At 60.6% G+C, this 461,373-nt stretch carries 385 protein-coding genes, 4 tRNA genes, 3 pseudogenes and 1 riboswitch (2 of these 393 only partly in view); of the genes and pseudogenes, 194 read left to right on the forward strand and 198 right to left on the reverse strand.

Features of this window, described 5'->3' with window-relative positions; all coding sequences use genetic code 11:
- Positions 1 to 74, reverse strand: partial view of a LysR family transcriptional regulator gene (locus IH404_RS02025; RefSeq protein ID WP_122734802.1) — the start only. It extends 871 nt beyond the left edge of the window; the window shows 74 of its 945 coding nt (coding positions 1-74); the start codon lies at positions 72 to 74; the stop codon falls past the left edge of the window.
- Between the two features lie 155 nt (positions 75 to 229).
- On the opposite strand from IH404_RS02025, the gene IH404_RS02030 reads away from it, so the two are divergent.
- On the forward strand, positions 230 to 2,545 hold the full coding sequence (locus tag IH404_RS02030) for a TonB-dependent receptor (protein WP_005783739.1): 2,316 nt from the start codon (positions 230 to 232) through the stop codon (positions 2,543 to 2,545).
- Here IH404_RS02030 and IH404_RS02035 read toward each other — a convergent pair.
- Positions 2,516 to 3,703: a CynX/NimT family MFS transporter gene (locus IH404_RS02035; RefSeq protein WP_194439778.1), complete on the reverse strand. Its 1,188-nt coding sequence runs from the start codon at positions 3,701 to 3,703 to the stop codon at positions 2,516 to 2,518. The genes IH404_RS02030 and IH404_RS02035 overlap by 30 nt on opposite strands.
- The gene (locus IH404_RS02040; protein WP_194439780.1) at positions 3,690 to 4,151 is read right to left on the reverse strand and encodes a nucleoside deaminase; all 462 of its coding nucleotides are present in this window, start codon (positions 4,149 to 4,151) and stop codon (positions 3,690 to 3,692) included. The genes IH404_RS02035 and IH404_RS02040 overlap by 14 nt, the downstream gene beginning before the upstream one ends.
- A gap of 104 nt (positions 4,152 to 4,255) precedes the next feature.
- On the opposite strand from IH404_RS02040, the gene IH404_RS02045 reads away from it, so the two are divergent.
- The 12 genes from IH404_RS02045 to IH404_RS02100 all read left to right on the forward strand — a co-directional run bounded on the left by IH404_RS02045 (position 4,256) and on the right by IH404_RS02100 (position 16,352).
- Positions 4,256 to 5,107, forward strand: coding sequence for a LysR substrate-binding domain-containing protein (locus tag IH404_RS02045; protein ID WP_005783745.1), 852 nt, complete (start codon positions 4,256 to 4,258; stop codon positions 5,105 to 5,107).
- Between the two features lie 234 nt (positions 5,108 to 5,341).
- Positions 5,342 to 6,154 carry an energy transducer TonB gene (locus tag IH404_RS02050; RefSeq protein ID WP_194439782.1) on the forward strand — a complete coding sequence of 271 codons (813 nt, stop codon included), beginning with the start codon at positions 5,342 to 5,344 and terminating at the stop codon, positions 6,152 to 6,154.
- 49 nt (positions 6,155 to 6,203) lie between these two features.
- On the forward strand, positions 6,204 to 6,926 hold the full coding sequence (locus tag IH404_RS02055; protein ID WP_087945271.1) for a MotA/TolQ/ExbB proton channel family protein: 723 nt from the start codon (positions 6,204 to 6,206) through the stop codon (positions 6,924 to 6,926).
- 1 nt (position 6,927) lies between these two features.
- On the forward strand, positions 6,928 to 7,329 hold the full coding sequence (locus tag IH404_RS02060) for a biopolymer transporter ExbD (RefSeq protein ID WP_005783751.1): 402 nt from the start codon (positions 6,928 to 6,930) through the stop codon (positions 7,327 to 7,329).
- Between the two features lie 187 nt (positions 7,330 to 7,516).
- The gene (locus tag IH404_RS02065; protein ID WP_005783753.1) at positions 7,517 to 10,405 is read left to right on the forward strand and encodes a DUF6543 domain-containing protein; all 2,889 of its coding nucleotides are present in this window, start codon (positions 7,517 to 7,519) and stop codon (positions 10,403 to 10,405) included.
- Between the two features lie 257 nt (positions 10,406 to 10,662).
- Positions 10,663 to 11,244: an alpha/beta hydrolase gene (locus IH404_RS02070; protein WP_194439784.1), complete on the forward strand. Its 582-nt coding sequence runs from the start codon at positions 10,663 to 10,665 to the stop codon at positions 11,242 to 11,244.
- 48 nt (positions 11,245 to 11,292) lie between these two features.
- Complete coding sequence (locus IH404_RS02075) at positions 11,293 to 12,219, forward strand: sigma 54-interacting transcriptional regulator (protein ID WP_005783756.1); 927 nt, start codon at positions 11,293 to 11,295, stop codon at positions 12,217 to 12,219.
- Positions 12,220 to 12,328: 109 nt separating this feature from the next.
- On the forward strand, positions 12,329 to 13,111 hold the full coding sequence (locus IH404_RS02080) for a MetQ/NlpA family ABC transporter substrate-binding protein (protein ID WP_005783758.1): 783 nt from the start codon (positions 12,329 to 12,331) through the stop codon (positions 13,109 to 13,111).
- 317 nt (positions 13,112 to 13,428) lie between these two features.
- Positions 13,429 to 14,094 (forward strand): amino acid ABC transporter permease, encoded by a 666-nt coding sequence (locus IH404_RS02085; RefSeq protein ID WP_005783759.1) that lies wholly within the window; start codon positions 13,429 to 13,431, stop codon positions 14,092 to 14,094.
- Positions 14,075 to 14,734: an amino acid ABC transporter permease gene (locus tag IH404_RS02090; RefSeq protein ID WP_005783761.1), complete on the forward strand. Its 660-nt coding sequence runs from the start codon at positions 14,075 to 14,077 to the stop codon at positions 14,732 to 14,734. The genes IH404_RS02085 and IH404_RS02090 overlap by 20 nt, the downstream gene beginning before the upstream one ends.
- Positions 14,731 to 15,507 carry an amino acid ABC transporter ATP-binding protein gene (locus IH404_RS02095; RefSeq protein ID WP_005783763.1) on the forward strand — a complete coding sequence of 259 codons (777 nt, stop codon included), beginning with the start codon at positions 14,731 to 14,733 and terminating at the stop codon, positions 15,505 to 15,507. The genes IH404_RS02090 and IH404_RS02095 overlap by 4 nt, the downstream gene beginning before the upstream one ends.
- Positions 15,504 to 16,352 (forward strand): transporter substrate-binding domain-containing protein, encoded by an 849-nt coding sequence (locus tag IH404_RS02100; protein WP_194439786.1) that lies wholly within the window; start codon positions 15,504 to 15,506, stop codon positions 16,350 to 16,352. The genes IH404_RS02095 and IH404_RS02100 overlap by 4 nt, the downstream gene beginning before the upstream one ends.
- A 73-nt stretch (positions 16,353 to 16,425) precedes the next feature.
- Here the strand turns inward: IH404_RS02100 and IH404_RS02105 are convergent, their stop codons facing one another.
- Positions 16,426 to 17,586, reverse strand: coding sequence for an AAA family ATPase (locus IH404_RS02105; RefSeq protein ID WP_005783766.1), 1,161 nt, complete (start codon positions 17,584 to 17,586; stop codon positions 16,426 to 16,428).
- A gap of 120 nt (positions 17,587 to 17,706) precedes the next feature.
- On the opposite strand from IH404_RS02105, the gene IH404_RS02110 reads away from it, so the two are divergent.
- The 4 genes from IH404_RS02110 to IH404_RS02125 all read left to right on the forward strand — a co-directional run bounded on the left by IH404_RS02110 (position 17,707) and on the right by IH404_RS02125 (position 25,272).
- Positions 17,707 to 18,789 carry an efflux RND transporter periplasmic adaptor subunit gene (locus IH404_RS02110; protein WP_122734778.1) on the forward strand — a complete coding sequence of 361 codons (1,083 nt, stop codon included), beginning with the start codon at positions 17,707 to 17,709 and terminating at the stop codon, positions 18,787 to 18,789.
- Complete coding sequence (locus IH404_RS02115; RefSeq protein WP_005783770.1) at positions 18,786 to 19,856, forward strand: efflux RND transporter periplasmic adaptor subunit; 1,071 nt, start codon at positions 18,786 to 18,788, stop codon at positions 19,854 to 19,856. The genes IH404_RS02110 and IH404_RS02115 overlap by 4 nt, the downstream gene beginning before the upstream one ends.
- Positions 19,853 to 22,918: an efflux RND transporter permease subunit gene (locus IH404_RS02120; RefSeq protein ID WP_005783771.1), complete on the forward strand. Its 3,066-nt coding sequence runs from the start codon at positions 19,853 to 19,855 to the stop codon at positions 22,916 to 22,918. The genes IH404_RS02115 and IH404_RS02120 overlap by 4 nt, the downstream gene beginning before the upstream one ends.
- Positions 22,919 to 23,082: 164 nt before the next feature.
- Positions 23,083 to 25,272 (forward strand): glycoside hydrolase, encoded by a 2,190-nt coding sequence (locus IH404_RS02125; protein WP_194439788.1) that lies wholly within the window; start codon positions 23,083 to 23,085, stop codon positions 25,270 to 25,272.
- A 109-nt stretch (positions 25,273 to 25,381) separates the two neighbouring features.
- Here IH404_RS02125 and IH404_RS02130 read toward each other — a convergent pair whose 3' ends face one another.
- Positions 25,382 to 26,008 carry a class I SAM-dependent methyltransferase gene (locus IH404_RS02130; RefSeq protein ID WP_005783774.1) on the reverse strand — a complete coding sequence of 209 codons (627 nt, stop codon included), beginning with the start codon at positions 26,006 to 26,008 and terminating at the stop codon, positions 25,382 to 25,384.
- A gap of 179 nt (positions 26,009 to 26,187) precedes the next feature.
- On the opposite strand from IH404_RS02130, the gene IH404_RS02135 reads away from it, so the two are divergent.
- A complete protein-coding gene (locus tag IH404_RS02135) occupies positions 26,188 to 27,291 on the forward strand; it encodes a hypothetical protein (RefSeq protein ID WP_194439790.1) in 1,104 nt (367 codons plus the stop codon).
- A gap of 2 nt (positions 27,292 to 27,293) precedes the next feature.
- On the opposite strand, the gene IH404_RS02140 is transcribed toward IH404_RS02135, so the two are convergent.
- From IH404_RS02140 to IH404_RS02190, 11 genes are all read right to left on the reverse strand, one after another.
- Positions 27,294 to 27,938, reverse strand: a complete 645-nt coding sequence (locus IH404_RS02140) for a methionine ABC transporter permease (protein ID WP_003187635.1) — start codon at positions 27,936 to 27,938, stop codon at positions 27,294 to 27,296.
- Positions 27,928 to 29,043: an ATP-binding cassette domain-containing protein gene (locus IH404_RS02145; protein WP_194439793.1), complete on the reverse strand. Its 1,116-nt coding sequence runs from the start codon at positions 29,041 to 29,043 to the stop codon at positions 27,928 to 27,930. The genes IH404_RS02140 and IH404_RS02145 overlap by 11 nt, the downstream gene beginning before the upstream one ends.
- On the reverse strand, positions 29,040 to 29,855 hold the full coding sequence (locus IH404_RS02150; protein ID WP_194439795.1) for a MetQ/NlpA family ABC transporter substrate-binding protein: 816 nt from the start codon (positions 29,853 to 29,855) through the stop codon (positions 29,040 to 29,042). Before IH404_RS02150 ends, IH404_RS02145 begins: the two co-directional genes overlap by 4 nt.
- A gap of 83 nt (positions 29,856 to 29,938) precedes the next feature.
- The gene (locus IH404_RS02155; RefSeq protein WP_005783782.1) at positions 29,939 to 31,291 is read right to left on the reverse strand and encodes an LLM class flavin-dependent oxidoreductase; all 1,353 of its coding nucleotides are present in this window, start codon (positions 31,289 to 31,291) and stop codon (positions 29,939 to 29,941) included.
- A complete protein-coding gene (locus tag IH404_RS02160) occupies positions 31,291 to 32,484 on the reverse strand; it encodes an SfnB family sulfur acquisition oxidoreductase (RefSeq protein WP_005783783.1) in 1,194 nt (397 codons plus the stop codon). Before IH404_RS02160 ends, IH404_RS02155 begins: the two co-directional genes overlap by 1 nt.
- Positions 32,485 to 32,524: 40 nt before the next feature.
- Positions 32,525 to 33,766: an SfnB family sulfur acquisition oxidoreductase gene (locus IH404_RS02165; protein WP_032803216.1), complete on the reverse strand. Its 1,242-nt coding sequence runs from the start codon at positions 33,764 to 33,766 to the stop codon at positions 32,525 to 32,527.
- A 187-nt stretch (positions 33,767 to 33,953) separates the two neighbouring features.
- The gene (locus IH404_RS02170; RefSeq protein ID WP_122734761.1) at positions 33,954 to 34,748 is read right to left on the reverse strand and encodes a hypothetical protein; all 795 of its coding nucleotides are present in this window, start codon (positions 34,746 to 34,748) and stop codon (positions 33,954 to 33,956) included.
- Between the two features lie 370 nt (positions 34,749 to 35,118).
- The gene (gene tcyN / locus IH404_RS02175; RefSeq protein WP_005783788.1) at positions 35,119 to 35,865 is read right to left on the reverse strand and encodes an L-cystine ABC transporter ATP-binding protein TcyN; all 747 of its coding nucleotides are present in this window, start codon (positions 35,863 to 35,865) and stop codon (positions 35,119 to 35,121) included.
- Positions 35,866 to 35,868: 3 nt separating this feature from the next.
- A complete protein-coding gene (gene tcyL, locus IH404_RS02180; protein WP_003187646.1) occupies positions 35,869 to 36,534 on the reverse strand; it encodes a cystine ABC transporter permease in 666 nt (221 codons plus the stop codon).
- Positions 36,534 to 37,328, reverse strand: a complete 795-nt coding sequence (gene tcyJ, locus IH404_RS02185; protein ID WP_194439797.1) for a cystine ABC transporter substrate-binding protein — start codon at positions 37,326 to 37,328, stop codon at positions 36,534 to 36,536. Before tcyJ ends, tcyL begins: the two co-directional genes overlap by 1 nt.
- Before the next feature lie 172 nt (positions 37,329 to 37,500).
- On the reverse strand, positions 37,501 to 38,496 hold the full coding sequence (locus tag IH404_RS02190) for a D-cysteine desulfhydrase (RefSeq protein ID WP_078820029.1): 996 nt from the start codon (positions 38,494 to 38,496) through the stop codon (positions 37,501 to 37,503).
- A gap of 167 nt (positions 38,497 to 38,663) precedes the next feature.
- On the opposite strand from IH404_RS02190, the gene epsC reads away from it, so the two are divergent.
- From epsC to mgrA, 3 genes are all read left to right on the forward strand, one after another.
- Complete coding sequence (gene epsC / locus IH404_RS02195) at positions 38,664 to 39,590, forward strand: serine O-acetyltransferase EpsC (RefSeq protein ID WP_005783794.1); 927 nt, start codon at positions 38,664 to 38,666, stop codon at positions 39,588 to 39,590.
- A 308-nt stretch (positions 39,591 to 39,898) separates the two neighbouring features.
- Complete coding sequence (gene betT, locus IH404_RS02200) at positions 39,899 to 41,860, forward strand: choline transporter BetT (RefSeq protein WP_164366000.1); 1,962 nt, start codon at positions 39,899 to 39,901, stop codon at positions 41,858 to 41,860.
- A 126-nt stretch (positions 41,861 to 41,986) separates the two neighbouring features.
- Positions 41,987 to 43,024 (forward strand): L-glyceraldehyde 3-phosphate reductase, encoded by a 1,038-nt coding sequence (gene mgrA / locus IH404_RS02205; RefSeq protein ID WP_194439799.1) that lies wholly within the window; start codon positions 41,987 to 41,989, stop codon positions 43,022 to 43,024.
- A 43-nt stretch (positions 43,025 to 43,067) separates the two neighbouring features.
- Here the strand turns inward: mgrA and tauD are convergent, their stop codons facing one another.
- The 7 genes from tauD to IH404_RS02240 form a co-directional block, all read right to left on the reverse strand.
- Positions 43,068 to 43,904 carry a taurine dioxygenase gene (gene tauD, locus IH404_RS02210; RefSeq protein ID WP_194439801.1) on the reverse strand — a complete coding sequence of 279 codons (837 nt, stop codon included), beginning with the start codon at positions 43,902 to 43,904 and terminating at the stop codon, positions 43,068 to 43,070.
- Positions 43,905 to 43,918: 14 nt separating this feature from the next.
- The gene (tauC, locus tag IH404_RS02215) at positions 43,919 to 44,755 is read right to left on the reverse strand and encodes a taurine ABC transporter permease TauC (RefSeq protein WP_005783800.1); all 837 of its coding nucleotides are present in this window, start codon (positions 44,753 to 44,755) and stop codon (positions 43,919 to 43,921) included.
- On the reverse strand, positions 44,752 to 45,531 hold the full coding sequence (tauB, locus tag IH404_RS02220; RefSeq protein ID WP_032878412.1) for a taurine ABC transporter ATP-binding subunit: 780 nt from the start codon (positions 45,529 to 45,531) through the stop codon (positions 44,752 to 44,754). Before tauB ends, tauC begins: the two co-directional genes overlap by 4 nt.
- 18 nt (positions 45,532 to 45,549) lie before the next feature.
- Positions 45,550 to 46,527 (reverse strand): taurine ABC transporter substrate-binding protein, encoded by a 978-nt coding sequence (gene tauA / locus IH404_RS02225; RefSeq protein ID WP_005783803.1) that lies wholly within the window; start codon positions 46,525 to 46,527, stop codon positions 45,550 to 45,552.
- A 252-nt stretch (positions 46,528 to 46,779) separates the two neighbouring features.
- Positions 46,780 to 48,363 (reverse strand): glutamate--cysteine ligase, encoded by a 1,584-nt coding sequence (gene gshA / locus IH404_RS02230; protein ID WP_005783805.1) that lies wholly within the window; start codon positions 48,361 to 48,363, stop codon positions 46,780 to 46,782.
- Between the two features lie 214 nt (positions 48,364 to 48,577).
- Positions 48,578 to 48,961: a PaaI family thioesterase gene (locus tag IH404_RS02235; protein ID WP_005783806.1), complete on the reverse strand. Its 384-nt coding sequence runs from the start codon at positions 48,959 to 48,961 to the stop codon at positions 48,578 to 48,580.
- Positions 48,961 to 51,285, reverse strand: a complete 2,325-nt coding sequence (locus IH404_RS02240; RefSeq protein ID WP_005783808.1) for a Tex family protein — start codon at positions 51,283 to 51,285, stop codon at positions 48,961 to 48,963. Before IH404_RS02240 ends, IH404_RS02235 begins: the two co-directional genes overlap by 1 nt.
- Positions 51,286 to 51,641: 356 nt before the next feature.
- Here IH404_RS02240 and ompR point away from each other — a divergent pair, with 356 nt between their 5' ends.
- Positions 51,642 to 52,382, forward strand: coding sequence for a two-component system response regulator OmpR (gene ompR / locus IH404_RS02245; protein WP_003187669.1), 741 nt, complete (start codon positions 51,642 to 51,644; stop codon positions 52,380 to 52,382).
- A 116-nt stretch (positions 52,383 to 52,498) separates the two neighbouring features.
- Entirely contained in the window at positions 52,499 to 53,812 is a 1,314-nt protein-coding gene (locus IH404_RS02250; RefSeq protein WP_005783812.1) for an ATP-binding protein, read from the forward strand.
- 140 nt (positions 53,813 to 53,952) lie between these two features.
- Here the strand turns inward: IH404_RS02250 and rimK are convergent, their stop codons facing one another.
- From rimK to IH404_RS02265, 3 genes are read right to left on the reverse strand one after another with little or no spacing between them, the layout of a single operon-like run.
- Positions 53,953 to 54,858 carry a 30S ribosomal protein S6--L-glutamate ligase gene (rimK, locus tag IH404_RS02255; protein ID WP_003187674.1) on the reverse strand — a complete coding sequence of 302 codons (906 nt, stop codon included), beginning with the start codon at positions 54,856 to 54,858 and terminating at the stop codon, positions 53,953 to 53,955.
- On the reverse strand, positions 54,855 to 55,319 hold the full coding sequence (locus IH404_RS02260) for an ATP-dependent zinc protease (RefSeq protein ID WP_169986753.1): 465 nt from the start codon (positions 55,317 to 55,319) through the stop codon (positions 54,855 to 54,857). The genes rimK and IH404_RS02260 overlap by 4 nt, the downstream gene beginning before the upstream one ends.
- Positions 55,320 to 55,349: 30 nt before the next feature.
- On the reverse strand, positions 55,350 to 56,129 hold the full coding sequence (locus IH404_RS02265) for an EAL domain-containing protein (RefSeq protein ID WP_194439803.1): 780 nt from the start codon (positions 56,127 to 56,129) through the stop codon (positions 55,350 to 55,352).
- A gap of 116 nt (positions 56,130 to 56,245) precedes the next feature.
- Between IH404_RS02265 and IH404_RS02270 the strand changes: the two genes are divergently transcribed.
- A complete protein-coding gene (locus tag IH404_RS02270; protein WP_005783819.1) occupies positions 56,246 to 56,653 on the forward strand; it encodes a S4 domain-containing protein in 408 nt (135 codons plus the stop codon).
- A 135-nt stretch (positions 56,654 to 56,788) separates the two neighbouring features.
- On the opposite strand, the gene IH404_RS02275 is transcribed toward IH404_RS02270, so the two are convergent.
- Complete coding sequence (locus tag IH404_RS02275; RefSeq protein WP_194439805.1) at positions 56,789 to 57,592, reverse strand: phosphatase PAP2 family protein; 804 nt, start codon at positions 57,590 to 57,592, stop codon at positions 56,789 to 56,791.
- A gap of 124 nt (positions 57,593 to 57,716) precedes the next feature.
- Here IH404_RS02275 and hslO point away from each other — a divergent pair, with 124 nt between their 5' ends.
- Positions 57,717 to 58,619, forward strand: a complete 903-nt coding sequence (gene hslO / locus IH404_RS02280; RefSeq protein WP_005783822.1) for an Hsp33 family molecular chaperone HslO — start codon at positions 57,717 to 57,719, stop codon at positions 58,617 to 58,619.
- Positions 58,620 to 58,798: 179 nt separating this feature from the next.
- Positions 58,799 to 60,340 (forward strand): phosphoenolpyruvate carboxykinase, encoded by a 1,542-nt coding sequence (locus tag IH404_RS02285; RefSeq protein WP_005783824.1) that lies wholly within the window; start codon positions 58,799 to 58,801, stop codon positions 60,338 to 60,340.
- 57 nt (positions 60,341 to 60,397) lie between these two features.
- Here IH404_RS02285 and IH404_RS02290 read toward each other — a convergent pair whose 3' ends face one another.
- From IH404_RS02290 to IH404_RS02315, 6 genes are all read right to left on the reverse strand, one after another.
- Positions 60,398 to 61,249 carry an EamA family transporter gene (locus tag IH404_RS02290; RefSeq protein ID WP_032803218.1) on the reverse strand — a complete coding sequence of 284 codons (852 nt, stop codon included), beginning with the start codon at positions 61,247 to 61,249 and terminating at the stop codon, positions 60,398 to 60,400.
- A 107-nt stretch (positions 61,250 to 61,356) separates the two neighbouring features.
- Complete coding sequence (locus tag IH404_RS02295; protein ID WP_148853143.1) at positions 61,357 to 61,713, reverse strand: DUF1493 family protein; 357 nt, start codon at positions 61,711 to 61,713, stop codon at positions 61,357 to 61,359.
- Complete coding sequence (locus IH404_RS02300) at positions 61,710 to 62,342, reverse strand: DUF1493 family protein (protein ID WP_242462638.1); 633 nt, start codon at positions 62,340 to 62,342, stop codon at positions 61,710 to 61,712. Before IH404_RS02300 ends, IH404_RS02295 begins: the two co-directional genes overlap by 4 nt.
- A 16-nt stretch (positions 62,343 to 62,358) precedes the next feature.
- Complete coding sequence (locus tag IH404_RS02305; protein ID WP_194439809.1) at positions 62,359 to 62,841, reverse strand: hypothetical protein; 483 nt, start codon at positions 62,839 to 62,841, stop codon at positions 62,359 to 62,361.
- Between the two features lie 261 nt (positions 62,842 to 63,102).
- The gene (locus IH404_RS02310) at positions 63,103 to 63,702 is read right to left on the reverse strand and encodes a Fic family protein (protein WP_194439811.1); all 600 of its coding nucleotides are present in this window, start codon (positions 63,700 to 63,702) and stop codon (positions 63,103 to 63,105) included.
- Positions 63,702 to 63,872 carry a YhfG family protein gene (locus tag IH404_RS02315; RefSeq protein WP_005783831.1) on the reverse strand — a complete coding sequence of 57 codons (171 nt, stop codon included), beginning with the start codon at positions 63,870 to 63,872 and terminating at the stop codon, positions 63,702 to 63,704. The genes IH404_RS02310 and IH404_RS02315 overlap by 1 nt, the downstream gene beginning before the upstream one ends.
- A gap of 267 nt (positions 63,873 to 64,139) precedes the next feature.
- On the opposite strand from IH404_RS02315, the gene IH404_RS02320 reads away from it, so the two are divergent.
- The gene (locus tag IH404_RS02320) at positions 64,140 to 66,077 is read left to right on the forward strand and encodes a RecQ family ATP-dependent DNA helicase (protein ID WP_194439831.1); all 1,938 of its coding nucleotides are present in this window, start codon (positions 64,140 to 64,142) and stop codon (positions 66,075 to 66,077) included.
- 12 nt (positions 66,078 to 66,089) lie between these two features.
- The gene (locus IH404_RS02325) at positions 66,090 to 66,521 is read left to right on the forward strand and encodes a thioesterase family protein (RefSeq protein ID WP_194439833.1); all 432 of its coding nucleotides are present in this window, start codon (positions 66,090 to 66,092) and stop codon (positions 66,519 to 66,521) included.
- Between the two features lie 67 nt (positions 66,522 to 66,588).
- Here the strand turns inward: IH404_RS02325 and IH404_RS02330 are convergent, their stop codons facing one another.
- The 3 genes from IH404_RS02330 to fdhD form a co-directional block, all read right to left on the reverse strand.
- Complete coding sequence (locus IH404_RS02330; RefSeq protein ID WP_005783837.1) at positions 66,589 to 67,074, reverse strand: glycine zipper domain-containing protein; 486 nt, start codon at positions 67,072 to 67,074, stop codon at positions 66,589 to 66,591.
- Between the two features lie 349 nt (positions 67,075 to 67,423).
- Positions 67,424 to 69,772 (reverse strand): FdhF/YdeP family oxidoreductase, encoded by a 2,349-nt coding sequence (locus IH404_RS02335; protein WP_194439835.1) that lies wholly within the window; start codon positions 69,770 to 69,772, stop codon positions 67,424 to 67,426.
- Positions 69,769 to 70,608 carry a formate dehydrogenase accessory sulfurtransferase FdhD gene (gene fdhD / locus IH404_RS02340; RefSeq protein WP_005783839.1) on the reverse strand — a complete coding sequence of 280 codons (840 nt, stop codon included), beginning with the start codon at positions 70,606 to 70,608 and terminating at the stop codon, positions 69,769 to 69,771. Before fdhD ends, IH404_RS02335 begins: the two co-directional genes overlap by 4 nt.
- Positions 70,609 to 70,851: 243 nt before the next feature.
- Here fdhD and lysM point away from each other — a divergent pair, with 243 nt between their 5' ends.
- A complete protein-coding gene (gene lysM / locus IH404_RS02345; protein WP_005783841.1) occupies positions 70,852 to 71,292 on the forward strand; it encodes a peptidoglycan-binding protein LysM in 441 nt (146 codons plus the stop codon).
- Positions 71,293 to 71,400: 108 nt separating this feature from the next.
- On the opposite strand, the gene yrfG is transcribed toward lysM, so the two are convergent.
- Positions 71,401 to 72,063, reverse strand: a complete 663-nt coding sequence (yrfG, locus tag IH404_RS02350) for a GMP/IMP nucleotidase (protein ID WP_032878397.1) — start codon at positions 72,061 to 72,063, stop codon at positions 71,401 to 71,403.
- An 87-nt stretch (positions 72,064 to 72,150) separates the two neighbouring features.
- On the opposite strand from yrfG, the gene nudE reads away from it, so the two are divergent.
- Together nudE and cysQ are read left to right on the forward strand one after the other, a co-directional pair.
- The gene (nudE, locus tag IH404_RS02355; RefSeq protein WP_005783845.1) at positions 72,151 to 72,717 is read left to right on the forward strand and encodes an ADP compounds hydrolase NudE; all 567 of its coding nucleotides are present in this window, start codon (positions 72,151 to 72,153) and stop codon (positions 72,715 to 72,717) included.
- Positions 72,714 to 73,550 (forward strand): 3'(2'),5'-bisphosphate nucleotidase CysQ, encoded by an 837-nt coding sequence (cysQ, locus tag IH404_RS02360; protein ID WP_194439837.1) that lies wholly within the window; start codon positions 72,714 to 72,716, stop codon positions 73,548 to 73,550. Before nudE ends, cysQ begins: the two co-directional genes overlap by 4 nt.
- 127 nt (positions 73,551 to 73,677) lie before the next feature.
- Here the strand turns inward: cysQ and IH404_RS02365 are convergent, their stop codons facing one another.
- Genes IH404_RS02365 through rfbB form a run of 7 tightly spaced genes read right to left on the reverse strand, consistent with a single transcriptional unit; the run spans position 73,678 to position 80,748 of the window.
- Complete coding sequence (locus tag IH404_RS02365; RefSeq protein WP_032878395.1) at positions 73,678 to 74,133, reverse strand: thioesterase domain-containing protein; 456 nt, start codon at positions 74,131 to 74,133, stop codon at positions 73,678 to 73,680.
- Positions 74,134 to 74,158: 25 nt separating this feature from the next.
- The gene (locus IH404_RS02370) at positions 74,159 to 75,544 is read right to left on the reverse strand and encodes a sigma-54 dependent transcriptional regulator (RefSeq protein ID WP_032878393.1); all 1,386 of its coding nucleotides are present in this window, start codon (positions 75,542 to 75,544) and stop codon (positions 74,159 to 74,161) included.
- Positions 75,541 to 77,349: an ATP-binding protein gene (locus IH404_RS02375; protein ID WP_005783854.1), complete on the reverse strand. Its 1,809-nt coding sequence runs from the start codon at positions 77,347 to 77,349 to the stop codon at positions 75,541 to 75,543. Before IH404_RS02375 ends, IH404_RS02370 begins: the two co-directional genes overlap by 4 nt.
- Before the next feature lie 36 nt (positions 77,350 to 77,385).
- A complete protein-coding gene (rfbD, locus tag IH404_RS02380; protein WP_005783856.1) occupies positions 77,386 to 78,255 on the reverse strand; it encodes a dTDP-4-dehydrorhamnose reductase in 870 nt (289 codons plus the stop codon).
- Positions 78,252 to 78,797, reverse strand: coding sequence for a dTDP-4-dehydrorhamnose 3,5-epimerase (gene rfbC / locus IH404_RS02385; RefSeq protein ID WP_194439839.1), 546 nt, complete (start codon positions 78,795 to 78,797; stop codon positions 78,252 to 78,254). Before rfbC ends, rfbD begins: the two co-directional genes overlap by 4 nt.
- Positions 78,794 to 79,669: a glucose-1-phosphate thymidylyltransferase RfbA gene (rfbA, locus tag IH404_RS02390; RefSeq protein WP_005783860.1), complete on the reverse strand. Its 876-nt coding sequence runs from the start codon at positions 79,667 to 79,669 to the stop codon at positions 78,794 to 78,796. The genes rfbC and rfbA overlap by 4 nt, the downstream gene beginning before the upstream one ends.
- Positions 79,666 to 80,748: a dTDP-glucose 4,6-dehydratase gene (rfbB, locus tag IH404_RS02395; RefSeq protein WP_078820047.1), complete on the reverse strand. Its 1,083-nt coding sequence runs from the start codon at positions 80,746 to 80,748 to the stop codon at positions 79,666 to 79,668. The genes rfbA and rfbB overlap by 4 nt, the downstream gene beginning before the upstream one ends.
- A gap of 153 nt (positions 80,749 to 80,901) precedes the next feature.
- On the opposite strand from rfbB, the gene IH404_RS02400 reads away from it, so the two are divergent.
- The 3 genes from IH404_RS02400 (at position 80,902) to IH404_RS02410 (ending at position 85,488) form a co-directional block, all read left to right on the forward strand.
- Positions 80,902 to 83,811: an aminotransferase gene (locus tag IH404_RS02400; protein ID WP_194439841.1), complete on the forward strand. Its 2,910-nt coding sequence runs from the start codon at positions 80,902 to 80,904 to the stop codon at positions 83,809 to 83,811.
- Between the two features lie 120 nt (positions 83,812 to 83,931).
- The gene (gene aguA, locus IH404_RS02405) at positions 83,932 to 85,038 is read left to right on the forward strand and encodes an agmatine deiminase (RefSeq protein ID WP_005783865.1); all 1,107 of its coding nucleotides are present in this window, start codon (positions 83,932 to 83,934) and stop codon (positions 85,036 to 85,038) included.
- Between the two features lie 234 nt (positions 85,039 to 85,272).
- Positions 85,273 to 85,488 (forward strand): hypothetical protein, encoded by a 216-nt coding sequence (locus tag IH404_RS02410; RefSeq protein ID WP_078820050.1) that lies wholly within the window; start codon positions 85,273 to 85,275, stop codon positions 85,486 to 85,488.
- Positions 85,489 to 85,521: 33 nt separating this feature from the next.
- Here IH404_RS02410 and IH404_RS02415 read toward each other — a convergent pair whose 3' ends face one another.
- Entirely contained in the window at positions 85,522 to 87,597 is a 2,076-nt protein-coding gene (locus IH404_RS02415) for a TonB-dependent siderophore receptor (protein WP_194439843.1), read from the reverse strand.
- 406 nt (positions 87,598 to 88,003) lie between these two features.
- Between IH404_RS02415 and IH404_RS02420 the strand changes: the two genes are divergently transcribed.
- Positions 88,004 to 89,290: an OprD family porin gene (locus IH404_RS02420; protein WP_005783872.1), complete on the forward strand. Its 1,287-nt coding sequence runs from the start codon at positions 88,004 to 88,006 to the stop codon at positions 89,288 to 89,290.
- 85 nt (positions 89,291 to 89,375) lie between these two features.
- On the opposite strand, the gene IH404_RS02425 is transcribed toward IH404_RS02420, so the two are convergent.
- The 4 genes from IH404_RS02425 to IH404_RS02440 all read right to left on the reverse strand — a co-directional run bounded on the left by IH404_RS02425 (position 89,376) and on the right by IH404_RS02440 (position 93,196).
- Positions 89,376 to 90,953, reverse strand: coding sequence for a M48 family metallopeptidase (locus tag IH404_RS02425; RefSeq protein WP_194439845.1), 1,578 nt, complete (start codon positions 90,951 to 90,953; stop codon positions 89,376 to 89,378).
- Between the two features lie 13 nt (positions 90,954 to 90,966).
- Positions 90,967 to 91,332 (reverse strand): hypothetical protein, encoded by a 366-nt coding sequence (locus IH404_RS02430; RefSeq protein WP_032878382.1) that lies wholly within the window; start codon positions 91,330 to 91,332, stop codon positions 90,967 to 90,969.
- Between the two features lie 37 nt (positions 91,333 to 91,369).
- Positions 91,370 to 92,713 carry a CHASE2 domain-containing protein gene (locus IH404_RS02435; RefSeq protein WP_194439847.1) on the reverse strand — a complete coding sequence of 448 codons (1,344 nt, stop codon included), beginning with the start codon at positions 92,711 to 92,713 and terminating at the stop codon, positions 91,370 to 91,372.
- Between the two features lie 198 nt (positions 92,714 to 92,911).
- Entirely contained in the window at positions 92,912 to 93,196 is a 285-nt protein-coding gene (locus tag IH404_RS02440) for a DUF3077 domain-containing protein (RefSeq protein WP_194439849.1), read from the reverse strand.
- Positions 93,197 to 93,496: 300 nt separating this feature from the next.
- On the opposite strand from IH404_RS02440, the pseudogene IH404_RS02445 reads away from it, so the two are divergent.
- A pseudogene (locus IH404_RS02445) lies at positions 93,497 to 93,880 on the forward strand (hypothetical protein); the annotation flags it as partial.
- Between the two features lie 189 nt (positions 93,881 to 94,069).
- On the opposite strand, the gene IH404_RS02450 reads toward IH404_RS02445, so the two are convergent.
- The 6 genes from IH404_RS02450 to IH404_RS02475 form a co-directional block, all read right to left on the reverse strand.
- Positions 94,070 to 94,145: transfer RNA gene (locus tag IH404_RS02450), tRNA-Thr, on the reverse strand.
- A 465-nt stretch (positions 94,146 to 94,610) separates the two neighbouring features.
- Complete coding sequence (locus IH404_RS02455; protein WP_194439850.1) at positions 94,611 to 95,798, reverse strand: methyltransferase; 1,188 nt, start codon at positions 95,796 to 95,798, stop codon at positions 94,611 to 94,613.
- Positions 95,779 to 96,468 (reverse strand): ABC transporter permease, encoded by a 690-nt coding sequence (locus tag IH404_RS02460; RefSeq protein ID WP_032803763.1) that lies wholly within the window; start codon positions 96,466 to 96,468, stop codon positions 95,779 to 95,781. The genes IH404_RS02455 and IH404_RS02460 overlap by 20 nt, the downstream gene beginning before the upstream one ends.
- Before the next feature lie 38 nt (positions 96,469 to 96,506).
- Positions 96,507 to 97,202, reverse strand: coding sequence for an ABC transporter permease (locus tag IH404_RS02465; protein WP_005783890.1), 696 nt, complete (start codon positions 97,200 to 97,202; stop codon positions 96,507 to 96,509).
- 74 nt (positions 97,203 to 97,276) lie between these two features.
- Positions 97,277 to 98,029 (reverse strand): ABC transporter substrate-binding protein, encoded by a 753-nt coding sequence (locus tag IH404_RS02470; protein WP_005783892.1) that lies wholly within the window; start codon positions 98,027 to 98,029, stop codon positions 97,277 to 97,279.
- A gap of 13 nt (positions 98,030 to 98,042) precedes the next feature.
- The gene (locus IH404_RS02475) at positions 98,043 to 98,816 is read right to left on the reverse strand and encodes an ABC transporter ATP-binding protein (protein ID WP_003187760.1); all 774 of its coding nucleotides are present in this window, start codon (positions 98,814 to 98,816) and stop codon (positions 98,043 to 98,045) included.
- 556 nt (positions 98,817 to 99,372) lie between these two features.
- On the opposite strand from IH404_RS02475, the gene gabP reads away from it, so the two are divergent.
- A complete protein-coding gene (gabP, locus tag IH404_RS02480; RefSeq protein WP_005783895.1) occupies positions 99,373 to 100,764 on the forward strand; it encodes a GABA permease in 1,392 nt (463 codons plus the stop codon).
- Positions 100,765 to 100,881: 117 nt separating this feature from the next.
- Here the strand turns inward: gabP and IH404_RS02485 are convergent, their stop codons facing one another.
- Positions 100,882 to 101,295 (reverse strand): hypothetical protein, encoded by a 414-nt coding sequence (locus IH404_RS02485; protein WP_005783897.1) that lies wholly within the window; start codon positions 101,293 to 101,295, stop codon positions 100,882 to 100,884.
- A gap of 158 nt (positions 101,296 to 101,453) precedes the next feature.
- On the opposite strand from IH404_RS02485, the gene IH404_RS02490 reads away from it, so the two are divergent.
- Positions 101,454 to 102,419, forward strand: coding sequence for an arsenic resistance protein (locus IH404_RS02490; protein WP_194439851.1), 966 nt, complete (start codon positions 101,454 to 101,456; stop codon positions 102,417 to 102,419).
- Between the two features lie 87 nt (positions 102,420 to 102,506).
- A complete protein-coding gene (locus IH404_RS02495) occupies positions 102,507 to 104,114 on the forward strand; it encodes a glycosyltransferase family 39 protein (protein WP_194439852.1) in 1,608 nt (535 codons plus the stop codon).
- Between the two features lie 36 nt (positions 104,115 to 104,150).
- On the opposite strand, the gene IH404_RS02500 is transcribed toward IH404_RS02495, so the two are convergent.
- From IH404_RS02500 to IH404_RS02525, 6 genes are all read right to left on the reverse strand, one after another.
- On the reverse strand, positions 104,151 to 104,822 hold the full coding sequence (locus IH404_RS02500) for a hypothetical protein (protein ID WP_005783902.1): 672 nt from the start codon (positions 104,820 to 104,822) through the stop codon (positions 104,151 to 104,153).
- 86 nt (positions 104,823 to 104,908) lie between these two features.
- Positions 104,909 to 105,307 carry a TonB family protein gene (locus tag IH404_RS02505; RefSeq protein WP_232289402.1) on the reverse strand — a complete coding sequence of 133 codons (399 nt, stop codon included), beginning with the start codon at positions 105,305 to 105,307 and terminating at the stop codon, positions 104,909 to 104,911.
- A gap of 228 nt (positions 105,308 to 105,535) precedes the next feature.
- A tRNA-Phe gene (locus IH404_RS02510) sits at positions 105,536 to 105,611 on the reverse strand.
- A gap of 103 nt (positions 105,612 to 105,714) precedes the next feature.
- Positions 105,715 to 105,987, reverse strand: coding sequence for an oxidative damage protection protein (locus IH404_RS02515; protein WP_056782654.1), 273 nt, complete (start codon positions 105,985 to 105,987; stop codon positions 105,715 to 105,717).
- Entirely contained in the window at positions 105,984 to 107,051 is a 1,068-nt protein-coding gene (mutY, locus tag IH404_RS02520; RefSeq protein ID WP_194439853.1) for an A/G-specific adenine glycosylase, read from the reverse strand. The genes IH404_RS02515 and mutY overlap by 4 nt, the downstream gene beginning before the upstream one ends.
- Complete coding sequence (locus IH404_RS02525; protein ID WP_194439854.1) at positions 107,048 to 109,264, reverse strand: AsmA family protein; 2,217 nt, start codon at positions 109,262 to 109,264, stop codon at positions 107,048 to 107,050. The genes mutY and IH404_RS02525 overlap by 4 nt, the downstream gene beginning before the upstream one ends.
- Positions 109,265 to 109,589: 325 nt before the next feature.
- Between IH404_RS02525 and IH404_RS02530 the strand changes: the two genes are divergently transcribed.
- The 7 genes from IH404_RS02530 to IH404_RS02560 all read left to right on the forward strand — a co-directional run bounded on the left by IH404_RS02530 (position 109,590) and on the right by IH404_RS02560 (position 115,348).
- Complete coding sequence (locus tag IH404_RS02530) at positions 109,590 to 111,251, forward strand: OFA family MFS transporter (RefSeq protein WP_005783912.1); 1,662 nt, start codon at positions 109,590 to 109,592, stop codon at positions 111,249 to 111,251.
- A 225-nt stretch (positions 111,252 to 111,476) separates the two neighbouring features.
- Positions 111,477 to 112,073, forward strand: a complete 597-nt coding sequence (gene hisB / locus IH404_RS02535) for an imidazoleglycerol-phosphate dehydratase HisB (RefSeq protein ID WP_003187781.1) — start codon at positions 111,477 to 111,479, stop codon at positions 112,071 to 112,073.
- Complete coding sequence (hisH, locus tag IH404_RS02540) at positions 112,073 to 112,711, forward strand: imidazole glycerol phosphate synthase subunit HisH (RefSeq protein WP_005783914.1); 639 nt, start codon at positions 112,073 to 112,075, stop codon at positions 112,709 to 112,711. The genes hisB and hisH overlap by 1 nt, the downstream gene beginning before the upstream one ends.
- Entirely contained in the window at positions 112,712 to 112,969 is a 258-nt protein-coding gene (locus IH404_RS02545; protein ID WP_005783916.1) for a DUF2164 domain-containing protein, read from the forward strand.
- 39 nt (positions 112,970 to 113,008) lie between these two features.
- Positions 113,009 to 113,746, forward strand: coding sequence for a 1-(5-phosphoribosyl)-5-[(5-phosphoribosylamino)methylideneamino]imidazole-4-carboxamide isomerase (gene hisA / locus IH404_RS02550; protein WP_003187784.1), 738 nt, complete (start codon positions 113,009 to 113,011; stop codon positions 113,744 to 113,746).
- A 9-nt stretch (positions 113,747 to 113,755) separates the two neighbouring features.
- Positions 113,756 to 114,526: an imidazole glycerol phosphate synthase subunit HisF gene (gene hisF / locus IH404_RS02555; protein WP_003171107.1), complete on the forward strand. Its 771-nt coding sequence runs from the start codon at positions 113,756 to 113,758 to the stop codon at positions 114,524 to 114,526.
- Positions 114,527 to 114,592: 66 nt separating this feature from the next.
- Complete coding sequence (locus IH404_RS02560) at positions 114,593 to 115,348, forward strand: ABC transporter substrate-binding protein (protein WP_194439856.1); 756 nt, start codon at positions 114,593 to 114,595, stop codon at positions 115,346 to 115,348.
- 144 nt (positions 115,349 to 115,492) lie between these two features.
- Here IH404_RS02560 and IH404_RS02565 read toward each other — a convergent pair whose 3' ends face one another.
- From IH404_RS02565 to gpmI, 4 genes are all read right to left on the reverse strand, one after another.
- Entirely contained in the window at positions 115,493 to 116,266 is a 774-nt protein-coding gene (locus tag IH404_RS02565; protein ID WP_194439858.1) for a divergent polysaccharide deacetylase family protein, read from the reverse strand.
- Between the two features lie 2 nt (positions 116,267 to 116,268).
- Positions 116,269 to 117,576, reverse strand: coding sequence for a S41 family peptidase (locus IH404_RS02570; protein ID WP_005783925.1), 1,308 nt, complete (start codon positions 117,574 to 117,576; stop codon positions 116,269 to 116,271).
- A gap of 30 nt (positions 117,577 to 117,606) precedes the next feature.
- Positions 117,607 to 118,902: a murein hydrolase activator EnvC gene (locus IH404_RS02575; RefSeq protein WP_005783927.1), complete on the reverse strand. Its 1,296-nt coding sequence runs from the start codon at positions 118,900 to 118,902 to the stop codon at positions 117,607 to 117,609.
- 258 nt (positions 118,903 to 119,160) lie between these two features.
- Positions 119,161 to 120,687 (reverse strand): 2,3-bisphosphoglycerate-independent phosphoglycerate mutase, encoded by a 1,527-nt coding sequence (gpmI, locus tag IH404_RS02580; protein WP_005783929.1) that lies wholly within the window; start codon positions 120,685 to 120,687, stop codon positions 119,161 to 119,163.
- Between the two features lie 151 nt (positions 120,688 to 120,838).
- On the opposite strand from gpmI, the gene IH404_RS02585 reads away from it, so the two are divergent.
- From IH404_RS02585 to secB, 3 genes are read left to right on the forward strand one after another with little or no spacing between them, the layout of a single operon-like run.
- Positions 120,839 to 121,252: a rhodanese-like domain-containing protein gene (locus IH404_RS02585; RefSeq protein ID WP_003187796.1), complete on the forward strand. Its 414-nt coding sequence runs from the start codon at positions 120,839 to 120,841 to the stop codon at positions 121,250 to 121,252.
- Position 121,253: 1 nt separating this feature from the next.
- The gene (grxC, locus tag IH404_RS02590) at positions 121,254 to 121,508 is read left to right on the forward strand and encodes a glutaredoxin 3 (protein WP_005783931.1); all 255 of its coding nucleotides are present in this window, start codon (positions 121,254 to 121,256) and stop codon (positions 121,506 to 121,508) included.
- A 42-nt stretch (positions 121,509 to 121,550) separates the two neighbouring features.
- Positions 121,551 to 122,030 carry a protein-export chaperone SecB gene (gene secB, locus IH404_RS02595; protein WP_194439860.1) on the forward strand — a complete coding sequence of 160 codons (480 nt, stop codon included), beginning with the start codon at positions 121,551 to 121,553 and terminating at the stop codon, positions 122,028 to 122,030.
- 120 nt (positions 122,031 to 122,150) lie between these two features.
- Here secB and IH404_RS02600 read toward each other — a convergent pair whose 3' ends face one another.
- On the reverse strand, positions 122,151 to 122,606 hold the full coding sequence (locus tag IH404_RS02600) for a tRNA (cytidine(34)-2'-O)-methyltransferase (RefSeq protein WP_003171120.1): 456 nt from the start codon (positions 122,604 to 122,606) through the stop codon (positions 122,151 to 122,153).
- Between IH404_RS02600 and IH404_RS02605 the strand changes: the two genes are divergently transcribed.
- The gene (locus IH404_RS02605) at positions 122,605 to 123,045 is read left to right on the forward strand and encodes a hypothetical protein (protein WP_194439862.1); all 441 of its coding nucleotides are present in this window, start codon (positions 122,605 to 122,607) and stop codon (positions 123,043 to 123,045) included. The genes IH404_RS02600 and IH404_RS02605 overlap by 2 nt on opposite strands.
- 448 nt (positions 123,046 to 123,493) lie before the next feature.
- Here IH404_RS02605 and ntrC read toward each other — a convergent pair whose 3' ends face one another.
- The 4 genes from ntrC to glnA all read right to left on the reverse strand — a co-directional run bounded on the left by ntrC (position 123,494) and on the right by glnA (position 128,483).
- Positions 123,494 to 124,930, reverse strand: coding sequence for a nitrogen regulation protein NR(I) (gene ntrC / locus IH404_RS02610; protein ID WP_194439864.1), 1,437 nt, complete (start codon positions 124,928 to 124,930; stop codon positions 123,494 to 123,496).
- Positions 124,927 to 126,012: a nitrogen regulation protein NR(II) gene (gene glnL, locus IH404_RS02615; RefSeq protein WP_005783937.1), complete on the reverse strand. Its 1,086-nt coding sequence runs from the start codon at positions 126,010 to 126,012 to the stop codon at positions 124,927 to 124,929. Before glnL ends, ntrC begins: the two co-directional genes overlap by 4 nt.
- Before the next feature lie 320 nt (positions 126,013 to 126,332).
- Complete coding sequence (locus IH404_RS02620) at positions 126,333 to 126,869, reverse strand: chorismate mutase (RefSeq protein WP_194439866.1); 537 nt, start codon at positions 126,867 to 126,869, stop codon at positions 126,333 to 126,335.
- Between the two features lie 207 nt (positions 126,870 to 127,076).
- The gene (glnA, locus tag IH404_RS02625; protein ID WP_005783941.1) at positions 127,077 to 128,483 is read right to left on the reverse strand and encodes a type I glutamate--ammonia ligase; all 1,407 of its coding nucleotides are present in this window, start codon (positions 128,481 to 128,483) and stop codon (positions 127,077 to 127,079) included.
- Between the two features lie 334 nt (positions 128,484 to 128,817).
- Here glnA and thiI point away from each other — a divergent pair, with 334 nt between their 5' ends.
- Together thiI and typA are read left to right on the forward strand one after the other, a co-directional pair.
- Positions 128,818 to 130,272, forward strand: coding sequence for a tRNA uracil 4-sulfurtransferase ThiI (gene thiI / locus IH404_RS02630; protein ID WP_194439868.1), 1,455 nt, complete (start codon positions 128,818 to 128,820; stop codon positions 130,270 to 130,272).
- Positions 130,273 to 130,411: 139 nt separating this feature from the next.
- Positions 130,412 to 132,232: a translational GTPase TypA gene (gene typA / locus IH404_RS02635; protein WP_005783945.1), complete on the forward strand. Its 1,821-nt coding sequence runs from the start codon at positions 130,412 to 130,414 to the stop codon at positions 132,230 to 132,232.
- Between the two features lie 193 nt (positions 132,233 to 132,425).
- On the opposite strand, the gene IH404_RS02640 is transcribed toward typA, so the two are convergent.
- Positions 132,426 to 132,860, reverse strand: coding sequence for a YkgJ family cysteine cluster protein (locus IH404_RS02640; protein WP_003187815.1), 435 nt, complete (start codon positions 132,858 to 132,860; stop codon positions 132,426 to 132,428).
- 237 nt (positions 132,861 to 133,097) lie between these two features.
- Here IH404_RS02640 and IH404_RS02645 point away from each other — a divergent pair, with 237 nt between their 5' ends.
- From IH404_RS02645 to IH404_RS02660, 4 genes are all read left to right on the forward strand, one after another.
- Complete coding sequence (locus IH404_RS02645) at positions 133,098 to 135,548, forward strand: glycogen/starch/alpha-glucan phosphorylase (RefSeq protein WP_078820070.1); 2,451 nt, start codon at positions 133,098 to 133,100, stop codon at positions 135,546 to 135,548.
- A 183-nt stretch (positions 135,549 to 135,731) separates the two neighbouring features.
- Entirely contained in the window at positions 135,732 to 136,742 is a 1,011-nt protein-coding gene (locus tag IH404_RS02650; protein ID WP_194439871.1) for a class 1 fructose-bisphosphatase, read from the forward strand.
- Positions 136,743 to 136,918: 176 nt separating this feature from the next.
- On the forward strand, positions 136,919 to 137,173 hold the full coding sequence (locus tag IH404_RS02655) for a hypothetical protein (protein WP_005783949.1): 255 nt from the start codon (positions 136,919 to 136,921) through the stop codon (positions 137,171 to 137,173).
- A gap of 30 nt (positions 137,174 to 137,203) precedes the next feature.
- Entirely contained in the window at positions 137,204 to 137,773 is a 570-nt protein-coding gene (locus IH404_RS02660; protein WP_005783950.1) for a lipocalin family protein, read from the forward strand.
- A gap of 126 nt (positions 137,774 to 137,899) precedes the next feature.
- On the opposite strand, the gene IH404_RS02665 is transcribed toward IH404_RS02660, so the two are convergent.
- Complete coding sequence (locus tag IH404_RS02665) at positions 137,900 to 139,264, reverse strand: formimidoylglutamate deiminase (protein WP_005783951.1); 1,365 nt, start codon at positions 139,262 to 139,264, stop codon at positions 137,900 to 137,902.
- Between the two features lie 78 nt (positions 139,265 to 139,342).
- Here IH404_RS02665 and hutC point away from each other — a divergent pair, with 78 nt between their 5' ends.
- The 22 genes from hutC to IH404_RS02775 all read left to right on the forward strand — a co-directional run bounded on the left by hutC (position 139,343) and on the right by IH404_RS02775 (position 165,929).
- On the forward strand, positions 139,343 to 140,122 hold the full coding sequence (hutC, locus tag IH404_RS02670; RefSeq protein WP_194439873.1) for a histidine utilization repressor: 780 nt from the start codon (positions 139,343 to 139,345) through the stop codon (positions 140,120 to 140,122).
- Entirely contained in the window at positions 140,119 to 140,679 is a 561-nt protein-coding gene (locus tag IH404_RS02675; protein WP_194439875.1) for a HutD family protein, read from the forward strand. The genes hutC and IH404_RS02675 overlap by 4 nt, the downstream gene beginning before the upstream one ends.
- Before the next feature lie 406 nt (positions 140,680 to 141,085).
- Complete coding sequence (gene hutU, locus IH404_RS02680; RefSeq protein WP_005783954.1) at positions 141,086 to 142,756, forward strand: urocanate hydratase; 1,671 nt, start codon at positions 141,086 to 141,088, stop codon at positions 142,754 to 142,756.
- Between the two features lie 140 nt (positions 142,757 to 142,896).
- Positions 142,897 to 144,342: a cytosine permease gene (locus IH404_RS02685; protein WP_103733952.1), complete on the forward strand. Its 1,446-nt coding sequence runs from the start codon at positions 142,897 to 142,899 to the stop codon at positions 144,340 to 144,342.
- Positions 144,343 to 144,411: 69 nt separating this feature from the next.
- Positions 144,412 to 145,377 carry an ABC transporter substrate-binding protein gene (locus tag IH404_RS02690; RefSeq protein WP_194439877.1) on the forward strand — a complete coding sequence of 322 codons (966 nt, stop codon included), beginning with the start codon at positions 144,412 to 144,414 and terminating at the stop codon, positions 145,375 to 145,377.
- Positions 145,378 to 145,448: 71 nt separating this feature from the next.
- The gene (locus IH404_RS02695; RefSeq protein ID WP_032878340.1) at positions 145,449 to 146,300 is read left to right on the forward strand and encodes a proline/glycine betaine ABC transporter permease; all 852 of its coding nucleotides are present in this window, start codon (positions 145,449 to 145,451) and stop codon (positions 146,298 to 146,300) included.
- Positions 146,297 to 147,121, forward strand: a complete 825-nt coding sequence (locus IH404_RS02700) for a glycine betaine/L-proline ABC transporter ATP-binding protein (RefSeq protein WP_005783958.1) — start codon at positions 146,297 to 146,299, stop codon at positions 147,119 to 147,121. The genes IH404_RS02695 and IH404_RS02700 overlap by 4 nt, the downstream gene beginning before the upstream one ends.
- 121 nt (positions 147,122 to 147,242) lie before the next feature.
- On the forward strand, positions 147,243 to 148,751 hold the full coding sequence (gene hutH, locus IH404_RS02705; RefSeq protein WP_194439879.1) for a histidine ammonia-lyase: 1,509 nt from the start codon (positions 147,243 to 147,245) through the stop codon (positions 148,749 to 148,751).
- Positions 148,752 to 148,783: 32 nt separating this feature from the next.
- Positions 148,784 to 150,316 carry a histidine ammonia-lyase gene (hutH, locus tag IH404_RS02710; RefSeq protein WP_005783960.1) on the forward strand — a complete coding sequence of 511 codons (1,533 nt, stop codon included), beginning with the start codon at positions 148,784 to 148,786 and terminating at the stop codon, positions 150,314 to 150,316.
- 158 nt (positions 150,317 to 150,474) lie between these two features.
- Complete coding sequence (locus IH404_RS02715; protein WP_032878336.1) at positions 150,475 to 151,884, forward strand: amino acid permease; 1,410 nt, start codon at positions 150,475 to 150,477, stop codon at positions 151,882 to 151,884.
- Between the two features lie 15 nt (positions 151,885 to 151,899).
- A complete protein-coding gene (hutI, locus tag IH404_RS02720) occupies positions 151,900 to 153,105 on the forward strand; it encodes an imidazolonepropionase (protein ID WP_194439881.1) in 1,206 nt (401 codons plus the stop codon).
- A gap of 12 nt (positions 153,106 to 153,117) precedes the next feature.
- On the forward strand, positions 153,118 to 153,918 hold the full coding sequence (gene hutG / locus IH404_RS02725) for an N-formylglutamate deformylase (protein WP_194439882.1): 801 nt from the start codon (positions 153,118 to 153,120) through the stop codon (positions 153,916 to 153,918).
- A 216-nt stretch (positions 153,919 to 154,134) separates the two neighbouring features.
- Positions 154,135 to 155,070: a choline ABC transporter substrate-binding protein gene (locus IH404_RS02730; RefSeq protein WP_005783966.1), complete on the forward strand. Its 936-nt coding sequence runs from the start codon at positions 154,135 to 154,137 to the stop codon at positions 155,068 to 155,070.
- Between the two features lie 35 nt (positions 155,071 to 155,105).
- The gene (locus IH404_RS02735) at positions 155,106 to 156,035 is read left to right on the forward strand and encodes an alpha/beta hydrolase (protein ID WP_194439883.1); all 930 of its coding nucleotides are present in this window, start codon (positions 155,106 to 155,108) and stop codon (positions 156,033 to 156,035) included.
- Between the two features lie 103 nt (positions 156,036 to 156,138).
- Complete coding sequence (gene pip / locus IH404_RS02740; protein ID WP_005783969.1) at positions 156,139 to 157,110, forward strand: prolyl aminopeptidase; 972 nt, start codon at positions 156,139 to 156,141, stop codon at positions 157,108 to 157,110.
- Entirely contained in the window at positions 157,107 to 157,544 is a 438-nt protein-coding gene (dtd, locus tag IH404_RS02745) for a D-aminoacyl-tRNA deacylase (RefSeq protein WP_194439884.1), read from the forward strand. The genes pip and dtd overlap by 4 nt, the downstream gene beginning before the upstream one ends.
- 266 nt (positions 157,545 to 157,810) lie before the next feature.
- Positions 157,811 to 159,547 carry a glucan biosynthesis protein G gene (locus tag IH404_RS02750; protein ID WP_005783973.1) on the forward strand — a complete coding sequence of 579 codons (1,737 nt, stop codon included), beginning with the start codon at positions 157,811 to 157,813 and terminating at the stop codon, positions 159,545 to 159,547.
- A complete protein-coding gene (gene mdoH, locus IH404_RS02755; RefSeq protein ID WP_194439885.1) occupies positions 159,540 to 162,110 on the forward strand; it encodes a glucans biosynthesis glucosyltransferase MdoH in 2,571 nt (856 codons plus the stop codon). The genes IH404_RS02750 and mdoH overlap by 8 nt, the downstream gene beginning before the upstream one ends.
- Positions 162,111 to 162,296: 186 nt before the next feature.
- Positions 162,297 to 163,097 carry a transporter substrate-binding domain-containing protein gene (locus tag IH404_RS02760; protein WP_194439886.1) on the forward strand — a complete coding sequence of 267 codons (801 nt, stop codon included), beginning with the start codon at positions 162,297 to 162,299 and terminating at the stop codon, positions 163,095 to 163,097.
- 219 nt (positions 163,098 to 163,316) lie between these two features.
- On the forward strand, positions 163,317 to 164,114 hold the full coding sequence (locus tag IH404_RS02765) for a transporter substrate-binding domain-containing protein (RefSeq protein ID WP_005783978.1): 798 nt from the start codon (positions 163,317 to 163,319) through the stop codon (positions 164,112 to 164,114).
- A gap of 128 nt (positions 164,115 to 164,242) precedes the next feature.
- Positions 164,243 to 165,202 (forward strand): amino acid ABC transporter permease, encoded by a 960-nt coding sequence (locus tag IH404_RS02770; RefSeq protein WP_005783980.1) that lies wholly within the window; start codon positions 164,243 to 164,245, stop codon positions 165,200 to 165,202.
- Positions 165,195 to 165,929: an amino acid ABC transporter ATP-binding protein gene (locus IH404_RS02775; protein ID WP_005783982.1), complete on the forward strand. Its 735-nt coding sequence runs from the start codon at positions 165,195 to 165,197 to the stop codon at positions 165,927 to 165,929. Before IH404_RS02770 ends, IH404_RS02775 begins: the two co-directional genes overlap by 8 nt.
- A gap of 4 nt (positions 165,930 to 165,933) precedes the next feature.
- Here IH404_RS02775 and IH404_RS02780 read toward each other — a convergent pair whose 3' ends face one another.
- From IH404_RS02780 to ubiE, 11 genes are all read right to left on the reverse strand, one after another.
- On the reverse strand, positions 165,934 to 167,841 hold the full coding sequence (locus IH404_RS02780) for a methyl-accepting chemotaxis protein (RefSeq protein ID WP_005783984.1): 1,908 nt from the start codon (positions 167,839 to 167,841) through the stop codon (positions 165,934 to 165,936).
- Between the two features lie 177 nt (positions 167,842 to 168,018).
- Entirely contained in the window at positions 168,019 to 169,935 is a 1,917-nt protein-coding gene (locus IH404_RS02785) for a methyl-accepting chemotaxis protein (RefSeq protein ID WP_194439887.1), read from the reverse strand.
- Between the two features lie 725 nt (positions 169,936 to 170,660).
- Positions 170,661 to 171,368 (reverse strand): 16S rRNA (uracil(1498)-N(3))-methyltransferase, encoded by a 708-nt coding sequence (locus tag IH404_RS02790; RefSeq protein WP_005783988.1) that lies wholly within the window; start codon positions 171,366 to 171,368, stop codon positions 170,661 to 170,663.
- Entirely contained in the window at positions 171,365 to 172,156 is a 792-nt protein-coding gene (gene tatC / locus IH404_RS02795) for a twin-arginine translocase subunit TatC (protein ID WP_005783990.1), read from the reverse strand. Before tatC ends, IH404_RS02790 begins: the two co-directional genes overlap by 4 nt.
- Positions 172,153 to 172,551, reverse strand: a complete 399-nt coding sequence (tatB, locus tag IH404_RS02800) for a Sec-independent protein translocase protein TatB (RefSeq protein WP_005783991.1) — start codon at positions 172,549 to 172,551, stop codon at positions 172,153 to 172,155. Before tatB ends, tatC begins: the two co-directional genes overlap by 4 nt.
- A gap of 10 nt (positions 172,552 to 172,561) precedes the next feature.
- On the reverse strand, positions 172,562 to 172,840 hold the full coding sequence (locus IH404_RS02805; RefSeq protein ID WP_005783993.1) for a twin-arginine translocase TatA/TatE family subunit: 279 nt from the start codon (positions 172,838 to 172,840) through the stop codon (positions 172,562 to 172,564).
- Between the two features lie 26 nt (positions 172,841 to 172,866).
- The gene (locus IH404_RS02810) at positions 172,867 to 173,199 is read right to left on the reverse strand and encodes a phosphoribosyl-ATP diphosphatase (protein WP_003187881.1); all 333 of its coding nucleotides are present in this window, start codon (positions 173,197 to 173,199) and stop codon (positions 172,867 to 172,869) included.
- A gap of 2 nt (positions 173,200 to 173,201) precedes the next feature.
- Positions 173,202 to 173,594, reverse strand: coding sequence for a phosphoribosyl-AMP cyclohydrolase (gene hisI, locus IH404_RS02815; protein WP_005783996.1), 393 nt, complete (start codon positions 173,592 to 173,594; stop codon positions 173,202 to 173,204).
- A 41-nt stretch (positions 173,595 to 173,635) separates the two neighbouring features.
- Positions 173,636 to 175,240, reverse strand: coding sequence for a ubiquinone biosynthesis regulatory protein kinase UbiB (ubiB, locus tag IH404_RS02820; protein WP_005783998.1), 1,605 nt, complete (start codon positions 175,238 to 175,240; stop codon positions 173,636 to 173,638).
- On the reverse strand, positions 175,237 to 175,860 hold the full coding sequence (locus IH404_RS02825) for an SCP2 domain-containing protein (protein ID WP_005784000.1): 624 nt from the start codon (positions 175,858 to 175,860) through the stop codon (positions 175,237 to 175,239). Before IH404_RS02825 ends, ubiB begins: the two co-directional genes overlap by 4 nt.
- Complete coding sequence (gene ubiE / locus IH404_RS02830) at positions 175,860 to 176,630, reverse strand: bifunctional demethylmenaquinone methyltransferase/2-methoxy-6-polyprenyl-1,4-benzoquinol methylase UbiE (protein ID WP_003171186.1); 771 nt, start codon at positions 176,628 to 176,630, stop codon at positions 175,860 to 175,862. The genes IH404_RS02825 and ubiE overlap by 1 nt, the downstream gene beginning before the upstream one ends.
- A 145-nt stretch (positions 176,631 to 176,775) precedes the next feature.
- Between ubiE and IH404_RS02835 the strand changes: the two genes are divergently transcribed.
- From IH404_RS02835 to IH404_RS02845, 3 genes are all read left to right on the forward strand, one after another.
- Positions 176,776 to 177,051: a polyhydroxyalkanoic acid system family protein gene (locus IH404_RS02835; RefSeq protein ID WP_005784005.1), complete on the forward strand. Its 276-nt coding sequence runs from the start codon at positions 176,776 to 176,778 to the stop codon at positions 177,049 to 177,051.
- Between the two features lie 93 nt (positions 177,052 to 177,144).
- Entirely contained in the window at positions 177,145 to 177,567 is a 423-nt protein-coding gene (locus IH404_RS02840) for a phasin family protein (RefSeq protein WP_122732485.1), read from the forward strand.
- Positions 177,568 to 177,579: 12 nt separating this feature from the next.
- Positions 177,580 to 178,527 (forward strand): phasin family protein, encoded by a 948-nt coding sequence (locus tag IH404_RS02845; protein WP_194439889.1) that lies wholly within the window; start codon positions 177,580 to 177,582, stop codon positions 178,525 to 178,527.
- Positions 178,528 to 178,700: 173 nt separating this feature from the next.
- On the opposite strand, the gene IH404_RS02850 is transcribed toward IH404_RS02845, so the two are convergent.
- From IH404_RS02850 to IH404_RS02895, 10 genes are all read right to left on the reverse strand, one after another.
- Positions 178,701 to 179,321: a TetR/AcrR family transcriptional regulator gene (locus tag IH404_RS02850; RefSeq protein WP_194439891.1), complete on the reverse strand. Its 621-nt coding sequence runs from the start codon at positions 179,319 to 179,321 to the stop codon at positions 178,701 to 178,703.
- A gap of 27 nt (positions 179,322 to 179,348) precedes the next feature.
- Positions 179,349 to 181,031: a class II poly(R)-hydroxyalkanoic acid synthase gene (gene phaC, locus IH404_RS02855; protein WP_194439893.1), complete on the reverse strand. Its 1,683-nt coding sequence runs from the start codon at positions 181,029 to 181,031 to the stop codon at positions 179,349 to 179,351.
- A 90-nt stretch (positions 181,032 to 181,121) separates the two neighbouring features.
- Positions 181,122 to 181,967: a poly(3-hydroxyalkanoate) depolymerase gene (phaZ, locus tag IH404_RS02860; RefSeq protein ID WP_194439895.1), complete on the reverse strand. Its 846-nt coding sequence runs from the start codon at positions 181,965 to 181,967 to the stop codon at positions 181,122 to 181,124.
- Positions 181,968 to 182,132: 165 nt separating this feature from the next.
- On the reverse strand, positions 182,133 to 183,812 hold the full coding sequence (gene phaC, locus IH404_RS02865; protein ID WP_194439897.1) for a class II poly(R)-hydroxyalkanoic acid synthase: 1,680 nt from the start codon (positions 183,810 to 183,812) through the stop codon (positions 182,133 to 182,135).
- A gap of 249 nt (positions 183,813 to 184,061) precedes the next feature.
- Positions 184,062 to 184,439, reverse strand: a complete 378-nt coding sequence (locus IH404_RS02870) for a DUF971 domain-containing protein (RefSeq protein ID WP_005784019.1) — start codon at positions 184,437 to 184,439, stop codon at positions 184,062 to 184,064.
- Between the two features lie 160 nt (positions 184,440 to 184,599).
- Entirely contained in the window at positions 184,600 to 185,937 is a 1,338-nt protein-coding gene (gene hslU / locus IH404_RS02875) for an ATP-dependent protease ATPase subunit HslU (RefSeq protein WP_003171208.1), read from the reverse strand.
- Positions 185,938 to 185,974: 37 nt separating this feature from the next.
- The gene (gene hslV, locus IH404_RS02880) at positions 185,975 to 186,505 is read right to left on the reverse strand and encodes an ATP-dependent protease subunit HslV (protein ID WP_003171209.1); all 531 of its coding nucleotides are present in this window, start codon (positions 186,503 to 186,505) and stop codon (positions 185,975 to 185,977) included.
- A 259-nt stretch (positions 186,506 to 186,764) separates the two neighbouring features.
- Positions 186,765 to 187,466: an SPOR domain-containing protein gene (locus IH404_RS02885; protein WP_005784023.1), complete on the reverse strand. Its 702-nt coding sequence runs from the start codon at positions 187,464 to 187,466 to the stop codon at positions 186,765 to 186,767.
- A 1-nt stretch (position 187,467) separates the two neighbouring features.
- On the reverse strand, positions 187,468 to 189,204 hold the full coding sequence (gene argS / locus IH404_RS02890; RefSeq protein ID WP_005784024.1) for an arginine--tRNA ligase: 1,737 nt from the start codon (positions 189,202 to 189,204) through the stop codon (positions 187,468 to 187,470).
- Positions 189,205 to 189,391: 187 nt separating this feature from the next.
- Positions 189,392 to 191,611: a primosomal protein N' gene (locus IH404_RS02895; RefSeq protein WP_005784027.1), complete on the reverse strand. Its 2,220-nt coding sequence runs from the start codon at positions 191,609 to 191,611 to the stop codon at positions 189,392 to 189,394.
- A 215-nt stretch (positions 191,612 to 191,826) separates the two neighbouring features.
- On the opposite strand from IH404_RS02895, the gene rpmE reads away from it, so the two are divergent.
- From rpmE to IH404_RS02910, 3 genes are all read left to right on the forward strand, one after another.
- Complete coding sequence (gene rpmE / locus IH404_RS02900) at positions 191,827 to 192,060, forward strand: 50S ribosomal protein L31 (RefSeq protein ID WP_005784030.1); 234 nt, start codon at positions 191,827 to 191,829, stop codon at positions 192,058 to 192,060.
- Between the two features lie 14 nt (positions 192,061 to 192,074).
- A complete protein-coding gene (locus IH404_RS02905; RefSeq protein WP_194439899.1) occupies positions 192,075 to 192,881 on the forward strand; it encodes a thermonuclease family protein in 807 nt (268 codons plus the stop codon).
- Positions 192,882 to 193,063: 182 nt separating this feature from the next.
- Positions 193,064 to 194,332, forward strand: a complete 1,269-nt coding sequence (locus tag IH404_RS02910) for a malic enzyme-like NAD(P)-binding protein (RefSeq protein ID WP_005784034.1) — start codon at positions 193,064 to 193,066, stop codon at positions 194,330 to 194,332.
- Between the two features lie 209 nt (positions 194,333 to 194,541).
- Here the strand turns inward: IH404_RS02910 and IH404_RS02915 are convergent, their stop codons facing one another.
- Entirely contained in the window at positions 194,542 to 197,007 is a 2,466-nt protein-coding gene (locus IH404_RS02915) for a penicillin-binding protein 1A (RefSeq protein ID WP_005784035.1), read from the reverse strand.
- 230 nt (positions 197,008 to 197,237) lie between these two features.
- Here IH404_RS02915 and pilM point away from each other — a divergent pair, with 230 nt between their 5' ends.
- From pilM to hemE, 10 genes are all read left to right on the forward strand, one after another.
- Positions 197,238 to 197,894: a type IV pilus assembly protein PilM gene (pilM, locus tag IH404_RS02920; RefSeq protein ID WP_194439901.1), complete on the forward strand. Its 657-nt coding sequence runs from the start codon at positions 197,238 to 197,240 to the stop codon at positions 197,892 to 197,894.
- The gene (locus IH404_RS02925) at positions 197,891 to 198,445 is read left to right on the forward strand and encodes a PilN domain-containing protein (protein ID WP_194439904.1); all 555 of its coding nucleotides are present in this window, start codon (positions 197,891 to 197,893) and stop codon (positions 198,443 to 198,445) included. Before pilM ends, IH404_RS02925 begins: the two co-directional genes overlap by 4 nt.
- Positions 198,442 to 199,413 (forward strand): pilus assembly protein PilP, encoded by a 972-nt coding sequence (locus IH404_RS02930; protein WP_005784039.1) that lies wholly within the window; start codon positions 198,442 to 198,444, stop codon positions 199,411 to 199,413. The genes IH404_RS02925 and IH404_RS02930 overlap by 4 nt, the downstream gene beginning before the upstream one ends.
- Positions 199,414 to 199,482: 69 nt before the next feature.
- A complete protein-coding gene (locus IH404_RS02935; RefSeq protein WP_194440640.1) occupies positions 199,483 to 200,808 on the forward strand; it encodes a type IV pilus secretin PilQ family protein in 1,326 nt (441 codons plus the stop codon).
- Between the two features lie 4 nt (positions 200,809 to 200,812).
- Complete coding sequence (gene aroK, locus IH404_RS02940; RefSeq protein ID WP_005784043.1) at positions 200,813 to 201,331, forward strand: shikimate kinase AroK; 519 nt, start codon at positions 200,813 to 200,815, stop codon at positions 201,329 to 201,331.
- A gap of 125 nt (positions 201,332 to 201,456) precedes the next feature.
- Positions 201,457 to 202,557 carry a 3-dehydroquinate synthase gene (gene aroB, locus IH404_RS02945; RefSeq protein ID WP_005784045.1) on the forward strand — a complete coding sequence of 367 codons (1,101 nt, stop codon included), beginning with the start codon at positions 201,457 to 201,459 and terminating at the stop codon, positions 202,555 to 202,557.
- A 10-nt stretch (positions 202,558 to 202,567) separates the two neighbouring features.
- Positions 202,568 to 204,139 (forward strand): AAA family ATPase, encoded by a 1,572-nt coding sequence (locus tag IH404_RS02950; RefSeq protein ID WP_005784047.1) that lies wholly within the window; start codon positions 202,568 to 202,570, stop codon positions 204,137 to 204,139.
- 355 nt (positions 204,140 to 204,494) lie between these two features.
- A complete protein-coding gene (gene gltB, locus IH404_RS02955) occupies positions 204,495 to 208,940 on the forward strand; it encodes a glutamate synthase large subunit (RefSeq protein ID WP_194439906.1) in 4,446 nt (1,481 codons plus the stop codon).
- A 32-nt stretch (positions 208,941 to 208,972) separates the two neighbouring features.
- Complete coding sequence (locus IH404_RS02960; protein ID WP_003187920.1) at positions 208,973 to 210,391, forward strand: FAD-dependent oxidoreductase; 1,419 nt, start codon at positions 208,973 to 208,975, stop codon at positions 210,389 to 210,391.
- A gap of 238 nt (positions 210,392 to 210,629) precedes the next feature.
- Positions 210,630 to 211,697 carry a uroporphyrinogen decarboxylase gene (hemE, locus tag IH404_RS02965; RefSeq protein WP_046070564.1) on the forward strand — a complete coding sequence of 356 codons (1,068 nt, stop codon included), beginning with the start codon at positions 210,630 to 210,632 and terminating at the stop codon, positions 211,695 to 211,697.
- Positions 211,698 to 211,812: 115 nt separating this feature from the next.
- Here the strand turns inward: hemE and IH404_RS02970 are convergent, their stop codons facing one another.
- Entirely contained in the window at positions 211,813 to 213,087 is a 1,275-nt protein-coding gene (locus tag IH404_RS02970; protein WP_194439908.1) for an MFS transporter, read from the reverse strand.
- Positions 213,088 to 213,211: 124 nt separating this feature from the next.
- Here IH404_RS02970 and IH404_RS02975 point away from each other — a divergent pair, with 124 nt between their 5' ends.
- Positions 213,212 to 214,105 carry a LysR family transcriptional regulator gene (locus IH404_RS02975; RefSeq protein ID WP_005784056.1) on the forward strand — a complete coding sequence of 298 codons (894 nt, stop codon included), beginning with the start codon at positions 213,212 to 213,214 and terminating at the stop codon, positions 214,103 to 214,105.
- 304 nt (positions 214,106 to 214,409) lie between these two features.
- On the opposite strand, the gene IH404_RS02980 is transcribed toward IH404_RS02975, so the two are convergent.
- The 20 genes from IH404_RS02980 to IH404_RS03075 are packed head-to-tail and all read right to left on the reverse strand — an operon-like array spanning position 214,410 to position 231,736.
- Entirely contained in the window at positions 214,410 to 214,805 is a 396-nt protein-coding gene (locus IH404_RS02980; RefSeq protein ID WP_005784058.1) for a hypothetical protein, read from the reverse strand.
- A 26-nt stretch (positions 214,806 to 214,831) separates the two neighbouring features.
- Positions 214,832 to 216,058, reverse strand: a complete 1,227-nt coding sequence (locus IH404_RS02985) for a beta-ketoacyl-ACP synthase (RefSeq protein WP_194439910.1) — start codon at positions 216,056 to 216,058, stop codon at positions 214,832 to 214,834.
- Positions 216,058 to 216,786, reverse strand: coding sequence for a 3-oxoacyl-ACP reductase FabG (fabG, locus tag IH404_RS02990; protein WP_005784062.1), 729 nt, complete (start codon positions 216,784 to 216,786; stop codon positions 216,058 to 216,060). Before fabG ends, IH404_RS02985 begins: the two co-directional genes overlap by 1 nt.
- A complete protein-coding gene (locus IH404_RS02995) occupies positions 216,783 to 217,244 on the reverse strand; it encodes a hotdog family protein (protein WP_194439912.1) in 462 nt (153 codons plus the stop codon). Before IH404_RS02995 ends, fabG begins: the two co-directional genes overlap by 4 nt.
- Positions 217,241 to 218,407: a beta-ketoacyl-[acyl-carrier-protein] synthase family protein gene (locus IH404_RS03000; RefSeq protein WP_194439914.1), complete on the reverse strand. Its 1,167-nt coding sequence runs from the start codon at positions 218,405 to 218,407 to the stop codon at positions 217,241 to 217,243. The genes IH404_RS02995 and IH404_RS03000 overlap by 4 nt, the downstream gene beginning before the upstream one ends.
- A complete protein-coding gene (locus IH404_RS03005; RefSeq protein ID WP_005784068.1) occupies positions 218,404 to 218,886 on the reverse strand; it encodes a DUF3261 domain-containing protein in 483 nt (160 codons plus the stop codon). The genes IH404_RS03000 and IH404_RS03005 overlap by 4 nt, the downstream gene beginning before the upstream one ends.
- Entirely contained in the window at positions 218,883 to 219,632 is a 750-nt protein-coding gene (locus IH404_RS03010; RefSeq protein ID WP_005784070.1) for a class I SAM-dependent methyltransferase, read from the reverse strand. Before IH404_RS03010 ends, IH404_RS03005 begins: the two co-directional genes overlap by 4 nt.
- Complete coding sequence (locus IH404_RS03015; RefSeq protein WP_194439915.1) at positions 219,629 to 220,876, reverse strand: NAD(P)/FAD-dependent oxidoreductase; 1,248 nt, start codon at positions 220,874 to 220,876, stop codon at positions 219,629 to 219,631. Before IH404_RS03015 ends, IH404_RS03010 begins: the two co-directional genes overlap by 4 nt.
- A gap of 33 nt (positions 220,877 to 220,909) precedes the next feature.
- Entirely contained in the window at positions 220,910 to 223,222 is a 2,313-nt protein-coding gene (locus tag IH404_RS03020; RefSeq protein ID WP_194439916.1) for an MMPL family transporter, read from the reverse strand.
- Positions 223,212 to 223,874: an outer membrane lipoprotein carrier protein LolA gene (locus IH404_RS03025; protein WP_194440641.1), complete on the reverse strand. Its 663-nt coding sequence runs from the start codon at positions 223,872 to 223,874 to the stop codon at positions 223,212 to 223,214. Before IH404_RS03025 ends, IH404_RS03020 begins: the two co-directional genes overlap by 11 nt.
- A 26-nt stretch (positions 223,875 to 223,900) precedes the next feature.
- The gene (locus IH404_RS03030; RefSeq protein ID WP_194439917.1) at positions 223,901 to 224,329 is read right to left on the reverse strand and encodes an acyl-CoA thioesterase; all 429 of its coding nucleotides are present in this window, start codon (positions 224,327 to 224,329) and stop codon (positions 223,901 to 223,903) included.
- Positions 224,322 to 225,863 (reverse strand): aromatic amino acid ammonia-lyase, encoded by a 1,542-nt coding sequence (locus tag IH404_RS03035; RefSeq protein ID WP_194439918.1) that lies wholly within the window; start codon positions 225,861 to 225,863, stop codon positions 224,322 to 224,324. The genes IH404_RS03030 and IH404_RS03035 overlap by 8 nt, the downstream gene beginning before the upstream one ends.
- On the reverse strand, positions 225,847 to 226,782 hold the full coding sequence (locus tag IH404_RS03040) for a glycosyl transferase (protein WP_194439919.1): 936 nt from the start codon (positions 226,780 to 226,782) through the stop codon (positions 225,847 to 225,849). The genes IH404_RS03035 and IH404_RS03040 overlap by 17 nt, the downstream gene beginning before the upstream one ends.
- Complete coding sequence (locus IH404_RS03045; protein WP_194439920.1) at positions 226,779 to 227,513, reverse strand: glycosyltransferase family 2 protein; 735 nt, start codon at positions 227,511 to 227,513, stop codon at positions 226,779 to 226,781. Before IH404_RS03045 ends, IH404_RS03040 begins: the two co-directional genes overlap by 4 nt.
- Positions 227,506 to 229,176 carry an acyl-CoA synthetase family protein gene (locus tag IH404_RS03050; RefSeq protein ID WP_194439921.1) on the reverse strand — a complete coding sequence of 557 codons (1,671 nt, stop codon included), beginning with the start codon at positions 229,174 to 229,176 and terminating at the stop codon, positions 227,506 to 227,508. The genes IH404_RS03045 and IH404_RS03050 overlap by 8 nt, the downstream gene beginning before the upstream one ends.
- A complete protein-coding gene (locus IH404_RS03055) occupies positions 229,173 to 229,718 on the reverse strand; it encodes a hypothetical protein (protein ID WP_194439922.1) in 546 nt (181 codons plus the stop codon). The genes IH404_RS03050 and IH404_RS03055 overlap by 4 nt, the downstream gene beginning before the upstream one ends.
- Complete coding sequence (locus tag IH404_RS03060) at positions 229,715 to 229,969, reverse strand: acyl carrier protein (RefSeq protein ID WP_003187949.1); 255 nt, start codon at positions 229,967 to 229,969, stop codon at positions 229,715 to 229,717. The genes IH404_RS03055 and IH404_RS03060 overlap by 4 nt, the downstream gene beginning before the upstream one ends.
- A 9-nt stretch (positions 229,970 to 229,978) precedes the next feature.
- On the reverse strand, positions 229,979 to 230,248 hold the full coding sequence (locus IH404_RS03065) for a phosphopantetheine-binding protein (RefSeq protein WP_010563239.1): 270 nt from the start codon (positions 230,246 to 230,248) through the stop codon (positions 229,979 to 229,981).
- Positions 230,226 to 231,038: a lysophospholipid acyltransferase family protein gene (locus IH404_RS03070; RefSeq protein WP_194439924.1), complete on the reverse strand. Its 813-nt coding sequence runs from the start codon at positions 231,036 to 231,038 to the stop codon at positions 230,226 to 230,228. Before IH404_RS03070 ends, IH404_RS03065 begins: the two co-directional genes overlap by 23 nt.
- On the reverse strand, positions 231,014 to 231,736 hold the full coding sequence (locus tag IH404_RS03075) for a beta-ketoacyl synthase chain length factor (protein WP_078820110.1): 723 nt from the start codon (positions 231,734 to 231,736) through the stop codon (positions 231,014 to 231,016). Before IH404_RS03075 ends, IH404_RS03070 begins: the two co-directional genes overlap by 25 nt.
- 315 nt (positions 231,737 to 232,051) lie before the next feature.
- Between IH404_RS03075 and IH404_RS03080 the strand changes: the two genes are divergently transcribed.
- Together IH404_RS03080 and IH404_RS03085 are read left to right on the forward strand one after the other, a co-directional pair.
- On the forward strand, positions 232,052 to 232,822 hold the full coding sequence (locus IH404_RS03080; protein WP_032878281.1) for a ParA family protein: 771 nt from the start codon (positions 232,052 to 232,054) through the stop codon (positions 232,820 to 232,822).
- 372 nt (positions 232,823 to 233,194) lie between these two features.
- A complete protein-coding gene (locus tag IH404_RS03085; RefSeq protein WP_116666217.1) occupies positions 233,195 to 233,410 on the forward strand; it encodes a DUF6124 family protein in 216 nt (71 codons plus the stop codon).
- 130 nt (positions 233,411 to 233,540) lie between these two features.
- Here the strand turns inward: IH404_RS03085 and trxC are convergent, their stop codons facing one another.
- Positions 233,541 to 233,975, reverse strand: a complete 435-nt coding sequence (gene trxC, locus IH404_RS03090; protein ID WP_122732443.1) for a thioredoxin TrxC — start codon at positions 233,973 to 233,975, stop codon at positions 233,541 to 233,543.
- Between the two features lie 82 nt (positions 233,976 to 234,057).
- Between trxC and IH404_RS03095 the strand changes: the two genes are divergently transcribed.
- Positions 234,058 to 234,282, forward strand: coding sequence for a hypothetical protein (locus tag IH404_RS03095; RefSeq protein WP_005784102.1), 225 nt, complete (start codon positions 234,058 to 234,060; stop codon positions 234,280 to 234,282).
- A 41-nt stretch (positions 234,283 to 234,323) separates the two neighbouring features.
- Here the strand turns inward: IH404_RS03095 and selO are convergent, their stop codons facing one another.
- The 4 genes from selO to IH404_RS03115 all read right to left on the reverse strand — a co-directional run bounded on the left by selO (position 234,324) and on the right by IH404_RS03115 (position 242,877).
- Positions 234,324 to 235,787, reverse strand: coding sequence for a protein adenylyltransferase SelO (gene selO / locus IH404_RS03100; RefSeq protein WP_122732442.1), 1,464 nt, complete (start codon positions 235,785 to 235,787; stop codon positions 234,324 to 234,326).
- Positions 235,788 to 235,835: 48 nt separating this feature from the next.
- Positions 235,836 to 239,219, reverse strand: a complete 3,384-nt coding sequence (gene mscK / locus IH404_RS03105) for a mechanosensitive channel MscK (RefSeq protein ID WP_194439927.1) — start codon at positions 239,217 to 239,219, stop codon at positions 235,836 to 235,838.
- Between the two features lie 49 nt (positions 239,220 to 239,268).
- Positions 239,269 to 241,011, reverse strand: coding sequence for a potassium/proton antiporter (locus IH404_RS03110; protein ID WP_005784108.1), 1,743 nt, complete (start codon positions 241,009 to 241,011; stop codon positions 239,269 to 239,271).
- A gap of 240 nt (positions 241,012 to 241,251) precedes the next feature.
- On the reverse strand, positions 241,252 to 242,877 hold the full coding sequence (locus tag IH404_RS03115; protein ID WP_005784110.1) for a methyl-accepting chemotaxis protein: 1,626 nt from the start codon (positions 242,875 to 242,877) through the stop codon (positions 241,252 to 241,254).
- A 277-nt stretch (positions 242,878 to 243,154) separates the two neighbouring features.
- Here IH404_RS03115 and IH404_RS03120 point away from each other — a divergent pair, with 277 nt between their 5' ends.
- Entirely contained in the window at positions 243,155 to 243,385 is a 231-nt protein-coding gene (locus IH404_RS03120; RefSeq protein WP_003187970.1) for a hypothetical protein, read from the forward strand.
- Positions 243,382 to 243,672 carry a cell division protein ZapA gene (locus IH404_RS03125; RefSeq protein ID WP_005784113.1) on the forward strand — a complete coding sequence of 97 codons (291 nt, stop codon included), beginning with the start codon at positions 243,382 to 243,384 and terminating at the stop codon, positions 243,670 to 243,672. The genes IH404_RS03120 and IH404_RS03125 overlap by 4 nt, the downstream gene beginning before the upstream one ends.
- Here IH404_RS03125 and IH404_RS03130 read toward each other — a convergent pair.
- Positions 243,669 to 245,471 (reverse strand): acyl-CoA dehydrogenase, encoded by a 1,803-nt coding sequence (locus tag IH404_RS03130; protein ID WP_194439929.1) that lies wholly within the window; start codon positions 245,469 to 245,471, stop codon positions 243,669 to 243,671. The genes IH404_RS03125 and IH404_RS03130 overlap by 4 nt on opposite strands.
- 226 nt (positions 245,472 to 245,697) lie before the next feature.
- Complete coding sequence (putA, locus tag IH404_RS03135; RefSeq protein WP_194439931.1) at positions 245,698 to 249,651, reverse strand: trifunctional transcriptional regulator/proline dehydrogenase/L-glutamate gamma-semialdehyde dehydrogenase; 3,954 nt, start codon at positions 249,649 to 249,651, stop codon at positions 245,698 to 245,700.
- Between the two features lie 461 nt (positions 249,652 to 250,112).
- Between putA and putP the strand changes: the two genes are divergently transcribed.
- From putP to rlmJ, 4 genes are all read left to right on the forward strand, one after another.
- A complete protein-coding gene (putP, locus tag IH404_RS03140) occupies positions 250,113 to 251,597 on the forward strand; it encodes a sodium/proline symporter PutP (RefSeq protein ID WP_005784119.1) in 1,485 nt (494 codons plus the stop codon).
- Between the two features lie 214 nt (positions 251,598 to 251,811).
- Positions 251,812 to 253,833: a type VI secretion system tip protein VgrG gene (locus IH404_RS03145; protein ID WP_194439932.1), complete on the forward strand. Its 2,022-nt coding sequence runs from the start codon at positions 251,812 to 251,814 to the stop codon at positions 253,831 to 253,833.
- Positions 253,833 to 254,558, forward strand: coding sequence for a DUF4123 domain-containing protein (locus tag IH404_RS03150; RefSeq protein WP_194439933.1), 726 nt, complete (start codon positions 253,833 to 253,835; stop codon positions 254,556 to 254,558). Before IH404_RS03145 ends, IH404_RS03150 begins: the two co-directional genes overlap by 1 nt.
- A gap of 97 nt (positions 254,559 to 254,655) precedes the next feature.
- A complete protein-coding gene (rlmJ, locus tag IH404_RS03155; protein ID WP_005784124.1) occupies positions 254,656 to 255,492 on the forward strand; it encodes a 23S rRNA (adenine(2030)-N(6))-methyltransferase RlmJ in 837 nt (278 codons plus the stop codon).
- Positions 255,493 to 255,658: 166 nt separating this feature from the next.
- Here rlmJ and msrA read toward each other — a convergent pair whose 3' ends face one another.
- The 4 genes from msrA to aceE form a co-directional block, all read right to left on the reverse strand.
- A complete protein-coding gene (msrA, locus tag IH404_RS03160; protein WP_194439934.1) occupies positions 255,659 to 256,306 on the reverse strand; it encodes a peptide-methionine (S)-S-oxide reductase MsrA in 648 nt (215 codons plus the stop codon).
- Positions 256,307 to 256,378: 72 nt separating this feature from the next.
- A complete protein-coding gene (locus IH404_RS03165) occupies positions 256,379 to 259,072 on the reverse strand; it encodes a GGDEF and EAL domain-containing protein (protein ID WP_194439935.1) in 2,694 nt (897 codons plus the stop codon).
- A gap of 303 nt (positions 259,073 to 259,375) precedes the next feature.
- A complete protein-coding gene (aceF, locus tag IH404_RS03170) occupies positions 259,376 to 261,016 on the reverse strand; it encodes a dihydrolipoyllysine-residue acetyltransferase (protein WP_103733920.1) in 1,641 nt (546 codons plus the stop codon).
- An 11-nt stretch (positions 261,017 to 261,027) separates the two neighbouring features.
- Complete coding sequence (gene aceE, locus IH404_RS03175) at positions 261,028 to 263,673, reverse strand: pyruvate dehydrogenase (acetyl-transferring), homodimeric type (protein WP_034117391.1); 2,646 nt, start codon at positions 263,671 to 263,673, stop codon at positions 261,028 to 261,030.
- A gap of 383 nt (positions 263,674 to 264,056) precedes the next feature.
- Here aceE and glnE point away from each other — a divergent pair, with 383 nt between their 5' ends.
- From glnE to IH404_RS03215, 8 genes are all read left to right on the forward strand, one after another.
- A complete protein-coding gene (gene glnE, locus IH404_RS03180) occupies positions 264,057 to 266,996 on the forward strand; it encodes a bifunctional [glutamate--ammonia ligase]-adenylyl-L-tyrosine phosphorylase/[glutamate--ammonia-ligase] adenylyltransferase (protein WP_194439938.1) in 2,940 nt (979 codons plus the stop codon).
- Between the two features lie 222 nt (positions 266,997 to 267,218).
- Complete coding sequence (gene waaF, locus IH404_RS03185; protein ID WP_032878265.1) at positions 267,219 to 268,253, forward strand: lipopolysaccharide heptosyltransferase II; 1,035 nt, start codon at positions 267,219 to 267,221, stop codon at positions 268,251 to 268,253.
- 1 nt (position 268,254) lies between these two features.
- On the forward strand, positions 268,255 to 269,316 hold the full coding sequence (waaC, locus tag IH404_RS03190) for a lipopolysaccharide heptosyltransferase I (RefSeq protein WP_005784134.1): 1,062 nt from the start codon (positions 268,255 to 268,257) through the stop codon (positions 269,314 to 269,316).
- Positions 269,316 to 270,440: a glycosyltransferase family 4 protein gene (locus IH404_RS03195; protein ID WP_005784135.1), complete on the forward strand. Its 1,125-nt coding sequence runs from the start codon at positions 269,316 to 269,318 to the stop codon at positions 270,438 to 270,440. Before waaC ends, IH404_RS03195 begins: the two co-directional genes overlap by 1 nt.
- On the forward strand, positions 270,437 to 271,243 hold the full coding sequence (gene rfaP, locus IH404_RS03200) for a lipopolysaccharide core heptose(I) kinase RfaP (protein ID WP_194439939.1): 807 nt from the start codon (positions 270,437 to 270,439) through the stop codon (positions 271,241 to 271,243). Before IH404_RS03195 ends, rfaP begins: the two co-directional genes overlap by 4 nt.
- Entirely contained in the window at positions 271,243 to 271,977 is a 735-nt protein-coding gene (locus IH404_RS03205) for a lipopolysaccharide kinase InaA family protein (protein ID WP_005784139.1), read from the forward strand. The genes rfaP and IH404_RS03205 overlap by 1 nt, the downstream gene beginning before the upstream one ends.
- Positions 271,974 to 272,726 carry a lipopolysaccharide kinase InaA family protein gene (locus IH404_RS03210; RefSeq protein ID WP_194439940.1) on the forward strand — a complete coding sequence of 251 codons (753 nt, stop codon included), beginning with the start codon at positions 271,974 to 271,976 and terminating at the stop codon, positions 272,724 to 272,726. Before IH404_RS03205 ends, IH404_RS03210 begins: the two co-directional genes overlap by 4 nt.
- Entirely contained in the window at positions 272,726 to 274,171 is a 1,446-nt protein-coding gene (locus IH404_RS03215; protein WP_194439941.1) for a lipopolysaccharide kinase InaA family protein, read from the forward strand. The genes IH404_RS03210 and IH404_RS03215 overlap by 1 nt, the downstream gene beginning before the upstream one ends.
- Before the next feature lie 48 nt (positions 274,172 to 274,219).
- On the opposite strand, the gene IH404_RS03220 is transcribed toward IH404_RS03215, so the two are convergent.
- A complete protein-coding gene (locus IH404_RS03220; protein WP_194439942.1) occupies positions 274,220 to 276,298 on the reverse strand; it encodes a TonB-dependent receptor in 2,079 nt (692 codons plus the stop codon).
- Positions 276,299 to 276,503: 205 nt separating this feature from the next.
- On the opposite strand from IH404_RS03220, the gene IH404_RS03225 reads away from it, so the two are divergent.
- The 6 genes from IH404_RS03225 to IH404_RS03250 all read left to right on the forward strand — a co-directional run bounded on the left by IH404_RS03225 (position 276,504) and on the right by IH404_RS03250 (position 283,128).
- The gene (locus IH404_RS03225) at positions 276,504 to 276,839 is read left to right on the forward strand and encodes a YceK/YidQ family lipoprotein (protein ID WP_005784146.1); all 336 of its coding nucleotides are present in this window, start codon (positions 276,504 to 276,506) and stop codon (positions 276,837 to 276,839) included.
- Between the two features lie 119 nt (positions 276,840 to 276,958).
- Positions 276,959 to 278,716, forward strand: a complete 1,758-nt coding sequence (locus IH404_RS03230) for a carbamoyltransferase (RefSeq protein ID WP_005784149.1) — start codon at positions 276,959 to 276,961, stop codon at positions 278,714 to 278,716.
- Positions 278,717 to 279,613, forward strand: coding sequence for a GNAT family N-acetyltransferase (locus IH404_RS03235; RefSeq protein WP_194439943.1), 897 nt, complete (start codon positions 278,717 to 278,719; stop codon positions 279,611 to 279,613).
- Positions 279,610 to 281,016, forward strand: coding sequence for a PIG-L family deacetylase (locus IH404_RS03240; RefSeq protein ID WP_194439944.1), 1,407 nt, complete (start codon positions 279,610 to 279,612; stop codon positions 281,014 to 281,016). Before IH404_RS03235 ends, IH404_RS03240 begins: the two co-directional genes overlap by 4 nt.
- Before the next feature lie 85 nt (positions 281,017 to 281,101).
- Positions 281,102 to 282,250: a glycosyltransferase family 4 protein gene (locus tag IH404_RS03245; RefSeq protein WP_194439945.1), complete on the forward strand. Its 1,149-nt coding sequence runs from the start codon at positions 281,102 to 281,104 to the stop codon at positions 282,248 to 282,250.
- On the forward strand, positions 282,247 to 283,128 hold the full coding sequence (locus IH404_RS03250; protein ID WP_194439946.1) for a glycosyltransferase: 882 nt from the start codon (positions 282,247 to 282,249) through the stop codon (positions 283,126 to 283,128). Before IH404_RS03245 ends, IH404_RS03250 begins: the two co-directional genes overlap by 4 nt.
- Before the next feature lie 19 nt (positions 283,129 to 283,147).
- Here the strand turns inward: IH404_RS03250 and IH404_RS03255 are convergent, their stop codons facing one another.
- On the reverse strand, positions 283,148 to 284,989 hold the full coding sequence (locus tag IH404_RS03255; RefSeq protein WP_005784156.1) for a bifunctional O-antigen ligase/aminoglycoside phosphotransferase family protein: 1,842 nt from the start codon (positions 284,987 to 284,989) through the stop codon (positions 283,148 to 283,150).
- 157 nt (positions 284,990 to 285,146) lie between these two features.
- Between IH404_RS03255 and msbA the strand changes: the two genes are divergently transcribed.
- The 3 genes from msbA (at position 285,147) to IH404_RS03270 (ending at position 289,497) form a co-directional block, all read left to right on the forward strand.
- A complete protein-coding gene (gene msbA / locus IH404_RS03260) occupies positions 285,147 to 286,952 on the forward strand; it encodes a lipid A export permease/ATP-binding protein MsbA (protein ID WP_005784157.1) in 1,806 nt (601 codons plus the stop codon).
- A gap of 192 nt (positions 286,953 to 287,144) precedes the next feature.
- Entirely contained in the window at positions 287,145 to 288,569 is a 1,425-nt protein-coding gene (gene hldE / locus IH404_RS03265; protein ID WP_005784159.1) for a bifunctional D-glycero-beta-D-manno-heptose-7-phosphate kinase/D-glycero-beta-D-manno-heptose 1-phosphate adenylyltransferase HldE, read from the forward strand.
- Complete coding sequence (locus IH404_RS03270; protein WP_005784161.1) at positions 288,562 to 289,497, forward strand: NAD-dependent epimerase/dehydratase family protein; 936 nt, start codon at positions 288,562 to 288,564, stop codon at positions 289,495 to 289,497. Before hldE ends, IH404_RS03270 begins: the two co-directional genes overlap by 8 nt.
- 68 nt (positions 289,498 to 289,565) lie before the next feature.
- Here IH404_RS03270 and IH404_RS03275 read toward each other — a convergent pair whose 3' ends face one another.
- From IH404_RS03275 to IH404_RS03290, 4 genes are read right to left on the reverse strand one after another with little or no spacing between them, the layout of a single operon-like run.
- Positions 289,566 to 290,534 (reverse strand): hypothetical protein, encoded by a 969-nt coding sequence (locus IH404_RS03275; protein WP_005784162.1) that lies wholly within the window; start codon positions 290,532 to 290,534, stop codon positions 289,566 to 289,568.
- Positions 290,535 to 290,575: 41 nt separating this feature from the next.
- Complete coding sequence (locus tag IH404_RS03280; protein ID WP_194439947.1) at positions 290,576 to 291,388, reverse strand: aldo/keto reductase; 813 nt, start codon at positions 291,386 to 291,388, stop codon at positions 290,576 to 290,578.
- Complete coding sequence (locus tag IH404_RS03285) at positions 291,385 to 292,560, reverse strand: FAD-dependent oxidoreductase (protein ID WP_032878248.1); 1,176 nt, start codon at positions 292,558 to 292,560, stop codon at positions 291,385 to 291,387. The genes IH404_RS03280 and IH404_RS03285 overlap by 4 nt, the downstream gene beginning before the upstream one ends.
- A 55-nt stretch (positions 292,561 to 292,615) precedes the next feature.
- Positions 292,616 to 292,951 (reverse strand): multidrug efflux SMR transporter, encoded by a 336-nt coding sequence (locus tag IH404_RS03290; protein ID WP_005784167.1) that lies wholly within the window; start codon positions 292,949 to 292,951, stop codon positions 292,616 to 292,618.
- Between the two features lie 103 nt (positions 292,952 to 293,054).
- On the opposite strand from IH404_RS03290, the gene IH404_RS03295 reads away from it, so the two are divergent.
- Together IH404_RS03295 and waaA are read left to right on the forward strand one after the other, a co-directional pair.
- Entirely contained in the window at positions 293,055 to 293,945 is an 891-nt protein-coding gene (locus IH404_RS03295; protein ID WP_032878246.1) for a LysR family transcriptional regulator, read from the forward strand.
- 23 nt (positions 293,946 to 293,968) lie between these two features.
- Positions 293,969 to 295,246, forward strand: coding sequence for a lipid IV(A) 3-deoxy-D-manno-octulosonic acid transferase (gene waaA, locus IH404_RS03300; protein ID WP_005784171.1), 1,278 nt, complete (start codon positions 293,969 to 293,971; stop codon positions 295,244 to 295,246).
- 123 nt (positions 295,247 to 295,369) lie between these two features.
- On the opposite strand, the gene IH404_RS03305 is transcribed toward waaA, so the two are convergent.
- Positions 295,370 to 296,809, reverse strand: coding sequence for a TolC family outer membrane protein (locus tag IH404_RS03305; protein ID WP_005784173.1), 1,440 nt, complete (start codon positions 296,807 to 296,809; stop codon positions 295,370 to 295,372).
- Between the two features lie 196 nt (positions 296,810 to 297,005).
- Positions 297,006 to 297,111, forward strand: a riboswitch (TPP riboswitch).
- Positions 297,112 to 297,260: 149 nt separating this feature from the next.
- On the opposite strand from IH404_RS03305, the gene thiC reads away from it, so the two are divergent.
- Together thiC and IH404_RS03315 are read left to right on the forward strand one after the other, a co-directional pair.
- Positions 297,261 to 299,165: a phosphomethylpyrimidine synthase ThiC gene (gene thiC, locus IH404_RS03310; protein ID WP_005784175.1), complete on the forward strand. Its 1,905-nt coding sequence runs from the start codon at positions 297,261 to 297,263 to the stop codon at positions 299,163 to 299,165.
- Between the two features lie 226 nt (positions 299,166 to 299,391).
- Positions 299,392 to 299,895: pseudogene (locus IH404_RS03315) on the forward strand (hypothetical protein); the annotation flags it as partial.
- Here IH404_RS03315 and IH404_RS03320 read toward each other — a convergent pair.
- Positions 299,864 to 300,610 (reverse strand): RsiV family protein, encoded by a 747-nt coding sequence (locus IH404_RS03320; RefSeq protein WP_005784179.1) that lies wholly within the window; start codon positions 300,608 to 300,610, stop codon positions 299,864 to 299,866. The pseudogene IH404_RS03315 and the gene IH404_RS03320 overlap by 32 nt on opposite strands.
- Positions 300,611 to 300,816: 206 nt before the next feature.
- On the opposite strand from IH404_RS03320, the gene IH404_RS03325 reads away from it, so the two are divergent.
- The 8 genes from IH404_RS03325 (at position 300,817) to IH404_RS03360 (ending at position 309,682) form a co-directional block, all read left to right on the forward strand.
- Complete coding sequence (locus IH404_RS03325; RefSeq protein ID WP_005784181.1) at positions 300,817 to 301,434, forward strand: NUDIX domain-containing protein; 618 nt, start codon at positions 300,817 to 300,819, stop codon at positions 301,432 to 301,434.
- On the forward strand, positions 301,425 to 301,874 hold the full coding sequence (locus IH404_RS03330; protein ID WP_003209507.1) for a DUF1249 domain-containing protein: 450 nt from the start codon (positions 301,425 to 301,427) through the stop codon (positions 301,872 to 301,874). Before IH404_RS03325 ends, IH404_RS03330 begins: the two co-directional genes overlap by 10 nt.
- Positions 301,875 to 301,972: 98 nt before the next feature.
- Entirely contained in the window at positions 301,973 to 302,788 is an 816-nt protein-coding gene (cpdA, locus tag IH404_RS03335) for a 3',5'-cyclic-AMP phosphodiesterase (RefSeq protein WP_194439948.1), read from the forward strand.
- A 114-nt stretch (positions 302,789 to 302,902) separates the two neighbouring features.
- Positions 302,903 to 303,511: a YqiA/YcfP family alpha/beta fold hydrolase gene (locus IH404_RS03340; RefSeq protein WP_078820136.1), complete on the forward strand. Its 609-nt coding sequence runs from the start codon at positions 302,903 to 302,905 to the stop codon at positions 303,509 to 303,511.
- A gap of 46 nt (positions 303,512 to 303,557) precedes the next feature.
- On the forward strand, positions 303,558 to 305,462 hold the full coding sequence (parE, locus tag IH404_RS03345; protein WP_005784190.1) for a DNA topoisomerase IV subunit B: 1,905 nt from the start codon (positions 303,558 to 303,560) through the stop codon (positions 305,460 to 305,462).
- Positions 305,462 to 306,457 carry an esterase-like activity of phytase family protein gene (locus IH404_RS03350; protein ID WP_194439949.1) on the forward strand — a complete coding sequence of 332 codons (996 nt, stop codon included), beginning with the start codon at positions 305,462 to 305,464 and terminating at the stop codon, positions 306,455 to 306,457. The genes parE and IH404_RS03350 overlap by 1 nt, the downstream gene beginning before the upstream one ends.
- 73 nt (positions 306,458 to 306,530) lie before the next feature.
- Positions 306,531 to 308,795, forward strand: a complete 2,265-nt coding sequence (gene parC, locus IH404_RS03355; protein ID WP_032878231.1) for a DNA topoisomerase IV subunit A — start codon at positions 306,531 to 306,533, stop codon at positions 308,793 to 308,795.
- Positions 308,796 to 308,968: 173 nt separating this feature from the next.
- Complete coding sequence (locus tag IH404_RS03360; protein WP_194439950.1) at positions 308,969 to 309,682, forward strand: PqiC family protein; 714 nt, start codon at positions 308,969 to 308,971, stop codon at positions 309,680 to 309,682.
- A gap of 194 nt (positions 309,683 to 309,876) precedes the next feature.
- Here IH404_RS03360 and IH404_RS03365 read toward each other — a convergent pair whose 3' ends face one another.
- Positions 309,877 to 311,412 (reverse strand): HAMP domain-containing protein, encoded by a 1,536-nt coding sequence (locus IH404_RS03365; RefSeq protein ID WP_005784198.1) that lies wholly within the window; start codon positions 311,410 to 311,412, stop codon positions 309,877 to 309,879.
- A 133-nt stretch (positions 311,413 to 311,545) separates the two neighbouring features.
- Here IH404_RS03365 and serB point away from each other — a divergent pair, with 133 nt between their 5' ends.
- Entirely contained in the window at positions 311,546 to 312,760 is a 1,215-nt protein-coding gene (gene serB, locus IH404_RS03370; RefSeq protein WP_057702577.1) for a phosphoserine phosphatase SerB, read from the forward strand.
- A gap of 80 nt (positions 312,761 to 312,840) precedes the next feature.
- Here serB and asd read toward each other — a convergent pair whose 3' ends face one another.
- The 3 genes from asd to IH404_RS03385 are packed head-to-tail and all read right to left on the reverse strand — an operon-like array spanning position 312,841 to position 316,125.
- A complete protein-coding gene (asd, locus tag IH404_RS03375; protein ID WP_005784202.1) occupies positions 312,841 to 313,701 on the reverse strand; it encodes an archaetidylserine decarboxylase in 861 nt (286 codons plus the stop codon).
- Positions 313,702 to 313,716: 15 nt separating this feature from the next.
- Positions 313,717 to 314,532, reverse strand: coding sequence for a thiosulfate sulfurtransferase (gene rhdA / locus IH404_RS03380; protein ID WP_005784204.1), 816 nt, complete (start codon positions 314,530 to 314,532; stop codon positions 313,717 to 313,719).
- A gap of 57 nt (positions 314,533 to 314,589) precedes the next feature.
- Positions 314,590 to 316,125 (reverse strand): HDOD domain-containing protein, encoded by a 1,536-nt coding sequence (locus IH404_RS03385; protein WP_194439951.1) that lies wholly within the window; start codon positions 316,123 to 316,125, stop codon positions 314,590 to 314,592.
- A gap of 166 nt (positions 316,126 to 316,291) precedes the next feature.
- Here IH404_RS03385 and motA point away from each other — a divergent pair, with 166 nt between their 5' ends.
- Entirely contained in the window at positions 316,292 to 317,143 is an 852-nt protein-coding gene (gene motA, locus IH404_RS03390) for a flagellar motor stator protein MotA (protein ID WP_005784209.1), read from the forward strand.
- A gap of 3 nt (positions 317,144 to 317,146) precedes the next feature.
- Positions 317,147 to 318,166, forward strand: coding sequence for a flagellar motor protein MotB (gene motB, locus IH404_RS03395; protein ID WP_005784211.1), 1,020 nt, complete (start codon positions 317,147 to 317,149; stop codon positions 318,164 to 318,166).
- Between the two features lie 61 nt (positions 318,167 to 318,227).
- Here motB and IH404_RS03400 read toward each other — a convergent pair whose 3' ends face one another.
- Positions 318,228 to 318,623 (reverse strand): type II toxin-antitoxin system PemK/MazF family toxin, encoded by a 396-nt coding sequence (locus IH404_RS03400; protein ID WP_005784213.1) that lies wholly within the window; start codon positions 318,621 to 318,623, stop codon positions 318,228 to 318,230.
- Between the two features lie 286 nt (positions 318,624 to 318,909).
- Positions 318,910 to 319,941, reverse strand: coding sequence for a small ribosomal subunit biogenesis GTPase RsgA (gene rsgA / locus IH404_RS03405; RefSeq protein WP_034117434.1), 1,032 nt, complete (start codon positions 319,939 to 319,941; stop codon positions 318,910 to 318,912).
- A gap of 108 nt (positions 319,942 to 320,049) precedes the next feature.
- Between rsgA and orn the strand changes: the two genes are divergently transcribed.
- Both orn and IH404_RS03415 read left to right on the forward strand, forming a co-directional pair.
- Positions 320,050 to 320,592: an oligoribonuclease gene (gene orn / locus IH404_RS03410; protein ID WP_005784217.1), complete on the forward strand. Its 543-nt coding sequence runs from the start codon at positions 320,050 to 320,052 to the stop codon at positions 320,590 to 320,592.
- A 182-nt stretch (positions 320,593 to 320,774) separates the two neighbouring features.
- Positions 320,775 to 321,392 (forward strand): trimeric intracellular cation channel family protein, encoded by a 618-nt coding sequence (locus tag IH404_RS03415; protein WP_172833454.1) that lies wholly within the window; start codon positions 320,775 to 320,777, stop codon positions 321,390 to 321,392.
- On the opposite strand, the gene queG is transcribed toward IH404_RS03415, so the two are convergent.
- Entirely contained in the window at positions 321,389 to 322,453 is a 1,065-nt protein-coding gene (gene queG / locus IH404_RS03420) for a tRNA epoxyqueuosine(34) reductase QueG (RefSeq protein WP_005784221.1), read from the reverse strand. The two genes, IH404_RS03415 and queG, sit on opposite strands and share 4 nt — an antisense overlap.
- A 63-nt stretch (positions 322,454 to 322,516) precedes the next feature.
- Between queG and IH404_RS03425 the strand changes: the two genes are divergently transcribed.
- From IH404_RS03425 to IH404_RS03480, 12 genes are all read left to right on the forward strand, one after another.
- Positions 322,517 to 323,377, forward strand: coding sequence for an NAD(P)H-hydrate dehydratase (locus IH404_RS03425; RefSeq protein WP_194439952.1), 861 nt, complete (start codon positions 322,517 to 322,519; stop codon positions 323,375 to 323,377).
- A complete protein-coding gene (gene tsaE, locus IH404_RS03430; RefSeq protein WP_005784225.1) occupies positions 323,365 to 323,835 on the forward strand; it encodes a tRNA (adenosine(37)-N6)-threonylcarbamoyltransferase complex ATPase subunit type 1 TsaE in 471 nt (156 codons plus the stop codon). The genes IH404_RS03425 and tsaE overlap by 13 nt, the downstream gene beginning before the upstream one ends.
- A 17-nt stretch (positions 323,836 to 323,852) precedes the next feature.
- Positions 323,853 to 325,274, forward strand: coding sequence for an N-acetylmuramoyl-L-alanine amidase (locus tag IH404_RS03435; RefSeq protein WP_005784227.1), 1,422 nt, complete (start codon positions 323,853 to 323,855; stop codon positions 325,272 to 325,274).
- Positions 325,275 to 325,288: 14 nt separating this feature from the next.
- Entirely contained in the window at positions 325,289 to 327,190 is a 1,902-nt protein-coding gene (gene mutL, locus IH404_RS03440) for a DNA mismatch repair endonuclease MutL (RefSeq protein WP_194440643.1), read from the forward strand.
- A complete protein-coding gene (gene miaA / locus IH404_RS03445; protein ID WP_005784231.1) occupies positions 327,190 to 328,161 on the forward strand; it encodes a tRNA (adenosine(37)-N6)-dimethylallyltransferase MiaA in 972 nt (323 codons plus the stop codon). The genes mutL and miaA overlap by 1 nt, the downstream gene beginning before the upstream one ends.
- A gap of 94 nt (positions 328,162 to 328,255) precedes the next feature.
- Positions 328,256 to 328,516, forward strand: a complete 261-nt coding sequence (hfq, locus tag IH404_RS03450; protein WP_003188059.1) for an RNA chaperone Hfq — start codon at positions 328,256 to 328,258, stop codon at positions 328,514 to 328,516.
- A 12-nt stretch (positions 328,517 to 328,528) separates the two neighbouring features.
- Complete coding sequence (gene hflX / locus IH404_RS03455; protein ID WP_003188061.1) at positions 328,529 to 329,830, forward strand: ribosome rescue GTPase HflX; 1,302 nt, start codon at positions 328,529 to 328,531, stop codon at positions 329,828 to 329,830.
- 96 nt (positions 329,831 to 329,926) lie between these two features.
- Complete coding sequence (hflK, locus tag IH404_RS03460) at positions 329,927 to 331,102, forward strand: FtsH protease activity modulator HflK (RefSeq protein WP_005784234.1); 1,176 nt, start codon at positions 329,927 to 329,929, stop codon at positions 331,100 to 331,102.
- Positions 331,102 to 331,968, forward strand: a complete 867-nt coding sequence (hflC, locus tag IH404_RS03465) for a protease modulator HflC (protein ID WP_003188064.1) — start codon at positions 331,102 to 331,104, stop codon at positions 331,966 to 331,968. The genes hflK and hflC overlap by 1 nt, the downstream gene beginning before the upstream one ends.
- Before the next feature lie 293 nt (positions 331,969 to 332,261).
- A complete protein-coding gene (locus IH404_RS03470) occupies positions 332,262 to 333,449 on the forward strand; it encodes an ATP phosphoribosyltransferase regulatory subunit (RefSeq protein WP_005784236.1) in 1,188 nt (395 codons plus the stop codon).
- A 54-nt stretch (positions 333,450 to 333,503) separates the two neighbouring features.
- Positions 333,504 to 334,793 carry an adenylosuccinate synthase gene (locus IH404_RS03475; protein WP_005784238.1) on the forward strand — a complete coding sequence of 430 codons (1,290 nt, stop codon included), beginning with the start codon at positions 333,504 to 333,506 and terminating at the stop codon, positions 334,791 to 334,793.
- A gap of 139 nt (positions 334,794 to 334,932) precedes the next feature.
- Positions 334,933 to 336,867 (forward strand): methyl-accepting chemotaxis protein, encoded by a 1,935-nt coding sequence (locus tag IH404_RS03480; protein WP_005784240.1) that lies wholly within the window; start codon positions 334,933 to 334,935, stop codon positions 336,865 to 336,867.
- A 90-nt stretch (positions 336,868 to 336,957) separates the two neighbouring features.
- Here IH404_RS03480 and IH404_RS03485 read toward each other — a convergent pair whose 3' ends face one another.
- The 4 genes from IH404_RS03485 to IH404_RS03500 form a co-directional block, all read right to left on the reverse strand.
- On the reverse strand, positions 336,958 to 338,511 hold the full coding sequence (locus IH404_RS03485; protein WP_194439953.1) for an iron ABC transporter permease: 1,554 nt from the start codon (positions 338,509 to 338,511) through the stop codon (positions 336,958 to 336,960).
- Positions 338,511 to 339,536, reverse strand: a complete 1,026-nt coding sequence (locus IH404_RS03490; protein WP_194439954.1) for an iron ABC transporter substrate-binding protein — start codon at positions 339,534 to 339,536, stop codon at positions 338,511 to 338,513. The genes IH404_RS03485 and IH404_RS03490 overlap by 1 nt, the downstream gene beginning before the upstream one ends.
- 143 nt (positions 339,537 to 339,679) lie before the next feature.
- Positions 339,680 to 339,766, reverse strand: a tRNA-Leu gene (locus IH404_RS03495).
- A gap of 154 nt (positions 339,767 to 339,920) precedes the next feature.
- Positions 339,921 to 340,007 (reverse strand) — tRNA-Leu (locus tag IH404_RS03500).
- 225 nt (positions 340,008 to 340,232) lie between these two features.
- On the opposite strand from IH404_RS03500, the gene rnr reads away from it, so the two are divergent.
- The 7 genes from rnr to dnaB all read left to right on the forward strand — a co-directional run bounded on the left by rnr (position 340,233) and on the right by dnaB (position 347,506).
- Entirely contained in the window at positions 340,233 to 342,863 is a 2,631-nt protein-coding gene (rnr, locus tag IH404_RS03505; protein ID WP_194439955.1) for a ribonuclease R, read from the forward strand.
- Positions 342,860 to 343,615, forward strand: coding sequence for a 23S rRNA (guanosine(2251)-2'-O)-methyltransferase RlmB (rlmB, locus tag IH404_RS03510; protein WP_153838740.1), 756 nt, complete (start codon positions 342,860 to 342,862; stop codon positions 343,613 to 343,615). Before rnr ends, rlmB begins: the two co-directional genes overlap by 4 nt.
- Before the next feature lie 310 nt (positions 343,616 to 343,925).
- A complete protein-coding gene (rpsF, locus tag IH404_RS03515; protein WP_005784250.1) occupies positions 343,926 to 344,342 on the forward strand; it encodes a 30S ribosomal protein S6 in 417 nt (138 codons plus the stop codon).
- Between the two features lie 29 nt (positions 344,343 to 344,371).
- Positions 344,372 to 344,602: a 30S ribosomal protein S18 gene (gene rpsR / locus IH404_RS03520; protein WP_002551829.1), complete on the forward strand. Its 231-nt coding sequence runs from the start codon at positions 344,372 to 344,374 to the stop codon at positions 344,600 to 344,602.
- 36 nt (positions 344,603 to 344,638) lie between these two features.
- Positions 344,639 to 345,532: a hypothetical protein gene (locus IH404_RS03525; RefSeq protein ID WP_005784252.1), complete on the forward strand. Its 894-nt coding sequence runs from the start codon at positions 344,639 to 344,641 to the stop codon at positions 345,530 to 345,532.
- 18 nt (positions 345,533 to 345,550) lie between these two features.
- Entirely contained in the window at positions 345,551 to 345,997 is a 447-nt protein-coding gene (gene rplI / locus IH404_RS03530) for a 50S ribosomal protein L9 (protein ID WP_003171376.1), read from the forward strand.
- Positions 345,998 to 346,108: 111 nt separating this feature from the next.
- Entirely contained in the window at positions 346,109 to 347,506 is a 1,398-nt protein-coding gene (gene dnaB / locus IH404_RS03535) for a replicative DNA helicase (protein ID WP_003188079.1), read from the forward strand.
- Between the two features lie 4 nt (positions 347,507 to 347,510).
- Here the strand turns inward: dnaB and IH404_RS03540 are convergent, their stop codons facing one another.
- A complete protein-coding gene (locus tag IH404_RS03540; RefSeq protein WP_207301755.1) occupies positions 347,511 to 353,255 on the reverse strand; it encodes a leucine-rich repeat domain-containing protein in 5,745 nt (1,914 codons plus the stop codon).
- 63 nt (positions 353,256 to 353,318) lie between these two features.
- On the opposite strand from IH404_RS03540, the gene IH404_RS27735 reads away from it, so the two are divergent.
- The 8 genes and pseudogenes from IH404_RS27735 to IH404_RS03570 all read left to right on the forward strand — a co-directional run bounded on the left by IH404_RS27735 (position 353,319) and on the right by IH404_RS03570 (position 365,260).
- A complete protein-coding gene (locus IH404_RS27735) occupies positions 353,319 to 353,762 on the forward strand; it encodes a hypothetical protein (RefSeq protein ID WP_157264109.1) in 444 nt (147 codons plus the stop codon).
- A 351-nt stretch (positions 353,763 to 354,113) separates the two neighbouring features.
- Entirely contained in the window at positions 354,114 to 356,417 is a 2,304-nt protein-coding gene (locus tag IH404_RS03545) for a YgiQ family radical SAM protein (RefSeq protein WP_005784258.1), read from the forward strand.
- Positions 356,418 to 356,616: 199 nt separating this feature from the next.
- Positions 356,617 to 357,537 (forward strand): hypothetical protein, encoded by a 921-nt coding sequence (locus tag IH404_RS03550; RefSeq protein ID WP_005784259.1) that lies wholly within the window; start codon positions 356,617 to 356,619, stop codon positions 357,535 to 357,537.
- On the forward strand, positions 357,534 to 357,992 hold the full coding sequence (locus tag IH404_RS03555) for a hypothetical protein (RefSeq protein WP_005784261.1): 459 nt from the start codon (positions 357,534 to 357,536) through the stop codon (positions 357,990 to 357,992). Before IH404_RS03550 ends, IH404_RS03555 begins: the two co-directional genes overlap by 4 nt.
- Before the next feature lie 50 nt (positions 357,993 to 358,042).
- Positions 358,043 to 358,247: pseudogene (locus tag IH404_RS27745) on the forward strand (hypothetical protein).
- Between the two features lie 187 nt (positions 358,248 to 358,434).
- Complete coding sequence (locus IH404_RS03560; RefSeq protein WP_194439957.1) at positions 358,435 to 361,725, forward strand: transglutaminase family protein; 3,291 nt, start codon at positions 358,435 to 358,437, stop codon at positions 361,723 to 361,725.
- A 158-nt stretch (positions 361,726 to 361,883) separates the two neighbouring features.
- Positions 361,884 to 364,370, forward strand: a complete 2,487-nt coding sequence (locus IH404_RS03565) for a circularly permuted type 2 ATP-grasp protein (protein WP_005784267.1) — start codon at positions 361,884 to 361,886, stop codon at positions 364,368 to 364,370.
- The gene (locus IH404_RS03570; protein WP_005784269.1) at positions 364,370 to 365,260 is read left to right on the forward strand and encodes a transglutaminase family protein; all 891 of its coding nucleotides are present in this window, start codon (positions 364,370 to 364,372) and stop codon (positions 365,258 to 365,260) included. The genes IH404_RS03565 and IH404_RS03570 overlap by 1 nt, the downstream gene beginning before the upstream one ends.
- A gap of 46 nt (positions 365,261 to 365,306) precedes the next feature.
- On the opposite strand, the gene IH404_RS03575 is transcribed toward IH404_RS03570, so the two are convergent.
- Positions 365,307 to 365,489: a hypothetical protein gene (locus IH404_RS03575; RefSeq protein ID WP_005784271.1), complete on the reverse strand. Its 183-nt coding sequence runs from the start codon at positions 365,487 to 365,489 to the stop codon at positions 365,307 to 365,309.
- A 332-nt stretch (positions 365,490 to 365,821) separates the two neighbouring features.
- On the opposite strand from IH404_RS03575, the gene azu reads away from it, so the two are divergent.
- Positions 365,822 to 366,268, forward strand: a complete 447-nt coding sequence (azu, locus tag IH404_RS03580) for an azurin (RefSeq protein WP_003188091.1) — start codon at positions 365,822 to 365,824, stop codon at positions 366,266 to 366,268.
- Positions 366,269 to 366,377: 109 nt separating this feature from the next.
- Here the strand turns inward: azu and nadE are convergent, their stop codons facing one another.
- From nadE to IH404_RS03595, 3 genes are all read right to left on the reverse strand, one after another.
- Entirely contained in the window at positions 366,378 to 367,205 is an 828-nt protein-coding gene (nadE, locus tag IH404_RS03585; protein WP_005784273.1) for an ammonia-dependent NAD(+) synthetase, read from the reverse strand.
- Between the two features lie 3 nt (positions 367,206 to 367,208).
- On the reverse strand, positions 367,209 to 368,423 hold the full coding sequence (gene pncB / locus IH404_RS03590; protein WP_005784275.1) for a nicotinate phosphoribosyltransferase: 1,215 nt from the start codon (positions 368,421 to 368,423) through the stop codon (positions 367,209 to 367,211).
- A gap of 207 nt (positions 368,424 to 368,630) precedes the next feature.
- Positions 368,631 to 369,521, reverse strand: coding sequence for a LysR family transcriptional regulator (locus IH404_RS03595; RefSeq protein ID WP_005784277.1), 891 nt, complete (start codon positions 369,519 to 369,521; stop codon positions 368,631 to 368,633).
- 153 nt (positions 369,522 to 369,674) lie between these two features.
- On the opposite strand from IH404_RS03595, the gene IH404_RS03600 reads away from it, so the two are divergent.
- The 9 genes from IH404_RS03600 to IH404_RS03640 all read left to right on the forward strand — a co-directional run bounded on the left by IH404_RS03600 (position 369,675) and on the right by IH404_RS03640 (position 380,742).
- Positions 369,675 to 371,165, forward strand: coding sequence for an aldehyde dehydrogenase family protein (locus tag IH404_RS03600; RefSeq protein WP_032878171.1), 1,491 nt, complete (start codon positions 369,675 to 369,677; stop codon positions 371,163 to 371,165).
- Between the two features lie 172 nt (positions 371,166 to 371,337).
- On the forward strand, positions 371,338 to 372,621 hold the full coding sequence (locus IH404_RS03605) for an FAD-binding oxidoreductase (protein ID WP_194439958.1): 1,284 nt from the start codon (positions 371,338 to 371,340) through the stop codon (positions 372,619 to 372,621).
- A 374-nt stretch (positions 372,622 to 372,995) separates the two neighbouring features.
- The gene (locus tag IH404_RS03610; protein WP_194439959.1) at positions 372,996 to 374,132 is read left to right on the forward strand and encodes a branched-chain amino acid ABC transporter substrate-binding protein; all 1,137 of its coding nucleotides are present in this window, start codon (positions 372,996 to 372,998) and stop codon (positions 374,130 to 374,132) included.
- A 220-nt stretch (positions 374,133 to 374,352) separates the two neighbouring features.
- Positions 374,353 to 375,267, forward strand: a complete 915-nt coding sequence (locus IH404_RS03615) for a branched-chain amino acid ABC transporter permease (RefSeq protein WP_003188099.1) — start codon at positions 374,353 to 374,355, stop codon at positions 375,265 to 375,267.
- Between the two features lie 2 nt (positions 375,268 to 375,269).
- Positions 375,270 to 376,547 (forward strand): high-affinity branched-chain amino acid ABC transporter permease LivM, encoded by a 1,278-nt coding sequence (gene livM / locus IH404_RS03620; RefSeq protein ID WP_005784284.1) that lies wholly within the window; start codon positions 375,270 to 375,272, stop codon positions 376,545 to 376,547.
- Positions 376,544 to 377,419, forward strand: coding sequence for an ATP-binding cassette domain-containing protein (locus IH404_RS03625; protein ID WP_005784285.1), 876 nt, complete (start codon positions 376,544 to 376,546; stop codon positions 377,417 to 377,419). The genes livM and IH404_RS03625 overlap by 4 nt, the downstream gene beginning before the upstream one ends.
- Complete coding sequence (locus IH404_RS03630) at positions 377,416 to 378,132, forward strand: ABC transporter ATP-binding protein (protein ID WP_005784287.1); 717 nt, start codon at positions 377,416 to 377,418, stop codon at positions 378,130 to 378,132. The genes IH404_RS03625 and IH404_RS03630 overlap by 4 nt, the downstream gene beginning before the upstream one ends.
- A gap of 780 nt (positions 378,133 to 378,912) precedes the next feature.
- The gene (locus tag IH404_RS03635) at positions 378,913 to 379,680 is read left to right on the forward strand and encodes an SDR family oxidoreductase (RefSeq protein WP_005784288.1); all 768 of its coding nucleotides are present in this window, start codon (positions 378,913 to 378,915) and stop codon (positions 379,678 to 379,680) included.
- Between the two features lie 156 nt (positions 379,681 to 379,836).
- Entirely contained in the window at positions 379,837 to 380,742 is a 906-nt protein-coding gene (locus tag IH404_RS03640) for a cation diffusion facilitator family transporter (RefSeq protein WP_005784289.1), read from the forward strand.
- 91 nt (positions 380,743 to 380,833) lie between these two features.
- Here IH404_RS03640 and IH404_RS03645 read toward each other — a convergent pair whose 3' ends face one another.
- The 5 genes from IH404_RS03645 to ureE form a co-directional block, all read right to left on the reverse strand.
- Positions 380,834 to 381,943, reverse strand: coding sequence for an AGE family epimerase/isomerase (locus tag IH404_RS03645; protein WP_194439960.1), 1,110 nt, complete (start codon positions 381,941 to 381,943; stop codon positions 380,834 to 380,836).
- 173 nt (positions 381,944 to 382,116) lie between these two features.
- A complete protein-coding gene (locus tag IH404_RS03650) occupies positions 382,117 to 382,689 on the reverse strand; it encodes a HupE/UreJ family protein (protein ID WP_005784293.1) in 573 nt (190 codons plus the stop codon).
- 22 nt (positions 382,690 to 382,711) lie between these two features.
- Entirely contained in the window at positions 382,712 to 383,326 is a 615-nt protein-coding gene (ureG, locus tag IH404_RS03655; protein WP_005784294.1) for an urease accessory protein UreG, read from the reverse strand.
- Between the two features lie 24 nt (positions 383,327 to 383,350).
- Entirely contained in the window at positions 383,351 to 384,025 is a 675-nt protein-coding gene (locus tag IH404_RS03660) for an urease accessory protein UreF (protein ID WP_005784296.1), read from the reverse strand.
- Positions 384,022 to 384,522, reverse strand: coding sequence for an urease accessory protein UreE (gene ureE, locus IH404_RS03665; protein ID WP_005784297.1), 501 nt, complete (start codon positions 384,520 to 384,522; stop codon positions 384,022 to 384,024). The genes IH404_RS03660 and ureE overlap by 4 nt, the downstream gene beginning before the upstream one ends.
- 337 nt (positions 384,523 to 384,859) lie before the next feature.
- On the opposite strand from ureE, the gene IH404_RS03670 reads away from it, so the two are divergent.
- Positions 384,860 to 385,357 (forward strand): C40 family peptidase, encoded by a 498-nt coding sequence (locus IH404_RS03670; RefSeq protein WP_005784298.1) that lies wholly within the window; start codon positions 384,860 to 384,862, stop codon positions 385,355 to 385,357.
- Between the two features lie 4 nt (positions 385,358 to 385,361).
- Here IH404_RS03670 and IH404_RS03675 read toward each other — a convergent pair whose 3' ends face one another.
- Together IH404_RS03675 and IH404_RS03680 are read right to left on the reverse strand one after the other, a co-directional pair.
- The gene (locus IH404_RS03675) at positions 385,362 to 385,994 is read right to left on the reverse strand and encodes a TetR family transcriptional regulator (protein WP_005784300.1); all 633 of its coding nucleotides are present in this window, start codon (positions 385,992 to 385,994) and stop codon (positions 385,362 to 385,364) included.
- A gap of 151 nt (positions 385,995 to 386,145) precedes the next feature.
- Positions 386,146 to 386,466 (reverse strand): hypothetical protein, encoded by a 321-nt coding sequence (locus tag IH404_RS03680; RefSeq protein ID WP_005784302.1) that lies wholly within the window; start codon positions 386,464 to 386,466, stop codon positions 386,146 to 386,148.
- Between the two features lie 357 nt (positions 386,467 to 386,823).
- Here IH404_RS03680 and IH404_RS03685 point away from each other — a divergent pair, with 357 nt between their 5' ends.
- The gene (locus tag IH404_RS03685; RefSeq protein WP_194439961.1) at positions 386,824 to 388,890 is read left to right on the forward strand and encodes an AsmA family protein; all 2,067 of its coding nucleotides are present in this window, start codon (positions 386,824 to 386,826) and stop codon (positions 388,888 to 388,890) included.
- Between the two features lie 71 nt (positions 388,891 to 388,961).
- On the opposite strand, the gene IH404_RS03690 is transcribed toward IH404_RS03685, so the two are convergent.
- Both IH404_RS03690 and IH404_RS03695 read right to left on the reverse strand, forming a co-directional pair.
- Complete coding sequence (locus tag IH404_RS03690) at positions 388,962 to 389,492, reverse strand: ferritin-like domain-containing protein (RefSeq protein WP_005784304.1); 531 nt, start codon at positions 389,490 to 389,492, stop codon at positions 388,962 to 388,964.
- Between the two features lie 97 nt (positions 389,493 to 389,589).
- Positions 389,590 to 390,480 carry a DMT family transporter gene (locus tag IH404_RS03695; RefSeq protein WP_005784306.1) on the reverse strand — a complete coding sequence of 297 codons (891 nt, stop codon included), beginning with the start codon at positions 390,478 to 390,480 and terminating at the stop codon, positions 389,590 to 389,592.
- A 97-nt stretch (positions 390,481 to 390,577) separates the two neighbouring features.
- On the opposite strand from IH404_RS03695, the gene IH404_RS03700 reads away from it, so the two are divergent.
- The 3 genes from IH404_RS03700 (at position 390,578) to IH404_RS03710 (ending at position 392,960) form a co-directional block, all read left to right on the forward strand.
- Positions 390,578 to 391,366: a helix-turn-helix transcriptional regulator gene (locus IH404_RS03700; protein WP_005784308.1), complete on the forward strand. Its 789-nt coding sequence runs from the start codon at positions 390,578 to 390,580 to the stop codon at positions 391,364 to 391,366.
- 71 nt (positions 391,367 to 391,437) lie between these two features.
- Positions 391,438 to 391,737 (forward strand): PsiF family protein, encoded by a 300-nt coding sequence (locus tag IH404_RS03705; RefSeq protein WP_005784310.1) that lies wholly within the window; start codon positions 391,438 to 391,440, stop codon positions 391,735 to 391,737.
- Positions 391,738 to 391,946: 209 nt separating this feature from the next.
- Positions 391,947 to 392,960: an AI-2E family transporter gene (locus IH404_RS03710; RefSeq protein WP_005784311.1), complete on the forward strand. Its 1,014-nt coding sequence runs from the start codon at positions 391,947 to 391,949 to the stop codon at positions 392,958 to 392,960.
- An 83-nt stretch (positions 392,961 to 393,043) separates the two neighbouring features.
- Here IH404_RS03710 and IH404_RS03715 read toward each other — a convergent pair whose 3' ends face one another.
- A complete protein-coding gene (locus IH404_RS03715; RefSeq protein ID WP_005784313.1) occupies positions 393,044 to 394,312 on the reverse strand; it encodes an Hsp70 family protein in 1,269 nt (422 codons plus the stop codon).
- A gap of 238 nt (positions 394,313 to 394,550) precedes the next feature.
- Between IH404_RS03715 and IH404_RS03720 the strand changes: the two genes are divergently transcribed.
- Positions 394,551 to 395,489 carry a DnaJ C-terminal domain-containing protein gene (locus tag IH404_RS03720; protein WP_194439962.1) on the forward strand — a complete coding sequence of 313 codons (939 nt, stop codon included), beginning with the start codon at positions 394,551 to 394,553 and terminating at the stop codon, positions 395,487 to 395,489.
- Between the two features lie 83 nt (positions 395,490 to 395,572).
- Entirely contained in the window at positions 395,573 to 401,563 is a 5,991-nt protein-coding gene (locus tag IH404_RS03725) for a DUF6543 domain-containing protein (RefSeq protein WP_194439963.1), read from the forward strand.
- On the opposite strand, the gene ureC is transcribed toward IH404_RS03725, so the two are convergent.
- The 11 genes from ureC to urtA form a co-directional block, all read right to left on the reverse strand.
- Entirely contained in the window at positions 401,560 to 403,260 is a 1,701-nt protein-coding gene (gene ureC / locus IH404_RS03730; RefSeq protein WP_194439964.1) for an urease subunit alpha, read from the reverse strand. The two genes, IH404_RS03725 and ureC, sit on opposite strands and share 4 nt — an antisense overlap.
- A gap of 118 nt (positions 403,261 to 403,378) precedes the next feature.
- Positions 403,379 to 403,684: an urease subunit beta gene (locus IH404_RS03735; protein ID WP_005784320.1), complete on the reverse strand. Its 306-nt coding sequence runs from the start codon at positions 403,682 to 403,684 to the stop codon at positions 403,379 to 403,381.
- On the reverse strand, positions 403,681 to 404,214 hold the full coding sequence (locus IH404_RS03740) for a GNAT family N-acetyltransferase (RefSeq protein WP_005784322.1): 534 nt from the start codon (positions 404,212 to 404,214) through the stop codon (positions 403,681 to 403,683). The genes IH404_RS03735 and IH404_RS03740 overlap by 4 nt, the downstream gene beginning before the upstream one ends.
- Positions 404,215 to 404,219: 5 nt before the next feature.
- Positions 404,220 to 404,732, reverse strand: a complete 513-nt coding sequence (locus tag IH404_RS03745) for a GNAT family N-acetyltransferase (protein WP_005784324.1) — start codon at positions 404,730 to 404,732, stop codon at positions 404,220 to 404,222.
- Positions 404,733 to 404,741: 9 nt separating this feature from the next.
- On the reverse strand, positions 404,742 to 405,044 hold the full coding sequence (gene ureA / locus IH404_RS03750; RefSeq protein ID WP_003171437.1) for an urease subunit gamma: 303 nt from the start codon (positions 405,042 to 405,044) through the stop codon (positions 404,742 to 404,744).
- Positions 405,045 to 405,070: 26 nt separating this feature from the next.
- A complete protein-coding gene (locus tag IH404_RS03755; protein WP_005784327.1) occupies positions 405,071 to 405,910 on the reverse strand; it encodes an urease accessory protein UreD in 840 nt (279 codons plus the stop codon).
- Between the two features lie 31 nt (positions 405,911 to 405,941).
- Positions 405,942 to 406,640: an urea ABC transporter ATP-binding subunit UrtE gene (urtE, locus tag IH404_RS03760; RefSeq protein ID WP_005784329.1), complete on the reverse strand. Its 699-nt coding sequence runs from the start codon at positions 406,638 to 406,640 to the stop codon at positions 405,942 to 405,944.
- A gap of 12 nt (positions 406,641 to 406,652) precedes the next feature.
- Entirely contained in the window at positions 406,653 to 407,486 is an 834-nt protein-coding gene (gene urtD / locus IH404_RS03765; protein ID WP_087149500.1) for an urea ABC transporter ATP-binding protein UrtD, read from the reverse strand.
- Positions 407,483 to 408,550 (reverse strand): urea ABC transporter permease subunit UrtC, encoded by a 1,068-nt coding sequence (gene urtC / locus IH404_RS03770; protein WP_005784333.1) that lies wholly within the window; start codon positions 408,548 to 408,550, stop codon positions 407,483 to 407,485. The genes urtD and urtC overlap by 4 nt, the downstream gene beginning before the upstream one ends.
- Positions 408,550 to 410,052, reverse strand: a complete 1,503-nt coding sequence (urtB, locus tag IH404_RS03775) for an urea ABC transporter permease subunit UrtB (RefSeq protein WP_194439965.1) — start codon at positions 410,050 to 410,052, stop codon at positions 408,550 to 408,552. Before urtB ends, urtC begins: the two co-directional genes overlap by 1 nt.
- 166 nt (positions 410,053 to 410,218) lie before the next feature.
- The gene (urtA, locus tag IH404_RS03780) at positions 410,219 to 411,484 is read right to left on the reverse strand and encodes an urea ABC transporter substrate-binding protein (RefSeq protein ID WP_005784337.1); all 1,266 of its coding nucleotides are present in this window, start codon (positions 411,482 to 411,484) and stop codon (positions 410,219 to 410,221) included.
- A 282-nt stretch (positions 411,485 to 411,766) separates the two neighbouring features.
- Here urtA and IH404_RS03785 point away from each other — a divergent pair, with 282 nt between their 5' ends.
- From IH404_RS03785 to IH404_RS03800, 4 genes are all read left to right on the forward strand, one after another.
- Positions 411,767 to 416,353, forward strand: a complete 4,587-nt coding sequence (locus tag IH404_RS03785) for a DUF4329 domain-containing protein (RefSeq protein ID WP_194439966.1) — start codon at positions 411,767 to 411,769, stop codon at positions 416,351 to 416,353.
- A 168-nt stretch (positions 416,354 to 416,521) separates the two neighbouring features.
- A complete protein-coding gene (locus tag IH404_RS03790) occupies positions 416,522 to 417,094 on the forward strand; it encodes a DUF4329 domain-containing protein (RefSeq protein WP_194439967.1) in 573 nt (190 codons plus the stop codon).
- A 76-nt stretch (positions 417,095 to 417,170) separates the two neighbouring features.
- Entirely contained in the window at positions 417,171 to 417,815 is a 645-nt protein-coding gene (locus IH404_RS03795) for a hypothetical protein (RefSeq protein WP_194439968.1), read from the forward strand.
- A 281-nt stretch (positions 417,816 to 418,096) separates the two neighbouring features.
- Positions 418,097 to 424,000, forward strand: coding sequence for a DUF4329 domain-containing protein (locus tag IH404_RS03800; RefSeq protein ID WP_194439969.1), 5,904 nt, complete (start codon positions 418,097 to 418,099; stop codon positions 423,998 to 424,000).
- Between the two features lie 2 nt (positions 424,001 to 424,002).
- Here IH404_RS03800 and IH404_RS03805 read toward each other — a convergent pair whose 3' ends face one another.
- The 13 genes from IH404_RS03805 to cbiE all read right to left on the reverse strand — a co-directional run bounded on the left by IH404_RS03805 (position 424,003) and on the right by cbiE (position 436,946).
- On the reverse strand, positions 424,003 to 425,013 hold the full coding sequence (locus IH404_RS03805; protein WP_194439970.1) for an iron ABC transporter permease: 1,011 nt from the start codon (positions 425,011 to 425,013) through the stop codon (positions 424,003 to 424,005).
- Positions 425,010 to 425,960 (reverse strand): ABC transporter substrate-binding protein, encoded by a 951-nt coding sequence (locus tag IH404_RS03810; RefSeq protein WP_194439971.1) that lies wholly within the window; start codon positions 425,958 to 425,960, stop codon positions 425,010 to 425,012. Before IH404_RS03810 ends, IH404_RS03805 begins: the two co-directional genes overlap by 4 nt.
- Positions 425,957 to 426,745 carry an ABC transporter ATP-binding protein gene (locus tag IH404_RS03815; protein WP_194439972.1) on the reverse strand — a complete coding sequence of 263 codons (789 nt, stop codon included), beginning with the start codon at positions 426,743 to 426,745 and terminating at the stop codon, positions 425,957 to 425,959. The genes IH404_RS03810 and IH404_RS03815 overlap by 4 nt, the downstream gene beginning before the upstream one ends.
- The gene (locus tag IH404_RS03820; RefSeq protein WP_194439973.1) at positions 426,745 to 428,853 is read right to left on the reverse strand and encodes a TonB-dependent receptor; all 2,109 of its coding nucleotides are present in this window, start codon (positions 428,851 to 428,853) and stop codon (positions 426,745 to 426,747) included. The genes IH404_RS03815 and IH404_RS03820 overlap by 1 nt, the downstream gene beginning before the upstream one ends.
- Before the next feature lie 151 nt (positions 428,854 to 429,004).
- Positions 429,005 to 430,387 (reverse strand): PepSY domain-containing protein, encoded by a 1,383-nt coding sequence (locus tag IH404_RS03825; protein ID WP_194439974.1) that lies wholly within the window; start codon positions 430,385 to 430,387, stop codon positions 429,005 to 429,007.
- A gap of 118 nt (positions 430,388 to 430,505) precedes the next feature.
- Complete coding sequence (locus IH404_RS03830; protein WP_005784358.1) at positions 430,506 to 432,566, reverse strand: TonB-dependent copper receptor; 2,061 nt, start codon at positions 432,564 to 432,566, stop codon at positions 430,506 to 430,508.
- A gap of 93 nt (positions 432,567 to 432,659) precedes the next feature.
- Positions 432,660 to 433,049 carry a DUF2946 domain-containing protein gene (locus tag IH404_RS03835; RefSeq protein WP_032803236.1) on the reverse strand — a complete coding sequence of 130 codons (390 nt, stop codon included), beginning with the start codon at positions 433,047 to 433,049 and terminating at the stop codon, positions 432,660 to 432,662.
- Positions 433,050 to 433,058: 9 nt separating this feature from the next.
- A complete protein-coding gene (locus tag IH404_RS03840; protein WP_005784362.1) occupies positions 433,059 to 433,541 on the reverse strand; it encodes a copper chaperone PCu(A)C in 483 nt (160 codons plus the stop codon).
- Positions 433,542 to 433,588: 47 nt separating this feature from the next.
- Entirely contained in the window at positions 433,589 to 433,981 is a 393-nt protein-coding gene (locus IH404_RS03845) for a DUF2946 domain-containing protein (protein ID WP_005784364.1), read from the reverse strand.
- A gap of 96 nt (positions 433,982 to 434,077) precedes the next feature.
- A complete protein-coding gene (locus IH404_RS03850) occupies positions 434,078 to 434,365 on the reverse strand; it encodes an addiction module antidote protein (protein ID WP_005784366.1) in 288 nt (95 codons plus the stop codon).
- A gap of 3 nt (positions 434,366 to 434,368) precedes the next feature.
- The gene (locus tag IH404_RS03855; RefSeq protein ID WP_005784367.1) at positions 434,369 to 434,668 is read right to left on the reverse strand and encodes a type II toxin-antitoxin system RelE/ParE family toxin; all 300 of its coding nucleotides are present in this window, start codon (positions 434,666 to 434,668) and stop codon (positions 434,369 to 434,371) included.
- Between the two features lie 347 nt (positions 434,669 to 435,015).
- Positions 435,016 to 435,744 carry a cobalt-precorrin-6A reductase gene (locus IH404_RS03860; RefSeq protein ID WP_005784369.1) on the reverse strand — a complete coding sequence of 243 codons (729 nt, stop codon included), beginning with the start codon at positions 435,742 to 435,744 and terminating at the stop codon, positions 435,016 to 435,018.
- Positions 435,741 to 436,946: a precorrin-6y C5,15-methyltransferase (decarboxylating) subunit CbiE gene (gene cbiE / locus IH404_RS03865; RefSeq protein ID WP_194439975.1), complete on the reverse strand. Its 1,206-nt coding sequence runs from the start codon at positions 436,944 to 436,946 to the stop codon at positions 435,741 to 435,743. Before cbiE ends, IH404_RS03860 begins: the two co-directional genes overlap by 4 nt.
- 38 nt (positions 436,947 to 436,984) lie before the next feature.
- Between cbiE and cobG the strand changes: the two genes are divergently transcribed.
- The 5 genes from cobG to IH404_RS03890 all read left to right on the forward strand — a co-directional run bounded on the left by cobG (position 436,985) and on the right by IH404_RS03890 (position 442,335).
- Positions 436,985 to 438,331: a precorrin-3B synthase gene (cobG, locus tag IH404_RS03870; protein WP_194439976.1), complete on the forward strand. Its 1,347-nt coding sequence runs from the start codon at positions 436,985 to 436,987 to the stop codon at positions 438,329 to 438,331.
- Positions 438,324 to 438,950, forward strand: a complete 627-nt coding sequence (locus tag IH404_RS03875) for a precorrin-8X methylmutase (protein ID WP_005784376.1) — start codon at positions 438,324 to 438,326, stop codon at positions 438,948 to 438,950. Before cobG ends, IH404_RS03875 begins: the two co-directional genes overlap by 8 nt.
- Positions 438,950 to 439,681 (forward strand): precorrin-2 C(20)-methyltransferase, encoded by a 732-nt coding sequence (locus tag IH404_RS03880; RefSeq protein ID WP_005784378.1) that lies wholly within the window; start codon positions 438,950 to 438,952, stop codon positions 439,679 to 439,681. Before IH404_RS03875 ends, IH404_RS03880 begins: the two co-directional genes overlap by 1 nt.
- The gene (gene cobJ, locus IH404_RS03885; protein ID WP_005784380.1) at positions 439,681 to 441,318 is read left to right on the forward strand and encodes a precorrin-3B C(17)-methyltransferase; all 1,638 of its coding nucleotides are present in this window, start codon (positions 439,681 to 439,683) and stop codon (positions 441,316 to 441,318) included. Before IH404_RS03880 ends, cobJ begins: the two co-directional genes overlap by 1 nt.
- A 237-nt stretch (positions 441,319 to 441,555) precedes the next feature.
- Positions 441,556 to 442,335, forward strand: coding sequence for a hypothetical protein (locus IH404_RS03890; protein ID WP_194439977.1), 780 nt, complete (start codon positions 441,556 to 441,558; stop codon positions 442,333 to 442,335).
- Here IH404_RS03890 and IH404_RS03895 read toward each other — a convergent pair.
- The 13 genes from IH404_RS03895 to IH404_RS03955 all read right to left on the reverse strand — a co-directional run bounded on the left by IH404_RS03895 (position 442,332) and on the right by IH404_RS03955 (position 459,267).
- Positions 442,332 to 442,928: a MarC family protein gene (locus IH404_RS03895; protein ID WP_003171467.1), complete on the reverse strand. Its 597-nt coding sequence runs from the start codon at positions 442,926 to 442,928 to the stop codon at positions 442,332 to 442,334. The two genes, IH404_RS03890 and IH404_RS03895, sit on opposite strands and share 4 nt — an antisense overlap.
- 96 nt (positions 442,929 to 443,024) lie before the next feature.
- The gene (locus IH404_RS03900) at positions 443,025 to 445,799 is read right to left on the reverse strand and encodes a hybrid sensor histidine kinase/response regulator (protein WP_194439978.1); all 2,775 of its coding nucleotides are present in this window, start codon (positions 445,797 to 445,799) and stop codon (positions 443,025 to 443,027) included.
- 115 nt (positions 445,800 to 445,914) lie between these two features.
- Positions 445,915 to 447,207, reverse strand: coding sequence for a phosphoribosylamine--glycine ligase (gene purD / locus IH404_RS03905; protein ID WP_103733880.1), 1,293 nt, complete (start codon positions 447,205 to 447,207; stop codon positions 445,915 to 445,917).
- 170 nt (positions 447,208 to 447,377) lie between these two features.
- Entirely contained in the window at positions 447,378 to 448,985 is a 1,608-nt protein-coding gene (purH, locus tag IH404_RS03910; protein WP_005784388.1) for a bifunctional phosphoribosylaminoimidazolecarboxamide formyltransferase/IMP cyclohydrolase, read from the reverse strand.
- An 81-nt stretch (positions 448,986 to 449,066) separates the two neighbouring features.
- Complete coding sequence (gene fis / locus IH404_RS03915; protein ID WP_002555375.1) at positions 449,067 to 449,387, reverse strand: DNA-binding transcriptional regulator Fis; 321 nt, start codon at positions 449,385 to 449,387, stop codon at positions 449,067 to 449,069.
- Complete coding sequence (dusB, locus tag IH404_RS03920; protein ID WP_032878112.1) at positions 449,384 to 450,397, reverse strand: tRNA dihydrouridine synthase DusB; 1,014 nt, start codon at positions 450,395 to 450,397, stop codon at positions 449,384 to 449,386. Before dusB ends, fis begins: the two co-directional genes overlap by 4 nt.
- A 185-nt stretch (positions 450,398 to 450,582) precedes the next feature.
- On the reverse strand, positions 450,583 to 451,809 hold the full coding sequence (locus IH404_RS03925; protein WP_194439979.1) for a DUF3426 domain-containing protein: 1,227 nt from the start codon (positions 451,807 to 451,809) through the stop codon (positions 450,583 to 450,585).
- Positions 451,810 to 451,839: 30 nt separating this feature from the next.
- Positions 451,840 to 452,718, reverse strand: a complete 879-nt coding sequence (gene prmA, locus IH404_RS03930) for a 50S ribosomal protein L11 methyltransferase (protein WP_005784395.1) — start codon at positions 452,716 to 452,718, stop codon at positions 451,840 to 451,842.
- A 276-nt stretch (positions 452,719 to 452,994) separates the two neighbouring features.
- Entirely contained in the window at positions 452,995 to 454,356 is a 1,362-nt protein-coding gene (gene accC / locus IH404_RS03935; RefSeq protein ID WP_003188188.1) for an acetyl-CoA carboxylase biotin carboxylase subunit, read from the reverse strand.
- Between the two features lie 17 nt (positions 454,357 to 454,373).
- Positions 454,374 to 454,838: an acetyl-CoA carboxylase biotin carboxyl carrier protein gene (accB, locus tag IH404_RS03940; RefSeq protein ID WP_005784398.1), complete on the reverse strand. Its 465-nt coding sequence runs from the start codon at positions 454,836 to 454,838 to the stop codon at positions 454,374 to 454,376.
- A gap of 24 nt (positions 454,839 to 454,862) precedes the next feature.
- A complete protein-coding gene (gene aroQ / locus IH404_RS03945; RefSeq protein ID WP_005784399.1) occupies positions 454,863 to 455,318 on the reverse strand; it encodes a type II 3-dehydroquinate dehydratase in 456 nt (151 codons plus the stop codon).
- 263 nt (positions 455,319 to 455,581) lie between these two features.
- On the reverse strand, positions 455,582 to 457,543 hold the full coding sequence (locus IH404_RS03950; RefSeq protein ID WP_005784401.1) for a methyl-accepting chemotaxis protein: 1,962 nt from the start codon (positions 457,541 to 457,543) through the stop codon (positions 455,582 to 455,584).
- A 53-nt stretch (positions 457,544 to 457,596) separates the two neighbouring features.
- Positions 457,597 to 459,267, reverse strand: coding sequence for a PleD family two-component system response regulator (locus tag IH404_RS03955; RefSeq protein WP_005784403.1), 1,671 nt, complete (start codon positions 459,265 to 459,267; stop codon positions 457,597 to 457,599).
- 298 nt (positions 459,268 to 459,565) lie between these two features.
- On the opposite strand from IH404_RS03955, the gene IH404_RS03960 reads away from it, so the two are divergent.
- The 3 genes from IH404_RS03960 to IH404_RS03970 all read left to right on the forward strand — a co-directional run.
- Entirely contained in the window at positions 459,566 to 460,633 is a 1,068-nt protein-coding gene (locus IH404_RS03960; RefSeq protein WP_003188197.1) for a DUF2333 family protein, read from the forward strand.
- 2 nt (positions 460,634 to 460,635) lie between these two features.
- Entirely contained in the window at positions 460,636 to 461,172 is a 537-nt protein-coding gene (locus tag IH404_RS03965) for an NUDIX hydrolase (RefSeq protein WP_194439980.1), read from the forward strand.
- Positions 461,173 to 461,354: 182 nt separating this feature from the next.
- Positions 461,355 to 461,373: the 5' end (the start) of a translation initiation factor Sui1 gene (locus IH404_RS03970; RefSeq protein WP_005784408.1), read on the forward strand. 353 nt of this gene lie beyond the right edge of the window; 19 of the gene's 372 nt are visible here — the first part of the coding sequence; its start codon is at positions 461,355 to 461,357; its stop codon lies beyond the right edge, outside the window.

A 461,373-nucleotide genomic window follows, 5' to 3' on the forward strand; every position in this document is an offset into this window, starting at 1 on the left:
AAGGCTGCCGCGACAAAACTGCGTTGCTCGGCGAGGGCGATGAAGTGGCGAAGCTGGCGCAGATCGATATGCATTTTTCACATCAAAAATATCCGGGAAATGCATTGGCTATGCATTAGGTCGACTCCTTATAAAGGCTATCTCTTATGCAGTAAATGTTCGTAAAAACATAAATAAATAACCTTTAGGAATATCTGGCGACGGATATCTCCGGGTTCTGGAGCCGCTTATGAGTCTGTTCAAGTCCTTGCCGCTGGCGATGCTGGTGGCCGGTAGCAGCAGTTGGTCGCCTTCCCAGGCCGCTGAAACACCCGCGCCTGCCGGCAAGGGCGAAAGCGCCAGTGGCCAACTGGAAACCGTCACCGTGACCGCCCGGCGGCGTACCGAAAGTGCCCAGGCCGTGCCGACGCCCATGAGCGTGGTCGGTGGGCAGGCGCTGGAAACCCAGCGGGTGTACCGCATCCAGGATTTGCAGCAACTGGTGCCCAGCGTCAACGTCGCCTACATGCACGCGCGCCAGTCCAGCGTGTCGATTCGCGGCCTGGGCAACAACCCGGCCAGCGATGGCCTGGAAGGCAGCGTGGGGTTGTATATCGACAACGTCTACCTCGGGCGCCCGGGCATGGCGGTGTTCGACCTGATGGACATCGAGCAGCTTGAAGTACTGCGTGGCCCGCAAGGGACGTTGTTCGGCAAGAACACCACCGCCGGGGTCATCAACATCAGTACTCGCGCACCGAGCTTTACCCCGGAGCGCAGCATCGAAACCTCTCTGGGCGAGGACGGTTATTTCCAGACCAAGGGCACGATCTCCGGCCCACTCACCGAGGACCTGGCAGGACGCTTCTCGGCCTATCGCACCCGCAGCGACGGCGACATCAAGAACGAGCACGACGGCCATGAGCTTAACGGCGGTTCGCGCCAGGGCTTTCGCGGGCAACTGTTGTACAAGCCCAACGAGGCGTTCAACCTGCGCTGGATCGGTGACTACAACGAAGAAGATTCCAGCGCCGGCACCCGCGTGTTGTACAGCACCGGGCCGACCATCAATGGCACCAACCTGTATCAATCCCGGGCCAACGCAGCGGGGGCGACCCTGGTGGATGGCACCCATCGCAAGGTCAACCTGGACAACGACCAGCATGTCACCGTGTTCCAGGGTGGTACCTCGCTGGAGGCCAACTGGACGCTGCCAAGCGACTTCACCCTGACGTCGGTGAGTGCCTATCGGTGGTGGAATTTCACCCCACGCAATGATGACGGCCTCAACGTACCGGCGTCGTATAACGCCGGGGTTTCGGTGGAAGATAAACAGTGGTCCCAGGAGTTCCGCCTGGCATCGCCTACCGGCGGCTTCTTCGATTACGTGCTCGGCGCCTATTACTTCGGCTCCGACCTGGACAACAAATCCTTCGCTTATTACGGCCCCAAGGCCGATATCTGGAACGGCACGCCAGCCGGCGCTTTGAGCAATGTGAGCAGCGTCGGCAACGGGCATATCCGCACCGATAGTTTTGCGTTGTTCGCCCAAGGCACCTGGCACCTCACCGAGCGTCTGGATTTCACTGCCGGCCTGCGCGGCACCTACGAAGAAAAAAGCGCCTGGGTCACGCGCAATGCCCCGCTGGGCGGCGCTGCGGTGAGCGGTGCGGCTGCCACTGCACGGCGTGGGCGCACCGGGGCGTATGACTCGGGCGACCTGACGCAGTACAGCGCCACCCCTTCGGGGCTGCTCAACCTCAGTTATCACTTCAATGACAACCTGCTGGGCTACGCGACGCTGTCCCACGGCGAGAAGTCTGGTGGGGTCAACCTGGCAGTGGGGTCTGCGCCAACGGCCGGGGCCGACTCGTTACTGATCGGCACCGAGCGCGCCAACAACGCCGAGCTGGGTTTCAAGAGCACGTTGTGGGACCGCCGCCTGCAACTCAACGCCAACCTGTTCTGGACCCAGGTCAACGGCTACCAGACCAACGCCTACGACCAGGACAACCGCGTGCAGTACCTGACCAACGCCGGTTCCGTGCGTTCGCGGGGCGTGGAAGTGGAAAGCACCCTGGTGCCGATCAAGGGCCTGACCCTGAATATCAACGGCTCGTTCAACGATGTGAGCTACCTGTCGTACAAGGATGCGCCGTGCCCACCCGAAACCAGCTTGCGCCCTGGTGCACCGGCGTCCTGCGACCTCACGGGCCATCAAGTAGTGGGCGCGTCCAAGTGGATCGCCAACGCCAACGGCGAATACAAATGGAACCTGGCTAACGGTTTGGAACCCTACGTCACCGGCAGCTACGCGTTCCGTTCCAAGGCGGTGGGCACGGTGGAAGATTCCGACTATGGGCAGATCCCGGCGTACGCGGTGGTCAACCTGTCGACCGGCCTGCGCGGCAATTATGACCAAGGGCAGTGGGACGTGTCGCTGTGGCTGAAAAACGCCTTCGACAAAACCTACTACACCACCCTGTGGACCGGCGGAAACGGCGGTTACGAGGGCCTGTTGGGCACGCCGCGCACCCTAGGCGTGACTGGGCGCTACGACTTCTAGGTCAGTGCGATAGGTGGCCGGGCTGAACACCCGCGTCACCAGCAGCATCGCTACCACGGTCACCGTCAGCACCACCCAGGCGCTGACGAAGTTGCCGGTGAGTTCGCGCAACCAGCCGGTCAGCCACGGCGAAAGTGCATTGATCAGAAACCCCACGCCTTGCACGAACGCCGCCAGCTGCCCGGCTTGGCGTGGGTCGCGGTGGTGGTCGAGGGTCAGCAGCAGGCTCAGGGCGAAACATGCGCCCAGGCCGAAGCCGATCAGCGCCACCCACAGGTGCGGGAATTGCTGTGGCGCCATCAGCAGGCCGAGGTAGCCGACCGTTTGCGCCAGCAGGCTGATGCTCAGCAACGGGCGCCGGTCAATGCCGCGCTGTGCCAGCACCGGCATCAGCAATGCGGCGATCACCTGGAAGATGGTCATGAACGCCAGCAACGACCCGCTGGGCAGCACGCCCCAACCCAGTTGTTGATAGTAGGCGGGCAGCCACGCGACCATGCTCATGTAGCCACAATTGACCAGGCCGAAATACAGCGCCAGCAGCCAGGCACGCTGGTTGCGCAACCCTTTGAACGCAGGTGCCTGTTGTGGATTTCGCGCGGCACCCAGCGGCAGCCAGGCCCATAGCAGCAATGCCCCCAGCGCCGGCAACAACCACACCCCCAGGCCCGCCTGCCATTGCTGGAAATGCATGGCCACCACAGGGCTAAGCAGCGCCGCCAGCCCACCACCGGCCATCAGCGAGGCCGAATACACGCCCATCGCCACCGGCACGCGGTGATGAAATTCGCGCTTGATCATCGCTGGCACCAGCGCCTGGATCAACGCCACGCCCGCGCCACCGAGCAGTGCGGTAACCAGCAGCGCCGAAGCCTGGCCCATCAACCAGCGCGTCAGGCACGCCAGCAAAATCATCAACAAGCCCAGGGCGATGCCGCGACGTTCACCCAAGCGCGCTTCCACGCGCACGCCGACCAGTGCCACCAGCCCCATGCAGATCACCGGCAGGCTGGTGAGCAAGGCGCTGCTCTGGAAGCTCAGCCCGGTGGCCTGGCGAATCTCGCCGAGCAGCGGGCTGATGGAGCTGAGGATCGGGCGCAGGTTCAGGCCGAGCACCACCAGCAGGCCCCAGCCAGCGAGGGATTTATTCAGGGTCATGCAGGGTTTTCCACTGGTGATACAACGCTGTCATTGCGCTGTCGGGCAGGTACTGGATGGGCAGGCGTTGCGCACCGATGGGCAAGCCAACCTGTTGGCTGATGGCTGCGGTCGACAGGCCGAACGGCTCGGCCATTTCGTTACTGGCGGCAAACACCACCCGTTCTACACCGCACAGGTACATGGCGCTCAGGCACATCGGGCAAGGCTGGCCGCTGGCGTAGATCACGCAGCCGTCCAGGCGTGCACCCAGTTGGCGGCTCGCTGCACGGATCGCCAGCAGCTCGGCGTGGGCGGTGGGGTCCTGGGTCAGGTGGATCTCATTCACGGCTTCCACCAGCACTTCACCGCTGCGCGTCAGCACCGCGCCGAAGGGTCGGCCGCCTTGGACGACGTTGGCGCGGGCCAAGGCGATAGCGCGTTGCAGGTGTGGTTGATCGTTGGTCATACAAGCCCCCGGGCGCGATGAAAGGTGAAGTATGGTCAGGCAGCGGGGTATGCTGAAATTAAATATAAACATGCCAATCAGTGGCAAACGCAATGGTGATGACGTTGTTCGATCCCGTGTTGTTGCGCAGTTTTGTCGCCGTGGTGGACTGCGGCAATTTCACCCGCGCCGCCGAGCGCCTGCATTTGACCCAGTCCACTGTCAGCCAGCAGATCCGCCGGCTTGAAGACGCAGTGGCTTGTCAGTTACTGGACCGCGACCAGCGCCGCGTGGTGGCTACCGCCGAGGGTGAGCGTCTGCTCGCGTATGCGCGCCGCATTCTCGCACTGCACGAAGAAGCCGCCGACGTGCTGATCAACCAGCAGAGCGACGGTGTGTTGCGCCTTGGCGTGCCGGAGGACTTTGCCGCCGAGCGCCTGATGCCGCTGCTTTCAGCGTTTGTCGTGGCCTATCCACGGGTGCGGCTGGAAGTCACCAGCGGTCTGGGCCCTGAATTGCAGCGCCAGTACCGGGGCGGTGAATTCGATGTGTTGCTGGTCAAGCAGATGGGCGACAGCGACGACTGTGTAGCGTCGTGGCCGGAGCCCTTGTATTGGGTCGACAGCCTGAGCACCCCGGCGCTGGGCCGCGATCCGCTGCCGCTGGTGGCTTTCCCGGTGGGCGGCTTGTACCGCAACGACATGCTTCACCATCTTGAGCGGGCCGGCTGGCGTTGGCGCATCGGCTACTCCAGTGCCAGCCTGGCCAGCGTGTGTTCAGCGGTGGCGGCAGGCTTGGGCATCAGCCTGTTGCCGGAGCGGGTGTTGCAACCGGGCCATCGCATACTCGGCCCGGAGAGTGGCTTGCCGCCTGTTCATGGCGTGCGATTGGCCCTGTATGGCCGCAGTGGTTTGGGGGCAGCGGGCCAGAGTTTGCTGGGAGAATTGCTGGCGTTGTGCAGTGGAAACCCGCACTGAGCCATACCTTTGCTGAATATTTTGTATGCCTTTAAAGCATTGAAAAACAAGGGTTTGGCGCCAGGCCCCGAGCCACGTGGCTTTGACGTCAGCGACTGTTGTATTTATGCGATTTTGTTCTATCTATAACTTTAAAGATTACTTTAAGAGATAAGTGTCTGGCCCCGATGATTCAGCCCTCGACGGGGCTGCACGCTGGCCCGTCGGTTTTTCAAAACCGTAGGGAGTGAATCAATGGGCAATGTCCAGACCGCCGCCAGTGCACCCGAGGCGCAATGGCGCCAGGCACCGAGTGGTGAGTTGGTCGACCTTGGCCGGCCGCATCGCGCGCCGTTGGGGCAATTGCGCCTGCAGAAGACCCCGAAGCGTTTTTCCAGCCACCGCGAAGGTATTTTGCTCGGGTTGCTGGTGTTGGCGCTGCACGGCGCAGTGATCTATTGGGTGAGCCAGAAACCCACGCCGGTGCTGCCGATTGTGCCGCCGGAAATTCCGCCGATGACCATCGAATTTTCCCAGCCGGCGCCGCCGGTGGTTGAACCGCCACCACCTGTACCGCCACCACCGCCGCCACCTGTAGTCGAGCCACCGCCGCCGGTGGTGGATGAGTTAGCGGCCAAGCCGGCGCCGCCCAAACCCATTGCGAAACCCAAACCCAAGCCCGCGCCGAAACCTGAGCCCAAGCCGGCCCCCAAAGCCGTCGAGCAGCCGCCTGCGCCACCGACGCCAGCCCCACCTGCTCCGCCCGCACCTGCGGCGCCAGCGCCGGTGACGCCGGCTTCGGCCAACGCCGCGTACCTGAAAAACCCGGCACCGGAGTACCCGTCACTGGCTCAGCGTCGCGGTTGGGAAGGCACGGTGCTGTTGCGGGTGCATGTGCTGGCCAGCGGTAAGCCGGGTGAGATTCAGGTGCAGAAAAGCAGCGGGCGCCAGCAACTCGATGACGCCGCACTGGCCGCCGTAAAGCGCTGGAGCTTCGTACCGGCCAAGCAGGGTGATGTGGCTCAGGACGGCTGGGTCAGCGTACCGATCGACTTCAAGATTCATTAATTATTCGGTCGCGGTGTGCACACGCCGCGACCTGCACAAGAGGGAAAACATCATGGCATTAGCGTCTCCACTTGAATCCATCGAAAGCGCGGTGATCTGGCTGCTGGTGATCTTTTCGGTCGCCACCTGGGGCCTGGCCTTGCTCAAGGGCGTGCAGTTCGGTCGCCTCAAGGCTCAGGATCGCAAGTTTCACAAACAGTTCTGGGCGGCATCGAGCCTCGATTCAGCCGCCGAACTCGCCGAAACCCAGCCCGGCGCCGCCGCGCGCGTGGCCCAGGCCGGCTATGCCGCAATCCAGGTTGGCGATACCCCTCACGCTGCGGATCTAAGCCAGGCGATCAATCATCAGGACCGCCTCGAACGCGCCCTGCGCCAGCAAATCGTGCGCGAGCGCCGCTCCCTGGAGACCGGCCTGGCTGTGGTCGCCAGTATCGGCAGCACCTCGCCGTTTATCGGCCTGTTCGGCACCGTGTGGGGCATCATGGAAGCGCTGAAGGGGATCAGCGCCGCCGGGTCCGCCAGCCTGGAAACCGTGGCGGGGCCGATTGGTGCGGCGTTGGTCGCGACCGGTGTGGGGATCGCCGTCGCGGTGCCTGCGGTGCTTGTCTACAACTACTTCCTGCGCCGCTTGAAACTGACGGCGGCGGACCTGGACGACTTTGCCCACGACTTCTACAGCCTGGCGCAGAAAAATTCGTTCCGTGTGCTGCTGCACCCAACACTGGCCAAGGCCAGCGTCGGCAGCCCGCAGAAAGTGAAGGAGGCGTCCTGACATGGCCTTCTCCACGCAAGACAGTGACGAGGTGCTGAGCGAGATCAACGTCACGCCGTTGGTGGACGTGATGCTGGTGCTGCTGGTGGTGTTTATCGTCACCGCGCCGCTGTTGACCAACTCGATCCCGATCAACCTGCCCAAGACCCAGGCCGTGGCACCGGTTGAGCAGAAGGATCCATTGGTGGTGAGCATCGACGGTGCCGGCAAACTGTTTATCAACAAGGACGAAATCCAGCCGGACCTGCTGGAATTCAACCTGCAGTCGGCCAAGGCCAAGGACCCCGATGTGCGTGTGCAACTGCAGGCTGACGATGGAGTGAACTACGGCGAGGTGGCGCGAGCCATGGCGTCGATCGAGCGTGCGGGCATAACCAAGTTGTCGGTGATCACCGCACGTTAGTTTCAAAAAGTCTCCACAGTTTTTGGGCCGCTTTCCTTGGCAGGGTGCGGCCTTTTTTTATTTAAGCGTTATGACGTTTATAGGAGAAAAGAATTTACACGTTTTTGAATGTTTCCAGGCGTGCAATTCGCAACGGTATGATTATTCTGGTCGGTGCACGGAGTAATTTAATTAAAGGAGCAGTTGCATGAACGTACGTTTTCCTATTCATTCAGTAAGTGCATTCGTGAACCCGCAAGTAACGACCCCTCAACCTGAAGAAAAAAACCCCGTCGGGGTTTTTTCACGGCCTGATAGACCCGGTCCGCAACACCCTTTAGCGCAACGATCGTCAAGTCATGTCGGCTCTCGGGAAAGTACCACTTCAAAAGTGCTCAAGCCTAATCCTGAAATAGATGCTTATATCAGCACGCACGCATCCGATTTCATTTCGCCTGAAAAAGAAATTTCGACTATTTTGTCCGCCAAGATAAAGCAGCATTGGGGGGTGGATATTGATCCTGACACCACGTATCTGGTTACGTTTAAACCTAATGGTACTGATGAAAAGGATGTTGTAGAGAAAGTAACGCTGACCCAGGCGGCTTTGAAAAATAGGCAAGATGTAAAAATTGAAGATGATGAGGGGTGGTTTCGAAAAATCGCCAAGTTTTTTTCACCGGCAGTTTATATAACCAATAAGATTGAAGGCTGGGTGGAGGAAGCACACAGCCGACAAGGTATTTATCGGCAGCCAGGTTCTCCAGGTGCTGCGCTCTATAGCGCGGCCACTCAAGTGGCCATTCCTGTTGAGGACTTCAAAGCCTTGGTCTGGGATACAGACCGAACCCAACTTTACAAGAATACGCTGGACGGGTTTTGGGACAAGCACAGCGGTTCATACGCTTCATTGAGTAAAATATCCTATCTTAAAGCGATCCATCTACAGCGCTTGGAAGGGACGCTTGGCCCTGTCGAGGCGGCACTTGCCCAGCGGGCGTTAGGGCCTATTGCGCAAAAGGAATGGTCGGAGCTGACGGTGCAGGATTTTTCAGCGCCTCGCATAAAGGATCCTAATGTGGATATTGGGTTGCTGAGCATCAATGGCTTGCAGTCAACCGACTTGATGTGTGTGACCGATCGCAGAACCCAACTGACGTTGCTGTACATCCCTGGTAACTCCTCGCCGATACATCGTTTCGATAACCCTCAGAAAATGAAAACCTGGTTGGCTGAGCAGGCCACCGATCCAGTAAAGCGCGCCTCACTGCTAACCCATTTCTCTCTCAAGGACCAAGCCGACAAGTCGTTTTCAGATGGTGTGCGTCAATCCCTGGAAGGGATGGCAAATTGGTCCAATGCGCAGGCGTCAGGGAGCGCTTTCCTTTCAGGGCTCAATGGCTGGGTACCTGATCGCTTTATCACGGTTGACCCTTTGCGCAACGATCCTTTTGAAGCGGTCAAGGTTCGACAAAAGGCGCGGTCATATTCGGATGCGGAAAACGCGATCGTCAGCGATGGCGACTACACCAAGAACAAAGTGTTGCAAGGCGTGGAAGAGGCCACGAAGGTCGCGATGTTCATGACGCCTCTCGCGTTGGTCATGCCGGAAGTCGCGATAGGCCTGGATGTTTTCTTCATGGCTGCCGGGGCCACTCAAACAGGTATCGGTATTGATGATGCCGTCAAAGGTAAAGCGACGGCCTCTGACCGGATCGTTTTCGGGGTATTGAATGCTGTACCGCCCTTAGCCACCCATGCGGGGGCTCCACTGGCGAAAGTGATGACAGGGAGAGTGTCCAGCGAGGGCATTGCAGCCGGGGTTGATGCTACAACTCGGGTGCCCGCTCAAGTGCCTGAACAAGGGCGTCCATTCTTCAATCCGCCACGACGAGTCAATGGCCATATCGGCTACCCGATGGGGCCTGTTTCACCGCCGGTGATCCGCGAAGAGTTCACGATACCCATGGACGGTGTGCAATCAGCGTTCAAGGGATGGAATATGATTTATTTTAACGAATACCTTGTTCCAGTTACGTATGACGTAGGGGCAGGCCTCTGGCGTGGGCTTACCGATGACGGTGAGGCGGCGGCAGACATATTTTATTGGCGTAATAGTCAAGGGGAATGGCTGAGTGGTACCGAGTCTGAAGCGCTTGCAGGTAGTAAAAGCTCACCTGCTTCGGTTATCAATAAAACGCTGACGCTGCCGAAGTTACCGCCGCTACCGTCGGGTGCTACGCCGGTACCTAAAGTTATTCACTATTTTTGGGCCGGCAACGAGATGCCAGAACACTTGATCGAAAATATTGCGGAAAACTCCAGAAACAGTCCAGGATACAAGTCCATTGTTCATGTGGATGCAAATAACGCGAATGCTTTTCAGAAAATAAAGTCTGCGCTGGATCACAAAGTGGGTGGGCTGGAAGTGCATGATCTAAAAGAGGATGAGGCTTTTCGAGAACTGAACGATAGTAAATATGGAGAAATGTATCAGTACTTTCGCTCAGGCCAGGGGCAGAATTTGGCAGCCTCATCGGACGTGATGCGCGTGGCATTGATAAAAAAGTACGGTGGAATATATCTGGATACAGATGATGCGCTGACGTTTAACGTGGGGGAGGTCACGCTGAACGCTACGCAACATGATGTATTGATGAGCTCGCCCGTCACGTATGCAGGTGCGGATTTCAGCGGGTTCAATACAAGTAATTTTGCAAGTCATCCAGGTAATCCGTTATTCGATAAGATTCTGGAGGAGTCGTATCAGCGATACAAAGCCAACGAACCGTGGTTTAACACCCATCGTCCTTTCCAGCACGACAGCTCGACTGATATAGAACGGCAAGCCTATAAAGAGTACGAAACGAAAATTTTCGAGGTGACCGGGCCGAGAATGTTTGGTGATGTAATGGTGCAAGAAGATTATGGTTTTTTTCCGATGATTGATGAAGTTAACGAGCTAATTGGTACGCGTTTTGTACTTCCCGAAGGCTATAGAAATACATACGCAGAAGCACAGAGTTTTTATATGCCAATGCACAGTAAGTTTGGGGTAACTATCGGCTCAGAGCACTCTATGCATCACTCTCGTTGAATCGGCAAAGCGGTCGTCGTCGTTGTTGAGAGCTGGGTTATACAACTCAACGACTGACGGCATTACAGCCATCGCCCCCTGACGCCTTGGTGTTGGGGGGCCAATGGTTTGGGTTGCATGAATGACGGAGGAGCAGGTTTCGAAAAAAGTAACGTTATGAGTTTTTGGTTATTAATAAATTCCTTTTTATTCCTTATTTGATTGTTTTGACGCCTCTATACTGACCAGAACGTTAAACGCTGCAGGAGGGCACACCCATGCACAGCGAGTCGATTCGTTATCTGATCGTGCCGGGCTGGCAAGGATCGCCAGAAGATCATTGGCAAACCCATTGGCAGCACAGCTTGCCCAACAGCGCTCGCGTGGAGCAGGCCGATTGGCTGACGCCGCGTCGCGAGGATTGGGTAGCCGCACTGGCCGAGGCCATTGCTGCCGACAGCACGCCGGTCATCCTGATCGCCCATAGCCTGGGTTGCATCACCGTGGCCCATTGGGCCGCCACCGCCCCCGTGCATTTCTTGCGACAGGTACGCGGTGCGTTGCTGGTGGCTCCGGCAGATGTCGAACGCGTGGCGTGTGCACCGGCACTGCGCAATTTCGCACCGATTCCTGCCGATTTGTTGCCATTCCCCAGCCAAGTGGTCAGCTCCGACAACGACAGTGCCGTCAGCGCCTCCAGGGCTTTGGAGTTGGCGCGTCAATGGGGCGCCGAGGCCGGCATCCTCTCGGGTGCCGGGCATATCAATGTGAAGTCCGGCCACCGGCGCTGGGAACAAGGTTTTGCTTACCTTTATCGCCTGCAACATCGCCTCGAGCACCATGCTCGGCGTAGCGCCTAATATTTTTTCAACGCCCCGTCCCTGAGTGGATTGGGGCGGGAGCCTGCCATGAGTCTGCATGAAACCTACGGCCAGCCTTTGCTGACCTTTCCCGATGCCGAAAAGAGCCCACTGAGCATCCGCGCCAAGGCGTTGGTGTTCGTCGACCCACGCTCACGCCAACTGCGTGAAGAATTGGAAAGCCTTGCGCCGCGCGCCTTACCCGTATTGATCCGCGGTGAAACCGGCAGTGGTAAAGAACTGCTGGCGCGACACATCCACCGTGGCAGTGACCGTACTGGCCTGTTTGTTTCGGTCAACTGTGGTGCCATCAGCCCCACCTATGCGGATGCCGAGTTGTTTGGCTATGCCGCCGGCAGCCACAGCGGCGCAGCGAGCAGTCGGGCTGGCTGGTTTGGCTCCGCCAACGGCGGCACCTTGTACCTGGACGAGATTGGTGACTTGCCGCTGCCGATCCAGGTGAAATTGCTCTCGGCCCTTGAAAATCATGAGGTCACCCGCGTCGGTGCCCATCAGCCCAGCCCGGTAGACGTACGTCTGGTCGCCGCTACCAGCATCGACCTGGCCCAGGCCGTGGCCGTGGGCAAGTTTCACGAGCGCCTGTTTCATTACTTGAGCGAAGGCCGGCTGGACCTGCCGGCGTTGCGCGAGCGGGTAGGGGATATTTTGTCCTTGGCCGAGTATTTCCTCGGCATCTACAGCCAGCGCCTGGACCTGCCGGTGCCACTTATCAGCGACGCCGCTCAACAGGTACTGGAGCGTCACACCTGGCCGGGCAATACCCGCGAACTGGAAAACGTCATTCACTTTGCCTTGCTGGTGAGCAGTGGCGATGAAATCTTGCCCGAGCATTTGAACCTGCCGGTGGCCGGCTCGCCGCTGGAGCAAGTACGACGAATTTTTGCCAGCGCCAGCGCGTCCGAGCGCGAATCGCTGCGTACCTTCCTGTATGAACAAAATGGAATATCAACGTGAATAAAAGATATTGTTCGGGAATAAAAAATCTAGGTATTGTCCTTCCTACGCCGCGATAGCATTTCGCTGGCACCTCACATAAAAAATGGTCGTTAGAAAAGGACACTGCATGAAAAAGGTTCTGTTGTTTACCGCCCTGGCGGCTGCCCTGACTGCCGGCTTCGCCCAGGCCAACGAAAAGCTGGTGGTCGCGGCCACGCCGATTCCGCACGCTGAGATCCTGGAGTTGATCAAGCCGACCCTGGCCAAGGAAGGCGTGGACCTGCAGATCAAAGTCTTCACCGATTACGTGCAGCCAAACGTGCAAGTCGCTGAGAAGCGCCTGGACGCCAACTACTTCCAGACCCTGCCGTACCTGGAAAACTTCAACAAAGGCAAGGGCACCAACCTGGTCACGGTAGTCGGTGTGCATGTTGAACCCATCGGCGGCTACTCGAAAAAGATCAAGAAAATTGAAGATCTGAAAGACGGCGCGACCGTGGCCATCCCGAACGAAGGCTCCAACAGTGGACGCGCTCTGTTGCTACTGCAGAAGAGCGGGCTGATCACCCTGAAAGACCCGACCAACGCGTTGTCTACGCCAAAAGACATCAAGGACAACCCGAAAAACCTCAAATTCAAAGAGCTGGAATCGGCCCTGCTGCCACGTGTGCTGGATCAGGTTGATCTGGATGTGATCAACACCAACTACGCCCTCGAAGCCGGCCTGAACCCGGCCAAGGACGCGTTGATCATCGAAGATGCCAAATCCCCTTACGTGAACTTCCTGGTAGCGCGCCCGGACAACAAGGACAGCGACGCTATCCAGAAACTGTCCAAGGCCCTGACCAGCCCGGAAGTCAAAGCTTTCATCGAGAAGAAGTACAACGGCGCAGTCGTGCCGGCGTTCTGATGTAACTCAAAACCCCCTTCAAGGTTTCAACGCCGACGGCTACTACAGCGTCGGCGTTTTTTTATCTGAAATACGGTCAAAACTGTGGGAGCTGGCTTGCCTGCGATAGCGGTGGGTCAGTATCACTGCTGTATCTGACAGACCGCTATCGCACGCAAGCCAGCTCCCACAGAGGTTAGTTTTTTGGGTGATATCAATATGCTATTTCGGTATTTAAATTTTGCTTTTTATACCTTTAAAGTTCGCGCTACCCGACGTTATCCACGCCGGAACGGATTGCGCTCGCAGCATTACCCATGCGGCGATATGGACTGCACATGACCTTCGATTTCGCTTTTATCCTCAGCACCTTGCCGGCGTTCCTGCAAGCGGTGGGCGTAACCCTGCAAGTGGGCCTGATCGCCATCGGCACCTCCTTGCTGGTGGCGCTGATCAATGCAGCCTTGTTGGTGTTTCGCACGCCGTACCTGTCACGGCTGGTAGCGCTGTATGTGGAGCTGGCGCGGAACACGCCGCTGTTGATCCAACTGTTTTTCGTCTACTTCGCACTGCCGGCCCTGGGTTTGAATATCTCCGGGTTCTGGGCGGCAATCATCACCATGACCTTTCTCGGCGGCGCCTACCTCACTGAAGTGTTGCGCGCCGGTGTGGAAGCGGTGCCGCTGGCGCAGATCGAGTCGGGCAAGTCCATTGGCCTGTCCGACTGGCAGTTGCTGCGCCATGTGATTCTGCCCCAGGCCGGCATCCTCAGCCTGCCGGCGCTGTTCGCCAATTTCATCTTTCTGCTCAAGGAAACCACGGTGGTTTCCGCAGTGGCGGTGCCGGAGATTCTCTACACCACCAAGAGCTACATCGCCCTCTACTACAAGACCTACGAGATGCTCGCCGTGCTGACGCTGATTTGCGTGCTGCTGTTTTTGCCGTTGTCGTTGCTGCTCAGCCGTTTGGAAAGGAGGCTCCAGCATGGCCAGTTCGGGTCTTGAGTTGCTGTGGGTGTCGTTGCCACAACTGGGCAAAGGCGCTGCGCAAACCCTGTCGATTTCGTTTTTGAGCATCGCTTTCAGTACGGTCGGCGGCGTGCTGTATGGCGTGCTGCGCACCTTGAATAACAAGGTGATCGACGGCGTGCTGCGCATCTACCTGGAGCTGTTCCGGGCGATTCCGGTGCTGGTGTGGTTGTACCTGCTGTTTTTCGGCCTGCCGATTTTCTTTGGTGTGAGCCTGCCGAGCTTCTGGTGCGCAGTACTGGTGTTGTCGCTATGGGGCGCCAGCGAAGTCGGCGAGGTGGTGCGCGGTGCATTGCATTCTCTGCCGCGTGGCCAGCGTGAAGCGGGCTTGTCGATTGGCCTGTCCGACCCGCAGTTGTACGGCTACGTGCTGCTGCCCCAGGCCCTTAAACGCATGACGCCGCCGACCATCAACGTCTACACGCGCATCATCAAGACCAGTTCCCTTGCGGTGCTGATCGGCGTGGTGGATGTGATCAAGGTCGGCCAGCAAATCATCGAGCGTACCTACGAGTCGGTATTGATCTACGGCGCGCTGTTCCTGTTTTTCTTCTTTATCTGCTACCCGTTGTCGGCCGCCTCCAAGGTGCTGGAACGGCGCTGGGCCCAAGCATGAGTGCATTGATCGAGTTCCAGGGTTTCAACAAATTCTTTGGCCAGGCGCAGGTGCTCAAGGGTATCGACCTGAGCGTGCAAAGCGGCGAAGTGGTGGTGATCCTCGGCCCCAGCGGCTGTGGCAAAAGCACCTTGCTGCGCTGCCTCAATGGGCTGGAAGTCGCGCACAGCGGCAGCCTGCGGTTTGCAGGCGTTGAGCTGCTGGATAAAAACACCGACTGGCGCCAGGTGCGCCAGGACATCGGCATGGTGTTCCAGAGCTACCACCTGTTCCCGCACATGAGCGTGCTCGACAACATCCTGCTCGGCCCGCTGAAAGTGCAAAAACGTGACCCCCGCGAGGCCCGTGAGCAGGCGCAAAAACTGCTGGAGCGCGTGGGCCTGGCCGACAAGCGCGACGCGTTCCCGCGCCAGCTCTCCGGCGGCCAGCAGCAACGCATCGCCATCGTGCGTTCGTTGTGCATGAACCCCCAGGTCATGCTCTTTGATGAGGTCACGGCGGCCCTTGACCCGGAGATGGTCAAGGAAGTGCTGGAAGTGATCCAGGGCCTGGCCCGCGATGGCATGACCCTGCTGATCGTCACCCACGAGATGGCCTTCGCCCGCGCCGTCGCTGACCGCGTGGTGTTCATGGAGGCCGGTCGCATCCTCGAACACAACACCCCCGAGGCATTCTTTACGAACCCGCAGACCGCACGCGCGCAGCAGTTCCTGGAGAAGTTCTCCTTCGTTTCAACACTGCCCAAAAAGATCAAGGAACTGGAGCTGATATGAAAAAACTACTGCTGCCACTGTTTGCCGTCGCCTTGCTGGCCGGTTGCGATAAAAAGGCCGAAGAGCCTGTAAAACCCGCGGCTGTCAGCTACATCGACAAAATAAAAGCGCGGGACAAGCTGATCGTTGGCGTCTTCACCGACAAGCCACCGTTTGGCTTTGTCGACGAGGCTGGCCGCTACGTCGGCTTCGATACCGACATTGGCCGTCAATTCGCCAAGGACCTGCTGGGCGACGAAAACAAGGTGGAGTTTGTCGCCGTTGAGCCCGCCAGCCGCATTCCGTTCCTGCAAAGCGACAAGGTCGACCTGATCCTCGCCAACATGACGGTGACGCCTGAGCGCAAGGAAGCGGTGGACTTCACCAACCCCAACCTGAAAGTCGCGGTGCAGGCCCTTGTACCGAATGACAGCACGGTAAAAAGCCTGGATGACCTGGCCACTCGCACCACCATTGTCACCACCGGCACCACCGCCGACATCTGGCTGACCAAAAACCACCCTGACTGGAAGCTGCTCAAGTTCGAGAAAAACTCCGAGTCGCTGCAAGCGCTGTCGGCCGGGCGTGGCGATGCTTATGCCCAGGACAACCTGGTGCTGTTCAGCTGGGCCAAGCAGAACCCGGGCTACCGTGTGCTGGCAGAAAAGCTGGGTGATGAAGCACCGATTGCCCCGGCGGTGAAGAAGGGCAATACCGAACTGCGTGACTGGGTGAATGCCGAGCTGGCAAAGCTGGGCGAGGAGAAGTTCCTGCTCAAGCTCTATGACCAATATGTGCGCAAAGAACTGAGCGATGACACCAAGCCTGAAAGTGTGATTGTTGAAGGCGGGAAGTGGCAGGGCTGAAACCTGACTTTTTGTGTTGGCTGCACCGGCCTCATCGGGGGCTTGCTCCCGATGAGGCCGGTACAGTCACCACCTACTCCGGCCAATGCCAGGCCGGCCCATCCAGAATCCCTTGCCCCACGATCCGCGTTTCCCCCAACACCTTCTCCAGCACAATCGAATTGCACCCCTCATCCTGCTGCAACGCCGCAATCAAGCGGCTGGCATGGGACACCACCCACACCTGACATTGCTTCGACGCCTGGATAATCAAGCGCGCCAATGCCGGCAACAGGTCCGGGTGCAGGCTGGTCTCAGGTTCGTTCAGCACCATCATGGTTGGCGGCCGTGGCGTCAGCAGTGCGGCGATCAACAACAAGTAGCGCAAGGTCCCGTCCGACAGCTCCGCCGCCGACAACGGCCGCAGCAAGCCTTCCTGATAGAACTCAATGGCAAAGCGTCCGCCTTGCAACGGTTCAATGTTCAGGCGCGCACCCGGGAATGCATCGCTGACTGCACGTTGCAACGCCTCGGGGTCGCCGATCTCGCGGATGGTCTGCAACGCGGCCGCCAGATCGCGGCCATCGTGATGCAACACCGGCGTACGCGTGCCCAACTGGGGCTGGCGCACTGGCGCGTCCACGTCGCTGCGAAAGTGATCATAAAAGCGCCAGCCACGAATGCTTTCACGCAACAGCAGCACTTCCGGCGAGCCGCGCAGGCTGCCGACCTGATCGAACAGGCTGTGGTAGTTGGGTGTGTGCTGCGCCAGTACATCCCAGGCACGGCCTTCGCGGGCACGCACCATGGCACCTGAGCGCTGCACCAACAGGCTGGCCGGGCGGTAGATGTGGCCGGCCCAGATGCATTCCTTCTTCACTTCGGGGTCGAGGCTGAAGAACGACGAGGTTTTTTCCGGCAATCCCAGAGAGATTGCGTAGCTGAAATCTTCGGCGGCAAACCCCAGGCGCAGGCGTTTGACGCCTTGGCGCACATTGGATTCGATCGGTACTTCACCAGTGCGCATACGCCGGCTGATGGTTTCCGGCCCGGCCCAGAAGCTCGAGTCCAGCCCGCCTTCACGGGCCAGGGCATTGATCACTCCGCCCTGGGCGGTTTCTGCCAGCAGGCGCAGGGCCCGGTACAAGTTGGACTTGCCGCTGCCATTGGGCCCGGTGATCAGGTTCAAGCGGTCCAGCGGCACTACCAATTTATTGATCGAGCGGTAATTGGCCACCGCGAGGGTTTTGAGCATATGCATTTAATCGGCTGGGGAACCATTGGAGTATGGGATCCTCCATGCAGATAAGGAACCCTGATCTAAGCTCACAGTCGCATACACACTTGTACCTTGCGTCACGCAAAAGGAGCCTGCATGGGCGGTCGCACTTCGACATTTATTTTCAGCCTTGGCCTCCTGGCGCTGCTGAGCGGCTGTGGCCAAGACAAAGCCGAGCCCAAGCAGCATTCACGGGTATTTGTGCAAACCGTGCAGCCGGCGGATTTTGCCGCGGCGGTCACGCTGACGGGCGATATCCAGGCGCGGGTGCAGACCGATTTGTCCTTTCGCGTGGGTGGCAAGATCATTCAGCGCATGGTGGACGTGGGCGACCGAGTAACGGCCAAGCAAGTACTGGCCAAGCTTGACCCCAAGGACCTGCAAACCAACGTCGATTCCGCCCAGGCCCAGGTTGTGGCCGAACAGGCGCGGGTCAAGCAGACCGCCGCCGCCTTCGTGCGCCAGGAAAAACTCTTGCCCAAGGGCTACACCAGTCGCAGCGAATACGACGCTGCTCAGGCCGCATTGCGCAGCAGCCAAAGTGCCCTGGCCGCCGCGCAGGCGCAATTGGCCAACGCCCGTGAGCAACTTGGCTACACGGCGCTGGTCGCCGATGCACCGGGGATCATCACGGCGCGCCAGGCCGAAGTCGGCCAAGTGGTTCAAGCCACCGTACCGATCTTCAGCCTGGCCCGTGATGGCGAACGTGACGCGGTGTTCAATGTGTATGAATCCCTGCTGGTGGAGCCGCCGCCGGATGCGCCGATTACCGTCAGCCTGCTGGAAAACCCGAACATCAAAGCCGTGGGCAAGGTGCGTGAAGTGACCCCGGCAGTGGCGGCCAATACCGGCACCATACAAGTGAAGATCGCCCTGCAAAACCTGCCCAAAGGCATGGAGCTGGGCTCGGTGGTGAGCGCCACCGCCAACGGCCCGGCCAAGGCCAGCATCGAATTACCCTGGGCGGCCTTGACCAAAGACCTCAGCGAGCCCGCCGTATGGCTGGTGGATGCCGACGGCAAGGCGCAGTTGCACAAGGTCAAGGTGGCCCGTTACCTCACCGGCAAGGTGATTATTGGCGAGGGCCTTAAAGGCGGCGAAAAAGTCGTAGTGGCCGGTGGGCAATTGCTGCACCCCGGCATGGTGGTCGAGATCGCCCGGCAAGGAGCCCAGCCATGAAGCAACTGACGGTTATCGTCGCCGCCAGCCTGTTGCTGATGGCTTGCTCCAAGGAAGAGGCGCCGCCTGAGCCTGTGCGCCCGGTGTTGTCCATGCAAGTGAAGGCTGAAGATCAGGAAAACCTCGGCCGCTTCGCCGGCACTATCCAGGCCCGCTATGAAAGCAACCTGGGTTTCCGGGTGCCGGGCCGCATCGCCCGTCGCGCCGTCGACGTGGGCGCCGAGGTGGAGAAGGGCGCCTTGCTTGCCGTGCTCGACCCCACCGACCAGCAGAACCAACTGCGTGCCGCCCAGGGCGACCTCGCCCGCGTGCAGGCACAGTTCATCAATGCCCAGGCCAATGCCCGTCGCCAGCAGGAGCTGTTCAACCGGGGCGTCGGCGCCCAGGCTCAGTTGGATGTGGCGCAGACTGACCTGAAAACCACCCAGGCCACCCTTGATCAGGCCCGCGCCTCGGTCAATCAGGCCAAGGACCAACTCAATTACGCCGAACTGCACACCGACCACGCCGGTATCGTCACCGCCTGGAATGCCGAGGCTGGCCAGGTAGTCAGCGCGGGGCAGCAGGTGGTGACCCTGGCTCGCCCGGACATCAAGGAGGCAGTGATCGACCTGCCTGCCGGCCTGGCCGAGCGCCTGCCGACGGATGTGGTGTTTCTGGTCGCCGGGCAACTGGACCCCAGCGTGCATACCACCGCCGTCGTGCGCGAGATCGAACCCCAGGCCCAAAGCGCCACGCGCACCCGCCGCGCACGCCTGAGCCTGACCGACACCCCCGCTGCGTTCCGCCTGGGCACCGCCATCAGCGTGACCTTGAGCAGCGCCATTACGCCGCGTATCGAATTGCCCTTGAGCGCCTTGCAGGAAGTCGACGGCAAGACGCGCATCTGGCTGCTTGATACCCAGAGCCAGACTGTGCAGCCACGCGACGTCAGTGTGGTCAGCCGGGATGCTGACAGCGCCTTGGTCAATGGCGGCATCAAAGCCGGTGAACGCATCGTCACCGCCGGCGTGAACAGCCTGAAACCCGGGCAAAAAGTCAAAATCGACGAGGACAGCCCACGATGAAAGGGAGCTTCAACTTATCCGACTGGGCCCTCAAGCATCAGTCCTTCGTCTGGTACCTCATGTTCGTCGCGCTGCTGATGGGCGTGTTCTCGTATATGAACCTGGGGCGCGAGGAAGACCCCTCGTTCACCATCAAGACCATGGTGATCCAGACCCGCTGGCCGGGTGCTACCCAGGAGGAAACCCTCAAGCAGGTCACCGATCGCATCGAGAAAAAACTCGAAGAGCTCGACTCCCTCGATTACGTGAAAAGTTATACGCGGCCGGGTGAGTCCACGGTGTTCGTGTTCCTCAAGGACACCACCAGCGCCAAGGCCATTCCGGAGATCTGGTATCAGGTTCGCAAGAAGATCGATGATATTCGCGGCACCTTCCCCCAGGGCTTGCAGGGGCCGTCGTTCAACGATGAATTCGGTGATGTGTTCGGCTCGGTGTACGCCTTTACTGGCGACGGCTTGTCGATGCGCCAGTTGCGCGACTACGTGGAGCAGGTGCGCGCCGAAATCCGCTCGGTGCCGGGGCTGGGCAAGGTCGAGATGATCGGCCAGCAGGACGAAGTGATCTACCTGAACTTCTCCACGCGCAAACTCGCGGCGTTGGGCATTGATCAGCGCCAGGTCGTGCAAAGCCTGCAATCGCAGAATGCGGTGACGCCCGCCGGGGTGATCGAGGCCGGGCCGGAGCGGATTTCGGTGCGCACCTCCGGGCAGTTCGCTTCGGAGAAAGACCTGGCCAACGTCAACCTGCGCCTCAATGACCGCTTCTATCGGCTGGCGGATATCGCCGACATCAGTCGCGGTTACGTCGACCCGGCAAGGCCGATGTTCCGTTTCAATGGCAAGCCGGCGATTGGCTTGGCGATCGCTATGCAAAAGGGCGGCAATATCCAGTCGTTCGGCAAGGCGCTGCACGGGCGCATGGATGAGCTGACTGCCGATCTGCCGGTGGGCGTCGGTGTGCACAAGGTGTCCGACCAGGCCGAAGTGGTGGAAGAGGCCGTCGGCGGCTTTACCAGCGCGTTGTTCGAAGCCGTGATCATCGTGCTGGTGGTGAGCTTTATCAGCCTCGGTATGCGCGCCGGGCTGGTGGTGGCGTGCTCGATTCCATTGGTGCTGGCGCTGGTGTTCGTGTTTATGGAATACAGCGGTATCACCATGCAGCGGGTCTCGTTGGGCGCCTTGATCATTGCCCTCGGCCTGTTGGTGGACGATGCGATGATCACCGTGGAGATGATGATCACGCGCCTGGAAAAAGGCGAAACCAAGGAGCAGGCCGCCACCTACGCCTACACCTCAACAGCGTTCCCGATGCTCACCGGTACGCTGGTGACCGTGGCCGGTTTCGTGCCGATTGGCCTCAATGCCAGCTCGGCGGGCGAGTACACCTTTACTCTGTTCGCGGTGATCGCCGTGGCGATGCTGGTGTCGTGGGTGGTGGCGGTACTGTTTGCGCCGGTGATCGGTGTGCATATTCTCAGCGCCAATGTGAAACCGCATAACGCCGAGCCTGGGCGCATCGGCCGCGCGTTCAATGGCGGTATGCTCTGGGCCATGCGCAACCGCTGGTGGGCCATCGGTATCACCGTGGCGCTGTTTGTGGCCTCGGTGTTTTCCATGCAGTTTGTGCAGAACCAGTTTTTCCCGTCATCGGATCGCCCGGAAATCCTGGTTGATCTGAACCTGCCGCAGAACGCCTCGATCAACGAGACGCGCAAGGCGGTTGACCGCCTCGAAGCGATCATCAAGGACGACCCGGACATCGCTCGCTGGAGCACCTACATCGGCCAGGGCGCGATCCGCTTCTACTTGCCGTTGGACCAACAACTGGAGAACCCGTACTACGCGCAGTTGGTGATCGTCAGCAAGGGCCTGGAAGAGCGCAGCGCCTTGATTGCGCGATTGCAGAAACGCCTGCGCGATGATTTTGTCGGTATCGGCAGCTATGTGCAGCCGCTGGAAATGGGCCCGCCGGTCGGGCGGCCGATCCAGTACCGCGTGTCCGGCAAAGACACCGACCAGGTGCGCAAGCACGCCATCGAACTGGCGACCTTGCTGGACCAGAACACCCACCTGGGCGAGATCATCTACGACTGGAACGAACCGGGCAAAGTGCTGCGCGTTGATATCGCCCAGGACAAGGCGCGGCAACTGGGGCTGTCGTCGGAAGACGTGGCGCAGTTGATGAACAGCGTGGTCAGCGGCGCGGCGGTGACCCAGGTGCACGACGATATCTACCTGATCAATGTGGTCGGTCGCGCCGAAGATGCCGAGCGCGGTACGCCGGAAACCTTGCAGAACCTGCAGATCGTTACGCCCAACGGCACCTCGATCCCGTTGCTCGCATTTGCCACGGTGCGTTACGAGTTGGAGCAGCCGCTGGTGTGGCGTCGTGACCGCAAGCCGACGATTACCATCAAGGCCGCGGTGCGCGATGAGATGCAGCCGACCGACCTGGTCAAGCAACTGGCGCCGACCATCCAGAAATTCAGTGACGGCTTGCCGGTGGGCTACAAAGTCGCTACCGGCGGTACCGTGGAGGAAAGCGGCAAGGCCCAGGGGCCGATTGCGAGTGTGGTGCCATTGATGCTGTTCCTGATGGCCACGTTCCTGATGATCCAGTTGCACAGCGTGCAGAAAATGTTCCTGGTGGCCAGCGTTGCACCGCTGGGGTTGATCGGCGTGGTGCTGGCGTTGATCCCCACCGGTACGCCGATGGGCTTCGTAGCGATCCTGGGGATCCTGGCGCTGATCGGCATCATCATTCGTAACTCGGTGATTTTGGTGACGCAGATTCATGAGTATGAAGTGGCCGGCTACACACCGTGGGATGCGGTGGTGGAAGCCACCGAGCATCGACGTCGGCCGATTCTGCTTACGGCGGCAGCGGCGAGCCTGGGCATGATCCCGATTGCCCGGGAAGTGTTCTGGGGGCCGATGGCCTACGCGATGATTGGCGGGATTATCATCGCCACGTTGCTGACGCTTTTGTTCCTGCCGGCGCTGTATGTGGCCTGGTACAAAATCCGCGAACCCAAACAAGAGCATCAGGAACAACGCGGTTAAAAATGTGGGAGGGAGCAAGTCGAATCGTCGCACCGCCCCTCCCACATTTGGATCTTCATCTCGCTTGAGGCTGTGGGAAGCTTCCGAAAGATCCACTTGTTGCCCCGGCCACTGTCTGCATGTTTTACCCTCTCGACCTAACTTCTCCGTCCAGGTCGATTCCCATGCAGTGCCTGCGCCTCATCTTTGTGCTCTGTGCGCTTGTTCTTGCGCCCTCAGTCTTTGCCTCCACCGTGCTGGAAAACGCCCTGTGGCGCGTTGACCTCGACCCTGCAACCCTGGCGCTGCGTGTCACGCCAGCGGGGGAGGCCCCGGTACAAGCCTCCAGCGGTGTCGCCGTGCACGCTGTCAGTGCGTTGCAAGCTGATGCCGCACAGGTCTCCTGGCAATGGGACAGCGGCGCCTACCGCCTGACGGCCCGGCTTGAACAGCGCGAACTGTCCCTGTCTATCAGTGCCCGCGAGCCGGGTGAATTGGCCCTGCTGCGCCAGCCGGCCGCGGCCATGGGCCAGGCGCTGATCTGGCCGTTGGCTGAAGGGCATTATGTGCCCTTTGATAACCCCGTGTGGAAGGCGTTCCTGTTTGAGCACGGCGAAGTCAATACCACCCAGGACCTGAGCTTGCCCTTGTGGGGCCTGGATCACGGGCGCTTCACGCTTAACTGGCTGCTGACCAACCCCTACAACAATCGCCTTGAATGGCAAGCGGACGGCCAGGGCCTGGCGCTGTCAGCGGTCCATGAATTCACCACCCTTGCCCCCGATGCGCCGATGACGCTACGCCTGTACCTGGGCGATGCCGACCCATTGGCCGGCGCCAAGCGTTATCGCCAATGGTTGGTGGAGCAGGGCCTTTACGAGCCGCTGGCGGACAAGCTGCGGCAAACCCCTGAGGCGGTAAAATTGCTCGGCGCCAGTCACGTTTACCTCTGGGGCAACGGCTTGCTGACGCTGGATGATGTCCGTGATTGGCCAACGTTGATCAAACGGCTGCGCACCCATGAGCTTGGCAGGCTGCTGGACAAAGAGTCTGCGAAGGTGCTCGCACAGACAACCGCATTGAATCGTTATGAGCAAGCCGTGCTGCTGCGTGGTCTCAATGCGGCCATCAATCAGAAGGCCCGGCAAGCCTGGCAAGTGGAAGAGCCTGACATGAGTCGCCTTGCCACTCGCTACGGCGAGTTGCGTAGCGAGCTGGCCGTGGATTTTGCCTCAGCCTTGAGTGATCGCCCCGAAACCTGGGGGCATTCGACTATCCAAGCCTTGCGTGACGCGGGGCTCTCGCGTCTGCTGTTGACCCTGGGTGATGGCTGGGAAGGCGGGCTCTGGCATCCCGAAAAGATTCGCGCAGGCTTGGATGCCGGGTACCTGATGGCGCCTTACGATTCGTATGAAACGGCGCTGTCGGCCGGCGAAAATCCGGATTGGGCCACCGCCCACCTGGGCGGCAAGGCGTACCGCGACTGCGCAATCATATTGAAGAACGGCCAGCCGAAAACCGGCTTCCAGCAATCCGGCCACTACACTGACCCGCGCTGTGTGCGACCGTTGCTGGAAGCACGGGTAAAAGCGGTGCAGGCCGCAGCCGGTTTCAATGCCTGGTTCCTCGATGCGTACGCCACCAGCATGGTCTTTGACAGCTACCGCGACGGCGCCTCCATGAGTCAGGTGCAGAATGCCCAGGGCAATATCGACGCCTCGCGCTGGCTCAACACTTCGCTAAAACTGCCCGCAGGCTCCGAAGACGGCAACGCCATCACCGCTCAAGGCATCATGTTTGCCCATGGTATGCAAACTCCGGTGATCGGCTGGGGTGACCGGGAAATGACCCGCGACCGGCAGTCGTCCTATTACGTCGGCAACTGGTACCCGGCGGAGCAGCCGTCGGTGTTCTTCAAGCCTGTGCCGTTGAAAGCGTCGCTGCGCACGGTGTATTTCGACCCGACGATGCGGCTGCCGTTGTATCAGGCGGTGTTCCATGGCTCGGTGATTACCACTCATCACTGGCTGTTCGACAACCTCAAGCTGAGCAATGTACGGGCTGAAAATGAACTGGCCCAACTGCTCTACAACGTACCGCCGCTGTATCACCTGAGCGCGGCGACACTCAAGGACAGGCTGCCGGTGATTCAGCGCCAGGACCGGTTCTTTCGGCCACTGCATCAACGGTTGGGGACTCAGGCAATGACTGAGTTTCGCTGGCTGACAGCGGACAAACTGTTGCAGCAAACCACCTTCGCCGATGGGACGCGGTTGGTGGCGAATTTTTCGGACGCGCAGAAAGATGGGTATGCCGGGCGCAGTGTGACGGCGCTGGTGGAGGGGGAGGAGCCGGAGGTGTATCAGGTGAAATAACGCTGCCCGTTACGGCGCCATCGCGGGCAAGCCCGGCTCCCACAGTGAAATGCATTCCGAATGTGGGAGCTGGCTTGCCTTCGATGAGGTCGGTACAGGCAATGCGGCACTAAATTTTACGCCACACACTCGCCAACCAAGGCTGCTGTTCCCGCGGCAACCCGGCCGGCCGGTAGTAGTGCTCCAGCTCTTCAAATCCGGCCTCGGTCAGCAAGCCCCGCCACGCCTCCAGGTCGTGATAAGAGCCATACCGCGGCCCATTCCAACCCTCCTGGTTCTCACCCCGTGGGTTGGAGCTGAACAGCACGCCTCCAGGCTTCAACGTGCCATGCAGCTGCTTGAGAACCCGCGGCAATTCCTGCTTGGGAATATGAAACAGCACCGCATTGGCAAACACGCCATCGAAGCGCTCGGGTGGCAGGTCCAGCTTGAGAAAATCCTGTTGCAACACCTCACAGCCGCTGTCGTCCCGCGCCATCTGCGCAAACCGCTCGGAGCCATCCAGCCCCACGGCTATATGCCCCATGCGCGTAAAAGTCTGCAAATCCCGCCCCGGCCCACAGCCGAAATCCAGCACGGTAAACGGCGCGGGGCCCTGGATATGCCGCAGCAGCGCGTCGATGTTCTGGCTCACATCGTGATCGCGTGTGCCTTCACGAAAGTCTTCGGCCACCTTGTTGTAATGGCCCAGGGTGGTGGAGGTGATCTGGTTGAGGTCGTCGGGGGCGAGTTTCATGGCGTGGCGCACTGCTGCGGTTGAGGTCGTTGGACTATACCCCAGGACGCGTCCGATGCAGTTGAAAGACGTTTGCCTGCTGTAGGACGGTTCGCGGTGTTTGTGCTGTCAGCATCTGACATACCGCACGGCAGGATTCTGGTTAACATCGGGCTTTACTTGAAGAGGCTTGTACATCCATGGAACCGGAAAAACGTCCAACCACTGGTGAAAAAACCACTCGTAACAAAGTCGACCAATACGCCACGAAACTCAGCAGCGGCCTGTTCTGGCTCAATGAACGCGCCTGGCCGCTGACGGTGGGGATCCTGTCGGTGGCAGGCTTGTATTTGTACCAGTACATCCAGGTGGAAAAGGTACCCCTGAGCATTCTGTCGGCCGCCGCATTCACTGCGCTGCCGGCGATGTTCGCCATGCTGGTGTTTGTGATCGGCATGATGGGCGCGTCGATCCTGGTGCCCACGTTAATCTTGTTCACGCGGCTGAACGGCACGGGTGTGCGCCTGAGTGATCAGCTCAATCTCAGCCCGGCATCGCCGCAGGTGACGGCGCAACATCGCCGTTTGTTGCTGCACTGGGCCGCCAGTCTGGTCGTCATGGGTATCTTTTGGATGTCCGCTGTTTACCTGTCCGTGAATGCCCAGAGCGGGCCTCTACTGACCATCAGCTGGATAGTGGCGGTCGTGCTGGCGGTTGTGGTCTACGTTGGCATCATCCTTCGTGCCCGTCCCGCCCATATTGCACTGCGTGACCTGTCCGGCGAATTCTGGCTGGCCAGTGTCGGTGCAGGTGCCGTTCAAATGCTGGTAATCCTCATGGTGACGGTGCCGGTCTCCCGGGCCTTTCGCGAGTATTCCGACAGTGCGGTGCTTTTTGCGCCGTTCATGTTTGCCGAACTGGTGGTGCTGTTCCTGGTCCAGGGATGTGCCGCTTGTCTTGTGGTGTGCATGAGGGATCATAAAAACCCGGTGGCATTCGCCTCAATGGCGGCCTTTGCGCTCATCGTCTTCCTCGGGCTGATCCCGGCAAGCGGGTCGAAGCTGGGTGGGTTGCCATTGCAAGGCTCCGCCTCCGGAGGGCGCGTGTGTACGCTGATGACCTGGTCGGACGACGCCAAGGTTCTTCGCGTGCTGGTAGACGCCGACAACCCGCAGCGCAGCGTGAAACTGCGGGTAATGGCAGACTCGGACGGCAGCTACATCGTGCGCCCCTGGCAGGCCAAGGAAAAAACCGTCAGCTTCGTGCCCCATGCCAGCGTCGCGCAGTTGGACGAATGCCCGTGAGTTCAGCGTTTGTTCAATACCCGCGCCAAGCGATCCCCACTCAGTTGAATTACCGCCACCAGCACCACCAACAACACAATCACCGTCAGCATGATCTGGGTGTCAAAGCGCTGATAGCCATAGCGGTAGGCAATGTCGCCCAGGCCACCGGCGCCAATCGCCCCGGCCATGGCCGATGAGTTGATCATGGTGACCAGCGTGATGGTGAACCCGCCGACGATCCCCGGCAGGGCTTCCGGCAGCAGCACATGCCAGATGATGTGCCAGCGGCGGCAACCCATGGCCTGCGCGGCTTCGATCAGGCCATGATCGACCTCGCGCAGGCTGACTTCAGCGATGCGTGCAAAGAACGGTGTGGCGGCGATGGTCAGCGGCACCACGGCCGCCCATACGCCATAGGTGGTGCCGACAATCAGCCGAGTAAACGGGATCAACGCCACCATCAGGATCAGGAACGGAATGGAGCGGAACAAATTCACAAACGCCCCCAGCACGCGGTTAAGCGCCGGCGCCTGGTAGATACCGCCCTTGTCGCTGGTGACCAGGAACACCGCCAGCGGAATGCCCACCAGTAATGCAATCAGCGACGACACACCGACCATCAACAAGGTGTCGATAGCGCCCTGTACTAAACGATCAAACCACATAGCCCAGCACCTCCACCCGTTGTGCCCAATTGCCGGCGCGGTTACGCAGCTCTTCGGCATTGTGCGGCGAGCCATTCACCGCCAGCAGTAATTGCCCCAAAGCGTGCCCCTGGATACGTTCCACACCGCCTTGCAGCAAACGCACGCGGCCGCCGAGGGCGCTGAACAGTGCGGCCAGGTCCGGCTCATCGGTATCGCTGCCGGTGAACTGCAAGCGCAGCACCAGCGCCGCATCAGCCGAGGTTTGTGTCGGTTGCAGGCGGTTTTGCAATTCGGGCGGCAGGCCGTGTTGCAGCGGTGCGAGCAGGGTTTTGCTGACCTCATGCTGCGGGTTGCCGAACACTTGCCACACCGGGCCTTGCTCGACGATGCGCCCGTGTTCCAGCATCACCACGCGGTCGCAGATTTCGCGGATCACCGCCATCTCATGGGTGATCAATACGATGGTCAGGCCCAGGTGTTGGTTGATCTCACGCAGCAGGCCGAGGATCGACTGGGTGGTCTCCGGATCGAGGGCCGAGGTGGCCTCGTCGCACAGCAGAATCTCGGGGTCGTGCACCAGCGCGCGGGCGATGCCGACGCGCTGTTTCTGCCCTCCGGAAAGCTGCGCCGGATACGCCTTGTGTTTGTCTTGCAGACCTACCAGCTCCAGCAGTTCATGCACCTTACGCACGCGTTGTGCCTGGGTCACGCCGGCGACCTTGAGAGGCAGTTCGACGTTCTGCCACACGGTCTTGGCCGACATCAGGTTGAAGTGCTGGAAGATCATGCCGATGCGCCGGCGCAGCGCTACCAGGTGGTCTTCATCGAAGCCGCCGATATCCACCTGATCGATCAGCACGCGCCCGCTGCTGGGTTGTTCCAGGCGGTTGATGGTGCGGATCAGCGACGACTTGCCGGCGCCGCTGCGGCCGATGATGCCGAACACTTCGCCACGCTGGATCGCCAGGTCGATGCCTTGCAGGGCGTGCACGGTGCCGTCATAGGTTTTGCCCAGGTTGATAAAACGCACGTGGGCGCGATTGAGGTCCGGGTGCAGTTCAGTCTGCTCGGCGTCCCTGGGTGCATGGTCCAGGCCGCTAAGTTGGGCGTTGGCGGCGGTCATTTTTTATCTTCCCAACCCACTTGATAGAGCTTGCCCAGGGATTTATCCAATGCGGCACGTACCACCGGCGAGTGCTGGTAGATGTCGACGAACTTGATCACTCGTGGGTCGGTCTTGCTCTTGGGCTGAATCACGAACTGAATCACGTACTCCGGGTGGTCGAGGCCATCGAACAGCAGCGCCGATTGCGCATCGAAGGTCTTGGACAGGCGGATATACGCCGGGTAGCCCTGCACCAGGTCGGCGTCGTCGTAGGCGCGTACCAGTTGCACGGCTTCCACCTGCAGGATCTTGAGCTTTTTGGGGTTGCTGACGATGTCTTCTTCGGTGGCCTTGTAGCCCACGCCCGGCTTGAGGGTAATCAACCCGGCCTTGGCCAGCAGTTGCAGGCCGCGCCCGCTGTTGATCGGGTCGTTGGCAATGGCCACGCTGGCGCCTTCGGGCAGGTCGTTGAAGCTTTTGTATTGCTTCGAATACAGGCCGACGTTGTTGATGATGCCCGGTGCGTAAGACACCAGGTCAAACCCGGCGGCGGCCTTGGCGTTTTCCAGGAAGGGAATGTGCTGGAAGTAGTTCACGTCGATATCGCCGGCGGCGAGGCTGACGTTGGGGGCGATCCAGTCGCTGAACTCGACCAGTTCGACTTTCAGGCCCTGTTTGCCGGCCTCTTCAACGGCCGCTTCCAGCGCAATGGCGAAGGCGGCGGTGGTGCCGATTTTCAGTGGTGGGTCGGCGGCGAAGACCGCTGTGCTGAATAAGCCGAAGGCCAGGGCCAGTGCTTTGACTGGGTAGGTGAGCAGGGTCTTTTTCATCATCAATTTCCAGTCATAAGGTATAGGCACAAACAATGGAGATCCAATGTGGGAGGGAGCAAGCCCCCCTCCCACATTCCTGATCAGTGTCGGTAGCTGGAGCCGGTGTGTTGTTCGGGTAAGCGAGCGGTGCCGCGGAAAACTTTTTCCCGCAACGTGCCCTGCTCATAGGCGGTCTTGTACGACCCACGTCGTTGTAGTTCCGGTATCACCAGGTCAATGAAATCCACATAGCTCTCCGGCGTCACAATGCGCGTCAGGTTGAAACCATCCAGCCCGGTTTCGCTGATCCAGGATTCCAATTCGTCGGCAACCTGTTCAGGCGAGCCCACCAGGGTGATATAGCGTCCGCCCAGGGCGTGCTGTTCGAGCAATTTGCGCCGGGTCCAGTCGTTGTTTTGCAGGTTCTTGGTGGCCGACTGGATCGCGTTGCTCTTCACGTACTGGATCGGTTCGTCCAGTTCGTAGGCAGAAAAATCAATCGCCGTGGACGCCGAAAAGTGCGCCACGCCGGCTTCCGCACTGGCATAGCTCAGGTACTCGGCGTGCTTGGCCCATGCAAGCTCCTCGGTGGCGCCCACGATCACGTTGAGGCCCATGAACACCTTGATGTCATCCGGGTTGCGCCCAGCCTCCACTGCGCTGGCGCGTACCTTGTCCACCTGTAGCCTGGTCGCGGCCTTGTTCTGCCCGCTGATGAACACGCACTCGGCGTGGCGCCCGGCGAACAGCAGCCCGCGCTCGGAACTGCCGGCCTGGAACAGCACTGGCGTACGCTGCGGCGATGGCTCGCACAGGTGATAACCCTCTACCTGATAAAACTCACCGTGGTGCTCCACCTTGTGCACTTTGCCCGGTTGCGCATACACACGAGTTTGCGGGTCGTTGAGCACCGCGTCGTCTTCCCAGCTGCCTTCCCAGAGTTTGTACAACACCTCCAGGTATTCATCGGCCTGGTCGTAGCGCCGGTCATGTTCGACCTGTTCGGTGAGGCCCATGGCTTTGGCGGCGCTGTCGAGATAGCCGGTGACGATGTTCCAGCCGACGCGGCCACGGCTCAGGTGATCGAGCGTGGACATGCGCCGGGCGAACAGATAGGGCGGCTCGTAGGTCAGGTTGGCGGTAAGGCCGAAGCCAAGGTGCCGGGTGACGGCGGCCATGGCCGAGACCAGCAGCAACGGGTCGTTGACCGGTAGTTGGATGGACTCCTTGAGCGGCACGTCAATCGAGTTCTGGTACACGTCATAGACGCCGACGATATCGGCGATAAACAAACCATCGAACAACCCGCGCTCAAGAATCTGCGCCAGTTCGGTCCAGTATTCGAGGCTCTTGTACTCGGTCGAGTTGTCCCGTGGGTGAGTCCACAAACCGTGGTTGATATGCCCGATGCAGTTCATGTTGAAGGCATTGAGCAGGATCTTTTTCTTGCTCATCAGATGGTCCCCCGCAGCGGCGGGTTTTCATCGTTGAGGTAATAGTTGCCTACCGCATGGTATTTCCAGCGCACCGGATCATGCAGGGTGTGCACCCGGGCGTTGCGCCAATGGCGGTCCAGGCCATGCTCGGCCAAAGTCGCCTGGCTGCCGGCCAGTTCGAACAAGGTGCTGCCCGCCGCGAGGGAAATCTCGGTGCTCAGGGCGCGCACTTCGGCCACGGCGATGGACGCGGCGGCGACGGTCTGGGCATTGCTGTCGGCCTGGGCGCGGTCGAGGAATTCGCCGGAGCGCTCCAGCAACGCCTCGGCGGCGTGCAAGCGAATGCTCAGGTGGCCGAAGCTCTTTAGAGTCAGCGGGTCTTCGGTGGCCTTGTCGTTGCCGGAATCGATCCACGGGCGGGTCTTGGTGCGCACAAAATGCAACGCATCTTCAAAGGCTGCGCGGGCGATGCCGGTGTCGATGGCGGCGTGAAGGATCTGCGCCAAAGGCCCCACGGTGGTCGGGCGTTCGAAGGCGCTCTGGAATGGGATCACGTCCTGCGCTGCGACCCACACGTTATCGAACACCACCGAGCCGCTGCCGGTGGTGCGCTGGCCGAAGCCGCTCCAGTCGTCGATGACCGTCAGGCCCTCGCTGTCACGGGGTACGAACGCCAGTTGCTGGATGCCGTTTTCATCCACCACCGAGGTGGGAATGCGTTGGGCATAGATCGCGCCGGTGGCGTAGAACTTGCGCCCGTTGATGCGAAAACCGTCGCCGTCGCGGGTGAGGCTGGTCACGCGGTCATGGGCGGTCTTGGTGCCCAGTTCCGCCAACGCGTTACCAAAGCGCTGGCCGGCCAGCACCTCGGCGTACAGGCGCTTTTGCTGCTCGGGGTTGCCGTTTACGCGCAGCACTTCAAGGGCATAAAAATGATTTTGCGGGATCTGACCCAAGGAGCCATCGGCCTGGGAAATCAGTGCAATCACCTTGGCCAGGGTGACGTTGGACACGCCCGCGCCACCGAATGCCTTAGGCACCGTGATACCCCACAGGCCGGAGCGCGAAAACACGTCCAGCTCGGGCCACGGCAGGCGGCGTTCGCGGTCGCGCTGGGCGCTGTCGCGGCGCAAATCTTCAGCGAGGTCGCTGGCGACAATAAGGGCTTGCTCATCGCTGGTGATAACCGCGACGTGGTGAGAAAGGGTCATGAGTTTCTCCAGAAGCTCGTGGAAAAAGTGTTCTGGTCGGTTAAATCCAGGAATGACGAGCAGGTAAGGTGCCGTTCAGTCGATAGGCGCCGATGGCGTGATACTTCCAGCGCACCGGATCGTGCAGGGTATGCACCCGCGCGTTGCGCCAGTGACGGTCAAGGTTGAATTCGGCGAGGGTGGCGCGGCTGCCGGCCAGTTCGAAGAGCTTTTCGGTGACCTGCAATGCCACTTCGGTGGTGAGCACCTTGGCCTCGGCCACGGCAATCGAGGCGCGCGCGGCGGACTGCGCGGTGATCGGTGCCGCGCTGACCTGGTCCAGTACCTGACCGGCCTTGCGCAACAGTGCCTCGGCAGCGTGCAGTTCGATCTTCAACTTGCCGATATCGGCGATCACATACAGGTCATCGCTGGCCCGCTCGACCTTGGCGTCGATCCAGGGGCGTGAACGCTCGCGTACAAAGGCGATAGTGTCGTCGAGGGCGCCACGGGCGATGCCGGCGTCAATGGCTGCCTGGATCAGTTGCGACACGGCACCCTGGATATTCGGGCTTTCGCCCAGGCGCCAGTTGTCGATGACCAACTCCGGGTCTACCGCCACCCGGTCAAGCAGCACGGTGCCGCTGGCGGTGGTGCGTTGGCCAAAACCGGACCAGTCATCGACGATGCGCAACCCCTCGCTGCCGCGCCGCACAAAGGCCATGACTTGCTTGCCGTCATCGTTCAACGCCTTTATCGCGACCCAGTGGGCAAACAATGCGCCGGTGGAGTAGAACTTCTGGCCGCTGACCACGAACCCATCGCCTTCGGCCGTGAGGCGTGCCTTGAGTTCCAGCGTGTTTTTGGTACCGCGTTCCGGGCCGCCGTTGCCGATGCGCCACCCGTCGAGCACGCTTTGGAACAGCTGCTTTTTCTGGCGCTCGGTCGCGGTGCCCTGCAACACGTGCAGGATGCCGAAATGGTTCTGCGGGATCTGCCCGAGGGCCGGGTCGGCTGCGCTGATGATCGCGAAGACTTCGGCCAGGGTCACAAACGACACCTGTGGGCCGCCGTATTCGCGGGGAATGGAAATACTGCCCAGGCCGCTGCGGGTGAATTGTTCGAGTTGCGCCCACGGCAGTTTGCGCTGCTGGTCGCGCGTAGCGGCCTGCAGGCGCGCAGCCTGGGCCAGCTCATGAGCCGCACTCAGTGCCTGGGCGTCGTTGCGCAGCACCGTGGCGGGCAACAACAGGGGGGCTACGTCCAGATCACTCTGGGGGGGTGTTAGAGCCAAGTTAGACATCAGCGCCGCTCCTTGGCTGCACGCAATGCCCTGGCGTTATGCACCGGGGTAATTCTGACCATACCGACCTCGCATTCAATGAAATAAAAACAGAAAAATCAGGAATGTCCGGTGGTCCGGTGCATATACCCTAAGCGTGTTAATTCTTTAAATAAACTAACTTTTAGGAATATGCATAGAAGGGCTGTCACCCCGGTTCACAGGGTGAGCCGAAGCGACGCGGTTGATAGCCCGGCGCGGGCGAGGCAGGCGGGGTTGGCAAGACTGGCGTGCAGGCGGCGATACGTAGCGTGCGGGCCGGTGCCCAGCGTGAATTATTGCCAACGCGATCGAGAATGCAGTACGTGACTTCCAATCGGCAGTCGTCGCCCGCTTCGACAATGATCTGGGACGGTACCCACACCTGCACTGCCAGGCCAACGTTTTTGGCCTGGATTTTCGGCAGGTCCAGGCGCACATCACCCCAGCGCAGGGTGATGGCATCCCCGGCACTCATGTTCAAGTAAGGTTCGATCGTCAGCGGAATGCCGCGCCGAACCTGGTTGGTGTTGACGCCATAGCGGCGGATCGTCTCGGGCAAGCCCACGGGGGCGAGATTCTGGTTTTCATCACTTTCGTGGTTGAGGCATGGCGCAGGCTGGCCTCCGGGGTAGTTGGTCTTGACCCGCACCAGGGCGACGGCCGAGCGCATCGGGCCATGGCCGATTTGCAGGACCTGGTAGTGGACGCGTGCCGGCCCGTCCTGCACGAAGCTTTCCGGTACCCACAGATGAGTGAAGGTGCCGATCTTGCACGCCGTCACCTTGCGCGAGGCGGCAAAGCAGTTGTTCCAGAACAGTTCGATCAGGTCGCCTTCCTCCATGCCCGAGTAGGGGGATATGTCGACCTGCAGATGGGTAGAGGCCAGGGCGCTGATGCCGTTTCCTACCGCCTGGGGCAGCTTCGGGGCAGGCAGCATGGCCAGGGTTTGAGTGTGTGTCATAAGTAATCTCCTTGTTGCAGCCAGCAGTCATCGTTCCGAACCTTCGGCGCATAGGCACAGGGCGATTCGAAAGGAACGATTCAGTCAGTAGCCGGGATGGGATCCAATCCTCAAGGCGCTAGATAAGAGGGTTGGCCGGGGAGCGTCAATGGAGGCAAAGGGCTAAACGGCGGGTTTGAGGATATTCAGAAGGGTCTGACGGGGAGGGGGATTTTAAGGGAGGTACGGCGGGGTATTTTATGCGCTGAAATGGTAACCCGTTGTAGGAGCGAGCTTGCTCGCGAAGAACGTAAACGGTAACGCGGTGATTCAGATCGACCGAGTTGCCTGGGCGTTTTTCGCGAGCAAGCTCGCTCCTGTGGAGGGTGGGTCAGTGGGCGAGGAATTTGCTCAGAAACTGCCGGGTGCGTTCTTCCCTGGGGTTGGCGAACAACGCTTTGGCTTCACCCTGTTCAACGATCACGCCCTTGTCGAAAAAGATCACCCGGTTGGCCACGTCCCGCGCAAAGCTCATTTCGTGGGTCACGATGACCATGGTGCGGTTTTCTTCGGCCAGGCTGCGAATGGTCGCCAGCACTTCGCCCACCAGTTCCGGGTCGAGAGCCGAGGTGGGTTCGTCGAACAGAATCACCTCCGGCTCCATGGCCAACGCACGGGCAATCGCCACACGCTGTTGCTGGCCGCCGGACAGCCGCCTCGGGTAGGACGCCTCCTTGCCCGCCAGGCCGACCCTGGCCAACAGCTTGCGCCCCAGTTCGGTGGCCGCTTCCCGTGGCATCTTCTTGACCACAATCGGGCCTTCGATGACGTTTTCCAGCGCAGTGCGGTGGGGGAACAGGTTGAAGTTCTGGAACACAAAGCCCACGTGCTGGCGCAGACGCCGCACCAGCCCCTGTTGCTGGTTGAGCGGCTTGCTGCCGTCGATCTGGATATCCCCCACCTTGATGCGGCCGCTGGTGGGTTCTTCGAGAAAATTCAGGCAGCGCAGGAAGGTGGTCTTGCCGGAACCGCTGGGGCCGATGATGGCGACCACTTCGCCTTCCTTGACCTCAAGGTCGATGCCGTCAAGCACCACTTGACCGTTGAATTGTTTGGTCAGTTTTTCAACCACGATCATGCTTCAGGACTCCAGGTCATGCCGGTTGACCCGGTCTTCCAGACGATTCTGCAGATGCGCCAGGATGCTCGCCAGGATCCAGTAGATCAGGGCTGCGGACAGATACATGGTGAAAATTTCGAAGGTACGCGCCGATACCAGTTGGGCCTGACGGAACAGCTCGGGCACCTGGATGGTGGCGGCCAGCGCGGTGTCCTTGACCAGCGAAATGAAGCTGTTGCCCAGGGGCGGCAATGCCGTGCGCATCGCTTGCGGCAGAATGGCCCGGCGCAGGGTTTGCGCACGGGTCATGCCAATACTGGCGGCGGCTTCCCACTGGCCACGCTCGATGGAGGCGATGGCGGCCCGCAGGATTTCACACGCATAAGCGGCCATGTTCAGCGAAAAACCGATCATGGCCGCCGGGATCGGATCCAGCTCGATGCCCACTTGCGGCAAGCCGTAGTAGATCAGGAACAGCTGCACCAGCAACGGCGTACCGCGAAAGAACGATACGTAGACCCGGGCCGTCCAGCTCAGCAACTTGAAGCGCGACAGGCGCATCAAGGCCAGGCCGAAGCCCAGCAGCAAGCCGAAAAACATCCCGCCCAGGCTAAGGATTACCGTGTAGTACGCGCCCTTGAGCAGAAAGGGCGCGGAGTCCAGCGCGAGTTGAAAACCTGCTTCCATTATTGAGTGACGTCAGCGTTGAAGTACTTCTCGGACAGCTTCTTCAAGGTGCCGTCGGCGCGCAGTTTGTCGAGGGCCGTGTTGACCGCGTCGAGCAATTCAGGCTCGCCTTTGCGCAGGGCGATACCGGCTTCCTGACGGGAGAAGGCGTCGCCGGCAGCGGCAGTGTCGGGGGCTTTCTTGGCGTATTCGAGGGCGGCCAGGCGGTCGATCAGGATCGCGTCGATACGGCCGATGCGCAGGTCCTGGAACTTGGTTGGGTCGTCGTTGTAGGTCTTGATAATGGCTTTGGGTTGATTGTCCTTGAGCCATTGTTCGTAGTTGGTGCCCAGGCCCACGCCGACTTTTTTACCGGCCAGGTCGTCGGCATTCGTGATCGAGTCGACGTTCTTTTTCAGCACCAGTGCTTGGATGCCGGACACGGTGTAGGGCTTGGAGAAATCGTACTTTTTCTTACGTTCTTCAGAGATGGTCACCTGGTTGACCACGGCGTCCAGGCGCTTGGATTCCAGCGCGGCGAGAATGCCGTCCCACGGAGTAGCTTGCAGCTTGACCTTGACGCCCAGCTCCTTGGCCAGTGCTTCGGACAGTTCCACTTCGAAACCGCTGAGCTTGCCGCTTTCGTCGACGAAGCTGAACGGTGGGTAGGTGCCTTCCAGACCGATCTTGATCTCGCCGGCCTTCTTGATGGTGTTCAACTGCTCGCCGGCAACCGCCAGGCCCAGCCAACCGGCGCCAAGCGCCAGGCCCAAAGTGCTGACCAGCAGCGTGCGACGCAATACAGAAATAGTCATGAAGAGCCCCTGTGTTTTTATGGTGAGCGAAGCAGGTGACGCAGTAGTCGTATCCTGCCTTAAAGCGCGAAGCGCGTCTTCGCCTTCGGCGCGATGATAAAGCGGGTTTTTAAGACTTGAAAATAATAAAAAAACAATTTCATATTTCTTTTAAGAATATATGGGTATTCAATCAATTGAATACTGAGTCATAGGCAAACAATGCCGGCGCCCCACCGGTATGCAGGAAAATGATCGGCCCCTCTTCAAACCGCTGGCGCCCGATGCCGTCCAGCAAACCGGCCATGGCCTTGCCGGTATAGACCGGGTCCAGCAGCAGACCTTCCTGGCTGGCCAAAAGTTTGATCGCGGAAAGGGTGCCGGCATTCGGTTCGCCATAACGGGGGCCGAAATACTCGTCCCACAGGATCACTTTAAAGGCGTCGGGAATAGCCACTCCAAGCAACTCGGCAGTGCGTTCTGCCAGGCTTTGCACTTTGGGCAACTGCGCTTGCTCGGTGCGCGACACGGTGATGCCGATCACCGGCAACTGCGGCAGTACTTCGCTCAAGGCCAGGGCCAGGCCGCTGTGCGTGCCGGCACTGCCTGAGGCGAGCACCACGGCGGCAAACTCAATCCCGCTGTCTTCAATCTGCGCGGCCAGTTCCAGCCCTGCGCGCACGTAACCCAAAGCGCCGAGTGCATTGGAGCCGCCGATAGGCACCAGGTAGGGTTTCTTGCCATTGCTGCGCAGGCGGTCGGCGAGGGCGGCGAGTTGGGCATCGGCGTTGTCGAGGTTTTCCACCAGCTCCACTTTGGCGTCAAACAACTCCAGCAGCAGGCGGTTGCCATTGGCCAGGTAGTTGGCGTCTTCGGTGCCAGTAGGGTTTTCCAGCAGAGCAACGCAGCCCAGGCCGAGTTTGGCGGCCAGTGCGGCGGTCTGGCGGACGTGGTTGGACTGGATCGCGCCGGCGGTGACCAAGGTGTCGGCGCCCTGGGCAATGGCGTCGGCCGCCAGGTATTCGAGTTTGCGCAGCTTGTTGCCACCCATGGCCAGGGGCGTGGTGTCGTCGCGCTTGACGTAAATGTCCCTGCCCAGCCAGGCCGACAGCCGTTCAAGTTTTTCCAGAGCGGTGGCACCGCCCAGTAGTTCCAGACGGTTAAAGCGCTCGAGCTGTTGTTTGATCATGGCTACGCACGGTGACTGAATGATGGGGAGGACTATAGGCAGGCACTTTTCATCGGGCAACCGTCAATCGCTTATGAACAATAGTTCTTACGACCACACCATTGGTTCTTAAGAGCTGCCAGGGTGCATACCGTAAAGTGATGGCCATTTCGTCAGGAGTGAATACCGTGAGTGAGCGTTCCAGTCATTGGCAATTGCAGACCATCGTCAGCCAGCTGCGCGGCGCGCGGGACCAGTGGCGAACGCGCAATGGTCGCTTGAGCGGCGAGCACGGTGGCCGTGAATTGCCGTCCCGCGAGGCGGTGGCGCAGATCCTCGAAGCCTTGTGCGGTGCGCTATTCCCCATGCGCCTGGGCCCGGTGGACCTGCGTGAAGAAAGCGAAGACTTCTACGTGGGGCATACCCTCGACGTAGCGCTCAACGCCTTGCTCGCCCAGGCGCGCCTGGAGTTGCGCTACGCCGCACGCCAGGGCGGCGAAGATGACAGCGGTGTGGATGCCCATGCCATTCGGCTGATCCAGGATTTTGCGCTGGCATTGCCAGCCCTGCGCAGCCTCTTGGATACCGACGTACTGGCCGCCTACCACGGCGACCCGGCTGCACGCAGTGTGGATGAAGTGCTGCTGTGCTACCCGGGCATCCTGGCGGTGATCCACCATCGCCTGGCCCACCACCTGTACCGCGCAGGCTTGCCGCTGTTGGCGCGCATCAGTGCGGAAATCGCCCACTCGGCCACTGGCATCGATATCCACCCCGGCGCGCAGATCGGCCCGAGTTTCTTCATCGACCACGGGACTGGCGTAGTGATTGGCGAGACGGCGATCATCGGCGAGCGCGTGCGTATCTACCAGGCGGTGACACTGGGCGCCAAGCGCTTCCCAGCCGATGAGGACGGGCAGTTGCAAAAAGGCCATCCGCGGCACCCCATTGTTGAGAATGATGTGGTGATCTACGCCGGGGCGACGATTTTGGGGCGGATCACCATCGGCCAGGGTTCGACCATTGGCGGCAATGTGTGGCTGACCCGCAGCGTGCCGGCGGGGGCGAATATCACCCAGGCGAACTTGCAGCATGACGATGGGGCGCAAAAGTAATACCTGAGCCAGCTCCCACATTTCGTATGTATTTCAACGTGGGGTCGCTGAACGATTTGCCTTCTTCATCCGTCATACCAATCCTTGAGCTAGTGTAGGAATCATCTACCACTCAGCCCTGCGATTAGTCCCAGACCGCCTATTCATGTTTAACTTGAACGTTCGTTCAAGTTAAACCCGGTGGTTCGCTGCCCGCTCACAACAGGAGGCTTACCTTTGCTGAGTCCGTTATTTACAGCCATATCCCGCAACCTTGAGGTGCATCGTTCATGAGTGCATCGTCCACCCCTTCCAGCGGCATGGTGCGCATGAATGCGCCCGTTTTCTACTTTGCCGCCACCTTCATCCTGCTGTTTGGCATCACGGTCATCGCTATCCCGCAACAGGCCGGAGCCTGGCTGCTGGCGGCGCAAAACTGGGCGGCCAATACGGTCGGCTGGTACTACATGCTGGCGATGACCCTGTATCTGGTCTTCGTGGTGGTCACCGCGCTATCGGGCTACGGCAAGATAAAACTCGGTGCCGACCACGACGAGCCCGAATTCAGCTACCTGTCATGGGCCGGCATGTTGTTCGCCGCCGGAATCAGCATCACGCTGTTCTTCTTCTGCGTCTCGGAGCCGTTGACGCACCTGGTGCAGCCGCCCCAGGGCGAAGCGATGAACGCCGATGCAGCGCGCCAGGCCATGCAGGTGCTGTTCCTGCACTGGGGCCTGCATGGCTGGGGTGTGTTCGCGTTCGTGGGCATGGCCCTGGCGTATTTCGCCTACCGGCATAACCTGCCGCTGGCATTGCGTTCGGCGCTGTACCCGCTGATCGGCAAGCGCATCAATGGCCCTATCGGTTATGCGGTGGATGGCTTCGGTATCATCGCGACGGTGTTCGGCCTTGGCGCTGACATGGGTTTTGGCGTGTTGCACCTCAATTCCGGCCTGGACTACCTGTTTGGCATTGCTCACACCCAGTGGATCCAGGTGGGCCTGATCACGTTGATGATGGGCGCGGCGATCATTGTTGCGGTAGCCGGCGTCGACAAAGGCGTACGGGTGATGTCCGACATCAACATGCTGCTGGCCTGTGCGCTGTTGCTGTTTGTGTTATTCGCCGGGCCTACCCAGCACTTGCTCAACACCTTGATCCAGAACATCGGTGACTACCTGGGCGCGCTGCCGACCAAGAGTTTCGATGTGTACGCCTACGACAAGCCAAGCGACTGGCTGGGCGGCTGGACAGTGTTCTACTGGGCCTGGTGGATCGCATGGTCGCCGTTTGTAGGTCTGTTTATTGCGCGTATCTCCCGTGGCCGCACCATCCGCGAATTCGTGTTTGGCGTGCTGTTGATTCCGCTGGGCTTTACCCTGGCGTGGATGTCGATCTTCGGTAACAGTGCCATCGACCAAGTGCTCAACCATGGCATGGCTGCGCTGGGCCAGTCGGCCATCGATGACCCGTCGATGAGCCTCTACCTCCTGCTGGAAACCTACCCGTGGAGCAAGACGGTGATTGCGGTCACGGTGTTTATCAGCTTTGTGTTCTTTGTGACCTCGGCGGACTCAGGCACAGTGGTGCTGTCCACTTTGTCATCCAAAGGCGGCAACGCTGATGAAGACGGGCCGAAGTGGCTGCGGGTGTTCTGGGGTGCGATGACAGCGCTGGTGACCAGTGCCCTGCTGTTCGCCGGCAGTATCGACTCGCTCAAATCAGCGGTGGTGCTGACCTCGCTGCCGTTCTCGCTGATTCTGCTGCTGATGATGTGGGGGCTGCACAAGGCGTTTTACCTGGAGTCGCAAAAGCAGATCGCGCAATTGCATTCCCTGGCGCCAATATCGGCTTCACGCAAAGGCCGTGGCGGCTGGCGCCAGCGCTTGAGCCAGGCCGTGCATTTCCCGTCACGTGATGAGGTGTATCGCTTCCTGGAATCGACGGTGCGCCCGGCGATCGAAGAAGTGACGGCGGTGTTTGTCGAGAAGGGCCTGAATGTAGTCACTCAGCCGGACCCGTCCAACGACAGCGTCAGCCTGGAAATCGGCCATGGCGAGGAGCACCCGTTCATCTACCAGGTGCAGATGCGCGGCTATTTCACGCCGTCGTTTGCCCGCGGTGGCATGGGTTCCAAAGAGATCAACAACCGCCGTTACTATCGTGCGGAGGTGCACTTGAGTGAGGGTAGCCAGGACTATGACCTGGTGGGCTATACCAAGGAGCAGATCATCAACGACATCCTCGACCAGTACGAGCGCCATCTGCAGTTCCTGCATTTGGTGCGCTGATACCGTTCCTCTCAAGTAGGTCTTTGCTGTAAAAGGAAGAGGCAGACTTAAGCGATTCAGCGGGTTAAAAGGCTTGGGAATAACCTTATTCCCGAGCCTTTCAACCCTCAGTCCAGAGAGGATTCGATGACGTACATTGCTGCCGAAAACCGCTATGAATCTATTCCCTATCGCCGCGTAGGCCGCAGTGGGTTGGTGCTGCCGGCACTGTCCCTGGGGCTGTGGCACAACTTTGGCGACAGCACCCCGATCGACACCCAGCGCGCTTTGCTGCGCACGGCGTTCGACCTGGGTATCAATCACTTCGACCTGGCCAACAACTACGGCCCGCCCTATGGCAGCGCCGAGATCAACTTCGGTCGGTTGCTGCGTGAAGACTTCAAGCACTACCGCGACGAATTGATCATTTCCAGCAAAGCCGGTTGGGACATGTGGCCCGGCCCCTACGGCCAGGGCGGTGGCTCGCGCAAATACATCCTGGCGAGCCTGGACCAGAGCCTGCAACGCCTGGGCGTCGACTACGTGGATATTTTCTACTCCCACCGTTTTGACCCCGACACGCCCCTGGAAGAAACCGCCAGCGCCCTCGCCACTGCCGTGCAACAAGGCAAGGCGTTGTACATCGGTATCTCGTCCTATTCCGGGGTGAAAACCCGCGAAATCGCAGCCTTGCTCAAAGATTGGAAAGTGCCGCTGTTGATTCACCAACCGGCTTACAACCTGCTCAACCGCTGGGTGGAAAAGGACCTGCTCGACACCACCGAAGAACTTGGCGCTGGGGTGATCGCCTTCACGCCGCTGGCCCAGGGTTTGCTCACCGACAAGTACCTCAATGGCATACCGGCCGATGCACGGGTCAATCGTCCGGGTGGTGGTTCGTTGCAGGCCCAACACCTGTCCGAAGCCAACATCGCTCATGTGCGCGGCCTGAATGAAATCGCCCAGCGTCGCGGCCAGAGCCTGGCGCAATTAGCGCTGGCCTGGACCCTGCGTGATCCACGGGTCACCAGTGCGCTGATCGGTGCGAGCCGGCCGGAGCAGATTATCGAGAACGTTGGGGCGTTGAAGAACTTGAGCTTCAGCGCTGAAGAACTGGCGCAGATTGATCGGTTTGCGCAGGAGGGTGGGATCAACTTGTGGGAAAAGCCATCCACTGCTGAATAACTGACACAACTGGGTCAAAAATGTGGGAGGGGCGGTGTGGCGACTAGAACGGCACATCCCCAAGAATCGTCGCCCGGTGCATCACCCGCCGCTGTGGCCGGTAGTCATCCACGGCGTAATGCTGGGTCACTCGGTTATCCCAGAACGCCACGTCATTTTCCTGCCAGCGCCAGCGGATGGTGAATTCCGGGCGCGTTGCATGCGCGAACAGCAGTTTGAGAATCGCCTCGCTTTCGGCCGGCTCCAGTTCGTTGATTCTGGTGGTGAAGCCGTCGCTGACGAACAGCGATTTACGCCCACTGACGGGATGGGTACGCACCACCGGATGCGACAACGGTGGGTTCTTGCGGCGGGTTTGCTCCCAGCGCAGCAAGTCTTCGGCGGTATTGCCAAAACGCTCCAAAGGAAAAGATTTGGTGAAATCGTGGGTGGCGGTGAGCCCGTTGAGCAATACCTTCAACGGTTCGGAAAGCGCCTCATACGCCGCAATACCACTGGCCCACAGCGTATCGCCGCCAAACGCCGGCAGCAGCTTGGCGCTGAGCACCGCGCCCAGAGCAGGCGTGGGCAGAAAGGTCACGTCGGTATGCCACACCGCGTTGTCACGCACATCGGTGACCGCGGTGTCGAGGATCAGCACTTCGGGCTGTTCCGGCACGTTGGGGTAGATCGGGTGGATGTGCAGGTCGCCAAAATTGGCCGCGAACCGTGCCTGTTGTTGCGGGGTGATTGGCTGATCACGGAAGAACAGCACCGAATAGTCGAGCAACGCCTGTTCAATGGCGTCGCGCTGTTCAGGGGCCAGCGGCTGAGTAATGTCGACGCCACTGATCTGGGCGCCCAGGGCGGTACTTAATGGGGTAACGGTCAGGCTGCTCATTGTAGATTCTTCACTCAGTGTGCCTGGCCATGCCAGGGCACTAATTTACGCTGCAGGGCGCGCAGGCCCATTTCCATGGCGAAGGCGATCAGGGCGATCACCAGGATCCCCAGCACCACCACATCGGTGACCAGAAACTGCGCCGCCGACTGCACCATGAAGCCCAGGCCACTGGTGGCGGCAATCAACTCGGCGGCGACCAGGGTCGACCAGCCCACGCCCAGGCCGATACGCACACCGGTGAGGATATCGGGCAGGGCGCTGGGCAGGATCACATGGCGAATCAGTTGCGCACGGGTGGCGCCCAACGACTGCGCAGCCCGCAGCTTGGCCGGGTCGACGGTGCGCACCCCGGTTGCGGTGGCGATGGCGATCGGGGCGAAAATCGCCAGGTAAATCAGTAGCACCTTGGACAGCTCGCCAATGCCGCACCAGATCACGATCAGCGGCAGGTAGGCCAGCGGCGGAATCGGCCGGTAGAACTCGATCAACGGATCGAAAATGCCTCGGGCAATGCGGTTGGCACCGATGGCAATCCCCACCGGCACGGCGGTCAGCACCGCAAAACCCAGGCCCAAGCCGATGCGGCTCAGGCTCGCGCCCAGGTGCTGCCACAAGGTGGAATCCATGTAGCCGGTGGTCGCCAGCAGCCAGCCTTTTTGCAACACGGCGGACGGTGGTGGCAGGAACAAAGGTTCGATCAAACCGGTGGCGGTCACCGCCCACCACAGGGCAAGCAGAGCGACCAGGGTCAGTACGCTGATCCAGCGCGTGCTCAGGCTGCGGCGTACCGGGATAACGGCAGGTGCCACCGGCTTGCTGGCCGTGGCGGGAAGTTCGTAGCTGCTCATGCGTACACCTGCCGTTGGGAGAACACTTTGCCCAGCACGTGCTCGCGGGTTTCGATAAAGCGCGGGTCGGACTTGATTGCGCGGGCTGATTCACCGGCAGCGTAACGTTGGCCGAAATCCAGCTGCAGGCGTTCGACGATCTGGCCGGGGTTGGGCGCCAGCAGGATCAGGTCCGTGGCCAGGAACACCGCTTCTTCAATGTCATGGGTAATCAGGAACACCGGCTTGGCCGTGCGCCGCCACACTTGCAGCAGCAACTCCTGCATTTGTTCGCGGGTGAAGGCATCCAGCGCACCGAAGGGTTCGTCCATCAGTAATACGCGAGGGTCGGCCGCCAGGGCGCGGGCGAGGCCAACGCGTTGCTTCTGGCCGCCGGAGAGTTGCCAGATGCGCCGGCTGTCGAAACCGGCCAGGTCCACCAGAGCGAGCATTTCGCGGGCGCGTACTTCGCGCTGCGCCTTGGGCACGCCGGCCAGTTCCAGGCCGAAGGCGACGTTGGCCAGCACGTCCTGCCAGGGCAGCAGGGCGTCGTCCTGGAACACCACACCGCGTTCGGCGCTGGGCCCTTTGACCGGCACACCGTCGAGGGTGATACGCCCGGCAGAAGGCTCGACGAAACCGGCAATCAGGTTCAACAGCGATGTCTTGCCACTGCCGGAGGGGCCCAGGGCGACCAGCAATTGCTGGGGCCCAAGGTCCAGTGAAATATCGGACAGTACCGGTTCCGGGGCGCCTGGGTACTGTGCGCTGATGCGCTCCAGCTGTAGCAAGGCCATCGCGATGAACTCCTTGGATCAGTTAGAAATGAACTTGGCGCTGACGTAAGGGGCGTAGTCGGGCAGTACGGCATCGACCTTGCCTTGTTCCTTGAGGAACACAGCAGTGTCGGTGACTGCCTTGGTGGTCGGCGCGCCCAGCAGGGTCACCTGGTCAGCGGCCAGCGGGTAGACGTTGCCTTGCAGCAGCAAGGGAATATCGCTGGCCTTGGCGCCGGAGAGTTTCACCAGCTTGTCGACGTTGCCGGTGTCGGCGAGCCAGGCTTGTGGGTCTTTGCGGTAGGCGGCGTAGGCATCCAGGGTGACCTTGGCGAAGGCGGTAACGATGTCCGGGTGCTTCTCGGCAAAATCCTTGCGCACGATCCAGGCATCGAATGTTGGCGCGCCGAACTTGGCCAGTTCGCCGGAGGTGATCAACACCTTGCCGTTTTCCTTGGCTACACCCAGAGCCGGGTCCCACACGTAGGTGGCATCGATATCACCGCGCTTCCACGCGGCGATGATGGCCGGAGGCGCCAGGTTGAGGATGGTGACTTTGGCCGGGTCGATGTTCCAGTGTTTCAGCGCGGCAAGCAGGCTGTAGTGGCCGGTGGAGACGAAGGGTACGGCGATTTTTTTGCCGACCAGGTCCTGCGGGCTGTTGATCCCCGACCCATTGCGCGCCACCAGGGCTTCAGCCCCGCCGATCTGGGTGGCAACGAGGAAGGTTTCTACTGGGACTTTGCGGGTTACCGCAGCGGTCAGCGGGCTGGAACCGAGGTAGCCGATCTGCACGTCGCCGGAGGCAATGGCGGCGATGATGTCGGCGCCATTGTCGAATTTGCGCCAGTCGATTTTGGCGTTGGTAGCTTTTTCATAGGCCCCGTCAGCCTGGGCGACTTTGGCCGGGTCGACGGTGGTCTGATAAGCGATAGTCACGTCCGCCGCCTGGGCAAACAGACTGGCACCGGCCAGGGACAACGCGGCCAGCAAGCGCAGAGGGGTCAGCAGTTTCAAGGGGAAGCTCCTCAATCAGGCGGCCGAGAGTCGGCGTGTGAGGAGACTAAATGATCTAAGAACTCGAAAATAAATAACCTTTTCGAATTAGCTTATGAGTAGAAAGGTTGAAGCAAATCTTTGTACCGGTGATGACCAAATGTGGGAGGGGGCTTGCTCCCGATTGCTGAGTGTCAGCCACTGCATCGGTTGGCTGACCCACTGCTATCGGGAGCAAGCCCCCTCCCACATTTGAACTAAGTAGAGCTCCGGTTAGTTGCTGATGGCCAGGATGCTTGCCTGGTACGACCCGACAAACACATCGAAATCGCCCACTTCGTTCTGCTCCAGCTCCACCTGTTGCGCCAGCGAAGCACGCGCCAGTTCTTCGAAGTGCGCTTGTTCTTCAGCAGCCAGGGGCTGTTTGCGGAAGTACTCGGCATGGACCTCGCTCTGATGCAGGGAGAACTGCGCGAAGCTCTCCTTGCGTTCAGCCATGGCCGCCAACACCTGGGCCGACGGCGTCAGGGACGGGTCCTTGACCTTGGCCAGTTGGGCATCCAGCGCTTCACTGTGTTCGGTAATACCTTGGCTCTCGTCGAGCAAGGCAGCCAATGGTGCAATCTTCTCCAGCAACTGCGCAGCCCATTCCTTCATGTCCACCGGCTGGCCGTCACGCTGCAATTGCAGGCCCGGACGCCGACCTTCCTTGACCACGCTGAGGAAGTTGGAGGTGGCGTTGCCGCACTCGTTGTTGGCGAACAGCGGGCTGTCGTTCAGCGCGCAATACAGCAGGAATGCGTCGAGGAATCGCGACTCCGGCAAGTCGATCCCCATCGGCAGGAACGGGTTGATGTCCAGGCAACGCACTTCGATGTACTGGATGCCACGGGCCATCAGCGCCTGGATCGGCCGCTCGCCGGTGTAGGTCACACGCTTGGGGCGGATATTGGAGTAGTACTCGTTTTCGATCTGCAGGATGTTGGTGTTGAGCTGCACCCACTCACCATCCTTGTGCGTGCCGACTTCAACATACGGTGCGTAGGGCGTTGCCACCGCTTCGCGCAGGCTGTCGGTGTAGCTGGCCAGGTCGTTGTAGCAAGGCGTCAGGCCAGCCTGGGCGTTGCTTTGGTAACCCAGGTCGCTCATGCGCAGGCTCGTGGCGTAGGGCAGGTACAGGGTGTCGGCATCCAGGGCTTCAAGCTGGTGCGAGCGGCCGCGCAGGAAACCGGCGTCCAGGGCTGGCGAGGCACCAAAGAGGTACATCAACAGCCAGCTGTAGCGACGGAAATTACGGATCAGCGCGATATAGGCCGTGGACTGATAGTCACGGTCGGTACCGACAAAGCCTTCGGCTTCCTTGAGCAACGGCCACAGCTGTTCCGGCAGCGAAAAGTTGTAGTGGATGCCGGCGATGCACTGCATGGTCTTGCCGTAGCGCAGGGCCAGGCCCTTGCGGTACACATACTTGAGCTGGCCGATATTGGAGGTGCCGTAGTAGGCGATCGGAATATCTTCCTCGGCCGGTAACGGGCACGGCATCGAGGGGCTCCACAGGTATTCGCTGCCCAGCTTGGAGTAGGCAAAGCGATGGATCTTGTCCAGGCTGCCCAGGGTCTCGGCCGGGTTGGGCAGGGCTGGGGTGATGAACTCCAGCAGCGATTCCGAATAGTCAGTGGTGATCTGTTCGTTGGTCAACGCAGCGCCCAGGGCTTCAGGGTGCGGCGTTTGCGCCAGGCGACCCTCGCTGGTGACGCGCAGGCATTCGCGCTCGATGCCGTGCAAGCACTGCTCTAGCAGGGAGAGGTGTTCGCGCTTGCCGAGCAGGGCCAGGCGGCGGTTGAGAAGTTCGCTCAAGTTGGATTCCTTCACGCGTCAGTCGCCCCAATATGGGGGTGGGCAGGACGGTCTACAAGGGTGAAGTGGAAACTGGCGTGATCGCCTGGTTCTGAGTCGATTTGACCCGCTCTGAATTTGCCGACTTCACTCCATGAATTGGGCTACAGCGCAGCGAGAAAATTCCGACGCTGTTATCGCAGCGCCGAAATTAACTCAAATTGAGGGTGGGGAGCTATAGGGCAGCGAACGTGCCCTGCGCTTTTGCGACAAGTCTTTCGCCCTGGTACACGTCGGCTTCGACCACCAACGTGCGCCGGCCGGCGTGGATTACCCGGCTGGTGCACAGCACGTCACCGTCTTCGACGGCGCGAATATAGTTGATCTTGCATTCGATGGTGGCGCTCTGCTGGTCGAAACCATGGGCGCTGGAACAGGCCAGGCCCATCGTGATGTCCACCAGGCTGAAAATCGCCCCGCCATGGAGCTTGCCTGCACGGTTGCGCAGGTGCGGCTCCAGGGTCAGGGCCACCTCGGCAACGCCTTCATCCAGGCGCTGCAGGCGGCAGCCGATCAGCTCGCTGAACGCGCTCTGGGTCAAGCCAGCCGGGATCTCCATCAACGCTTCTTCAACTGTTTGGCATTGGCGAACAGCGATGCCATGGCGTTGTTGCTCGGCGCGGCAGTCGTAGCTTCCTTGCGCGGCGCGGTGTTCTGCGACTGGCGCGGTGCCGAACCTGGGCGAGCGCCACGAGCACCGTCGATCTTCTCGCCCGGGGTATCGCTCATGCGCATCGACAGGCCCACGCGTTTACGCGGGATATCGACTTCCATGACCTTGACCTTGACCACGTCACCGGCTTTGACCGCTTCACGCGGGTCCTTGATGAACTTCTCCGAAAGCGCGGAGATATGCACCAAACCGTCCTGATGCACGCCAATATCCACGAAGGCGCCAAAGTTGGTCACGTTGGTCACTACACCTTCGAGGATCATGCCCGGTTGCAGATCCTTGAGGTCTTCGACGCCGTCCTGGAACTCGGCGGTCTTGAACTCGGGACGTGGGTCGCGGCCAGGTTTTTCCAGCTCTTGCAGGATGTCGGTGATGGTCGGCACACCGAAGGTTTCGTCGGTGTACTTCTTTGGATCCAGACGCTTGAGGAAGGCGGCGTCGCCGATCAGCGAGCGGATATCACGGTCGGTCTCGGCGGCAATGCGTTGCACCAGCGGGTAGGCTTCCGGGTGAACCGCCGAGGCGTCGAGCGGGTTATCGCCATTCATCACGCGTAGGAAGCCGGCCGCTTGTTCAAAGGTTTTTTCACCCAGGCGTGCGACTTTTTTCAGCGCAGCACGGGTTTTGAACGCACCATTTTCGTCGCGATGGCTGACGATGTTCTGCGCCAGGGTCGCGTTGAGGCCCGAGATTCGCGCCAGCAGTGCCACCGAAGCGGTATTCACGTCTACGCCTACGGCGTTTACGCAATCTTCCACCACCGCATCCAGGCCGCGTGCCAGTTTAAGCTGCGATACGTCGTGCTGGTATTGGCCGACGCCGATGGACTTAGGATCGATCTTCACCAGCTCGGCCAGCGGATCTTGCAGGCGACGGGCGATGGAAACGGCGCCACGGATCGACACGTCGAGGTCCGGGAACTCCTTGGACGCCAGCTCCGAAGCCGAGTACACCGAAGCACCCGCCTCGGAGACCATGACCTTGGTCATCTTCATGGCCGGGTATTTTTTGATCAGCTCGGCGGCCAGCTTATCGGTTTCGCGGCTGGCAGTGCCGTTGCCGATGGCGATCAGGTCTACCGCGTGCTTGGCGCACAGGGCGGCAAGGATCGCCAGGGTCTGGTCCCATTTGTTGTGCGGCACGTGCGGGTACACGGTGGCGTGGTCCAGCAGCTTGCCGGTGGCGTCGACCACCGCGACCTTGCAACCGGTGCGCAGGCCCGGGTCGAGGCCCAGGGTGGCACGCGGGCCGGCCGGTGCGGCCAGCAGCAGGTCGTGCAGGTTGTGGGCGAACACGTTGATCGCCTCGGTTTCGGCGCCGTCGCGCAACTCGCCCAGCAGGTCGGTTTCCAGATGGGTGTAGAGCTTGACCTTCCAGGTCCAGCGCACGACTTCACCGAGCCACTTGTCCGCAGGGCGATTCTGATTCTGGATGCCGAATTGTTGACCGATCATGCCTTCGCACGGGTGCATGGTGCCCGGCAGCTCGTCGCCGACCTTCAGCGCGGAGCTGAGAATGCCTTCGTTGCGGCCACGGAAAATCGCCAGGGCGCGGTGGGACGGCATGCTTTTGAGCGGCTCGTCGTGTTCGAAGTAGTCGCGGAATTTGGCGCCTTCCTCCTCTTTGCCGGCGATGACGCGGGCGCTGAGGATGGCCTCCTGCTTCAAGTAGGTGCGCAGTTTTTCCAGGAGGCTGGCGTTTTCGGCGAAGCGCTCCATCAGGATGTACTTGGCGCCTTCGAGGGCAGCCTTGACGTCGGCGACGCCTTTTTCAGCATCGATGAAACGGGCGGCCTCGGTTTCCGGCGTCAACGACGGGTCGTTGAACAGGCCATCGGCCAAATCGCCCAGGCCGGCTTCCAGGGCGATCTGGCCCTTTGTACGACGTTTCTGTTTGTACGGCAGGTAAAGGTCTTCGAGGCGGGTCTTGGTGTCCGCGAGTTTGATGTCGCGCTCCAGTTGAGGGGTCAACTTGCCCTGTTCCTCGATGCTGGCGAGGATGCTGATACGCCGTTCGTCGAGTTCTCGCAGGTAGCGCAGGCGCTCTTCCAGGTGACGCAGTTGAGTGTCGTCGAGGCTGCCGGTCACTTCTTTTCGGTAACGGGCGATGAAAGGCACCGTGGAGCCTTCATCCAGTAGAGCGACGGCCGCTTCGACCTGTTGTGGGCGTACACCGAGTTCCTCGGCGATGCGGCTGTTGATGCTGTCCATAAAACCACCTGAAATTCTTAAAATCAGCGCGCCGGCCCGTAAAAACAAGGCCCGGCGAGGCTGGTTGAGCGGCCCGACTGGCGCCGCTGCCTGGGTCAAGAGGCTGCCTATTGACCCTCGAAATCGAAAAATTCACGACAAGCGGGTAAAAAAGCCCGGCAGCAAACGGTAACGATCTGACGTTGCCCTGCACGGAGGCGCCGCATTATAACCAGCGTTCTGCTATTGGGGGGTACTGCGCCGGAGGTTGTAGGGCGTGGGTTCGCTGGCAGTAGATGAAAAATCTGCTAACAATGCACACGGTGCGTATAACGGCAGCTACGCCATAATGCGCGCCGAGATAAGAGGAGCATCCAATGAGCAGCACCGCACAAACTGCTGAAGGCGAAAAAATTCTCATCGTTGATGACGATCCGGGGCTGAGCAGCCTGCTGGAGCGTTTTTTCAACTCCAAGGGCTACCGTGCCCGCGCGGTGCCGAACACCGAGCAAATGGACCGCCTGTTGGGGCGTGAAGTGTTCAACCTGGTCGTGCTCGATCTGATGCTGCCCGGCGAAGACGGCCTTACCGCCTGCAAGCGCCTGCGTGGTGCCAACAACCAGATTCCAATCATCATGCTCACCGCCAAGGGCGATGAGCTGAGCCGCATCAAGGGCCTTGAACTGGGCGCTGATGACTACCTGGCCAAGCCGTTCAACCCTGATGAGCTGATGGCGCGGGTCAAGGCCGTATTGCGTCGCCAGGCACCGGCCGTGCCGGGCGCACCGGGCAGCGAAGACGAAAGCGTCACCTTTGGCGACTACGAACTGTCGTTGGCCACCCGTGAGCTCAAGCGTGGCGAAGAAGTGCACATGCTTACCACCGGCGAATTCGCGGTGCTCAAGGCTCTGGTGATGAACGCCCGTCAGCCGCTGACCCGTGACAAGCTGATGAACCTGGCCCGTGGCCGTGAATGGGACGCCCTGGAGCGCTCCATCGACGTGCAGATTTCCCGACTGCGCCGGATGATTGAGCCGGACCCCTCCAAGCCGCGGTATATCCAGACGGTGTGGGGCGTGGGTTATGTGTTTGTGCCGGATGGCACCGCAACCAAGTGACCGATGATTTGCAGGGGCGGGTATCCGGCGTTTGACTCCATGAGAGTCGACGGGATGCCCGGCGTCTGCAATTCTGCGAGCACCGCTCGTTCCTGCAAGGTGTGCAGCTTTCATCTATGAAAACCCCGCTGTGGTTCCCACAAAGTTTCTTCTCTCGCACCCTTTGGCTGGTGCTTATTGTCGTTCTGTTTTCCAAGGCGCTCACGCTGGTTTATCTGTTGATGAACGAAGACGTGCTGGTGGATCGGCAGTACAGCCACGGTGTGGCCCTGACGTTGCGGGGCTATTGGGCCGTAGACCCTGAGAACCGAGAAAAGGTGGCCAAGGCGTCGACCTTGACTCGGGTTGATGGGGCCGGCGTGCCTGAAGGCGAGCAGCATTGGCCTTACAGCGAGATCTATCAGCGCCAGATGCAGGCCGAACTGGGCGCCGACACCGAGGTGAGGCTGCGCATGCATGTTTCACCGGCGTTATGGGTGCGGGCACCTAGCCTGGGCGATGCCTGGATCAAGGTGCCGCTTTATCCGCACCCGCTGCGCGGGCAGAAAATCTGGAACGTGCTGGGCTGGTTCCTGGCCATCGGCTTGCTTTCAACGGCCTCCGCGTGGATCTTCGTCCGTCAGCTCAACCAACCACTCAAGCGCCTGGTATTTGCCGCTCGCCAATTGGGCCAGGGGCGCAGTGTGCGCCTGCCGGTCAGCGACACGCCCAGTGAGATGACCGAGGTGTACGGCGCGTTCAACCAGATGGCGGAAGACGTCGAGCAGGCCGGGCGCGAGCGCGAGCTGATGCTGGCAGGCGTGTCCCATGACTTGCGCACACCGTTGACGCGATTGCGCCTGTCCCTGGAGCTGATGGGGGACCATACCGACCTCACCGATGACATGGTGCGCGATATCGAGGACATGGACGCTATCCTGGACCAGTTCCTGGCCTTCATCCGCGACGGGCGTGATGAAGTGGTTGAGGAGGTGGACCTCACGGACCTCGTGCGTGAGGTGGTTGCGCCCTATAACCAGAACGGTGAGCAGGTGCGCATGCGCCTGGAGCCGATCCAGCCGTTTGCATTGCGCCGGGTCTCGATGAAGCGCCTGCTGAACAACCTGATCGGCAACGCCTTGCATCATGCCGGTTCCGATGTGGAGGTGGCGGCGTATGTCTCCGGTGACAGTGCCGCGCCTTACGTGGTGCTGAGCGTGATGGACCGTGGCACGGGGATCGACCCTGCCGAGCTTGAGGGTATCTTCAACCCGTTCACCCGTGGCGACCGAGCCCGAGGTGGCAAGGGCACCGGGTTGGGGTTGGCGATCGTGCGACGAATCGCCTCGATGCATGGCGGAAATGTCGAGTTGCGTAACCGGGAAGAAGGCGGGTTGGAGGCGCGGGTGCGCTTGCCGCTTGGGTTGATGCTGCCTAGAGATGCGGTCTGACAAACAACAAATATCAAAAATGTGGGAGGGGGCTTGCTCCCGATGGCGGTCTTTCAGTCAAGAAGTTCAGTGACTGTGACACCGCTATCGGGAGCAAGCCCCCTCCCACATTGGTTTCATGTCGGGATTAAAATAGGCTTTTAGCCTTTGCCCTTGGTCCGAGTCATATTCGGCCCACCATTCTTTTCCAGATGCTGAATGATGATCCCCGCCACGTCCTTGCCGGTGGTGGTCTCGATCCCTTCCAGGCCCGGCGATGAGTTCACTTCCATCACCAGCGGCCCATGATTGGAGCGCAGGATATCCACGCCTGCCACGCTCAAGCCCATCACCTTGGCTGCCCGCAGTGCGGTCATGCGTTCTTCCGGTGTGATCTTGATCAGGCTGGCGCTGCCGCCACGGTGCAGGTTGGAGCGGAACTCACCGGGCTTGGCCTGGCGCTTCATCGCCGCGATCACTTTGTCGCCCACCACGAAGCAGCGAATATCCGCGCCGCCGGCTTCCTTGATGTACTCCTGCACCATGATGTTCTGCTTGAGGCCCATGAACGCCTCGATCACCGATTCAGCTGCCGTCGCCGTTTCACACAGCACCACACCGATGCCTTGGGTGCCTTCCAGTACCTTGATCACCAGCGGTGCACCATTGACCATCTCGATCAGGTCAGGGATGTCATCCGGGGAGTGTGCAAAGCCTGTGACCGGCAAGCCGATACCCCGGCGTGACAGCAACTGCAGCGAACGCAGTTTGTCCCGCGAGCGGGCAATGGCCACGGATTCGTTGAGAGGAAACACCCCCATCATTTCAAACTGACGCAACACCGCGCAGCCATAAAACGTCACCGAAGCGCCGATACGCGGGATCACCGCATCAAAGCCTTCCAAGGGTTTGCCCCGGTAGTGAATCTGCGGCTTGTGGCTGGCAATGTTCATGTAGGCACGCAACGTGTCGATCACCACCATTTCATGGCCACGTTCAGTGCCGGCCTCGACCAGGCGGCGGGTGGAATACAGACGCGGGTTTCGCGACAGCACAGCAATCTTCATGCAGCACCTGGGGCAGAAATAGTGGAGACCGGGAACACCGGCTTGTCTTGAACGTACTTGACGCCTGGATTGACGACCAACTGGCCGTCAATCAACGCCTTGGAGCCCAGTAACAGGCGGTAACGCATGGCTTTGCGACAGGCGAGGGTGAATTCCACCCGCCATACCCGGTCACCCAGCGCCAGGGTGGTGCTGATCACGTAGCGCACCTGCGCATGGCCATTGGAGCTCTTGATGGTTTTCATCGTCACCAGGGGCGCTTCGCAGCGACGGTGACGCAGTTGCACCACGCTGCCCAGGTGCGCGGTAAAGCGCACCCACTTTTCACCGTCGCGCTCAAACGGCTCGATATCGGTGGCGTGCAGGCTTGAGGTGCTGGCACCGGTGTCGATCTTCGCGCGCAGGCCCGCCACTCCCAGGTCGGGAAGTGCCACCCATTCACGCAGACCCACAACGGTCAAATGGTCAAATGTCTTCAATATGGGTACCGGTCAATTTGCCCAGGCTTGAGGAGAAACCTTGGCCAGGGCATTGAATGCAGGTTTGGCGAACCAAAAACCCTGCATCAGAAATATTCCACAGTCGGAGAGGAAATCCCGCTCGCCAGCACTTTCGATGCCTTCGGCGATGACAGTAACTCCCAACTGCTCACAGATTGTGACAATCCCCCGGACGATCACCTGACGGACACGGTCTTGATCGACATCGCGAATCAACGCCATGTCGAGTTTGATCAGGTCGGGTTGGAAATCGGCCAGCAGGTTCAGCCCCGAATAACCCGCACCGAAGTCGTCGATGGCGGTCTTGAAGCCGAATTCGCGATATTCACGCAGAATATTCGTCAAATGGCGATAGTTATCTACATGCTCGCTTTCCAGCGTCTCGAAAATCAGCCGGTCCAGCGGGAAATTGTGCGCCCGGGCGGCCTCCAGGGTGCTGCGAATACACAGTTCCGGGCGATATACGGCATTGGGCATGAAATTGATGGAAAGGTGAGTCTGCATGCCCAGCGCTGCGGCACCGGCGATGGCCTTGGTTCGGCAGCGCTGGTCGAAGTGGTAGCGATTGGTTTCGTTGACCTGGGCCAGCACCGACAGCGCGCCTTCTCCCTGGGTACCGCGCACCAAGGCTTCATTGGCGAATATCGAGTGGTCACGCAGGTCTACGATAGGCTGGTAGGCGAACGCAAAGTCGAACCCCAGAGGCTCGCTTTGCTGGCAACCCACGCACCGCTGGTTGGGCGAGGTGAGTGAAAGGGGGAAGTCGGTCACAGCGTATCCTCGCGAAAACAGGGTGCTACCTGGCGTATCTTAGGTGAGCCTTGGGGTTTATGCGTCGAAGGGTTTCAACGGTAAGGTTGCGACATTTTTCAGAGCGAGGAATTCAAGTGGGTCAAAAACAGGAAGAGGAAGAAAAGGTCCGACTGGACAAGTGGTTGTGGGCCGCGCGGTTCTACAAAACCCGTGCCCTGGCCAAGGCCGCAATCGAAAGCGGGAAGGTTCATCATCGCGGCGAGCGCTGCAAACCGGGCAAAGAGCCACGTATCGGTGATGAGTTTCAGATTCGTACAGGATTTGATGAAAAGACCGTCGTGGTGCAGGCGCTTTCTGTCGTGCGCCGCGGGGCACCCGAAGCGCAGGCGCTGTACACCGAGACCGAAGCGAGTATCGCCAAGCGCGAAAACGCAGCGGCCATGCGCAAGGCCGGAGCGACCGGCATGACCACCGATGGCAAGCCAAGCAAGAAGCAGCGCCGCGATCTATTCAAGTTCCGCGGCAGCGGCAACGACGATTGATTACGAATCTCCTGCCGGCAGCAGATCAAAATGTGGGAGGGGGCTTGCTCCCGATAGCAGAGTGTCAGCCAATACACTTGTGACTGAGCCACTGCAAATCGGGAGCAAGCCCCCTCCCACATTTAACCCGCGCATTTAAGGAGCGGTGCGTATGACGCTCAATCGCCCGATCACCGGCAGTTTTCCAAGCAACCCGAACACCGGCGCGGTTACCCGCAACAGGAACCCCGACACCTTCGCCGCAAACGGCGTGTAATACCCCCACCCCAGCGCCAACAGCGCCAGCAGTACGCCACCTATGTAATCGTCCTGACCCCAGTGCGCGCCCGCAACCAGGCGCGGCATCATGAACAGCAGCGCCAGGCCCCAGATCACCAGCACCTGGCCGATGCGCTTGGCAAATACGGTCATGAACATTCCCCAGATCAACAGCACCGAGGCATGGTCGCCCGGGAAGCTCTGGCTGGAACGGTCCTTCAACTCCCAGGTTTTCTCCAGCCCCGGGAAAAAATCACTCATCTGAATCGCGCCGCCGATCACCATGGACGGGCTGCTGTGCTGCCAGCCCATATGCGCCGCGAGTTTGGAGAACAACATTCGAATAAACAGCAACAGCAGCAGAATGCCGAGAAAACCAAAAAACGCCTGGCGCACCTGCACGGCCTTGAACACCCAGTCACCGCGGATCAGCAGCGTCAGCAAAATAACGCCGACCACTGCATCAAACGGCCGCAGACTGGCCACGGCCCACACATGCAGCCAGGTCGAATGGGTGGCCAGCGGGCCATTGAGCAGATGAAACAGCCACTCGTCGAAAATCACACACAGCATCTGGCCCGTGGGCCACAGCCAAAAACACAGCAGTCCGATAGCGAGTAGATTGCAAAGAGCCCATCGCCGGAGGTTCCAGTTGGCTTGGAACAAACCCGGATTGTTCATAAACTGTCCCTCATCGCTCTATTCAGCTCCTTGAATTCAGGAGAAGTCGCACCAAGATGGTGCTAAAGCGTTTAATTTTATAAACCTTGTAATCATTTTGTCATCACTTCAGATACCCAGACCTATGACTGATCTACCGGATACCGACTTCACCCAACGCTTCATCTTCGATGAGAGCGATGCCCGCGGCGAGATGGTGTCGTTGGAGCTCAGCTATGCCGAAGTCCTTGCCAAACACGCCTATCCGGAGCCGGTCGCGCAATTGCTCGGCGAGCTGATGGCCGCCGCGGCGCTGCTGGTTGGCACCATGAAGTTCGACGGGTTGCTGATCTTGCAGGCCCGTTCTGAAGGGCCGGTGCCCATGTTGATGATCGAGTGCTCCAGCGAGCGCGAAATCCGTGGCCTGGCCCGTTATGAAGCCGACCAGATCGCCGCGGACGCCACCTTGGCCGACCTGATGCCCAATGGCGTCCTGGCACTCACCGTCGACCCGACCGAAGGCCAACGCTACCAGGGCATTGTCGACCTCGATGGCCAAACCCTGTCGGAGTGCTTCACCAACTACTTCGTAATGTCCCAGCAGGTGGGCACCAAGTTCTGGCTTAACGCCGACGGCAAACGTGCCCGTGGTTTGCTGGTGCAACAATTGCCGGCCGATCGCATCAAGGATGAGGATGATCGTGCCGAAAGCTGGCGGCATATCATCGCCTTGGCTGACACGTTGAAGGCCGAAGAACTGCTGGGCCTGGACAACGAAACCATCCTGCACCGCCTTTACCATGAAGAGGCTGTGCGGCTGTTTGACTCTCAAGCCTTGCACTTTCATTGCAGCTGTTCGCGCGAGCGTTCGGGCAACGCCTTGGTCAGCCTGGGCCTGGAAGATGCGCAAAATCTGGTGGTGGAACACGGCGGCCATATCGAGATCGATTGCCAGTTCTGCAACCAGCGCTACCTGTTCGATGCCGCTGATGTAGCCCAATTGTTCGCCGGAGCGGGCATCGACACCCCTTCCGACACCCGCCACTAAAACGTTTAAGCACAGGTAAATCACCTGACAAACGCCGGATTAGAGGTGTTCTGACGGGAGGGCCCTACTCTTTTTGGGCTTTTCTGGCATAATCCGGCCCACTTTTTTCGCGGTAGTAGTGCGCAACTTTCTACTACAAAACGTTTGGAGCACTCGGCCATAGGCCGACGGGGAACCTCATGACGCAAGCCAATAACGCCGTATACACCGATCTGAGTGTTGACGATCTGGTCAAAGAAGCCCTGCAGCGCGGTGAAGGCGTGCTTGCCGATACTGGTGCGCTGGTTGTCGAAACCGGTCACCGCACCGGTCGTTCGCCGGTCGACCGTTTTATCGTTGAAGAGCCTTCCACCCAGGACGCCATTGCCTGGGGCCCAATCAACCGCAAGTTCCCGGCCGACAAGTTTGATGCCCTGTGGGCTCGCGTCGAGGCGTTCAACAACGCGCAAGAGCATTTCGTTTCCCATGTTCACGTAGGGGCCGCAGAAGACCACTACCTGGCCGTGAAAATGACCACCCAGACTGCCTGGCAGAACCTGTTCGGTCGTTGCCTGTTCATCAACCCGGCCCAGTACAACCCGGCCGGTCGTGAAGAGTGGCAAGTGCTCAACGTGGCCAACTTCGAGTGCGTGCCAGAGCGTGACGGCACCAACTCCGACGGTTGCGTGATCCTCAACTTCGCACAGAAAAAAGTGCTGATCGCCGGTATGCGTTACGCCGGTGAAATGAAAAAAGCCATGTTCTCGGTGCAGAACTTCCTGCTGCCGGCCGCCGACGTACTGCCGATGCACTGCGCCGCCAACATTGGCGAAGCGGGCGACGTGACCCTGTTCTTCGGCCTGTCCGGCACCGGCAAGACCACCCTGTCGGCCGACGAAAGCCGTTACCTGATCGGTGACGACGAACACGGCTGGGGCGAAGGCGTGGTGTTCAACATCGAAGGCGGTTGCTATGCCAAGTGCATCGACCTATCGGAGAAGAACGAGCCGGTTATCTGGAAAGCCATCAAGCACGGCGCCGTGCTGGAAAACGTCGTGATCGACGAGGCCAAGCACGCCGACTACGCTGATGTCAGCCTGACCCAGAACAGCCGTGCCGCCTACCCGCTGGAGCACGTTGCCAAGCGTTCCGAGAAAAACCTGGGCGGCGAGCCAAACGCAGTGATCTTCCTGACCTGCGACCTGACCGGCGTACTGCCGCCCGTGTCGATCCTCAGCGAAGAACAAGCGGCCTACCACTTCCTGTCCGGCTACACCGCGTTGGTGGGCTCGACTGAAATGGGTTCCGGCAGCGGTATCAAGTCGACCTTCTCCACCTGCTTCGGCGCGCCGTTCTTCCCGCGTCCGGCCGGCGAATACGCTGAGCTTTTGATCAAGCGCATCCGTGGTTTCGGCTCCAAGGTCTACCTGGTCAACACCGGCTGGACCGGTGGCGGCTACGGCGTTGGCAAGCGCTTCAACATCCCGACTACTCGCGGCGTGATCGCCGCGATCCAGAGCGGCGCGTTGATCGGTGCGCAAACTGAACACCTCGACACTATCAACCTCGACGTGCCATTGGCCGTACCGGGCGTTGAGACCGGCCTGTTGAACCCACGTAACACCTGGGCTGACAAAGCCGCCTACGACGAAGCTGCGAAAGCGCTGGCGGGCCTGTTCATCGAGAACTTCAAGAAGTTTGAAGTGAGCGATGCGATCAAGGCTGCGGGTCCTAAGTTGTAAGACTCAGCTGTTGTGAAAAAGCCGCCTCCTGTAGGCGGCTTTTTTGTGCGCGCAGGGTTAGTGGGCGATGTGCAGCAGCACCGCGCCGACCAGCACCAGCACAACCCCGAGCACCTGTACCGCCGACAAGCGCTCCTTGAAAAACACAAACCCCAGGATCGCCGCAATACCGCCCGATAGCGTACTGATCACCGTCACCACCGATACCGACCCTGCCATCGCACCCCACGAAAACGCCGAGAACCCGCCGAGGTTCATCAGGCTCGCACCGGTCAACGTCGCGCAATTTTTCAGCGGTGGGATCTTCAGGCCGTCCTTGATCTTCAGCACCATCACCACCAGCACGCACAGGCCCACCAGGTACCCCAACCACAACATGGTGATCGGCCCCAGTGCCGGCAGGGTGTAGCGACCTTGCAGCCAGAAACTGGTGCCGTACAGCGTTGCTGCGAGCATGGCGTAGGCGATGGACAGACGCGGGTTGTTGTGGGGCGTGCCGTTGTCCTTGTGGATGCTGGACAGGATCACGCCGATCACGCACAGGGCGATGCAGCCCAGTTGTATCAGGCTGATGTGCTCACCGCTGGCCCAGGACAGCAGGGTGGTCACCACGCCATAGGACGTGACCAATGGCGCGACGATGGCGGCTTTGCCCAGGGCGAAAGCCTTGGACAGCGCGAGGGCGCCAGAGACGGTCAGCAGGGCCGCTGCGATGCCCAGGAGCCAGACGCTCAAGGGCGCATCGATGGATTTGAACAGGAAGGCCGGGAAAATGACCAGCAGCAGAGTCATGATCAGAAAGCCAAGGGCCTGGCCAAAATACACCGCGCGTTTAACGCCAACGGCGCGAGCGTTGAGGCCCACCAGAAAGTCCGTGCCACCCCAGAGCAGGGCGGCCAGCAGGCCCATTAGTACGTCCATGTAAGATCCCTGTTATGTATACCGCTCGCCAGATTAGCGCAGAACCAATGTGGGAGGGGGCTTGCTCCCTCATTGGTATCTCAGTGCTCTTGGGATCAGCTCAGGTTTTCCAAGGTCTGCGTGTCCCACCTTTGGGTCTTGATCGCCAGGTAGAGCATACCGATGGTCAGCGGTATTTTGTCGCCACGGCCTTTGGCGCGCCGCTTCAAGAATAAGTCGAACATCGGCGGCTGAAAGTAACGATAAGCGTCGTAGTCGCTTAGGTCGACCCCAAAATCCTGTTCCAGCGCCTCCATGAATTGCTTGGCCTCAACACCATCGCAAGCAAGGTCGAAGTTGAGCGAGGTTTGCAGGCTAATGGTCTTGTGTTTCGGCAAGCCGATTTCTTCATGCAGCAATTGCAGGAGCTGCTGCATGACGGGGTCTTCGGGGAAGTGGGGGGCCAGGTTCATGGCTCATGGCACCTCTTCGCTTCGAGTGTCTGGGTATCCCAGTGCTTGGCTTTGACAGCCTGATAGAGCATGTCGATGGTAAGTGGGAGCTTTTCCTCACTGCCTCTTTCTACATATCGCAAATGTGCGTCAAAGCTGCGGTGTTTGAAGTAGCGGCTGTTTTTGTAGTCGCCTGATCTCAGGCCAAATTCTTGCTTCAGTACCCTCATTAATTGCTTGGCTTCGGTACTGCTACAGCCAAGATCATGATTGACCGATGTGTCGAGGGTGATCGCCTTGTGCTTGGGCAGGCCGATACCTTCGTGCAGGACTTGCAGAAGGTGAAGCATGATCGGGTCGTCAGGGAAGTCAGGCGCAAGGTTCAAGATTGGGGCAATCAACAAAGGGTGAGTGGTTTTTACTCTGCGATAGATATTCGGGGTGCTCAGCAACCCGATGCCTGTCACGAAGGCGACTATCGGCAGGCTTTCAAGCTGTGCCCCTATGGTCCAAGAAGTGGCATACAACAGAACTGTTGGGCCTGTTATCAATAGACAGAGCCCAAGCCATTTTCTGAGTACGGGCAACTTTATTGTCCTATCAATAACGGCGGCCAGTACTAGGAAGAGAAGCAGATTGATCCACTGCATGTGTTCATTCACCGCACTAGCCACCTTGGAACTGCCGAACCATTGCCGACAATGATCGCTGAGGACCAATTCCGCCGTTGACCTGTGCGTCGACGCCGATAACAACGTCACCGGCGTGATAGCTGCGAATGATGCCTTTAATCGTCAGGCTAAGAGCTGTTCCGGTAGCGAGCCCAATTGCAGGCGATACCAGGCTCATTGGCGCTGATACTGCGCCGCCGATGAGTCCTGCAACGATTTCCCCGCGAACGTTGAGCAAGTCAGCTTGTTGCCGGGTCAGCGGTTTGGAGATAGCAACAGTCATCTTGCAAGGCAAATCACGGGCAAGCATTTTTTCGTAGAGATCGACTAGTCGATGACGCACCTCGTTTGCGCTGGAGCCAGCTTCTAATAAACACAGCTTTGCCAGCACGTGTCGGTGGGTTGGTAAAATCGTAAGGCGAATCACCGTGAAAGTGATGCCATAGTGGCCGATATATTGAGTCCTTTCGATTTCCACAAATTGATGCCGACAGAGCTTGGAGAGGGCTCTAGTTTCGCTCAGGCGAAAGGCATTTCCGTAGAGGGCGAGCGATTGTTTGAAGCAGTTTGGGAAGCGGACGACGCGCCATTTGGTGGTTTCTTACAGTGGTTTCCTGGGTTTACGGCTTGATACCGATTTGGCAGGCTGAACTGGCAAAAAGTGGGAGCCGGGCTTGCCCGCGATGGCGGTGCGTCAGGTTTAAAAAATATAGCCTGATACGCCGCCTTCGCGGTTCGATCAGGTACTGGGAGGCTTACTGATACACCGCTCAAAAATCGCCTCCAGTCCCCGATAGTCACACGCCACCGCATCAATATTCGCCGGTATCCATGCCGCGTGTTTCACCAGCCACCAATTCACCGAAAACCCCGCATTCACGATGATCTGTTCAAAGAGGATCCGCTGTGCCCGTCCATTGCCTTCGCGGAAGGGATGGATGACATTCAGATCGCCATAAGCTTCAGCGATGTGGTGAACGAGATCGGCCTGGGACGCGCCGGTATACCAATTGGCTTCCTGCATATGCCGAATGATCTTCGCCGCTTCCGGCGGGATGCGCTCCGGGGTGCAGAACAGCGTGTCACCTTTCTGGATGTTGACGCTGCGCAGTTCACCGGCCCAATCGTAGATGTCACCGAACAGGATGCGGTGGATGTGTTGCAGACGTTCGAGGTCGTAGGGCGGCGGAAACAGCGGAAGATTGCCTACTGCAATCTCGGATAACTCCCGCTCTGCCTCGTGCAGGCGGTGTTCATCGAGCAAATCGAGGCGGTTGCGCAGGACGCTGCTACCGGGGTAGCAGTGCGGGTCCTGGCCCACCCCGTATTTGTCGAGCATCAGCGCGAGGTGTTGCGGTACTTGGCAAGGACGGCTTCGCGGGTCGGCAGGGGCTTGTCGACATCGGCCGGTTGGGTATCGAACCCTTCCAGGCGCAGGCTGGCCAGATAATTGGAGCGGCGGATCTTGTGATAGTGATCCTGTTTTTGCTCAAACGTCAGTTCGCTCATTGCAGCGTACTCCTGGTTAGCAAGGCTTTGATTGTAGCGCAATGCATCAGGGGGAAGGCAGGATAAAAACCAAGTCGTAACCTGTATCAAAAACCCGCAGAAGATCTTAATTCAATGTGAGCTTTCGCAATATTCCCCTTCGGCCCTGGGCCATCCTTCGCCTGTGTATCATCCTGTCTCTTATTTCCTTGCGACCTTTCTCGATTCGCCGAACTTACTGGGCTACGTTTTTAAGCCACGTTCAGCGGTCAATGGAGTGACAGCCTTATGCACGACACCCTCCAGCAGGTCTTTGGTTATCCACAGTTTCGCCTCGGCCAGGAAGAGACGGTCAGCGCCGTCTTGGCCGGACGTTCGGCAGCGGCAATTTTCCCTACGGGGTCGGGTAAATCTTTGTGCTACCAGCTGTCGGCGGTGTTGCTGCCGCACCTGACGCTGGTGGTGTCGCCTTTACTGGCGTTGATGCAGGATCAATTGGGGTTTCTGCAGCGCCATGGCATTTCGGCGGGCAGTATCGATTCGGCCCAGAGCCGCGATGACGCCAATGATGTGATGGCTCGTGCGCGTTCGGGCGAGCTGAAAATCCTGATGATTTCGGTGGAACGCTTGAAGAACGAGCGTTTTCGTAACTTCCTGCACAGCGTGCAGATTTCGCTGTTGGTGGTGGATGAGGCGCACTGCATCTCCGAGTGGGGCCACAACTTCCGCCCCGACTATTTGAAGCTGCCGGACTACCAGCGCCAGTTCAATATCCCGCAAGCGTTGCTGCTGACCGCGACGGCCACACCCAAGGTAATCGCCGACATGCAGGCCAAGTTCGCGATTGCTCCGGGTGACGTGGTTACCACAGGCTTCTACCGGCCCAACCTCAACCTGCTGGTGGAGCCGGTCAGCGGCCAGGACAAACGTCGCCGGCTGGTGGAGTGGATGAGAGAGCGGCCCAACCAGCCGAGCATTGTCTACGTCACCTTGCAGAAAACCGCCGAGCAGATTGCCGAGCACCTGAACCGCCACGGTATCCAGGCCGAGGCCTATCACGCGGGTTTGCCCCACGATAAGCGCGAGGGCATCCAACAGCGTTTCATGGGCGGACGTTCCAATTGCATTGTCGCGACGATCGCGTTTGGCATGGGCATCGACAAGAGTGATATCCGCAACGTGGTGCACTTCGACCTGCCCAAGTCCATCGAGAACTACAGTCAGGAAATCGGCCGTGCAGGGCGTGATGGGCAACCGTCGGATTGCCTGGTGTTGGCCAATCGCGACAGCCTCAATGTGCTGGAAAATTTCGTCTACGGCGACACGCCGGAGCAAGAGGGCATTGGCCGTGTCCTCGAGGAGTTGCAGGCCGCACGCAGTGAAGGGCAGTGGGAGTTCCTGCTCAGGTCGTTGTCCGATCACAGCAATATTCGCGAGCTGCCACTCAAGACGCTGCTGGTGCAGTTGGAACTCAAGGGTGTGATCGCGCCGCGCTACGCGTTTTATGCCGAATACCGTTTCAAGTACCTGGTCGAGCCCGACGCTTTGCTCGCACGTTTTTCCGGCGAGCGGCAGCAGTTCGTCGCGGCGATCATCCAGGTGTGCAAGCGTGCGAAAACCTGGGCAACGGTGGATTTCGACGCGCTGTATCAACAGCACAATGCCGAGCGCAGCCGGGTGGTCAAGGCGCTGGATTACTTCCAGGAGCAGGGCCTGATCGAGCTGGAAAGCAGACAGATGACCGAGGTCTACAGTTTGCTCGACACCGATTTCGAACCACAAACCTTGAGCGCTGAGTTATACACAGGCTTCAAGCAACACGAGGTGACGGAGGTAGCGCGGATTCACGCCATGCTCGACCTGTTCGCCACCGAGCACTGCCTGGGGCAGCGCCTGGCGCAGTACTTTGGTGATGAAAACGCTCCCCAGCGTTGTGGACATTGTTCGGTGTGCCACGGCCATGTCGCGTATCTGCCGCCTCCGCCAAGCCTGCCGCCGCTTGTGGATAAAAGCTTCATGGGGCTGTGCGGCGATTTTATCCACAGGCATCATGAGCACACTGGCGAGCTACCCAGTGCCGAGCGGCTGACGCGGTTTCTTGGCGGTATCAGCGTGCCGTTGTTTACCAAGTTGAAGGCGCGGGGCATTCCCGGTTTCGCCGCGCTGGAGGACTACCCCTACGCCGAAGTGCGCGACTGGGCCCGCGCTCAATTAGACCTACTCTGAAGAGACTTGCCGATGCCTGACTCAACGCCCTTGCGCGCCGATTACCGCTATTTCCAGCCGATCACCACACGCTGGCACGACAACGATGCCTACGGCCATGTGAACAACGTCACCTACTACAGCTTTTTCGATACGGCGGTGAATACCTACCTGATCGAACAGGGCGGGTTGGATATTCATGACGGTGAGGTGGTGGGGTTTGTGGTGAGTTCGGCCTGTGACTATTTTGCCTCGATCGCTTTTCCCGAACGCATTGAAGTCGGGCTACGGGTGGGCAAGTTGGGCAACAGTTCGGTGCAGTATGAGCTGGCGGTGTTCAAGGCAGGCGAAGAAGAGGCCTGTGCGGCGGGGCGCTTTGTGCATGTGTTTGTGGATCGGGCCTCGAACCAGCCTGTGCCGATACCGGGGATGTTGCGCGAGGCGTTGCAGCGACTGGTGGTCTGACCTTGCGGCACCCCATGTGGGAGGGGGCTTGCTCCTCCCACATTACTACTGCGGTGCTCTTCAGAGCTTACCGATGACGGTAGTGGTGCTTGTTCTTGCGATGCCCATAGGCATGACCACGGCCCGGATGGCCATCGCGGTAGTAGCGACGGTCGTCACGGTCGCGGTCGCGATAACGGCGGTCGTCGCGGTCACTTTCGTTACCCATGTAGTTGCCCAGTGCACCGCCCGCGCCACCGCCGGCCGCCGAGCCGATCAGTGCGCCGGTACTGCCGCCGACACTGCGGCCCACGACGTTGCCGCCGGCTGCGCCCAGTGCGCCGCCAATGGCGGCTTCGCCACGGCTGCGCTTGTCGGCGCCGACCGCACTACCACCCGCGCCGCCCAGGGCCGCGCCGATGGTCGAACCGGTATTGCCGCCCAGCTGCTGGCCGACAACAGAACCTAGAACCCCGCCCAATGCGCCGCCTACACCGGCTTCGGTGGTGCCACCGGCCATGGCTGCGCCACTGACCAGGCCAAGGGACAACAAGAGAATCGAGGAGAACTTCATTCAGGGAAACCTCAAGGGGATGACGGCGCGATCCTGAGGTTGTATCGGGTCGCTGACAATCGAAATCCGACCGGCGGCAGAGGTTGTATACAATTTGCTAAGTTGCTGTTTTGTATGGGGAACTTAAGTTGTTTTTACAGGTCTTTAGTTACTTCGGAACGGCCGCTTTTATGCAAAAGCGGCCTTTTTTGTGCCTGTAGAATGTGCGGTGCTTGTGCTGGCCTCTTCGCGGGCAAGCCCGCTCCCACATTAGATCGGTCCACACAGTCTCAATGGTGAACCCATCCCAGTGTGGGAGCGGGCTTGCCCGGGAAAGCAGTAGTTCAAGCAACACATATCTCGGATCAAGTCAGGCCGAGCGCGCCATGATCAACCCACTGTCACTCGCCGCTTCCAAGCGAATCGCAACAAACTTCGATGTTGGCGTGTGGCTACCGTCGCCAGTGCTTTCCAATGGCACCAATGGGTTCACTTCCGGGTAGTAAGCCGCCGCCTGCCCCGCCGGAATATCGAATGCCAGCAGCGTAAAGCCCTTCACACGGCGCTCACGGCCGTCTTCCCACAGCGACACAATGTCGGCCTTCTGCCCCGGTTTGAAGCCCAGGCGGATAATGTCGGCTTCATTGACGAACAGCACGTCACGCTGGCCTTTGACCCCGCGATAACGGTCGTCCAGGCCATAGATGGTGGTGTTGTACTGATCATGGGAGCGCATCGACTGCATGATCAGGTCCGGCACCCGGCCCGTGGCGTGGGTGCGTTCGTGGATCAGGTCCTTGGGCAAGATGTTCGGGCGGAAGTTGGCGCGGCCCGACGGTGTGTTCCAACGGCGTGCGCCGGCGGAGTTGCCCAGGTAAAACCCACCTGGATGTTTGATCTTCTCGTTGAAGTCCTTGAAACCAGGGATGGTGTCGGCGATCAGGTCGCGGATGCGTCCGTAGTCGGCCACCAGCCAGTTCCAATCCACGGGCGTGCTGCCCAAAGTGGCGGCAGCAATGCCTGCCAGGATCGCCGGCTCGGACTTCATCAGTTTCGACAGCGGCTGCAGTTGGCCATTGGAGCCATGGACCATGCTGAACGAATCTTCCACCGTCACCGCTTGCGGGCCGTCGGCCTGGATGTCGATATCAGTACGGCCCAGGCACGGCAGGATCAGTGCGTCTTTACCGTGCATCAGGTGGCTGCGGTTGAGCTTGGTGCTGATTTGCACGGTGAGGTCGCAATTGCGCAGGGCTTCGAAGGTACGCGGGCTGTCTGGCGTGGCTTGGGCGAAGTTGCCGCCCAGGCCGATAAACACCTTGGAGCGGCCTTCGAGCATGGCGTGAATCGCTTCCACCACGTTGTGACCATTGTCTCGCGGCACCTGAAACTGGAATCGACGCTCCAGCGCGTCAAGGAACGCCACCGGTGGGCGCTCGTTGATGCCCATGGTTCGATCGCCCTGCACGTTGCTGTGACCGCGCACGGGGCACAGGCCGGCACCAGGGCGGCCGATATTGCCACGCAACAGCATCAGGTTGGCGATTTCCTGGATGGTCGGCACCGAGTGACGGTGCTGGGTAATCCCCATTGCCCAGCACATGATCACGTTTTTGCCTTTGGCGTACATGCGCGCCGCTTGCTCGATCTCGACCAGGGTCAGGCCGGATTGCTCGACGATTTCTTCCCATGAGGTGTCGTCGATCTGGCCCAGATACTCCAGTACGTTGGCGGTGTGCTCATTGAGAAAGTCATGGTCGAACACCGCTTCCTTGCCTTCGGCCAGCGCTTGGCGTTCCCACAGCAGCAGGAACTTGGCCATGCCGCGCAGAATCGCCATGTCGCCGCCCAGGGCCGGGCGGAAGTAGGCAGTGTTGGTCGGCTTGTCGCCGTTAGTGAGCATTTCCAGCGGATGTTGCGGGTGCTGGAAGCGCTCCAGGCCGCGCTCTTTCAGGGGGTTGATGCACACCACCTGGGCGCCGCGCTTCACCGCTTCGCGCAACGGTTCAAGCATGCGCGGGTGGTTGGTGCCGGGGTTCTGGCCCCAGACGAAAATAGCGTCGGCATGTTCGAAGTCGTCAAAGGTCACGGTGCCTTTGCCCACGCCCACACTCTGCGCCAGGGCTACGCCGCTGGCCTCGTGGCACATGTTCGAGCAGTCCGGGAAATTGTTGGTGCCGTAGGCGCGCACAAACAGCTGATACAGGTAGGCGGCTTCGTTGCTGGCGCGACCCGAGGTATAGAACTCGGCCATGTTCGGGCTGGGCAACGCGTTGAGGTGCTTGCCGACCAGGTCAAATGCCGCATCCCAGCTGATGGGGGTGTAGCGGTCGGTTTCGGCGTCATAGCGCATCGGCTCAGTCAGGCGGCCCTGGTATTCCAGCCAATAGTCGCTTTGCTCCAGCAATGCCGTGACGCTGTGCTTGGCGAAGAAGGCTGCATCGACGCGGCGCTTGGTGGCTTCCCAGTTGACCGCCTTGGCGCCGTTTTCGCAGAACTTGACCATGCCGCTTTCCGGCGAGTCGCCCCAGGCGCAGCCCGGGCAGTCGAAGCCGCCGTTCTGGTTGGTCTTGAGCATCATGCGCAGGTTTTTAAGCGCGTTATCGCTGGTCAGCCAGGCTTGCGCCACGCTGATCAGCGCGCCCCAGCCGCCGGCCGGGCCTTTATAAGGCTTGTAGCGCGGAGTCGGGGTTTGGTCGGCTTGGTGGTGAAGGCTCATGGCTGGTGCTCCATCGCTGGGCTGTAGACCCGTGGCGCGCTTTTCTGCGGCAGGTGGATGAGATTGAGGTTGTGCCGGCGCGCCCATTGCAAGGCCAGGCCGGTGGGCGACGACAGGCTGACCAGGGTTTGGATGCCTGCACGCAAGACTTTCTGGATCAATTCAAGGCTGCAGCGGCTGGTAACAATCGCCAGGCCGCCGTCGGTCGGAATCTTTTGGCGGATCAAAGCGCCGATCAATTTATCCAAGGCGTTATGCCGGCCGATGTCTTCACGGCCCAACAGCAATTCGCCTTGATCGTTCATAAACACCGCCGCGTGCACTGCGCCGCTGTACTGGCCCAACGGTTGGAACGCACTGATGCGCTGGCGCAGGCCATCGAGCCATTGCGCGGGCGGCAAGGGCGCGCCGGGCAGCACTTGAAGGTCGGGCAGGGCCTGTTCAACCGCTTCTACACCGCACAGGCCGCAGCCGCTGGTGCCCGCCAATTGGCGGCGCTGCTGCTTGAGGTTCCAGAAGGCGCGGCTGGAAATCTGTACCTGAGCATACTGAGCGGAGCCCGCGCCGCTGATTTTGAGATCATAAATGTCGCTAACGTCGGCAATAATCCCGCTGCCGAGGCTGAAGCCGACGATAAAATCTTCCAGGTCGGTTGGTGTGACCAGCATGACCGCCTGACTGATGTCGTTATAGGCAATGGCCAACGCCACCTCTTCGGCCAACGCAGTGCTGCCGACTTCAGTGTGTTCAAGATTGCAGTATTGGTAGCTCTGGCTGGCGGCGGGCGCGGGCGTTTCAAGGGCGGGCGCCGCGCAGGTTGGGCGCTTGGCGTTCATGGGGCAGTACCACCGACGGATTGATCAGTGTTCAGACTAGGCGCGACAAAGGGTCGCGTCTAATTGCCAGTATTGATGTATTGATAGATGGCGTCGATCAAGGTTCCCGCCCATTTCGCCGGGGGCTTATTCCAGGGACGGCGGATCTGGATACTTTTGAGTCTTTAGCCGGTTTGGAACCCAAGTCTGCTGGACTGGTCTAGTCTTGGGCATCTGGAAATTAAATCCCAAGGAGAGCGCACCATGAGTATTTTTAGCTTTATCAAAGAAGCCGGCGAAAAGATTGTCGACCTGTTGACGCCGGGTAATGCGAATGCCAGTGAGCAGCTGAAGGAACATGTGAGCAAGGTGGGCCTGGGTAATCCAAACGTGCAGACCACGGTGGACGGCGACAAGGTCACTGTGACTGGTGAAGTGGCGAGCCAGGAAGAGAAAGAAAAGATCCTTTTGGCGCTGGGTAACATTGCCGGCGTGGCAAGCGTAGACGACCAGATCACTGTAACCGGTCCAACCGTGGCCGCTGCTCGCTTCGTTGTGGTGAAAAAGGGCGACACACTCAGCGCGATTTCTCTCGCGGTGTACGGTAACGCCAACCAGTACAACAAGATTTTCGAGGCCAACAAGCCGCTGCTGTCGCACCCGGACAAAATCTATCCAGGCCAGACACTGCGTATCCCTGAGTAATACGCAGGACAAAATGTGGGAGGGGGCTTGCTCCCGATGGCGGTGGTTCAGTCACCTGATACTTGGCTGATACACCGCCATCGGGAGCAAGCCCCCTCCCACATAGGTTCAGAGCCCGACAATGAGATCGCGGTAATCCTCTACTGCCGCGAACTCTGCGGTGTCCTTCGGGCCTTTCTTGCTATCCGGCTCTTTCACCGCCAGCAAATGCCCCACGCCGAAATCCCTGGCACTGCGCAGGATCGGCAAGGTGTCATCGATAAACAGACTACGGGCCGGGTCAAAGTGGATATCGGCTTGCAACGCTTCCCAGAACTGTGGGTTTTCCTTGGGAAAACCGTAGTCATGGGAGCTGATCAATCGCTCGAAATACGGCGCCAGTTCAATGCGTTCCAACTTCAATGACAGCGAATCACGATGAGCGTTGGTGATCATGATCACGCGCTTGCCGGCCTGTTTGATCGCCTTCAGAAAAGTATCGGCATCCGGGCGCAGGGCGATCAGGTGGGCGGTTTCCAACTTGAGTTCGCGCACCGGGATCGCCAGTTCAGTGCTCCAGAAATCCAGGCAATACCATTGCAACTGTCCGGCGTTACGCTCAAACAAAGGCTGCAACTCCATTTCGGCCATGGCCCGGCTCACGCCGTGCAGTTCGGCGTAGCGGTGGGGCAGGTGTTCCATCCAGAAATGGTTGTCGTAATGCAGGTCGAGCAGGGTGCCGTCCATGTCCAGCAGGACGGTGTCGATGGCGTGCCAGGGCAAAGAGGGCATGGTGCGTTCTCATGTAAGTAAAGATATCCGACACAGACAATCGGAAAAGCCACGGTATAGTAACCCGATCACGCCAAGGAGCCGCTTATGCGCCAGAAACCCACCGTCCTCGCCCGCGAAATAGTCGCCAGTAGCCGTTTGTTCCGCGTGGAGGAAGTGCAGTTGCGCTTTTCCAATGGCGTTGAACGGACCTACGAGCGCCTGGTGGGGCGCGGCGCGGGCTACGGCGCGGTGATGATTGTGGCGATGATCGACGAGGATCATGCATTGCTGGTCGAAGAGTACTGCGGTGGCACTGACGAATATGAATTGTCCTTGCCCAAAGGCTTGATCGAGCCCGGCGAGGACGTGCTGGCGGCGGCGGACCGCGAGCTCAAGGAAGAAGCTGGCTATGGCGCACGGCAGTTGGAGCACATCACCGAGCTGTCGTTATCGCCGGGCTATATGAGCCAGAAAATTCAGGTAGTACTGGCCACCGACCTTTACGAAGAGCGCCTGGAGGGCGATGAGCCTGAGCCGATGCGCGTGGACAGGGTCAACCTGCGGGAGCTTTCGGCGCTTGCGCAAAACGAGCAATTCAGCGAGGGCCGAGCGCTTGCCGCGCTGTACCTGGTACGCGATCTGTTGACCCAGCGTGGAGCGTTCAACGCATGAGCGAACTGTTTTTAGGCCACCCGTTTATCGCCCCCGTGATCGAGCTGGCACGCCAGGCCGGCGAAGCTATCCTGCCCTACTGGCGCGCCAATGTAGCCGTGACCTCCAAAGCGGATGATTCGCCGGTAACGGCTGCCGATCTGGCCGCTCACCATCTGATTCTCGCGGGCCTGACCGCGCTCGATCCGAGTATTCCGGTACTGTCCGAAGAAGACGCCGATATCGATCTGAGCGTGCGTGCCCAGTGGCAGCGCTGGTGGCTGGTGGACCCATTGGATGGCACCAAGGAATTCATTTCCGGCAGCGAAGAATTCACTGTCAATATTGCCTTGATCGAACAGGGCCGCGTGGTGTTCGGCGTAGTGTCGATGCCGACCACTGGCCGTTGCTACTTCGGTGGCGCGGGCCTTGGGGCATGGCGTTCAGATGTGAAGGCCGCACCCAAGCAGATCCAGGTACGCCAGACTCCGGCCGTGGGCGAAGCCTTTACTGTGGTCGCTAGTCGTCGGCATACCAGCCCTGAGCAGGAACGCCTGCTGGATGGCTTGAGCGAAGGTTTGGGCGCGCTGAAGCTGGCGAATATCGGCAGCTCGTTGAAGTTTTGCCTGCTGGCCGAAGGCAGTGCTGACTGCTATCCGCGCCTGGCACCGACCTCACAGTGGGATACCGCTGCGGCACAGGGCGTACTGGAAGGCGCGGGAGGTGAAGTGTTGGAGTTGAACGGTCAGCCGTTCAGCTACCCGGCGCGGGAATCGCTATTGAACCCGTTCTTTCTGGCGCTGCCAGCCAAGGCCGCATGGCGTGAGTGCCTGTTGACCCTGGCCAGATCTTAAGATCACTGCAGAGCAAAATGTGGGAGCGGGCTTGCCCGCGATGACGGAGTGTCAGTCATACAGGTATTGGCTGATCCACCGCTATCGCAGGCAAGCCAGCTCCCACTTTTATTTTATGTAATGGCTGCTAGCGGTGCAGGACGTACTGGCCGGTAAAGGCCACTGCACGCTCCTCACTGCCTTCATTCACAATCCATGTCTCCAGCGCCAACCGCGCCCGTCCATAACGCTTGTACGTCGCCAGGAAACGCTTCCACACTTTTTCTTCCGGCGCCGCGCAAATGGCCGTTGCATCCTGCGTCACCGGCAGCGGATAGCTGATCTGCCCTTCCTGAATCACGATATGACCGTCTTCTATTCCCGCTTCGCGCAGCTTCAGGTGCAGCCAACCCCAGCCTGCCAGTACGGCGCCACAGTAGAGGCTGCCACCGAACATGGTGCTTTTGTGGTTGATATTGGCTTGCAAGGGCAGGTGCAGCTGCAGTTGGTCGTGTCGCCAGTCGAGCACCTTGAGACCCATCTCCCGGGTGAGGGGAATGTCGTGGTGAAGGACGGCTTCCAGGTAACGGCTGTCGCGGCTCATAGCGGTCTCTTGGTGGTAGGCGGGTTCATTCGTCGTCGGCGCTGTGGCTGGTGCTGTCGGCGAAGTTCAGACCGTGTTTGCGTAACTTGTCGTGCAAGGTCTTGCGCGGCACGCCCAACGCTTCGGCGAGGCTGCGCACGGAGCTGTGAGGGCGGGTGAGTTCGGCGGCGATCAGGCTTTTTTCGAACTGCTCGACTTGCTCGCTCAAGCCCCCGGGCGTGGACGTCAGCACGCCGGCGGCGGGATTGTCCTGGGCGCTATCGAGCGCCAACTCCAGGCCCAGGGCGAAACGCTCGGCGGCGTTTTGCAGTTCCCGCACATTGCCCGGCCAGCTGTGGCGCAATAACAGCGCGCGTTGGCCCGGTTGCAGCTCATGCAGGGGCAGGCCGTGGCGGCTGCTGGCCTCGTCGGCGAAGTGCTGGAACAGCATCAATGCATCTTCACCACGCTCGCGCAGGGGCGGGATGCGTAGCGGTGCGACGTTGAGGCGGTAATACAAGTCGGCACGGAAACGGCCCTGGTCGGCGGCTTGGCGCAGGTCTTCCTTGGTGGCGGCGATAATGCGGATATCCAGCGGGATCAGCTGATTGCCACCCAAGCGCTCCACCACGCGCTCCTGCAACAGGCGCAGCAACTTGACCTGCACATCCAGGCTCATGCTTTCGATTTCATCGAGAAACAGCGTGCCGCCATTGGCGAACTCGAACTTGCCGATGCGGCGTTTCTGCGCGCCGGTGAACGCCCCCGGCTCATGGCCGAACAGTTCGCTTTCTACCACCGATTCGGCCAGCGCCCCGGCGTTGATCGCCACAAATGGGCCACTGCGGCGACTTGAAAGGTCATGCAGGGCGCGGGCGACGACTTCTTTGCCAGCACCGGTTTCGCCCAGGATCAGCACATCGGCCTTGGTCGCGGCCAAGGCGCCAATCTGCTCGCGCAGGCGCAACATTTGCGGGGAGTGCCCCACCAGGCGCGTGCTCAGTTGCTGACGATCGCTGAGGGCCAGGCGCAGGCTGCGGTTGTCCAGCACCAGGCGACGCAAGGCCAGGGCGCGGCGCACGCTGTCGAGCAGTGCGTCGCTGGCGAAGGGTTTTTCGAGGAAGTCATACGCGCCGGCACGCATGGCCTGTACCGCCAACGGCACGTCGCCGTGGCCGGTGATCAGCAGCACCGGCAGGTCCGGGTCCTGGCCATGCAGTTCGGCCAGCAGCTCCAGGCCGTCCATGCCGGGCATACGGATGTCGCTGACCACCACGCCAGGCCAGTCGCGGGACAGGCGTGCGGTGAGGCCGGTGGCTTCGCCCAGGGGCAGGACTTTGAGTCCGGCCAGGTCCAGGGTTTGGCACAGGGCTTGGCGCAGGTGTGGATCGTCGTCGATCAACACCACCTGAATCTGGTTGTCGATGCTCATACACTGCGGTCCTCGGACGGTTGCAGACTGACGCCCGGCGAGCCGGCACGCAATTTCAAGGTTAACAGCGCGCCGCCTTCCTTGTGGTTGGCGAACAACAGTTCGCCACCAAAGGCGCGCATCAGGGTGTCGCAGATTGCCAGGCCCAGGCCCAGGCCCTGGGTGCGCGTCTTGGTGGTGTAGAACGGCTCGCTGGCGCGGCCCAGGGCTTCCATGCAAAAGCCTGGGCCGTTGTCGCGAATGTACAGGTTGACGCCCTGGGGCGTGGTTTCGGCACTCAGCCAGAGTTTGCGCGGCGGGCCTTTTTCGGTGAGGGCGTCCAGGGCGTTGGCCAGCAAGTTACCCAGTACCTGGCGCAGACGGGTTTCGCCGGCCTGCACCCACAGGGTTGCCTCCGGCAGGTCGCGGATCAATTCCACTTCCATCGAGCGCCGCCGTTTGGCCAGCAACGCCAGGGCGTCATCCAGGGCCGGTTGCAAGGCTACGCTCTCCGGCGCGTGACGATCACGGCGAGCGAATGCACGCAAATGGGCGATGATCGAGGCCATGCGCCCGGTCAGCTCGCTGATCAGTTTGAGGTTGCCGCGGGCATCGCTGGTGCGCTCATGGTCGAGGAGGATTTCGGCGTTTTCTGCATAGCTGCGAATCGCCGCCAACGGTTGGTTCAGCTCATGGCTGATACTCGCTGACATGGTGCCCAAGGCGGAGAGTTTACCGGCCTGGACCAGGTCGTCCTGGGCGCGCACCAGTTCCTGCTGGGCGTGTTCGCGCTCCAACACTTCCTGTTTCAGGCGCCGGTTCAGGCCCTCCAGGTCGCTGGTACGCTCGGCCACGCGCATTTCCAGCTCACGGCGGGCCTTGGCTTCGAAGGCGATGCGTTCCAGATAGTGCCGACGGCGCTGCATCAGCAATCCCAGCAACAGCATCAGCACCAACAACGTGGCACCGCCCACGGCGACAACCGTGCGCACCGGACGGTTGATCAGCGAGCGTGGCGCCAGGATTTCCACATTCCAGCCGGTTTCGGCGATGGCCGTGGATTGGCGCAGCCAGGCGCTGCTGCTCAGGCTCAGCGGCTGCGGGTCGCGGGTGGGGTAGGGCTGGATGGCGATGATGGCCTGGCGTTCTTCGGCGGTCAGTGGCCGTGTGGCGCGGAATCGCCATTGCGGGCGCGAGGTGAGGATCACCACGCCGTTGTGGTCGGTGACCAGCAGTTGTTCCGGGGTATTGCCCCACAGGCTTTCGGTGTGATCAAGGTCGACCTTGACCACCAGCACGCCGATGATGGTGTCGCCGTCACGCACCGCGGCGGCGAAGAAGTATCCGCGCTTGGCTGAGGTGGTGCCCAGGCCGAAAAACCGACCCAGGCGCCCGGCCATGGCTTCGCTGAAATAGGGGCGAAAGGAGAAATTGCGCCCGACGAAGCTGTCTTGTTTGTCCCAGTTGGAAGCGGCAAGGGTCTTGCCGGTGGTGTCCATCAGGTACATCACTTCTACGCCCGCCTGGTCGGCGACATCCTTGAGCAACAGGTTGGCATTGGCCAGGTTGGTACTGACGTGAGGTGCGTCCAGGGCGATGCGCAGGGCCGGCAAATCGCCGAGGATTTGCGGCAACACTTCGTAGCGGTGCAGGGTGCCCAACAGGTTGGCGACATACAGGTCGAGAGTCTGGCGGTTTTGCCCGGCCAATTCGCTGCGATAGTAGCGCTCGGCCAAATGCTCCAGCGGCCATAACAGCGGTGCCAAGCACAATGCCAGCAGGGCGAGGCTGCGCCAGCGGGGTCTTCGCGGAAGGGGTGGAGTCATGGGGAGTGTGCGCCTGTGGGTACAGGCGCATTATGCCTAGTGCTGCCTGGCAAGACACTCGTGCAATGCATCTTGCCAATGGGGCTGGCTGACGTGCCATTGCTGTTGCAGACGCGAGCAATCCAGGCGCGAGTTCAGCGGGCGCTTGGCGGGGGTGGGGTAGGCACTGGAAGGGATCGGCTCCAGTTCGGCGCAGGCTTTGCCTTCGATCCGCAATTGCTCGCCAATGGCTTGGGCAAAGCCGAACCACGAGGTCTCACCTTGTGCGGTGAGGTGGTAAACGCCCCAGTCCCCGGCCTTGCCAGCCTGCCACTGCTGAATCAGCGCGCGGGTGCTGCTGGCGATGGTCCCGGCCCAGGTCGGCGCACCGATCTGGTCGGCGACGATGCGCATCTGCGGTTTTTCCTGCAGCAGGCGCTGCATGGTCAGCAGGAAATTCTTGCCATGGCTCGAGTACACCCAACTGGTGCGCAAGATCAGGTGTTCGCCACCTACGGCAGCAATCGCCTGTTCACCCGCCAGTTTGCTCTGACCATAGACACCCAAAGGGTTGGGTGTGTCGCTTTCGATGTAAGGGGCAGGTTTGCTGCCATCGAACACGTAGTCGGTCGAGTAATGAATCAGCGGGATGCCCAGTGCCTTGGCTTCCTCGGCGAGGATGCCGGGGGCGATGGCGTTGATCGCAAAGGCTGCGTCCGGTTCGCTCTCGGCCAGATCGACGGCAGTGTGGGCTGCCGCGTTGATGATCAGGCCAGGGCGGTGGGCGCGTACCTGTTGGCGGATGAGGTCAGCGTCGGCCAGGTCAAGCTGGTCGCGGCCCAGGATGACGAGTTCGCCAAGACCCTGGAGCCGCTGTTGCAGCTCCAGGGAGACTTGGCCGTGTTGGCCGGTGATTAATATTTTCATGGGAACAGGTCGGCTTCCATCAGCAGTTTTCCGACCTGGTCTTTGGCAGACAGTTGCGGCGGCTCGACCAGCTCCCAGTCGATAGCCAGCGTTGGGTCATTCCAGAGAATGCTGCGCTCGGCGCTTGGCTGGTAGTAATCGGTGGTTTTGTACAGGAACTCTGCGTGGTCGCTCAACACCACGAAACCATGTGCAAAACCTTCTGGCACCCACAATTGACGATGGTTCTGTGCCGACAGGCGTACACCCACCCAGTTTCCGAAGTTTGGGGAGCTGCGACGGATGTCGACGGCTACATCCAGCACTTCGCCGTGAGTGACACGCACCAGCTTGCCTTGAGTGTGCTCAAGCTGATAGTGCAAGCCCCGTAGTACGCCTTTTTGCGAGCGCGAGTGGTTGTCCTGCACAAAATCACGCTTGAGCCCGGTAGCTGCTTCAAAAGCGCGGGCGTTGAAGCTTTCGTAGAAGAAACCGCGCTCGTCACCGAATACCTTTGGCTCAAGGATCAGCACGCCGGGTAGTGTGGTTTCAACTACGTTCACTGGGTCTCTCCGGCGAGGGAATACAGGTACTGGCCATAGCCGGTCTTGCCGAAGTATTTGGCGCGTTCCAGCAGATAGTCGCGGTCGATCCAGCCGTTTTCGTAGGCGATCTCTTCCAGGCAAGCCACTTTCAAGCCCTGGCGGTGCTCGATGGTCTGCACGTAAGTCGAGGCCTCCAGCAGGCTGTCATGGGTGCCGGTGTCGAGCCAGGCAAAGCCGCGACCGAAGCGTTCTACATGCAGGTCGCCGCGCTGAAGATAGGCGTTGTTGACGTCGGTGATTTCCAACTCGCCGCGCGGCGAAGGCTTGACGGCCTTGGCGATCTTGATCACGTCGTTATCGTAGAAATACAGGCCGGTGACGGCATAGGGTGACTTGGGCTTCGCCGGTTTTTCTTCAATGGACAGGGCGCGGCCCTCTTTATCGAAATCAATCACACCGAAGCGCTCCGGGTCTTTTACCCAGTAGCCGAATACCGTAGCGCCCGATGAACGCTCGGCTGCAGTGCGTAATTGATCACTAAAATGTTGGCCGTGGAAGATGTTGTCCCCCAGAATCAGGCACACGGCGTCATCACCGATGAACTCTTCGCCAATGATAAATGCTTGAGCCAACCCGTCTGGAGACGGCTGTTCGGCATAGGTGAAATGCACGCCAAACTGGCTGCCATCTCCCAGCAGGTTTCGGTACTGTGGCAAGTCTACCGGCGTGGAGATCACCAGGATGTCCTTGATCCCGGCAAGCATCAGCACGGATATCGGGTAGTAGATCATGGGTTTGTCGTACACCGGCAACAGCTGTTTGGACACTCCCAGAGTAATGGGGTGCAAGCGGGTGCCGGAGCCGCCAGCCAATACGATGCCCTTCATCATGCGATTAGATCCTTCAAGTCGGTGTTGCCCAATCGTTCGCCCTGATAACTACCGTCCTGGACCCTGCGGCACCATTCCAGGTTATCGAGGTACCACTGCACGGTTTTGCGCAGTCCTGTCTCAAAGGTTTCTTCCGGGACCCAGCCCAGTTCGCGTTCGATCTTGCTGGCGTCGATGGCGTAGCGCTGGTCGTGGCCAGGGCGATCCTTGACGAAGGTGATCAGGTCAGTGAATTTTGCCACGCCGGCGGGGCGCTGCGGCGCCAGCTCTTCCAGCAGGCCGCAAATGCCACGTACCACGTCGATGTTCTTCTGCTCGTTATGACCACCGATGTTGTAGGTCTCGCCCACCACCCCAGTGGTGACCACTTTGAGCAGTGCACGGGCATGATCCTCGACGAACAGCCAGTCACGTACCTGCAAACCATCGCCGTAGACAGGCAGTGGCTTGCCCGCCAAGGCGTTGAGAATAACCAGCGGGATCAATTTTTCGGGGAAGTGGAATGGCCCGTAGTTGTTCGAGCAATTGGTCAGCAGTATCGGCAGGCCGTATGTACGCTGCCAGGCGCGTACCAGATGGTCGGATGCCGCCTTGCTCGCGGAGTAGGGAGAGCTGGGCGCGTAAGGGGTGGTTTCGGTGAAGAGGTCGTCTACGCCGTGCAGGTCGCCATACACCTCGTCAGTGGAAATGTGGTGGAAGCGGAACGCGCTTTTGGCCGGTTCTGCCAGCTTCTGCCAGTAAGCCCGTGTGGCTTCCAGCAGGCTGTAGGTGCCGACGATGTTGGTCTGGATAAAATCCGACGGACCGTCAATGGAGCGGTCAACGTGGGACTCGGCCGCCAAGTGCATGATCGCATCAGGTTCAAAGCGTGCGAGTACGGCGCTGACGGCGGCCTGGTCGATGATATCGGCCTGGACAAACTCATAGCGGCTGTTGGACGCGATGCTGGTCAGCGACTCCAGGTTGCCGGCATAGGTGAGCTTGTCCAGATTGAGCACTTCATGTTCGGTATCTTGAATCAAATAGCGGATCAGGGCTGAGCCGATAAAGCCAGCGCCGCCAGTAACGAGAATGCGCATATCGGAGGGCCCTTTCCTTAGATGGACATTAAGCGAATGAAGCATAGCTTGAGTTGTGAGGGCCGGGTGGTGCAAGTCCGGCGTTTACTGGGGGTTGCCTTGTGACCCGGAACAATGGCGATATAGACGACTGAAAAAACAAAGGTCGTCACAATGTCGTTAGCCACATTGACCCACCGCGCCAGTTTACCTTGCCCACAAGTAAGCCCCGACCAGGCGGCAAGCCTGCTCGAGCGGCATTATGGGATGAGCGGTGTGCTGCAAGCGTTGGGCAGTCAACAAGACCTCAACTACAAGATTGACAACGCCCAGGGCCGTTTTGTTCTCAAAATCTGCCGCGGTGACTACGCCGCCGTTGAACTCGAGGCCCAGCACGCGGCCCTCAATAGTCTGCAAGCACATGTCCATCTGCGCGTGCCCAAGGTGATTCAAGCGTTGGATGGTAGTGAGCTGCTGACGGTAGACGTGGACGGGCACACCCTGCACCTGCGGCTACTGGAGTACATCGACGGCCAGCCCCTCACGCATTTACCGCACCTGGGCCGCGAGGTGATCGCAAGCTTCGGTGAACTGTGCGCGCAGATGAGCCTCGCGCTGCAAGGTTTCGAGCATCCGGGCCTTGCGCGCACCCTGCAGTGGGATCCGCGCCATGCGCAGGCGTTGATCACTCATCTGCTGGCAACCTTGCCTGACCTGCCGCAACGCGCCGTATTGGAGCACGTAGCCACGCAGGTCGAGGCGTATGTCCAACCGTTGGCACCACGCCTGCCGTGGCAAGCGGTGCACCTGGACATCACCGATGACAATGTGGTGTGCCAGCGTGATGCCCAGCGGCGCTGGCGTATTCACGGCGTGATTGATTTCGGCGATCTGGTGCGCACCTGGCGGATTGCCGACCTGTCGGTAACCTGCGCGTCCCTGTTGCACCACGCCCACGGTGACCCGTTTGCGATTCTGCCGGCAATCCAGGCCTGTCACGCGGTGATGCCGTTACAGCGCGAAGAGTTGGAGGTGTTGTGGCCGCTGATCGTCGCCCGCGCGGCGGTGCTGGTGCTCAGCAGTGAACAGCAGCAACGCCTGGACCCGGATAACGCGTATTTAAAGAAAAATGCTGAGCACGAGTGGGAAATTTTTCATGTTGCGACGGCGGTGCCGTTTGCGCTGATGCAAGCGGCGATTCTCACTGGCGTTGGCGAGACGTTGCCACCGGTTGCCAGCCATGACTTTGCACCCTTGTTGCCGGGCCTGGTGGGCCGCGAGTTCGCGCTGATCGACCTGGGCGTACTCAGCCCGCATTGGGAGGCCGGTAATTGGGAAACCCCGGAAATGGATCGGCGGTTGCTGGCTGAAGCAGCGGCAGTACATGGGCTGGCGGCCAGCCGGTATGGGCAATACCGCTTGTCGCGTACCTGTGCCGACAGCGCGGTAGAGCCGCAGACCTTCCCCCTCCATGTCGAACTGCATCTGCCCCACGGCAGCGTGCTGCAAGCCCCCTTTGCAGGCACGCTGCGTGAAGGCGCCGATGGCTTGCTGTGCTTGCACGACCCTAGGCTGAGCCTGCGTGTGTGGGGCTTAAAAACGTCACTCACGCCTGGAGCGTTGGTGGTGAAAGGGCAAGTAATGGGTGAGGTTCACGCGCCGTTGATTGTGCAGTTATGCAGCGCCGACCTTGAGCCGCCACTGTTCTGCACGCCCTCCCGAGCCTCGGCCTGGCAGGCGTTGTGCCCGTCACCGGCGGCGCTGTTGGGGCTGGCCTGCGATGCCGAGCCGGAACTGGACCCGCAGGCCCTGCTGGCCCGGCGTGATGCCAGCTTCGCCCGCTCCCAGAAGCATTACTACGTGGACCCGCCACGTATCGAGCGAGGCTGGCGCAACCACCTGATCGACATGCAGGGCCGATCCTACCTGGACATGCTCAACAACGTAGCCGTGCTGGGCCATGGTCACCCGCGCATGGCCGCGGTAGCAGCGCGGCAGTGGTCGCTGCTCAACACCAACTCGCGGTTTCACTATGCCGCGATTGCCGAGTTTTCCGAACGGTTGCTGGCGCTGGCGCCCAAGGGCATGGACCGCGTGTTCCTGGTCAACAGCGGCACCGAAGCCAATGACCTGGCGATTCGCCTGGCCTGGGCCTACAGCGGCGGGCGCGACATGCTCAGCGTGCTGGAGGCGTACCACGGCTGGTCGGTGGCGGCAGACGCCGTATCCACATCAATTGCCGATAACCCCCAGGCATTGAGCAGCCGCCCGGACTGGGTGCACCCGGTGACAGCACCCAATACCTACCGCGGCGAATTCCGCGGGCCGGACAGCGCACCGGACTACGTGCGAAGCGTGGAACACAACCTGGCGAAAATTGCCGCAAGCCAGCGCCAGTTGGCCGGATTTATCTGTGAGCCGGTATACGGCAATGCCGGGGGCATCTCTCTGCCGCCGGGTTATTTACAGCAGGTGTATGGCTTGGTCCGTGCCCAGGGGGGCGTGTGCATCGCCGATGAGGTGCAGGTAGGTTACGGCCGCATGGGCCACTTCTTCTGGGGCTTTGAAGAGCAGGGTGTGGTGCCCGACATCATCACCATGGCCAAAGGCATGGGCAACGGCCAGCCTTTGGGGGCGGTGATCACCCGTCGAGAAATTGCCGAGGCGCTGGAGGCCGAAGGGTATTTCTTCTCGTCATCGGGGGGCAGCCCGGTCAGTTGTCAAATCGGCATGGCGGTGCTGGACGTGATGGAAGAAGAGAAACTCTGGGAAAACGCCCAGGTGGTTGGGGGGCATTTCAAGGCTCGGCTGCAAGCGCTGATCGACCGCCATCCGCTGGTCGGAGCGGTACACGGTTCGGGCTTCTATCTGGGCCTGGAACTGGTGCGCGACCGACACACCCTGGAGCCAGCGACGCAAGAGACGGCGCTGTTATGTGATCGTCTTCGGGAATTAGGGATTTTCATGCAGCCTACGGGTGACTACCTGAATATTCTCAAGATCAAACCGCCGATGGTGACCACCCGGCAAAGCGTGGACTTCTTTGTCGACATGTTGTCGAAAGTACTGGATGAGCAGCTGTGATAGATCGATTGTTATCGGCTATTTTGTGTAATATTCGGGATCTGTAATCGTTAAGCGCTTCCAAAGCCGATTTTTATCCATATCAAGTCGGTCTTCACCCCATTCGGAGTTTTGAACGCCATGACCACCCTGCACAGCACACCTCGCGCCGATGGCTTCCATATGCCTGCCGAATGGGCGCCACAAACCCAAACCTGGATGATCTGGCCCGAGCGCCCCGACAACTGGCGTCTGGGCGGTAAGCCTGCGCAGGCCGCCCACGTGGCTGTGGCCAAGGCCATCGCCCGCTTTGAGCCCGTGACCGTTGCGGTTTCCGCCGGCCAGTACGAGAACGCCCGTGCGCGCCTGGATGTACCCAATATTCGCTTGGTGGAAATGTCTTCCGACGATGCCTGGGTCCGCGATACGGGCCCCACGTTCGTGATCAACGACAGCGGCGAGGTGCGGGGCGTGAATTGGGATTTCAATGCCTGGGGTGGTTTTGACGGCGGCCTGTATGCACCATGGAACCGTGACTCCCAGGTAGGCGGCAAGATCCTCGAGATCGAGCGCGCGCCGCGCTATCGCACCCAAGGCTTCGTGCTTGAAGGGGGTTCGATCCATGTGGATGGCGAAGGCACCCTGATCACCACCGAAGAGTGCCTGTTGAACCGCAATCGCAACCCGCACCTGGATCGTGCGGCCATTGAAGCTGTACTGGCTGATCACCTCGCGGTGGATAAGATCATCTGGTTGCCGGATGGCCTGTTCAACGACGAAACCGATGGCCATGTGGATAACTTCTGCTGCTATGTGCGCCCGGGCGAAGTGTTGCTGGCCTGGACCGATGACCCGCAAGATCCGAACTACCCACGCTGCCACGCAGCCATGGATGTGCTGCAAAACAGCACCGACGCCAAGGGACGCGCGTTCATCGTGCATAAAATGCCGATCCCGGGACCGCTGTATGCCACCGAGGAAGAATGCGCCGGTGTCGACCCGGTGGACGGCAGCCAGGAACGTAACCCGAGCGTGCGGTTGGCCGGGTCCTACGTCAACTTCCTGATCGTCAACGGCGGCATCATCGCGCCGAGTTTCGATGACCCGCTGGACCACCAGGCCAAACAAATCCTGCAGAGCCTGTTCCCGCAGCACGAAGTAGTGATGGTGCCGGGCCGCGAACTGTTACTGGGGGGAGGCAATATTCATTGCCTGACCCAACAGCAGCCCGCACCGCACAGAAATTGAGTGTAGTTGTAACGGTGCTTTGAGGGCGCGTGGGCGCTGCGCAACCGCAGTGTTCCAGCCAAGCCCGCGACCCAGCCAGGTCGCGGGCTTTTTTGTATCTGAATGCCAAGGCGGACGGCACATTGGCATAGCTCTTGTATCGCTGTCGGCACAGTGAATCTGTGCGATGACTGCGCAGTTCTGTCACAAACCTTGAGTAAGTTAGCCGCTCACGCAGCAGGAGAGAGCGCTGAAATGAATGCCGATATCGACCTGATGAACACGCGCACGTTTCACCCCTTGCGAGTCAACGGCGATGCGATCCATGCGTTGGCGCTGTGGTTGAAGGCAAACGGCTCGCGACAGGTCAGGCAGGTGCCTGACTTGCGCAGCGTGATGAGAGAACGCTACCCGGTGGGGTTGTTCACGGAGGATGAAGTGCAGGCGTTATGCGAGTTGATGAGTAAGTGAAGGCACACTGCAGTCAGTGTGCCAGATGAAATATTAGAAACTGTAGGTACCGGTGACCACCAGGCTACGCGGCTCTCCTGGTTGAATCTGCGCCGCACTGGTCGCCGAGGCGTAGTAATTTTTGTCGGCAATATTGTTCAGCGCCGCTCTCACGTCCCACTCTTTCTGACGGAACCCGGCCAGCGCGTCCCAGCGCCCGTATCCCGGCAGTACCACGGTGTTGAGGCTGTCGGCGTAGCGATCACCCACCAGGGTCAAACCGGTTTCGGCGTACCAGCCCATTTCCGGTTTCCAGGTGATGAACACGCTGGCATTGCGCTTGGCCACGTCGCTGATACGTTTGCCTTCAAAGCCGTTGTTGTCCTTCTCCACCTTGGCGTCCTGCAGGCCTACACCGCCGCGTACGTACCAGTTGTCGATGATCTTGCCGGTGGCCGTCAGCTCCACGCCGCGTGAGCGTTGCTCGCCGGTGAGCAGGGTGATGGTGCGGTCCAGCGGGTCGCTGGTGCGGCGGTTGTAGAGTTCCAGCTCGTACACGGCGAGCGTGGTGCTCAGGCGGTCGTCGAACCAGTCGCTCTTCACGCCGATTTCCTTCTGCTTGGTCAGCTCCGGGCTAAGGTCGTTGACGTTCCCGGCGGCGTTCGGCGTGATACCGATCAGGCCGCCGCCCGCTGGCGAGAAGGTCTTGCTCCACGAGGCATAGAACGAATGATGCTCCAGCGGCGTCCACACCAGGCCGACGCGCGGGCTGGTGCTGTGGCTCTTCACGTTCTCCTGGGTGTTGAGCACCTTGCTGGTGGTATCCACTTCAAAGCGGTCATAACGCAGCCCGCCCAAAAGTTGCCACTGGTCGTTCAGGCGCAGTTGATCCTGCACATACAGCGCGCTGCTTTCGACTTCAGTGTGGTTGTAACTCGACAGTCGCATGCTCCCTGTGTGGCTCAGGCGGCGATTGGGTTGGTTGAGGTCCAGGCTGGGGACCGTCCTGGCATCCCGAGCCGAGTACAGCTTCGGATCGCGGCGCTGGCTGCCCAGCTCGATACCGGTGAGCAGGCGATGCTCCAGGCCAAATGTGTCGAAACCACCCTCCAGCTCAAGGTTGTTGAAAACATTGCGGGTGGTCAGGTCTTGCTGCCAGTGTTGGCGGCTGACGCTGTTGGTTTTCGCGTCGTAGCCGGTCTGGTAAGTGTTGTCGAAATCGCTGTCGAGCTTGAACACCCCGAGGGTGTGGCGCAGTTGCCAGTTGGCGTTGAGCTCATAGGCGAGCTTGGAGCGCAGTGACTGGGATTTATCGTCGATGTAGTCGCCGTGATCGAAATAAGTGGTGCTGCGGCTCACATCAGCCGGGCGCCCGTTGACCCCGGGAATGCCACGGTCCGGCGTGCGGTTGTAGCGGCTGTATTCGTATTGCACCAGCCAGTTCAGGTCGGGCGTGAGCTGCCAGCTCATCGACGGCGCAAACAACTGGCGGTTGCCGCTGACGCCATCGCGAAAGCTGTTGTTGTCCTGGTTGCCCATGTTCAGGCGCAGGCTGATGGTGTCGCTCGGGTCGGCGCTCAGGTCGGCATACAGGCTGCGCAAATCGTTGCTGCCACCTTGGGCTTCGATACTCGACTTATGGCCCGGCGTGGGCAATTTGCTTACGCGGTTGACGATACCGCCCTGGCCACCTCGCCCGTACAGCACGGCGGCCGGGCCCTTGAGCACTTCGATACGCTCGATGTTGTGCAGGTCGCGCACGTATTGGCTGTCGTCGCGAATGCCGTCCAGATAGAAGTCATTGCTGGCGTCGAAACCGCGTATGCGCAGGCTGTCGAAGCGTGTGTCGGCGCCGCTGCTGACGTTGGGAATACCGCTTAACGCCTGGCCCAGGTCGTTGGTGCCGTAGGAGCGCAGATTGTCGGTTTTTACCGAGTCGATCGCCTGGGGCACATAGCGTACGGAGGTCGCGGTGCGGGTGGCGGTGTTGGTCTCTTTGACCCGTGGGTCGTCTTCATCCGCTTCGGCATTGATCGAGGTCTCGGGCAATACGGTAGTCGCGCAGGCAAAACCGGCAGACAGCAGCATGGAGAGCCCAAGGGCGATGGGCGTCAGGCAAGGGGTGGGCATGGGTGTATCCAACAGGTTGGGCAGGAAATTTGCGCGAATGGTAATGCTTTGCATTTGCGCGTGTTATCTATTCCCTGTCGTGTCGCTGGCATATTTGTTACTTGATGTGTTTTTTACCGGTGGCGTAGGTCATTCAATCGTTTTCAGCGTAGTGCTTTAGCTCGCCCCTTAGACGAATATCGCCTAAATACAGACGATTCACGAAATTGACACATAGTTCAACGCCCGCATAGGATTGCGCCCAACGCCTGTGGCTCACCGCCATGACTTACTCCAATAAAAAAAGGCCCGCGGCAGTTCAGTCGTCCGCGGGCTTTCTTTTTGCGGCAAAGGTCGACACCAGAAATAGCAACATGGAGCCTGGTGTCACAGCGCGTACTCAACCCGTAATAAGGAATATAAGAATATGTTGAAGCAACGGATGAGTCTGATCGCTCTGGGGATTTTGAGCGCATCGACAGCAATGGCAAACGACCAGGAGCAATCCAAGGGGTTTGTTGAAGATAGCCACCTGAACATCGCCGCACGTAACGCCTACATCAGCCGTGACTACAAAAACGGCAAGCAGGACAAAGCTGAATGGGGCCAAGGCTTCATCGGCAAGTTCGAGTCCGGCTTCACCCAAGGCACCGTAGGTGTGGGTGTGGATGTGATTGGCCAATACGCTATCCGTCTGGACGGTGGTAAAGGCCGCAGCGGCGCTGGCGGTATCGACTTCTTCAAGCAAGGTGACAGCGGTGAAGCCGCCAACGACCTGGCCAAAGGTGGCGCGGCCGTGAAGGCGCGTATCTCCAACACCGTGATCAAATACGGTCAGCAAATGCCGGCCGTACCGGTCCTGCAGTACGATAACTCGCGCTTGCTGTCGGAAACCTACGAGGGCACCTCGATTGTTTCCAAAGAGATCGCCGGCCTGCAACTGGACGCCGGTCACTTCACCAAGGAAGCTCGCAAGAGCGCCGAGGGCAGCGACAGCGGCCGCTTGAAGAGCATCAACTACATCGGCGGTAGCTACAAATTCACCGAAAGCCTGTCGGCTGCCCTGTATGCCTCCGACATGCAGGACGTGCTGAAAAAGCAATACGTCAACGTCAACTACGTGCTGGCCCTGCCAGAGAAGCAATCGCTGACGTTTGACTTCAACGGCTACAAAACCAAGCTTGATCGCAGTTTCGCCCTGGAAAACCAAGGTGATGCGGACGCGCGCGACAACAAGATCTGGAGCCTGGGCGCGACCTGGGCCGTTGGTGCGCACAGCTTCACCCTCGCTCACCAGCGCAGCACCGGCGACACTGGCTACCTGTACGGCGGCTACCGCAACGCTGGCGGCATCGGCGACGGCGGCAATACCATCTTGCTGGCCAACTCCTACTGGTCCGACTTCAACGGCAAGGACGAGCGTTCCTGGCAAGCAGGTTACGGCATCGATTTCGCCACCTTCGGCGTACCGGGCCTGACCTACAACATTGCCTACGTGCGTGGCACCAACATTGACGACGGCAGCGGCCGTGGCGATGGCACCGAGCGTGAAATCTGGAACCAGTTCAAGTACGTCGTACAGAGCGGCCCAGCCAAAGACCTGAGCCTGCGTGCTCGCGCCTCGTGGCTGCGCGTTTCCAACAACGCCAGCAACTACAACGTAGGCGGTAACGAAATCCGTCTGTTCGCCGACTACCCGATCAACGTTTTCTAATTGATCGAGCGTCGTGCCTGATGCCAGGCAATAAAAAACCCCGACTGGTTCGGGGTTTTTTTATTCCAGGTGCGAATGTTGCCGCCTAGGCCTTGGCCGGTGCGAGCTTCTTGCAGTTTTCCTTGCGTGTCGGGTACTGCTCGCACTTGCGCAACACCGTTTGCACCTGCTGCACATTCTGCAGTTGCTGGTTGGCCAACAGCTTTTCGGTGATGAACAGCTCCTCCGAGCCCAGATTGCGTTCAGCCTTGTCGATCATCGCCAGGGCCGATTGCCCATCACCCCGCTTGAGGTGATAGCTGATCATCAAGTCATAGGTGGAGGGGCCGGCCAGGGACCAGTCCTTGATCGCCTGCAACTCTTTCACCGCTTCGCTGTTTTTGCCCTGGGCCAGGCGCACGGTATAGGCCGTGCGCCGAATGCTCGGCTGGTCCTTGACCGGTGACGCCAGGGCCTTGCGGATAAACCCTTCAGCATCCGGCACTTTGTTTTTCTCCAGGGCATCGATGGCGAAGTACGCGTCTTTATAACCCTGTAAGGCCTTCGCCACTTGCGGCGTAGTCTTCATCTTCGACCAGCTTTGTGGGTTGACCCGAGCGCGGCGTTCCTGGCGATATTCGCGTTGCAAGTACTGGCGCAGCTCGGTGTCACGGTCCATCGCCGACATGTGCGAGCGGTTGAAGTATTGCGTGGTTGCGGTGATGCCGGTGGTCAAGCCGTCCTTGACCAGCACGTCCAGCTCTTTGGTGAACTGGTTGAGATTGAACTGCTGCAACGAATCCTGCATGGCATTCTTGCGCGCCGTGAGGAAGCCCGTGAGCAAGGGTTTCTGCTTGCCCTGGAAGTCGTTGAGGCGCTCCAGACTATGGGTGGCGGCACGCGGTGCGTAACCGGCGCGGATCATCAAGTCAGTGCCCAGCAAGTCGGCCTGGTCTTCCTGGCTGCGGCCCCAGGCGGTGCTCCATACCTGATCGGAAAAGGTATTGGCCAGTGCGGTGTACAGCACGGTGTTACCGATGGTCTTTTGCGTGCCGGCCGGGTCTTTACTGAACAGTTTCATCGTCCCGGAGCTGCGGTCGACGCCCGTATCGGCAGCCATGGTGGCCAAGGCGACCGTGGAGGCGACGGTGGTGAACATGTCTTTCTGCTGCTGGAAGGCAGCCATGCGGTCGTGGTGATGCAGCAGCACGTGGCTCATTTCATGGCCAAGCATCGCCGCGATTTCGTCTTCGCTGGCGACGTTGTCCAGCATACCCAGCGGTACGAACAGGTTGCCGTAAGGGTCTGCCGATGGCCCGAAACCATAACTGTCGGTGATCTTCACCTGCAGCGGCGGCAACTCCCCCGGCCAGCCCTTGGACAAGCGCATGACAATGCCCTGCAAGTAGCCTTGCAGCATCGGGATATCCACCAGGTTCTGCTGGCGCGCCTCGGCAGCCGGCACCGCCCGCCCGTCGTAGCTCAGGCGCTGTTGGCTCTGGCGCTGTGGGTCGAGCTTGTAGTACTGGCGCACGTCGGTGTTGTCCACGTAGTGGCCCTGGACCCGAGATTGGGTCGAGGGCCCCACCAGGTTCAGGAACGCCTGGTCTGCGCCCTTCAAGGTCGCGCAACCACTGAGCACGGAACAGGCCAATAGGCTGGCTGCCACTCGATATCCCTTCACCGCAACGCTCCTTTTATTGATTGCAACCGGCACCAAAACCGATGGTGGAATTATTGCGGCTGTCCTTGGCCTGGCTTTTGGTCAGGCCCTGGCAAGGCAGGTCGACGACGTTCAGCGGCGGTTCGATGCGCAGGTCCATGGTGTCCAGCCAGACCTTCTGGCCTGCCAGCTCGACCTGCACCAGGTCCAGCGCCTGGTTGTACTGCAACACCGGTACGGGCTGGGTGGGCGCATCCTTTTTCGCCAACTCACGTTGTTGCTTGCCTTGCTCGTCCAGTACGGTCACTGGGTCGGCCAGGAACGCTTTGATACTGTGAGTTTCCGCCCAGGCACCCTGGGTGAAGAGGGCAGTGAGCAAAACGATGAGACTTCTGTTCATCCTTGAATTCCTTGAGTCAAATGACAAAACGGCACACTCAGCGGTCGCGGTCGAAGAAGGCTTCGATCCGCTCGCTGAACAACACCAACGACAGCAAAACAATACCCAGCACGTTGACCGGGGTGATGTCATTGAGGCTCAGCAACACACTGACCGCCGCCAACATCGACATCACCAACAGCCACGACGGGCACGGCGAAGTAAAAAACCAGATTTCCTGGCGCCGCCACCGGCTCCAGGTGCGCTGGCCCGCCAGGCGACGTGCGTGCAGCGCCTTGAGCACGGCAATCAACGCCAGCAGCCCGAGCTCCAGCAGGTCCAGCCAATTGAAGGGCAAGCGGGGAAAGTCGGCCGGTTCATGGTCGTAGTCCATGCCAGAATTGATCAGGTTATCCAGGGCCATGGCGTGCAAGTACACGCCGGGGAGTTGGCCATGTACCGGCGACTCCACCAGATCCCCCGTGGACGCGATATTGGCGCCCACCAGCACCAGGCGGTCGCGCAGCAACTCTGCGATCAGTGCCTGATCATCGGGGTCGCTGACCTCCAGGTCACTGGCCGACAACGTCAGCGTATAAGGGCACCGCGCCTGGGCCGAGTCATCGAGCTTCCAGAACACGGCCTGAAAGAACTGCGCCACCCCATCCAGCAAAAAATGCCGCGCGGGCGCGCAGTGGCGGATATCAGCAATCCGCGCCTGTTCCGCCGCCAGCTTCAGCCCCCATTGCACAGCGATGGGCTGGCGCTGCGCAGCGGTTTGCGCATCCACCGGCGGCTGTTTGCAATGTTGCTTGGCACAAAACTCGCGGTACAGCGCCATCGCTGGGGTTTCCAAAAGCCCCGCCTGTGTGTGCATGGCCAGCGGGTACTTGTCGTCCACCCCTTCCCATACCACCAGCGCTGTGCGGCTGACCTGCATAAGAGGCGCCAGCGTATTGGCCTGGCCCGCCTCCGCACGCGTCAACCCGGTATTGGCCAACCACAGTGGGATGCCCTGGCGTTGATAACGCTCAAACACATTCGCCAGCAACTGGCTGCTTCGCGCCGGGTCGCCCAACGAGTGCTCATGGCTGTACAGCAAATCCACAAACACCGCCCCAGGCTTGTACGCCAGCAAGCGCTTGAACAACTTGCTCTGCTCGCCATAGGGCATTGGCCAAGAGGTGTCGTTGCGCATCAGGTAGGCATCATCAATCAACACCACCGCCACCCGCTGCTGCCCAAGGCTCGGGTAGTGGCTGGCGAACATACGATTGAGCCACTGCGCCGACGCCTTGTCGCTGGAACTGGCCAAGCCGAAAGGATCAAGAATCGCCAGCAACACGATGATGACCGCCAGCCAATAGCGGCGGTATTTGAACAGCGGGGGGTTGGACAACATCCATGTCTCGATAAAAGCGCAAGCAAGGCGGGGTTTTTAAAGGAGTGGGGAGGGGGTGTCAATCGAATAAGTGGCTAAGTGCCATATTGCCTTTGGCTCGTCTTTCGCAAAAAGCCCCGACCTATTCAGGCCAGAGCTTTCCTCTGTGGGAGCCGGGCTTGCCCGCGATGACGTCAGCCCGCGAACCACACGACTTCTTTATTGCTCAACATTCCCTGGCGACTCCAACACCTTCACCACATCATCAATCACCGCCTTGCTCATCTCCTGCAAATAATGCGACGCCCAGGCATAACGGTCCGTGTCTTTCGTCATCGCCGCGTCTTCCGCGAGCAGCTTGGCGAGGTGGAGCAAGTCGGAAACGTGATGCAAGGCTTCATGCAGGGAAACACCGCTGTTGACGCGGAACAGAGGTTGGTCGGAGTGAAAGGAAAAGGGGGTGACGCCGAGGGTGGTTAACGCGGATGGATTTGGAGCGGTCATTGGTAGAACTCCCGTATCGAGTGAGAGCTACCACGTCGTTATTTCAACGAATGCGTGGCGCTAAGGCGCCTGCATCAAGTCGGGTTCTCAGGCCCGGTCGCTGAATTGGCAGCGACGGGGAGGAGGGTAGCGTGGTGGGGCGTGGGGAGCAATCAGGAAAATAGATCTGTCGCGTTGGAAGTCAAACCTGGGCAGCGAGCACTGGTTGCTGATGCGATTATCTGTTTTATGGATTCGCCATAATTATTGGCCAGCCATAATTTCATATAAAAAGTGGGATGCCCGAAAGGACATCTCGAAGTGGACTTAGCTGTGCTGGTCAAGATCAGCCAGCACGCCGGCCTGCGCTTTCGCGTCCCGGATCGGCCTTAAGCTGGCGTCAAGGCGCCTTTTTTCTACAGCCTGGAAGTTGGCTACCAAGCCATGGACAGCCTGGCCCCGGTTTTCAGCATTCCCGACTTCATCTGGCAGCAGCAGGGTGACGGGGAAGTATTCGTGCGCAGTCGGGCCGACAGCTTCTTTGGCGTTCGCTCGCCGCTACACGTGCCGGTGGAGCTGTTCGATGACTACCAGGGTCATCAAAGCGCGAAGATTGCGGCCCTTCCCGGATTGCGGCCAGATGCAACAATCAACCACGGAGAGCGCATCACGCGGGAAAAGGGGGCGGGTTTATTTTCACTCTAAGCACAATGCCGTGGGGGGGGGCAGATCTGGCCGCTGCATCGTAAAAATCGAAATCGGGTCTGAGGCAAGCAGCCCTCGATTTTAAGTGTGGACACTTTTTGGGCATTTCAGCCAAAAGGGCGATTCAAATTTCTATAGTTTCCTAAACCCCAGAAACCACAAAGCCCCGCATTGCGGGGCTTTGAGATATGGTGCCGGCACCAGGAGTCGAACCCGGGACCTACTGATTACAAGTCAGTTGCTCTACCAACTGAGCTATACCGGCGTGTTAGGGCGACGATTATAGCGATTGGAAAGGTTCTGTAAACCCCTGAATTCTGACTATTTTTGCAAAAACCAAGGTTTCTTGCGATTAGCGTGTTTTCCACACGGCGTGGCAGCGTAAAAAGCCGTCACTTCGGCGTCAGGCCAGGTACCCCGCGTACCTGAGCGATCCGGCGCCCAACGAGGTTCTCCGCCCGCTGAAACCGCCAAAAACCACCCTACCAAAGTCCGCTTTATACGTTTAACGTCTGATGCTTATGCACAATCGGTTGGTAACAGCTGTCACGAAACGGCCATTTTGTGCAGCCGTTCTCAACACGCTGCAACTGCCTGTTTTGCGTGCGTTTTATTTTGTGAACAAAAAATGACCAGCCTCGCTTTTGGCGTTCAATGCCGATTGCTACAGCCTCTGCAAAGATTCCATCAACAGAGTTATCCACAGGGCGCGTGTTGGAAATTTTGCACCTTATTCGCGCTGGGCCAGCACCATCAGGTTGCGTGGGGTGAGTGTTGGTTCGCAGAAGGTGCCGACCTCGACGTTGTAGCCCTGTTCGCTCAAAAACAGGGCGCGGTCCAGCACCAGCCACATTTCCAGTGGGCGTCGAAACAAACCCCTTACCAACTCCAGGTTTCGCACTTCGGCCAGGCGCTGCCAGCCGTGGGCTTCGAGCGCCGGCCAGTCTTGTTCACCTGTGGATAAATTCTTGAGGTTTGCCAGCTCGCGGCAGTAGTCGGCGAAGGATTTATCCAGCCAACTGGCGGGCAGGGAGGGCGTCGGCAGGTAGTCGTTGCAGCCGCGCAGTTGCCGCTGTAGTCGATCAAAGCCCAGGCGCCGCGCCATGGAGGTGTCCCGTTGCTGGCGCACGCGGTTGCCGGCGGTGACGGTTTCGCTCAGGGGCAATCCCAGATCGTCGATCGACAGGGTTAGCAGGGAGGCGCGCCCGGCGCCGGACAGTGCCTGGTAGCGCTCGGCATTGATGCGGTTGTAGCAGCAGGGCGCCAGCGCCAATTGTTTGCAGCCAGCGGCGCTGGCCAGTTGCAGCAGGCGCACGTGCAGGTCGCCGCAGGCGTGCAGGGCCACAGGTGTGTGTTCGGGGTCGATCGCTACATCGGCCATCACGTCTTGCAGGCAATGGGCAGCGGGCAAGCCGTGGTGATCGCTCAGGGTTTGGCCGGACGCAATCAGGGCCGGGTCATATTCCAGGCAAGTCAACCGTTGGCCGGGTTGCAGCAGGCGGCGGCCAAGATGGCCTTTGCCGGCGCACCAGTCCAGCCAGTGGGCAGGCGTCTGGGCAAAAGTCAGTGCGGCGCCGAAGGCTTCGATCTGTTGCCACTTGCGCCCGGGCACATCCACATTCAAACGATGGCGAGCAGGCTCAAGGGTGTGCGTGGGTAACTTATCCACAGTGCTGAGGCGCAGCGCGTGAGCGGCCAGCTGTGGAAAAGGTGCGGGCGCGGGCAGGTCGTAAGGTTGGTTGTGACTGGCTTCCGCTTCGGCCAACGAACGCCGACGCAGCCACTGGGATAACTCGGGATGCTCGGTTTCCCAGGGCAGCTGCAACTGAGTAAAGGGCCGTGGTCGCCACAGCCCTTGGTACTCGATCAGGAATGCATCCAGTGCCTGGAAGCGTGCCTCAACGTCCTTGGCACGCATCGACGCGCAGCCACTTTTCCAGCAGTTTGAAACCGCGCACCAGCACGTAAGCCATCAGCAGGTAGAACAAACCCGCGGCGAAGAAAATCTCTACCGGCAGGTAAGTGCGGGCAATGATGGTGCGGGCCATGCCGGTCAGTTCCAGCAGGGTCACGGTACTCGCCAGGGCACTGGCCTTGAGCATCAGGATCACTTCGTTGCTGTAGGCCGGCAGGCCGATGCGCGAGGCGCGTGGCAGGATGATGTAGAACAGCGTTTTCGGTTTGGACATGCCCAATGCCCGCGCTGCTTCGATCTCGCCCGGCGGAATGGCCTGGATTGCACCGCGCAGGATCTCGGCGATATAGGCCGCGGTGTGCAAGGTCATGGTGGCCGTGGCGCACCAGAACGGATCGCGCAGGTACGGCCACATGAAGCTGTTGCGCACGGCATCGAACTGCGCCAGGCCGTAATAGACCAGGAACAACTGCACCAGCAACGGCGTGCCACGGAAGAAGAAGATGTAGCCATAGGGCAGGGCGCTCACGTACCAGCGGCGCGAAGAGCGCGCGATACCCAGTGGAATCGCCAGCAGCAGGCCGGCGATCACGGCGATTGCCACCAGCTCCAGGGTCAGGGTGGCGCCCTGAGCCAACTTCGGCAGCCACTTGATGATCACGGCCCAGTTCAGGCCCAGGTCAAAGTGCGATAGCCAGCTGTAGTCGCCGCTCATTGGGTGCTCCTTGCAAAGCCGCGGGCGGCGCGTTTTTCCAGGAAGTGCATGCTGGTCATCGCCAGTACGGTCAGGCCCAGGTACATGAACGCCGCAACCATGAAGAAGGTGAATGGTTGCTTGGTGACGGTCACGCCGATCTGCGCGTGGCGCATGATTTCTTCAAGGCCGATCACCGACACCAGGGCGGTGTCCTTCATCAGGATCATGAACAGGTTGCCCAGGCCCGGCAGGGCGATACGCCACATCTGCGGCATGATCAACCGGGTGAAAATCCGAAATTTCGACAGCCCCAATGCCACACCGGCTTCGCGGTGACCCTTGGGAATGGCGAGGATCGCGCCGCGAAACACTTCGGTGGCGTAGGCGCCGAAGCACAGGCCCAGGGCGATGACGCCGGCGGCGAAGGCACTCAGCGACAGGTCGGGGTTGCCAAAAAACTCACCCAGGGCACGCATCAGGTTGACGGTGCCGAAGTAAATCAGCAGCACCCACAGTAATTCGGGAATACCGCGAACGATGGTCGAATACGCACCGCCCAGCCATTGCAGCGGCTTGTACGGCGAAGTCTTGGCCAAGGCGCCGGCAAGGCCGAGCACCAGCCCCAGGCACAGGGCCGTGAGCGCCAGTTTGACGGTCATCAGCGCGCCGGCGGCGAGGGCCGGGCCGAATCCGTAGAGATCGAAATTCATGGTGTTTTCATATCGCGGCAGGCATTGCTAAAAGCCGGCGCGCCCACAGGAGCGCGCCGGGCAGGTCGTTCAGATCATTCGATGCTGAACGGGAAGTACTTGTCGTTGATCTTCTTGTAGGTGCCGTCTGCCTTGATCTCTGCCAGGGCTTTGTTCAGGCGCTCGCGCAATGGGTCGCCCTTGCGCACGGCGATACCGATCTTGTCGCTTTCCACCACCGGGTCGCCTTTGAACTCATAGGCCGAACCGTCTTTGCTCTTGAGCCACTCGTACTGCACGTACTTGTCGGCGAGGATGCCGTCGAGGCGACCGGAGGTCAGGTCGAGGTAGGCGTTTTCCTGAGTGTCGTAGAGCTTGGCTTCGGTGTCCGGCAGCTTGTCTTCCAGGTAGGTACCGGCCAGCGTTGCACGCTGTGCACCGATCACCTTGCCCTTCAGGTAAGCGGCGTCAGTCTTGAAGTCTGCCGTGGCTTTTGGCGCAATGAACTGCAGCTTGTTCGAGTAGTACGGGTCGGTGAAGTCAACCGCTTGCTTGCGCTCATCGGTGATCGACAGCGAAGACACCAGGAAGTCGAACTTCTTGGCGTTCAAGGCCGGGATGATGCCGTCCCAGTCGGACACATACACTTCGCACTTCTCGACTTTCATCTTGGCGCACAAGGCGTCGCCGATGTCCTTGTCGAAGCCCACTACGTTGCCGCTGGCGTCTTTATTGTTGAAGGGCGGGTAAGCCGCTTCGATCCCCATTTTCAAGGTTTCTGCCATGGCTGTGGCGCTGAACGCCATCGAGACGGCCGCGGCCAGAAGGAATTTCTTATAGGTCTGCATGCATGTTGCTCCGTTAGCGGTTGCTGGACATGAATTGTTTGCAGCGCGCCGAAAGCGGGTTTTCAAACACCTGCTGTGGCGATCCTTGCTCTTCGACCAGGCCCTGGTGCAAAAACACCACTTCGCTGGATACCTGGCGGGCGAAGCCCATTTCGTGGGTGACCAGCAGCATGGTGCGGCCTTCTTCGGCCAGTGCGCGGATCACATTAAGTACTTCCTGAACCATTTCCGGGTCAAGCGCCGACGTGGGTTCATCGAACAGGATGACCTTGGGTTGCATCGCCAGGGTGCGCGCAATCGCCGCCCGTTGTTGCTGGCCGCCGGAGAGTTGTGCAGGGTACGCGTGGCGCTTGTCGGCAATACCGACCTTGGCCAGCAAGGCCTCGGCCACTTCTATTGCTTCAGCCTTGCTTTGGCCGAGCACGCGACGAGGGGCCTCGATGATGTTGTCGAGGATGCTCATGTGCGGCCACAGGTTAAAGTTTTGAAACACAAAACCAATTTCGCTGCGCAGGCGGTTGATCTGCTTGCCGTCGGCGGCCATCAGCTCGCCGTTTTTTGCGGCTTTGAGCTTGAGCTCTTCGCCAGCTACCAGGATCTGGCCCTGATGCGGGTTTTCCAGCAGGTTGATGCAACGCAGGAAGGTGGACTTGCCGGAACCGGAGGAACCCAGGATCGAGATCACATCGCCGTCGCGAGCGGTCAGCGAGATACCCTTGAGTACCTCAAGCTCACCATAGCGTTTGTGCAAGTTGCGGATTTCAAGCGCGGGCGTGGCCTGGGCCATGTGCGGTCCTCATTGTGTTCGTTGCGATCTTCGCTGTTGGGCCGCCTTCCTGGCGAGGCGCCAAGCTAGCATAGCGTTTGGATGACAGCCAACAGCGCTGCGGACGGTTAACTGGTGGTCTGCGGCAGTGTGTCGCATCGGCGCAGTAGCGTGTCGCGCCATCAACAACCTACAGACGTTTGAACCGGAAAGATCCACAGGCTTCGCGTAAAAAAGGGCGCGATGGTGCCAGCTTTGGCCGGGTGTTGGAAGGGTTAACCGGGCAAACGGTCCATATCAGCCCGTTTATGGGGCGTCACGTACTTTTTGTGTGTGTTTTTGGTGCGTCTGATTGGCTTGAAGGTGAGTCGCACGGTAACGCTATAGCGGAATGCCATGATTCTCAAAGACTTGCGAGCGCCGATGAATTGTCCTACAACCCGCGTCAATGGCGGCTCTGTTACATTTTGGCGCAAATCTTGCGTAAAAAATAAAGAACGCCCTGTTGGATTCTTTTCACGAGAAAGGCTGCAGGCCGGGCGAACCCGTTTTCGCAATTCCTCGCAAAGGTGTGTCAATGAGTAGTACTCAAAGCTCCAATGACCTCGAACAGGGGCTCAAGCCGCGGCATGTCACCATGCTGTCGATTGCCGGCGTAATCGGCGCAGGTTTGTTTGTAGGCTCTGGCCATGCGATTGCTGCCGCCGGCCCCGCCGTGCTGCTGGCCTACGCGGCCGCCGGTACGTTGGTGGTGCTGGTGATGCGGATGCTGGCCGAGATGGCTGTGGCGTCACCCGATACCGGTTCGTTCTCTACCTATGCCGACCGCGCAATTGGTCACTGGGCTGGGTTTACCATTGGTTGGTTGTACTGGTGGTTCTGGGTGCTGGTGATTCCGTTGGAAGCCAACGCGGCGGCGACTATCCTGCACGCCTGGTTCCCCGACGTGGCGATTTGGGTGTTTACCCTGGTCATTACGTTGTTGCTGACTGCAACCAACCTGTTCAGCGTGAAGAACTACGGTGAGTTCGAGTTCTGGTTTGCGTTGATTAAAGTCGTGGCCATCGTCGGCTTTGTAATCCTCGGCCTGGCCGCGATCTTCGGCTTTTTGCCCACCAGCCAGGTCAGCGGTGTTTCGCACCTGTTCGATACCCAGGGCTTTATGCCTAATGGGATGGGCGCGGTTCTGGCAGCGATCCTGACCACCATGTTCTCGTTCATGGGCACTGAGATCGTCACCATCGCTGCAGCGGAATCCAAGAACCCCGGCCAGCAAATCACCAAGGCCACCAACTCGGTCATCTGGCGGATTGGTTTGTTTTACCTGCTGTCGATCTTCATTGTCGTGTCGCTGGTGCCTTGGAACGATCCGACCCTGGCCGCCGTAGGTTCCTACCAGACGGTACTTGAGCGCATGGGCATCCCGAATGCCAAGCTGATCGTCGACCTGGTGGTGCTGGTGGCTGTTACCAGTTGCCTCAACTCGGCGCTCTACACCGCCTCGCGTATGTTGTTCTCCCTCGGGCGTCGCGGTGATGCACCAGCGGTGGCCAAGCGCACCAACAAAAGTGGTACACCTTATTGGGCGGTGTTGCTGTCCACCGGTGCGGCGTTCCTGGCGGTATTTGCCAACTACGTGGCCCCGGCGGCCGTGTTCGAATTCCTGCTGGCCAGCTCCGGCGCCATTGCGTTGCTGGTGTATCTGGTGATTGCCGTGTCGCAACTGCGCATGCGTCAAAAGCGTGCGGCGGCGGGCGAGAAGATCGTGTTCAAAATGTGGCTGTTTCCTGGCCTGACGTACGCCGTGATGGTGTTTATCGTCGGTACGTTGACCATCATGCTGTTCCAGGAAGCGCACCGGGTCGAGATCATCGCGACGGGAGTGTTGAGCTTGCTGGTGGTGCTGGCTGGGTTGTTCGTGGCGAGCCGCCGCAAGGCCCAGAAGGTAGGCGCAGCAGTGCTCAACTGACGGAATGTGACGCAAATGTGGGAGGGGGCTTGCCCCCGATGGCGGTGTGTCAGTCACTTGGATGTTGACTGAGACTCTGCCATCGGGAGCGAGCCCCCTCCCACATTTTGATATGTGTCAGTCTGTTGAGGCTGTCAGCGCCTGGGATGCTGCTACATAGTCCGCCTGGAATTGCGGCGATTCGATCCACGCCAACGCAGCGGCCTCGTCATCGCTGTCAGTGGCCCACTGCCGATATTCAATCAGCGCCGCCAGGATAAAGTCGGTCGCTTCCTCTTCGCCTTCCTGCTCCAGCACCAACGCCAACAGCGGGTGCGCCAGGAATACCGCGCACAGTGCCTGCTGGCTGATCTCGCCTGCGGTGCGCATCTCGACGAACAGTTCGGTCAAGTCCACCGATTCAAGATCGATGCGGCTGTCGTCGCCGGCGAACGCATCCGGCTTGGCCGCGACGGCGCGCTGGGTGCGGTTTTGCTTGGCCTTGGTCTTTGCCCGCTGGGCGCGTTTTTGCTGCTTGTTCGGCGAGGCCATGGGCTCAACATCCTTGGGTTCTGGATCGGGGTGGAGTATTGAAGCGCAGGTTGGGGCAAATCCCAAGGAAATCCGGGCGGGGTTTGGTCGTTCATCGCGCTCGACCACCAGGCCATAGATCAATAGGCTACGCCTTTGTCATCTGCCAGAGCGTCTTCATGACCCGCGATGCCCTTGAGCATAACCAGATCCCGTTCTATTTTGTCGCCATCCTGCTGGCCGTTGCCTGTGGAATGTTCGCGCCTCTAGTGGCTCACGGTTTGAGCGTATTGATCACGCCTGCCATCGCGGTATTGATGTACGCGATGTTCCTGCAGATTCCTTTCCTCGATCTGCGCCAGGGTTTGGGCAATATCCGCTTTGTCTCGGCGTTGTTGCTGGCCAACTTTGTTCTGGTGCCATTGCTGGTGTGGGCGCTGACCCGTGGCCTGCTGGGGCATCCCGCGCTGTTGGTGGGGGCATTACTGGTGTTGTTGACGCCCTGTATTGATTACGTGGTGGTGTTCACCCACATCGGCAAGGGCGATTCGCGGTTGATGCTGGCGGCCACACCGTTGCTGTTGCTGCTGCAGTTGGCACTGCTGCCGGTGTACCTGGGTTTTATGCTGGACGCACACTCGGGTGTGGTGGTTGAGATCGGCCCGTTTATCGAGGCATTCCTGTTGTTGATCGTGGTGCCGATGCTGCTGGCTGTGCTGACGGCCTACCTGGCGCGACGATCAAGGCTGGTCGACAAATGGAGCAGTGCGTGGGCGTGGTTGCCGGTGCCGGCGATGGCCCTGGTGCTGTTCGTGGTGATCGGGTCGCAAATCACATCGGTGATGCGCGACATCGACCTGCTGCTGCCGGTGCTTGCGATCTACCTGGGCTTCGTACTGCTGGCACCGCTGATGGGGATCCTGGCTGCGCGACTGTTTGCGCTGCCTGCGCCAAGCGCACGGGCGGTGACGTTCAGTGCTTCGACGCGCAACTCGCTGGTGGTATTGCCATTGGCGCTGGCTTTGCCGGAGGACATGCGCGGGTTGGCTGCCGCAGCGGTGATCCTGCAAACCTTGGTCGAGTTGGTGGCCGAGTTGGTCTACGTTCGCCTGATCCCGGCAGTGGTGTGGCCCGCAAGTCGATAAAAGCGTGAATGTTCAGGTTTGTTCAGGCGCTATTCAGGGCAGTGCTCGGCACCATACGCCAGCGCTTCCCACCTGACAGGTCACCCGATGGATCATCGCAACCGTTTTCGCCTGGAGTCCTTGGGCCTCTTTCTGATCGCCCTGTTGTTGTTCACGTTGGGGATCTGGGATCAGCAGCCTCAGGGTTTTGATGGGCGCTGGGCGCTGTTCATGCAGGAAATGTTTCGCCACGGCGCAAGCTTTTTCCCCACTACTTACGGTCAGCCTTACGCGGACTACCCAGGCACCGCGACCTTCTTCAGTTTTGTATTCGCCCGCTGGTTTGATGCGCCGAACCATCTGGCGAATGTGCTGCCCACCGCGCTTGCATCGGCCGGTGTGATCGCGCTGATGTACCGCCTGCTGGCGCCGTTCAGTCGCCCATGGGCATTTTTGACGGTGCTGCTGACGCTGCTCACCACCCAGTTGCTCGAAAAATCGCGTTCGGTCTGCCTGGACCAGATGATTGCGCTGCTGTGTGTCGGCAGCTTATATCTGCTGCACAGTGGTGAGCGCCTGGGGTCGACGCTGAGGCAACTGGCGGTGTTCCCGTTGTTCGTCCTGGCCTTTGCCATTCGTGGCCCGCTGGGGTTGATCGAGGTGTGTGGAGTGGTGTGCGTGTATTGGGCGCTGGGCAGGCCGGGCGAACGCGTCCGGCAAGTCATGATCCACGGGGTTATCGGCCTGGTGCTGCTCGCGGTGTGCTGGTGGCTGCTGATAAAGCTTGCGCGATTGAGTGGCGGTGATGCCTTTGCTGATGAGGTGTTCAGGATGCAGGTCGGCGGGCGCCTGGATGAGTCCGGTGAGCCGTTCTATTTCTATTTCCAGCTGAGTTTGTACCGTTACTTCCCGGTGGTGCCGCTGGCGTTAGCCACTCTGGTCGCGCTACGCGATCGCTGGCCTGAGCGCTGGGTCGACGGGCAGCTGCAACTGCTAGTGCGCCTCGGGGCGTGTGGCTTGATGATTCTGCTCGGGTTGTCAGTGCCGCACTTCAAGCGCGCTTATTACATCTTGCCGATGGTGCCGATGTTTGCGGCTGTTGCGGCCTATGGGCTGCTCCAGGCGCAAGGTTGGCTGTTGGGCGTGCGCCGTTGTTACGAAGGGCTTGTCGCAGCGTTACCGGTGTTGTGCGTGGTTGTGTTGTTTGTGTGTCGGAACGCCTGGCACAAGCAGGGCTATTGGCCGGATATTTCCCTGCCGCTGATGATTGGTGTGTTGGCGGTGTTGCAACTCGCGGCGTTGATTGCCTGGCGCCGGCCGTTGCGTTTGGTATGGCTCAGCGTGATCGCACTGGCGGCGCAATGGTTGTTGCTGGTAGCGGTGATAGAACCGGCCAAGGACCTGCAATTCGACACCCGACGGTTTGTCAGCCAGGTGGAGGCGCTGCGGGAATCACAGCCGGGCCCTTTGGTATTTGTCGACCTGGCCCGAGACACCTGGGCGGTGCGCTACATGATGAATCTGGATCACGATGAGCAGCCACTGTTTGTCGGGCGTCACCAGCTTGAGAAACTGAGTGAGCTGCCGCGACCATGCTGGGTGATTGTGCCGCGCAAGGAGACTGCGCTGTTGAAAGGCTCGCCGGTGGAGCAATTGGCGCCAAGCTTTGCGGGGCGGTTGAATGACAATCCGTTGATGGTGTTTTTGCTCAGGTGAAGAGGCCCTCGCACAGAGGGCCTATTGAGCGGCTGACTATTTGCAGCGATACCCCTCAGGCATCGTCACCGTGTAATTGCGCTGCACGCGGTCCTGGAAGTTCAGGTTCTGCAGGCCCTGCTGCACCAGGAAGGCTTCGACCTTGGCCGCCTGGCAATCGTCGTTATAGGACGATACTCGAAGCACATACACGGCGCGCCTGCTCGCCTCGTCCCGCGCGGTAGCCCGGAAGGTGGTGAGGGTGGTGTAACCGGTGCGTTCCGATGTGCCTACCGGGCCATAGGAGGTGTTCGGGGTGCTGGTGCAGGTCAGTTGATCGGTCTTTTTCTTGTTCTTCTTGCACTGCGTGGTGGTGCTGTTTGCCACCTGGCCATACTCGGTAGCGGTGTAGCGGTAAGTGACCTGCTTGCTTTCGACGTCAAGGGTGATGGTCATTTTGATCGGTGCATGGTTCTTGGGAAGCGTGGTGTCGGTAAAGACATTGCGAAAGCCCTGGTCCTTCATGGCGCTGACCATGTCGCGCAGGTAGTAGCGGGCATTGAGTGCGTTTTCGTCGCTGCCCCCGACAGACGTCACCAGTACGGTTGCCTGGCGGTCGAAGTGATAGTCCGGATCGGGTGTCGCGTTGATCGCTACGTCCATTTGCGTGGCGCATCCACTGAGTAGTGCAGTCAGCAGTAATAGCGAGCAGAGCAAGAGGCGTGTCATGAAAGAAACCTTACAGCTGTGAATTGGGTAAAGGGTGAACGATTGACGCCAGTGAAAAACAAGCCTCAATCGCTCTGGGGCTTAGCTTAGCCTGCGCAGGATAGGGTCAGGCAAAACACAAAGGGTGCGCGCACCTCGACTTCACCATCCTTGAGAACTGACGCAGGCGGAGCAGGCATTGGCGATGCGGCTGGAAGAGAGGCCTGCACGGCAGCAACAAAAAGCTCAGAGCCTGAGTGACTGATCACGCGCTGACGCAACAAATTGCCGTGGGCATCGATGATGAATTCAATATTGACCTGGCCTTCCAGCCCCTGCGCCTGAGCGTTTGCCGGGTAAAATTTGAACAGTTGTATATGGCTTATCAACTGTTGTTCCCATAGCTGCTGTTCTGCCAGTTGCTCTGGGGAAGGGGTTCTTGCGCAGGCGCCAAGCAGCAGGGCAAGTGCGATCCAGCAATACTTCATACATATTTCCTTGAGCATTTTTTGCGTCCGTACTATCTGGTGCCAGGGAGTATTTCAAATCCAGGCGATTGGAAGGCTCACTCCCTCGACGGCTTTGCCGATTGACTTGATCGGTGCCGGTATCCTGATTGCCTGAGTCAAAGCGCTCCTGCTCGGCATCCGGGTCCAGGGTGATCCAGGGCCCATTAAATCGCAGGCAATAAAAAACCCCAAGGACACATTGTTCCTTGGGGTTTCTCGGTATTTTGGTGCCCAGAGACGGAATCGAACCGCCGACACGGGGATTTTCAATCCCCTGCTCTACCGACTGAGCTATCTGGGCAACGGGGCGCATTAAACGGGTTTTTCAGGGGGTCGTCAAGCAAGTTTTCAAAAAATATTTAATTATTACCGTCGCTTACGTGCAGACCCCGGTTTTTGATCAATTATTGAGCAGGCGGCACGTAGCCGTCGGCCTTGGCGTATTCCTCGCCGGAAAAGAACTTGTCCATTTCGCCGGCCAGGTATTTGCGGTCTTCGGCGTTCATCATGTTCAGGCGTTTTTCGTTGATCAGCAGGGTCTGGTGTTTCAGCCAGTCACCCCAGGCTTTGGCGGAGACGTGGTCGTAAATGTCCTGGCCCTTGGCACCTGGGTACGGAGGGCGCTCCAGGGCTGGCAGTTCTTCTTTGTACTTGCGGCAGATAACGGTGCGGGTCATGACGAAACTCCTGCGTTCAATGCTTGCGCCGCGTGCTTCAGCAGTTTTTTCACCGGGGCGGCAAGGCCCAGGCGCGGCGGGGTGGCGAGGTTATACCAGAGCCAGTCGGCCTCGGCCACGTGATGGGCGGATTCCTCGACCTGGACCAGCCAGGGTTCGATAGCCAGCTGGAAGTGGCTGAAGGTGTGGATCAACCCCGGCAGTTCCTGATGCTTGCCCAGTGCGAGTGCGTGCTGGTTGGCCAGGTGGTCGAGGTCGCTCAGGTCATCCAGCTCGGGCAAGCTCCACAAACCGCCCCACAGGCCCGTGGAGGGGCGACGGTAAAGCAGGATCGCGCCCTCGGCGTTCGCCAGCATGGGCATCAGCGTGCGCTTTTGCGGGATGGTCTTGCGCGGTTTGGGGATCGGGTAACGCGTCTCCAGGCCGAGCATGTGGGCTTCGCAGCCTTTTTCCAGCGGACACAGCAGGCAGCTGGGTTTGCTGCGGGTGCAAAGCGTGGCGCCCATGTCCATCATCGCCTGGGTGTAGGCGTTGACGCGGGTATGGGGGGTAAAGCGCTCTGCGGTGGCCCACAGCTGCTTGGCCACCTTGGGCTCGCCCGGGTAACCCTCTTGGGCGGTAAAGCGCGCCAGCACGCGCTTGACGTTGCCGTCGAGGATCGGCGCGCGCAGGCCCATGCTCAGGCTGGCAATCGCGCCAGCGGTGGACAGGCCGATGCCGGGCAGCTCGGTGAGTTTTTCCACATCGCGGGGAAACTCGCCGCCGTACTCGTTCACCACGATCCTGGCGGTCTTTTGCAGGTTGCGCGCCCGGGTGTAGTAGCCCAGGCCGGTCCACAGGTGCAGCACTTCGTCTTCCGGCGCGGCGGCCAGGGCTTCGACCGTCGGCAGGGACGCCATGAACCGGTCGAAGTAATTGAGCACCGTGCTGACCTGGGTCTGTTGCAGCATGATCTCCGACACCCACACCCGGTACGGGGTGATGCCCTGTTGCCAGGGCAGGTCATGGCGGCCGTGACGGTCGTACCAATCCAGCACCGCCTCTGAAAACTGCTCGTTTCTCATCGGTTGAACAGGCCTTTCAATGCGTCTTTGAGCTTGGGATTAACCTTGTCGAGCTTCTCTTCCAGCTTCTCGTTCAGGCGATTGCCGGCAGCCTTGAGGGCGACCTGGCCCAGGCCGTCCTTGTCCAGGCGGCAGGCCTTGGCGCCCAGCTCCAGCGGGCCACGGCAGCGCAATGGCACCTCAATGCCCTGGAAGTTGGCGCCGACCTGGCAGGCCGGGTCCGGCACCTCGCGCTTGTCGCCTTCGACAATGATGCCGACGCGGTAGTCCATGCCCAGCACGCGCAAGTCGACATCGCCGTTGCCATTGACCGTCAGCCCTGGGATACGCACTTTCAGGTCAGGGTTGCTGGCCACGCCGTTACGCAACGTCAGGTTGCCGCGCAGTTCCTGGAAGGGGGTGTCCTTGCCCGGTGGCGTGCTGGCCAGGGTCTTGCGGTTGAGCAGGGCGATACCGGTGCAGACTTGTTGCTCGATATTGGCGTTGAGCAACACGCCGTTATTGATCACAAAGCTGGCGGTGCCGTTGAGGCTGTCGATCAACGCCTTCTGGCTGTTGCCACGCCCGGTCAGGTTGCTGTCCAGGGTGACCAGGCCTTTGACCGGCGGGTTTTTCCCCTGGGCCTGCAGGATCTTCTCAACCGGTACTTGCTTGATATGGGTTTGCATGGCCAGAAGCGGGAGGTCCTGGCGCACATCGAGCGTGCCGTTGGCCTGGAAGGTGCCGTTGTAGAGCCCACCGCTCAGGGTGTCGAGCTTGAGCTGGCCGTCGATGCCGGAGGCTTTCAGCGCCGCGTTCTGGATCGGCAGCTGGCTCAGGGTCAATTGGCCGAACGCAAGGTCGGCGTCGATATCCAGGCTGCGCAGGCGGGTCAGCGGCAGCAGCTTGTCGGTACTCCAGGCGCCTTTGGTCGGGGCGTCCGGCAGTGGCGTGTTGCCGCCGGCTGCCATCGCACCAGCCTCGCTGTTCTGCACTTCGGCCTGGCGAGCGGCGGTTGCGCCTTTGGCTGCTTCTGATTTGGCCGGCAAGTAGTTGTCGGCATTGAAGATATCGGCCTTGAGCTGTACGCGCAGGGACTGCTTGGCGAAATCATCGACAGCGACACGGCCGCTGAAGGTGCTTTCGTCGAGTTTCAGGTTCAGGTTTTCCAGGGCGACGCTGGTAGGCGTGCCCTTGAGACGGCTCACCAGCTCGACCTTGCTCAGGCTACCTGGGGCCATGGCCGGCAGCGGGTGGCCAACGCTCTCAAGGAACCTGGCCAGATCGAACTGGGCCACAGACAACGCACCACTGACCTGCGGGGTCTTGTCCAGGTCGTTGACCTTCAGTTCGCCCAAGGCGCGCAACTGGTTGGCCGACAGTTTCAGGTTGGTCCATTCGGCGACGTTGGCCGCCAGATCCACCAACAATTGGCCCTGGGTGGAGAAGCTGACGGTCTTGCCTTGCAGCGGTTCGCCGGTGGCTTCGCCGCTCAGGCGCATGTCTTCGAACTGGTAGCGCTTGAGGGCACGCTGGATGCGCAAGTTGCCGTTCAGCTCGGTCTTGACGCGCATCAACGGCTGGTTACTGCCCAGGAACGCGGTGAGTTTGAGCGGAATGCTGGCGCCTTCGTGGATGGCACCGGCGCTCAACTGGATGCTCTCGGCACTCAATTGCTTGCCGGTCTGCTCATCGGTGTATTCCACGCGAGCGTTGTTGATGGTCAGGCTGTCGATGTCCAGGCGGATCGGCTGCGGGGGTTTTTCCGGCTTGGTTTCAGCCACCGTTTCGACGGGGGCCGGCGCGGGGGCGTCCGTGGTTTCGTCGGGCAGGTTCTTGCCGATGTCTTCCCAGTTGCCATGGCCCTGCTTGTCGCGGTTCAGGCGCAGGTTCAGGCCCTCGACACGTACATCGCTCATCTGCACTTCACGGCGCAGCAGCGGCAGTACGCGTACCGACAGGCCGAGCATCTGCAAGTCGGCGAAAGGTTGAGTCGGTGCGGTCAGGGTCGCGACGCTGGCCTCGTGCAACTCCAGGCCCAGCCAGGGGAACAGGCTCCAGCCGATATCGCCATTGAGCGTCAGCTCGATGTGGGCCTTGTCGCGGGCTATCTGGCGAATTTCTTCTTTGTAGTCGTTGGGATCGAAGAGGTGGGTCAGGGCAAAGCCGAGCGCCACAATGATCAGCAACAGCCCGAGAAGTACCAGACCCAGGATTTTGCCGAACGCTTTCATGGGCGAGTCCTTGTATGTCGATTTCAAAATTTAGCCGAAGAGTATAACGCCCGACGGCCTGCGTCAGTTCACGGATCGTTACATTGTATCCACGGGGGCCGAAATGAGATTTTGACGTCAAAAAAGTACAGATAATCCTAAAAAGGTAGTGGCAGTTTGATTTTTCTGTCATCCACTGGTGCTAATCTCTGCACGTTCGTCCGCCTTCTGCGACTTAACGTCGCGCCTAAATGGAGCTTCACTCAAAAAAACGGCCACGCTTTGCGTGCAAGGCCGAGGAGGAGAGCGCCTGACGGACGCATACCAATAACTGGGGGAAACACCAATGAGCACTAGCACTGTGGCCGGCACCGCCGCCGCACAGCCTGCGTTCCTGTCCAAGGAGCGCATTATCGCCAAGCCCGGGTTCAACCGCTGGCTGGTTCCACCGGCCGCCCTGGCCATCCACCTGTGCATCGGCATGGCCTACGGCTTCTCGGTGTTTTGGCTGCCGTTGTCCAAAGCGCTGGGTATCACCGCACCGGTCGCCTGCGCGCCAGACATGAGCTTTATCGCCCAAGTCTTCTCGTCCCAATGCGACTGGCCCATCTCCATGCTGGGTTGGATCTACACCCTGTTCTTCATCTTCCTGGGCTGCTCGGCCGCGATCTGGGGCGGCTGGCTGGAACATGCCGGGCCACGCAAGGCCGGTGTCGTCTCGGCGTTGTGCTGGTGCGGTGGCCTGCTGATCTCGGCGCTGGGCATCTATACCCACCAGATCTGGCTGATGTGGATCGGCTCCGGGGTCATTGGCGGTATCGGCCTGGGTCTGGGCTATATCTCGCCCGTTTCGACCTTGATCAAGTGGTTCCCGGACAAGCGCGGCATGGCTACCGGCATGGCGATCATGGGCTTCGGCGGCGGCGCGATGGTGGGTGCGCCCCTGGCTGCGGCACTGATGGGGCATTTCTCTTCGCCGACCAGCGTGGGTGTATGGCAGAGCTTTGTGGTCATGGCGGCGATTTACTTCGTGTTCATGATCGGTGGCGCACTGCTGTATCGCGTGCCGCCGACCGGCTGGAAGCCTGAGGGCTGGACCGCGCCGGCGAAAAAAGCCAGCAACGCGATGATCACTCACCGCCACGTGCATGTGAATGTCGCGTGGAAAACCCCGCAATTCCGCCTGGTATGGCTGGTGTTGTGCCTGAACGTATCGGCCGGTATCGGCATCCTCGGCATGGCCTCGCCACTGTTGCAGGAAGTGTTCGGCGGCAAGTTGCTGGGTGTTGATGTGCCATTTGGCCAGCTGGATGCGGGTCAGCTTGCCTCCATTGCAGCCATTGCCGCTGGTTTTACCGGCCTGTTGAGCCTGTTCAACATTGGTGGCCGGTTCTTCTGGGCGTCGTTCTCCGACTATCTGGGACGTAAGAATACCTACTTCGTGTTCTTCGCCTTGGGCTTTGCCCTGTACGCGCTGATCCCGAACCTGGGGCATCTGGGCAACGTGGCGCTGTTCGTGGCGGCGTTCTGCATCATCCTGTCGATGTACGGCGGTGGTTTTGCGACGGTCCCGGCTTACCTGGCCGACTTGTTCGGTACCCAGATGGTCGGTGCTATTCACGGTCGCCTGCTGACCGCCTGGGCTGCTGCGGGCGTGTTGGGGCCGGTACTGGTGAACTACCTGCGTGAGTACCAGTTGAGCATCGGCGTTGAACGCGCCGCGGCGTATGACATCACGTTGTACATCCTTGCCGGCCTGCTGGTGCTGGGTTTCATCTGCAACCTGCTGGTGCGCCCGGTGGCCGACAAGTACTTCATGACCGATGCCGAACTGGCCGCCGAACAGGCGCTCGGGCATGACAAGGGGGCCGATGCGTCCACCGTGCTGGAGTGGAAGGCCTCCGCCGCCAGCAAGCCGTTGGCGATCGCTGCCTGGCTGGTGGTAGGTATTCCGTTGGCGTGGGGTGTGTGGGTGACCCTGCAGAAAACCGCAGTACTGTTCCACTGATACCAAGTGTGGGAGAGGGCTTGCTCCCGATGGCGGCGCATCAGTCAGTGCATTGTTGACTGATCTACCGCTATCGGGAGCAAGCCCCCTCCCACATTGGTTATGCATGTACGCACATGTCTATCTCCGACACGCCGTCAGTCTTATCCCCTTCGATGTTTCTGTTTGGCGCCCGCGCCCCTATAATGGCTGCCTTTTTCGCCCAATGATTTTGCGGAGCTGGTGATGGCCGAACGTAAGGCGTCTGTCGAGCGCGACACTCTGGAAACCCAGATCAAAGCCTCGATCAACCTGGATGGCACCGGAAAGGCCCGATTTGATATCGGTGTCCCTTTTCTTGAGCACATGCTGGACCAGATCGCCCGTCATGGGCTGATCGACCTGGATATCGTCGGCAAGGGCGACCTGCACATCGACGACCACCACATGGTGGAAGACGTGGGCATCACCCTCGGCCAGGCATTTGCCAAGGCTATCGGCGACAAGAAAGGCATCCGTCGCTACGGTCATGCCTATGTTCCGCTGGATGAAGCGCTGTCGCGTGTGGTGATCGACTTCTCCGGCCGCCCAGGCCTGCAGATGCACGTGCCCTACACCCGCGCCAACGTGGGCCGTGGCTTTGATGTGGACCTGTTCCAGGAATTCTTCCAGGGCTTCGTCAACCACGCACTGGTCAGCCTGCATATCGACAACCTGCGCGGCACCAACACCCACCACCAGATCGAAACCGTGTTCAAGGCTTTCGGCCGCGCACTGCGCATGGCTGTGGAAGTCGATGAGCGCATGGGCGGGCAAATGCCGTCGACCAAGGGCGTCCTGTAATGCAGACGGTCGCGGTTATCGACTACGGCATGGGCAACCTGCACTCGGTGGCCAAGGCCCTCGAACACGTAGGCGCCGGCAAGGTGCTGATCACCAGCGATGCCAACGTGATTCGCGAAGCCGACAGAGTGGTGTTCCCAGGCGTCGGTGCGATTCGTGATTGCATGGCCGAAATCCGCCGCCTGGGCTTTGACAGCCTGGTGCGCGAGGTCAGCCAGGATCGTCCATTCCTCGGTATCTGCGTCGGCATGCAAGCCTTGCTCGACAGCAGTGAGGAGAACGGCGGCGTCGATTGCATCGGTATGTTTCCCGGCCAGGTGAAGTTCTTCGGCAAAGACTTGCATGAAGACGGCGAGCATTTGAAGGTCCCGCACATGGGCTGGAACGAGGTGCGCCGCACTGTCGACCACCCGCTGTGGCACGAAATCCCGGACATGGCGCGTTTCTACTTCGTGCACAGTTACTACATCGCTGCCGGTAACCCGCGCCAGGTGGTGGGTGGTGGGCACTACGGTGTCGACTTCGCCGCAGCGCTGGCCGAGGGTTCGCGTTTTGCCGTGCAATTCCACCCGGAAAAGAGCCATACCCATGGCCTGCAATTGCTGCAGAACTTCGCCGCGTGGGATGGTCGCTGGTAAATGGCCAAGAAACCGAAGCCGCCGATCTTGAACCTCACGCCCGAGCAAGAGCGTGAGGCAACCGACAAGATCAAGCGTTTCATGGAAGACCGCTTCGAGCTCAAGCTGGGCTCGTTCGAGGTCGCCGAGATTCTTGAGCTGTTCACCACCGAAGTGGCACCGCACTATTACAACAGGGCGATTTTCGACACGCAGACGCTCCTTAAGGAAAGGTTCGAAAGCATCGAAAGCGACTTGTGGTCGCTTGAGAAACCCTGATTTCCCAAGCATTGCTGAATATCGAATAAGGTTTGCCAGATGCTGATTATCCCCGCTATCGATCTCAAGGACGGCGCTTGTGTACGCCTGCGCCAGGGCCGCATGGAAGATTCCACGGTGTTCTCCGACGACCCGGTGAGCATGGCCGCCAAATGGGTGGAAGGTGGCTGCCGTCGTTTGCATCTGGTGGACTTGAACGGTGCCTTCGAAGGCCAGCCGGTCAATGGTGAGGTGGTCACCGCGATTGCCAAGCGCTACCCGAACCTGCCGATCCAGATCGGCGGCGGCATTCGCTCCCTGGAAACCATCGAGCATTACGTCAAAGCTGGCGTGAGCTACGTGATCATCGGCACCAAGGCCGTGAAAGACCCGGCCTTCGTCGCCGAAGCCTGCCGTGCGTTCCCAGGCAAGGTCATCGTCGGACTGGATGCCAAAGACGGCTTCGTGGCTACCGACGGCTGGGCTGAGATCAGCACCGTGCAGGTGATCGACCTGGCCAAGCAGTTCGAAGCCGACGGCGTGTCCGCCATCGTTTATACCGATATCGCCAAAGACGGCATGATGCAGGGCTGCAATGTGCCGTTCACCGCAGCCTTGGCAGCGGCCACGAAGATTCCGGTGATCGCTTCCGGCGGCATTCACAACCTGGGCGATATCAAGTCGCTGCTGGACGCCAAGGCGCCTGGCATCATCGGCGCCATCACTGGCCGTGCGATTTACGAAGGTACCCTGGACGTTGCCGAAGCCCAGGCTTACTGCGACGCCTACAACGGCTGAGGACTGACCATGGCGCTGGCCAAACGCATCATCCCTTGCCTGGACGTCGACAACGGTCGGGTGGTCAAGGGCGTCAAGTTCGAGAATATCCGCGATGCCGGCGACCCGGTGGAAATCGCCCGTCGTTACGATGAGCAGGGTGCCGACGAGATTACCTTTCTCGACATCACCGCCAGCGTCGATGGCCGCGACACCACATTGCATACCGTCGAGCGCATGGCCAGCCAGGTGTTCATCCCGTTGACCGTGGGCGGTGGCGTGCGCACTGTGCAAGACATCCGCAACCTGCTCAATGCCGGCGCGGACAAGGTCTCGATCAATACTGCCGCGGTATTCAACCCCGAGTTCGTCGGTGAAGCTGCGCAACACTTCGGCTCGCAGTGCATCGTGGTCGCGATCGATGCCAAGAAGGTCTCCGGCCCGGGCGAAACCCCGCGCTGGGAGATCTTCACCCACGGCGGGCGCAAACCTACCGGGCTGGACGCGGTGGAGTGGGCGATGAAGATGGAAGGCTTGGGCGCCGGTGAAATCCTGCTGACCAGCATGGACCAGGACGGCATGAAAAACGGCTTCGACCTGGGCGTGACCCGCGCTATCAGCGATGCACTGGGTATCCCGGTGATCGCCTCCGGTGGCGTCGGTAACCTGCAGCATTTGGCCGACGGTGTTATCGAAGGCCATGCCAGCGCAGTGCTGGCGGCGAGTATTTTCCACTTTGGTGAATACACCGTACCTGAGGCCAAGGCCTACATGGCAGCGCGCGGTATCGTCGTTCGCTAAACGCTGCTGGACACCATGGCAGGCTCGCGGCACTCTCTGCGCTTGCCATGGATTCCGGTAGCCTTCATGTTCAAACACCTGCTGCTCGCCCTCGCCAGTACCTCCATGCTCATGGCCGGTACGGCCCAAGCCGAAGAGCCGTCTGACGCCTCCCTGGTGCTGCTGACGGAAAATTTCCCGCCCTACAACATGGCGAAAAACGGCAAGAACTTCGCCAAGGACGAGAACATCGAAGGCATCGCCGTGGACATTGTGCGCGAAACCTTCCAGCGCGCCGGCATTTCCTACAACCTTACGTTGCGTTTTCCTTGGGAGCGAATCTACAAACTCGCCCTGGAAAAGCCTGGCTACGGTGTATTTGTGATGGCGCGGCTGCCGGACCGTGAAGCCTTGTTCAAATGGGTCGGCCCCATCGGCCCGGACGATTGGGTGCTGCTGGCCAAGGCTGACAGCAATATCCAGCTCGACGATCTTGAGCACGCCCGCCGCTACAGGATCGGCGCTTACAAGGGCGACGCGATTGCCGAAACCTTGGGAAAACAGGGGCTCAATCCGATTGTCGCTCTGCGCGATCAGGACAATGCGCAAAAGCTCATGGATGGCCAGATCGACCTGTGGGCCACTGGCGATCCCGCCGGGCGTTATCTAGCGCGCCAGGTGGGTGTGAGCGGGCTCAAGACGGTGTTGCGGTTCAACAGTGCGCAGCTTTATTTGGCGTTGAACAGGGAAGTGCCTGATGAGGTGGTCGCCAAGCTCCAGGCTGCGCTGGATGAGTTACGCAAGAGCGGTCGTGTAGACGAAATCATGGCGCGTTACCTCTGAAGTTGGCAGTTGCGCAGAATAAACGCGGTCAAAATGTGGGAGGGGGCTTGCCCCCGATAGCAGTAGATCAGCCAATACATTTTCAGCTGACACACCGCCATCGGGGGCAAGCCCCCTCCCACATTGGATCTTCGCTGCCTTCATTTAGCGGTAAATGCCGTTTTTGCCGTGGGCACTCATGGCCTGGTTACTGCGCACGCTGATCATCAACTTGATATTGATCCACTCCACGCCCTGGGCCTTGAGCTTGGGCAGCTCGCGCTCCAGCACCGCCAGGGTCTGTGGGTAAGGGTGCCCGATCATCACCGCCGAACCCTGCTTATGCGCCAGCTTGATTGCGGTTTGCAGTTGGGTGGTAATCGCCGCCTCGGTGCGTTCGTCATCGAGGAACACATCCCGCGATACATGCGCCAGCCCGATCTTCTGCGCCTCGGCGGCGGCGACGGTCTGCGCGCTGGTGCGGCTGTCCACAAAGAACTTGTGGCGCCGTTGCAGCTCGGCCATCAACCACGTCATGGCCTGCGGCTGCGCGGTCATGCGGCTGCCCATATGGTTGTTGATACCGGCAGTGTAGGGCACGGCTTCAAACGCGGCGTCCAGGCGCTTGCCGAGTTCTTCCACCGGCAGCTCGGGGTGCCAGGCGAAGGGGCCGGTGGCCGGGTCCATGGGCATGTGCAGGATCACGATCTTGCCGGCCTTGTGCGCCTCGCGGGCGAATTCGGCGGCATGGGGCGTGTCGGGCATGATCGCGGCGGTCACCGGGCCGGGCAGCGCAAGTACACGGCGATCGCGCGGCAGGTTTTGCCCCAGGTCGTCGATGATGAGGGTCAGGTAGGCTTTGTGGGGTTCGCCGGCAGGGGCCGCGTGAGCGACACCTGCCAGGCTGCACAGCACAGCGATGATCAGGGCAAAACGCATGATCAACGGCTGCGCGTGATGCTCAGGCCCTTGAGCAGGCTCAGCGCCTGGGCCAGTTGGTAGTCATCGTCCTGCGGCATCGGTTTGGCCTTGGCGCCGCTACCGGTAGGCTGGTCGGCACCGCCGTTGCCATTGCCCAAGTGACCCTGCAGGTCGGCCTCCTTGTAGTACTCGCCGTCGATCTCGTTGGTGATCTTGGCCCTGCGCACTTCGATGTCCGGCACGATGCCTTGGGCCTGGATCGAGCGGCCGTTCGGTGTGTAATACAGCGCTGTGGTGATTTTCAATGCGCGTTCGTTGTTCAACGGTAACACCGTCTGCACCGAGCCTTTGCCGAAACTGGTGGTGCCCATCAGCACGCCGCGCTTGAGGTCTTGCAGGGCGCCGGCGACGATTTCCGACGCCGAGGCACTGCCGCCGTTGATCAGCACCGCCAACGGCACGTTTTCGCTCAGGTCGTTGCCGGTGGCCGAGAAGCGCAGTTCGGAGTTGGCGATACGGCCTTTGGTATAAACGATCAGGCCCTTGGTGACAAAGTGGTCGACCACCTCAACTGCCGACTGCAACACGCCGCCGGGGTTGTTGCGCAGGTCGAGCACGATGCCGTTGAGTTTCTTGCCATTGTCTTTGCGCAGCTTGGCCAGGGCCTTGGCCACTTCGTCGCCGGTCTTGACCTGGAACTGGGTGATACGGATGTAGCCGTAGCCCGACTCCAGCAACTGGCTCTTCACGCTCTTGACCGTGATGGTCGCGCGGGCCAGGGTCACGTCAAACGGGTTGCCGCCGTCGCGTACCAGGGTCAGGGTGATTTTCTGGCCGAGCTTGCCGCGCATCTTGTCGACGGCCTCGGTCATGCTCTGGCCACGGGTCGGCTGGCCGTTGATCTTCACGATCAGGTCGCCGGCCTGGATACCGGCCTTGGATGCAGGGGTATCGTCGATGGGCGAGACCACTTTGATCTGGCCGTCTTCGGAGCCCACTTCGATGCCCAGGCCACCGAACTCGCCGCTGGTGCTTTCCTGCAGCTCGGCGAAATCTTCAGGGCCCAGGTAGGCGGAGTGCGGGTCGAGGTTGCTGAGCATGCCCTTGATGGCATTTTCCAGCAGGGCCTTGTCGTCTACGGGTTCGACATACGCTGCCTTGATCCGGTCCATGACCTCGGCAAAGGTGCGCAGCTCATCCAGCGGCAACGGCGCCTTGGTGGTCGCGGCCATTGCAGCGGGTGCAGCCTGGTCGGCAAAAGCCAGAGGCGCGCCGATCACCAGGGCGATCGTCAGGGCCAGCGAAGTGAGGCGGGACAAATGCAGCATGTCGAACGAACTCCTAATGTAGATGCGGCCCTATCCTTGGGAACGGCACCATTGTGCGGGATCGCTCGGGCGACCCTGCTGACGAATAGCGAAGTACAGCGCCGGGGTGTCCTGGCCGCCACTGTTACCGACAGTGGAGATGGATTCACCGGCTTTTACAACATCACCTGCCGACTTGAGTAATGTCTGATTGTGGCCGTAAAGGCTCAAATAGCCATTTCCATGGTCGAGAATCACCAGTAAACCGGCGCCCCGCAGCCAATCGGCAAACACCACGCGCCCACCGTGAACGGCATGGACCTGGCTGCCGGCTGAGGCGCTGATCATCACCCCATCCCACTTGGCGCGGGTGTCATCGCCACGGGTTTCCCCAAAGCGTGCCAATAGTCGACCATCAACCGGCCATGGAAGTTTGCCCCGCGCTGAAGCAAAAGGGCCGCCGAACGACTCGCCGCTGCTGGAAACCAGCGGGCCGGGGCTGGCGCGCGCGGGTTTGCGCGGTGCCGGCGCGTCGCTGGTGGCAGCCAGTTCGGCCTCACGCTGACGCTTTTTTTCCGCTTCCTGCTGGGCGATCAGCGCTTTTTGCCGCGCTTCTTCGGCCTCGCGTGCCTGGCGGGCCAGGGTTTCTTCGATGGTCTTGAGCACTTTGGCCAGGTCGGCCTGATCCTGCTCGCGGGCCTGGAGCTTGGCGTCGCGGGCTTTTACATCGCTGTTGAGCTTGGCCAGGGCCTGCTGGCGCTCCTTGCGTACCTTGTCCAACTGGTCGCGCTGAACGTCGAGGGCGCTTTTCTGGTCGAGCAGTTGCGACTGCTGGTCGGCAATTTCCTGCTCGACATTGGCCAATTGGCGCAGGGTTTCATTGAAACCCTTCAATTGCGCCAGGCGCGCCTGGCTCAGGTAATCGTAATAGGTGAGGGTGCGGGCGAATTTTTCCGGGTTCTGCTGGTTGAGCAGCAGCTTGAGGTATTCCTGGCGGCCGCTCTGGTAGGCGGCGCGGGCCTGGATCGCGATCAGGCGTTGCTGTTCAACGCGTGCGCTCTGGAGTTTTTTTTTCTCAGCGTCGAGTCGCTCCAGTTCCGACTCGCTCTTCTTTAGTTCTTTTTGCAACTCCTGGACCTGCTTCTCAAGCTTGCCCATTTCGGTTTCCGTGCCGCGCAGGTCTTTTTGCACCCCGGATTTTTCTTCCTGGAGCTTGCCGAGCAGCTTTTTCAGCTCGGTAATGTCCTGACGCGTAGCGTCCAACTGTTGTTGGGTTTGTGCGCGCTCATCGGCAAACGCCGGTTGGAGCAGGCAGACAAGAGCAAGGGTTATCAAGGCGCGAAGCATAGAGGCGGGCGACACCAGGGGAAAAGGACGGCCTAGTATGCCCGCCAAGCGCTGCAAAAAAAACGCCCAATTGGGGCTTGCGGGCAAGATAGGTGCCGAGTGGCGGTGGTATGGCAAAAAGATATCTACCAAACGCCACAAAACCAATGTGGGAGCGGGCTTGCCCGCGATTGCGGTGGGTCAGCGACATAGATGTCGACTGATTAGCCGCTATCGCGGGCAAGCCCGCTCCCACACTGTTTTGTGGCGTACTTTGGATCAGACCAGGATGGAGGTCCCGGTCATCTCCTTCGGTTGCTCCAGCCCCATCAGCATCAGCATGGTCGGCGCCACATCCGCCAGTACGCCTCCATTACGCACTTTGAAGTCGCGCTTGCCAACGTAGATGAACGGCACCGGCTCGGTGGTGTGGGCGGTATGCGCCTGACCGGTGGACTCGTCGGACATCTGCTCGCAGTTGCCATGGTCTGCGGTGATCAGCGCTTCGCCGCCGACTTTTTCTAGGGCGTCGACAATGCGGCCAACGCACAGGTCCAGGCATTCAACGGCCTTTACCGCCGCTTCCAGGTTGCCACTATGGCCGACCATGTCGCCGTTGGCGTAGTTGACGACGATCACGTCGTAACGCTGGTTGTCGATGGCATCGACGATCTTATCGGTCACTTCCGGCGCACTCATTTCCGGCTGCAGGTCGTAGGTGGCGACTTTTGGCGATGGGATCAGGATGCGCTCTTCGCCCGGGAACGGTTCTTCGCGGCCGCCGGAGAAGAAGAACGTCACGTGGGCGTACTTCTCGGTCTCGGCGATGCGCAGCTGGGTCTTGCCGTTTTTCGCCAAGTAATCACCCAGCACGTTTTCCAGGCTGCCCGGGGCGAACGCCGACGGGGCCGGGATGTTGGCGGCGTATTGGGTGAGCATGACGAACTCGACTTTCGGCTGGCGTGCGCGCTCGAAGTCCTTGAAACCTTCATCGACGAACACATGGCTCAACTCGCGGGCACGGTCGGCGCGGAAGTTCATGAATACTACGGCGTCGCCGTCTTCGACCTTCACCGGCTCGCCGATGGTGGTGGCTTTGACGAACTCATCGCTCTCGCCACGGGCGTAGGCCGCTTCCAGGCCTTCCTGGGCCGTGGCGGCATTGAATTCGGCCTGGCCGTCGACGATCAGGTTGTAGGCCTGGGACACGCGGTCCCAGCGGTTGTCGCGGTCCATGGCAAAGTAACGGCCCACCAGGCTGGCGATGCGGCCCTTGCCGAGGGCGGCGAAGGTGGTGTCGAGCAGTTCGATGGACGATTGCGCGCTTTTCGGCGGGGTGTCGCGGCCGTCGAGGAAGGCGTGCAGGTAGATCTTGTCGGCGCCGCGCTTGAAGGCCAGTTCGGCCATTGCCACCAGATGGTCCTGATGGCTGTGTACGCCGCCGTCCGACAGCAGGCCCATGAAATGCACGGCCTTGCCGGCGGCCACGGCTTTATCGACCGCGGCGCAGATGGTCGGGTTCTCGAAGAACTCGCCATCGCGGATCGCTTTGGTGACGCGGGTGAAGTCCTGGTATACCACTCGTCCGGCGCCGAGGTTCATGTGGCCGACTTCCGAGTTGCCCATCTGGCCGTCCGGCAGGCCCACGTCCATGCCGGAACCGGAGATCAATCCGTTGGGGACGGTAGCGCTCAGGCGGTCCAGCACGGGCTTGTTGGCCGAGTACACGGCGTTGTCGTGGTGGCTTTCACTGTGTCCGAAGCCATCGAGAATTATCAGGACCAAAGGTTTAGGCGTGGTAGTCATAGATCCTCTCGCGGCGGTAATAAAGGAAGACAATGGAAAAGGGAGTGGCAGTTTAAAGCGAAGTTCCGAGCGCGTCACCGCTTTACGGGGGTTGGCCCTCCTTGGCGGCTGTGTATACTTACCGCCATTTTAACGCCCTGGAACCTCCTTGATGGTTGATCACCTGATTGCATTTGCCACTGCCCACTACCTGCTCGTGGGTGCCTTCGTCATCCTGCTGGCGTTGCTGATCGCACATGAACTGAGCCGCGGTGGTCGCAGCCTGAGCACGTCGGAGCTGACCGCGCTGGTCAACAAGGATGAGGCCGTTGTCGTCGATATTCGCCCGGCCAAGGATTATGCCGCCGGCCATATCGTTGGCGCCCTGAACATTCCCCAGGACAAGCTGATCGCACGCTTGGCCGAGCTGGAAAAATACAAGGCCAAGACCATCATCCTGGTCGACGCCCAAGGCCAGCACTCCGGCACCCACGCCCGCGAGATGCTCAAGACCGGCTTCACCGCCGCCAAGCTGTCGGGTGGTATCAGCAGCTGGCGTGGCGATAACCTGCCGTTGGTGAAGTGATATGAGCCAGGTTGTCGTGTATTCCAGCGATTGGTGCCCTTACTGCATGCGGGCCAAGGCCCTGCTTGAGAAAAAGGGTGTTGCCTTCGAAGAGATCAAGGTCGATGGCAAGCCCCAGGTGCGTGCCGAAATGGCCCAGAAGGCCGGCCGCACGTCGGTCCCGCAGATCTGGATCGGCGCCAAGCACATCGGTGGTTGCGATGACCTGTTCGCTCTGGAGCGCGCCGGTAAACTTGATGCGCTGCTGTCCGTCTGACTGCTAACCCCTTAAGAACCCCAAGATAAAGAAGGATCTGCGATGACTGATCAACAGAACACCGAAGCAGCGCAAGACCAAGGCCCACAGTTTTCGCTGCAGCGCATCTACGTGCGTGACCTGTCGTTCGAAGCGCCGAAAAGCCCGACGATCTTCCGTCAGGAATGGACCCCAAGCGTTGCGCTGGACCTGAACACCCGTCAGAAAGCCCTGGAAGGCGACTTCCACGAAGTGGTGCTGACCCTGTCGGTCACCGTCAAGAACGGCGAAGAAGTGGCCTTCATCGCTGAAGTGCAACAGGCCGGCATCTTCCTGATCCAGGGCCTGGACGAAGCGTCCATGAGCCACACCCTGGGCGCGTTCTGCCCGAACATCCTGTTCCCGTATGCCCGTGAGACCCTGGACAGCCTGGTCACCCGTGGCTCGTTCCCGGCACTGATGCTGGCTCCGGTGAACTTCGATGCCCTGTACGCCCAAGAGCTGCAGCGCATGCAACAGGAAGGCGCGCCGACCGTTCAGTAAGTCGATGCGATAAAAAATGTGGGAGGGGGCTTGCCCCCGATAGCGGTGGACCAGTCACTTAGATGTTGACTGACACTCCGTCATCGGGGGCAAGCCCCCTCCCACATTTGTTATGCGGTGTTACTTAAAGCCAAGCTGGCGCCAGCCTTCGTAGACGGCCACTGCGACGGTGTTGGACAGGTTCAGGCTGCGGCAGCCCTCGCGCATCGGCAAACGCAGGCGGTGGCCATCGGGCAATGCGTCGAGCACCTCGGCCGGCAGGCCACGGCTTTCCGGGCCGAACAGGAAGGCATCGCCCTCGGCAAAGCTGGCATCGTGAAACGGGCGCGAACCCTTGGTGGTGAACGCGAACAGGCGCGGATGGCCCAGGCTTTCCAGGCAACTGGCCAGGTCGGCGTGACGCTTGAGGGTGGCGTACTCGTGGTAGTCCAGCCCGGCGCGGCGCAGGCGCTTGTCGTCCATGTCGAAGCCCAACGGCTCGATCAAATGCAGGTGGCAGCCACTGTTGGCGCACAGCCTGATAACGTTGCCGGTATTCGGCGGAATTTCTGGTTGAAAAAGGATGACGTGAAACATGCACGGCTCCGAAGGCAAAGATGCGCTGCATTCTACCCCTGAAGAAGACCCGAGGCCGAAGCTATTGCCGAGGGTCATGGGTTCATTGGCGATTGTCGGCCTCATGGTAGGCCTGATGATCGGCCGCCTCACCACCCCGGATCCGGTTGAGCTGCAACAGGTCGAAACCGCGGCGGACGGCGTGGTGGTGTGGTTCAACAGCGAACCCAAGCTGCACGGCGAGCATATCGAGGGCACCGTGGCGCTGCTGTTTGACGCCCAGGGCAAGGCGGCCAGCGGGCAGCTCAAGGTCAACGACAAGGATGTGAACTGGCGCGTGCGCAAGACCGATGGCGGTTTGCTGCTGAACCTGGTGGCGGCGCGGCCGTTGCGTGGGGAGTGGACAGGCGAAGCGGTCAACGACCGCTGGCGGTTGGAGATCCATCTCCAGGAGCAATAAAAGAGGGAGTTCCCGGCCTGCCTGTACCAGGGCTCCCAAAACGGATGAAGCCAAGGGCTTCGGTGTTAAAGAGGGGATTCTCGGCCTGCCTGTACCAAGGTCCCCGAAACTGGGTTGTACGAGGGTTGTTGCAGGGCGCGTGCCAGAGTTTGCAATTTCACCCATAAAATTTTTCCAAAAAGCGCAAAGCCCCGTAATCCGGGGCTTTGGTGGTTTCAGCTTGCGAGAGTTGTTCCGCGATAACGGTCTTCCACGTATCCGGCCCGTGCCCGATGCCGGTTCATGGTGCATTGAAGCGGTGCACAGTCGTGGAATTGCAGAGATCCAAATGTGGGAGGGGGCTTGCTCCCGATAGCGGTGGGTCAGACACAGATGTGGTGACTGAACTACTGCTATCGGGAGCAAGCCCCCTCCCACATAAGACTTTCAGTGGATCTGGGAGGTGTGATCAGGCCTCATCACCCTCATCATCATCCCCACCATCTACCTTCATCCCCAATTCCTTGATCTTGCGCGTCAGGGTATTGCGCCCCCAACCCAGCAGCACGGCCGCATCGCGACGGCGGCCGGCGGTATGCTTCAACGCGGTCTCAATCATGATCCGCTCGAATGCCGGCACGGTGCTGTCCAGCAGGTTCGACTGGCCGCGCGCCAACGCCTGGTCGGCCCATTGGCGCAGCGCTTGTTCCCAGTTGGTTACCGGTGCCGAATCCTGCGGCAGGCTCAGCAGCTCAGGCGGCAGGTCGCTGATATGCACTTCACGCCCGGAGGCCATTACGGTGATCCAGCGGCAGGTGTTCTCCAGCTGGCGCACGTTGCCGGGCCACGGCAGGTTCTTGAGGTATTCCTCGGTCTCGCTTTTGAGCAGCTTGGGCTCCACCGCCAGCTCCAGGGCGGCGCGGCTGAGGAAGTGGCGGGCGAGAGTCGGAATGTCTTCGCGGCGGTCCGACATGCGCGGGATATGGATGCGGATCACATTGAGGCGGTGGAACAAGTCCTCACGGAATTTGCCCGCGTGTACCAGGGTTTCGAGGTTCTGGTGGGTGGCCGCAATGATGCGCACATCGACCTTGACCGGTGTGTGCCCGCCGACACGATAGAACTCACCGTCCGCCAACACCCGTAGCAAGCGGGTCTGGGTATCGGCCGGCATGTCGCCGATCTCATCGAGAAACAGCGTGCCGCCGTCGGCCTGTTCAAAGCGCCCGCGCCGCAGGTTGGCCGCACCGGTGAACGCGCCTTTCTCATGGCCGAACAGCTCGGACTCCATCAGGTCCTTGGGGATCGCCGCCATGTTCAGCGCGATAAACGGCGAAGCCGCCCGTGGGCTGTGACGGTGCAGGGCATGGGCCACCAGCTCTTTACCGGTGCCCGACTCGCCATTGATCAGCACAGTGATGTTGGAGTGGCTCAAGCGCCCGATGGCGCGAAACACTTCCTGCATCGCCGGCGCTTCACCGATGATTTCCGGGGTGCGGGTCAGGGTTGGCGGGGCTTCCTGGTTCTGTTGTTCCTGGGCGTGCTGGTTGGCGCGCTTGACCAGCGCCACCGCCTCATCCACGTCGAATGGCTTGGGCAGGTATTCAAAGGCGCCGCCCTGGTAGGACGCGACAGCGCTGTCCAGGTCCGAGTGCGCAGTCATGATGATCACCGGCAAGCGCGGGTGCTGCTCGCGGATGCGCGCCAGCAAGTCCAGGCCGCTTGCGCCGGGCATACGAATGTCGGAGATGATCACGTCCGGCTGCTGGCGTGCCAGGCGGCTCATCACTCCGTCGGCGCTGTCGAAGCTTTGGGTGGTCATGCCTTCCTGTTGCAAGGCTTTTTCCAGGACCCAACGGATAGAACGGTCGTCATCGACGATCCAGACAGTTTCACTACGGCTCATGTCGTGGGGGCTCCTTGTTCCAATGGCAGGAAGATCGAGAACGTGGTGTGGCCGGGATGGCTCTCACATTCGATCAGGCCCTGGTGCTGGCTGATGATGTTCTGGGTAATGGCCAGGCCCAGCCCGGTACCGTCCGGGCGGCCACTGACCATGGGGAAGAAGATGGTTTCCTGCAGTTCGGCGGGAATGCCCGGACCGTTGTCGATGATTTCGACCTTGGTCACCAGGCGATGGCGTACATGGCCGATGGTGAACTGGCGCAGGGCGCGCGTGCGCAGGCTGATGCGTCCCAGGCGCAGCTCGTTCTGGCTGCTGATGGCCTGCATGGCGTTGCGCACGATATTGAGCACCGCCTGGATCATCTGCTCGCGGTCGATCAATACATCAGGAATGCTCGGGTCATAGTCGCGTACCAGGGTGATGCAGCCCTGGCTTTCGGCCTCGACCAGTTGGCAGACGCGCTCCAGCACCTCATGCACGTTGGTCATCGCCAATGACGGCAACTTGTTGGAGCCGAGCATCCGGTCCACCAGGTTACGCAGGCGGTCGGCTTCTTCGATGATGACGTTGGTGTAGTCCTTGAGATGCTCCTCGGGCAGCTCGCGGGCCAGCAGCTGCGCGGCACCGCGAATCCCGCCGAGCGGGTTCTTGATCTCGTGAGCCAGGCCGCGCACCAGCATCTTGCTGGTTTCCTGCTTGGACAGCTGCGCCTCTTCCTTGGTGATGCGCAGCAGGCGGTCGCGGGGGTGTACTTCGAGCAATAGCAGCGTGGCGCCATTGCTCAGAATGGGGGTTACCGCGTAATCGACCGTCAGTGTCTGGCCGGTGAGGGCGGTGAGCATCGCTTCGCGCTTGGTGAACGGATGTGCCTGCTCCACGGCCTGGCGCAACGAGCTCAAGGCTTCGGCCGACTCGGTGAACAGCTCGCTGATGAACTGCCCATGGCTGCGCTGGCCGCTGATGGCCAGGAGCATCTCCGCCGCCGGGTTCATGTACTCAAGGCGCAGATCGGCATTGAGCAGGATGGTCGCGGTGGTCAGGTTGTCGAGTAACAAACGGTGCAGTGCATCACTGATGGTCATCGGGACCTCTTTTGGAGCAAGGCGCAGGCTTGAGGCACACGCTGATACAAGGAAAATGCAAAAACCAAACCAAGGCTCCGAAAAGAAGCGTTAAAGCCCTGAAATAGGCGTTTGTGGCGCGAAACTGTGGCGTTCTGCCAGTTTGATCGGGAAGATTCGAACCAAAATGGGCTGTGGCTGGAGTGAGGGTGCAACCTATCGCACCAATATAGTGCGGTTTTGCGAAGGTTGTTCAGGAAGCTGCCAGAGATGGCCCTGAATGCATACAGTCCAAATGTGGGAGGGGGCTTGCTTCCACATTTTTACCGGGTTTGCAGTCATTAACCTTTGTAGATGCAGAGTTCGGCGGTGGCGCGGATCATTGCCAGTTGGCGCAGCGGATCATTCAGCGGCTCATGCACGGCGGTGGCCAGCCATTGGGGGCACTGTGGATCGGCACGGTGCGGGGTGAAGTCGGCCAGTTGTTGCAGCAGGCGTTTTTGCAGCTCATCCAGCTGCGGGCGAATCTGCTTGATCAGGTCCGGGCGCGGCTCGTCTGGGGCTTTGCCCTGGAACTGCCAGTCGGACAGGTGGGTGTATTGCACCAGTTTGTTCGCCTCGATCTGCGCGGAGAAAAACTGCTCGGCGGCGGCGGGCTCAAGCTTGTAGCTCGAGGCCTGAGCGACGACGCTGGCGATCACTTCCTGCTCGCGGTTTTTGTCTTCGACGGGCTTGTGGCTGTCCCATTTGCTCAAGGCCACCTGGTCGGCAATCTCCAGGCGTTCGGCGATGCTGTTGAGCAGGGGTTCGAGCGTAGGCGGCGCAGCGCTCGCACTGGCACTGATGAACAGCAGGGCAAATACAAGTCGATGCCTCAAAGGTGATCTCCTGTGGGAGCGGGCTTGCCCGCGATGGCGGTATGTCAGTGATACAGCAGGTGGCCGGTAGTGCGCTATCGCAGGCAAGCCAGCTCCCACACTTTGATTGGGTTTGCAGAGCTGGCGTAGCGTAACGCCCAGGCAAAAAAAGACCTCCCGGGGGAGGTCTTTTTCGTCACGCCGCTCTTAAGAAGCCGCGCTACCGGATCAGCAGCTGTAGTACAGCTCGTATTCCAGTGGGTGTACGAAGGTGCGCACCTTGATTTCTTCTTCGCTTTTCAGGGCGATGTAAGCGTCGATGAAGTCGTCGCTGAACACGCCGCCTTTGGTCAGGAACGCACGGCCCTTATCCAGCTCTTCCAGGGCTTCTTTCAGGCTGCCGCACACTTGTGGGATCTCTTTGGCCTCTTCAGGCGGCAGGTCGTACAAGTTTTTGTCGGCGGCGTCGCCAGGGTGGATCTTGTTCTGGATACCGTCCAGGCCAGCCATGACCAGTGCAGCGAAGGCCAGGTATGGGTTGGCTGCCGGGTCCGGGAAGCGAGCTTCGATACGGCGAGCGCGAGGGCTGGACACGTAAGGAATACGGATCGAGGCAGAGCGGTTACGCGCCGAGTAGGCCAGCATTACCGGAGCTTCGAAACCTGGGACCAGACGCTTGTAGGAGTTGGTCGACGGGTTGGTGAAGCCGTTCAGGGCCTTACCGTGCTTGATGATGCCGCCGATGAAGTACAGGGCGGTGTCGGACAGGCCGGCATAACCTTCACCTGCGAAGGTGTTCTTGCCTTCTTTGGCGATGGACAGGTGAACGTGCATACCCGAACCGTTATCGCCGTACAGAGGCTTGGGCATGAAGGTAGCGGTACGGCCGTAAGCGACGGCAGTGTTGTGTACGCAGTACTTCAGGGTCTGAACTTCGTCAGCCTTGGCCACCAGGGTGTTGAACTTCACACCGATTTCGTTCTGGCCGGCAGTCGCCACTTCGTGGTGATGCACTTCGATGACCAGGCCCATGTCTTCCATGGCGTTGCACATGGAGGTACGGATTTCGTGGTCGTGGTCGAACGGTGGAACCGGGAAGTAGCCGCCTTTGATGCCTGGACGGTGGCCATGGTTGCCGCCTTCCACGTCCTGGTCGGACATCCACGAACCTTGTTCGGAGTAGATCTTGAACATGGAGCCAGAGATGTCGGACTTGAACTTAACCTGGTCGAAGATGAAGAACTCTGGCTCCGGGCCCACGAATACAGTGTCACCAATACCGGTGGACTTCAGGTATTCCTCGGCACGCTTGGCGATCGCACGTGGGTCGCGGTCGTAGCCTTGCATGGTCGACGGCTCGATCACGTCGCAGACCAGGATCAGGGTCGGCTCTTCGGTGAACGGGTCCAGCACGGCAGTGCTGTCGTCCGGCATCAGGATCATGTCGGAAGCTTCAATGCCTTTCCAGCCGGCGATGGAGGAACCGTCGAACATTTTGCCTTCTTCGAAGAAAGCATCATCCAGCGCGTCGCGAGCCGGCATGGTCACGTGGTGCTGAGTGCCTTTTGTGTCCGTGAAGCGCAGATCAATCCATTTAACGTCATGATCTTTGATGAGTTGAACCGACTTCGACATGGTGTCCTCCGGGTGGCTTCGGGCTTGGGTAGTGGAGTTAGCCCTTAGAATGTGGGTGATGCCGGCGCGGATACTCCGCCAAGGCAACCTGCCTCACAAGAGAGCAAATTACATGCCAGTGCGCCAACATGGTCTTTTTGCCTCAAAATGGCCCCTAAAGCGGTGCAATAGGCCAAAGCGCGAGAAATAGCGCACTGCAATGTAGCGTTTATTTGTGTAAATGACCTGTTTTGGTGCGTTGCACGTTCGATGCATATTAACTGGTTAAACCTTGAGCGATTTCCGCTATAATCCGCGCCCCCCTTTTTCAGCAGGCCCGGCGCGCGCTGTTTCCATGAAATTAATCGTTAAAGTCTTCCCCGAGATCACCATCAAAAGCCGACCGGTACGGACGCGTTTCATCCGTCAGTTGGCCAAGAACATCCGTGCCGTGCTCCGTGACCTGGACCCGGCTGTGGTGGTGAACGGCGTGTGGGACAACCTCGAGCTGGAAACCCGCATTACCGACGCCAAAGCCTTGAAGGACATGACCGAGCGCCTGAGCTGCATGCCGGGCATCGCGCATTTCCTGCAGGTGGATGAGTACCCGCTGGGCGACTTCGATGACATCACCGAAAAGTGCAAGCAGCACTACGGCAGTGCGCTTGAAGGGAAGATTTTTTCGGTGCGCTGCAAGCGTGCCGGCAAGCACACCTTCAGCTCCATGGATGTCGAGAAATACGTCGGCAGCAAGCTGCGTCGCGAGTGCGGCGCCGCTGGAATTTCCCTTAAAGCGCCGCAAATTGAAGTGCGCATGGAAATTCGCGACCAACGGTTGTTTGTGATCCACAGCCAGCACAACAGCATCGGCGGCTACCCGCTGGGCGCCCTGGAACAGACCCTGGTATTGATGTCCGGCGGTTTCGATTCCACGGTGGCGGCCTACCAGATCATGCGCCGCGGCCTGATGAGCCACTTCTGCTTCTTTAACCTGGGCGGGCGTGCCCATGAATTGGGCGTGATGGAAGTTGCGCACTTTATCTGGAAGAAGTACGGCAGCTCCCAGCGCGTGCTATTTGTAAGCGTGCCGTTCGAGGAAGTGCTGGGCGAAATTCTCGGCAAAGTCGATAACAGTCATATGGGCGTGGTATTGAAGCGTATGATGTTGCGCGCCGCTTCTCGAGTCGCCGATCAATTGCAGATTGACGCGCTGGTGACCGGCGAGGCGATTTCCCAGGTGTCCAGCCAGACGCTGCCGAACCTGTCGATCATCGACTGCGTCACCGAGAAGCTGGTGTTGCGCCCGCTGATCGCCAGCCACAAGCAGGACATCATCGACCTGGCAGAGCAAATTGGCACCGCCGACTTTGCCAAGCACATGCCCGAGTACTGCGGGGTCATTTCGGTGAACCCAAAGACCCACGCCAAGCGTCACCGCGTGGAGCATGAAGAGAAAGAATTCGACATGGCGATTCTGGAGCGTGCGCTCGAGAACGCCAAGCTGGTCCCAATCGATCGGGTGATCGACGAGTTGGGTCAGGATGTAAAAATCGAAGAAGTCAGCGAAGCCCTGGCCGGCCAGATCGTCATCGACATCCGTCACCCGGATGCCGCTGAGGATGAGCCGCTGGAAATCGCCGGCATCGACGTGCAAACGCTGCCGTTCTACGCACTGAACGCGCGTTTCAAGGAACTGGATAACAGCCGTCAGTACCTGTTGTATTGCGACAAAGGCGTGATGAGTCGCCTGCATGCCCACCATTTGCTCAGTGAGGGGCATGCCAATGTGCGCGTTTATCGACCGAGCTAAGAGCCCGGGGCTGTTTGCCTGTGGCCTGCGTCACCGGCCCCCCGACTCTGCCGTCAAGCTGTAACGGCAAGGCCTGACTCTACTGTTAATCGCTGCCACGACCTGTCAGCACACCGAATCCTCTGATCGAGATACACAAGTGATCGAAAATCTACGTAACATCGCCATCATTGCTCACGTTGACCATGGTAAAACCACCCTGGTAGACAAACTCCTGCGTCAATCCGGCACCCTGGAGCGCAACGAGCTCAACGACGAGCGCGTGATGGACTCCAACGACCAGGAAAAAGAGCGCGGTATTACCATCCTGGCAAAAAACACCGCCATCAACTGGAACGGCTACCACATCAACATCGTGGATACCCCGGGCCACGCCGACTTCGGCGGCGAAGTAGAACGCGTAATGTCGATGGTTGACTCCGTTCTGCTGCTGGTTGACGCTCAAGACGGCCCTATGCCGCAAACTCGTTTCGTGACCAAGAAGGCTTTCGAAGCCGGCCTGCGTCCGATCGTGTGCATCAACAAGGTTGACCGTCCAGGCGCGCGTCCGGACTGGGTTCTGGACCAGATCTTCGACCTGTTCGACAACCTGGGTGCTACCGAAGAACAGCTGGACTTCCAGGTCATCTACGCCTCGGCCCTGAACGGTATTGCTGGTCTTGACCACACCGACATGGCTGAAGACATGACCCCGCTGTACCAGTCGATCGTCGACAACGTACCCGCGCCGAAAGTTGACCGTGACGGCCCGTTCCAGATGCAAATCTCGGCACTGGACTACAACAGCTTCCTGGGTGTTATCGGCGTGGGCCGTATCGCTCGTGGTAGCGTCAAGCCGAACACCCCGGTTGTGGCTATCGGCGCCGACGGCAAGAAGCGTAACGGTCGTATCCTGAAGCTGATGGGTCACCACGGTCTGCACCGTATCGACGTTGAAGAAGCTTTCGCTGGCGACATCGTATGCGTAAGCGGCATGGACTCGCTGTTCATCTCCGACACCCTGTGCCAGCCGGACAACGTTGAGGCGATGAAGCCTCTGACCGTTGACGAGCCAACCGTTTCCATGACCTTCCAGGTAAACGACTCGCCGTTCTGCGGTAAAGAAGGCAAGTTCGTGACCTCCCGTAACATCAAGGAGCGTCTGGACAAGGAGCTGCTGTACAACGTTGCTCTGCGCGTTGAAGAAGGCGACTCGGCTGACAAGTTCAAGGTCTCCGGCCGTGGTGAGCTGCACCTCTCGGTACTGATCGAAACCATGCGTCGCGAAGGCTTCGAAATGGGTGTTGGTCGTCCGGAAGTGATCATCCGTACTGTTGACGGCGTGAAGCAGGAACCGTTCGAAAACGTCACCATCGACACCCCTGAAGAATCCCAGGGCAAGGTCATGGAAGAGATGGGTCTGCGTAAGGGCGACCTGACCAACATGGTGCCGGATGGCAAAGGCCGTGTACGTCTGGAATACAACATCCCTGCTCGCGGTCTGATCGGTTTCCGTAACCAGTTCCTGACCCTGACCAACGGTGCTGGCATCCTGACCTCGATCTTCGATCGCTACGACACCATGAAGTCCGGCGACATGTCCGGCCGTCAGAACGGTGTTCTGGTATCGGTAGAAACCGGCAAGGCGCTGACCTACTCCCTGGAAACCCTCCAGGCGCGTGGCAAGCTGTTCGTTGAACACGGTCAAGAGATCTACAACGGCCAGATCGTTGGTCTGAACAGCCGTGACAACGACATGGGCGTCAACCCAACCAAAGGCAAGAAGCTCGACAACATGCGTGCTTCGGGCAAAGACGAAACCATCGCTCTGGTTCCACCTGTTCGCTTCACCCTGGAACAGGCCCTGGAATTCATCCAGGACGACGAGCTGTGCGAAGTCACGCCTAAGTCGATCCGCCTGCGTAAGAAGATCCTGGACGAAGGCGAGCGTACCCGCGCTGCCAAGAAAGCCAAGAACTGAGTTAACTCAGGCTGAATGAAAAACGCCCCCGGTCGAAAGGCCGGGGGCGTTTTTTTGTGCCTGCTGTTTGTGTGTTGTCTTTACTGGCCCCATCGCAGGCAAGCCAGCTCCCACAGTTGAATGTGTTCCCAAATCAAAGTGTGGGAGGGGGCTTGCCCCCGATGAGGCCCTTCAGAACACTACAAAACCCGAGTCAGAATTTATCGAGAGTCTTGAAGTTGGTCTCGCGCACCACTTCTTTCGGCTTATACGCGCAATACCCCGGCCGCGGCCCGATTTTCGGGTGGTTGCGGCAGGTATCCGGGCGCTTGTCATAAATAGTGCAGAAGCGCGTCTTACGATCTAGATACAGGCAGTCGTTGTTGCTCATGCGCTGTAGGGTAAAAATCTCGGATTTGTTGTTGTAGCGCTCGACGATGCCTTCTTTCTGCAAACGCTTGGCGATGTTCTTCGGCGGGTCGCCACGCTCGAACTCGTCGACGATGCCAATGCGGATCAGGTCCTTGATCTTCACCTCAACCGGCAGGGTGCAACAGCTGGACACGCAGCCGCCGCACATGTGGGCGGAATATTTCTGCCAGGTCTCTAGACGGTCGAGTTCCGCGGCGGCGATCAGTTGAGGCTTCATCAGGGTTCCAGGGTGGGGCGGTATACGGGCGCGGGATCATACCGGGATTGGTGGTTTTTTGAACAATATTTTGCAGGTTTCAGCTCAAAGGCTTCGCCGCGGGCTGATCGGGCACGACCCCTGCATCAAATTCAGCCAATGGTGAATGAGTTAAAAAACTGCCGAACCAGCACGTCTACCGTCTGTCAGACCGACTAGGCTCTAGCAACTCCTTCAATCTCGCCCGAGGTCGCACCGATGTCTCAGGAACCGCTTGCACGAGAAGCAGAGGTAGCCGCATTCCGCGATGCTGTCTTGACCAAACTCACCTACGCGGTGGGCAAAGACCCGGATCACGCCTTTGACCATGACTGGTTCGAAGCCATTGCCCTGGCCGCCCGCGACCAGATGGTCGATCACTGGATGGACCACACGCGGCGTATTTATCGCAAAGGCCAGAAGCGCGTTTATTACCTCTCGCTGGAATTTCTCATTGGCCGTCTGTTGTACGACAGCCTGAGCAATCTGGGCGTGTTGGAGATCGCCCGTGAAGCGCTGTCGGAGTTGGGAGTCGATCTGGAGCGCATCCGCCTGCTGGAGCCCGACGCGGCTCTCGGCAATGGTGGCCTGGGCCGTCTGGCGGCGTGCTTTATGGAAAGCATGTCGACCCTGGGGATTGCCGGCCATGGCTATGGCATTCGCTATGAACACGGCTTGTTCCGCCAGGCCATCGTTGATGGCTGGCAGCAGGAGCAGACCGAACGCTGGCTGGATTTTGGTAACCCTTGGGAATTCGAACGCGCCGAAGTGATTTACCCGATCGGCTTTGGCGGCAGCGTCGAAACCCTGGCGGACGCCTCCGGCAAGATGATCCAGGTGTGGTCGCCCAACGAAACTGTCAGGGCTGTTGCCTATGACACCCCGGTAGTCGGCTGGCGTGGCGCGAGCGTCAACACCCTGCGCCTTTGGCGTGCACGGGCAGTGGAAGACTTGCACCTGGAGCGCTTCAATGCCGGTGACCACTTGGGCGCCGTCGCCGAAGTAGCCCGTGCCGAAAGCATCTCTCGCGTGCTTTACCCGGCCGACAGCACCGAAGCGGGGCAGGAACTGCGCCTGCGCCAGGAGTACTTCTTCGTTTCGGCGTCCTTGCAGGATTTGCTGCGCCGCCACAAGAACATGCACGGTTCGGTACTGAGCCTGGGCGAACACGCCGCGATCCAGCTCAACGACACCCATCCGTCCATCGCCGTGGCCGAGCTGATGCGCCAACTGGTCGACCTGCATGATGTGCCGTGGGAAGCCGCGTGGGATGTCACCGTCGAAACCCTGTCGTACACCAACCACACCCTGCTGCCCGAGGCGCTGGAAACCTGGCCCGTAGGTCTGATGGAGCGCATGTTGCCCCGGCACATGCAGATCATCTACCTGATCAACGCCCAGCACATCGACTCGTTGCGCGCCAAGGGCATCCACGACTTCGACGTACTGCGCGCCGTCTCGCTGATCGAAGAAGACAACGGCCGCCGCGTGCGCATGGGCAACCTGGCATTCCTCGGCTCCCATAGCGTCAACGGTGTATCGGGCCTGCATACTCAGCTGATGCGCAGCACGGTGTTCTCCGAGCTGCACAAGCTGTATCCCGAACGCATCAACAACAAAACCAACGGCATCACCTTCCGCCGCTGGTTGTACCAGGCCAACCCCAAGCTGACCGATATGCTGGTGGAAGCCCTGGGGCCGGATATTCTCGACCAGCCCGAGCAGCGTTTGATCGAATTGGAGCCGTTCGCCGAGAAGCAGGCTTTCCGCAAGTCTTTCGCTGAACAGCGCCTGCACAGCAAGCGAGCACTGGCCCAGATCATTCATGAGCGCCTGGGTATCGCGATCAACCCGGCGGCAATGTTCGATGTGCAGGTCAAGCGCATCCACGAATACAAGCGCCAACTGCTCAACCTGCTGCACACCGTGGCGCTGTACCAGGCGATCCGCGCCGAGCCGGGCACCGACTGGGTGCCGCGGGTGAAAATCTTCGCCGGCAAGGCTGCAGCCAGCTACCACCAGGCCAAGCTGATCATCAAGTTGACCAACGACATCGCCCGCACCGTCAACAACGACCCGACCGTGCGCGGTTTGCTCAAAGTGGTGTTCCTGCCCAACTACAACGTCAGCCTGGCGGAGAGCATCATTCCGGCGGCGGACTTGTCGGAGCAGATTTCCACTGCCGGCTTCGAGGCCTCGGGTACCAGCAACATGAAGTTCGGCCTCAACGGCGCGCTGACCATCGGCACCATGGACGGCGCCAACGTGGAAATGCACGAGCGGGTCGGCGCCGAGCACATGTTTATCTTCGGCCTCAGTGCCCAGCAGGTGGAAGCCCGCAAGCACGCCGGTGAGTTCAACGCCGGGCCGGACATCGCCGCGTCCCATCGCTTGAACGACGTGTTGCAAGCGATCCGTGGCGGGGTGTTCTCGCCGGATGATCCGGGGCGCTATGTGGGCTTGATCGATGGGCTGATCGACTACGACCGTTTCCTGGTGTGTGCCGACTTTGACTCTTACTGGGACGCCCAGGCGCGGGTCGAAGCCCACTGGCACGATTCCAAGGAATGGTGGCGTTCGGCGGTGCTCAATACCGCGCGCATGGGCTGGTTCAGCTCGGACCGGACCATCCGCGAGTACGCCACCGAGATCTGGAAAGCCCTCGACTGACCACTGCGGTTAAAAAATGTGGGAGGGGGCAAGCCCCTTCCTACATGGGTTCTGGGATGTTGGAGAGGGTCGTGGTGCCAGGTCGTGAACTCTATTGGCGTTAAATCCTCTGATTAGAGGAAATAACCCTCGACTCGCGTTAAACTGCGCGGGTTTTCAGCCCCCCATTCTCCGGAGCCTTCCATGTCCCGCGTTACCCTGAGTCGCTATTTGATCGAGCAGACCCGCAGCAACAACACGCCTGCCGATCTGCGCTTCCTTATCGAAGTGGTGGCGCGTGCTTGCAAGGAAATCAGCCACGCCGTTTCCAAAGGCGCACTGGGCGGTGTCCTGGGCAGCATGGGCACTGAAAACGTCCAAGGCGAAGTGCAGAAGAAGCTCGACGTACTCTCCAACGAAATCCTGCTTGAAGCCAACGAGTGGGGCGGTCACCTGGCCGGCATGGCGTCCGAAGAAATGGACAATGCCTACCAGATCCCTGGAAAGTACCCGAAAGGCGCTTACCTGCTGGTATTCGACCCACTGGACGGTTCGTCCAACATCGACATCAACGCACCGGTCGGCACCATCTTCTCGGTACTGCGTTGCCCGAATGAATACCTGAGCCAGAACGAAGCCCTGAACGAAAAGGCCTTCCTGCAGCCGGGCACCGAGCAGGTCGCTGCCGGTTATGCCATCTACGGTCCACAGACCATGCTGGTGCTGACCCTGGGCGATGGCGTCAAAGGCTTCACCCTGGACCGCGAAATGGGCAGCTTCGTGCTGACCCACGAAGACATTTCGATTCCTGCTTCTACCCAGGAATTCGCCATCAACATGTCTAACCAGCGTCACTGGGAAGAACCGGTGAAACGCTACGTCAACGAGTTGATGGAAGGCGAAGAAGGCCCGTTGAAAAAGAACTTCAACATGCGCTGGGTCGCTGCGATGGTTGCCGATGTGCACCGCATCCTGACCCGTGGTGGCTTGTTCATGTACCCACGCGACGGCCGCGAGCTGTCCAAGCCGGGCAAACTGCGCCTGATGTACGAAGCCAACCCGATGTCGTTCCTGGTTGAGCAGGCAGGTGGTGCGTCCACCGATGGCCACCAGCGCATCCTCGACATCCAGCCTGAAGGTTTGCACCAGCGTGTGGCGGTGTTCCTGGGGTCCAAGGAAGAAGTTGAGCGTGTGACCAGCTACCACAAGAAGTAATACACGGCGATAAGTTATCCACTGTGTTGTGAGGCCGTTCACCCTTGAAGAAGCCCCGAAACGTTTCAGCGTTTTCGGGGCTTTTTTGTTTTCGCTCGTCGGGAACCAGACACCCCTTTTCCCTTCTAAGCTTCTGGCAGATACCCCAGCTGCTTTGTCTCTCCAGGAGCTTTTCCATGTCTTTACGCCGTCTCGCCCTGCTGACTTTTTGCGTGCTGTTAGCCGCTTGCAGCAAGGTCACTCAAGAAAACTACCAGAAACTGTCGGCTGGCATGGCCAAGGCCGAGGTGGAGTCGTTGCTGGGTAAGCCGACCGATTGTTCCGGTGCGCTGGGCATGTCCAGCTGCACCTGGGGCGATAAAAACAGCTTTATCAGCGTGCAGTACGCCGGTGACAAAGTTCTGATGTTTTCCGGGCAAGGCCTGAAGTAAACCGGGGCGCGAGCCTGCGGGAGAAGAAGAATGATGCGTTTTGTTTTGTTCCTTTGCGCCAGCCTGTTTTTGGCGGGCTGCGCCAGCCATTCTGGCGATGATCTGCAACCCAAGACGGCAACCAACGTCAACCTCAAGCGTTACCAGGGCACCTGGTATGAGTTGGCCCGATTGCCGATGTACTTCCAGCGCAACTGCGCGCAGTCCGAGGCGCGTTACACCTTGCTGCCGGATGGCGACATGTCGGTGTTCAACCGCTGCCTGACGCCTGAATGGAAGTGGCAAGAAGCCAAAGGCACAGCCACGCCGCAGGTGCCTGGTAAAACCGACAAGCTCTGGGTGGAATTCAATAACTGGTTTACGTCACTGTTGCCGGGCGTTGCCAAGGGCGATTACTGGGTGCTGTATGTCAGCGATGACTACAAGACCGCCATCGTCGGCAGCCCGAGCCGGCGCTATATGTGGATCCTGTCGCGCACGCCGACGGTGAGTGCCGAGACGCGTGAAGACCTGTTGAGCAGGGCGCGACAGCAGGGGTATGACACTACGCGGTTGATCTGGCGTACGTCGGACAAGCAGATGGCGAAGACGTCCCAATAATTCGCAGCACCCCCAATCAAATGTGGGAGCTGGCTTGCCTGCGATAGCATCAACCCGGTGTAACTGATGCACCGAGGTGTCTGTATCGCAGGCAAGCCAGCTCCCACATTTGTTATGGGTTGGCCGTTAGTCCAGCAAGTCTTTCAAGACCTGGGTGAATGCCCGGTTGCTGTCTTCTTCGCCGGCATGATGCCCCTCCCGCACCACCCACTTGCCATTGACCAGCACATCGCGCACTTGGCGATCGCCACCTGCAAACAGCCAGCGATTGAGAATCCCATCCTCACTGGCGGTCGCCAGGTACGGATCGTTGCCGTCCAGCACGATCCAATCCGCCCGCTTACCGACTTCCAGGCGTCCAATCGGCTGGCCAAGCGCCTGTGCGCCACCGTCCAGCGCAGCATCGAACAGCGTGCGGCCAACCATTGGCTGATCACTGCGATACAGGCGATTACGCCGTTGATCGCGCAGACGCTGGCCGTATTCCAGCCAACGTAATTCCTCCACCACGCTCAGTGAAACATGGCTGTCGGAGCCGATACCCATGCGTCCGCCCTGGGCAAGGAAATCCACCGCCGGGAAAATCCCATCGCCCAGGTTGGCTTCGGTGGTCAGGCACAAACCGGCAATGGCTCGGCTGTTGGCCATGCGCGTCACTTCGTCAGCATCGGCATGGGTGGCGTGCACCAGGCACCAGCGCTCGTCCACTTCAACGTTGTCATACAGCCATTGCAGCGGGCGTTTGCCGCTCCAGGCCAAGCAATCGTCGACTTCTTTTTGCTGCTCGGCGATATGGATATGCACCGGGCAGGTCTTGTCACTGGCCGCCAGCACTTGCTGGATCTGTTCGGGGGTGACCGCACGCAGGGAGTGAAAACACAGGCCCAGTTGCTGCGCAGGTTGTGCCGCCAGGATCGGCTGCAAACGCGCTTGCAGGTCCAGGTAGTGCTCGGTGCTGTTGATAAACCGGCGCTGCCCTTCATTCGGCGCCTGGCCACCGAAACCTGCGTGGGTATAGAGCACCGGCAGCAAGGTCAGGCCGATCCCGCTGCTGGCGGCTGCCAGGCTGATCTGGCGTGACAGTTCCGTACGGTCGGCATAAGGCTGGCCATTGGTATCGTGATGCACATAATGAAACTCGGCCACCGAGGTGTACCCAGCCTTGAGCATTTCGATATACAGCTGGCGGGCGATGACCTGTAACTGCTCGGGGTTGATCTTGCCGACCATGCGGTACATCAAATCGCGCCAGGTCCAGAAGCTGTCATTGGGGTTGCCGGCCACTTCGGCCAACCCCGCCATGGCACGTTGGAACGCATGGGAGTGCAGGTTCGGCATACCCGCCAATACTGGGCCGCCGAGCCGTTCGGCGCCGTCTGCGCTGGCATTGGCCGCAACCTTTGTCAGCAGGCCATCAGCGCTGACTTCAAGACGTACATCGTTGGCCCATCCATTAGGCAGCAGCGCGCGTTCGGCAAAGAAAGCGGACATGATCAAGGCACCCCGGTCGTGTGTTTATTTGTATATACATATACAGACGTTTGCCTGCTCGGTAAACTCCGGCAATCTATGCATCTTTTTCCCCTGCAAGGATTCCTCGTGCCGACTCCGCCTGCCAAGTCTTCGCTGGCTGCCCACATGGACGAAAGTCCGGCGCCCTTGTATGCCCGCGTCAAACAGATGATCAGCCAGCAGATCCTCAACGGCAACTGGCCGCCCCATTACCGCGTGCCGTCGGAAAGCGAACTGGTCAGCCTGCTGGGTTTCAGCCGCATGACCATTAACCGCGCCCTGCGCGAGCTCACCGCCGAAGGGCTGCTGGTGCGCATGCAAGGCGTGGGTACGTTCGTGGCCGAGCCGAAGAGCCAGTCGGCGCTGTTTGAAGTGCACAACATTGCCGATGAAATCGCTTCCCGCGGGCATCGGCACACGTGCCAGGTCATCACCCTGGGCGAAGAGGCCGCGGGTTCCGAACGCGCCGTCGCCCTGGAAATGCGTGAAGGTGGGCGAGTGTTCCACTCGTTGATCGTGCATTACGAGAACGATATTCCCGTGCAAATCGAAGATCGTTTCGTCAACGCCCTGGTTGCGCCGCAATATTTGCAGCAGGACTTCACCCAGCAAACCCCCTATGCCTATCTGAACCAGGTCGCGCCGTTGACCGAGGGTGAGCATGTGGTCGAAGCGATCCTTGCCGACGCAGCCGAGTGCAAGCTGTTGCAGATCGAGCCGAGTGAGCCGTGCCTGTTGATTCGCCGTCGCACCTGGTCGGGTCGCCAGCCGGTTACCGCTGCGCGATTGATCCACCCCGGTTCCCGTCACAGCCTGGAAGGACGTTTCAGCAAATGAGTACAGTGAAGGTCTGGCGCGCCGCCGACTACGTGCGCATGCCGTGGAAAAACGGTGGTGGCAGCACCGAAGAAATCAGCCGCGACGCCGGCACGGGCCTGGATGGATTTGGCTGGCGTTTGTCGATTGCCGATATCGCCGAGTCGGGTGGTTTTTCCACCTTCGCCGGTTACCAGCGCGTGATCACGGTGATCAAGGGCGCGGGCATGGTGTTGACCGTGGACGGCGAGGAACAGCGCGGCTTGTTACCGTTGCAGCCGTTCGCGTTCCAGGGTGAAAGCCAGGTTTCCTGCCGCTTGATCACCGGGCCGATCCGCGACTTCAACCTGATCTACTCGCCCGAGCGTTACCATGCGCGCTTGCAGTGGGTGGACGGTGTGCAGCAGTTTTTCAGCACGGCCCAGACGGTGTTGGTGTTCAGCGTGGCGGATGAAGTGAAGGTGCTGGGCGAGAAGCTCGGCCATCACGATTGCCTGCAAGTGGACGGTAACACTGGCTTGCTGGAAATATCGGTCACAGGCCGCTGCTGCCTGATCGAACTGACCGCACTCGGTTAAAAACTGTGGGAGCTGGCTTGCCTGCGATAGCGGTGTATCAGCCTAGGATGTGCTGACTGACACACTGTTATCGCAGGCAAGCCAGCTCCCACATTTGTTTTTGCATTGTTCACAAAATCTGTTTCCAGCCCGCGCACCAATTTGTTACCGAATGCCCCAGCGTGACGCAAAGCTGCGCCGACGTGCCCCATCCTCCTGTCCGCAAAACATCTCTGTAAGAAATTTCATCAAGCTTCCAGGCCTTTATTTTCAAGGCTTTTGCTCATCTTCGAAAAAAATCTGCAGGGCTCACTCAGAAAGTTGGCCGCTCGATTGCATATGCTTGTACATACAAGTAAAGATGTGTGCGTAAGAGCTTCCTTCGCACCATCCATGTTCGCGCATCGATCGCCGAGGAGTCCTAGCAGTGACCAAGTCTACAAAATACCGTGACGTCGAAATCCGCGCCGCCCGCGGTAACAAGCTCACCGCCAAAAGCTGGCTGACCGAAGCGCCGCTGCGCATGTTGATGAACAACCTCGACCCACAAGTGGCCGAGAACCCCAAGGAACTCGTGGTTTACGGCGGTATTGGCCGTGCGGCGCGTAACTGGGAATGTTACGACCAGATCGTCGAGAGCCTCACCAACCTGAATGACGACGAAACCCTGCTGGTGCAGTCCGGCAAGCCGGTCGGCGTGTTCAAGACCCACAGCAACGCCCCGCGCGTACTGATCGCCAACTCCAACCTGGTACCGCACTGGGCCAGTTGGGAGCACTTCAACGAACTGGATGCCAAGGGCCTGGCCATGTACGGCCAGATGACCGCCGGCAGCTGGATCTACATCGGTAGCCAAGGCATCGTCCAGGGCACCTATGAAACCTTCGTCGAAGCTGGCCGTCAGCACTACGATTCAAATCTTCAGGGCCGTTGGGTCCTCACTGCTGGTCTCGGCGGCATGGGCGGCGCGCAACCGTTGGCCGCGACCCTGGCCGGCGCCTGCTCGCTGAATATCGAGTGCCAACAGGTCAGCATCGACTTCCGCCTGGCCAGCCGCTATGTCGACGAACAAGCCACCGACCTCGATGACGCCCTGGCGCGCATCGCCAAGTACACCAAGGAAGGCAAGGCCATTTCCATCGCCCTGCTGGGCAACGCCGCCGAAATTCTGCCAGAGCTGGTCAAGCGTGGCGTGCGCCCGGACATGGTCACCGACCAGACCAGCGCCCACGACCCGCTCAACGGCTACCTGCCGGCCGGCTGGACCTGGGACGAATACCGCGCCCGCGCCAAAACCGAGCCGGCTGCCGTGATCAAGGCGGCCAAGCAGTCGATGGCTGTGCACGTCAAAGCCATGCTGGAATTCCAGAAGCAGGGCATCCCGACCTTTGACTACGGCAACAACATCCGCCAGATGGCCCAGGAAGAGGGCGTGGAAAATGCCTTCGACTTCCCGGGTTTCGTACCGGCCTACATCCGCCCGCTGTTCTGCCGTGGCATCGGCCCGTTCCGCTGGGCGGCGCTGTCTGGCGACCCGCAAGACATCTACAAGACCGACGCCAAAGTCAAAGAGCTGATCCCGGACGACGCCCACCTGCACAACTGGCTGGACATGGCCCGCGAGCGCATCAGCTTCCAGGGCCTGCCGGCACGTATCTGCTGGGTCGGCCTGGGCCAGCGCGCCAAACTCGGCCTGGCCTTCAACGAAATGGTACGCAGCGGCGAGCTGTCCGCCCCTGTGGTGATCGGTCGTGACCACCTGGACTCGGGCTCTGTCGCCAGCCCTAACCGCGAAACCGAAGCCATGCAGGATGGTTCCGATGCCGTGTCCGACTGGCCACTGCTCAACGCCTTGCTCAACACCGCCAGCGGCGCGACCTGGGTCTCGCTGCACCACGGTGGTGGCGTGGGCATGGGCTTCTCTCAGCACTCAGGCATGGTGATCGTCTGCGACGGTACCGATGAAGCGGCCGAGCGGATTGCGCGGGTGCTGCATAACGACCCGGCGACCGGGGTGATGCGTCATGCCGATGCCGGTTATCAGATTGCTATCGATTGCGCCAAAGAGCAGGGCCTCAACCTGCCGATGATCAAGTGACCCATGTGGGAGGGGGCTTGCCCCCGATAGCGGCGGGTCAGTCATCTGATCTGTTGGCTGATACACCGCAATCGGGGGCAAGCCCCCTCCCACATTGGATCGGCGGCAACCCCAAGACAATCCATCAGAGGTTGAACAACATGGCTGCAAACGACACCACCCCGTTGATCGAAAGGCGTTCGATCGACTACATCCCGGAAGCGGAAAGACACGGTCGTCTATTGAGCCAGTTCACCCTATGGATGGGTGCCAACCTGCAGATCACCGCGATTGTCACCGGGGCCCTGGCCGTGGTGCTGGGTGGTGATGTGTTCTGGTCGTTGATCGGCCTGCTGGTCGGTCAACTGATCGGTGGCGGGGTCATGGCGCTGCATGCGGCGCAAGGCCCCAAGCTTGGTTTGCCGCAGATGATCTCCAGCCGTGTGCAGTTCGGCGTGTATGGCGCGGCCATCCCGATCGTGCTGGTGTGCTTGATGTACCTGGGTTTCACCGCGACCGGCACCGTGCTGTCGGGGCAGGCGCTGGGCCAGTTGTTCGGGGTCAGCGACAGCGTCGGTATCCTGATTTTCGCCAGTGTCATTGTGCTGGTCACCGTGCTGGGTTATCGGGTGATCCATTTCATCGGCCGTGTCGCCAGCGTCATTGGCGTGATTGCCTTTGTGTACCTGTTCAGTCGGTTGATGAGCCAGACCGACGTTGGCGCGCTCCTGCAAATCCGTCATTTCAGCTGGAGCAGTTTTCTGTTGGCCGTGTCGCTTGCGGCCTCCTGGCAGATCGCTTTCGGCCCCTATGTGGCGGACTATTCGCGTTACCTGCCGAGCAACACGTCGTCGGTGAAAACCTTTCTCGCCGCCGGCGCGGGTTCGGTCATCGGCGCGCAGGTGGCAATGGTGCTCGGCGTGTTCGCCGCGGCCATGTCCAATGGCCAATTTGCCGGGCATGAAGTGGCCTACATCGTTGGCTTGAGCGGCACAGGGGCCACTGCTGCATTGCTGTACTTCAGCATCGCGTTCGGCAAGGTCACCATTTCCACGCTCAACTCCTACGGCAGCTTTATGTGCATTGCGACCATCATCAGCGGCTTTCGCGGTCGTCTGGAAGTCACGCGTGTTCAACGCCTGGTGTTCGTGCTCGCCATCGTCGGTACGGCAACCCTGATCGCCTTGCTCGGCCAGCACTCGTTCCTCGGTGCGTTCAAGTCGTTCATCCTGTTCCTGCTGGCGTTTTTCACGCCCTGGAGCGCGATCAACCTGGTGGATTACTACTGCATCACCCGCGAGCGCTATGACGTGCCGGCACTGGCCGACCCGAACGGTCGCTATGGCCGCTGGAACCTGTTGGGTATCAGTGTCTATGTCTTCGGCGTGTTGGTGCAGTTGCCGTTCATCTCGACCAAGTTCTACACCGGCCCTTTGGTAGCCGCGCTGGGTAACGTGGACATCTCCTGGATCATCGGCCTGGTACTGCCGGCGGCCCTGTATTACGTGTGTGCGAAAAAATGGCACGGCACGGTACCCGATCACCTGATCCTGCCGACAGAGCAGGGCGCTTTACCCACAACAAACGGGCTGGCTGCACAAGCCTGATGGGACGTGGACAGGGCAGGACGCCTACTGACTGCCGTAATCCATTTCATGATTGGGAGCGTCACAACAATGACTATGAATAAGACCTTGCTGGCTACCTTGTTCTCAGCGGGCTTGCTGGCAAGCGCCGGCGCCCAGGCGGCCGGCTGGTGCGAGTCCGGCAAGCCGGTGAAATTCGCCGGCCTGAACTGGGAAAGCGGCATGTTGCTCACCGACATCCTGCAAGCCGTGCTGGAAAAAGGCTACGACTGCAAAACCGACAGCCTGCCAGGCAACTCCATCACCATGGAAAACGCCTTGGGTAGCAACGACATCCAGGTCTTCGCCGAAGAGTGGGTAGGCCGCAGCGAAGTCTGGAACAAGGCCGAGAAGGCCGGCAAAGTCGTCGGTGTAGGTGCCCCGGTGGTCGGCGCGGTGGAAGGCTGGTACGTGCCGCGTTATGTGATCGAGGGCGACGCCAAGCGCAAGCTGGAAGCCAAGGCCCCGGACCTGAAAAGCATCGCCGACCTGGCCAAATACGCCTCGGTGTTCAAGGACCAGGAAGAGCCCTCCAAGGGCCGTTTCTACAACTGCCCGGCCGGCTGGACCTGTGAGCTGGACAACAGCGAAATGCTCAAGAGCTACGGCCTGGAAAGCACCTACACCAACTTCCGCCCAGGCACCGGCCCGGCGCTGGATGCGGCGGTGCTGTCGAGCTACAAGCGCGGCGAGCCGATCCTGTTCTACTACTGGTCACCGACACCGCTGATGGGCCAGGTCGACCTGGTCAAGCTGGAAGAGAAGCCCGGCGTGGATAAGAGCGTAAGCATCAAGGTCGGCCTGTCCAAGACCTTTCACGAACAAGCGCCAGAACTGGTGGCCGTGCTGGAAAAGGTCAACCTGCCTATCGACCTGCTCAACCAGAACCTCGGCCGCATGGCCAAGGAGCGCATCGAGTCGCCAAAACTGGCGAAAATTTTCCTCAAGGAACATCCTGAAGTCTGGCACGCCTGGGTGAGCGACGACGCAGCCAAGAAAATCGAAGCGGCCTTGTAGGTCAAGTGTGCACGGCTACCCTCAGGGGTGGCCGGGCGGCTGGCCACAACCCACTGGATCGAGAGCACGATATGTTTCCTGAGAGTTTTACGTTTTCCATCGCCGACTGGGTCAACGGTTGGGTGGACTCGCTGGTCACCAACTACGGCGATGTGTTCCGGCACATCTCCGATACGCTGCTGTGGGCCATCGTCAACCTGGAAGGCCTGCTGCGCATGGCGCCCTGGTGGCTGATGCTGGCCATTGTCGGGGGCATCGCCTGGCACGCCACGCGCAAGCTGGTGACCACGGCGGTGATCGTCGGTTTGCTGTTCCTGGTGGGTGCCGTTGGCCTGTGGGACAAGCTGATGCAAACCCTGGCACTGATGATGGTCGCCACGGTGATCTCGGTGCTGATCGGCATTCCCCTGGGCATCCTGTCGGCGCGCAGCAATCGCCTGCGTTCGGTGCTGATGCCGCTGCTGGACATCATGCAGACCATGCCCAGCTTCGTGTACCTGATCCCGGTGCTGATGTTGTTCGGCCTGGGCAAGGTGCCGGCGATTTTCGCCACGGTGATCTACGCCGCGCCGCCGCTGATTCGCCTGACGGACCTGGGCATTCGCCAGGTCGATGGCGAAGTCATGGAAGCCATCAACGCCTTTGGCGCCAACCGCTGGCAGCAACTGTTCGGCGTGCAATTGCCGCTGGCGCTGCCGAGCATCATGGCCGGGATCAACCAGACCACCATGATGGCGCTGTCGATGGTGGTGATCGCCTCGATGATCGGCGCCCGTGGCTTGGGTGAAGACGTGCTCGTCGGCATCCAGACCCTCAACGTCGGCCGTGGCCTGGAAGCCGGGCTGGCGATCGTGATTCTCGCAGTGGTCATCGACCGCATTACCCAGGCTTATGGCCGCCCACGGCATGAGGCGAGCAAATGACGACTGTCAGCAAAATCGAAGTCAAAAACGTCTTCAAGATCTTCGGCGCCCGTTCCAAGGACGCCCTGGCGATGGTCGGCCAGGGCAAGACCAAGGATCAGGTACTGGCCGAGACCGGCTGCGTGGTCGGCGTGAACGATCTGTCCTTGAGCATCGGCACGGGTGAGATCTTCGTGATCATGGGCCTGTCGGGCTCCGGCAAATCCACTTTGGTGCGCCACTTCAATCGCCTGATCGATCCCACCAGCGGCGCGATCCTGGTGGACGGCGAAGACATCCTGCAACTGGACATGGAAGCCCTGCGCCAATTCCGTCGCCACAAGATCAGCATGGTGTTCCAGAGCTTCGGCCTGTTGCCCCACAAGAGCGTGCTCGACAACGTCGCCTACGGCCTCAAAGTGCGCGGCGAAACCAAGCAGGTATGCGCTGAGCGCGCCCTGCACTGGATCGAAACCGTGGGGCTCAAGGGCTACGAAAACAAATACCCACACCAGCTTTCCGGCGGTATGCGCCAGCGTGTGGGCCTGGCCCGCGCCTTGGCCGCAGACACCGACATCATCCTGATGGACGAAGCCTTCAGCGCCCTCGACCCGCTGATCCGCGCCGAAATGCAGGACCAGTTGCTCGAACTGCAAAAGACCCTGCACAAGACCATCGTGTTTATCACCCATGACCTCGACGAAGCCGTGCGCATTGGTAATCGCATTGCGATCCTCAAGGACGGCAAGTTGATTCAGGTCGGCACGCCCCGGGAGATTTTGCATTCGCCGGCGGACGAGTATGTGGATCGGTTTGTTCAGCGCCGGGCGGCGGTGGTCTGACGGACGCCATCGCAGGCAAGCCAGCCCCCACATTTGATTGGGTTCACACAGTTCAAATGTGGGAGCCGGGCTTGCCCGCGATGAGGCCGCCAAAGGTTTAGAGAATATGAAGAGGTCAACGATGTCCCAGGCAACCAAAATCATCATCGCCGACGCCCCGATGCGCTGGCAGGACGTCGCCGCCGTTGCTCGCCACGGCGCAGTGCTCGAACTCTCGGGTCACGCCTGGGCGCGCATCGACAATGCCCAGGCCATCGTGCAGCGCATCGTCGCCAGCGGCGAGCGCGCCTATGGTGTGAACACCGGACTGGGCGCGTTGTGCAATGTGTCGCTTGAGGGCGAGCAACTGAGCCAACTGTCGCGCAATACGCTGCTCAGCCATGCCTGCGGCGTCGGCCCGGTGCTCAGCGACGAGCAGACTCGCGCGATCATGTGCGCGGCAATCATCAACTACAGCCACGGTAAATCCGGCCTGCACCCGCAGGTGGTGCACGCGTTGCTGGCGCTGCTCAATCACGACATCACGCCGCAAGTGCCATCCCAGGGTTCGGTGGGGTATTTGACCCACATGGCCCATGTCGGCGTGGCCTTGCTCGGCATCGGCAATGTGAGCTACCGCGGCCGGATCGTCACGGCGCAATACGCGTTGCAGGCTGAAGGCTTGCAGCCCGTGGTACTCGGTGCCAAGGATGGCCTGTGCCTGGTCAACGGCACGCCGTGCATGACCGGCCTGAGTTGCCTGGCCCTGGCCGACGCGCACCACCTGTTGCAATGGGCCGACGTGATCGGCGCCATGAGTTTCGAAGCCCAGCGCGGCCAGATCGATGCCTTCGACGAAGAAATCATCGCCCTCAAGCCGCACCCGGGTATGCAGCAAGTGGGCAGCAACCTGCGTGCGTTGCTCGACGGCAGTGAGGTGATCGCCAGCAGCAAAGGTATCCGCACCCAGGACGCCTTGAGCCTTCGCTCGATCCCGCAGATCCACGGCGCGGCCCGCGATCAGGTGGAGCACGCCACGCGCCAGATCGAGACCGAACTCAACAGCGCCACCGACAACCCTTTGGTGCTCGGCACGCCGGTCAGCTACCGCGTGGTGTCCCAGGCCAACCCCCACGGCCAGTCCGTGGCGCTGGCGGCCGACATGCTCGCCATCGCCATGGCCGAAATCGGCTCGGTGGCCGAGCGCCGCCTGGATCGCCTGATCAATCCGCACGTCAGCGGCTTGCCGGCCTTTCTGGTCAGCAACCCCGGGGTCAACTCCGGGATGATGATCGTGCAGTACGTCGCCGCGTCCTTGTGCGGGCAAAACCGCCAGTTGGCGCAACCGGCGGTGCTCGACAACTTCGTCACCTCGGGCCTGCAGGAAGACCACCTGAGCATGGGCACCAACGCCGCGCTCAAGCTGCACCAGGTATTGGCCAACGTCACCCAGATTCTTGCCATCGAATACTTGCTGGCGGCCCAGGCGTTCGAGTTCCTCAAGGACCAGCGCTTGGGCGCCGGTACCGACCACGCCTGGCGCTTGCTGCGCGAAGTGGTCCCCGCTTACGAGCAGGACCGCTGGCTGGCGCCGGATATTGCCGCCGCTGCCCAGTTGCTTAAAGACACTGCGTTACCGAATTTGCACTGAACACTTAAGAATAATTCACAAGGAGAACGAATGTGACTGCGCTAAACCTGATTCCAGGCCAACTGAGCCTCGCCCAACTGCGTGCCATCTACCAGCAGCCGGTAACCCTCAGCCTGGATGACAGCGCCTCGGCCCAGATCGAAGCCAGCGTTGCCTGCGTGGAGCAGATCCTCGCCGAGAACCGCACCGCCTATGGCATCAACACCGGTTTTGGCCTGCTGGCCTCGACCCGTATCGCCAGTGAAGACCTGGAAAACCTCCAGCGTTCACTGGTGCTGTCTCATGCTGCCGGCGTCGGTGAGCCGATCAGCGATGCGCTGGTGCGGCTGGTCATGGTGCTCAAGGTCAACAGCCTGAGCCGTGGTTTCTCCGGGATCCGTCGCCAGGTGATCGACGCGCTGATCGCGCTGATCAACGCCCAGGTGTACCCGCACATTCCGCTCAAGGGGTCGGTCGGTGCATCCGGTGACCTGGCGCCATTGGCGCATATGTCCCTGGTGCTGCTCGGCGAAGGCAAGGCGCGCTACAAAGGCGAATGGCTGGACGCGACCGCAGCGCTGAAAGTGGCTGGCCTCACACCGCTGACCCTGGCCGCCAAAGAGGGCCTGGCCCTGCTCAACGGTACCCAGGTGTCCACCGCTTATGCGTTGCGCGGCCTGTTCGAAGGCGAAGACCTGTTCGCCGGTGCCCTTGCCTGCGGCGGCCTCACCGTAGAAGCCGTACTGGGTTCGCGCTCGCCGTTCGATGCGCGTATTCATGCCGCGCGTGGCCAGCGTGGGCAGATCGATGCGGCTGCGGCCTATCGTGACCTGCTGGGGGAAAGCAGCCAGGTCTCGCAGTCGCACCAGAACTGCGACAAGGTGCAAGACCCTTACTCCCTGCGTTGCCAGCCACAGGTCATGGGCGCCTGCCTGACCCAGTTCCGCCAGGCTGCCGAAGTGCTGGTGGTGGAAGCCAACGCGGTGTCGGATAACCCACTGGTATTTGCCGCCGAAGGCGATGTGATTTCCGGTGGCAACTTCCACGCCGAACCGGTGGCCATGGCCGCTGACAACATGGCCCTGGCGATTGCCGAAATAGGCTCCCTGAGCGAGCGGCGCATCTCGCTGATGATGGACAAGCACATGTCGCAACTGCCGCCGTTCCTGGTAGGCAATGGTGGGGTGAACTCCGGTTTTATGATCGCCCAGGTCACTGCCGCTGCGCTCGCCAGTGAGAACAAGGCACTGGCCCATCCCCATAGCGTCGACAGCCTGCCGACTTCGGCCAACCAGGAAGACCACGTGTCCATGGCCCCGGCTGCGGGCAAGCGCCTGTGGGAAATGGCCGAGAACACCCGTGGCATCCTCGCGGTGGAATGGCTGGCAGCGTGCCAGGGCCTGGATTTGCGCGACGGCCTGAAGACCTCGCCGAAACTTGAAAAAGCCCGCGGCATCCTGCGCGATAAGGTGGCGTTCTATGACAAGGATCGCTTCTTCGCCCCGGACATCAACGCTGCCAGCGAACTGCTCGCTACCCGCTGCCTGAATGAGCTGGTACCGGCCAAGTTGCTGCCGAGCCTTTAAGCTCACCGGTACCCAATGTGGGAGCTGGCTTGCCTGCGATAGCGGTGTGTCTGCGCCAGATGGGCTGGCTGGAAGTCCGCCATCGCAGGCAAGCCAGCTCCCACATTGATTTTCGCCAGATTCAGATTTTCTCGGGATAAGAATAATAGGGAAGAGAAATGCACCAGCCAGAAAAAGGTTTGAAACGCGGGCTCAACGCCCGACATATTCGCTTCATGGCACTCGGTTCCGCGATCGGCACCGGGCTGTTCTATGGTTCGGCCTCCGCTATCCAGATGGCCGGCCCCGCCGTGCTGCTGGCTTACCTCATCGGCGGCGCCGCCGTGTTCATGGTGATGCGCGCCCTCGGTGAAATGGCCGTGCACAACCCGGTGTCCGGCTCGTTCGGCCACTACGCCAGTACCTACCTGGGGCCCATGGCGGGGTTTATCCTCGGCTGGACCTACGCCTTTGAAATGATCATCGTCTGCCTGGCCGACGTTACCGCGTTCGGCATCTACATGGGCTTCTGGTTTCCCGAGGTAGCCCGTTGGGTCTGGGTGCTGGGCATCGTGTTTTTGATCGGCGGCCTGAACCTGTGCAACGTCAAGGTCTTTGGCGAAATGGAGTTCTGGCTGTCGTTGCTCAAGGTCGGCGCCATCGTGGCGATGATCCTCGGCGGTTTCGGCATCATGCTGTTCGGCATTCACTCGGCGGGTGAAACCCAGGCTAGCGGCCTGAGCAACCTGTGGGCGCACGGCGGCTTCATGCCCAACGGCATTGGCGGCTTGATCGCCTCGTTTGCGGTGGTGATGTTTGCCTTCGGCGGTATCGAAATCATCGGCATCACTGCCGGTGAAGCCAAGGACCCGCAGCGCGTGATCCCCAAGGCGATCAACGCGGTGCCGCTGCGTATCCTGTTGTTCTACGTGCTGACCCTGTTCGTGCTGATGGCGATCTACCCGTGGCCGCAAATTGGCAGCCAGGGCAGCCCGTTCGTGCAGATCTTCAGTAACCTGGGGATAGGCTCGGCGGCGACCATCCTCAATATCGTGGTGATCTCGGCGGCGGTCTCGGCCATCAACAGCGATATCTTCGGCGCCGGTCGCATGATGTACGGCCTGGCCCAGCAAGGGCAGGCGCCCAAGGGCTTCGCGCAGTTGTCCAAACAAGGCGTGCCGTGGATGACCGTGGTGGTCATGGGCGCCGCGTTGCTCGGCGGCGTGGTGCTCAACTACCTGATCCCGGAAAACGTCTTCCTGCTGATCGCTTCGATCGCCACCTTCGCCACCGTGTGGGTCTGGCTGATGATCCTGTTTACCCAGGTCGCCATGCGTCGCTCGATGACCAGGGAGCAGGTCGCCGAACTGAAATTCCCGGTGCCGTTCTGGCCCTATGCGCCGGCAGCGGCCATTGTGTTCATGCTGTTTGTGTTTGGCGTGCTCGGTTACTTCCCGGACACCCAGGCGGCCTTGATGGTCGGCGCTGTGTGGATCGTGCTGCTGATCGTCGCGTACCTGCTGTGGGTCAAGCCCGCCGCCGGGCAAGCGGCCAAGGTCCATTACGAACAGGCTTTGTCTCATCGATAACTTAGGGAGGCGTTGATGAAAACCCTTTGGCAACACTGCCACGTCGCAACCATGGCCCAAGGCAAATACTCGATTATCGAGGATGCCGCCATGGTGACAGCGGGCGCGCTGATCGAGTGGATCGGCCCGCGCAGCCAGGCACCTACGGTCGATTACGCCCAGGTGCATGACCTGCAAGGCGCGTGGGTCACCCCCGGGCTGATCGACTGCCACACCCATACCGTGTTTGGTGGCAATCGCAGCGGCGAATTCGAGCAGCGCCTCGAAGGCGTCAGCTACGCCGACATCGCGGCCAAGGGCGGCGGGATTGCCAGTACCGTGCGTGCCACGCGTGCAGCCACGGAAGATCAATTGTTCCTGAGCGCTGAAAAACGTCTGCGCAGCCTTTTGCGTGACGGCGTGACTACCGTGGAGATCAAGTCCGGCTACGGCCTGGATCTGCCCAACGAGCGCAAGATGCTGCGCGTGGCCCGGCGCCTGGGTGAAACGCTGCCGGTCAGCGTGCGCGCCACATGCCTGGCCGCTCACGCGCTGCCGCCGGAGTACAAGGACCGCGCCGATGATTACATTGAGCACATCTGCAATGAGATGCTGCCGGCGCTGGCCGCAGAAGGCCTGGTGGATGCGGTGGATGCCTTCTGTGAATACCTGGCGTTTTCCCCCGAACAGGTCGAGCGCGTGTTCAAGGTTGCCCAGCAACTCGGCTTGCCGGTAAAGCTGCACGCCGAGCAACTCTCATCGCTGCACGGTTCCAGCCTGGCGGCGCGCTATCACGCGTTGTCGGCCGACCATCTTGAGTTCATGACCGAAGAAGACGCCATCGCCATGGCTGCTGCCGGCACGGTCGCCGTGTTGCTGCCGGGCGCTTTCTACTTCCTGCGCGAAACCCAGTTGCCGCCGATGGAGGCCCTGCGCAAGCACGGCGTGAAGATCGCCATCGCCAGCGACCTCAACCCCGGCACTTCCCCGGCGTTGTCGGTGCGCCTGATGCTGAACATGGCCTGCACCCTGTTCCGCATGACGCCCGAAGAAGCCTTGGCCGGTGCCACGCAACACGCCGCCACCGCGTTGGGCATGGGCGACACCCATGGCTCACTGGAAGCGGGCAAGGTCGCTGACTTTGTCGCCTGGCAGATCGATCGCCCCGCCGACCTGGCCTACTGGCTGGGTGGCGAACTGGATAAACGCGTCGTGCGCCACGGCGTCGACGTCACTGTTTGAGAGGATGCAGTTGTGGATAAGGTTCTGACATTCAAACAAGGCCGCGTACCGCTGCTGATCAGCATGCCCCACGCCGGCCTGCGCCTCACCCCTGCGGTGGAGGCTGGGTTGATCCCCGAGGCGCAAAGCCTGCCGGATACCGACTGGCATATCCCCCTGTTGTATGACTTTGCTGAAGAACTGGGCGCCAGCACCCTGGCTGCGGAGTACTCGCGGTTTGTCATCGACCTCAACCGGCCCTCCGACAACACGCCGCTGTATGCCGGAGCTACCACTGGCCTGTACCCCGAGACGCTGTTCGATGGCGTGCCGTTGTTCCGTGAAGGGCAAACGCCCTCCGAGGAGGAGCGGGCCAACTACCTGCAAAAAATCTGGGGGCCGTACCACCGCCAATTGCAAGAAGAACTGGCACGCCTCAAGGCCGAGTTCGGCTATGCGTTGCTGTTCGATGCGCACTCGATCCGCTCGGTAATCGCGCACCTGTTCGACGGCAAATTGCCGGACTTCAACCTGGGTACTTTCAACGGCGCTGCATGCGACCCGCAGCTGGCCAGCCAACTGGAAGCGATTTGCGCCCAGCACCCGCAGTACACCCATGTGTTGAATGGGCGCTTCAAAGGCGGCCATATCACCCGTCACTATGGCAACCCGGCGCAGGATATCCACGCGGTGCAGCTGGAGTTGTGCCAGAGCACCTATATGGAGGAGTTCGAACCGTTCCGTTATCGCCAGGATTTGGCCGAGCCGACTCGGGTGGTGTTGAGGCAGTTGCTGGAAGGGCTGTTGGCCTGGGGACAAAAGCGCTACGGCTGAAGTCGCTATCGCAGGCAAGCCAGCTCCCACACTTGAATGGGTTCACAGATCAACATGTGGGAGCTGGCTTGCCTGCGATGACGGCCCAACAGTCGCCCCTGTACAACTGCCGGTCGCCACAGGTCGAGTTCATCAGGGTTTTGCTGGGTAAGGTTGTGAGTAGGGCGCATCAGACGCCATCCCCACAATAAAAAACTGCCGAGTGAGACCACTTCCATGAAACGACTGTTGTTGACCCTCATGCTCAGTGGCTATGTGAGCAGCCATGCCATGGCCGCCGAACCGGCTTCCTGCAAAACCATCCGCATGGGCGTGGTCAGTTGGACCGATGTGGTTGCCACCTCTGGCATGGCGGACGTGCTGCTCAGTGGCCTGGGCTACGACAGCAAACAGACCAGCGCCGTGCAGCAGATCATCTTTGCCGGTATCCGTGACAAGCGCCTGGATATCTTCCTCGGTTACTGGAAACCGGCGATGGACAACAACATCGCCCCGTTCCTGGCGGCCGGGCAGGTCAAGGTGCTCGACACGCCGAGCCTGGCCGATGCCCAGGCCACCCTGGCGGTGCCGCAATACGTGGCCGATGCCGGCTTGAAGACCTTTGCCGACATTGCCCGCTTCAAGGACAAACTCGGCGGCAAGATCTACGGCATCGAGCCGGGCAGCGGTGCCAATACCGATATCCAGAAGATGATCGACACCAACCGCTTTGGCCTGGGCGGCTTCAAGCTGGTCGCGTCCGGTGAAGCGGGGATGCTCGCTGCGGTGCAACGTGCGGTGAATCGCAAAGAGTTCGTGGTGTTCGTCGGCTGGACTCCGCACCCGATGAACCTGAACATGCAAATGGCCTACCTCACCGGCAGTGAAGATGTGTTCGGCCCCAACGAAGGTCGCGCCACGGTGTCTACGGTGACAGCGCCGGATTTTGCCGAGCGCTGCCCGAACGCCAACCGGCTGCTCACCAACCTGACCTTCACCGCCGCCCAGGAAAGCCAGTGGATGGTGCCGATCATGGCGCGCCAGTCGCCCCAGGAAGTGGCGAAAAAATGGCTGCGCGAGCATCCCGAGGATCTACAGCGCTGGTTGGCCGGGGTGGCAGCCTTTGATGGTAGCGATGGTGTTGCTGCCGTCCAGGCCAGCCTTAAACCCTAGAGACACCATCGGACCAGTGTGAATAAGGTGTGCACATGTACCCTATTTCTTCGCAGATGCGCGCCTTTGTCGCGAAGACCGAAGCTTTTACCAGCGATGACTCATCGCTGGCTGGCCTGCGCCAAACCTACAACCGCATGTGCCAGGCATTTACCCCGCCCGTACCCGCGGAGCTGCACATCGCAGATTTTTCTGTAGGAAGTGTCAGCGTGCGCAGCTATCGGCCCGAGGCGCCTGATCCAGCAGAAGGCTGGCCCTGCCTCCTCTATATGCACGGTGGCGGTTGGGTCGTTGGCGGGCTGGACTCCCACGATTTCATCTGCTTTGAACTGGCCGCCACGCTGCAAGTGTTGGTGATCGCCATCGACTACCGCTTGGCCCCTGAGCATCCTTACCCCGCGGCCTACAACGATTGCCGGGCGGTATGGCAGGCGATCCAGGCAGGCGAGGGGCTGCCTGCCATCAACCTCGAACGGCTGGTGGTGATGGGCGACAGCGCCGGTGGCAACCTGGCGGCGGCGTTGTGCCTGGGGCTGCGCGATGACCGGCAAGCAATGCCCCGCGCCCAGGTGCTGGTTTACCCAGGCTTGGGTGGCCCCGCCGACTTGCCCTCGCGGGCTGATTGCTGGGATGCACCGTTGCTCAGCCGTGCCGACACTGAGGACTACTTGGCGTTGTACCTGGGTGACACGCGCATACCCTCGCCCTACGCCATGCCACTGCTGGCCGAGGCGTTCGACGGGCTACCCAAGGCGCTGATCGCCGTAGCCCAGTTCGACCCGCTGCGCGATGACGGCCGGCTGTACGCCGAGCGCCTGCAAGCTGCAGGCGTGGAAACCGTGCTGTATCCCGGCAAAGGGCTGGTCCACGGTTGTTTGCGTGCACGCGGCCAGGTGCCGGAGGTGGATCGGCTGTATGACTATCTGCTCGGTTACCTGAGGCGCGAACTGCTGACACAGGTCTAAGCGCTCAATGACATGCTCATTGCACAATTCGGGTTTATGATGCGAGACGGCAAAATAATAGACGTCCCCCCAGGGATGAACCCGACACCCTACGGAGCGCGCAATGCAGACTTGGTACCCGCAGATCAAACCCTACGCCCGGCATGATCTGGCAGTCGATGACACCCACACGCTGTATGTCGATGAAAGTGGCTCTCCCGAGGGCTTGCCCGTCGTGTTCATCCACGGGGGGCCAGGTGCCGGTTGCGACGCCCAGAGCCGCTGCTACTTCGATCCGAACCTCTACCACATCGTCACCTTCGACCAGCGTGGCTGCGGGCGCTCCACCCCTCGCGCCAACCTTGAGAACAACACCACCTGGGATCTGGTCGCCGACCTTGAGCGCATCCGCGAGCACCTGGGCATCGACAAATGGGTGCTGTTCGGCGGCTCCTGGGGTTCAACCCTGGCCCTGGCCTACGCACAAACCCATCCAGAGCGTGTGCTTGGCCTGATCGTGCGCGGCATCTTCCTGGCCCGCCCGCAGGATATTCACTGGTTCTACCAAGAGGGCGCGAGCCGCCTGTTCCCGGATTACTGGCAGGACTACCTGGCGCCGATCCCGGTGGAAGAGCGCCACGACATGATCGCCGCCTACCATAAGCGCCTGACCGGCAACGACCAGATCGCCCAGATGCATGCGGCCAAGGCTTGGTCCGGTTGGGAAGGGCGCATGTTGGGGCTGTGCCCGAGCCCCCAGCATGTGGAGCGTTTTTCCGAGCCGCAACGCGCACTGTCCATTGCGCGCATCGAGTGCCATTACTTCACCAACAACTCCTTCCTGGAGCCCAACCAGCTGATTCGCGATATGCACAAGATCGCCCATCTGCCGGGCATCATCATCCATGGTCGCTACGACATGATCTGCCCGCTGGATAACGCCTGGGAGCTGCATCAGGCCTGGCCCAACAGTGAATTGCAGGTGATTCGCGAGGCGGGTCACGCCGCGTCCGAGCCGGGCATCACCGACGCGCTGGTGCGCGCCACCGGCGAGATGGCACGGCGCCTGCTTGATCTGCCGCCTGAAGAAGCATGAAGGGCCTGTTGCAGCGGGTGCGTGGCGCCCGCGTCGAAGTGGCCGGTGAGGTCGTGGGGGCGATTGACCAAGGTTTGCTGGTGCTGGTCGCCGTAGAACCTACAGATACGCCCGAGAGCGCCGACAAACTGTTGCACAAGCTGCTTAACTACCGGGTGTTCAGTGACGCCGAGGGCAAGATGAACCTCTCGCTCAAGGATATCGGCGGCGGGTTGCTGCTGGTGTCGCAGTTCACCCTGGCGGCGGATACAAAGAGCGGGCTGCGGCCAAGCTTCTCCACCGCGGCCCCTCCGGCCCTGGGAGCGGAGCTTTTTGAGCACTTGTTGTTACAAGCGCAACAATTGCATGGCAAGGTGGCGTCAGGGCGTTTTGGCGCTGATATGCAGGTGCATTTGGTCAATGATGGCCCTGTGACCTTCCTCTTACAGACATGAATGTATGAAAAACGACTTTAATGCCTAAAAACGCAGGTTTTCGCTACAAATACTTCGCTGTCCCTGATGCGTTGTCTCGCGGGCTACTAGATAATCGCGCGCTACGGGGATCAGCGTTGTTTGGTCCATTTTTGACTTAGGTAGAGCCTTGTCCGATAGCCTTTGGGGAATCATTTTGCCTTGGGGGAGTCGGAACATTGCTCGCCAACCTGGCATATAGATAGCTGGCCGTTGGTTTTTTGATCTGTTTTCGGCGAGGGTTGCTCGTGATTGTTAGTCCCTGTAATGCACCAAAATTGTCTGCCAAACGGTTACGAAACGCACTGGTAACGGGCTCTGCCCTGTTTTGCCTGTTCGGCGCGGGTCAACTGTGGGCATTCAGTCTGGATGATGTGTCGGCCAAGGCAAAAGAGCTGGCCGGGCAGAAATACGAAGCTCCGCGCAGCAATCTGCCGAACGAATTCCGCGAAATGAAATTCGCTGACTACCAGAAGATTCGTTTCCGCAACGAAAAAGCCGAGTGGGCCGATCAGAACACCCCGTTCAAGCTGTCCTTCTATCACCAGGGTATGCATTTCGATACGCCGGTGAAAATCAATGAAGTCACCGCTGACAGCGTGCATGAAATCAAGTACGACCCGACTCGCTTCGATTTCGGTGACGTGAAATTTGATCCCAAAGCTACCGAGCAACTGGGTTATGCCGGTTTCCGTGTGCTTTTCCCGATCAACAAGGCCGACAAGCAAGACGAAATCATGACCATGCTCGGCGCGAGCTATTTCCGCGTCGTCGGCAAGGACCAGGTGTATGGCCTGTCTGCCCGTGGCATGGCTATCGATACCGCGCTGCCGTCCGGTGAAGAGTTCCCGCGGTTCACCGAGTTCTGGATCGAGCGTCCAAAGCCGGGCGACAAGCACCTGGTGATCTTCGCCCTGCTGGACTCGCCGCGCGCTACCGGTGCCTATCGTCTGATCCTGCGGCCCGGCACTGACACCGTGGTCGATGTGAAGTCCCAGATGTTTCTGCGCGACAAGGTCAGCAAGCTGGGGGTTGCCCCGTTGACCTCGATGTTCCTGTTCGGCGCCAACCAGCCTTCCAAGGTGCTTAACTACCGTCGCGAGCTCCACGATTCCAGCGGCCTGTCGATCCACGCCGGCAATGGCGAATGGATCTGGCGCCCGTTGAACAACCCTAAACACCTGTCGGTCAGCAACTTCAGCGTCGAGAACCCGCGTGGGTTCGGCCTGCTGCAACGTGGCCGCAACTTCAGCCACTACGAAGACCTGGACGACAACTACGACAAGCGCCCAAGCGCCTGGATCGAACCTGAAGGCGATTGGGGCAAAGGCTCCGTTGACCTGGTAGAGATCCCGACTGCCGATGAAACCAACGACAACATCGTGGCGTTCTGGAGCCCGGCCGAACTGCCGGAAGTCGGCAAGCCGCTGGACATCGCCTACCGTCTGCACTGGACCCTGGACGACGCTGCATTCCATTCGCCGGACAGCGCCTGGGTCAAGCAGACCCTGCGTTCTACCGGTGACGTGAAGCAATCCAACCTGATCCGTCAGCCCGATGGCAGCGTGGCCTACCTGGTGGACTTCGAGGGCCCGGCCCTGAAGAAACTGCTGCCGGACGCCCCGGTGCGCAGCCAGGTGAGCGTGGGCGACAACGCCGAACTGGTTGAAAACAGTGTGCGCTACAACGAACACACCAAAGGCTGGCGCCTGACCCTGCGCATGAAGATCAAGGACGCAGGCAAACCGACCGAAATGCGTGCGGCACTGGTGCAGGATGTGGTGCAACCAGCGCCTGAGCCGGTTTCCAATCACGTGTTGAAGGCTGACAAAGTCCTGGCCAAGCAGCACGAGAAACAGGCCAGGAAAGACGCAAAAGACAAGCAAGACCCGCAGCCAGAAGCTGCCCCAGCCACACCGGAGCCGGCCAAGACCGAACAAGTCCTGACCGAAACCTGGAGCTATCAGTTGCCTGCCGATGAGTAATTCAAATGTCCGGCCAGAGACTCTGAGCGAGTATCTGGCGCACCTCCCGTTGACCGCTGAGCAGCGCGCCGAGCTGGCGGGCTGCAACTCGTTCAGCGAATTGCACGAACGCTTGTCGTCGTCGACTTTCGACGCACCGACTGAGGCCGCCCAGGCTTCGGTCGGCCGTCGCTTGACCCTCAACAGCGCCGAAGAGCTGCAAGACGCCGAGATGCTGGCGCTCGACGCCAGCGGTCGCGTGTGCCTTAAAGCCACGCCGCCGATCCGCCGGACCAAAGTGGTGCCCGAGCCTTGGCGCACCAACATCCTGGTGCGCGGCTGGCGCCGGATGACGGGTCGCACCAACCCGCCCAAGCCACCCAAGGATGAGCGCGTACTGCCCGCTGCCCGCTGGCGTACCGTGGGTTCGATCCGTCGCTATATCCTGTTGGTGTTGATGCTGGGCCAGACCATTGTCGCCGGCTGGTACATGAAAGGCATCATGCCGTACCAGGGCTGGTCGCTGGTCGACTTCGATGAGATCCGCAACCAGACCCTGCTGCAAACCGCCACTCAGGTAATGCCTTACGCGCTGCAAACCAGCATCCTGATCATGTTCGGGATTCTGTTCTGCTGGGTCTCGGCCGGTTTCTGGACCGCACTCATGGGCTTCCTGGAACTGCTGACCGGTCACGATAAATACCGCATCTCCGGTAAAAGTGCCGGTAACGAGCCAATTCCGAAGGATGCGCGCACTGCACTGGTGATGCCGATCTGCAACGAAGACGTGCCGCGGGTATTTGCAGGTTTGCGTGCCACGTTCGAATCGGTAGCCGCCACCGGTGACCTGGATCGCTTCGATTTCTTTGTGCTCAGCGACAGTAATGACGCCGACATCTGCATCGCCGAACAGCAAGCCTGGCTCGACGTGTGCCGCGAAGCTGGCGGCTTTGGCAAGATCTTCTATCGCCGCCGCCGCCGTCGTGTAAAGCGCAAGAGCGGCAACCTCGACGACTTCTGCCGTCGCTGGGGTGGCGACTACAAATACATGGTCGTTCTCGACGCTGACTCCGTGATGAGCGGCGAATGCCTGACTAGCCTGGTACGCCTGATGGAAGCCACGCCGGATGCGGGGATTATCCAGACCGCGCCGCGGGCGTCGGGCATGGACACCCTGTATGCGCGTATGCAGCAGTTCGCTACCCGCGTATACGGCCCATTGTTTACCGCCGGCCTGCACTTCTGGCAGTTGGGTGAATCCCACTACTGGGGTCACAACGCCATTATCCGCATGAAGCCGTTTATCGAGCACTGCGCCCTGGCGCCGTTGCCAGGTAAGGGCGCATTCGCTGGTGCAATCCTCTCCCACGACTTCGTTGAAGCCGCGCTGATGCGCCGTGCCGGCTGGGGCGTGTGGATTGCCTACGACTTGCCGGGCAGTTACGAAGAACTGCCGCCGAACCTGCTGGACGAACTCAAGCGTGACCGTCGCTGGTGCCACGGTAACCTGATGAACTTCCGTCTGTTCCTGGTTAAAGGCATGCACCCGGTGCACCGTGCGGTGTTCCTGACCGGCGTGATGTCCTACCTGTCGGCGCCGTTGTGGTTCTTCTTCCTGGTGTTGTCCACGGCGTTGCTGGCGGTGAACACCCTGATGGAGCCGCAGTACTTCATGGCGCCGCGCCAGTTGTACCCGCTGTGGCCACAATGGCACCCGGACAAGGCGGTGGCGCTGTTCTCCACCACCATCGTGCTGTTGTTCCTGCCCAAGCTGCTCAGCATCATTCTGATCTGGGCCAAGGGTGCCAAGGAGTTCGGCGGCAAGTTCAAGGTGACCTTGTCGATGCTGCTGGAGATGCTGTTCTCCATGCTGCTGGCGCCGGTGCGGATGATTTTCCACACCCGTTTCGTCCTCGCCGCTTTCCTCGGTTGGGCTGCCACCTGGAACTCGCCGCAGCGTGACGACGACTCCACGCCTTGGAGTGAAGCGGTCAAGCGTCACGGCCCGCAAACCATTCTCGGCTTCCTGTGGGCGCTGTTGGTGGTGTGGTTGAACCCAAGTTTCCTGTGGTGGCTGGTGCCGATTGTCGGCTCGCTGATGCTGTCGATTCCGGTGTCGGTGATTTCCAGCCGGGTCAAGCTGGGCCTCAAGTCCCGTGACGAGAGCCTGTTCCTGATCCCCGAGGAATACAATCCGCCGCAAGCGCTGCTGTCGACCGAGAAGTACACCCACGAAAACCGTTGGCACGCCCTCAATGACGGTTTCGTGCGTTCGGTGGTCGACCCGCAGCAGAACGCCCTGGCCTGTGCCTTGGCGACCTCGCGTCACCGTGAGGCCGAGCCGATCGAGTACCTGCGCATTGAGCGCGTTCGCCATGCGTTGAAAGTCGGCCCTGCCGGCCTCAACAACAGCGAACGCCTGGCCCTGCTCAGCGACCCGGTAGCCCTGGCTCGCCTGCATGAGCAGGTCTGGAACGAAGGTCATGCCGAGTGGCTCGGTGCCTGGCGTGCTTCGATCAAGGCTGATCCGCACGCGCCATTGCTGCCTCTGCAACCGCAGTCGCCGCAGGCCCAACCGGCCTGATTCAGACGCCCCCGAGGGTTCGCCTCGGGGGCGCTGCAGACGCTGGTCCTACAGCGTTTACAGTCGCTTCCTTTTATCCCTAACTCCTTGTTATTTCGAAACAAAAGACCTTTGATCGAGGCGTATTGTGGTGCCTGTCGCTGGGTTAGCATCGCCCCCAAAATTTGACTCGCCACGGGGGCATTCATGATCAAAAGGTATTGTTCGGTATTGCTGGTTAGCGTTTTCCTATGGGCTTACGCGGGTCTGCTGAGTGCGGGCGCCCTGGACGATGCTGTTCGTCGCGGCGTGTTGAAGGTGGGGACCACGCCCAATTACGTGCCCTTCGAGATGCTCGATAAGCAGGGGCGCATCGTCGGTTTTGAAATTGACTTGCTGCGCGCCATGAGCCGTGCGCTAGGCGTGGAGCTTGAGCTGATTGCAGTGCCGTATACGGATTTGGTCCCGGGGTTGATGGCGAAGAAATTCGACCTGATTGGCAGTGGCATGACCGTCACCCAAGAGCGCAACCTGAAGCTCAACTTCAGCGACTCTTTCATTGTGGTGGGTCAGACCGTGCTGCTGCACCCCCGCCTGGCCGGCATCGTTTCCAGCATCGAAGAGCTGGACGACGCCAGCTACCGGGTGGTGACTATCCAGGGCACGACCGGAGAGGCAGCAGCCCAGCGTTTTCTGGGGGCTGCTCAACTGGGCACGGTGACGACCCCGGAAGACGGTGTGCGGCAGGTCGTGGAAGGCAAGTTCGATGCGTTTATCCATGATGCGCCCTACAACCTGATCGCGATGAGCCGGCCGCAGAACAGCGCCTTGTTGACACTGGAACAACCCTTCACCTTTGAGCCCCTGGCGTTTGGTTTGAAAAAGGGTGATTACGACAGCCTCAACTGGATCAATCACTTTCTCAATCAGATCGCTCAGGATGGCTCCTACGATCGCCTGCATGACAAGTGGTTCAGGGACACGGCCTGGATGGCAGAGATTGAGTGATCGTCATAACTACTTACACATCAATCAATTGTCGAGGGGCTACGTAAACGCATCTACCCCTGCGCTTGACTGCACCGCCGTAGGACTTTTACGACATACGCCGACAACATTTACCGGTGAAACCTTTGTGACGGACAACGAGTGGGTTAGGATCGCATCCCGAAATGGCGCAGCCCTTTTGTGCGCCGACCTTATAAGAATCGTTCAGGGGTCTTGATGATGAAAAAGTATCTTTCGATGCTGATGCTCGGCGTCACCGCGATGGTCGCTGCCACTGCGGCCCAGGCTGGTGCCATCGACGATGCGGTCAAGCGCGGCACGTTGAAAGTCGGCATGGACCCGACCTACATGCCGTTCGAAATGACTGACAAGCGCGGTGAAATCATCGGCTTCGAAGTCGACATCCTCAAGGCCATGGCCAAGTCCATGGGGGTCAAGCTGGAGCTGGTGTCCACCGGTTATGACGGCATCATCCCGGCCTTCCTGACCGGCAAGTTCGACATGATCGGCAGCGGCATGACCCTGACCCAGGAGCGCAACCTGCGCCTGAACTTCAGCGAACCCTTCATCGTGGTCGGCCAGACCCTGCTGATCCGCAAGGACCTGGAAGGCACCATCAAGTCCTACAAAGACCTGAACGATGAGAAATACCGTCTGACCTCCAAGCTCGGCACCACCGGTGAGATGGTCGCCAAAAAGCTGATTTCCAAGGCCAAGTACCACGGCTACGACAACGAGCAGGAAGGCGTGCTGGATGTGGTCAACGGCAAGGCTGATGCCTTTGTGTATGACGCGCCGTACAACGTAGTAGCCGAGAAGAAAGTCGGCAACGGCAAGCTGGTGTTCCTGGAAGAACCCTTCACCTTTGAACCCCTGGCGTTCGGTTTGAAGAAAGGCGATTACGACAGCATCAACTTCATCAACAACTTCCTGCACCAGATCCGTAACGACGGCACCTACGATCGCATCCATGACAAGTGGTTCAAGAGCTCCGAGTGGCTCAAGGACATGGAATAAGGCCTGACACCGAGTTGCCTGCATCGCAGGCACGCCAGCTCCCACATTTGACTGTATTTACACATCAAATGTGGGAGGGGGCTTGCCCCGATGGCGGCCTATCAGGCAACACATATCCGGAAAGTGAAATGAAACAGAAAAAAGCCCAATGGCCCTGGCACCTGCTGACGGTGGTCGTGCTGGTCGGCCTGGCTGGCGCCTTGTACTACGCCACCTCGTTGATGTCCTACGAATGGCGCTGGAACCGCGTACCGCAATACTTCGCCTATCAAGCCGAAACCTCCCAGCGCGCCGCGGATATTTCCACCGTGGTCGAGTTGGTGCGTAAAGGCGATGTGGCCGAAGTCACCCTGCGCAACGACGCGGGGGCCGAGCAAAAGCTCACAGTTGCCGACAACAGCCTGCAAGTGGCGCGCGGTGATGATGTGGCTGAAGGCGATGTGGTCGGCGTGACCCGCCAGTGGGCGCTGGGGCCGTTGATGTGGGGCTTGTGGACCACGTTGTGGCTGTCAGTGGTGTCCGGCATCTTGGGCTTGGCGATAGGTTTGGCGACCGGTTTGTGCCGGCTCTCCAAAAACCCGACCCTGCGGGATTTGTCGACGATCTACGTCGAACTGGTGCGCGGTACGCCGCTGCTGGTGCAGATTTTCATTTTCTATTTCTTCATCGGCACGGTGCTCAACCTGTCCCGGGAGTTTGCCGGGATCGCCGCGCTATCGTTGTTCACCGGCGCCTACGTGGCCGAAATCGTCCGCGCCGGCGTGCAGTCCATCACCCGTGGCCAGGATGAAGCGGCGCGTTCCTTGGGCTTGAGCGCCAGCCAGTCGATGCGCCATGTGGTGTTGCCGCAAGCCTTCAAGCGCGTGCTGCCACCCCTGGCCGGGCAATTTATCAGCCTGGTCAAGGACACGTCCCTGGTGTCGGTGATTGCGATTACCGAATTGCTCAAGAGTGGCCGCGAAGTGATCACCACCTCGTTTTCGCCATTCGAGATCCTGTTCTGTGTGGCAGGCCTGTACCTGCTGATCAACCTGCCGCTGTCGAAAATGGCCAGCCGGCTTGAGCGGAGGCTCGCCCAAAGTGATTGAAGTGCGCGATCTGGTAAAAGTCTTCGACACCCGTGGGCATGTGGTACGCGCGGTTGATCACGTCACCACCCAGGTGGCCAAGGGCGAAGTGCTGGTGGTCATTGGCCCGTCCGGTTCCGGCAAGTCCACCTTCCTGCGCTGCCTCAATGGGTTGGAGGCGTTCGACTCGGGCTCGGTGAGCATTGATGGCCTGCAATTGGCCGATCCTAAAACCGATGTGAACGCCTATCGCCGTGAAGTCGGCATGGTGTTTCAGCATTTCAACCTGTTCCCCCACATGACCGTGCTGGAAAACCTGTGCCTGGCGCAAAAGGTCGTGCGTAAGCGCGGCAAGCAAGAGCGCGAGGCCAAGGCGCTGGCTCTGTTGGAAAAGGTGGGCATCGCGCAGAAGGCCCATGAGTTTCCATCGCGCCTGTCTGGCGGCCAACAGCAGCGGGTTGCGATTGCCCGGGCGCTGGCCATGGAGCCCAAGGTGATGCTGTTTGACGAGCCCACTTCGGCGCTCGACCCGGAAATGGTTGGCGAAGTCCTCGACGTCATGAAGACCCTGGCCCTGGAAGGCATGACCATGGTCTGCGTGACCCACGAGATGGGCTTTGCTCGCGAAGTGGCGGACCGGGTGCTGTTCTTCGACCATGGCAAACTGTTGGAGGACGCAGCACCCGCCGAATTCTTCGCAGCGCCGAAAGACCCGCGCGCCCAAGCCTTCCTGCGCCAGGTGTTGTAACTGCTCAGACCTTGAACCGGCCTACCGAGCGCGCCAGGTCTGTGCCCAGGCGCGCTAGCTCAATGCTGGCCGCCGCCGTCTGCTCACTGGCGGTCGAAGTTTGTTCCGACGCATCCTTGACCTTCAGTACGCTGCGGTTGATCTCTTCGGCTACCGCGCTTTGCTCCTCGGCTGCTGCGGCAATCTGCGGGTTCATCTCCTGAATCACCGATACCGTACGGGTGATGTTGGCAAGGGCTGCGCCTGCGCGGCGCGTCAGCTCCACGCTGTTGTCGGTCAGGCTGAGGCTGTTGTCCAGGATATCGGCGGTGTGTTGCGTGCCACGCTGCAAACCCTCGATCAATACCTCGATTTCCTCGGCTGATTGCTGTGTGCGCTGGGCCAGGGTGCGTACTTCGTCGGCCACTACGGCGAAACCACGACCTGCCTCACCCGCGCGTGCCGCTTCGATAGCGGCGTTAAGGGCCAGCAGGTTGGTTTGCTCGGACACCGATTTGATCACCTCCAGCACGCTGCCGATCTTCTGGCTTTCCTGTTGCAAGCCTTGCATCGCCAGGCTCGAGCGGTTCATCTGCTCGGCCAGATGTTCGATATGGGTAATCGCTTCGCCCACCACCTGGTCGCCCACACCCGCTTGTTGATCAGCCTCAGTGGCGGCAATCGAGGCTTGCTCTGCATGACGAGCGACCTCTTGGGAGGTAGCGAGCATTTCGTTCATAGCGGTGGCAACTTGCTCGGTTTCCAGTTTCTGGCCATTGACCCCGGCGCGGGTTTGCTCGGTGACGGCGGACAGTTGCTCGGCGGCGCTTGCGATCTGGCGGGCGCTGTCGTTGATACCGCCGATCAGGGCGCGCAGGTTGAGCGTCATCTGGCCGATGCTGCGTTGCAATTGGCCCAGTTCGTCGCGCCGCGAGGTAGTGATATCGTGACTCAGGTCGCCCTCGGCGATGCGGTTGGCTGTCAGCAGCGCCTGGCGCAACGGCCGCACGATCTGGCCGGCGATCAGCCAGGCGGCGAGGGCCCCGAGCAGCAGCGCTGCGCCTGTCACGTAGAGCAACATCAGGCGAGCCAAGTCTGCTTCTTTGTCGCGTTGCAGGGTCTGTTCCTCGCTCAGGCGGTCGCTTTGCGAGAGTAACTGGTCCAGCCACTGCTCCAGTTGATTCTGGGTGTTTTCAACAGTGACCTGCGCGTCCTTGACGCGGTTGAGTTGGGCGCGATAGTCGAGCAGGGCGCTGTTCAGAGCGGTGCTGTCGACCGCTAAAGCCGTCACGGCAGACTGAGCACCGTCGAGGGCCTTGAGCGCGTCGTCCACGCCTTGGGTGTAAATCTGCAGTGTGTCTGCGGCCCATGCCGGTGTCTTGGCGCGGTCTTCGGCTTTTTCCAAGGCCAGGCGCAGGTTTTCCACGCTATCCAAGGCTTTCTCATCGTTCTGGTCGGGCAAGTCACTGGAAAATTGTCCAAGGGTGTCGCTGGCCGCCACAGAACTGCTGGTGAGCCCCTTCTGCGCTTGCTCACGTTGTTGCATCAAGGTGGGTAGCCCGCCCAGTGCGGTCTTGAAGCGCGCGCTGAGGCGACTGGAGTCTTGGACTTGCTGCAGATGTGCCTGGATTTTCAGGCGATCCGCCAACTCGACCAGGTAACCGTCGATTTTTTCCATGTGCCGGCCGATCTTGTCGAAGTTCGTCGGTTCATTGAGGGTGCGGTACACAATCCGTTCGGCGCGTAGTTCTTCACCGGTCACGGCCAATCGAGAAAGGGTGGTCAAGGTTTGTGCACGAAAGAGCGAGTCGTTCAGTGCCTGCCATCCCGTCAGGGCGACAGCAATGCACAGTGCCAGCACCAGGCCGAAGCCAAGGATAAGCTTGAGGGTGACGCTGGTATTGCCCAATACGCGGGTCAGTGGTCGAAACATGATGCACCTCCATCAGCAAAGAGAAAGCGTCTCGCAGTCCGACTGACGCAGGTCAGGAGGAGTGGGAACGCTAAATCTTTTCGGCACGGGGCGCGTAAGTGTTGACCTGAAAGACGTGTAGGAAATTTCACAAGTTGCAGGGAGCACCCAGCAGGGTCACTCCCTGGTGTGAGCGTGTCAGACCCTGAAGCGGCCGACCAATGCTTGCAGATGAATGCCCAGGCGCGCCAGTTCTGCACTCGACGCAGCGGTTTCTTCGCTGGCCGAGGACGTCTGTTCGGATACGTCACGCACATTCAACACGCTGCGGTTGATCTCTTCGGCTACGGCGCTCTGTTGCTCGGCGGCGGTGGCGATTTGTGAGTTCATCGCCTGGATGGTTGAAACCGTGCGGGTGATATTCGCCAATGCGCTGCCGGCGCGACGAGTCAGTTCAACGCTGCTGTCGGTCAGCCCACGGCTGTTGTCCATGATGGAGGCCACCTGCTGGGTACCGTTTTGCAGGCCGACGATCAGCTCTTCAATCTCTTCGGTGGACTTCTGTGTGCGCTGGGCCAGGCTGCGCACTTCATCGGCCACCACCGCGAAGCCACGCCCGGCCTCCCCGGCACGCGCCGCTTCAATGGCCGCATTCAGCGCCAGCAGGTTGGTTTGCTGGGCGACGGATTTGATCACGTCAAGCACGCTGCCGATCTTGTCGCTTTCGCGCTTCAGGTCGCCCATGGCGAGGGTGGAGTTGCCGACTTCGGTCGCCAGACGTTCGATCTGGGCGATGGCTTCGCCGACCACCTTGTCACCTTCACGGGCCTGTTGGTCGGCGGCCACAGCAGCTTCCGAGGCTTGCTCGGCATTGCGTGCAACTTCCTGCACGGTGGCGGCCATTTCGTTCATGGCGGTGGCGACCTGATCGGTCTCGACCTTTTGGCTGTTGACCCCCGCGCTGGTCTGTTCAGTCACGGCCGACAACTGCTCGGCCGCGCTGGCGATCTGGGTGACGCCGTCGCTGATACCACCGATCAACGCGCGCAGGCCCACGGTCATGCTCTGCATGGCGCGTTGCAACTGGCCCAGCTCATCCTGGCGGCCAGAGTCCAGGTTGTGGCTCAGGTCGCCGGAGGCCACGCGCTCGGCGACCTTGAGGGTCTGGTTCAGCGGGATGACGATCTGGCGGGTGATGGCCCAGGCTGCGAACAGGCCGAAGACCATCGCCAGTACGGTGGCGAGCAGCAACAGATACTTGGCCTGGGCCACATCGTGGTCGCGCACTGCGGTTTGCGACGTGGTGAGTTTCTCGCTATGGCCCAGCAGAATATCGCCCTGGGCGCTCATGATTTTAAGTGCGGCGGCACTGGCCACCTGGGAGTCGCGATATTGGCTGACGGCGGCGCGATAGGCTTGCAGTGAGACACCAGCCTCTTGCAGGTTGGCCTGGTAGGGCGCTGGCAGTTGGCTTTGCAGTTCGGTGATTTTCTTCAGGGCATTGTCGATGGCATCAAGGGCCGGTTGCTCGGCCTCGACTTTGCCGCTGTAGGTGTAGCCGCGTACCTGGAAGCGCGCTTGCTGGATCAGCTTGGCCAGGTCAACCACGCTGTTGAACTGGGTGACGCTGTCGCCTTGCAGGAGGCTTTTTTCAATCTCGTTGGTTTTGGCCACGGCATTGTCGGCGGTGTCGCCGAGCTTGCTGCGCGCGCCCTCACGCTTGAGGCCCGCCTGGACCATGGCCGCGAAGGCTTTTTTGTATTGGCTCAACGCTTCCTGTTGTTGTTCGACGAGGGCCTTGTCATTGGGCTGTTCGATTAACTGCGCGGCGGTTTCAAGGCCATTGTCCAACTGAGTAATCAGGCCGGTGACCGCGTCGGTGCCTTGTTCGCCGCGGCGCATATCAAAGTCCAGGCGCGCCAGGCGCAGGTCTTTGGTCAGGCCATTGAGGCTGGAGATAAAACCCAGCTTATCGCCGCGATTGATCACGTCGCCCAGGCCGGTCCAGCCGGTAAAGGTGATCAACAGCGTCAGGATCAACACCAGGCCAAAGCCGACGCTCAGCTTTCGGTTGACGCTTACATTCCCCAGTTTCTCGGCTAACCAACGATACATGCTGCGAACTCCCCTGGAACAAGGCTTGGACTTATTCAGAGGCTATCGGCATGGGCATAGGATTCTGTAGCGCCACAGATCCAATGTGAGAGGGGGCTTGCCCCGATGGCCATAGGTATCTACACAACTTTGTAGTCGCCAATGGTAACCACGATGCGAAGCGAGCCGCTCTTGATCTTGATCTGCTTTTGATCTCAGGCGCCCCGTCAAACCACGCTGGCCGGAATTCGACAGGGATTTGGGGGGTAAACCGGCAGGGATGCCGGTTTAGCCGCCCCGCGCCATGGATGGCGCGTGGCGGCGGCCCCCCAAATCACTGGCGGATTACGGGCACACCGAGCCTGGGCGAGGTGCCGAGTGGTGGGGCAAGAGCGTTTTGCTTACTTTTGCGCTTTTCAAAAGTGAGCCGCCGTCAGGGCGGAACCCCAAGTGGCCGTTACCGCAGGAATGGATATGTACTCGGTATAACTGTGTCGGCTGTCAGGCCGCCTTCGCGAGCAAGCCAGCACTCACAGTTTGATCGTAGGATGTCAGGTAGATAAGCGTCGGCTGTCCGTCACCACGGGAGCAAGCTCCCTCGCCACAGGTTCGGCGCAATGCCCAAAGTTGTGTAGATACCTATGCCTCGATGGCAGAGTGTCAGCCACCACATTCAGTGATTCATACACCGCTATCGGGGGCAAGCCCCCTCCCACATTTAGGTTGCGGTGTTTTTGGATTTGATATCAGAACAGTCGGGCGAGCAGGGCCGTCACGGCGGTTTCAACCCGTAGGATGCGCGCACCAAGCTGCACCGGTTGCAAACCGGCCTTGGTCAGCAGCTCGACTTCATAGGGAATCCAGCCGCCTTCCGGGCCAATTGCCAGTGTTACCGGCTCATCCAGCCCCCGAGGGCACGCAGGGTAATCACCGGGATGACCGATCAGGCCCAGGGTGCCGGCAGTCATGGCCGGCAGGCGATCTTCGACAAACGGCTTGAAGCGCTTTTCGATAATGATCTCGGGCAGCACCGTGTCCCGCGCCTGTTCCAGGCCGAGGATCAGTTGCTCGCGAACCGCCTCGGGCTCCAGGAATGGGGTCTGCCAGAAGCTTTTTTCCACGCGGTAGCTGTTGACCAGCACGACCTTGGGCACGCCCATGGCCGCCACGGTTTGCAGCACCCGGCGCAGCATCTTCGGGCGGGGCAGGGCCAGCAGCAGTGTCAGGGGCAGCTTTGGCGGCGGCGGTTGGTCGAAGCTGACTTGCAGCTCGGCTTCGCCTGCGTCCAGGCGCAGCAGTTGGGCATTGCCCATCAGCCCGCCAATGCGGCCCACGCGCAGGTTGTCGCCTACAGCGGCGCGGTGGACTTCCTGCATATGCACCAGGCGCCGATCACGCAGCACCACGCGGTCGGCCGCGATGAAGTCGGCGTCTTCCAGCAGCAGCAGGTTCACGGCTGGGTCGCTGGCGGCTGGTCGTCGTCGGCAGGCTGGTCGTCCGGGTGTTCGCCGCGCTTGCTGATCAAGCCGCTGAACAGGATGCCCACTTCAAACAGCATCCACATCGGCACGGCCAGCAAGGTCTGGGAGAAGATGTCCGGCGGCGTGAGGATCATGCCGACCACGAAGCAGCCGATGATCACGTACGGGCGGATCTTCTTCAGGTACTTGACGTCGACCACTCCGATCCACACCAGCAACACCACCGCCACCGGGATTTCGAAGGCCACGCCAAAGGCGAAGAACAGCGTCATCACGAAGTCGAGGTAGCTGGTGATATCGGTCATCATCTCCACGCCGGCCGGGGTGGCGGCGGCGAAGAACTTGAAGATCAGCGGGAACACCAGGAAGTAGGCGAAGGCCATGCCGGTATAGAACAGCAGGATGCTCGACACCAGCAACGGCACTGCGATGCGCTTCTCGTGCTTGTACAGGCCCGGCGCAATAAAGCCCCAGATCTGATGCAGGATCACCGGGATCGCCAGGAACAGCGAAACCATCATGGTCAGCTTCAATGGCGTCAGGAACGGCGACGACACGTCGGTGGCAATCATCGTCGCGCCGACAGGCAGGTACTGGCGCAACGGTGTGGAAACGAAGGTGTAGATCTGCTGGGTGAAGGCAAACAGCCCGGCAAAGATGATGAAGATGGCCGCTACGCAACGCAGCAGGCGGGTACGCAACTCGGTGAGGTGCGAGACCAGCGGCATGTGCTGGTCGTTTTCCGGTTTATCAGCGCTCATGGGGCTCGCGGCGGCAATGTAGGGTCATGGGGCGCGGGCGACGTAACGGGTGTCGGCGCGGGCTCTGTGGGGGCGGGCACGGGTTCTGCAGCGGGGACCGGCGCGATGCTCTGCTCGGCCACCGGAGTGACCGGCTTGGCCGGCTCCTGCACCGGGGAAAGAATCTTGCGCGCCTCCTGCTCCAACGACAGGATATGTTCGTTGTGCAATTGCCGGCGGATCTCGTCGGCACCGATTTCCCGTTCAACTTCCTGTTTGATCGCGTTGAAACTGCGTTTCAGGCGCCCGATCCACAGGCCGGCGGTGCGTGCGGCACCGGGCAGGCGTTCCGGCCCCAGTACCAGCAGGGCCACCAGGCCGACGAGCAGCAGTTCAGAGAAGCTGATACCAAACATTAGTCAGTGCTCACGAGTCTTTGCGGGTCGGCTCTTGGACTTTTTCAGCCTGCACGTCGAAGGTACGACGCTCGGTGATCGGCTGGGCGGCCTGCGGGTGCACAGGCTGTGCCGGTGGCACCGGGTTTGCGCTTGGCTCGGCGGGTTTCTCGTCGTCGTTCATGGCTTTACGAAAGCCCTTGATCGACTCGCCGACGTCGGTGCCGAGGTTTTTCAGTTTCTTGGTGCCGAACACCAGAACAACCACCACCAGAATGACGATCCAGTGTTTCCAGTCAAAAATGCCCATGCTGCAAATCCTCAAGTCTTGGTTAATCAGGCGGACGGGCGCGAGGCCTTTTCGGCGTGCCCGGACAAGCCGAAGCGACGGTCCAGTTCATCCAGCACGGCCTGTGGATGCTGCCCCAGTTGGGCAAGCATGACCAGGCTATGGAACCACAAGTCGGCGGTCTCATAGATTACATCGCTGTAATCACCGCTGATTTGCGCGTCCTTGGCCGCAATGATGGTCTCGACGGATTCTTCGCCGAGTTTTTCCAGAATCTTGTTCAGACCCTTGTGGTAAAGGCTAGCGACATAAGAGCTGTCGGCATCCGCGCCTTTGCGGTCTTCCAGCACCTGGGCCACACGGTTCAGGGTATCGCTCATGTTCAGTGTCCTGCCGAATAAATGGCGTGCGGGTCTTTAAGCACTGGGTCCACTGTCTTCCATTCGCCGTCTTCGAAGACGCGATAGAAACAGCTGTGGCGCCCGGTATGGCAGGCGATGTCGCCGATCTGGTCGACCATCAGGATCACCACGTCGGCGTCGCAGTCCAGGCGCATTTCATGCAGCACCTGCACGTGCCCGGATTCTTCGCCCTTGCGCCACAGTCTGCCACGCGAACGTGACCAGTAGATGGCGCGCTGCTCAGTGGCAGTAAGGCTCAGCGCTTCGCGGTTCATCCAGGCCATCATCAATACGCGCCCGGTCTTGTAGTCCTGGGCAATGGCCGGCACCAGGCCGTCACTGTCCCACTTGATCTCGTCCAGCCAGTTTTTCATGTTCGGCTCCGGCAATTTGCGACAGTGTATAACCGGATTGGCTATCGACGCACGATCAGATAAACACCCACCGCCACCATGATTCCGGCTGGCCAGTGACCGAGTTGATTCAGCGGCCCGCCGATCACCAGCATCACACCGCCCACCAGGTGCGCGGCGCCGAGCAGGCGCAGGAACCAGTCGTCCTTGCGCTTGCGCCAAGGCGGCTCGGGGTCTTTGGCGTGGGGCTGGGACATGCGCTCCAGTAGGTCGCGGGTCATGTTGGCCAGGTGCGGCAGTTGTTCGAACTGGCTGTGCAGGTTGCCCAACATGGTCTTCGGGCTCATCCGCTCACGCATCCAGCGCTCCAGGAACGGTTGCGCGGTGTTCCATAGATCAAGGTCCGGATACAACTGGCGGCCCAGGCCTTCGATGTTGAGCAAGGTTTTTTGCAGCAGCACCAACTGCGGTTGTACTTCCATATTGAAGCGCCGCGCCGTCTGGAACAGGCGCATCAGCACCTGACCGAAGGAAATATCTTTTAACGGTTTTTCAAAGATCGGTTCGCATACGGTACGGATCGCCGCTTCGAATTCGTTGAGCTTGGTTTCCGCCGGCACCCAACCCGAATCGATGTGCAACTGCGCCACGCGGCGGTAGTCGCGCTTGAAGAACGCAAACAGGTTGCGCGCCAGGTAGTCCTGGTCTTCCGGGGTCAGGCTGCCAACGATGCCACAGTCGATCGCGATGTACTGCGGGCTCCACGGATTGACGGTGCTGACGAAGATGTTGCCGGGGTGCATGTCGGCATGGAAGAAACTGTCGCGAAATACTTGGGTAAAGAAGATCTCCACCCCGCGTTCGGCGAGCATCTTCATGTCGGTGCGCTGGTCGGCGAGGGTGGCCAGGTCGGTGACCTGCACGCCGTAGATGCGCTCCATCACCAGCACTTTCGGCCGGCACCAGTCCCAATACACTTGTGGCACGTACAGCAGTTGCGAGCCTTCGAAGTTGCGTCGCAATTGGCTGGCGTTGGCCGCTTCGCGCAGCAGGTCGAGCTCGTCGTAGATGGTTTTTTCGTAGTCGGCGACCACATCCACCGGGTGCAGCAGGCGCGCGTCGGCAGAAAAACGTTCGGCCGCCCGAGCCAGGATAAACAGCCACGCCAGGTCCTGGCCGATGATTGGCTTGAGGCCCGGGCGAATGACTTTTACCACCACCTCTTCGCCGGTCTTGAGCTGTGCGGCGTGGACCTGCGCGACCGAGGCCGAGGCCAGGGGCTCGACATCGAAGCGGCTGAACACCTCGCTGATCTTCTGGCCCAGTTGTTCTTCGATCAGCGCCATCGACTGCTGCGAATCGAAAGGCGGCACACGATCCTGCAACAGCATCAGTTCGTCGGCGATGTCTTCAGGCAGCAGGTCGCGGCGGGTGGAGAGGATCTGCCCGAACTTGATAAAGATCGGCCCCAGATCCTGCAACGCCAGGCGCAGGCACGCGCCTCGGCTGAGCTCCAGCTGTTTGCGCGGGAACCAGCGCCACGGCAGCACATAACGCACCGCCAGCAGGAACCAGGGCAGGGGCAGGGCAAACAGCAGGTCATCGAGGCGGTAACGGATTACGACGCGCTGGATACGAAACAAACGGCGGACGGCGAGCAGCTTCATGCGTTATCGCTTGGATCAAGGGAGCGGCTCAGGCGTTCGAAGCGGGCCTCGAGGCGTTCCAGGTCGATTTTGGCCTTGTCGAGCTCACGAAAGCGCGCTTGCGCTTCCCGTTGCCCAACCAGGGTGCGCGATTCTTCGCTCAGGTATTCGGCGAGGTTCTGGTTCAGGCTGGCGAACCCTTGCTGGTACCAGCGCGAGCGGCTGCGCAGGTGCCCGCTGAGCAACTGGGTGGCGACCGGGCCGATCCAGCGCGAGAGTTCGTATTCCCAATCCAGCTCCAGGTCCTGCAGCACGGCGGCCAGGTCCATCAGCACCGCACTGTCGCCTTCCAGCTCCACCTCGGGGCTGTGCAGGATGGCGGTCTTGTTGCGGCTCAGGGCCAGGTGCAACAGGCTGGAGGCCGGTGCACGCAAGGTGCAGTCGGCGTCGGCGGCCCATTGAGTGGCGAGCAGCAAGCCTTCATCGCTGGGCAGGATAAACAGCTGCACAGCGGGGCTGCGGCAGTCGACGGCAATGACTTTGCCGTTCAAGTGCGCGAGCCGTGCCAGGGCGGTGCTGTCCAGGCGCAGAACACGGTTGAGGCCATGTTCGACGCTTGCGAGAAGGCCTGCGAGCAGCATCAGGGTTTGATACCTCGGTGCAAGGCAACGATGCCGGAGGTCATGTTGTGATAGGTCACGCGGTCGAAACCGGCCTCCACCATCATTGACTTCAGGGTTTCCTGGTCGGGGTGCATGCGGATGGATTCGGCCAGGTAGCGGTAGCTCTCGGCGTCATTGGTGATCAACTTGCCCATCAGCGGCATGAAGGCGAACGAGTAAGTGTCGTAGACCTTGGACATCAGCGCGTTGGTCGGTTTGGAGAATTCCAGCACCAGCAGGCGGCCACCCGGCTTGAGGACACGCAGCATCGAGCGGATCGCGTCCTCCTTGTGAGTGACGTTGCGCAGACCGAAGGCGATGGTCACGCAGTCGAAATGGTTGTCGGGGAACGGCAGCTTCTCGGCGTCGGCCTGGACGAACTCGATATTGCCGGCCACACCTTTGTCGAGCAGGCGATCGCGGCCGACCTTGAGCATCGAACCGTTGATATCGGCCAAAACCACCTGACCGGTGGGGCCGACCAGTTTGGAGAACTTGGCGGCCAGGTCGCCCGTGCCGCCGGCGATATCCAGTACCCGGTTGCCGGTGCGTACGCCCGACAACTCGATAGTGAAGCGCTTCCACAGACGGTGCATGCCGCCGGAAAGCACGTCGTTCATCAGGTCGTACTTGGCCGCCACGGAGTGAAACACCTCAGCGACTTTTTCCGCCTTTTGGCTTTCCGGGACGTTCTTGAAGCCGAAGTGAGTGGTGGGTTCGGCATCGCTGCCTTTGCGCTGATCAGTCATATCGCTGTCACCAAAAGAGAATGCGGGACATGATAATCCCCAAGGCCTACTTTGTCTTGGCAAGGCTGCAGGTAAGATAGAGGCTCACCGAGGCCATTTGCCGCATGGCGGGTGTTCCGAGTCGTTATAAAGAGGAGTCATTGCAATGGCCCGTATTACCGTTGAGCGTGAACATACCCTGGGAAAAGAACAGGCGCGGGCCAAGGCTGAGCAATTGGCGCGCAAACTCGAGGATAAATATGGTGTGGAGTCTTCATGGGCCGGCGATACCCTGAAGCTGAAACGTTCCGGGGTTAAGGGCACGGTCGCGGTGGCCGATGACTCGCTGCGCATCGAGGTAGAACTCGGCCTGTTGATGTCGGCCATGAGTGGCACGATCAAGTCCGAAATCGAAAAAGCCTTGGATAAGGCGTTGGCCTGACTTAGGGTGCCGATTCTAATTTTAACCCCTACTTTGTGCCCAAGCCCTCAACTCCTGCGGGCCGTCCTCCACCCTTTTTGCGTGAGGTGCACCATGGCCAAAGTTATTTTGAAGAAAAAAATCGACGTTCAAACCACCCCCCTGAGTGAGGTTAAAAGCTATGCCCGCAAGATCTGGCTGGCGGGCCTTGGTGCCTATGCAAAGGTCGGCAACGAGGGCGGCGAATACTTCAAAGAGCTGGTCAAGAGCGGCCAACGCGTTGAAAGCAAAGGTAAAAAAGTTGTAGTTGAACAACTTGATGCCGCCAACAGTCAGATTGATCAAGTAAAGAGTAACGTCTCCGGCGTCAGGGGCTTGGTTGAAGTTCAGCTGGATAAAGTTGAAAAAGCTTTTGACACGCGTGTTGCAAGTGCCTTGAATCGAATCGGCATTGCGTCTAAACATGACGTGGAGACACTCTCTGCTAAGCTCGAAGAGCTGACGGCATTGCTCGAACGTGTCGCGCGTAAACACTAAGGAGACATCGGGATGGCTGTTAAAAAGACTACTCAGAAAGAAGGCAGCTCGTGGGTCGGGGAAGTTGAAAAATATTCCCGCAAAATCTGGCTTGCTGGTTTAGGCGTGTACTCGAAGGTTAGCAGTGACGGCGGTAAATACTTCGAGACTCTGGTCAAGGACGGCGAGAAGGCCGAGAAGTTGACCAAGAGCACAGTCGGTAAAAAAGTGGACGCGGCCAAGGCAACCGCCGGTTCCGCCAAGTCGAGCATTTCTGACACTTGGGGCAAGTTGGAAGAAACCTTCGACAAGCGCCTCAATAGTGCAATTTCGCGACTGGGCGTACCCAGCAAGGCTGAATTGAAGACGCTGCACAGCAAGGTCGATACCTTGACCAAGCAAATTGAAAAACTGACCGGCGCCAAAGCGGCTCCTGCCAAGACCGCCGCGGCCAAGCCTGCAGCAAAACCGGCTGCCAAACCTGCGGCTAAAACAGCCGCTGCAAAACCCGCCGCGAAAACTGCCGCCAAGCCTCTGGTTAAAGCCGCCGCCAAGCCGGCTGCAAAACCCGCTGCCAAGGCACCAGCCAAAGCCGCTGCGAAACCTGCGTCCAAGCCAGCGGCTAAAACCGCTGCCGCCAAACCGGCCACCAAGCCTGCCGCTAAGCCAGTGGCCGCTAAAGCCGCCGCGAAACCTGCGGCTAAACCGGCTGCCAAACCTGCGGCTAAAACCGCTGCTGCCAAACCTGCTGCCAAGCCCGCTGCTGCGAAACCAGCAGCCAAGCCTGCGGCCAAACCTGCAGCGGCCAAAAAGCCTGCGGTAGCGAAAAAACCGGCAGCAGCAAAGCCTGCCGCAGCGGCCAAGCCGGCAGCGGCGCCAGCACCGGCCGCTTCTACCGCCAACTCGGTGTCCGCACCGACGCATACGGCTGCTACCCCGACTGCAACGCCGGTCACCCCGACGCCATCCAGTCAGTCCTGATTTTTCCGGGACACAAAAAAACGCCCGGTCTGCGAAGACCGGGCGTTTTTTATGCAAGCCTAAAAAACGCTGCATTTCCAATGTGGGAGCGGGCTTGCCCGCGATGGCGGAGTGTCAGTCATACAGGCATTGGCTGATCCAACGCTATCGCGGGCAAGCCCGCTCCCACATGTTTAATCAGTGTCATCCAGATATTTCAAGGCGAACTTCTCAGTCGCCTTCCGCGCCGTCGGTAACAGATGGGGGGCCACCAGCATCATGATCTGGTACACCACCACTCGCACCTCACCCTCACGGTCCAGAATCCGTTGGTAATCCAGGGAAAACAGCAGGGTCAGGGTGATCTGTTCCACCAGCTGTCCCAGTGCCTGGGTGTCACTGACCAATTGCCCCGAGGCTTTCAACCGCGCTAACAATGAGGCCAGGGTGCGCTTGAGCGCCGTGAGCAGGTTGCGAATGCCCTTGGCCAGCTTCGGCAGGCGCCCGGCCAGGTTCGACAGGTCCTGGAACAGGAAGCGGTAGTGGGCCATGCGCTCGACAATCAGGTGCAGGAACAGCCAGTAATCCTCGGCCTCCAGTTGCGCATTGGCGGGAGGATCGAGCAATGGTGCCAACTCGCATTGAAAGCGCTCGAACAGCCCCAGCACCAACGGCTCCTTGCCGTGGAAGTGGTAGTAGAGGTTGCCGGGGCTGATCCCCATTTCATTGGCCACCTCCATGGTCGAGACGTTCGGTTCGCCCTTGTGGTTGAACAACTGCAAGGCACATTCAAGGATACGGTCGCGGGTCTTCATCCAGTCTTCTTAATGTGATCGTTGAGCTCAACGCACCCGCACATAAGTGCCTGGCGCTGCTTCCATCGGTGGGTAGTTCTGGTTGCCCAGGGCGGTAAGCGTTTCGCGTTGTACCCCGGAGCGTTGTTGTATCCATTCCAGCCACTGCGGCCACCAGCTGCCTTCGACATGCCGGGCGTCGTAGTACCAGGCACGCGGGTCACTGCTCAGCTTGAGGTTCTCGACGTAGTTGGCCTTGGGGTTGCCCGGCGGGTTGAGGATGCTCTGGATATGCCCGCTGTTGGACAGCACAAAGCGCCGCTCGCCGCCCAGCAGTTGGGTGGAGCGATACACCGCGTCCCACGGTGTGATGTGGTCGTTGATCCCGGCCACGCTGAAGCTGTCCACCGTGACCTTGCGCAAGTCGATGGGCGTGCCGCACACCTCCAGGCCGCCAGGATGGCTCAGGGGGTTGTGCTTGAAGAAGTCCAGCAGGTCGCCGTGCAAGGCGGCGGGCAGGCGCGTGTTGTCGTTGTTCCAGTACAGGATGTCGAAGGCCGGCGGCTCCTTGCCCAGCAGGTAATTGTTGATCCAGTAGTTCCAGATCAGGTCGTTGGGGCGCATCCAGGCAAACACCTTGGCCATGTCACGGCCGTCCAGCACGCCCTCCTGGTAGGAGCGACGCTTGGCGGCTTCCAGGGTTTGTTCGTCAGCGAACAAGGTTGCGGGGCTGTCGATCTGGCTGTCGAGCAGGCTCACCAGGTAACTGGCGCTGGAGATGCGCCGCAGCTGACGCTTGGCTTGCAGGTGGCCTTGCAGGGCGGCGATGGTCAGGCCACCGGCGCAGGCGCCCATCAGGTTGACCTCGCGGGCGCCGGTGATGGCCCGGCAGACATTCAGTGCCTCCTCCATCGCCGCCACGTAGGTGGACAGGCCCCATTCGCGATGGCGCACGTCCGGGTTGCGCCAACTGATCATGAAGGTTTGCAGGCCATTTTTAAGGGCATATTGCACAAAGCTGTTGGCCGGGCTGAGGTCGAAGATGTAGTACTTGTTGATTTGCGGCGGCACCACCAGCAGCGGCTTGGCGTACTGTTTTTCGCTCATGGGCTTGTACTGGATCAGCTCCAGCAGTTCGTTGCGAAACACTACCGAACCGGGCGTGGTCGCCACCGTCTTGCCGACTTCGAAGGCGTGTTTGCTGACCTGGCGGGGCAAACCGTTGTTGTGCAGCAGGTCTTCGAACAGGTTACTCACGCCGCGCACCACGCTGTTGCCGCCGGAGTTGAGCAACTCCTTGATCGCCAGCGGGTTGAGCAGGGTGTTGGAAGGGGAGACGGCGTCGTTGAGCAGGGCGAAGGCGAACTGCGCGCGCGCGCGATCATCGTCACTGAGGGTGCTGTCATCGATCCACTGCCGCGTCTGTTTCTGCCAGCTCAGATAGGCTTGCAAGCTGCGCCGGTACAGCGGGTTGAGCGTCCAGGTGGGGTCGCTGAAGCGATTGTCCCTTGGGTTGGGCTCGTGCACGGTCTCACCCAGCAGCACACGGCCCAGTTGGCCGCCCAGGGCCAGGGCGTGGCGGGCGGTGTGCACCGGGTTGCGCAGCCCGTGCGCGGCGACGGTGCGCAGGGTTGACAGCAGGTCGCGGCCGCGCAGGCCGGTGATCGCATTTTGTGCGTTGATGAACGCTGCGGGGGTGGGCGCCGGGTTCGTCACGGGTCTTTCTCGCATGAGCCAACACTCCTTCGTCAAGACATCAAGCAGGCACGCCAATCCAGAACCATAGTCGGTTCCTGGCAACTTGCGCGGTGGTGTGGTCCTTCACACCGCCGGTCGCGGATGTATCACTGCACGCAAGCGCTCCTCTTCGAGAAACTTCATGATGATCGGCGCCACCGCTTCAGCCCGGGTGATCAGGAACAGGTGGCCGTCATCGATGATGTGCAACTGCGCATTGGGGATGCGCCAGGCGAGCATGCGCATGTTGACCAGCGGGATCAGCGGGTCATCGTCCCCGGCCAGCACCAGGGTGGGCTGGCGAATCTTGTGCAGCCAATGAATGCTGGTCCAGCCCAGCCCGGCGAACAATTGCCAGTAGTAACCCAGCTTGCCAGCCGAGCGTACTTTGCTGGCATGTTCGGCGGCCAGGTTCAAATCGCGGCGGAACGAGCCGCCATAAATCATCGGCGCGATGCGCACCACATGGGAGGGTTGGATATAACGCCGGGGGCTGGCCATCAGCCACAGCACTTTGGGTTTGCCCGGCACCATAAAGGCCCCGGCAGCTGTGGCCGCCAGGATCAGCTTCTTGCAGCGTTCCGGGTAGTCATAGGCGAACTGCTGCGCCAGCGCGCCACCCCAGGACACGCCCACGGCGTTCACCTGGCCGTAGTCGAGGTAATCGAGCATACGCGCAGTGAGTTTGGCCAGGCCCGGGAAGCGATAAGGCCGCTTCGGCGTCGAGGAACCGCCAACGCCGGGCACATCGAACGCAATCACTTCCAGGTCCGGGTCCAGGGCCTGGACGAACGGGAACACCAGCTCAAGGTTGGCGCCGATGCCGTTGAAGATCAGCAGCGGGGTCAAGTGCGGCTTGCCCGGGCGTACCGCCGTGCGGATGGTCTGGCCATCCAGGTCGATGGTACGGAAGATGAACGGTTGCGCCATGCTCAAGCCCTGTGAAGTGGTGCTATTGGTCTGTAGGAACCCGTTCAGTGTGGGAGCTGGCTTGCCTGCGATGGCATTCTTTCAGGCAGCGATTAGTGAGCAGGCCCATCGCTATCGCAGGCAAGCCAGCTCCCACATCTGATCTCATTTCAATCACAAGAATGCCTAGCGTTCATGTACATAGGTACCTGGCGCCGCTTCGGCGGCGGCATAGGTTTTACTGCCTAATGTCGCCGGGGCTTTTTTCAACTTCCCCGCCCGTTCCGCCTGCCACACCTGCCAGTGCAGCCACCACGAATCGGTGTGCTTGGTGGCGTTCTCCTGCCACTGCAACGCACTGCCCGACAAGCCCTCGCTGGTCTGGTAGCGCGCCTTGGGGTTGCCCGGCGGGTTGAGGATGCTCTGGATGTGCCCACTGCTGGAGAGCACGAACTCGACCTTGCCGCCGAACAACTGCGCCGACTTGTAGCACGACTGCCACGGCGTGATGTGGTCGTTGGTGCCGGCCAGGGAGTAGATGTCGGCAGTGACCTGCTTGAGGTCAATGGGCGTGCCGCACACTTCCAGGGCGTTGGCGCGTACCAGTGGGTTGTTCTTGAACAGTTCGATCAGGTCGCCATGGAAAGCGGCCGGCAAGCGGGTGGTGTCGTTGTTCCAGAACAGGATGTCGAACACCGGCGGTTCGTTGCCCAGCAGGTAGTTATTGACCCAGTAGTTCCAGATCAGGTCGTTGGGGCGCATCCATGCAAACACCTTGGCCATGTCGCGGCCTTCCAGCACGCCGGCCTGATAGGAATGGCGCTTGGCTGTTTCCAGGGTTTGCTCGTCGACAAACAGCGCCACTTGGGTGTCCAGGGTGGTGTCCAGCACGCTCACCAACAGGGTCAGGGCGTTGACCTTCTTCTCGCCCAGCGCCGCGTAGTGGCCCAGCAGTGCGGTGCAGGTGATGCCACCGGAGCAGGCGCCGAGCATATTCACGTCCTTGCTGCCGGTAATTGCCGTGACCACATCGACCGCTTCCTTGAGCGCCTCGATATAAGTAGAGAGCCCCCACTCGCGCTGGGCCTTGGTGGGGTTGCGCCAACTGACGATAAAGGTCTGTTGCCCATTGCGCAGGCAGAAACGCGCCAGGCTTTTTTCCGGGCACAGGTCGAATACGTAGAATTTGTTGATCTGCGGCGGCACCACCAGCAGTGGGCGCTCGTGTACCTGCTCGGTGATGGGCTTGTACTGGATCAGCTCCAGCACATCGTTGCGAAACACCACCGCGCCTTCGCTGGTGCCCAGGGTCTTGCCGACCTCAAAAGCGCCCATGTTGACCTGGCTCGGCATACCGCCGTTGTGCACCATGTCCTTGGCCAGGTGGGACAAACCGTCGAGCAGGCTTTTGCCGCCGGTTTCAAAGAAGCGCTTGACCGCCGCCGGGTTGGCCGCACTGTTGGTGGGGGCCATGGCTTCGGTCATCAGGTTGATCACGAAGTGGCCACGGCTGATGTCTTGTGCCGGCAGGTTGCTGTCGTCGATCCAGTCGTGGAGTTCCTTGCGCCACGCCAGGTAAGTCTGCAAATAACGTTTGTAGAGCGGGTTCTGGCTCCAGGCCGGGTCGTTGAAGCGACGGTCATCGCCTTCAGGCACCAGTTGGGATTTGCCGAACATCACATTCTTCAACTCGACGCCAAAGTGGGCGACGTGCTTGACGCTGTGCAACGGCTGCTTGATGGCTTGGGTCAGCACCATCTTGGCCGAGGCCAATAAATCCTTTTTGCGTAACGCGATGATCGGGTTCAGCCCCAGGGTGTTTTCCGAGGCCTGGCGTTTCAAGTCATCGTTATTCTTGTTACTCATCTACGACGCTCCATTGTCCGAAAGACGAGTACCGGCGATTGCTGCGCACCCAATTTCGATACACGACACCAGCCTGGTACTGCGACCCGGGTGACCGTTGATACCGCATCGTCAAATGCAGGGAACTTGCCAGCTCCATTGGTTACCCGAGTTTATTTTTTTTCGCAAGCGGGCCGATCATTGGCCACGCGACAGGGCATTCAAGCAGATGAAATTAGAAAATGCGCTCTAAAGACCAAGATGCCTGTGCTAGAGCATCAGCCGCACGACCGACTCACTCGGGTCGCGGGTTTTTCCGGCCGCTTTGAGCTCGGCCAGGTAGTCGGCCCATAGCGCGTCCTGACGTACGGCCAACTGGTAGAGGTAGTCCCAAGTGAACAGTCCGCTGTCATGGCCGTCATCGAAGGTCAATTTCAGTGCGTACTGGCCGGCCGGTTCGACCTGGGTCAACCTGACATTGAGCTTGCCGAATTGCAGGATGGGCTTGCCGTGGCCCTGGACCTCGGCCGAAGGCGAGTGAACCCGCAGGAATTCGGCGGGCAGTTGGTAGGTTTCACCCGGCCCGTAAGTCAGGCCAAGGGTATTGGAGGTTTTGTGCAGGTTTACTGCGGTAGGAAATTTCGACATTGGAGATAACCCTGAAGGAACCGGCCCAAAATGTGGGAGGGACCAATGTGGGAGCCGGGCTTGCCCGCGATGCAGGCACCTCGGTGTTTCAGGAACACTGAGGTGATGCTATCGCAGGCAAGCCAGCTCCCACACAAGCCACTCCCACATTGAGTGAGGCTTACAGGATATAACGAGACAAGTCTTCGTTCTGCGCCAATTCGCCCAAGTGGCTGTTGACGTAGTCAGCATCGATCTTGATCGCTTCACCATTCTGCGCACCCGCCATGTCGCCGGCACTGAACGACACTTCCTCAAGCAAGCGCTCAAGCAAGGTATGCAGGCGTCGGGCACCGATGTTCTCGGTCTTCTCGTTGACCTGCCAGGCGATTTCCGCCAAACGCTTGATACCGTCCGCCTGGAACTCGATACCCAGGCCCTCGGTTTTCAGCAACTCACGGTACTGCTCGGTGAGCGAGGCGTGGGGTTCGCTGAGGATGCGCTCGAAGTCGCCAGGGGTCAGTGCCTTGAGTTCCACGCGAATCGGCAGGCGGCCTTGCAGCTCGGGCACCAGGTCGCTTGGCTTGCTCAGGTGGAACGCACCGGAAGCGATAAACAGAATGTGGTCAGTCTTGACCATGCCCAGCTTGGTGTTGACTGTGCAGCCTTCGATCAGCGGCAACAGGTCACGCTGCACACCTTCGCGGGATACATCGACGCCACCGGAGTTGCCACGCTTGGCCACTTTGTCGATCTCATCGATAAACACGATGCCGTGCTGCTCGACCGCTTCCAGGGCCTTGGCCTTGAGTTCTTCCTCATTGACCAGGCGCCCGGCTTCTTCGTCGCGCACCAGCTTCAGTGCTTCTTTCACCTTGAGCTTGCGGCTTTTCTTCTTGCCCTTGCCCATGTTGGCGAACAGGTTCTGCAACTGGCTGGTCATTTCTTCCATGCCAGGCGGGGCAGAAATATCCACGCCGGACACTTCAGCCACTTCGATCTCGATTTCCTTGTCATCCAGCTGGCCTTCACGCAGGCGCTTGCGGAACAGCTGGCGAGTATTGGAATCCGACGACGGTGCGGCGTCTTCGTTGAAACCCATGCGGGCCGGTGGCAGCAGGGCGTCGAGGATGCGCTCTTCCGCTGCGTCTTCAGCACGGTGGCTGACCTTGGTCACTTCCTGTTCGCGCAGCATCTTCAGGGCGGCATCGGCCAGGTCGCGGATGATCGACTCGACATCACGGCCCACGTAGCCAACTTCGGTGAACTTGGTAGCTTCGACCTTGATGAACGGGGCGTTCGCCAATTTGGCCAGGCGCCGGGCGATTTCGGTTTTACCGACACCGGTCGGGCCGATCATCAGGATGTTCTTGGGGGTTACTTCAACACGCAGTTCTTCGGGCAGTTGCATCCGGCGCCAGCGGTTACGCAGCGCAATGGCAACGGCGCGCTTGGCATCGTCCTGGCCGATGATATGGCGATTGAGTTCATGGACGATTTCGCGGGGGGTCATGGACATAGTGTCTGGCGGCCTCAAGCGGGAATAAGCCTACGGCTTACTCGGCGAGGTCCTGCTCCTCAATGGTCTGGTTGTGGTTGGTGAACACGCAGATATCGCCGGCGATACCCAGAGCGGTCTCGACGATCTCACGGGCCGACAGGTCGGTTTTCTTCAGCAGCGCGCTGGCTGCCGCCTGGGCATAGCCACCGCCGGAACCCATGGCGATCAGGCCATGTTCGGGTTCAACCACGTCGCCGTTACCGGTGATGATCAGCGAAGCATCTTTGTTCGCGACAGCGAGCATGGCTTCCAGGCGGCTGAGGGAGCGGTCGGTGCGCCATTCTTTGGCAAGTTCGACAGCGGCGCGCACCAGGTGGCCCTGATGTTTCTCAAGCTGGCCTTCGAAGCGTTCGAAGAGGGTAAAGGCGTCGGCGGTAGCGCCTGCGAAACCGGCAAGTACCTGGCCGTGGTACAGGCGACGCACTTTTTTCGCGTTGCCTTTCATCACGGTGTTGCCCAGGGAAACCTGGCCGTCGCCGCCCATGACGACTTTGCCGTGGCGACGTACTGAAACGATGGTGGTCAAGGGGAGAGTCTCCACGCAGCGGGGCGAAAATGCCCTGATGAGAACTCATATGGGGGTGGCGGGGGGGATTTCAACCGTAGGACGGGTGCGCGGACGAGTGGTGTTTATTGATCCGACACCTATTCAAGAACACCGCAAAACCAAATGTGGGAAGGGGGCTTGCTCCCGATCGCGGTGTGTCAGTCGCTGAATATATTGACTGATATACCGCCATCGGGGGCAAGCCCCCTCCCACATTAGCTCTGCTATGTCTTCGAAATCAGCGGCTCTGGCGTTGTTGTAACAACAGGTTGCTAAACCCGGCCCCGGCCAATTGTTTCTGCGCCACGGTCAGTTGTTCGCGGTTGCTGAACGGCCCTACCAATACGCGATACCAGGTCGCGTCCTTCACCGTGCCGGACTCAACCGATACCGATTGGCCCAACAGAATGATCTGCGCACGCACACGATCGGCATCCGCCTGTTTCGGGAACGAGCCGGCCTGCAGGAAGAACTTGGTCACAGGCGCGGCCTTGGTCGCTGCCACTGGCGGTGCTGGCGGCGGAGTGATGCCGGCCAGTGCAGCCTGGGCGCGAGCCGTGTCGATTTTCGCCGCTTCCGCTGGGGTTACTGGCGTGGTCGGCACTTGCGGGGTCGGCAGGGTTTTCTCCGGCACGGCGTCGGGCGGCACGATCACTTCCGATTCCGGCAGCAGCGTGTAGAAGTCGTATTTCGGCTTCACCGGTGCGGTCGGGCTTGGCGCAGTCTTGTTGGCCTCGGCAATTTTCGTGGCCTTCTGCTGCTCCTGTTTGACGCGCTTGACGTCATCGCCCTGGCCAGGCTCCAGCTTCATCAGAAACACAACGAAGGCACCGACCGTCAGGCCGATGGCCATCCACAGCCAGCCCGGGATCGGCTGCTTCGCCGGGGCCTGATAACGGCTGGCGCCGCGTTTGGGTGCAGGTTTTTTCTTGGCAGCCAACTTACATACGCTCCAGAGTTTCCAGGCCCAAGAGTTCCAGGCCTTGCTTGAGGGTGCGTCCAGCCAATGCGGCAAGGCGCAGGCGACTTTGTTTCTGGGCTTCGTCGTCGGCGGTCAGGATCGGGCAGTTCTCGTAGAAGCTGGAGAACAGGCCGGCCACTTCGTACAAATAGGTGCACAGGATGTGCGGCGTGCCTTTTTCGCCAACGCTGTTGAGCACTTCGCTAAATTGCGCGAGCTTGGCCGCCAGTTCCTGTTCATGGGCGGCGTCCAGCACGATCTGGCCTTCGACTTCGCTGAAGTCCTTGCCCAGCTTGCGGAACACGCCGGCCACGCGGGTGTAGGCGTACAGCAGGTACGGCGCGGTGTTGCCTTCGAAGTTGAGCATCAGGTCGAAGTTGAAGCTGTAGTCGCTGGTGCGGTGCTTGGACAGGTCGGCGTATTTCACTGCGCCAATGCCCACCACGCGGGCGATGTTGCGCAGGTCGGCCTCGGCCAGCTCCGGGTTCTTTTCCTTCACCAGGTTGTAGGCGCGCTCCTGGGCTTCGGTCAGCAGGTCGATCAGCTTGACGGTGCCGCCGTCGCGGGTCTTGAACGGGCGGCCATCGGCGCCGTTCATGGTGCCGAAACCCATGTGTTCCATGTGCATCGGGTGGGTGACGAAACCGGCGCGACGGGCCACTTCAAACACTTGCTGGAAGTGCAGGGCCTGGCGCTGGTCGACGAAGTACAGCGCCCGGTCGGCCTTGAGCACGCCGCTGCGATAGCGCACGGCAGCCAGGTCGGTGGTGGCGTAGAGATAGCCGCCATCGGCCTTGACGATGATCACCGGCAGGGGTTCGCCGTCGGCGGTCTTGAATTCTTCGAGGAACACGCACTGCGCGCCGTTGCTCTCGACCAGCAGGCCCTTGGCCTTGAGGTCGTTGACCACGTTGATCAGGTCGTCGTTGTAGGCGCTTTCGCCCATCACGTCGGCCATGGTCAGTTTCACGTTGAGCAGTTCGTAGATTTCCTGGCAGTGGGACAGGGAAATCTCACGGAAGCGGTTCCACAGCGCCAGGCATTCCTGGTCGCCGGCTTGCAGTTTGACCACCAGGCCACGGGCGCGGTCGGCGAATTCTTCGGATTCGTCGAAGCGTTTCTTGGCGGCGCGGTAGAAGTTTTCCAGGTCGGCCAGCTCGTTGCTGGTGATCGGGTTTTCCTGCAGGTAGGCCATCAACATGCCGAACTGGGTACCCCAGTCGCCGACGTGGTTCTGGCGGATCACGGTGTCGCCGAGGAACTCCAGCACCCGCGCCACACCGTCGCCGATGATGGTGGAGCGCAGGTGACCGACGTGCATCTCTTTGGCCAGGTTCGGCGCCGACAGGTCGATGACCACGCGTTGGGTGTCGCCAGCCTTGTGTGCGCCGATTTTGGCATCGGCCAGGGCTGCGTCCAGGCGCGAAGCCAAGGCCTGGGTGTTCTGGAAGAAGTTGATAAAGCCCGGGCCTGCGATTTCGGCCTTGGTGACACTGGCGTCAGCCGGCAGTGCAGCGATGATTTTTTCCGCCAGGTCGCGCGGTTTCATGCCGGCCGGCTTGGACAGCATCATCGCGATGTTGCTGGCGAAGTCGCCGTGGGTCTTGTCGCGGGTGTTCTCCACCTGGATCGCCGGCGACAGGCCTTCAGGCAACACACCTTCGTTGACGAGTTGGGTGAGGGCTTGTTGGATCAGCTGGCGAATGGTGTCTTTCATGGTGTTCTCTTTCGACCGCAAGCGGCGGCGCGCGATGCGCAGGTGGAAAAGCTGGGCATTATCCGTGGCGAGGGCGGGCTTGCCAACCGTTCAGACTAGATGGCGGACCTGCGGGCCTCATCGCGGGCAAGCCCCCTCCCACATTTGAAGGTGTTCACATTTCAAAATGTGGATGGTGGCTTGCCTGTCAATACAAATCTACCGGGTCTACATCCAGTGACCATCGCACTTGTCGGCCGCTGGGTATTTGCTCCAGCTCAAGCATCCAGCTACTTAACAGTCGATGCAGCGGTGCGCGGGAGGTTGCCTGCAAGAGTAGCTGAGCCCGATAACGCCCGGCACGCCTCTCCATGGGCGCAGGCACAGGGCCGAGCAATTCGATGCCGGTCAGGCCCAACTCGCCCAGCAAACGTTCGGCCACGCTGCAGGCTTGATCGAGGAAACCTTCGGCCTGGCCGGGTTTGTGGGCTTCGGCACGCAGCAACGCCAAGTGCGCAAAGGGTGGCAAGCCGGCAGCGCGACGTTCGCTCAATGCCTGCTCGGCGAAGGCAAAATAGCCTTGTTCCGTCAGTTGAATCAGCAGCGGGTGGTCGGCCAGGTGCGTCTGGATAATCACCTTGCCCGGCTCTTCGGCCCGTCCTGCGCGCCCTGCCACCTGCACGATCAACTGCGCCATGCGTTCGCTGGCGCGGAAATCCCCGGAGAACAAACCTCCGTCGGCATCCAGGATCGACACCAGGGTCACCCGTGGGAAGTGGTGCCCTTTGGCGAGCATCTGCGTGCCGATCAGAATGCACGGTTGGCCTTTCTGAATGGTGGCAAACAACTGGTTCATTGCATCTTTGCGCGACGTGCTGTCGCGGTCGACCCGCAGCACCGGGTAATCCGGGAACAGAATGCCCAGGCGCTCTTCGGCGCGCTCGGTGCCGGCCCCTACCGGGCGCAGGTCGACCTTGCCGCACTGCGGGCAATGGCGTGGCACCCGCTCTACATGGCCGCAGTGATGGCAACGCAATTCGCCGTGGCGCTGGTGCACGGTCATGCGCGCATCGCAGCGCTCGCACTCGGACATCCAGCCGCAGTCATGGCACAGCAGTGTCGGCGCAAAGCCGCGACGGTTAAGAAACACCAATACTTGCTGGCCCGCGGCGAGGGTCTGGCCGATGGCCTGTTGCATCGGACCGGAAATACCGCTGTCCAGCGGGCGGCTTTTCACGTCCAGGCGCAGGAAGCGCGGTTGTTTGGCGCCGCCGGCGCGCTCGTTCATGCGTAGCAGGCCATAACGGCCGGTGTAGGCGTTATGCAGGCTTTCCAGGGACGGCGTGGCCGAACCCAGCACGATCGGGATGTCTTCCTGGCGTGCGCGTACCAGCGCCAGGTCGCGGGCGTGGTAACGCAGGCCTTCCTGCTGTTTATAGGAGCCGTCGTGCTCCTCGTCGATGATGATCAGCCCGGGGTTTTTCATCGGGGTGAACAGCGCCGAACGGGTGCCGATAATGATGTCTGCCTCGCCGTCCCGCGCTGCCAGCCACGACTCCAGGCGCTCACGGTCATTGACCGCCGAGTGCACCAGGGCGATGCGCGCGTTGAAGCGCTGCTCGAAACGCGCCAGGGTCTGTGGGCCCAGGTTGATCTCCGGGATCAGCACCAGTGCCTGCTTGCCGGCCTGCAGGGTTTCGCGGATCAGTTGCAAATACACTTCGGTCTTGCCGCTGCCGGTGACGCCGGCCAGCAGGAACGCATGGAAACTGTCGAACCCTGCGCGAATCGCCTCATACGCGGCGCGTTGCTCGGGGTTGAGCGGCAATTCCGGTTGGGCCAGCCAGTGTTCGTGGCGTGGGTCCGGGGCGTGCTTGCGGATTTCCACCTGCACCAGTCCCTTGGCCAACAGCAGGTCGAGGCTGTCTTTGCTCAGCATCAGCTTGCTTAACAGCTGATGGGCGACGCCATGGGGATGCTGGGCCAGTGTGGCCAGGGCTTCACGCTGGCGCGGGGCGCGGGCGATACGCGGGTCGTCGAGGCGTGCACCGGGCGCCATCGACCAGAAACGTTCCTGGCGCGCTTCGGCCAGTTCGCCCTGGCGCAGCAGCACTGGCAGCGCCCAGCTCAAGGTATCGCCCAGGCTGTGCTGGTAATACTGCGCAGTCCACAGGCACAGCTTGAACAGTGCCGGCGGCAGTGGCGGTGTGGCGTCGAGGATGGCCAGGGCCGGCTTGAGCTTTTCCGCCGGGACCTCGCTGTGATCCGCGACCTCCACCAGGATGCCGATCATTTCCCTGCGCCCAAACGGCACACGCACGCGCATCCCTGGCTGCAACTGCGCCCGCAGCACGCCGGCCGGGGCCCGGTAATCGAACAGGCGGCGCAGGGGGGAGGGCAGGGCTAGGCGCAAAATGGCGTCGGGCACGCGGGGCATCTCATATAAAGGCAGGCAGTGGGGCAGGGGCGCGAGCCTAGCAGAGCGGGGAGGGCTTGGGTATGCCACGGTTTTCTGATGAAAGGAGGTTTTTGGCCAGTAGCGCCGCTTGCGCGTTTAAAAAGGTCTGGTAGAATCCGCGGCCTAATTACGTGCGGTATTCGACAATAGTGTCGAGTGGCGGCACGCTAGCCCGAGGAAGTGCCATGAAAGCCGATATCCATCCAGCGTACGAAACCATCGAAGTTACCTGCAGCTGCGGCAACAAGTTCGAAACTCGTTCGAACCTGTGCAAGCCACTGGGTACTGACGTATGCAACGAGTGCCACCCGTTCTACACCGGTAAGCAGAAAACTCTGGACACCGGCGGCCGTGTACAGCGCTTCGCAGATCGCTTTGGTGCTTTCGGCAAGAAGCCTGCTGCTACTCCAGCAGAGTAAGGCTCAAAAGCCTTATGGGCTTTTGCCAGCTGTTGAAAAAGGCGTCCCTTGCGGGCGCCTTTTTTGTGCCCGGGATTTGGCTGGCAACCGCCCAGGCCGCGGTGTTCTGCCCGGCACCCGCTTCCGTGGCGCGGGTAGAAGTGCAGCGCGTGGTGGACGGCGACACCGTACGCCTCAAGGATGGCCGCAGCGTGCGGATGATCGGCCTCAATGCGCCGGAAACCGGCAAGAAGGGCCGTACTGACGAGCTGTTTGCCGTCGCCGCCCGCCAGCGTCTACAAGCATTGGTGCAGGCCAGTGATGGGCGTGTCGGTTTGGTGTCTGGCCGCGAGGGCAAGGATCATTACGGCCGCACCCTGGCCCACCTCTACGGCGCCAATGGCGAGAACCTGGAAGCGCAATTGCTCGCCGAGGGCTTGGGCTTCCAGGTGGGGGTGGCGCCGAATGTAGACCTCGCCACCTGCCAGCAGGCGGCGGAAAACAGCGCCCGCCAGGCGCGCCTGGGGCTGTGGCGCCAATCGCCGGTGCAAACGGTGGCGCAACTCAAGCGCTCCGGGTTTGCGCTGGTAACTGGCCGGGTCAGCAAGATCGAGCGCAATCGCGGTGGCATCTGGATTGAAATCCAGGGGGCACTGGTATTACGTATTGCCCCCGAACTGATCAGTCAGTTCGATCCGGCCATGCTCAATGGTCTGCAAGGTCGCACTATTGAAGCGCGCGGCTGGGTGCAGGATCGCTCCCGCCGCGGGGGTTTGAAAAGAGGTCAATTACGCTGGCTTCTGCCAATAACCGACCCAGGCATGCTGAAATCGACGCATTGAATAAAAAATTGTAGACATTTTTTATTTCGATTGTGAACAGTTGAGCCCTTGTATCCCGTGGCTCTTGGCCAAAAGTCGTAGCCCAGGGCCCTTGACACCTGTGACTGCCCAGTCTTGTAGGGACTTTGCGACACGCGTATCCTCGGCGGTCCGTCGACCAACAGTAAAAGCGGAATGCCGATATGTCTGATTTGAAAACTGCCGCTCTCGAATACCATGCCCATCCTCGTCCAGGAAAGCTGAGTGTAGAGCTCACCAAAGCCACTGCCACTGCTCGCGACCTGTCGCTGGCCTACAGCCCTGGTGTTGCCGAGCCCGTACGTGAAATCGCCCGTGACCCAGAACTGGCGTACAAGTACACCGGCAAGGGCAACCTGGTTGCAGTGATTTCCGATGGCACCGCGATCCTTGGCCTGGGTAACCTCGGCCCATTGGCTTCCAAGCCAGTCATGGAAGGTAAAGGCGTGCTGTTCAAGCGCTTTGCCGGCATCGACGTTTTCGACATCGAAGTCGATTCCGAGAGCCCGCAGGCTTTCATCGACACGGTCAAGCGCATTTCCATCACCTTCGGTGGCATCAACCTGGAAGACATCAAGGCACCTGAGTGCTTCGAGATCGAAAAGGCCCTGATCGAACAGTGCGACATCCCGGTATTCCACGATGACCAGCACGGCACCGCGATCGTTACTGCGGCGGGCATGATCAACGCCCTGGAAATCGCCGGCAAAACCCTGGGTGAGGCGAAGATCGTCTGCCTGGGCGCCGGTGCTGCGGCCATTTCCTGCATGAAGCTGATCATCAGCATGGGCGCCAAGCTGGAAAACATCTACATGGTCGACAGCAAGGGCGTGATCCAGTCCGAGCGTACCGACCTGAACCAGTACAAGGCGATGTTCGCCCACCCGTCCTCCAAGCGCACCCTGGCTGACGCCCTCGATGGTGCCGACGTGTTCGTCGGCCTGTCCGGCCCGAACCTGCTGAGCGCCGAAGGCCTGAAATCCATGGCGCCGAACCCGATCGTGTTCGCCTGTTCCAACCCGGATCCGGAAATCTCGCCTGAGCTGGCTCACGCCACTCGCAGCGACGTGATCATGGCTACCGGCCGTTCGGACTACCCGAACCAGGTCAACAACGTACTGGGCTTCCCGTTCATCTTCCGTGGTGCCCTGGACGTTCGCGCCAAGCGCATCAACGAAGAAATGAAAGTAGCGGCTGCCAACGCCCTGCGTGAACTGGCCAAGCTGCCGGTGCCTCAGGATGTGTGCGACGCCTACGGTGGTGCCAAGCTGGAATTTGGTCGTGAGTACATCATTCCAAAACCAATGGATAAGCGCCTGATCACCCTGATCTCCGATGCCGTGGCCAAGGCCGCGATCGAGACCGGTGTAGCAACCCTGCCGTATCCAAAGAACTACCCGCTGCAAAGCGTGGATGATGTGTTCAACGGCTAAGCCGTTATAGCGCACCAACAAAAAGCCCCGTCTCTCGCGAGTCGGGGCTTTTTGCTGCGTGACAATTATCTAAAGATTTGTGAAGGCCAAATGTGGGAGGGGGCTTGCTCCCGATGGCGGGCTGTCAGCCAATGAATAGTTGACTGATACACCGCCATCGGGAGCAAGCCCCCTCCCACATTTGGATCTATGTTGCGTCTTGGATCGGGTCAGAACAAATCGATCGGCGCGCCTTCGTCCGCCGGCAGCGGGCTGCCTGGTACAACCCCGTTGCCCAGCTCGTTGACCGACGGCGGCGTGTCCTCGCTCTTGAACAGCTCGAAGTAAGCATTCGGCGTACTCGGCGAAGCCGCACGTCCACTGATCGGATCGATGCGCAGGCTGAGGATGCCTTCCGGTTCCGGTTGGGTGTGCAAAGGCTTGTCCTTCAAGGCCGCGCCCATGTAGCTCATCCAGATCGGCAGGGCGACGGTGCCGCCAAACTCGCGGCGGCCCAGACTTTCAGGCTGGTCGTAGCCGGTCCACACAGTGGTCACGTAGTCGCCGTTATAGCCAGAGAACCAGGCGTCCTTGGATTCGTTGGTAGTACCGGTCTTGCCGGCAATATCTGCGCGGCCCAGGGCCAGTGCGCGGCGGCCGGTGCCCTTCTTGATCACGTCCTGCAGGATGCTGTTGAGAATATAGGTGGTACGGCCATCCACGATGCGCTCGGCAACTGCCGGGGCTTGCGGTTCGGTGGTCGCGGGGGCGGTTGCCGCAGGCGCTGTGCCTGGCGTGGGCTCGATGGTAATGCCGCCATTACCCGGTGCTGCGAGACCATCGGTTGCCGCCACACCATTGACCACATCACCGGGCACCCGTGGCGGGTTGGCGGTGAACAGGGTGTCGCCATTGCGGCTTTCGATCTTGTCGATCAGGTACGGCGCGATCTTGTAGCCGCCGTTGGCAAAGGTGCTCCAGCCGGTGGCGATTTCCATCGGCGTAAGGGTTGCGGTACCCAGCGCCAGGGACAGGTTGGGCGGCAAGTCCGACTTGGCGAAGCCGAAGCGCGTCATGTAGTCGATGGTCTTGCCCACGCCCATGGCCTGCAGCAGGCGGATCGACACCAGGTTGCGAGACTTGTACAACGCCTCGCGAATGCGGATCGGGCCGAGGAAGGTGTTGGTGTCGTTCTTCGGCCGCCAGACCTTGTCCAGGTATTCATCGACAAACACGATCGGTGCGTCGTTTACCAGGCTGGCGGCGGTGTAGCCGTTGTCCAGTGCGGCGCTGTAGACGAATGGCTTGAAACTTGAACCCGGCTGGCGCTTGGCCTGTATCGCACGGTTGTAGTTGCTCTGCTCAAAGGCGAAACCGCCGACCAGCGCGCGGATTGCGCCGTTCTGCGGATCAAGGGATACCAGGGCGCCTTGGGCGACCGGCACCTGGCTGAACTTGAGGCTGTCATCCTTCTGGCGTTGCACGCGGATCAAATCACCCACCTTGGCCACGTCGGACGGCTGCTTGGGCATCGGCCCCATGCTGTTGGTGTTCAGGAACGGGCGCGCCCATTTCATGCTGTCCCACGCAACGTGGGCTTCACCGGCGCGGGTCAGCACTTGAATGCCGTCTTTGGTCACCTCGGTGACGATGGCCGGCTCCAGGCCGCTGATCGAGCGCTGTTTGCCCAGTTCGGTGGTCCAGGCACTCAGGGTCTTGCCCGGCAGGCGCGACTCGGGGCCGCGGTAGCCGTGACGCTGATCATAGGTGATCAAGCCTTCGTGTACGGAGTTGTTGGCGATTTCCTGCAAGTTGCTCGGAACCGTCGTGGTCACGCGAAAGCCTTCGGTGTAGGCATCGCTGCCATAACGGCCAACCATTTCGGCGCGGGCCATTTCGGCGATGTACGGTGCATTCACTTCCGGCGTCGGCACGTGATAGCTGGCGTTCAGGGGCTCGGCCACGGCGCTTTCATAAGCGGCCTGGTCGATCTTGCCCAGCTTGTACATGCGCCCCAGGATCCAGTCGCGACGTTCTTTACTGCGCGCCGGGTTGGCCAGTGGGTTGAAGCGCGACGGCGCCTTGGGCAGGCCGGCGATCATGGCCATCTGCGCCAGGCTGGCGTCACGAATCGATTTGCCATAGTAGACCTGGGAGGCGGCCTCAATGCCGTAGGCGCGGTTGCCCAGGTAGATCTTGTTGACGTACAGCTCGAGGATTTCGTCCTTGGTCAGTTGGCGTTCAATCTGTAGCGCCAGCAGGATCTCGGTGGCTTTGCGCGAAAAGCTGCGCTCGCTGGTGAGGAAGAAGTTCTTCGCCACCTGCATGGTGATGGTGCTGCCGCCGGATTGAATGTGTCCGCTCTTTACCAACTGAGTGGCCGCACGCACCAGGCTGCTGGGGTCGACACCGTAGTGGTTGGCGAAATTGTCATCTTCTGCCGACAGCAATGCACTGATGAAATTGGGTGGAATGTCGGCGAAACGGATCGGTGTGCGGCGCATTTCGCCGAACTCCGCGATCAGTTTTTCGTCGCTGCTGTAGACCCGCAAAGGAATCTGCAACTGGATACTTCTGAGGGCCTCTACGGAGGGCAAACCCGGACTAAGGTAGAGGTAGGCCCCGCTGAGTACGAGCAGCAGCCCGCAGACGATCGCGACTATGGAGTACCCGAAAAACTTCAGCAGACGAATCAAGGCTTTTGGATTTCCAGAGAAAAGAATGAGTTACGCGTCGGGGATGCATGGCAAACGATGGATCGACCCGGGCAGCAGATAAAAAAGCGGGAAAAAACGCTGGGCATTAAAGCATTTTTCAGCTTGGGGCGTCATTCGCGTGCCTCGAACAAGCCGACCGAATGCAGGGTGCCTGGCGGCAATCAAGCGAGATGACAGCCGGTATGACAGGGAAAGTTTTGGGGAGTTTTATGGGAAAGGGATTTTTCAGGCGAAAAGCCGACATCATCTTGGGTGTCGACATCAATGACAGCGGTATCAAGCTGATCGAACTGAGCCGTTCATCGGGTGGTTTCAGTGTCCAGGGCTATGCCACCCAGGCGCTGCCCGCCCATGCGGTCGTCGATGGCGCGTTGCTGGACGTCGAGGGCGTGGGGCGAGCCTTGCAACAAGCGTTATCCTGCCTGCGCACTTCGGCTCGACACGCCGCTGTGGCAGTGGCGGGCCCTTCGGTGATCACGCGGTTGATCGAGATGGATGCGGGCCTGCGCGACGAAGAAATGGCCTGGAAGATCCAGATGGAAGCTGACCAGTTCATTCCTTATCCATTGGATGAGGTTGCGATCGACTTTCAGATCCAGGGCCCATCGGCCCAAGGGCCGCAGTGGGTTGAAGTCATGTTGGCGGCCTGTCTGCGCGAGCAGGTCCAGGCGCGAGTGGCGGTTTTAGCCCTGGCGGGGCTGGTGCCGCGGGTGGTCGATGTCGAAGGGTTTGCATTGGAGCGCGCTTGCCGTCAGGATTTTGCCAGCTTCACGCCGGGTCATCGAGTCGATGGTGCACAATGGGCCGTGGATGCCCAAGGGATGGGAGTGGCTTGCGGGTTGGCCCTGAGGAGTTTCGCTGGATGACACGAATCAATCTTTTGCCTTGGCGTCAGGCGCTGGCAGAGCGCAAGCGCAGGTATTTCATGGTGCTATTGCTGGCATTTGCCTGCCTGGCGATGGCGGCCGTGTGGCTGGCTGACCAGGTGATCGACCAGGCGATAGATCGGCAAGTGAGCCGCAATAGCCGCTTGGGTGAGGAGGTGGCTACCCAGGATTCGCGGATCAGGACCATCGACGACCTGCAGGAGCGAAGCCAGCAACTGGCCGAACGCATGAAGGTGGTGCAGGATCTGCACGACGCCCGCTCTTCCGGCGCCCGACTGTTCGAGCAATTGGCTCGTGCAATGCCTGAAGGTGTCCATCTGCATGAGGTGGTCGCAAACGGTGACACCATCAGCATTCGCGGCACGGCTGAAAGCAACCAGGATATCGCCCGGTTGATGCAGCAGCTCAAGCAGTCATCCCAAGGCTCCAGCTCGACTCGTCTGCAGCGTGTGCAGGCCGATGGAGCACGCGGCGAAAGTGAATTTCAGCTGATGGTGCGCCAGGGAGAATCCAGCGAGGCGCAACCATGAGCCTGCCCAGGCTCGATTTTCCCACGCTCTTCTACAACGCTGCTAAATGGCCCTTGTCTGGCAAGGTCCTGCTTGGCTGTGGGCTGGCCGGTCTGGTGCTGCTGATAGGAGAGGTTGCCTACCTGAGCTCGTCACGTGAGCGATTGCACGGGTTTGAGGCGCGGGAGCAAACGCTACAGCAGCAGTTGGCGGAAAAAACTGAACTGGCCTCCAGCCTTGAGGCGCGCACCGATCAGTTCAGGGCAATGGAGGACAAGGTCACAGGCCTTCTACGTCAATTGCCCGGCCAGTCAGAGGTGCCGGCCTTGCTTGAAGACATCGCCCGATTGGCGGTTGCCAATGGAGTATGGGTCGAGGGCATCACGGTGTTGGATGAAGAGCCTCGTCAGCTCTATATCGAGCAACCCATGCAAATCGGCGCCACCGGGGCGTATCACGACCTGGCGGCATTCATCGGTGCCCTGGGTGGGTTGCCGCGCGTCGTCACCGTGCAGGATGTTGCACTGGGGCATGACGGCGCCTTGCTGCGTCTGAACATGCTGGCAAAGACCTATCGGCGTACCACGCAAAGCGCCAAGGCCCGCGAAGCGTTCGACCCGGCTCAGCCATTGGTCTACACCCCATCGTTTGTGCGCGACCCGTTTCAGCCGCCCGGTTTGCAAGTAACTCGCGTGCCGGGGCGACCGGCCCTTGCGCCGGATCTCGCTCGGCCACGGGGGCTGCTGGAAGGCATGAACATCGATCAGTTCGAAATGGTCGGCACGCTGTCGTTGGGGGCGCAGGCTTTTGCCCTGCTGCGTGCCGGATCCAGGGTGCACCGGCTGACGATTGGTGATTACCTGGGGCCGGATCATGGCCAGGTCACGGCCATTCAAGAGGGGTCTATCCACTTGGTCGAACGGTTTCCCGATGAACAGGGCGGCTGGCTCGAACGCCCGCGAACCCTTGTGTTGAACGTCAACTCATAACGGAATCAAACAATGAAAAGGACTTTCTCGTCCTTCGGTGTGGCGCTATGGATAGCGTTCACGGCACCGATGGCTGCTGCTGTGCCCAATCGCCTGGACCTGATCCACCTGCCGCCGCCCGACAGTGCAGCGTCGGTCAGCTATACAGGCACCCGGCTGAATCTGAATTTCCAGGACATCGACCTGCGGGCGGTCTTGCAGCAAATCGCCGATGTCGCCGGGCTCAACCTGGTGACCAGTGATGAAGTGCAGGGCTCAATTACCCTGCGGCTCAAGGATGTGCCTTGGGATCAGGCGCTGGATCTGGTGCTGCAAACCAAAGGTCTGGATAAGCGCGTGAAAGCCGGTGTGTTGCTGGTGGCACCTGCGGATGAGTTGGCCGCTCGCGAACTGCTGGCGCTGGAGTCGCGCAAGCAGATGGCGGAACTCGCACCGCTGCGTCGGGAGCTGCTGCAGGTCAACTATGCCAAGGCGGCGGACCTGGCCAAGCTGTTTCAGTCGGTCACAGGTTTTGAAGGCGTCACGGATGAGCGCGGCTCGGTGGCGGTGGATGATCGCACCAACAACATCATCGCCTACCAGACCGGCGAACGGCTCGAAGAGCTGCGGCGTATCGTGGCGCAACTGGATATTCCCGTACGCCAAGTGATGATCGAGGCGCGAATTGTCGAGGCCAATGTCGACTACGACAAAAGCCTGGGCGTGCGCTGGGGTGGGCGGCTCAGTCATGGCAGGGGAAGTGTCGCAGGTGTTTCCAAGCCCGTGGCAGACGGCGCCGAACCGCCGCAAAACCCGCCCGGCTCCCCGTTTGTCGATTTGGGTTCGCTGACCGGTACCTCGGGTCTGGGCGTGGCCTACATCACCGACAATCTACTGCTGGACCTTGAGCTGACAGCCATGGAGAAAACCGGCAACGGCGAAATCGTCTCGCAGCCCAAGGTGGTCACGTCCGACAAGGAGACGGCACGCATCCTCAAGGGCACCGAAATTCCCTATCAAGAGTCCACCTCCCAGGGCGCTACCTCGGTATCGTTCAAGGAGGCTTCGCTTTCGCTGGAGGTCACGCCGCAAATCACCCCCGACGACCACGTGATCATGGCGGTCAAGGTCACCAAGGATGAGCCCGACTACTTGAACAGGCTCAATGACGTACCGCCGATCAAGAAAAACGAGGTCAACGCCAAGGTGCTGGTCAGGGATGGCGAGACCATCGTCATCGGTGGGGTTTTCTCCAATACCCAAAGCAAAGTGGTAGATAAAGTGCCATTTTTGGGCGATGTGCCGTATCTTGGCCGCCTTTTCCGGCGCGATGTGCTGGCGGAGAAAAAATCCGAGCTGCTGGTATTCCTGACTCCGCGTATCATGAATAACCAGGCGATTGCTGTGAGTCGTTGATTCTGTGCGAAATTTGATTCTTGTAGGGCCGATGGGGGCTGGAAAGAGCACCATCGGCCGTTTGCTGGCCAAAGAGCTGCGCCTGCCGTTCAAAGATTCCGACAAGGAAATTGAATTGCGCACGGGTGCCAATATCCCATGGATCTTCGATAAAGAAGGCGAGCTGGGCTTTCGCGACCGCGAGCAGGCGATGATTGCCGAGCTGTGTGGCTGCGATGGCGTGGTATTGGCGACCGGCGGTGGCGCCGTCATGCGCGACGAAAACCGTCGAGCGCTGTATGCCGGTGGTCGGGTAGTGTATTTGCATGCCTCGGTCGAGCAGCAGGTGGGCCGCACCGCCCGCGATCGCAATCGCCCGTTGCTGCGCACGGCCAACCCGGAAAAAACCCTGCGGGACCTGCTGGCGCTGCGCGATCCGCTGTATCGGGAAATCGCCGATCTGGTGGTGGAAACCGATGAGCGACCCCCTCGGATGGTGGTGCTTGATATTCTGGAGCGCCTGCAGCGGTTGCCACCCCGTTAAAGCCTGGCCGGAAATGCGCTATTCTCGGCGGCGCGCCATAACCTTGTGAGGTGTGGCGTAGAGCCATCAGGTGATGTCGGATTGCGACATTGCCGGTCGTCAATACATCTTCAACGCGGGGAAACATGCAGACACTTAAGGTCGATCTAGGCGAGCGCAGCTACCCGATCCACATTGGCGAAGGTCTGTTGGACCAGCCCGAACTGCTCGCGCCGCATATTGCCGGTCGGCAGGTGGCGATCATTTCCAACGAAACGGTTGCGCCCCTGTATCTTGAGCGTTTGAGCCGCAGCCTTGCGGCGTATTCGGTGATTTCCGTGGTGTTGCCCGATGGCGAAGCCCACAAGAACTGGGAAACCCTGCAACTGATCTTTGATGGCCTGCTGACTGCGCGCCATGACCGTCGAACCACCGTGGTTGCCCTGGGCGGCGGTGTGATCGGCGATATGGCCGGTTTTGCTGCAGCCTGCTACCAGCGTGGCGTGGACTTTATCCAGGTGCCGACCACCCTGTTGTCCCAGGTCGATTCTTCGGTGGGCGGCAAAACCGGTATCAATCACCCGCTGGGCAAGAACATGGTCGGTGCGTTCTACCAGCCACAGGCCGTGCTGATCGACACCGCTACCCTCAACACACTGCCACCGCGCGAGTTGTCGGCGGGCCTGGCGGAAGTCATCAAGTACGGGCTGATCTGCGACGAGCCGTTCCTGAGCTGGCTTGAAGAACATGTAGATGCCTTGCGCGCACTCGACCAGGTGGCCTTGACCGAAGCGATTTCCCGCTCCTGCGCCGCCAAGGCGCTGGTGGTCAATGCCGACGAACGGGAGTCCGGCGTGCGCGCTACCCTGAACCTGGGCCACACCTTCGGCCATGCGATCGAAACGCACATGGGCTATGGTGTGTGGCTGCATGGGGAAGCCGTAGCGGCTGGCACGGTGATGGCGTTGGAGATGTCGCAACGCCTGGGCTGGATCAGCGCCCAGGAGCGTGATCGCGGTATCCGCCTGTTCCAGCGCGCCGGCTTACCGGTCATCCCTCCCACAGAGATGACCGAGGCAGATTTTCTCGAACATATGGCAATAGACAAGAAAGTGATCGACGGTCGACTGCGACTGGTACTGCTGCGCCACATGGGCGAGGCGGTGGTGACCGACGATTATCCGAAAGAGATTTTACAGGCCACGCTGGGAGCGGATTACCGCGCCCTGGCCCAGCTTAAAGGTTAATAAGATCCCGATGACTAGTTTGCATGCCGACGAGGCGTTCCTCGGCCATTATCACTTGAGCCATGACCCTTTTGCTCCACGGGTACCTGGTTTCAAATTCTTCCCTGCCCAGCGCAAGCCGGTATTGGGGCAACTGCATCATCTGGCGCGCTACAGCCAGTTGCTGCTGGTGGTCACGGGACCGTTGGGCAGTGGCAAGACCTTGCTGCGCCAGGCGCTGGTCGCCAGCACCAACAAGCAATCGGTGCAGAGCGTGGTGGTATCGGCCCGTGGCGCCGGTGACGCAGCGGGTGTACTGCGCCAGGTTGCACAGGCCCTGGACGTATCCAACGCCGAGCCGAACGCGATTCTCAAACAGGTGGTGCAACTGGGTCTGACCGGCCAGGAAGTCTACCTGCTGGTCGACGATGCCGAGCAGCTTGACGAATCCGCGCTGGAAGCGCTGTTGGCGCTGGCCGCGGGCACGCCGGAAGGCCGCCCGCATGTGTTCCTGTTTGGCGAATCGTCGTTGATCGCCGATCTGGAGCAGATCAGCGGTGAGCAAGAGCTGTTCCACGTCATCGAATTGCAGCCGTACGAAGAGGAAGAAACCCGCGAATACCTGGCTCAGCGCCTCGAAGGTGCAGGGGCCGGTATCGAACTTTTCTCCGCTGCGCAGATCTCTGATATTCACGAAAGCTCCGATGGCTGGCCTGGAAACATCAACCAGGTTGCCCGCGATGCGATGATCGAAGCCATGATTGCCAGCCGCTCTGCGGTCAAGCGTCCAAAGATGGGGTTCACTATGCCTAAGAAGCACGTATTGGCTATTTCCGCCGTTGTCGTGGTCGCTGTAGCCGCCGCCTGGTTGATCCCGGGTCGCAACAAGGCACCGACAACAACCGGCGCGCCAACTGAGCAGGCGCAGTTGCCACTGGGCAAGCCCACGCCAAATGTCGAATTCGCCAACTCCGGCCAACCGACCAACCTGCCGATGGTCGGCCAGCCTGTAATGCGCGGCCCGCTGGCTGAAGAAGCCGGTGGCATCTCCGAAGGCGATGACGGCGTGCCGGTGGAAGGCTCCAGCGCCACGCCGCCGACCGTGACCACCACCGCGCCACCAGCGGGCGTACCGGCCGGCACGCCAGCAACCCCAGTAGCGCCTGCCGCACCGGTTGCGCCAGTTGCCAAGCCGACTCCGGCGCCGACAGTAGCGACAGCCAAGCCCGCAGCACCAGTTGCCAAGCCGGCACCGGCCCCCGCGGCCAAGCCTGCTGAAAAACCTGCCGCTACCGTGGCCAAGGCCGGCGCCGCTGGCAGCAGCTGGTACAGCAGCCAGCCTACCGGCAATTTCGTGGTGCAGATCCTCGGCACCAGCTCTGAAGCCAACGCCCAGGCGTTCGTGAAAGAGCAGGGCGGCCAGTACCGTTATTTCAAGAAAGTGCTCAACGGCAAGCCTCTCTACGTGATCACCTACGGCAGCTTCCCGAGCCGCGCCGCAGCCGATTCTGCCATCAAGGCCTTGCCAGCGAAGGTTCAGGCTGGTAAACCTTGGCCTCGCACTGTTGCCAGCGTTCAACAAGAACTGGCAGCAACTCGCTGAAGATCCGGCGGCCTTACCCAGGCCGCCCTCCCGGCACCTCAAAAAACAATCGCAAGGCGTGCAGTCCCCCGCAAGGACCGCGCGCTTTGTGGTGTCTGCGCCACAGTAGCTTTTGAGTCGTAGCGGTCAGAATTAAAAAAGTTTTGACTAGCACAGCATATCGCTTTAAACCTTTCATAAATGCGACATAGATTTGCGACATTTCGTCGCTAAATTTGTGAGCGTCTGTGTCGGTGTGTACAATGACCTCCCTTTTGCCCCCGCTAAGCCGGCGTACGTTCGGCGTGGAAGGTAACCGGTTGAATTGAAAAGAAATTTGCCTCGATATAAGAGGCAGCCTGGTGAGAAAGTGTCTATGAAAGCAGGTCTGTACCAACCCGATGAATTCAAGGATAACTGCGGTTTCGGCCTGATAGCCCACATGCAGGGCGAGCCCAGTCATACCCTTTTGCAAACGGCCATCGAGGCCCTGACCTGCATGACCCACCGCGGTGGGATCAACGCCGACGGCAAGACCGGTGACGGTTGCGGCTTGCTGATTCAAAAGCCCGACCAGTTCCTGCGCGCTGTCGCCAAAGAGCATTTTGCGGCCGACCTGCCCAAGCAGTACGCCGTGGGCATGGTGTTTTTCAACCAGGACCCGGTAAAAGCCGAAGCCGCTCGCGAGAACATGAACCGCGAGATCGTTGCTGCCGGCCTGCAACTGGTCGGCTGGCGCAAAGTGCCAATCGACACCAGCGTACTCGGCCGCCTGGCCCTGGAGCGCCTGCCGCAGATCGAACAAGTGTTCATCGCAGGCGACGGCCTGAGCGACCAGGACATGGCGATCAAGCTGTTCACGTCCCGTCGTCGTTCGTCGGTGCTCAACGCCGCCGACACTGACCATTACATCTGCAGCTTTTCCCACAAGACCATCATTTATAAAGGCCTGATGATGCCGGCGGATCTCACCGCCTTTTATCCAGACCTGAGCGATGAGCGCCTGCAAACCGCGATCTGCGTGTTCCACCAGCGCTTCTCCACCAACACCCTGCCGAAATGGCCGCTGGCCCAGCCATTCCGCTTCCTCGCCCACAACGGCGAGATCAATACCATCACCGGCAACCGCAACTGGGCCGTGGCCCGTCGCACCAAGTTCGCCAACGATTTGATGGACCTCGAAGAGCTCGGCCCGCTGGTCAACCGCGTGGGTTCCGACTCCTCCAGCATGGACAACATGCTTGAGCTGATGGTCACCGGCGGCATCGACCTGTTCCGTGGCGTGCGCATGATCATTCCGCCTGCGTGGCAGAACGTCGAGACCATGGACCCGGACCTGCGGGCGTTCTACGAATACAACTCGATGCACATGGAGCCCTGGGACGGCCCGGCCGGCGTGGTCATGACCGACGGCCGCTACGCGGTGTGCCTGCTCGACCGTAACGGCTTGCGCCCGGCGCGCTGGGTCACCACCACCAACGGCTTTATCACCCTGGCGTCGGAAATCGGCGTGTGGGACTACAAGCCTGAAGACGTGATCGCCAAAGGCCGTGTCGGCCCTGGCCAGATCCTGGCCGTGGACACCGAAACCGGGCAGATCCTCGACACCGACGCCATCGACAACCGTCTGAAGTCGCGTCACCCGTACAAGCAATGGCTGCGCAAGAACGCCCTGCGCATCCAGGCGACCATGGAAGACAACGACCACGGTTCGGCTTTCTACGACATCGACCAGCTCAAGCAATACATGAAGATGTACCAGGTCACGTTCGAAGAGCGCGACCAGGTGCTGCGCCCGCTCGGCGAGCAAGGCTACGAAGCCGTAGGCTCCATGGGCGACGATACGCCGATGGCTGTGCTGTCCCAGCGCGTGCGCACGCCGTACGACTACTTCCGCCAGCAGTTCGCCCAGGTGACCAACCCACCGATCGACCCGCTGCGCGAAGCCATCGTGATGTCGCTGGAAGTGTGCCTCGGTGCCGAGCGCAATATCTTCCAGGAGTCGCCTGAGCACGCCTCCCGTGTGATCCTCAGCTCGCCCGTCGTTTCCCCGGCCAAGTGGCGCTCGCTGATGACCCTGGAGCGTCCAGGCTTCGATCGCCAGATCATCGACCTGAACTACGACGAGAGCCTCGGCCTTGAAGCCGCTGTGCGCAACGTCGCCGACCAGGCCGAAGAAGCGGTACGCGCCGGTCGCACTCAGATCGTACTGACCGACCGCCATATCGCGCCGGGCAAGTTGCCGATCCACGCGTCCCTGGCGACCGGTGCTGTGCACCACCGCCTGACCGAAAAAGGCCTGCGCTGCGACTCCAACATCCTCGTGGAAACCGCCACTGCCCGTGACCCGCACCACTTCGCGGTGCTGATCGGCTTCGGCGCCTCGGCGGTGTACCCGTTCCTGGCGTATGAAGTACTCGGCGACCTGATCCGTACCGGTGAAGTGCTGGGCGACCTCTACGAGGTGTTCAAGAATTACCGCAAGGGCATCACCAAGGGCCTGTTGAAGATCCTGTCGAAGATGGGCATCTCCACCGTCACCTCCTACCGTGGTGCGCAATTGTTCGAAGCCATCGGGCTGTCCGAAGAGGTCTGCGAGCTGAGCTTCCGTGGCGTGCCGAGCCGTATCAAGGGCGCGCGTTTCGTCGATATCGAAGCCGAGCAGAAAGCCCTGGCAGCCGAAGCCTGGAGCGCGCGCAAGCCGATCCAGCAAGGCGGCCTGCTCAAGTTCGTGCACGGTGGCGAATACCACGCCTACAACCCGGACGTGGTGAGTACCCTGCAAGCCGCCGTGCAGCAGGGCGACTACGCCAAGTTCAAGCAATACACGAGCCTGGTGGATAACCGCCCGGTGTCGATGATCCGCGATCTGTTCAAGGTGAAGACCCTGGACACGCCGATGGATATCGCCGAAGTCGAGCCGCTGGAATCGATCCTCAAGCGCTTCGACTCCGCCGGTATTTCCCTGGGCGCCTTGTCGCCTGAGGCTCACGAAGCCCTGGCCGAAGCCATGAACCGCCTGGGTGCGCGTTCCAACTCCGGCGAAGGCGGCGAAGACCCGGCGCGTTATGGCACGCTCAAAAGCTCGAAAATCAAGCAGGTGGCCACCGGCCGTTTCGGTGTGACCCCGGAGTACCTGGTCAACGCCGAAGTGCTGCAGATCAAGGTGGCCCAGGGCGCCAAACCGGGTGAGGGCGGGCAATTGCCAGGCGGCAAGGTCAACGGCCTGATCGCCAAGCTGCGTTATGCGGTGCCGGGCGTGACCCTGATCTCGCCGCCGCCGCACCACGACATCTACTCGATTGAAGATTTGTCGCAGCTGATTTTCGACCTCAAACAAGTCAACCCGCAGGCGCTGGTCTCGGTGAAACTCGTAGCGGAAGCCGGCGTAGGCACCATCGCCGCTGGCGTGGCCAAGGCCTATGCCGACCTGATCACCATTTCCGGCTACGACGGCGGCACCGGTGCTTCGCCGCTGACCTCGATCAAGTACGCCGGTGCGCCGTGGGAGCTCGGCCTGGCCGAAACCCACCAGACCCTGCGCGGCAACGACCTGCGCGGCAAGGTGCGGGTACAGACCGACGGCGGCCTGAAAACCGGCCTCGACGTGATCAAGGCGGCGATCCTTGGCGCCGAGAGTTTCGGCTTCGGCACCGCGCCCATGATCGCGCTGGGCTGCAAATACCTGCGTATCTGCCACCTGAACAACTGCGCTACCGGCGTGGCGACTCAGAACGAAAAACTGCGCAAGGACCACTACATCGGCACCGTCGACATGGTGGTGAATTTCTTCACCTACGTCGCCGAAGAAACCCGTGAGTGGCTGGCCAAGCTGGGCGTGCGTTCGCTGGAAGAGCTGATTGGTCGCACCGACCTGTTGGACATCCTCGAAGGCCAGACCGCCAAGCAACAGCATTTGGACCTGACACCGCTGTTGGGCAGCGATCACATCCCGGCAGACAAGCCACAATTCTGCCAGGTGGACCGCAACCCGCCGTTCGACAAGGGCCTGCTGGCCGAGAAAATGGTCGAAATGGCCGGCTCCTCGATCAGCGATGCCAGCGGTGGCGAATTCGCCCTGGATATCTGCAACTGCGACCGTTCCATCGGTGCTCGCATCTCCGGTGAAATCGCGCGCAAGCACGGCAACCAGGGCATGGCGAAAGCGCCGATCACCTTCCGCTTCAAGGGCACTGCGGGCCAGAGTTTCGGTGTGTGGAACGCCGGTGGCCTGCACATGTACCTGGAAGGCGATGCCAACGACTACGTGGGCAAAGGCATGACCGGCGGCAAGCTGGTCATCGTCCCGCCGGCTGGCAGCGTATACAAGACCCAGGACAGTGCCATCATCGGCAACACCTGCTTGTACGGCGCCACCGGTGGCAAGCTGTTTGCCGCGGGTACTGCCGGTGAGCGCTTCGCCGTGCGTAACTCCGGTGCCCACACCGTGGTGGAAGGCACTGGCGATCACTGCTGCGAGTACATGACCGGCGGCTTTGTCGCGGTACTGGGCAAGACCGGTTACAACTTCGGTTCGGGCATGACCGGCGGTTTCGCCTACGTGCTCGACCAGGACAATACCTTCGTCGACAAGGTCAACCACGAGTTGGTCGAGATCCAGCGGATCAGCGGTGAAGCCATGGAGTCCTACCGGAACCACTTGCAGCACGTGCTGGACGAGTACGTCGAGGAAACCGGCAGCGAATGGGGCCGGGAACTCGCCGAGAACCTCGATGATTACCTGCGTCGTTTCTGGCTGGTCAAGCCCAAGGCTGCCAACCTGAAATCGTTGCTTTCCAGCATCCGTGCCAACCCGCAGTGATATGCGCCTGAACAGTTTGATGAGGTTTTAACATGGCTGAACGTCTGAATAACGACTTCCAGTTCATCGATGTCGGGCGCAAAGATCCGAAGAAGAAACTGTTGCGTCAACGCAAGAAAGAGTTCGTGGAGATCTACGAGCCCTTCAAGCCCCAGCACTCGGCCGATCAGGCCCACCGCTGCCTGGGGTGCGGTAACCCGTATTGCGAATGGAAGTGCCCGGTGCACAACTTCATTCCCAACTGGCTCAAACTGGTGGCCGAGGGCAACATCCTCGCCGCCGCCGAGCTGTCGCACCAGACCAACACCCTGCCTGAAGTCTGCGGCCGGGTGTGCCCGCAAGACCGTCTATGTGAAGGTGCCTGCACCCTCAACGATGGCTTCGGCGCGGTGACCATCGGTTCGGTGGAGAAGTACATCACCGACACCGCGTTCGCCATGGGCTGGCGCCCGGACATGTCCAAGGTCAAGCCGACCGGCAAGCGTGTTGCGATTATCGGCGCGGGCCCGGCGGGCCTGGGGTGTGCCGACGTGCTGGTGCGTGGTGGCGTGACCCCGGTGGTGTTCGACAAGAACCCGGAGATCGGTGGCCTGCTGACCTTCGGTATTCCCGAGTTCAAGCTGGAAAAAACCGTACTGAGTCACCGTCGTGAAGTGTTCACCGGCATGGGTATCGAGTTCCGCCTCAATACCGAAATCGGCAAAGACATCACCATGGAGCAACTGCTCGCCGAATACGATGCGGTGTTCATGGGCATGGGCACCTACACCTATATGAAGGGCGGCTTTGCCGGTGAGGACTTGCCGGGCGTGTATGACGCGCTCGACTTCCTGATTGCCAACGTCAACCGCAACCTGGGCTTTGAAAAGTCGCCGGAAGATTTCGTCGACATGAAAGGCAAGAAGGTCGTGGTGCTGGGCGGTGGCGACACCGCGATGGACTGCAACCGTACCTCGATCCGCCAGGGCGCCAAGTCGGTCACCTGTGCGTATCGTCGCGACGAAGCCAACATGCCCGGCTCGCGCAAAGAGGTGAAGAACGCCAAGGAAGAAGGCGTGAAATTCCTCTACAACCGCCAGCCGATTGCGATCGTCGGTGAAGACCGCGTCGAAGGCGTGAAGGTGGTCGAGACCCGTCTCGGCGAACCGGATGCCCGAGGCCGTCGCAGCCCCGAGCCGATCCCGGGTTCCGAAGAGATCATCCCGGCCGATGCCGTGGTCATCGCTTTCGGTTTCCGTCCAAGCCCGGCGCCCTGGTTCGAGCAGTTCGAAATCCAGACCGACAGCCAGGGCCGCGTGGTAGCCCCGGAGCAAGGCCAGTACAAGCATCAGACCAGCAACCCGAAAATCTTCGCCGGTGGCGATATGGTGCGCGGTTCCGACCTGGTAGTGACGGCGATCTTCGAAGGCCGCAATGCCGCCGAAGGCATCCTGGATTACCTTCAAGTTTGATTTGAAACACGGTCAACTGTGGGAGCTGGCTTGCCTGCGATAGCGATAGTGAATTCACCACCGCCATCGCAGGCAAGCCAGCTCCCACACAAACCCCATTCCAGATAGGGTTTGGTGGTGTCTGTCATACCGCAAGACACCGCGACAAATTGACCCGATAGACAAAAGGCACGGCGCATTCCGTGCCTTTTGCGTCGCGCTCTGAGAAAATGCCCGCACTTTTTTTGCGGATGCCGACATGACTGCCCTCAAGAACGACCGTTTCCTTCGTGCCCTGCTCAAGCAACCCGTAGACGTCACCCCGGTGTGGATGATGCGCCAAGCCGGTCGCTACCTGCCGGAATACCGCGCCAGCCGCGCCCACGCCGGTGACTTCATGAGCCTGTGCATGAATCCTGCGTTCGCCTGCGAAGTCACGATGCAGCCGCTGGACCGCTACCCACAACTGGATGCGGCCATTCTCTTCTCCGATATCCTCACCATCCCCGACGCCATGGGCCAGGGCCTGTACTTCGAGACCGGCGAAGGCCCGCGCTTCAGGAAAGTCGTCAGTACCCTGGCCGATATCGAAGCCTTGCCGATCCCTGATCCGCACAAAGACCTCGGTTATGTGATGGATGCGGTCAGCACCATCCGCCGCGAGCTCAACGGTCGCGTGCCGCTGATTGGCTTCTCTGGCAGCCCGTGGACGCTGGCCACCTATATGGTCGAAGGCGGTTCGTCGAAAGACTTCCGCAAGACCAAGGCCATGCTCTACGACAACCCGCAAGCCATGCACCTGTTGCTGGACAAGCTGGCGCAGTCGGTGACCTCCTACCTCAACGGCCAGATCATGGCCGGTGCGCAAGCGGTGCAGATCTTCGACACCTGGGGAGGCAACCTGTCGGCGGCGGCGTACCAGGAATTCTCCCTGGCCTACATGCGCAAGATCGTCAGCGGGCTGATCCGCGAACACGAAGGCCGCAAGGTTCCGGTCATCCTGTTCACCAAGGGCGGCGGCCTGTGGCTGGAAAGCATCGCCGATGCTGGCGCCGATGCATTGGGCCTGGACTGGACCTGCGATATCGGCGAAGCCCGCCGTCGCGTTGGAAACCAGGTTGCGCTGCAAGGCAACATGGACCCCACTGTGCTGTACGCCAAGCCGGAAGCGATCCGCACGGAAGTCGGGCGCATCCTGGCCAGCTATGGCAAGGGCACCGGCCATGTGTTCAACCTCGGCCATGGCATCACGCCGGAAGTGAACCCGGAACATGCGGGCGCGTTCCTGCGTGCAGTGCACGAACTGTCGGCGCAATACCACGAGTAAAACGCAAAACAAAATGTGGGAGCTGGCTTGTCGGGTCGCCGCATCGCTGCGATAGCGGTGTTGAATTCACCGCCGCCATCGCAGGCAAGCCAGCTCCCACATAAAGCAAGTAGCCTCAGGTTTCCACATGCCCCAACGGCGGCAACTTCGCCAGCTTCAACGCCACCAGCAACGCGCCGATCAGTAGCGCGATAATGAATCCGCCAATCCCGTTCCACCCGGCAAAATGCCAGAAGAACCCGCCTGCCGTCCCGGCGATACTCGATCCCACGTAATAGCAGAACAGGTAAAGCGACGACGCCTGCCCCTTGGCTTTCACCGCACGGCGGCCGATCCAGCTGCTGGCCACCGAGTGGGCGCCGAAGAAGCCGAACGTGAAGATCAACATGCCCGGCACCACCAGCCACAGCGGGGTGAACAGCGTCAGGGCCATGCCGGCGAGCATCAGCACGATGGTGGCCCACAGCACGCGGCGGCGGCCAAGGCGGTCGGCCAGAGAGCCGATCTTGGCCGAACTGTAGATGCCCGAGAGGTACACCAGCGACAGCAGGCCCACTACGGCCTGGCTCAGTTCATAGGGTGAGGCCAGCAGGCGATAACCGATGTAGTTGAACATCGTTACGAACGCGCCCATCAACAGGAAGGCTTCGAGGAACAGCCACGGTAGGCCCGCATCCTTGAAATGCATGACGAAGCCATCCACCAGGCTGCGCGGCTTGAGGCTGCTGGCGCGGAAGTTGCGCGATGGTGGGAGGATCTTCCAGAACACCGTGGCCGCGATCAGGGCCAGGGCGCCGATGATCAGCATTGCGGTGTGCCAGCTGACGAAGTCGATCAATACGCCGATGATCAGTCGGCCGCTCATGCCGCCAATCGCGTTGCCGCCGATGTACAGGCCCATGGCCAGGCCGATGTGCTGCGGGTGGATCTCTTCGCTGAGGTAGGTCATCGCCACGGCAGCCAGGCCGCTCAGGGACAGGCCCACCAGCGCCCGCATCAGCAGAATCCCCTCCCAGGTCGGCATCAGACCGCTGGCGATGGTGGCCAGCGCCGCACAGAACAACGCGGCGACCATCACCGGCTTGCGCCCCAGCCTGTCGGATATCGGCCCGGTGATCAGCAGGCCGCAGGCGAGCATCGCGGTCGCGACCGAAAGAATCAGGCTGCTTTGCGCCGCATTGATGGAAAATTCGTGGGACAGCGCCGGCATCATCGGCTGTACGCAATACAGCAGGGCGAAGGTGGCAAACCCGCCGGAGAACAGCGCCAACACCGTGCGCATGAACATCGGCGTGCCTTTTTCGATGTACTCGTCATTAAGCTGCGCCACCACCTCATCGAGGGCTGAGGGCGGGGTGTGTTGGGCAAGTGGAGCAACAGCAGGATTCACGGGGGACCTCGGGGAGGAAAGTCTGCCAGGACTGGCAATACGAAAAAGAATATAGCTGGCTAATGATTCTTTCCAATATATTGTTCGACCTGTTTGATAGGTTCTACGACCTAATGAGGTGTGCATGGAATTACGTCACCTGCGGTACTTCATCGCCGTCGCTGAAGAACTGCACTTTGGCCGCGCCGCGCAGGTGCTGGGCATCTCGCAACCGCCCTTGAGCCAGCAGATCCAGGCACTGGAGCAAGAGGTGGGCGCGCGGTTATTTGAGCGTACCAATCGTCGGGTCGAGCTGAGCGAGGCCGGGCGCCTGTTCCTGCAAGAGGCGCGGCTGGTGCTGGCCCAGGTCGACAAGGCGGCGGATGTGGCGCGCAGGGCGCAATTGGGAGAGCTCGGCGAACTGAAGATCGGCTTCACATCTTCCGCACCGTTCAATTCCAGCATTCCCCAGGCGATCTTCGCGTTTCGCCAGGCTTTCCCGGCGGTGCACCTCAATCTGCAGGAGATGAGCAGCACCCAGGTGGCCGAGTCATTGGTGGATGAGTCGATCCAGGTCGGGCTGATGCGGCCTTTGCCGTTGCCTGATTCGCTGAGCGTGGTCGAGCTGATGCGCGAGCCGTTGGTTGCCGTATTGAGCGCCGGCCATCCGTTGGTGGAAGGCAGCGAGCGCGGCCTGCACCTGGCGCAGTTGGCGCAGGAGCCCTTTGTGTTTTTTCCGCGCACCTACGGCAGCGGCCTGTATGCCCAATTGCTCAGCCTGGCCCGCGACGCCGGTTTCAGCCCGCACTTTGCCCAGGAAGCGGGGGAGGCGATGACCATCATTGGCCTGGTGGCGGCAGGGTTGGGCGTGTCGGTGTTGCCGGCGTCTTACCAGCGTATCCGCATTGATGGCGTGGTCTACCGCACACTGCTCGACCCGGAGGCGATGACGGCGGTGTGGCTGGTGCAGCGCAAGGGCGTGCAAACGCCGATGGCGAAGGGGTTTGTGGAGTTGTTGACGCACAGGGCATCTACGTAACGAAGCAGAGTGATGTGGGAGCTGTCGAGCTTTAGCGAGGCTGCGAAAGGATCACCGCGTTGTATCTGAAAGACCGCAGCGCCTGCATCGCAGCCTCGCTAAAGCTCGACAGCTCCCACATTTGATCGGCGGTCTTTTCCGAGTGCGGTTGCTTCAGGCATACTGGCCGAGTTCCCGAAAGGGGCTTGTGAGACTCTGAGGATCCTGGGTAACCAGCCATCGCAGAGCCAGGCAGGAAGCGGTGATGACAAGCCAACCTGTTTGTGAAGAGGGCGCCGAAAGGCGCCCTTTGTCGTTTCTGGCCTTACTGCATCCCGGTCGAGCGCAACCCTGCCAGGATGTCCCTATCCAGCATGCTTATCCAACGGTTGTAGTTGCGATGGATCTTGCCGTCCTTGTAGCCCAGGTCGCGGCTGTCGCGGTAAGTGATGGCGTAGCTGTTGCGGGTGTAGCGGATATCGATTGCTGCATAGAACTGGCCGCGCACGGTGATCTCGGCCTGCACCAGTTGCGGGCTCAGGCGTTGTACCGTCCACTCACGTTTTTGCAGGGCGGCGACGATCACCTGTTTCATTTTTTCTTCGCTGACCTGGGTCGTGGCCGGCAGTTCGTGCTGGGTGTTGAGCACCGGTTTGCTGGTGCAGCCGGCAGTGGTCAACAGGGCCAGGGTGATCAGGGTAGCGCGTAGCAGGGAAGACATTCCGTTTTCTCCAATCGATTAAAAAGTCAGGCCCAGCGGCGGAAGATCAGCGAGGTGTTGACGCCGCCGAAGGCAAAATTGTTGTTCATCACGTAGTCGTTGTGCATCTGCCGAAAGCCACCTTGCAGGTAGTCCAGTTCGCCGCATTGTGGGTCGACCGAATCCAGGTTGAAGGTGTGCACGTACTCGTCGCGGTTCATCATTTCGATGCTGAACCACGACTCCAGCGCGCCGCAGGCACCCAGGGTGTGGCCGAGGAAACTCTTCTGCGAGCTGATCGGCATTCGGCTGCCGAACAGGCTGCTGGTGGCTAGGGTTTCGGCGATGTCACCCTGGTCGGTGGCGGTGCCGTGGCCGTTTACATAGCCGATGGCAGAAGGCGCAAGCCCGGCGTCTTCCAGGGCCAGTTCCATGGCACGGCGCATGGTTTTCTGTTCCGGGCGGGTGGTGTGCTGGCCGTCGGCATTGCTGCCAAAGCCAACCAGCTCAGCGTGAATATGCGCGCCGCGCGCCAACGCGTGTTGCAACTCTTCCAGTACCAGGATGCCGGCGCCTTCACCAATCACCAGGCCATCACGGCCGCTGTCGTAGGGGCGCGGACTGGTTTGCGGCGCATCGTTTTTCAGACTGGTGGCGTAGAGTGCATCGAACACCATGGCTTCGGTGGGGCACAGTTCTTCGGCGCCGCCGGCGAGCATCAATGGCAGGCGCCCGAACTTGATTGCCTCGTAGGCATAGCCGATGCCCTGGCTACCGCTGGTGCAGGCGCTGGACGTGGGGATCAAGCGCCCGGTGAGGCCAAAGAAAATGCTGATATTCGCCGCGGTGGTGTGCGGCATCATCCGCACATAGGAGTTGGCGTTTAGCCCCTCGGCCACGGAATTGAGCAGCATATTGCCGAACGCCTTGATCTCATCGGTGCTGCCGGTGGACGAGCCACAGGCCACGCCCATGCGCCCGTCCTTGATCGACGGATCACCGAGCAAGCCGGCATCCTGCAGTGCCTGCTCCGCTGCCCACACCGCCAGGCGCGAGACACGGCCCATGCTGCGCAATTGCTTGCGGGTCCAGTGCGCGGGCACCACAAAATCATCAATCGGCCCGGCCAGGCGCGTGTTCAGTTCGGTAAAGCGGTCCCATTCATCCATGCGCCGGATACCGCTGCGGTTGGCGCGAAAGTTGGCGGCGATGGTTTCCCAATCGCTGCCCAGGGAGGTCATGCCGGCCATGCCGGTGACGACGACGCGCTTCATCAGCACAAGCCTCCGTTCACGGCCAGCACCTGGCGCGTGATATAGCCGGCTTCGGCCGACATCAGGAAATTCACCGCGCCGGCGACTTCTTCCGGGGTGCCCATGCGTTGCGCGGGGATCATTTTCATCAGTTCTTCGACGGGGACGTTTTCATCCAGCATCGCCGTGTCGATCAACCCCGGCGCCACGCAGTTGACGGTGATCTTGCGTTTGCCCAGTTCGATGGCCAGCGCCTTGGCTGCGCCGATCAGGCCGGCTTTTGAAGCACTGTAATTGACCTGGCCGCGGTTGCCGATCAACCCGGACACCGAGGTGATGCACACGATACGCCCAGCGGCGCGTCGCCGAATCATCGGCATCATCACCGGGTGCAGCACGTTATAGAAACCATCGAGATTGGTGCGCATCACCACGTCCCAGTCGTCTTCCGACAGGGCCGGGAAGGCGCCGTCGCGGGTCAGGCCGGCATTGAGCACCACGCCGTAGTAGGCGCCATGTTGCTCCACATCGGCTTCAAGGATGGCCTTGCAACTGGCGCGGTCGGACACGTCGAATTGCAGCACCCGCGCCTTGCGACCCATGGCCTCGATCTCGACCTGCACGGTGTCGGCTTCGGCGCGGCCATTGCGGCAATGCAGCACGATGTCATGGCCGGCCTGGGCCAGGCGCAGGGCAATGGCGCGGCCGATGCCACGGCTTGAGCCGGTGACCAGTACGGATTCAGTCATGACGTTGGGTCCTTCGATTCATCTAAATAGTTGGCCGCCTGGGGCGGTCGAAATACGTTCAGGCGCGCACTGGCCTGAATGCCGTCGCCGGTGAGGTGGCATTCGAACACACCCATGCCGTTGTCGTCTTCCAGGGAGCGCAGGCCGTGGATATTCAGCTGGGCGCCTGCCGGGAAGTGCTCCACGTTGCACTCGAACTTGCGTGTACCCAACAGGAAGCCCAGTTCCACCGCGCGGCCTTGCTGGCGTGCATGGCAACCGGCATAGGCGGCGACGCTTTGCGCCATCAATTCCAGGCCTACCCAGGCCGGCAGGCTACCGTCAGGGCGGTTGAACAGGCCGTCGGGCTTGACGGTGACGCGGGTGCGGATCTGCTCATCATCGAACGACAGCACCTGGTCGATCAGGATCATGTCGCCCGCGTGGGGTAGCAGCTCGGCAAGTGGCCAATCGATCATGGGGCCTCTGCGATTATCAGGCTGACGTTATTACCGCCGAAGGCAAACGAGTTGCTCATCAGGCAGGTTTTTTTCAAGCTGTCGCCGCTGTGCGTCCATTGCAAGGGCGGCAGCGCCGGGTCGGCGTGGCCGTCCCACACGTGGGGCGGCAGCAAGCCGTGGCCCAGGCTCAGCCAGCAGAACGCCGCTTCCAGGGCTCCGGCGGCACCGAGGGTGTGACCGGTCATGGGCTTGGTCGACGAACAGGCCACACCGCCGGGGAACAGGCTGGCGACCGCCTGGCTTTCCATGGCGTCGTTGTGTTGGGTGGCGGTGCCGTGCAGGTTCAGGTAGCCGATCTGCTCGGGAGCCAGCTTTGCGCTGGCCAGGGCCTTGCGCATCGCTTGCAACGCGCCCTTGCCGCTGGGTTCCGGCGCGGAGATATGGTGAGCGTCGCAACTGGCACCGCTGCCCAGCAAGGCGATCGGTGCCGGCTCGCGGCTCATCAGGAACAGTACCGCCGCCTCACCGATATTGATGCCGTTGCGGTTCACCGAGAACGGGTTGCAGCGCTCGCTGGATACCGCTTCCAGCGAGGTAAATCCGTTCAGGGTCAGCTTGCACAGGCTGTCCACGCCGCCACAGATTACCGCATCGCACACCCCCAGGTTCAGCAGGCGCTGGGCGCTCATCAAGGCACGGGCGCTGGAGGTGCAGGCGGTGGAAATCACATAGGCCGGGCCGCTCAATTGCAGCCAGTCGGCGAGGAAGTTTGCCGGGGCGCTGAGTTCCTGTTGCTGGTAGTCGTAGTCGGCAGGGAACTGCTTGTCGCGCAGGTAATGAGCAATGCCACGGCTGGCTTCGTCGATGCCCGAGGTGCTGGTGCCAAGCACCACGCCGACTCGCCCTGGGCCATAGGTTTGAATGGCCTGACGGATCTCATCTTCAATCTGCAACGCCGCTTCCAGCAACAACTGGTTATTGCGGCTGCTTTGTTGAGCCAGTTCCACCGGCAGAGGCACCAGTTCGCCCTGGACGGCAGCCACCGGCACTACGCGCTCCGGCACCCAGCCGCTTTCGGCGCGCATCCCTGAACAGTCACCGGCAAACAGGTTGCGGCTGACTTCGGCCTGGCCTCGGCCAAGGGCGCAGATCACACCGAGGGCATTGAGGTAAGCGGTCATCGGCTGATACCTAGCGGGGTGATGCGATAACTCAACGGCTGGCCGGCCATGTTCACGCTGAACACCTCGGAAGACTGATAGATGATTTGCCAATGGCCCGGCAGCGTGCGCGTCAGGTCCATGGCCTGGGCGTGCGGATACAGCGCTGGCACATCACCGGCCGGGGTCAGGGCAAACAGCAGCGCGGCAAACAGCTCCCGCGCCTGGGGATTGGGGGGCAGCAAGCCGTCGGCCTGCCACTGCCCATCGAGCAGTTTTTGCCGGGCCAGGGGAATGCCCAAGGGGTCCATCATCGACCAGCGAATCGCGTGGCCTTCGCGCTGGATCACCAGCAGCCAGTCCTGGCGCTGCCCGTCCGCCAGGCGCTGCACATGCAGTTGCATCGGCAAGGCCAGGGCCGGGATTTTTTCCGGCAGCGGTGCCTGGCTGGCGCAGGCACTGAGCAGCAACAGGCAACCCATTAACAGCAGGCGCATCATGAGGCGGCGTTCTCCAAAGGTTTGCGCGCAACGCAGTTGACCAGGGTTTCCTCGCGCTGGCCCACCGGCGGCGCCTTGCGCAGACCCCAGCGCTCCAGCAGGCCGAAGTCGCTGGAGCGGCTCCACCACAGGTAGGGGTACGAGACATTCTGCGAGTCGAATTCAAAGCCTTGCTCGCGCAGCATCTCCAAATACTCTTCAGCGCTTTTTTGCACATGCATCGGGTGGCGGAACAACCAGCGAATCACCCAGGTGTCGATATAGGCTTCGGTGGATTCGGCAAACAGCAGATAGCCGCCCGGTTTGAGTACCCGATAGAACTCCTTGAGTGCGCGATGTTGCTCGACCAAGTGGTGAAAGGTCTGGTGGCAAAACACGATATCGACGCTGGCGTCCGGTACATCGAGGGTGGCGCAGTCACTGGCGATCAGCTCGACAGCCAGGCCCTGGCGCGCAGCCTCTTCACGGCTCAGCTCCAGGCTGTGGGGGTCGGCATCCAGGCCGATCAGACGTGAAGGCGCAAACACCTGCTGCAGCAACCGGAAGGATTTACCCTGGCCACAACCGGCGTCCAGCAACACCGGTGCCACCGGCAGCGGCTCGCTGAACAGGCTGCGCAGGTCGTTGATCGCCACGCGCAATACGTGATGCTGCCAGGTGTGGCTGCGCAGGAACCAGAAGCCGAACCTGGTTTCCTCGACGTAATTTTTGCTCAGGTAGTTTTTTTCAACGGCAGGACTGCTCATACCGCTTCACTCGCACAAATATCCGACAACATCCGCAATCGCCGTTTCGGCTCGCTGACAAACGGGTTGCGCTCATCCCAGGCGTAACCGGCCAGGATCGAACTGATCATGCGGCGAATCTCCGGCGAGCTGCCGGGATGGAAAATCACATCCTGGAACGTACCGGCATACCAGCCTTCGACGTAGCAGCGGAAGGTATCGACACCGCGCTTCAAGGGTTCGGCGAATTCGCTTTGCCAGTCCACGGTCTCGCCGTTGAGCTGACGGTGCAGCACAGCGGCGGCCATGCTGGCCGACCGCATGGCGATGGTCACGCCGGACGAGAACACCGGATCGAGAAATTCCGCCGCATTGCCCAGTAGCGCAAAGCCTGGGCCGTGCAGGCTTTTGACGTTGGCCGAATAGCCGCCGATGCTGCGTGCCGGGGTGTCCCAGGCGGCGTTTTGCAGCACGGCGGCCAGGCTTGGCGTTTCATCGACAAAGCTGCGCAGGCAGGCGTCAAGGTCGCTGTCGCGGCCATCGAAATGTTCTTTGGCCGCGACCACGCCCACCGAGCAACGGCCGTTGCTGAACGGGATGGTCCAGAACCAGATGTCGCGCTGGGTCGGGTGGGTGGTGACCAGAATTTTGCTGCGATCAAAGCCTGGGTGTTCGATGCAGTCTTCGATGTGAGTGAACACGGCCTGGCGCAGCGGGAAGTTCGAGGGCGCCTCAAGGTCCAGCAGGCGCGGCAGCACGCGGCCATAGCCGCTGGCGTCGAGCACGAACTTGGCTTTGATGTGGTACTCGCTGCCGTTCTGTCGGCGCACATGCAGGTAGCGGCACTCGCCGGAGAAATCCACACCGACAATGCTTTGGCCATAGCGGATTTCCACACCTTGCAGCGCCGCCTGATCGGCCAGCAACTTGTCGAACTCGCCGCGCTGCACCTGGAAGGTGGTGGGCTTGCCGTTGCTGAAGGTGTCGCCAAAGTCAAACGCACTGTAGCGCTCGCCCCAGGCGAACGCGGCGCCGGTTTTTACCTGGAAGCCCGCCGCTTGCACAGCGTCGAGCATCCCGGCTTCTTCGATGAAGTCGATGCAGTGCGACAGCAGGCTTTCGCCAATCGAAAAACGCGGGAAATGCTCGCGTTCGATGATCAATACATCATGCCCTTTGCGCTTTAGCAGCGCGGCCGCAATGGCACCGGATGGCCCGGCACCGATCACCACCACCTGGCGACGTTCCATTTCAACTGTGGGCACGAGGGCTCCTTGCCGCATGGGCGATAATCGCATTCATAAGGTGTGTTTCTGCTGGGCGGCCCAGGGCGCCAGCATAAAGCTGAATGCCAGGCCCAGGCTGACCGATAAACCGAAATTACTCACGGCCGGTGTACTCGACACCGCCAGCAGGCCGAACGACAACCAGGTTGTCAACGCCGCCAGCAGTGTTCCCAAGAGGCTGACGGCCGGGCCGCCGATCTGCTCGCGCATCAAGATCGCGTAGTCAACGCTGATGGCCGTGACCAGCAACAGGCCAAACAGGCTGAACAAGGTCAGCGGCTGGCCCAGCCAGCCGAGGCTGGCCAGGCTGCACAGCGCGGCCAGCAGGGGCAGGGCGACGATACGCAAGGCGCCGCCAAAACCGAAGGGCACAATCAGCAACAGCACGATCAGCACGCACGACAGCAACTTCAATTCGGCTGCGCTGATTTGCGTGTCGGCAAACACGCGGTTCAGGTCGCCCAGGCGATCGACCAGTTGCACGCCGGGCAAATCCAGCGCCTGCACCCGCAGCAACGCCGGGTTGTTCAAGCCTTGCAGGCTGACCATGGCCGCCACGCCGCCGTCGACCGGGCCGAGCCAGAGCGTGCGCCAGGGTTCGGCCAGCGGGCCTTGCAGGGCTGCGTCAATGTCTTGAGTGGGCAGCGCCTGCAACTGCGTGACTTCAGCCTGCAGGGCACTGACGGGCACGCCGAGGTCCAGCAGCGGTTGCCAGTGCTGCGCCAGAGTGTTCAGCGCATCGCGCAGTTGTTGCTGCTCCTCGGGCAGGTTCACCAGTTGACTGAGCGCCAGGTAACCCTGGAGCTTGTCCATGTTCACCAACTGATCCAGGCGTTTGCCCAAGGCGGCTTGGCGTTCCAGCAACTGCTGCTGATTATCTGCGCGCACCAGGAAAAACTGGCTGGTGGGCTGGAACCCGGTGATGCGCGCTACGGCCTGTGTTTCCTGGAGCAATTGCGGCGGCGCGCCGATCCACTGGCGAATATCGTTCTTGCTGTTGAGCTGCCACAGGCCGGCGGCGCAGAACACCAGCACCGCCACCAGCAGCACTGAACCGGGCACGCGTTTGATCAAGGCGGTACGCAGTTGCCATAGGGCCTGGGCGACACGCAGCGGCCATTGCGCCGGACGCAGCTCCACGCCCTTGAGCAGCGCAGGCAGCAGGCACACCGCACACAAATAAGCCCCCACCAGCCCGGCGGCGGAGAACACCGCGATTTGCGTCAGCGCCGGGAAGGGTGTCCAGGCCAGCGCCAGATAGCCGATGCAACTGGTGGCCAGGCTCAGGCTCAGCCCCGGCAGGGTCAGGCGCAACGCCGGCCAACTGCGCCAGGGTTGCAGGCTCCAGCTTTTGGACAGGTAGTGCAGTGGGTAATCCACCGCCACGCCGATCAGGCTGGAACCCAGTACCAGGGTCATCACATGCATATGCCCAAACAACGCCACGCAGGCCACCGCGCCAAACAGCATGCCCACCAGCACCGGCACAAAGGCCAGCAACACCCTCCAGCGCCGGAAGGCCAGCAACAGCAACAACAGGATGCCGATGGTTGCGCCACCGCCGACCCAGGTGATTTCCCGCGTGGCTTGCTGCTGCCCATTGGCCGCGTAGAGCAAGCCGCTGGCGGCGAGCAATTGCGCGCCGTCCTCACCAGCCTGCTCGCGGCTGGCCTGGAGCAAATCCGCCACTTGCAACGGCAATTTCATATCGAAGGCATTGCCGTGGGTGCGTGCCCGCACCAGCACCCAGCTTTGGCCGTCGGCTTCGGCGATCAAGGCGCCGCTGCCGATGTCCAACTGAACCGCGCCGTGTTGTGGCTGGCTGTTCTGGATACGCCCGGTCAGGCCGAGCCAGTCGTCCTGGCTCGGCACCAGGCTGAAGCCGGTGAACGGGTCGAACAGTGCTTGCACCCGTTGCTGGATGAAGGCGTCGGGTTGCTCAATCAGTTGCTCGCGGTCCTTGGCCGAGAGCATCGACAAGCGCCCGCGCAGCAGTTGCTCGCGCAACGCCGGCAAGTCGGCTTGCAGGTTCCATTGCACCCGTTCAAACAGACCGCTGGCCTGCCAACGCTCGCCCATTTGCTGCGCCGCGGCCAGTGCTTGCTGGCGGTCGGCATGGCCCACCAGTACCAGCATCTCGCGGTTCAGCGGTTCTTGCATACGCTGTTCGGCCTGCTGTTCCAGGGCGTCCGGCGTACTGCCCGGCACCAGTTCCATCAGGTTGGCCGACAACGGCGCGCCATCGCGCCACTGCCAGCCGGCCAGGGCCAGCACGGCCACCAGCAGGATCAGGAACAGGCGCGGCAGCAGGCGCTCACTGGGCAAAGTCGTGTTGCTCCGTATCGCTCAAGGGTTGGTCGGCCGTGCTGTCCTGCATACGCAATACAGTGCTGTCGCCCTGGGTTTCCAGCAGCTCAATGGTTTGCACCAGTTCGCCGCCGTCGATATTGATCCGGGTGAACACTTGCTTGAGCAGCAATGAGCGCGGGGTCAGCGTGAGCTTCCAGTTGTGGGCCTGGCCTTGCAGTTGCAGTTCGAAGTCACGCTGCAAGCCGCTGCTGTCGCCCTGCAGCACCGCGAGGAACAGGCGATTCTGCTCGGCCCCGGCGCTCTTGTTCGGCAGCGGTTGCCAGCCATTGGCGTCACGCCGGGCTATGCCTTGGCCTGTGATGCGGTAGTCCTGTTGCAGCGGGGTCTTGAGCAGCCATAACAGGCCGTGGTCCTTGGCGAGCACGAAGGTGCCTTTGCTGACCAGCGGCTGGGGCAGGGCGCGCAGGTGTTTTTCCTGGGTGAAGTTGCCGTGCATGACAGAGGGTTTGGCAAGCTGATCGCTCAACTGCTGCAAGTCGAAAGCCTGGGCCAAGCCTGGAACGCCCAACAGCAGGATAAGCACAATCCCTGTGGGAGCGGGCTTGCCCGCGAAGAACCTGAGGACGCTGCGTAGTGTCAGGCGTCGTGCGTTATCGTTAACGACCATCGCGGGCAAGCCCGCTCCCACAGGGGTCAGCATTTCAGGGCCCTTTCTACGGCATCGGTGAATATCGTGGGCGAGGCAAGTTGCATCTCGCGGTTGGCGATTTGCACCGCCACCTGCACGGTGCTGGCGCGGGTCAAACGCTCGCCGCTCGCCAGGTCAGTGATCAGGTAGTTGACCTTCAAACGGTTCTCCCACTCCACCAGGCTGGCACGCACATTGAGCGTCTGACCGAAGGTCGCGCCACGTACATAGCGTAGCTGCATGTCGATCACCGGCCAGGCGTAGCCGGACTCGAGCATCGCCGTGTAGTTATGGCCGATCTTGTCCAGCAGCGCACAGCGCGCCACTTCCAGGTATTTCACGTAGTGCCCGTGCCACACCACGTTCATGGTGTCGATATCGAAAAACGGCACGAGGATTTGCGTGTCGCAGTGCAATACGCCGGGGCTACGCATGCAGCCTCCAGTGTTGCGTGGCGATGCGTTGCAGGCACAGGCGCAGTTCGCCTTCCAGGGCACGGTCTTCGATGACTGGCGGGAAGTCCATGGCCAATTCTGCGTGCATTGCGGCCAGTGCCGGTGGCAGCGCTCGGGCATCTTCTGCTTGGGCGCGCAGCCACACACCCTGGTTGGCGGCGAGCAGGGTGGCGGCGGCTACTTGTTCGGTCAGCTCCAGTACGCGGATTGCATCGCGGGCGGCAATGGTGCCCATGCTCACCTTGTCCTGGTTGTGGCACTCGGTGGAGCGCGAAAACACGCTGGCCGGCATAGTGTTTTTCAGCGCTTCGGCGGTCCAGGCGCTGGTGCCGATCTGCACCGCCTTGAAGCCGTGGTTGATCATCGCGCGGTCGGCCAGTGCGCCCGACAGGTTGCTCGGCAGGCCGTGGTTGTAGCGCACGTCCACCAGCAGCGCGAGCTGGCGGTCGAGCAGGTCGGCGACGTTGGCCACCAGGGTCTTGAGGCTGTCCATGGCGAAGGCGATATGCCCGCCGTAGAAGTGCCCGCCGTGCAGTACGCGTTCTTCTTCAGCGTCGATGATCGGGTTGTCGTTGGCGCTGTTGAGTTCGATCTCGATGAACGAGCGCAGCCAGCTCAGGCTGTCGGCCAACACGCCGAGTACATGGGGCGCGCAGCGCAGCGAGTAGCGATCCTGCAAGCGATGCAGCGGCGCGGTCGGTGCATCGATCGCCAGGTCGTTGCGCAGCCACGCGGCCACTTGCATCTGCCCAGGGTGCGGCTTGGCGGCGAACAGGCGCTCGTCGAAGTGTTCCGGGTTGCCTTGCAGCGCCACCACATTGAGCGCGGTGATGCGTGTGGCCAGGTGCAGCAGGTAGTCGGCGCGGGCGAAAGCCAGGCAGGCCAGGCCAGTCATCACGGCGGTGCCGTTCATCAAGGCCAGGGCTTCCTTGGGGCGCAGCACCAAAGGCTCCCAGCCCAGTTCGCGGTGCACGTCGGCCGCCGGGCGGCGTTCGCCACGAAACAGCACTTCACGTTCGCCGGACAAGGTCGCGGCCACGTAGGACAGCGGCGTCAGATCACCGCTGGCGCCCACCGAGCCTTCTTCCGGGATCAGTGGCAGCACATCGTGTTCAAGGAAGGCGTGCAGACGTTCCAGCAGCTCCACGCGTACGCCCGACACGCCATGGCACAGCGACTGCAAACGCGCCGCCAATACTGCGCGGGTGGCTTGGGCGTCGAGCAACTTGCCCAGGCCGCAACCGTGAAAGGTGTACAGGTGACGCGGCAAGGCTTCGACGTGTTCCAGCGGTACCGCCACCACGCAGGAGTCGCCGTAGCCGGTGGTCACGCCGTAGATCACGCCTTCCTTGTCCAGCAGCGAGTCGAGAAACTGCGCGCCCTTGGCGATGCGCTGACGATAGGCAGCATCACCCTGCAATTGCGTGGGCACCTGACGGTTGGCCAGGGCCAGCACGTCTTCGATGCGCAAGGGGCGTTCGCCAAAGGTTACCGGCTCAAGATGCGTCGTCATCGGTCTTCCAGAAAGTGTAAAAGTTGAACCATTGTTGGGGCGCTTGCAGGCAGAACTGGCCCAGGCGTGCGGCGTAGCGGGCGGTCCACTCGGCAATCACTTGCTCGCGGGTGCTGCGCTTCCATTCGATCAACGGTGCGAAAGGCTCGATGGTCAGGCGATAGCGGCCTTGGTGTTTGAGGCACATCAGCAAGTTGACCGGGCATTTGAGCAGCCCGGCCAGCAGCCACGGGCCTTGGGGGAACGCAGCCGGGTGGCCGAGAAAATCCACGCGCACCGTGCGCCCACCGTGCAACGGTATGCGGTCACCGGCAATCGCCAGCCATTCGCCGTCGTCCAGGCGCTGGCTGAGCAGCAGCATGGTGGCCGGGTCCAGCTCGCTGACCTGGATCAGGCGCAAATGGCTGGCCCCGGCTTCGCCCAGCAGGCGGTTGAAACGCTCGGCGTGCTTGGTGTGCACCAACACGTTCATGGTGACCTGTTCACCGATCTCCGCCAGTGCACGGCACACTTCCAGGTTGCCCAGGTGCGCGCCCACCAGCATCTGCCCGCGTTCGCCACGCAGTTGCCCGCGCAATTGCGCCGGGTCGTTGATTTCGATCTGCTCCAGGCCCAGCTTGCCGTTCCATACGTCGAGCTTGTCGAGCAGGGAATCGGCGAAGGCCATGAACTGGCCGAAGACTTTCCGGTGGCTGGGCAGCAGTTCATCGCGCCCGCTCCATTGGGCCAGGCGCTGTTGATATTGCCAGGCGCTGTGGCGCGCCGTGCGGCCAAACAGAAAGAAGTAGAAAACGATGCTGTAGAGCAAAGGGCTCAACAGGCGACGCCCCAGAATTTTTGCGGCGAGCGCCGTGAGCTTCATCAGCCAGAAGCTGCCGCGTTCCTCGCGGTCGGCCCAGTGCTTGGTGCTGTCGCTCATGCCTGCCACCGTCGCCACAGGATCATCGGCGCACGCACCAACATGCCGAAAAACAGCCGCGTGTGCATGGCGCTGATGCGAACGTTGTCGCGGAACAAGCGAAAGTGCGACAAACCGTCGGCCGGGTAGTGCACCTGGGTCGGCAGCCAGCGCATCGGTTGGTTGCGCCAGGCCAGGCGCACCAGGATGTCCGAGTCGAAATCCATGTGGGTGCCGATGTAGGCCGAGTCCATCAAGGCCAGGGTTGGCGCCAGCGGGTACACGCGAAAGCCGCACATCGAGTCGCGAATCTGCAACGACAGGGTGTTGATCCACACCCATACGTGGGTCAGGTAACGCGCATACAAACGGCCTTTGGGCACGCTGTCGTCGTATTCGGGGTAGCCGCAGATGACGGCGTCAGGGTGTCGGCGCGAGGTGTCGATAAAGGTCTCGACTTCACGCAGGTCGTGCTGGCCGTCGGCGTCCACTTGCAGGGCGTGGGTGTAGCCCCGGCGCGCCGCTTCGCGAAAGCCGGCCATCACTGCGCCGCCCTTGCCCTGGTTGCTGGGCAGGGTCAACAGGGTGACGTTGTCGAGGGAGGCCAATTGCGCCAACACCGCTGCGCAGGCCGGGCTGCTGCCGTCGTCGACCAGCAGGCACGGCAAGCCGCTGCCCAGCAGGCTGCGGACCACGGCGGGTACGGCAGTTTCGTGGTTGTACACCGGAATCAGGGCGCAGGGGTTATGCATTCGCAGTCACCAACTGTATGCGACCGCTGGAACAGGCGGCAACGCCGTTGCGGTAGGTGAAATAAAGCTTGCTGCGTTCCCGGTCAAAGCGCAGGTGCAGTTCAATCTGATCGCCCGGGCGCACCAGTTGCTGGAACTTGAGCACTTCCATGCCGGCGAAGGTGCTCGGCAAATCGAGCAGTTGCTGGCCCAGGTTGAACGCCCATTCCACTTGCACCACGCCCGGCAGCACCGGCGTTACCGGGAAGTGTCCGCTGAAATAGGCCAGGTCCGGCGGGACGCTCAGTTGCACGGTCCATTCACCATCGGCTTCGACCTGCTCCAGCACTTCGGGGGCTTTTGGCCGGGGAGCCAGCAGAAGTGCTTCGATATCGGCCTGGGGCAGCTTGCCCTGGCTGTTGAGCGGCAATTGGCGCAGCAACCGCCAGCGACGCGGCAGGGCCAGGGCTTCGCAGTGTTGGCTCAGGTGCTGGCGCAGGGTTTGGGTGAGCGTGCGCCGGCCCTGGTTGCGCAGGGCATGCAGGCCATCGCTGCTGAGCACCACCAGTGCGCCAAGGGAGGCGCGGTTTTCCTGCACCACACCCAGGCGGGTTTCGGCGACCCAGGGGTGGGTCATCAACGCCTGTTCGAGCATCGGCAGGGAGATACGTTTTTCTTCCAGCTTGACGATACGGTCCAGGCGGCCCAGCAATTCAAAGCGGCCATCGGCATGGATGCGTGCAGCGTCGGCGGTCTGTTCGATGTGCCCTTCGGGCAGGTACTTTGATGCGATACGCAATGCGCCGTCGGCATCCTGGCTCAGTTGCACGTCGGCAAACGGCTGCCAGGGTTGTGCGCCCTGGCGCCAGGCGATGCCGCCGGTTTCCGAGCTGCCGAGGATTTCCGTGGGCCATTGCTGCAAGCGGTCGTACAGGCTGGCGGCAGCTTCAACGGGCAACGCACCGCCGGAGGAAAACACCCGCGCAACCTGGCTCAGTGCCGGCCAGTCGAGGTTGTCGCCCATGCGTTTGAGCAGCGCCGGGCTGGCGACCCAGGCAAATTGCGGGGGCTCGCGGCTGGCGCGCTGCATGTCTTCGGGGAACGCCAGTTGCTTGCGCACAAAGGTGCGACCTGCGCACAGCGGCCACAACACGCGAAACAGCAAGCCGTAGATGTGCTGGGTGGCGACGCTGCCGATGATGCAGGCGTCCTTGAGGTCTTTGCCCCACAGGGCTTCCAGCGCCTCCACTTCATTGGCCAGCTGGCGCAGGGACTTGTCGATGCGCTTGGGCTCGCCGCTGGAGCCGGAGGTGCACAGGCTCAGTTGGCAGGTGTCCAGGTCGAGGGCGGCGGCGCCCAAGGGCGTTTGATACAGCGCGTCCAGGTCGCTGGCTTCGACCAGCCAGGCGTCCACGCCATTGGCCCAGCGTTGGCGCGTCTGGGGCTGCAGGTCGGCGGGCAGCAGCACGCTCGCACCGGCACGCCAGGCGCCCAGCAGCGCAATCGCCAGCAGCCCGGCGTCTTCCAGGTGCACGGCCAGGCGCTGGATACCCCGGGCTTGCAGGCCCGCCGCCAGGCTAAGGGACTGCTCCCATAATTGCGCGTGGTTCATCTCGGGCTCAGTGGTCACCCAACGATCTTGCAGCGGCTCAAGCAGCAAGTGCTCAAGTTTCAACCCATTCATACGCGGCCCCGAACCCTTTGTCGTACCAGCCATTCCACGGCAAACAACAGCCCCATCAGCCCATAGGCGATCAGGCCGTTGTACAACGTCCACCAGCTCAGCGGCGCCCACAGGGTGAGCGCGGCGGCGAGCAGGCCATTACACAGAAAAAACACACTCCACACCACGGTGACCCGGCGGGTATACACCACCGCATGGGGCGGCAGGTGCGGGTCGGTCATGCGAGCCAGGCGCTCGACCATCGGCGGGCCGTATTGCAGGCTCAGGCCGAACAGCGCCAGCATGAATGCGCTGACCAGGCTGGGGTACCAACGCAGCCACTGCGGGTTATCGAACCAGGCCAGCAGCACGCAGAACACGATCACCGTCACCGCCATCCAGCGGCTGCCCGGGCGCCGCCCAGCGGTCAGGGCGCGCAACAGCCACAGGCTGCCCAGCAACAGGCCGAATTGCCACGGCGCAAAGTGCTCGGTGCCGTAATACACCGCAAAGGGGTACAGCAGCCCCGCCAACAACAGGCCAAGGCCGATCAGCCGGCTCATGCGGCGGGCTGGACCAGACGGTATACCGCCTCAACCACGTCGTTCACGGTGCGCACCGCCTTGAATTCTTCGGCGGCGATCTTCTTGCCGGTCTGGCGCTTGATGTGGTCGATCAGGTCCACGGCGTCGATGCTGTCGATTTCCAGGTCTTGATACAGGTTGGCGTCGAGGGTGACGCGCTCCGGGGGCAGTTCAAACAGTTCCACCAAGGCATCGCGCAGGGTGTTGAAAATATCGTCACGAGTTTGCATGGTACGGTCTCAAGCTGCCTGTCGGGCCGTGACGAACGCCGCAAGGCTGGCCACGTTGGTGAAGTGATTGCGGGTGTCCTTGGCGTCGGCATCGATTTTGATGCCGTACTTTTTCTGAATTGCCAGGCCCAATTCCAGGGCGTCGACCGAATCCAGGCCCAGGCCTTCGCCAAACAGGGTCTGGTCGCTGCCAATGTCGTCGGCGCTGATGTCTTCCAGGCCCAGGGCCTCGATGATCAGCGTCTTTATGTCGTGCTCAAGGCGGTGTTGGTCGCTCATCTTCGGCGAGCTCCTTAATGAAATAGTGATGCAGGTAATCGTTGAGCTTGCGTGAAGCCTGGGGCGCGGCGCCGAGCGCGGCAAACGCTTGTGGCTCTATATCGGCCCCCACGCGCAAACTGAAGTGAAATCGACGTTTGGGGATGCGATACCAGGGTTCGGCCTTGGTCAGGGTGGTGGGGCTGACCTTGATCACCACCGGGGTGATGATTGTCGCACCCCGCAGGGCAATGGCCGCGCCGCCGCGATGAAAGGTGGGGGCCGCGCCGGGTGTGGTGCGAGTGCCTTCGGGAAAGATGATCAGGGTCTGGCCGGCACGCAGGGCGTCGGCAGCCGCATCGAGCATGTCGGCGCTGCCGTCGTTGCTGATGTAGCCGGCATCACGCACCGGCCCGCGGGTGAAGGGGTTCTGGAACAGGCTCTGCTTGACCACGCAGTTGGTCTGGCGCATCAGGCCGATCAGGAACACCACATCGATCAGCGACGGGTGGTTGGCAACGATCATCTGCCCTGGACGCCCGAGCTTTTCGGCGCCCTCCACGCTGTAGGTCAGCACGCCGACACGCTGCATCAACCGCACAAAGAACCAGAACAGCCGGCTGATGGTGTGACGTGCACGGCGCTGGTGCTGTTCGGCACTGCCCGGCAAGCAACTGAGCAATGGAAACACCAGCAAACGCAGGCACAACCCGCCCACGCCGAACAGGAAAAAGCTCGCGGCGGTAGCGAACAGGCGCCAGTAATAGGCGTCCCGAGGCTTGTCGGTCAGGGCTTGCGTTGCCAGTTCCATACTCGGTTCTTCCAGGCATGTTGGCAGGCGCCCTGTTCGGTCAGCAGGGTGCGCAGCAGGTTCAGGGCGTGGGGCCACTGGGCGATGGTGGAGGGTTGGACAGTGCCGGTGGTGAGTTCCAGCTGCCACTCGTCGCCCGGTGTCAGCAACAGGCCGAGGGCATAGGGGAAAGGTACGTCATGGATCCAGCCGGCGTAGGCTTCGGGCGGCTGTTCTTCAGTGATCACCAGCAGCACCGCCGGGGCGCCTTCGTTGAGCAATGCGGCGGCTTCCAGGAGGCCGTGCTCCAGGCCATCGCCAACGGCAGCGAGGGCAGTCATCTCGGCGGTTTCATTGCGCAGGATCGACCACAGGCCGATCACCGCGTTGTGCACCGACAGGCTGAACTGGGTGGGCGACAGCGGCTGCTCGTTGGCCAAATCGCTGAGGATATCCAGGGTGCGCGGGGTTTCGCCGTGGCGGGAAATGAACACCAGCGGCAGCTCTGCAAGGCCCTCGGCCAGCGGCCAGCCGACGCTGAATGCCATGCGCGCCAGCCGGCTCAAGCGGCGGCGCTGCATAGCTGGCAGAAATGACACATCCGGGCAGGCTTCGCTGACGGGCAGCAACACCGGGTCCCGGCACCAGGCGTGCCAGTCGTGCGCACTCTCAAGGCCAGGGGCCCAGGCGCGCCATTGGGCGATGTTGAAGTTGATCACTGAGAAGTTATCCCGCCCCTGCGGGCTTCCATGTGCGGCCAATGGCCCCGGATTCCGGGACAGAGAGCAATAGCCGAATGGCGCGCATTATCCCGGTGCCGCGGGGTTCTAGCAAATAGTGGTGAAAGTTTGTTCACTATTGATCACAAATAAGTTGGAAGAATTTACAGATTGTCGGCGATGCAAGGCCGAGCTGGGTTGTCGGAGATTTCCCATTCATTTGTGAGCCAGGCACAGCGTATGGATGAACGAGGTAGCTAACTGGCGCTTTTGCGCTCTACACTCGGTCATTCATTGATACACGGAGGTTTTTCCATGCGGCGCGTGGTGTTCAATCAAAAAGGCGGCGTGGGCAAGTCCAGCATCGCCTGCAACCTGGCGGCGGTCAGCGCCAGCGAAGGTTATCGAACCCTGTTGGTGGACCTCGATGCGCAAGCCAACTCGACCCAGTACCTCACCGGGTTGACGGGCGAAGATATCCCCATGGGGATCGCTGATTTTTTCAAGCAAACGTTGTCTTCCGGGCCGTTTTCGAAGAAGAACAAGGTGGATATCTACGAAACGCCGTTCGACAACCTGCACGTCATCACCGCCACCGCCGAGCTGGCAGACCTGCAGCCCAAGCTCGAAGCCAAGCACAAGATCAACAAGCTGCGAAAGCTGCTGGATGAGTTGAGCGAGGATTACGACCGGATTTACCTCGACACCCCACCCGCGTTGAACTTCTATGCGGTTTCGGCGTTGATTGCGGCTGATCGTGTGCTGATCCCCTTCGATTGCGACAGCTTTTCGCGCCAGGCCCTGTATGGCCTGCTGGCTGAAATCGAAGAGCTGAAGGAAGACCATAATGAAGGCCTGGAAGTGGAAGGTATCGTGGTTAACCAGTTTCAGGCCCGGGCCAGCCTGCCGCAGCAGATTCTGGATGAACTGATTGCCGAAGGACTGCCGGTACTGCCGGTGTACCTGGCCAGCTCGGTGCGCATGCGCGAGTCGCACCAGGAGAGCAAGCCGCTGATCCACCTCGACCCACGGCATAAGCTGACGCAGCAGTTCGTCGAATTGCATAACCTGCTGGAAAACGCCTGATTTCAAGTGCCACACAGATCCAATGTGGGAAGGTATTCCAATGAATCGTCCCACAGAGGCTGTAGGACCGGTCTGGCAATAGGGCTTGTGCCTTGTAACCTTGCCTACAGCTACGCCAGAATCGGCCGGCTTGTGCGTCTGGATGGGCGTCTCTAAGGTTTGCCGGTCGCTGAATGTTCAGTGATCGGGTTTAGTAGCCCGTGGTGAGACGTACGGCAAATCGTCATCAGGATCTTCCTGGATTTGATGGTGGCTGTACGGAGGGCGCTTTCAAGCGCGCCGGTTGCGTCTCCCCGGTCTACTAACCTGCGTACAGCTGCCACCCTCCGTTTAGTAGCGGTAGGCTGCGGCTCCTCTACTCGGAGACGATCCATGGTTAACCTTTATACCGTTACACCCAACCTCCCCACCGAAGCCCTCGTGCTCAACAGCTACGAAACCTTCTCCTCCGTGCGCACGCTATTACTCAACTTGTCCAACGACCTCACAGGCGAACATCGCGATGTGGCTCTGGCGATTCACCAATTAAGCGAACTGGGCGTCATGCTGGTCGGCCAGATGATGGACCGCGAAGCCCCCCTGACCTAAAGCTGAAATGCATTCAATGTGGGAGCTGGCTTGCCTGCGATAGCATCGCCTCGGTGTAGCAGGCAGACCGAGTCGCCTGCATCGCAGGCAAGCCAGCTCCCACATTGACCGAGTTGATGGCGGGGGATTTTTACACCCCCTGGCTACGCAACCAGCTCATCAACTGCGGCAACGGAAATGCCCCGCTCTGGCGCGCCACTTCGCGACCGTTCTTGAACAGAATCAAACTGGGAATAGAACGAATCCCCAACTGCGCCGACAGCTGCTGGTTGGCCTCACTGTCCAGCTTTGCCAACCGGCACTTGCCTTCAAGCTGCTCGGCGGCCTGCTCGAATACCGGCGCAAACGACTTGCACGGCCCGCACCAGTCGGCCCACACATCCACCAGCAACGGCAAGTCGCCCTTGATCTGGCTGGCGTAGTCGCCTTGTTTCAATTCAAACGGCTTGTTCAACAACACCGGCTGCTTGCAACGCCCGCACTTGGGCGCATCACCCAGGCGTTCGCCGGGGATGCGGTTGAGGCCATTGCAATGAGGGCAGGGGATTACAAGAGTTTCGGACATCGGGGGCTCCTTGGGGGCGGCTATTGGCTTCAATCTGGTGTCGGCGACGCGGTTTATCAACACTCGATAAAAAGGACAAAGCATGAACGACGCTTTGAAACTGGCCATTGAACATTGGCCTTACGTTGCAACGCTGCTGCGCAAACCCCAAACCGAGGAGGATTATGACGCCCTGGTCGAGGCGATTGATGAGCTGCTCGATATCATGGGAGAAGATGAAGACCATCCAATGGGTGGGCTACTGGACATCATTTCTGACTGGGTGGAGGCCTATGATCTGGAGCATCAGCGTATGCCTCAGATCTGATGAGCCTATTCACCGCAGAATAATTCCATTGTCTTTAGGGCTTACGACGAACAACTGATCTCCAGATGCTTGCCCCAATCCGGCGGCCGCTGCGCGTACTGCTCCATTCCCGCTTGTTCCTCAAACGGTTTGCAAAGCACCTCATGCAGCCGCCGCACTTCGCTGTAGTCCCCGGACTCGGCGGCGGTGATGGCGTTTTGGGCGAGGTAGTTGCGCAGGATATAGAGCGGGTTCACCGCATGCATGCGCTCACGGCGTTGCCCCTGGCTGTCATCCCCATCCCGCGCAACACGGGCTTTGTAGAGTTCGGCCCAGGCATCGAACCCGGCCATGTCGACAAAGTCATCGCGCAACCGCGCCACGGCCAGCGCTGCCGATTCATCGCCCAGCCGTCGGAAGAACAGCGTGTAGTCCACGCCACTGTTCTGCATCAGCTTAAGCAAGCCTTCCACCAGTTTCTGGTCATCCTCTTCAGCGGTCGTCAGCCCCAGCCGGCGGCGCATCAAGTCCAGGTAGTGGGCCTGGTAGAACGGCAGGTACAGGCCAAGTGCCTCTTTCAAGGCGTCAACGCTGATAAACGGCGTAAGCGCCTGGGCCAATGCGCTGAGGTTCCACTGCCCGATCGGTACCTGGTTGCTGAAGGAGTAACGCCCTTCATGATCGGAATGGTTACAGATGAAGTGCGCGTCAAAATCATCGAGAAACGCAAACGGCCCGAAGTCGAAGGTGATGCCCAGGATCGACATGTTGTCGGTGTTCATCACGCCGTGGCAGAAGCCATAAGCCTGCCATTTGGCGATCATCTCGGCATTGCGCTCGACGATTTCGCGGAACATCGCCAGGTACGGCTCAGGCTGCTCGCGGCACTCGGGGTAATGCAGGTTCAACACGTGTTCGGCCAGCTCGGCCTGCTGTTCGGGCTTTTTGGTGTAGTAGAAGTATTCGAAATGCCCGAAGCGGATATGGCTATGGGCCAGGCGCAACACCATGGCGCCACGTTCCTGTTTCTCACGCCAGACCGGGGTGCTGGAGCCGATCACGCATAGAGCGCGGCTGCTGGGGATACCCAGCGCGTGTAGCGCTTCGGAGGCGAGGAATTCCCGGATCGATGAGCGCAATACGGCACGCCCGTCGCCCATGCGTGAGTAAGGCGTCATGCCGGCGCCCTTGAGGTGCAAATCCCAGTGTTCGCCGGCCTCGTTGTAGACCTCGCCCAGCAACAACCCGCGGCCATCGCCCAATTGCGGGGTGTAGCCGCCAAACTGATGCCCCGAATAGACCATCGCCCTTGGTTCGGCTTCGGCCCACAGCTTGTGGCCGCCAAACAGTTCGGCAAACACGGGCGTTTCAGCCACGGCCGGGTCAAGGTCGAGCAGCGCCATGGCGTCATTGCTTGCCACCACCAGGCGCGGTTCGTCCAGGGGCTCTGGCAATACGTGGGTTGAGAACGCGTCGCCCAGGCGTGCGAAGCGGTTGTCGAAGGTCAGTTCGTCGAGGGCTTTCACCGGCCATCTCCAGCAGAATGTCCGAGCATTCTGCTGGGGATAGGGCGTTTAGTCGAGTTTGCTCGGTGGCGGCTCCGGCGCATCCACCACTTTGCCGGCGGGTGGCTCTGGTGCGTCGGGCTTGTCGACGGGCTCAACGATGGTCTTGCGCTCATCCTCGGCCGGTACCAGTTTGTATTCCTGGCCGTGGAGGTTTTTCAGGTAGATCTCCATCTGCCTGAACGAGATGTTGATGTGCTGTTTCTTGAACTCGCGGTTGATAAAGCGGTTGACCTCATCCAGCACCGGGTTGCGGTCGCCGAGGTCGCGCACATGCATACGCAGCTCGTGGTCCAGGGTGCTTTCGCCGAAGTTGAGGAAGTACACATGGGGTTCGGGCTCTTTCAGTACCCGCGGGTTTTCCCGTGCGGCTTTGAGTAGCAATTCCTTCACCAGATCCAGGTCGGAGCCGTAGTCCACGCCGAGTTTCAAGGTGACGCGAGTGATGGTGTCGGTCAGCGACCAGTTGATCAGTTGCCCGGTAATAAAGGTCTTGTTCGGGACAATGATGTCTTTATTGTCGAAGTCGGTGATGGTGGTGGCGCGAATGCGGATCTTGCTCACCGTGCCCGACAGGTTGCCGATGGTGATGGTATCGCCAATGCGCACCGGGCGTTCGAACAGGATCATGATGCCGGAAATGAAGTTGGCGAAGATCTCCTGCATACCGAAACCGAGGCCCACCGACAGCGCCGCAACCAGCCATTGCAGCTTGTCCCAGCTCACGCCGAGGGTGGACAGGGTGGTGACAAACCCCACGCCGGCAATGATGTAGGACAGCAAGGTGGTGGTGGCATAGGCGCTGCCCTGGGCCAGGTCCAGCTTGGACAGCACCAGCACTTCCAGCAGGCCGGGCAGGTTGCGCGCCAGGGCGAAGGTGATGCCGATGATGATCGACGCGCCGAGCAGGTCGCCGATACTGATGGGCACCATGCTGATATTGGTACCCGTACCGCTGGTGTATTCGTACAGGGTGACGTTATCCAGGTACGAAAACACCGAGATCAGGTCCGACCACACCCAGTACAGCGCCGCGATAAAGCCGCCGAGCAAAGCCAGGCGGATCAGGCGCATGGACTGTTCGTTGACCTGTTCGATGTCCAGAGTCGGCTCCTCGATCACCGCTTCGCCATCACCGGCTTCCTTGGCGGCCTGGCGTTTGGCCAGGGCGCGGGCATAGGCCAGGCGCCGGGCGGCCACGCCGAGGCCGCGCACGAAGGTGGCCTCGATCACCAGCCAGAACATCAGCAGGTACAGGGTGTTGATCAGCCGGTCGCTGAGTTTCAGGGCGGTGTAGTAGTAGCCAAAGCACACGGCGATGAACAGCGCGATCGGCAGGGCGGTGAACACCAGCCCGATGGCCTTGCGAAACAGCGAGGCCTTTTCATGGGTGGGGCTGTTGAGCAGCAGGCGGCTTAGCAGCCACGCCATCAAGCCATAGCAGGTGAGCACCACGGCAATGCCCAGCACGTCTTCGGCCAGTGCCGCCGGTTGGTGTTCGGCAATCGCCACCACTGCCACCAGGGCCAGTACCACCAGCCCGAGCTTGCGTATCCAGCCCTGGAGGAACTGGACCTGAGGTTTCTCCCAGCGAAAGTGCAGTTCGGCCACACCGCCCGGCGCAAGGATGCGGTAGGCGGTGTAGAACACCAGCCACGCCTGGGCGATCTGCAGCAGGGCCGAGCCCAGGTTGGCGTTTTGCCCGCGGGCGTCGATCTGCAAGGCATAGCCGCACAGCGCCAGGCCCAGTGACACCGGCATTGCCAGCAAAATATTGATCAGGATCGCCTGCGGCGTATGCCACTGGCTGTCGCGCTTGAAGTGACCGATGTCCAGGTGGACCTTGTTGAGGCGCTGGTACAACGCCTTGCGCCGCCACAATAGCGCGCCGAGCAACAGCAGCAGCGGCAGGAACAGCAACGGGCGCTGGGTCAGGCCGTCATACAGTTCGCTGACGCTGGACGCCCAGGGCAGCGTGGCGACTTGCTTGCTCAGGTGCGCCGGCACGGTTTCCAGCCATTCGGTGTCCAGCGGCTTGTTGCTCGGGATCCAGAACATCTGCTCATCAAGCGTGGCGCGCAGTGTAGTGGCGGTGCTCAACAGTTGCTTCTGGTTCAGTTGCAGGGTGATCGATTCGTTCAGTAGCGCACTCAGCTCGCGGCTCAGGCGCTCCAGCAGGTCGCTGCGGGTGATCGCCAGTTCCAGCAAGGTGCGACGCAGTTGCGGCGTGACTTCGTCCGGTGGCTGGTTGGCCAGCAGGTTATCCACATAGGCGCTGGGGGAACTGATCAGCTCACGCTGCTGGTTGACCTCGAACTGGTACAGCCGAATGTTGGCGATATCGTCGGCCAGGTCGCGGTCGACGGTAAGGCGCGGCAGGGCCTGTTTTTGCTTATACAGAATCTTGGAAAGCAGCAGGCTGCCCTTGAGCACGTTGATCTGCTCGTCCAGGGCCGAATCGCTTTGGTTGATCGTGTCCAGTTGCTGCTTGGTCTGCAGGTTCTTCTGGGTCAGGTCATTGAGACGGTCAGTGCTCTTGAGCAGGTAATCGGACAGCTTCAGGTTGTCGGCGCTTTCCTTGGCAAGGATGCTGCTGCCCCCGGCTTTCTGGGCTTCGATGGACTGTTGGGTCACCGTCTGCTGGGACTGGGCCAGGCGTTTCTGGTTGATCAGGGTTTGCAGGTCCTGGATTTCCTGCTCCAGGCGCGCGGTTTTTTCCTGGATCAGGTCGTGCTGGCTGTTGCCCAGGTCTTGCAACTGGCTGTTGCCGGCCAACTCCTGGCGGCGCAGCGGGATCAACGCATTCAGGGCCGCCAGTTCAGCGTTCAACTGGTTGCGCTGGTCGCCGCTGAGGGCTTTGCCGTTGTCTTTGCCCAGCTTGAGCGTGGCATTGATCTGCTGGATGCGCGTCTGGCTGCTGCTGATTTCGGTCTGGGCGCGCTCGGGGCGGGTCTGGGCGGCGATGGTCAGGCTGTTGGCGTCGGCCAGCTCTTTTTGCAGGTCGCCTTGCTGGGTGCTGCGTTGCACCAGCAATTGCTCAAGCTGCGGCACGGGCAGCGAGGCGTAGCGTTGGGCCACCGGGATGATTTTGGTGGCCTTGAGCCGGGCCAGTTCGCGCTGGTTGTCGGTGGTCTGGCGTGGGGCCTCTTCCAGCTGGCGCTTGAGATCGGCAAGGCGCTGCTCGTAATCCTGTTGGTTCGCCAGGTACGTCAGGGTCTGCTGCAGGATGCCCTGCAACGCCTTCATGTCAGCGTCGGGCAGCTTGCGGTCGGGCAGTTTATCCAGGGTTTGCTGGATGGCGTCGGCGCTGGGCGGGTCGGCAGCGTGAACGGCGCCGACGCAAAGGGTCAGGCCCAGCAGGGCAGTGGCGATAAAAGTGCGCAGGGTTGGCATAGAGACCGGTCTTGCAAGGTGAAGAATCGGGGCGTTGTTGCCCCGCAGTTTAGAGGAAGAGTCCGGGGCCCGGGCGACTTCCTTCGGGGAATCTGACGCCGACTTTGCCAATCTTGTTCCCGTCCATGACCGCGACGGTCCAGATGGTGTTGTTCCATTCCACCTGGTCGCCTACCACCGGTGCACCGCCGACCTTCTGGGTGATGAAGCGACTCAGCGGCATGTCCGGGTCGATACCCTCGAGCTTGAGCCCGTACAAGGCCGAGACCGCGCCCAGCTGGGCGTCGCCTTCGAGCACGAAGTCGCCGAAGAAGCGCAAATCGAGGCCCCGTTGCGGTGCCTGGCTGAACAGTTTGCCCAGGGCCGGCAGGTTGTGTTCATGGCCGATCACACAGAGCAAATCATCGACTTCCAGCACCGTACTACCCGACGGATGGAGCAGTTGCTGGCCACGAAACAGTGCAGCGATGCGCGTGCCTTCGGGCATTTTCAGCTCGCGCAGGGCCGCACCGATGCACCATTTCTCGGCGCCGAGGCGGTAGACGAACAGCTCCCACTCGCTGGTGACGTGCACTTCCAGGGCTGCGCGGGAAATCGGTGCCGGGTCCGGCGGTACGGTGACTTTGAGCAACTTGGCCACCCACGGCAGGCTTGTGCCCTGCACCAGCAGCGACACCAGCACGATAAAGAACGCCAGGTTGAAGTACAGCTGCGCATGGGGCAGGCCGGCCATCAGCGGGAACACCGCGAGGATGATCGGCACCGCGCCGCGCAGGCCGACCCAGGCGATAAAGGCTTTTTCGCGACCGTGGAAGGCCTTGAACGGCAACAGGCCAACCATCACCGAAAGAGGCCGCGCAAACAGGATCATCCACAGCGCCAGGCCCAGCGCGGGCAGGGCGATGGGCAGCAGGTCATGGGGCGTGACCAGAAGGCCCAGCACCAGGAACATGCCGATCTGCGCCAGCCAGGCCATGCCGTCGAGCATATGCAGGATGCCATGGCGGCTGCGCACCGGGCGGTTGCCGATGACCAGACCGCACAGGTACACGGCGAGGAAGCCGCTGCCGTGCAGGGCGTTGGTCAGGGCGAAAACGAACAGGCCGCCGGCGATTACCAGAATCGGGTACAGGCCATTGGCCAGGTTGATGCGGTTGACCAGCTGCAGCATCAGCCAGCCGCCGCCCAGGCCCACCAGGCCACCGATACCGAATTCACGAATCAGGTGAGTCAACAGGCTCCAGTGCAGGCCGGTCTGGCCGCTGGCGAGCATGTCGATCAGGGTGACGGTGAGGAACACCGCCATCGGGTCGTTGCTGCCGGATTCGATTTCCAGGCTGGCGCTGACCCGTTCGTTGAGGCCCTTGCCGCCCAGCAGCGAGAACACTGCCGCGGCGTCCGTGGAGCCGACGATGGCGCCAATCAGCAAGCCCTGGATGATATTGAGGTCGAACAGCCAGGCCGCCGCCATGCCGGTGAGGCCGGTGGTAATCAACACCCCCACCGTGGCCAGGGACAAGGCCGGCCACAGCGCCACGCGGAAACTCGCCACCCGTGTGCGCAAGCCGCCGTCGAGCAGGATCACGGCCAGGGCGAGGTTGCCCACCAGGTAGGCGGTGGGGTAGTTATCGAAAATGATGCCGCCGCCATCGACACCGGCGGTCATGCCCACGGCCAGGATGATCACCAAAATCGGGATACCCAGGCGGGACGAAAGGGAACTCACCAGAATGCTCGCACTTACCAGCAACGCGCCGATCAAGAACAGGCTGTTGATGGTCGTCGCATTCAAAGGCAGTACTCCAGAGCAGGGAAGACGGGGCGCAAACTGACCATGCAGTCTGCGTGCCAGCGATTCTAACCTGTTGAATTGCTGCGCTGTCAAAAAGCTTTTGTGGCTGCACATCAATCAAATGTGGGAGCTGGCTTGCCTGCGATTGCGGTGTGCCAGGCGCCAGGGGCGCTAACTGACAGATTGCTATCGCAGGCAAGCCAGCTCCCACAGGGTATGCGGTGTGAGCAAAGGCTTATTTCAGAGACGGAAGCGGCCTACCATCCCATTCAGATCAACTGCCAGGCGCGACAGTTCGTTGCTCGCGGCGCTGGTCTGGCTGGCGCCCGTAGCGGATTGCACCGACAGGTCGCGAATATTCACCAGGTTACGGTCCACTTCCCGCGCCACCTGGGCCTGTTCCTCCGCCGCGCTGGCGATCACCAGGTTGCGCTCGTTGATCTCGACAATCGCCGTGTTGATGGTATCCAGCGACAGGCCCGCGCCCTTGGCGATGTTCAGCGTCGATTCGGCCCGCTCGGTGCTATTGCGCATCGAATCCACTGCGTGCTCAGTACCCGTCTGGATACTGCCGATCATGCGCTCGATCTCGCTGGTGGACTGTTGCGTGCGATGGGCCAGTGCTCGCACCTCGTCGGCCACTACGGCGAACCCGCGTCCGGCTTCCCCGGCCCGTGCGGCTTCAATCGCCGCGTTCAGGGCCAGCAGGTTGGTCTGGTCGGCCAGGCCGCGAATCACGTCCAGCACTTTGCCGATATCCCGCGATTCATTGGCCAAGTCGCCAATCAGGGAGGCGGTGGCCTGCACGTCAGCGCTCATGCGTTCGATGGCGCTGACGGTTTCCTGCACCAGGTCCCGACCATCACCGGCAGAGGTGGTGGCGTTGCGCGAGGCTTCGGAAGTGCTCACGGCATTGCGTGCGACTTCTTCGACGGCGCTGGTCATCTCGTTGACGGCGGTGGCGGCTTGTTCGATTTCGTTGTTTTGCTGGGTCAGGCCACGGGCGCTTTCGTCGGTGACGGCGTTCAGCTCTTCGGCGGCAGACGCCAACTGAGTGGCGGAGCCGGCGATGCGTTGCAGGGTGTCACGCAGTTTGTTTTGCATCTTGGCCATGGCGGCGAGCAGGCGCCCGGCCTCATCGTTGCCGTCCACGGTGATCGGGCGTGTGAGGTTGCCTTCGGCCACTTCTTCCGCGGCTTCAAGGGCGCGGGCGATGGGCAGGGTGATGCTGCGGGTCAGCAACCAGGCGAACAACACGGTCAGCGCCGTGGCAACCACCAGCAGGCCCACCACCAAGTCAAAGGCCGTGTCGTATTGGTCTTTGGCTTGCTGGTTGGTGGCGTTGGCGTCGTCGTTATTGATATCCAGCAAACGGGTCAATACGGCGTTGACTTGCTCGGAGTTGCTCAGCAACTCGGTGTTCAGCAAGTTGCGCAGCTCGTCGATCTGATTGGCGCGTGAAAGGCTCTTCATGCGCTCTTCAATCTGGTGGTACTGGCCCAGCAGGCGCACGTATTCGTCGTAGGCGTTGCGTTCCTGGGTACTGGTGATGAGTTTTTCGTAGATGCCCTGGGCCGTGCGAATCTGCTGATTGCGCATCTCGAAGGCTTCCAACGTCTTTTGCTGTACATCCGGCTCGCGGTTGGTCAGCAAGCGGTACGACAGCACGCGCAGGCGCAGGGTCAGTTGGGTGAATTCGTCGAGGGCACGAATGCTTGGCACGCTGGCCGAGGTGATGTCTTCGGTGGCTGCGCGAATCTTGCTCATCTGGTTCAGGGCGAACACACCCAGCAACAACATCAGGGCGCCAATAAACGCGAAGCCGAGGAAGGCCCTCGGGGCGATATTCATATTACGAAGAGACATGCTGGAATCCTGGGGGGAAGCGCGATCCGTGCGGCCATGAGACGAGGTGTGCCTGCGTTATCGGCCCTGCGACTAAAGTCTTAAGGGGCTGCGCGCTTTTGTCGCATCTGACCAAGGGTTGGGGGCATTGGAGGAACCAGATCGGGTAATTGCAGTCACTAAGGCTCGAAAGTGCGGCCCGGCCCCGATAAATCGGGCTGCACGCCGGGGATATCCCTGGCATCCGAGGTGAATTTTCTTTATCGTCACCGCCCTTTTAAAAGCCCGGGAAATCAAAATGTTAGAAGCATCTCTCAGCCAATTGGAACAACTTGTCAGCGACCTGGTACAGCAGAATCAAGAGCTGCTGGGCAGCAACGAATCCCTCAAGGCCGAACTGGCTCGCGCCAAGGATGAAAACGACAGCCTGCAACTGAACCTGATGGAGCAGGAAGAAAAGCATGGCGCCACCGCCGCACGCATCCAGGCCCTGGTTGAGCGTGTGAGTGCAGGGCCTGTCAGCGCATGAATGAGGGGATAAAGGTCGTTTCGATTCTCGGAGAGGATTACTCGATCAAGGCACCGGCCGGTGAAGATCAGACCCTGATGCATGCCGTGACCATGCTCAAGGCTTCCCTGGCGGTTACCAAGAAAAAGTACCCGACCCTGATCGGTGACAAATTATTGGTACTGGCCGCGCTGAACCTGTGCGCCGAGCAGATCGAAATGCAACAGGCTCACCAACAGGAACTCGACCGTTACCAAGAGCAAGTCAGCGCCACGGTCGAGGTGATTTCCAAGGCGATCCAGCCTTAGAACCACTCATCCTGCATCCCCAGGCACGTATCGTCGCGTGCCTCCAGAATTGCCAGTTCGTGATGGCAGCTCGGCACTTCCCAAGTCAGGAAGTACCGGGCGGCCTGGAGCTTGCCCTTGTAGAAGGCCGCATCGGCCGCGTCACCCTTGGCCAGCCCTTCTTCAGCGCGGATCGCCTGTTCCAGCCAGCGCCAGCCAATCACCGTGTGCCCGAACACTTTCAAGTACAGCGCCGAGTTCGCCAGGCTGCTGTTGACCTTGCCCTGGGCGAGATCGGTCAGCAGGCCAAGCGTGACGCCTTGCAGTCGGTTGACCAGTTGCTCCAATGGCTCTCGCAGTGCCGTGAGTGAGGAGTACTTCTGCGCACGGGCCCCGGTTTCGACAATCAGGCGAATCAATTGCTTCAAGCCGGCACCGCCGTTCTGCGCCAATTTGCGCCCAAGCAAGTCCAGGGACTGGATGCCGTGGGTGCCTTCATGGATCGGGTTCAAGCGGTTGTCGCGGTAGTACTGCTCCACCGGGTATTCGCGGGTGTAGCCGTGGCCGCCGAGAATCTGGATCGCCAGTTCGTTGGCCTTGAGGCAAAACTCCGACGGCCAGGATTTGACGATGGGGGTGAGCAGGTCCAGCAGTTCGTGGGCGTGCTTGCGCTCGGTGTCGGTTGCCAGGGTGGTGGTGTCGTCAAACAGTCGGGCTGCGTAAAGGCCCAGGTCAAAGGCGCCTTCCACATAGGCTTTCTGGGTCAGCAACATGCGCTTGATATCGGCGTGCTGAATGATCGCCACTGGTGCGGTGCCTGGGTCTTTGCTATCGGGCAGGCGACCCTGGGGCCGTTCGCGGGCGTAGTCCAGCGAGTAGAGGTAGCCGGCGTAACCGAGCATCACCGCGCCCATGCCCACGCCAATGCGTGCTTCATTCATCATCTGGAACATGCAGCTCAGGCCCTGGTGCGGTTTGCCCACCAAGTAGCCGACGCAGTTGCCGTTATCGCCGAAGTTAAGCGCCGTGGACGTAGTACCGCGCCAGCCCATCTTGTGAAACAGCCCGGCCAGCAGCACATCGTTGCGTTCGCCCAGGCTGCCGTCATCGTTGACCAGGAACTTGGGCACGATAAACAGCGAAATGCCCTTCACACCCGCAGGTGCGTCCGGCAATTTGGCCAGCACCATGTGCACGATGTTTTCCGACAGCGAGTGGTCGCCACCGGAGATGAAGATCTTGTTGCCTTTGAGGCGATAACTGCCGTCAGCCGCCGGTTCTGCGCGGGTTCGAATATCTGACAGCGAGGAGCCGGCATGGGGCTCGGTCAGGGCCATGGTGCCGAAGAAGCGTCCGTCGATCATCGGTTGCAGGAAGCGCTGCTTCTGTTCCTCGGTGCCGAAGCTTTCGATCAGGTTGGCGGCGCCCATGGTCAGGAACGGGTAGGAGGTCGATGCGGCGTTGGCCGATTGAAAGTGCGCGAAACACGCCTGCGACAACAGCGTCGGCAACTGCATGCCACCGGCTTCGAAACTGCGCGCAGCGTTGAGGAAGCCTGCTTCCAGGAAGGCGTCCACGGCCGGTTTGACTTCCGGAATCAGGATCGCCTGGCCGTCTTCATAGCGCGGCTCGTTTTCATCATTCTTGCGGTTGTGGGGGGCGAAGTACTTCTCTGCGATGCTGCGCGCCGTGCTGATGGCTGCATCGAAGGTTTCGCGATTGTGTTCGGCAAACCGCTCACGCTGGGTCAGGCCCTCGGCATCGAGGACTTCGTACAGCTCGAAAGCCAGATTGCGGGAACTGAGCAGCGTCTCGGACATGGCGGATTACCTTTGAAGGAATTGGCCTGAGTCTAAGCGCGCGAATGGAGGGTGGGTAGCAAGATTGATCTAAGTGATAGAAGGGCAAAACGCTGGCGCAAGGGGGAGCGCGATCGGTGTGGGAGCTGGCTTGCCTGCGATGAGGCCGTGCCAGTCCACATCTATGTCACTGGCTCACCGCTATCGCAGGCAAGCCAGCTCCCACACTTTTACCGCGTTTTGTCAGTTAGCCGATGGTCATCAAGCTGGCGTTACCACCTGCCGCAGCAGTGTTTACGCTCAATGCGCGCTCGATCACCAGGCGCTCCAGCGCAATCGCCGTTTCGCCTTGCGACAGGCCATGCACCCCAACAATCGCCCCACCGCGCTGCGCCACTTGCTGGCACACCGCACGCAATTGGTCGGAATCACCGTGATGCAGCACGGCGTCAAACACTACGTCGTCCTTGGTCCAGTCGGCCACGCGCTTGATCTTCGCCTGAATGTCTCGCGGCAGGCGTGGGAACAGGGCCTTGGTCAGCTCGGTTTCCGGCCATACCGCCGAACCGCCGACGGCCAGCACTGCCGCCAGTTGGGTCAGCAGATCGCCTTCCACTTCAGCCAGGCACAGCACGTGTTCGCGCGGCAGGATCGCGTAGCTGTTGCGCTCGCCGGTCGGGCCGGCCAGTTGCCGGGTGATACCGCTTTGCGACTGTGCTGCGAACTGCGTGCACAGCGCGCTCAGTTCGCTGAACTTGTGGCTGTCGGCCCAGGTTTTCAGGGCGGTCAGCGGTTGGCTCATGGCGTCGCGCAGGCGCACGTCCGGTGCAGTCAATGCGTCGCCACGTACGAAGGATTGCTCGATCGCGTCGGTAGGACGAGTCGACAGCAGGCGGTACAGATACAACGGGCCGCCGGCTTTCGGGCCAGTGCCCGACAGGCCTTCGCCGCCGAACGGCTGCACGCCGACCACGGCACCTACGATGTTGCGGTTGACGTAGACGTTACCGGCGTTGACGTTGTCGATCACCTTGGCGATGGTCTCGTCGATGCGGGTATGCACGCCCAGGGTCAGACCGTAGCCCGACGCATTGATCTGGCCGATCAACTGGTCGATCTCTTTACGCTTGTAGCGCACCACGTGCAGTACCGGACCGAAGATCTCACGTTGCAGCTCGTCGAAGCTTTCCAGCTCGATCAGGGTTGGCATCACAAAGGTGCCGCGCTTGATCTCTTCGCCATCGGCAATTGCAACCTGATAAACGTTGCGGCCTTTGTCGCGCATGGCCTGGATGTGCTTCTCGATGCCGGCCTTGGCTTCGGCGTCGATCACTGGGCCGATATCCACCGACAGGCGTTCCGGGTTGCCCAGGCGGCATTCAGCCATGGCGCCCTTGAGCATTTCGATGACGCGGTCTGCCGAATCTTCCTGCAGGCACAATACGCGCAGGGCCGAGCAACGTTGACCGGCGCTGTCGAAGGCCGACGACACCACGTCGATCACCACCTGTTCGGTGAGCGCCGACGAATCAACGATCATCGCGTTCTGGCCACCGGTTTCGGCGATCAGCGGGATCGGGCGACCCTGGGCATCCAGGCGCCCTGCGACATTGCGTTGCAACAAGCGAGCAACTTCGGTGGAACCGGTGAACATCACGCCTTTGACGCGATCATCACCCACCAGGCGGGCGCCGACGCTTTCACCCTGGCCCGGCAGCAGTTGCAGCACGCCTTCCGGAATGCCGGCTTCGAGCAGGATGCGCACGGCTTGGGCGGCGACCAGCGGAGTTTGTTCGGCAGGCTTGGCCAGCACCGGGTTACCGGCAGCCAGGGCAGCCGCGACTTGGCCGCTGAAGATCGCCAGCGGGAAGTTCCACGGGCTGATGCAGACCACCGGGCCCAGTGGGCGATGGGCGTCATTGGTAAAATCGTTGCGTGCCTGCACTGCGTAGTAGCGCAGGAAGTCCACGGCTTCACGCACTTCGGCGATGGCGTTGGCGAAGGTCTTGCCGGCTTCACGGGCCAGCAGGCCCATCAGCGGCTGGATCTCGCCTTCCATCAGGTCGGCGGCACGCTCCAGGATCGCGGCGCGTTCGGCGGGCGGGGTGGCCTGCCAGATCGGTGCGGCGCTGATCGCGCACTGGATCGCGTTGTCGACGTCTTCGACGGTAGCTTCCTGTACGTGGCCAACCACATCACGCAGGTCGGACGGGTTCAGCACCGGTTGTGCCGCTTCCTGGCTGGAGGCGCAACCGAGCATCGGCGCGGCTTTCCAGTTGTTGTGCGCGGTCGCCAGCAAGGCGCAGGACAACGACGCCAGACGGTGTTCGTTGGCCAGGTCGATACCGGCCGAGTTGGCGCGGTCGCTGCCATACAGGTCACGCGGCAGTGGAATACGCGGGTGCGGCAAGCCGAAGCCGCCTTCCAGCGTGGCCATCTGCTCGATGCTGGCCACTGGATCGGCCACCAGCTCCTGGATCGAGATCGATTGGTCGGCGATGCGGTTGACGAACGAGGTGTTGGCGCCGTTTTCCAACAGGCGGCGTACCAGGTAGGCCAGCAGTGTTTCGTGGGTACCGACCGGCGCGTACACACGGCACGGACGGTTCAGCTTGCCCTCGGATACCTTGCCCACCACTTGCTCGTACAACGGTTCACCCATGCCGTGCAGGCATTGGAACTCGTACTGGCCGGGGTAATAGTTCTGACCGGCGATATGGTAGATGGCCGACAGGGTGTGGGCGTTGTGCGTGGCGAACTGCGGGTAGATGGCTTCCGGCACCGACAGCAGTTTGCGTGCACAGGCAATATAGGAAACGTCGGTGTACACCTTGCGGGTGTACACCGGGTAGCCTTCCAGGCCCTCGACCTGGGCGCGTTTGATTTCGCTGTCCCAGTACGCGCCTTTTACCAGGCGGATCATCAGGCGATGGCGGCTGCGGCGGGCCAGGTCGATGACGTAGTCGATCACATACGGGCAACGCTTCTGGTAAGCCTGGATCACAAAACCGATACCGTTCCAGCCGGTCAGTTGCGGCTCGAAACACAGACGCTCCAGCAGGTCCAGGGACAGTTCCAGGCGGTCGGCTTCTTCGGCGTCGATGTTCAGGCCGATGTCGTATTGCTTGGCCAGCAAGGTCAGCGACAGCAGACGCGGGTACAGTTCGTCCATCACGCGCTCGTACTGCGCACGGCTGTAGCGCGGGTGCAGGGCGGAGAGCTTGATGGAGATGCCAGGGCCTTCATAGATCCCACGGCCATGGGAGGCTTTGCCGATGGAGTGAATGGCTTGTTCATACGAGGCCAGGTACTTCTGGGCATCGTGTTCGGTGAGGGCGGCTTCACCGAGCATGTCGTAGGAGTAACGGAAGCCCTTGGCTTCGAACTTACTCGCATTGGCCAGGGCTTCGGCGATGGTTTCGCCGGTGACGAACTGTTCGCCCATCAGGCGCATGGCCATGTCGACGCCCTTGCGGATCATCGGCTCGCCGCTTTTGCCGATGATGCGGCTCAGGGAGGAGGTCAGGCCCGCTTCGTTGTGGGTGGCGACCAGTTTGCCGGTCAGCAACAGGCCCCAGGTGGCGGCGTTAACGAACAGCGACGGGCTGTTGCCCAGGTGCGGCTGCCAGTTGCCGGTGCTGATCTTGTCGCGGATCAGCGCGTCACGGGTGCCTTTGTCCGGGATGCGCAGCAGCGCTTCGGCCAGGCACATCAGCGCCACGCCTTCCTGGGACGACAGGGAGAATTCTTGCAGCAAGCCCTGGACGATACCGGCACGGCCGCCGGCGCTCTTCTGGTTGCGCAGTTTTTCGGCAATGGTGGCGGCCAGCTTGTTGGTGGCTTCGGCCATGTCTGCCGGCAGGCGCGCCTGCTCGATCAGCATCGGTACCACTTCCGGTTCCGGACGGCGGTAAGCGGCGGTGATCGAAGCGCGCAGTACCGATTGCGGCAGAATGCTTTCAGCGAACTCAAGGAAGCACTGGTGGGCGTGGTCAGCCTGAATCTCGCCCGCGTCTTCGGCGTCCTTGCTGCTCAAGCCATTGAGCTCGGACAGGGTTGCACCACCCTCGAGTTTCTCCAGGTAATTGAAAATTGCCTGCTTGATCAGCCAGTGCGGCGTGCGATCAATGGAGGTCGCGGCGGCTTTCAGGCGCTCGCGGGTCGGGTCGTCGAGTTTGACCCCAAGGGTGGTCGTTGCCATTTTCTTATCCTCATGGGTGCCACTACCGAGTGGCATCTGCTGGCGGCAAGATTAGCTTTGCCAATGCAGAGGTGCAACCGGGTGCAACCCTTTTGTTCAGGAAATTTTCGACGGTTGATCGGAAAAAAATTGGCCTTCGACAAAATCCGCCTGGCATTGGTGCGTTTACTTCTGAGATCGGCTGTTCTTGCTCCGAAAAGGAGCAAAAACACGGCGTTTGTCCTAAATCACACCTGGGTGCAACTTATTCGCAAGAAACTGGTTGCACCTTATTTGCTTTGTTGAATAGCATTCGCGCACCAAGGTGCAACCACCTCTAAGGTTTGGTTCATCGGCTGGCGGCTTTCCTGGGGAAACGCCAGTCATAAATGCGCGGCTAGCAGGCTCGTCTACTCGGTTATCCACCAGTGGCGATCTGACAGACCGTCGCTACATAAAAACAAAGCCAGGGCGTCACTCATATGAGCGTTAGCAATCCAACCCTGATCACGTTCGTGATCTACATCGCAGCAATGGTGCTGATCGGCTTGATGGCCTATCGCTCCACCAACAACCTTTCCGATTACATCCTCGGCGGTCGCAGCCTCGGTAGCGTGGTGACAGCCTTGTCGGCCGGTGCTTCCGATATGAGCGGCTGGTTGTTGATGGGCCTGCCGGGCGCCATCTACATGTCCGGCCTGTCGGAAAGCTGGATTGCCATCGGCCTGATCGCCGGTGCTTACCTCAACTGGTTGTTCGTGGCTGGCCGCCTGCGGGTGCAGACCGAACACAATGGCGACGCCCTGACCCTGCCGGATTACTTCTCCAGCCGCTTCGAAGATAAAAGCGGCCTGCTGCGGATCATCTCGGCAGTGGTGATCCTGGTGTTCTTCACCATCTATTGCGCCTCCGGCATTGTCGCTGGTGCCCGCCTGTTCGAAAGCACCTTCGGCATGTCCTACGAGACCGCGCTGTGGGCCGGTGCTGCGGCAACGATTGCCTACACCTTTATCGGTGGTTTCCTGGCGGTCAGCTGGACCGACACCGTACAAGCCACGCTGATGATCTTCGCGCTGATCCTGACGCCGATCATCGTGCTGCTGGCCACCGGCGGCGTAGACACCACGTTCCTGGCCATTGAAGCCAAAGACCCGACCAACTTCGACATGCTGAAAAACACCACCTTCATCGGCATCATCTCGCTGATGGGCTGGGGCCTGGGCTACTTCGGCCAGCCGCACATCCTGGCGCGTTTCATGGCGGCCGACTCGGTGAAGTCGATTGCCAACGCACGTCGCATCTCCATGACCTGGATGATCCTGTGCCTGGGCGGCACAGTGGCAGTGGGCTTCTTCGGTATCGCTTACTTCTCGGCGCATCCGGAAGTGGCTGGCCCGGTAACTGAAAACCCTGAGCGTGTGTTCATCGAACTGGCCAAGATCCTGTTCAATCCTTGGGTTGCCGGTGTGTTGCTGTCGGCCATTCTGGCGGCTGTGATGAGCACCTTGAGCTGCCAGCTGCTGGTGTGCTCCAGCGCACTGACTGAAGACTTCTACAAGGCGTTCCTGCGCAAAGGCGCTTCCCAGCTTGAGCTGGTTTGGGTCGGTCGGATCATGGTGCTGGTAGTGGCCTTGATCGCTATCGCCATGGCCGCCAACCCGGAAAACCGTGTGCTGGGCCTGGTCAGCTACGCCTGGGCCGGTTTCGGCGCTGCGTTCGGCCCTGTGGTGCTGATCTCGGTGATCTGGAAAAACATGACCCGCAACGGCGCACTGGCCGGCATCCTGGTCGGCGCGATCACCGTGATCGTGTGGAAGCACTTCGAACTGCTGGGTCTGTACGAAATCATCCCAGGCTTCATCTTCGCCAGCCTGGCGATCTACTTCGTGAGCAAGATGGGCGCACCGACGGTTGGTATGGTCGAGCGTTTTGATGCTGCGGAAAAAGACTACAACCTCAACAAATAACTGCGCCGGGCGTTGAGCGCCTGTCCAGTTGAAACAAAAACGGCCCGCGTCCTTTGGATGGCGGGCCGTTTTGGTTTCGGCTAGTTCGGTTGGTTGTCTTCGAGGGTGGTTGGATGAAGGTAGAGGTAGGACCTTACTGATTTGGCTGCGATACGCCCGGCCGGGCAAAAAGCTGGTGCAGAATCGGCTGCCACCCTTCGCAGAGAAACACCGGATGTTCGCTCCTGCCAATCAAAGCGCATTTACCCTGGCCCTGGATGGGGCGCCCAGTGACCTCAAGGTGTATGAGTTCAGTGGCTCCGAGGCCATCAGCCAGCCTTACCGTTTCGAACTTGAGCTGGTCAGCGAGCAGCCGGATATCGACCTGGAGAGCTTGCTGCATCGTCAGGTATACCTGGGTTTCGATGACCGCGGCCATGGGGTGCATGGCCTGGTGTATCGGGTCGCCCAGGGCGATTCCGGACGGCGCCTGACGCGCTACCAGCTCAGCCTGGCGCCGCACCTGGCGTATCTGGCGCATAGCAGTCATCAGCGGATTTTCCAGCATCAGACGGTGCCGCAGATCGTTGCGCAGGTGTTGGCGGGGCAGGGCATCCACAGTGACAGCTTTGAGTTCCGGCTGAGCGGTCAATACCCTGAACGTGAGTATTGCGTGCAATTCGGTGAGACGGATCTGGCGTTCATCCAACGCCTGTGTGCCGAAGTCGGCATTCACTATCACTTTCAGCATTGCCCCGATGCTCATTTGCTGGTGTTTGGCGATGACCAGACGGTATTTGCCCAGGTCGATCAGCCCACGCCGTACCGGCCTGGGTCGGGCATGGTTGCCCAGGCGCCGGCGATCAAGCGTTTCACACTGCAATTGGCAACCCGCACCACGGCGGTCAATCTGCGCGATTACGATTTTTGCAAACCGCACCTCGAGCTGCAAAGCACGGCGGCCGACGCGCAGTTGCCCAAGCTTGAGGCGCAGCAGTTCCCCGGCTATTTTTCCGACCGGGCCCATGGCAAGTACCTCGCCCAGCGTAGCCTGGAGCGGCAGCGCAGCGACTACCGCATCGCCCAGGGGCAAAGCGACGAGCCGGCCTTGGCCGGCGGCAGGTTCCTGCAATTGAGGGAGCACCCGCGCGAGGAGTGGAATGACTTATGGCTGGTCACCCAAGTCACCCACGAAGGCAAACAGCCCCAGGTGCTGGAGGAAGCGGTCACCGAGGTGGTTGGCGGGGCGTTTCGTCAGGGGTATGGCAACACCTTTGTTGCCACGCCGTGGGATGCAATCTTTCGCCCGCCCTTGCCTGAGCAGCCGCGCCCGACCATAGCGGGCTACCAAAGCGCGGTGGTCACCGGCCCGGTCGACAGTGAAATCCATTGCGACGACTACGGCCGGGTCAAGGTGCAGTTGGCCTGGGACCGTATCGGCGAGCACAACGACCACGCGAGTTGTTGGTTGCGTGTCGCCAGCGGCTGGGCCCATGACCGCTATGGTGTGGTGTTGATTCCCAGGGTTGGCATGGAGGTGTTGGTAGGTTTCGTCAATGGTGACCTGGACATGCCGCTGGTGGTGGGCTGCCTGCCCAATGCCGCCAGGCCAATGCCCCTCGACCTGCCGGCGGACAAGACCCGCAGCATCCTGCGTAGCCAGAGCAGCCCGGGCGGTGGAGGCTACAACGAACTGCGCATCGAAGACCGCAAGGGTGCCGAGGAAATCTACCTGCGCGCCCAGCGGGACTGGACCCAGCATGTGCTGCATGACCAGCAGGTGCAGGTCGATAACCAGCGCCGTATGCGGGTGGGCGGCGAGTCGCACCATGAGCTGCAAGGCCAGGAGCAGCGCATTACCCATGGCAATCGCCTCACTGAGCTCAAGCAGGATGATCATCTGGCGGTCGGCGGTTCGCAGTACATGCGTGCCGGGCAGACCATTCAATTGGGCGCTGGGCAAAGCATCGTCATTGATGCCGGTGCCAGCGTGACGATTCAAGCGGGCGGGCAGTCGATCACGCTGTCGGCGGGCGGGATATTCAGCAGTGTGCCGATCCAGCCAGGCGGCGCGCCTGTTCCGGCGGCGCCGCCGTTAATGCCGGGGGGGAAGGAAACATTGTTGGCCGTTATTCCCGCGCCGCTAAGCCCTGCGCAAGCGGCCAGCCTCACGCGCAGTGCGCCGTTTTGCGAAGAGTGTGAGCGCTGCAAAAACGGGCAGTGCGATATCAGCGCCCACGCACGGAGTTTCCCCTGATGGCCTCACCCTTGACGCCCAGCGCCTGGCTGGCCCAAAAACCGTTGCAGCCTGATGAGCAGCTATACGTCGTCATGGGCAGCACCAGCGAGGCCAAGCCGTTTGCAGCCTGGCAAACCATGGCGGTCGCACCACCGCCGCAACCGGTGTGGGCGGGCACGCCCTATGCCGATTGGAATGAGGTGATGCCTTATGTTGGCATTGTCGAGCCTGGCAGTGCTTTTCTCGACTGGGTAGCCACCACCCAGGCCGTGGACTGGGGCTGGCTGGCGGTGTCTTCGTGCCCGTTGGAGGTTGTGATCGATCACTTGAAGGGTTTGACCCAGGTGTACCTGCCTGAAGACCAGCCGGTATTTTTGCGCTTTTGGGATGGCGCGCAGTTTTTGCCGATGTTGCAGCAGTTGGGTGACGATGCCGCCACTGTGCTGCCCGTATTCCAGTGTTACTTAATCAACGGCCAGTCGTTGGCAGTCTCGCCCCGCCAGGTGGCTGCGGCCAAACCCAGCCCTTGGTGGCGAGTGCCGGCGCCATTGTTGGCAAGCCTGGCGCAACACTCGCCCCAGGTGCTGATCGACAACGTGTTGCAATGGCTCCAGGAGCAGCGTCCCGACTTATACACTGCGTTTACACCCACGATCCTGCAGCACAAGGTCGCCTACTTCGCACGCAGGCCGGATATCAGCCATGCCGAGTTGGCGGACTACCTTGGCGCACAACTGAGTTAAACCCATGAGGCTCGCGTGATATCCGTACCGCCCGCCATGCGGCCCTGCACCTTTGCACCGGTAGAAGGTAAACTTCGCCCCCTGCGCAGGAGCAACCATGAATTATCGTCACGCCTTTCACGCCGGCAACCACGCCGATGTCTTCAAACACCTGACCTTGACCCGCCTCATCGCCCTGATGTCGCGCAAGGAGCAGCCGTTCGCCTACCTCGACACCCATGCCGGCATTGGCCTGTACGACTTGCAGGGCGACCAGGCCAACCGCACCGGTGAGTACCTGGAAGGCATCGCTCGCCTGTGGGGCGCAAGTGACCTGCCGCCGCTCACCGCGGACTACATGCGCGTGCTGCACGAGATGAACCCGGACGGCCAGTTGCGCTACTACCCGGGCTCGCCGGAGCTGGCGCGACGCCTCACGCGTCCCCAGGACCGTGTGCTGCTCAACGAGAAGCACCCCGAAGATGGCGTGCTGCTCAAGGACAATATGAAGGGTGATCGCCGGGTCAAAGTGCATCTGGGCGAAGGCTGGCATGTGCCGCGTGCCCTGTTGCCGGTGCCGGAAAAACGCGCGTTGATGCTGATCGACCCGCCGTTCGAGAAGCTCGACGAAATGCAGCGTTGTGCGGCGTCCCTCAAGGAAGCCGTCAGCCGCATGCGCCAGACGGTCGCGGCGATCTGGTACCCGGTGAAAGACCAGCGCATGTTGCGCCGCTTCTACCAGGACCTGGCCGGTACCGGTGCGCCGAAGCTGCTGCGGGTGGAACTGCTGGTGCATCCACTGGACACGCCCAACACCCTGACCGGCTCGGGCCTGGCGATTGCCAACCCGCCGTGGGGCCTGGAAGAGGAGTTGCGTGAGTTGCTGCCGTGGCTGTCAAAGAAGCTTGGCCAGACCCAGGGTGGGTGGCAGATGGATTGGCTGATCGCCGAATAAGCGACTTTCCAGCCAAACACAAAACCAGTGTGGGAGGGGCGGTGCGACGATTCGACTTGCTCCCGATAGCGGAGTGTCAGTCAGTAAATCTGTAACTGACATACCACCATCGGGAGCAAGTCGAATCGTCGCACCGCCCCTCCCACATTGGGTTTTATGTTCGTCTTCAGATCGGGCAGGTCACGCCGGTGCCGCCGATCCCGCAGTAACCCTGCGGATTCTTCGCCAGGTACTGCTGGTGGTAAGCCTCGGCGAAGTACACCGTCGGTGCTTCGTCGATTTCCGTGGTGATCTCACCCAGGCCGGCCTTGGTCAGCTCTTGCTGATAAGCCTCGGCACTGGTTTTCGCCGCCGCCAGTTGCTCCGGCGTGGTGGCGTAGATCACCGAGCGGTATTGGCTGCCAATATCGTTGCCCTGGCGCATGCCCTGGGTAGGGTTGTGCAATTCCCAGAACATCTTCAGCAAGTCTTCGTACTTGACCTTGGCCTGGTCATACACCACCAGTACCACTTCGCTATGGCCGGTCAGGCCTGAGCAGACCTCTTCGTAGGTCGGGTTCGGCGTGTAGCCGCCGGCGTAGCCGACCACCGTGCTGACCACGCCGTCGCGTTCCCAGAACTTGCGTTCAGCGCCCCAGAAACAACCCAGGCCGAAGATCGCAAAACCGACGTCATCCAGGAAGGGGCCCAGCAGCGGGTTGCCGTTGACGAAGTGGGTTTCCGGCAGCTTCATCGGGGTTTCACGGCCAGGCAAAGCTTGTTCTTGAGTAGGCAGCACGTTTTTGTTCACCAGAATTTCCGAGCGCAAGACCATGATCAGTCCTCTCGTCAGGTTGAGTAACAGTAAATTGTCAGACAGTCAGTGTGCCCGAGTGTTACAGCGCTGTCAGGCGATTGGCCCGCGCGGGTAGCGTTTAAGCATCGTCAGCAGCTCTGCACCGGGGATCGGTCGGTCGAACAGGTAGCCCTGGCCGACATCACAGCGGTGTCTGCGCAGGAACGCCAACTGTTCGGCTGTCTCGATGCCTTCGGCCACCACCTTGAGCTTGAGGTTGTGAGCCATGGCGATCACTGCCGAGGTGATTTCCATGTCGTCCTGGTTATCCGGGATCTCGTGGATAAAGCTGCGATCAATCTTAATGATGTCGATGGGGAATTTTTTCAAGTAGCTCAGCGACGAGTAACCGGTGCCGAAATCGTCCATGGCCAGGGTCAGGCCAAAGCTTTTCAACTGGTCCAGTTGCAGGCGCGTGTCTTCGGTGGCTTCCAGCAGCAAACCCTCGGTCAGCTCCAGCTCCAGCAGGTTGGCCGGTAGCTGTTCTTCCTTGAGGATGGTGGCAATCGAGGTCACCAGGTCCGGATCGGAAAATTGCTTGGGCGACAGGTTGATCGCCACCTGCAAATTGCCCATGCCGGCGGCGCTCAACTGTCTGCTCATGCGGCACGCCTGGCGGGCGATCCATTTGCCGATCGGAATGATCAACCCAGTCTCTTCGGCCACGCTGATGAACTGGTCGGGGCGGATCATGCCCTTTTCCGGGTGGTTCCAGCGCAACAGGGCTTCCATGCCCAGCAGACGACCGCTGCGCAGGCACAGTTTGGGCTGGTAGAACACGTCCAGCTCGTTCTGGGTCAGGGCTCGACGCAGGTTGTTTTCCACGAACAGCTTGTAGCTGGCTTCGGCATTCAACGCTTCGGTAAACACTTGCACCTGGTGTTTGCCGTTGGCCTTGGCCTTGTGCAGCGCCAGCCCTGCGTTACGCATCAGCGTCTGCGGGTCGCGGCCATGCAGTGGCGCGCAGGCCAGGCCCACGGAGCCGGTGACGCTGATCAACTGGTTGTCGACGAACATCGGCTTGTCGAGCGTGGCCAGCAACTGGCTGGCGACCTGCTGGCCGGTCTCCAGGTCGGAATCATCCAACAGCACTGCGAACTCGTTACTGGCGAAGCGCGCCAGGCTGCCGCCGCTGCTCAAGCTATTGCGCAAACGGCGGGCCAGGCTGATCAGCAACTTGTCGCCGGTCTGATGGCCGAGGCTGTCGTTGATCCGCTTGAAGTTGTCGATGTCCACCAGCAGCAGGCTGATCGGGCTGTCGCTGTCGCGGGCAAAGCGTTCGTCGAGGTTACGGATGAACGCCGGTCGGTTGCCCAGGTTGGTCAGGTTGTCGGTGTAGGCCAGACGCTCGATGCGCTGTTGCGCCAGCTTGGTCTGGGTGATGTCTTCGTAGATGCCGATGTAGTGGGTCAGCTCGCGGTTATCGCCGTACACCTTGGAAATCGACAACTGGCCCCAGTAGGGCTCCAGGTTCTTGCGCCGGCTTTTGAACTCGCCTTGCCAGCTGTTGCTTTTGGCCAGGGCCGACGGCGCGTCGAACAGCAACTCACTGAGATTTTCCAGGGCCGGCAGTTGCGCCAGGCGGTGGCCGTGGACTTCTTCTGCGCTGTATTGGGTAATTGCGGTGAAGCTGGGGTTGACGTACTCCACCACGCCGTCGCAATTGACTAGCAGAAAGGCATTGGCGCTTTGTTCCACAGCACGCTGGAACAGGTGCAGGGCGCTGGTGGCAGTACGGCGGTTGTGGTTGTTGATGACTTGCGCGAACTGGTCTGCCAGCTCGCCGGCAAACGCGATTTCATCGGACTGCCAGGCACGTGAACTGCCGCTTTGTTCCAGGCACAGCACGCCGACGACCTGGCCGTCGACACGAATACTGGCGTCGAGCATCGCGTGGATATCGTTGGCGCGCAGGCTTTCGGCCATTTCCCGGGTACGCGGGTCACGTTGGGCATGGGTGGCGTCGATGGCGCGGCTGGAGTGCAGGGCTTCCAGGTAATCCGGGAAACCGCTGGCGTCGATGGCTTGGGGCAGGCGGTGCTGTTGGTCGGCGCGGTGGTACGCCGAGATAGGCACCAGATGTTGGCCTTCGAGGTGCCAGATGCTGGCGCAGTCGATCTGGTAAATGTCGCACGCGCTACGGGTGATCAGCTCAGCGGCTTCTTGCAATGAATTGGGCGTGGTGTAGCGCTGTCGGGCCAGCAGCAGGATCAGCTCCTGCTGGGCGCGCACCCGTTCCAGGTGTTGCAACTGTTCCTGCTGCGCACGCTGGTTGAGCTCCAAGGCGATCTGCAGGCGGCTGTTCTGGTTTTCCAGGTCAGCGGTCGGGGCGGGCGCGGTGGTATCGCTGAACAGCCCGTCGACCACCATCAGGTAGCCGCGCAGCAGATGGCGGTTGTGTTGTTTGTAGGCCTCGCCCATTTCCAGCAGGCTCATCGGGCCGTCATGGGTGTGTAGGGTATAGCGCACCAGGTAATGGGAGCTGTGGGTCAGTTGCTGCTGGATTGCGTCGTGCAGCTGATAGCGGGCCTGGGGCTCCATCAGGCTGGCGTAGGGCGTGCCGATCAGCGCGCAGAGTTCCACCGCTGGCAGGCCGAACTGGCGCTCGCAATTGGGATCGAGGTACAGCAGGGCCCAGCTTGCCTCATTAAGCCGCTCGAAACGCAGCATACCGAGGCGCGAAGGCACCGGTAATTGCGTCACTACCTCGGCCGCCATACGGGCGACATCGGGTTGGCTTTTCATGGGGAAACTCGCTTGGGAAAATGCGCGTGGCGCCCGGCTCACGCCCTCTTTACTGTCGCCTGCGGCAAGGTTGCATCATGCGGCACGCACTGACAAGAGAGGATGAAGGCTAAGTGCTATAAGGCAGTTATCGGCCGTGCGGGGGATTTCTGCAATCGAAGTGACAGAAGGTGTACAAGCCTGTTCTGTGCGTACACCGAGCGCACAAAAAAAGCCCCGCCAAGTGGCGGGGTTGAGGTACGAGCGTGGCGCTCGGAAATCGGTGCGGCAAGGGCCTTCCCCGTAAAGGGAAGGCCCTGCGGCTTACAGCAGGATGGTGCGGATGTCGTTCAGCAACTGGCTCAGGCGCTGGGTGAAGCGTGCAGCTGCGGCGCCGTTGATCACACGGTGATCGTAGGACAGCGACAGTGGCAGCATCAGCTTCGGCTGGAACGCTTTGCCGTCCCACACAGGCTGGATGGTGGCCTTGGAAACACCCAGGATCGCCACTTCCGGCGCGTTGACGATTGGCGTGAAGCCAGTGCCGCCAATGTGACCGAGGCTGGAGATGGTGAAGCAGGCGCCCTGCATGTCGTCCGGGGTGAGCTTCTTGTCGCGGGCCTTGGCAGCCAGCGCAGCCGCTTCGCCAGCCAGTTGCAGCAGGCTCTTCTGGTCGACGTTCTTGATGACCGGTACCAGCAGGCCATCCGGAGTGTCGACGGCAAAGCCGATGTTGACGTACTTCTTGCGAATGATCGCCTTGCCGCTTGGCGCCAGCGAGCTGTTGAAGTCCGGCAGTTCCTTGAGCAGGTGCGCGCAGGCCTTGAGCAGCAGTGGCAGCACGGTCAGCTTCACGCCGGCCTTCTCGGCCACGGCTTTCTGCGCAACGCGGAAAGCTTCCAGGTCGGTGATGTCGGCCTGATCGAACTGAGTCACGTGCGGGATGTTCAGCCAGCTGGCGTGCAGGCCGGCCGCGCCGATTTGCATCAGGCGGGTCATCGGCACTTCTTCGGTTTCGCCGAAGCGGCTGAAATCCACGGTACGGATCGGCGGAATGCCCGAGCCGCCCGTCGCGCCGGCAGCCGGTGCTTCCTTGGCCTTTTGCATCATGGCTTTGACGTAAGCCTGCACGTCTTCCTTCAGCACACGACCGTGCGGGCCGCTGGCCGAGACGGCGCTCAGCTCGACGCCGAACTCGCGGGCCAACTGACGCACGGCAGGGCCGGCGTGCACCTTGGCGCCGCTTGGCGCAGGAGCGGCAGCAGCAGGGGCCGGTGTGGCCTCGGCTTTTGCAGCAGGTGCCGGGGCAGCAGCGGCCGGAGCGGCTTCAGCCTTGGCAGCCGGAGCAGCCGCCGGTGCTGGAGCGGCTGCCGGGGCAGCGCCTTGTACTTTCAGCTTGAGGATGAAGTCACCGGTGCCGACTTCGTCTTCCAGTTTGACTGCGATGCTTTCCACTACGCCGGCAGCCGGCGAAGGGATTTCCATGGAGGCCTTGTCGGACTCCAGGGTGATCAGCGACTGGTCGGCTTCGACGGTGTCGCCGACCTTGACCAGCAGCTCGATGATCTTGGCCTTGCCCGACGAGCCGATGTCCGGGACGTGAATGTCCTGGACGGTGGCGGCGGCAGGTGCAGCAGCCGGGGCCGCTGGGGCCTCGGCAGCAGGTTTTTCAGCGGCAGGCGCAGGTTCAGCAGCGGCAGCCGGAGCCGCCGCAGGGGCTGCATCAGCGGCGCCTTCGATTTCCAGCTCCAGCAGTTCGTCGCCTTCTTTCAGGCGGTCGCCCAGCTTGACCTTCAGGCTCTTGACCACGCCGGCCTTGGGAGCAGGAATTTCCATGCTCGCCTTGTCCGACTCCAGGGTCAGGATGCTCTGGTCGGCTTCGACGGTGTCGCCGACCTTCACAAACAGCTCGATTACTTCACCTTCACCGCTGCCGATGTCAGGTACGCGAATGAGTTCGCTCACAAAAAATCTCCTCAGCAGTCCAGTGGGTTGCGTTTTTCCGGGTTGATCCCGAACTTGACGATGGCGTCAGCCACCACCTTGGGTTCGATCTCACCACGGTCAGCCAAGGCTTCCAGGGCTGCCAACACCACGAAGTGACGGTCGACTTCGAAGAAGTGACGCAGCTTCTTGCGGCTGTCACTGCGGCCGAAACCATCGGTGCCCAGGACTTTGAATTCCTTGGACGGGACCCACTGGCGAATTTGTTCAGCAAACAGTTTCATGTAGTCGGTAGAGGCGATGACTGGACCCTTACGGCCAGCCAGGCACTCTTCGACGTAGCTCAGCGCAGGCTTCTGGCCTGGGTGCAGACGGTTGCTGCGCTCTACGGCCAGGCCGTCGCGACGCAGTTCGTTGAAGCTGGTCACGCTCCACACGTCGGCGCCGACGTTGAATTCGTCACGCAGGATCTTCGCCGCTTCACGCACTTCGCGCAGGATGGTGCCGGAGCCCATCAGCTGTACGTGGTGCGCCGCTTCCTTGGTGTCTTCTTCGAGCAGGTACATGCCCTTGATGATGCCTTCTTCCACACCGGCCGGCATGGCTGGCTGCTGGTAGGACTCGTTCATCACGGTGATGTAGTAGAAAACGTCCTGCTGCTCTTCGGTCATCTTCTTCATGCCGTCCTGGATGATCACCGCCAGCTCATAGCCGTAGGTTGGATCAAAGGTGCGGCAGTTCGGGATGGTGGCAGCCAGGATATGACTGTGACCGTCTTCGTGTTGCAGGCCTTCGCCGTTCAGCGTGGTGCGCCCGGCGGTACCGCCGATCAGGAAACCACGGGTACGGCTGTCGCCTGCCGCCCAGGCCAGGTCGCCAATACGCTGGAAGCCGAACATCGAATAGAAGATGTAGAACGGCAGCATCGGCTGGTTGTGGCTGGAGTACGAAGTACCGGCAGCGATGAAGGAGCTCATGGCGCCCGCTTCGTTGATGCCTTCTTCGAGGATCTGGCCCTTCTTGTCTTCCTTGTAGAACATCACCTGGTCTTTATCGACTGGCTCGTAGAGCTGGCCGACGGAGGAGTAGATGCCCAACTGACGGAACATGCCTTCCATACCGAAGGTACGGGCTTCGTCCGGGATGATCGGGACGATGCGCGGGCCGATGTCCTTGTCCTTGACCAATTGCGCGAGGATGCGCACGAAGGCCATGGTGGTGGAGATTTCACGGTCGCCCGAGCCGTCAAGGATGGCCTTGAGGGTGCTCAGGTCCGGCGTCGGTACGCTGAAGCTGTTGGCGCGGCGCTGTGGCACGAAACCGCCCAGTGCAGTGCGACGCTCGCTCAGGTAGCGGGCTTCGGCGCTGTTTGGCTCAGGCTTGAAGAACGGCAGGTTCTCCAGCTCTTCGTCCTTGACCGGGATGTCGAAGCGGTCGCGGAACAACTTCAGGCTGTCGACATCGACTTTCTTGGTGTTGTGCGCGGTGTTCTTCGCTTCGCCGGCACCGGTGCCATAACCCTTGATGGTCTTGGCCAGGATGACGGTTGGTTGTTCTTTGTGGTTGACCGCTTCGTGGTACGCCGCGTAGACCTTGTACGGGTCGTGGCCGCCACGGTTGAGCTTCCAGATTTCGTCGTCGGACAGGTCGGCAACCATCGCCTTGAGTTCAGGCGTGTTGAAGAAGTGCTCGCGAACGAACGCGCCGTCTTTGGCTTTGTAGTTCTGGTACTCGCCGTCGATGACTTCGTCCATGCGACGTTGCAGGATACCGTCGACGTCCTTGGCCAGCAGTGGGTCCCAGAAACGGCCCCAGATGACTTTGGTCACGTTCCACTGGGCGCCACGGAACACGCCTTCGAGTTCCTGGATGATCTTGCCGTTGCCGCGAACCGGGCCGTCGAGGCGCTGCAGGTTGCAGTTGATGACGAAGATCAGGTTGTCGAGCTTCTCGCGGCCGGCCAGGGAAATGGCACCCAGGGATTCCGGCTCGTCGCACTCGCCGTCGCCCAGGAAGCACCAGACTTTTTGCTTGCCTTCCGGGATGAAGCCACGGGCTTCCAGGTACTTCATGAAGCGTGCCTGGTAGATCGCCTGGATCGGGCCCAGACCCATGGAAACGGTCGGGAACTGCCAGAAATCAGGCATCAGCCAAGGGTGCGGGTAGGAAGACAGGCCCTGACCGTCGACTTCCTGGCGGAAGTTGTTCATTTGTTCTTCGCTGATGCGACCTTCCATGAACGCACGGGCGTAGACGCCTGGCGAGGTGTGGCCCTGGAAGTAGATCAGGTCGCCGCCGTGTTCGTCGGTCGGGGCCTGGAAGAAGTAGTTGAAGCCGATGTCATACAGGGTGGCGCTGGAAGCGAAGCTGGAAATGTGACCGCCCAGGTCCGAATCTTTCAAGTTCGTGCGCATTACCATCGCCATGGCGTTCCAACGTACCAGCGAGCGAATGCGGCGTTCCATGAACAGGTCGCCAGGCATGCGTGCTTCGTGGGTAACGGGGATGGTGTTGCGGTATGGCGTAGTGATGGCGTAAGGCAGTTGCGAGCCGCTGCGGGTCGCGAGTTCGCCCATACGGGTCATCAGGTAGTGAGCACGGTCTTCGCCTTCTTTGTCGAGAACCGATTCCAGGGCGTCCAGCCATTCCTGGGTTTCGACGGGATCGAGGTCTTGCATGGCTTGCTCCAGGGCGGAAAGGCTACCAGAATCGGTTGCCTGAAGTTTGCGACTGGCCTTGTGGGCAGACGACATAAATTCTTGGATGGCCGAAGGTTGCTTCGGCGTCCTGTAGTTTTACTACAAATCGTCGGCCATTTCAGCCTTTCGAATGTATATACGAGTAGTAAAACTACACAAGACTGAGCGTATGGCTCGGTCTTGCTGGTGAGCATAATCGTTATTGTTGGTCTATTGCGAACAAGAAAAGGTGAAAGTTTGATGTTGCCTGCCAAGATTAATTTAATTTCAGCTATTTCTAACTTTTGTTCGACAGTCCTTCATCGAGCATGGCTCTTGTGTTCACAACTACACGCCAATTACACGCCGATCAAGGATAGACCATGAGCCTTCCAACGCTGGCCGAACTGCCGGCCATTCTCTTGCCTTATGCCCAGCGGGCCGAGCAGTCATTTCGTGACGCGGTGGCCGCGCTGGACGACGATCATGGCCTTTCTGCGTGGACGCCGCAACGGTGGGCCGACTTCGCCCGCGTGTGCGCTGCCAGTGATTTTGTCATTGAACAGAGTGTTCGTGACCCTTTGATGTTGCTCGAACTGGTGGCCTGGGGCGAGCTGGACCGCGGCTTTGCGCCCGGTGAGCTGTGCAGCCAGATTGCCGGCGCCGTGCAACAGGCCGAAACAGAAGATGAGTTGGGCCGCGTGCTGCGCCGCCAGCGCACGCGCCAGCAGGTGCGCATCATCTGGCGCGACCTGACGCGCCAGGCCGACCTGGTGCAAACCTGTCGCGACCTTTCCGACATGGCCGACGCCAGCATCGACCAGGCCTACCAATGGCTGTACCAGCGCCACTGCGCGCAGTTCGGCACGCCGACCGGGCGGCGCAGCGGTGAGGCGCAGCATATGGTCATCCTCGGCATGGGCAAGCTCGGCGCGGTGGAGCTGAATCTCTCGTCGGATATCGACCTGATTTTCGCCTACCCCGAAGGCGGCGAGACGGTGGGTGTAAAGCGCTCCCTGGACAATCAGGAATTCTTTATTCGTCTTGGTCAAAAATTGATCAAGGCCCTTGATCCTATGACGGTCGACGGTTTTGTCTTCCGTGTGGATATGCGTCTGCGTCCCTACGGCTCGGCCGGTGCGCTGGTGCTCAGCTTCAACGCGTTGGAGCAGTACTACCAGGATCAGGGCCGGGATTGGGAACGCTACGCCATGATCAAGGCGCGCGTAGTGGCCGGTGATCAAGTGGCCGGCGCGCAGTTGCTCGATATGCTGCGCCCGTTCGTCTACCGCCGCTACTTGGACTTTTCCGCCATCGAAGCGCTGCGCACCATGAAGCAGTTGATCCAGCAGGAAGTACGGCGCAAGGGCATGGCCGAGAACATCAAGCTGGGCTCAGGCGGCATTCGGGAGGTGGAGTTTATTGCCCAGGCGTTCCAGCTGATTCATGGCGGCCGCGACCTCAGCCTGCAACAACGCCCACTGCTGAACGTGCTGGGTACGCTTGAGGGGCAGGGTTACCTGCCGGCTGCGGTGATCACCGAACTGCGCAATGGCTACGAATTCCTGCGCTACACCGAGCACGCCATCCAGGCGATTGCCGACCGCCAGACCCAAATGCTGCCGCACAATCCCGAAGATCAGGCGCGTATCGCCTTCATGCTGGGCTTCAGCGACTGGGCTGCGTTCCACGAACGCCTGATGTACTGGCGTGGCCGCGTGGACTGGCACTTTCGTCAAGTGATTGCCGACCCTGATGAAGAAGAAGGCGAAGAAAGTGAATTGGTCGTCGGTGGTGAGTGGTTGCCGCTGTGGGAGGAATCCCAGGATGACGACGCCGCATGCCGTCAATTGGCCGAGGGCGGTTTTACCGATGCACCCAAAGCCCTCAAGGCCTTGGCCGGCCTGCGCGGCAGCCCGCAGTTGCGTGCCATGCAGCGGCTGGGGCGCGAGCGCCTGGATGCATTCATTCCGCGCCTGCTGGCCCAGGCGGTCGAGCACGCCAACCCGGACCTGGTGCTGGAGCGCGTGTTGCCGTTGGTGGAGGCCGTCGCCCGGCGTTCGGCCTATCTGGTGTTGCTCACCGAGAACCCGGATGCGCTGCGTCGCCTGCTGACCCTGTGCGCCGCCAGCCCGTGGATCGCCGAACAGATCACCCGTTTCCCGTTGTTGCTCGATGAGCTGCTCAACGAGGGCCGCCTGTTCAAGCCGCCGCTGGCGCCGGAGTTGGCAGCCGAGTTGCGCGAGCGCCTCACCCGCATCCCCGAGGACGACCTTGAACAACAAATGGAGGCCCTGCGTCACTTTAAATTGGCGCACCGCCTGCGAGTCGCGGCCTCGGAAATCGCTGGCAGCCTGCCACTGATGAAAGTCAGCGACTATCTCACCTGGCTGGCCGAAGCCATTCTTGAGCAAGTACTGGCCCTGGCCTGGCGCCAGACTGTCGCCCGGCACGGTTCACCCCAGAGGCTGGACGGCACGCTGTGCGATCCTGGGTTCATCATTGTCGGTTATGGGAAAGTCGGCGGCATCGAACTGGGGCATGGTTCGGATCTGGATCTGGTGTTTATCCACGATGGCGACCCCCAGGCCGAGACCGATGGCGCCAAGCCGATTGACGGCGCGCAGTTCTTCACGCGTCTGGGCCAGCGCATCATTCACCTGCTGACCACCCAGACCAACTCCGGCCAACTGTATGAAGTGGACATGCGCCTGCGACCTTCCGGCGCATCCGGCTTGCTGGTGAGCTCCCTGGGCGCCTTCGATCGCTATCAACAAAATGAAGCCTGGACCTGGGAACATCAGGCGCTCATCCGCGCACGGGTGCTGGTGGGCAGCCAGGATGTGGGCCATGCATTCGAGCAGGTACGGGCCAACGTATTGGGGCGTGAACGGGACTTGGCGAAGCTGCGCCAGGAGGTCAGCGAGATGCGCACCAAGATGCGCGAGAACCTGGGTACCAAGGCCACGGCGGCCGGCAGGGGCGCCAATGCCTTCGAGGCCACGGCGGTGTTCGACCTCAAGCAGGACGCCGGAGGTATCGTCGATATTGAATTTATGGTGCAATACGCGGCTTTGGCGTGGTCTGCGCAACATCCATCGTTGCTGCGCTACACCGACAATATTCGCATTCTGGAGGGCCTTGAGCAGGTCGGGCTGATGCCCGCCGCCGATGCCCATTTGCTGCGTGAGGTGTATAAGGCCTACCGCTCCGCCGCCCACCGCCAGGCCTTGCAGAACGAGGCCGGCACGGTCGCCGGGGATCAGTTTGCCGACGAACGGCGACAGGTGATGCGAATCTGGCAAGCGCTGGGCTTAAATTGAAACTCGACTGATTGGGCGACGCCAATTTTTATATGGGATGCGGATTAATGTGGAAGCCGGGCTTGCCCGCGATGCAGGCGCCTCGGTTTATCAGTGATACCGAGGTGATGCAATCGCAGGCAAGCCAGCTCCCACATAAAGATGCTCCCTGGCGCGCCGCGATCTACAGTCATTATCGAGGCGGGGAGGCATAAGCCTCCCCGCATCGTTTGTGGAAACTACATGAATATTCTGATCGTTGGGCCCAGTTGGGTCGGTGACATGGTGATGGCACAGACACTGTTCCAGTGCCTGCGCCAGCGCTATCCAGACTGCCAGATCGACGTGCTCGCCCCTGAGTGGAGCCGGCCGATCCTGGAGCGCATGCCCGAGGTGCGCAAGGCCTTGAGCTTCCCGCTCGGCCACGGTGCCCTGGAGCTGGCGACCCGCCGACGCATCGGCAAATCCATGGCCGGCCAGTACGACCAGGCGATCCTGTTGCCCAACTCGCTCAAGTCGGCGCTGGTGCCTTTTTTTGCCGGCATCCCCAAGCGCACCGGCTGGCGCGGTGAGTTTCGCTATGTGCTGCTCAATGACGTACGCACCCTGGATAAAGCCCGCTACCCGCTGATGATCGAGCGCTTCATGGCCCTGGCCTACGAGCCCGGCACGCAATTGCCCACGCCGTACCCGCGGCCCAGCTTGCAGATCGACCCGGTGACCCGCGATGCGGCGCTGGCCAAGTTCGGCCTCACCCTTGATCGGCCGGTCCTGGCCTTGTGCCCTGGCGCCGAGTTTGGCGAGTCCAAGCGCTGGCCGTCGGAGCATTACGCCAAGGTCGCCGAGACCAAGATCCGCGAAGGCTGGCAGGTGTGGCTGTTCGGTTCGAAGAACGATCATTCGGTAGGTGAAGATATTCGTCAGCGCCTGATTCCCGGCCTGCGCGAAGAGGCGGTGAACCTCAGTGGCGACACGTCCCTGGCCGAGGCTATCGACTTGTTGTCCTGCGCCGACTCGGTGGTGTCCAACGACTCCGGCCTGATGCATGTGGCGGCGGCGCTGAATCGCCCGCTGGTAGCGGTGTACGGCTCCACGTCCCCAGGCTTCACCCCGCCCTTGGCCGACAAGGTCGAAGTGGTGCGCCTGGGCCTGGATTGCAGCCCGTGTTTTGATCGCACCTGCCGCTTCGGCCACTACAACTGCCTGCGCCAATTGCTGCCGCAGCCGGTAACCGATGCCTTGCAGCGGTTGCAGGGCGATGTGGTCGAGGTTCACTGAGTTGCGGGTTCTGGTAGTCAAGACCTCATCCCTGGGCGATGTGATCCATGCCTTGCCGGCGTTGACCGATGCAGCGCGGGCGATCCCCGGCATTCGCTTTGATTGGGTGGTGGAAGAAGGCTTTGCCGAAATCCCGACCTGGCACCCGGCGGTGGACAAGGTAATCCCGGTGGCGATTCGCCGCTGGCGCAAGAACCTTTGGCAAACCATCAAGAGCGGCGAGTGGCGCCGTTTCAAGCAGGCCGTGCAGTCGACCAAGTATGACCTGGTGATCGACGCCCAGGGCCTGCTGAAAAGCGCCTGGCTGACCCGCTATGTGCGTGCTCCAGTGGCCGGCTTTGATAAAAACTCGGCCCGTGAGCCGATCGCTGCGCGTTTTTATTCGCGACGCCTGGCCGTGGCCCGCGGGCAACACGCGGTGGAGCGCTTGCGCCAACTGTTCGCCGTGGCCCTGGGCTACGACCTGCCCAAAGGCTTGGGCGACTATGGCCTGAGCGTTGAAAAACTGCTGGGCCTGCCGCCGAAAAAACCCTTTGTGTTGCTGCTGCACGGCACTACCTGGGACACCAAGCACTGGCCCGAAGCCTATTGGCGTGAGCTGGCCGAACGCATGGGGCGCCTGGGCGTGGACGTGAAATTGCCGTGGGGTAACGCCGCCGAAAAGGCTCGGGCCGAGCGCCTGGCCCAAGGCCTGCCCAACGCCGAAGTGCTGCCCAAACTCAACCTGGCGGGCGTGGCCGGCGTGTTGGCGGGCGCCCGCGCCTGTGTGGCGGTGGACACCGGCCTCGGTCACCTGGCGGCAGCGCTGGATGTGCCGACCATTTCCCTGTTCGGCCCCACCAATCCGGGCCTTACTGGCGCTTACGGCAAGGGCCAGATCCATTTGGCCAGCGACTGGCCGTGTGCGCCGTGCCTGCAAAAGCAGTGTACCTATCAACCTACCGCCGACGACCTGCGGCGGTTCGACATCAAGCGTGAGTCGCCCCTGTGCTTCACGCGCTTGAATCCTGAGCGTGTAGCAAGCCGGCTGAGCACGTTGTTACTGGCTGAGGAGCAGCACTGATGCAACTGGCTTTTGTTCTGTACAAGTACTTTCCCTTCGGTGGCTTGCAGCGCGACTTCATGCGCATCGCCCTGGAGTGCCAGCAGCGCGGCCACAAGATTCGCGTCTATACGCTGATCTGGGAAGGCGACATCCCACCCGGCTTCGAAGTACTGGTGGCGCCGGTCAAGGCGCTGGTCAATCACCGTCGCAATGAAAAGCTGTATGCCTGGATCCAGGCCGACCTGGCCAAGCGGCCGGTGGATCGCGTGGTGGGCTTCAACAAGATGCCGGGGCTGGATGTGTATTTTGCCGCCGACGGGGTGTTCGAAGACAAGGCTCAAAACCTGCGCAACCCCATGTACCGCTGGTTCGGGCGCTATCGGCACTTCGCCGAATACGAGCGCGCGGTGTTCGATAAGGACGCCAAGACCCAAATCATGGTGCTGTCCGAACATCAGCAGAAGTTGTTCACCCAGTATTACGGCACCCAGGCCGAGCGTTTCCACTTGCTGCCGCCGGGCATTGCCCGCGACCGGCGCGCTCCGCCTGACGCGGCCGAAATCCGCGCCGAGTTTCGTCGTGAGTTCGGCCTGGCCGAGGACGACCTGTTGCTGGTGCAGATCGGTTCGGGCTTCAAGACCAAGGGCGTCGACCGCAGCCTCAAGGCCGTGGCCGCCTTGCCTTCCAAGCTGAAGAAGCGCACCCGACTGTTTGTAATCGGCCAGGACGACCCCAAGGTATTCCAATTGCAGAGTGCGGCATTGGGCCTGGGCGATCAGGTGCAGTTCTTCAAGGGCCGCAGTGATATCCCGCGTTTCCTGCTGGGCGCCGACCTGCTGATTCACCCTGCGTACAACGAGGCGGCCGGCATGGTGCTGGTCGAAGCGGTGGTCGCCGGCCTCCCGGTACTGGTGAGCCGGGTGTGTGGCTACGCGTTCTACATCGACAAGGCCCAGAGCGGCCGAGTGTTGGACGAGCCGTTCGAGCAAGCCCAGCTCAACCAGTACCTGGTGGATATGCTCGACGATCCACACGCGCGTGCGACCTGGAGTCGCAATGGTCTGGCCTTCGCCGAGACGGCCGACCTCTATAGCATGCCGCAGTACGCTGCGGACCTGATTCTGGCGGAGCCAAACCGATGAAGTTGATTCTAGCCGAACCCTTCAAGACCCTCTGGGCCGGACGCGATGCGTTCGCCGAGGTCGAGAAGCTGCAAGGCCAGGTGTTCCGCGAGCTGGCCGCTCGCCGTACGTTGCGTACGGTGGTCGAAGGCCAGCCTTACTTTGTGAAGATTCACCGTGGCATTGGCTGGGGCGAAATCCTCAAGAACCTGGTCACGGCCAAGTTGCCGGTACTGGGCGCAGGCCTGGAGTGGCTGGCGATCCAGCGCCTGCAAGCGCTGGGCGTGCCGACCATGACCGCCGTGGCCTTTGGCGAAAAAGGCAGCAACCCGGCCGACCAGCATTCGTTCATCATTACCCAGGAACTGACGCCGATTATCAGCCTGGAAGACTTGACCCTCGATTGGGTCAAGCAACCGCCCGTGCCGGCCATCAAACACGCCTTGACCCGTGAGCTGGCGCGCACCGTCGGCGCGATGCACCGCGGTGGCGTGAACCATCGCGACTGCTACCTCTGCCATTTCCTGTTGCACACCGACCAGCCCATTACCGTCGACAATCTGAAATTGTCGGTGATCGACCTGCACCGTGCGCAGGTGCGTCCGACGATTCCACTGCGCTGGCGTAACAAGGACCTGGCCGGCCTGTATTACTCCGCATTGGAGATCGGCCTGACCCAGCGCGACAAGCTGCGCTTTCTCAAAGCTTACTTCCAGCAGCCACTGCGCCAGATACTGGCCGAGCAAACCGCGTTGTTGGCCGAATTGGAGCGCATGGCTGCAAAGCTCTATGCGCGCAAGCAACGATACGGGGATGCGCTCTGATGGCGGGTTGGAACCTGGAACCTGCCTATGCCGCCCTGGCGGATGACTTTGGAAGCCTGGAGGCGGTGTTTGCCTTGCAAGGCGAGCGATTGACCCGCGACCCGCTGTCGGAAGTGATCCGGGTCGAGCGCGGCGGGGTCAATTATTACGTCAAGCGCTACGTGGGCGCCGGCAAAGGCTTGCGCCGTTACCTGGGCAGGCCGCGGGTGAAATCCGAATGGCAGAACCTCAAGCGTTTCGCCAAGTGGGGCATCCCGACGGCTGATGTCGTCGCCTGGGGCCTGGACCGCAAGGGCCTGGCTTATAACCGGGGCGCGATGATTACCCGCGAGCTGCCCAAGACGGAAGACTTGTCAGTGCTGGCCGAGCGCAATGACGAACGCCTGAAAGACCCCCGGTGGGTCGATGGCATCAGCCGCCAGCTCGCCGAATACACGCGCACCATGCATGAGCACCGCTTCACTCATAACGACTTGAAGTGGCGCAACCTGCTGGTGGACGACCAACGAACCCTGTACCTGATCGATTGCCCCAACGGTGATTTCTGGCGTGGTTTCTGGCTCAAGTACCGCATCACCAAGGACTTGGCTTGCCTGGACAAGGTCGCCAAATATCACCTGTCGGCCACCCAGCGCCTGCGTTTCTACCTGCAATACCGCCAGCGCACGCACTTGTCGGCGTCGGACAAACGGCGAATTCGTCACGTGGTGAAGTTTTTTGAGGGACGCGAATGAGTGACTTCCTGGCGGCCGAAGACCGAGCCTTGCTTGAGCGCAACGGTCTGGCGACGTTTGACGCCCTGTGGGCCAAGCAACTGGACGCAGTGGACGAGCCCAATACCAGTCACGGCGGCTGGAGCAGTGTGTATCGCCTGGAGCTTGAAGGGCAGGGCTATTACCTCAAGCGCCAGAGCAACTACCTGACGCGCACCTTGCACCGGCCGTTTGGCGAGCCGAGTTTTGCGCGCGAGTTCCGTAATATCAGCCTGTATCGAAAGCTCGGAATCCCTGCTCTGCAGGCGGCGTTCTTCGGTGAGCGCAAGGTTGAGGGCGAGCGCCGGGCAATGCTGCTTACCCGTGCTCTGGATGGTTGGAACGACCTGGATTCGTTGCTGGAGCAGTGGCCGCAATTGAGCGCCGCCCAGCACAGTGCGATCCTGTTGGCGTGCGGCAAGCTGGCGCGTCATCTGCACAGCGTCGGGCAGGTGCATGGCTGTTTTTACCCCAAGCATATTTTCCTGCAGGCCACCGCTGAGGGTTATGCCGCGCAGCTGATTGACCTGGAAAAAACCCGTCCGTTGCTGTTTGGCTGGCGTGACCGGGTCAAGGACCTGGAACCGCTGCTGCGTCGCGCGCCCCAATGGTCGGACGCGCAGGTGCGCCAACTGCTGGCGGCGTATCTTGAGCAGCCCGAGGACAGCGACCTGGTCTCCACTTGGCACCAGCGCCTGACCGCACGCCGCAGCCACAAGGAGAACCGCTGATGCGTTTATCCGAGCTGAAAAATGCCGGCCGTAGCCCCAACCTGCCGTTGACCATCGATCTGGCGGATGCGGCAGGCCCGGGGCAGTTGCAACTGCTGAGCTTGTTGCGGGTGTTGCCCGGGCAGCGCTACGTGGGCGCGGCAGTGTGGCGTGGTCGCCCGGTGTTGGCCAAATTGTTGGTTGGCAGCAAGGCGGCGCGGCATTTTCAGCGTGAACTCAAGGGTGTGCGTTTGTTGGCCGAGCAAGGCCTGACCACACCGTTGCTGTTGGCCGATGGCTTGCAGGACGGCGAGGGCGGCTGGCTGCTGTTTGAGTTTATCGAGGGCGCCCAAAGCCTGGCCGATGCGTGGCACGCCGTCGAACATCTGCCGCCGTTGGCGGACGAACAAACCGCCGTGCTCGCCGAAGCATTGGGCGCGATTGCGCAAATGCATGCCAAAGGCCTGTGGCAGGAAGACCTGCACCTGGACAACCTGCTGCGCCAGGACGGCAAGCTGTACTTGATCGATGGCGCAGGCATTTGTGTCGAGGAGGCGGGTAAGCCGTTGTCGCGCAATCGCGTGCTGGAAAACCTCGGCGTGTTTTTCGCCCAGCTGCCGAAAAACCTTGAGCCGTTTACCGAAGAATTATTGGTGTACTACCTGCTGGGTAATGGTGAGCACGCCTTGCCGCTGCAAGCCCTGGAAAAGCAGGTGCGCAAAGTCAGCGCCTGGCGCTTGAAGGACTTTCTGGACAAGACTGGCCGCGAATGCACGCTGTTCAGTGTGGTGCGTGGCGCCTTTGGCTTGCGTGCGATTCGTCGCGAAGAAGAAACGGCCATGTTGCCGGTGCTGGAACAGGCAGACGCCTTGCTCGACCAGGGCCACCTGTACAAGACCGGCGGCGCGGCCAGTGTGGCCAAGGTCGAAGTGGCTGGTCGGCCGTTGGTGATCAAGCGCTACAACATCAAAGGCTTTGCCCACTGGCTCAAGCGCTTCTGGCGCCCGAGCCGAGCCTGGCATTCCTGGCGCGAGGGTAACCGCCTGGCATTTCTCGGCTTTGCTACGCCCAAGCCACTGGCGGTGCTGGAGAAGCGCTTTTTATGGCTGCGCAGCCGTGCGTATCTGGTCACCGAGTTTCTGCCGGGGCCGGACATCATCGAGCGCTTTGCGCCGTATGTTGAAAACGGCGATGCGCCTGAGAGTGAGCTGCTCGCGCTGGAACAGTTGTTTACCCAGTTGATTGGCGAGCGCATCAGTCATGGCGATTTCAAAGGCCATAACCTGTTCTGGAATGATGGGCGTTGGGCGATGATTGATCTGGATGCCATGTGTCAGCACGGCTCTGTTGCCAGTTTTGCGCCGGCATACGCTAAAGACCGGGCGCGGTTTATGCGCAATTGGCCCCAGGGCAGTGCGTTGTATCAGGTGATTGATCAGCGGTTGCCTAAAACCATCGTGGTTTAAGCGGGCGCCTGATACCCAAATGTGGAAGGGGGCAAGCCCCCTCCCACATCAGAATTGATATTCAGCCCCAGCGCCTGCATACCACGAGCGCCCCGGTGCTGCTTCGTAGTAGCGCCCGTTGCCGTCACCCACAATCACCGACCCCACATATTGACGATCCAGCAGGTTATCCAGGCGCAAGGTCTGGTGAAAGGTCCAGTGCTCCACCTTCTGCTCAAACCGTGCCCGCCAGTTGAAGACGCTGTAGCCCGGTGCAGCGTGTTGGCTATTGGTGTCTTCGACATAGACTTTGCTGCGGTACATACCTTCGATGGCCGTGCTGACCCAGTCCCGTGGCTTCCAGTTCAGTTCGGCGAACAGGGTGGTTTGGGGGACGCCGGGGAGATAGTTGCCCTTGTCGATGGTGTTGGCGCCGCTGGCGAAGTCGCTGTCGTAGGTGGCTTGGAGGCGGGTATAGGCGAGGCTGGTGCTCCAGTGCTCGTTCAGTTGGCTTTCAACACCCAGTTCGAAGCCGCGACGTAGTGTGCGACCGGCGTTCTGGTAGCTGGTACGGCCTCCGATCGATTGCTGCACCACCAGTTCGTCCTCGGTAGTGATTTGAAAAACGGCGGCGTTGATCCGCGTGTTGTTCAGTTGCGCCTTCATACCTATTTCATACTGAGTGCTTTCAGACGGCTTCAAGCCGAAGTTGAAGCCCTCGACGTTGCCCGGGGCATAGGCCAGCTCGGCCTGGGTCGGGGTTTCAAAGCCCTTGCCTGCACTGATATAGCCGTGCAGGTCGGGCGTGAATGCATACATCACGCTCATCGAAGGCGTGTTTTTCTGGTAGGTCTTGTTACCACTGGCATCGCCATTGCTCAGGAATTGATCATCGACGTCCATCTGCATGGTGCTGTGCCGGACACCGGCTTGCAGGGTCCAGCGGTCGAGGGCCCAGTTGGCCTGGATATACGGATCGAGGCTACGAGCCGTGTCGATTTCGTCGCGGCGTAGTTGGCCTTTCACGCCGAGGGTGTTGCCGCTGTAGTTCTGATAACCGTGGCGGCTGTCTTCGCTTTGGTCGAAGTCCAGGCCAGTGATGATCATCAAGTCGCCGGGCGCACTGTCGATGGGCTGCATCCAGCGCACGCTGCCACCGTAGAACTTGCGGTCGAATTGCACCACGCCGCCGCCACGTTCGTTGGCGGGTGTGCCTTTTGGGATCGACAGGTACTGAATCACACTGCGGCGCCCGGTATACGCATTGACCTGCAACGTCGCATTGCCGATGTAGCGCTCGTAGTTCATTCCCAATTGCTGGTGATCGATGCTTTTGCGCGTGTTATAGGTCAGCGCGTTGGTGCTCACCGAACGCGGATCGGCCTTGTACGCTGTCCAGGTCTGCCCCAGCGGATCCTGCGTACCGTTCTGCTCCAGGCTGCTGTAGATCAATGCCAGTTTGCTGTCGTCATCCGGCTGGAAGTTGAGCTTGGCGAAGGTCTGGTCGCGCCGGGCGCTGCTGTGGTCGCGGTAGCCGTTGGTGTCCATGCGTGAGGCATCGAGCACGAACCCGGCATCATTGGCCGCGCCTTCCGCACTAACGTGGTTCTTGTTCAGCCCGTCGCTGCCCACCAGCGTTTCTGCGCCGACACGCGGCGGGCCGTCGCCGTCGCGGGAGAACATTTGGATCACACCGCCGGCGTTACTGCCATACAGAGTCGCCGCCGGGCCGCGCAGCACTTCGATACGCTCGGCAGTGTCAAGGTTGAACGTTGCGGCCTGGCCCTGGCCGTCCGGGGTGCTGGCGGGGATGCCATCGGCGATCAGCTTGATGCCGCGTACACCAAACGCCGAACGGGCGCCGAAACCGCGGGACGAGATCTGCAAGTCCTGTGCATAGTTCTGGCGGTTCTGCACCACCAGGCCGGGCACGCGGGACAGGGCTTCGGAGGCGTTGATGCCCAGTTGGCCGTTGCTGATTTGTTCACGATTAATGCCGTCTACCGAATACGGCAGGTCGAACGTCGGGCTGGTGCTGCGCGAGCCGGTGACCACGCTGGGATCCAGGATCAGGGGCGCATTGTCGGCTTGGGCGGTGTTGCACAGGCCCAGCAGTAAGGCAAGGCAGGTTGGAGCAGAAGGAGTCATGAAAAGGCCGAGTGGGTAGCGCACGCAAGTAAGGGTGTAAGTGCAAATGTGACAAGTTTAACGACTCGTCCTCTGATTTGCCGAACTCCTTACCGCCTGGCGCATTGGGACGCTTCCTACGCTTAGCGTCGACTGCGCAAACCTGAAGTCTTAGTTTTGTGGTGCTAGGTTTTCGATCTTTATCAAACGAAAAGAAGAATCAACTATGAGGACTCCTATCCTGCGGTTGCTGATGTTGCTGGGAATGTCGTTGATCGTTGCAGGCTGTGGCACTGCGACCACCGTGCTGCTTGGCGATGACGTCACTGTTCGGCAGCTCAAGGGGAAGAAAACCTATTGTCAGTCCGTTTCACGAATCTACAGCGGTGTAGCTTATGACCTGTGTGTCTTGCATGGGCCGCCCAACTCTGCGGGTGAACTTGCGTTGAACGGTATTCCCTGGGTTATTTTGGATGCGCCCGTTTCCGCCGTCCTGGACACGCTCGTCTTGCCCTACACGATCTACCGCCAAAGCGCCGACGGCAGCATCGAGCTGCGCTAACAGCTTCCTACTGCTTTTAAGCTATAATCCCGCCCTTTAGCTGTTTCCCGCCCGGGCGGGAAGCACACTTTTTTCAGGCGCGATGCGCCTGCATGCAGACTAAAAGAGGCTAGACCCCAGTGGCATTGACGATTCTTGGCCTGTCCGGCGCCCTTAGCCATGATCCTTCCGCAGCCCTGTATATCGACGGCAAGCTGATTGCGGCCGCCGAAGAAGAGCGCTTCGTACGCGACAAACATGCAAAGAACCGCATGCCCTACGAGTCGGCGAAGTTCTGCCTGGAACAGGCTGGCATCAAGCCTTCGGACGTTGACGTGGTGGCGATCCCATTCGCCCCGATCAGCCTGTTCGGCGAGGCACGCTGGCACTACGCCAAGCGCTATTGGTACGCCCCGGACCGCGCCCTCGACGCGATCCTGATGGGTAACCGTCGCTACAAGCGCTATCGCAACAAGATTGTCTGGTGCCTGGAACAGCTGGGCTTCGATCCAAAGAAAATCAAGATCGAACCGGTTGAACACCACCTGGCCCACGCTTCCAGCGCCTACCACTGCTCGGGTTTCCAGGAAAAAACCGCGATCCTGGGCATCGACGGCAAAGGTGAGTACGCCACCACGTTCTTCGGTTACGGCGAAAACGGCAAGATCCACAAGATCAAGGAATTCTACGACCCGGATTCTCTCGGCGGCCTGTACGGTGCGATCACCGAGTTCCTCGGTTTCGAGATGCTCGACGGTGAGTTCAAGGTCATGGGCATGGCGCCGTACGGTGATGCCAGCAAGTACGATTTCTCTCGTTTGGCGTCCTTTGAAAACGGCGAGCTGGTGATCAACACCGACTACGCCAACGTCATCGGCCTGCGTCGCTACAAAGAGAAGGGCAAGGGTTTCTACTTCTCGCCAAAACTGATTGAGTGGCTGGGCCCCAAGCGCGAAGGCGACATTGCCGACGAGCCGTACATCCACTACGCCGCCAGTATGCAGGCGTTGTTCGAGAAGCTGGCCTTGCAGATGATCGACCATTACCTGGGCGACATCCTCAAGGACACCGGCAAGCTGGCCTTCGCCGGCGGCTGTGCGCTGAACGTCAAGCTGAACCAGAAGATCATTGCCCGCGATGACGTCAAAGAGTTGTTCGTGCAGCCGGCGTCCGGTGATGCCGGCACGGCTGTCGGCGCGGCCGCCTATGTATCCCACGCTCGTGGTGTACCGGTGGAGAAGATGGAGCACGTGTACCTCGGCCCGTCCTACAGCAACGAAGACGTGATCGCCGCTTGCGCCAGGCACGAGAGCAAGCCGAACTGGCGCAAGATCGAAAACATGCCCAAGCGCATCGCCAAGATCATGGTCGACGGTAACCCGGTGGCCTGGTTTCAGGGCCGCATGGAGTTTGGCCCGCGTGCCTTGGGTGGTCGTTCTATCATCGGTTGCCCAAGCGCCACCGGCGTGGCTGACCGCATCAACCACCAGATCAAGTTCCGCGAGCGCTGGAGGCCTTTCTGCCCGTCGATGCTCGACACCGTGGCCCCGCAGATGATCAAGGTCGATCACCCGGCGCCGTTCATGACCTTCACCTTTGAAGTGTCGGAAGAGTGGAAGACCCGCGTGCCGGAAGTTGTGCATGAAGATGGGACGTCCCGCGCCCAGGTACTCAAGCGCGAATACAACCCGCGCTACTACGACATGATGAAAGAGCTGGAAGTGCTGACCGGTAACGGTGTGTCCCTGAACACCTCGCTCAACCGTCGTGGCGAGGCGATGATCTGCTCGCCGACCGACGCGCTGAACATGTTCTTCGGCTCGGACCTGCAGTACCTGATCATGGAAGACATCCTGGTCGTGAAAGACGGCGTGGACCCTTATGACGCCGTGGTTTAAATGCTGAACCGCTTCCAGGGCTGGCGTGAACGTGGCTGGGCGCCTGTCGAGGCCGAGGTTTACGCCCAGGCCTGGCAGCGTTACGGCGGCAGCGTGGCGACCCACCCGCAGGTTATCGAGCGGTTGGCTGGCCTGGCGCAGATTCCGGTACGCTACCTGGGCTGGGAACACGGTGGCGAACTCAAGGGGGCTATAGCCACCTGGGGGCGCGATCTGGCTCTCTCCAAGGACGTGCTCAAGCGCACCGGCAAAAAAGGCCTGTTTGACCTGGGCAATGCCGAGGTCATCCTGCCCATTGCCGCCGATGCTCAGTTGCCGCTGCGCCACCGGGCGCGCTACCTGTCGGCCCTTAACGAAGGGCGCGTCAGTACCCTCAAGCCCCAGGCCGAGCAATTGGCCATGGCGCGCACTCCCGAAGAGCTGTCGAAGAAGTTTCGCTACAACCAGCGCCGCGAGTTGCGCCTGCTGGAAGAAGCGGGCGGCGTAGCGCGGGCGGTCAGTGAGTTCTCCAGCGTGGAGCTGGCGGCGATTTATTGCGATCTGTTCCAGCGTCGCTGGGGGTTCCCGGCGGCCGGCGCGGCGCGTTTGGCCGAGGTGCTGGAGCTGCTCAAGGAGTTTGTGTTCGGCTCGGTGCTGTTTCTCAATGACGCCGCGATTGCGGTGCAATTGGTGTATCAGGTGCAGTCCAATGAATGGTTCAGCGCCGAGTACGTCAACGGCGGCGTCGACCCGCAAACCCGTGCGTTCAGCCCTGGCAGCGTGTTGAGTTTCCTCAATACCCAAAGCGCCTGGGAGCAGGCGCGGGCGGCGAACAAGTCGTTGCGCTTTTCCTTCGGTCGTTCCGACCGTGAGTATAAGGAGCGCTGGTGCAACCCGGTGCCGGTGTTCAGCGTATGAGTCGCAAACAGCAACTGCTCAAGCGCCATCGGCGCAACAAGCGCATCGCGCTGTTGATCGGCTTGGCGGTGCTGGTTGCCACCGGTGTAATGGTGGCCTGGTGGTTGCCGCCGATGTTGGCGGTGTTGCTATGGGCGGCCCATGAAGCGTGGTTTGCCGATCACCTGTTCTACTCGCCCAGCGACCACTATGAGTACGCATTCCCGGCCGGCAGCGAGCAGCCCGGTTTGCGCCTGGAGTCGGGGCGGTTGTTGCTGGATGCGCCGCTGGCGAACGATGAAACCCTGATTATTGGCGTTGAGTTGAAAAGTTCGTGGCTGGGGCGCTTCCTAGACCCGGCGGTGGACCTGTTGGGCCTGGATTCAGCGGACCGCCAAACCTTTGAACGTGGTGTCAACGGGCGTCGCTATCTCAACCTGACCGGCGCTGCACAAGCACTGGCGGCGGGCAACATCAGCTTGCGCGGGCGCTTTTGCCGGATCAAGGGGCAGCCGATTCTGTGGCGTTTCCACCAACCGGACTATCGCCAGCAATGTGTGATGGTGATCGCTCCTCACGCCGACGATGCCGAGCTGGCCGCGTTCAGCCTTTACAGTCAAGCGGCTGAAAGCTGGATCGTGACCCTGACTGCCGGGGAAATCGAAGCCGAGCACTATCAACAGATGGGCCTGCCCAAAGCTGAAGCATCCCGCCTCAAGGGCCGCTTGCGTGCCTGGGACAGCGTCGCGGTACCGCGTTGGGCCGGGGTGCCCGAATCACAATGCGTGCAGTTGGGTTACTTCTGCATGCAATTGCAGGCGATGCAGGCTGCGCCGGACCAGCCTCAGGCGTCGCGCGAAGCGGATTTGGCCGACACGCGGCTATTTCGCCAGTTCAACGGCTTTGCCCTGCCGGGTGATGCAGATGGCGCACCGACCTGGCACAACCTGATCGCCGACCTGCGCGCACTGCTGCTCAAGGCGCGCCCTCAGGTGATCGTGTTGCCCACGCCATTGCTGGACCCCCACGCTGACCACATCTGCGCCCATGCGGCGGTGCTTGAAGCTCTGCAGGGCCTGGAGTGGCAGCCCGACACGTTGCTCGGTTATGCCAACCACCTGCATGATAATGACCGCTGGCCCATGGGTGACTCCGGTGCGGGGATGGCGCTGCCGCCACGTTTCGATTCATCGGCCGAGATGGTGCCGTGCAGCTTTGCACTCACTTTGAGCCAGCAGCAGGACAAGGCCATGGCCCTGGGCATGATGCACGACTTGCAGCCGCGCGCGCCGCTCAAGCGCCGGGTGCGCAAGTGGTTGCAGCAAGTGCTGGCCGGACGTAGTCCATCGCCTTACGGCGAGAACGAATTCTTTCGCAAAGCCGTGCGTCGTCACGAGCTGCTGTGGGTCCTCAAGCAGGACTGAGACACTCTCGAAGGCAGGCCAGCGTGGGTCTGCCGCCCATTTTACCGGGCCGTGCGCCCGTAGCCAGATCGCTGCATGGAGAGTTATGAAGCCGCGTTTCAAGGTTTTGCAGTTACAGCCGGACTACAACGTCAAGACCCATGACTTCGCCGACCTGGGTGAGCAAATCGTCAAATCCCTGCCGCCTGAACGTTTCGAGGTGACCTCCGGGTTTCTCAGTGGTCGTCCGCTGCCCGGCCAGCCCCTGAGCGTGGCTGAGCACTCCCACTATTTCGAGCTGCCGGAGAAGTCTCTCAAGGGCATTCGTTTTGGCGCCATGTGGCAGATCTACAAGTATTGCCGCGAGCAGAAGTTCGATGTGGTCATCTGTAACCGCTTCAAATCGGTGAACATGATGCTGTCGCTCAATCGCTGGTTGAAAATCCCCCTGTGCATCGGTATCTCCCACGGTTTTGGCGAATATGCCCGTGGTTACCGTCGGCGTCAGACCCAGCGCTGGGTCAGTCCGGCCTGGCGTTTTGTCGGCGTGTCGGAAGCGGTGAAGGACTACCTGGTGGACCTCAACTGTGGGTTCACCCGCGAAAACACCAGCTACGTGACCAACGCTATCGACATTCCCCAGGCAGAAGCCTTGCAGCTGTCCCGTGAGGACGCACGCAAGGCCCTGGGCCTGCCAATGGAAGCACGGATGATCGGCGCTCTGGGCCGTCTGGTGCCGATCAAGGGCCACACTCATCTGCTGCAGGCCTTCGCCACGCTCAAGGATAAATACCCTGAGGCGCAGGTGGGCATCATCGGTTCCGGTCGCGCCGAAGCCGATTTGCGTACCGATATCGAACGCCTGGGCCTGACCGGCCGCGCGCATTTGCTGGGCTTTCGTGAAGACGGCATGAAGTACGTGCGCGGCTTCGACATCTGGACCATGCCGTCGCTGTTCGAGGGCTTGGGCCTGGCGCTGCTGGAAGGCATGAGCGGCCATCTGCCGGTGATTGCCTCCAACGGTCCGGCGATGCTGCCCCTGGTGCAGGGCGCGGGTGGGCTGTCCCATGATCCGGGCAACGTCGAGCAACTGGCGGCAGCTCTGGATACGTATCTGGCGTTGAGCGATGAACAGCTGCGCGAAAAGGGTGAAGAGGTGTTCCGCTATCTGGAGGCCAACCACACCCTTGACGAGTTCAAGCACAAGTACCTGACCCTGATTGAAACCGGTTTGCGTGAAGTAGGTAGAGCATGAATCAGCAACAGCCCCTGGTCTCGGTGATCATCGCTTCCTATAACCATGGCCAGTACATCGAACAGAGCATCCTCAGCGTGCTGGGGCAGACCTACCCCAATATCGAACTGTTGGTGGTGGATGACGGTTCCAAGGATGACAGCGTTGAACGTATCCAGCGCTTGCAGGCCGAGCACGGCTTTGATTTCCAGGTGCAGCAGAACCAGGGCCTCAGCGCCACCTTGAACGGTGCGATTGCCCGTGCCAAGGGTAGCCTGATCGCGCCGTTCGGCTCGGATGACATCATGTTGCCGGACCGTCTCGCCACCCAGGTTGCGTACATGGAAGGCAAGCCGAAGGTGGGCATGTGCGCCGGCAATATCGAGCTGATCGACGGTGACGGCAACCTGCACCCGGAGAAGAAGCAACGTCGCGACGTGCCGTTTCGCAGCCTCGACTTCGACGATATGTTCCTGGACCGCAAGCCCTTTCCGCCGGCGCCGACCATGCTGATTCGTCGCGACGTACTGGAGGAGGTCGGCGGGTTCGACCCGCAGATTCCCCTGGAGGACTTGCTGATCCAACTGAAGATCACGGCTGCGGGCTATACCATCGACGCTTTGGGTGTGGTGATGGCCAAATATCGCCAGCACGCTACCAACACGTACAAGAACCACCGTTACATGATCCAGAACATTCTCAAGACTTACGCATTGTTCAGCGATCACCCGGCCTATGATCAGGTGCGCTACAACTTCCTGAACTCAATGTTCCTCAAGACCGCCGACCGCGACCGCCCGTTGGCGCGCGAGATTCTCAAGCAGATCCCGTTGAAGTTCTGGGGGCGCAAGACCTTGCGTGGGTTGGTGAGGTTGTATCTGGCGCCGCTCAGGAACTGAAACGGCGCCATCCCTCCTACTACAGGCCCTGTACCTGCTCGCGGATTTTCGCAGTGGCGGCCGGGCTTGCCACCGAGGCATACCCTTTGACCAGTTGTTCGAAATGCGTTTCGAACAGCCAGTTGCGGTCTTGTGGGTAGCGCTGCATGTGACGCAGGTTACGTTGGCGCAGCGCGTAACGCAGTGAAGAGGGGTAGATGCGCAGGTCAGCGATGTCGATCAGGCCGAACTCGCCATCGTCCATCAACAACACATTGCCCAGGTGCAACGAGCGAAAGTACACCCCTCGCTCGTGCAACTGCGCCATGAACCGGCCAAAACGCTCCACCAGTGATTCGCGCAGGCTGCTGTCCAGGCTTTGCAACGCTTGGCGCAAAGTCAGGCCGGGCAGGGGGGTGTAGGTGACGGCACTGCTGGCATCGGGCAAACGATACAGCCCGAGGATTTGCGGAGCGGGGATCCCCAGGGTACGCAGTTGCTCGCTGTTGCTGGCAAAGCGCTCGGAATAGGGGTTGAAACTGCCTGAGGTGTACCAGCGGCGGGGGCGGAACACCTTGAGGAAATTACCGTCTTGCAGGCGCAGTACTTTGGGGCCCAGGCCATCGGCTTCAATGACATGGGCGTTGCTGCACAGCTGCTCGAAAGCCGGGGCCTTGATGTTCTGTACCGGCATGCGCAGCAGGCTGCGGTGGCGCTGGGCGAGGCTCAGACCTGTGATAATTGCCAACGGAATCCAGAGTACGAACCAATGTTCCTTGGGCCGCGACAGAATGCCGCCGCCTTCGGTCAGGCCAGCGCCGATGCCATAGGCCAGCAGCGACGATGCCAGGATGAACAGCGGCTGTGCGCGCTCCTTCAGGCCCTTGTACAGGCCCCACCCGAGCATGAAGATCCACGGGATAAAGCCAATGATACCGACGTAGTAGAGCACCCCGAGCGCAAAGCTGTGGGGTTCGCGCAGTTGGTCGCCATCTGCCAGGGTCAGAAACAGTTCGGAGTCGTAACTGTGACCGATCCACGGGTGTTCGGCGATAAGCCGCAACGACATGCTCCACAGTTCAAGGCGGAATGAGCTGCCTCGTTCAGTGATCGATTCGGGGTAGAGCACCAGGAGCGCGACAGCACCCAGGACCATGCCGCCCAGAAGCAATGCCGAGCGGCGGTTGCGGCTGACAAAGCTCATCCACAGGATCGCCAGCGTCAACGCCACCAGCGGCGTGCGTGAGCCGGTCGCCAGCACCGCCGCCGCCATGATCGCCAGGGCCGGTACGCTGAACCACAATACCTTCAAGCGCTGGGTGGTCATGCAGGCGTACAGCCAATACACAGTGAAAAAACCAAAAAGGTGCGAGCTGAGCAACGGGTTGTCGAGGGCGCCAAGGCCGCCGATCATGCGCATGCCGGGCTGGAATGATTTGACGAACACCACCAGGTTGCAAAGGCTTACCACCAGCGCAATGACGGCGGCACCAAAGAAGATCGGCTTGAACAGTTCATTACGGTAATGCAGCAGGAGCCCGCAGCCGCCAAACAGCATGAAGGTATTGAGCGGCCGCTTGAAAAGGTCGGTATCGGAACTGGGCTCAGGGCTCCAGAGCAGGCTGGCCAAGGCCCAGGCGGAAAAGGCTAGAAAGGCGATAGCCAGGGGCTCTCGTAGCAGATCCCTGAGCTCCCGGGGGCGCATGCACAGTAAAAACAAGGTCGGTACGCTGAACAGGATGTAGACGATCCGGTGCAGGACATTACGATTGCCGACGAAGAAAAGTGCACTCAGGAGCAGCAGCAAGCCAACAGGTAAAATCCAAAGGACCAGGAAGTCGAAAACGCGATTTGAGCCATAGATAAGGCGCTTGGAGTGCATACAGTAGAGCCATTCCACAAATAGAAAGCCAACCATCTTAAGCTAGTGGCTATGTAATGTCGCCGGTCAGATCCAACCGGGCCGCGGGTATACCGGGTGCAAGTACAACAGAGAAGCTGTGCTAAAGTCAGCCTCCTTTTTCAAAACGCCGCGTGATATGACCGACTCCAGTCCGAGCGCAAGCCCTTCGAGCTTGAAAATATACTTCCGCCTGCTCAGTTACGTTAAGCCCTACATGGGCTTGTTCGCGTTGAGTATCCTTGGATTTCTGATTTTCGCGTCGACCCAACCGATGCTGGGTTACATCCTCAAGTACTTTGTAGACGGCCTTTCCAATCCGGAAGCCGTGTTGTTCCCCACCGTACCCTTCCTGCGCGATCTGCAACTGCTGCAGGCGGTGCCGCTGCTGATCATCCTGATCGCGGCCTGGCAGGGCCTGGGTTCGTTCCTGGGCAACTATCTGTTGGCCAAGGTCTCCCTGGGGCTGGTTCATGACCTGCGGGTGCAGTTGTTCAACAACTTGCTGACGCTGCCCAACCGTTACTTCGATAACCACAACTCCGGGCACCTGATTTCCCGCATCACCTTCAACGTGACCATGGTCACAGGTGCGGCAACCGATGCCATCAAGGTGGTAATTCGCGAAGGCATGACGGTGATCTTCCTGTTCGCCTCCCTGCTGTACATGAACTGGCGCCTGACGCTGGTCATGATCGCGATCCTGCCGTTGATTGCGGTAATGGTCAGCACCGCCAGCAAGAAATTCCGCAAGCAGAGCAAGAAGATCCAGGTGGCCATGGGCGACGTGACCCACGTGGCCTCGGAAACCATCCAGGGCTACCGCGTAGTGCGCAGCTTTGGTGGCGAAGTCTACGAAGAGAAGCGCTTCCTCAAGGCCAGCCAGAGCAACACCAACAAGCAACTGCGCATGACCCGCACCGGGGCGATCTACACCCCGGCGCTGCAATTGGTGATCTACTCCGCCATGGCTGTGCTGATGTTCCTGGTCCTGTATCTGCGTGGCGATGCCTCGGCGGGTGACATGGTTGCCTACATCACCCTGGCCGGCTTGTTGCCCAAGCCGATCCGTCAACTCTCGGAGGTCAGCTCGACCATCCAAAAAGGTGTGGCGGGCGCAGAAAGCATCTTTGAACAGCTGGACGAAGACGTTGAGGTCGACCACGGCACCATCGAGCGCGACAAGGTCAATGGCCGCCTGGAAGTGCGCAATCTGAACTTCACCTACCCAGGCACCGAACGCCATGTGCTCAAGGACATCAGCTTCACCGCGGAGCCTGGGCAGATGATCGCTCTGGTGGGCCGTTCAGGCAGCGGCAAGTCGACCCTGGCCAGCCTGATCCCGCGTTTCTACCACCATGAAAGCGGTGAGATCCTGCTCGATGGCGTAGAGATCGAAGACTACAAGCTGCTCAACCTGCGCAAGCATATTGCTCAGGTCACCCAGCACGTGACCCTGTTCAGCGACACCGTAACCAACAACATCGCCTACGGCGATCTGGCCGGTGCACCTCGTGCCGACGTTGAAGCGGCGGCGGCGGATGCCAATGCCAAGGACTTCATCGACCAGTTGCCCAAAGGCTTCGATACCCAGGTCGGTGAGAACGGCGTGCTGTTGTCCGGCGGCCAGCGTCAGCGCCTGGCGATTGCGCGCGCCTTGCTCAAGAACGCGCCGCTGCTGATTCTCGACGAGGCCACTTCGGCCCTTGATACCGAGTCCGAGCGGCATATCCAGGCGGCACTGGACAAAGTCATGCAAGGCCGTACGACCTTGGTGATCGCGCACCGATTGTCGACTATCGAGAAAGCCGACCTGATTCTGGTGATGGATGACGGGCGGATTGTCGAGCGCGGCACCCACGGCGAGTTGCTGGCGCAGAACGGCTATTACGCTCGCCTGCATGCCATGGGGCTGGATGCGCCGGTAGCGGCTGACATCACCTGATTCGACAGCGACACAGAGCTAATGTGGGAGGGGGCTTGCCCCCGATAGCGGTGTATCAACCGGCATTTGTGCAAGCTGATACACCGCCATCGGGGGCAAGCCCCCTTCCACATTTGGCCTGCAGTGCGCGCAAGCGACCGCAAACCCTGTGCTAATATCGCGCCCCTGTTCATTTTGTATGTGGGTTGCTCCATGAAGTTGTCCATGCCGCGATTCAATCAAGCCGCTGTCTTGGTGGTCGGCGATGTCATGCTCGACCGTTACTGGCATGGTGGTACCTCACGGATTTCCCCTGAGGCTCCGGTACCGGTCGTCAAGGTCGAGCAAATCGAAGACCGCCCGGGTGGCGCTGCCAACGTCGCTCTCAATATTGCCGCCCTCGGTGCCCCGGCTTCCCTGGTGGGTGTGACCGGCGACGACGAAGCTGCCGAAAGCCTGGCCAACAGCCTGCAGGGGGCCGGCGTGCGTGCACTGTTCCAGCGCATCGCCCATCAGCCGACGATCGTCAAGCTGCGGGTCATGAGCCGTCACCAGCAATTGCTGCGTATCGATTTTGAAGAACCCTTCGCCACCGACGCCCTGGCCCTCGGCGACCAGGTCGAGGCGCTGCTCGAAGGTATCAAGGTGCTGGTATTGTCCGACTACGGCAAAGGCGCCTTGCAGAATCACCAGGTGCTGATCCAGGCCGCCAAGGCTCGCAACATTCCGGTACTCGCCGATCCCAAGGGCAAGGACTTCTCGGTGTATCGAGGCGCCAGCCTGCTCACGCCTAACCTCAGTGAGTTCGAAACCATCGTCGGCGGTTGTGCCGATGAGCACGAACTGGTGAGCAAGGGCGCGGCGCTGATGGCCGAGCTTGATCTGGGCGCCTTGCTGGTGACCCGTGGCGAGCACGGTATGACCCTGCTGCGACCTGACCATCCGGCCATGCACCTGCCGGCGCGGGCCCGTGAAGTGTTCGACGTTACCGGTGCCGGTGACACCGTGATTTCCACCCTGGCGGCGTCTATCGCGGCCGGTGAGGAACTGCCCCACGCCGTGGCCCTGGCCAACCTGGCGGCGGGCATTGTGGTGGGCAAGCTGGGTACCGCGGCCATCAGCGCACCGGAGTTGCGCCGTGCGATCCAGCGCTCCGAAGGCTCGGAGCGCGGTGTGCTGGGCCTGGAGCAGTTGCTGCTGGCGATTGACGATGCACGTGCCCATAACGAAAGCATTGTGTTCACCAACGGTTGCTTTGACATCCTGCACGCCGGGCATGTGACCTACCTGGAGCAGGCGAGTGCCCAAGGCGATCGCTTGATCGTCGCGGTCAACGATGATGCTTCGGTTAGCCGCCTGAAGGGGCCGGGCCGTCCGATCAACAGTGTTGACCGGCGCATGGCGGTGCTGGCGGGCCTGGGCGCGGTGGACTGGGTGATCAGCTTCTCCGAGGATACTCCGCAAAATCTGCTGGCCCAGGTCAAGCCTGACGTGCTGGTAAAGGGTGGTGACTATACCGTCGACCAGGTCGTGGGGGCGGATATCGTCAGCGCCTACGGCGGTAAGGTCAAAGTGCTGGGCCTAGTTGAAAACAGCTCAACCACCGCTATCGTCGAGAAGATCCGTAATAATGATTGATACTAAAAAGTGGGTTCTGATCACTGGCGGCGCTGGCTTCATCGGCTCACATTTGGTTGATGCGCTGCTTGCTGGAGGCTATTGGGTCCGCGTGCTGGATAACCTGTCCACTGGCAAGCGAAGCAATTTGCCGCTCGATAACGAGCGAGTCGAACTGCTTGAAGGTGACGTCGCCAATGCCGAAGAGGTGGCGCGGGCCCTTGTTGGTGTGACGGCGGTGGTGCACTTGGCGGCTGTAGCTTCGGTACAAGCATCGGTGGATGATCCCGTCAGCACCCATCAGAGCAATTTCGTCGGCACCTTGAATGTCTGCGAAGGAATGCGCAAGGCCGGTGTGAAGCGTGTGGTATTTGCCTCCAGCGCAGCTGTGTATGGCAACAATGGTGAAGGTGCTTCGATTGACGAGCAGACAGCTAAAGCCCCATTGACGCCCTATGCTTCGGACAAGTTGGCTGGCGAGTACTATTTTGATTTTTACCGCCGCCAGCATGGGCTGGAGCCGGTGATTTTTCGTTTCTTCAATATTTTCGGACCCCGCCAGGATCCGTCATCGCCGTACTCCGGCGTGATCAGCATCTTTAGCGAGCGTGCCCAGCGTGGCTTGCCTATCACCGTGTACGGCGATGGTGAGCAGACCCGCGATTTCATGTATGTGGAAGATTTAGTCAATGTGCTGGTGCAGGCCGTTGAAGTGCCAGACGCTCCCTTGGGGGCCATTAACGTCGGCTGGAGCCGCACCACCACCCTCAGGCAGGTTCTGCAGGCGCTGGAAGAGGCCTTGGGCTCGTTGCCTGCTGTGACATATGAAGCGGCGCGCTCGGGCGATATTCGGCATTCAAGGGCGAATAACCAACGGTTGTTGGCCAGTTTCACGCCGCCCGAGCCTACCCCGTTGAAAGTGGGGCTGGAGCGCCTGTTGAACAGCTGACGGTTTTACCTGCATGAGCCGAGGTGGACAGAACCGTCCTCCTCGCGCCTCAATGAAAGGTTAGCGCATCAGCTCCTGATGTTTTTCTTCGGTACGATCTTGCGCAGCATCTGCCGCGCCTTGCCGGTCAGGCGCTTGAGTTTCGAGTCCTTTTCCGGCTCTGCCAGGCCTTGCTGGCGCAGCCAATCCTTCCAGCGAATCCGCTCATCGCGCACCAGCCAGCCCTCTTGCTGGGCAAAGCTTTCCGCCAGGTACAAACCGCGTGTGCTGGCCGGGTACAGCTGATCTTTCTTGACGGTATACAGTTCGGCCAACGGCTCGCCGTCTTTCAATGGCATCAGGTACAGATCCGGACGCTGACGATCCAGGCGCGCCACCAGTTGGTCACCTTCCAGGCGTTCATCCACATGGAACAAGCTCAGGGACTTGGCTTCCTTTGGCACTTCCAGGCGCAGGTCATAAATCAATTGCAGCGATGCCGTTGGCAGGTGCACATAGGCTCGTGGGCGCTCGATCAGTTGCGTGGTGGCGCAGCGTACCGGGCGTGCGGCGCCGGACAAGGGGCTCAGGCGAAACGGCAGGGCTTCGCGGTAATGCAGGGCGGCGGAGTAGGGCGCCGGTAGCCAGGTGTCATTGAAGCGCCCGCCGAGCCAGCCTTCAGGCGTCTCCAGCAGGCACTCTTCGGCAATTTCCTGGATCGCGGTGTGCAGCGGCAGGTTCAGTTCATGGGCCGGTACGTAGCCGGAGATCAGCTTGAGCACCACATCGCCGCGGTCCTGACGACGCTGGCGCACCAGCACCCAGTAATCCTTGTTTTGCCAGTGCAGTGTCAGGCGCACCGAGACGCCGAGGTTCGCCAGTTCCAGGGCGAAGCGTTCGGCATCCGGCACCTCTACCGGCTTGCGCCGTTGCAGGGTCTGGGCGAAGTTGAGCGGCATGCCGACGCTCTGGTAGCTCAGGCCTTCGGGGGTAGCCTCTACGTGCAGCGGCAGTGTCTTGAAGTTACTGGGGTTCTTTCTTATGAGCGTACGCGGCATGTCGGCTCCTTTGTGCGACGGGGTCGGCCGCGTGGGCGGCATCAGAGTTGACGGATGACTCGGGCAGCGGTTGCCACGTTATGGGCCAGGTGCAGCGGATTAATGGTCCCGACAATAGCACTGGCGACGCCCGTTTGCGCAAACAACAGCTGGAAACTGGCATGAATTGGATCCATTCCTGGCTCCAGGCACACGTGACCGCTGGCCAGGGCTTTTTTTACCAGGATGCCCTTGCCATGGGTGCTCGCGTAATCGATCACGGTTTTCTCGGCCTGTTCATTGAGGTTGTAGGTGACCATCGCGCAATCGCCCTGTTCCAGGGCCTTTATGCCGCCTTCGACGGTTTTGCCGGAGAAACCGAAACCGCCGATTTTGCCGTCCTTCTTCAGTTGGGCCAGGGTCTGGTAAACCTCGCAGTCGTTGAGGATGTGCAAGTCGTTACCGTCGGAGTGCACCAGCACCAAATCGATAAAATCCGTTTCAAGGCGTTTCAGGCTGCGTTCGATCGACATTCGCGTATGGGCCGCGCTGAAGTCGTGACGGGACACGCCATCGGCAAACTCTTCGCCGACCTTGCTGACAATCACCCAGTCGTTGCGCTGGCCACGCAGCAACGGGCCCAGGCGTTCCTCACTCATGCCGTAGGCGGGGGCGGTGTCGATCAGGTTGATGCCCAGCTCGCGAGCCTGGCGCAGCAGCATTCGCGCCTCGTCGTCGCCGGGAATCTGAAAGCCGCTGGGGTATTTGACCCCCTGGTCGCGGCCCAGTTTGACGGTGCCCAGGCCCAATGGCGACACCAGCAGGCCGGTGCTGCCCAACGGGCGATGCAGGTCGTGCAGGGTTGGCAGGCTCATGGCAACAGTTGCTCCCAGGCGGGTTGGCCGATAGCCGGTTTTGGCAGTTCGGGCAGTGGGGTGCTGGCGCCGGGGCGAATGCCGTCGCGCTCCAGAGCGTGGAGGACGCGGTCGGCGAAGTCCGGTGCCAGGGCCAGTTTGGTCGGCCAACCGACCAGCAGGCGGCCGTCTTCGGCCAGAAAGGCGTTGTCGGGCCGGCTCAGCCCCGATTGCAGCGGCTCGGCGCGCTCCACCCGCAGGGTTGCCCACCGGGTCTGGCTCATGTCGATCCAGGGCAGCAGGTGCGCCAGCTCTTTCTGGGCGGTGGCAATTTGTTCGTCAGGCGTACGCGCCACGCCATCGGCCTCGGCGATATCCCCGCCCAGGTACCACACCCAGTTGCCATCGGCAGCCGGGTGAGTGGTTACGGTGATGCGTGGCTTGGTGCCGCCGCCCAGGCAATGGGCATACAGCGGCTTCAGGCCCGGGCCTTTGGCGATGATCATATGCAACGGGCGTTTTTGCATGGCCGGCTGGCTCAGGCCCAGGGCTGCGAGCAGATCAGCGGTGCCGGCGCCGGCGCTCAGCACGATGCGCTGGGCACGGATCTCGCGGCCATCGACCTTCAAGCCCACCAGCGTATTACCGTCCAGCAACGGCTCGATGTGCTGGCCTGCGAGCAAGCCGTCACCCGCCAGTTGCGCCAGGCGTTCGATCAGGCTCGGTACGTCCACCACCAACTCCGCCAGACGATAGACCTTGCCCTTGAAGCGGCGGTCTTGCAGGGCAGCAGGCAGTTCTTCGCCCTTGACCTGATCAACGCGGCCGCGCACGGCCTTGCTGGCAAAAAAGCTGGTGAGGTTGCCGGCGAGGGTGCCCGGGGACCACAAATAATGCGCTTGGGACAACACGCGCACGCCGGACAGATCCAGCTCACCGTCACCCGCAAGGGCTTCACGCCAGCGCCGCGGCATGTCGGCAATGGCTTCGGAGGCGCCGGTGAGGGCGCCGTGCAGGGCGTATTTCGCCCCGCCGTGAATGATCCCCTGGGACTTCACGCTTTGCCCGCCGCCCAGGCTGGCGCTTTCCACCAGTACCGTGGAAAACCCCTGGCGGCGCAGGCGCGCATTGAGCCAGAGGCCGGCAACCCCGGCGCCGACAATCAGAACGTCGGTGGAAATAACGGATGGCATCGGCGACCTCAGTGTTCAAGACAAGAGGCGCAGTATACAGGCTGTTGAGTGACGGTCAGTGCCCGGCGGTTTTCGAGAACAGCTGAATCACCACCACGCCCAGCACGATCAGGCCCATGCCCAGCATCGCCGGCACATCCAGCTTCTGCCCGTAGATGAACAGCGCCGCGACACTGACCATCACAATCCCCAGCCCTGCCCAGACCGCGTAAGCCACGCCCACGGGCACGGTGCGCACCACCAGGGTGAGCATCCAGAACGCTACGCCATAACCCGCGATCATCAGCAGCAGCGGGATCGGTGTGCTCAAGCCTTTGACCGCTTTCATGGAGACGGTGGCGATCACTTCCGAGCAAATGGCAATGGCCAGGTAGCAGTAGGCGGCGTTCATGGGGCAATCCTCAAGGTGAAGCTGGTTTGATAAGGTCGGCATTCTAGAGGTTCAACAGATGCGGTAAAGTCATTACCTATCCGAATTCAAGATAGGTTCAACCATGAGCGTGCAGTGGGATCTGGAACAGATGCGTCTGTTTGTCAGCGTTGCCGAGCAGCGTTCGTTCTCTGCCGTAGCGCGCGGGCAACGCAAGGCGCAATCGGCGGTCAGCAATGGCATCGCCCTGCTGGAGGCGGACCTGGGCGTCAGCCTGTTTGAACGTAGTAGCGGCCGCCAGCCACGCCTGACCGAAGCCGGCAGCGTGTTGCTGGAAGAAGCACGCGAAGTGCTGCGCCAATGCGAGCGGCTTAACGGCCGGGCGCTGTCCCTCACCCGTGGCGAGGAAGCCTGCCTGCGGCTGGCCCAGGATGAGGCGATGTTGTTTCAGCCGGTGCTCGACAGCCTGGAGGCGCTGGCGGTGCAGTACCCGCTGCTGGAAGTGCAGTTGTCCAGCGCCGCCCAGGGCGATGTGGCGCGCAAGCTGGTGGAGCGCCAGGCGGACCTTGGGTTGTTGTTCTATCACGACCAAATCCCGGAGGCCCTTGAGCGGCGGGTAGTGGGCAGTGTGGAAATGGTCACGGTATGCGGGGTGAATCATGCGTTGGCCAAGGAAACTTACGTGACTTGCCAGCATTTGGCCCAGCATCGGCAGTTGCTGATGTCGACCCAGACCAGCGTCTACCCTGGCAGCGAAGCGGCCAGCCCTCTGGTGTGGCGCGCCGACAGCTTCTACGTATTGGCCGAATGGCTGATGAGCGGCCTGGGCTGGGCCTGGCTGCCTCGGCACATCGTGCAATACCCGACCTACCAACAACAGATGGTCGAGTTAGCCAGCGAATGGACACCGCCGGCGCTGGTCGTGGAACTGGTATGGCGGCGCGATGAGCACCTGGGGCCCGCCGCTCGCTTCCTGGCTAAACGATTTGCCGAGTGCTTGCAGGCGATCGACTGAAAAAGCCGATAAACTCCGCCGCCATGAATAGAACTCTCTACAGCTGTCTGTTTTACCTGGCGCTGCCGTTGGTGGCCTTACGTTTATGGCTGCGCGCGCGCAAGGCACCGGCCTATGCCAAACGTGTGGGCGAACGGTTTTCCTATGGCTTGCCGGTGATGCGCCCCGGCGGTATCTGGGTGCACGCCGTTTCGGTGGGCGAAAGCATTGCCGCCGCGCCGATGATTCGCGCTTTGCTGGCGCGGTATCCGCAACTGCCGATCACTGTCACCTGCATGACGCCTACCGGTTCCGAGCGTATCCAGGCGTTGTTCGCCAATGAGCCGCGCATCCAGCATTGCTACTTGCCCTACGACTTGCCCTGCGCCGCCAAGCGTTTTCTCGACCGAGTGCAGCCCAAGCTGGCGGTGATCATGGAAACCGAGCTATGGCCCAACCATATCCATGCCTGCGCTCAACGCGGTATCCCGGTCGCGCTGGCCAATGCAAGGTTGTCGGCGCGTTCGGCCAAGGGCTACGCCCGGTTCGCCAGGCTGACGGCGCCGATGCTGGCGCAAATGAGCCTGTTCGCCGTGCAGACGCAAACCGAGGCGGAGCGCTTTCGCAGTCTGGGCGCACGGCCTGAAACGGTGGAGGTGACTGGCTCGATCAAATTCGACCTGACCATCGACCCCCAATTGACGGCCCGCGCCGCTGACCTGCGTGAACAGTGGGGCGCCAGCGACCGGCCAGTGTGGATCGCCGCCAGTACCCATGAAGGTGAAGACGAAGTGGTGTTGGCTGCCCATCGCCAATTGCTGGCGAGCTATCCCAACGCGTTGCTGATTCTGGTGCCGCGTCACCAGGAGCGCTTCGGCCCGATGTTCGAGCTGAGTGTGCAACAAGGGTTTGCCACGGTGCGTCGCTCCAGCGGTGAACCGGTCACCGAGCAAACCTCGGTGCTGCTCGGCGATACCATGGGTGAGCTGCTGTTTCTCTACGCCCTGGCCGACAGTGCCTTTGTGGGTGGCAGCCTGGTGCCGACCGGCGGGCACAACCCGCTGGAGCCGGCGGCTTTGGGTAAGCCTGTGATCATGGGGCCGCACTTGTTCAACTTCCTCGAAATCAGCACGATGATGCGCGACGCCGGGGCGTTGCGAGAGGTGGATGATGCAGACGGTTTGGCCGAAGCGGTGCGGCAGCTTTTCGAGCTGCCGCAGGATGCACACAGGATGGCGCAGGCGGGGTTGAAAGTGATGCAGGCCAACCAGGGTGCGTTAAAACGCCTTTTGGACGGTTTGGAAAGATTGATCGCTCACTGACCCAGCGCCCATCAAATGTGGGAGGGGGCTTGCTCCCGATGGCAGTGGGTCAGCCAACCTATTGGGCGACTGACACAGCGCTATCGGGAGCAAGCCCCCTCCCACATTGGTTATGCGGTGAGCTTAATAGCCCGGGCGGGCCTTGAGCTGTTCGGCAGCGGCCTTGGCCAGGTCCGGCGGCAGGAAGTCCTTGTCCGGGTTGTAGTCGGCCTTGAGATAGCGCGCCAGGTCTTGCAGGTCCCCTGGGTTCAGAGTGCCCGCCGCCTGTTTCAAGCGCAGGTTGTCGAGGATGTAGTCGTAGCGGCTGTTGTTGTAGTTACGCACCGACGCATACAACTGGCGCTGTGAGTCCAGCACATCGACGATGTTGCGCGTGCCCACCTGATAACCGATTTCCGTGGCTTCTACCGCGCTCTGGTTGGAAATGATCGACTGGCGGCGTGCCTGCACCTGCTCCACGTCGGTGTTCACTGCACGGTGCAGGTTGCGGGTGTTTTCCACCACCTGGCGGCGCAGGCCCTCGCGCTGTTGCTCGGATTGGTCGAGGCGTGAATAGGATTCGCGCACTTGCGAACTGGTGAGGCCGCCGCTGTAGATCGGGATGTTCAAACGCAGGCCGATGGTGCGTTGCGACACATCGCCGCCGTACGGGATAGGCAACTGATTCGGGTTGCTGAACCCCAGGGCGTCGTTGTCGCCTTTTTCGTATTGCGCGACCGCATCGAGTGTCGGCAGGTGGCCGGCCTTGCGCTGCCTGAGGGTTTCTTCGGCGGCGGTCACGGCGTAATTGCTGGCTAGCAGATTGAGGTTCTGACGCCCGGCGGTTTCGACCCAGGCCTTGGCGTCGTTCGGCGCCGGCGGCAGCACCGGCAGGGTATGGACGATGCCCTGGATCGAGTTGTATTGGCGGTTGGTCAGGGTAATCAGCGCTTCGAAAGCGTCGTCTACCTGGCGCTGGGCCACGATGCGGTTGGCTCGGGCGGTGTCGTAGCTGGCCTGGGATTGCAGCACGTCGGTCTTGTCCGACAGGCCCACATCGAAGCGCTCATTGGACTGGTCGAGCTGACGCTTGAAGGCATTTTCTTCGGCCTTGGTCGACGCCAGGTTGTCCTGGGCGCGCAGCACGGCGAAGTAGCTCTCGGCACTCTGCAAAATCAGGTTCTGCTCACTGGCCGACAGTTGCAGCGAGGCTTGCTCGTTGACGGCTTCGGCAGCTTGCAGCTGGAACCAGCGATCGGCGCGGAACAGCGGCTGGCTCAGGGTAGCGCGCCAGGAGTGGGCGTCACGGTTGGCCGTGGCGGCGGGCTGGTCGATCTGGGTGCGCACATTGTTACTGTCGGCCCCGGCCGACAGGTTCGGCAGCAGGCCTGCGCGCGCCTGGGGCACCACCTCTTTTTGCGCGCCATATTGAGCGCGGGCAGCGGCCAGGTCGGCGTTGTTGCTCGCCGCTTCCTGATAGACGCTGACCAGATCGGTGTTGGTGGACAAGGGCGCTTCAGCTGCCCAGACCAGTCCGTTGGTCGCACAAGACACGGCAAGAGCCAGTGAAAGTTTGCGCAGCATGAGGCGATCCCTAATTTAAATATTACGGCAATAATTTAGCGCTCAAGGCTAAGGCTGGCCATTCCTGGCGTCAAGCCTTGAAGCAGTGCCCGAGTGTAGTTGCCGGACCTGCGCACAACAATCCCACGATCACGCCATTCATCACGCTGAATGCACCGCTATTGGCAATTTGCCCACGCCATGGTCTAGACTGGCCGCGTTCTTGTCGGGGTGCCTTGTTGGAAGGCTGAGATCGGTAAATACCGGATCCCGTTGAACCTGATCAGGTTAGCGCCTGCGTAGGGAACAAGATTTCTCGTCACCCGGCGAGTCCTCTTGTGCTTCGTCCGGGATGTTGTTCGACAATCGAACAGCCCTCGTGCGCCAAGCACAGCACTGGTTCCAGTGCGTCCATCCGTCACAGGTTCGCTCCGACAAAAATCCACCGCCTGGATCAGTTGGAGAGCCCGTGATGAGCACTGAGATAAAAAGTACAAAACCAAAAAATACTGTGCACCTGAGTGAATCGGCCAAGGTCGACTCCGGCTCCGTGCAGCCGTTTACCCGCTCGCAGAAAATCTACGTGCAGGGCTCGCGCCCCGACATCCGCGTACCGATGCGGGAAATCAGCCTGGATGTGACCCCCACCGAGTTTGGCGGCGAAATCAACGCCCCTGTGGTGGTCTACGACACCTCCGGCCCCTATACCGACCCCAACGTCATCATCGATGTGCGCAAAGGCCTGGCTGATGTGCGCTCGCCGTGGATCGAAGAGCGTGGCGATACCGAGCGGTTGTCCTGCCTGAGTTCCAAATACGGCCAGGAACGCCTGGATAACCCGGACCTGGCCTACCTGCGCTTTGCCCACCTGCAAAACCCGCGTCGGGCGAAGGCCGGGGCCAACGTCAGCCAGATGCACTACGCACGAAAAGGCATCATTACGCCCGAGATGGAATACGTGGCCATCCGCGAAAACATGAAGCTCGAAGAAGCCCGTGCAGCCGGCCTGCTCAAGCAACAACATGCCGGGCACAGCTTTGGTGCCAGCATTCCGAAAATCATCACGCCTGAATTCGTGCGCGAAGAAATCGCCCGCGGCCGCGCAATTATCCCGGCCAACATCAACCATACCGAGCTGGAACCGATGATCATCGGCCGTAACTTCCTGGTGAAGATCAACGGCAATATCGGCAACAGCGCCTTGGGTTCGTCCATTGAAGAAGAAGTGGCGAAAATGACCTGGGGTATCCGCTGGGGTTCGGACAACATCATGGACTTGTCCACCGGCAAACATATTCACGAAACCCGCGAATGGATCATCCGTAACTCGCCCGTACCAATTGGCACCGTGCCGATCTACCAGGCCCTGGAAAAAGTCGACGGCGTGGCCGAAGACCTGACCTGGGAGTTGTTCCGCGACACCCTGATCGAGCAAGCCGAGCAGGGTGTGGACTATTTCACCATCCACGCCGGCGTGTTGCTGCGTTACGTACCGCTGACTGCCAACCGCGTGACCGGCATTGTCAGCCGTGGCGGCGCGATCATGGCCAAGTGGTGCCTGGCCCACCACAAGGAAAACTTCGCCTACACGCATTTCGAAGAAATCTGCGAAATCATGAAGGCCTATGACGTCAGCTTCTCCCTGGGGGACGGCCTGCGCCCGGGTTCGGTGGCCGATGCCAACGACGCTGCGCAATTCGGCGAGCTGGAAACCCTGGGCGAGTTGACCAAGATCGCCTGGAAGCACGACGTGCAAACCATGATCGAAGGCCCCGGCCATGTGCCGATGCAGTTGATCAAGGAGAACATGGACAAGCAACTGGAGTGCTGCGACGAGGCGCCGTTCTACACCCTCGGCCCGCTGACCACCGACATCGCGCCGGGCTACGATCACATCACTTCAGGTATTGGCGCGGCGATGATCGGCTGGTTCGGATGCGCCATGCTCTGCTACGTCACGCCCAAGGAACACCTGGGTTTGCCGAACAAGGATGATGTGAAGACCGGGATCATCACCTACAAGATCGCCGCACACGCCGCAGACCTTGCCAAGGGCCATCCGGGTGCGCAGATTCGCGATAACGCCTTGAGCAAGGCGCGCTTCGAATTCCGTTGGGAAGACCAGTTCAATCTCGGCCTGGACCCGGACACCGCACGGGCGTTTCACGACGAAACGCTGCCGAAGGAGTCGGCCAAGGTGGCGCATTTCTGCTCCATGTGCGGGCCGAAATTCTGTTCGATGAAGGTGACTCACGAAGTGCGTGAGTATGCGGCCAACCAGCGTATTGAAGCGGTGGATGTGGACGTGGCCAAGGGGTTGGCCGAGCAGGCGGAGCGGTTCAAGCGCGAAGGCAGTCAGCTGTACCAGAAGGTCTGATCCCGAGTCGGCGGTGCCTGCACGGCCGTCATCGCGGGCAAGCCCGGCTCCCACAGTTGATCGAGTTGTACACAGTTTTTGTGTCCACAGCCGGTCCCCTGTGGGAGCGGGCTTGCCCGCGATAGCGATCTCCCAAACAACAAGTGCCCCTTAGAGATCACACCCTTGAGCAATCAACCCAGCACCTATTCCCCGGACATCGCGGAGCCTACTGACAAACGCGTCTGATGCCGCCAGCCTGCTCGGCACACGAGCGTTCAGCGAGGGCAGCCTGCTGGCGAGTCCCGTGCTGTGGACGCTGTTCTTCGGTGGTCTGGCGACCTTGCTGGCGGTCAGTGGCCCGCTGACGTTTGTACGGCAAATCCTGCGCAAATGGGGGATTTGGCTGCTGGCACTGGCGGGCGCCGGGCTCGGCATTCCGCTGCTGTTGATTCTGCTCGATGAGTCGGAAAACGCCTTTGCCGATATTCACTCGGCGGCGGTGTCCAGTGGGATGCTGTTGCGTATGAAGATCGAGCACCTGGCGTTGGCCATTGGCCTGGTCTGTACCTTGATTGCCTGTTTTGCACCCTTGGCGCAGTACCAGAACTTCCTGCTGCTGATCGGCTCAGTGTTTGCGCCGCTGTTCGGCGTGGTCGGTGCGACCCTGCCGGCATTGCTGCTGGCAGGGCTGTTGCAGGCGATTCTGGGCCGGGCCGTTAGTGGCGAGCAGGCATCAGTTCAGGCTTGATCACACCCGTGAGGCGCGTATAGGGGATGGTAATTTCGATCAGCCCCTGTGCGTAAGGGGCGATGGTGGCAACGTTGTACTTGAGTACTACGCCACCACTGGTCAAGGCCACGTTCGGGGTTTTCTGGAACGGCCAGTTCTTCAGGAACTCCGGATCGCGGTCCATCTTGGTGTTGATCAACCAACTGTTATGCGCAACTTTCGCAGTGTTCCAGAATGCCTGCTCCTGGCCCGGCAGCAACATGTCAGCCAGGCTCAACTCCTTGTGCAGCAGGCGCGAATAGTTGATGAAACCACGGCCCGGCTCACCATGAGCGACGCCGGTGTCGAGGTAGCTGGACACTTCAACGATCACCAGGGCGTCATGTTGCTCACGTACCTTGGCTTGCAGATACATGCTGTGGCGGTCCGCGGATTCGCGCAGGAACTTGTCTCGATAGGCATTGAGCGTCGCAGGCACACTGGCGCCGGGCGTAGTGCGGGTCATCTGCAGCAGGCGCTGTTCCACCAGGCTGTCGAGTTGCGGGTCAGCGGGGAAGTGCACGGTATCGATGTTCACCAGTGGGCAGTCCGGGCTATCACAGCCAGGCTTGATCTGTTCCGACTTGTCGGTCGTGACGTCCAGCGGCTTGAGCTGGCCGGGTTGGAACAGGCTCTGGCAAGCACCCAGGGTCAAGGCAATACAGGCCATGGAGGCGATTTTTAAAAGCGACATGTGTGTCCTTCGTAAATCGATGGAAAGCGAAAAGAGTAGCGCTTGGACTGCCAACAAGGCAGTCAGTTCGCCACTAGACTGATGGGGGGAGAGTTTGACGTCCGCCGTCGGTCCCGGCAACCGGAAAGGGGCTGCATCACCGGGCAACGGCGCGTTAGGATGGCGCCAATTGCACAAGCACACTCCGTGTCAAAGAGAGGAAACACATGACGGACACCGCGAAGTCCACGCCGAACAAGATCGAGATCGTTCAGCGCGACAATAGCTACCAGGGCTTCTACAAGCTCGATCGCGTGCAACTGCGCCACGAGAAATTCGACGGTGGCATGAGCCGCGTGATCAGCCGCGAAGTCTTCGTTCGCCATGACGCCGTGTGCGTGCTGCCCTACGACCCGCAACGTGACGAGGTGGTGCTGATCGAACAGTTTCGCGTCGGCGCCATGGGCCGCGCCGACAACCCGTGGTTGGTGGAGATGGTCGCCGGCCTGATTGACAAGGATGAGCAACCGGAGGAGGTTGCACACCGCGAGGCCGAGGAGGAAGCTGGGTTGACGTTCTCCGCGCTGTGGCCGATCACCAAGTACTTCCCGTCGCCCGGCGGCAGTACCGAATTTGTCCACTTGTACCTGGGCCGTTGCGACAGCGCGGGCGCTGGCGGCATCCATGGATTGGAAGAAGAGGCAGAAGATATCCGCGTCACCGTCTGGGCATTCGAAGACGCTCTGCAAGCGGTGCGCGACGGCAAAATTTCCAATGCAGCCAGCATCATCGCCCTGCAATGGCTTGCGCTTAACCGCGCGGAAGTGAGGGGGCTATGGCAGTAAAGGCACGGGAACGTTATCGAGTTGACCTGATCGGGCTGCAAGCCGCCTGCGAGGCCAATTATGCGCGGCTGATGCGCCTGCTTCCCGACATGCGCCACACTCCTGAGGCGCGGCGTATCGCCGTGACCCATGGCGACCAGATGCTTGGTGTGCTGACCCTGGAAGTTATCGTCAATTGCCCGTACACCACCACCCTGCGCGTACGCCAGGAACACAGCCTGCCCTGGCTGCCGGTGCCGCAACTTGAAGTGCAGGTGTACCACGACGCGCGTATGGCCGAAGTGATCAGCGCCGAACATGCGCGACGCTTTCGCAGCATCTATCCTTACCCGAATGTGTTCATGCACCAACCCGATGAGAAAGCACAGCTCAATGTGTTCCTCGGGGAGTGGTTGAGCCATTGCCTGGCCTTGGGTCATGAGTTTGAAGTGGTGCGATAGATGTGAACTGCGTCTGCTTACCCAGCTTTCCTCTTTGTGTCCTGCCCTAGCATAATCGTGCCACCTATCCATTCCAGTGATTGCCTTGGGAGAGCGCCTTGCCGAGCGTATCCAACGTGAACCCCGACGCCAGCGCGTTGTTGGTGCAGCTGTCCGACAGCCATTTGTTCGCCGAGGCGGACACTGCCCTGCTGGGCATGAATACCCGTGCCAGCTTGCAGCGGGTGATCGAACTGGTGCGCGAGCAACAGCCGCGGATCGATCTGGTGCTGGCCACCGGTGACCTGTCCCAGGACGGCACGCTTGAGTCATACCAGCAGTTTCGCGACATGACCCGGCCGATTGGCGCCCCGGCGCGCTGGATCCCGGGCAATCACGACGAGCCGCAGGTCATGGCCCAGGCGGCCGTGCACAGTGATTTGCTCGAGCCGGTGGTGGATATCGGTAACTGGCGCATTACCCTATTGGACTCCGCCGTACCCGGCTCAGTGCCGGGCTACTTGCAGGACCAGCAACTGCAGCTGCTCGCCCAGGCCTTGAGCGAAGCGCCGAACCGTCATCATCTGGTGTGCCTGCACCATCATCCAGTGTCCATCGGTTGTGCGTGGATGGAGCCTATCGGCCTGCGTAATCCCGAAGCGCTGTTTGCCGTGCTGGAGCGCTTCCCGCAGGTCAAGGCGCTGCTTTGGGGGCACGTGCATCAGGAAATTGACCGCGAGCGCAACGGCGTGCGGCTGCTGGCCTCACCGTCCACCTGCATCCAGTTTGCACCGGGCAGTGAGGACTTCCAGGTCAGCGAGCAAGCGCCGGGGTATCGCTGGCTGCGCTTGCATGCCGACGGGCGGTTGGAGACGGGGGTAGAGCGGCTTCGGGACTTCGCGTTTACCGTCGACTACGGCAGCAACGGCTATTAAGAGCTGCAAGCCCCCTCCCACATGGGTTCTGCGGTGTCTGGAAGATCGGGTGCTCACACCTCACTCCGATCCCTGTAAACTGCGCCTCTTTGGCCCAAGCACGGAGAGCCCGGCATGTCCGCTTCGATCCTGTATATCCACGGCTTCAACAGTGCGCCAGCCTCCAACAAGGCCAGCCAGTTGATCACCGTAATGGGCAAGCTTGGCCTGTCCGACCGTTTGCGTGTGCCGGCCCTGCATCACCACCCGCGTCAGGCGATTCTGCAATTGGAGCAGGCCATTGACCAACTGGGGCGGCCGCTGCTGGTCGGCAGCTCACTCGGCGGCTACTATGCAACCCATCTTGCCGAACGCCATGGCCTGAAGGCGCTGCTGGTCAATCCGGCGGTCAGCCCCCATCGGATGTTCGACGGTTACCTGGGTACCCAGAAGAACCTCTACACCGATGAGACCTGGGAGTTGACCCATGATCACGTCGCAGCGCTGGCCGAGCTGGAAGTACCGGCGCCGCAGGATGCAGGGCGGTATCAGGTGTGGTTGCAGACCGGGGACGAAACCCTGGATTATCGCCTCGCCCAAGCGTATTACCGAGCCTGTGCCTTGCGCATCCAGGCCGGTGGCGACCATGGTTACCAAGGGTTCGCCGAGCAATTGCCGGCCTTGTTGAGTTTTGCCGGCATTGGCGCAGATCAGTATCAATCCTTCGATTTTTCGTCACTGTAAAAAATCGCAGGTCACTTTTTAATCGAACGACTCACGACGAGACCCCATGGCCACTCCCAGCGCTAGCTCTTATAACGCCGACGCCATCGAAGTCCTCTCGGGCCTCGACCCGGTGCGCAAACGCCCCGGCATGTACACCGACACCAGCCGGCCGAACCACCTTGCCCAGGAAGTCATCGACAACAGCGTCGACGAAGCCTTGGCCGGGCACGCGAAGTCGGTACAAGTCATCCTCCATGCCGATCACTCCCTTGAAGTGTCCGACGATGGTCGCGGCATGCCGGTGGACATTCACCCGGAAGAGGGCGTGTCGGGCGTCGAGCTGATCCTCACCAAACTGCACGCCGGCGGCAAGTTCTCCAACAAGAACTACCAGTTCTCCGGTGGTTTGCACGGCGTGGGTATTTCGGTGGTCAACGCCCTGTCGACGCAAGTGCGGGTCAAGGTCAAGCGCGACGGCAACGAGTACCAGATGACCTTCGCCGATGGCTATAAAGCCACCGACCTGGAAGTGGTTGGCACCGTTGGCAAGCGCAACACCGGCACCAGCGTGTACTTCGCCCCGGACCCGAAATACTTCGATTCGCCGAAATTCTCCATCAGCCGCCTCAAGCATGTGCTCAAGGCCAAGGCCGTATTGTGCCCCGGCCTGCTGGTCAGCTTTGAAGACAAAGGCACCGGCGAGAAGGTCGAATGGCATTACGAAGATGGCCTGCGCTCCTACCTGGAAGACTCCGTCAGCGACTTCGAACGCCTGCCCAACGAGCCGTTCTGCGGCAGCCTGGCCGGTAATAAGGAAGCCGTCGACTGGGCGTTGCTGTGGTTGCCCGAAGGTGGCGACAGTGTGCAGGAAAGCTACGTCAACCTGATCCCCACCGCCCAGGGCGGCACCCACGTCAACGGTTTGCGCCAGGGCTTGCTGGATGCCATGCGCGAATTCTGCGAATACCGCAGCCTGTTGCCGCGCGGCGTGAAGCTGGCGCCGGAAGACGTGTGGGAGCGCATCGCGTTCGTGCTGTCGATGAAGATGCAGGAGCCGCAATTCTCCGGCCAGACCAAGGAGCGCCTGTCGTCCCGTGAGGCGGCGGCATTTGTCTCCGGTGTGGTCAAGGATGCCTTCAGCCTGTGGCTCAACGAGCACCCGGAACTGGGCCTGGCCCTGGCGGAGCTGGCGATCAACAACGCCGGTCGTCGCCTGAAGGCCAGCAAGAAAGTCGAGCGCAAGCGCATCACCCAGGGCCCGGCATTGCCCGGCAAACTGGCCGACTGCGCCGGGCAGGACCCGATGCGTTCCGAGCTGTTCCTGGTGGAAGGTGACTCTGCCGGCGGTTCCGCCAAACAAGCGCGGGACAAAGAGTTCCAGGCGATCCTGCCGTTGCGCGGCAAGATCCTCAACACCTGGGAAGTCGACGGCAGCGAAGTGCTCGCCAGCCAGGAAGTGCACAATATCGCTGTCGCTATCGGTGTCGACCCTGGCGCGGCGGACATGAGCCAGCTGCGCTACGGCAAGATCTGCATCCTCGCCGACGCCGACTCCGACGGCCTGCACATTGCTACGTTGCTGTGCGCCTTGTTCGTGCAGCATTTCCGCCCATTGGTGGATGCCGGTCACGTCTACGTCGCCATGCCGCCGCTGTACCGCATCGATTTGGGCAAGGAGATTTTCTACGCCCTGGACGAAGCCGAGCGCGATGGCATCCTCGATCGGCTGGTGGCCGAGAAAAAACGCGGCAAGCCACAGGTCACGCGATTCAAGGGCCTGGGTGAAATGAACCCGCCGCAGTTGCGCGAAACCACCATGGACCCCAATACCCGGCGCCTGGTGCAACTGACCCTGGAAGACTTCGCCGGCACCTCGGAAATGATGGACATGCTGCTGGCGAAGAAGCGTGCGCCGGATCGCAAAGCCTGGCTGGAATCCAAGGGCAACCTGGCCGAGGTTCTGGGCTGATGCGCACAGGCTTCGCCCTGGCGATGCTGATGTTGAGCGCACTGGCAACTCCCCACGTGGTTGCCGCCGGTGTGGCAGAGCTGCAGCTGGTATCCGAGCACCCGGTGGACGGCATGCGCGGCGGTAACCTGTCGGGCCTGGCGTTGTGTGGCGCAGAACTGTGGACGGTTTCCGACCGCGATGATGATCAGATCTACCGCCTGGATACCCGCGCACCGACCTGGAACGCCGAAGCTCTGAAGATTGACGTGCCGCCCGTGCCCGAGTCGGGTTTGCCCTGGGGGCTGCGTTCACGCACCAAGGCCGCGTCGTTCATTCGCGGTGGTGACCTGGATTTCGAGGGTATCAGCTGTGATGCTGCAGGTAACCGCTACATTGTCAGCGAAGCCCATGCTGCAGTGCTGCAGGTACCTGCGACGGGCGCGCCCGAGTGGTTGAAAATCGCCCCGGGCATGGTGCGTGAGGCGCGGGCCAGTGGCATGTTGCTGCACTTCAATGCCTTGTTCGAGGGCCTGGCGGTGAACCCCGAAGGCAACCAGATCTGGCTGGCCGCCGAGCGTGAGCGTCGCGGCCTGATCTCGATCAAGCGCGGGCAGAGCGTGTGGGATTGCGATGGCCGGTGTGTGTTGTTGAGCGAGGCCGGGCAGGAAGTGCAACCGGCGCAGTTTACCAACGCCAAGGCGGTGTCCAATGACTTTGCCGACCTGGCGCTGTTCAATGGCAAGCTGTTTACCCTGGAGCGCAATGCGTTCCAGATTTGCCGACGCGACACAGTCACGGCCAAGGTTGAGCTGTGTTGGTCGTTTGCTGAAGAGACCCTGACGCCGCAGCGGCGTTATCCACAGCCTTACGGCCTGGCCGAAGCCCTGCTGTTGGACGCCGACGGTGCATGGATCGGTATAGACAACAATTTCGGCCCCCGCGCCGATGGTGAAAAACGCCCCGTGGTCTATCGTTTCGCCGCCCCCGACGGTGGCTGGAGCGCCCAGCCATGAGCCCGCAGTTTTTTCAATTGACCCGGCGCAGCGGCAGTTCCGCTGCGCGTTACCCAACAATGATGAGGCCCGCATGAGTGACATCCTCGCAGACAGCTTAGATGGCGTAGAACGCCGGTCGCTGGCTGACTTCACCGAAAATGCCTACCTCAACTACTCCATGTACGTGATCATGGACCGTGCCCTGCCGCATATCGGCGACGGCCTCAAGCCCGTGCAACGGCGCATCATCTACGCCATGAGTGAGCTGGGCCTGGACGCTGATTCCAAGCACAAGAAGTCGGCGCGTACCGTCGGTGACGTACTCGGTAAGTTCCACCCCCACGGCGACTCGGCGTGTTATGAAGCCATGGTGCTGATGGCCCAGCCATTCAGCTATCGCTATACGCTGGTGGACGGGCAGGGCAACTGGGGTGCGCCGGATGATCCCAAGTCCTTCGCCGCCATGCGTTACACCGAAGCGCGGCTGTCGCGTTATTCCGAAGTGCTGCTCAGCGAGCTGGGCCAGGGCACGGCGAACTGGGGGCCGAACTTTGACGGCACCCTCGACGAACCCCTGGTATTGCCAGCACGTTTGCCGAATATCCTGCTCAATGGCACCACCGGTATCGCCGTTGGCATGGCCACCGACGTGCCGCCGCATAACCTGCGCGAAGTCGCCACTGCCTGCGTGCGCCTGCTGGACGAGCCCAAGGCCACGGTCGAGCAGTTGTGTGAACATATTCAAGGCCCGGATTACCCGACCGAAGCGGAAATCATCACGCCGCGCGCCGACTTGCTGAAGATGTACGAAACCGGCAAGGGCTCGGTGCGTATGCGCGCCGTGTACCATATCGAAGACGGCGACATTATTGTCACCGCGCTGCCGCACCAGGTGTCCGGTGCCAAGGTGCTGGAGCAGATTGCCGCGTTGATGCAGGCCAAGCCGTCGAAACTGCCCCAGGTTGCCGACCTGCGTGACGAGTCCGACCACGAGAACCCGTGCCGTATCGTGATCATCCCGACCAACAGCCGGGTCGATCATGAAGTGCTGATGCAGCATCTGTTCGCCAGCACTGACCTGGAGTCGAGCTACCGGGTCAACGTCAACATCATCGGCCTGGATGGCAAGCCGCAGTTGAAGAACCTGCGCAACCTGCTGGTGGAGTGGCTGGAATTTCGCGTACAGACCGTGCGCCGCCGCCTGCAGTTTCGCCTCGACAAGGTCGAGCGCCGCCTGCACCTGTTGGACGGCTTGCTGATTGCCTACCTCAACCTGGATGAAGTGATCCATATCATCCGTACCGCCGAGCACCCGAAAGCCGAGTTGATCGCGCGTTTCGAACTGAGCGAAATCCAGGCTGACTACATCCTCGACACGCGCTTGCGCCAATTGGCACGCCTGGAAGAAATGAAGCTGCGTGACGAGCAAGACGCGTTGCTCAAGGAACAAGCCAAGCTGCAAGCGCTGCTGGGCAGCGAAGCCAAGCTCAAGAAGTTGGTACGCAGCGAGCTGATCAAAGACGCCGAAACCTATGGCGACGACCGTCGTTCGCCGATCGTCGAGCGTGCTGAAGCCAAGGCTCTGACAGAAACCGAGTTGTTGCCTAACGAGAAAATTACCGTCGTTTTGTCGGAAAAGGGTTGGGTTCGTTCCGCCAAAGGGCATGATATTGACGCCACCGGCCTTTCGTACAAAGCCGGTGATGGCTTCAAGACCGCCGCCGCCGGGCGCTCCAATCAGTTCGCGGTGTTTATCGACTCGACCGGGCGCAGTTATTCGGTGCCGGCCCACACCCTGCCGTCTGCACGGGGGCAGGGCGAGCCGTTGACCGGACGCCTCACGCCGCCACCTGGGGCGAATTTCGAGTGCGTGCTGCTGCCGGACGATGATTCGCTGTACGTCATCGCCTCCGACGCCGGTTACGGTTTCGTGGTCAAGGGCGAAGACCTGCAGGCCAAGAACAAGGCGGGCAAGGCGCTGCTGAGCCTGCCGAACAACGCCAAGGTGATCCTGCCAAGGCCGGTGGATGATCGTGAAAGCAACTGGTTGGCTTCGGTGACCACCGAAGGGCGTTTGCTGGTGTTCAAAATCAGTGATTTGCCGCAACTGGGCAAAGGCAAGGGCAACAAGATTATCGGGATTCCCGGTGACCGGGTGGCCAGTCGCGAAGAGTACGTGACCGACATCGCCGTGGTCCCGGAAGGCTCTACCCTGGTGCTCCAGGCCGGCAAGCGCACGTTGTCATTGCGCCCAGACGACCTTGAACACTACAAGGGCGAACGCGGGCGGCGTGGTAATAAACTGCCTCGCGGCTTCCAGCGAGTGGACGCCTTGCTGGTGGAAACGCCGGTTTAAGCTGTACTAGAGGCCTCGATCTACGATTTAACGCGTAGATCGACGCTTTCGCGCTGGAGTCATGGCGCATATTCACGGATGATATGGCCTTTCCAGCGCCGGCGTGGCCGAGCGTGTTCAGGTTATTTTTAGTATTACATTGTGGTTCGCCTTGTGGCAGCCACTTGGATGGGATGATGACTGCTCCACGCCTTCCTCTATTTTTGATGCTCGCTGGCCTTTTGGGGCTGGCGGGTTGCAGCACGCACCAACCGGTGTCGCTGTACCAGCTGGACAGCGGTAGCCCGGCTCAGCCAGCCCAAACGGCTGGCATGGCGGTATTGATCGGTCCGGTAGTCGTTGCCGATTACCTGCAACGCGAAACCCTGCTGCAACGTCAGAACGACGGCAGCCTGCAAGGTTCCACTGATGGTCGTTGGGCGGGCAGCTTGTCGTCCGATATCAATCAACTGATGTTGCGTCAGGTTGCAGGGCAGTTGGATAGCCAGCGTGTGGTCCTGGCACCAGGGCCATCGGGATTCACTCCGGATGTGCAGGTGCTGCTGACGATTACGCGGCTCGACTCCGGCAAATCGCAACCGGCGATTCTGGATGCACAGTGGCGCCTGATCGACCGTCGCGGGCAAGTACGGGATAACCGCATCGTGCACCTGCAGGAAGAACATACCGGCACCACCGCTTCTCAGGTCCAGGCCCAGGGTGTGCTGTTGCAGCACTTGGCGCAGCAGTTGTCGGTGGCGCTCAAACCATTGGCGAACCAGCCGCCGATTGCCGAGGTGCAGCCGCGTAAACAGGCCCCAGCCCAGGCCAAACCGGCAGCCCCGGAAAAGCCGAAGATGCCGATGGCTACGCCGATTCGTACGGACTTGGAAGTGTTCAGGTTCTGATCTGAATGGCGCACAAACAAAAGGCCCGCTGAGTAAGCGGGCCTTTTTGTTGGGTTGCGATTTAAGCTGCACCACAATCCAAATGTGGGAGCGGGCTTGCCCGCGATAGCGGTGGTTCAGCTATCGGTGGATCGACTGATATTCCGCAATCGCGGGCAAGCCCGCTCCCACATGGGTCGTACAGTGTATGTGCCTCAGGGCTTGCGGGTCTCATGCATCCGCGCCAGCTGGCGCTCGAGCATCGACGGGTACGGTTCCATCAACCGCTCTACGCAACTGGCCCCTTCAGGGCTGGCAATCGGACGGATACGTGCGCGTTGGCGGATCAGCGTGTCTTCACTGATCTTGCGTTCCACCAGCAGCAGGTTGCGGCTGTGTTGGGACAGGGCCAGGGCATCCTGGGCGATTTCGGTGAGCAGCAGGTCGATCTGGCTCATGCCAAACAGGTCATCACCCACGGTCAAGCCAAGCTGCAATTGCAGGGTAATGCCGCTGTCGGCCACTTCGATCTGCAGGGCATGGCCCAGAGCGCGCAGCAATTCGCCGCAGCAGATTGCATTGGTCAGGTAGTCTTCGCCGCTGTCTTCGCTGTGGAACAGCATCAGGGTGCTGCCATCGTTCAACGTGTGCAGCTCGCTCTGGTACAGCGAGGCGGCCTGGTCGAGACAGTCGCGGTAGCGTTCGAGCAGTTCGGTCAGCCGGGCACGAGGCAGGCGGCGCAGCTGCTCCTGGGAGCCCAGTTGCACGGCGAGTACTGCACTGTGCTGCGGCTCGGTGTTCCTGACCACCGCAACGGGTTTTGTCGCAGCGGCCGGGGCCACGGCCGAGGTATCGCGCAGGTCGGCGAAGGGGTCTTCCTCGTCGAGTTCGTCTTCCTCGGCCTTGACCACATGGCGCGGTGCAGGCTTGAGGCCGGCCACCGGAGCGCTTTCGTCAAAGCCCGGGTCGCGCAGGTCGCGTACTTCAAACTCAGGCTCATCGCTGTAGTCGTCGGTATCGTCGTATTCGGGTTCCGGTTCGATTTCAGGCGCTTTCGGCTCCGGAGCGAAGCTGGTATGGAGCTGGCGCGCGAGGTCGCCGATTTCATCCTGGCGATCAGTGGCCGGGGTGTGTTCGTCGATATCCCGCAGCCAGATACGCAGTTGCATCAGCGGTGTGGAGATATGCCGCCCCAGACGCAGGCTCAAGGCCAGGGCCAGAGCCAGCAGGATCGCGCTCAAGATACCCATGCTTTGCAGGCTGATGGTCATCGGCTGCTGGAACTGCTGCATGTCGAGGCTGATACGCAGTTGGCCGGCTTTCACATCCTGAAAGGTGATGTTGCTCTGGTAGAGGCCCTCGGCTTCACCCAGCAAGCCGTTCTTCGGGCGCTGCCCGGCTTCGGCCATGATCCGGTTGTCCACGCTATAAATGGCGGCGTGAGCCACCAGCGGGTTCTTGGTCAGGTTGTTGAGCAGCACGTTGAGGCTGAGGATGTCGTTGGACACCAGCAACTCAGTCGCCGAGGTGGCTGTCTGGGTCGTCAGGCTCGCACCCAGGGCGTCGGCTTGCTCATGCATGGCCTGCTTGAACTGCAAACCCATCACGCAGGCGTAGATCACCAGGGCCAAGGCGACCAGGATCACGTTATGGCTGGCGATGCGTAATGCGATCGGTACACGGCGGTGGCGCAGTGCCCGGAAGATCAGCAGGAAGAAGTTATCGGTTTTTACTGGCGTGGGCCGGTTCACTTGCGCTCGGCTCTTGGTCCGTGAAGTTGACGCGCAGTATAGCGACAGGCCCATGACCGGCAAAGCACTGGCTGTGCCCGATGGTCACTGAAAGTGGGTAGAATGCGGTTTTTTTCCAGCCTGGGGGTGCGCTTTGCGCGAAATTGTCCTGATCAACATCACGGGTGAAGACCGACCGGGTCTCACCGCAGCCATTACCGGCGTCCTGGCCCAGGGTGGTGTGAACATCCTCGACATCGGTCAGGCGGTGATCCATGACACCTTGTCGTTCGGCATCCTGGTGGAGATCCCCAGCACCGAACAGGCTTCGTCGGTACTCAAGGACATCCTGTTTACGGCCTATAAGCTGGATCAACAGGTGCGTTTCACCCCCGTGTCCGAAGCCGATTACCAGCACTGGGTGGAAGGCCAGGGCAAAAAACGTCATATCGTGACGTTGCTTACTCGCAAGGTAACGGCTGAACAATTGCAGCGTGTCAGCTCGATCACGGCCCACTACGGGTTGAATATCGACCATATCGACCGTCTGTCGGGTCGTATGCCCTTGGACACCCCGGCCGACAAAGGCAAGGGCTGCATCGAGTTTTCTGTACGCGGTGAACCGGCTGACGCGCAAGCGCTGCGGGCCGAATTCCTGAGCGTGGCCCAGGAGTTGAATGTCGACATCGCCTTCCAGGAAGATTCGCTGTTCCGTCGCAACCGTCGTTTGGCGGTGTTCGACATGGACTCCACCCTGATCGAAGCCGAAGTCATCGACGAACTGGCCAAGGCAGCGGGAGTCGGCGAGCAAGTCAGCGAGATTACCGAGCGGGCGATGGCCGGTGAGCTGGATTTCCGTGCCAGCTTCAAGGAGCGCCTGGCGTTGCTCAAGGGCCTGGACGTGAGCGTGCTGGACTCCATCGGCGCATCGCTGCGCCTGACGGAAGGCGCCGAAACCCTGTTCGCCGAACTCAAGCGCCTGGGCTACAAGACCGCCATTCTGTCCGGCGGCTTCACCTACTTTGCCAAGCAGTTGCAGGCCAAGTTGGGCATTGACTACGTGTTCGCCAACGAGCTGGAAGTGGTGGATGGCAAAGTGACCGGCGTGGCGGTCGAGCCGATTGTGGATGCGCAGCGCAAGGCCGACCTGCTCAAGGAGTTGGCGCACAAGGAAGGCTTGCGTCTGGAGCAGACCATTGCGGTCGGCGACGGCGCCAATGACTTGCCGATGCTGGCGATTGCAGGATTGGGTGTGGCGTTTCGCGCCAAGCCGTTGGTCAAACAGTCGGCCAAACAGGCGATTTCAACGCTGGGGCTCGATGGCGTGTTGTATCTGCTGGGCTTGCGCGACCGCGACGGTCAGTTATAAGCCGATCTCACTGTAGAAATACAGTCAAAAATGTGGGAGCCGGGCAAGCCCGGCTCCCACATTGGATGTCACCAGCAATATCAGGCTTTAGCTGCGGCAATACCCTGGCCCATTTGCACTGGCGTACCCGCTGCCAGTTCTTCAGCCCACTTCACCTGATCCGGCCCGAACAGCACGATGGCGGTCGAGCCCAGCTTGAAACGGCCCAGCTCCGCACCTTTTTCCAAATGAATCGGCGCACGTGCGGCTTCGTCGTAGCGGAAGGTTTTCAGTTCGCGCTTGGGCGGCGTTACCAACCCGGCCCACACCGTCTCAATCGACGCGACGATCATCGCACCCACCAACACCACGGCCATCGGGCCGCGCTCGGTGTCAAACAGGCATACAACCCGCTCGTTGCGCGCAAACAGCTCCGGCACGTTTTCGGCGGTGGTCTGGTTGACCGAGAAAATTCGACCTGGCACGTAGACCATCTCACGCAAGGTGCCGGCCAGTGGCATGTGCACCCGGTGGTAGTCTTTGGGTGACAGGTAAATAGTCGCAAAATCGCCGCCCATGAACGGTGCAGCCAGCGCCGCGTCGCCACCGAGCAATTCCAGCACGCTGAAGCTGTGGCCCTTGGCCTGGAACACACGGCCATGTTCGATCGGGCCTAGCTGGCTGACTGCGCCATCGGCCGGGCTCAGCACGGCACCGGGAGTCTGGTCGAGCGGGCGGGCGCCGTCTTTCAGGGCTCGAGTAAAGAACGCGTTGAAGTGCTCGTACGCGGTCAGGTCTTCAACCAGGGCCTGGGACATGTCCACCTGGTAGCGCTTGGCGAACCAGGCGGTGAAGGCGTTCTTGAACCAGCGCACGCGGCACTCGGCAATGCAGCCGGCCAGGCGCGAGAGCAAGTGGTGTGGCAGCAAGTACTGGCTGAGGATAAACAACTGCTTTTTCATAACTGTCCTTAAACCTTAAATCTCAACGGGGGTGTCGGGGTGGTTGCCCCATTCGCCCCAGGAACCGGCATAGCCTTTGACTCGTGGATAACCGAGCGCCTTGGCCACCAGGTAGGTGAAGCCAGAGCGGTGGTGAGTCTGGCAGTGGGTAATGATTTCTTTATCGCGGGTCAGCCCGAGCTCTTCGAGAACCTGTGGCATGTCGCGGCGGATGCGCAGGTTGCGCGCCTTGTCCATGCCGGCGGTCCATTCGAAATTCACCGCGCCGGGAATATGGCCCCCCTTGGCGGCGAGCACTTTTTCGCCGGAATATTCCAGCGGGCCGCGGGCATCCCAGACGCCCAGGTCGGCCGCGCCGAGACGGCTTTGCAGATACTCACGGGTAGCCGTGGGCCCATCGTGCAACGTGAGGCTGACGGGGCCGCCTGCCGGCGCAGGCACTTCGGTGGAGAGTGGGTACTTTTCCTCCAGCCATGCCAGCAGGCCACCGTCGAGGTAGTGATATTTCTGGTGACCGATCACGTCGAGCATCCAGATAAAACGTCCGGCCCAGCCGCCGCCTTCGTCGTCATAGACCACGTAGGTCGCGTCCGGGGTGTGGCCCAGTTCGCCGAACAGTTTTTCCAGGTCGGCCTTGCTCGGCAGCAAGCCGGGTGCCGGCGGCTGGCCAAGTTGGGTGCGCTTGGGGTCAACAAAATGCGCGCCGGGGATATGCCCTTCGGCGTAGCGGGCGGCACTGGTGAGGTCCACCAGAATCAAGTGCTCGGCATCCAGTTGAGCGAGCAGGTCACTGGATTCGATCACCAGCGGCAAGCCAGAGAAGTCAGGCATGTGAGGTCTCCTGGGCACAAATGTTGGCGATTAAAGACGGCGATTGTAGCGCAAGCATCAGGCGCTGCGGTTGGTAAAGCTGTGCAGGGCTTTTTCGATGCATTGGGCGGTTTTGCCGAACGCCTGCACGGTGGTTTCCGAGAACGGCCCGCCGCCTTGGTCCGCCACTACCAGCATCACCACGCGGCCATTGCAGCTCAGCGAACGCAGCAGCAAGTGCTCGCCCGTAAACAGGCGGCGCAGGATAGGCGGCAGCAGGGCGGAAAACTGCGCATGGTTGTCGGGGGGCAGACGCACCTGAGCGGACTTTTCCAGCAGGCGTTGCAGCAATGTGCTGTTGACCACATCCAGGCTCAGGTGCGCGGCGTCCCTGGGCAAGCCGTCGGCCTGATGCACGCGCAAGGTGCTCAAGGCGCGATCTGCCATGAATATCAGTACCCGCTGCATGCCACTGGCCACCAGGGCTTCCTTGGCACAGGTGGTCAGGTGCATGGCGTTGGCAAAGCGGCTCGGCTCCACCAGCAAATCGGTGCAACGCGTGCGCCATACGGCCAGGGCTTCAGCCGTGGGCGGCGGCGCGGGCAACAAGCCGCGATGGACTTTTTGCACATGCCACGGCCAGATCAGCGACAGCGCCGGGTGCCAGAGGTCGGGCATCAAGGTGGTGCGGGCGCTCGTGACTGCCTGCTGGTGCGCCTGTTGTTGCACATCACTCAAGGGCACTTGCAGGTATAGCGCGGTGAGGTATTGCCAGCGTTCGGTGTGCGGGCAGGTCCAGGATTCCTGGGCGGACATCGCCAGGCCGTTGGCCAGCAACACGGTATTGGCTGGTTGGTTCAGCCAGCGGCGCAGGTTGGGTTCGGCGTCGAGCAATTGCTGGTGGCGCAAGGCGTCGTCTTCGCGGGCAATATGCAGCGCCTTGACCAGCAGGCGTTGCTCGGTCAGCAGCAGCTTGTAGCCCTGCGAAACCCAGATCGGCAGGTGCCAGGCTTCGGTCAGGCCCCGGCACAGGTCCAGTAAGCGCACACCGAACAGTTCCTGCTCGACCTGGCGCGCCGACTGGCCCTTGTGAATCACCCGGAGCTCCCATTCCTCCAAAAGCTTGGGGTAGGCGACGGCCATCGGCCACAGTGGCGACAGAAACAGCAGGCTGCCCCAGTGGATGTCCTGCCATAGCCGCGCCAGGCGACTGCCGAACAAGCCGTTGGCTTGCTGGGACGCGTGCTGGCTGACCAGCAGCAGTTGGCGCAATGCGACTGGAATGTCTCCGGCCGGCACCGAAGGTAGGCGTGCCAGCAACTCCTCGGCACGTTTGAGGCCGAGGCGGTTAAGCGCTACTTCGAGGTTTTCGGCGGGCTCGGCCAGGCTCCCATGGGCTTGGCTGTTGGCCTCGCGCATCACGCTCAGCACCAGGGCCGGGCTGTTTTGCATCAGCTCGGCAATGTCTCGCAATGAACTGCGGCTGTCGCGGATGGCTTTGCACACGCGCTCATGGTTGGCCTGGGGAACGGGCAGCAGCACGTCGTCAAGGCGCTTGATCCAAGCGGCGAGGGTGGTGGGGCGGTTCGTTGGGACTGTCGTTTCGATTGCCATGATTGGGGCGCGATCATCACTTGTGTTCAACACACCCGGAACGGGCCGAATTGGCTTTTCGCCTTAACGGGCTATAGTCTGGCGCAGTTTTGCCGATAAGTAGAACAAGAGTTTTCTGCTGCACCCACTATGTCCATGAACCCGACGGCGCAAGTACCCATCTCCTATGGCTAAAATTATCGGCATCATTGTCGTCATCGCAAGTGTGCTCGGAGGGTACGTCCTCTCCCACGGTAAAATCGCCGCACTGATCCAACCTTTCGAAGTGCTGATCATCGGCGGCGCCGCGTTTGGCGCATTCTTGCAGGCCAACCCCGGCTACATGACCATGCACGTGATCAAGAAATCGCTGGGCATGTTCAGTTCGCGTTTTTCCCACACCTTCTATCTGGAAGTGCTGGGGCTGATCTACGAGATCCTCAACAAGAGCCGCCGCGAAGGCATGATGGCGATCGAAGGCGACATCGAAGACGCCGCCGCCAGCCCGATTTTCGCCAAGTACCCGGCCGTGCTCAAAGATGAGCGCATGACCGCGTATATCTGTGACTACCTGCGCATCATGTCCTCCGGCAACATGGCTCCCCATGAGCTGGAAGGCCTGTTCGACATGGAGTTGTTCAGCCTCAAGGAAGAGCTGGAGCATCCTTCCCATGCCGTGACCGGCATCGCCGATGGCATGCCCGGTTTCGGTATTGTCGCGGCGGTGCTGGGTATCGTGGTGACCATGGCGTCCTTGGGCGAGGGCGATCAAGCGGCCATCGGCATGCACGTGGGTGCGGCGCTGGTGGGTACCTTCTTCGGTATTCTCGCGGCCTATGGCTTCTTCGGCCCGCTCGCCACTTCCCTGGCCCACGATGCCAAGGAAGAGGTCAACCTCTACGAAGCGATCAAGGCGTGCCTGGTGGCTTCGGCATCGGGGATGCCGCCATCGCTGGCCGTGGAGTTCGGGCGCAAGGTGCTGTACCCCAAGCATCGCCCAAGTTTCTCCGAGCTGGAACAAGCGGTTCGCGGTCGCTAAGCCATGGAAAACAACCAGCCGATCATCATCAAGCGCGTCAAGCGCTTCGCTGCGGGGCACCATGGTGGTGCCTGGAAAATCGCATTCGCCGACTTTGCCACGGCGATGATGGCGTTCTTCCTGGTGCTGTGGCTGATGTCCACCGCCACGCCAGAACAGAAGATCGCCATCGCCGGTTACTTCAAAGACCCGATTGGCTTTTCGGAAAGCGGTACGCCATTTGTCATCGATCTGGGCGGTTCACCGCAACTGGCGCCAGAGCGCACCATCAACCCGGAAGTGCAAACTGAGTCGCCCCAGGAAAAAATCCCGATTGAGCGCGATACCGTCGAAACCATGGCCGAGCAGGTCGAGCAGGAACGCCTGGAACTGTTGCTGCAGGAGTTGCAGACCAAGGTTGAGGAAAACCCGCAACTGCTGAAATTCAAGGATCAGATTTCGTTCGAGATCACGCCCGAAGGGCTGCGCATCCAGATCACGGACGCCGCCAACCGGCCGATGTTCGATTCCGGCAGTGCGCGCTTGAAGCCGTACTTTGAAGACATCCTGCTGGCCATGGCCGACACCATCAAGGCGGTACCGAACAAGATCAGCATCAGCGGCCATACCGACGCCAAGCCCTACGCGGGCCAGGGCGACTTCGGCAACTGGGAGCTCTCGGCCAACCGCGCCAACGCCGCCCGCCGTGCGCTGGTGGCCGGCAGCTATCCGGACCCGCAAGTGGCGCGCGTGGTGGGCTTTGCCTCCTCGCAACTGTTCGACCCCAAAGACCCGTTCAACCCGGTCAACCGCCGTATCGATATCGTGGTGCTGACCAAAAAAGCCCAGCGTGCGATTGAAGGCGACCAACCACCGCCACCGGTACCGACTCAGGGCGATGGTGCGCCAGGCGAAGTGCCGGCCGACCCCAACGCACTGCCGCCTGAGCAGGAACCACTGCCGGCCCATGAGTTGCGGCAGAAGCTGAACCTGTTTGATGATGGCGGGGTGAAGGATCCTACGGTGCCTGCGCCGGCCTCGTAACTTATCTCTCTACAGCAGAAACCAAAACGCCCCGAATCATTCGGGGCGTTTTCATTGGCGGTCAGAGTGGCAGGTAGGCTTTGACACCATTAACTACGCCTCGCATGTCGTCGGCGCACAGGCGTGGGACAAAGTACTCTCGGCCTTTTGTGCGAGTCTTTCTATGCAGCTTGTCGAGGCGCTCGAAGCTGACGGTATAAATCATGTCGCACTTCACCCAAAGCTCTTTATAACCATCGGACTGAAGTGGATTGGTGCGTAGCAAGTGGTGCCAGTCGTGCTGGGTTTCTGGCGCAGTAGAGGATATTGGCACCACGGTGCAGAGCTTGCGATTGTGGGTCGCGGTAGGCGATATCACGACAACCTTGCGGATCTTCAGCATTTCCGGTGCAACAAAACCTCGTGTGAAGTCACACAGCAGCACGTCGCCTTGTTTGGGGTGATAGTAGAGAGCCAAATGTTAATTCCCCACAAAAAGCAAAGCCGCCCGAAGGCGGCTTCATTCGACACGCAGCGGAGCTTGCTTCGCCCCTTCTGCGCCGCTGGATCAACCCCGAAAAGGATCCAGACTCCTGCCAGCTTTCGCTGGTGACGGAGCAATTATGGGCATCAGGAAATCTGAATACAAGCTGGCTTGTGTGTATGAGCCACCCAGTTGATCCGGATTCTTGATGCCCGCTCCTGTTAAATCAATGGGCTAGGGCGTTCAGCGCCGTGGTTTATGTGTATCAAGAAATTGACCGTCAATAACTGCTCTCAGGCAAGCTCGCAATAATCGACCGATAGCTGTTCATCCGCTGCTGTTGCACGCGTCCATCCTCCAGCGCCTTGAGCAATGCACAGCCCGGCTCGCGGTCGTGTTTGCAGTCGCGGAAGCGGCAGGTGCCGATCAGGTCGTTGAACTCGATAAAGCCCGCTTCCACATCGCTGCGGCTGACGTGGCCCAAGCCGAATTCACGAATACCCGGGGAGTCGATCAACTCGCCGCCGCCGGGGAAGTGGAACAGCCTCGCGGTGGTGGTGGTGTGGGTGCCTTGCCCGGAAAGCTCCGACAGCGGCCCCACGCGGGTCTCGACTTCCGGCAACAGGCTGTTGACCAGCGATGACTTGCCCACGCCAGACTGGCCGACAAACACGCTGATCCGCCCGTCCAGCTGCTGTTGCAGCTGTTCCATGCCGTTGCCGTGATGGGCCGACACTTCCAGCACCGGGTAGCCCAGGGTGCGATAGACCGCCAGCAACGCATTGAGCGCCGGGGCGTTCTGCTCGTCGATCAGGTCGAATTTGTTCAACAGCAACAGCGGGCGGATGCCGGCGTGTTCGGCCGCGACCAGGTAGCGGTCGATCAGGTTGGCATGGGGCTCGGGCAGTGGTGCGAACACGATCACAATCATGTCGACGTTGGCTGCCACCGGCTTGAGCTGGCCACGGCTGTCGGGGCGACGCAGCTCGGTGCTGCGCGGCAACTGGGCGACGATCACGCCGATGCCCTGGTTGCCGGCGCGCCACACGACTTTGTCGCCGGTCACCAGCGCAGGCAGGTTGGCGCGCAGGTGGCAACGGGACACCGAGCCTGCGAGTTCGCCTTCCAGCGCCTCGACTTCGACTTGCACACCAAAGTGCGCGATTACCAGGCCTGTTTGTTCGGGGCCCAGGTCGCCGCCCTCGAGCGCTTCCACGGCGGAGGATTCACGTTTGGCGGCACGCGCTGCGCGTTCACCTTGAATCTTTTCGATGCGCCAGTTTTGGCGACGGTTGAGCTGGCGTTTGGCCATTGGTGTTCCGTGTCGATAATGCAAAAGTTGGGTAAAACGGTCGCGAGTCTAGCACGGCCCCGCCTGCTAAACTGCGCAGCTACGCCAAGGTGCCAAGAGAATCAAGCCATGCAAAACCCACAGAACCTGATTTGGATCGATCTGGAAATGACCGGTCTGAACCCCGACAGCGACGTCATCATCGAGATGGCGACGATTGTCACCGACAGCAACCTCAACACCTTGGCCGAAGGTCCGGTGATCGCCATCCACCACAGCGACGCCGTGCTCGCCACCATGGATGAGTGGAACACCCGCACCCACGGTAACTCCGGGCTGACCCAGCGTGTGCGCGACAGCCGCATCAGCATGGCCGAAGCCGAAGCCGAAACCATCGCATTCCTGGAAAAATGGGTGCCCAAGGGCAAGTCGCCGATCTGCGGCAACAGCATCTGCCAGGACCGTCGCTTCCTTTATACGCATATGAAGGCGCTGGAGAGCTACTTCCACTATCGCAACCTGGACGTATCGACACTTAAGGAACTGGCTGCGCGTTGGGCCCCGGAGGTCAAGGACAGCTTCCATAAAGGCAGCACGCACCTGGCGCTGGATGATATTCGTGAGTCGATCGCCGAGTTGCAGCATTACCGCAAGCATTTCATCAAGGCTTGATTCTACGGCGCCAGTGAGTGCCCCATCGCAGGCAAGCCAGCTCCCACATTAGAATGGATTCGCAAATTCAAAGTGTGGGAGCTGGCTTGCCTGCGATACAGGCGACGCGGTTTATCGCCAAACGCCCCCTTTTGGTGCCATCAGCAAATGATTAGACTGCCGGCCTCCCTGCAAGGATCGCCATCATGCTGTTGATGCTCTACCTCATCGCCATCACCGCCGAAGCCATGACCGGCGCCTTGTCCGCCGGTCGGCGCGGCATGGACTGGTTTGGCGTGGTGCTGATCGCCTGCGTGACGGCCCTGGGCGGTGGTTCGGTGCGCGATGTGCTACTCGGCCACTACCCGCTGACCTGGGTCAAGCACCCGGAGTACCTGGTGCTGACCTCCGTGGCGGCGCTGGTGACGATCTTTATCGCGCCGCTGATGCGCCGCCTGCGCTCGCTGTTTTTGGCGCTGGACGCCTTGGGGTTGGTGGCATTCACCCTGATCGGCTGCATGACCGCCCTGGAAATGGGCCACGGCATGTTGGTGGCGTCGGTCAGCGGGGTCATCACCGGCGTATTCGGCGGCATCCTGCGGGATATCTTCTGTAACGACATTCCGCTGATCTTCCGCCGCGAGTTGTACGCCAGCGTGTCGTTCCTGGCTGCCTGGTTCTACTTGCTGTGCCTGTATCTGGAACTGCCCAGCGAACAGGCGATTCTGCTGACGCTGTTCAGCGGCTTTCTATTGCGCCTGCTGGCGATCCGTTTTCACTGGGAAATGCCCAAGTTCGTCTACAACGACGACGTACACTAGCGGGCCGCGTGCTGGTTCAGCGCCCATTCCACATGCTCGCGAACCAGCTCTGAGGGGTAGTCCCGCCGCGCCTTCAAGGCTTCCAATACCGGAATGCTTGACGGCGCATTGCCCAGGCCCACGGCCAGATTGCGTAACCAGCGCTCGTAACCGGCGCGGCGCAGGGGGGAGCCTTCGGTGCTGCTGAGGAATTTATCCTCGTCCCACATAAACAGTTCGGCTAACTCGGCGTTATCCAGGTTGTGCCTGGGCTTGAAATCGCTTTCGGCAGTGGGTCGAGCGAAACGATTCCATGGGCAAACGATCTGACAGTCATCGCAGCCAAAGACGCGGTTGCCGATCAGTGGGCGCAGGTCCTCGGGAATGGCGCTCTTTAGCTCGATGGTCAGATAGGAAATGCAGCGCCGGGCGTCCAGCACGTAAGGACCGACGAAGGCGTTGGTGGGGCAGATGTCCAGGCACGCCGTGCAACGGCCGCAGTGTTCGGTAGTGTGGGGTGGGTCCACCGGCAACGGTAAATCGACAAACAGTTCGCTCAAGAAGAAATAACTGCCGGCCTTGCGGTTGAGCACAAGGGTGTTTTTACCGATCCAGCCCAATCCGGCTTGTTCGGCGATGGCTTTTTCCAGGACCGGCGCGCTGTCGACAAAGGCGCGAAAGCCGAACGGCCCGATCTGCGCCTGGATGCGGTCGGCCAGCTGCTGCACGCGCTTGCGGATCAGCTTGTGATAGTCGCGGCCCAGGGCGTAGCGCGAGATATAGGCTTTTTCCGGCTGGCCCAGCAGTTGCGCCATCTGGGTGTCGCCGGGCAGGTAGTCCATGCGCAGTGACACCACGCGCAAGGTGCCGGGTACCAGTTCATCGGGATGGGAGCGTTTGCTGCCGTGGGCGCCCATGTAGTCCATCTCGCCGTGGTAGCCCGCGTCGAGCCAGCGTTGCAGGTGCTGTTCATGCTCAGCCAGGTCCAGGCCACTGATGCCGACTTGTTGAAAGCCCAGCTCGCGGCCCCAGTCTTTGATCGATTGGGCGAGGGCGGGCAGATCGGAGGTAATAGCAGGCATGAGACACGGGAAACCACAGGTTAGATGCGTATAATTCTGCCAGACATCGGAGCTTGAAGACGCATGCCTCAGACAAAACACCCAATTACCGACGTTCAGCTGTTGTTGCCCGGCCATTTGCCGCAACTGGCTGCGCGTTCTCCGGACGCCCATAAGGGCCAATTCGGCCACCTGCTGGTCATCGGTGGTGACCGTGGCTTTGGCGGTGCGGCGCTGCTGAGCAGCGAAAGTGCCCTGCGCAGCGGCGCCGGCATGGTCTCGCTGGCAACTCGACCGGAACATGTGCCAGCCGCTCTGGCCCGGCTGCCGGAAGTCATGGCTGTCGGCGTGAGCTCGGCCAACCAGTTGATGGGCCTGCTGGAAAAAATCTCGGTGATCGTCATTGGCCCGGGCCTGGGCGATGCCGCTTGGGGCAAAAGCCTGTTGTCGGTCGCGGCCAATGCCCGCCAGCCGCAGGTGTGGGACGCCGACGCGCTCAATCAACTGGCCACTGGCAGCGTCGAGCTGCCGGCCAACTGTGTGATTACTCCTCATCCGGGCGAAGCTGCGCGTTTGTTGGGGCTATCGACAGCCGAGGTTCAGGCCGATCGCCTTAATGTGGCGCGCGTGTTGAGCCAAAAATTCAATGCAGTGGCTATCCTAAAGGGTGCTGGCAGTTTGATTGCCAGTCCGGATGGACGGCTTGCCCGTTGTGATCAAGGCCACCCGGCGATGGCGACGGCGGGGCTCGGTGATGTCTTGGCTGGTCTGGTCGGCGCGCTATTGGCTCAGGGTATGCCCGCGTACGAGGCAAGCTGCCTGGCCGTGTGGTTGCACGCTACCGCTGGAGACCGCCAGGGCAGTTTTGGTCGGGGGCTGGCTGCCAGCGACCTGATCCCTGCCATTCGTCAATTGCTGGAGGAGCAGTCGCCGTGCCTGAAGTAATTCTTTTCCTGGCAGATGAAGAGGCCATGGTCGCGTTGGGGCAGCGTCTTTCGCAGGTCACGCAAGGGGCAGGGTTGATCTTTCTCGAAGGCGATCTCGGCGCAGGCAAAACCACATTGTCCCGGGGGATTATTCGCGGCCTGGGCCATACCGGCGCGGTAAAAAGCCCGACCTTTACGTTGGTCGAGCCCTACGAGATCGGCGACGTGCGTGCTTTCCACTTCGATCTTTATCGCCTGGCAGATCCAGAGGAACTGGAGTACATGGGCATCCGTGATTACTTCGATGAAGATGCGCTGTGCCTGATCGAATGGCCAGATAAAGGCACAGGCTTTTTGCCAAAGCCAGACATGACCATTACCATTACGCCGCATGAGCACGGACGTCAGCTGAAGTTGTTGCCCCAGAGCGTGCGCGCTGAAGCGTGGTGCACCGCTCTGGCATTGGAATTCAAATAAAATTGGTGGGGTTAGGTATGCGCTTTCGCGCGTTGGTTGCTGTCGTGGGGGTGTTGCTTGCGGCAATGACTGTCAATGCTCTGGCTGCTTCACAGGTAAAAAGTGTTCGCCTGTGGCGAGCGCCGGATAACACGCGACTGGTGTTCGACCTGTCTGGCCCGGTCCAGCACAGCGTCTTCACCCTGACGGCGCCTGATCGCCTGGTGATCGACATCAACGGTGCGAGCCTGGCCGCGCCGCTGAAGGTCTCTACCGCCAACACACCCATTACCGCCATGCGCTCGGCCCAGCGTACGCCGACTGACCTGCGCGTGGTCATCGACCTGAAAAAGGCCGTTACGCCAAAGAGCTTCTCCCTGGCGCCCAACGCCCAATACGGTAACCGCCTGGTGGTCGACCTGTTCGACAACCCCGCCGACGCGGCACCACCGCCTGCGCCGACGCCAAGCGTGGCTACCGTGCCTGCGGTGCCGGTCAACCCGTCGCAACCCCAGGTCAAGTTGCCACCACCGCCGCCCGCGCCGGCCGGCAAGCGCGACATTATCGTGGTGATCGACGCCGGCCACGGTGGCGAAGATCCGGGGGCTTCCGGCTCACGCGGCCAGCATGAGAAAGACGTGGTACTGGCCATTGCTCGCGAGCTGCAACGCCAGGTCAACGGCATGAAAGGCTACCGCGCCGAGCTGACCCGCACCGGTGACTACTTCATTCCGTTGCGTGGCCGTACCGAAATTGCGCGCAAGAAGGGCGCTGACCTGTTCGTGTCCATTCACGCCGACGCCGCGCCTTCAACTGCTGCATTTGGTGCCTCGGTATTTGCCCTGTCGGATCGCGGTGCCACGTCCGAGACCGCCCGCTGGCTGGCCGACAGTGAAAACCGCTCCGACTTGATCGGCGGGGCCGGCAACGTGTCCCTCGATGACAAGGACAAGATGCTCGCCGGCGTGCTGCTCGACCTGTCGATGACTGCCTCGCTGACCTCCAGCCTGAACGTTGGCCAGAAAGTCCTGAGTAACATCGGCCGCGTGACATCGCTGCACAAACAGCGTGTGGAGCAAGCCGGGTTCATGGTGCTGAAGTCGCCGGATATCCCGTCGATCCTGGTGGAAACCGGGTTTATCTCCAACGCCAACGAGGCCTCCAAGCTGGCCAGCTCCAGCCACCAGCAAGCGCTGGCGCGCTCCATCAGCGCAGGCGTGCGCCAGTTCTTCCAGCAGAACCCGCCGCCCGGCACTTACATCGCCTGGCTGCGCGACTCCGGCAAAATCGCCCAGGGCCCGCGCGACCATCGTGTGCAACCCGGCGACACCGTTGCCATGCTGGCGGTACGTTTCCAGGTCACGCCTGCGGCTTTGCGCAGCGCCAATAACCTGAAAACCGATGAGTTGAAGATTGGCCAGGTATTGACCATTCCCGGCACTGAATTGGCGGCACAGTAATGAGCGAATCTTTGTTGAACAGCGGCTCGCGCATCGAATTGCTCAGCCCGCGCCTGGCTAACCAGATTGCTGCGGGTGAGGTCGTCGAGCGCCCGGCGTCGGTGATCAAGGAACTGCTGGAAAACAGCATTGACTCCGGTGCCAAGCGCATCGATGTCGACGTGGAGCAGGGCGGCGTCAAGTTGCTGCGGGTACGTGATGACGGCAGCGGCATCTCCTCCGATGATCTGCCGCTGGCCCTGGCGCGTCACGCCACCAGCAAGATCCGCGACCTGGAAGACCTTGAGCGGGTCATGAGCCTGGGCTTTCGCGGTGAGGCCCTGGCCTCCATCAGTTCCGTGGCGCGCCTGACCCTGACCTCCCGCACCCGCGACGCCGAGCAAGCCTGGCAAGTGGAAACCGAAGGCCGCGACATGGCGCCTCGGGTCCAGCCGGCTGCACACCCAGTGGGCACTTCGGTAGAAGTGCGCGACCTGTTCTTCAACACCCCGGCGCGGCGCAAATTCCTCAAGGCCGAGAAAACCGAATTCGATCACCTGCAAGAAGTCATCAAGCGCTTGGCCCTGGCCCGTTTCGATGTGGCGTTTCACCTGCGCCACAACGGCAAGACCATCCTCAGCCTGCACGAAGCCAACGACGACGCCGCCCGCGCACGACGTGTGGCAGCCGTGTGCGGCAGCGGTTTCCTGGAGCAGGCGCTGCCGATTGAAATCGAGCGCAATGGCCTGAGGTTGTGGGGTTGGGTGGGGTTGCCGACGTTCTCCCGTAGCCAGGCCGACTTGCAGTACTTCTTTGTGAATGGCCGTGCGGTTCGCGACAAGCTGGTAGCCCATGCGGTGCGCCAGGCTTATCGCGACGTACTGTTCAACGGCCGGCACCCCACGTTTGTGCTGTTCTTCGAGGTCGACCCGTCGGTGGTCGACGTCAACGTGCACCCGACCAAGCACGAAGTACGCTTCCGGGACGGGCGCATGGTGCATGACTTCCTGTATGGCACGCTGCATCGCGCCTTGGGCGATGTGCGCCCGGATGATCAACTGTCAGCGCCGATTGTCACGGCGGTGGTGCGCCCGAGCGGTCCGGAAGCCGGAGAGTTCGGCCCCCAGGGTGAAATGAGCCTGGCGGCCAACCTGCTGCAATCGCCGCAGTCGCAACCGACCTACACGGCGCCGAACGCAGGCGCCGGTGCAGGCTACCAGTATCAATACACGCCGCGTCCGCAGTCGACCGTGCCGGTGGCCGAGGCCCAGGCGGCGTACCGGGAGTTTTTTGCGCCGCTGCCGGGTGCCGAGGCGGGTGCTGCTGTCGCGTTGCCCGAAGGTGGCGGTGATATCCCGCCGCTGGGCTATGCCCTGGCGCAGCTCAAGGGCATCTACATCCTCGCGGAAAACGCCCATGGCCTGGTGCTGGTGGACATGCATGCCGCCCACGAACGGATCATGTACGAGCGCCTGAAGATCGCCATGGCCAGCGAAGGCCTCAGCGGTCAGCCATTGCTGGTGCCCGAATCCCTGGCAGTCAGCCAGCGAGAGGCCGATTGCGCCGAAGAGCACCACAGCGTGTTCCAGAAGCTGGGTTTTGAGCTACAACGTCTGGGCCCGGAAACCCTGGCGATCCGTCAGATTCCCGCGCTGCTAAAGCAGGCCGAAGCCAACCGCCTGGTGGCCGACGTGCTGGCAGACCTGATGGAATACGGCACCAGCGACCGTATCCAGGCGCATATCAACGAATTGCTCGGCACCATGGCCTGCCACGGCGCCATCCGCGCCAATCGCCGCCTGGCCCTGCCGGAAATGAACGGCCTGCTGCGTGACATGGAAAACACCGAGCGCAGCGGCCAATGCAACCATGGCCGACCGACCTGGACCCAAATGGGCCTGGACGATCTGGACAAACTGTTCTTGCGCGGCCGTTGATGAGCGCCTTGCCCCCCGCGATCTTCCTGATGGGCCCCACGGCCGCCGGCAAGACCGACCTGGCCATCGAGCTGACCAAGGTGCTGCCCTGCGAGTTGATCAGTGTCGACTCTGCCCTGGTTTACCGGGACATGGATATCGGCACGGCCAAGCCGTCCAAAGCGCTATTGGCCCAATATCCGCACAAGTTGATCGACATCATCGACCCGGCGCAGAGCTATTCGGCTGCGGATTTTCGCACCGACGCCCTGGCGGCCATGGCCGAGATCACCGCGCGCGGCAATATCCCGCTGCTGGTGGGTGGCACCATGCTCTACTACAAGGCATTGCAGGAAGGGCTGGCCGATATGCCGCCTGCCGATGCCCAGGTGCGCGGCGAACTCGAAGAAGAGGCCGCACGCCTCGGCTGGCAAGCCCTGCACGACCAATTGGCGGCGGTGGACCCGGTGTCCGCGGCGCGCATTCACCCCAATGACCCCCAGCGCCTCACCCGTGCCCTGGAAGTCTGGCGTGTGAGTGGCCGGACCATGACTGAACACAGGCTGAAACAAAGTGCGCAAAGTGCTGATGCAGGCGCATCTGGACAGTCACAATTGCCCTATACTGTGGCGAATCTGGCCATCGCTCCGGCAAATCGCCAGGTGCTGCATGAACGAATTGCACAAAGATTCACAATTATGTTGGAACAGGGGTTTGTGGACGAGGTCGTAGCACTGCGTTCAAGAGGTGACCTGCATGCCGGGCTGCCTTCGATACGTGCTGTAGGCTACCGCCAAGTCTGGGATCATCTGGATGGCAAGCTGACGTCAGCCGAAATGCAGGAGCGCGGCATCATCGCCACGCGCCAATTGGCGAAGCGCCAGTTCACCTGGCTGCGCAGCTGGAGCGATTTGCACTGGTTGGACAGCCTGGACAGCGACAATCTGTCACGCGCCTTGAAATACTTGGGAACGGTCTCCATATTGAGCTGAGTCCTTGCAATTGCCGTCTATCCTTGGGGGTGTGACGGCCATAAGCTATCTATTTTCCGATTTTTTATTATTGATCCTTAAAGGAGTGCGGCACATGTCAAAAGGGCATTCGCTACAAGACCCTTACTTGAATACTTTACGTAAAGAGAAAGTTGGGGTTTCCATCTATCTGGTCAACGGTATCAAGTTGCAAGGCACGATCGAGTCGTTCGACCAGTTCGTGATCCTGCTGAAAAACACCGTCAGCCAGATGGTTTACAAGCACGCTATCTCGACAGTCGTTCCAGTTCGTCCTATCCGTCTGCCTAGCGCAGCAGGTGATGAACAGGGTGACGCTGAGCCAGGTAACGCCTGATAGGAGTCTCCTTTGTTCTTTGAGCGCCACGGTGGTGGTGAGCGAGTAATCCTCGTTCACTTGGATGGACAGGACCCTGAGGCGCGCGAAGATCCGCAGGAGTTTCAGGAGTTGGCAAATTCGGCCGGCGCCGAGACCGTTGCGTTTTTTAACGTGCCGCGTCATCGGCCAACCGCCAAATACCTGATCGGCAGCGGCAAGGTCGAGGAACTGCGCGACCTGGTTCATGCTGAAGAAGCCGATCTGGTGATCTTCAATCACACCCTCACGCCCAGTCAGGAGCGTAACCTCGAACGTGTTTTCGAGTGTCGCGTGATCGACCGTACCGGCCTGATTCTCGATATTTTCGCCCAGCGCGCCCGTACCCATGAAGGCAAGCTCCAGGTCGAACTGGCCCAGCTTGATCACATGAGCACCCGCCTGGTTCGCGGCTGGACTCACCTTGAGCGTCAAGGTGGCGGTATCGGTATGCGCGGTCCGGGTGAAACCCAGCTGGAAACCGACCGGCGTCTGCTGCGGGTTCGCCTGCGCCAGATCAAGGGCCGCCTGGAAAAAGTCCGCAGCCAGCGCGAACAATCGCGCCGTGGCCGTTCCCGTGCGGATATCCCTACCGTGTCCCTGGTGGGCTATACCAACGCCGGCAAGTCCACGCTGTTCAACAACGTGACGAAATCGGACGTGTACGCGGCCGACCAACTGTTCGCCACCCTCGACCCGACCTTGCGCCGTCTGGACATAGACGACCTGGGGCCGATTGTCCTGGCCGATACCGTGGGTTTCATTCGTCACTTGCCGCACAAGCTGGTCGAGGCATTTCGGTCTACGCTCGAAGAGTCGAGCAATTCCGACCTGCTGCTGCACGTGATCGATGCGGCCGAACCGGATCGCATGTTGCAGATTGAACAGGTCATGGTGGTGCTGGGCGAGATTGGTGCCCAGGACTTGCCGATCCTCGAGGTCTATAACAAACTCGATTTGCTTGAAGGTGTTGAGCCACAAATCCAGCGTGACGAAAACGGCAAGCCCCAGCGGGTCTGGCTGTCGGCGCGTGATGGCAGTGGTTTGGAGCTGCTTGAGCAAGCAATTGCCGAACTGCTGGGCAGCGATTTGTTTGTCGGCACCTTGCGCTTGCCGCAGCGTTTTGCTCGACTGCGGGCACAGTTTTTCGAACTGGGTGCGGTACAGAAAGAAGAACACGATGAAGAAGGTGTCAGCTTGCTGGCCGTTCGATTGCCACGCTCGGAGCTCAATCGACTGGTCAGTCGCGAGGGTGTTGTGCCGGCGGAGTTCATCGAACAACACACTTTGCAATAAAAGCCTGAGAAAGCGGTTGTGCCGCAGTAGCAGGCATTCTGTAGCATTGGTCGGCGCGCCGTGGGTGCGTCTTTGCTTTATCAGATGGAGAGCGCTATGGCTTGGAATGAGCCGGGTGGCAACTCGAATAATCAGGATCCTTGGGGTGGTAAGCGCCGCAATAATGGCGACCGCAAGGGGCCACCGGATCTCGACGAGGCCTTCCGAAAGCTGCAGGAAAGCCTGAATGGGTTGTTCGGTGGTGGAAAAAAACGTGGTGGTGACGACGGCGGTCGCACCAGCAAGGGCGGCGGCTACGGCCTGCTGGGCCTGGGCCTTGTCGTGCTCGCGGCCGTATGGCTGTACAGCGCGGTCTACGTGGTGGACGAGCAGGAGCAAGCCGTGGTGCTGCGCTTCGGCAAGTACTACGAGACTGTCGGGCCGGGCCTGAACATCTATTTCCCGCCGATCGACAAGAAGTACATGGAAAACGTCACGCGTGAGCGTGCGTACACCAAGCAGGGCCAGATGCTGACCGAAGACGAGAACATCGTCGAAGTGCCGCTGACCGTGCAGTACAAGATCAGCAACCTGCAGGACTTCGTGCTGAACGTTGATCAGCCGGAGATCAGCCTGCAACACGCAACCGAAAGCGCCCTGCGCCACGTGGTCGGTTCCACCGCCATGGACCAGGTGCTGACCGAAGGTCGTGAATTGATGGCCAGTGAAATCAAGGAGCGCCTGCAACGGTTCCTCGATACCTATCGCACCGGTATCACTGTCACTCAGGTGAACGTACAGAGCGCCGCGGCACCGCGTGAAGTGCAGGAAGCGTTTGACGATGTGATCCGCGCCCGTGAAGACGAGCAGCGTTCGCGCAACCAGGCTGAAACCTATGCCAACGGCGTTGTGCCGGAAGCCCGTGGTCAGGCCCAGCGCATCCTTGAAGATGCCAACGGTTATCGCGACGAAGTGGTCTCGCGCGCCAAGGGTGAGGCAGATCGCTTTACCAAGCTGGTTGCCGAGTACCGCAAGGCGCCGGAAGTTACGCGTGAGCGTCTGTACCTGGACACCATGCAGGAAGTTTTCAGCAACACCAGCAAGGTTCTCGTGACCGGCAACAAGGGTGGGCAGAACAACCTGCTGTACCTGCCGCTGGACAAGATGATCGAAAGTGGTCGTAGCGGCACCAGCGCACCGTCCACCGGTTCGAATGCCGCTGCCAACGAAGCGAGCGCCCGTGCGGCCGCTGACTTGCTGCAACAGCAAACACGTACCAGGGAGAGTCGTTGATGAGCAATAAATCGCTGACCGCCCTGATTGTGGGCGTCGTCGTGGTCATCGCTGCCTGGAACTGCTTCTACATCGTGGCTCAGACCGAGCGTGCGGTGCTGCTGCAATTCGGTCGCGTGGTCCAGGCGGATGTCCAGCCGGGCCTGCATGTGAAAGTCCCCTACGTCAACCAGGTGCGCAAGTTCGACGCCCGCCTGATGACCCTGGATGCACCGACACAGCGCTTCCTGACCCTGGAAAAGAAAGCCGTGATGGTTGACGCCTACGCCAAGTGGCGCGTCAAGGATGCCGAGCGCTTCTACACCGCGACCTCCGGCCTCAAGCAGATTGCCGACGAGCGTTTGTCCCGTCGTCTGGAATCGGGCCTGCGTGACCAGTTTGGTAAGCGCACCCTGCATGAGGTGGTTTCTGGTGAACGTGATGCGCTGATGGCGGATATCACCCGTTCGCTGAACACCATGGCGGAAAAAGAGCTGGGTATCGAAGTCGTCGATGTCCGGGTCAAGGCCATTGACCTGCCCAAGGAAGTGAACCGCAGCGTGTTCGAACGTATGAGCACTGAGCGTGAGCGTGAAGCTCGTGAGCACCGTGCCAAGGGTAACGAGCTGGCTGAAGGTATCCGCGCCGATGCTGACCGTCAGCGCCGAGTCCTGCTGGCAGAAGCCTATCGTGAGTCTGAAGAGGCCCGCGGTGATGGTGATGCTCAAGCGGCGGCGATCTACGCCAAGGCTTACGGCCAGGACCAGGAGTTCTACGCGTTCTACCGTAGCCTGCGTGCCTACCGTGAAAGCTTCGCGAACAAAACCGACGTTCTGGTGCTGGACCCAAGCAGCGACTTCTTCCGCTACCTGGAAAAGTCCAAGTAACAGGCCTGTGATTCTGTAGGGCCCACTCCGTCGGGCGGCTAAAATGCCTGGCGGGGTGATCCTTTCAGAAAACGGGTGTATGATGCGGCAGCCGGGAAATTCCCGGCTTTTTTGCGTCTGCATGTTTGATTCGGCAGGCGTGACAGGTTTTTCGAGGAAAGTGCCCGACGAGGCCGTTTGCAGGCCGTTCGTCACGTCGCTCTTGCGCGTGGTTTATGCAGGAGGCGGGTATTTTCTGCTTCACTCAAGGCTCGGCCGAGGGCTGGCCGCCCGGATCAAAGGGGAATGGCGTAATGGCAACGGTAGACCGCTGGCTGCTGCCAGATGGTATCGAAGAAGTACTGCCACCAGAAGCTGCGCGCATTGAAGTAGCGCGTCGCCAGGTGTTGGATCTGTTCCAGAGCTGGGGTTACGAGTTTGTCGTGACTCCCCATATCGAGTACCTGGAATCCCTGCTGACTGGCGCGGGCCAGGACCTGGATCTGCGCACCTTCAAGGTGATCGACCCGCAATCGGGCCGGCAAATGGGGTTCCGTGCCGACATCACGCCGCAAGTGGCGCGCATCGACGCGCACACCCTGCGCCGCGAAGGTCCGAGCCGCCTGTGCTACGCCGGCAGCGTGTTGCATGCCCAGCCGCGAGCCTTGTCGTCTTCGCGCAGCCCGATCCAGTTGGGTGCCGAGTTGTACGGCGATGCCAGCCCGAGCAGCGACGTTGAAGTGATCAGCCTGATGCTGGCCATGCTGCAACTGGCTGACGTGCCGGATGTCCACATGGACCTGGGCCACGTCGGTATCTATCGTGGCCTGGCCCGTGCGGCCGGCTTGTCCGGTGAAGTGGAGCAACAGTTGTTCGATGCCCTGCAGCGCAAGGCAATCGACGAAGTAATCGCCCTGACCGAGGGTGTGCCGGCTGAACTGGCCGGTATGCTACGTGCGCTGGTGGACCTGTGCGGTGGTCGTGAAGTGCTGGTGGCTGCGCGTGAGCGCCTGGCCAATGCGCCGGCGCCGGTATTGGCGGCACTGGATGACGTGCTGGCGATTGCCGAACGCTTGTCGGCACGGTTCCCGCAGTTGCCGCTGTATTTTGATCTGGGCGAGTTGCGCGGCTACCACTACCACACCGGTGTGGTGTTCGCGGTATTTGTCCCGGGTGTTGGCCAGGCCATCGCCCAAGGTGGTCGTTACGACGATATCGGCGCCGACTTCGGTCGCGCGCGTCCGGCCACTGGTTTTTCCACCGATTTGAAAACCCTGGTGACCCTGGGGCGTGCTGAGGTCGAGCTGCCGTCTGGTGGCATCTGGATGCCCGACAGTACGGACGCGGCGCTCTGGCAGCAGGTTTGCCAGTTACGCAGTGAGGGTCTGCGTGTGGTCCAGGCCTTGCCTGGGCAGCCATTGGCCGCCGCCCGTGAAGCGGACTGCGACCGGCAATTGATTCAGCAGAACGGGCTTTGGCAAGTATCGCCACTGGCTTCTTGAGTTTTCCTGCCGGCCATCGCCGGCACCAAGTTTGCGCGAATGAGGACAAGTGTTATGGGTAAGAATGTCGTAGTCCTGGGCACCCAATGGGGTGATGAGGGCAAAGGCAAGATCGTTGATCTGCTGACCGAACATGCTGCCGCCGTAGTGCGCTACCAGGGTGGCCACAACGCTGGCCACACCCTGGTCATCGATGGCGAAAAAACCGTCTTGCACCTGATCCCGTCGGGCGTACTGCGCGAAGGCGTGCAGTGCCTGATCGGCAACGGCGTGGTAGTTGCACCTGACGCCCTGCTGCGCGAGATCACCAAGCTGGAAGAGAAAGGCGTACCGGTGCGCGAGCGCCTGCGCATCAGCCCGTCCTGCCCGCTGATCCTGTCGTTCCACGTTGCGCTGGACCAGGCCCGTGAAAAGGCGCGGGGCGAGCTGAAGATCGGCACTACCGGTCGCGGCATCGGCCCGGCCTATGAAGACAAGGTAGCGCGTCGTGGCCTGCGTGTGGGCGACCTGCTCAACATGCCGCGTTTTGAAGACAAGCTGCGTGAACTGGTGGATTACCACAACTTCATGCTGGTCGGTTACTACAAAGAGCCTGCCATCGAGTTCGACAAGACCCTGGCCGAGTGCAAGGAATATGCAGAGCTGCTCAAGCCGCTGATGCTGGACGTGACCGCCGAGCTGCACGACCTGCGTCGCGCCGGCAAAGACATCATGTTCGAAGGCGCCCAGGGCTCGTTGCTGGACATCGACCACGGTACCTACCCGTACGTGACCAGCTCCAACACCACTGCTGGCGGCGTTGCCACAGGTTCAGGCGTTGGTCCGATGTTCCTGGACTACATCCTGGGCATCACCAAGGCTTACACCACCCGTGTAGGCTCGGGTCCGTTCCCGACTGAACTGTTCGACGACGTTGGCGCGCACCTGGCCAAGCAAGGTCACGAATTCGGCGCCACCACTGGCCGTGCTCGTCGTTGCGGTTGGTTCGACGCCGTTATCCTGCGTCGCGCTATCGATGTGAACAGCATTTCGGGCATTTGCCTGACCAAGCTGGACGTACTCGACGGCCTGGAAGCCATCAACATCTGCGTCGGCTACAAAGACGCACAAGGCAACGACGTTGCCCCGACCGACGCTGACAGCTACGTGGGCCTGCAGCCTGTGTACGAAGAAGTGCCAGGTTGGACCGAATCGACCGTGGGCGCCAAGACCCTGGAAGAACTGCCAGCCAACGCCCGCGCTTACATCAAGCGTGTGGAAGAGCTGATCGGTGCACCGATCGACATTATTTCGACCGGCCCGGACCGCAACGAGACCATCGTTCTGCGTCACCCGTTCGCTTAATAAACTGTTGATGTAAAAAGCAAAGGGCTCCTTCGGGAGCCCTTTGTCGTTTCTGTCTGGCAAACGGCACGACCCTTGCTGTGTTTCCCTCTTTCGAGGTGCTATCAAATTAGTGGCACCCGTGGTGGAGGGGTTTCCAGTGTCTGCCGTTCTCTCGTTGTTACAAAGCCGTCTGTTGCGGCCGGTGTTCGTTACCCTTGGTATCGCCCTTTTGGTGCAAGTGCTGGTTGCCGTCGCGCTGACGCGGAGCACCGTGACCGCGCTGGAAGCTGATTTGGGTAATCGTCTGGGCATCGATAGTCAGAAACTGTCTGGCGAATTGGCCCAGGCCGGCAAGGAGGTCATGTCCAGCCTGGACAGCTTGTCCTCCAGCACGCGCCAGCGCCTGACAGCCGGGCTTTCCACGCGTCTGCAGGAAGAGCAGAAGCAACTGCGTGCGACCCTGGAAAAAGACCTGAAAGACTCCGCCAATGACATGGCGCAGTTGCTGGCCTCCGTCGCACCCCGCGCCATGTGGGACAGCGATGTGCCAACACTCTCGGAATTTGCCCGGCGTGCCCAACGCAATCCCAATGTGTTGTTTGTCGTGTATGACGACGCCGCGGGTGAGCACCTGACGCGTTATCTGAACCGTGATAACCCGATCAACCAGGCGTTGCTGGCAAAGGGCGCGGGTGAGCGTGCCCTCGATAAGGTGTTGAACGCGGCCAAGACAGACCCGTCGGTGTACTACGTCGAAGCCTCCATCAGCCCAAATGGTGTGGAAATTGGCAAGGTGCGCATGGGCGTGTCGACCGCTGCGGTTGAGGCCGATCTGCAAGCATTGGATAAGCGCTTTGCCGCGCTGATCGCCAGCGGTGATCAACTGGTGGGCGACAGCCTGCAGGGAGCGGCGGCTGATAGTGCCAGCGCCATGGGCGCCAGGCTGCAGTCGGCACAGGCAACTGCCACCCAAATGACTGCAAACACCTCCAGTGCCGTACAAGAAGCGGCGGGCACCCTGCGTTGGCGTATTGGCATGGGCCTGGCATTGGTGGGGCTTGGCGTATTGCTGTTACTCGCTGTTGTGTTGGGCCGGCGCGTGGTCAATCGTCTCAAGCTGCTTATTGCCGCCATGGATGACCTCGCGGCAGGGGAGGGCGACCTCACCAAGCGTGTGCAGATCAACAGCAAGGACGAAATCGGTGATATGGCTTCGGCGGTCAATCGCTTTGTGGATAAGTTGCAGCCCATCGTGCGCGAGGCGGGCGATGTGGCCCAGCGTACCGGTGTGGAAATCGGCGCCATGACATTGCGTAACGCGGGCGCCGACGCGGCAGCGGGCTTGCAGCGCGACGAGGTTGCAGAGAGCTTGCGCGCACTTTCGCAGATGGCTGACGAGGCCCAGGCCGAAAGCCACGCCATGCAAGCGGCCTTGCAGCAGGTGGTGGATATTCGCCAGGCCACGGATGAGAACTCGCGCACCTCGGCTGAGGTCGGCAGCTTGATCGAGGCGTTGGCGGGGCAGGTGCAGGCTGGCTCCCAGGTGATCGAGCGGCTGGCGCAGCAAAGCGAGCAGATCGAAGTCGTACTTACCGTGATTCATGGCATTGCCGAGCAAACCAATTTGCTCGCCCTGAATGCGGCTATCGAAGCGGCGCGGGCGGGTGAGACTGGACGTGGCTTTGCCGTGGTGGCGGACGAAGTGCGTGCGCTGGCCAGCAAGACCCAAAGCTCCACAGGCGATATCCAGGCGCATATCGTGGCGTTACAACAGGGCGCGCGTGAGGCGGTGGAAACCATCGGCAAGGCTGGTCGCCAGGCCAATGAGGGCTTGCTGGTGTTGCGCGACAGTGTGCGTTTGCAGCAGACAGTGCAGGCGTCGGTCGAGCAGGTGCACGCCGCGATTGGTCTGGCGACGCGTGCGGCTGAGCACCAGGCTCAGGGCGCCCATGCGGTGCGTGGGCGGGTCGAAGTGATCCATGCCCAGGCTGAGCGTGCGGCGCAGGCAGTGGTGGAGACGACAGCCAGTGGCAAGGTGCTGGATGGGTTGGCGGCGCAGTTGAAGGCGAGTCTGGGGCAGTTCCGGGCTTAGTGTTGCCTGTGCCGGCCTCATCGGGGGCAAGCCCCTCCCACATTTGGAATGCGTTCCAATGTGGGAGGGGGCTTGCCCCCGATAGCGGTCTCAGCGACTCAGATACATCCGAGTCGTAAGCAAATACACCGGCAATCCCGACACCAATATCAACAACGCTGCATAAGGTGCCGCCGCCGCAAACTCCACATTCGAAGTATGCGCCCACACGGCCGTCGCCAAGGTATTCAACCCCGTAGGGCTGAGCAGCAACGTCGCCGTCAATTCCTTCATCGCATCCAGGAACACCAACGCAAACGCAGCCCCCAGCGCTGGAAAGATAATCGGCAGCGTCACCCGACAAAACGCACTGAACGACGAAGCCCCCAGCGTGCGCGCCGCTTCTTCCAGCTGCGGTGCTGCTTTGTTCAAGGCCGTACGAATCGGCGCCTGGGCCAATGGCAAGAACAGCAGCGCATAAGCGATCAGCAGCAACGCCGAGGTCTGGTACAGCACCGGCACATAATGCAGCGCGAAATACACCAGTGTCAGTGCAATCACCAGGCCGGGCAGGGCGTGTAGCAGGTAGGGCAGGCGTTCGGCCCACAGTGCCAACTGGCCTTTGTAGCGCACCACCAGCAAACCTACGGGCACCGCCAGTACCAGGCACAACGCCGCGCCTCCCAGCGACAAGGCAAGTGAGGAGAGCAACGCCTCGCCAATTTCAGCCAGTGGAAACGCGGCGGAAGATCCGACGGCCAACCAATAACCGAGCATCCCCAGCGGAATGCCGCTGCCGATGATCGCCAGCCCAAGGCAATACACCTGGCCCAAAGGCGCCCATTTGCCCAACCGGACCTGTGCGGCATGTCGCGCCGCCCCTTGGCCTATGCGCACATGCCGGCCTTTGCCGCGCACGCGCAGCTCCAGCCACAGCAAGGTCAGGCACATCACCAGCAACACCGCCGAGAGCATTGCGGCATTGGCATTGCTGAATTCCAGTTCGAATTGCTGGTAGATCGCGGTGGTAAAGGTCTGCAGTCCGATGATCGACAAGGCCCCGAACTCCACCAGCATGTGCAGGGCGATCAGGAGTGCCCCGGCCAATAGCGACGGCCACAGCAGCGGCAAGGTGATGCGAAAGAACACGCCCCAGCGATTCAGTCCCAGGGTGCGCGCGGACTCTTCCAGGGATGGGTCAAGGTTACGCAAGGTTGCGGCCACCGGTAGAAACACCAGCGGGTACTTGGACAGGCTCATCACCAGGATCGCGCCGCCCAGCCCTTCGAAGTTGGCGCTCAGCGACACCCAGGTAAAGCTGCTGACAAACGCCGGCACGGCAAACGGCAGGCACAGGATCACGCCCCAGATGCGCCGTCCTGGCAGGTTGCTGCGTTCCAGTAGCCAAGCCAGGGACAGGCCGATCACGCCGCAGGTCACGGTCACGCCGACCATCAGTGCGAGGGTGTTGCGCAGCAGGCCGAACACATACGGCCTCCACAGCAGATGCACCGCCTCTGCCCAGCCGGCCTGCCAGGCCTTGAGTCCGACATACGCCAGTGGCAGCAGGCTCAGGCCGACGAGCAGCAGTACTGGCAGCAACAGCCAGATCGACGGACGTTTGCGCCGTGGGCTGAATGCCCCGGCCGTTAGCGACGCGGTCATCAGTTCAAGCCAACATCACGTTCCAGTTCCAAGGCTTCTTCGGCGTTGCCAAGGTCGGCTGGGGTGACTTTCGGCGGCTGCAGCTCGCTAAAGGGCTTGAGGCCACGGTTGGACTCCATGCCTTTGCGCAGCGGGTATTCGGCCGAGGTGTTGGTGATCACGCGCTGGCCTTCTTCACTGGCCATGAATGCCAGCAGTTGCTGAGCTTCTTTGGGGTGTTTGCTGGATTTCAGTGCGGCAGCGGATGATACGGTGATCAGGCCGCCAGCATCGCCATCGGTGAAGTAGTGCAGTTGGGAGTCCAGGTTGGTTTTTTCCTTTTTCAGGGCAAACCAGTAATAGTTGTTCACCAGCACGGTGGCCACTTCGCCATTTTCAACGGCCTTGAGGGCGACCATATTGTTGCTGTACACCTTGCCGAAGGCGCGCAGGCCGGTCAGCCACTCTTCGGCGGCTTCGCGACCGTGCAGTTTGATGATCGCCACGGCTTGTTCCTGGAAGGCACCGCTGGTGGGCACGAAGCCAACCTTGCCTTGCCACTCGGGGCCGGCGAAATCCAGGACGGATTTGGGCAGGTCCTTTTCAGCAATCAGTTTTGGATTGAACGCCACCACGCGGGTGCGTGCAGTCACGCCCATCCAATCACCATTACGACCGACGTAATCCTTGGGTAGCACGTCGAGGGTGCTGGCATCGATCTTCGCCAGCAAACCTTGCTCGCCGAGTTTGTTCAGCGGCGGCGATTCTTCGGTATAGATCACGTCGGCGGGGGAGCGGTCACCTTCTTCGACGACCTGGCTGGCCAACTGATTGCTGCTGCCTTTGCGCACGTTGACGTGAATGCCGGTCTTGGCTTCAAAGGCTTTGGCGAGTTCATCGCCGACTTCCTTGTGTTGGCCGTTGTACAAGGTCAGGGCGATCTTGTCGGCAGAATAGGCGGCGGGCGAGAGCAGGGTCAGGCTGAGCAGGGTGAGGCTCAGGCCGCGCAGAAGGGATGTTTTGAGACGGTTATCGCGGATCATCATCCGAAGTGTTCCTCGCTATATGCAACAAATCATTGCAAGGATAAACGATAAAACTTCTCAAGTGCGGACGAGGGGGAAATCGCTGGGGAGTTTTTCGAGCGTCAGAAACGAAAAAACCCGCTTTCGCGGGTTTGATCTGAATTTGGTGCCCAGGAGAAGACTCGAACTTCCACGACCTTGCGATCACCAGCACCTGAAGCTGGCGTGTCTACCAATTTCACCACCTGGGCATTATCTAACAACGTTGCCGCTGTTGATGGGGCGAACTATACGGCGGGCTTTTTGATCTGTAAACCCCTGATTCGAAAAATATAAATCAATTTTTCCGTTAAAAATCAAAGGCCTGAAACGAAAAAACCCGCTTTCGCGGGTTTGATCTGAATTTGGTGCCCAGGAGAAGACTCGAACTTCCACGACCTTGCGATCACCAGCACCTGAAGCTGGCGTGTCTACCAATTTCACCACCTGGGCATTATCCGACAACGTTGCCGTCGTCGATGGCGCGCACTATACGGAGCGATATTTGAGCTGTAAACCCCTGCCATGAAAAAACCCTGGAAAATTTCGCCAGTGGTCGTGCAAGGTGCGCGGCGGGGGGCGTAAAGGTCTTTTAAACGCTTGTTGATACCTGAAATTTCCCGTTTCAATACGCGTATGCCAAACTAACCCACATATAGACAAGGTGAAAACTCTCTAATGGCCGATTGGCAGTCCCTCGATCCCGAGGCCGCTCGTGAAGCGGAAAAATATGAAAACCCTATTCCTAGCCGCGAACTGATCCTGGCGCACCTCGCCGATCGTGGTTCGCCTGCTAGCCGCGAGCAGTTGGTCGAAGAATTCGGTCTGACCACCGAAGACCAGCTCGAAGCCCTGCGCCGCCGTCTGCGTGCGATGGAGCGCGATGCTCAATTGATCTACACCCGTCGTGGCACTTACGCGCCGGTAGACAAGCTCGACCTGATCCTGGGCCGCATTGCCGGCCATCGTGACGGTTTCGGCTTCCTGATCCCGGATGACGGCAGTGACGATCTGTTCATGAGCCCGGCGCAAATGCGCCTGGTGTTCGATGGCGACCGCGCCCTGGCGCGGGTTTCCGGCCTGGACCGTCGCGGTCGTCGCGAAGGCGTGATCGTCGAAGTGGTGTCCCGTGCCCACGAGTCCATCGTCGGCCGTTACTTCGAAGAAGGCGGCATCGGCTTTGTCGTGCCGGATAACCCGAAGGTCCAGCAGGAAGTGCTGATCACCCCCGGCCGCAACGGTGCCGCCAAGGTCGGCCAGTTCGTCGAGGTGAAAATCACCCATTGGCCAACGGCGCGCTTCCAGCCCCAGGGCGATATCGTTGAAGTGGTCGGCAACTACATGGCGCCCGGCATGGAAATCGACGTTGCGCTGCGCACCTACGATATTCCTCACGTCTGGCCTGATGCCGTGCTCAAGGAAGCCGCCAAGCTCAAGCCGGAAGTCGAAGAGAAAGACAAAGAAAAACGCATCGACCTGCGTCATCTGCCGTTCGTCACCATTGACGGCGAAGATGCTCGCGACTTCGACGATGCGGTCTACTGCGAAGCCAAGCCTGGCAAGCTGCGCCTGTTCTCCGGCGGCTGGAAGCTGTACGTCGCGATTGCCGACGTGTCCAGCTACGTGAAGATCGGTTCGGCCCTGGATAACGAAGCCCAGGTGCGCGGTAACTCCGTGTACTTCCCTGAGCGCGTGATCCCGATGCTGCCTGAGCAGCTGTCCAACGGCCTGTGCTCCCTGAACCCGAAAGTCGACCGTTTGGCCATGGTGTGCGAGATGACCATCTCCAAAACCGGCGAAATGACCGACTACCAGTTCTACGAAGCGGTGATCCACTCCCAGGCGCGTCTGACCTACAACAAGGTCAGCACCATCCTGGAGACGCCGAAGACCAGCGAAGCCAAGGCCCTGCGTACCGAATACGCTGGCGTGGTCCCGCACCTCAAGCAGTTGTACTCGCTGTACAAGGTGCTGCTGGGCGCCCGTCATACCCGTGGCGCGATCGATTTTGAAACCCAGGAAACCCGGATTGTTTTCGGTTCCGAGCGCAAGATCGCCGCGATCACCCCGACCACCCGTAACGACGCGCACAAGTTGATTGAGGAATGCATGCTGGCGGCCAACGTGGCCACTGCCGAGTTCCTGAAGAAGCACGAAATTCCTGCGTTGTACCGCGTGCACGACGGTCCGCCGCCGGAGCGCCTGGAAAAACTGCGCGCCTTCCTTGGTGAGCTTGGCCTGTCCCTGCATAAAGGCAAGGATGGCCCGACGCCCAAGGATTACCAGGCTCTGCTGGCCAGCATCAAGGACCGTCCGGATTACCACGTGATCCAGACCGTGATGCTGCGATCCCTGAGCCAGGCGGTGTACAGCGCCGATAACCAGGGCCACTTTGGCCTCAACTACGAGGCGTACACCCACTTCACGTCGCCGATCCGTCGTTACCCGGATTTGCTCACGCACCGCGCAATCCGCAGCGTGATCCACTCCAAGCAGAACACCCCGCACGTCAAGCGCGCCGGTGCCATGACTATTCCGAAGGCGCGGATCTATCCGTACGACGAGGCGGCCCTGGAACAGTTGGGCGAGCAGTGCTCCATGAGCGAGCGCCGCGCCGACGAAGCCACCCGCGACGTAGTGAACTGGCTCAAGTGCGAGTTCATGAAGGATCGTGTAGGCGAGTCGTTCCCGGGTGTGATCACCGCCGTGACCGGCTTTGGTCTGTTTGTGGAACTGACCGACATCTACGTCGAGGGCCTGGTGCATGTCACCGCCTTGCCGGGTGACTACTACCACTTCGATCCTGTGCACCACCGTCTGGCGGGCGAGCGCACCGGTCGCAGCTTCCGCTTGGGCGATACCGTCGAAGTGCAGGTCATGCGTGTCGACCTGGACGAACGCAAGATCGACTTCGGTATGCCTGACAAGCCTGCTGAGCCGGCTGGCCGCAAAAAGCGTGGCAGCGAAACTGCAGCGCCGGCTTCCAAAGGCAAGGCCACTGGCGCGAAGACGGCTGCCGAGCCTGCACCTGCCAAGTCGGGGCGTCGCTCTTCCGCCAAGGACAAGGCTCCTGAAGCCTACCGCCCAAGCGATGCTGCGGCGAAAAACGCCGAGCTGCGCAAGAGCCGCGAGTTGAAGCAGCAGCTGCTCAACGAAGCCAAAAGTGGTGGTAAAGCGGCGTCTGGGGGAAAGTCCCAAGGGGCGGAAAAACCGTCGAGCAAGCCAAGTAAACATCGTAAAGGCCCGCCAAAAGCGGGCTCTGCCCCCGCGAAAAGCGGCGGGTCGCGCAAACCTAAGGCCAAGTCATGAGTCTGGAAAAAATCTACGGTGTGCATGCCGTAGAAGCACTGCTGCGTCACCACCCCAAACGCGTCAAGCAGGTTTGGCTGGCAGAAGGTCGCAGCGAGCCGCGCGTACAGGCGCTGGTTGAACTGGCCAGCCAAAACAAGGTTGCCATCGGCCAGGCCGAGCGTCGAGAAATGGACGTGTGGGTTGAAGGTGTTCACCAGGGCGTGGTTGCAGACGTCAGCCCAAGCCAGGTATGGGGCGAAGCCATGCTCGACGAGCTGCTCGACCGTACCGAAGGTGCGCCGCTCCTGCTGGTGCTGGACGGTGTGACCGATCCGCACAACCTCGGCGCGTGCCTGCGTTCGGCAGATGCTGCCGGCGCGCTGGCGGTGATCGTGCCTAAAGACAAGTCGGCAACCCTGACCCCGGTGGTGCGTAAAGTGGCGTGTGGTGCGGCGGAAGTGATTCCGCTGGTGGCCGTGACCAACCTGGCGCGCACCCTGGAGAAACTCCAGCAGCGTGGCCTGTGGGTCGTGGGTACGGCAGGCGAGGCCGAGGTCAGCATTTATGACCAGGACTTGACCGGCCCGACCATCCTGATCATGGGCGCCGAAGGCAAAGGCATGCGTCGTTTGACCCGTGAGCATTGCGATTACCTGGTGCACTTGCCGATGGCCGGTAGCGTCAGCAGCCTGAACGTGTCGGTGGCGACGGGCGTGTGCCTGTTTGAAGCCCAGCGTCAGCGTGGTGCCAAGGTCAAAGCCAAGAAGTAATCCCGAGCCTGGCACAGAACCAAAATGTGGGAGGGGGCTTGCTCCCGATAGCGGTGGGTCAGTTACAGATGATGTGACTGAACTCCCGCAATCGGGAGCAAGCCCCCTCCCACATTGGTTTCTGGTGTCAGTAAGCATTGTTCAAATAATCACCAATTACCTTGCGCCGCTTCTCCCCCTTCTCTACAATTGCGCCCCTTGCCTTCCTGGCAGGCACCGATGTGCCTCCCCTGCGGCAAGATCCATAAGTGTCATTCACTCCTTGTCTGACCGTTTTTGAGCGGCAGGCTACAACCCGTAAGGAGCATTCATGCGTCATTACGAAATCATCTTTTTGGTCCACCCGGATCAAAGCGAGCAAGTCGGCGGCATGGTTGAGCGTTACACCAAGCTGATCGAAGAAGACGGCGGCAAAATCCACCGTCTGGAAGATTGGGGCCGTCGTCAACTGGCCTACGCAATCAACAATGTTCACAAGGCTCACTACGTGATGCTGAACGTTGAGTGCACTGGCAAGGCCCTGGCCGAGCTGGAAGACAACTTCCGCTACAACGATGCAGTGATCCGTAACCTGGTCATCCGTCGCGAAGAAGCCGTTACCGGCCAATCCGAGATGCTCAAGGCTGAAGAAAACCGCAGTGAGCGCCGTGAGCGTCGCGACCGTCCTGAAGAAGGCGCTGATGATAGCGCTGATGACAGTGACAACAGCGATAACGCTGACGAGTAATCCACGGACCTTATTAAGGAGCCTATCAAATGGCACGTTTCTTCCGTCGTCGTAAATTCTGCCGCTTCACCGCTGAAGACGTGAAAGAGATCGATTACAAAGATCTCAACACTCTGAAAGCTTACGTATCCGAGACCGGCAAAATCGTTCCAAGCCGTATCACCGGTACCAAAGCACGTTATCAGCGTCAGCTGGCCACCGCTATCAAGCGCGCCCGCTTCCTGGCCCTGCTGGCCTACACCGACAGCCACGGCCGCTGAGACCGGGCAGTCGACAAGTAGTAAGGGATTGAATGCATGCGCGCCTTAGCTGAGTTCATCATGCGCGGTCGCGTGCAGGCCACTCTGGTAGTGGCTGGCTGTGCGGCATTGCCGTTGCTTTATTGGTTGGGTGCTGCCGCAGGTTGCCTTGTGCTGCTGCGGCGCGGTTTGAAGGACGCTCTTGGCGTTCTTGCCCTGGGTTTGTTGCCGGCCTTGATCTGGTGGTTGCAAATGGGTGATCCACGGGTACTTCTGGTACTGCTGGGGTCATCGAGCCTTGCGTTGGTTTTACGCGCAAGTGAGTCCTGGGTCCGTACGCTGCTGGTCAGCGTGGCATTGGGGTTGGTGTACTCAGTGATGCTTGGCGCGGCTTTCCGCCCGCAAATCGAGGCGCTGTCGCAGGAGATCGTCAAGATCCTGCCACTGGCTCTCGGGGATCTCTACCAGCAATTGTCGGTAGATGAGCGAGCGCGGTTTGCGTCACTGATTGCTCCGGTCCTGACCGGCCTGATTGCGGCACTGTTGCAGGTCGTCAGCGTGCTGAGCCTGATTCTTGGGCGTTATTGGCAGGCGTTGTTGTACAACCCGGGTGGTTTTGGTCGCGAGTTTCGCAGTATCAGAATCCCTGCGGGGCCGGCGATGTTGCTGCTGGCGTGCATGGTTGTCGGGCCGAACTTCGGTCCACAGATGGCCTTGCTGGCGCCGATTTGCAGCGTACCGCTGGTGTTTGCCGGGCTGGCCCTGATTCACGGGCTGGTTGCGCGAAAGCGCCTGGCCAGGTTCTGGCTGGTGGGGTTGTACGTCACGCTGTTGCTGTTCATGCAGCTGATCTATCCGTTACTCGTGGTTCTGGCCATTGTCGACGGCCTGATTGATTTTCGCGGACGTCTGGCGTCGAAAGATGCCGATAGCGCGAACGGTGAAGGTTAAAAGTTAGAGGATTTTCACATGCAACTGATCCTTCTGGAAAAAGTCGCCAACCTGGGCAACCTGGGCGACAAAGTGAACGTTAAGGCCGGCTACGGTCGTAACTACCTGCTGCCATACGGCAAAGCCACCGCTGCAACCGCTGCCAACCTGGCTGCGTTTGAAGAGCGTCGTGCTGAGCTGGAAAAAGCCGCAGCAGACAAAAAAGCTTCGGCCGAAACTCGCGCTGCCCAACTGGCTGAGCTGGAAGTGACTATCACTGCCACCGCCGGTGACGAAGGCAAGCTGTTCGGTTCGATCGGCACCCACGACATCGCTGATGCACTGACCGCCTCCGGCGTTGAAGTGCAGAAGAGCGAAGTTCGTCTGCCGAACGGCACCATCCGCAACGTAGGCGAATTCGACGTAGCCGTGCACCTGCACGCCGAAGTTGAAGCCACCGTACGCGTTGTCGTGGTAGCAGCTTAAGTCGCACCTAACTGACTGGCACCTCGCGTGTCAGCCGGTTAACATCGGGCACGATCCTGTTTACAGGTCGTGCCTTTTGTTTTTCTACACACCCTTAAATTCCAAGTGGCCATGAACGAAATCTCCGCTCCTGAGCAATACGATCTGCAAACCGCTGCCCTGAAGGTGCCGCCGCATTCCATCGAGGCCGAACAGGCCGTGCTCGGTGGCTTGATGCTGGACAACAACGCCTGGGAACGCGTGCTGGATCAAGTCTCGGACGGTGACTTCTATCGCCATGACCACCGCCTGATCTTCCGCGCCATCGCCAAGCTGGCCGACCAGAACTCACCGATCGACGTGGTGACGCTGGCCGAACAACTGGACAAGGAAGGCCAGACCTCCCAGGTCGGCGGCCTGGGCTATCTCGGTGAGCTGGCGAAAAACACGCCGTCCGTCGCCAACATCAAGGCCTATGCGCAGATCGTCCGCGAGCGCGCCACCCTGCGCCAGTTGATCGGCATCAGCACCGAAATCGCCGACAGCGCCTTCAACCCGGAAGGCCGTACCGCCGCCGAGATCCTTGATGAAGCCGAACGCCAGATCTTCCAGATCGCCGAAGCACGGCCCAAAACCGGCGGCCCGGTCAGCGTCAACGACCTGCTGACCAAGGCTATCGACCGTATCGATACCTTGTTCAACACCGACGCGGCCATTACCGGTATTTCCACCGGCTACACCGACCTCGACGAAAAGACCAGCGGCCTGCAACCGTCCGACCTGATCATCGTCGCCGGCCGTCCGTCCATGGGTAAGACCACCTTTGCGATGAACCTGGTGGAAAACGCCGTACTGCGCAGCGACAAGGCGGTATTGGTGTACTCCCTCGAAATGCCAGGCGAATCGCTGATCATGCGTATGCTTTCGTCCCTGGGTCGTATCGACCAGACCAAAGTGCGCTCCGGCCAGTTGGAAGACGACGATTGGCCGCGCCTGACCTCGGCGGTCAACCTGCTCAATGACCGCAAGCTGTTCATCGACGACACGGCCGGTATCAGCCCGTCCGAGATGCGTGCGCGTACCCGCCGACTGGTGCGCGAGCACGGTGATATCGCGCTGATCATGATCGACTACCTGCAACTGATGCAGATCCCGGGTTCCAGCGGCGACAACCGTACCAACGAGATTTCCGAAATCTCCCGGTCCCTCAAAGCCCTGGCCAAGGAATTCAACTGCCCGGTGGTGGCGCTGTCCCAGCTCAACCGCTCCCTGGAGCAACGCCCCAACAAGCGCCCGGTGAACTCCGACTTGCGTGAATCCGGAGCAATCGAGCAGGACGCCGACGTGATCATGTTCGTGTACCGCGACGAGGTGTACCACCCCGAAACGGAACACAAGGGCATCGCCGAGATCATCATCGGCAAGCAGCGTAACGGCCCGATCGGCTTTATCCGCCTGGCGTTCATCGGTAAGTACACACGCTTCGAGAACCTGGCACCGGGCAGTTACAACTTCGACGACGATGAGTAAACACTCACATTTCGCGGGTTGATTCGCGGTCTTTTGTGACCGCCGCCGTCGTGATCAGGTTGGGTTCTGCGTTGAGCATCATGCCAGCGGCCAGCAAGCGCTGCTCATAGCGTTGTATTTGCACGCGAGTGACGCTGGACAGCGGGTTGTGTGACACCTCAGTGATGCTGTTGACTTGGACGGAGTGCGCCAGCCAATTAGCCGTTGGCTCAACCACGTAGTCCGGAATTTCGGTTATTTGGTTGTGGTTCAGCTTGATCCTCTCCAGGCCAGGCTGGGTAAACAGGCCGGTCGGCCAGGTGTCGATACCTGTATTCGACAGATTGACGTCGCACATTTCGGTCATCAGGCTGAAATCGGGGGGTGTCTCCAATCCCGGGTTGTTATGCAGCCACAATGCCTTGAGTGTGGTTCGCCCGGAAAGCACTTGCGCAGCCTCGACAGTCAGTTTCAGCTGGTTATTCTGTAGGAATAGACGCGTCAGGCCATTCATTTCAGCCACGCCCTCGGGCAGCTCCGTTAGATGGTTTCTCGCCAGATTCAGCCAGCGTATATTACGAAATTGACCCAGGAAGCCCTTTGGGAGAGCCTTCAGGTTCATCTTGCTCAAATTAAGCGACCCGACATGTTTGAAGTCGGCGTTGATGGGTGGCAGGTTGGGCAGTTTCAGTCCGCTCAGATTCAGCTCCTGGCCAATCGGAGTGCCATTGGCGGCAAATTGTTGGGGGGCGTTTAACTGCCAGCAACTGAGGATTCGCTCCCTGGCCTTTTCCAAGTCCGCGCGCAGGCGGTCACCTTGTTGTGTGGAAGACGAGGCGTCCTGCACATCGCCACCTTCTACGCGTACCCAATAATCGAGTTGCGCTGTTAATCGTTCAAATTGTCTGCCTAGTGTGCCGGATGAAACGCCTTGCCCCATGCGCCAGAGCCGCTCCCTGCACTCCTTGATGCGCATGGTCGGATGCTGTTGACGGTAGCGCTGTGCCGGAGAGTTCTTTACGTCGAAAACTTTAGGATCAGCGGGGTCCGCCAGTTCCGGATGAGTGTCGTACAGGCGTTGCCAATATTCATCGAACTTTTTCCAATATTGGGCGGGGAACCGGTTGCCCTCCAGCCGCGTGCCGGCATTGATCCGCGCCACTGTTTGCAGGTTTTCGGCGGCAGGATTGAGGTTGGCCTGCGGCACTTCACGCAAGTTGTTGAAGCGCAAGTCCAAGTGAGCCAAAGACGGCAGGTTCAGTAACCCGGTGGGCCACTGACTTATCCCGGTGTTAGATAAGACCACAGTGTTCAAGCTGGTCATGGTGCTGAAGTCAGGTGTTATCTGCAGTGGGTTTTCCGAAAGATCGAGAACTCCTAGTTGGTCCAGCTTACTCAGGATCGAAGCACTCGTTTCATCCAGCTTCATGTTGTTTCGGCACAGGCTCAGGTTAACCAGTTTTTTCATCTGGCCAATGCTGGCAGGCAACGTCTCAATGTTGGAGTAGGCAATGCTCAGCACGGTCAGGTTGGGGAAGTTTGCCAGGAACGTATCTGCACCGGCCGACGAGGTTACCGAGTCGATACTGAGTATTTTGACGTGGCTGAAATCGGCGGTCAGTGCCGGAAGGGGGGCCCTCAAGGAAGGCAGGCGTAATGAGTCCGCTGACTTGACCCAGCACTCCCTGATTAATTTGGAGGCGTAGGCCGAGTCCGGTTTTTGGGTGCCCGGAGGGCGAGGGGCGTTGGGGTCATGCTCGGCGATATAGCGTACCAGTTGCTTGTCCAACTGATCGAAGGCCTGGATACGCGCCATTTCTGTTTCTGTGTTGTCACCCAGGCCAATCAGATACTCCTTGGCGGCCTGGGCGTTTTTCTCGGGATACATCCGCTGTACTACCTGGATCTCATGCGCGTCCGCCTCGATCCTGAAGGCACCGGTTTGAGCCGGTGTGCTCAGTTCGGGGTGATTGGTAGCCAAGCGTTGCCAATACGCTTCAAGGGTCTTCCAGTAGCCAGCGGGGAATGGGTTGCCCTCAAGAAGCGTAACGCCGTTGACGTGGACCATGGCGTTGAGTTGTTCAGGCGCCGGGTTCAGGTTGGCCTCAGGCACGTGGCGCAATTGGTTGTTGCGCAGATCGACAAGTTTTAGCGCGCTCGCGTTGTGCAGGCCGGTTGGCCACTGATCTATTTGAGTATCGCTCAAGTCCAAGGTTTTAAGCCCCGGCATCTGACTGAAGTCCAGGGCTGCCCCCAGCGGGTTTCCCGACAGGTCAACTTGTTTGAGCGTTGTGAGGGCGCTGATTTTTTGAGCGCTTTGTGTGTCCAGGCGGATGTGATTAGACCTCAGGTTCAAAGTGGTCAGTTTAGTCATGTCACCAATCGCGGGGGGCAGCGCGGCGAGTTTGGAGCGGGTGATGTCCAGGCGTTCAAGGGCCGTGAAATTGCTCAGGAATACATCGGCGTTCTCTGACCAGGCAACGGACTCCATGAAAAGCTCGCGCACATGGCTGAAATCTGCTTTTAAGGCGGGCAGCGATGCGAGGTTCGCGGGTAACTTCAGTTGTGCGCCTGTCTCCCGACGCCAGCACTGTTTGACCTCATCGGTAGCGAGCTTGGCCCAGCCTGCAGATTCGGATGCGTTCGCATGCCGCCATGCCTTCAACTCCGTGCTGAGGGTTCTGTACTCGGCTTCCCGTCGCGCCAGCCCGCCAGCAATGTCGCTGCCCAGAGACTGGATAAAGGCGTTGATCTGTCCCTGGTCAAAAGACGGGAACAGTGTGTGCACCCTCCGCTGCGGGCTGCGCAGTTGATTCAAGAGTGCGCTGGCACGGTCGGCCAATTGCCGAAAGAACGACCAGTCATGTCCCTCGCCGCGTACACCCCCCGGTGCGCCGACGATGGCGCTGACCCACACATTGGCGGCATTGCGCCGGATGGCATGGCTTTCGCCGAAGCGGCTGCCGTTGTAGATGTTATCTGCGTCCATCGCCACCGGATCGCCCGGTTTTACGATGCGCCAGACTTTGCCTGTCGCCGAGGAGGCGTCGCGGTCGAGCATGACCTGATAGGGGCCGTCGTCGATGTTCGCGTATTGACGCCCGCCCAGGGCATGAACGCCGTCTGCGTCGGCATTGTCTGGCACCTGCTTGTGGGGTATCCGGAAAGCACTGATGCTTTGGTTCGACAGCGGCGCCTCCCGCGAAGGTGTGAGAAATTCCGGCAGGTGCGCCTGCTGTACGCGCGCCTGTTCAAGCACGTCCTGAGCCAGCACGGCGATGTCGTGGGGTTCAAGGCCCAGCTCATTGCGTTGGGTTTCGGTGAGGGCGTGCAAGGTGGCGCCGAGTAGGCTGTTCTCCCCGGCGACTGCCGTTTTCAGGTCGCCACTGTCCTGTAGGTAACCGGCATATTCAGTGCCGGACTTGACCAACATGACGAAGCTGTCTGCGTCTTCGCTCCCATAGGTGTCCAGCAGTGAACCTCGCTGGGTGATCCGCCCGGTCTGATCGGTGGAGCCTTGATAAACCTGCACTCCGACGTCGCTCGGCCAGCCCGGCAAGAGCGTCAGCAGGTTGCAGAACAGGGCTTGGCTTTGCGCGTTGAGACCGAGGCCGCTCGGGTCCGACAGTGCGTTGAGCGCCTCAATGATGGTGCTTTGTTGAATACTTTTGTGAATGGCTTCGCGCACCGGAGCCTCCAGGCGCGAATACAGGCCGATGTCACGCAACGAGGGATGATGCTGTAGCAAGTCCGCGGCCATTGCCCGTGAAAGGTCCGGAAAGCGACGCCGCAACAGGCCGATTGCGAGTTCACCACCGGGCGTCTGCTCGAACTGCGCCGTGGGTGCAAACCGAGTGGCTGGATGTTTTGCATTCAGGTGGTCGCGCAGTCGGCCATCGCGTAACGCCTCATACACTGCTGCTTGATGTGTCTGAAGGTGTGCTGCGAGTTTTTTCCTCAGCCCAAGCAGTCGGCTCGCCAGGGGTTGCTCTTCACTGCCGTGACCTGTCTTACCCAATGTGCTATCCGGGACGAGCCGTTCATGTTCCTGCAGGACCTGTTGCATGAGTGAGGCAATCGACGAGCCAAATGCCAGGGCCAGGTAGCGATCGCGCCCGTCCTTGCGTAGCTCGATTGTGGCCAAGGGCTGTGTGTTGGCCCCGAGCACGGGTGCGTGGCTGGACAGCAAGGTCTTGCCGTCAGGGGTGTACAGCTTGATCGTGCAGGTGCCCAGATCGGCCAGTAGTGCAGGCATGACCTGATCGGCGATGGGCGGCAGCGGACCATCGTTCTGCCCGAGCGCCGTTTGCAACTGGGTGAGCCCATCGCGCAGTTGCTGATTCTCGATAGCCTGCGTCAATGCGACAGGGGTGGGCCGGCGATCGAACCAGATATCCAGCAGCTCCTGGCGATCGACGGCCGCGACATCCAGGGCGCGCTTGCAAGCTGTCGGGCTCAGCGGCAACTCGCTGGGCGAGATCATGTGCTGCAGCAGTTGGGCTTCGTTCAGCGCACGGGTATCGATGGGGTCGAGTGTCCAGCGGTCATGTTTGGCTGAGTAAGTGACATAGGGGTGAATGCTTGAAGAGCCCGGCATGTCCAGTTGATAGCGCCCGGAGCTTTTTTCGAGAGTGACCTGGGCGAATTTGGTTTGGTTGTCGACCTGCAGTTTGATGTAGCTTCGGTTGTCCTTTTCAAACAGCCCTTGAGGGTTTTGTTCAAGCCCTGTCAGGTAGTTCGGGTCGATTTTTGTGTAGTCGTTGATGAACCACAACCCTGGCTTGCCGTCTTTGGCAGTAGCGTAGTTGGGGTTGCCCAGCGCGTTCATCAACTGGCGGGTGCGGCGTGCAGATAACTTTGCCGCTGCACCCTGCAAGCGCAGCCCCACCAGCAGGTCAAGAATGTCACCGACGGCTTGCACCAGCTCGGCCTGCTGGCCTCGGCGCAGCGCCGCAATGGCAGACCAGGTCTGATAGACGAGGGTGCCCAGCATTGCGACCAACATGATTTTGCCCAAACCTGTCACGCCACCGGGAAGGGGGATCAGCAGCATCGACAAGGTTTCGCTGACCAGATAGGTGGCCAACGCAATGGCGGCCTCCTGGTCCGCCAATTTATTGGTGCGGGCCAGTCGGATAAGGTCCGATTGTATCGGCCACGCCTGGTGGATCGGCAAGGTGTGGGCGAGGCAGCGGATGTCCGTGCCGATTTTTTCCACCGCCAGTTTTTGCCTGTTTGGGGTCTTGCTGGCGAACAGGTCATACAGGATTCTGGCATGCCAGGCGAGCTCGTCCCGGTTGACCTTCAGCGGTTTGATAAAGGCTCGCAGCTTTTCCTGATTGTTCAGGGAGATGGCCTTCATGAACCAGCTGAAGTGTGCCAGCCCCACGTCGTTGCGGATCTGGTCCTGCAGCGAGTCCACGGCTTCTTGCCTGGAGGCATGTCGGCGTAACGCGCCATTGGGGCGGTCCGGGAAGTAGCTGTAGACGCAAGAGCCGTCGGGCGTGTCAAAGCGACGAGTAAAGAACGGCAGGGCAATCTTTTCGCCGCCGGCGTCCAGTTGGTAGAGGTCCCAATACACGCTGGTGTCGAACAGCCAGTCTTTAAGTTCATTGAATTCCCATTCGCTGATACTCCAAGACTCATTGGTACGATAGGCGTCCCTCAATGCGACCAGCAGCTTGGTGCTTTGCAGGCCGAATAGCGGATTGGACAGACGCTTCTTGAACTCTTTTTCGATGTAGTCGCTGATGCGCGTGCCGATGTCCACGCTCCTTGCGACGGCCACGAAGGCTTTGACGCTGATGACGTTGCCGCTGATAGAGCTGGCGCGTTGTTCTTCGGTGGAGAAATACGCAGTAAACCCGAAGTTGCGATACGCGGCCTCCAGCAAGGTGATCGAGCGTTCGTACTCACGTACGCCCAGGTCCTCTTTGTAGATACGCACGTTGTTGCCCAGGCGATCGTTGGCGGGGAGGTCATCCTGGGAGACCGGCAACTGCCGGATCCGCGTCTTCAGGTAGGTGGTGCGCGAATTGATGGCCGTGCCGGTTTTGCTCTTCAGCTCTCGCTCCAGAGCGTCGACCATTTGCTGGCTCAAGTCGTTGTAAAGATCTGTGAGGGCGTTGCCGAGGGTTTGCTCGCGCTCCACCAGATCCTTGCTCAGGCGCAGGTATTCTTTTTGCTCGTCCACGCCCATTTTGCCCATGAAGGCATTTACGTTTTCCTGTATCAGTTGAAAGATCTGTTGTTCGGCCCAGCTTTCGTTGGTGAGTAATGCAGGTTGCTCTGCGTCAAAGGTGACTGAGTTGGTCATGGTGTGTGCTCGGGAAGAGAGCGCTTGGCACAGCAGCGTGGCAGGCGCTCTGTTGAAAAGATTGAGCGACCTTAGGGCGGGCAGTACCAGAAGAAGAGGTGCATAAAGCTGTGCGCTGAAAACGCCTGCGTAGTGCACCCCCAGTGACGACGCGTGATCAGCGCGCCTATGTGGGCCTCGCCCCCAGCAAAACCGGGCTATAAGCGCCGTCGGGCGCGGCGTGGCTAAAAGCCGACCATTGCCGTCGGAATTGGTCAAAATTTGTGCTATATTCCGCGCCCGCGATTTTTCATCTCAACACCGGTCACCGTCATGCAAACAGCCAAGCCGTTATTTGACTATCCCAAGTACTGGGCCGAATGTTTCGGTCCTGCGCCATTCCTGCCGATGAGCAGGGAGGAGATGGATCAGCTTGGCTGGGATTCCTGCGACATCATCATCGTCACCGGAGATGCGTATGTGGATCACCCATCGTTCGGCATGGCGATCATCGGCCGGCTGCTGGAGTCCCAGGGCTTTCGCGTCGGGATCATTGCCCAGCCGAACTGGCAGTCCAAAGACGACTTCATGAAGCTCGGCGAACCGAACCTGTTCTTCGGCGTCGCGGCCGGCAACATGGACTCGATGATCAACCGCTACACCGCCGACAAGAAAATCCGCTCCGACGACGCCTACACCCCAGGCGGCATGGCCGGCAAACGCCCGGACCGCGCCAGCCTGGTGTACAGCCAGCGCTGCAAGGAAGCCTACAAGAACGTGCCGATCGTGCTTGGCGGCATCGAAGCCTCCCTGCGCCGTATCGCCCACTACGACTACTGGCAGGACCGGGTGCGCAACTCGATCCTGATCGACGCCACCGCCGATATCCTGCTGTACGGCAACGCCGAGCGCGCCATTGTCGAAGTCGCCCAGCGCCTGTCGTGGGGCCACAAGATCGAAGACATCACCGACGTGCGCGGCACCGCGTTCATTCGCCGTGACACACCCGCGGGCTGGTACGAAGTGGACTCCACGCGTATCGACCGTCCGGGCAAGGTCGACAAGATCATCAACCCGTACGTCAACACCCAGGACACCCAGGCCTGCGCCATCGAGCAAGAGAAAGGGCCGGTGGATGACCCGGAAGAAGCCAAGGTCGTGCAGATCCTGGCCAGCCCGCGCATGACCCGCGACAAGACTGTGATCCGCCTGCCGTCGGTGGAAAAAGTCCGCGGTGACGCGGTGCTCTACGCCCACGCCAACCGCGTGCTGCACCTGGAAACCAACCCGGGCAACGCCCGCGCCCTGGTGCAGAAACATGGTGACGTGGACGTTTGGTTCAACCCGCCGCCCATCCCCATGACCACCGAAGAAATGGACTACGTGTTCGGTATGCCTTATGCCCGCGTACCGCACCCTGCGTATGGCAACGAGAAAATCCCGGCCTACGACATGATCCGCTTCTCGGTAAACATCATGCGTGGCTGCTTCGGCGGCTGCACCTTCTGCTCGATCACCGAGCACGAAGGCCGCATCATCCAGAACCGTTCCGAAGAGTCGATCATTCGCGAAATCGAAGAGATCCGCGACAAGGTGCCGGGCTTTACCGGGGTGATCTCCGACCTCGGCGGGCCGACCGCGAACATGTACCGCATTGCCTGCAAGAGCCCGGAAATCGAATCCGCGTGCCGCAAGCCGTCGTGCGTGTTCCCTGGCATCTGCCCGAACCTGAATACCGACCACTCGTCGCTGATCCAGCTGTACCGCAGCGCCCGTGCATTGCCGGGGGTGAAGAAGATTTTGATTGCTTCCGGCCTGCGCTACGACCTGGCCGTCGAGTCGCCTGAGTACGTGAAAGAGCTGGTGACCCATCACGTGGGTGGCTACCTGAAGATCGCCCCGGAACACACCGAGGAAGGCCCGCTCAACCAAATGATGAAACCGGGCATCGGCAGCTATGACAAGTTCAAGCGCATGTTCGAGAAGTACACCAAGGAAGCGGGCAAGGAGCAGTACCTGATCCCGTACTTCATCGCCGCCCACCCGGGCACCACCGATGAAGACATGATGAACCTGGCCCTGTGGCTCAAGGGCAACGGCTTCCGTGCCGATCAGGTGCAGGCGTTCTACCCGTCGCCGATGGCCACCGCCACCGCGATGTACCACTCGGGCAAGAACCCGCTGCGCAAGGTCACCTACAAGAGCGACGCGGTGACCATCGTCAAGAGCGAAGAACAGCGCCGTCTGCACAAGGCGTTCCTGCGCTATCACGACCCCAAAGGCTGGCCAATGTTGCGTGAAGCACTGACGCGCATGGGCCGCGCCGACCTGATCGGACCGGGTAAAGACCAGTTGATCCCGCTGCACCAGCCGGCCACCGACAGCTACCAGAGCGCCCGTCGCAAGAACTCGACGCCGGCCGGCAGCCACAAGGTCGCCAAGGAAACCACCACCAGGATCCTCACCCAGCACACCGGCCTGCCGCCCCGTGGCAGCGACGGCAGCAACCCGTGGGACAAGCGTGAGCAAGCCAAGGCGGCTGCTCAGGCGCGTAACAAGCAGGCCGCCAAAGAGCGTGCCGATGCGGCCAAGGGCAAGGGCGGCAAGCCTGCGCGCAAGCCGGTAGTGCCGCGTTGATCATCGCTTGAATATGCAGAACGCCAGCCTCGTGCTGGCGTTTTGCTTTCTGGTCGAGGGGGAGCCTGTTTGGTAAGGTGGCGTCCATTAGATTGCTATCGCAGGCAAGCCAGCTCCCACACTTGGAATGCATTCCCCAGTGGGAGCTTGCCTGCTATGAGGCCGGTCTGGGCACTATCAATTTCAAGGAAGAACACTTATGGGCAACCCCTTGCTCAACATTGGCATGGACTCCAACCGCTCCCAGTTCATGGCGCGCCAGCGCATTGAGAGCCAGATCAACCTGCCGCGCCTGTTTGCGGCCATCGACGCCGATCCAGGTATCGTTGGCGCAGGCGTCGTATACATCGACGCCGACTTCAACGTCATTACCCTGCGCGAATTCAAGCCCATCTGCAGCATCAAGCCCAAGCGCATCATTTTGCGTGAAGCGCAGAAGTACATTGCGCCAACGCAGTTTGCTCAACATGTCGTGAGCAATCCTCGAGAATCGCGACTGATTGGCGAAGCCGTGAATACCGGAGTCTCCTGCTTTGGGGCTGTCATCAGTTGGGCTGCGATCGCCAGTGGAACAATTCTGGTGCCTTTCAGTGCCGGCGCCAGTTCCGTCATCGTTGTGGTGGGGTATGCGGCTGCCGGCGCAAGTTCGCTTCAGTGTTTCAACGGCATTGCCCGGACAGCGCTGGAGGTCGCCAAGCCTGAGGTAAAGGATTGGCTCGACAGTGAGGGCTGGTACCAGAATGCTTCCATTGTGCTGGACGCAGTATCCCTGGCAGGCGTGGGCGCCTCGGCCCTGACGACGGTCAAGCTGGTTAGGGCCGCCACTGCATCGACGGGCAAGAGCCTGCGTGAAGTGCTTCGCGGTTTGAATCGCCAGGAAAGAGCCAAGCTGACGAAAGAGCTACTCAGCATCAACCATCCCAGCTTGACTGCGAAGATGCTCAAATTGAAGCAGGCGTCGGGTGAGCTCACCAAGCGTTTCACCCCTACGCAGCTCAAGCACAGCACCACTACCCAGATCAAAGACGTCCTGGGCGCAAGCATAGGGTTTGGCGGGAGTGCGTACTCCGGAAACGTCAATACCATAGCGATAGGGTTGTACGAGGAAATAAACGAATGAACGAGTTAATGACGCTACGCGACTTTTTCAGGCAATACTTTCTGACGTTTATGGGCGGCGTATTTGCTGCGTGTTTTTCTTTGGCATTGGCTGTGGCGCTGACGTTCGTCACCTATTTTCGTGATGTGCCGCTGGCTCAAGTGGGGCTCAAGATCATGTTGGTCGGGGCGCTGCTCATTCTGTTGACGGTCCATAGCAACTTTATGATGTTGCGGGGCCGACCCTCCTGGGTGTGGGTAATGGTCGGTATCTACGTCGCCTGTCTACTGTTTGTCGTTCCGATGGTTCAATTCCGGCCTCACAAAGTTCTTTATGGGTTGGCGCTGTTATTCCCATTGCTCGGATTATTGACACTCAATAGCAAGGTTCAACGAGAGATGCGCACGAAACTCGTGGAAATCCGTCGCATTCGGCAGTCTGTCAAATCAACCGTCAGATCGAGTAGTCGCATGTGAAGGAGCCGCCTTCGATAAACAGATTCCTGGCGCGTCATTTCCCCGTATTCATGGGGACGATTTTCATGGCGATCTTCTCCGGCTCAGCTGTGGTTTCCATGGCTGGCGTGACCTGTTTGCGCGGTGTTGATTGTACTCTTTCCGCTGTTGGGGTTACTGCTGCTCAACAGCAAACGCCACCGCGAAATGCGCAAAAAACTGTCCGAGATACGCCATCTGCGCCAAGCCGCAATCGCAAAGCGCAAAGCCCGTTGATTGAGTAGATTCACCACCCATCCTCACACTGGCGCCACAAATGTGTGCAGCCCTTGCACCGTGGCACGTACGTTGGCGCCGTTTTGGTGCTGTACTGCACCGGGTCATACGATAAAGCGCAATGACGGCCGCTCTGGCATAAGTCTTGCGCGCTTTGTGTTCATGCCCTGGCTCGCAGGAGGCCGCCGTGTCGATTCATGTCGCGTTGCACCACGTTACGCATTACCGCTACGACCGTGCTGTTGAACTCGGCCCACAGATCGTTCGGCTACGCCCGGCGGCCCATAGCCGTACGCGGATTTTGTCCTACGCGCTGAAAGTGCTGCCGGAGCAGCATTTCATCAACTGGCAGCAAGACCCTCAGGGTAATTACCTGGCGCGCCTGGTATTCCCGGAAAAGACTGACGAGTTGCGCGTCGAAGTCGACTTAGTCGCCGAGATGGCGGTGTTCAATCCGTTCGATTTTTTCCTGGAGCCCTACGCCGAAAAAATCCCGTTCAGCTACGCCGCCGATGAGCAGCGCGAGCTGGCGCCGTACCTGGAAACCTTGCCGCTGACGCCAAGGTTTGCCGCCTACCTGGCCGGTATTGACCGCACACCCTTGCCCGCGGTGGATTTCCTGGTTGGGCTGAACCAACGCCTGGCCGCCGATATCGGCTACCTGATCCGCATGGAACCGGGCGTGCAAACCCCGGAGTTCACCCTGGAAAACGCGTCCGGCTCCTGCCGCGACTCGGCCTGGCTGTTGGTGCAATTGCTGCGCAACCTCGGCTTGGCGGCGCGATTTGTCTCTGGTTATCTGATTCAGCTCACCGCTGACGTCAAAGCCCTCGACGGCCCCTCCGGTACCGAGGTGGACTTCACCGACCTGCACGCCTGGTGCGAAGTGTATTTGCCCGGCGCTGGCTGGATTGGCCTGGATGCCACGTCCGGGTTGTTCGCCGGTGAAGGGCATATCCCCTTGGCCTGTAGTCCCGACCCATCCTCCGCTGCACCGATCAGTGGGTTGGTGGAACCGTGCGAATGCGAATTCACCCACGAGATGTCGGTGGAGCGCATCTGGGAAGCGCCACGGGTGACCAAGCCCTACACCGAAGAACAATGGCTGGCGATCCAGGCCCTGGGCCGGCAGATCGATGGCGATCTGCTCAAGGACGACGTACGCCTGACCATGGGCGGCGAGCCGACCTTCGTTTCTATCGACGACCCCGACGGCGCCGAGTGGAACACCGCAGCCCTGGGGCCGGACAAGCGTCGCCTGTCGGCCGAGCTGTTCCAGCGCCTGCGCCAGCACTATGCGCCCAAGGGCCTGGTGCATTTCGGCCAAGGCAAGTGGTACCCCGGCGAGCAACTGCCGCGCTGGTCGCTCAATTGCTACTGGCGCCGCGACGGCGTGCCGATCTGGCACAACAGTGCACTGGTCGCCGATGAGCAAGAAGACTACGGCGCCGATGGGGTGATGGCCGGGCGTTTCCTGGCCAGCGTCGCCGAGCGCCTGAAACTGCCGGCGCGCTTTGTGTTCCCTGCGTTCGAGGACAATTTCTACTACCTGTGGCGCGAAGGGGCGCTGCCCCAGAACGTCACCGCCCAAGACCCGCGCCTGAGCGACGACCTGGAGCGTGAGCGCCTGCGCAAAGTGTTCAGCCAGGGCCTGGATAAAGTCATCGGCCAAGTGCTGCCGCTGGCACGGACTGCGGCCAATGACCGCTGGCAGAGTGGGCGTTGGTACCTGCGCGATAACCACTGCCGCCTGGTGCCGGGTGATTCGCCGCTGGGTTACCGGCTGCCGTTGGCTTCCCAGCCCTGGGTGACGGCGGCAGAGTATCCGTTCGTGCACCCGACCGACCCGAACCAGGACCAGCCCGAGCTTCCCACGGCGGAGCAACTGCGCAGCCCTGGCGAGCCGGCCCGGAGTGACGAGCGTGTGCCGCAGGTGGATGAGTCCGCCGACTGGCTGACCCGTACCGCGCTGTGCGCCGAAGCACGGGAAGGGCGCCTGTACCTGTTTATGCCGCCGCTGGAGCGCGTCGAGGATTACCTGGAGCTGGTGACTGCCATTGAGGCCACCGCCCAAGAGCTGCATTGCCCGGTACTGCTGGAGGGCTACGAGCCGCCAGCGGATACGCGCCTGAGCAATTTCCGGGTCACGCCAGATCCTGGTGTCATCGAGGTCAACGTACAGCCGTCCGCCACCTGGGACGAGTTGGTGGAACGCACCGAATTCCTCTACGAAGAGGCCCGGCAAACCCGCCTGACCACCGAGAAGTTCATGATCGATGGGCGCCATACCGGCACCGGTGGCGGTAACCACTTCGTGCTGGGCGGCGCGACGCCCAAGGACTCGCCCTTCCTGCGCCGGCCGGACCTGCTGCGCAGCCTGATCAGCTACTGGCACAACCACCCGTCGTTGTCCTATTTGTTCTCCGGCCTGTTTATCGGCCCCACCTCCCAGGCGCCCAGGGTGGATGAGGCGCGCAACGATGCGCTGTATGAACTGGAAATCGCCTTCGCGCAGATGCCGGCACCGGGCGAGGAGTGCCCGCCGTGGTTAGTGGATCGCCTGTTGCGCAACCTGCTGATCGACGTGACGGGTAATACCCATCGCGCCGAATTCTGTATCGACAAACTCTACTCACCGGACGGCGCCACGGGCCGCCTGGGCCTGCTGGAGTTGCGCGCTTTCGAAATGCCACCCCATGCGCGCATGAGCCTGACTCAGCAATTGCTGCTGCGCGCGCTGGTCGCACGGTTCTGGCGCGAACCTTATGCGCCGCCGAAGCTGGCGCGTTGGGGCACTGAGTTGCACGACCGCTTCCTGTTGCCGCACTTTATCGAGCAGGACTTTGCCGACGTGATCGTCGAGCTGAACGCGGCCGGCTACCCGCTGCGTGCCGAATGGTTCGCGCCGCACTTGGAATTCCGCTTCCCCAAGGTGGGCGACTACGCCGTCAGCGGTATCGAACTGGAACTGCGCCAGGCCCTGGAGCCTTGGCATGTGTTGGGCGAGGAGGGCGCGGTAGGCGGCACGGTACGTTATGTGGATTCGTCTCTGGAGCGCCTGCAAGTCAAGTTGACTGGCCTGCCGGCGCAGCGCTATCTGCTGACCTGCAACGGCATACCCGTGCCGCTGCAACCGACCGGTCGGGTGGGAGAGTTTGTTGCCGGTGTGCGTTACCGCGCCTGGCAACCGGCCAACTGCCTGCAACCGACCATTGCAGTCCATGCGCCGTTGGTGTTCGACCTGCTCGACACCTGGATGCAGCGCTCGCTGGGTGGCTGCCAATACCATGTGGCGCATCCGGGCGGGCGCAATTACGACAGCTTGCCGGTGAATGCCAATGAGGCGGAAAGCCGGCGCATGGCGCGGTTTTTCCGCTTGGGGCATAGCCCTGGCAAGCTTGTGGTGCCGACTGTAGTGGTGAACGGTGAATTGCCAATGACCCTGGATTTGCGGCGTTTTACAAAAAATAAGGAATGAACATTATCCAAGTGTGGGAGCTGGCTTGCCTGCGATAGCGGTGGTTCAGTCGATAGTTCTGGTGACTGACACACCGCTATCGCAGGCAAGTCAGCTCCCACATTGGATCGTAGTGAATTTGAGTTAACCTGACTTCCCTTGCCTCTGCCGAGCGTTCCATGTCCGACTTGCTCGACCGTTACCCGCTGACCGCGGGCACCTATCACGAACTGCTGGACGCCGGCGGCGCGGTGCGTGCCCATTGGCAGCGCTTGCTCGACCATCTGCAACGCAGTACGCCCGCACAACTGGCCCAGCGCCAGGCGTTGCTGACGCGGCAGATCCAGGAAAACGGCGTGACCTATAACGTCTACGCCGACCCCAAGGGCGCTGATCGCCCGTGGGAGCTGGACCTGCTGCCCCATGTGCTGGCCGCCGATGAGTGGCAGCAACTGTCGGCCGGCATCGCCCAGCGTGCGCGACTGCTCAATGCGGTGCTGGCCGACCTGTATGGCCCGCAGCGCCTGATCAAGGAAGGCTTGCTGCCGGCCGAACTGGTGTTCGGGCATAACAATTTCCTGTGGCCGTGCCAGGGCATCCAGCCGCCCGACGGTGCGTTCCTGCATCTGTACGCGGTCGACCTGGCGCGCACGCCGGATGGCCGCTGGTGGGTCACCGCCGACCGCACCCAAGCCCCGTCGGGCGCCGGCTACGCCTTGGAAAACCGCACCATCGTGTCTCGCGCCTTCCCGGATCTGTACCGTGATTTGCAGGTGCAGCACCTCACCGGTTTTTTTCGCACCTTGCAGGAAACCCTGGCCCGCCAGGCGCCCGGCGATGACCAGCCGCCACTGATCGTGCTGCTCACGCCGGGGCGTTTCAACGAAAGCTATTTCGAACATCTGTATCTCGCCCGTCAGCTCGGCTACCCACTGGTAGAAGGCGGCGACCTTACCGTGCGCGACAGCACGGTGTTCCTGAAAACCCTCAGCGGTCTGCGCCGGGTCCACGCGATCATGCGCCGCCTGGATGACGATTTCTGCGACCCTCTGGAGCTGCGTACCGACTCGGCCCTGGGCGTGCCCGGCCTGCTTGACGCCGTGCGCCAAGGCAATGTGCTGGTGGCCAATGCCTTGGGCAGCGGCGTGCTGGAGTCGCCGGGCTTGTTGGGGTTCCTGCCGAAGATCAACGAGTTCCTGTTCGGTGAAGCGCTGATCCTGCCGTCGATTGCCACCTGGTGGTGCGGCGAGGCACCGGTGCTGGCCGAGGCACTGGGCAAGCTCCCGGAACTGTTGATCAAGCCGGCGTTTCCTTCGCAAAGTTTCGCCCCGGTGTTCGGTCGTGATTTGAATGAACAACAACGCCAGGCCCTGGCCGAGCGGATGCGCGCGCGGCCTTACGCCTATGTCGCCCAGGAGCTGGCGCAGTTGTCCCAGGCGCCGGTGTGGCATACCGAAGAAGATCATCTGCAACACCGCGCCATCGGGATGCGTGTGTACGCGGTAGCCAGCGATGAGGGGTATCGCGTGCTGCCCGGTGGCCTGACCCGTGTGGCCGCCGACGCCGATGCCGAAGTGGTGTCGATGCAACGCGGCGGTGCGAGCAAGGACACATGGGTGCTCGGCGAGCGCGCCAGCGCTGGTGAACAGTGGCGTGCCCAGCGCGCCATTGGCGTCCATGATCTGGTGCGCCGCGACCCGTATCTGCCGTCGCGGGTGGTGGAAAACCTGTTCTGGTTTGGCCGTTATTGCGAACGCTGCGATGACAGTGCGCGCTGGCTGCGCATTGTGCTGGCGCGTTATGTCGACGGCGACGATCCGTTGGCATTGCAGGCGGCGGTCGAACTTGGAGAAAGCCTGCGCCTGTTGCCGGAGGAGGGCGAGCTACCGGAGCGTCTGCTCGCGGCCTTGCTCGGTGATGACTGGCCCTCAAGCCTGCGCGCCAATTTGCAGCGCTTGCAGTGGGCAGCGTCCCAGGTGCGCGGCAAGCTGTCGCGGGAAAACTGGCAGGCCCTGGTGGAGCTGCAACGCGAAGCCATGGAGCTGGAAAGCCAAGCCCCGGACTTCGGCGAGCTGCTGGATTTTCTCAACCGTTTGGTGATGTCTTTGGCGGCGCTGTCCGGGTTTGCCCTGGATGATATGACCCGCGATGAAGGCTGGCGCTTTTTGATGATGGGCCGGCGCATTGAGCGTCTGCAATTTCTCAGTACCAGCCTGGCAGCGTTTCTGCGCGGTGTGGCGGTGTTCGATCAGGCGGGGCTGGAGTGGTTGCTGGAGCTGGGCAACAGCAGCATCACCTATCGCTCGCGCTACCTGGCGGTGCCGCAGCTGATCCCGGTGCTCGACCTGTTGTTGCTCGATGAGCAGAACCCCCATGCGGTGCTGTTCCAGCTCAAACTGGTGAGCCGCACCGTGCGTCGGCTCAATGATGATTTTGGGGTGCCCAGGGAAACCGGCCTCGCGCCGTTGGTGGAGCGCCTGGGGCGCTTTGACCTGGGGTGCCTTGAAAACCCGTTGTTTGGCGAGCCCAGCGTGCGTGCCGCGCTGGATGGCCTGGCCGACCTGCTGCAAGCGGTCGCCGATGAGAGCGGGCAAGTGTCGGATCGCCTGGCGCTGCGCCATTTTGCCCATGTGGATGATGTCAGCCAGCAAACGGTGTCGGTGTGATGAGTGCGCGCTATCAGATTTTTCACGATACCCATTACCACTACGACAGCCCGGTGTCCCTGGCCCAGCAGCTGGCGCATCTGTGGCCACGGCCGTGTACGTGGCAGCGTTGCACCTGGCAAACCCTGGACATCAGCCCGCCGCCTTCTTCACGCCGCGATGAGCTGGACGTGTTTGGCAACCCGATCACGCGCCTGGCGTTCGAGCGGCCTCATGATGAGCTGCTGGTCAATGCCGGGTTGACCGTGGAAGTGCTGGCGCGACCCGCGCTGGACCTAGGGCAATCGCCGGCGTGGGACCGCACCCGTGACAGTTTTACCTACAGCAGCCAGGCGCTGTCGATGGAGGTGATTGAAGCCTGCCGCTATCGCTTCGAATCGCCGTACGTGCATCTGAAAAAAACCTTCGTCGAGTTCTCTGAAAGCTGCTTCCCGCCTGGCGAGCCGTTGTTGGTCGGCGTGCAGGCGTTGATGCAAAAGATTTTCAGCGAATTCACCTTTGATGCCGAAGCCACTCAGGTCGCCACGCCGCTGGTGGAGGTGCTGGAGCGTCGTCGCGGCGTGTGCCAGGACTTCGCCCACCTGATGCTCGCCTGCCTGCGCTCACGGGGCCTGGCGGCGCGCTACATCAGCGGCTACCTGCTGACCCAGCCACCGCCCGGCCAGCCACGGCTGATCGGCGCCGATGCGTCCCATGCGTGGGTCTCGGTATTCTGCCCGCGGTTGGGCTGGGTGGATTTCGATCCGACCAACAATGTGCAGCCGGCACTGGAGCACATCACCCTGGCCTGGGGCCGGGATTTCTCCGATGTGTCGCCGTTGCGTGGGGTGATTCTGGGGGGAGGGAGCCATGACCCGGAGGTGCGGGTGACGGTGATGCCGCTGGAGTAGCGGTGGGTTGGGGGGAACAGGGAGGGCCTGCTCACCCCAACAAAATTTATTCAGCCGGGTCTTTCGGGGTTTCGGTCTCGTCAGTTGCTGCTTCACCTTCCGCATCCGGGTTCAGCGCGCCGGCTTCTTCGTCTGCAGCGGCTTTCTTGCGTTGCAGCTTTTCCTCTTTCTTCTGTTCCTTTGCCAAGTCTCTCTGACGTTTGGCGAAGGAGTAATTAGGTTTGGCCATGGGCGATCCTCTAGGGTCGAAGGTGAGGGTAGGCGGCGCGTAGCTGCCTTGGGTCGTCATGGTAGCAGCTTCAGGGTGCCCTTTGCTTTCACTTACCGCAGGCGTAGGCGGCCAGCAGGCCGTTGAACAGGTGGTTGAGGTGCATGGCATGAACTCCCGTGAGTGATGGGGCGATCATAGGCAGGGTGCGGCAGTTTGGCTGGTTGATTGTGTTGATCAACCTGATAGCCTAAAGTTGTATACAATCTGTTGATGCAGATCATAAGAAACTAAGCCTGCTTGAGGCACCCTTGTCGCAATACGCGTTTTCTAACCCTGCCCTGGAGATTCACATGTTCGCCAAACTCGTTGCTGTTTCCCTGCTGACTCTGGCTAGCGGCCAGTTGCTTGCTGCAGAGTGCAAGGTCACTGTCGACTCCACCGACCAGATGTCTTTCAATACCAAAGAAATCACCATCGACAAGAGCTGCAAGCAGTTCACCGTTGAGCTGACTCACTCGGGCAACCTGCCCAAGAACGTGATGGGGCATAACTGGGTGCTGACCACTGAAGCCAACATGCAGCCTGTGGCTACTGACGGTATGGCTGCAGGTATCGATAAGGATTATCTGAAAGCCGGTGATGAGCGCATCATCGCCCACACCAAGATCATTGGTGCTGGCGAGAAAGACTCGGTGACCTTCGACGTCTCCAAGCTCAAAGCCGATGAGAAGTACAGCTTCTTCTGCTCGTTCCCTGGCCACATCTCGATGATGAAAGGTGCCGTGGTCCTGAAGTAACACCGCGTTATCGTTCATCGCAGGCAAGCCAGCTCCCACATTCGACCACATTCTCATGTTGGAACTCGGTCAAGTGTGGGAGCTGGCTTGCCTGCGATGGCGGTCTACCTCAAGGCGCAAACGGCATCACCCGCTTGTGCTCAGTCTTGCGATACGTCTCGCAGATAATCCTGAACGCCTCCTCACGCACCGGCTCACCGTGCAGGAACGCATCAATCTCTGCATAGGTCACGCCATGTGACGCTTCGTCCGGCTTGCCCGGCGACAAGTCTTCCAGGTCCGCCGTCGGGATCTTTTCTACCAGTGACTCGGGCGCACCAAAATGCCGGGCAATCGCTCGCACCTGGTTTTTCACCAGCCCGCTCAATGGCGCCAGATCGCAGGCACCATCACCGAACTTGGTGAAAAAGCCCATCACCGCTTCCGCCGCATGGTCGGTACCAATCACCAGGCCACTGGCCGCGCCGGCGATGGTGTACTGCGCCACCATGCGCATACGCGCCTTGGTGTTGCCCAGTACGAAGTCGCGGGACACCGCCGCCTTGCCTTCAAACGCTGCGACTTCATTGGCCAGGGCTTTGACCGCCGGGCCGATGTTGACGGTGTGGCGCTCGTCCGGCTCGATGAAGTCCACCGAAGCCTGGGCTTCGTGTTCGTCGAACTGGGTTTCATAGGGCAGGCGCACGGCGATAAAACGATAAGCCTCATCGCCACTGCTGGCGCGCAGTTCCTGCACGGCACGTTGGGCCAACAGGCCTGCGGTCAGGGAGTCGACGCCGCCGCTGATGCCCAGCACCAGGGCCTTGAGCCCGGAATTGCGCAGGCAGTCCTGGATAAAGGCTACGCGCCTGGCGACTTCTGCCTCCAGTGCGGCCTGGTCTTTGAACGGCGCTTGCACCTTGAGCTGCTGCGCAATCTCACGCTGTACGGCTTGCATGCTTCACTCCTTGCTGGATAGGGCAGGTACTTTGAAAACGTGACGCAAATAGGCGACAAAGTTGGGGTCGGTGCAATGGGTCTTGCCCGCTTCATCGGAAATCTTGGCGACGGGCTGGCCATTGCAGGCGGTCATTTTAAGCACGATGCTCATCGGTTCCACCCCCGGAATGTCGCAGGTGAGGTTGGTGCCGATACCAAAGCTCACATTGATCCGACCCCGCAACGCGCGGAATATTTCCAACGCCTTGGGCAGCGTCAGACTGTCGGAGAACACCAGGGTCTTGCTCATCGGCTCGATGCCCAGCTTGTGGTAGTGAGCGATGGCTTTTTCCGCCCACTGAATCGGATCACCGGAGTCGTGGCGCAGGCCGTCGAACAGCTTGGCAAAGTACAAGTCGAAGTCGCCGAGGAAGGCGTCAGTGGTGATGCAATCGGTCAGGGCAATGCCCAGCAGGCCACGGTATTCGCGCACCCAGCAATCCAGGGCGGCGATCTGGCTGTCGATCAGGCGTGGGCCCAGTTGCTGGTGGGCCATGATCCATTCGTGGGCCATGGTGCCCAGCGGCTTCATATCGAACTCGCGAGCCAGGTGCACGTTGCTGGTGCCGACAAAGCGCCCTGGGAAGTCGTGTTTGAGCACGCTGACCACTTCTTCCTGCACGCGGTACGAGAAGCGGCGGCGCGTGCCGAAGTCGGCCACTTGCAGTTCCGAGAGTTCATCGCTGGCGGCATTGGCCGTCAGCCAATCGAACTTGCGATACAGCTGTTCGCGGGCCTGTTCGAGGATCACGGTCTGGTAGCGATAGCGGTTACGCACTTCGCTGACGATGGCCAGCATCGGCACTTCAAACAGGATCACATGCAGCCACGGTCCGCGCAGGCGGATAAACAACTCGCCGTTCTCGATACCGGTCTGCACATAGCGCAGGTTGAAACGGAACAGCCCGAGGAAGCGCAAAAAATCCGGCTTCATAAAGCTGATGCGTTCCAGAAAGCCCAGTTGATCGGGGCTCAGGCTCAATTCGGCGAGGCGTTCGATCTGGTAACGGATCTCCGCCAGGTACGGGCGCAGGTCTTCGCTGTTGCGGCAACGGAACTCCCATTCAACTTCCACATTGGGGTAGTTGTGCAGCACCGCCTGCATCATGGTCAGCTTGTAGAAGTCGGTGTCGAGCAGGTTCTGCACGATGCGATCGGCAAACACACTCTCGCTCATAACGGGAATCTCCAGACGGCTCGGCGATGGGCGCCGGCCTTTACGCACAATTAAGGAAGGGGGCTAGTGGCGCATAGACCTGTGGGGTTTTGCCAGTGATTTTTTCAGTAAGGCCAGAGGCGCCATCGCAGGCAAGCCAGCTCCCACATTTGAAATGCATTCCAAACGGTGGGAGCTGGCTTGCCTGCGATGGCGATTCTCCAGGCGCTAAAGCACCTGCTCCATCATCCACTTCACAAATTCGCGCACCTTCGGCACCTCCGCCGAATGCTCAGGATAAGCCAGGTAATACGCATCCTGGCTCGGCATCGCATGTTGCCAGGGAATCACCAGCTTGCCCTCGGCCAATTCCTCTTCCACCAGAAAGCGCGGCAACAGCGCCACGCCACAACCCACCTGCGCGGCCCGAATACACATATAAAAAGTGTCGAACCGCGGCCCGTGGTAGCTGTGTTCGGTGTGGAAGCCCTGGCTGGCGAACCAGTCATGCCAGCCCTGGGGTCGCGAGGCGTTTTGCAGCAACACCAGGTCGCTCAGTTGCGTGGGGTCGGTGAAAGGCTGCGCCGGCAGGCTCTCCGGCGCGCATACCGGCACCAGCTCTTCACTGAACAGCTTCAGGCTCTCAGTACCCGGGCGAGCGCCCTGGCCGAAATAGAACGCCATGTCCGCCTTGCCTTGCAGCAGCTCGTCCGGCTGCTGTTCGTTGCACAGGTCCAGGTGGATCTGCGGGTGACGCAGGCGCCAACCCTTGAGGCGCGGCACCAGCCAGCGCGCGCCGAAGGTATAGGGCGTGGACACGCGCAGCACCTCGGTCTCGCCGCCGTAGGAGCGCAGGTAATGGGTAGACATCTCCACCTGTGTGAGGATCTTGCGCACTTCCACCAGGTACAGGTCGCCCGCCGGGGTCATCTGCAAGCGGCGGCGCACTCTGCGAAACAGCAGGTGCTGCAACAACTCTTCCAACTGCGCCACCTGTTTGCTCACGGCGCTTTGTGTGAGGTTCAGCTCTTCGGCGGCGCGGGTGAAGCTCAGGTGGCGGGTGGCGGCTTCGAAGCACTGCAGGGCGGTGATCGACGGCAAATGTCTTTTGTTCAGCACGGCTTGCCTCTTTTTATTCTTTGCATGAATAAACGGAATGATATCTCGCCTAATCGTCGTTTGTTGGCAAGTCTTGGGCCAGCTACAAATAGGGCCAGGATCGCCGTGCGTATTGCGGCGCGAATTTTTGTATGCAGATTGAAGGAGTGACCCATGGTTGCCGCATTGCTTGATCGTCTCGGGGTAAACCCGGCGCTGTACCAGGCGGGCAAACAGCCCGTGCATTCGCCGATTGATGGCAGCCGTATCGGCAGTGTGCACTGGGAAGGCGCCGCCGAGGTGGAGCAACAGGTCAGTCGTGCCGAGCATGCATTTGAGGCTTGGCGCAAAGTGCCGGCGCCGCGGCGTGGCGAGCTGGTGCGCCAGTTTGGCGACGTACTGCGCCAATACAAGGCCGACCTCGGCGAGCTGGTCTCCTGGGAAGCCGGCAAGATCACTCAGGAAGGCTTGGGTGAAGTCCAGGAAATGATCGACATCTGCGACTTCGCCGTGGGCCTGTCCCGACAGTTGTACGGCTTGACCATCGCCTCCGAGCGCCCAGGCCACCATATGCGTGAAACCTGGCACCCGCTGGGCGTGGTCGGGGTGATCAGCGCCTTCAACTTCCCGGTGGCCGTATGGGCCTGGAACACCGCGCTGGCATTGGTGTGCGGCAACGCAGTGATCTGGAAACCCTCTGAAAAGACCCCGCTCACCGCCCTGGCGTGCCAGGCGCTGTTCGAGCGTGTATTGAGCAAGTTTGATGATGCTCCCGAGTACCTGAGCCAGGTGATCATCGGCGGCCGCGACGCCGGCGCCGCGCTGGTGGACGATCCGCGTGTGGCCCTGATCAGTGCCACCGGCAGCACGCGCATGGGCCGCGAAGTGGCGCCGAAAGTCGCGGCGCGCTTCGCCCGTAGCATTCTTGAACTGGGTGGCAACAACGCGATGATCCTCGGCCCAAGCGCCGACCTGGACATGGCCGTGCGCGCCATCCTGTTCAGCGCCGTCGGCACTGCCGGCCAACGCTGCACCACCTTGCGCCGGCTGATCGCCCATGAATCGGTCAAGGAGGACATCGTCACCCGCCTCAAGGCTGCCTACTCCAAGGTGCGCATCGGCCACCCGCTGGAAGGCAACCTGATCGGCCCGCTGATCGACAAGCAGGGTTTTGACAACATGCAGGACGCCCTGGAGCAAGCCTTGAGCGAAGGCGGCAAGGTGTTCGGCGGCAAGCGCCAACTGCAAGACACATTCCCCAACGCTTACTACGTCTCGCCGGCAATTGTGGAAATGCCCGAGCAAAGCGACGTGGTGTGTACGGAAACCTTCGCGCCGATTCTCTACGTGGTCGGCTACACCGACTTCGCCGAAGCCCTGCGCTTGAACAACGCGGTGCCACAGGGGCTGTCGTCATGCATCTTCACCACGGATGTGCGTGAAGCCGAGCAATTCATGTCGGCGGTGGGCAGTGATTGCGGGATTGCCAACGTCAATATCGGCCCGAGCGGCGCGGAGATCGGGGGGGCCTTTGGCGGTGAAAAAGAGACTGGCGGCGGGCGAGAGTCGGGGTCGGATGCGTGGCGCGGGTATATGCGCCGCCAGACCAATACCGTGAACTACTCGCTGGAATTGCCTCTGGCCCAAGGCATTACCTTCGACTGAGCCCACGCGTCGAAGTGAGATCAAAATGTGGGAGGGGGCTTGCTCCCGATAGCAGTGTTTCAGTCAGCAAATCTGTAGCTGACCCACCGCTATCGGGAGCAAGCCCCCTCCCACATTTGATCAGATTTTCAATTCTGAAAAGTTGTTTGTTAGGTCTCATCGGAGTCTGGCAATGGCACTACGCGAAACATGTTTATGGGAACACCTCACCCCCGGCCGGCCGGATCGTGCCGCGCTCAAGGGCGCGCTCAAGGTGGATGTCTGCGTGATCGGCGCCGGTATCACCGGTTTGTCGGCGGCCATTCATTTGCTGGAGCAGGGTAAAAGCGTTGCTGTGCTGGAGGCCCATCGCACCGGCCATGGCGGTTCGGGGCGTAACGTCGGGTTGGTCAATGCCGGCATGTGGATCCCGCCAGACGAGATCGAAGCCGGATTTGGCACGGCGGTTGGCAGCCAGCTCAACCGCATGTTGGGCGCAGCGCCGGCCCTGGTATTCAGCCTGATCGACAAATACAAGATCGATTGCCAATTGCGCCGCGAGGGCACCTTGCACATGGCCCACAACGCCCGTGGCGAGGCGGATTTGCGCAGTCGTGAAGAGCAATGGAAGCGCCGTGGCGCGCCGGTCGAATTGCTCACCGGGCAGGCGTGTGAGCAAGCCACCGGTACCCAAAAAATCTCCGCCGCCTTGCTCGATCGACGGGCCGGCACCCTGAACCCCATGGCCTACACCACGGGCTTGGCGAATGCCGCCGCAGCGCTGGGCGGGCAGTTGTTTGACCATTCCCCGGTCACCCAGCTTGAGCGCCAAGGTGCCGATTGGTCGGTGCAGACCGCCGAGGGCGCGGTGCAGGCCGCTCAGGTGGTGATCGCCTCTAACGCCTACACCGAAGGCGAATGGACCGAGTTGCGGCGCAATTTTTTCCCCGGCTATTACTATCAGGTGGCGTCAGCGCCGCTGACCGATGATGCCGCCCGGCAAATCCTCCCCGGTGGCCAGGGCTCGTGGGATACGCGCCAGGTACTGAGCAGCATCCGTCGCGATGCCGATGGCCGTCTGTTGCTTGGCAGCCTGGGCAATGGCAACCAGAAACCTGCCTGGTTCCTCAAGGCGTGGGCCGATCGGGTGCAGCAGCACTACTTCCCGTATCTCAAATCGGTGCAGTGGGAATACACCTGGACCGGCTGCATCGCGTTTACCCCAGACCATCTGATGCGCCTGTTCGAACCCGCCCCTGGCCTGGTCGCAGTCACCGGCTATAACGGGCGTGGTGTGACCACCGGCAGTGTGGTCGGCGAGGCGTTTGCCGACTATCTGTGTCACCAGAATCCCCAGGCCTTGCCGATCCCCTTTGCACCGATGCAGCCACTGGCGGGTGCAGGTCTGCGCAGTTGCCTGTATGAAGCAGGATTCTCGCTGTATCACGCAGGGCAATGTCTGAGGATCGTGATCTGATCAGCGAAATACTGCTCAAAAGCCTGCGTTTTCTTAGCAGGCTACCCATCTGTATTGGTGCAAGGCGTAGCAATCACGCACTGTAAATGTGCAGTTCCGTTACGCACGTTGTTACAGGTGTAGGAACTGTCGTTTATCCCTCTGGTTGCAGCTGCGACCTGGCGGGGTTGTACTTTTTTGGTTGGTTGGTTGCACCTATCGGGGCTAGACGGTTGCACGTCCTGGCAAAAGGCGTCGAAACGCCTGTAATAACAATGACACCGTGTCTTTTTGAAGAATAAAAAAGTAATGGCACGCGGCTTGCTCTGAGCTTTCAGTGAAAAGTTTGAATGCAAGTTGTCGTGCCAAAAATCAAAAATATCGGAGCACCACTCATGTCCCAGACGTTTTACAAGAAAGGTTTTCTGGCCCTCGCCGTTGCAGCGGCGCTGGGTGTTTCTACGTTTGTTCAAGCTGATGTGAAAATTGGTGTGGCGGGCCCGATGACGGGTGCCAACGCCGCTTTCGGTGAGCAGTACATGAAGGGTGCCCAGGCGGCAGCCGACGTTATCAACAAGGCCGGCGGCATCAACGGCGAGCAGATCAAGCTGGTGGCTGGCGATGACGCCTGCGAACCCAAGCAAGCCGTGGCCGTGGCTAACCGCCTGGCGGACCAGGACAAGGTGATCGGTGTGGTCGGGCACTTCTGCTCGTCCAACACCATCCCGGCGTCTGAGGTCTACGACGAAGCCGGCATTATCGCCATCACCCCAGGCTCCACCAATCCACAGGTCACCGAGCGCGGCCTGGGCGCCATGTTCCGTATGTGCGGGCGTGACGACCAGCAAGGCATCGTCGCCGGCGACTACATCGTCGATGTGCTCAAGGGCAAGAAAGTCGCGGTGATCAACGACAAGGACACCTACGGCAAAGGCCTGGCCGACGCCACCGCTGCGCAGTTGACCAAGCGTGGCGTCAAGCCGGTGCTGGAAGAGGGCCTGACCCGTGGCGAGAAAGACTTCAGCGCCCTGGTCACCAAGATCCGCTCCCTGGGCGCCGACGTCGTGTACTTCGGCGGCTTGCATCCAGAAGCCGGCCCATTGGTGCGCCAGATCCGTGAAGCGGGCCTCAAAGACGTCAAGTTCATGTCCGATGACGGCGTAGTGACCGACGAACTGGTGGCGACCGCCGGTGGTGCGCAGTACGTCGATGGCGTCTACATGACTTTCGGCGCCGATCCGCGCCTGTTGCCGGACAGCAAGACCGTGGTGGAAGAGTTCCGCAAAAACGGCACCGAGCCTGAAGGCTACACCCTGTATGCCTACGCCTCGATCCAGGCCCTGGCCGCCGGCTTCAACGGTGCCAAGTCCAACAAGGGCGAAGACGCGGCCAAGTGGTTGAAGGCTAACCCGGTTAAAACCGTCATGGGCGAAAAAGCCTGGGATGCCAAGGGCGACCTGAAAATCTCTGACTACGTGGTTTACCAGTGGGACAAAGACGGCAAATACCATCAGTTGGAAAAGCAGAAGTAATAACGCGACGGCTTGAACACCTCGATCTCTGTGGGAGCCGGGCTTGCCCGCGATGACGGCCTCAATACCAACACCTGTGTTGAATGTGAAACCGCTATCGCAGGCAAGCCAGCTCCCACAGAGGGCCTGGTTGCCTGCTCTATTGCAACAAACCTGTTTTTTCCTCCAGAAGCGCCGCACACCCACCGGTGTGCAGGTGCTCACCGCGTGAGATTGCGTTATGGATGGTATTTTCCTGCAGCAACTGGTCAACGGCCTGACCCTCGGGTCGGTCTATGGCCTGATCGCCATCGGCTACACAATGGTCTATGGCATCATTGGCATGATCAACTTCGCCCACGGCGAGGTTTATATGATTTCCGCTTACCTCGCGGCGATCAGTCTGGCACTGCTGGCTTACTTCGGCATCGAATCCTTCCCGCTGCTCATTCTCGGCACCTTGATCTTCACCGTGGTCGTCACCGGCGTGTACGGTTGGGTCATTGAACGGGTTGCCTATAAACCGCTGCGCAACTCCACCCGACTGGCACCGCTGATCAGCGCCATCGGCATCTCGCTGATCCTGCAGAACTACGCACAGATCGCCCAGGGCGCCAAGCAACAAGGCATCCCGACCCTGCTGGCCGGGGCCTGGCGCGTCGATATCGGCACTGGCTTCGTGCAACTGACCTACACCAAAGTGTTCATCCTCGTGGCGGCATTCGCCGGCATGGCGTTGCTCACCTACATCATCAAGTACACCAAGCTGGGTCGCATGTGCCGCGCCACCCAGCAAGACCGCAAGATGGCCTCGATCCTGGGCATCAACACCGACCGGGTGATCTCCTACGTGTTCGTCATCGGCGCGGCCATGGCTGCCCTGGCCGGCGTGCTTATCACCCTCAACTACGGCACCTTCGACTTCTATGCCGGTTTCATCATCGGCATCAAGGCGTTTACCGCGGCGGTACTCGGCGGCATCGGCTCCCTGCCTGGGGCGATGCTGGGCGGGATCATCCTTGGTATCTCCGAGTCGCTGTTCTCGGGGTTGATCAACTCTGACTACAAAGACGTGTTCAGTTTCTCCTTGCTGGTGGTGATTCTGATTTTCCGTCCCCAGGGCCTGCTTGGTCGCCCACTCGTGGCGAAGGTGTAAACATGTCTGCTGCCAAATCTATCGATATCAAGAAAAGTGTGGTCGATACGGTCCTCGCCGGGCTGATTTCGCTGATCGTGTTCGGGCCCATTGTCGGCGTAGTGCTCGACGGCTACAGCTTCAACCTGGAGCCGCTGCGCGTTGCCACGTTGGTCGCCATCGTCATGGCTGGGCGTTTCGCCTTGAGCCTGTTCCTGCAAACCCCCAAGGGTGTGAAGATCCTGCAGGGCTTCGAAAGCAGCGGCTCGGGTGTGCACGTGCTGCCACCGGACTACAAGTCGCGGCTGCGCTGGATCATCCCGGCGCTGATCGTGATCGCCATCGTGTTTCCGATCTTCGCCAACAAATACCTGCTGACCGTGGTGATTCTCGGGCTGATCTACGTGTTGCTTGGCCTGGGCCTGAACATCGTGGTGGGCCTGGCCGGTCTGCTCGACCTGGGTTACGTGGCGTTCTATGCCATCGGTGCCTACGGCTTGGCGCTGGGTTACCAATACCTCGGCCTGGGGTTCTGGACGGTGCTGCCGCTGGCGGCAATCGCGGCGGCACTGGCGGGGTGCATACTCGGCTTCCCGGTGCTGCGAATGCACGGTGACTACCTGGCCATCGTGACCCTGGGCTTTGGTGAAATCATTCGCCTGGTACTCAACAACTGGCTGTCATTCACCGGCGGCCCCAACGGTATGCCGGTGCCTTCGCCGACGTTCCTGGGCCTTGAGTTCGGCAAGCGTGCCAAAGATGGCGGCATCCCGTTCCACGAGTTCTTCGGCATCGATTACAACCCCAACATCAAGTTCATGTTCATCTACATCGTGCTGTTTCTGGTGGTGCTGGCCGTGCTGTACATCAAGCATCGCCTCACGCGTATGCCAGTCGGTCGCGCTTGGGAAGCCTTGCGTGAAGATGAAATCGCCTGCCGTTCCATGGGCCTGAACCACGTGCTGGTAAAGCTCTCGGCGTTCACCATCGGCGCTTCAACCGCAGGTTTGGCCGGGGTGTTCTTTGCCAGCTACCAGGGCTTCGTCAACCCATCGTCGTTTACCTTCTTCGAGTCGGCGTTGATCCTCGCCATCGTGGTGTTGGGCGGCATGGGCTCGACGGTCGGCGTGGTGATTGCGGCGTTCGTGCTGACCGTGGCGCCTGAACTGCTGCGCAGTTTCTCCGAGTACCGCGTGCTGCTGTTTGGCGTGCTGATGGTGGTGATGATGATCTGGCGACCGCGTGGCTTGATTCGGATCAGCCGTACCGGTGTGACGCCACGCAAGGGGGTAGCGCCATGAGCAAGGAAGTCGTGCTATCTGTCGAACACCTGATGATGCACTTCGGTGGCATCAAGGCCCTGAGCGATGTCAGCCTCAAGGTCGAACGCAACTCGATCTTCGCCCTGATCGGTCCCAACGGCGCCGGCAAGACTACGGTGTTCAACTGCCTCACCGGCTTTTACAAAGCCAGCGGCGGCAAGATCGAACTCAACGTGCGCGGCAAGCAAACCAACGTCATCCAGTTGTTGGGTGAGCGCTTTGAGGCCACCGACTTCGTGTCGCCCAAAAGCTTCCTCAGCCGCGTGTACTACAAGATGTTCGGTGGCACCCACCTGGTAAACCGCGCCGGCCTGGCACGGACCTTCCAGAACATTCGCCTGTTCAAGGAAATGTCGGTGCTGGAAAACCTGCTGGTGGCCCAGCACATGTGGGTCAACCGCAACATGCTCGCGGGCATCCTCAATACCAAGGGCTACCGCAAGGCTGAAAGTGATGCCCTGGACTGTGCGTTCTACTGGCTGGAGGTTGTGGACCTGGTGGACTGCGCCAACCGCCTGGCTGGCGAGCTCTCCTACGGCCAGCAGCGCCGCCTGGAAATCGCCCGCGCTATGTGCACGCGGCCGCAGATCATCTGCCTGGACGAACCGGCAGCGGGCCTCAACCCTCAGGAAACCGAAGCCCTCAGCGCGATGATTCGCCTGCTGCGCGACGAACACGACCTCACGGTGGTGCTGATCGAACACGACATGGGCATGGTGATGAGTATTTCCGACCACATTGTGGTGCTGGACCACGGCAACGTGATCGCCGAAGGCGGCCCCGACGCGATCCGCAACGACCCGAAAGTGATTGCCGCCTACCTGGGCGCGGACGAAGAGGAGTTGGTATGAGCGCACCTATCCTCGAAATGAAGGACCTGGACGTGTTCTACGGCCCGATCCAGGCCCTGAAGAAGGTCTCGCTGCACATCAACGAAGGCGAAACCGTCAGCCTGATCGGCTCCAACGGCGCGGGAAAGTCCACGCTGTTGATGTCGATCTTCGGCCAGCCTCGGGCCGAGTCGGGGCAGATTCTGTACAACGGCGTCGACATTACCCACAAGTCGTCCCACTACATCGCCTCCAACGGCATTGCGCAGTCGCCGGAAGGGCGGCGGGTGTTCCCCGACATGACCGTCGAGGAAAACCTGCTGATGGGCACCATCCCCATTGGCGACAAGTTTGCCAGCGAGGATATGCAACGCATGTTCGAGCTGTTCCCCAGGCTTAAAGAGCGGCGTAACCAGCGGGCCATGACCATGTCCGGCGGCGAGCAGCAAATGCTCGCCATCGCTCGTGCGCTGATGAGCCGGCCCAAACTGTTGCTGCTCGACGAGCCAAGCCTGGGACTGGCGCCGATTGTGGTGAAGCAGATCTTTTCTACCCTGCGCGAGCTGGCGTCTACCGGGATGACCATCTTCCTGGTGGAGCAGAACGCCAACCATGCGCTGCGCTTGTCGGATCGGGCGTATGTGATGGTCAATGGCGAGATTCGCCTGACGGGCACCGGTAAAGAGCTGCTGGTGAACGAGGAAGTGCGCAACGCCTATCTCGGCGGTCACTAACGAGTACTCAGTACCCTGTGGGAGGGGGCTTGCTCCCGATAGCGGTGTGTCAGTTTAAGAAGTGCTGACTGACAAATCGCTATCGGGAGCAAGCCCCCTCCCACATCTGATTGCGTGGTCCATCAGGTCTTTCTCCAAATTGTGGAAAACAAATCCAGCCCACCTCCAAAGCGCGACATATAGCCGCCGCAAATCCCTGTTTTGTCACAGTTTTGACTTGTCCCCATCCACTGTGGAACCGGCTGTGGGTAACGTGGGTGTACTTGGCTGAAAGCCTTTGAATACGGGGCCTGTAGCGTTGTGGTTGTTTTTTGATCGGCGGCTTTTTCTCAACCCTCTACCGGCTTTGTCAACCTGTTTAAAGACACAGGTATATGACCGGAATATGTCCATCCAGCCTGTGGATAAGTCTGTGACTAAACTCTGGAAAGACGCCCGCAGGGGCCGGAATGACTGGCCTGAAGCCATCGTTGCGTCTTTCCGAATTTTTCAGGGGCTACATACGCCCCAGCCAAGGTCAAGCAAAAAACTTTCTAAAACCGCCTGCAAGCCTTGTACACAGCGGCTTCGAGCGATTTGCACTTGCCCCCAAAGACTGTGGGCGCAGTTGTGGATAACCTGCGCGCATATGGCTGCAGGCCACGGTCTACAAGGCTTTGCTTGGGGTGGTTAAAAAACGCACAGTTGCGTGTGAAGTTACGTGCGTAGCGGTTGCCGCAACGGCGGCGGAAGGGCATTCTGCTGGCAACTTTTTTCCCCGATGCACTCAAGGAGAACACCATGTCCGACACGCTATTCATTACTGGCGCTACTTCAGGTTTCGGCGAAGCCTGTGCCCGTCGTTTTGCCGAAGCCGGCTGGAAACTGGTGCTCACCGGTCGTCGTGCCGAGCGCTTGAATGCGCTGGTTGAAGAGCTTTCCAAGCAGACCGAAGTGCATGGCCTGGTGGTGGATGTGCGCGATCGCAAAGGCATGGAGGAGGCCATCGCCAACTTGCCGCCGTCGTTCGCCAAACTGCGTGGCCTGATCAACAACGCTGGCCTGGCCGTGGGCACTGATCCGGCCCCCAAGTGCGACCTCGACGACTGGGAAACCATGGTCGACACCAATATCAAGGGCCTGCTGACCACTACCAACCTGCTGCTGCCGCGCCTGATTGCTCATGGCCGGGGTGCGGGGATCATCAACCTGGGTTCCATCGCCGGTAACTACCCGTACCCCGGCAGCCATGTGTATGGCGGTTCCAAGGCGTTCGTGAAGCAGTTCTCGTTGAACCTGCGTTGCGACCTGCAAGGCACTGGCGTGCGTGTGACCAACATCGAGCCAGGCCTTTGCGAGAGCGAGTTCTCGCTGGTGCGCTTTGGCGGTGACCAGGCGCGTTATGACGCCACCTACGCAGGTGCCGAGCCGATTCAGCCGCAGGATATTGCCGATACGATTTTCTGGGTGATGAATACGCCGGCGCACGTGAATATCAACCGGTTGGAGCTGATGCCGGTGAGCCAGACTTGGGCTGGGTTTGCGATTGAGCGGGGGGCCAAGGGCTAAGGCGATCGCTTCTGTGGCGAGGGAGCAAGCTCCCTCGCCACAATGTTTTCCGATAGCTTTTAAGTGCGGCAAATCGGCCAAAATGCGGCATAAGGTACACTCCGCTCCTGAAAACCCTCCGCACTGTGCGGTGTAAAGGTTTTGACAGGAGGAAATGTGAGTAACCGAGGTGAGCAGGCACTGCTCAAACAATCGACCATCCTGATGTTCGCCGTGGCGATCGCCGGGATTGTCACGGGTGTCATATCCGGCGCCCAATCCATTTTATTCGACGGCTTTTTCTCGCTGATCGCCACCGCCATCAAGGTGCTGATGCTGATCACGGCCAAGCTGATCGCCAAGAAAAGCAACGAGCGCTTTCAGTTCGGCTATTGGCACCTGGAACCGATGGTGCTGCTGATCGAAGGCAGTTTCCTGCTGCTGATCGCCATCTATGCGTTCCTCAATGGCGTGTTCGGCATCATTAATGGCGGGCGCGAGATCGAGTTGGGGTTGGTGATCATTTATGCGGCGGTGTTTACCGTCGTGGAGTTCGCCTACTTCTTTTACGTGCGCTACCGCAACCGCACGCTTAAATCGTCGCTGATCCAGTTCGACAACATCAGTTGGCTGGTAGATGCGATGCTTTCAGTGGGCTTGCTGATCAGCTTTCTGGCCGCACTGTTGCTCAAGTCCCAGGGTTATGGCGAATGGGCGGTGTATGTCGACCCGCTGATTTTGATCCTGCTGGCCCTGAGTATGCTGGCGCCTGCGTTCAAGATCCTGCGTCCGGCGTTGCGCGAAGTGCTGGGGATCGCGCCGGATCACCTGGACGACAAAGTGCGCGAAGTGATGGATGCGGCGCAGGCCAGGCATGGTTTCGATGACTACGTGTCCTATGTGCAGAAACACGGGCGGGCGCGGTTTATCGAGATTCATGTCGTGCTGCCGGCCGATTACCCAGTGGATAAGGTCGCGACCCTCGACAGGTTGCGCGAAGAGATATCCACAGGGCTGGGCACGCCGGATGCGGCGCGTTGGTTGACGATCAGTTTTACCGGGGATCGCAAGTGGATTGCATAACGTCTGTTAGACCGAGGTGAGGCTATCGCAGGCAAGCCAGCTCCCACATTAAAGTGTGGGAGCTGGCTTGCCTGCGATGGGGCCTTGCAGGTCAGCCCAGATGCTGGACCAGACCCTGATAGCAAGTCGCCAAATGATAAGGGGTGGTAGAAGGCATATCCCGCCGGCTCACCTTACCGTCGGCATCCAGGCATTCATTCCAGCCCTTTGCATGCAGGAAACGCTGTTGCAGCGCCAGCAATTGACGTTGCAGCACCGTCTCGCTGCCGGGACGCAAGGTCAGTGCTCGCAGGTATTCCGCCTGGGCCCAGATGCGCTGAGTGCCGTCGCGCACCGTGCCATCCAGTGCCAACATGCCACTGACCGCACCGCTTAACTTATCCACACCCTTTTGCTCGGCATAGGCAAACGCCCGTGTCAGCGATGCATGCAGCGGCGTGCCGCGCAGTACGTTGGACGATTCCAGCAAAAAGAACCATTCGAACTGGTGCCCTGGCTCAAACCAGTTATCCACAGCGCCCAGCGGTTTCTCCAGCATCACGCCGTGCTCGCGGTCGATGAAGCGTTGCTGCATGGCCGTCGCCAGTGCCAGCAGTGCCGCTTGTACCTGCGCGTCCTCGCGTACCGCAAGGGTGGCGAGGAAGCCCTCGGCCAAGTGCATCAGCGGGTTTTGCAACGGGCCGGATTTCAGCGAGGCCCAGTTGCGCTCAAGTACCGCCTCATACAAGCCATCGCCCGTGGCAAAGCGTTGAGCGACAACTTCCAGTGCGGCGTTGAGCACTGACTCCACCAAGGGTTCACGCACCTTGGCCCAGTAATGGGCACAGGCAAAGATGATGAACGCGTGGGTGTAGAGGTCCTTGCGCTTGTCCAGGGGTTGGCCGGCCGGGTCGATGCTGTAGAACCAGCCGCCGTGCTCGGCATCATGGAAGTGCCGTTGCAGGGAGCGGAACAGCGCCGCCGCCCGTTCTTCGGCGAAAGCCGCGCCGGGTTCGCCGATCAGGCTGGCGAACAGGTACATCTGCCGGGCGCAAGCCATGGCGCGGTAGCGTTGTGGGGGCAGCGGCTGGTGATCGGCGTCCAGTGCCTCAAAGGGTAATGCCAGGTCGGCATTCCAGCCCGGGCCTTGCCAGAGGGGCACGATCAGGTCATGGAAGTGCGTGAGCACAGGCGTCAGGGAAGAGGAGGAAGCGATGGGCATTGGCTGGCGTCGTCACGGCAGGGGTGTTTGCCGCGCATGGTAGCAGGCTTGGGATCGGTGGTGTTTGTACTGGCACTATCGCGGGCAAGCCCGCTCCCACATTTTTGAAGTGTGAACCCTCTCAAATGTGGGAGCTGGCTTGCCTGCGATGAGGTCCTTGCAGTCGCTGACGATCAGCCCGCCAACAACCACACCCCAGTCGCTGCCGAAGCCGCCCCGGCCACTCGCACCAGCGGCGCTGCGGCAGCTGGCAAAAAGCGCACCACTGCATAACCGGCGGCATGCAACGCCGCGGTCGCACCCACAAACCCAATGGCATACGCCCAAGGGCTGGTCATGTCCGGCAGTTCAAGGCCATGGGCCACGCCGTGAAACAACGCAAACAATGCCGTGGCGCCCACCGCCATGAACAGTGGCGGCCGCACCGCCAGTGCCACGGCCAGGCCCAGGGCGAGCACCGAAGCGGCAATCCCGCTTTCCAGCGCCGGCAATTGCAGCCCTTCAAAACCCAACACCCCGCCGATCAGCATGGTGCCGACGAAGGTGCATGGCAGTGCCCAGCGCGCGGCGCCTTTCTGTTGGGCCGCCCACAGGCCGACCGCAACCATGGCCAGCAAGTGATCGAGGCCGCCCAAGGGGTGGCTGATGCCGGCCACCAGGCCATTGTCGCCGTGGCCAGGGTGCGCGAAGGCCAGGGCAGGGGCCAGCAGCAGCGCGGCAGCGGCGAAGAGTTTGTTGAGGCTCATGGACAGGTTCCTTATGGGTTGATCAGGCGGCGGTCAGCAAGCCCTGGCGTTCGATGAAGGCGACGATGTCGTCCAGGCCGACTCCGGTTTTCTGGTTGCTGAACACAAAGGGTTTGCCGTTACGCATCCGCTGGGTGTCGCTGTTCATCAACTCCAGCGAGGCGCCCACCAGCGGGGCCAGGTCGATCTTGTTGATCACCAGCAAGTCGGATTTGCAAATACCGGGCCCGCCTTTGCGTGGCAGCTTGTCACCAGCGGACACATCGATCACGTAAATGGTCAGGTCCGAGAGTTCCGGGCTGAAGGTGGCCGACAGGTTGTCGCCGCCGGACTCCACCAGGATCAGGTCCAGGCCGGGAAAGCGGCGGTTGAGCTGGTCCACGGCCTCAAGGTTGATCGAAGCATCTTCGCGAATCGCCGTGTGCGGGCAGCCGCCGGTCTCCACGCCGATGATGCGCTCCGGCGCCAGCGCCTTGTTACGTACCAGAAAGTCGGCGTCTTCGCGGGTATAGATGTCGTTGGTGACCACCGCCAGGTTATAGCGATCACGCAGCGCCAGGCACAGGGCCAGGGTCAGGGCGGTCTTGCCGGAGCCCACCGGGCCGCCGATTCCGACGCGCAGGGGTTGTGTGTTCATGTGCTTCTCCACAATAAAAAACGTTCAGGAACGAAACAGGCGGCTGTACTGGCGTTCGTGGGCCATGCACGCCAGGGACAGGCCAAAGGCGGCGCTGCCCAACCGCGCAGGGTCAATGCGCTCGGCGTCCTGCTGTGCTTGCTGTAGCAAGGGCAGCAGTTCGCTGGTCAGGCGTTGCGCGGCTTGCTGGCCCAGTGGCAGGGTTTTCATCAGCACGGCCAATTGGTTCTCCAGCCAGCTCCACAGCCACGCGGCGAGGGCATCGTCGGGGCTGATGTGCCAGGCGCGGGCGGCCAGGGCCCAGCCAAGAGCCAGGTGCGGTTCGCCGCGTTGTGCAAGGAACTCACGGGCGGCGCTGTCCAGTTCCGGTAAGCCATTGAGCAGTTGCTGCAGGGAATAACCCATTTGCCGGCTCTCCTGATACAGCTCGCGGGTCTCACGGCTGGCGCGGTGTTCTTCGCACAATTGCGCCAGCCCAGGCCAGTCCTGTTCAGCGCCAGCGCGGCAATGGGCGAGCAACAGCGGCGCTTCGAAGCGCGCAAGGTTGAGCAGCAACTGATCGCTGATCCAGCGCCCTGCGCTCGCGGCATCCTGTACGCGGCCGTTGTCCACAGCCATTTCCAGGCCCTGGGAATAGCTGTAGCCGCCAATCGGCAATTGCGGACTGGCCAGGCGCAACAGCGCCCAGGCTGGGTTCATAGACGTACGCCGAACTGGTGCAGCTTGGGCGGGTAGTTGAAGTCTTCGTCGCCATGGCGCGAATGATGATGGCCGCCGCCGTAGGCGCCATGTTCCGGCTGGAACGGCGCCTCGATGGTTTGCGTGTCGGCGCCCAACTGTTCCAGCATTGCCTTGAGCACGTAGTCGTCGAGCAGGCGCAGCCAGCCGTCGCCGACTTGCAGGGCCACATGGCGGTTACCCAGGTGATAGGCAGCGCGGGTCAGTTCAAAGGCGTTGCGGCAAGTGACGTGCAGCAGTTGTTCAGGGCGGGCGCAAACGCGTACGACACGTCCGTCTTCAGCTTGTAGGAACTCGCCATCGTGCAAGGGCGGCTGCCCACGCTCCAAAAACAGGCCGACGTCTTCACCGTCGGCACTGAAACAGCGCAGGCGGCTTTTGCTGCGGGCTTCGAAGTTCAGCAGCAACTCAGCGGCCCAGAGGGCTTGGGGGGCGATTCGGCGGTGGATCACCAGCATCGGTAGGCTTCCAGCTATGAGCGATAGCAGTGCTAGAGCAAGGGGCTTGCCAACCCGCTATTGGCGTAGGAGTTTCCTGTCAGTGCAGGTCATTGCGCGTGGATGGGGCATCCACGGGTTGCACAGAACGTTCAAGTTTGGTGCGCATGAGCGGTTATAGCACTGGAAAAGGGCGTTTTTCCTGAAAGTAGCCTGGTGCTGCATGAAACTTCTTTCATCCAATTATCCATTGCGTTTTTAAGGATTTATCCTACAAAGACCCAAGAATCGGCCTTCGTGGGCTTACGTGATGGTTCTTTAAGATTCGCGCCGTGTTTAATTCACCGCGATGTTCATCATGTTCAAGTCATTTATTTGTTCAGTCATTGTCGGCCTGTCGTGTGTTATCTCGTCAGCCTCGGCCAATCTTCAACAGCCGCCGACTTTCGCTTCAAGCCATGCGGCGTCTTCGGTCGACGATGTGATCGACCGCGCCCATCAACTGCTCGGCACTCCCTACAAGTGGGGCGGTACGTCTGCCGAGCAGGGGTTTGATTGCAGCAGTTTCCTGGTTTATCTGTTCAAGACCGAAGCCAACATTCAGCTGCCGCGTACCACTGCGGCGATGCACCGTTCAACCGCTGCAACCATCAAGCGCACAGCGTTAAAACCGGGCGATGCCGTATTTTTCAAAGGCAACGGGCGAGGGCAGGTGAGTCACGTCGGGCTGTATATCGGCGAAGGCAAGTTCATCCATTCACCGCGTACCGGCAAGCATGTGCGTATCGATTCGTTGAGCAATAAGTACTGGAGCAAGAACTACACAACGGCCAAGCGTTTTCACAAGGCTGGCTGAGGGATTACTCGGTACTGCCCAGCCCTTGCCAGTGCTTGAGGCCGATAAAGATAAAGCGCAGTTGCTGGGTGATTTTCGCCTGGGGCGTGAGGTGGGCCGGCAGGGCATGGGCCGGTGGGTCGATGATATCGGGCAGGGTGGCAAACACGCTTTTGACGATCAGGTCGGCCATCACATGTAAACCTTCTGCATCCAGATGCTGCAATTTGGGCATCAACGTCAGGTCGGCGGCCAGGTCGCGGGTGATGTCCTCGCGCAGGGCGCCGATGGCTTGGCGCACGGCCAGGCAGCCGCCGTACTGTTCGCGGGCCAAAAACAGGAATTGCGAACGGTTGGCCGAAACTACGTCGAGAAAGATCCGCACAGAGGCATCGATAATGCCCCCCATCACGAATTCGTTGTGGCGCACCAGGCGGATCGTGGCGCGGAAGGTCTGGCCGACTTCGCTGACCAATACCAGCCCAAGCTGGTCCATGTCGGCAAAATGGCGATAGAAACCAGTTGGCACTATACCCGCTGTCTTGGCCACTTCGCGCAGGCTCAGGCTGCCAAACCCACGGCCACACTCCATCAGATGGCGGGCTGCGTCCATCAAGGCAAGGCGTGTCTGTTGCTTCTGTTCGGCGCGGGGCAGCATGAGCGGATGGGCTTTGTCGGCGAGTACAGCGACGCACTCTAGCAAAAGCGCTTTGCCGGCGTCGAACTTGGCGGGGGCGAGGCGTGACGCGGTCTATATAAAAGCAAAAGCCCGATCGGCTGATCGGGCTTTTTTCCGGGCCACCACGGGCTTAGCTCTGTGCTTGATGCAGTTCTTGCAGACGGTCGGCACCACCTTCAGCAACGCCTTCGGTGTAGGCGCGTTTGTTGGCTTGTTCAGCACCGCCTTCTACCAGACCTTTCTCTTGCAGGCGATTGTAGCCATTTTCAGCGACAGCACCTTTGGCGTAGTCACGGTTTTCGTCTTCTTGCGAACCGCTGCGCGCCACGGTTTGGCTAGTCTGCATGGCTTGAGCTTTGTTCTGTGGAGTGGCCTGTTCAGCGGCTGGCAGGGCGAAAGCACTGGAAGCCAGGACAGATAACAGGACGGTAGCGAGTAATTGGCGTTTCATGATGGTTGCTCCTTGGGAGGGCGATAAAGTGGGTACAGGGCTAATGCTACTCTTGATAAGTCGATATAAAAGTTCATAAACACAATGGTAATAATCAACAGAATTGATTGTTCCCTGCAAAGGCTCTAGATCGAGCCTCTCAAGCACGCGGTTTTGCACCGGGGTGGGTATTTTCGACACGAACCGGGGTAACAATGGTGCGCTGTCGATGATGAAATCTGTCTGCTTGATCAGGAAAATCGTTTTTTTCGGCTAAATCCGCCGTTGGGTTAAACCCTCCGGCACTTTGCCAGTCGTAGTTCTATAAGCTGTGTCAAAGGCTGTTGCCCAGCCAGTCGTATTCAGGAGCCCTGTGCAATGACGCGCACTCGTAAAATCGTCGCTTGGAGCTGCGCCAGCTTCGTTCTGTTAATCGCCATTGCGGTACTTGTGCTGGTGTTCTTCGATTGGAACCGCATCAAGCCGCCGCTCAACGCCAAGGTCTCCGAAGAACTGCATCGCCCGTTCGCCATCAGCGGCAACCTCGCGGTGGTGTGGCAGCGCGAGCCCGAAGAGGGTGGCTGGCGTGCCTGGGTGCCGTGGCCCCATGTGATCGCCGAAGACCTGACCCTGGGCAACCCGGATTGGTCGAAACAACCGCAGATGGTCACGCTCAAGAAGGTCGAGCTGCGCATTTCACCCCTGGCCTTGCTGGTGCAGCGCGTGGTGATCCCGCGCATTGACCTCACCGAACCCAGTGCCCAGTTGCAGCGCCTGGCCGACGGCCGCGCCAACTGGACGTTCAAGTTCGATCCCAAGGACCCCGACGCCGAGCCCTCCAACTGGGTGGTGGATATCGGCGCCATCGGCTTTGACAAGGGCCATGTGACCCTCGACGATCAAACCCTCAAGACTCAGTTGGATGTGATCATCGACCCCTTGGGCAAACCCATCCCGTTTGGTGAAATCGTCGGGGACGCCGATGCCAAGAAGGCGCTGGAAAAAGGCTCGGCGCCTCAGGACTACGCGTTCGGCCTCAAGGTCAAAGGCCAATATCACGGCCAGAAGCTCGCCGGCACCGGCAAGATCGGCGGTCTGCTGGCCTTGCAGGACGCGGCCAAGCCGTTCCCGCTGCAAGCCCAGGTGAAAGTCGCCGACACCAGTATCGCCCTGGCCGGCACCTTGACCGACCCGCTTAACCTCGGTGCCCTTGACCTGCGCCTCAAACTCTCGGGCAGCAGCCTGGGCAACCTCTACCCGTTGACCGGTGTAACGTTGCCGGATTCGCCGGCCTATTCCACCGACGGCCATTTGATCGCCAAGCTGCATGAAGCCAGCGGCGCCTCATTCCGCTACGAGAACTTCAACGGCAAGATCGGCAACAGCGACATCCATGGCGACCTGGCCTATGTCGCCAGCCAGCCACGGCCCAAACTCAGCGGCGCACTGGTGTCCAACCAATTGCTGATGGATGACCTGGCGCCGCTGATTGGCGCAGATTCCAACGCCGAGCAAAAAGCCCGTGGCGGTGAAAGCAAACAACCGGCGACCAAAGTGCTGCCAGTTGAAGAGTTCCGCACCGAACGCTGGCGCGAGATGGATGCCGACGTGGAATTCACCGGCAAGCGCATCGTGCACAGTGCCGACTTGCCCTTCACCGATCTGTATACGCACCTGGTGCTCAACGACGGCCAACTGAGCCTCGAACCCCTGCGTTTCGGCGTGGCCGGCGGCAAGCTCGATGCGCAGATTCGCTTGAATGGCCGCATTACGCCGATGGAAGGCAGCGCCAAGCTGACGGCACGCAACTTCAAGCTCAAACAACTGTTCCCGACCTTTGAGCCGATGAAAACCAGCTTCGGCGAACTCAACGGCGATGCCGATATTTCCGGGCGCGGCAACTCGGTGGCGGCACTGCTGGGAACCTCCAACGGCGACCTGAAGATGCTGATCAACGATGGCGCCATCAGCCGCAGCCTGATGGAAATCGCAGGGCTCAACGTGGGCAACTACGTCGTGGGGCGCCTGTTCGGCGACGAGGAAGTGAAGATCAACTGCGCAGCGGCGGACTTCGGCATCAAGACGGGCCTGGCGACCACGCGGTTGTTTGTGTTCGATACCGAGAACGCCATCATCTACATCGACGGCACGGCCAATATGGCTACCGAGCAACTGGACCTGACCATTACGCCGGAGTCCAAGGGCTTTCGTCTGTTCTCGCTGCGTTCGCCGCTGTACGTCAATGGACCGTTCATCAAGCCCAATGCTGGCGTAAAAGCCATTCCGCTGGCGCTACGTGGCGCAGGCATGGTTGCCCTGGGCGTCATCGCCGGGCCGGCCGCCGGCTTGCTCGCGTTGGTCGCTCCAAGCGGTGGAGAGCCGAATGAATGCGCGCCGTTGCTGCAGCAGATGAAGGAAGGCAAGGCGCCTAAGACTGTGAAGTAACTGACCTACAGCTCAAACGAAATGTGGGAGGGGGCTTGCCCCCTCCCACATGGTTATTGCTATGTCGCTGATTACAGGTCTTGCAGAATATCCGCCATATCATCGGCGTGCTCTTCTTCCTGGGCCAGGATGTCTTCGAAGATGCGACGGGTAGTCGGGTCTTTATCACCGATGTACTGGATGATTTCACGGTAGCTGTCCACCGCGATGCGCTCGGCTACCAGGTCTTCGTAGACCATCTCTTTGAGCGAGTTGCCTGCCACATATTGAGCGTGGGAGTTCTTCGACAGCAGGTCGGGGTTGAACTCCGGCTCGCCGCCCAGTTGCACGATGCGCTCGGCCAGTTTGTCGGCGTGTTCGGCTTCCTGGGTGGCATGTTCGAGGAACTCATCGGCGGCGACGCTGGCTTTCAGGCCGTTGGCCATGAAGTAGTGACGCTTGTAGCGCAACACGCAAACCAGCTCGGTGGCCAGCGACTCGTTGAGCAGGCGGATGATTTCCTGACGGTCGGCGTCGTAGCCTTCGGTCACGGCACCGTTTTCGACATTCTGGCGGGCGCGGCTGCGCAGGGTCGCAATGTCAGTCAAGTGTGCTTCAGTCATTTCAATCTCCTGGGGCTAATCCGGTTGTACGCCACGCTCTGCCGGCGTGATCGCTATAGGTTGTGAGTCCCGGGCCAGGCGAAAAGTTTTATCGGATTTAACAGGATGTGTCATGAACACGTCTGACCGGTGTGGTCCAGCGCTCCGACAGGATCACTCCACCCAGGGTCAGCAAGCCACCCACCAGGTGATACAGCGCCAACTCTTCCTTCAGCACCACCGCTGCGATCAGTGCGGTAATCAACGGCAGCAGGTTGAAAAACAGCGTGGTACGGCTTGGCCCCAGGGTCTTCACCGAGTGCATCCACGCCAACGGCGCCAGCATTGAAGCCAGCAGGCAGGCGTACAGCACCAGCGGAATATTCGTCCAGCCCAAACCGGCCTTGGCCGAAAACAGGTACAGCGGCAGCAGCACCACCACCGCGACCAGCACCTGCAAATACAGCAGCACCAACGGCGGCAGGCGCAGTTGCCATTTTTTCAGCAGGGTGCTGTAGACCGCATAAGCCAGCGTCGCCACCAGCATCATGCCGTCACCCAGGTTGACCCCGTGTTGCAACAGCGCCCCCAGGCTGCCGGACGATACCACCACCACAACACCGGCGAACGACAGTACCGCGCCGGTCAGCGCGCCGAAGGTCAGGCGTTGCCCCAGGCTGATAATCGCGGCGGTCAACGCCATCAGCGGCATCAGCGAGAGGATGATGCCCATGTTGGTGGCGCTGGTCAGCGTGGCGGCGTAATAGGCCAGGCTTTGATACACCGCCATGCCCAGCACGCCGAGGATGAAGATCTTGCCCAGGTTGGGACGGATAAGCGCCCAGTTGGCAACGACCGGCTTGAGCATGAACGGGGTGAACAGCAGTGCTGCGAACAGCCAGCGGTAAAAGCCGATTTCAGCCGGGAAAATAGAGCCCACGGCCAATTTGTTGACCACGGTGTTGCCAGCCCAGATAAAAATGGCCAGCAGCGGATACGCGTATTGCATCGAAAGAAACCCAGTGTATTGACGAGGCGCGATTATCCCCTGTCTGGATCGAAGCCTATACTGCGATCCAGACAACCGACCTCTGAATCCAGACAACATGCCCCGACATACCGTACGCCTGGCGGATTTCCCCCGCCTGCCGAGCCCTGTGTACTTTCGCTATTCCGATTTCGCACCCGATACCGAGTGCACCCCGCATCGGCACAGCTGGGGGTCGTTGGACTATTCAGCCAACGGCGTGATGCGCATGGAGGTGGCTGGCAGCCGTTTTATGTCGCCGCCGCAGTACGCGGTGTGGATCCCGCCCAACACCGAACACAGCTCCTACAACGCCCAGGCGATTGTCTATCGTTCGGTGGGCTTGGCGCCGACGCTCTGCGAGCAGCTGCCTCAAGCGCCGTGCACGCTGACGATCAGCGATATTCTCAAGGCCATCCTCAGCGATTTCGCCCAGCGCGACGTGAATATCCCGCAATCGGACGCGGATATCCGCCTGGCCCAAGTGCTGGTGGACCAACTCAAGCAGGCGCCGATCCACGATGGCTTCCTGCCCTACGCCCGCCACCCCGGGCTGCTTGGGGTGCTGGAAGGTATGCAGGCGCAGCCCGCCGACAATCGTCCGCTCGGGCAATGGGCTGAGCAGGTACATGTGAGCGAACGCACCCTGGCGCGTCAGTTTGTGCGCGAGCTGGGTATGAGTTTTGGTGAATGGCGCCAGCGCCTGCGCTACCTGGCGGCCATCGAAGCCCTGGACAGTGACCGCAGCGTGCAGCACGTGGCATTTGACTTGGGCTACAGCACCGCCTCGGCATTTATCGCCATGTTCCAACGCCATGCTGGCTGCACCCCGGAGCACTACCGACGGACGAATATTCGTGGCCGGTGAAGTTGTAACAGCTTTTGACTACACTGCGCTGTAGGCCGTGCCCGTCGGCACGGTAACAGGGAGAAAACTCCATGAAGATGCTGCGTATTCCGTTGTTGATGATGGGCCTGCTGTTGTGTTCCCAAGGTTTTGCCGCCACTGCCCAGCAGAACAAAATGACCACCTGCAATGCCGAAGCCACCACCAAGACCCTCAAGGGCGATGACCGCAAGGCCTTCATGAAGACCTGCCTGTCGGCGCCTGCCGCCAACGATGCCAAGACCCTGACGCCGCAGCAGCAGAAGATGAAGGACTGCAATGCGTCGGCTAAAACCAAAGCGTTGACCGGCGATGCGCGTAAAACATTCATGAGCACCTGCCTCAAAGGTTAATCACGATTTCGCAGGCGCTGCAGATCGAATGTGGGAGGGGGCGTGCTCCCGATAGCGCCGTGTCAGTCAATCGAGTCATTGGCTGATCCTCCGTAATCGGGAGCAAGCCCCCTCCCACACTTGATCGCATTCACAGTCGTCTCCCCTCGCTTGATGCCTGCAACGCTGGCAGACTGCCCATCCTTTAACGCCGTTCGTTTTGAGGCTGTATGCCAACGTTTTCTCAGCGTCATGTGTTGTTGCTGGCCAGCTACATCATCATTTTCGGCGGGTTGCTGCTGGTGCTGCCGCTCAAATTGCTGCCCAGCCTGCTGGCCGGCCTGTTGGTCTATGAACTGGTCAACATGCTCACTCCCCAACTGCAACGGCTGATCGAAGGCCGGCGTGCGCGCTGGTTGGCGGTGGCCTTGCTCGGCACCCTGATCGTCAGCGTGCTCGCCCTGATCTTCGCCGGGGCCATCAGTTTTTTGCTTCACGAAGCGGAAAACCCCGGGGCTTCCCTGGATAAATTCATGGGCGTGGTCGACCGCGCACGCGGCCAGTTACCGCCGTTCATCGACGCCTACCTGCCCGCCAGCGCCGCCGAGTTTCGCGTGGCCATCGGCGACTGGATGAGCAAGCACTTGAGCGAACTGCAACTGGTCGGCAAAGACGCCGCCCATATGTTCGTCACTTTGCTGATCGGCATGGTGCTCGGCGCCATCATCGCCTTGCAACGGGTGCCCGACCTGACCAAACGCAAACCCCTGGCCGCCGCGCTGTTCGACCGTTTGCATCTGCTGGTTCAGGCGTTTCGGAACATCGTCTTCGCCCAGATCAAAATCGCCGCGCTCAACACGGCTTTCACCGCCGTGTTCCTCGCCGTGGTGCTGCCGCTGTGCGGCATTCACCTGCCGCTGACCAAAACCCTGATCGTGCTGACCTTCCTGCTCGGCTTGCTACCGGTGATCGGCAACCTGATGTCCAACACCCTGATCACCATCGTCGCGCTGTCGCTGTCGATCTGGGTGGCGGTGGCGGCGCTGGGGTATTTGATCGTGATCCACAAGGTCGAGTATTTCCTCAACGCGCGCATCGTCGGCGGGCAGATCAGTGCCAAGTCGTGGGAGTTACTGCTGGCGATGCTGGTGTTTGAAGCCGCGTTCGGTTTGCCGGGGGTGGTGGCGGGGCCGATTTATTATGCGTATCTGAAGAGTGAGCTGAAGTTGGGTGGGATGGTTTAGGCGCAGATGCGAGTTACAAGCTGCAAGCTGCAAGTGGAAGCAGCTTGGCTTTTACTTGCCGCTTGCAGCTGAAAACTTACCGCTTAAGACCCATAACGCTTGCTGGCCTCAATCGCCAACCCGCTGCCGATACTGCCGAAGATATTGCCTTCCACATGCCGCGCATTCGGCAGCATCGCCGAGATGCTGTGGCGCAGTGCCGGAATACCGCTGGAACCACCAGTGAAGAACACCGTGTCTACCTGGGCCACGCTCACCGAGGCGTCATTGAGCAGTTGCGTGACACTGCCGCGCACGCGTTCAAGCAGGTTGTCGATGGAGGACTCGAACAGCGCCCGGCTCAGGTCCACGCTCAGGCCGGCTTCGATACGGTCCAGTGGCACATGGCGGCTGTCTGCCTGGGTCAGTTGGATCTTGGTCTCTTCCACTTCCATCGCCAGCCAGTGCCCGGCGCGCTGTTCGATCAGCTTGAACAGGCGGTCGATGCCGCCGGTGTCTTCGATGTCGTAGCGCATGCTGCCCAGGGCCAGCTGGGACTTTTGCGAGTACACCGAGTTGATGGTGTGCCAGGTCGCCAGGTTCATGTGGTGGCTGGTAGGCATGTAGGCGCCGCTCTTCATGCGGCTGCCGTAGCCGAACAGCGGCATCATGCCGGCCAGCGAGAGTTGCTTATCGAAATCGGTACCGCCGATGTGCACGCCACCGGTGGCGAGGATGTCGCTCTGGCGGTTGTCGTTGTGACGGCGGTCCGGCGACAGGCGCACCAGGGAGAAGTCGGAGGTACCACCGCCGATGTCGACGATCAGCACCAGCTCCTCTTTTTCAATGGTGGACTCGTAGTCGAACGCCGCCGCAATCGGTTCGTACTGGAACGAGATGTCCTTGAAGCCGATCTTGCGCGCCACGTCCACCAGGGTGTTCTCGGCTTCCTGGTCGGCCATCGGGTCGTCATCGACGAAGAATACCGGGCGGCCCAGTACCACTTCCTCGAACTCACGGCCAGCGGTGGCCTCGGCGCGGCTCTTGAGTTGGCCGATAAACAGCGCCAGCAGGTCGGTAAACGGCATGGCCGTGCCCAATACGCTGGTGTCGTGCTTGATCAGTTTGGAACCCAGCAGGCTCTTGAGCGAGCGCATCAGCCGGCCTTCGTAGTTTTCCAGGTACTCGTGCAGCGCCAGGCGACCGTACACCGGGCGGCGCTCCTCGAAGTTGAAGAACACCACCGACGGCAAGGTGATCTTGTCGTCCTCCAGCGCGATAAGCGTCTCCTCGCCGGGGCGGATCCAGCCGACGGTGGAGTTGGACGTGCCGAAGTCAATGCCGCAGGCACGGGCTGGGGATGGGTTTTTCATGTCTATCGGGTTCCGGTTGAAAAACGGCCGCGCAGTGTATGCCAGTCGCAAGCGCTTGCGTAGGCCAACCATCCGTTAAATCGCGCTTGAAAGTACGGGATTTGCCCCCACATCTGTTACATACGGCTGATGCCGATAACACTTTGACGTACCCCCAGGCCGCAACCCTCACCAGGTGCAAACCAGCGCACGTTGCGCCCCGGGCAGTGCGATCTCGATAAAGGATGGTGAACCGTCGATGGATTTCAAAGATTACTACAAGATTCTGGGTGTCGAGCCGACGGCCGATGACAAGGAAATCAAGGCTGCCTATCGCAAGCTCGCGCGCAAATATCACCCCGATGTGAGCAAGGAAAAAGACGCCGAAGCGAAATTCAAGGACGCGTCCGAAGCCTATGAAGCGCTTAAAAGCGCCGACAAGCGAGCCGAGTACGACGAATTGCGCAAATACGGCCAGCATGGCCAGCCGTTTCAGGGGCCTCCGGGCTGGCAGAGTCGTAGTGGGTACAGTGGCGGTGCGGGCACCGAGGACTTCTCGGACTTCTTCAGCTCGATCTTCGGTGGCCGTGGTGATGCCTTCGGTGGCGGCCAGCGCCGGCCTGCCGGGCGCAAGGGCCAGGACGTCGAGATGCAACTGACGGTGCACCTTGAAGAGACACTGTCTACCGAGTCCAAGCAGATCAACTTCCAGGTGCCGCAATACGACGCCTCGGGCCGGCACGTGAGCAACACCACCAAGAGCCTGAACGTGAAGATCCCCGCCGGCGTGGCTGACGGCGAGCGCATCCGCCTCAAAGGGCAGGGCGCACCGGGCATCGGTGGCGGAGCGAATGGCGACCTGTACCTGATCATCAAGTTTGCGCCGCACCCCAGGTTCGAAGTGGATGGCGAAAACCTGATCATCAACCTGCCGCTGGCCCCGTGGGAGTTGGCCTTGGGCGCGGAAGTGGCAGTGCCGACCCTCACCGGCAAGATCAACCTCAAGGTCCCCGCCGGTAGCCAGAACGGCCAGCGCATGCGCGCCAAGGGCCATGGCCTGCTGAACAAGGCCGGGCAGCGCGGTTATCTGTTTGTGCAGCTCAAGGCCGTGATGCCCAAGAGCAGTGATGAGGAGGTCAAGGCGCTGTGGCAGGAGCTGGCACAGAAGGCAGCGTTCAATCCTCGCGAACACTTCTGAGCAGGCTGGCTACATAGTTGGCACCAGCGCAAAAACGGCGCTGCATAGGATGACAATCTTTCTTATAACAAGGTTGTCATCCCATGCCCGATCTTCAGGCTATAGCCCCCTCCACGCTCCCGCCCGGTGAGCAGGGAAAACACTACGCGTTAATCAAACAGGCGATCCCGTCCTGCCTGGTCAGCAGTTCACCCGAGCGGCGCACGGCCCTCAAGCAGACACCTGCGATTATCCCCGAGTGGTACAGCGCCACATCTCAAGCGCAGAAGGATCAGCTCAACACACTGTTGGAGAGCCGTTGCCACTCCCTGAATGAGCTGGAGAAATCCCTGAGCAAAGTCCAGGCGCTGGAAGCATTCGCCCAGCCATTATTGGAAGCGGCATTGAAGGCTGCCGGCCATGCGCTGGACGTTAATCAAACCTGGTTGCGCCTGTATGTGCCGGTTGAGGATGCCTTTGGCAGAAAAACCGGGGGGGTCAGGGGCAAGACGTTCTCCTTGCTCAAGGCTGCCCTGGGCAACTTTGAGGCGCGGGAGGCTAAGAAGGATTTTTTCGACAGTGTCTCGGGATTTATCACCCAGCCGGATACGCTTGGGCACTTTGAACGCCACGCCACGACCTTGAAAATTCATGAGTTCGCCCAGCTATGCCGTGACCTTGATTTGGGGCGTCAATACCAGGCTTATCTCAGGGCGCAGTTGAGGCCTAATGATGTACGGGTCCGCGCCGAGTTTCGGGATCGCTCCACCCGCCACCAGAAAGATGCCTTCAAGGCGGCGGCGTATCTGGCCTTGCTCAAGGGGGATATCGGTGCCACCGATTACGCGTTGCTGATGCGTGTGGCGGCTGGTGAAAAGGACATCATGGTCGATAACCAGGCGGTCGGTTACCGTTGCTTGAGCCTGATGAACCTGCACCTGCATGACTGTCTGATCATCGACCCCTGCGCCAAGCAGCGTTATTCGTGCTGGGTTATCGCCTACATCCCTGACCACCCCGACCACCCCATCAAGCGTTATGAAACGTTTAATGAGTTTCGCAACGAATTGACTGATCGCCTGACCGCGAGCACCAGCCAGGGGGCCGACCGTTCGAAGGGTGTACAAACGACGCAGTACCAGGAGTTTTTTGCCCGGTTTGTCGCCGATAAGGATCGCGCTTACTACTACCGCAGGCTGACCGAGCTGGCGGTGGATGCGCCCCCCCAACCGTTCGGCTCACAGTGGCTGCGGTCGGAATGGGGGCGTTTACTGACGGCCCCCTCTTTTACCTCCGGCTCGTCGCTGGGGGAGCCGCAACCGTCTGTGCGCGTTCCGATAACCGCCCCCGAATTCAACATTCAGGCAATCGAAATCGCCGGCCTCTGGCGGGCTGCGGACCTGTGGGTGTATCGCCATGCCAGTCTGCGCACGCGACTGTTTAATGATGCCCAAAACCAGGCCGTGAGCACTGAGGATGCTGACAAGGCATCCAGTTCCAGGCGCGCAGCCCATTTCCTGAGTATCGGCATGTTCGGCCTGAACCTGGTGGGGATGGCCGTCCCACCCTTGGGCCTGGTGATGGCCGGGGTGATGGCTGGTCAGCTGCTTTATGAGGTCTTTGAAGGCGCGACCGAACTCAGCGAAGGCGACCGTGAGGCAGGCTGGGCGCACATCACCGATGTGTTGGAAAACCTGGCGACACTGGCGGCGCAGGCGGTGGCGTTCCACTTCACAGTGTCACCGTTCATTGAACGGCTCAAAACCGTCACGTTGCCCGGCGGCAAGACTCGCCTGTGCAAGCCTGATCTTGCGCCCTATAAGGTGCCTGTCGAACTGGCCGCAGGTGCCAAGCCAGACGCTTTGGGCCTTTACTCGCACGACGGCCAGTTGATTTTGCCCCATGAGGGTGACCACTACCGGGTTGGGCAGAACTCCGTCACCGGCCAGTATCGTATCCAGCACCCCAACCGCCCTGGTGCGTATGAGCCGGTGCTGGAACATAACCATGCTGGCGTCTGGAGCCATGAGTTCGAGCAGCCGCTGACCTGGGACAAACCGACCCTGATGAGGCGCCTGGGGCTGGAACAGCGTGGGCTTGACGCCCAAACGCTGGAACAGGCCCGTATGGCCAGCGGTGTCGAGGAAGACGTCTTGCGCCAGACGTTTGTTGAGCATGACCCGGTGCCTTTGCTGTTGGATGACACGATCCAGCACTTCAAGGCTCATCAGGAACTGACGACGTTTGTCGAGCAAATGAAAAGTAGCGACCCGGCTGTCTATGCTCAAGCCGACCCCGTGCTGCAACTGCAAATCATGCGTCGACGAGGGATGTTGCCTGATGCGCCGTTACGGGTCAGGGTCAGTGGCAGCAACAGCAGGGTGTTGTGGGAGGAGACCTTCGGGGACGCCTCCAGGCGCGTAGTGGAGGTCAGTGAAAGCCAGTTGGCGGGCGGTGAGTTGCTCAATCAGGTGCTGTACAGCTTGCAAGGCGTGGAACCGGCGCTCAGGGAAATCCCCGGCAGTGCCGAAGAGTCGCTGGCGGTGCGGGCCGGCAAGCTGCGTGAACACATCGCCAACGTCGTCGATACCTTTAAGGGCTCGCTGGTCGAAGAGCGCTACCAGGCCTTGAATGCCACGAACGATCCTGATGTACGCCTGGTCATGGCGACTTACCCCAGGCTGCCGGCGTCGATGGCCACTGAGTTGCTCAGAAGGCTGAGGGCTGAGCAGTTGCAGACCTTTCGGGATAGCGGGTTTCTGCCCGAGGAAAGCATTGAACAGGCGAGGTGGCTTGAGCAGGAAGTTCGCGTATCACGTGCCTATGAAGGCCTGTACCTGGACACGCTGGCAGGTATTGATAGCCAGCGTCTGGCCTTGCGTACCCTGGAAATCTTGCCTGGATGGCAGCGCGGAACGCGGGTGGAGTTGCGTCACTACTCGGCCCAAGGCACGCTGCTGGATGCCATCGGTTCCCCGGATTCAACCACCACCAAGACCCTGGTGCTCAAGGACAATGGGTTGTTCGAAGCGCCCATGCCCAGGGATTTTTTTGGAGCGATCTGGGACTTGTTGTCCACCTCCGAACGCCAGAGCCTTGGGGTCACCGATGCACAGCAGTTGAAGGCCGCGATCCAGCAATCGCCGTTGCCTCGTGAGCCGCTGCGCACGGTGTTGCTGGAGCATCCGGTGCGCAAACCGACGCTTGATTCGACACTGAGACTACTTGGCGGTGGCGGCGGATCCAGCCGACAGGCGTCCAGCGATAGCGATGTCGATTTAGTGCACGAGCAGGTCACCGATCTGTTCCCTTTGATGGACGAGGAGGCCGTCGATGCGTTTGTTCTCACATTGGGCGACGATGTCGACGGTGGGTTGACACACTGGAAGACTGAGCTCAAAACGTTGACGAGGGAGTTGGATACCTGGGTTTACGCCAGTGGGCCGCCTGGCGATGCCGACTTTCCCGGCGCGTCCGATTTAGCCAGAGAGATCAAGAATCACTGGCGGCGTATGAATCAAGGCCCCCTGAAGCTGATGATGAGGGGCGATCTGGAACTACCGTTACTCAGCGCCGACTTCAGCCACGTTGAGGGACTTGAGATCTACGGTACCCGTTGGACCGGCAAGTCTGATGCTTTCCTTGCATCGTTCACCCACGTCAAGCATTTGGCCCTGATCGGTTGCGGGCTTACCGAGTTACCCGGCGCTATCGGTGAAATGCGCTCCCTGACTTCGTTGAACCTGACCGGCAATAATCTTAAGTCGACCCCCCCAACCAGCCGTATGCTGAGCAACCTCAGCACCCTTGTGACGCTTGATCTGCGCAGTAACCCGCTGGGTGTAGCCCCCGATGTCAGTGGTATGCCAGACCTGGCGGAGTTGAACCTGAGGAATGCGCAGATTGAGCAGTGGCCCTCGGGATTAACCGCACTGACTGGATTGAGACGTGTCGATTTATCCGAAAACCGCCTGCAGGCGGTTCCACCAGAACATTTGACACCCCTGCCTGAACAGGTTGAAGCGATCGCTCGCACAAACAACGTCCTGCTCCTTGAGGGCAATAGGTTTCCCACCGACTATTGGCAGCAGTTCGATCGCTACTGGCAGACGCTGACGCAAACACGGCCCGAACTGCTGCAAGGAGCCCTTGAGGGTGCCTTTGACAGTGGTAACCCAAGGCTTGCGGTCATGCAGAAACTTTATCCCGACAATGGCGTGCTCGTATCCCGGAAGATGATCTGGGCGCTGGGCGAGCGCGCTGATGCCGTGCTGGCCCAGCGTGAGCAGGAATTTAAAGCGCTCAAGCGTCAGTTAATAGCCTGGAACCTCTCCATCGAGCGTCAGAGTAATGAGCGCGTCGGGCCAAATGAGCGTCTGCTGGAATTCAACGGTCGTTATCACGCCACGCGCCGTATCACGAACTGCTGGAGAGCGGATAACCCCCTCGTTCCGGCCAGCGACGGTACGCTCATCGATATCGAACTGGACCTTAGTGGGTTGCGCCTGCCGAGCCTGCCCGACCTTGGCGAGAGTTTCATCCGTCCGACGGTACTCAAACTGAACCATCTGAACCTGCGCACGTCACCAGAACGTTTCCTGGCGCAGTGCCGCGGTGTGCGCTCGCTGGACATGTCGGATAACCATTTGTTCGAGTTGCCGCCAGCCGTGGGGAATATGAACGAATTGACCCGTTTGTCTCTGCAAAACAACCGCATCCGCTTGACTGCCGAGTCGGTTGCTCTCCTGTCCTCGCGATCGACACTTCGTGACTTGATACTCGATGATAACTTCCTCGGCCTGACGCCGGATTTCAGCCAGATGACCGATTTGCGTACCTTGCAGATGAGCAATGCGGGGATTGATACCTGGCCTGCAGGATTGGTTGAACGGACGAACCTGCTACGGGTCGATCTGAGCGAGAACAGTATTACCACTATCCCGGACTCAGTCATTGCACCGTCGGATGAGCAGTTGGCGCAGACGGCGCGCGTGACTCGTGTGACGGATATCAGCGAGAACCCGTTGACCGAGCAAACCCGGCGACAAGTCCACGAATATAGCCGGCGCCTTGAGGAAGCCGGGTTGATGTCTGAGGATCTTCCGAACACGCTACGGTTGACGGCTGATATTGCCCCTGACCGTGAGGCATCCGCAGACGGCCCGCAGGATCCATTTCTGCGTTGGTCCCAAGGCATGTCCCCGCAAGACGCGAGTAGCAAACGACTCCTATGGGGGGCATTGGAGCGCATACCGAGGGTCGCCCCGTTTTTTGACATCCTTGAGCGTCTGGAACCGACTGTCACCGACCACGCTGACATGCAGCGCCGCGTCTGGGAAGTGATCGAAAGCATCACCCAGGACACCGTCGAATCGAAAACCCTGCGCACGGAACTCCTCGACCTGGCCGGCGAGCCAGGGTGTTGTGACCTTGCGGCTTTCTCCTTCAGTAACCTGGAAGTGCGCACGCTGGCCTACAAGGCTCGTTTGCAGGCCACCGATCAGACCCAGGGCCTGCAATTGGCAAGGTTATCCAGGGGCTTGTTCCGCCTGCACGAAGTGGACAAGATCGCGTCGGCGGATATCCAGCGCAGCGAAGCCATCGTCAATGACCCCAGCGTGTCGGCGGACGACAAGTTGCCCCATACCGAACGCCTGGACGAAGAGGTTGAGATCCGACTGGCGTACCGTTACGGCCTCAAGGATCGGCTCCAGCTACCGGGGCAGCCGCAGGGGGTCGTGCATACAAACTTGGGCGGCGTTACCTCATCAATGCTCGATACTGCCTATGAGACGATCAAAGCCCTGGATAACTCTGCGCAAGAGCTTCAGGCGCTGCTGTCCAGGGACTTTTGGCAGGATTACCTGAAAGGCAAATACCCCGTGCAATTTGACGAACTGCGCACTCCGTTTCACGACCAGTTGGAAGACTTGCGGAGCAGGTTTGAATCCAAAGCGATCACCGAGGCTCTTTACGATCAACGGGCCAGAGAGCTTCAGGCGCAATTGCAGATCAGCGAGGCGGTGCTGATCGAGACACTGACCCGTCAGGAGTTGCTTGAGCATCCGCTGGACGTGGCTGAGGTGGTTACCTAAAACAAAAAGTAGCGCTGGGCCATGGGCAGCACATCGGCCGGTTCACACCACAACAACTGCCCGTCGGCCTTGACCTGATAGGTCTGTGGATCAACCTCGATATCCGGCAGGTAGTCGTTGTGGATCAGGTCGGTTTTCTGCACATCGCGGCAACCCTTGACCACTGCAATCTGCTTCTTCAATCCCAGGGCCTCGGGCAGGCCGGCGTCCTGGGCGGCCTGGCTGATAAAGGTCAGGCTGGTGGCATGCAGCGAGCTGCCGAAGCTGGCGAACATCGGGCGATAGTGCACTGGTTGTGGCGTGGGGATCGAGGCGTTGGCATCGCCCATCAGGCTTGAGGCAATCGCGCCTCCCTTGAGGATCAGGGTCGGCTTGATGCCGAAGAACGCCGGGCGCCACAGCACCAGGTCGGCCCACTTGCCCACTTCAATCGAACCGACGATATGGCTGACACCGTGAGTGATTGCCGGGTTGATGGTGTACTTGGCGATATAACGCTTGGCGCGGAAGTTGTCATTGCCGGGACCGTCGCCGGGCAGGGCGCCGCGCTGCTTTTTCATCTTGTCGGCGGTCTGCCAGGTGCGTGTGATCACCTCGCCGACACGGCCCATGGCCTGGCTGTCGGAACTGATCATCGAGAATGCGCCGAGGTCGTGCAGGATGTCTTCGGCGGCGATGGTCTCGCGGCGGATGCGGCTCTCGGCGAAGGCCACGTCTTCGGCAATGCTCGGGTCCAGGTGATGGCAGACCATCAGCATGTCCAGGTGTTCGTCGATGGTATTGCGTGTGAACGGCCGCGTCGGGTTAGTGGAGCTGGGCAGCACGTTGGGGAAACCGCAGGCCTTGATGATGTCCGGCGCATGGCCGCCACCGGCACCTTCGGTGTGGTAGGTGTGGATGGTGCGGCCCTTGAGGGCGGCGAGGGTGGTTTCGACGAAGCCGGACTCGTTAAGGGTGTCGCTGTGGATCGCCACCTGTACGTCGTATTGATCGGCCACGCTCAGGCAGTTATCAATGCTGGCGGGTGTGGTGCCCCAGTCTTCATGCAGCTTCAAACCGATGGCGCCGGCCTTGACCTGCTCGATCAACGGCTCCGGCAAACTGGCGTTGCCCTTACCGGTAAAACCTATGTTCATCGGGAACGAGTCGCTGGCCTGCAGCATCCGCGCAAGGTGCCACGGGCCGGATGTGCAAGTAGTGGCATTGGTACCAGTGGCAGGGCCGGTGCCGCCACCGATCATGGTGGTGACGCCGCTGGTCAGCGCCTCTTCAATCTGCTGCGGGCAGATGAAATGCACGTGGCTGTCGATGCCGCCGGCAGTGAGGATCATGCCTTCACCGGCGATCACTTCGGTGCTGGCGCCGATGGCCATGGTCACGCCGGGCTGGATATCCGGGTTGCCGGCCTTGCCGATGGCGTGGATGCGTCCGTTCTTCAAGCCAACGTCAGCCTTGACGATGCCCCAGTGATCAATGATCAGCGCGTTGGTGATCAGGGTGTCCACTACCTCATGGGCGAGCAACTGACTCTGGCCCTGGCCGTCACGGATCACCTTGCCGCCGCCGAATTTGACTTCTTCGCCATAGACGGTGAAGTCCTGTTCGACTTCGACAAACAGCTCGGTGTCGGCCAGGCGGATCTTGTCACCGACAGTGGGGCCGTACATGTCGGCGTAGGCTTGGCGGCTGATTTTCATGGGGTTGCCCTGATTAATTGTGTTGAATGTGAGATCGCTATCGCGGGCAAGCCCGCCCTCACATGTTGATTTGTGAACACTGTCAAAAGGTGGGAGCTGGCTTGCCTGCGATGAGGCCCTAGAGGTCGCCCATAATCCGACCGGCAAACCCGAACACCCGGCGCTCGCCGCTCAAATCGACTAACTCCACCTCCCGACGCTGCCCCGGCTCAAACCGCACCGCCGTACCTGCCGGAATATTCAGGCGCATACCGCGGCTCGCTGAACGGTCAAATTCCAGCGCGTCATTGGTCTCGAAAAAATGGTAATGCGAGCCCACCTGAATCGGCCGGTCGCCGCTATTGGCCACGCTCAAGGTGACGGTGCGGCGGCCGACATTCAGTTCGATCTCGCCAGGCTGGATCTGATATTCACCAGGAATCATGCCGGTTGCCCCAGGGTCTTGTAGTAGATGGCGGTCGGGCTGTAGCGCCCGTCCGGGCTTTGGCAGTAGTCGGGCAGCTCACCGATCTTGATGTAGCGCAGCGACTGATAGAAGGCTTCGGCGCCGGAGCCAGCCTCGGTGTCCAGATACAGCAGGCCGCGCTTGTGCTGGCGTGCGGCGAGCTCCAGGCTGTGCATCAATTGCTGGCCCAGGCCATGGCGGCGGGCGCTGCTGTGCACCAGCAACTTTTGCACTTCGGCGCGGTTGAGGCCATTGGCTTTTTGGCACAGCGCCAGTTGCACGCTGGCGATCACCTGCTCGTCGCGTACTACCACCCACAGCAGCAGGCTGGCGTCTTCGATACCGGCTTGCACGCCGGTCAGATACTCGCGGGCCTGGGCCTCATCGAAGTCGGCCATAAAGCCCACCGACGCGCCATGCTGCACCGCGTCCAGCAACAACTCGATCAAGCCCAGGCGGTAATGGGCAAAACTTTCAGCATTGACTCGACGCAGTTGTGCAGCGTTCATCGATCTCACTCCTTGGGCGGTTCGGCGCCCGGGTTCAAGGTCAGTTGCATAAAGGTCAGGTCCAGCCAGCGGCCGAACTTGATGCCCACTTGCGGCATGTGCCCGGTGGTGATGAAGCCCAGGCGTTCATGCAGGTGGATGGACGCCTGGTTGCCGCTTTCGATGGCCGCAACCATCACGTGTTTGCCGCAACTGCGCGCGCGCTCGATCAGGGCCTGCATCAGGCGTGGACCGAGGCCTTTGCCGCGCTGGTCATTGCGCACGTACACCGAGTGTTCGACGCTATAGCGAAAGCCTTCGAAAGGTCGCCAGTCGCCGAATGAGGCGTAGCCGATGACTTCATCGTTTTCCACCGCGACCAGGATCGGGTACTGCTGCGCCTGGCGTGCGCTGAACCAGGTCTGGCGGTTTGCCAGGTCCACCGGCTGTTCGTTCCAGATCGCCGTGGTGTTCTGTACCGCGTCGTTGTAGATAGCGCGGATCGCCGGCAGGTCGTGTTCGGTTGCATCACGAATCATCGCGGTGCCTCATGCAATGGGCTGGTGTACGGTCACCAGTTTGGTGCCGTCGGGAAAGGTGGCCTCCACCTGGATGTCCGGGATCATTTCCGGGATGCCTTCCATCACTTGTTCGCGGCTGAGCAGGGTGGTGCCGTAGTGCATCAGGTCGGCCACGGTGCGGCCATCGCGGGCGCCTTCCATCAACGCGGCGGAAATATAGGCGATGGTTTCCGGATAGTTGAGCTTCACACCGCGCGCCAGGCGCCGCTCGGCGACGAGGCCTGCGGTGAAGATCAGCAGTTTGTCTTTTTCCCGTGGGGTCAGGTCCATGGTTCAAGGTCCTTTAAATGCATTCTTCATGTGCTCCAGATTCTCGGTGATACCGCTTCGCGGCCCAGTACGGCTGGGCGCAGCAATCGCCATAAATCAATCAACCACCCCCGCGCCAACAGCGCTTCCTCGGCCAGGCAACGCGCCACCAGCAGCCCGGGCAGTTGGGTCAAATCGCCGCGCACTGCGTGGGGCAGCGAGCGGCATTGTTCAAGCAGTTCAGGGTCGACCTCACCCGTCACCAGCAACGTGGCAAACACCGGCTGCCCGTCCAACCCGATGGGCGAATCCAGCAACCCATCGGCGCCCACAATGCGCTGGCGCTCATGCCAGAGCAACTGGCCGTCGCGGCGAATATCCAGGTGTGATTGAAAGTGGCCGAGGTCGAACCGCTCGCCACTGGCCGGGCGCCCCAGAGCGACCACATCCCAGTAGAACAACCGCGCATCGCCTTGCAGCTCAATACGCGTGGTCAGTTCGGCCTGGGCGGCGCTGAACACGATGGTTTCCTGAGGCAGCCATTCGAGCGTCGCGCCGGCCTCGACGGTCAACTCGACTTGCTGAAACGCCGGGCCGCTGGCGCGATACCACTTGGCTGCGCCGGGGCTGGTCAACTGCGCCCAGGCACCGGCGCTGACGTGGGCGCTGATATCCAGGCGATCGCCACCTGCAATTCCTCCGGGCGGGTGCACGATGATGTGCTGGCACACCTGGGGGCCTTCGGCGTACAGGTGCTTTTGCACGCGCAGCGGGCCCAGGTGGCGGCGCAATACCGGGCGCGTGGTGTCGCCGAAACGCGCGTAGCCGAGCTCCAGCGCGGCGTGCCAGCTGGGGGTGAACAGGGCAGGGGAAACGGGCAGGTTCATGGTTTTTGGCTTAATGTCGTGACGCCACAGATTAGATGGTTACGAGGCCGCGTACACCTTCGCTCTCCATATTTTCACCGCGGCCCTGCTGCACGATTTCACCGCGCGACATCACCAGGTAGTGGTCGGCCAGTTCGGCAGCGAAGTCGTAGAACTGCTCCACCAGCAGGATCGCCATGTCGCCGCGCTCGGCAAGCTTCTTGATCACCGCACCGATCTCCTTGATCACCGACGGCTGGATACCTTCGGTGGGCTCATCGAGGATCAGCAGGCGCGGGCGGCTGGCCAGGGCGCGGCCAATCGCCAACTGTTGCTGCTGGCCCCCGGACAAATCGCCGCCGCGTCGATGCTTCATCTGCAGCAACACCGGAAACAGCTCGTAGATGAACGCGGGCACTTCCCTGGCTTCGGAACCGGGGAAGCGCGACAGGCCCATCAGCAGATTTTCTTCCACCGTCAGCCGGCCAAAAATCTCCCGGCCCTGAGGCACGTAAGCGATCCCGGCATGGACACGCTGGTGCGGCTTGAAGCCGGTGATGGCCTTGCCTTCCCAATTCACCGCGCCCTCCTTGGCCGGCAGCAAGCCCATCAGGCACTTGAGCAGGGTGGTCTTGCCCACGCCGTTGCGGCCGAGCAGGCAGGTGACTTCGCCGATTTTCACCTCGAAGGACAGCCCGCGCAGGATGTGGCTACCGCCGTAGTACTGGTGCAGTTTGTCGACTTGCAGCATGTTCAGTTCTCCTTAGCGACCGAGGTAAACCTCGATCACCCGCTCATTTTCCTGCACCTGTTCCAGCGACCCTTCGGCCAATACGCTGCCCTGGTGCAACACGGTGACGTGATCAGCGATGGAGCCGACAAAGCCCATGTCGTGCTCCACCACCATCAACGAATGCTTGCCGGCCAGGCGCTTGAACAGTTCGGCGGTGAATTCGGTTTCGGCGTCGGTCATGCCGGCCACCGGTTCGTCGAGCAGCAACAGTTGCGGGTCTTGCATCAGCAACATGCCGATTTCCAGGAACTGCTTCTGGCCGTGGGACAGTAAACCCGCGGGTCGATGCACCGAGGCAGTCAGGCGGATGGTGTCGAGTACTTCATCGATGCGGTCTTTTTGCTCGCCACTCAGGCGCGCCCGCAGGCTGGCCCACACCGACTTGTCGGTCTTCTGCGCCAGCTCCAGGTTTTCGAACACGCTGAGGGCTTCGAACACCGTGGGTTTCTGGAACTTGCGGCCGATACCGGCCTGGGCGATTTGCACTTCGCTCATGCTGGTCAGATCCAGGGTTTCGCCGAACCAGGCCCTGCCGTGGCTGGGCCGGGTCTTGCCGGTGATCACATCCATCAATGTGGTCTTGCCTGCGCCGTTGGGGCCGATGATGCAGCGTAATTCGCCGACGCCGATATACAGGTTCAGGTCATTCAGCGCTTTGAAACCGTCGAAGCTGACGCTGATATCTTCCAGGGTCAGGATGGTGCCGTGGCGGGTATTGAGCCCTTTGCCTGCGGCCTGGCCGATACCGATCGCATCGCGGCCGCTGCCCGCATCGAAAATAGGTTCAAGCATGACGTTCCTCATTTCTTCAGCAGGCCGATAACGCCCTTGGGCAGGTACAGGGTGACGATGATGAACAGCGCCCCCAGGAAGAACAGCCAGTACTCTGGAAACGCCACCGTGAACCAGCTCTTCATGCCGTTGACCACCCCAGCGCCGAGCAATGGCCCGATCAGTGTGCCCCGCCCGCCCAAGGCGACCCATACGGCGGCCTCGATGGAGTTGGTCGGCGACATTTCGCTGGGGTTGATAATGCCCACCTGCGGTACATACAACGCCCCCGCCAACCCGCATAACACCGCGCTCAACACCCACACAAACAACTTGAAACCGCGCGGGTCGTAACCACAGAACATCAGGCGGTTCTCGGCATCGCGCAGGGCGGTCAGCACGCGGCCGAACTTGCTCTGCGCCAGGCGCCAGCCGATGTACAGGCTGGCCACCAGCAACAGCACCGTGGCCACAAACAACACCGCCCGTGTGCCAGGTTCTGTAATGCCAAAGCCCAGGATGCTGCGAAAATTGGTAAAGCCGTTATTGCCGCCAAAGCCGGTCTCGTTGCGAAAGAACAACAGCATTCCAGCAAAGGTCAGGGCCTGGGTCATGATCGAGAAATACACGCCTTTGATCCGCGAGCGGAAGGCGAAGAAGCCGAACACCAGCGCGAGCAATCCCGGGGCCAGCACCACCAGGCACAGCGCCCAGAGAAAGTTGTCGGTGCCCGCCCAGTACCAGGGCAATTCGGTCCAGGACAGAAAGGTCATGAACGCCGGCAACCCGTCGCCGGATGCCTGGCGCATCAGGTACATGCCCATGGCATAACCGCCCAGGGCGAAGAACAGACCGTGGCCCAGGGACAACATCCCCGCGTAACCCCACACCAGGTCCAGTGCCAACGCTACGATGGCATAGCAGAGGATCTTGCCCACCAGCGTCAGGGTGTAGGCCGACACATGCAGTGGATTGTCCGTCGCCAGCAGCGAACACAGTGGCAGCGCCAGCAGCAGGAACAGGATCACCGCGCCCACGGCGATCGTCACCTTGGGTCCGGCCTTTTGTGTGGCCGTAAGCATCAATGGCTGATTCATCAGTCGATCACCCGTCCTTTCAGTGCGAAGAGTCCTTGCGGGCGTTTCTGGATAAACAGAATGATCAGCGCGAGGATCAGGATCTTGCCGAGCACGGCACCGATTTGCGGTTCAAGAATCTTGTTGGCGATACCCAGGCCGAAGGCTGCCATTACGCTACCGGCCAACTGGCCGACGCCACCGAGTACCACCACCAGGAACGAGTCGATGATGTAGCTCTGGCCCAGGTCCGGGCCGACGTTGCCGACCTGGCTCAGGGCCACGCCACCAAGGCCTGCGATGCCGGAGCCCAGACCAAAGGCGAGCATGTCCACGCGCCCGGTGGGCACGCCGCAGCAGGCGGCCATGTTGCGGTTCTGGGTGACGGCGCGCACGTTGAGGCCCAGGCGTGTCTTGTTCAGCAACAACCAGGTGAGCACCACCACGAACAGCGCGAAGGCAATGATGACGATGCGGTTGTACGGCAGCACCAGGTTGGGCAGCACTTGAATACCGCCGGACAGCCATTGCGGGTTGGACACTTCGACGTTCTGCGCGCCGAACACCAGGCGCACCAGTTGGATCAGCATCAGGCTGATGCCCCAGGTGGCGAGCAGGGTTTCCAGTGGTCGGCCATAGAGGTGACGAATCACCGTGCGTTCCAGGGCCATGCCGATGGCGGCGGTGACGAAGAACGCCACCGGCAGTGCGATCAGCGGGTAGAACTCGATGGCCTGGGGCACATAGCGCTGCATTATCAGCTGCACCACATAGGTGGAGTAGGCGCCGAGCATCAGCATCTCGCCATGGGCCATGTTGATCACGCCGAGCAGGCCGAAGGTGATCGCCAGGCCTAGTGCTGCCAGCAATAGAATCGAGCCCAGCGACATGCCGCTGAACGCCTGCCCGAGGATCTCGCCGACCATCAGTTTGCGTTTGACCTGGGCCAGGCTGGTTTCGGCGGCGGTGTGCACGGCGGCATCGGTTTCCACGCCCGGCGCGAGCAGCGCTTCGAGGCGCGTGCGTGCCAGCGGGTCGCCGGTGCTGCCGAGCAGGCGCACGGCGGCCAGACGCACCGCAGGGTCGGTGTCTACCAGTTGCAGGTTGGCCAAGGCCAGGCTGAGGGCGCTGTGCACATCTTCGTCGGTTTCGGCGGCGACCTGCTGGTCGAGGAATTTCAACTGCGCAGGCACAGCGCTTTTTTGCAGGGTTCGAGCTGCCGCCAGGCGTACCTTGGGGTCGGCGGCGAGCAGTTGCTGGCTGGCTTGAACGTTGTCGATCAGGCCGCGCAGGCGGTTGTTCAGGCGTACGGTCCTGGTTTCGCCATTGAGCTTGAGCTGGCCTTGTTGCAGGGCATCCACCAGTTCGATGCGCGCCGGGTCAGGCTGGGCGGCCCAGTCCTGGAGCAGCTTGGCTTGTTGCATCGGGTTGGCGTTGATGAAGTCTTCGGCGTCGCTGGCGTGTGCGGCCAAAGGCAGCAACAACAGCACGGCGAGGATGAAGCGGTGGAGGGCAGTGGGCATACAAAAATGTCCTGATCATGCGGGGACAGTGTGGGCGCTGGTTGTCTGTGGGAGCTGGCTTGCCTGCGATGGCATCGCTGCGGTGTGTCAGGCACACCGAGTTGTTTGCATCGCAGGCAAGCCAGCTCCCACAGTGACCATGCCCTACATTAGAGTCGTGGGGACTTTAGTTGCTCTTCACGGCGTAATCCGGCTTCTTGTCATTGCCCGGGATGTAAGGGCTCCACGGCTGTGCCCGAATCGGCGCTTCGGTCTGCCACACCACCGAGAACTGCCCGTCGGCCTGGATCTCGCCGATCATCACCGGCTTGTGCAGGTGGTGGTTGGTCTTGTCCATGGTCAGGGTAAAGCCCGACGGTGCGGCGAAGGTCTGCCCGCCCAGGGCTTCGCGCACTTTGTCGACGTCGGTGGACTTGGCTTTCTCTGCCGCCTGGGCCCACATATGGATGCCCACATAGGTGGCTTCCATCGGGTCGTTGGTCACGGCTTTGTCTGCGCCCGGCAGGTTGTGCTTCTTGGCGTAGGCTTTCCAGTCGGCGACGAATTTCTGGTTGACCGGGTTCTCCACCGACTGGAAGTAATTCCACGCCGCCAGGTTGCCCACCAGTGGTTTGGTGTCGATGCCGCGCAGTTCTTCTTCGCCCACCGAGAACGCCACCACCGGTACTTCGGTGGCTTTCAAGCCCTGGTTGGCCAGCTCTTTGTAGAACGGTACGTTGGAGTCGCCATTGACGGTGGAGACCACCGCGGTCTTGCCGCCGGCGGAGAATTTCTTGATGTTGGCGACGATGGTCTGGTAATCGGCATGGCCGAACGGGGTGTAGACCTCTTCGATATCCTTATCCGCCACGCCTTTGGAATGCAGGAACGAGCGCAGGATCTTGTTGGTGGTGCGCGGGTAGACGTAGTCGGTGCCCAGCAGGAAAAAACGCTTGGCGCTGCCGCCTTCTTCGCTCATCAAATATTCCACTGCCGGGATCGCCTGCTGGTTCGGCGCTGCACCGGTATAGAACACGTTGGGCGACATCTCTTCGCCTTCGTACTGCACCGGATAGAACAGCAGGCCATTGAGTTCTTCGAACACCGGCAGTACGGATTTGCGCGATACCGAGGTCCAGCAGCCGAACACTACGGCGACCTTGTCCTGGGTCAGCAGCTGCCGGCCTTTTTCCGCGAACAGCGGCCAGTTGGAAGCCGGATCGACCACCACCGGTTCGAGCATCTTGCCGTTCACACCGCCTTTGGCGTTGATCTCGTCGATGGTCATCAGCGCCATGTCTTTAAGCGAGGTTTCGGAGATCGCCATGGTCCCGGACAACGAGTGCAGGATGCCGACCTTGATGGTCTCAGCGGCCTGGACGGTCCAGGTCAAACCCATGGCTGCAATGGATGCCGACAAAGTGAAAGCCTTGATCAAGCTGCGACGCTGCATGGTGCGATCTCCGTAAACCGATAGTTTTTTTATGGGGCAGATACTCAGCACTTTGCAAAGGCTGTGCCTACGGCGTGCAGTGTGAATATCAATGAGGGTTGCCCGGCCAAGGTGGCTATGCAGCGCACCAACTTGGCGCCGTATAGCTCGTCGAGTGCGCGCAGAGCCCTTAAAAAGGGCGCAGGCATAGATATGCAGCGCTAGCGTCACGCAGGAGCGTTCCAGGATGAGGCCACCAGGCGCGCCTTTTGTGCCTTGGACCTTCTTGCCAGCGAGTACCTTATGGACACAATTGCCGTCACCCCAAGCCATCCTGTTGAATTGCCTCCCCTGAGCCCACCTTTTATCAGTGCCGACGACGCCGCGTATTGGGCGCACCGCCGTATCCGCCATACCGTGGAATGGGAGTACGGCGGGGTGATACTGCAGGACAAAGAGGGGCTTTTCCGCGCGACCGAACCTCGCCACGGCGAGATGCCTCGGTTCTATTTTGAAACGGTGTTATCAGCAGATAAGTCTGGGCATCCCGTTGCACCCAAGGGGTTCAAAGTAGTTGCGATTTACCACTCACATCAGTTCGTACATGAGCAGATGCGCAGCACAGGCTTGTCGGACTCGCAGGTGCGATTCCTCCTCGGTTCGTTCACCTCTTCGGAAATGCTGTTTAACATCGCCATGGGTGAGTCGGTGCCGGTCCATTATCTGTCGGGGCCGGATGGGTCCTTGATCAAGTATGTCGCCAGCGGCAATGCCGTCGAGCAGGTCTTGCACGACCAGTTGGTGCAAGAATGGAATGGCCAGGCGCCTCGGCACTACAAGTTTGTGCATTCGTTTATCCTTGAATGCGCCGCCGCAGGTGAGCTGTGGGTGGTGGTGGCCACTGATGAGTGGGGCGGCGTACGGGGCAGGGTCCCCTCGACCTGGGCGCCTGGCACTGCCGTGACGTCAAAAGTTGAAGCGTTACCGTTGTGTACTCGGGTGTATGCACTAGCCGAAAAGGCGGCCACGGTGGCCTTGGACGATAGGGCTGCAGCCGGGCCAGGGGTCAGCGGCTTTATTCTCAAGTGTGCTCAAGGTTATGTCGCCACCTGGCCGGTGCAGGCAGCGCAACCGTGGTTTCTTCTGAAGGCGTTGTTTCCAGCCCAGGCCAGTGGCGGGGTCAGCTTGCCTGAGCATTGCTCTGTGCAGGGCGCTTACGCCACTGTGCCGGCCGTTCAGGAGGTTGCGCCCGCCGTGCCGCAACCGTGGCTGTACAAAGTGATGTTTTCGGCGTCGCAGTTGGCGGCGGGGATTGGTCAGCTTCGAGCCAATACCGGCGTGCGTAACGACGATTACCCGACGAGCCTGTATTTTCAAACCCGTGACCATGCTTTGTTGCGGTATACCCTTCGTGGTTCGCAGCAGGAGACGACGTTGTTTGTCGAGGATCCTCAGGGCGTATTCAAAGACGATGGCAGCGAAGAACACATGCGTACTGGCGTATTGTCGGCGCACGACTATGTGTTGCGGGTTGCCGGGATTGGAGCGCTTGAGGTCCTGCGTACCAGTAATGTCTGGGATGAAAAGGCGATCCTGACGTCAGGCTGGAAGCCCTACTCCAATAGGCAGCCGCCGCTGAGCCCCGCCTTTGTGACGGCTGATGATGCGGCCAGGTATGCCCATGGGCGACTGGATTACCGTCGTCTGTCCAACTGCGCTGCGCTGATTCTCCAGCGCGATGATCAACGTTTTGTCGTCACTGAACCTGTCAGCACAAACCAGCCGCGTTTTGCACTGGATGCGGTCTACCCGTTGGACGCCCAGGGCGAGCCGATCATGTTGACGGCAGGCTGCCTACTGTACGCCCTGTTCTGCGCCAGAATACAGCCTGATGCGGCTCAGAGCCTGCGTGACAACGAGGCTCGAGTCGCAGCGCAAATGTTCATGGACACCGATATTTATACGCTGCTCTCAAATCACAAGGTGGTTGCGCGCGCCTACCTTTCAGGTTCGGTAAACAGTTTGCTGGCCTATACATCGCAAGCGCTTGAGTCGTATACCGAACGCGAGTTGCTGGAGCGGGTAACGCCTTCGGCCGGTAGTAGCACCGTGGCGCGAGAGCTATCGCAAGGCATGCTTGTGCCCAGTGCCTTTGTGCGTGAGCAGGCTTACCTGGGACGGTTGCGCGTGGTACTTGCCAACCCACTCTGGGGCCCGGTAGGCGATTTGCCCGAAGACTGGGAGCCGGCGTTGGGCACTGACGCGTCGCGCCTGCCTGAAACACCCCTGTTGGGCCCGGTGTTTGCCTCGGCAACGGAGGCGGTGCGGGACGCGCATGAACGCACCCTGGATCGCTATGGGCGCAGCCCTGTTGGCCTGGGTGTGGTGCTGCGGCATCGAACCCTGGAGCAGTACGCGGTAACGCAGAGTGTGTCGGCCGAGTTACTCGACCAGTTGCTGTATACCTGCCGTTTTGGCGAGCCGCTGCAGCAGGTGGGGTTTGAAGTTGACAGCTTTTACGCATCCACCGTGCGTTTGCCGGAGGATGTGTCGGCCTCCGGGCGTTGGTTGGCTCGCCATTTCATCGCGCCTGACGATCTGCACGCAGCCCTTTACGATAACGTCGGTGTCCGACGGTTACCGCTGTCGCAGCGGCTGGTGGTGCATATCGCAACGCTGGAAGGGGCTATGTTGGCGTATGAAGCCGGCACCCGTGATGGGGTGTTTGGCACCGATACGAAGCTGGGCCTGTCGACCCTCAAGCGCGGGCTCGACAGCACTGAGATATCCACCACCGATTTTGTCTCGCGGGTGGCCGGCAGCGGGCAGCTACACGTGATCCTGGAGAGTGAATGCTGGAGCACGCCAGGCAAGGTGGATGCGCACTGGGTGCCGTTTTTACGGGTGTTGCGTCGCCGTCTGAGCCCGGCCTTTTCCTGTGCCGACGATGCAGCACGTTATGCCTCGATGCGCCTGGGCGCGAGACGGGACAAGGTCTATGGCGGCTTGATCCTCAGATCAAGTGCAGGCCTGTTCGTCGCCACCGAGCCCTTGGTGGTACACGTCGAAAACTTCGATGTGCAGTGGGTTCGCTCAAACGAGTTGGTGGCTAAGGGGTTGTTCCTGGGAGGCAGTACCGTGGTGGCTTTTTATCATAGCTGCAGTGCATACGAGCCGCAGTTTCCGACCACCGATACGCAATGGAACGTATACCGCAATATGTTCTCCACTGCGTTTGTGACGCAGGTGCTCAGGGAGCGGGCCCGGGATGCAACATCCAGCCCCCGTATCGACTACTTGATGTGTAACGACGGTGCGCTGCTGCGTTATCGTTTCGATGGCGGCGCGAGGCAACTGGCGTTGGCGGCCGAACTCAACCTGGCCTCTGCTCAAGCGCAATGGCATCGGTACAACCCGATTGAAGAACAGATTCGTGACTGTACCCTGCAACCTGAAGAGTGGGTCAATCGGTTGGCTTATGCGGGGGAACTGGTTGTACTGCAAGGCAGTGAACTATGGGGGCCGTCGCGCACCGTGACTGCCCTCAGGGCATACTCCCAGGCGCTGGAAATGATCGCTGGTGTGCCGGCGCAAGCGGATGCAGGGTTGAGCCCGCTGTTCACCCAGCCATTGGATGTCGCACGCTATGTGCATCGCCTGAGTCCGGAACGCGATCACTTGGCGTTCGGTTTTATTCTCAAGTCCTCGAATCAGGCGCATTTTGTGGGGACGCTGCCGTTGCCCCTGCACGATGCCGAAGGCTTTAAGCTCAACCATGTATTTGTTGAGGGGAAGTTGCCTCAAGGGTTCACCGTCTATGGTGTCTACCTGCGTGCCCGCGTGCTGCCACAGGCCGGAGATTCAAGCCCGTCCGCTCATTTTTTCTGGCCACTGGACTTGTTAAAAGGATTGGCGGCGGCTGAGTACGGCCGTGTGCCTCTTTATCTTTCATGTGCCGATGGCGCGCTGCTGATGCTTGACACCACCCGGCCGGCTGCCGAGCTGGCCACCGTGGAGGCAGCATCCCGTTACGGCGGTGAACTGCACAGCGGAGCCGTGCCGCTGCTGCACTACATTCGCAAGGTCGCCGCAGGCAACAAGCTAAGGGTATTGCTGGGCAGCCCATTCTGGTTCGAAACCACCTGGGTCACCGCGCAATGGGTGCCGTACAAGGCGACGCCTGTGTCTCCCTACCATGACTTTCGTTTAGCCTTGAGCCCGGTTTTCCTGCATTCGGACGATGCCGCGCGTTATACGCAACATCTGGTCGGCCCCTACAAAGGGAACGATTACCTGGGGGCGATTCTTGAAGATGTGCTAAGGCGTGCCTATGTAGCCGTCGAGCCTTTGGTAGACAACGACGCCAACGCCGTTCCCAGTGCCGAGGAGCGCCTTTTCTGGAAGCCCAGCAGAATCTCGACCAGCGACCACAATGTGCCGCTTCCCGAGTACCCGGACGGGCACCGTATTGTCATGACCCATCAGTTTTACAAATCCGACTTTGCCCAGAGCAAGAACGACCCTTCCAAGTCACTGGGGGTCAACTTCATTTCCTGGATTTATATCTGGCGATACACCCGCGGCCTGAGAGGGTATTTCGACGTTCAGAATTACTACCTGTCGACACGCGACGGCGGGTTGCTACGGTACACCCCGGATTTCAGCGTCGACTCGCGGGAGGAGACGATGGTCCATCAGTTCGAACACATAGGTGCGTATGAGGCCCGCGAGATGCTGGAACTGATGACGCCTTACAGAACGTTGAACGTGGTGCGTGCTGGCAGTTTCTGGACACGAAAAGGCTTGATTGAGGGCGCTCCCCGTGCCATGGCTCTCCCGGAGCAGACGAAGCAAGACGATGGTTTTCATCGAGAGAAGGATGAGTTTTAACCACGCGGTTCGGGGCTCGTGTCGGGCTGCCTCCGGCTGAGCCGCGAGCCTAAGGCTGTTTATCGGCGGTGCTGGCTTCTGTCAATGCGATAACTATGTTGTGCCTGCTGGACCTTGTGAGGGTTGAAGATTTCCAGCTTCTTTCAATCGTTTTCAGGGAGTTTCACAATGATGGATGACGCACATCCCTTGGGGTCACCTGCACCGCCGCTTCCACCCCTCAGCCCCGCATTTGTCAGTGCCGATGATGCCGCGTATCGGGCGCATGAGCGAATAGGCGAGCGACGTGACAGAGAATATGGAGGGGCGATTCTCAAGCGCGGCAACCGTTACTTCGCGACCACCCCGATCCCGGGTGCATCTGCATCTTTTGTTCCGGCCGATGTCTGCGCCGTGGGGGATGACGGCAAGCTCATCCTCCCGGCAGGTTACTCCTGCATGGCGTTCTACCACTCCCATCCTTATGGAAATAACAAGTTCGACGTCGGAACCTGGACAACTGATCAGCGCACGATCATTCGCGGGATTTTTTCGCGTACTGACATGGAGTACATCATCCGGCTGCGTAGCGTGGCAGCGGCGCATTACTTGTCCGGGCCTGAAGGTTCCCTCCTCAAGTACGTGACCAGCCGTTCACCCAAGGAGCTGGAACTTCTAAACTTCATTGTAGAAAACACAGGCCAGTATATTGATGTATTCGAAGAGTACATTCCGATGTTGGCCGAAGCCGGCGAGTTGTGAGGATGTACACACGGCCCTGGCCAGCGGGTTGTTGAACCCCAGGGATTTCGTCGTCAAAGTTGCAACGCTATGTTGGTTGAGTGTGATCGAGCCCAATGAGTGCTGGGACGAGCAGGGCAAGCTGGGCGTGGACTGGATACCCTATGCCGATTTCATTCGTCGGGCCTTGAGCCCGGCATTCGTCAATACCGATGATGCTGTGCGTTATGCCCAGACTCGGTTGGGTACCTCAGGGCGCTCTATTTATGGCGGGCTGCTGCTGCGGCGGGTGGACGGTTTGTTCGTCGCCACCGAGCCCTTGCCGGTGCCGACCGAGAACTTTGATCCGAAATGGATTTTTCCGGATGAAGACGTCCCTCTGGAACAGCTTGCCCCTGGCATGACGATTGTTGCGCGTTACCGTTCGCGTCGGGATACGCAGCCGGGGTTTCTGCTGGAAGGCAGCGAACTGCAACTGCGTGATGGCCAGAAAACACCCAGCGCATTTGTGTGGCAACTCCTCAGCGTCGCATCGATGTCGGTGATTCAGAACAGCGCGCAATGGGGAAACGCGCAGACATTGCGGCGCGGTTGGCTGCCCGGCAATAGCTTTACTGCGCCGCAAAGCGTCGCGTATGCAGCGGCTGACAGGGCCATGGGGCCGGTGTTCGATCACGCGGATGATGCCGCACGTCATGCGCACGTCATGCGCACGAGCAGGCGGGCGAGCGTAGCGAGCTGATGTTGATGTTCGGCTTCCTTCTCAAATCGGCGAAAGGCCAGTGGGCAGCAAGTATGCCGGTCAATGCCGAAGGCCTGCTGTTCCCGCTCAGTCGGGTATTTTTGCGTGGGCAGGTGCCTGTTGGCTTTACTGTCGCGGGACTGTACCTCTGTGCGCCGGCTATCGACACGGCTAACTATCTACATCGTCGGCGGCAGGCCTGCTGTCCAGAATGACGTCAGGTCCGGCTTCTCGATAGGCGTTGAGAACGCTGGCGGATTTGATCATTCAAGGACGTTACCATGACCCTCGACCTATCGCGTGAGAAGCGCGCTGCCCTTCCAGAGCTTGTATTAAAACTGGGTACTCTAAGCCCGGCATTTGTCAGTGCCGATGATACAGCGCGATATGTTCACGAACAGATCGGCAGTCGGCGTACTGTCGAGTATGGGAGTGTCATTCTCCAGCGTTTGGCAGACCAGCGCTTTGTCGCCAGTGAGCCGATTGCAGACAGGGATACCGTATTCAATTGGACGAAATTGCTGGAGCGCGACAGCTCCACCAAAGACTTCTTGCACCCGCCGGGCTACAAAATTGTCGGGTGTCTGCATTCTCATCCCGACCGTATTGCGACGACGCAAAAGCAAAACCCGAAATGGACGTCACAACAGGTCGAAACCTTCGTAAGTTTCTTCTCAGTCGAGGACATGATTTTCCTGCATCAGGAACGCGGCGTGTTTGGTGTCGCCTATTTGTCCGGCCCCAATGGCACATTGCTCAAGTACGAGCACAGTGGTTCCGTCGCCGAGAGTGGTTTTGTGCAATGGCTCGCTACCAATGGCCCCTGGGAATCACCTCATGCGTATGACGGCACCATTGAGGGTCTCTACAAAAAATATGCGTCGGTCGGCCGACTGACCTTTCTTGCTACCAGCTCGGCGTGGGGTGGTTCGTTGGGCGCGGTTCCAGATGATTGGGTGCCTTATGTTCCTTTTGCTTGCGGCCCCGAACAGATCGTTTGTGGGTATCTGCTGGAGACAGAGGAGGCCGCCTGGTCCTATGCTCAAAATCGACTCGATCGCAAACCCACCAGCCAAGGGTTGGTGTTTATTCTGAAAAGTACCCAGGGCAATGAATACCTTGCCTCGATACCTCGGGTTATACCCGCGAACGGACTGCCTCCCGATTATTGGTTCCCGGGCTTGCCGTCAGGCCCTACATTGCCGGCCGGGTTTCATCTGCACGGGTTCTATTTTAATGGAAGGCCCGCCACGCAAGGAGTCCCCACAATACAGAGCTGGCTTTACCAGAATTTTTTCCATCCAGCAGAGTTGTCCCGCTATATCGCCAAGGTTCGTCAATATGGCCTTGAACGGGAGGCGGAATCGGTATTGGGTCTAGTGTTGTATATGCGTACACCCGATGGCGCACTGCTGCAGTACGAATTCTCCGGTTCGCCTGCCGAAACGTTGCTCATGGAACAGGACAAACAGGGGGCAGGTGCCAATGAAAGCCTGCAGGCCCAATTGCTCGCCGGTACGCTAAGCCCGCGACAATACGTTACCCGTGTTGCGGCAGCAGGGTCGTTGTCGGTCGTACAGATCAGCCATATTTGGGATACGGTTGGGGAAGTGGGGCTACAGTGGCGGCCCTTGGCCAAGATGCCAAAGCCGGTGATGAGCCCGGCTTTCATCACGGCCGACGACGCTGCCCGTTGGGCACATGAGGCTATCGGTACGCAGCGCGACCTCGAGTATGGCGGTGTCATTCTCAAACGCGGTTATCGCTACTATGCCACCCACCCTATAGCGGGAAAACGCGTTCAATTCGACCACTGGCGCATGTTGGCAACGGACGATCAGGGCAAGTTCATCGCCCCTGATGATTACGTCGCCGAGGCGTTTTATCACTCCCATCCCGCTGATGCCGAAAACATCAAGGCCCAAATTCCCCACTTCACGGCTGATCAGGTGCAAGTGTTCAACAACTTTTATTCCACTGCTGATCAGCTCTTCAGTTTTGAAAAAAGAACGTTTGCCAAGGTCCACTACTTGTCTGGGCCGGATGATGTACTGCTCAAGTACGTCAGCAGTGGGTCGGAAATTGAAAAAAAGTTGGATCTGCAACTGCGTGGTGGCCCCGGTAGGACCAGCAGTGATTTCGAGCATCCCATCAGGATGCTGGCCGAGGCCGGCGAGCTGTGGGTGGTCATTGCTAACCCGGTTTGGGGTGGCGTTCGTGGGCGTATCTCCAAAGGCTGGCGCATCAGGACCCCCGCGACAGCGCAGCAGCAGCAACCCTTTTTCACCGAAGCCTTCTCGCGACCTGAGCATGCCGTGATGCGTGCACTTGTACTCGCCGGCCCCGACGATAGTGGCGCAAAATCTGGATTTGTACTCAAACATACGCGTGAAGATATCTACGCAGCGACGCTGGCGGTACCCAAGAGTGAACCGCTGTTTTCGCCTATTGGTATATTCCCCAAACGCCGTGATGGCGGGTTGCGACTGCCTTCTCAATACCGGCTGGAGGCTATCTACTTCAACAGTTGGTACGAGACCAACGACATCTCGGCCCGGGAAACCTGGTTGGCCAGCGCCTTTTTTACGCCGTCGCAGGTGGTGGCCGCTACCCGCCAGGCCCGGGCGACGCTGGCCATCCAGAACCCGGCCCGTGGCTTGAGCCTGTACATGCACGCCTCTGATTCAGCGTTGCTGGCATTCAGAGTGCCCGAGGCCACGGCCACCTCCGAGCTGGTGCAGGAATCCAGCACCGGTGGGCTACACGATAACGGTGCGCAAGCCGGCTTGCTCGATGGCACGCTTAGCCCGCGCACTTATGTACGTCGGGTTATTAGCGCAACCGATCTGTCGGTGGTACAGGCGGGTGGCCTGTGGCGCCACGTGGGTCCAGTGGATGACCGCCTGCTGGTGCCGTTCTATACGGCGACATTTAGCCGTTCGTTTCTCTCGGCGCGCGACGCGGCGGTGTACGCCCATGAGCAAATCGGCAATCGACGGGATCGTTACTATGGCGGTTACGTGCTCAAAGGCGAAGACGGTCGCTTTGTGATTACCGAGCCTATAGAAAGCAACGACAATCCATTCTTGTACACGCTGTTTTTCCCTGCCAGTCACCGAGGCCCGTTGATCCCACCGGAACCCTATGTGTTGCACGGGCGTTACGGCTCTCACCTCGAACTGTCCATGGCCGACCCGGTACCGATCGTGCGTCGCGGCTGGACACGGGACGAGGCGCTGATCAATCAGCAGGTATTTTCCTGCACTGAAATGTACTCGATTATTCCGGCCGGGCGAGTGGCCTATCTCTCGGCGGCACCGAATTGTTTGTTGGAATACACCCCAAACAAGTCTTCGGCAGAAACGACGCTGCTGGCCAATGTCAGCCCCCAGGCCGGGGACAACAGCCTGCAGCGACGCCTCGATAGCGGGCAGGTCAAACTTGCCGAATGGGTACAGCGACTCGCCGAGGCGGGTGATTTCAGCGTCATCCAGGGCAACCCATTGTGGGGGCCGCGCTCGGTGATCTACGCTAACTGGACGGCCAATTATGTCTATGCCCCAAGGTCCGGCCCACTTGATTATGTCACCCACGGTGCCGTGTTCACCCGTGCCGACGACGCGGCCCGCGACCTTCATGGACGGGTGCATGGGCGTAATTTTCCAGAGGAGGCGTGCTATGCATTTATCCTCAAACACAAGGACAAGGAAGAGTACGTTGCGAGCGAGGTGGTGGGTGCCGCCCGGGACGGTGACCTGTTCAATCGCTTCAACTTTTATAAATTGATAAGCCTGAACGAGTACCAGCTTCCCGATGGCTTTGTACAGCATGGGCTGTTTCGCTCGCAACAATGGGCGCGCGCAGGGCTGAATGCTTCGATCGAGTGGTTAACCCGGTTTTTTGTCACGCCTCAAACGTTATATGCCTCACTTTATGAAGCCAATCGAGGTAGCGCGAAAAGCCTGCCGATTTATTTTTCAACCCTTGATGGTGCGCTGTTGCGTTATGAGCCCGTACCGCTCGACGTAACCGTTGGCGGTGCGGCAGCTATGCTGTTGGATCAGTCTGAGTTGCAATTGAACTCCGGCCAGTTGCAACCCCGTGACTTCATCAGGGCGTGGGCGCCGAACGCCTTCTATGTGGTACGGACCAGCCAGTGCTGGGATGAAAAAGGCGTGGTGGCTAAAACCTGGGCCGGTTACCAGAACTTGACGCCGCGCAGTTTGAGTCCCGCCTTCGCCAACCCTGATGATGCGGCCTGCTACGCAGCGTCTCAAATCAGCCACGGGAGCGGCCGCGCTTATGGCGGGGTGATTCTCAGGCTGGCCGGTGGTCTGTTTGCCTCGACAGCGCCTTTGGCGATACCGCCCCAAGGTTTTGCGCTTAATTGGATTTTTCCGGATCAGTCGGTTGCTGTGGGACTTTATCCGGGGAACAGCACGATTGTGGGGCGATATCGGTCGTTGAAGGATCAGGAGGTGCCGCTGTTGCTGTCCACCACCCAGAAAGCCATCTACCAAAGCATGATACCGAGCGCGGTACTGTCGAGACTGTTGCACCGTGAGGTCCATATCAAGCGTGAATATGTGTTCGGGTTCAATGGATCAATCCTGAGTTACCAACTGTCGGGCTCTGCCGAGGAGTTGCTACTCAAGAAGCGTCTGGCAGCGCTGGATCAGGTCAAGGGTGATTACGGTGACAACAGCGTCGAGCAGCAAATCCGCAGTGGGGCGCTCACGCCGCTGGAATTTGTTACGGTGGTGGCGAAGGCCGGTGAGTTGAGTGTGGTCAAAGGTGACCGGGTATGGGGGCAGCCCAGGCGGATAAGAGGCGAATTTGCGGCGTTTAACACGCCGCCCAATCCTGGGGATATTCGCCAGGTATTGTTCGACTCGCCCTGTGGCCCGATCTTTACCCGGGCGCTCGATGCTGTCCGCTACGCCCAGCGCATGGCGAAGCCGCAAGCCGCTGTATCGTTCGGTTATGTATTCAAGGCGGTGAAAAAATCGCTGTACATGACGACCCTGCCGCTTGTCAGAGAGGAATTTGACGATTTCAGGCGGGTTTTTATCAACGGCCAGTTGCCCCAAGGTTATGTGCTCGACGGCATGTATCTGTGTGCTTCGAATGTGGCGATTGCCCCGGCCAGTGATGAAATGTCGCAGAGCTTTTTCGCGCCCCAACACATCGGTAAGGCGCTGAGCTTCCTCTTCTACGCACGCAACGGCAAGGCTCTGGCGCTGTATCTGCTGTGTGCTGATGGTGCGCTACTCAAATACCTGGTGCAAAGGACGGCGTCACTGTACGACTGGACGAGCACCGCGGCCGTTGAACGCACGCAATTGCTCAAAGGTACCCTCACAGTGCGCGACTATGTGCGCCGCCTGGCTGCCAGGGGGAAATTGGATGTCCGTGTGACCAGTGACGTCTGGGGCAGGAAAGAGCGGGTGACGGCGCAATGGGTGCCGAAAAGAGCGCCCCATGCGTTTGCAGACGACCCGCATTTTCATTCGTTCTGTGGGCCGTTGTTTCTTTATCCCGATGATGCGGCGCGTTATGCCCAAGGCCTGGTAGCGCCTTTCCTGGGTAAGCAGTATCTGGGGGCGGTACTGATGCCAGATCAAATCCAAGGCTATGTTGCGATTGATCCGGTGGAGGATCAGGGCACCGCAGGGGCAAGTACGCGAGAACTGTTGTTCTGGATTGATCATGCCGGGTTCGATGTACCCGCCAACAATGCACTGAGCACCTACAAGATCGCTGCCGTGCAGGCGTTCTACAAAGCGATGCCTTCGACATCCAGCCGTGGGTCTAAGGGTCAACGACTGTTGAACAACTTCCTTTCCAAGGATGACCTGCGCGACTATCTCTCGGTGATCAAGAGCAATGCGCCCGATGCCAAGAGTTGCTACTTTTCCAGTCAGGGCGGCGCCCTGCTTAAGTACGTACCGACGTTCACATCGGCTGAAACCATCTTGCTCGGCCCAGGTGATGCACCAGACCCCTGTTCGCTGATCCTTCGATTGCGGTCTCAGGGCAGCCTGTCGGTGTTGGTTGTCGACGCTTTCTGGACACGCTTGAGCGTAGTGGGTAACGAGTGGAACTGCACGCCAGAGCCGTCCGATTCGCCAATCAGCGAGTTCTGGTATGAACGGAACAATAAACGGGACAGGATTGAACTCTGACTTCAACGCTTACGCATCAATCCGATAAAAAATAACCCGCCGATCGCTGCCGTGGCCACGCCAATCGGCAAGTCTTCGGGAGCAATCAAGGTGCGCGCGGCCACATCGACCCACACCAGGAACACGCTCCCCAGCAGCACGCATACCGGCAGCAAGCGTCGGTGCTCGGCACCCACCAGGCGCCGGGCGATGTGCGGCACCATCAGCCCGACAAAGCCGATGGAGCCGCTGATGGACACCAGCACGCCGGTCATCAGCGACGCAATCAGGAACACCTTGAGCCGCACGTTGCGTGCGTTCAGGCCCAGGGTCACGGCGGTCTGTTCGCCGGCCATCAGGGCATTGAGCGCACGGGCCATGCCCAGCAGCAGGGCCAGCCCGAGCAGGATGGTGGCGGTAGGGACCGCCAGCAGTTCCCAGCGCGCCAGCCCCAGCCCGCCGAGCATCCAGAACATCACCGCCGAGGCGGCGCGGTGGTCACCCATGAACAGCAGCAGGTTGGCCACCGCCATCATCACGAATGACACCGCGACACCACACAGCAACAGGCGATCACTTTCCAGGCGGCCGTTGCGACTGGCTACGGCCAGCACCACCAACATGCTCAGCAGCGCACCGATAAAGGCGGCGAGGGGCAAGGTCAGCAGGCCGATGATTTCACCCACGTGCAGCACCACGATCACCGCGCCGAGGGTGGCGCCGGAGGTCACACCGAGCAGGTGCGGGTCGGCCAGCGAGTTGCGCGTGACCGCCTGCAGCACTGCGCCAATCAGCGCCAACCCGGCGCCTACCAGCGCCCCCAGCATCATGCGCGGTACACGGATCAGCCAGACGATGTGTTCCTGGCCCATGCTCCAGTCCACCACACCCAAGCCGAACACCTTGTTCAGCAAAATTCGCCCTACCACGTCCACGGGCACCCGCGCCGAACCGAACCCCAGGGAGATCACGCAGGAGACCAGCAACAAGGCACCCAGGGCGCTTAATAACAGGACGTAGTGACGGGTGATCATTCGCCGTGAAACCCCTTGGCCAGGGTTTCAACCGCCAGCACGTTGTCGATGCTTGGTGTGGCTTGCATATAGGGGATCACGATGAAGCGCTGGTGCTTGATCGCCTCCACTGATTGCAGTGCAGGGTGGTTGAGCAGGAACTGTTTCTTCTGTTCGGCGGTGACCTCGCTGTAGTCGACAATCACGATGACTTGGGGGTTGCGCTCGACGACGGTTTCCCAGTTGACCCGGGTCCAGCTGGCGTCGATGTCATCGAGGATGTTGCGCCCGCCGGCGGCGTCGATCAGCGCCTGGGGCATGCCCAGGCGGCCCGAGGTCATGGCGCGGTCTTCGCCGCTGTCGTAAAGGAACACCCGTGGCTTGTCGGCGGGCAGGTCTTTTTGCACCTCGGCCACTTGCGCCTGCATCTGGGCGATAAGGGTATTGGCACGATCCTGCACGTCGAAGATCCTGCCCAGGTTGCGCAGGTCGTTATAGGTATCGTCGAGGCTTGCGGCTGGGCGCTTCATCACGAACGCACATGACTCGGTCAACTCATACACATTGATGCCCAAGGGTTGCAGGGTGTGCGGAGTGAGATCGCCGCCCACGCGCATACCGTAACCCCAGCCGGCGAAGAAGAAATCCACGTTGGCGTTGAGCAGGGTTTCCACCGATGGGTACTTGCTCGCCAGTTCCGGCAGGCCGTCGAAGAGCGCGGCCATTTGCGGCGGTACTGACTTCCAGCCGGTCACGCCGCTGTAGCCGGCCATGCGTGGCTTGAGGCCCAGGGCGAGCATCATCTGGGTCATGTTGATGTCATGGCTGACCGCGTGTTGTGGGGCTTGCTGGAAGGTCACGTCGCGGTTGCAACTTTTGATGGTCAGCGGGTATTGGGTGCTTTCGGCGAGTGCTTGGGCGGCAGTGCCGAGCAACAGAGGCAGAGACAGCAGGATGCGCAGGATCATGGCTGGGTTATCCAAGTGATTCGTGGGTAGCCGTCCAAGGGGTGAGTGTCGATCAAGGCCTCGACGCCAAACACGTCGCGCAGCAACGCGGCGGTCAGCACTTCGTGGGGCGTGCCGCTGGCGACGATGCGCCCGTGGTGGATCACGTACAGGCGATCACAGAAGGCGGCGGCCAGATTGAGGTCGTGGATGCTGGCCAGGGTGCCGATGTTCAAACGCCTGACCAGCCTGAGCAGCTCAAGTTGATAACGCGGGTCGAGGTGGTTGGTCGGCTCGTCTAGGATCAACAGTTGCGGTTGCTGGGCCAGGGCGCGGGCAAGAATGACGCGCTGTTTTTCACCGCCGGACAGGGTCGCGAAGGCATGGTCCTCGAAGCCATGCATACCCACCGATTCCAGCGCTTGAAGGATCAGTTGCTGGTCGTGCGGTGTGTCGCTGTCGAACAAACCCTTGTGGGGTGTGCGTCCCATGGCGACCACCTCATCCACGCGTAAGCCGAAGGTATCGGGAAACTCCTGCAGCACCACGGCGATGCGTTGCGCGCACCATTTTGCGCTTTGCTTCCAGACATTCTGGTGCGCAAGCGATACATCACCCTGTTCTGGCCGGGTGAACCGATAGGCGCAGCGCAACAGGCTGGTCTTGCCACTGCCGTTAGGCCCGATCAGCCCGACAAACTCCCCGGCACCGACGCGCAGGCTGGCGTCACGCAGTTGGAACTGGTGATGGCAGAGGTTGTGGCCGGGTGGAGTCCAAGCCAGGTCGGTGAGGGTAAGTGAGGTCATTAGAAGGTGTAGTCCGCGGTAATGAACATGGAGCGAGGTACACCCAGAATCCACTGCTGCCCATCGTTGTACTGGCTGACCGCATAAGTGCGATCGAACAGGTTATTGAGTTGCAGGCCCAGCGTGGTGTTGCGCATGGCTTTCCACGACAGCGTGGCATCGACCACGGTATAGCTCGGCAGCTCGCTCTGGTTGGCCATATCGGCATAGCGCGCGTCGACGTAACGCACACCGGCAGCGGCACGCACGTTGTCGGTCACGGCCTTGCTCAGCCACAGGTTGGCGGTGCGGCGCGGAACGTCCACCGGGCGGTTGCCGTCGCGGGAGACCTGTACGCCGTTGACGTCTTGTTTGAAGTCGTCGTACTGCGCCCGCACGATGGCAGCGTTGGCCTGCAACTGCCAGGCGTGGGGCAGTTGCAAGTCGAGGCTGGCCTCCAGGCCGTTGGAGGATTGTTGGCCGACTTGCTGCTTGAAGTCCGGCTCACCCGGCACATCCGTCAGCAGCTTCTTTTTGACGATGTGGTAGGCGGCCAGGGTCCATTCTCCGCGGGCATCCCAGAACGCTTGTTTGATGCCGACCTCGGTCTGTTTGGCGGTAGACAGGTCGAACTGTTGCTGGCTCGGGCTCAGCGAGATCAGCCCGCCGACGCCGTCGTTGCTGGTGGCGTACTGGCCGTAGACCGAGGTGTCCGGGGTGATCGCGTAGACCAGGCCGGCTTTCCAGTTATTGCCGGTGAGGGTTTTGTCGGATTGGCCGCCAGTGCGCAGGTCGTCGCGGTCGATATGTGCGTAGTCGCGGCGGATACCGGTGATCAGCGTGAGTTGGTCGGTCAACTGCAAGCGGTTTTCAGCAAACCCTGCGAAGGTTTTGGTCGTAGTGGAAAATACCGGGTTGAACGGGTCTTTACTGGCAAACGGCGCGGGCGTTGGGTGATACAGGTCGATGGGTTGGCCGGTTTTCAGCACATCATTAAACGGCGTGTTGCTCGCCAGGCGAAAGCGGATGCGGTTGTATTCCACGCCCGCTACGGTCTGGCTATCGAGGCCGAACAGGGTGTGCTTGAAGGTGAAGGTCTGGCGGTCGCCCACCTGTTCCTGATCGTGCTTGATACCGAAGTTGCCGCTGCGGGTCAGTTGGCCGTTGGTGAAGTTGTAGTTCTCGGCGTTCTGCCAGCGACGCTGGTTTTTCAGGTAGTACAGCTCGTTGGTGGCGCTGACGTTGTCGTTGAGTTGCCACTCGCTGGTCAGGCGCGTCCACTGGTCGTTGTAGTGCTGGGTGTCGTTGCTGACGTTGTAGTTCTTGTCGCGCAGGCCCTTGTGCAACTGGCCGTTGACCAGGGGCGTGCCGAAGTAGTTTTGTGGGCGCTGATCACCGTAGTCGCTGGCCAGGGTGAAACTCAGGTTGTCGGCTGGTTGCCAGCGCAGGGCGCCGCTGACGAAATCGCTGCTGGAATCGCCACGGTCGATAAAACCGTTGCTGCGCAGGCGGTTGAGGTTCAAGCGGTAGCTTAAGGTGTCGGTCAGCGAGCCGCCGCTGTCGAGGGCTTGCTGCTGGCGGTCGTAGGAGCCGTAGCCAAGGCGGATATGGTTTTCGATCTCACCCGCGAAGGGTTTTTTCGAGATCGTGTTGATCACCGCACCGGTGGCGCCTTCGCCATACAGCACCGAGGCCGGGCCGCGCAGCACGTCCACCCGCTCTACTGCCCAGCTGTCCACCGGGAAGGTGGAGGTGCCCATGCCGGTGTACATACGGTTGCCGTCGTACAGTTGCATAACCGAGCTTTGGCCGGTAAAACCACGGGCCTGCAACGAGGTGCCGCCGTCGCCCGGCGTGCCGGTGCGGCTGATGCCGGTGGCGCGGGAGATGGCGTCCTGCACGCTGGCGTCGCCACGTTCGCGGATCTGGGCGCCGGTCTGGCTTTCAACGCTGCCGGGGGTTTGCAGCGCTGTGAGATTCAGGCGCGAACCGGCGGTGGTCGGGGTGTTGAGGTCAACGCGCTCACTATCCACTGCCGGTGCGGTAATGGGGCTGGCGGGCAGGGTCAGGGCCTGGGCGTTGGTATGCAGGGCGAGCAGGCACAGGCCGCTCGCAAGGTAGTTGTTCATCGGTCGATCAGTCGCTTCTTGAGAGGTACTCGCCGCAGGGCGCGGCGAGCAACGATAGCGCAGAAAGTGTTATAAGTTAACACTTATCGGCTGCGGGGAAAAAGTCTGCGCAAGGCTACACAAGCCCCCTGGATTGGGCATCTCGCCTGTTTCATGCGGAACCTGAAGCGGATTCACCTTGGCCAAAAAAGCGCGACAGCACCAGACGATCCAGTACCCACACCACGATCAGCGACGCCCCCACCAGCGGGAAAACAAGTGCCAGGCCCAGCATGATCACCATCGCGGTTTTCCACCTTGGCAGGTCATGACGCAACGGCGGAACACCCACGCCACCGGCAGGGCGACGCTTCCACCAGATCACCACGCCGCTGACCGCACTGAGCAGGATCATCAGGCAGATCACCAGCACGATCAGTTGGTTGACCCAGCCGAACATCTTGCCTTCATGCAGCATCACGCCGGTCTCGGTGGCGCGGGCGACCAGGTTGTAATGTTCCCAACGCACATCGGCCAGGACCTTGCCGGTGTACTGGTCCACATGCAGGGTGGCGTCATTGCGCGGGTCGTTGGCGAACACCGCGACGGTGAATACCCCCGTGGCGGTGGTGGGGAAGGCGATGCTGTAGCCGGGCTCCACGCCGCGCGCATTGGCCAGGTCGACCACTTGTTGCAGGCGCACGCTTGGCGCGGCAGGGCCTGAGTGCATGGCGCCATGCTTCATGTGTTCGGCGTGGTCGCCGGACATCGGCATCGGCGTGTTTTCCATGGCCCAGGGCACGGTCTGTTGGGTGGCCGTGTTAAGCACGCGTGCCTGCTGGTCGGACTGCGGCACGTTGTTCCACATCGCCGCCGGGAAGGTGTTCCACAGGTCGGCGTATTGCTTGCCCCAGAAACCGGTCCAGGTCATGCCGCTGAGCAGCATCACCAGCAGAAATGCCGCGCCCCAGAAGCCGGCGACAGCGTGCAGGTCACGCCAGAACAAGCGGCCACGGCTGTTGAGACGCGGCCACAATACGCCAGCCGATGACTTGCCACGCGGCCACCACAGGTACAGGCCGGACACCACCAGCATGACGCCCCAGCCGGCGGCGAGTTCTATCAGGCGGTCGCCGGTGGTGCCGATCATCAGCTCGCCGTGCAGGGCGCGGGCAATGGCCTGCAGGTTGTATTTGGCGTCCTGCTCACCCAGGACTGTGCCGCGATACGGGTCGACGAATACGCTGATTTCGCGGTCCTGGTTGTGCATCACGAACTGCGCGCTGCTGGTGGCGTCGGCAGGCGGCAGGTATTTGCTGATCGCGGCCTGGGGGTAGGCGTCTTTGGCGCGTTGCAGCAGTTCGTCGGCGCTCAGAGCGTGCTCGGCGGCGGGTACGGTGAGCAGGTGGCCGTACATCAGCGGGTCGAGCTGGGGTTTGAACAGGTAGATGATGCCGGTCAGGGCCAGCAGCACCATGAAAGGGGCGACAAAGAGACCGGCGTAGAAGTGCCAGCGCCAGGCCAGGTTGTAGAAGGAAATCTTTTGTGTGGTCATCGGCTGCTCCGCATGAGGCTTTTGATTTTTCTTGGTCTGTTACATCGTCATCGCAGGCAAGCCAGCTCCCACATGGGACTGTATTCCACCTGTGGGAGCTGGCTTGCCTGCGATGCTTTTAGAAGCTCATGTCCACCTTGGTCCAGAGCGTACGCCCCGGCTCCTTGATGGCTTGCGGGTCGTTGGCCGGGTAGCCGAAGCCTGCGTTACCCGCCAGGTTCAAATGCTCGGCATAAGCCTTGCCGAACAGATTGTCGACTCCGGTACTGACCTTGAAGTTCTTATTGATGCGGTACGCAGCGTTCAGCGAGAACACGCCAAAACCGCCGCTCTTGTCGTAGTCCTTGCCGACCACGTTGCCCTTGTTCTGGTCGATGCGGTTTTGCGCCGCGACCACGCGCCACAAGGCGCCGGCACTCCAGTCGTCTTCGCTGTAGGTCAGGCCCAGGCGTGCATCCAGCGGCGGCATCTGCGGCAGGGCTTTGCCATCGCTGCTGTTCTTGCCCCAGGCGTAGGCGAGGCTGGCGTCGGCTTTCCAGTTGCGGCTCAGCTTGTAGGCCGCACCCAACTCGCCGCCCATGATGCGCGCGTCGACATTGCGCGCCTGGGAAGTGGTGCCCATCATGCCGGGCCGGTAGTCGAACAGGATGAAGTCGTGCACCTGGCCGACGTAACCCGAGGCCCAGGCTTCGAGGTCGGCGGTTTTGTATTGCGCGCCGAAATCCAGCTGCGTGGTCTTCTCGGGCTTCACGCCGTCAAAGGCATTCACCGAGCCGACCGCGCCGGTGTTGGGGGAGAACAGTTCCCAGTAATCCGGAAAGCGTTCAGCGTGACCCAGGCCCGCATAGACGGTCGTGGGCGTGTCCGCCAGGTCGTGCTCGTAGCGCACAAAGCCCGATGGCAAGGTGTCTGCGCGGGTGTCGTCGGCGGTGGGGTTGGGGCGGCTCATCATTGCCGAGCCGGTGCGTTGCCGGAAATCCTTGGCTGAGGCGCGGTCCAGGCGGGCGCCGGTGATCAGGCGGTCGTTGTCGGCGGCGTACCAGGTCAGCTCGCCGAATACCCCGTAGTTGTGGAAGTTGGCGTCCTTGTTGCGCGGCAGGTCCTTGTAGGTGTCGATGCCCATGCTGCTGCGCGCGCGGTGCTCGTTGGTCTGTGCGTCCAGGCCGCCGATCAGTTGCACATCGGCCCAGCGCCAGGTTGCCTTGAGGCGACCGCCCAGGGTGCGACGGTCGACGTTAGAGGCCATGGGCCCGGCCATCATGCCGGTGCCCGAAGGGACGCGCAGGCTGTAGTTGTCCATGACGTGGTCGGCGTAGTTGTAATAGACCTGGGCCTCGACCTTGTCCAGCACCTCGCCGAGGTTGGATTTTTCGAAGCGCAGCCCGAGGCTTTCGCGCAGGAATTGCGAGCCATCCATACCGCGTCCTGCGTAGCGCGCTTCACCGTCGCCACGGCCGGCGGTGAGTTCCAGCAGCGTGTCGGCGTCGGGGGTGAAACCCACCGCCACATCGCCATTCCACTTGTCATAGCGCGAGGCGACAGTGTCGTTGTTGCCGTCCTTGTAGTCGTCGGCATGGGCCTGGTTGCCGATCACCCGCACATAGCCCAATGGGCCGCCGGCAGCGGCATCGATGACCTTGTCGAAACGCCCGTTGGAACCTGCCAGCACACTGGCGTTGACCCGCGTGCCCAGTTCGCCGAACTGCTCGGGCTCACGCTCGAACAGGATCGTACCGGCCGACGCGCCCGGGCCCCAGAGTACGGTTTGCGGGCCTTTGATCACGGTGAGCTTGTCGTAGGTTTCCGGCGAAATATACGAAGTCGGCGCATCCATTCGGCCTGGGCAGGCGCCGAGCATCATGCCGCCGTTGGTAAGGATGTTCAGGCGCGAGCCGAACATGCCGCGCAGCACCGGGTCGCCGTTGGTGCCGCCGTTGCGCACCAGGGCGAAGCCGGGGATGGTCTTGAGGTAGTCGCCGCCATCGCTGGCGGGCACCGGCTGGCGTGGATCCTTGGGGTTGGTGACAACGGTGAGGGGCGAGCTGGGGGCGATCGCGGTGATCACCGTGGGGCTCAGCTCGTGTTCATGCGCATGGGCGTAGGGGGCAAGCAGTGCGCCGCACAGAGCGGCGAAAACAGGGGCAGCGCCCAAACGGGTGTCAGCAGAAAACCTGGACATGACAAATTCCATCAATCAATCGTAAACAACACGGCCAGCAGCCTGCGGCTGTCTAATTGAAGTCGGCCGGGGTGAAGTAACGCGGTGAAGGGCTTACGACACGATGGGCGGCGCACGACTGCGGGCGCCAGGGAAGATGCTCTGCCGAGCATGGCCCAGGCGGGGGGCGGGGATGAGCGCGTTGGCTGGCGGCGGGGTGCCGAGCGTTACGTAGGAGACGCTGCCGGGCAGGGCCGGGCAACTGAACAGCAGGCTGCAATAGCCGCATTTCTCCCAGAGGACATGATGTTCGTCGGGGGTTTTGGTCGGCTTGGGCTCGCCGTGGCACGCGGGCATGTCCATGGACATACCGGCGTGATGATCCATCGGCATCGCTTGGGAAATCAGCGGACCGATGAAGATCATCAGCATGGCGAACAGGCTGATCCAACTGCCGCGCATCAGACGGCGGTGCGGAGACAACCTGGCGCGGGGGGCGCCCATCGGGTAGGTCTAGTGAGTGTGCTTATGCTCTTGCGTGGCCATCGGCGGGACCTTCTGCACCGACACTTGCACCTGAACCTTGCCTGCTTTCTCGAAGGTCAGGGTCAGTGGGAATTGCTTGCCATCGGCCAACAGGCTGCGGTCTTTGAGGCCCAGCAGCATCACGTGATAAGCCATCGGCGCGAAGGTCAGCTCACCCTTGGCCGGTACGGCAACGCTGGGCACTTGCTGCATCTTCATCAAGTCGCCTTGCATCACATGCTCGTGCAGCTCGGCTTTCTCCGCGACGCTGGTTTCAACGCTGAGCAGGCGATCCGGAGCAGCCCCGGTGTTATGAATCACAAAGTAGGCCGCCACGGTCGGCGCATTCGGTGGCAGCTCCTGGGACCAGGGATCGCTCACCAACAGGTCGCCGGCCTTGTAGTCATCGGCATTGGCAGCACTGAACACCGGCAACAGCAACGCAGCCAGAAGCAGGGAAGATTTAAGCATGGCAGTTCTCCAGAACGGTTCCAAACGCAGTTCACTTGCGAAGAAGATCAGACCGTTGGGGAGGCGCGAGGGTTAAGGCTTGGCCATTGCTGGCGCGGGGTGGGATTGCGCAATAAGCGTGGTGGCAGGCTCTGCACCGCCTCGAAGCGCGTCACATACAGCTGCGGCACATGCCCCGGCAACGCCACCAACGGCGCCGAGCCCGAGCAACACCAGCAATGCTGCATGGCAGAGTGATCGTCCGGCGCTGCCGGGATTTCCAGCTTGCCCAGGGCAATCGCCTTCAGGCTGGCACCATTGGACGAACAGAACCCACCCCACATCAGACGCTTGACCGGGTCATCAGTCTGCTGCATCGCACTGGCCAACGGCATGGCAAACGCATTGAACAGCACTGCAAGGCAGGCGATCCAGGCAATTGCAAAGCGTTGACGGGCCATGGCGGATAATCCGTAGGGTTAAACGATCAGGGGGTATTTAGCCTGATCGGGGGGGATAAGTAAAAAGGGGCGGTGTGGTTTGGTGTCGCAGTGCTATCAGATCGCTGTGGCATGAAGCTTGAGGCCCAATGCTTTCATGACTTTCATGATAGTCCCAAACTCGGGATTGCCCGTGCTGGAGAGGGCTTTGTACAAGCTTTCACGTCCAAGGCCGGCATCACGGGCTACTTGGGTCATGCCTTGGGCACGGGCGATGTCGTTGAGAGCTGAACGAATAAGCAAGCCATCACCCGCATCCTCCTCGAAACAGGCTTCAAGATATTCGGCCATGTCCCCGGGGGTTTTGAGGTGTTCCGCTACATCGAAGTCGGTAAATTCAGTCATCGGTTATTCCTTTTCAAATCTTTCTGCAATTTGCTTTGCTCGTTGGATGTCTCGTTTCTGCGTTGATTTGTCGCCTCCTATCAACAACAGATAAATCACCTCGTCTCTACGTATGAAATAAACTCGGTATCCAGGCCCGTAATGAATGCGCATTTCCGATACGCCATTTCCTACTGCTTCACAGTCCCCGAAATTGCCTGATTGTGCGTTTTTCAACCTTGCCAATATGCGTGCCCGGGCAGGTTCACTGCGTAACGCGTCAAGCCACTCCTGAAAAGGTTTTGACTTCTTGAAGTGATTCATCTTTGAGCGTATTCCATGGGATACAGGATGGCAAGTCGCGACGCACTGCAAAAGCAGTGCATCTCCATCGTGGGCGATGCTGCAAAACCGCGTGAGGCGACGTTAGGGCGCAGGATTAGGCTCGACCAGCCAGGTTGTTCGGAAGGATTTGTAAGATGGGTCGCTTTTTGAGGGGGGTAGATAAGCAACTAGGATTTGCGTAGTTCTTCGTATACGCAGAACTTTGCGAGACGTCTTTGAGGTTGCCCCCAGGACCTCAATCCCTAATCTACGTACACCGCTGCAAACTCAGCGGTCGGGCGTCGTGGCCGGATGATCAAGCAATGTCTCATTTCAGTTGACGCTTACTAGAGGGTGTCTGGAAGGGTGATTGCCTGTAGCGTTGCCGCTAAGGTGGTGAACTCTCGATCCACCGCAGCCAATACCGGCCGCTTCAACACCAACACCGGCACCCCCCGCTCCCGCGCCACTTCCAGCTTCGGTTCGGTGGCGGTGCTGCCGCTGTTCTTGCTGATCAGTACATCGATCCTGCGCCGTTCGAATAAAGCCCGCTCATCCTCGATCAGAAACGGCCCGCGCGCGCCGATCACTTCACACCGCGCATTCCCCGGATAAACGTCCAGTGCGCGCAAGGTCCAGAACTGGTCGGCGGGGATTTCATCGAGATGTTGCAAGGGTTCGCGACCCAGGGTGAACAATGGGCGCTTGAAAGGCTTCAACGCGGCTATCAGCGCGGCCCAGTCAGGCACTTCCCGCCAGTCATCCCCCACTTGCGGCTGCCACGCCGGACGTCGCAAAGCCCAGCAAGGCACATCGCTCAATCGCGCCGCCTGGGCCGCGTTGTGGCTGATCTGCGCCGCATACGGATGCGTGGCATCGAGGATCAGGCTGATGCGTTCATCACGAACAAACTGCGCCAGCCCTTCAGCACCTCCATAACCCCCGACTCGAACCTGGCAGCTCAGGTCGGTCGGCACACGGCCCACGCCCGCCAGGCTGTAGATATGCTCCGGCCCCAGGGTGCGGGCAATGGCCAACGCCTCCGTCACGCCGCCCAGCAACAGAATTCTTTTCATAGGGGCTTGATCACTTCCAATAGCGTGATCGGCAATGCCTGGCGCCAGGTATCGAACTCGCCCAATGGCTGCGCCTGGGCCACGTGGATGCGGGTCAGTTCGCCGCCGTGCTCGGTGCGCCAGTTCATCAAGGTCATTTCGCTTTGCAGGGTCACGGCATTGGCCACTAACCGCCCGCCGGGGCGCAGGTGTTGCCAGCAGGTGTCGAGCACGCCTTCGCGGGTGACGCCGCCGCCGATGAAGATGGCGTTCGGTGCTTCCAGACCGCTTAACGCCTCCGGCGCCTTGCCGCGAATCAGTTGCAGGCCGGGCACGCCGAGGGCGTCGCGGTTGTGTTCGATCAGGCTTTGGCGGCCTGCGTCGGCCTCGATTGCCACGGCGCGGCAGCTCGGATGCGTGCGCATCCATTCAATGCCGATGGAGCCGCTGCCCGCGCCCACGTCCCACAACAGTTCGCCGGGCATGGGGGCAAGGCGGGCGAGGGTCATGGCGCGCACGTCGCGTTTGGTCAGTTGGCCATCGTGCTTGAAGGCCGCGTCGGGCAAACCTGCAAGGCGTGACAGACGTGGTGCGTTCGCATCCGCCAGGCAGTCGATGGCGACCAGGTTCAAAGCGGCAACCTCGGCGTGTTCCCACGATTGCGCGTGCCCGTCGATGCGCCCCTCAGCCAGGCCGCCCAAGTGTTCAAACACGGTAATCCGGCTGGGGCCGAAACCGCGCTCGGCCAACAACGCAGCCATCAACGCGGGGCTGCTGCCGTCATTGCTCAAGACCAACAAGCGCACGCCAGCGGCCAGATGCGCATTAAGTGCTGCCAACGGACGAGCGACCACCGATAGCGTCACCACCTCCTGCAACGGCCAGCCCAGGCGCGCTGCCGCCAGGGACACCGACGATGGTGCGGGCAAAATCAACAACTCTTCAGCTGCCACTTGCCGGGCCAGGCTGGCGCCGACGCCATAGAACATCGGGTCGCCACTGGCCAAGACGCACACAGGCTCCCCGCGCCGCGAGAACACCGGCTCCAGGGAAAACGGGCTCGGCCACACCTGGCGTTCGCCACGAATACACACCGGCAAAAGGTCCAACTGGCGTTGGCCGCCTATAATCCGCGTGGCGCGCAACAGGGCGTGCCGGGCATTCCTGCCCAGGCCCTTGAAGCCGTCTTCACCGATGCCTACAACCGTCAGCCAGGGCGACATATCAATTCCTTGAACGACATCCGACGGGCAGGCTTTTCATGCCGCCGGACAAAGCAGGCATAATACCGCGCCTTTACCCGTCAACCGGTAGCCCCGTGAACCCAACGCCCGCTGTGAATACCATGCGCCCCTCGGCTTGTCCGGGGTTGCTGCGTATTGTCCAGGCGTTGGACGGCGGCATTTGCCGGATCAAACTGGCCGGTGGTTCGATCACCGCAGCCCAGGCCAGCGCCGTGGCCGACGCGGCCCGTACGTACGCGGGCGGGATAATCGAGGCGACCAACCGCGCCAACTTGCAGATCCGCGGCATTGGCGCCGAGCAGGACGCCTTGATCGCCAGGTTGCTTGCCGCCGGCCTGGGCCCCAATAACGCTGGCGGTGACGACGTGCGCAACCTGATGCTCAGCCCCGGCGCTGGCATCGACCCGCAGATGCTGTTCGACACCCGCCCGCTGGCCACGCAGATTCTTGCCACCTTGCAAAACCATGCGCGGTTCCACCAGCTGTCGGCCAAGTTCGCGATACAACTCGATGGCGGTGAAGCCCTGGCGATGCTGGAGCATCACCATGACCTGTGGCTGTCGGCGTTTGTGCGCGATGGTCAGACGCTGTTGGCGTTCGGCCTGGCCGGTTGTCCGGGGCTGGATGCGCCCGTGGCGGCAGTGCCGCTGGATCAGGGCCATGCACTGGTGGTGGCGGTGCTGGAGGCCTTTCTCGACCTGGCGACGCCCGAGCAAACACGTATGCGTCATCTGCCTGTGGATAACTTGTTGGGCCGCCTGATGCTGCCGCTGTTGTCGGCGCAGGGCTTCAAGCGACCGGCCAGTGGTGCGTTGTTGCACATCGGCAGTTATCCACAGACCCAAAAAAATCAGTTTTACGTCGCGGCAGTCGCGCCATTGGGCCGCCTGGATTCGCTGATGCTCCAGGGCGCCGCGCAACTGGCCAGCGAGTACGGCGATGGCACGTTGCGCTTCACGCCCTGGCAGGGCGTGCTACTGCCTAACATTGAACGCGTTGGCGCCGTGACCGAACGCCTGGCGCAACTGGGCTTTGTGTGTTCAATCGACCAACCCCTGGCGCGCATGATTGCCTGCACCGGTTCCAGCGGTTGCGGCAAGGGCCTGGCCGATACCAAGGCCGACGCGGTGCAACTGGCCGCCCTGCAACCCGGCGTCGAAGCGCACCTGTCCGGCTGCCCGCGCTCATGCGCCGCCGCGCACACCGCGCCGGTCACGTTGCTGGCGGTGAGCCCCGGCCATTACGACCTCTATTTTCGCGATGCAGCCCACTCGGGTTTCGGTCGGCTGCACGCGCGCACTCTTTCCATTGAAGCGGCGGGCGCCCTGTTACGCGCTCGCCCACGGAGCAACACCGATGATTGATTACATCCGCGACGGTCAGGAGATCTATCGCAACTCCTTTGCCATTATTCGCGCGGAAGCCAACCTGGACCGCATCCCGGCCGATCTGGAAAAACTCGCGGTGCGGGTGATTCATGCGTGCGGCATGGTCGAGGCCATCGACGGTCTGCAATTTTCCGAAGGGGCGGGCAAGGCCGGGCGCGATGCGCTGGCTGCTGGCGCGCCGATCCTGTGTGATGCGCGGATGGTCTCCGAGGGCGTGACCCGTGCGCGTCTGCCGGCCAATAACGAAGTGATCTGCACCCTGCGCGACGACAGCGTGCCGCAGCTGGCGCGGGAGCTGGGCAACACCCGTTCCGCCGCCGCTCTGGAGCTGTGGCGCCCGCACCTGGAAGGCAGCGTGGTGGTGATCGGCAACGCGCCGACCGCCTTGTTCTACCTGTTGGAAATGCTCGACGCCGGCGCGCCGAAACCGGCACTGATCCTGGGGTTCCCGGTCGGTTTCGTTGGCGCCGCCGAGTCCAAGGCCATGCTTGCCGCCGACAGCCGTGGCGTACCCTTCGTGATCATGCAAGGCCGCCTGGGCGGTAGCGCCATGGCTGCCGCCGCCGTCAACGCCCTGGCCACGGAGGTCGAATAATGCAGGTGCGCGGACGTTTGATCGGCCTGGGCGTAGGCCCCGGTGACCCGGAACTGATCACCCTCAAGGCCCTGCGCCTGCTGCGTGAATCGCCGGTGGTGGCGTATTTCGTGGCCAAGGGCAAGAAGGGCAACGCTTTCGGCATCATCGAAGGCCACCTGGTGCCACAGCAGACCCTGATGCCGCTGGTGTACCCGGTCACCACTGAAGCGCTGCCGGCGCCGCTGTCCTATGAACAAGTGATCAGCGACTTCTACGACAACGCCAGCCTCGACGTGGCCGCGCACCTGGACGCGGGCCGCGATGTGGCGGTGATCTGCGAAGGTGATCCATTCTTCTACGGCTCCTACATGTACCTGCATGACCGCCTTGCCGAGCGCTACGAAGCCCAGGTAATTCCGGGTGTGTGTTCGATGCTCGGTGGCGCTTCGGTGCTCGGCGCGCCGTTGGTGTATCGCAACCAGAGCTTGTCGGTGCTCTCGGGCGTATTGCCCCATGATGACCTCAAGCGCCGCCTGGCGGATGCCGATGCCGCAGTGATCATGAAGCTGGGGCGCAACTTCCCGAAGGTGCGCCAGGTGTTGGAAGAGCTGGGCCTGGCCGAACGTGCGCTGTACGTGGAGCGCGCCACCATGGCCAACCAGAAGATCGTGCCGCTGGACCAGGTGGAGCCGATGTCGTCGCCGTATTTCTCGCTGATCATCGTGCCCGGTGAAAGGTGGCAAGGTTGATGACTCCGGCGATTGTGATTCTGGGCCAAGGCAGTTTGGCCACGGCGCGCAAGATCCAGCAGGTTTACCCTGGCGCGTTGATCCACGGCCTGGCGGCTCGGGTTGAAGGGGCGGACCAGAGCTACAGCGAGTTCGGCGCGACGCTGCGCCAGCTCTACCAGCAAGGCACGCCGCTGATTGCCCTGTGCGCGGCCGGCATTGTGATTCGTACCCTGGCGGCGCTGCTGCTGGAAAAAGGCGAGGAACCCGCCGTGCTGGCCGTGGCTGAAGACGGCAGCGCCGTGGTGCCGCTGCTGGGTGGCCTGGGCGGGGTGAATGTGATGGCGCGTGACATCGCCGCGGCATTGGGCGTATCCGCGGCAATCACCACCAGTGGCGAACTGCGTTTTGGCACCTGCCTGCTCAACCCGCCGACGGGTTATCAACTGGCGGACATTGAACTGGGCAAGCGCTTTGTCTCGGACCTTTTGGCCGGTGAATCGGTACGCGTCGAAGGCGTGGCGCCGTGGCTGGATCAAGCCAACCTGGTCCAGGACCCACAGGCGCGCCTGGCGATTCATGTGGGCAGTGCCGAGCGCCCACCGGCACCGAACGAGCTGCTGATTTATCCACAAAACGTCTGCATTATCTGCAAGCCTGGGGCGCGGTTGGCCGAGCGCGTGCGCACTGCGCTGCATGAGGCGGGGATCGCGGTGCAAGCCGTGGCCTGCCTGTTGGCCAGCGACCTGCAGATGGCCGACGCCTCATTGCATGAAGCTGCGCTGGCGTTGGGTGTGCCGCTGCGTTTTGCCCCGGTGATGCCCGTTGCGGACATCAGCATTACCGTGGCCGAACAGCCCTTGGACGTGTCGCAGGTGGGACGCCCCCGTGGCCGTCTCGCAGTGATCGGCCTGGGTCCCGGTGCGGCCGAGTTGATGGTGCCGGCGGTCAAGGCGGAACTGGCGCGTTGCACCGATGTGCTGGGGTATGAAACCTATGTGCGCATGGCCGGGCCGTTCCGTGACGATCAAGTGCAACACTGCACCGACAACCGCGAAGAAATGCAGCGCGCTCGCCATGCTTTCGAGCTGGCTGCGCAGGGGCGGTCGGTGGTGGTGGTGTCGTCCGGCGACCCGGGTGTATTCGCCATGGCCGCCGCGGTGATCGAGGCGCTGCACGACTCCACGGACCCGGCCTGGCATCAGGTCGACCTGGAAATCCTGCCGGGGGTTTCTGCCTCCCTGGCCACCGCCGCCCAGGCCGGTGCTCCCTTGGGGCATGACTTCTGCGTCATGTCGCTGTCGGATAACCTCAAGCCCTGGTCGATCATTGAAAAGCGTCTGGACCTGGCTTCCCAAGCCGATCTGGCCCTGGCGTTCTACAACCCGATCTCGCGTTCGCGGCCCTGGCAACTGGGGCGTGCCCTGGAGATCGTCGGCCTGCACCGCACGCCCGATACGCCGGTGGTGCTGGGCCGCGACATCGGCCGCCCGGGCCAGACGCTACGCGTCACCACCCTGGGCCAATTGACGCCCGAGCAGGTGGACATGCGCACCATGGTGCTGATCGGCTCGTCCACCACCTGCGTGTTCCCGCGTGCCGGTGGCGGGGCGTGGGTGTACACGCCGCGTTGGTACGGCGACAAACCCGCCTCCTGAAAACGGTCCGCTGGCCGCCGGAAAGCTCCGAATGACCCAGGGATTCTCCTGATGTTGTTCGGGGCTTTTTCTTTTTTTTACGGTGAAAACCGCAAGCCTGCCGGCTGTGCCTTGTGATTGCTGGGCACTGGGTTTTCACCGGTGCCACCAAGGTATGTTTGTCGCATGGAAAGCCCTCCGCCCGCTGGACTAGTGTGAAGGAAAGCCCCATGTCGGGTGCTTGTGGAGAACTGAAAAATGGAGCGACGTAACAGAAGGATCAACACTATCAAACGGCGCAAGCTGATTGCCGCCTACAAGTTGCCGGGGGCACCAGGAGCGCACGCGGCGTTACCCCTGGACACTGACGACGACTGCAATGCGGCGGTGGTCAACAACGGGGTGATTTCCTTCGCCGAGGGGCTGTCTGGGCTGAACCGCGAATACATTCGCAAGAGTTACCTGCTGGCCAGCAGTTACGTGAGCGATGTATTGAAGGTGCATCGGGGCACCGAGGCGTGGTACGACGAATTTATCAAGGTCATGGTCAGTCTTGGCTGGCTGCCGGTGCGCAGCAGTTTCGAGCGGGTCTCACGCTCCGGCAAGGGGCTGACGGTGCAATTGGCTGCGCTGAATATTATCGGCGCGCTGCTGGCGTCGATGTCACTGTCGGGGCCGCTGGTTACCGCGCTGCCCAAATTGGCCGCCGATGCGCTGGAGGCATTGAAGCGGCAGCCGGCGTCTTTCGATTTGTTCAAGCGCAATAGCGCGGTGCATGAGGGCGGTGACTTCGGCGTGGCGTCCTGCGCCGAAACCAATGGTGAAGTGATGATGGTGCTGGTGACCTTCAGCAGCCACGGTGTGAACAAACAGGTGGGAGTGCCGTTCCTTGAATGGGACAGCTCATCGTTCGAGGCTTTCAGCGGGCAAACCTGTCTGGTGCTGAACACCTCGGTGGTCAACGAAAAAACCATCCAGCTGATGCGCGAAAGCGCCGGTGACAAGGTGCAGCTGGCGATTGCCAAATACCGGATCTAAGGCACCAGGTAGCCGCGAACCCCGGTAAAAATGATTTGCGCGGCCAGGGCGCATACGAACAGGCCCATCAACCGGCTGACAATCTGCAAGCCCTGGTCGCCGAGAATCCGTTCGATACGGTTGGACAGGTACAGCACCACACCCACGGTGAGGCTGGCCAAGGCGATGCTGAGGATGGCGGTGAGCTTGTCGTCCCAGTGGGGCTGGCTCACGCCCATCACCAGCAGCGCGCCGATGGTGCCTGGGCCGACAGTGAGCGGGATGGTCAGCGGCACGATGGTCACGTCCTGCTGCACGTTGTCGGTCTGCACCGCCGACTTGCCCTGAGCCATGCCCAGGGCTGAGATAAACAACACGCTGCCGGCGCCGATACGGAACGCGTCCACGGTAATGCCGAACACGCTGAAAATCACCCTGCCGAACAGGTAGAGCAACACGCTCGATACCAGGGTCGCCAGTGCGACTTTCCAGGCCAGGCGCCGACGCTCCTTGCTGGAATAGCCACGGGTCAGGCTGATAAAGCAGGACAGCACAAAAAACGGGCTGTAGAGCACCAGCATCTTCAGGTAAACGCTGAATAACACATGGAGCATGGGGGCGGCTCGCGGGCGGGGGAAGTGTGGAGGAGTCTATCCGACAGAGATCAAATGTGGGAGCTGGCTTGATCCCACAGGGGATGGTATTTCAAATCAGGAAATGGTGCTGCGCTCAGGAAGCTTTTGGCGCTGCACTACCCAGTAATCCACCAGCTCGCGCAACTGTGATAGCTCCACCGGCTTGGCCATATGCCCGTCCATGCCGGCCTGGCGTGCGCGTTCTTTATGTTCCGAAAGAATATGCGCCGTGAGCGCTACCACCGGCGTGCGTACGCGTTGGTGGCTGACTTCCCACGCGCGCAGCTGCTGGGTGGCGGAGAATCCATCGAGGACTGGCATTTCACAATCCATCAACACCAGGTCATAGCGCTGGGCTTTCATCGCTTGCAGGGCTTCTTCGCCGTTGCTGGCGGTGTCCGGGTTGAGGTTGAGTTTGCCGAGCATGCCGCGAATCACTTTGGTGGAGATGCTGTTGTCTTCGGCTACCAGGATGCGGAAATCGCTCGGCACGGTCACCGCCACCGGCGCGCTGGGAGCGGGGCGTGGAATGGCTGCGCCTTTGCTGCGCTGGGCCAGTTCGTCTGCCAGGGTCGTCTTGAGCGTATAACCGGCCACGGGTTTGGCGAGGATGCGCTTGATCCCGCAGTTGCGCGCGATGATCTTGCTCGGTGCGTTGCTGATACCGGTGAGCATGATCAGCAGGATGTCGTGGTTCAGGCTCGGGTCTTCCTTGATCTTCGCCGCCAGTTGCATGCCGGTCATGCCTGGCATGTTCTGGTCCAGCAGCACCACGTCGAAGTAATCGCGCAGGTGTGCCTTGGTGCGCAGCAGCGCCAGGGCCTCCTTGCCGGACGGCACGGCGCTGACATTAAGGCCCCAGGCCGAACATTGCTGCACCAGTACTTTGCGGCAGGTGTCGTTGTCGTCCACCACCAGCACACGGGCGTCCTTGAGCGGGCCGTCGAGATCCGACGTCGGGTGCTCCAGGCGCTCCGGGTCCAGCGGCAGCGTCAGCCACAGGGTACTGCCCTGATGGCTGCCACTCTTGATACCGAATTCGCCGTTCATCAGCAGGATCAACTGGCGGGCAATGACCAGGCCCAGGTGACCGCTCAGGCGTGTCGCCGAGAGGAAGTTCTTGCTGTGCAGTTCGCTGTGCAGTAGTGCGTCGCGTTCGGCGGCTTCCATCGGCACGCCGCTGTCCTGCACGGCAATGCGCAAACGGGGCTTGGTGCTGCGCTCGTCGAGGGCCACGACGATCAGCACTTCGCCTTCATCGGTCTTGTGCAGGGCGTTTTCCAGCAGGCTCAACAGCGCCTGGCGCAGGCGCGTCGGGTCGCCGCTGATCACGCGTGGCACCTGGGGCTGGATAAAGCTGATCAGCTCGACATTCTGCTGCTCGGCCTTGGCGCGAAAGATACTCAGGCAGTCGTCGATCAACGCGTTGAGGTCGAACTGCACATCATCGAGTTCGATCTGCCCGGACTCCAGCTTGGAAATGTCGAGAATCTCGTTGATCAGGGTGAGCAGCTCGTTACCGGCGCTGTGGATGGTCTGCACGTAGTCGCGCTGCTTCACCGACAGCGGCGTACCCAGTAGCAGTTCGGTCATGCCCAGCACGCCGTTCATGGGCGTGCGGATTTCATGGCTGATCTTCGCCAGGAACTCGGCCTTGGCGGCGATTTCGGCGTTGCTGGCGGCCAGGTCGCGGCTCAGGCTGAAGCGCGTTTCGACAATCGCGCGCTGGCGTTCGCCCAGGGCCAGGCTCATCAACAGGCCGCTGAGGCAGATGAAACCCAGTAGGGTAACGATCAGGCCCTGCGGCGCCACCAGGGTGAGGCCGAGCAGGGCGGGAAGAATGATCAGTGTGCCAATGTTGAACACCACCATCGCCGCCACGAACAGACGCGCCGGGCGGTAGCCTTTTTGCCAATGGTAGGCCGAGACAAACAACATGCTCAGGCCGGCCAGTGCCACCAGGGCATAGGTGATGATGTTCAGTGGCAGGGTATTGACGAACAACAACAGCAGGCCGCACAGCACGATCAGCAGGATATCGGCCATCAACACCTTGTTCAGCGGGTGCGGGCCCAGGGGCATGAAGAAGCGGTAGGCGAACATCAACCCGCAAGGTGCGGTCAGCAACAGGGCGAGGTAGGCGCCAGGGGTCTGGATCGCGTGCCAGTTCGGCAGCCATGGCCCCACCAGATTGAGCAGCAGCGCCAGGCTGAGCATCAACAGCAATTCGCAGGCGGCCAGCCACAGGCTGCTGCGCGAGCGGTGGTAGGCGAAGCGTGTGAGGTTGTGCAGGATCAGCATCAGCAGCACGCCGAACAGCAGGCCGTAGATCAGCGTCTGGTTCTGGTTGGCGGCGGCCAGTACTGCAGGTTCCAGGGTGATGTAGGGGCGCAGTTCGTGTTCCGAGACCAGGCGCAGGTACACCTCCAGAGGTCGTGGGCTCTGGGGCATCGGCAGCATGAAATCACTGCTCGGCAGCGGGCGTTCAGCCTGGGGTTGGCGCGTGCCGGTGGTTTGTTGCTCCACCAGGGTATCGCCGTCCAGTACGTACAGGCTCAGGCTGGAAAGATCCGGGGCAAAGACCCGCAGCACTTGTTCGTGCTTGCCGGGCTGCAGCCTGAAGCGCACCCACAACGCACCGTCCGGCTGCGCGGCAGTGATCCGGTCCAGTTCGATGGGGCTGAATTGATTGGTGTAGCGGGCGGAACGGATGTCGCTCAGTTGCAGGTCGGCCTGTTCATCAAGCAATACCGCCCAACCACTGCCTTGCGCGGCGGCCTGGGCCGGGAGCAGGCAGAGCAGGGTCAGCAAGCTGACTGTGAAACCTATGGCGATCCTGAGCCAGCGCACGGCGAAATCCCTTCGTAGGTTGATGCACGGGTTAACTATGCGCGGGGCGACATGTGTACGGCAAGGGCCAAAGGCCCTTACCTAACCGAACGGATAGCTACTGCAAGTGTAGCTCTCAGCTGTTTTCACCGCGTTCACGGGCAATGGCGCGGTAGCCGATGTCGGTGCGGTAGAAGCAACCTTTCCAGTCGATTTTCGCAGCCAGCTTGTACGCCTGCTGTTGTGCGGCATCGACACTGGCACCCATTGCGGTAGCGCACAACACACGGCCACCTGCGGTTACAACTTTGCCGTCCTGGAGCGCGGTACCTGCGTGGAACACCTTGCCTTCCAGCGCAGCGGCGGCGTCCAGACCTTCAATCACATCGCCCTTGGCGTAATCGGCAGGGTAACCACCGGCTGCCAGCACGATGCCGACGCTCGGGCGTGGGTCCCACTGTGCTTCGACCTTATCCAGCGCTTGGGCCAGCGCTGCTTCCACCAGCAGCACCAGGCTCGACTGCAGGCGCAGCATCACCGGTTGGGTTTCCGGATCGCCGAAACGGCAGTTGAACTCGATGACTTTCGGGTTACCGGCTTTGTCGATCATCAGGCCGGCGTAGAGGAAACCGGTGTAGACGTTGCCTTCGTCGGCCATGCCGCGCACGGTCGGCCAGATCACCAGATCCATGACGCGCTGATGCACATCGCTGGTGACCACTGGCGCCGGGGAGTAAGCACCCATGCCGCCAGTGTTCGGGCCGCTGTCGCCATTGCCGACGCGCTTGTGGTCCTGGCTGGTGGCCATGGGCAGTACGTTCTTGCCGTCGACCATTACGATGAAACTGGCTTCTTCGCCGTCGAGGAATTCCTCGATCACCACGCGCGAACCTGCATCACCAAAGGCATTGCCGGCGAGCATGTCGCGCACGGCGTCTTCGGCTTCCTGCAGGGTCATGGCGACGATCACGCCTTTACCGGCAGCCAGGCCATCGGCCTTGATCACGATCGGTGCGCCTTTTTCACGCAGGTAGGCGAGGGCCGGCTCGATCTCGGTGAAGTTCTGGTAGTCGGCGGTGGGGATCTTGTGGCGTGCCAGGAAATCCTTGGTGAAGGCTTTCGAGCCTTCCAACTGGGCGGCGCCAGCGGTCGGGCCGAAGCAATCCAGGCCACGGCTGCGGAACAGATCGACGACGCCGGCAACCAGTGGCACTTCCGGGCCGACGATGGTCAGGGAAACATTCTTCTCGGCAAAATCTGCCAGTTGCTCAAGGGCCAGTACGTCGATGGCGACGTTTTCGCACTTGGCCTCAATGGCGGTACCGGCGTTGCCGGGGGCGACGAAGACTTTCTGGACACGTGGGTCCTGGGCAACTTTCCAGGCCAGGGCGTGTTCACGGCCACCGCTGCCAATGATCAAAACATTCATTTCAAAAACCTCGGATGAAGCAAATTCGTGGGGGCACTGTTGGCTGTTTTCCTGTGGGAGCTGGCTAGCCTGCGATGCGGGCACCTCGGTGTGTCAGTTGCACCGAGGTGATGCTATCGCAGGCAAGCCAGCTCCCACATGGAGCCAGTGCCCGCTTGAGATCAAATCAATCAGTGGCGGAAGTGGCGCATACCGGTGAAGACCATCGCAATGCCAGCTTCATCAGCAGCGGCAATCACTTCTGCATCACGCATCGAGCCGCCCGGTTGGATCACGGCAGTAACACCGGCTTTCGCGGCGTTATCCAGGCCATCACGGAACGGGAAGAATGCATCGGAAGCCATTACCGAACCCACCACCTGCAAACCGGCGTGTTCTGCCTTGATCGCAGCGATACGCGCCGAGTTAACACGGCTCATCTGGCCGGCGCCGACACCGATGGTCTGGCGGTTCTTGGCGTAGACGATGGCGTTGGATTTAACGTACTTGGCGACTTTCCAGGCAAAGATCAAATCGTTGATCTCTTGCTCGGTCGGGGCGCGTTTGGTCACCACTTTCAAGTCCTGGCTGCCGATCATGCCGATGTCGCGGCTCTGTACCAGCAAGCCGCCATTGACGCGCTTGTAGTCCCAGGCAGCGGCGCGGTCGGCCGACCACTCGCCGCAGGCCAGCAGGCGCACGTTGGCTTTGGCGGCGACAATGGCGCGGGCTTCTTCGCTGACGCTTGGTGCGATGATCACTTCGACGAATTGGCGCTCGACGATCGCCTTGGCGGTCTCGGCATCCAGCTCGCGGTTGAAGGCAATGATGCCGCCGAACGCGGATTCGGTATCGGTGGCGTAGGCCAGTTCGTACGCTTGGCGGATACCGCCTTCAGCGTCCGGGCTCACGGCCACGCCGCACGGGTTGGCGTGCTTGACGATCACGCAGGCCGGTTTGACGAAGCTCTTCACGCATTCCAGCGCGGCGTCGGTATCGGCCACGTTGTTGTAGGAAAGTTCTTTGCCTTGCAGCTGGGTCGCGGTGGCAATGCCCACTTCGGCAGGCTTGGCTTCCACGTAGAACGCCGCGCTCTGGTGCGGGTTCTCGCCGTAGCGCATTTCCTGGGCCTTGATGAACTGGCTGTTGAAGGTGCGCGGGAACTGGCTGCGACCTTCTGTGCTCAAGGTGTCAGCCGCTTGGTTCACGGTGCCCATGTAGTTGGCGATCATGCCGTCATAGGCTGCGGTGTGTTCGAACGCCTTGAGCATCAGGTCGAAACGCTGGGCGTAGGTCAGGCCACCGGCTTTCAGGTTTTCCAGCACGTGGGCGTAGTCGCTGGCGTTGACCACGATGGCCACGTCTTTGTGGTTCTTGGCCGCCGAGCGCACCATGGTCGGGCCGCCGATATCGATGTTTTCGATGGCGGTGGGCAGGTCGCAGCCTGGCTTGTTGATGGTGGCTTCGAACGGGTAGAGGTTAACGGCCACCAGGTCGATCGGCTTGATGCCGTGCTCGGTCATGATGGCGTCGTCGATGCCGCGACGGCCGAGGATGCCGCCGTGGATTTTCGGGTGCAGGGTCTTGACGCGACCGTCCATCATTTCTGCGAAACCGGTGTAGTCCGCGACTTCTACTGCGGCCACGCCGTTGTCCTGCAGCAGTTTGAAGGTCCCGCCCGTGGAGAGAATTTCCACACCCAGGGCTTCCAGCTCCCGGGCAAATTCGAGGATCCCGGTCTTGTCGGAAACACTGATCAAGGCGCGGCGGATCGGCAGGCGGGTAGTCTGGTCGGTCATTTCAATTTCCATCAAAAGCAAAGGAGTCAGCAAAAAAGGCGACCGGTTTTACGCGGGCGCCTTTCTGGTTTGATTGAATGCTTACAGCAAATCGTACTGCTTGAGCTTTTTGCGCAAGGTGCCACGGTTGAGGCCCAGCAGCTCACTGGCTTTGGTCTGGTTGCCCTTGACGTAGTTCATCACGCTTTCGAGCAAGGGCGCCTCGACTTCGGAGAGCACCAGGTTGTACACGTCCGTGACGGAAGCACCCTCAAGGTGGGCGAAATAATTGTGCAGCGCTTTCTCGACACTCCCGCGAAGGGTCTGGCCTTCTTCGCTGGGCGTGTTGAGGTGCTGTTTCAAATTGACGTTGTCGCTCACGGGTGTTGTTCCACTCACTAAAGTCTCGGTCATCATCGTCATGCGGCCACCCCTTTTCCATCCCCTGTTCCCAGGCTCTTGTCACGTTCGGCGAAGAACTCACGAACGGTGGCGACCTGTGCCTGCGTTTCATCCAAACGATTGAACTGAGCGCGAAATTCCTTGGCGCCCGGCAAGGTGGCGAGATACCAGCCGACATGCTTGCGAGCAATGCGTACGCCCATCACATCCCCATAGAAGGCGTGCAGGGCGGCCAGATGCTCCAGCAGAATACGTTCCACTTCGACCAACTCCGGCGCCGGCAAGACTTCACCAGTGCGCAGGAAATGCTCGATCTCGCGAAAAATCCACGGTCGCCCCTGGGCGGCCCGGCCAATCAACAATCCATCGGCACCGGTTGCGTGCAGCACGCGCCGGGCTTTCTCGGCGCAGTCGATGTCGCCATTGGCAAATACCGGCATCGACACGGCCTGCTTGATCGCGGCAATGGTGTCGTACTCGGCTTCACCGGTATAAAGGTCGGCGCGGGTACGGCCATGCACCGCCAGCGCTGTAATCCCGGCCTGTTCAGCGATCTTTGCCACTGTGAGGCCATTTTTGTTGTCCCGGTCCCAACCGGTACGAATCTTCAGGGTCACCGGCACATCGACTGCGCCAACGACGGCCTGCAGGATCTCGGCGACCAACTGCTCATCTTTCAACAGGGCGGAACCGGCGGCCTTGTTGCAGACCTTCTTGGCCGGGCAGCCCATGTTGATATCAATGATCTGTGCACCCAGCTCCACATTGGCCCGGGCCGCATCCGCCAGCATCTGCGCATCACCCCCGGCGATCTGTACCGAGCGTGGCTCGGGATCACCTTCGTGGATCATGCGCATCCGCGATTTGCGGGTGTTCCACAAACTCATGTCGCTGGTAACCATTTCAGAGACTACTAGACCCGCGCCCAAACGCTTGCACAGCTGACGAAAGGGCTGATCGGTGACACCCGCCATCGGGGCGAGGATCAAGCCGTTCTGCAATGTATATGGGCCGATGCGTACCGCCGACATAGGACTTCCCTGTTGTGGGGCCGGATCATTAGAGTTCGAAAAAGGGTTGGCATGATACCCGCTCTCGATGACGGGTTAAAGGCTGAATTGGATAAAATCTGAACAGTTATTTTTTTATCGCCACCGGTTTGGTTGACGTCGGTCAAGTCAATAATCCGCCGTCAAACCTCTTCGGGCGTGGCGTTTCACTCGGGCGAGTGGAAGCTCAGGCTGTAGTTCACGGCTTTGTTGCCGGGATCAAGGATGTCGAGGGAAATGTGGATCGGTGTCTGCGAAGGCATTTCGCTGACGCCAGCCAACTCGCCGCTCAGATATTCGGCGGGTTTGAAGCGACGACTGGCGATCAGGCTGCCGTTCAAATCTGCAAAACGCAGTTCCAGCAGCGGGAACGGCTGGGAAAAGGTCGCGCGGTTATAGAGGATTGCATCCACCACCAGCGCACCGGCGAACTCCGGATGGCTGCGTACCACCAGGTTGCTGCTCTTGATATGGGCGATATCGACCCGCGATGGCACGGTGCAACCCAATTTCGGGCACAGCTGCTGGAACCACGGACGGTAGGCGTCCTGACGGGCCAGTTCGTCGAATTGGTAGGCGATGTACTGGCCTGCCAGGCCGGCGGCGGCAATCAGTACCAGCAGGATCCAGATCAGGCGGCGGCCCCAGCCCGACGGACGTTTCTGTGCATAGAGGTGCAGCGGGTCGTCTTCAAGGTCCTGAAGCACGGCGTCGTGAGCGTTGGCCTCGGTGCGTGGGCGTTTACGCCGTGATTGCGGGCGTTCATCGGCTTCTTCTGCCGCTGGGGTCAGGGGCGTGAAGGGCGGGTCGGGCTCGTCGTCATGCAGGGGAGAGAGCGGGGTTGGCTCGTCGTCGATGGTTTCGCTGTGCAGCGACATGGACGGTTCGGTGCGCTGCCGGGTATTGCTTGGTTCAGGCTCGTCTTCGTCGCTGTCTGCGCGCTCTTGCGCGGGCTCGCTGAACAGGCTGGCGGCCCATTGTTCTTCCTCGGCCTTGACCGTGTCGCGGCTGGCGCTGAGGGTGTCTTCCTTGTGCCGACGGTCGGTGCCGGGTAGTCGACGCTCCGCGCCCTGGGGTTGAGTGTGCTGAATCTCGCGGCGCTCGAGCTTGGCCAGTTCTTCGTCCAGGTCCAGGTTGTCCAGGTCCAGCTCCTGGGCTGTCCACTGTTTCTGGCTGATGGCTCGCGGGGGCTCAGGCGTTGGCTCAACCGCAGCGGGCACTTCAGGTTCGGCTGCCGACACTTGGGCGCGCTGCTCCAGCAACTGGCGAGCGGCATTGAACACTTGCAGGCACGAGCCGCAGCGCACCACGCCACGGGCCACGCTCAACTGAGCGTGGTTGACACGGAAGCGGGCTTGGCAATGCGGGCACTGGGTGACGAAACTGTCGGTCATGCGGCCATCCGATTCAGACAAGCGCTCATTCTAGCGCCGACGACCGCTGATGCGTACCCAGCCATCACGGTTGGCGATCGGGTCCAGCTCGAAATCCCTGGCGTAGGCCGCAGCCACGTCTTCACCTTGCTCGGCGAGGATACCCGACAGCGCCAGGCGCCCACCCGGCTTGACCAGGCTCGACAGTTGCGGTGCCAGCGACACCAGCGGCCCGGCGAGGATATTGGCGACCAGCACATCGGCCTGTACCTGGGGCAGATCTTCAGGCAGATAGAGTGGGAATTTGCCTTCAGCGATGTTATTGCGCCCGGCGTTATCGCGGGAGGCTTCCAGGGCCTGCACGTCGATATCGGTGCCCACGGCCTCCTTGGCGCCCAGCAGCAGCGCGGCAATCGCCAGGATCCCGGAGCCGCAGCCGAAGTCCAGTACGTTGCTGTCGGTCAGGTCCTGGCCGTCCAGCCATTCCAGGCACAGGGCGGTGGTGGGGTGGGTGCCGGTGCCGAACGCCAGGCCCGGGTCCAGCAGCAGGTTGACGGCGTCTGGCTCGGGAGCAGCGTGCCAGCTTGGCACGATCCACAGGCGCTGGCCGAAGCGCATGGGCTGGAAGTTATCCATCCAGCTGCGTTCCCAGTCCTGGTCTTCGATGACTTCGCTGTGATGCTCGGGCAGCGGGCCGCCGGTGAGCAGTTCCATATGGGCCAGTACGGCGGCGGCATCGGTGCCGTCTTCGAACAGGGCCAGCAGGTGGGTGTGGGACCACAGCGGCGTGGTGTTGAGTTCCGGCTCGAAGATCGGCTGGTCTTCGGCGTCCATGAAGGTCACCGACACAGCGCCCACTTCGAGGAAAGCGTCTTCGTAGGTTTCGGCTTGTTCTGGGCTGATGGCGAGACGGACTTGCAGCCAAGGCATGGCGGGCACCTTTGAAAAAATGAATGTGCAGCGAGTAGGCCGCGAAAGCGCGCAAGTTTACGCGAGCGGGCAGCAGAAGACGACATTACTGAGTGAATGCGGACCAAATGTGGGAGGGGGCTTGCTCCCGATTGCAGTGTGTCAGCCGCAGTATCTGTAACTGATCCACCGCTATCGGGAGCAAGCCCCCTCCCACATTTGGACTGTGTGCATCCTGGAAAACAGGTGTGCAGAAACAACAAAGCCGCCCGAAGGCGGCTTTGTTGGGTGGAGCACTTACTGGTTGGCCAGCTTGTGTTCCAGGTAGTGAATGTTCACACCACCTTCGCAGAAACCCTCATCGCGAACCAGGTCCCGATGCAGCGGGATGTTGGTCTTGATGCCGTCGACCACGATTTCGTCCAGGGCGTTGCGCATACGGGCCATGGCCTCGTCGCGGGTCGCGCCCCAGGTGATCAGCTTGCCGATCAGCGAGTCGTAGTTGGACGGAACCTTGTAGCCGCTGTACAGGTGCGAATCCACACGTACGCCGTTGCCGCCGGGCGCGTGGAAATGCTTGACCAGGCCAGGGCTTGGGATAAAGGTTTTCGGGTCTTCGGCGTTGATGCGGCACTCCAGGGAGTGGCCGTGCATCTTCACGTCGTCCTGGGTGAAGGACAGCACGTTACCGGCGGCGATGCTCAGCATCTCCTTGACGATGTCGATACCGGTGACCATCTCCGAAACCGGATGCTCTACCTGCACACGAGTGTTCATCTCGATGAAGTAGAAGCGACCGTTCTCGTAGAGGAACTCGAAGGTACCGGCGCCACGGTAGTTGATGTCGATGCACGCCTTGACGCAGCGTGCCAGGACTTCCTGGCGGGCTTTTTCATCGAGGCCCGGTGCCGGGGCTTCTTCCAACACTTTCTGGTGACGACGTTGCAGCGAGCAGTCGCGGTCGCCCAGGTGGATGGCGTGGCCCTGGCCGTCGGACAGCACCTGGACTTCCACGTGACGTGGGTTGGTCAGGTACTTCTCCAGGTAGACCATCGGGTTGCCGAACCAGGCGCCCGCTTCGGAGCGGGTCTGCTTGGCGGCTTCGATCAGGTCTTCTTCCTTGTGCACCACGCGCATACCGCGACCACCACCGCCACCGGCGGCCTTGATGATCACCGGGTAACCGACTTCGCGACCAATGCGCAGAGCGGTTTCCTCGTCTTCAGGCAGTGGGCCGTCGGAGCCTGGAACGGTCGGCACGCCCGCTGCAATCATGGCGTCCTTGGCCGAGACCTTGTCGCCCATCAGGCGAATGGTTTCGGCTTTGGGGCCGATGAAGGCAAACCCGGATTTTTCCACCTGTTCGGCGAAGTCGGCGTTTTCCGCGAGGAAGCCGTAGCCCGGGTGGATGCCATCAGCGCCGGTCACTTCTGCGGCAGCGATGATGTTCGAGACTTTCAGGTACGAGTTCGTGGCCAGTGGCGGGCCGATGCAGATGCTTTCGTCCGCCAGTTTCACGTGCATCAATTCGGTATCGGCCGTCGAGTAAACAGCGACGGTCTTGATGCCCTCTTCCTTACAGGCGCGCAGGATACGCAGCGCGATCTCGCCGCGGTTGGCGATCAGGACTTTTTGCAGTTTCTTCGCAGGTTTCAACATCGAAGGCGCTCCGCGGTTCAAACGATGGTGAACAGCGGCTGGTCGTACTCAACCGGCTGACCGTTTTCTACCAGGATGGATTCAATGACGCCGGCTTTTTCAGCGGTGATGTGGTTCATCATCTTCATCGCTTCAACGATGCAGATGGTGTCGCCCACTTTCACGGTCTTGCCCACTTCAACGAAGGCTGGCGAGGTCGGTGCCGGGGTGCGGTAGAAAGTACCGACCATTGGCGACTTGACCACGAAGCCGTTCAACGCTGGTGCGGCTGGGGCAGCAGGGGCTGCGGCAGCGACTGGAGCGGCAGCAGGGGCGGCAGCGGCAGGAGCCGGTGCTTGCATCTGCGGTGCGTAGAACTGTTGGGCCGGGGTCTTGCTGTGACGGCTGATCCGTACGGACTCTTCGCCTTCCTTGATTTCCAGCTCGTCGATACCGGATTCTTCCAGCAGTTCGATCAGTTTCTTAACTTTACGGATATCCATGAATCATCAACTCCCAAGGGTCGGTCAGGGGCGTTTAGCCTGTTCTTCAACGTGTTCCAGGGCGGCCTCCAGGGCCAGTCGGTAACCGCTGGCGCCAAGGCCGCAGATCACTCCTACCGCTACGTCGGAGAAGTAAGAGTGATGGCGGAAAGCTTCGCGTTTGTGCACGTTCGATAAATGCACTTCGATGAATGGGATGCTCACCGCCAGCAGCGCGTCACGTAATGCAACACTTGTATGCGTAAAAGCGGCGGGATTGATCAGGATGAAGTCCACGCCTTCGTGACGCGCGGCGTGGATGCGATCAATCAATTCATACTCGGCATTGCTTTGCAGGTAGAGCAGATGGTGGCCGGCTTCACGGGCCCGTCTTTCCAGGTCGAGGTTGATCTGGTCGAGGGTCACTGCCCCGTAGACGCCCGGTTCGCGGGTGCCAAGCAGGTTCAGGTTGGGTCCATGAAGAACCAGTAAGGTCGCCATCGGCTGTTCCTTGTTATTGGTAGGGGTGCGGCAGAACCCGGCGACTATGCCGCAAAGCCTTTGTGACTGTCCAGTTCTATGCAGTAGCCAGCACGATTAGCGAGGATTGCGCAAAATTTGTGACTGTGAGCCGGCATCTGGTCAGTGTGGGAGCTGGCTTGCCTGCGATGACGGTGTGTCAGTGGTGGATGAGTTGGCTGATCCTGCGCTATCGCAGGCAAGCCAGCTCCCACATTTTGGTCTTCATGGGGCATCAGATCGAGTCAGACGCGGAAGGCTTGTACGGCGGTAGTCAATTGCCCACCCAGCACCAGCAAGTGCTCACCCTGGCTACGCCCCTGCCCGATACGCAGCAGGTTGTCCTCACCTAACTGGTGAATCCGCTCACTGTTATCACGAATCTCACTCACGGCCCCGCTCTGCTGCGCGGTCACATCGGCGATGCGCACCGCGGTCTCGGAAATCGTCTGGATCGCACCGACGATTTCATCCAGCGCACCATCTGCTGTCTGGGCTTGCTGGGCGGTGGCTTCGGCGTGCTCAACCTGGGCGCGCATGCCTTGCACCGATTGGTGGGCGGCGGTTTGCAGGCCGGCGATCAGGCCCTGGATTTCGGCAGTAGCGCCAGCGGTGCGCTGCGCCAGGGAACGTACTTCATCGGCCACCACCGCGAAGCCGCGCCCGGCTTCACCGGCGCGAGCCGCCTCGATAGCGGCATTGAGCGCCAGCAAGTTGGTCTGCTCGGCAATCGAGCGAATCACGGTCAGCACGCCGCCGATGGTGGCGGATTCTTCCGCGAGTTTCTCGATCATCTGCGCATTTTGCTGCACTTCGCCCACCAGGGCGTGCAACCCGGTCAGGCTCAGGCCGATTACGCGCTGGCCTTGCTCCACAGCAAAGCCTGCACTGCGACTGGCGCCGGCAGCCTGGCTGGCATCCCCGGCCACTTGCTGGATGGTGGCTTCCAGTTCACCCAGGGAGTCACGGATCTGCGCGGTGTCGCCGGCCTGACGCTCGGCGCCGTCGTGCAGGCCGCTGCTCAGTTCGGCGAGGGTGCGGCTGCTGCCGGCCACTGCTTCGGCATTCCCGCGAATAGTGCCTACCAGGCCCACCAGATAGGCGCGCAGGCGGTTCAGGGAGGCTTCGATAGCGTGCAGTTCATGGTTGGTCTTGCCCAGGGCTATCGGCTGGCTGAAATTACCTTCGGCCCAGGTCGACAAGGCCGGTGCCAGATTGGTCAGCACCCGTGCCAGGCGCCGTTGCAGCGTGTCGATCAGCAGTGCGATCAACAGGATGAGGCCGATCATCACGCCTTGCAGCACACGCACCTCGCCCTGGATTCTGGCGTGCTGTGCACGCACTACCGGCTCCAGGCCGGCGATGGCCTGTTGCACGTTGGCGATCTTCAGGTGGGTGGCAGCGGCGAGGTCGGCGCGCTGCTGGATCTGCTCGCGGGTGCGCTGGAGTTCGGCGGGGTAGCGGGTCAACAGGCTGTTGAGCTCGCGCTTGAGGTCGACGCCGGTGTCCTGGACTGCGGTTTTTTCGGTGTTTTCCAGGCCCATCAATGCGGAGAAATCGTCAGCGTTGGATTCGGCGCTGGCCTTTACCCCAAGCAATCGCAACTGTGCCAACAGGTCGGCCTGGGTGCGCATGGTGGCAATCTCGCGCTCCACCTCGTCGGCCAGCTCGGCGCGGCCGCTGCTCACCAGCTTGTCGCGGGCCAGGGACAGTTTGCCCAGATGCTGCGAGGCGGTCAGCAGGGGAGGCAGGTAGCGTGCTGCGTCTGTGGAGTTGACGCCGCTGGCGTACTGGCTCAGTTGCTCCAGGTTTGCGCCCAGTTCACGCTCGGCCTGAACCAACAGTGCTTGCGGGTCGCCGGCCAGCTTGCCTGCAGCCAGCAGGTCGGTCTTGCTGAAGGTTTCCAGGTCCGCCAGGCTGGGGTGCAGGGTTTGCGCCAACTCGGCCGGCAATTGCGCGAGTTGCTGCAACAGGCTCTCCAGGCTTTGACTGGCGCTGCTCAGGCGCAGGGCATCGCCGCTGGCCAGGTAGTCTTCGATATTGCGCGCTGCCTGGTTTTGAAAGCCCTGGGACAGGCCCAGGTAGCGCTCCATCAATAAATAAGGCCGCTCCAGCGCCCGTTGCGACCACCACAGCGTCGCCCCGAGGGCCAGGCATACGGCCACCAGCAGAAGGGTATTGAGATTGGTCAGCAGCTTGAGGCGCATGCGGGGTTTCAACCGACGGCAAAAGATAAGTGCCTGAAGTTATTGCGCTTGCGTTACAGAGTTATGACCGATTCGGTGGATTCCGGTGAAAAGATGGCACTTTGCTTTGATGCGCGCGCGGCTTGCACGCGGTTGCGTCCGGCGTCCTTGGCAAGGTATAGCGCTTCGTCAGCCTGGGCGGCCATCGTCAGGCTGTCGCACCCGTCACACAGCTCCACCAGGCCGGCACTGAAGGTGCACCACAAATCCTGCGGTTGGGCGGGGTAGTGGATTTCTGCAAAGCGCCGCCGAATGTCGTCCAGTACCTTGCAGGCCGATTCCACGTCGGTGTCGGGCATCACGATGGCAAACTCTTCACCGCCATAACGGCCGATGTAGTCGGTCTTGCGCAGGCGCTGCTTGAGAAACAGCGCCAGGCTCTTGATCACCCGGTCGCCCATGGGGTGGCCGTGGCTGTCATTGACACGTTTGAAGTGGTCGATATCCAGCATCGCAAAGCTCAATGGCTTGTTCTCGCGGCGGGCGCGAAAGCTGCAGTCTTCGAGCAATTGCAGGATATGCGTATGGTTGTACAGCCCGGTCAGGCTGTCGCGCACCATCCGCGCCTTCAAGTTGCGCGCACGCGCGGCGCGGTTGCGCACGGTGGTGATCAGGTGGCGCGGCTTGATCGGTTTGGTCAGGAAGTCATCGCCGCCTTCGCTCATCGCGTCCAGCTGTTTGTCCAGGTCGTCTTCGGCCGACAGGTAGATGATCGGCACGCTGACGTAACGGTCGTTGTGGCGAATCACCTTGGCCAGTTCGGTGCCGGTACAGGCGGGCATATACATGTCGAGGATGATCAGGTCGGGCTGGAAATCCGCCAGTTCGGCCATGGCCTGGATCGGTTCGATCAAGGTGCGCGTGACAATCCCGGCGCTGTTGAGCAGGCGCTCGGTGTGCAGCGCCTGGGCCCGCGAGTCGTCAATGATCAGCACTTTGTACGGCTCGTACTGGGCAACGCAGGTCAGCACTTCGATCTTTTCCAGCAGGCTCGAAGCCTCCAGGGTGCCGGTCAGGAACTCCTCACCTCCGGCGCGCACGGCGGCCAGGCGCGTCGGCGTGTCGGTTTCGTGCAGGCTGAAAAACAACAGCGGCAGCTTTTGCTCCAGGCCCTCCTGGGCTTGCGCGGCGAGGGTGAGGCCCAGGCCGGGGCCGCAAAAGTCCACGTCCATGACGATGGCTGACGGCAGGCGTTCGGCCATGGCCGTGTGAAAAGCCGCGACGCTGTCCAGGGACTGGGCACTCAGGCCAAAGAATTCCAGCTGCTTGGCCAGGCGCTCGGCGCGGTCGTGGTCGGCCAGCATCACGTAGATCGGCTTGCGCATCGGTGGCAGCAGGGTTTGCTCAAGCTGGTCACCCTGACGCAGCCCGGTGCGCGACAGGCGCTGCATCAAGCGGTTGAGTTCGGTGATCAGTTGGCTGCTCAAACGGCCACGGTTTTCGTCCACCGCCTGGAGAGTTTGGCCAATATGCTGGGCCAGTTGGCGGTGTTCGGGTTGTTCAAAACGCTCGGCGAAGCGCTGCAGGCGCAGGTTGGCTTCGCTGAGTTCGGAAAAGTCGGCGTTCGACCATTCGCCGCGTTGCAGGCGCTGCCAGATCTCAAGAATTTGACGTGCCTGATGAATTACCCGCTGGGCAAAATGCTGCTTGAGACGCTCGCGGCTAGGGTCTTCTGACTCGGTCATATCCTGACTACTGTGAGGGTGCATGCTGAGGTCGACTGATGGCTCTATGCTAGCACCTCTTTTCTGTTGCATGAGTGTCATACGTCAATTAAGTCTGCGTGCCGGATATTCAGTTATTGACCCGCGGGTCGCGCAGCGTAAAAAGCGTGCATCCTTTATAGTCCAACCTTGCTTGTGCGCCACTTTCGCGTAAAAGCCCCGCAACGATGGGCACGATGGGGTAGGGTTGTGGTCGGAGTGTCTGAACGCACCCGGACAATTGACGTGCATGAACTCAAGTGATTGAAAGGATATCGCCATGCTGGACTGGAAAAACCGTGAAGGCAGTGCCAAAGGCCCCGCCCCTGAGCCCAAGTCGGCCAACCGCAGCTATTTTCGCAACTTGCTGATGAGCCGGGCTTTGCTCAGCATTATCGGCCTGTACCTGCTGGTCACCGGTGGCCTGGGTTGGTACTGGAGCCAGGAGCCGGCGCTGTTTCCGGTCCAGCAGAACGCCCAGCTTGCCGCCGAGAAGGAAGGCAAGCAGATGGTCGTGGGCTACACCACGGTCGAAACCCTCAAGACCGTGGTCGGCACCTTGCTGAACAAGCCTGGCGGCTACATCTCCAACGACCGTTTCCCGCCGGGCTTGTGGATGGACAACATGCCGAGCTGGGAATATGGCGTGCTGGTGCAGGTGCGTGACCTGACCCGCGCACTGCGCAAAGACTTCGCTCGCTCCCAGTCGCAGTCGGCTGAAGACGCGGACTTGGCCAAGGCCGAGCCGCGGTTCAACTTCGATAACAAGAGCTGGGTGCTGCCTTCGAGCGAGTCGGAATACCAGGAAGGCATCAACTCCCTGAGCCGCTACGAAGCGCGTCTGTCTGACCCGAACCAGCGCGGCGCACTGTTTTACGCGCGTGCCGACAACCTGAACAACTGGCTGGGCGATGTAGCGACCCGTCTGGGCTCGCTGTCCCAGCGCCTGTCGGCCAGCGTCGGCCGCGTCAAGCTGAACACCGCGCTCAAAACCGAGGCGCTGGCGCCGGGCGAAGTGCCGCAAGTCGATGAAGAGGTGGTGGAAACCCCATGGATGCAGATCGATAACGTGTTCTACGAAGCCCGTGGCCAGGCATGGGCCTTGTCCCATCTGCTGCGCGCCATCGAAGTCGACTTTGCCGACGTGCTGGCCAAGAAAAACGCCACCGTCAGCGTGCGCCAGATCATTCGTGAGCTGGAGGCCTCGCAGGAACCGGTGTGGAGTCCCATGATTCTTAACGGCAGTGGCTTCGGGGTACTGGCGAACCATTCGCTGGTGATGGCCAACTATATTTCCCGGGCAAACGCTGCAGTGATCGATTTGCGTCAGCTCCTCAACCAGGGTTGATGATGGACGCTACTCAAAAGGAGGCCGAACACCGTGCGGCCTCCGATGCTGAACTGATCTGCTGGGTCGACGAGCAGGACAACCTGCTCGGCCACCTGGTCAGGTCCGACCTACGCCAGCGCGGCCTGATTGGCCGTTGCACCTTTATCTTTCTGTTCAATTCCAAGGGCGAGCTGTGCGTGCATCGGCGCACCTTGAGCAAGGCCCTGTATCCGGGGTTTTGGGATACGGCGGCTGGCGGCATGGTGGCGGCGGGGGAAAGCTATGCCCTGTCGGCACAGCGGGAATTGGCCGAAGAGCTGGGCGTAAGTGGAGTGGAGTTGGTCGAGCACGATCATTTTTACTTTGAAGATGGTGACAGCCGCCTGTGGTGCACTTCCTACTCTGCCGTATGGGACGGCCCGTTGTGTTTGCAGCCTGAAGAGGTCATGGAGGCACGCTTTCTGCCCATCGAAACGGTGCTTGCCGAGGCCGAGCAAAAGCCCTATTGCCCGGATGCTCAAGAAGGTCTGCGGCGCTATCTCGCCTTACGTCGCTAAAGTTGCATAAATTGGCGCCATTTGGCTCTTAGCAACTTCGCTTTTTGCCGTTACACTGCGCGCCTTTTCACCCGAACCACATTAGCGGTTCGGTAGCGCTGCCCCTGCCTGAGTGGGGCTTCGCGGTCGGTCACCGCCCTTTGCGGCGCCGATCAGTCTTCATCCTCCCAAGAGGATTGCCGGTGGCCAAAAAAGCCGCAT

The organism is Pseudomonas sp. OST1909 (genome assembly GCF_015277575.1).
Taxonomy (GTDB): domain Bacteria; phylum Pseudomonadota; class Gammaproteobacteria; order Pseudomonadales; family Pseudomonadaceae; genus Aquipseudomonas; species Aquipseudomonas synxantha_A.

Bases quoted from the DNA above. Each gene is read 5' to 3' on its own strand.
- IH404_RS02285 (WP_005783824.1), top strand. From the start codon at position 58,799: ATGACGCAAGCCAATAACGCCGTATACACCGATCTGAGTGTTGACGAT.
- glnA (WP_005783941.1), bottom strand. From the start codon at position 128,483: ATGTCGAAGTCGGTTCAACTCATCAAAGATCATGACGTTAAATGGATT.
- accB (WP_005784398.1), bottom strand. From the start codon at position 454,838: ATGGATATCCGTAAAGTTAAGAAACTGATCGAACTGCTGGAAGAATCC.
- IH404_RS03065 (WP_010563239.1), bottom strand. From the start codon at position 230,248: ATGAGCGACCAACACCGCCTTGAGCACGACATAAAGACGCTGATCATC.
- IH404_RS02040 (WP_194439780.1), bottom strand. From the start codon at position 4,151: ATGACCAACGATCAACCACACCTGCAACGCGCTATCGCCTTGGCCCGC.
- IH404_RS03725 (WP_194439963.1), top strand. From the start codon at position 395,573: ATGCCCGATCTTCAGGCTATAGCCCCCTCCACGCTCCCGCCCGGTGAG.
- IH404_RS02370 (WP_032878393.1), bottom strand. From the start codon at position 75,544: ATGAGCATCGACAACCAGATTCAGGTGGTGTTGATCGACGACGATCCA.
- IH404_RS02525 (WP_194439854.1), bottom strand. From the start codon at position 109,264: ATGAAAGCGTTCGGCAAAATCCTGGGTCTGGTACTTCTCGGGCTGTTG.
- putA (WP_194439931.1), bottom strand. From the start codon at position 249,651: ATGGCAACGACCACCCTTGGGGTCAAACTCGACGACCCGACCCGCGAG.
- hflC (WP_003188064.1), top strand. From the start codon at position 331,102: ATGAGCAATAAATCGCTGACCGCCCTGATTGTGGGCGTCGTCGTGGTC.
- hflK (WP_005784234.1), top strand. From the start codon at position 329,927: ATGGCTTGGAATGAGCCGGGTGGCAACTCGAATAATCAGGATCCTTGG.
- IH404_RS03825 (WP_194439974.1), bottom strand. From the start codon at position 430,387: ATGACCACACAAAAGATTTCCTTCTACAACCTGGCCTGGCGCTGGCAC.
- ureG (WP_005784294.1), bottom strand. From the start codon at position 383,326: ATGAACACACAACCCCTGCGCGTCGGAATCGGCGGCCCGGTGGGCTCC.
- IH404_RS02095 (WP_005783763.1), top strand. From the start codon at position 14,731: ATGAGTGCATTGATCGAGTTCCAGGGTTTCAACAAATTCTTTGGCCAG.
- IH404_RS02930 (WP_005784039.1), top strand. From the start codon at position 198,442: ATGAGCCTGCCCAGGCTCGATTTTCCCACGCTCTTCTACAACGCTGCT.
- tcyJ (WP_194439797.1), bottom strand. From the start codon at position 37,328: ATGACTATTTCTGTATTGCGTCGCACGCTGCTGGTCAGCACTTTGGGC.
- IH404_RS03215 (WP_194439941.1), top strand. From the start codon at position 272,726: ATGCGTTTATCCGAGCTGAAAAATGCCGGCCGTAGCCCCAACCTGCCG.
- IH404_RS02665 (WP_005783951.1), bottom strand. From the start codon at position 139,264: ATGTCCGCTTTCTTTGCCGAACGCGCGCTGCTGCCTAATGGATGGGCC.
- IH404_RS02470 (WP_005783892.1), bottom strand. From the start codon at position 98,029: ATGCAGACCTATAAGAAATTCCTTCTGGCCGCGGCCGTCTCGATGGCG.
- IH404_RS02645 (WP_078820070.1), top strand. From the start codon at position 133,098: ATGTCTCAGGAACCGCTTGCACGAGAAGCAGAGGTAGCCGCATTCCGC.
- IH404_RS03545 (WP_005784258.1), top strand. From the start codon at position 354,114: ATGCAAACAGCCAAGCCGTTATTTGACTATCCCAAGTACTGGGCCGAA.
- glnL (WP_005783937.1), bottom strand. From the start codon at position 126,012: ATGACCATCAGTGATGCACTGCACCGTTTGTTACTCGACAACCTGACC.
- IH404_RS03675 (WP_005784300.1), bottom strand. From the start codon at position 385,994: ATGCTGCCCCGCGCCGAACAGAAGCAACAGACACGCCTTGCCTTGATG.
- IH404_RS03525 (WP_005784252.1), top strand. From the start codon at position 344,639: ATGCGCGCCTTAGCTGAGTTCATCATGCGCGGTCGCGTGCAGGCCACT.
- motA (WP_005784209.1), top strand. From the start codon at position 316,292: ATGGCTAAAATTATCGGCATCATTGTCGTCATCGCAAGTGTGCTCGGA.
- rnr (WP_194439955.1), top strand. From the start codon at position 340,233: ATGGCCGATTGGCAGTCCCTCGATCCCGAGGCCGCTCGTGAAGCGGAA.
- hutH (WP_194439879.1), top strand. From the start codon at position 147,243: ATGTCCCAGGCAACCAAAATCATCATCGCCGACGCCCCGATGCGCTGG.
- IH404_RS02935 (WP_194440640.1), top strand. From the start codon at position 199,483: ATGGCTGCTGCTGTGCCCAATCGCCTGGACCTGATCCACCTGCCGCCG.
- IH404_RS02810 (WP_003187881.1), bottom strand. From the start codon at position 173,199: ATGAGCGATACCCTGAACCGTGTGGCCCAGGTGCTGGAAGACCGCAAA.
- IH404_RS03840 (WP_005784362.1), bottom strand. From the start codon at position 433,541: ATGCTTAAATCTTCCCTGCTTCTGGCTGCGTTGCTGTTGCCGGTGTTC.
- cobG (WP_194439976.1), top strand. From the start codon at position 436,985: ATGCCGCCGGACAAAGCAGGCATAATACCGCGCCTTTACCCGTCAACC.
- IH404_RS03360 (WP_194439950.1), top strand. From the start codon at position 308,969: ATGATGACTGCTCCACGCCTTCCTCTATTTTTGATGCTCGCTGGCCTT.
- IH404_RS03860 (WP_005784369.1), bottom strand. From the start codon at position 435,744: ATGAAAAGAATTCTGTTGCTGGGCGGCGTGACGGAGGCGTTGGCCATT.
- aceE (WP_034117391.1), bottom strand. From the start codon at position 263,673: ATGCAAGACCTCGATCCCGTCGAAACCCAGGAATGGCTGGACGCCCTG.
- IH404_RS03150 (WP_194439933.1), top strand. From the start codon at position 253,833: ATGGCCTCACCCTTGACGCCCAGCGCCTGGCTGGCCCAAAAACCGTTG.
- rlmB (WP_153838740.1), top strand. From the start codon at position 342,860: ATGAGTCTGGAAAAAATCTACGGTGTGCATGCCGTAGAAGCACTGCTG.
- putP (WP_005784119.1), top strand. From the start codon at position 250,113: ATGAGCGTTAGCAATCCAACCCTGATCACGTTCGTGATCTACATCGCA.
- hemE (WP_046070564.1), top strand. From the start codon at position 210,630: ATGACTGCCCTCAAGAACGACCGTTTCCTTCGTGCCCTGCTCAAGCAA.
- mscK (WP_194439927.1), bottom strand. From the start codon at position 239,219: ATGCCAACCCTGCGCACTTTTATCGCCACTGCCCTGCTGGGCCTGACC.
- IH404_RS02435 (WP_194439847.1), bottom strand. From the start codon at position 92,713: ATGTTGTCCAACCCCCCGCTGTTCAAATACCGCCGCTATTGGCTGGCG.
- IH404_RS02415 (WP_194439843.1), bottom strand. From the start codon at position 87,597: ATGCCCACCCCTTGCCTGACGCCCATCGCCCTTGGGCTCTCCATGCTG.
- tauD (WP_194439801.1), bottom strand. From the start codon at position 43,904: ATGAGCAGCCTGACCGTTACCCCATTAAGTACCGCCCTGGGCGCCCAG.
- IH404_RS02840 (WP_122732485.1), top strand. From the start codon at position 177,145: ATGGCCAAAGTTATTTTGAAGAAAAAAATCGACGTTCAAACCACCCCC.
- IH404_RS02575 (WP_005783927.1), bottom strand. From the start codon at position 118,902: ATGCTTCGCGCCTTGATAACCCTTGCTCTTGTCTGCCTGCTCCAACCG.
- ompR (WP_003187669.1), top strand. From the start codon at position 51,642: ATGAGCAGCACCGCACAAACTGCTGAAGGCGAAAAAATTCTCATCGTT.
- IH404_RS03685 (WP_194439961.1), top strand. From the start codon at position 386,824: ATGACGCGCACTCGTAAAATCGTCGCTTGGAGCTGCGCCAGCTTCGTT.
- IH404_RS03800 (WP_194439969.1), top strand. From the start codon at position 418,097: ATGACCCTCGACCTATCGCGTGAGAAGCGCGCTGCCCTTCCAGAGCTT.
- IH404_RS02150 (WP_194439795.1), bottom strand. From the start codon at position 29,855: ATGAAAAAGACCCTGCTCACCTACCCAGTCAAAGCACTGGCCCTGGCC.
- hslU (WP_003171208.1), bottom strand. From the start codon at position 185,937: ATGTCCATGACCCCCCGCGAAATCGTCCATGAACTCAATCGCCATATC.
- IH404_RS02870 (WP_005784019.1), bottom strand. From the start codon at position 184,439: ATGTCGAAATTTCCTACCGCAGTAAACCTGCACAAAACCTCCAATACC.
- IH404_RS02125 (WP_194439788.1), top strand. From the start codon at position 23,083: ATGCAGTGCCTGCGCCTCATCTTTGTGCTCTGTGCGCTTGTTCTTGCG.
- IH404_RS03600 (WP_032878171.1), top strand. From the start codon at position 369,675: ATGGTTGCCGCATTGCTTGATCGTCTCGGGGTAAACCCGGCGCTGTAC.
- IH404_RS02495 (WP_194439852.1), top strand. From the start codon at position 102,507: ATGGATCATCGCAACCGTTTTCGCCTGGAGTCCTTGGGCCTCTTTCTG.
- IH404_RS03485 (WP_194439953.1), bottom strand. From the start codon at position 338,511: ATGACCGCGTCGCTAACGGCCGGGGCATTCAGCCCACGGCGCAAACGT.
- queG (WP_005784221.1), bottom strand. From the start codon at position 322,453: ATGCCTGCTATTACCTCCGATCTGCCCGCCCTCGCCCAATCGATCAAA.
- IH404_RS03085 (WP_116666217.1), top strand. From the start codon at position 233,195: ATGGTTAACCTTTATACCGTTACACCCAACCTCCCCACCGAAGCCCTC.
- hutI (WP_194439881.1), top strand. From the start codon at position 151,900: ATGAAAACCCTTTGGCAACACTGCCACGTCGCAACCATGGCCCAAGGC.
- tcyN (WP_005783788.1), bottom strand. From the start codon at position 35,865: ATGATCGTGGTTGAAAAACTGACCAAACAATTCAACGGTCAAGTGGTG.
- IH404_RS02660 (WP_005783950.1), top strand. From the start codon at position 137,204: ATGATGCGTTTTGTTTTGTTCCTTTGCGCCAGCCTGTTTTTGGCGGGC.
- IH404_RS02325 (WP_194439833.1), top strand. From the start codon at position 66,090: ATGCCTGACTCAACGCCCTTGCGCGCCGATTACCGCTATTTCCAGCCG.
- tcyL (WP_003187646.1), bottom strand. From the start codon at position 36,534: ATGGAAGCAGGTTTTCAACTCGCGCTGGACTCCGCGCCCTTTCTGCTC.
- IH404_RS02500 (WP_005783902.1), bottom strand. From the start codon at position 104,822: ATGACACGCCTCTTGCTCTGCTCGCTATTACTGCTGACTGCACTACTC.
- aguA (WP_005783865.1), top strand. From the start codon at position 83,932: ATGACCACCCTGCACAGCACACCTCGCGCCGATGGCTTCCATATGCCT.
- IH404_RS03025 (WP_194440641.1), bottom strand. From the start codon at position 223,874: ATGGTCGTTAACGATAACGCACGACGCCTGACACTACGCAGCGTCCTC.
- IH404_RS02805 (WP_005783993.1), bottom strand. From the start codon at position 172,840: ATGGGCATTTTTGACTGGAAACACTGGATCGTCATTCTGGTGGTGGTT.
- IH404_RS03605 (WP_194439958.1), top strand. From the start codon at position 371,338: ATGGCACTACGCGAAACATGTTTATGGGAACACCTCACCCCCGGCCGG.
- IH404_RS03695 (WP_005784306.1), bottom strand. From the start codon at position 390,480: ATGCAATACGCGTATCCGCTGCTGGCCATTTTTATCTGGGCTGGCAAC.
- rlmJ (WP_005784124.1), top strand. From the start codon at position 254,656: ATGAATTATCGTCACGCCTTTCACGCCGGCAACCACGCCGATGTCTTC.
- rfbA (WP_005783860.1), bottom strand. From the start codon at position 79,669: ATGATGAAGGGCATCGTATTGGCTGGCGGCTCCGGCACCCGCTTGCAC.
- phaZ (WP_194439895.1), bottom strand. From the start codon at position 181,967: ATGGCGCAACCGTTCATCTTCCGTACCATCGACCTGGATGGCCAGACC.
- purD (WP_103733880.1), bottom strand. From the start codon at position 447,207: ATGAATGTTTTGATCATTGGCAGCGGTGGCCGTGAACACGCCCTGGCC.
- IH404_RS03305 (WP_005784173.1), bottom strand. From the start codon at position 296,809: ATGCTGCGCAAACTTTCACTGGCTCTTGCCGTGTCTTGTGCGACCAAC.
- IH404_RS02030 (WP_005783739.1), top strand. From the start codon at position 230: ATGAGTCTGTTCAAGTCCTTGCCGCTGGCGATGCTGGTGGCCGGTAGC.
- IH404_RS03350 (WP_194439949.1), top strand. From the start codon at position 305,462: ATGCGCACAGGCTTCGCCCTGGCGATGCTGATGTTGAGCGCACTGGCA.
- IH404_RS03340 (WP_078820136.1), top strand. From the start codon at position 302,903: ATGTCCGCTTCGATCCTGTATATCCACGGCTTCAACAGTGCGCCAGCC.
- IH404_RS02275 (WP_194439805.1), bottom strand. From the start codon at position 57,592: ATGAACAATCCGGGTTTGTTCCAAGCCAACTGGAACCTCCGGCGATGG.
- gpmI (WP_005783929.1), bottom strand. From the start codon at position 120,687: ATGACTACCACGCCTAAACCTTTGGTCCTGATAATTCTCGATGGCTTC.
- IH404_RS02070 (WP_194439784.1), top strand. From the start codon at position 10,663: ATGCACAGCGAGTCGATTCGTTATCTGATCGTGCCGGGCTGGCAAGGA.
- IH404_RS02975 (WP_005784056.1), top strand. From the start codon at position 213,212: ATGGAATTACGTCACCTGCGGTACTTCATCGCCGTCGCTGAAGAACTG.
- gabP (WP_005783895.1), top strand. From the start codon at position 99,373: ATGAGTAGTACTCAAAGCTCCAATGACCTCGAACAGGGGCTCAAGCCG.
- tatC (WP_005783990.1), bottom strand. From the start codon at position 172,156: ATGAGCGCTGATAAACCGGAAAACGACCAGCACATGCCGCTGGTCTCG.
- thiI (WP_194439868.1), top strand. From the start codon at position 128,818: ATGAAATTAATCGTTAAAGTCTTCCCCGAGATCACCATCAAAAGCCGA.
- IH404_RS02120 (WP_005783771.1), top strand. From the start codon at position 19,853: ATGAAAGGGAGCTTCAACTTATCCGACTGGGCCCTCAAGCATCAGTCC.
- IH404_RS03720 (WP_194439962.1), top strand. From the start codon at position 394,551: ATGGATTTCAAAGATTACTACAAGATTCTGGGTGTCGAGCCGACGGCC.
- IH404_RS02600 (WP_003171120.1), bottom strand. From the start codon at position 122,606: ATGTTTCACGTCATCCTTTTTCAACCAGAAATTCCGCCGAATACCGGC.
- aroB (WP_005784045.1), top strand. From the start codon at position 201,457: ATGCAGACACTTAAGGTCGATCTAGGCGAGCGCAGCTACCCGATCCAC.
- fdhD (WP_005783839.1), bottom strand. From the start codon at position 70,608: ATGAACGCCAAGCGCCCAACCTGCGCGGCGCCCGCCCTTGAAACGCCC.
- hisB (WP_003187781.1), top strand. From the start codon at position 111,477: ATGGCCGAACGTAAGGCGTCTGTCGAGCGCGACACTCTGGAAACCCAG.
- IH404_RS02110 (WP_122734778.1), top strand. From the start codon at position 17,707: ATGGGCGGTCGCACTTCGACATTTATTTTCAGCCTTGGCCTCCTGGCG.
- IH404_RS03950 (WP_005784401.1), bottom strand. From the start codon at position 457,543: ATGCGCCTCAAGCTGCTGACCAATCTCAATACCCTTCTGCTGGTGGCC.
- IH404_RS02075 (WP_005783756.1), top strand. From the start codon at position 11,293: ATGAGTCTGCATGAAACCTACGGCCAGCCTTTGCTGACCTTTCCCGAT.
- IH404_RS02315 (WP_005783831.1), bottom strand. From the start codon at position 63,872: ATGAGCGAACTGACGTTTGAGCAAAAACAGGATCACTATCACAAGATC.
- IH404_RS03645 (WP_194439960.1), bottom strand. From the start codon at position 381,943: ATGCCCATCGCTTCCTCCTCTTCCCTGACGCCTGTGCTCACGCACTTC.
- IH404_RS03080 (WP_032878281.1), top strand. From the start codon at position 232,052: ATGCGGCGCGTGGTGTTCAATCAAAAAGGCGGCGTGGGCAAGTCCAGC.
- IH404_RS02730 (WP_005783966.1), top strand. From the start codon at position 154,135: ATGAAACGACTGTTGTTGACCCTCATGCTCAGTGGCTATGTGAGCAGC.
- IH404_RS02170 (WP_122734761.1), bottom strand. From the start codon at position 34,748: ATGACACACACTCAAACCCTGGCCATGCTGCCTGCCCCGAAGCTGCCC.
- IH404_RS02160 (WP_005783783.1), bottom strand. From the start codon at position 32,484: ATGACCCTTTCTCACCACGTCGCGGTTATCACCAGCGATGAGCAAGCC.
- fabG (WP_005784062.1), bottom strand. From the start codon at position 216,786: ATGACTGAATCCGTACTGGTCACCGGCTCAAGCCGTGGCATCGGCCGC.
- IH404_RS03960 (WP_003188197.1), top strand. From the start codon at position 459,566: ATGCTGGACTGGAAAAACCGTGAAGGCAGTGCCAAAGGCCCCGCCCCT.
- IH404_RS03850 (WP_005784366.1), bottom strand. From the start codon at position 434,365: ATGACTGAATTTACCGACTTCGATGTAGCGGAACACCTCAAAACCCCC.
- IH404_RS02135 (WP_194439790.1), top strand. From the start codon at position 26,188: ATGGAACCGGAAAAACGTCCAACCACTGGTGAAAAAACCACTCGTAAC.
- cobJ (WP_005784380.1), top strand. From the start codon at position 439,681: ATGACTCCGGCGATTGTGATTCTGGGCCAAGGCAGTTTGGCCACGGCG.
- azu (WP_003188091.1), top strand. From the start codon at position 365,822: ATGTTCGCCAAACTCGTTGCTGTTTCCCTGCTGACTCTGGCTAGCGGC.
- IH404_RS03925 (WP_194439979.1), bottom strand. From the start codon at position 451,809: ATGACCGACAGTTTCGTCACCCAGTGCCCGCATTGCCAAGCCCGCTTC.
- IH404_RS03790 (WP_194439967.1), top strand. From the start codon at position 416,522: ATGATGGATGACGCACATCCCTTGGGGTCACCTGCACCGCCGCTTCCA.
- lysM (WP_005783841.1), top strand. From the start codon at position 70,852: ATGAGTATTTTTAGCTTTATCAAAGAAGCCGGCGAAAAGATTGTCGAC.
- IH404_RS02105 (WP_005783766.1), bottom strand. From the start codon at position 17,586: ATGCTCAAAACCCTCGCGGTGGCCAATTACCGCTCGATCAATAAATTG.
- IH404_RS02715 (WP_032878336.1), top strand. From the start codon at position 150,475: ATGCACCAGCCAGAAAAAGGTTTGAAACGCGGGCTCAACGCCCGACAT.
- ubiB (WP_005783998.1), bottom strand. From the start codon at position 175,240: ATGAAGCTGCTCGCCGTCCGCCGTTTGTTTCGTATCCAGCGCGTCGTA.
- IH404_RS03875 (WP_005784376.1), top strand. From the start codon at position 438,324: ATGATTGATTACATCCGCGACGGTCAGGAGATCTATCGCAACTCCTTT.
- hisI (WP_005783996.1), bottom strand. From the start codon at position 173,594: ATGAAAAACTGGCTGGACGAGATCAAGTGGGACAGTGACGGCCTGGTG.
- IH404_RS02770 (WP_005783980.1), top strand. From the start codon at position 164,243: ATGAAACAGAAAAAAGCCCAATGGCCCTGGCACCTGCTGACGGTGGTC.
- IH404_RS02905 (WP_194439899.1), top strand. From the start codon at position 192,075: ATGGGCTTTTGCCAGCTGTTGAAAAAGGCGTCCCTTGCGGGCGCCTTT.
- IH404_RS02505 (WP_232289402.1), bottom strand. From the start codon at position 105,307: ATGCTCAAGGAAATATGTATGAAGTATTGCTGGATCGCACTTGCCCTG.
- IH404_RS02695 (WP_032878340.1), top strand. From the start codon at position 145,449: ATGTTTCCTGAGAGTTTTACGTTTTCCATCGCCGACTGGGTCAACGGT.
- argS (WP_005784024.1), bottom strand. From the start codon at position 189,204: ATGAAAGACACCATTCGCCAGCTGATCCAACAAGCCCTCACCCAACTC.
- IH404_RS02980 (WP_005784058.1), bottom strand. From the start codon at position 214,805: ATGTCTTCCCTGCTACGCGCTACCCTGATCACCCTGGCCCTGTTGACC.
- IH404_RS02375 (WP_005783854.1), bottom strand. From the start codon at position 77,349: ATGACTCCACCCCTTCCGCGAAGACCCCGCTGGCGCAGCCTCGCCCTG.
- rfbD (WP_005783856.1), bottom strand. From the start codon at position 78,255: ATGAAAATATTAATCACCGGCCAACACGGCCAAGTCTCCCTGGAGCTG.
- IH404_RS02240 (WP_005783808.1), bottom strand. From the start codon at position 51,285: ATGGACAGCATCAACAGCCGCATCGCCGAGGAACTCGGTGTACGCCCA.
- urtA (WP_005784337.1), bottom strand. From the start codon at position 411,484: ATGCAGCGTCGCAGCTTGATCAAGGCTTTCACTTTGTCGGCATCCATT.
- urtC (WP_005784333.1), bottom strand. From the start codon at position 408,550: ATGAATCAGCCATTGATGCTTACGGCCACACAAAAGGCCGGACCCAAG.
- IH404_RS03610 (WP_194439959.1), top strand. From the start codon at position 372,996: ATGTCCCAGACGTTTTACAAGAAAGGTTTTCTGGCCCTCGCCGTTGCA.
- IH404_RS03835 (WP_032803236.1), bottom strand. From the start codon at position 433,049: ATGGGCGCCCCCCGCGCCAGGTTGTCTCCGCACCGCCGTCTGATGCGC.
- IH404_RS03735 (WP_005784320.1), bottom strand. From the start codon at position 403,684: ATGATTCCTGGTGAATATCAGATCCAGCCTGGCGAGATCGAACTGAAT.
- purH (WP_005784388.1), bottom strand. From the start codon at position 448,985: ATGACCGACCAGACTACCCGCCTGCCGATCCGCCGCGCCTTGATCAGT.
- IH404_RS03145 (WP_194439932.1), top strand. From the start codon at position 251,812: ATGTTCGCTCCTGCCAATCAAAGCGCATTTACCCTGGCCCTGGATGGG.
- hfq (WP_003188059.1), top strand. From the start codon at position 328,256: ATGTCAAAAGGGCATTCGCTACAAGACCCTTACTTGAATACTTTACGT.
- waaA (WP_005784171.1), top strand. From the start codon at position 293,969: ATGAATAGAACTCTCTACAGCTGTCTGTTTTACCTGGCGCTGCCGTTG.
- gltB (WP_194439906.1), top strand. From the start codon at position 204,495: ATGAAAGCAGGTCTGTACCAACCCGATGAATTCAAGGATAACTGCGGT.
- IH404_RS02485 (WP_005783897.1), bottom strand. From the start codon at position 101,295: ATGGCCTCGCCGAACAAGCAGCAAAAACGCGCCCAGCGGGCAAAGACC.
- urtE (WP_005784329.1), bottom strand. From the start codon at position 406,640: ATGCTGCAAGTCGACAAACTGCACCAGTACTACGGCGGTAGCCACATC.
- IH404_RS03805 (WP_194439970.1), bottom strand. From the start codon at position 425,013: ATGATCACCCGTCACTACGTCCTGTTATTAAGCGCCCTGGGTGCCTTG.
- IH404_RS02130 (WP_005783774.1), bottom strand. From the start codon at position 26,008: ATGAAACTCGCCCCCGACGACCTCAACCAGATCACCTCCACCACCCTG.
- IH404_RS03890 (WP_194439977.1), top strand. From the start codon at position 441,556: ATGGAGCGACGTAACAGAAGGATCAACACTATCAAACGGCGCAAGCTG.
- IH404_RS02085 (WP_005783759.1), top strand. From the start codon at position 13,429: ATGACCTTCGATTTCGCTTTTATCCTCAGCACCTTGCCGGCGTTCCTG.
- IH404_RS02250 (WP_005783812.1), top strand. From the start codon at position 52,499: ATGAAAACCCCGCTGTGGTTCCCACAAAGTTTCTTCTCTCGCACCCTT.
- IH404_RS02925 (WP_194439904.1), top strand. From the start codon at position 197,891: ATGACACGAATCAATCTTTTGCCTTGGCGTCAGGCGCTGGCAGAGCGC.
- ntrC (WP_194439864.1), bottom strand. From the start codon at position 124,930: ATGAGCCGTAGTGAAACTGTCTGGATCGTCGATGACGACCGTTCTATC.
- IH404_RS03550 (WP_005784259.1), top strand. From the start codon at position 356,617: ATGGGCAACCCCTTGCTCAACATTGGCATGGACTCCAACCGCTCCCAG.
- IH404_RS03855 (WP_005784367.1), bottom strand. From the start codon at position 434,668: ATGAATCACTTCAAGAAGTCAAAACCTTTTCAGGAGTGGCTTGACGCG.
- grxC (WP_005783931.1), top strand. From the start codon at position 121,254: ATGAGCCAGGTTGTCGTGTATTCCAGCGATTGGTGCCCTTACTGCATG.
- IH404_RS03570 (WP_005784269.1), top strand. From the start codon at position 364,370: ATGAGTGCGCGCTATCAGATTTTTCACGATACCCATTACCACTACGAC.
- IH404_RS02995 (WP_194439912.1), bottom strand. From the start codon at position 217,244: ATGATCGATTGGCCACTTGCCGAGCTGCTACCCCACGCGGGCGACATG.
- IH404_RS03055 (WP_194439922.1), bottom strand. From the start codon at position 229,718: ATGAGCCGGCTGATCGGCCTTGGCCTGTTGTTGGCGGGGCTGCTGTAC.
- betT (WP_164366000.1), top strand. From the start codon at position 39,899: ATGAATGCGCCCGTTTTCTACTTTGCCGCCACCTTCATCCTGCTGTTT.
- IH404_RS03815 (WP_194439972.1), bottom strand. From the start codon at position 426,745: ATGACCTCACTTACCCTCACCGACCTGGCTTGGACTCCACCCGGCCAC.
- IH404_RS03475 (WP_005784238.1), top strand. From the start codon at position 333,504: ATGGGTAAGAATGTCGTAGTCCTGGGCACCCAATGGGGTGATGAGGGC.
- IH404_RS02690 (WP_194439877.1), top strand. From the start codon at position 144,412: ATGACTATGAATAAGACCTTGCTGGCTACCTTGTTCTCAGCGGGCTTG.
- IH404_RS02065 (WP_005783753.1), top strand. From the start codon at position 7,517: ATGAACGTACGTTTTCCTATTCATTCAGTAAGTGCATTCGTGAACCCG.
- IH404_RS02190 (WP_078820029.1), bottom strand. From the start codon at position 38,496: ATGATCAAACAACAGCTCGAGCGCTTTAACCGTCTGGAACTACTGGGC.
- IH404_RS03755 (WP_005784327.1), bottom strand. From the start codon at position 405,910: ATGAACCTGCCCGTTTCCCCTGCCCTGTTCACCCCCAGCTGGCACGCC.
- prmA (WP_005784395.1), bottom strand. From the start codon at position 452,718: ATGCCTTGGCTGCAAGTCCGTCTCGCCATCAGCCCAGAACAAGCCGAA.
- IH404_RS03635 (WP_005784288.1), top strand. From the start codon at position 378,913: ATGTCCGACACGCTATTCATTACTGGCGCTACTTCAGGTTTCGGCGAA.
- pncB (WP_005784275.1), bottom strand. From the start codon at position 368,423: ATGAGCGAGAGTGTGTTTGCCGATCGCATCGTGCAGAACCTGCTCGAC.
- ureA (WP_003171437.1), bottom strand. From the start codon at position 405,044: ATGGACCTGACCCCACGGGAAAAAGACAAACTGCTGATCTTCACCGCA.
- IH404_RS02145 (WP_194439793.1), bottom strand. From the start codon at position 29,043: ATGACCGCCGCCAACGCCCAACTTAGCGGCCTGGACCATGCACCCAGG.
- IH404_RS02235 (WP_005783806.1), bottom strand. From the start codon at position 48,961: ATGGAGATCCCGGCTGGCTTGACCCAGAGCGCGTTCAGCGAGCTGATC.
- IH404_RS03035 (WP_194439918.1), bottom strand. From the start codon at position 225,863: ATGACGACGCATCTTGAGCCGGTAACCTTTGGCGAACGCCCCTTGCGC.
- IH404_RS03285 (WP_032878248.1), bottom strand. From the start codon at position 292,560: ATGCCATCCGTTATTTCCACCGACGTTCTGATTGTCGGCGCCGGGGTT.
- IH404_RS03235 (WP_194439943.1), top strand. From the start codon at position 278,717: ATGCTGAACCGCTTCCAGGGCTGGCGTGAACGTGGCTGGGCGCCTGTC.
- trxC (WP_122732443.1), bottom strand. From the start codon at position 233,975: ATGTCCGAAACTCTTGTAATCCCCTGCCCTCATTGCAATGGCCTCAAC.
- IH404_RS03740 (WP_005784322.1), bottom strand. From the start codon at position 404,214: ATGAACGCTGCACAACTGCGTCGAGTCAATGCTGAAAGTTTTGCCCAT.
- IH404_RS02560 (WP_194439856.1), top strand. From the start codon at position 114,593: ATGTTCAAACACCTGCTGCTCGCCCTCGCCAGTACCTCCATGCTCATG.
- IH404_RS03680 (WP_005784302.1), bottom strand. From the start codon at position 386,466: ATGAAACGCCAATTACTCGCTACCGTCCTGTTATCTGTCCTGGCTTCC.
- rplI (WP_003171376.1), top strand. From the start codon at position 345,551: ATGCAACTGATCCTTCTGGAAAAAGTCGCCAACCTGGGCAACCTGGGC.
- IH404_RS03290 (WP_005784167.1), bottom strand. From the start codon at position 292,951: ATGAACGCCGCCTACTGCTACCTGGCCATTGCCATTTGCTCGGAAGTG.
- IH404_RS02430 (WP_032878382.1), bottom strand. From the start codon at position 91,332: ATGAACAGAAGTCTCATCGTTTTGCTCACTGCCCTCTTCACCCAGGGT.
- yrfG (WP_032878397.1), bottom strand. From the start codon at position 72,063: ATGCCCTCTTTGCCCTGGCACGCCATCGACACCGTCCTGCTGGACATG.
- IH404_RS03830 (WP_005784358.1), bottom strand. From the start codon at position 432,566: ATGTCCAGGTTTTCTGCTGACACCCGTTTGGGCGCTGCCCCTGTTTTC.
- phaC (WP_194439893.1), bottom strand. From the start codon at position 181,031: ATGCGAGAAAGACCCGTGACGAACCCGGCGCCCACCCCCGCAGCGTTC.
- cbiE (WP_194439975.1), bottom strand. From the start codon at position 436,946: ATGTCGCCCTGGCTGACGGTTGTAGGCATCGGTGAAGACGGCTTCAAG.
- pip (WP_005783969.1), top strand. From the start codon at position 156,139: ATGCAGACTTGGTACCCGCAGATCAAACCCTACGCCCGGCATGATCTG.
- IH404_RS03270 (WP_005784161.1), top strand. From the start codon at position 288,562: ATGATTGATACTAAAAAGTGGGTTCTGATCACTGGCGGCGCTGGCTTC.
- nadE (WP_005784273.1), bottom strand. From the start codon at position 367,205: ATGCAAGCCGTACAGCGTGAGATTGCGCAGCAGCTCAAGGTGCAAGCG.
- IH404_RS03250 (WP_194439946.1), top strand. From the start codon at position 282,247: ATGAATCAGCAACAGCCCCTGGTCTCGGTGATCATCGCTTCCTATAAC.
- IH404_RS02290 (WP_032803218.1), bottom strand. From the start codon at position 61,249: ATGGGCCTGCTGGCCGCCCTGCTCTGGGGTGGCACGGACTTTCTGGTG.
- thiC (WP_005784175.1), top strand. From the start codon at position 297,261: ATGAGCACTGAGATAAAAAGTACAAAACCAAAAAATACTGTGCACCTG.
- IH404_RS03095 (WP_005784102.1), top strand. From the start codon at position 234,058: ATGAACGACGCTTTGAAACTGGCCATTGAACATTGGCCTTACGTTGCA.
- IH404_RS03845 (WP_005784364.1), bottom strand. From the start codon at position 433,981: ATGGCCCGTCAACGCTTTGCAATTGCCTGGATCGCCTGCCTTGCAGTG.
- IH404_RS02950 (WP_005784047.1), top strand. From the start codon at position 202,568: ATGACTAGTTTGCATGCCGACGAGGCGTTCCTCGGCCATTATCACTTG.
- IH404_RS02650 (WP_194439871.1), top strand. From the start codon at position 135,732: ATGTCCCGCGTTACCCTGAGTCGCTATTTGATCGAGCAGACCCGCAGC.
- IH404_RS03120 (WP_003187970.1), top strand. From the start codon at position 243,155: ATGTTAGAAGCATCTCTCAGCCAATTGGAACAACTTGTCAGCGACCTG.
- IH404_RS02545 (WP_005783916.1), top strand. From the start codon at position 112,712: ATGGCCAAGAAACCGAAGCCGCCGATCTTGAACCTCACGCCCGAGCAA.
- rfbB (WP_078820047.1), bottom strand. From the start codon at position 80,748: ATGCGCATTCTCGTTACTGGCGGCGCTGGCTTTATCGGCTCAGCCCTG.
- IH404_RS03650 (WP_005784293.1), bottom strand. From the start codon at position 382,689: ATGAGCCTCAACAAACTCTTCGCCGCTGCCGCGCTGCTGCTGGCCCCT.
- mgrA (WP_194439799.1), top strand. From the start codon at position 41,987: ATGACGTACATTGCTGCCGAAAACCGCTATGAATCTATTCCCTATCGC.
- rpsF (WP_005784250.1), top strand. From the start codon at position 343,926: ATGCGTCATTACGAAATCATCTTTTTGGTCCACCCGGATCAAAGCGAG.
- secB (WP_194439860.1), top strand. From the start codon at position 121,551: ATGACTGATCAACAGAACACCGAAGCAGCGCAAGACCAAGGCCCACAG.
- IH404_RS02335 (WP_194439835.1), bottom strand. From the start codon at position 69,772: ATGAGCCTTCACCACCAAGCCGACCAAACCCCGACTCCGCGCTACAAG.
- mutY (WP_194439853.1), bottom strand. From the start codon at position 107,051: ATGAGAAACGAGCAGTTTTCAGAGGCGGTGCTGGATTGGTACGACCGT.
- IH404_RS03000 (WP_194439914.1), bottom strand. From the start codon at position 218,407: ATGACCGCTTACCTCAATGCCCTCGGTGTGATCTGCGCCCTTGGCCGA.
- IH404_RS03210 (WP_194439940.1), top strand. From the start codon at position 271,974: ATGAGTGACTTCCTGGCGGCCGAAGACCGAGCCTTGCTTGAGCGCAAC.
- glnE (WP_194439938.1), top strand. From the start codon at position 264,057: ATGAGCCTTCCAACGCTGGCCGAACTGCCGGCCATTCTCTTGCCTTAT.
- IH404_RS03240 (WP_194439944.1), top strand. From the start codon at position 279,610: ATGAGTCGCAAACAGCAACTGCTCAAGCGCCATCGGCGCAACAAGCGC.
- IH404_RS02700 (WP_005783958.1), top strand. From the start codon at position 146,297: ATGACGACTGTCAGCAAAATCGAAGTCAAAAACGTCTTCAAGATCTTC.
- IH404_RS02765 (WP_005783978.1), top strand. From the start codon at position 163,317: ATGAAAAAGTATCTTTCGATGCTGATGCTCGGCGTCACCGCGATGGTC.
- asd (WP_005784202.1), bottom strand. From the start codon at position 313,701: ATGAAAAAGCAGTTGTTTATCCTCAGCCAGTACTTGCTGCCACACCAC.
- IH404_RS03700 (WP_005784308.1), top strand. From the start codon at position 390,578: ATGCCCCGACATACCGTACGCCTGGCGGATTTCCCCCGCCTGCCGAGC.
- IH404_RS02735 (WP_194439883.1), top strand. From the start codon at position 155,106: ATGTACCCTATTTCTTCGCAGATGCGCGCCTTTGTCGCGAAGACCGAA.
- hisF (WP_003171107.1), top strand. From the start codon at position 113,756: ATGGCGCTGGCCAAACGCATCATCCCTTGCCTGGACGTCGACAACGGT.
- fis (WP_002555375.1), bottom strand. From the start codon at position 449,387: ATGACGATGATGACCGAGACTTTAGTGAGTGGAACAACACCCGTGAGC.
- IH404_RS02090 (WP_005783761.1), top strand. From the start codon at position 14,075: ATGGCCAGTTCGGGTCTTGAGTTGCTGTGGGTGTCGTTGCCACAACTG.
- IH404_RS02515 (WP_056782654.1), bottom strand. From the start codon at position 105,987: ATGACCCGCACCGTTATCTGCCGCAAGTACAAAGAAGAACTGCCAGCC.
- IH404_RS03955 (WP_005784403.1), bottom strand. From the start codon at position 459,267: ATGACCGAGTCAGAAGACCCTAGCCGCGAGCGTCTCAAGCAGCATTTT.
- rimK (WP_003187674.1), bottom strand. From the start codon at position 54,858: ATGAAGATTGCTGTGCTGTCGCGAAACCCGCGTCTGTATTCCACCCGC.
- IH404_RS02100 (WP_194439786.1), top strand. From the start codon at position 15,504: ATGAAAAAACTACTGCTGCCACTGTTTGCCGTCGCCTTGCTGGCCGGT.
- tauB (WP_032878412.1), bottom strand. From the start codon at position 45,531: ATGGCCTTGCTACAGCTGGAGCGCATCAGCGCACAGTACCCAGGCGCC.
- IH404_RS02910 (WP_005784034.1), top strand. From the start codon at position 193,064: ATGTCTGATTTGAAAACTGCCGCTCTCGAATACCATGCCCATCCTCGT.
- IH404_RS03130 (WP_194439929.1), bottom strand. From the start codon at position 245,471: ATGTCCGAGACGCTGCTCAGTTCCCGCAATCTGGCTTTCGAGCTGTAC.
- IH404_RS02490 (WP_194439851.1), top strand. From the start codon at position 101,454: ATGACCCGCGATGCCCTTGAGCATAACCAGATCCCGTTCTATTTTGTC.
- IH404_RS03330 (WP_003209507.1), top strand. From the start codon at position 301,425: ATGGCAGTAAAGGCACGGGAACGTTATCGAGTTGACCTGATCGGGCTG.
- IH404_RS03040 (WP_194439919.1), bottom strand. From the start codon at position 226,782: ATGAGCGACAGCACCAAGCACTGGGCCGACCGCGAGGAACGCGGCAGC.
- IH404_RS02570 (WP_005783925.1), bottom strand. From the start codon at position 117,576: ATGCTGCATTTGTCCCGCCTCACTTCGCTGGCCCTGACGATCGCCCTG.
- IH404_RS03470 (WP_005784236.1), top strand. From the start codon at position 332,262: ATGGCAACGGTAGACCGCTGGCTGCTGCCAGATGGTATCGAAGAAGTA.
- dusB (WP_032878112.1), bottom strand. From the start codon at position 450,397: ATGTCGGCGGTACGCATCGGCCCATATACATTGCAGAACGGCTTGATC.
- rhdA (WP_005784204.1), bottom strand. From the start codon at position 314,532: ATGCCTGACTTCTCTGGCTTGCCGCTGGTGATCGAATCCAGTGACCTG.
- IH404_RS02035 (WP_194439778.1), bottom strand. From the start codon at position 3,703: ATGACCCTGAATAAATCCCTCGCTGGCTGGGGCCTGCTGGTGGTGCTC.
- parC (WP_032878231.1), top strand. From the start codon at position 306,531: ATGAGTGACATCCTCGCAGACAGCTTAGATGGCGTAGAACGCCGGTCG.
- tatB (WP_005783991.1), bottom strand. From the start codon at position 172,551: ATGTTTGGTATCAGCTTCTCTGAACTGCTGCTCGTCGGCCTGGTGGCC.
- IH404_RS03785 (WP_194439966.1), top strand. From the start codon at position 411,767: ATGGACACAATTGCCGTCACCCCAAGCCATCCTGTTGAATTGCCTCCC.
- hisH (WP_005783914.1), top strand. From the start codon at position 112,073: ATGCAGACGGTCGCGGTTATCGACTACGGCATGGGCAACCTGCACTCG.
- mdoH (WP_194439885.1), top strand. From the start codon at position 159,540: ATGAGTAATTCAAATGTCCGGCCAGAGACTCTGAGCGAGTATCTGGCG.
- hutC (WP_194439873.1), top strand. From the start codon at position 139,343: ATGCATCTTTTTCCCCTGCAAGGATTCCTCGTGCCGACTCCGCCTGCC.
- ubiE (WP_003171186.1), bottom strand. From the start codon at position 176,630: ATGACTGATCAGCGCAAAGGCAGCGATGCCGAACCCACCACTCACTTC.
- urtB (WP_194439965.1), bottom strand. From the start codon at position 410,052: ATGCCCACTGCCCTCCACCGCTTCATCCTCGCCGTGCTGTTGTTGCTG.
- dtd (WP_194439884.1), top strand. From the start codon at position 157,107: ATGAAGGGCCTGTTGCAGCGGGTGCGTGGCGCCCGCGTCGAAGTGGCC.
- IH404_RS02655 (WP_005783949.1), top strand. From the start codon at position 136,919: ATGTCTTTACGCCGTCTCGCCCTGCTGACTTTTTGCGTGCTGTTAGCC.
- IH404_RS03435 (WP_005784227.1), top strand. From the start codon at position 323,853: ATGCGCTTTCGCGCGTTGGTTGCTGTCGTGGGGGTGTTGCTTGCGGCA.
- IH404_RS03660 (WP_005784296.1), bottom strand. From the start codon at position 384,025: ATGAACCCAGCCTGGGCGCTGTTGCGCCTGGCCAGTCCGCAATTGCCG.
- IH404_RS02050 (WP_194439782.1), top strand. From the start codon at position 5,342: ATGGGCAATGTCCAGACCGCCGCCAGTGCACCCGAGGCGCAATGGCGC.
- IH404_RS03030 (WP_194439917.1), bottom strand. From the start codon at position 224,329: ATGCGTAGCCCCGGCGTATTGCACTGCGACACGCAAATCCTCGTGCCG.
- IH404_RS03195 (WP_005784135.1), top strand. From the start codon at position 269,316: ATGCAACTGGCTTTTGTTCTGTACAAGTACTTTCCCTTCGGTGGCTTG.
- cysQ (WP_194439837.1), top strand. From the start codon at position 72,714: ATGAGCGAACTGTTTTTAGGCCACCCGTTTATCGCCCCCGTGATCGAG.
- IH404_RS03050 (WP_194439921.1), bottom strand. From the start codon at position 229,176: ATGAATGGGTTGAAACTTGAGCACTTGCTGCTTGAGCCGCTGCAAGAT.
- IH404_RS02780 (WP_005783984.1), bottom strand. From the start codon at position 167,841: ATGTTTCGACCACTGACCCGCGTATTGGGCAATACCAGCGTCACCCTC.
- IH404_RS03125 (WP_005784113.1), top strand. From the start codon at position 243,382: ATGAATGAGGGGATAAAGGTCGTTTCGATTCTCGGAGAGGATTACTCG.
- IH404_RS03005 (WP_005784068.1), bottom strand. From the start codon at position 218,886: ATGATGCGCCTGCTGTTAATGGGTTGCCTGTTGCTGCTCAGTGCCTGC.
- IH404_RS02115 (WP_005783770.1), top strand. From the start codon at position 18,786: ATGAAGCAACTGACGGTTATCGTCGCCGCCAGCCTGTTGCTGATGGCT.
- IH404_RS02455 (WP_194439850.1), bottom strand. From the start codon at position 95,798: ATGCGTGCCAAGGACGTTGAGGCACGCTTCCAGGCACTGGATGCATTC.
- IH404_RS02760 (WP_194439886.1), top strand. From the start codon at position 162,297: ATGATCAAAAGGTATTGTTCGGTATTGCTGGTTAGCGTTTTCCTATGG.
- IH404_RS02300 (WP_242462638.1), bottom strand. From the start codon at position 62,342: ATGCAGTGGATCAATCTGCTTCTCTTCCTAGTACTGGCCGCCGTTATT.
- IH404_RS03255 (WP_005784156.1), bottom strand. From the start codon at position 284,989: ATGCACTCCAAGCGCCTTATCTATGGCTCAAATCGCGTTTTCGACTTC.
- IH404_RS03060 (WP_003187949.1), bottom strand. From the start codon at position 229,969: ATGCAAACTCGTGACGATATTTTCAACACCCTGCGCGATGCCTTGGTG.
- IH404_RS03010 (WP_005784070.1), bottom strand. From the start codon at position 219,632: ATGAGCAGTCCTGCCGTTGAAAAAAACTACCTGAGCAAAAATTACGTC.
- IH404_RS03205 (WP_005784139.1), top strand. From the start codon at position 271,243: ATGGCGGGTTGGAACCTGGAACCTGCCTATGCCGCCCTGGCGGATGAC.
- IH404_RS02400 (WP_194439841.1), top strand. From the start codon at position 80,902: ATGTCGTTAGCCACATTGACCCACCGCGCCAGTTTACCTTGCCCACAA.
- accC (WP_003188188.1), bottom strand. From the start codon at position 454,356: ATGTTGAAACCTGCGAAGAAACTGCAAAAAGTCCTGATCGCCAACCGC.
- msbA (WP_005784157.1), top strand. From the start codon at position 285,147: ATGACCGACTCCAGTCCGAGCGCAAGCCCTTCGAGCTTGAAAATATAC.
- aroQ (WP_005784399.1), bottom strand. From the start codon at position 455,318: ATGGCGACCTTACTGGTTCTTCATGGACCCAACCTGAACCTGCTTGGC.
- IH404_RS02605 (WP_194439862.1), top strand. From the start codon at position 122,605: ATGCACGGCTCCGAAGGCAAAGATGCGCTGCATTCTACCCCTGAAGAA.
- tauC (WP_005783800.1), bottom strand. From the start codon at position 44,755: ATGAGCAGCTACGAACTTCCCGCCACGGCCAGCAAGCCGGTGGCACCT.
- IH404_RS03690 (WP_005784304.1), bottom strand. From the start codon at position 389,492: ATGACTGAAGCACACTTGACTGACATTGCGACCCTGCGCAGCCGCGCC.
- IH404_RS02465 (WP_005783890.1), bottom strand. From the start codon at position 97,202: ATGAATTTCGATCTCTACGGATTCGGCCCGGCCCTCGCCGCCGGCGCG.
- IH404_RS03425 (WP_194439952.1), top strand. From the start codon at position 322,517: ATGCCTCAGACAAAACACCCAATTACCGACGTTCAGCTGTTGTTGCCC.
- IH404_RS03810 (WP_194439971.1), bottom strand. From the start codon at position 425,960: ATGATCCTGCGCATCCTGCTGTCTCTGCCTCTGTTGCTCGGCACTGCC.
- nudE (WP_005783845.1), top strand. From the start codon at position 72,151: ATGCGCCAGAAACCCACCGTCCTCGCCCGCGAAATAGTCGCCAGTAGC.
- IH404_RS02410 (WP_078820050.1), top strand. From the start codon at position 85,273: ATGAATGCCGATATCGACCTGATGAACACGCGCACGTTTCACCCCTTG.
- IH404_RS03070 (WP_194439924.1), bottom strand. From the start codon at position 231,038: ATGGAACTGGCAACGCAAGCCCTGACCGACAAGCCTCGGGACGCCTAT.
- IH404_RS03705 (WP_005784310.1), top strand. From the start codon at position 391,438: ATGAAGATGCTGCGTATTCCGTTGTTGATGATGGGCCTGCTGTTGTGT.
- IH404_RS02155 (WP_005783782.1), bottom strand. From the start codon at position 31,291: ATGAGCAAGAAAAAGATCCTGCTCAATGCCTTCAACATGAACTGCATC.
- parE (WP_005784190.1), top strand. From the start codon at position 303,558: ATGGCCACTCCCAGCGCTAGCTCTTATAACGCCGACGCCATCGAAGTC.
- hisA (WP_003187784.1), top strand. From the start codon at position 113,009: ATGCTGATTATCCCCGCTATCGATCTCAAGGACGGCGCTTGTGTACGC.
- IH404_RS03115 (WP_005784110.1), bottom strand. From the start codon at position 242,877: ATGTCTCTTCGTAATATGAATATCGCCCCGAGGGCCTTCCTCGGCTTC.
- IH404_RS02640 (WP_003187815.1), bottom strand. From the start codon at position 132,860: ATGAAGCCTCAACTGATCGCCGCCGCGGAACTCGACCGTCTAGAGACC.
- dnaB (WP_003188079.1), top strand. From the start codon at position 346,109: ATGAACGAAATCTCCGCTCCTGAGCAATACGATCTGCAAACCGCTGCC.
- IH404_RS02440 (WP_194439849.1), bottom strand. From the start codon at position 93,196: ATGACCGCTCCAAATCCATCCGCGTTAACCACCCTCGGCGTCACCCCC.
- livM (WP_005784284.1), top strand. From the start codon at position 375,270: ATGTCTGCTGCCAAATCTATCGATATCAAGAAAAGTGTGGTCGATACG.
- IH404_RS02140 (WP_003187635.1), bottom strand. From the start codon at position 27,938: ATGTGGTTTGATCGTTTAGTACAGGGCGCTATCGACACCTTGTTGATG.
- IH404_RS03555 (WP_005784261.1), top strand. From the start codon at position 357,534: ATGAACGAGTTAATGACGCTACGCGACTTTTTCAGGCAATACTTTCTG.
- IH404_RS02530 (WP_005783912.1), top strand. From the start codon at position 109,590: ATGAGCACTAGCACTGTGGCCGGCACCGCCGCCGCACAGCCTGCGTTC.
- IH404_RS02565 (WP_194439858.1), bottom strand. From the start codon at position 116,266: ATGCGTTTTGCCCTGATCATCGCTGTGCTGTGCAGCCTGGCAGGTGTC.
- IH404_RS03575 (WP_005784271.1), bottom strand. From the start codon at position 365,489: ATGGCCAAACCTAATTACTCCTTCGCCAAACGTCAGAGAGACTTGGCA.
- msrA (WP_194439934.1), bottom strand. From the start codon at position 256,306: ATGGTCTTGCGCTCGGAAATTCTGGTGAACAAAAACGTGCTGCCTACT.
- IH404_RS02585 (WP_003187796.1), top strand. From the start codon at position 120,839: ATGGTTGATCACCTGATTGCATTTGCCACTGCCCACTACCTGCTCGTG.
- IH404_RS03715 (WP_005784313.1), bottom strand. From the start codon at position 394,312: ATGAAAAACCCATCCCCAGCCCGTGCCTGCGGCATTGACTTCGGCACG.
- IH404_RS03745 (WP_005784324.1), bottom strand. From the start codon at position 404,732: ATGATTCGTGATGCAACCGAACACGACCTGCCGGCGATCCGCGCTATC.
- IH404_RS03275 (WP_005784162.1), bottom strand. From the start codon at position 290,534: ATGCCGCGTACGCTCATAAGAAAGAACCCCAGTAACTTCAAGACACTG.
- IH404_RS02330 (WP_005783837.1), bottom strand. From the start codon at position 67,074: ATGAAGTTCTCCTCGATTCTCTTGTTGTCCCTTGGCCTGGTCAGTGGC.
- rpmE (WP_005784030.1), top strand. From the start codon at position 191,827: ATGAAAGCCGATATCCATCCAGCGTACGAAACCATCGAAGTTACCTGC.
- IH404_RS03710 (WP_005784311.1), top strand. From the start codon at position 391,947: ATGCCAACGTTTTCTCAGCGTCATGTGTTGTTGCTGGCCAGCTACATC.
- IH404_RS03880 (WP_005784378.1), top strand. From the start codon at position 438,950: ATGCAGGTGCGCGGACGTTTGATCGGCCTGGGCGTAGGCCCCGGTGAC.
- pilM (WP_194439901.1), top strand. From the start codon at position 197,238: ATGGGAAAGGGATTTTTCAGGCGAAAAGCCGACATCATCTTGGGTGTC.
- IH404_RS02295 (WP_148853143.1), bottom strand. From the start codon at position 61,713: ATGAACCTGGCCCCCCACTTCCCCGAAGACCCCGTCATGCAGCAGCTC.
- IH404_RS02475 (WP_003187760.1), bottom strand. From the start codon at position 98,816: ATGGCCCAGGCCACGCCCGCGCTTGAAATCCGCAACTTGCACAAACGC.
- IH404_RS03625 (WP_005784285.1), top strand. From the start codon at position 376,544: ATGAGCAAGGAAGTCGTGCTATCTGTCGAACACCTGATGATGCACTTC.
- ureE (WP_005784297.1), bottom strand. From the start codon at position 384,522: ATGCTGGTGATCCACCGCCGAATCGCCCCCCAAGCCCTCTGGGCCGCT.
- IH404_RS02985 (WP_194439910.1), bottom strand. From the start codon at position 216,058: ATGAAGCGCGTCGTCGTCACCGGCATGGCCGGCATGACCTCCCTGGGC.
- IH404_RS03895 (WP_003171467.1), bottom strand. From the start codon at position 442,928: ATGCTCCATGTGTTATTCAGCGTTTACCTGAAGATGCTGGTGCTCTAC.
- IH404_RS03320 (WP_005784179.1), bottom strand. From the start codon at position 300,610: ATGTCGCTTTTAAAAATCGCCTCCATGGCCTGTATTGCCTTGACCCTG.
- IH404_RS03045 (WP_194439920.1), bottom strand. From the start codon at position 227,513: ATGCATAACCCCTGCGCCCTGATTCCGGTGTACAACCACGAAACTGCC.
- phaC (WP_194439897.1), bottom strand. From the start codon at position 183,812: ATGAGTAACAAGAATAACGATGACTTGAAACGCCAGGCCTCGGAAAAC.
- hslO (WP_005783822.1), top strand. From the start codon at position 57,717: ATGACTGATCTACCGGATACCGACTTCACCCAACGCTTCATCTTCGAT.
- IH404_RS02825 (WP_005784000.1), bottom strand. From the start codon at position 175,860: ATGCTGCTCGCAGGCCTTCTCGCAAGCGTCGAACATGGCCTCAACCGT.
- IH404_RS03165 (WP_194439935.1), bottom strand. From the start codon at position 259,072: ATGAAAAGCCAACCCGATGTCGCCCGTATGGCGGCCGAGGTAGTGACG.
- IH404_RS02835 (WP_005784005.1), top strand. From the start codon at position 176,776: ATGGCCCGTATTACCGTTGAGCGTGAACATACCCTGGGAAAAGAACAG.
- IH404_RS02320 (WP_194439831.1), top strand. From the start codon at position 64,140: ATGCACGACACCCTCCAGCAGGTCTTTGGTTATCCACAGTTTCGCCTC.
- IH404_RS03630 (WP_005784287.1), top strand. From the start codon at position 377,416: ATGAGCGCACCTATCCTCGAAATGAAGGACCTGGACGTGTTCTACGGC.
- IH404_RS03965 (WP_194439980.1), top strand. From the start codon at position 460,636: ATGGACGCTACTCAAAAGGAGGCCGAACACCGTGCGGCCTCCGATGCT.
- IH404_RS02080 (WP_005783758.1), top strand. From the start codon at position 12,329: ATGAAAAAGGTTCTGTTGTTTACCGCCCTGGCGGCTGCCCTGACTGCC.
- IH404_RS02675 (WP_194439875.1), top strand. From the start codon at position 140,119: ATGAGTACAGTGAAGGTCTGGCGCGCCGCCGACTACGTGCGCATGCCG.
- motB (WP_005784211.1), top strand. From the start codon at position 317,147: ATGGAAAACAACCAGCCGATCATCATCAAGCGCGTCAAGCGCTTCGCT.
- IH404_RS02960 (WP_003187920.1), top strand. From the start codon at position 208,973: ATGGCTGAACGTCTGAATAACGACTTCCAGTTCATCGATGTCGGGCGC.
- IH404_RS03670 (WP_005784298.1), top strand. From the start codon at position 384,860: ATGTTCAAGTCATTTATTTGTTCAGTCATTGTCGGCCTGTCGTGTGTT.
- IH404_RS02060 (WP_005783751.1), top strand. From the start codon at position 6,928: ATGGCCTTCTCCACGCAAGACAGTGACGAGGTGCTGAGCGAGATCAAC.
- IH404_RS02685 (WP_103733952.1), top strand. From the start codon at position 142,897: ATGGCTGCAAACGACACCACCCCGTTGATCGAAAGGCGTTCGATCGAC.
- IH404_RS02845 (WP_194439889.1), top strand. From the start codon at position 177,580: ATGGCTGTTAAAAAGACTACTCAGAAAGAAGGCAGCTCGTGGGTCGGG.
- IH404_RS03225 (WP_005784146.1), top strand. From the start codon at position 276,504: ATGAGGACTCCTATCCTGCGGTTGCTGATGTTGCTGGGAATGTCGTTG.
- IH404_RS03295 (WP_032878246.1), top strand. From the start codon at position 293,055: ATGAGCGTGCAGTGGGATCTGGAACAGATGCGTCTGTTTGTCAGCGTT.
- IH404_RS02310 (WP_194439811.1), bottom strand. From the start codon at position 63,702: ATGCTCGACAAATACGGGGTGGGCCAGGACCCGCACTGCTACCCCGGT.
- ureC (WP_194439964.1), bottom strand. From the start codon at position 403,260: ATGAAAATCAGCCGCCAAGCCTACGCCGACATGTACGGCCCCACTGTC.
- hldE (WP_005784159.1), top strand. From the start codon at position 287,145: ATGAAGTTGTCCATGCCGCGATTCAATCAAGCCGCTGTCTTGGTGGTC.
- rsgA (WP_034117434.1), bottom strand. From the start codon at position 319,941: ATGGCCAAACGCCAGCTCAACCGTCGCCAAAACTGGCGCATCGAAAAG.
- IH404_RS03325 (WP_005784181.1), top strand. From the start codon at position 300,817: ATGACGGACACCGCGAAGTCCACGCCGAACAAGATCGAGATCGTTCAG.
- orn (WP_005784217.1), top strand. From the start codon at position 320,050: ATGCAAAACCCACAGAACCTGATTTGGATCGATCTGGAAATGACCGGT.
- IH404_RS03490 (WP_194439954.1), bottom strand. From the start codon at position 339,536: ATGATGATCCGCGATAACCGTCTCAAAACATCCCTTCTGCGCGGCCTG.
- IH404_RS02165 (WP_032803216.1), bottom strand. From the start codon at position 33,766: ATGTCTAACTTGGCTCTAACACCCCCCCAGAGTGATCTGGACGTAGCC.
- IH404_RS03615 (WP_003188099.1), top strand. From the start codon at position 374,353: ATGGATGGTATTTTCCTGCAGCAACTGGTCAACGGCCTGACCCTCGGG.
- IH404_RS03820 (WP_194439973.1), bottom strand. From the start codon at position 428,853: ATGAACAACTACCTTGCGAGCGGCCTGTGCCTGCTCGCCCTGCATACC.
- IH404_RS02420 (WP_005783872.1), top strand. From the start codon at position 88,004: ATGTTGAAGCAACGGATGAGTCTGATCGCTCTGGGGATTTTGAGCGCA.
- urtD (WP_087149500.1), bottom strand. From the start codon at position 407,486: ATGAGGAACGTCATGCTTGAACCTATTTTCGATGCGGGCAGCGGCCGC.
- IH404_RS02365 (WP_032878395.1), bottom strand. From the start codon at position 74,133: ATGAGCCGCGACAGCCGTTACCTGGAAGCCGTCCTTCACCACGACATT.
- IH404_RS02850 (WP_194439891.1), bottom strand. From the start codon at position 179,321: ATGAAGACCCGCGACCGTATCCTTGAATGTGCCTTGCAGTTGTTCAAC.
- miaA (WP_005784231.1), top strand. From the start codon at position 327,190: ATGAGCGCCTTGCCCCCCGCGATCTTCCTGATGGGCCCCACGGCCGCC.
- rfaP (WP_194439939.1), top strand. From the start codon at position 270,437: ATGAAGTTGATTCTAGCCGAACCCTTCAAGACCCTCTGGGCCGGACGC.
- IH404_RS03220 (WP_194439942.1), bottom strand. From the start codon at position 276,298: ATGACTCCTTCTGCTCCAACCTGCCTTGCCTTACTGCTGGGCCTGTGC.
- IH404_RS03245 (WP_194439945.1), top strand. From the start codon at position 281,102: ATGAAGCCGCGTTTCAAGGTTTTGCAGTTACAGCCGGACTACAACGTC.
- rpsR (WP_002551829.1), top strand. From the start codon at position 344,372: ATGGCACGTTTCTTCCGTCGTCGTAAATTCTGCCGCTTCACCGCTGAA.
- IH404_RS03385 (WP_194439951.1), bottom strand. From the start codon at position 316,125: ATGGCAATCGAAACGACAGTCCCAACGAACCGCCCCACCACCCTCGCC.
- IH404_RS02785 (WP_194439887.1), bottom strand. From the start codon at position 169,935: ATGTATCGTTGGTTAGCCGAGAAACTGGGGAATGTAAGCGTCAACCGA.
- IH404_RS03565 (WP_005784267.1), top strand. From the start codon at position 361,884: ATGTCCGACTTGCTCGACCGTTACCCGCTGACCGCGGGCACCTATCAC.
- IH404_RS03280 (WP_194439947.1), bottom strand. From the start codon at position 291,388: ATGAGCCTGCCAACCCTGCACGACCTGCATCGCCCGTTGGGCAGCACC.
- waaF (WP_032878265.1), top strand. From the start codon at position 267,219: ATGAATATTCTGATCGTTGGGCCCAGTTGGGTCGGTGACATGGTGATG.